This is a genomic window from Paenibacillus sp. yr247 (genome assembly GCF_900103825.1).
GTDB lineage: Bacteria > Bacillota > Bacilli > Paenibacillales > NBRC-103111 > Paenibacillus_E.
This window is the reverse complement of the sequence record NZ_FNIF01000001.1, coordinates 57,205-518,577: the sequence shown is the minus strand read 5'-3', so window position 1 is coordinate 518,577 and position 461,373 is coordinate 57,205. Positions and strand designations below refer to the sequence as shown.

The 461,373-nt window shown below is 44.8% G+C and carries 421 protein-coding genes, 1 other RNA gene, 3 pseudogenes and 2 other annotated features (2 of these 427 cut by a window edge); of the genes and pseudogenes, 79 read left to right on the top strand and 346 right to left on the bottom strand.

Annotation, left to right across the window (positions count from 1 at the left end):
- The 7 genes from pyrE to pyrR all read right to left on the bottom strand — a co-directional run.
- On the bottom strand, positions 1–258 hold the 5' end (the start) of the coding sequence (gene pyrE, locus BLT91_RS02320) for an orotate phosphoribosyltransferase (protein ID WP_090816155.1). 384 nt of this gene lie to the left of the window's left edge; 258 of the gene's 642 nt are visible here — the first part of the coding sequence; it begins with the start codon at positions 256–258; its stop codon lies beyond the left edge, outside the window.
- Between the two features lie 53 nt (positions 259–311).
- Positions 312–1,001 (bottom strand): orotidine-5'-phosphate decarboxylase, encoded by a 690-nt coding sequence (pyrF, locus tag BLT91_RS02315; RefSeq protein ID WP_090817218.1) that lies wholly within the window; start codon positions 999–1,001, stop codon positions 312–314.
- A gap of 54 nt (positions 1,002–1,055) precedes the next feature.
- Positions 1,056–4,265 carry a carbamoyl-phosphate synthase large subunit gene (gene carB / locus BLT91_RS02310; RefSeq protein WP_090816153.1) on the bottom strand — a complete coding sequence of 1,070 codons (3,210 nt, stop codon included), beginning with the start codon at positions 4,263–4,265 and terminating at the stop codon, positions 1,056–1,058.
- Between the two features lie 14 nt (positions 4,266–4,279).
- Positions 4,280–5,464: a carbamoyl phosphate synthase small subunit gene (locus BLT91_RS02305; RefSeq protein WP_090816151.1), complete on the bottom strand. Its 1,185-nt coding sequence runs from the start codon at positions 5,462–5,464 to the stop codon at positions 4,280–4,282.
- 162 nt (positions 5,465–5,626) lie between these two features.
- Positions 5,627–6,910: a dihydroorotase gene (locus BLT91_RS02300; RefSeq protein ID WP_090816148.1), complete on the bottom strand. Its 1,284-nt coding sequence runs from the start codon at positions 6,908–6,910 to the stop codon at positions 5,627–5,629.
- Positions 6,911–6,930: 20 nt separating this feature from the next.
- Positions 6,931–7,839: an aspartate carbamoyltransferase catalytic subunit gene (locus tag BLT91_RS02295; RefSeq protein ID WP_090816145.1), complete on the bottom strand. Its 909-nt coding sequence runs from the start codon at positions 7,837–7,839 to the stop codon at positions 6,931–6,933.
- Positions 7,836–8,390 (bottom strand): bifunctional pyr operon transcriptional regulator/uracil phosphoribosyltransferase PyrR, encoded by a 555-nt coding sequence (gene pyrR, locus BLT91_RS02290; RefSeq protein WP_090816144.1) that lies wholly within the window; start codon positions 8,388–8,390, stop codon positions 7,836–7,838. Before pyrR ends, BLT91_RS02295 begins: the two co-directional genes overlap by 4 nt.
- A gap of 418 nt (positions 8,391–8,808) precedes the next feature.
- Between pyrR and BLT91_RS02285 the strand changes: the two genes are divergently transcribed.
- From BLT91_RS02285 to BLT91_RS02270, 4 genes are all read left to right on the top strand, one after another.
- Positions 8,809–10,533 (top strand): ABC transporter ATP-binding protein, encoded by a 1,725-nt coding sequence (locus tag BLT91_RS02285; protein WP_090816143.1) that lies wholly within the window; start codon positions 8,809–8,811, stop codon positions 10,531–10,533.
- A complete protein-coding gene (locus tag BLT91_RS02280; RefSeq protein ID WP_090816141.1) occupies positions 10,530–12,413 on the top strand; it encodes an ABC transporter ATP-binding protein in 1,884 nt (627 codons plus the stop codon). The genes BLT91_RS02285 and BLT91_RS02280 overlap by 4 nt, the downstream gene beginning before the upstream one ends.
- A gap of 166 nt (positions 12,414–12,579) precedes the next feature.
- Positions 12,580–13,290, top strand: a complete 711-nt coding sequence (gene dapD / locus BLT91_RS02275; RefSeq protein WP_090816139.1) for a 2,3,4,5-tetrahydropyridine-2,6-dicarboxylate N-acetyltransferase — start codon at positions 12,580–12,582, stop codon at positions 13,288–13,290.
- Between the two features lie 21 nt (positions 13,291–13,311).
- Complete coding sequence (locus BLT91_RS02270; protein ID WP_090816137.1) at positions 13,312–14,433, top strand: N-acetyldiaminopimelate deacetylase; 1,122 nt, start codon at positions 13,312–13,314, stop codon at positions 14,431–14,433.
- A gap of 77 nt (positions 14,434–14,510) precedes the next feature.
- Here the strand turns inward: BLT91_RS02270 and BLT91_RS02265 are convergent, their stop codons facing one another.
- From BLT91_RS02265 to lspA, 3 genes are read right to left on the bottom strand one after another with little or no spacing between them, the layout of a single operon-like run.
- Entirely contained in the window at positions 14,511–15,668 is a 1,158-nt protein-coding gene (locus tag BLT91_RS02265) for an aminotransferase A (RefSeq protein ID WP_090816134.1), read from the bottom strand.
- 31 nt (positions 15,669–15,699) lie between these two features.
- Entirely contained in the window at positions 15,700–16,650 is a 951-nt protein-coding gene (locus BLT91_RS02260) for an RluA family pseudouridine synthase (RefSeq protein WP_090816132.1), read from the bottom strand.
- Positions 16,625–17,143, bottom strand: a complete 519-nt coding sequence (lspA, locus tag BLT91_RS02255; RefSeq protein WP_090816129.1) for a signal peptidase II — start codon at positions 17,141–17,143, stop codon at positions 16,625–16,627. The genes BLT91_RS02260 and lspA overlap by 26 nt, the downstream gene beginning before the upstream one ends.
- A gap of 128 nt (positions 17,144–17,271) precedes the next feature.
- Here lspA and BLT91_RS02250 point away from each other — a divergent pair, with 128 nt between their 5' ends.
- Positions 17,272–18,015, top strand: a complete 744-nt coding sequence (locus BLT91_RS02250) for a TraR/DksA C4-type zinc finger protein (protein WP_090816127.1) — start codon at positions 17,272–17,274, stop codon at positions 18,013–18,015.
- 54 nt (positions 18,016–18,069) lie between these two features.
- Here the strand turns inward: BLT91_RS02250 and ileS (BLT91_RS02245) are convergent, their stop codons facing one another.
- The 38 genes from ileS (BLT91_RS02245) to BLT91_RS32535 all read right to left on the bottom strand — a co-directional run bounded on the left by ileS (BLT91_RS02245) (position 18,070) and on the right by BLT91_RS32535 (position 61,384).
- Positions 18,070–20,838, bottom strand: coding sequence for an isoleucine--tRNA ligase (gene ileS, locus BLT91_RS02245; RefSeq protein ID WP_090817215.1), 2,769 nt, complete (start codon positions 20,836–20,838; stop codon positions 18,070–18,072).
- Positions 20,839–20,901: 63 nt separating this feature from the next.
- Positions 20,902–21,148 (bottom strand) — a binding site (T-box leader).
- A gap of 73 nt (positions 21,149–21,221) precedes the next feature.
- Positions 21,222–21,698 (bottom strand): DivIVA domain-containing protein, encoded by a 477-nt coding sequence (locus BLT91_RS02240; RefSeq protein ID WP_090816125.1) that lies wholly within the window; start codon positions 21,696–21,698, stop codon positions 21,222–21,224.
- A gap of 157 nt (positions 21,699–21,855) precedes the next feature.
- Positions 21,856–22,638, bottom strand: a complete 783-nt coding sequence (locus tag BLT91_RS02235; protein WP_090816123.1) for a YlmH family RNA-binding protein — start codon at positions 22,636–22,638, stop codon at positions 21,856–21,858.
- Between the two features lie 2 nt (positions 22,639–22,640).
- Positions 22,641–22,880 carry a YggT family protein gene (locus tag BLT91_RS02230; protein ID WP_090817213.1) on the bottom strand — a complete coding sequence of 80 codons (240 nt, stop codon included), beginning with the start codon at positions 22,878–22,880 and terminating at the stop codon, positions 22,641–22,643.
- A gap of 65 nt (positions 22,881–22,945) precedes the next feature.
- Positions 22,946–23,368, bottom strand: a complete 423-nt coding sequence (locus BLT91_RS02225) for a cell division protein SepF (protein ID WP_090816121.1) — start codon at positions 23,366–23,368, stop codon at positions 22,946–22,948.
- Between the two features lie 40 nt (positions 23,369–23,408).
- Positions 23,409–24,095, bottom strand: a complete 687-nt coding sequence (locus BLT91_RS02220) for a YggS family pyridoxal phosphate-dependent enzyme (RefSeq protein WP_090816119.1) — start codon at positions 24,093–24,095, stop codon at positions 23,409–23,411.
- 44 nt (positions 24,096–24,139) lie between these two features.
- Positions 24,140–24,985 carry a peptidoglycan editing factor PgeF gene (gene pgeF / locus BLT91_RS02215; RefSeq protein ID WP_090816117.1) on the bottom strand — a complete coding sequence of 282 codons (846 nt, stop codon included), beginning with the start codon at positions 24,983–24,985 and terminating at the stop codon, positions 24,140–24,142.
- A 115-nt stretch (positions 24,986–25,100) separates the two neighbouring features.
- On the bottom strand, positions 25,101–25,400 hold the full coding sequence (locus BLT91_RS02210; protein ID WP_090816115.1) for a YlmC/YmxH family sporulation protein: 300 nt from the start codon (positions 25,398–25,400) through the stop codon (positions 25,101–25,103).
- A gap of 139 nt (positions 25,401–25,539) precedes the next feature.
- Positions 25,540–26,322: an RNA polymerase sporulation sigma factor SigG gene (gene sigG / locus BLT91_RS02205; protein ID WP_090816113.1), complete on the bottom strand. Its 783-nt coding sequence runs from the start codon at positions 26,320–26,322 to the stop codon at positions 25,540–25,542.
- A 215-nt stretch (positions 26,323–26,537) separates the two neighbouring features.
- Entirely contained in the window at positions 26,538–27,260 is a 723-nt protein-coding gene (gene sigE, locus BLT91_RS02200; protein WP_090816111.1) for an RNA polymerase sporulation sigma factor SigE, read from the bottom strand.
- Between the two features lie 223 nt (positions 27,261–27,483).
- On the bottom strand, positions 27,484–28,407 hold the full coding sequence (spoIIGA, locus tag BLT91_RS02195; protein WP_090816109.1) for a sigma-E processing peptidase SpoIIGA: 924 nt from the start codon (positions 28,405–28,407) through the stop codon (positions 27,484–27,486).
- A gap of 232 nt (positions 28,408–28,639) precedes the next feature.
- Positions 28,640–29,761: a cell division protein FtsZ gene (ftsZ, locus tag BLT91_RS02190; RefSeq protein WP_090816108.1), complete on the bottom strand. Its 1,122-nt coding sequence runs from the start codon at positions 29,759–29,761 to the stop codon at positions 28,640–28,642.
- A 30-nt stretch (positions 29,762–29,791) separates the two neighbouring features.
- On the bottom strand, positions 29,792–31,039 hold the full coding sequence (gene ftsA, locus BLT91_RS02185) for a cell division protein FtsA (RefSeq protein ID WP_090816106.1): 1,248 nt from the start codon (positions 31,037–31,039) through the stop codon (positions 29,792–29,794).
- Positions 31,040–31,315: 276 nt separating this feature from the next.
- The gene (locus BLT91_RS02180) at positions 31,316–32,224 is read right to left on the bottom strand and encodes a cell division protein FtsQ/DivIB (RefSeq protein WP_254776752.1); all 909 of its coding nucleotides are present in this window, start codon (positions 32,222–32,224) and stop codon (positions 31,316–31,318) included.
- A 126-nt stretch (positions 32,225–32,350) separates the two neighbouring features.
- Positions 32,351–33,619 (bottom strand): UDP-N-acetylglucosamine 1-carboxyvinyltransferase, encoded by a 1,269-nt coding sequence (gene murA / locus BLT91_RS02175; protein WP_090816104.1) that lies wholly within the window; start codon positions 33,617–33,619, stop codon positions 32,351–32,353.
- A gap of 15 nt (positions 33,620–33,634) precedes the next feature.
- On the bottom strand, positions 33,635–34,540 hold the full coding sequence (murB, locus tag BLT91_RS02170) for a UDP-N-acetylmuramate dehydrogenase (protein WP_090816103.1): 906 nt from the start codon (positions 34,538–34,540) through the stop codon (positions 33,635–33,637).
- Between the two features lie 203 nt (positions 34,541–34,743).
- Positions 34,744–35,814 carry an undecaprenyldiphospho-muramoylpentapeptide beta-N-acetylglucosaminyltransferase gene (locus BLT91_RS02165; RefSeq protein ID WP_090816101.1) on the bottom strand — a complete coding sequence of 357 codons (1,071 nt, stop codon included), beginning with the start codon at positions 35,812–35,814 and terminating at the stop codon, positions 34,744–34,746.
- A gap of 7 nt (positions 35,815–35,821) precedes the next feature.
- A complete protein-coding gene (gene spoVE / locus BLT91_RS02160) occupies positions 35,822–36,919 on the bottom strand; it encodes a stage V sporulation protein E (protein ID WP_090816099.1) in 1,098 nt (365 codons plus the stop codon).
- 98 nt (positions 36,920–37,017) lie between these two features.
- A complete protein-coding gene (murD, locus tag BLT91_RS02155) occupies positions 37,018–38,412 on the bottom strand; it encodes a UDP-N-acetylmuramoyl-L-alanine--D-glutamate ligase (RefSeq protein WP_090816097.1) in 1,395 nt (464 codons plus the stop codon).
- 3 nt (positions 38,413–38,415) lie between these two features.
- The gene (gene mraY, locus BLT91_RS02150) at positions 38,416–39,351 is read right to left on the bottom strand and encodes a phospho-N-acetylmuramoyl-pentapeptide-transferase (protein WP_090817207.1); all 936 of its coding nucleotides are present in this window, start codon (positions 39,349–39,351) and stop codon (positions 38,416–38,418) included.
- Between the two features lie 98 nt (positions 39,352–39,449).
- Complete coding sequence (murF, locus tag BLT91_RS02145; protein WP_090816095.1) at positions 39,450–40,832, bottom strand: UDP-N-acetylmuramoyl-tripeptide--D-alanyl-D-alanine ligase; 1,383 nt, start codon at positions 40,830–40,832, stop codon at positions 39,450–39,452.
- Positions 40,829–42,316, bottom strand: coding sequence for a UDP-N-acetylmuramoyl-L-alanyl-D-glutamate--2,6-diaminopimelate ligase (locus BLT91_RS02140; protein ID WP_090816093.1), 1,488 nt, complete (start codon positions 42,314–42,316; stop codon positions 40,829–40,831). The genes murF and BLT91_RS02140 overlap by 4 nt, the downstream gene beginning before the upstream one ends.
- Before the next feature lie 111 nt (positions 42,317–42,427).
- Positions 42,428–44,356, bottom strand: coding sequence for a stage V sporulation protein D (locus BLT91_RS02135; protein ID WP_090816091.1), 1,929 nt, complete (start codon positions 44,354–44,356; stop codon positions 42,428–42,430).
- An 85-nt stretch (positions 44,357–44,441) separates the two neighbouring features.
- The gene (locus tag BLT91_RS02130; RefSeq protein ID WP_090816089.1) at positions 44,442–46,727 is read right to left on the bottom strand and encodes a penicillin-binding transpeptidase domain-containing protein; all 2,286 of its coding nucleotides are present in this window, start codon (positions 46,725–46,727) and stop codon (positions 44,442–44,444) included.
- 16 nt (positions 46,728–46,743) lie between these two features.
- The gene (gene ftsL / locus BLT91_RS02125; protein WP_090816087.1) at positions 46,744–47,178 is read right to left on the bottom strand and encodes a cell division protein FtsL; all 435 of its coding nucleotides are present in this window, start codon (positions 47,176–47,178) and stop codon (positions 46,744–46,746) included.
- Between the two features lie 20 nt (positions 47,179–47,198).
- A complete protein-coding gene (gene rsmH, locus BLT91_RS02120) occupies positions 47,199–48,149 on the bottom strand; it encodes a 16S rRNA (cytosine(1402)-N(4))-methyltransferase RsmH (protein WP_090816085.1) in 951 nt (316 codons plus the stop codon).
- Positions 48,150–48,205: 56 nt separating this feature from the next.
- Positions 48,206–48,643, bottom strand: a complete 438-nt coding sequence (gene mraZ, locus BLT91_RS02115; RefSeq protein WP_090816083.1) for a division/cell wall cluster transcriptional repressor MraZ — start codon at positions 48,641–48,643, stop codon at positions 48,206–48,208.
- 124 nt (positions 48,644–48,767) lie between these two features.
- On the bottom strand, positions 48,768–49,928 hold the full coding sequence (locus tag BLT91_RS02110) for a DUF4349 domain-containing protein (protein ID WP_090816081.1): 1,161 nt from the start codon (positions 49,926–49,928) through the stop codon (positions 48,768–48,770).
- A 203-nt stretch (positions 49,929–50,131) separates the two neighbouring features.
- Entirely contained in the window at positions 50,132–51,394 is a 1,263-nt protein-coding gene (locus BLT91_RS02105; RefSeq protein WP_090816079.1) for an adenosylhomocysteinase, read from the bottom strand.
- A gap of 12 nt (positions 51,395–51,406) precedes the next feature.
- Positions 51,407–53,035, bottom strand: a complete 1,629-nt coding sequence (gene bshC, locus BLT91_RS02100) for a bacillithiol biosynthesis cysteine-adding enzyme BshC (protein WP_254776751.1) — start codon at positions 53,033–53,035, stop codon at positions 51,407–51,409.
- Between the two features lie 160 nt (positions 53,036–53,195).
- On the bottom strand, positions 53,196–54,158 hold the full coding sequence (locus tag BLT91_RS02095; protein ID WP_090816075.1) for an ABC transporter ATP-binding protein: 963 nt from the start codon (positions 54,156–54,158) through the stop codon (positions 53,196–53,198).
- Positions 54,151–55,188 carry an ABC transporter ATP-binding protein gene (locus BLT91_RS02090; protein ID WP_090816073.1) on the bottom strand — a complete coding sequence of 346 codons (1,038 nt, stop codon included), beginning with the start codon at positions 55,186–55,188 and terminating at the stop codon, positions 54,151–54,153. Before BLT91_RS02090 ends, BLT91_RS02095 begins: the two co-directional genes overlap by 8 nt.
- A gap of 13 nt (positions 55,189–55,201) precedes the next feature.
- Entirely contained in the window at positions 55,202–56,134 is a 933-nt protein-coding gene (locus BLT91_RS02085) for an ABC transporter permease (protein WP_090816071.1), read from the bottom strand.
- Positions 56,135–56,137: 3 nt separating this feature from the next.
- Positions 56,138–57,070 (bottom strand): ABC transporter permease, encoded by a 933-nt coding sequence (locus BLT91_RS02080; RefSeq protein ID WP_090816069.1) that lies wholly within the window; start codon positions 57,068–57,070, stop codon positions 56,138–56,140.
- 105 nt (positions 57,071–57,175) lie between these two features.
- Entirely contained in the window at positions 57,176–58,864 is a 1,689-nt protein-coding gene (locus BLT91_RS02075) for a peptide ABC transporter substrate-binding protein (RefSeq protein ID WP_090816067.1), read from the bottom strand.
- Between the two features lie 400 nt (positions 58,865–59,264).
- Positions 59,265–59,666 (bottom strand): DUF3397 domain-containing protein, encoded by a 402-nt coding sequence (locus BLT91_RS02070; RefSeq protein ID WP_090816065.1) that lies wholly within the window; start codon positions 59,664–59,666, stop codon positions 59,265–59,267.
- Positions 59,667–59,680: 14 nt separating this feature from the next.
- Positions 59,681–60,628, bottom strand: a complete 948-nt coding sequence (locus BLT91_RS02065) for a ketopantoate reductase family protein (protein ID WP_090816063.1) — start codon at positions 60,626–60,628, stop codon at positions 59,681–59,683.
- Between the two features lie 105 nt (positions 60,629–60,733).
- Complete coding sequence (locus tag BLT91_RS32535) at positions 60,734–61,384, bottom strand: RsfA family transcriptional regulator (RefSeq protein ID WP_090816061.1); 651 nt, start codon at positions 61,382–61,384, stop codon at positions 60,734–60,736.
- Between the two features lie 367 nt (positions 61,385–61,751).
- On the opposite strand from BLT91_RS32535, the gene BLT91_RS02055 reads away from it, so the two are divergent.
- Positions 61,752–61,982 carry a DUF2626 domain-containing protein gene (locus BLT91_RS02055; RefSeq protein WP_029196536.1) on the top strand — a complete coding sequence of 77 codons (231 nt, stop codon included), beginning with the start codon at positions 61,752–61,754 and terminating at the stop codon, positions 61,980–61,982.
- A 154-nt stretch (positions 61,983–62,136) separates the two neighbouring features.
- Here BLT91_RS02055 and BLT91_RS02050 read toward each other — a convergent pair whose 3' ends face one another.
- Complete coding sequence (locus BLT91_RS02050) at positions 62,137–63,258, bottom strand: class I SAM-dependent methyltransferase (protein ID WP_254776750.1); 1,122 nt, start codon at positions 63,256–63,258, stop codon at positions 62,137–62,139.
- 88 nt (positions 63,259–63,346) lie between these two features.
- Here BLT91_RS02050 and BLT91_RS02045 point away from each other — a divergent pair, with 88 nt between their 5' ends.
- The 3 genes from BLT91_RS02045 to BLT91_RS02035 all read left to right on the top strand — a co-directional run bounded on the left by BLT91_RS02045 (position 63,347) and on the right by BLT91_RS02035 (position 66,034).
- A complete protein-coding gene (locus BLT91_RS02045; RefSeq protein WP_141224918.1) occupies positions 63,347–64,312 on the top strand; it encodes a hypothetical protein in 966 nt (321 codons plus the stop codon).
- A gap of 101 nt (positions 64,313–64,413) precedes the next feature.
- The gene (locus BLT91_RS02040; protein WP_090816057.1) at positions 64,414–65,508 is read left to right on the top strand and encodes a coiled-coil domain-containing protein; all 1,095 of its coding nucleotides are present in this window, start codon (positions 64,414–64,416) and stop codon (positions 65,506–65,508) included.
- Positions 65,509–65,545: 37 nt separating this feature from the next.
- The gene (locus BLT91_RS02035) at positions 65,546–66,034 is read left to right on the top strand and encodes a hypothetical protein (protein WP_090816055.1); all 489 of its coding nucleotides are present in this window, start codon (positions 65,546–65,548) and stop codon (positions 66,032–66,034) included.
- Between the two features lie 48 nt (positions 66,035–66,082).
- Here BLT91_RS02035 and BLT91_RS02030 read toward each other — a convergent pair whose 3' ends face one another.
- On the bottom strand, positions 66,083–67,414 hold the full coding sequence (locus BLT91_RS02030) for a PhoH family protein (protein WP_090816053.1): 1,332 nt from the start codon (positions 67,412–67,414) through the stop codon (positions 66,083–66,085).
- A gap of 110 nt (positions 67,415–67,524) precedes the next feature.
- On the opposite strand from BLT91_RS02030, the gene BLT91_RS02025 reads away from it, so the two are divergent.
- A complete protein-coding gene (locus tag BLT91_RS02025) occupies positions 67,525–68,070 on the top strand; it encodes a YhcN/YlaJ family sporulation lipoprotein (protein WP_090816051.1) in 546 nt (181 codons plus the stop codon).
- 44 nt (positions 68,071–68,114) lie between these two features.
- Here BLT91_RS02025 and BLT91_RS31185 read toward each other — a convergent pair whose 3' ends face one another.
- The 7 genes from BLT91_RS31185 to BLT91_RS01995 form a co-directional block, all read right to left on the bottom strand.
- On the bottom strand, positions 68,115–68,258 hold the full coding sequence (locus tag BLT91_RS31185; RefSeq protein WP_175532052.1) for a hypothetical protein: 144 nt from the start codon (positions 68,256–68,258) through the stop codon (positions 68,115–68,117).
- Positions 68,259–68,437: 179 nt separating this feature from the next.
- Positions 68,438–68,719, bottom strand: coding sequence for a hypothetical protein (locus BLT91_RS02020; protein WP_090816049.1), 282 nt, complete (start codon positions 68,717–68,719; stop codon positions 68,438–68,440).
- A 1-nt stretch (position 68,720) separates the two neighbouring features.
- Positions 68,721–69,158, bottom strand: a complete 438-nt coding sequence (locus BLT91_RS02015) for a hypothetical protein (RefSeq protein WP_090816047.1) — start codon at positions 69,156–69,158, stop codon at positions 68,721–68,723.
- Between the two features lie 140 nt (positions 69,159–69,298).
- A complete protein-coding gene (locus BLT91_RS02010) occupies positions 69,299–69,574 on the bottom strand; it encodes a YlaH-like family protein (RefSeq protein WP_090817202.1) in 276 nt (91 codons plus the stop codon).
- Between the two features lie 133 nt (positions 69,575–69,707).
- The gene (gene typA, locus BLT91_RS02005; RefSeq protein WP_090816045.1) at positions 69,708–71,549 is read right to left on the bottom strand and encodes a translational GTPase TypA; all 1,842 of its coding nucleotides are present in this window, start codon (positions 71,547–71,549) and stop codon (positions 69,708–69,710) included.
- A gap of 164 nt (positions 71,550–71,713) precedes the next feature.
- Complete coding sequence (locus tag BLT91_RS02000) at positions 71,714–72,196, bottom strand: hypothetical protein (protein WP_090816043.1); 483 nt, start codon at positions 72,194–72,196, stop codon at positions 71,714–71,716.
- Between the two features lie 238 nt (positions 72,197–72,434).
- Positions 72,435–72,824: a hypothetical protein gene (locus BLT91_RS01995; RefSeq protein WP_141224917.1), complete on the bottom strand. Its 390-nt coding sequence runs from the start codon at positions 72,822–72,824 to the stop codon at positions 72,435–72,437.
- Between the two features lie 577 nt (positions 72,825–73,401).
- Between BLT91_RS01995 and BLT91_RS01990 the strand changes: the two genes are divergently transcribed.
- Positions 73,402–74,610 carry an MFS transporter gene (locus BLT91_RS01990; RefSeq protein ID WP_090816039.1) on the top strand — a complete coding sequence of 403 codons (1,209 nt, stop codon included), beginning with the start codon at positions 73,402–73,404 and terminating at the stop codon, positions 74,608–74,610.
- 84 nt (positions 74,611–74,694) lie between these two features.
- Here the strand turns inward: BLT91_RS01990 and BLT91_RS31180 are convergent, their stop codons facing one another.
- The 12 genes from BLT91_RS31180 to BLT91_RS01935 form a co-directional block, all read right to left on the bottom strand.
- The gene (locus BLT91_RS31180) at positions 74,695–74,898 is read right to left on the bottom strand and encodes a hypothetical protein (RefSeq protein WP_090816038.1); all 204 of its coding nucleotides are present in this window, start codon (positions 74,896–74,898) and stop codon (positions 74,695–74,697) included.
- An 18-nt stretch (positions 74,899–74,916) separates the two neighbouring features.
- Complete coding sequence (locus BLT91_RS01980; protein WP_175532050.1) at positions 74,917–75,234, bottom strand: hypothetical protein; 318 nt, start codon at positions 75,232–75,234, stop codon at positions 74,917–74,919.
- On the bottom strand, positions 75,182–75,436 hold the full coding sequence (locus BLT91_RS31175) for a hypothetical protein (RefSeq protein WP_175532049.1): 255 nt from the start codon (positions 75,434–75,436) through the stop codon (positions 75,182–75,184). The genes BLT91_RS01980 and BLT91_RS31175 overlap by 53 nt, the downstream gene beginning before the upstream one ends.
- Before the next feature lie 62 nt (positions 75,437–75,498).
- Entirely contained in the window at positions 75,499–76,179 is a 681-nt protein-coding gene (locus BLT91_RS01975) for a TerC family protein (RefSeq protein WP_090816035.1), read from the bottom strand.
- 69 nt (positions 76,180–76,248) lie between these two features.
- Entirely contained in the window at positions 76,249–77,457 is a 1,209-nt protein-coding gene (gene thiI / locus BLT91_RS01970) for a tRNA uracil 4-sulfurtransferase ThiI (protein ID WP_090816033.1), read from the bottom strand.
- Positions 77,454–78,632, bottom strand: a complete 1,179-nt coding sequence (locus tag BLT91_RS01965) for a cysteine desulfurase family protein (protein WP_090816031.1) — start codon at positions 78,630–78,632, stop codon at positions 77,454–77,456. The genes thiI and BLT91_RS01965 overlap by 4 nt, the downstream gene beginning before the upstream one ends.
- 162 nt (positions 78,633–78,794) lie before the next feature.
- Entirely contained in the window at positions 78,795–79,505 is a 711-nt protein-coding gene (locus tag BLT91_RS01960; protein WP_090816029.1) for a lytic transglycosylase domain-containing protein, read from the bottom strand.
- Between the two features lie 134 nt (positions 79,506–79,639).
- On the bottom strand, positions 79,640–80,932 hold the full coding sequence (locus tag BLT91_RS01955) for a hemolysin family protein (protein ID WP_090817199.1): 1,293 nt from the start codon (positions 80,930–80,932) through the stop codon (positions 79,640–79,642).
- A gap of 337 nt (positions 80,933–81,269) precedes the next feature.
- Positions 81,270–81,701, bottom strand: coding sequence for a hypothetical protein (locus BLT91_RS01950; RefSeq protein WP_090816027.1), 432 nt, complete (start codon positions 81,699–81,701; stop codon positions 81,270–81,272).
- A 26-nt stretch (positions 81,702–81,727) separates the two neighbouring features.
- Entirely contained in the window at positions 81,728–81,940 is a 213-nt protein-coding gene (locus BLT91_RS01945; protein WP_090816025.1) for a DUF1540 domain-containing protein, read from the bottom strand.
- A 41-nt stretch (positions 81,941–81,981) separates the two neighbouring features.
- A complete protein-coding gene (locus tag BLT91_RS01940; protein ID WP_090816023.1) occupies positions 81,982–83,082 on the bottom strand; it encodes a glycoside hydrolase family 15 protein in 1,101 nt (366 codons plus the stop codon).
- Positions 83,083–83,158: 76 nt separating this feature from the next.
- Entirely contained in the window at positions 83,159–83,659 is a 501-nt protein-coding gene (locus BLT91_RS01935; RefSeq protein WP_090816021.1) for a YpuI family protein, read from the bottom strand.
- Between the two features lie 173 nt (positions 83,660–83,832).
- On the opposite strand from BLT91_RS01935, the gene BLT91_RS01930 reads away from it, so the two are divergent.
- Entirely contained in the window at positions 83,833–85,755 is a 1,923-nt protein-coding gene (locus BLT91_RS01930; RefSeq protein ID WP_090816019.1) for a S8 family peptidase, read from the top strand.
- A gap of 177 nt (positions 85,756–85,932) precedes the next feature.
- Here the strand turns inward: BLT91_RS01930 and rnpB are convergent.
- From rnpB to rsgA, 25 genes are all read right to left on the bottom strand, one after another.
- Positions 85,933–86,352: RNase P RNA component class A (gene rnpB / locus BLT91_RS01925), an RNA gene on the bottom strand.
- 103 nt (positions 86,353–86,455) lie between these two features.
- A complete protein-coding gene (locus BLT91_RS01920; RefSeq protein WP_090816017.1) occupies positions 86,456–87,565 on the bottom strand; it encodes a Nif3-like dinuclear metal center hexameric protein in 1,110 nt (369 codons plus the stop codon).
- On the bottom strand, positions 87,541–88,305 hold the full coding sequence (locus BLT91_RS01915; RefSeq protein ID WP_090816016.1) for a tRNA (adenine(22)-N(1))-methyltransferase: 765 nt from the start codon (positions 88,303–88,305) through the stop codon (positions 87,541–87,543). The genes BLT91_RS01920 and BLT91_RS01915 overlap by 25 nt, the downstream gene beginning before the upstream one ends.
- Before the next feature lie 3 nt (positions 88,306–88,308).
- Positions 88,309–89,139 (bottom strand): hypothetical protein, encoded by an 831-nt coding sequence (locus BLT91_RS01910; protein WP_090816014.1) that lies wholly within the window; start codon positions 89,137–89,139, stop codon positions 88,309–88,311.
- A gap of 118 nt (positions 89,140–89,257) precedes the next feature.
- Positions 89,258–90,373, bottom strand: a complete 1,116-nt coding sequence (gene rpoD, locus BLT91_RS01905; protein ID WP_090816012.1) for an RNA polymerase sigma factor RpoD — start codon at positions 90,371–90,373, stop codon at positions 89,258–89,260.
- 37 nt (positions 90,374–90,410) lie between these two features.
- Entirely contained in the window at positions 90,411–92,258 is a 1,848-nt protein-coding gene (gene dnaG / locus BLT91_RS01900; RefSeq protein ID WP_090816010.1) for a DNA primase, read from the bottom strand.
- 48 nt (positions 92,259–92,306) lie between these two features.
- Positions 92,307–92,771 carry a YaiI/YqxD family protein gene (locus BLT91_RS01895; RefSeq protein WP_090816008.1) on the bottom strand — a complete coding sequence of 155 codons (465 nt, stop codon included), beginning with the start codon at positions 92,769–92,771 and terminating at the stop codon, positions 92,307–92,309.
- Between the two features lie 92 nt (positions 92,772–92,863).
- Positions 92,864–93,679: a pyruvate, water dikinase regulatory protein gene (locus tag BLT91_RS01890; protein ID WP_090816006.1), complete on the bottom strand. Its 816-nt coding sequence runs from the start codon at positions 93,677–93,679 to the stop codon at positions 92,864–92,866.
- Positions 93,680–93,856: 177 nt separating this feature from the next.
- On the bottom strand, positions 93,857–94,606 hold the full coding sequence (gene recO, locus BLT91_RS01885) for a DNA repair protein RecO (protein ID WP_090816004.1): 750 nt from the start codon (positions 94,604–94,606) through the stop codon (positions 93,857–93,859).
- Positions 94,607–94,651: 45 nt separating this feature from the next.
- Entirely contained in the window at positions 94,652–94,804 is a 153-nt protein-coding gene (locus BLT91_RS01880) for a YqzL family protein (protein WP_090816002.1), read from the bottom strand.
- 96 nt (positions 94,805–94,900) lie between these two features.
- A complete protein-coding gene (era, locus tag BLT91_RS01875; RefSeq protein WP_090816000.1) occupies positions 94,901–95,800 on the bottom strand; it encodes a GTPase Era in 900 nt (299 codons plus the stop codon).
- 6 nt (positions 95,801–95,806) lie between these two features.
- Complete coding sequence (cdd, locus tag BLT91_RS01870; protein ID WP_090815999.1) at positions 95,807–96,220, bottom strand: cytidine deaminase; 414 nt, start codon at positions 96,218–96,220, stop codon at positions 95,807–95,809.
- 36 nt (positions 96,221–96,256) lie between these two features.
- Positions 96,257–96,964, bottom strand: a complete 708-nt coding sequence (locus BLT91_RS01865; RefSeq protein WP_090815997.1) for a diacylglycerol kinase family protein — start codon at positions 96,962–96,964, stop codon at positions 96,257–96,259.
- Entirely contained in the window at positions 96,964–97,491 is a 528-nt protein-coding gene (ybeY, locus tag BLT91_RS01860; RefSeq protein WP_090817195.1) for an rRNA maturation RNase YbeY, read from the bottom strand. Before ybeY ends, BLT91_RS01865 begins: the two co-directional genes overlap by 1 nt.
- Before the next feature lie 82 nt (positions 97,492–97,573).
- The gene (locus BLT91_RS01855; protein ID WP_090815995.1) at positions 97,574–99,802 is read right to left on the bottom strand and encodes an HD family phosphohydrolase; all 2,229 of its coding nucleotides are present in this window, start codon (positions 99,800–99,802) and stop codon (positions 97,574–97,576) included.
- Positions 99,803–99,842: 40 nt separating this feature from the next.
- Positions 99,843–100,808 (bottom strand): PhoH family protein, encoded by a 966-nt coding sequence (locus BLT91_RS01850; RefSeq protein ID WP_090815994.1) that lies wholly within the window; start codon positions 100,806–100,808, stop codon positions 99,843–99,845.
- 6 nt (positions 100,809–100,814) lie between these two features.
- Positions 100,815–102,008 carry a sporulation protein YqfD gene (yqfD, locus tag BLT91_RS01845; protein WP_090815992.1) on the bottom strand — a complete coding sequence of 398 codons (1,194 nt, stop codon included), beginning with the start codon at positions 102,006–102,008 and terminating at the stop codon, positions 100,815–100,817.
- A 36-nt stretch (positions 102,009–102,044) separates the two neighbouring features.
- Positions 102,045–102,323, bottom strand: a complete 279-nt coding sequence (gene yqfC, locus BLT91_RS01840; protein WP_090815990.1) for a sporulation protein YqfC — start codon at positions 102,321–102,323, stop codon at positions 102,045–102,047.
- A 159-nt stretch (positions 102,324–102,482) separates the two neighbouring features.
- Positions 102,483–102,944 carry a hypothetical protein gene (locus BLT91_RS01835; protein ID WP_090815988.1) on the bottom strand — a complete coding sequence of 154 codons (462 nt, stop codon included), beginning with the start codon at positions 102,942–102,944 and terminating at the stop codon, positions 102,483–102,485.
- Positions 102,945–102,964: 20 nt separating this feature from the next.
- Positions 102,965–103,954 (bottom strand): flotillin-like protein FloA, encoded by a 990-nt coding sequence (floA, locus tag BLT91_RS01830; protein ID WP_090815985.1) that lies wholly within the window; start codon positions 103,952–103,954, stop codon positions 102,965–102,967.
- Positions 103,955–103,966: 12 nt separating this feature from the next.
- Positions 103,967–104,632: an NfeD family protein gene (locus BLT91_RS01825; protein WP_090815983.1), complete on the bottom strand. Its 666-nt coding sequence runs from the start codon at positions 104,630–104,632 to the stop codon at positions 103,967–103,969.
- A gap of 130 nt (positions 104,633–104,762) precedes the next feature.
- Positions 104,763–105,206 carry a GatB/YqeY domain-containing protein gene (locus BLT91_RS01820; protein ID WP_090815981.1) on the bottom strand — a complete coding sequence of 148 codons (444 nt, stop codon included), beginning with the start codon at positions 105,204–105,206 and terminating at the stop codon, positions 104,763–104,765.
- An 8-nt stretch (positions 105,207–105,214) separates the two neighbouring features.
- Entirely contained in the window at positions 105,215–105,388 is a 174-nt protein-coding gene (gene rpsU / locus BLT91_RS01815) for a 30S ribosomal protein S21 (protein WP_029195880.1), read from the bottom strand.
- Between the two features lie 114 nt (positions 105,389–105,502).
- Positions 105,503–105,853: a histidine triad nucleotide-binding protein gene (locus BLT91_RS01810; protein WP_090815980.1), complete on the bottom strand. Its 351-nt coding sequence runs from the start codon at positions 105,851–105,853 to the stop codon at positions 105,503–105,505.
- Between the two features lie 308 nt (positions 105,854–106,161).
- The gene (gene rsgA, locus BLT91_RS01805) at positions 106,162–107,223 is read right to left on the bottom strand and encodes a ribosome small subunit-dependent GTPase A (protein WP_254776749.1); all 1,062 of its coding nucleotides are present in this window, start codon (positions 107,221–107,223) and stop codon (positions 106,162–106,164) included.
- Between the two features lie 191 nt (positions 107,224–107,414).
- On the opposite strand from rsgA, the gene BLT91_RS01800 reads away from it, so the two are divergent.
- The gene (locus BLT91_RS01800) at positions 107,415–109,337 is read left to right on the top strand and encodes an FAD-dependent oxidoreductase (protein ID WP_090815978.1); all 1,923 of its coding nucleotides are present in this window, start codon (positions 107,415–107,417) and stop codon (positions 109,335–109,337) included.
- Between the two features lie 78 nt (positions 109,338–109,415).
- On the opposite strand, the gene BLT91_RS01795 is transcribed toward BLT91_RS01800, so the two are convergent.
- The 15 genes and pseudogenes from BLT91_RS01795 to BLT91_RS01725 all read right to left on the bottom strand — a co-directional run bounded on the left by BLT91_RS01795 (position 109,416) and on the right by BLT91_RS01725 (position 136,937).
- Positions 109,416–109,673 (bottom strand): hypothetical protein, encoded by a 258-nt coding sequence (locus tag BLT91_RS01795; RefSeq protein WP_090815977.1) that lies wholly within the window; start codon positions 109,671–109,673, stop codon positions 109,416–109,418.
- Positions 109,674–109,791: 118 nt separating this feature from the next.
- Positions 109,792–110,418: a thioesterase II family protein gene (locus tag BLT91_RS01790; RefSeq protein WP_090815975.1), complete on the bottom strand. Its 627-nt coding sequence runs from the start codon at positions 110,416–110,418 to the stop codon at positions 109,792–109,794.
- Positions 110,415–114,128 carry a glycoside hydrolase family 31 protein gene (locus BLT91_RS01785; RefSeq protein ID WP_090815973.1) on the bottom strand — a complete coding sequence of 1,238 codons (3,714 nt, stop codon included), beginning with the start codon at positions 114,126–114,128 and terminating at the stop codon, positions 110,415–110,417. Before BLT91_RS01785 ends, BLT91_RS01790 begins: the two co-directional genes overlap by 4 nt.
- Before the next feature lie 89 nt (positions 114,129–114,217).
- Positions 114,218–115,567, bottom strand: coding sequence for an ABC transporter substrate-binding protein (locus BLT91_RS01780; protein ID WP_090815971.1), 1,350 nt, complete (start codon positions 115,565–115,567; stop codon positions 114,218–114,220).
- A gap of 98 nt (positions 115,568–115,665) precedes the next feature.
- Complete coding sequence (locus tag BLT91_RS01775) at positions 115,666–116,496, bottom strand: carbohydrate ABC transporter permease (protein ID WP_090815970.1); 831 nt, start codon at positions 116,494–116,496, stop codon at positions 115,666–115,668.
- On the bottom strand, positions 116,486–117,370 hold the full coding sequence (locus BLT91_RS01770) for a carbohydrate ABC transporter permease (protein ID WP_090815968.1): 885 nt from the start codon (positions 117,368–117,370) through the stop codon (positions 116,486–116,488). The genes BLT91_RS01775 and BLT91_RS01770 overlap by 11 nt, the downstream gene beginning before the upstream one ends.
- 30 nt (positions 117,371–117,400) lie before the next feature.
- Positions 117,401–118,429 carry a LacI family DNA-binding transcriptional regulator gene (locus BLT91_RS01765; protein ID WP_090815966.1) on the bottom strand — a complete coding sequence of 343 codons (1,029 nt, stop codon included), beginning with the start codon at positions 118,427–118,429 and terminating at the stop codon, positions 117,401–117,403.
- A gap of 389 nt (positions 118,430–118,818) precedes the next feature.
- Entirely contained in the window at positions 118,819–120,765 is a 1,947-nt protein-coding gene (locus tag BLT91_RS01760) for a stalk domain-containing protein (protein ID WP_090815964.1), read from the bottom strand.
- A 145-nt stretch (positions 120,766–120,910) separates the two neighbouring features.
- A complete protein-coding gene (locus tag BLT91_RS01755) occupies positions 120,911–122,011 on the bottom strand; it encodes a chymotrypsin family serine protease (RefSeq protein ID WP_254776748.1) in 1,101 nt (366 codons plus the stop codon).
- 285 nt (positions 122,012–122,296) lie between these two features.
- Entirely contained in the window at positions 122,297–125,788 is a 3,492-nt protein-coding gene (locus BLT91_RS01750) for an SbcC/MukB-like Walker B domain-containing protein (RefSeq protein ID WP_090815962.1), read from the bottom strand.
- 139 nt (positions 125,789–125,927) lie between these two features.
- Positions 125,928–127,106, bottom strand: coding sequence for an exonuclease SbcCD subunit D (locus BLT91_RS01745; RefSeq protein ID WP_090815960.1), 1,179 nt, complete (start codon positions 127,104–127,106; stop codon positions 125,928–125,930).
- Between the two features lie 15 nt (positions 127,107–127,121).
- Positions 127,122–131,084 (bottom strand): helicase-exonuclease AddAB subunit AddA, encoded by a 3,963-nt coding sequence (gene addA / locus BLT91_RS01740; RefSeq protein WP_090815958.1) that lies wholly within the window; start codon positions 131,082–131,084, stop codon positions 127,122–127,124.
- A gap of 25 nt (positions 131,085–131,109) precedes the next feature.
- Positions 131,110–134,637 (bottom strand): helicase-exonuclease AddAB subunit AddB, encoded by a 3,528-nt coding sequence (addB, locus tag BLT91_RS01735; protein ID WP_090815956.1) that lies wholly within the window; start codon positions 134,635–134,637, stop codon positions 131,110–131,112.
- A 192-nt stretch (positions 134,638–134,829) separates the two neighbouring features.
- A pseudogene (locus BLT91_RS01730) lies at positions 134,830–135,174 on the bottom strand (citrate/2-methylcitrate synthase); the annotation flags it as partial.
- 392 nt (positions 135,175–135,566) lie between these two features.
- Entirely contained in the window at positions 135,567–136,937 is a 1,371-nt protein-coding gene (locus BLT91_RS01725; protein WP_090817189.1) for a class I SAM-dependent rRNA methyltransferase, read from the bottom strand.
- A 124-nt stretch (positions 136,938–137,061) separates the two neighbouring features.
- Between BLT91_RS01725 and BLT91_RS01720 the strand changes: the two genes are divergently transcribed.
- Positions 137,062–138,063 (top strand): Na/Pi cotransporter family protein, encoded by a 1,002-nt coding sequence (locus tag BLT91_RS01720; RefSeq protein ID WP_090815952.1) that lies wholly within the window; start codon positions 137,062–137,064, stop codon positions 138,061–138,063.
- On the opposite strand, the gene deoC is transcribed toward BLT91_RS01720, so the two are convergent.
- The 22 genes from deoC to gpr all read right to left on the bottom strand — a co-directional run bounded on the left by deoC (position 138,026) and on the right by gpr (position 161,301).
- The gene (deoC, locus tag BLT91_RS01715; RefSeq protein WP_090815950.1) at positions 138,026–138,709 is read right to left on the bottom strand and encodes a deoxyribose-phosphate aldolase; all 684 of its coding nucleotides are present in this window, start codon (positions 138,707–138,709) and stop codon (positions 138,026–138,028) included. The two genes, BLT91_RS01720 and deoC, sit on opposite strands and share 38 nt — an antisense overlap.
- A gap of 131 nt (positions 138,710–138,840) precedes the next feature.
- The gene (mtaB, locus tag BLT91_RS01710) at positions 138,841–140,181 is read right to left on the bottom strand and encodes a tRNA (N(6)-L-threonylcarbamoyladenosine(37)-C(2))-methylthiotransferase MtaB (RefSeq protein ID WP_090815948.1); all 1,341 of its coding nucleotides are present in this window, start codon (positions 140,179–140,181) and stop codon (positions 138,841–138,843) included.
- A 5-nt stretch (positions 140,182–140,186) separates the two neighbouring features.
- Positions 140,187–140,954: a 16S rRNA (uracil(1498)-N(3))-methyltransferase gene (locus BLT91_RS01705; protein WP_090815946.1), complete on the bottom strand. Its 768-nt coding sequence runs from the start codon at positions 140,952–140,954 to the stop codon at positions 140,187–140,189.
- A 105-nt stretch (positions 140,955–141,059) separates the two neighbouring features.
- Positions 141,060–141,731 carry a site-2 protease family protein gene (locus BLT91_RS01700; RefSeq protein ID WP_090815944.1) on the bottom strand — a complete coding sequence of 224 codons (672 nt, stop codon included), beginning with the start codon at positions 141,729–141,731 and terminating at the stop codon, positions 141,060–141,062.
- Between the two features lie 10 nt (positions 141,732–141,741).
- On the bottom strand, positions 141,742–142,716 hold the full coding sequence (gene prmA, locus BLT91_RS01695) for a 50S ribosomal protein L11 methyltransferase (protein WP_090815941.1): 975 nt from the start codon (positions 142,714–142,716) through the stop codon (positions 141,742–141,744).
- Between the two features lie 165 nt (positions 142,717–142,881).
- Positions 142,882–143,253, bottom strand: coding sequence for a hypothetical protein (locus BLT91_RS01690; RefSeq protein WP_090815939.1), 372 nt, complete (start codon positions 143,251–143,253; stop codon positions 142,882–142,884).
- Positions 143,253–143,405 carry a YfhD family protein gene (locus BLT91_RS01685; RefSeq protein ID WP_368086757.1) on the bottom strand — a complete coding sequence of 51 codons (153 nt, stop codon included), beginning with the start codon at positions 143,403–143,405 and terminating at the stop codon, positions 143,253–143,255. Before BLT91_RS01685 ends, BLT91_RS01690 begins: the two co-directional genes overlap by 1 nt.
- 84 nt (positions 143,406–143,489) lie before the next feature.
- On the bottom strand, positions 143,490–144,269 hold the full coding sequence (locus tag BLT91_RS01680; protein ID WP_090815935.1) for a hypothetical protein: 780 nt from the start codon (positions 144,267–144,269) through the stop codon (positions 143,490–143,492).
- Positions 144,270–144,281: 12 nt separating this feature from the next.
- Positions 144,282–145,490 (bottom strand): ABC transporter permease, encoded by a 1,209-nt coding sequence (locus tag BLT91_RS01675; protein ID WP_090815933.1) that lies wholly within the window; start codon positions 145,488–145,490, stop codon positions 144,282–144,284.
- The gene (locus BLT91_RS01670; protein WP_090815931.1) at positions 145,487–146,164 is read right to left on the bottom strand and encodes an ABC transporter ATP-binding protein; all 678 of its coding nucleotides are present in this window, start codon (positions 146,162–146,164) and stop codon (positions 145,487–145,489) included. The genes BLT91_RS01675 and BLT91_RS01670 overlap by 4 nt, the downstream gene beginning before the upstream one ends.
- Positions 146,165–146,248: 84 nt before the next feature.
- Positions 146,249–147,970, bottom strand: coding sequence for an alkaline phosphatase (locus BLT91_RS01665; RefSeq protein ID WP_368086756.1), 1,722 nt, complete (start codon positions 147,968–147,970; stop codon positions 146,249–146,251).
- Positions 147,971–148,187: 217 nt separating this feature from the next.
- On the bottom strand, positions 148,188–149,303 hold the full coding sequence (gene dnaJ / locus BLT91_RS01660) for a molecular chaperone DnaJ (protein WP_090815930.1): 1,116 nt from the start codon (positions 149,301–149,303) through the stop codon (positions 148,188–148,190).
- 138 nt (positions 149,304–149,441) lie between these two features.
- Entirely contained in the window at positions 149,442–151,280 is a 1,839-nt protein-coding gene (gene dnaK, locus BLT91_RS01655) for a molecular chaperone DnaK (protein WP_090815927.1), read from the bottom strand.
- A 68-nt stretch (positions 151,281–151,348) separates the two neighbouring features.
- Complete coding sequence (gene grpE, locus BLT91_RS01650; RefSeq protein ID WP_090815924.1) at positions 151,349–151,927, bottom strand: nucleotide exchange factor GrpE; 579 nt, start codon at positions 151,925–151,927, stop codon at positions 151,349–151,351.
- Positions 151,928–151,987: 60 nt separating this feature from the next.
- On the bottom strand, positions 151,988–153,529 hold the full coding sequence (locus BLT91_RS01645; RefSeq protein ID WP_090817183.1) for a TCP-1/cpn60 chaperonin family protein: 1,542 nt from the start codon (positions 153,527–153,529) through the stop codon (positions 151,988–151,990).
- Positions 153,526–154,554, bottom strand: a complete 1,029-nt coding sequence (hrcA, locus tag BLT91_RS01640) for a heat-inducible transcriptional repressor HrcA (RefSeq protein ID WP_090815922.1) — start codon at positions 154,552–154,554, stop codon at positions 153,526–153,528. Before hrcA ends, BLT91_RS01645 begins: the two co-directional genes overlap by 4 nt.
- Before the next feature lie 110 nt (positions 154,555–154,664).
- A complete protein-coding gene (locus BLT91_RS01635; protein WP_254776747.1) occupies positions 154,665–155,138 on the bottom strand; it encodes an N-acetyltransferase in 474 nt (157 codons plus the stop codon).
- Positions 155,139–155,296: 158 nt separating this feature from the next.
- A complete protein-coding gene (gene hemW, locus BLT91_RS01630; RefSeq protein ID WP_090815920.1) occupies positions 155,297–156,448 on the bottom strand; it encodes a radical SAM family heme chaperone HemW in 1,152 nt (383 codons plus the stop codon).
- 78 nt (positions 156,449–156,526) lie between these two features.
- A complete protein-coding gene (gene lepA / locus BLT91_RS01625) occupies positions 156,527–158,341 on the bottom strand; it encodes a translation elongation factor 4 (RefSeq protein WP_090815918.1) in 1,815 nt (604 codons plus the stop codon).
- 73 nt (positions 158,342–158,414) lie between these two features.
- Complete coding sequence (locus tag BLT91_RS01620; protein ID WP_090815916.1) at positions 158,415–158,807, bottom strand: DUF3679 domain-containing protein; 393 nt, start codon at positions 158,805–158,807, stop codon at positions 158,415–158,417.
- A 92-nt stretch (positions 158,808–158,899) separates the two neighbouring features.
- Positions 158,900–160,132 (bottom strand): stage II sporulation protein P, encoded by a 1,233-nt coding sequence (gene spoIIP, locus BLT91_RS01615; protein ID WP_090815913.1) that lies wholly within the window; start codon positions 160,130–160,132, stop codon positions 158,900–158,902.
- 170 nt (positions 160,133–160,302) lie between these two features.
- Positions 160,303–161,301 (bottom strand): GPR endopeptidase, encoded by a 999-nt coding sequence (gpr, locus tag BLT91_RS01610; RefSeq protein WP_090815911.1) that lies wholly within the window; start codon positions 161,299–161,301, stop codon positions 160,303–160,305.
- Positions 161,302–161,497: 196 nt separating this feature from the next.
- Here gpr and rpsT point away from each other — a divergent pair, with 196 nt between their 5' ends.
- Positions 161,498–161,767, top strand: coding sequence for a 30S ribosomal protein S20 (rpsT, locus tag BLT91_RS01605; protein ID WP_079411747.1), 270 nt, complete (start codon positions 161,498–161,500; stop codon positions 161,765–161,767).
- A 68-nt stretch (positions 161,768–161,835) separates the two neighbouring features.
- Here the strand turns inward: rpsT and holA are convergent, their stop codons facing one another.
- From holA to BLT91_RS01575, 6 genes are all read right to left on the bottom strand, one after another.
- Positions 161,836–162,855 carry a DNA polymerase III subunit delta gene (holA, locus tag BLT91_RS01600; RefSeq protein ID WP_090815909.1) on the bottom strand — a complete coding sequence of 340 codons (1,020 nt, stop codon included), beginning with the start codon at positions 162,853–162,855 and terminating at the stop codon, positions 161,836–161,838.
- Between the two features lie 214 nt (positions 162,856–163,069).
- Positions 163,070–164,254 (bottom strand): zf-HC2 domain-containing protein, encoded by a 1,185-nt coding sequence (locus tag BLT91_RS01595; protein ID WP_090815907.1) that lies wholly within the window; start codon positions 164,252–164,254, stop codon positions 163,070–163,072.
- Positions 164,251–164,799 carry an RNA polymerase sigma factor gene (locus BLT91_RS01590; protein WP_090815905.1) on the bottom strand — a complete coding sequence of 183 codons (549 nt, stop codon included), beginning with the start codon at positions 164,797–164,799 and terminating at the stop codon, positions 164,251–164,253. The genes BLT91_RS01595 and BLT91_RS01590 overlap by 4 nt, the downstream gene beginning before the upstream one ends.
- Before the next feature lie 619 nt (positions 164,800–165,418).
- Positions 165,419–167,962, bottom strand: coding sequence for a DNA internalization-related competence protein ComEC/Rec2 (locus BLT91_RS01585; protein WP_175532047.1), 2,544 nt, complete (start codon positions 167,960–167,962; stop codon positions 165,419–165,421).
- Between the two features lie 93 nt (positions 167,963–168,055).
- Positions 168,056–168,568 (bottom strand): deoxycytidylate deaminase, encoded by a 513-nt coding sequence (locus tag BLT91_RS01580; RefSeq protein WP_090817178.1) that lies wholly within the window; start codon positions 168,566–168,568, stop codon positions 168,056–168,058.
- A gap of 103 nt (positions 168,569–168,671) precedes the next feature.
- Positions 168,672–169,190: a ComEA family DNA-binding protein gene (locus BLT91_RS01575; RefSeq protein WP_254776746.1), complete on the bottom strand. Its 519-nt coding sequence runs from the start codon at positions 169,188–169,190 to the stop codon at positions 168,672–168,674.
- A 131-nt stretch (positions 169,191–169,321) separates the two neighbouring features.
- On the opposite strand from BLT91_RS01575, the gene comER reads away from it, so the two are divergent.
- The gene (gene comER / locus BLT91_RS01570) at positions 169,322–170,161 is read left to right on the top strand and encodes a late competence protein ComER (protein ID WP_090815901.1); all 840 of its coding nucleotides are present in this window, start codon (positions 169,322–169,324) and stop codon (positions 170,159–170,161) included.
- 15 nt (positions 170,162–170,176) lie between these two features.
- Here comER and leuS read toward each other — a convergent pair whose 3' ends face one another.
- From leuS to BLT91_RS33395, 20 genes are all read right to left on the bottom strand, one after another.
- A complete protein-coding gene (gene leuS / locus BLT91_RS01565; RefSeq protein ID WP_090815900.1) occupies positions 170,177–172,636 on the bottom strand; it encodes a leucine--tRNA ligase in 2,460 nt (819 codons plus the stop codon).
- A 633-nt stretch (positions 172,637–173,269) separates the two neighbouring features.
- Positions 173,270–174,031 (bottom strand): class I SAM-dependent DNA methyltransferase, encoded by a 762-nt coding sequence (locus BLT91_RS01560; protein ID WP_090815898.1) that lies wholly within the window; start codon positions 174,029–174,031, stop codon positions 173,270–173,272.
- A 1-nt stretch (position 174,032) separates the two neighbouring features.
- Positions 174,033–174,926, bottom strand: coding sequence for a CvfB family protein (locus tag BLT91_RS01555; RefSeq protein ID WP_090815896.1), 894 nt, complete (start codon positions 174,924–174,926; stop codon positions 174,033–174,035).
- Positions 174,923–175,270 carry a ribosome silencing factor gene (rsfS, locus tag BLT91_RS01550; RefSeq protein WP_090815894.1) on the bottom strand — a complete coding sequence of 116 codons (348 nt, stop codon included), beginning with the start codon at positions 175,268–175,270 and terminating at the stop codon, positions 174,923–174,925. The genes BLT91_RS01555 and rsfS overlap by 4 nt, the downstream gene beginning before the upstream one ends.
- A gap of 18 nt (positions 175,271–175,288) precedes the next feature.
- Complete coding sequence (yqeK, locus tag BLT91_RS01545; RefSeq protein WP_090815892.1) at positions 175,289–175,855, bottom strand: bis(5'-nucleosyl)-tetraphosphatase (symmetrical) YqeK; 567 nt, start codon at positions 175,853–175,855, stop codon at positions 175,289–175,291.
- Complete coding sequence (locus BLT91_RS01540; protein ID WP_090815890.1) at positions 175,845–176,432, bottom strand: nicotinate-nucleotide adenylyltransferase; 588 nt, start codon at positions 176,430–176,432, stop codon at positions 175,845–175,847. Before BLT91_RS01540 ends, yqeK begins: the two co-directional genes overlap by 11 nt.
- Before the next feature lie 12 nt (positions 176,433–176,444).
- Entirely contained in the window at positions 176,445–176,738 is a 294-nt protein-coding gene (gene yhbY / locus BLT91_RS01535) for a ribosome assembly RNA-binding protein YhbY (RefSeq protein ID WP_090815888.1), read from the bottom strand.
- Positions 176,739–176,758: 20 nt separating this feature from the next.
- Positions 176,759–177,619 carry a shikimate dehydrogenase gene (aroE, locus tag BLT91_RS01530; RefSeq protein WP_090815886.1) on the bottom strand — a complete coding sequence of 287 codons (861 nt, stop codon included), beginning with the start codon at positions 177,617–177,619 and terminating at the stop codon, positions 176,759–176,761.
- 17 nt (positions 177,620–177,636) lie between these two features.
- Positions 177,637–178,752 carry a ribosome biogenesis GTPase YqeH gene (gene yqeH, locus BLT91_RS01525; RefSeq protein WP_090815884.1) on the bottom strand — a complete coding sequence of 372 codons (1,116 nt, stop codon included), beginning with the start codon at positions 178,750–178,752 and terminating at the stop codon, positions 177,637–177,639.
- Between the two features lie 8 nt (positions 178,753–178,760).
- Positions 178,761–179,255 carry a YqeG family HAD IIIA-type phosphatase gene (locus BLT91_RS01520; RefSeq protein WP_175532046.1) on the bottom strand — a complete coding sequence of 165 codons (495 nt, stop codon included), beginning with the start codon at positions 179,253–179,255 and terminating at the stop codon, positions 178,761–178,763.
- Positions 179,256–179,346: 91 nt separating this feature from the next.
- Complete coding sequence (locus tag BLT91_RS01515; protein ID WP_090815882.1) at positions 179,347–180,123, bottom strand: alpha/beta hydrolase; 777 nt, start codon at positions 180,121–180,123, stop codon at positions 179,347–179,349.
- A gap of 60 nt (positions 180,124–180,183) precedes the next feature.
- Positions 180,184–182,415: a transglutaminase TgpA family protein gene (locus BLT91_RS01510; RefSeq protein WP_175532045.1), complete on the bottom strand. Its 2,232-nt coding sequence runs from the start codon at positions 182,413–182,415 to the stop codon at positions 180,184–180,186.
- Entirely contained in the window at positions 182,408–183,694 is a 1,287-nt protein-coding gene (locus BLT91_RS01505) for a DUF58 domain-containing protein (protein ID WP_090815878.1), read from the bottom strand. The genes BLT91_RS01510 and BLT91_RS01505 overlap by 8 nt, the downstream gene beginning before the upstream one ends.
- A 4-nt stretch (positions 183,695–183,698) precedes the next feature.
- Positions 183,699–184,658, bottom strand: a complete 960-nt coding sequence (locus tag BLT91_RS01500; RefSeq protein WP_090815876.1) for an AAA family ATPase — start codon at positions 184,656–184,658, stop codon at positions 183,699–183,701.
- A gap of 383 nt (positions 184,659–185,041) precedes the next feature.
- On the bottom strand, positions 185,042–185,392 hold the full coding sequence (gene spoVAE / locus BLT91_RS01495; RefSeq protein ID WP_090815874.1) for a stage V sporulation protein AE: 351 nt from the start codon (positions 185,390–185,392) through the stop codon (positions 185,042–185,044).
- On the bottom strand, positions 185,389–186,408 hold the full coding sequence (spoVAD, locus tag BLT91_RS01490; protein WP_090815871.1) for a stage V sporulation protein AD: 1,020 nt from the start codon (positions 186,406–186,408) through the stop codon (positions 185,389–185,391). Before spoVAD ends, spoVAE begins: the two co-directional genes overlap by 4 nt.
- A gap of 4 nt (positions 186,409–186,412) precedes the next feature.
- Positions 186,413–186,886, bottom strand: a complete 474-nt coding sequence (spoVAC, locus tag BLT91_RS01485) for a stage V sporulation protein AC (RefSeq protein WP_090815869.1) — start codon at positions 186,884–186,886, stop codon at positions 186,413–186,415.
- 180 nt (positions 186,887–187,066) lie between these two features.
- Entirely contained in the window at positions 187,067–187,231 is a 165-nt protein-coding gene (locus tag BLT91_RS33405) for a DUF421 domain-containing protein (RefSeq protein WP_302847445.1), read from the bottom strand.
- A 37-nt stretch (positions 187,232–187,268) separates the two neighbouring features.
- Complete coding sequence (locus tag BLT91_RS33400; RefSeq protein WP_368086770.1) at positions 187,269–187,379, bottom strand: YetF domain-containing protein; 111 nt, start codon at positions 187,377–187,379, stop codon at positions 187,269–187,271.
- A gap of 81 nt (positions 187,380–187,460) precedes the next feature.
- A complete protein-coding gene (locus tag BLT91_RS33395) occupies positions 187,461–187,670 on the bottom strand; it encodes a DUF421 domain-containing protein (protein ID WP_302847444.1) in 210 nt (69 codons plus the stop codon).
- Between the two features lie 194 nt (positions 187,671–187,864).
- Here BLT91_RS33395 and BLT91_RS01475 point away from each other — a divergent pair, with 194 nt between their 5' ends.
- A complete protein-coding gene (locus tag BLT91_RS01475; protein ID WP_090815867.1) occupies positions 187,865–188,071 on the top strand; it encodes a DUF1657 domain-containing protein in 207 nt (68 codons plus the stop codon).
- Positions 188,072–188,238: 167 nt separating this feature from the next.
- On the opposite strand, the gene BLT91_RS01470 is transcribed toward BLT91_RS01475, so the two are convergent.
- From BLT91_RS01470 to BLT91_RS01435, 9 genes and pseudogenes are all read right to left on the bottom strand, one after another.
- Positions 188,239–188,379 carry an N-acetylmuramoyl-L-alanine amidase gene (locus BLT91_RS01470; protein ID WP_090815865.1) on the bottom strand — a complete coding sequence of 47 codons (141 nt, stop codon included), beginning with the start codon at positions 188,377–188,379 and terminating at the stop codon, positions 188,239–188,241.
- 314 nt (positions 188,380–188,693) lie between these two features.
- A pseudogene (locus BLT91_RS32530) lies at positions 188,694–188,789 on the bottom strand (hypothetical protein); the annotation flags it as partial.
- 148 nt (positions 188,790–188,937) lie between these two features.
- Positions 188,938–189,786 (bottom strand): copper amine oxidase N-terminal domain-containing protein, encoded by an 849-nt coding sequence (locus tag BLT91_RS01465; protein WP_090815863.1) that lies wholly within the window; start codon positions 189,784–189,786, stop codon positions 188,938–188,940.
- 168 nt (positions 189,787–189,954) lie between these two features.
- A complete protein-coding gene (locus BLT91_RS01460) occupies positions 189,955–190,281 on the bottom strand; it encodes an L-rhamnose mutarotase (RefSeq protein WP_090817169.1) in 327 nt (108 codons plus the stop codon).
- Between the two features lie 19 nt (positions 190,282–190,300).
- Positions 190,301–190,528, bottom strand: a complete 228-nt coding sequence (locus BLT91_RS01455; RefSeq protein ID WP_090815861.1) for a DinB family protein — start codon at positions 190,526–190,528, stop codon at positions 190,301–190,303.
- Between the two features lie 114 nt (positions 190,529–190,642).
- On the bottom strand, positions 190,643–191,281 hold the full coding sequence (locus BLT91_RS01450; protein ID WP_090815859.1) for a ThuA domain-containing protein: 639 nt from the start codon (positions 191,279–191,281) through the stop codon (positions 190,643–190,645).
- 23 nt (positions 191,282–191,304) lie between these two features.
- Positions 191,305–192,030 carry an SDR family NAD(P)-dependent oxidoreductase gene (locus BLT91_RS01445; protein WP_090815857.1) on the bottom strand — a complete coding sequence of 242 codons (726 nt, stop codon included), beginning with the start codon at positions 192,028–192,030 and terminating at the stop codon, positions 191,305–191,307.
- A gap of 30 nt (positions 192,031–192,060) precedes the next feature.
- Positions 192,061–192,276 (bottom strand): helix-hairpin-helix domain-containing protein, encoded by a 216-nt coding sequence (locus BLT91_RS01440; protein ID WP_090815855.1) that lies wholly within the window; start codon positions 192,274–192,276, stop codon positions 192,061–192,063.
- A 24-nt stretch (positions 192,277–192,300) separates the two neighbouring features.
- Positions 192,301–192,783: an aminotransferase class I/II-fold pyridoxal phosphate-dependent enzyme gene (locus tag BLT91_RS01435; RefSeq protein WP_254776745.1), complete on the bottom strand. Its 483-nt coding sequence runs from the start codon at positions 192,781–192,783 to the stop codon at positions 192,301–192,303.
- Between the two features lie 660 nt (positions 192,784–193,443).
- Here BLT91_RS01435 and BLT91_RS33765 point away from each other — a divergent pair.
- Positions 193,444–193,683: a TRAP transporter small permease subunit gene (locus BLT91_RS33765; protein ID WP_090815853.1), complete on the top strand. Its 240-nt coding sequence runs from the start codon at positions 193,444–193,446 to the stop codon at positions 193,681–193,683.
- Positions 193,684–193,796: 113 nt separating this feature from the next.
- Here BLT91_RS33765 and BLT91_RS01425 read toward each other — a convergent pair whose 3' ends face one another.
- The 5 genes from BLT91_RS01425 to BLT91_RS01405 form a co-directional block, all read right to left on the bottom strand.
- Entirely contained in the window at positions 193,797–194,114 is a 318-nt protein-coding gene (locus BLT91_RS01425) for a cupin domain-containing protein (protein WP_090815851.1), read from the bottom strand.
- Positions 194,115–194,239: 125 nt separating this feature from the next.
- Entirely contained in the window at positions 194,240–195,745 is a 1,506-nt protein-coding gene (locus BLT91_RS01420; protein WP_090815836.1) for an alpha-glucosidase/alpha-galactosidase, read from the bottom strand.
- Between the two features lie 107 nt (positions 195,746–195,852).
- Positions 195,853–196,764, bottom strand: a complete 912-nt coding sequence (locus BLT91_RS01415) for an AraC family transcriptional regulator (RefSeq protein WP_090815834.1) — start codon at positions 196,762–196,764, stop codon at positions 195,853–195,855.
- Entirely contained in the window at positions 196,764–197,576 is an 813-nt protein-coding gene (locus tag BLT91_RS01410; RefSeq protein WP_254776744.1) for an AraC family transcriptional regulator, read from the bottom strand. Before BLT91_RS01410 ends, BLT91_RS01415 begins: the two co-directional genes overlap by 1 nt.
- A 108-nt stretch (positions 197,577–197,684) precedes the next feature.
- Entirely contained in the window at positions 197,685–198,521 is an 837-nt protein-coding gene (locus BLT91_RS01405) for a phytanoyl-CoA dioxygenase family protein (RefSeq protein WP_090815830.1), read from the bottom strand.
- A 138-nt stretch (positions 198,522–198,659) separates the two neighbouring features.
- Here BLT91_RS01405 and BLT91_RS01400 point away from each other — a divergent pair, with 138 nt between their 5' ends.
- Positions 198,660–199,541, top strand: a complete 882-nt coding sequence (locus BLT91_RS01400) for a helix-turn-helix domain-containing protein (RefSeq protein ID WP_090815828.1) — start codon at positions 198,660–198,662, stop codon at positions 199,539–199,541.
- Positions 199,542–199,688: 147 nt separating this feature from the next.
- Here the strand turns inward: BLT91_RS01400 and BLT91_RS31170 are convergent, their stop codons facing one another.
- Positions 199,689–199,853, bottom strand: coding sequence for a hypothetical protein (locus BLT91_RS31170; RefSeq protein ID WP_175532044.1), 165 nt, complete (start codon positions 199,851–199,853; stop codon positions 199,689–199,691).
- Positions 199,854–200,027: 174 nt separating this feature from the next.
- Here BLT91_RS31170 and kduI point away from each other — a divergent pair, with 174 nt between their 5' ends.
- From kduI to BLT91_RS01380, 4 genes are read left to right on the top strand one after another with little or no spacing between them, the layout of a single operon-like run.
- A complete protein-coding gene (gene kduI, locus BLT91_RS01395; RefSeq protein ID WP_090815826.1) occupies positions 200,028–200,861 on the top strand; it encodes a 5-dehydro-4-deoxy-D-glucuronate isomerase in 834 nt (277 codons plus the stop codon).
- A 33-nt stretch (positions 200,862–200,894) separates the two neighbouring features.
- Complete coding sequence (locus BLT91_RS01390) at positions 200,895–201,650, top strand: DeoR/GlpR family DNA-binding transcription regulator (RefSeq protein ID WP_090815825.1); 756 nt, start codon at positions 200,895–200,897, stop codon at positions 201,648–201,650.
- 18 nt (positions 201,651–201,668) lie between these two features.
- Positions 201,669–202,421, top strand: a complete 753-nt coding sequence (gene kduD / locus BLT91_RS01385) for a 2-dehydro-3-deoxy-D-gluconate 5-dehydrogenase KduD (protein ID WP_090815824.1) — start codon at positions 201,669–201,671, stop codon at positions 202,419–202,421.
- Positions 202,422–203,252 carry a sugar phosphate isomerase/epimerase family protein gene (locus BLT91_RS01380; protein WP_090815822.1) on the top strand — a complete coding sequence of 277 codons (831 nt, stop codon included), beginning with the start codon at positions 202,422–202,424 and terminating at the stop codon, positions 203,250–203,252.
- Positions 203,253–203,363: 111 nt separating this feature from the next.
- On the opposite strand, the gene BLT91_RS01375 is transcribed toward BLT91_RS01380, so the two are convergent.
- Both BLT91_RS01375 and BLT91_RS01370 read right to left on the bottom strand, forming a co-directional pair.
- Entirely contained in the window at positions 203,364–203,585 is a 222-nt protein-coding gene (locus BLT91_RS01375; protein ID WP_090815820.1) for a hypothetical protein, read from the bottom strand.
- 244 nt (positions 203,586–203,829) lie between these two features.
- The gene (locus BLT91_RS01370) at positions 203,830–204,837 is read right to left on the bottom strand and encodes an LLM class flavin-dependent oxidoreductase (RefSeq protein ID WP_090815818.1); all 1,008 of its coding nucleotides are present in this window, start codon (positions 204,835–204,837) and stop codon (positions 203,830–203,832) included.
- A 407-nt stretch (positions 204,838–205,244) separates the two neighbouring features.
- Here BLT91_RS01370 and BLT91_RS01365 point away from each other — a divergent pair, with 407 nt between their 5' ends.
- Positions 205,245–205,439 (top strand): hypothetical protein, encoded by a 195-nt coding sequence (locus BLT91_RS01365; protein WP_090815816.1) that lies wholly within the window; start codon positions 205,245–205,247, stop codon positions 205,437–205,439.
- Positions 205,440–205,806: 367 nt separating this feature from the next.
- Here BLT91_RS01365 and BLT91_RS31165 read toward each other — a convergent pair whose 3' ends face one another.
- The 6 genes from BLT91_RS31165 to fucU form a co-directional block, all read right to left on the bottom strand.
- Positions 205,807–205,947, bottom strand: coding sequence for a hypothetical protein (locus BLT91_RS31165; RefSeq protein ID WP_175532043.1), 141 nt, complete (start codon positions 205,945–205,947; stop codon positions 205,807–205,809).
- On the bottom strand, positions 205,934–206,221 hold the full coding sequence (locus tag BLT91_RS01360; protein WP_090815814.1) for a sensor histidine kinase: 288 nt from the start codon (positions 206,219–206,221) through the stop codon (positions 205,934–205,936). Before BLT91_RS01360 ends, BLT91_RS31165 begins: the two co-directional genes overlap by 14 nt.
- 237 nt (positions 206,222–206,458) lie before the next feature.
- The gene (locus BLT91_RS01355; protein WP_090815812.1) at positions 206,459–207,118 is read right to left on the bottom strand and encodes a class II aldolase/adducin family protein; all 660 of its coding nucleotides are present in this window, start codon (positions 207,116–207,118) and stop codon (positions 206,459–206,461) included.
- Between the two features lie 7 nt (positions 207,119–207,125).
- A complete protein-coding gene (locus BLT91_RS01350; protein ID WP_254776743.1) occupies positions 207,126–208,625 on the bottom strand; it encodes a rhamnulokinase in 1,500 nt (499 codons plus the stop codon).
- A 30-nt stretch (positions 208,626–208,655) separates the two neighbouring features.
- Positions 208,656–210,446, bottom strand: a complete 1,791-nt coding sequence (locus BLT91_RS01345) for an L-fucose isomerase (protein WP_090815811.1) — start codon at positions 210,444–210,446, stop codon at positions 208,656–208,658.
- A gap of 83 nt (positions 210,447–210,529) precedes the next feature.
- Positions 210,530–210,955, bottom strand: a complete 426-nt coding sequence (fucU, locus tag BLT91_RS01340) for an L-fucose mutarotase (protein WP_090815805.1) — start codon at positions 210,953–210,955, stop codon at positions 210,530–210,532.
- Positions 210,956–211,078: 123 nt separating this feature from the next.
- On the opposite strand from fucU, the gene BLT91_RS01335 reads away from it, so the two are divergent.
- Both BLT91_RS01335 and BLT91_RS01330 read left to right on the top strand, forming a co-directional pair.
- Positions 211,079–212,092, top strand: a complete 1,014-nt coding sequence (locus tag BLT91_RS01335; protein WP_090815803.1) for a LacI family DNA-binding transcriptional regulator — start codon at positions 211,079–211,081, stop codon at positions 212,090–212,092.
- A 175-nt stretch (positions 212,093–212,267) separates the two neighbouring features.
- The gene (locus tag BLT91_RS01330) at positions 212,268–212,579 is read left to right on the top strand and encodes a hypothetical protein (protein WP_090815801.1); all 312 of its coding nucleotides are present in this window, start codon (positions 212,268–212,270) and stop codon (positions 212,577–212,579) included.
- 250 nt (positions 212,580–212,829) lie between these two features.
- On the opposite strand, the gene BLT91_RS01325 is transcribed toward BLT91_RS01330, so the two are convergent.
- Positions 212,830–213,339, bottom strand: a complete 510-nt coding sequence (locus BLT91_RS01325) for a hypothetical protein (protein WP_090815799.1) — start codon at positions 213,337–213,339, stop codon at positions 212,830–212,832.
- Positions 213,340–213,380: 41 nt separating this feature from the next.
- The gene (locus BLT91_RS01320) at positions 213,381–214,223 is read right to left on the bottom strand and encodes an SDR family oxidoreductase (RefSeq protein ID WP_090815797.1); all 843 of its coding nucleotides are present in this window, start codon (positions 214,221–214,223) and stop codon (positions 213,381–213,383) included.
- 630 nt (positions 214,224–214,853) lie between these two features.
- Between BLT91_RS01320 and BLT91_RS01315 the strand changes: the two genes are divergently transcribed.
- On the top strand, positions 214,854–215,228 hold the full coding sequence (locus BLT91_RS01315) for a hypothetical protein (protein ID WP_090815795.1): 375 nt from the start codon (positions 214,854–214,856) through the stop codon (positions 215,226–215,228).
- A 101-nt stretch (positions 215,229–215,329) separates the two neighbouring features.
- Here BLT91_RS01315 and BLT91_RS31160 read toward each other — a convergent pair whose 3' ends face one another.
- The 4 genes from BLT91_RS31160 to BLT91_RS01300 all read right to left on the bottom strand — a co-directional run bounded on the left by BLT91_RS31160 (position 215,330) and on the right by BLT91_RS01300 (position 218,636).
- The gene (locus tag BLT91_RS31160; protein ID WP_175532042.1) at positions 215,330–215,470 is read right to left on the bottom strand and encodes a hypothetical protein; all 141 of its coding nucleotides are present in this window, start codon (positions 215,468–215,470) and stop codon (positions 215,330–215,332) included.
- Positions 215,471–215,485: 15 nt separating this feature from the next.
- Positions 215,486–216,244 carry an AAA family ATPase gene (locus BLT91_RS01310; protein ID WP_090815792.1) on the bottom strand — a complete coding sequence of 253 codons (759 nt, stop codon included), beginning with the start codon at positions 216,242–216,244 and terminating at the stop codon, positions 215,486–215,488.
- Positions 216,245–216,558: 314 nt separating this feature from the next.
- Positions 216,559–217,470, bottom strand: coding sequence for an EamA family transporter (locus BLT91_RS01305; RefSeq protein WP_090815790.1), 912 nt, complete (start codon positions 217,468–217,470; stop codon positions 216,559–216,561).
- A complete protein-coding gene (locus tag BLT91_RS01300) occupies positions 217,467–218,636 on the bottom strand; it encodes an iron-containing alcohol dehydrogenase (protein WP_090815788.1) in 1,170 nt (389 codons plus the stop codon). Before BLT91_RS01300 ends, BLT91_RS01305 begins: the two co-directional genes overlap by 4 nt.
- 176 nt (positions 218,637–218,812) lie before the next feature.
- Here BLT91_RS01300 and BLT91_RS01295 point away from each other — a divergent pair, with 176 nt between their 5' ends.
- A complete protein-coding gene (locus BLT91_RS01295; protein ID WP_090815787.1) occupies positions 218,813–219,151 on the top strand; it encodes a L,D-transpeptidase in 339 nt (112 codons plus the stop codon).
- Between the two features lie 77 nt (positions 219,152–219,228).
- Here BLT91_RS01295 and BLT91_RS01290 read toward each other — a convergent pair whose 3' ends face one another.
- Together BLT91_RS01290 and BLT91_RS01285 are read right to left on the bottom strand one after the other, a co-directional pair.
- Entirely contained in the window at positions 219,229–224,424 is a 5,196-nt protein-coding gene (locus tag BLT91_RS01290; RefSeq protein WP_090815785.1) for an AAA family ATPase, read from the bottom strand.
- 129 nt (positions 224,425–224,553) lie between these two features.
- Complete coding sequence (locus BLT91_RS01285) at positions 224,554–226,197, bottom strand: hydroxysqualene dehydroxylase (RefSeq protein ID WP_368086753.1); 1,644 nt, start codon at positions 226,195–226,197, stop codon at positions 224,554–224,556.
- Between the two features lie 513 nt (positions 226,198–226,710).
- On the opposite strand from BLT91_RS01285, the gene BLT91_RS01280 reads away from it, so the two are divergent.
- Entirely contained in the window at positions 226,711–227,922 is a 1,212-nt protein-coding gene (locus BLT91_RS01280; RefSeq protein ID WP_175532041.1) for a PASTA domain-containing protein, read from the top strand.
- A gap of 74 nt (positions 227,923–227,996) precedes the next feature.
- On the opposite strand, the gene BLT91_RS01275 is transcribed toward BLT91_RS01280, so the two are convergent.
- The 5 genes from BLT91_RS01275 to BLT91_RS01260 all read right to left on the bottom strand — a co-directional run bounded on the left by BLT91_RS01275 (position 227,997) and on the right by BLT91_RS01260 (position 230,576).
- Complete coding sequence (locus tag BLT91_RS01275) at positions 227,997–229,133, bottom strand: glycosyltransferase WbsX family protein (RefSeq protein WP_090815779.1); 1,137 nt, start codon at positions 229,131–229,133, stop codon at positions 227,997–227,999.
- Positions 229,112–229,435, bottom strand: a complete 324-nt coding sequence (locus BLT91_RS01270; protein ID WP_302847453.1) for a substrate-binding domain-containing protein — start codon at positions 229,433–229,435, stop codon at positions 229,112–229,114. Before BLT91_RS01270 ends, BLT91_RS01275 begins: the two co-directional genes overlap by 22 nt.
- Positions 229,436–229,466: 31 nt before the next feature.
- Entirely contained in the window at positions 229,467–229,679 is a 213-nt protein-coding gene (locus tag BLT91_RS01265; protein ID WP_090815777.1) for a hypothetical protein, read from the bottom strand.
- Between the two features lie 302 nt (positions 229,680–229,981).
- The gene (locus BLT91_RS31155; protein ID WP_175532040.1) at positions 229,982–230,152 is read right to left on the bottom strand and encodes a hypothetical protein; all 171 of its coding nucleotides are present in this window, start codon (positions 230,150–230,152) and stop codon (positions 229,982–229,984) included.
- Between the two features lie 226 nt (positions 230,153–230,378).
- A complete protein-coding gene (locus tag BLT91_RS01260; protein ID WP_090815775.1) occupies positions 230,379–230,576 on the bottom strand; it encodes a hypothetical protein in 198 nt (65 codons plus the stop codon).
- Between the two features lie 85 nt (positions 230,577–230,661).
- On the opposite strand from BLT91_RS01260, the gene BLT91_RS01255 reads away from it, so the two are divergent.
- Genes BLT91_RS01255 through BLT91_RS01245 form a run of 3 tightly spaced genes read left to right on the top strand, consistent with a single transcriptional unit; the run spans position 230,662 to position 234,535 of the window.
- Complete coding sequence (locus BLT91_RS01255) at positions 230,662–232,974, top strand: ATP-binding protein (RefSeq protein ID WP_141224916.1); 2,313 nt, start codon at positions 230,662–230,664, stop codon at positions 232,972–232,974.
- Entirely contained in the window at positions 232,971–233,621 is a 651-nt protein-coding gene (locus tag BLT91_RS01250) for a response regulator transcription factor (protein WP_090815771.1), read from the top strand. The genes BLT91_RS01255 and BLT91_RS01250 overlap by 4 nt, the downstream gene beginning before the upstream one ends.
- A complete protein-coding gene (locus BLT91_RS01245) occupies positions 233,621–234,535 on the top strand; it encodes a polyprenyl synthetase family protein (protein ID WP_090815769.1) in 915 nt (304 codons plus the stop codon). Before BLT91_RS01250 ends, BLT91_RS01245 begins: the two co-directional genes overlap by 1 nt.
- Before the next feature lie 85 nt (positions 234,536–234,620).
- On the opposite strand, the gene BLT91_RS01240 is transcribed toward BLT91_RS01245, so the two are convergent.
- Positions 234,621–234,896, bottom strand: a complete 276-nt coding sequence (locus BLT91_RS01240; RefSeq protein ID WP_090815767.1) for a late competence development ComFB family protein — start codon at positions 234,894–234,896, stop codon at positions 234,621–234,623.
- A gap of 192 nt (positions 234,897–235,088) precedes the next feature.
- Between BLT91_RS01240 and BLT91_RS01235 the strand changes: the two genes are divergently transcribed.
- Positions 235,089–235,604, top strand: coding sequence for a metal-dependent hydrolase (locus BLT91_RS01235; protein WP_090815765.1), 516 nt, complete (start codon positions 235,089–235,091; stop codon positions 235,602–235,604).
- 18 nt (positions 235,605–235,622) lie between these two features.
- Here BLT91_RS01235 and BLT91_RS01230 read toward each other — a convergent pair whose 3' ends face one another.
- The 6 genes from BLT91_RS01230 to BLT91_RS01205 all read right to left on the bottom strand — a co-directional run bounded on the left by BLT91_RS01230 (position 235,623) and on the right by BLT91_RS01205 (position 241,028).
- Positions 235,623–236,096 carry a hypothetical protein gene (locus BLT91_RS01230; protein WP_090815763.1) on the bottom strand — a complete coding sequence of 158 codons (474 nt, stop codon included), beginning with the start codon at positions 236,094–236,096 and terminating at the stop codon, positions 235,623–235,625.
- A gap of 87 nt (positions 236,097–236,183) precedes the next feature.
- Positions 236,184–236,333 carry a 50S ribosomal protein L33 gene (gene rpmG, locus BLT91_RS01225; RefSeq protein ID WP_090815761.1) on the bottom strand — a complete coding sequence of 50 codons (150 nt, stop codon included), beginning with the start codon at positions 236,331–236,333 and terminating at the stop codon, positions 236,184–236,186.
- 169 nt (positions 236,334–236,502) lie between these two features.
- A complete protein-coding gene (locus BLT91_RS01220; RefSeq protein WP_090815758.1) occupies positions 236,503–237,444 on the bottom strand; it encodes a metal ABC transporter substrate-binding protein in 942 nt (313 codons plus the stop codon).
- Between the two features lie 6 nt (positions 237,445–237,450).
- Positions 237,451–238,365, bottom strand: coding sequence for a metal ABC transporter permease (locus BLT91_RS01215; protein WP_090815756.1), 915 nt, complete (start codon positions 238,363–238,365; stop codon positions 237,451–237,453).
- Positions 238,311–239,018, bottom strand: coding sequence for a metal ABC transporter ATP-binding protein (locus BLT91_RS01210; RefSeq protein ID WP_090815755.1), 708 nt, complete (start codon positions 239,016–239,018; stop codon positions 238,311–238,313). Before BLT91_RS01210 ends, BLT91_RS01215 begins: the two co-directional genes overlap by 55 nt.
- A 264-nt stretch (positions 239,019–239,282) precedes the next feature.
- A complete protein-coding gene (locus tag BLT91_RS01205) occupies positions 239,283–241,028 on the bottom strand; it encodes a sensor histidine kinase (RefSeq protein WP_090815753.1) in 1,746 nt (581 codons plus the stop codon).
- A 560-nt stretch (positions 241,029–241,588) separates the two neighbouring features.
- Between BLT91_RS01205 and greA the strand changes: the two genes are divergently transcribed.
- A complete protein-coding gene (gene greA / locus BLT91_RS01200) occupies positions 241,589–242,062 on the top strand; it encodes a transcription elongation factor GreA (RefSeq protein ID WP_090815750.1) in 474 nt (157 codons plus the stop codon).
- A gap of 86 nt (positions 242,063–242,148) precedes the next feature.
- On the opposite strand, the gene murI is transcribed toward greA, so the two are convergent.
- The 7 genes from murI to BLT91_RS01165 all read right to left on the bottom strand — a co-directional run bounded on the left by murI (position 242,149) and on the right by BLT91_RS01165 (position 248,859).
- A complete protein-coding gene (gene murI, locus BLT91_RS01195) occupies positions 242,149–242,925 on the bottom strand; it encodes a glutamate racemase (protein WP_090815748.1) in 777 nt (258 codons plus the stop codon).
- A gap of 31 nt (positions 242,926–242,956) precedes the next feature.
- The gene (locus BLT91_RS01190; protein ID WP_090817163.1) at positions 242,957–243,736 is read right to left on the bottom strand and encodes a Cof-type HAD-IIB family hydrolase; all 780 of its coding nucleotides are present in this window, start codon (positions 243,734–243,736) and stop codon (positions 242,957–242,959) included.
- Between the two features lie 117 nt (positions 243,737–243,853).
- Positions 243,854–244,384 carry an ATP-dependent Clp protease proteolytic subunit gene (locus BLT91_RS01185; protein ID WP_090815746.1) on the bottom strand — a complete coding sequence of 177 codons (531 nt, stop codon included), beginning with the start codon at positions 244,382–244,384 and terminating at the stop codon, positions 243,854–243,856.
- Positions 244,385–244,607: 223 nt separating this feature from the next.
- Positions 244,608–244,925 carry an MGMT family protein gene (locus BLT91_RS01180; protein ID WP_090815744.1) on the bottom strand — a complete coding sequence of 106 codons (318 nt, stop codon included), beginning with the start codon at positions 244,923–244,925 and terminating at the stop codon, positions 244,608–244,610.
- Positions 244,925–246,010: a lactonase family protein gene (locus tag BLT91_RS01175; RefSeq protein WP_090815742.1), complete on the bottom strand. Its 1,086-nt coding sequence runs from the start codon at positions 246,008–246,010 to the stop codon at positions 244,925–244,927. The genes BLT91_RS01180 and BLT91_RS01175 overlap by 1 nt, the downstream gene beginning before the upstream one ends.
- A 332-nt stretch (positions 246,011–246,342) precedes the next feature.
- Complete coding sequence (gene pruA / locus BLT91_RS01170) at positions 246,343–247,911, bottom strand: L-glutamate gamma-semialdehyde dehydrogenase (RefSeq protein WP_090815740.1); 1,569 nt, start codon at positions 247,909–247,911, stop codon at positions 246,343–246,345.
- Between the two features lie 33 nt (positions 247,912–247,944).
- On the bottom strand, positions 247,945–248,859 hold the full coding sequence (locus tag BLT91_RS01165; RefSeq protein WP_090815738.1) for a proline dehydrogenase family protein: 915 nt from the start codon (positions 248,857–248,859) through the stop codon (positions 247,945–247,947).
- A gap of 256 nt (positions 248,860–249,115) precedes the next feature.
- Here BLT91_RS01165 and BLT91_RS01160 point away from each other — a divergent pair, with 256 nt between their 5' ends.
- The 3 genes from BLT91_RS01160 to BLT91_RS01150 all read left to right on the top strand — a co-directional run bounded on the left by BLT91_RS01160 (position 249,116) and on the right by BLT91_RS01150 (position 253,556).
- Positions 249,116–250,813, top strand: a complete 1,698-nt coding sequence (locus BLT91_RS01160) for a sigma-54 interaction domain-containing protein (protein ID WP_254776742.1) — start codon at positions 249,116–249,118, stop codon at positions 250,811–250,813.
- 205 nt (positions 250,814–251,018) lie between these two features.
- Positions 251,019–252,287: an MDR family MFS transporter gene (locus BLT91_RS01155; protein WP_090815732.1), complete on the top strand. Its 1,269-nt coding sequence runs from the start codon at positions 251,019–251,021 to the stop codon at positions 252,285–252,287.
- 69 nt (positions 252,288–252,356) lie between these two features.
- Positions 252,357–253,556, top strand: coding sequence for a chromate transporter (locus tag BLT91_RS01150; RefSeq protein ID WP_175532039.1), 1,200 nt, complete (start codon positions 252,357–252,359; stop codon positions 253,554–253,556).
- A 54-nt stretch (positions 253,557–253,610) separates the two neighbouring features.
- On the opposite strand, the gene BLT91_RS01145 is transcribed toward BLT91_RS01150, so the two are convergent.
- On the bottom strand, positions 253,611–254,423 hold the full coding sequence (locus BLT91_RS01145) for a phytanoyl-CoA dioxygenase family protein (RefSeq protein ID WP_090815731.1): 813 nt from the start codon (positions 254,421–254,423) through the stop codon (positions 253,611–253,613).
- Between the two features lie 187 nt (positions 254,424–254,610).
- Between BLT91_RS01145 and BLT91_RS01140 the strand changes: the two genes are divergently transcribed.
- On the top strand, positions 254,611–255,543 hold the full coding sequence (locus tag BLT91_RS01140) for an NHL repeat-containing protein (RefSeq protein WP_090815729.1): 933 nt from the start codon (positions 254,611–254,613) through the stop codon (positions 255,541–255,543).
- Positions 255,544–255,622: 79 nt separating this feature from the next.
- On the opposite strand, the gene BLT91_RS01135 is transcribed toward BLT91_RS01140, so the two are convergent.
- From BLT91_RS01135 to BLT91_RS01040, 20 genes are all read right to left on the bottom strand, one after another.
- Positions 255,623–257,032 (bottom strand): sulfatase family protein, encoded by a 1,410-nt coding sequence (locus BLT91_RS01135; protein WP_090815727.1) that lies wholly within the window; start codon positions 257,030–257,032, stop codon positions 255,623–255,625.
- On the bottom strand, positions 257,029–258,429 hold the full coding sequence (locus BLT91_RS01130) for a sulfatase family protein (protein ID WP_090815725.1): 1,401 nt from the start codon (positions 258,427–258,429) through the stop codon (positions 257,029–257,031). The genes BLT91_RS01135 and BLT91_RS01130 overlap by 4 nt, the downstream gene beginning before the upstream one ends.
- Positions 258,426–258,965 carry an adenylyl-sulfate kinase gene (gene cysC / locus BLT91_RS01125; protein WP_090815724.1) on the bottom strand — a complete coding sequence of 180 codons (540 nt, stop codon included), beginning with the start codon at positions 258,963–258,965 and terminating at the stop codon, positions 258,426–258,428. The genes BLT91_RS01130 and cysC overlap by 4 nt, the downstream gene beginning before the upstream one ends.
- Positions 258,966–259,007: 42 nt before the next feature.
- Complete coding sequence (locus BLT91_RS01120; RefSeq protein ID WP_090815723.1) at positions 259,008–260,000, bottom strand: Gfo/Idh/MocA family protein; 993 nt, start codon at positions 259,998–260,000, stop codon at positions 259,008–259,010.
- Positions 259,994–261,478, bottom strand: coding sequence for a sulfatase family protein (locus BLT91_RS01115; RefSeq protein WP_090815720.1), 1,485 nt, complete (start codon positions 261,476–261,478; stop codon positions 259,994–259,996). Before BLT91_RS01115 ends, BLT91_RS01120 begins: the two co-directional genes overlap by 7 nt.
- A 30-nt stretch (positions 261,479–261,508) precedes the next feature.
- Positions 261,509–262,309, bottom strand: coding sequence for a sugar phosphate isomerase/epimerase family protein (locus BLT91_RS01110; protein WP_090815718.1), 801 nt, complete (start codon positions 262,307–262,309; stop codon positions 261,509–261,511).
- Between the two features lie 18 nt (positions 262,310–262,327).
- Positions 262,328–263,317 carry a Gfo/Idh/MocA family protein gene (locus BLT91_RS01105; protein WP_090815715.1) on the bottom strand — a complete coding sequence of 330 codons (990 nt, stop codon included), beginning with the start codon at positions 263,315–263,317 and terminating at the stop codon, positions 262,328–262,330.
- Positions 263,318–263,371: 54 nt separating this feature from the next.
- Entirely contained in the window at positions 263,372–264,340 is a 969-nt protein-coding gene (locus BLT91_RS01100) for an AraC family transcriptional regulator (protein WP_090815712.1), read from the bottom strand.
- A gap of 40 nt (positions 264,341–264,380) precedes the next feature.
- Positions 264,381–265,148 (bottom strand): DeoR/GlpR family DNA-binding transcription regulator, encoded by a 768-nt coding sequence (locus tag BLT91_RS01095; RefSeq protein WP_090817158.1) that lies wholly within the window; start codon positions 265,146–265,148, stop codon positions 264,381–264,383.
- A 50-nt stretch (positions 265,149–265,198) separates the two neighbouring features.
- Complete coding sequence (locus BLT91_RS01090; RefSeq protein ID WP_090815710.1) at positions 265,199–266,020, bottom strand: sugar phosphate isomerase/epimerase family protein; 822 nt, start codon at positions 266,018–266,020, stop codon at positions 265,199–265,201.
- A 27-nt stretch (positions 266,021–266,047) separates the two neighbouring features.
- Positions 266,048–266,503: a hypothetical protein gene (locus tag BLT91_RS01085; protein ID WP_090815708.1), complete on the bottom strand. Its 456-nt coding sequence runs from the start codon at positions 266,501–266,503 to the stop codon at positions 266,048–266,050.
- On the bottom strand, positions 266,487–266,885 hold the full coding sequence (locus tag BLT91_RS01080) for a hypothetical protein (RefSeq protein ID WP_090815707.1): 399 nt from the start codon (positions 266,883–266,885) through the stop codon (positions 266,487–266,489). Before BLT91_RS01080 ends, BLT91_RS01085 begins: the two co-directional genes overlap by 17 nt.
- A complete protein-coding gene (locus BLT91_RS01075) occupies positions 266,882–267,907 on the bottom strand; it encodes an ABC transporter ATP-binding protein (protein ID WP_090815705.1) in 1,026 nt (341 codons plus the stop codon). Before BLT91_RS01075 ends, BLT91_RS01080 begins: the two co-directional genes overlap by 4 nt.
- The gene (locus tag BLT91_RS01070; protein WP_090815703.1) at positions 267,904–268,944 is read right to left on the bottom strand and encodes an ABC transporter ATP-binding protein; all 1,041 of its coding nucleotides are present in this window, start codon (positions 268,942–268,944) and stop codon (positions 267,904–267,906) included. The genes BLT91_RS01075 and BLT91_RS01070 overlap by 4 nt, the downstream gene beginning before the upstream one ends.
- A 12-nt stretch (positions 268,945–268,956) precedes the next feature.
- On the bottom strand, positions 268,957–270,117 hold the full coding sequence (locus BLT91_RS01065) for an ABC transporter permease (RefSeq protein ID WP_090815700.1): 1,161 nt from the start codon (positions 270,115–270,117) through the stop codon (positions 268,957–268,959).
- Positions 270,114–271,112: an ABC transporter permease gene (locus tag BLT91_RS01060; RefSeq protein ID WP_090815699.1), complete on the bottom strand. Its 999-nt coding sequence runs from the start codon at positions 271,110–271,112 to the stop codon at positions 270,114–270,116. Before BLT91_RS01060 ends, BLT91_RS01065 begins: the two co-directional genes overlap by 4 nt.
- A 101-nt stretch (positions 271,113–271,213) precedes the next feature.
- Complete coding sequence (locus BLT91_RS01055; protein ID WP_090815697.1) at positions 271,214–273,175, bottom strand: ABC transporter substrate-binding protein; 1,962 nt, start codon at positions 273,173–273,175, stop codon at positions 271,214–271,216.
- A gap of 557 nt (positions 273,176–273,732) precedes the next feature.
- Positions 273,733–274,614, bottom strand: a complete 882-nt coding sequence (locus BLT91_RS01050; RefSeq protein ID WP_217635169.1) for a helix-turn-helix transcriptional regulator — start codon at positions 274,612–274,614, stop codon at positions 273,733–273,735.
- A gap of 160 nt (positions 274,615–274,774) precedes the next feature.
- Complete coding sequence (locus BLT91_RS01045) at positions 274,775–275,683, bottom strand: SMP-30/gluconolactonase/LRE family protein (protein WP_090815694.1); 909 nt, start codon at positions 275,681–275,683, stop codon at positions 274,775–274,777.
- 73 nt (positions 275,684–275,756) lie between these two features.
- The gene (locus tag BLT91_RS01040; protein WP_090815693.1) at positions 275,757–276,584 is read right to left on the bottom strand and encodes a phytanoyl-CoA dioxygenase family protein; all 828 of its coding nucleotides are present in this window, start codon (positions 276,582–276,584) and stop codon (positions 275,757–275,759) included.
- A 130-nt stretch (positions 276,585–276,714) separates the two neighbouring features.
- Between BLT91_RS01040 and BLT91_RS01035 the strand changes: the two genes are divergently transcribed.
- From BLT91_RS01035 to BLT91_RS01025, 3 genes are all read left to right on the top strand, one after another.
- Positions 276,715–277,509, top strand: a complete 795-nt coding sequence (locus tag BLT91_RS01035) for an AraC family transcriptional regulator (protein WP_090815691.1) — start codon at positions 276,715–276,717, stop codon at positions 277,507–277,509.
- A gap of 88 nt (positions 277,510–277,597) precedes the next feature.
- The gene (locus tag BLT91_RS01030; protein ID WP_090815689.1) at positions 277,598–278,749 is read left to right on the top strand and encodes an MFS transporter; all 1,152 of its coding nucleotides are present in this window, start codon (positions 277,598–277,600) and stop codon (positions 278,747–278,749) included.
- Between the two features lie 50 nt (positions 278,750–278,799).
- Complete coding sequence (locus BLT91_RS01025; RefSeq protein WP_090815687.1) at positions 278,800–279,579, top strand: 3'-5' exonuclease; 780 nt, start codon at positions 278,800–278,802, stop codon at positions 279,577–279,579.
- A 223-nt stretch (positions 279,580–279,802) separates the two neighbouring features.
- On the opposite strand, the gene BLT91_RS01020 is transcribed toward BLT91_RS01025, so the two are convergent.
- A complete protein-coding gene (locus BLT91_RS01020; protein ID WP_090815685.1) occupies positions 279,803–280,180 on the bottom strand; it encodes an IDEAL domain-containing protein in 378 nt (125 codons plus the stop codon).
- Between the two features lie 307 nt (positions 280,181–280,487).
- Between BLT91_RS01020 and BLT91_RS01015 the strand changes: the two genes are divergently transcribed.
- The 3 genes from BLT91_RS01015 to uraA all read left to right on the top strand — a co-directional run bounded on the left by BLT91_RS01015 (position 280,488) and on the right by uraA (position 286,316).
- Positions 280,488–282,047 (top strand): SWIM zinc finger family protein, encoded by a 1,560-nt coding sequence (locus BLT91_RS01015; RefSeq protein WP_090815683.1) that lies wholly within the window; start codon positions 280,488–280,490, stop codon positions 282,045–282,047.
- Complete coding sequence (locus BLT91_RS01010; protein ID WP_090815681.1) at positions 282,044–284,968, top strand: DEAD/DEAH box helicase; 2,925 nt, start codon at positions 282,044–282,046, stop codon at positions 284,966–284,968. The genes BLT91_RS01015 and BLT91_RS01010 overlap by 4 nt, the downstream gene beginning before the upstream one ends.
- Before the next feature lie 79 nt (positions 284,969–285,047).
- Entirely contained in the window at positions 285,048–286,316 is a 1,269-nt protein-coding gene (gene uraA / locus BLT91_RS01005; protein WP_090815679.1) for a uracil permease, read from the top strand.
- A 282-nt stretch (positions 286,317–286,598) separates the two neighbouring features.
- Here uraA and BLT91_RS01000 read toward each other — a convergent pair whose 3' ends face one another.
- A complete protein-coding gene (locus BLT91_RS01000; protein ID WP_217635168.1) occupies positions 286,599–287,474 on the bottom strand; it encodes a phytanoyl-CoA dioxygenase family protein in 876 nt (291 codons plus the stop codon).
- Between the two features lie 19 nt (positions 287,475–287,493).
- Here BLT91_RS01000 and BLT91_RS00995 point away from each other — a divergent pair, with 19 nt between their 5' ends.
- On the top strand, positions 287,494–288,312 hold the full coding sequence (locus tag BLT91_RS00995) for a helix-turn-helix domain-containing protein (protein WP_175532036.1): 819 nt from the start codon (positions 287,494–287,496) through the stop codon (positions 288,310–288,312).
- A 184-nt stretch (positions 288,313–288,496) separates the two neighbouring features.
- On the opposite strand, the gene BLT91_RS00990 is transcribed toward BLT91_RS00995, so the two are convergent.
- Positions 288,497–289,996, bottom strand: a complete 1,500-nt coding sequence (locus BLT91_RS00990) for an MDR family MFS transporter (RefSeq protein WP_090815673.1) — start codon at positions 289,994–289,996, stop codon at positions 288,497–288,499.
- A gap of 142 nt (positions 289,997–290,138) precedes the next feature.
- Between BLT91_RS00990 and BLT91_RS00985 the strand changes: the two genes are divergently transcribed.
- The gene (locus tag BLT91_RS00985) at positions 290,139–290,792 is read left to right on the top strand and encodes a TetR/AcrR family transcriptional regulator (RefSeq protein WP_090815671.1); all 654 of its coding nucleotides are present in this window, start codon (positions 290,139–290,141) and stop codon (positions 290,790–290,792) included.
- A 16-nt stretch (positions 290,793–290,808) separates the two neighbouring features.
- The gene (locus tag BLT91_RS00980) at positions 290,809–291,657 is read left to right on the top strand and encodes an AraC family transcriptional regulator (RefSeq protein WP_175532035.1); all 849 of its coding nucleotides are present in this window, start codon (positions 290,809–290,811) and stop codon (positions 291,655–291,657) included.
- 65 nt (positions 291,658–291,722) lie between these two features.
- On the opposite strand, the gene BLT91_RS00975 is transcribed toward BLT91_RS00980, so the two are convergent.
- Positions 291,723–293,132: a HEAT repeat domain-containing protein gene (locus BLT91_RS00975; protein WP_090815667.1), complete on the bottom strand. Its 1,410-nt coding sequence runs from the start codon at positions 293,130–293,132 to the stop codon at positions 291,723–291,725.
- Positions 293,133–293,325: 193 nt separating this feature from the next.
- On the opposite strand from BLT91_RS00975, the gene BLT91_RS31150 reads away from it, so the two are divergent.
- The 3 genes from BLT91_RS31150 to BLT91_RS00965 all read left to right on the top strand — a co-directional run bounded on the left by BLT91_RS31150 (position 293,326) and on the right by BLT91_RS00965 (position 295,109).
- Positions 293,326–293,490, top strand: a complete 165-nt coding sequence (locus tag BLT91_RS31150) for a hypothetical protein (RefSeq protein ID WP_217635167.1) — start codon at positions 293,326–293,328, stop codon at positions 293,488–293,490.
- 113 nt (positions 293,491–293,603) lie between these two features.
- Positions 293,604–293,927, top strand: a complete 324-nt coding sequence (locus BLT91_RS00970; RefSeq protein ID WP_090815665.1) for a UxaA family hydrolase — start codon at positions 293,604–293,606, stop codon at positions 293,925–293,927.
- A 21-nt stretch (positions 293,928–293,948) separates the two neighbouring features.
- The gene (locus BLT91_RS00965; protein ID WP_090815663.1) at positions 293,949–295,109 is read left to right on the top strand and encodes a UxaA family hydrolase; all 1,161 of its coding nucleotides are present in this window, start codon (positions 293,949–293,951) and stop codon (positions 295,107–295,109) included.
- Here the strand turns inward: BLT91_RS00965 and BLT91_RS00960 are convergent.
- The 4 genes from BLT91_RS00960 to BLT91_RS00945 form a co-directional block, all read right to left on the bottom strand.
- Entirely contained in the window at positions 295,104–295,748 is a 645-nt protein-coding gene (locus BLT91_RS00960) for a PAQR family membrane homeostasis protein TrhA (protein ID WP_090815661.1), read from the bottom strand. The genes BLT91_RS00965 and BLT91_RS00960 overlap by 6 nt on opposite strands.
- A gap of 130 nt (positions 295,749–295,878) precedes the next feature.
- A complete protein-coding gene (locus tag BLT91_RS00955) occupies positions 295,879–296,478 on the bottom strand; it encodes a glycerol-3-phosphate acyltransferase (protein ID WP_090815659.1) in 600 nt (199 codons plus the stop codon).
- A complete protein-coding gene (locus BLT91_RS00950) occupies positions 296,475–297,569 on the bottom strand; it encodes a glycosyltransferase family 2 protein (protein ID WP_090815657.1) in 1,095 nt (364 codons plus the stop codon). Before BLT91_RS00950 ends, BLT91_RS00955 begins: the two co-directional genes overlap by 4 nt.
- Before the next feature lie 323 nt (positions 297,570–297,892).
- Positions 297,893–303,355 (bottom strand): alpha-amylase family glycosyl hydrolase, encoded by a 5,463-nt coding sequence (locus BLT91_RS00945; RefSeq protein WP_090815656.1) that lies wholly within the window; start codon positions 303,353–303,355, stop codon positions 297,893–297,895.
- 621 nt (positions 303,356–303,976) lie between these two features.
- Between BLT91_RS00945 and BLT91_RS31145 the strand changes: the two genes are divergently transcribed.
- Together BLT91_RS31145 and BLT91_RS00940 are read left to right on the top strand one after the other, a co-directional pair.
- A complete protein-coding gene (locus BLT91_RS31145; protein WP_175532033.1) occupies positions 303,977–304,150 on the top strand; it encodes a hypothetical protein in 174 nt (57 codons plus the stop codon).
- A 46-nt stretch (positions 304,151–304,196) separates the two neighbouring features.
- Entirely contained in the window at positions 304,197–304,958 is a 762-nt protein-coding gene (locus BLT91_RS00940) for a hypothetical protein (protein WP_090815654.1), read from the top strand.
- Positions 304,959–305,198: 240 nt separating this feature from the next.
- On the opposite strand, the gene BLT91_RS33760 is transcribed toward BLT91_RS00940, so the two are convergent.
- From BLT91_RS33760 to BLT91_RS00915, 6 genes are all read right to left on the bottom strand, one after another.
- On the bottom strand, positions 305,199–305,321 hold the full coding sequence (locus BLT91_RS33760; RefSeq protein ID WP_368086752.1) for a hypothetical protein: 123 nt from the start codon (positions 305,319–305,321) through the stop codon (positions 305,199–305,201).
- Positions 305,322–305,553: 232 nt separating this feature from the next.
- On the bottom strand, positions 305,554–306,462 hold the full coding sequence (locus BLT91_RS00935; protein ID WP_090815652.1) for a phytanoyl-CoA dioxygenase family protein: 909 nt from the start codon (positions 306,460–306,462) through the stop codon (positions 305,554–305,556).
- Positions 306,463–306,486: 24 nt separating this feature from the next.
- Positions 306,487–307,407 (bottom strand): polysaccharide deacetylase family protein, encoded by a 921-nt coding sequence (locus tag BLT91_RS00930; RefSeq protein WP_090815650.1) that lies wholly within the window; start codon positions 307,405–307,407, stop codon positions 306,487–306,489.
- A 119-nt stretch (positions 307,408–307,526) separates the two neighbouring features.
- Positions 307,527–308,795 carry an extracellular solute-binding protein gene (locus BLT91_RS00925; protein WP_175532032.1) on the bottom strand — a complete coding sequence of 423 codons (1,269 nt, stop codon included), beginning with the start codon at positions 308,793–308,795 and terminating at the stop codon, positions 307,527–307,529.
- A gap of 23 nt (positions 308,796–308,818) precedes the next feature.
- Entirely contained in the window at positions 308,819–310,381 is a 1,563-nt protein-coding gene (locus BLT91_RS00920) for a response regulator transcription factor (RefSeq protein WP_090815645.1), read from the bottom strand.
- 1 nt (position 310,382) lies between these two features.
- Positions 310,383–312,197 (bottom strand): cache domain-containing sensor histidine kinase, encoded by a 1,815-nt coding sequence (locus tag BLT91_RS00915; protein WP_175532031.1) that lies wholly within the window; start codon positions 312,195–312,197, stop codon positions 310,383–310,385.
- 257 nt (positions 312,198–312,454) lie between these two features.
- Between BLT91_RS00915 and BLT91_RS00910 the strand changes: the two genes are divergently transcribed.
- Positions 312,455–312,817, top strand: a complete 363-nt coding sequence (locus tag BLT91_RS00910) for a hypothetical protein (RefSeq protein WP_254776741.1) — start codon at positions 312,455–312,457, stop codon at positions 312,815–312,817.
- A 250-nt stretch (positions 312,818–313,067) separates the two neighbouring features.
- Here BLT91_RS00910 and BLT91_RS00905 read toward each other — a convergent pair whose 3' ends face one another.
- The 4 genes from BLT91_RS00905 to BLT91_RS00890 all read right to left on the bottom strand — a co-directional run bounded on the left by BLT91_RS00905 (position 313,068) and on the right by BLT91_RS00890 (position 318,087).
- Positions 313,068–314,846, bottom strand: coding sequence for a glycoside hydrolase family 66 protein (locus BLT91_RS00905; protein ID WP_090815641.1), 1,779 nt, complete (start codon positions 314,844–314,846; stop codon positions 313,068–313,070).
- Entirely contained in the window at positions 314,843–315,676 is an 834-nt protein-coding gene (locus BLT91_RS00900; RefSeq protein WP_090815639.1) for a carbohydrate ABC transporter permease, read from the bottom strand. The genes BLT91_RS00905 and BLT91_RS00900 overlap by 4 nt, the downstream gene beginning before the upstream one ends.
- A 17-nt stretch (positions 315,677–315,693) precedes the next feature.
- Positions 315,694–316,668, bottom strand: a complete 975-nt coding sequence (locus tag BLT91_RS00895) for a carbohydrate ABC transporter permease (protein WP_254776740.1) — start codon at positions 316,666–316,668, stop codon at positions 315,694–315,696.
- 87 nt (positions 316,669–316,755) lie between these two features.
- Positions 316,756–318,087 carry an extracellular solute-binding protein gene (locus BLT91_RS00890; RefSeq protein ID WP_090815637.1) on the bottom strand — a complete coding sequence of 444 codons (1,332 nt, stop codon included), beginning with the start codon at positions 318,085–318,087 and terminating at the stop codon, positions 316,756–316,758.
- A 244-nt stretch (positions 318,088–318,331) separates the two neighbouring features.
- On the opposite strand from BLT91_RS00890, the gene BLT91_RS00885 reads away from it, so the two are divergent.
- The gene (locus BLT91_RS00885) at positions 318,332–319,417 is read left to right on the top strand and encodes a Gfo/Idh/MocA family protein (protein WP_090817152.1); all 1,086 of its coding nucleotides are present in this window, start codon (positions 318,332–318,334) and stop codon (positions 319,415–319,417) included.
- Between the two features lie 255 nt (positions 319,418–319,672).
- Here the strand turns inward: BLT91_RS00885 and BLT91_RS00880 are convergent, their stop codons facing one another.
- From BLT91_RS00880 to fdhA, 13 genes are all read right to left on the bottom strand, one after another.
- Positions 319,673–320,188 (bottom strand): hypothetical protein, encoded by a 516-nt coding sequence (locus BLT91_RS00880; RefSeq protein ID WP_090815635.1) that lies wholly within the window; start codon positions 320,186–320,188, stop codon positions 319,673–319,675.
- 45 nt (positions 320,189–320,233) lie between these two features.
- Positions 320,234–320,374, bottom strand: a complete 141-nt coding sequence (locus BLT91_RS31140; RefSeq protein ID WP_175532030.1) for a hypothetical protein — start codon at positions 320,372–320,374, stop codon at positions 320,234–320,236.
- Positions 320,375–320,603: 229 nt separating this feature from the next.
- Complete coding sequence (locus BLT91_RS00875) at positions 320,604–321,626, bottom strand: Gfo/Idh/MocA family protein (protein WP_090815633.1); 1,023 nt, start codon at positions 321,624–321,626, stop codon at positions 320,604–320,606.
- 108 nt (positions 321,627–321,734) lie between these two features.
- Entirely contained in the window at positions 321,735–322,748 is a 1,014-nt protein-coding gene (locus BLT91_RS00870; protein WP_090815632.1) for a LacI family DNA-binding transcriptional regulator, read from the bottom strand.
- Between the two features lie 94 nt (positions 322,749–322,842).
- Positions 322,843–323,655 (bottom strand): 5-deoxy-glucuronate isomerase, encoded by an 813-nt coding sequence (iolB, locus tag BLT91_RS00865; RefSeq protein WP_090815629.1) that lies wholly within the window; start codon positions 323,653–323,655, stop codon positions 322,843–322,845.
- An 18-nt stretch (positions 323,656–323,673) separates the two neighbouring features.
- Positions 323,674–324,717 carry an inositol 2-dehydrogenase gene (iolG, locus tag BLT91_RS00860; protein WP_090815627.1) on the bottom strand — a complete coding sequence of 348 codons (1,044 nt, stop codon included), beginning with the start codon at positions 324,715–324,717 and terminating at the stop codon, positions 323,674–323,676.
- Positions 324,714–325,592, bottom strand: coding sequence for a class II fructose-1,6-bisphosphate aldolase (gene fba, locus BLT91_RS00855; protein WP_090815625.1), 879 nt, complete (start codon positions 325,590–325,592; stop codon positions 324,714–324,716). Before fba ends, iolG begins: the two co-directional genes overlap by 4 nt.
- Positions 325,593–325,632: 40 nt before the next feature.
- Entirely contained in the window at positions 325,633–327,078 is a 1,446-nt protein-coding gene (locus BLT91_RS00850; protein WP_090815623.1) for a CoA-acylating methylmalonate-semialdehyde dehydrogenase, read from the bottom strand.
- A gap of 35 nt (positions 327,079–327,113) precedes the next feature.
- The gene (gene iolC, locus BLT91_RS00845) at positions 327,114–328,124 is read right to left on the bottom strand and encodes a 5-dehydro-2-deoxygluconokinase (protein WP_090815621.1); all 1,011 of its coding nucleotides are present in this window, start codon (positions 328,122–328,124) and stop codon (positions 327,114–327,116) included.
- A 7-nt stretch (positions 328,125–328,131) separates the two neighbouring features.
- Positions 328,132–329,040, bottom strand: a complete 909-nt coding sequence (gene iolE, locus BLT91_RS00840) for a myo-inosose-2 dehydratase (RefSeq protein ID WP_090815619.1) — start codon at positions 329,038–329,040, stop codon at positions 328,132–328,134.
- Between the two features lie 18 nt (positions 329,041–329,058).
- Positions 329,059–330,924, bottom strand: a complete 1,866-nt coding sequence (gene iolD / locus BLT91_RS00835; RefSeq protein ID WP_090815617.1) for a 3D-(3,5/4)-trihydroxycyclohexane-1,2-dione acylhydrolase (decyclizing) — start codon at positions 330,922–330,924, stop codon at positions 329,059–329,061.
- Between the two features lie 423 nt (positions 330,925–331,347).
- Positions 331,348–332,229, bottom strand: a complete 882-nt coding sequence (locus BLT91_RS00830) for a TolB family protein (RefSeq protein WP_090815615.1) — start codon at positions 332,227–332,229, stop codon at positions 331,348–331,350.
- Between the two features lie 369 nt (positions 332,230–332,598).
- Entirely contained in the window at positions 332,599–333,813 is a 1,215-nt protein-coding gene (gene fdhA / locus BLT91_RS00825; protein ID WP_090815613.1) for a formaldehyde dehydrogenase, glutathione-independent, read from the bottom strand.
- A 365-nt stretch (positions 333,814–334,178) separates the two neighbouring features.
- On the opposite strand from fdhA, the gene BLT91_RS00820 reads away from it, so the two are divergent.
- Together BLT91_RS00820 and BLT91_RS00815 are read left to right on the top strand one after the other, a co-directional pair.
- Entirely contained in the window at positions 334,179–334,412 is a 234-nt protein-coding gene (locus tag BLT91_RS00820) for a DoxX family protein (protein ID WP_090815611.1), read from the top strand.
- 32 nt (positions 334,413–334,444) lie between these two features.
- A complete protein-coding gene (locus BLT91_RS00815; protein ID WP_090815609.1) occupies positions 334,445–335,638 on the top strand; it encodes an MFS transporter in 1,194 nt (397 codons plus the stop codon).
- 134 nt (positions 335,639–335,772) lie between these two features.
- On the opposite strand, the gene BLT91_RS00810 is transcribed toward BLT91_RS00815, so the two are convergent.
- From BLT91_RS00810 to BLT91_RS00775, 8 genes are all read right to left on the bottom strand, one after another.
- Positions 335,773–336,756, bottom strand: a complete 984-nt coding sequence (locus BLT91_RS00810; RefSeq protein WP_090815607.1) for a 2-hydroxyacid dehydrogenase — start codon at positions 336,754–336,756, stop codon at positions 335,773–335,775.
- Positions 336,757–336,774: 18 nt separating this feature from the next.
- Positions 336,775–337,740 (bottom strand): bile acid:sodium symporter family protein, encoded by a 966-nt coding sequence (locus BLT91_RS00805; RefSeq protein WP_090815605.1) that lies wholly within the window; start codon positions 337,738–337,740, stop codon positions 336,775–336,777.
- Between the two features lie 27 nt (positions 337,741–337,767).
- Positions 337,768–337,980 carry a hypothetical protein gene (locus tag BLT91_RS00800; protein WP_090815603.1) on the bottom strand — a complete coding sequence of 71 codons (213 nt, stop codon included), beginning with the start codon at positions 337,978–337,980 and terminating at the stop codon, positions 337,768–337,770.
- Positions 337,977–338,744, bottom strand: coding sequence for a COG4280 domain-containing protein (locus BLT91_RS00795; RefSeq protein ID WP_090815601.1), 768 nt, complete (start codon positions 338,742–338,744; stop codon positions 337,977–337,979). Before BLT91_RS00795 ends, BLT91_RS00800 begins: the two co-directional genes overlap by 4 nt.
- A gap of 47 nt (positions 338,745–338,791) precedes the next feature.
- The gene (locus BLT91_RS00790; protein WP_254776739.1) at positions 338,792–339,559 is read right to left on the bottom strand and encodes a sugar phosphate isomerase/epimerase family protein; all 768 of its coding nucleotides are present in this window, start codon (positions 339,557–339,559) and stop codon (positions 338,792–338,794) included.
- Positions 339,556–340,581, bottom strand: a complete 1,026-nt coding sequence (locus BLT91_RS00785) for a LacI family DNA-binding transcriptional regulator (RefSeq protein WP_175532029.1) — start codon at positions 340,579–340,581, stop codon at positions 339,556–339,558. The genes BLT91_RS00790 and BLT91_RS00785 overlap by 4 nt, the downstream gene beginning before the upstream one ends.
- A 165-nt stretch (positions 340,582–340,746) precedes the next feature.
- The gene (locus tag BLT91_RS00780; protein ID WP_090815595.1) at positions 340,747–341,430 is read right to left on the bottom strand and encodes a response regulator; all 684 of its coding nucleotides are present in this window, start codon (positions 341,428–341,430) and stop codon (positions 340,747–340,749) included.
- Positions 341,423–343,015 carry an ATP-binding protein gene (locus BLT91_RS00775; protein WP_090815593.1) on the bottom strand — a complete coding sequence of 531 codons (1,593 nt, stop codon included), beginning with the start codon at positions 343,013–343,015 and terminating at the stop codon, positions 341,423–341,425. Before BLT91_RS00775 ends, BLT91_RS00780 begins: the two co-directional genes overlap by 8 nt.
- Positions 343,016–343,193: 178 nt before the next feature.
- On the opposite strand from BLT91_RS00775, the gene BLT91_RS00770 reads away from it, so the two are divergent.
- The 5 genes from BLT91_RS00770 to BLT91_RS32510 are packed head-to-tail and all read left to right on the top strand — an operon-like array spanning position 343,194 to position 346,968.
- Entirely contained in the window at positions 343,194–344,045 is an 852-nt protein-coding gene (locus tag BLT91_RS00770) for an ABC transporter ATP-binding protein (protein ID WP_175532028.1), read from the top strand.
- Positions 344,017–344,871, top strand: coding sequence for an ABC transporter permease (locus BLT91_RS00765; protein ID WP_090815591.1), 855 nt, complete (start codon positions 344,017–344,019; stop codon positions 344,869–344,871). The genes BLT91_RS00770 and BLT91_RS00765 overlap by 29 nt, the downstream gene beginning before the upstream one ends.
- A gap of 31 nt (positions 344,872–344,902) precedes the next feature.
- Positions 344,903–345,937, top strand: a complete 1,035-nt coding sequence (locus tag BLT91_RS00760) for an ABC transporter substrate-binding protein (protein ID WP_090815589.1) — start codon at positions 344,903–344,905, stop codon at positions 345,935–345,937.
- A 12-nt stretch (positions 345,938–345,949) separates the two neighbouring features.
- On the top strand, positions 345,950–346,474 hold the full coding sequence (locus BLT91_RS32515; RefSeq protein ID WP_254776738.1) for an esterase/lipase family protein: 525 nt from the start codon (positions 345,950–345,952) through the stop codon (positions 346,472–346,474).
- The gene (locus tag BLT91_RS32510; protein ID WP_368086769.1) at positions 346,402–346,968 is read left to right on the top strand and encodes an alpha/beta hydrolase; all 567 of its coding nucleotides are present in this window, start codon (positions 346,402–346,404) and stop codon (positions 346,966–346,968) included. Before BLT91_RS32515 ends, BLT91_RS32510 begins: the two co-directional genes overlap by 73 nt.
- Before the next feature lie 137 nt (positions 346,969–347,105).
- Here the strand turns inward: BLT91_RS32510 and BLT91_RS33390 are convergent, their stop codons facing one another.
- From BLT91_RS33390 to BLT91_RS31135, 21 genes are all read right to left on the bottom strand, one after another.
- On the bottom strand, positions 347,106–347,231 hold the full coding sequence (locus BLT91_RS33390; RefSeq protein ID WP_302847443.1) for a hypothetical protein: 126 nt from the start codon (positions 347,229–347,231) through the stop codon (positions 347,106–347,108).
- Between the two features lie 60 nt (positions 347,232–347,291).
- Entirely contained in the window at positions 347,292–347,738 is a 447-nt protein-coding gene (locus tag BLT91_RS00750) for an enolase C-terminal domain-like protein (RefSeq protein WP_254776736.1), read from the bottom strand.
- A gap of 210 nt (positions 347,739–347,948) precedes the next feature.
- Positions 347,949–348,863 (bottom strand): SGNH/GDSL hydrolase family protein, encoded by a 915-nt coding sequence (locus tag BLT91_RS00745; RefSeq protein ID WP_090815587.1) that lies wholly within the window; start codon positions 348,861–348,863, stop codon positions 347,949–347,951.
- 68 nt (positions 348,864–348,931) lie between these two features.
- A complete protein-coding gene (locus BLT91_RS00740) occupies positions 348,932–349,702 on the bottom strand; it encodes an SDR family NAD(P)-dependent oxidoreductase (protein ID WP_090815585.1) in 771 nt (256 codons plus the stop codon).
- A gap of 4 nt (positions 349,703–349,706) precedes the next feature.
- The gene (locus BLT91_RS00735; protein ID WP_090815582.1) at positions 349,707–350,408 is read right to left on the bottom strand and encodes a GntR family transcriptional regulator; all 702 of its coding nucleotides are present in this window, start codon (positions 350,406–350,408) and stop codon (positions 349,707–349,709) included.
- Positions 350,409–350,576: 168 nt separating this feature from the next.
- A complete protein-coding gene (locus BLT91_RS00730; RefSeq protein ID WP_254776784.1) occupies positions 350,577–355,064 on the bottom strand; it encodes a X2-like carbohydrate binding domain-containing protein in 4,488 nt (1,495 codons plus the stop codon).
- A 98-nt stretch (positions 355,065–355,162) separates the two neighbouring features.
- The gene (locus BLT91_RS00725) at positions 355,163–356,800 is read right to left on the bottom strand and encodes an extracellular solute-binding protein (protein ID WP_090817146.1); all 1,638 of its coding nucleotides are present in this window, start codon (positions 356,798–356,800) and stop codon (positions 355,163–355,165) included.
- Between the two features lie 155 nt (positions 356,801–356,955).
- Positions 356,956–357,852, bottom strand: coding sequence for a carbohydrate ABC transporter permease (locus BLT91_RS00720; RefSeq protein ID WP_090815578.1), 897 nt, complete (start codon positions 357,850–357,852; stop codon positions 356,956–356,958).
- Between the two features lie 19 nt (positions 357,853–357,871).
- The gene (locus tag BLT91_RS00715; RefSeq protein ID WP_090817144.1) at positions 357,872–358,819 is read right to left on the bottom strand and encodes an ABC transporter permease; all 948 of its coding nucleotides are present in this window, start codon (positions 358,817–358,819) and stop codon (positions 357,872–357,874) included.
- A gap of 232 nt (positions 358,820–359,051) precedes the next feature.
- Complete coding sequence (locus BLT91_RS00710; protein ID WP_090815576.1) at positions 359,052–361,358, bottom strand: helix-turn-helix domain-containing protein; 2,307 nt, start codon at positions 361,356–361,358, stop codon at positions 359,052–359,054.
- Between the two features lie 126 nt (positions 361,359–361,484).
- The gene (locus BLT91_RS00705) at positions 361,485–361,853 is read right to left on the bottom strand and encodes a hypothetical protein (RefSeq protein WP_090815574.1); all 369 of its coding nucleotides are present in this window, start codon (positions 361,851–361,853) and stop codon (positions 361,485–361,487) included.
- Positions 361,854–361,960: 107 nt separating this feature from the next.
- Positions 361,961–364,267 carry a glycoside hydrolase family 95 protein gene (locus BLT91_RS00700; protein WP_090815572.1) on the bottom strand — a complete coding sequence of 769 codons (2,307 nt, stop codon included), beginning with the start codon at positions 364,265–364,267 and terminating at the stop codon, positions 361,961–361,963.
- A 160-nt stretch (positions 364,268–364,427) separates the two neighbouring features.
- Entirely contained in the window at positions 364,428–365,453 is a 1,026-nt protein-coding gene (locus tag BLT91_RS00695) for a LacI family DNA-binding transcriptional regulator (RefSeq protein ID WP_090815569.1), read from the bottom strand.
- 34 nt (positions 365,454–365,487) lie between these two features.
- Positions 365,488–366,057, bottom strand: coding sequence for an HAD family hydrolase (locus BLT91_RS00690; protein ID WP_254776735.1), 570 nt, complete (start codon positions 366,055–366,057; stop codon positions 365,488–365,490).
- Entirely contained in the window at positions 366,047–367,066 is a 1,020-nt protein-coding gene (locus BLT91_RS00685) for an ABC transporter ATP-binding protein (RefSeq protein WP_090815567.1), read from the bottom strand. Before BLT91_RS00685 ends, BLT91_RS00690 begins: the two co-directional genes overlap by 11 nt.
- 2 nt (positions 367,067–367,068) lie before the next feature.
- On the bottom strand, positions 367,069–368,037 hold the full coding sequence (locus BLT91_RS00680; protein WP_302847442.1) for an ABC transporter ATP-binding protein: 969 nt from the start codon (positions 368,035–368,037) through the stop codon (positions 367,069–367,071).
- Between the two features lie 104 nt (positions 368,038–368,141).
- A complete protein-coding gene (locus BLT91_RS00675) occupies positions 368,142–369,287 on the bottom strand; it encodes an ABC transporter permease (protein WP_090815563.1) in 1,146 nt (381 codons plus the stop codon).
- Between the two features lie 2 nt (positions 369,288–369,289).
- On the bottom strand, positions 369,290–370,288 hold the full coding sequence (locus BLT91_RS00670; protein WP_090815561.1) for an ABC transporter permease: 999 nt from the start codon (positions 370,286–370,288) through the stop codon (positions 369,290–369,292).
- A gap of 93 nt (positions 370,289–370,381) precedes the next feature.
- Positions 370,382–372,346, bottom strand: a complete 1,965-nt coding sequence (locus BLT91_RS00665; RefSeq protein ID WP_254776734.1) for an ABC transporter substrate-binding protein — start codon at positions 372,344–372,346, stop codon at positions 370,382–370,384.
- A gap of 245 nt (positions 372,347–372,591) precedes the next feature.
- A complete protein-coding gene (locus tag BLT91_RS00660; protein WP_090815556.1) occupies positions 372,592–373,029 on the bottom strand; it encodes a hypothetical protein in 438 nt (145 codons plus the stop codon).
- Positions 373,019–373,171, bottom strand: coding sequence for a hypothetical protein (locus BLT91_RS31135; RefSeq protein ID WP_175532027.1), 153 nt, complete (start codon positions 373,169–373,171; stop codon positions 373,019–373,021). The genes BLT91_RS00660 and BLT91_RS31135 overlap by 11 nt, the downstream gene beginning before the upstream one ends.
- A gap of 104 nt (positions 373,172–373,275) precedes the next feature.
- On the opposite strand from BLT91_RS31135, the gene BLT91_RS00655 reads away from it, so the two are divergent.
- On the top strand, positions 373,276–374,433 hold the full coding sequence (locus BLT91_RS00655) for a glycosyltransferase family 4 protein (protein WP_090815553.1): 1,158 nt from the start codon (positions 373,276–373,278) through the stop codon (positions 374,431–374,433).
- A gap of 14 nt (positions 374,434–374,447) precedes the next feature.
- A complete protein-coding gene (locus tag BLT91_RS00650) occupies positions 374,448–375,752 on the top strand; it encodes a UDP-glucose dehydrogenase family protein (RefSeq protein WP_090815551.1) in 1,305 nt (434 codons plus the stop codon).
- 688 nt (positions 375,753–376,440) lie between these two features.
- Here BLT91_RS00650 and BLT91_RS00645 read toward each other — a convergent pair.
- The 3 genes from BLT91_RS00645 to BLT91_RS00635 all read right to left on the bottom strand — a co-directional run bounded on the left by BLT91_RS00645 (position 376,441) and on the right by BLT91_RS00635 (position 379,859).
- Positions 376,441–377,403: an NAD(P)H-dependent glycerol-3-phosphate dehydrogenase gene (locus BLT91_RS00645; protein WP_090815549.1), complete on the bottom strand. Its 963-nt coding sequence runs from the start codon at positions 377,401–377,403 to the stop codon at positions 376,441–376,443.
- Between the two features lie 275 nt (positions 377,404–377,678).
- Positions 377,679–378,605: a GNAT family N-acetyltransferase gene (locus BLT91_RS00640; RefSeq protein WP_175532026.1), complete on the bottom strand. Its 927-nt coding sequence runs from the start codon at positions 378,603–378,605 to the stop codon at positions 377,679–377,681.
- 231 nt (positions 378,606–378,836) lie between these two features.
- Positions 378,837–379,859 carry an asparaginase gene (locus tag BLT91_RS00635; RefSeq protein WP_090815545.1) on the bottom strand — a complete coding sequence of 341 codons (1,023 nt, stop codon included), beginning with the start codon at positions 379,857–379,859 and terminating at the stop codon, positions 378,837–378,839.
- Between the two features lie 45 nt (positions 379,860–379,904).
- Between BLT91_RS00635 and BLT91_RS30525 the strand changes: the two genes are divergently transcribed.
- Both BLT91_RS30525 and BLT91_RS00620 read left to right on the top strand, forming a co-directional pair.
- The gene (locus BLT91_RS30525) at positions 379,905–380,054 is read left to right on the top strand and encodes a response regulator (RefSeq protein ID WP_141224913.1); all 150 of its coding nucleotides are present in this window, start codon (positions 379,905–379,907) and stop codon (positions 380,052–380,054) included.
- Positions 380,055–380,289: 235 nt separating this feature from the next.
- Positions 380,290–381,546 (top strand): glycoside hydrolase family 18 protein, encoded by a 1,257-nt coding sequence (locus tag BLT91_RS00620; protein WP_090815540.1) that lies wholly within the window; start codon positions 380,290–380,292, stop codon positions 381,544–381,546.
- Positions 381,547–381,548: 2 nt separating this feature from the next.
- On the opposite strand, the gene cdaS is transcribed toward BLT91_RS00620, so the two are convergent.
- From cdaS to BLT91_RS00575, 9 genes are all read right to left on the bottom strand, one after another.
- Complete coding sequence (gene cdaS, locus BLT91_RS00615) at positions 381,549–382,184, bottom strand: sporulation-specific diadenylate cyclase CdaS (RefSeq protein WP_090815539.1); 636 nt, start codon at positions 382,182–382,184, stop codon at positions 381,549–381,551.
- A 146-nt stretch (positions 382,185–382,330) separates the two neighbouring features.
- A complete protein-coding gene (locus BLT91_RS00610; RefSeq protein WP_090815537.1) occupies positions 382,331–382,750 on the bottom strand; it encodes an organic hydroperoxide resistance protein in 420 nt (139 codons plus the stop codon).
- A gap of 237 nt (positions 382,751–382,987) precedes the next feature.
- On the bottom strand, positions 382,988–383,626 hold the full coding sequence (locus tag BLT91_RS00605; RefSeq protein WP_090815535.1) for an FMN-dependent NADH-azoreductase: 639 nt from the start codon (positions 383,624–383,626) through the stop codon (positions 382,988–382,990).
- 311 nt (positions 383,627–383,937) lie between these two features.
- Positions 383,938–385,173, bottom strand: a complete 1,236-nt coding sequence (locus tag BLT91_RS00600) for an MFS transporter (protein WP_090815533.1) — start codon at positions 385,171–385,173, stop codon at positions 383,938–383,940.
- Between the two features lie 134 nt (positions 385,174–385,307).
- On the bottom strand, positions 385,308–386,327 hold the full coding sequence (locus BLT91_RS00595) for a Gfo/Idh/MocA family protein (protein ID WP_090815531.1): 1,020 nt from the start codon (positions 386,325–386,327) through the stop codon (positions 385,308–385,310).
- 98 nt (positions 386,328–386,425) lie between these two features.
- A complete protein-coding gene (locus BLT91_RS00590; protein WP_090815529.1) occupies positions 386,426–387,304 on the bottom strand; it encodes a carbohydrate ABC transporter permease in 879 nt (292 codons plus the stop codon).
- Positions 387,305–387,334: 30 nt separating this feature from the next.
- Positions 387,335–388,276, bottom strand: a complete 942-nt coding sequence (locus BLT91_RS00585; RefSeq protein ID WP_254776733.1) for an ABC transporter permease — start codon at positions 388,274–388,276, stop codon at positions 387,335–387,337.
- Positions 388,277–388,367: 91 nt separating this feature from the next.
- Positions 388,368–389,897, bottom strand: coding sequence for an extracellular solute-binding protein (locus tag BLT91_RS00580; RefSeq protein ID WP_090815527.1), 1,530 nt, complete (start codon positions 389,895–389,897; stop codon positions 388,368–388,370).
- A 243-nt stretch (positions 389,898–390,140) separates the two neighbouring features.
- Positions 390,141–392,165 carry a glycoside hydrolase family 13 protein gene (locus BLT91_RS00575; protein WP_090815525.1) on the bottom strand — a complete coding sequence of 675 codons (2,025 nt, stop codon included), beginning with the start codon at positions 392,163–392,165 and terminating at the stop codon, positions 390,141–390,143.
- 457 nt (positions 392,166–392,622) lie between these two features.
- On the opposite strand from BLT91_RS00575, the gene BLT91_RS00570 reads away from it, so the two are divergent.
- Together BLT91_RS00570 and BLT91_RS00565 are read left to right on the top strand one after the other, a co-directional pair.
- Positions 392,623–393,471: an AraC family transcriptional regulator gene (locus tag BLT91_RS00570; protein ID WP_175532025.1), complete on the top strand. Its 849-nt coding sequence runs from the start codon at positions 392,623–392,625 to the stop codon at positions 393,469–393,471.
- A gap of 92 nt (positions 393,472–393,563) precedes the next feature.
- Positions 393,564–393,770, top strand: a complete 207-nt coding sequence (locus BLT91_RS00565; RefSeq protein ID WP_368086768.1) for a globin domain-containing protein — start codon at positions 393,564–393,566, stop codon at positions 393,768–393,770.
- Between the two features lie 83 nt (positions 393,771–393,853).
- Here BLT91_RS00565 and BLT91_RS00560 read toward each other — a convergent pair whose 3' ends face one another.
- The 3 genes from BLT91_RS00560 to BLT91_RS00550 all read right to left on the bottom strand — a co-directional run bounded on the left by BLT91_RS00560 (position 393,854) and on the right by BLT91_RS00550 (position 397,686).
- Positions 393,854–394,003, bottom strand: coding sequence for an aspartyl-phosphate phosphatase Spo0E family protein (locus BLT91_RS00560; protein ID WP_090815521.1), 150 nt, complete (start codon positions 394,001–394,003; stop codon positions 393,854–393,856).
- A 153-nt stretch (positions 394,004–394,156) separates the two neighbouring features.
- Positions 394,157–396,007: a PAS domain-containing sensor histidine kinase gene (locus BLT91_RS00555; protein WP_090815519.1), complete on the bottom strand. Its 1,851-nt coding sequence runs from the start codon at positions 396,005–396,007 to the stop codon at positions 394,157–394,159.
- A 269-nt stretch (positions 396,008–396,276) separates the two neighbouring features.
- Positions 396,277–397,686, bottom strand: a complete 1,410-nt coding sequence (locus tag BLT91_RS00550) for a PAS domain-containing sensor histidine kinase (RefSeq protein WP_090815517.1) — start codon at positions 397,684–397,686, stop codon at positions 396,277–396,279.
- A gap of 290 nt (positions 397,687–397,976) precedes the next feature.
- Between BLT91_RS00550 and BLT91_RS00545 the strand changes: the two genes are divergently transcribed.
- Positions 397,977–398,318 (top strand): hypothetical protein, encoded by a 342-nt coding sequence (locus BLT91_RS00545; protein ID WP_217635165.1) that lies wholly within the window; start codon positions 397,977–397,979, stop codon positions 398,316–398,318.
- Between the two features lie 99 nt (positions 398,319–398,417).
- Here BLT91_RS00545 and BLT91_RS00540 read toward each other — a convergent pair whose 3' ends face one another.
- From BLT91_RS00540 to BLT91_RS00525, 4 genes are read right to left on the bottom strand one after another with little or no spacing between them, the layout of a single operon-like run.
- Complete coding sequence (locus tag BLT91_RS00540) at positions 398,418–399,632, bottom strand: M24 family metallopeptidase (RefSeq protein ID WP_254776732.1); 1,215 nt, start codon at positions 399,630–399,632, stop codon at positions 398,418–398,420.
- A gap of 19 nt (positions 399,633–399,651) precedes the next feature.
- Positions 399,652–400,395 carry an amino acid ABC transporter ATP-binding protein gene (locus tag BLT91_RS00535; RefSeq protein WP_090815513.1) on the bottom strand — a complete coding sequence of 248 codons (744 nt, stop codon included), beginning with the start codon at positions 400,393–400,395 and terminating at the stop codon, positions 399,652–399,654.
- A 14-nt stretch (positions 400,396–400,409) separates the two neighbouring features.
- Positions 400,410–401,054: an amino acid ABC transporter permease gene (locus BLT91_RS00530; RefSeq protein WP_090815511.1), complete on the bottom strand. Its 645-nt coding sequence runs from the start codon at positions 401,052–401,054 to the stop codon at positions 400,410–400,412.
- A 28-nt stretch (positions 401,055–401,082) separates the two neighbouring features.
- Positions 401,083–401,943: a transporter substrate-binding domain-containing protein gene (locus tag BLT91_RS00525; RefSeq protein ID WP_090815509.1), complete on the bottom strand. Its 861-nt coding sequence runs from the start codon at positions 401,941–401,943 to the stop codon at positions 401,083–401,085.
- Here BLT91_RS00525 and BLT91_RS31130 point away from each other — a divergent pair.
- Entirely contained in the window at positions 401,942–402,235 is a 294-nt protein-coding gene (locus tag BLT91_RS31130; protein ID WP_090815507.1) for a hypothetical protein, read from the top strand. The two genes, BLT91_RS00525 and BLT91_RS31130, sit on opposite strands and share 2 nt — an antisense overlap.
- Positions 402,236–402,338: 103 nt before the next feature.
- On the opposite strand, the gene BLT91_RS33385 is transcribed toward BLT91_RS31130, so the two are convergent.
- The 6 genes from BLT91_RS33385 to BLT91_RS00495 all read right to left on the bottom strand — a co-directional run bounded on the left by BLT91_RS33385 (position 402,339) and on the right by BLT91_RS00495 (position 409,688).
- Positions 402,339–402,461, bottom strand: coding sequence for a hypothetical protein (locus tag BLT91_RS33385; protein ID WP_302847441.1), 123 nt, complete (start codon positions 402,459–402,461; stop codon positions 402,339–402,341).
- Entirely contained in the window at positions 402,458–403,804 is a 1,347-nt protein-coding gene (locus BLT91_RS00515) for a glycoside hydrolase family 30 protein (protein ID WP_090815505.1), read from the bottom strand. Before BLT91_RS00515 ends, BLT91_RS33385 begins: the two co-directional genes overlap by 4 nt.
- Before the next feature lie 115 nt (positions 403,805–403,919).
- A complete protein-coding gene (locus tag BLT91_RS00510; RefSeq protein WP_090815503.1) occupies positions 403,920–405,500 on the bottom strand; it encodes an extracellular solute-binding protein in 1,581 nt (526 codons plus the stop codon).
- A 57-nt stretch (positions 405,501–405,557) separates the two neighbouring features.
- Positions 405,558–406,448: a carbohydrate ABC transporter permease gene (locus BLT91_RS00505; protein WP_090815501.1), complete on the bottom strand. Its 891-nt coding sequence runs from the start codon at positions 406,446–406,448 to the stop codon at positions 405,558–405,560.
- Positions 406,449–406,502: 54 nt separating this feature from the next.
- Positions 406,503–407,426, bottom strand: a complete 924-nt coding sequence (locus BLT91_RS00500; RefSeq protein ID WP_090815499.1) for an ABC transporter permease — start codon at positions 407,424–407,426, stop codon at positions 406,503–406,505.
- Between the two features lie 171 nt (positions 407,427–407,597).
- Positions 407,598–409,688 (bottom strand): helix-turn-helix domain-containing protein, encoded by a 2,091-nt coding sequence (locus tag BLT91_RS00495; RefSeq protein WP_217635164.1) that lies wholly within the window; start codon positions 409,686–409,688, stop codon positions 407,598–407,600.
- Positions 409,689–409,809: 121 nt separating this feature from the next.
- Here BLT91_RS00495 and BLT91_RS31125 point away from each other — a divergent pair, with 121 nt between their 5' ends.
- The gene (locus tag BLT91_RS31125) at positions 409,810–409,953 is read left to right on the top strand and encodes a hypothetical protein (protein WP_175532022.1); all 144 of its coding nucleotides are present in this window, start codon (positions 409,810–409,812) and stop codon (positions 409,951–409,953) included.
- A 274-nt stretch (positions 409,954–410,227) separates the two neighbouring features.
- Here BLT91_RS31125 and BLT91_RS00490 read toward each other — a convergent pair.
- Positions 410,228–410,362: pseudogene (locus BLT91_RS00490) on the bottom strand (LLM class flavin-dependent oxidoreductase); the annotation flags it as partial.
- Positions 410,363–410,490: 128 nt separating this feature from the next.
- Here BLT91_RS00490 and BLT91_RS00485 point away from each other — a divergent pair.
- From BLT91_RS00485 to BLT91_RS00470, 5 genes are all read left to right on the top strand, one after another.
- Entirely contained in the window at positions 410,491–411,591 is a 1,101-nt protein-coding gene (locus BLT91_RS00485) for an alpha/beta hydrolase (protein ID WP_254776731.1), read from the top strand.
- Positions 411,592–412,158: 567 nt separating this feature from the next.
- A complete protein-coding gene (locus BLT91_RS32505; protein WP_254776730.1) occupies positions 412,159–412,518 on the top strand; it encodes a hypothetical protein in 360 nt (119 codons plus the stop codon).
- A gap of 14 nt (positions 412,519–412,532) precedes the next feature.
- Complete coding sequence (locus BLT91_RS33755) at positions 412,533–412,775, top strand: DUF4183 domain-containing protein (protein ID WP_368086767.1); 243 nt, start codon at positions 412,533–412,535, stop codon at positions 412,773–412,775.
- Positions 412,776–412,860: 85 nt separating this feature from the next.
- On the top strand, positions 412,861–413,145 hold the full coding sequence (locus tag BLT91_RS00475; protein ID WP_090815491.1) for a DUF4183 domain-containing protein: 285 nt from the start codon (positions 412,861–412,863) through the stop codon (positions 413,143–413,145).
- A 32-nt stretch (positions 413,146–413,177) separates the two neighbouring features.
- Positions 413,178–413,546 (top strand): multicopper oxidase domain-containing protein, encoded by a 369-nt coding sequence (locus BLT91_RS00470; protein ID WP_254776729.1) that lies wholly within the window; start codon positions 413,178–413,180, stop codon positions 413,544–413,546.
- Positions 413,547–413,558: 12 nt separating this feature from the next.
- Here the strand turns inward: BLT91_RS00470 and ileS (BLT91_RS00465) are convergent, their stop codons facing one another.
- The 20 genes from ileS (BLT91_RS00465) to BLT91_RS00370 all read right to left on the bottom strand — a co-directional run bounded on the left by ileS (BLT91_RS00465) (position 413,559) and on the right by BLT91_RS00370 (position 442,678).
- The gene (ileS, locus tag BLT91_RS00465) at positions 413,559–416,639 is read right to left on the bottom strand and encodes an isoleucine--tRNA ligase (protein ID WP_090817125.1); all 3,081 of its coding nucleotides are present in this window, start codon (positions 416,637–416,639) and stop codon (positions 413,559–413,561) included.
- A gap of 61 nt (positions 416,640–416,700) precedes the next feature.
- Positions 416,701–416,959 (bottom strand) — a binding site (T-box leader).
- A gap of 90 nt (positions 416,960–417,049) precedes the next feature.
- The gene (locus tag BLT91_RS31120) at positions 417,050–417,460 is read right to left on the bottom strand and encodes a hypothetical protein (RefSeq protein ID WP_175532021.1); all 411 of its coding nucleotides are present in this window, start codon (positions 417,458–417,460) and stop codon (positions 417,050–417,052) included.
- A 431-nt stretch (positions 417,461–417,891) separates the two neighbouring features.
- The gene (locus BLT91_RS00455) at positions 417,892–420,360 is read right to left on the bottom strand and encodes a carbohydrate-binding protein (protein WP_175532020.1); all 2,469 of its coding nucleotides are present in this window, start codon (positions 420,358–420,360) and stop codon (positions 417,892–417,894) included.
- Between the two features lie 223 nt (positions 420,361–420,583).
- On the bottom strand, positions 420,584–422,134 hold the full coding sequence (locus tag BLT91_RS00450; protein ID WP_090815485.1) for an extracellular solute-binding protein: 1,551 nt from the start codon (positions 422,132–422,134) through the stop codon (positions 420,584–420,586).
- A gap of 54 nt (positions 422,135–422,188) precedes the next feature.
- Positions 422,189–423,070: a carbohydrate ABC transporter permease gene (locus tag BLT91_RS00445; RefSeq protein WP_090815483.1), complete on the bottom strand. Its 882-nt coding sequence runs from the start codon at positions 423,068–423,070 to the stop codon at positions 422,189–422,191.
- 14 nt (positions 423,071–423,084) lie between these two features.
- Positions 423,085–424,041, bottom strand: a complete 957-nt coding sequence (locus BLT91_RS00440; protein ID WP_254776728.1) for an ABC transporter permease — start codon at positions 424,039–424,041, stop codon at positions 423,085–423,087.
- Between the two features lie 152 nt (positions 424,042–424,193).
- Complete coding sequence (locus BLT91_RS00435; RefSeq protein WP_090815481.1) at positions 424,194–426,467, bottom strand: helix-turn-helix domain-containing protein; 2,274 nt, start codon at positions 426,465–426,467, stop codon at positions 424,194–424,196.
- Between the two features lie 112 nt (positions 426,468–426,579).
- Positions 426,580–428,196, bottom strand: coding sequence for an extracellular solute-binding protein (locus BLT91_RS00430; RefSeq protein WP_090815479.1), 1,617 nt, complete (start codon positions 428,194–428,196; stop codon positions 426,580–426,582).
- A gap of 36 nt (positions 428,197–428,232) precedes the next feature.
- A complete protein-coding gene (locus BLT91_RS00425; protein WP_254776727.1) occupies positions 428,233–430,710 on the bottom strand; it encodes a helix-turn-helix domain-containing protein in 2,478 nt (825 codons plus the stop codon).
- A 28-nt stretch (positions 430,711–430,738) separates the two neighbouring features.
- Entirely contained in the window at positions 430,739–431,620 is an 882-nt protein-coding gene (locus tag BLT91_RS00420; protein WP_254776726.1) for a carbohydrate ABC transporter permease, read from the bottom strand.
- 10 nt (positions 431,621–431,630) lie between these two features.
- The gene (locus BLT91_RS00415; protein ID WP_254776782.1) at positions 431,631–432,485 is read right to left on the bottom strand and encodes an ABC transporter permease; all 855 of its coding nucleotides are present in this window, start codon (positions 432,483–432,485) and stop codon (positions 431,631–431,633) included.
- Between the two features lie 163 nt (positions 432,486–432,648).
- Positions 432,649–434,271, bottom strand: a complete 1,623-nt coding sequence (locus tag BLT91_RS00410) for an extracellular solute-binding protein (protein WP_090815475.1) — start codon at positions 434,269–434,271, stop codon at positions 432,649–432,651.
- Between the two features lie 301 nt (positions 434,272–434,572).
- Positions 434,573–435,073 carry a hypothetical protein gene (locus tag BLT91_RS00405; protein WP_090815473.1) on the bottom strand — a complete coding sequence of 167 codons (501 nt, stop codon included), beginning with the start codon at positions 435,071–435,073 and terminating at the stop codon, positions 434,573–434,575.
- A 199-nt stretch (positions 435,074–435,272) separates the two neighbouring features.
- Positions 435,273–436,400 (bottom strand): ROK family transcriptional regulator, encoded by a 1,128-nt coding sequence (locus tag BLT91_RS00400; protein WP_175532018.1) that lies wholly within the window; start codon positions 436,398–436,400, stop codon positions 435,273–435,275.
- A 74-nt stretch (positions 436,401–436,474) separates the two neighbouring features.
- Positions 436,475–437,356: a protein phosphatase 2C domain-containing protein gene (locus BLT91_RS00395; RefSeq protein WP_090815469.1), complete on the bottom strand. Its 882-nt coding sequence runs from the start codon at positions 437,354–437,356 to the stop codon at positions 436,475–436,477.
- A 31-nt stretch (positions 437,357–437,387) separates the two neighbouring features.
- Positions 437,388–438,224 (bottom strand): carbohydrate ABC transporter permease, encoded by an 837-nt coding sequence (locus BLT91_RS00390; RefSeq protein ID WP_090815467.1) that lies wholly within the window; start codon positions 438,222–438,224, stop codon positions 437,388–437,390.
- Positions 438,225–438,236: 12 nt separating this feature from the next.
- Entirely contained in the window at positions 438,237–439,103 is an 867-nt protein-coding gene (locus BLT91_RS00385) for a carbohydrate ABC transporter permease (RefSeq protein WP_090815464.1), read from the bottom strand.
- 17 nt (positions 439,104–439,120) lie between these two features.
- Positions 439,121–439,630 (bottom strand): YdcF family protein, encoded by a 510-nt coding sequence (locus BLT91_RS00380; RefSeq protein WP_175532017.1) that lies wholly within the window; start codon positions 439,628–439,630, stop codon positions 439,121–439,123.
- A 144-nt stretch (positions 439,631–439,774) separates the two neighbouring features.
- Positions 439,775–441,061, bottom strand: a complete 1,287-nt coding sequence (locus tag BLT91_RS00375; RefSeq protein ID WP_090815460.1) for an ABC transporter substrate-binding protein — start codon at positions 441,059–441,061, stop codon at positions 439,775–439,777.
- A gap of 348 nt (positions 441,062–441,409) precedes the next feature.
- Positions 441,410–442,678 carry a hypothetical protein gene (locus BLT91_RS00370; protein ID WP_090815458.1) on the bottom strand — a complete coding sequence of 423 codons (1,269 nt, stop codon included), beginning with the start codon at positions 442,676–442,678 and terminating at the stop codon, positions 441,410–441,412.
- A 130-nt stretch (positions 442,679–442,808) separates the two neighbouring features.
- On the opposite strand from BLT91_RS00370, the gene BLT91_RS00365 reads away from it, so the two are divergent.
- Complete coding sequence (locus BLT91_RS00365; RefSeq protein ID WP_175532016.1) at positions 442,809–443,708, top strand: helix-turn-helix domain-containing protein; 900 nt, start codon at positions 442,809–442,811, stop codon at positions 443,706–443,708.
- Here BLT91_RS00365 and BLT91_RS00360 read toward each other — a convergent pair.
- From BLT91_RS00360 to kynU, 8 genes are all read right to left on the bottom strand, one after another.
- Entirely contained in the window at positions 443,698–444,567 is an 870-nt protein-coding gene (locus BLT91_RS00360; RefSeq protein WP_090817113.1) for a carbohydrate ABC transporter permease, read from the bottom strand. The genes BLT91_RS00365 and BLT91_RS00360 overlap by 11 nt on opposite strands.
- Positions 444,568–444,600: 33 nt before the next feature.
- Positions 444,601–445,479 carry a carbohydrate ABC transporter permease gene (locus tag BLT91_RS00355; RefSeq protein WP_090815454.1) on the bottom strand — a complete coding sequence of 293 codons (879 nt, stop codon included), beginning with the start codon at positions 445,477–445,479 and terminating at the stop codon, positions 444,601–444,603.
- A 103-nt stretch (positions 445,480–445,582) separates the two neighbouring features.
- Positions 445,583–446,950 (bottom strand): ABC transporter substrate-binding protein, encoded by a 1,368-nt coding sequence (locus BLT91_RS00350; protein ID WP_090815452.1) that lies wholly within the window; start codon positions 446,948–446,950, stop codon positions 445,583–445,585.
- A gap of 463 nt (positions 446,951–447,413) precedes the next feature.
- Positions 447,414–450,143, bottom strand: a complete 2,730-nt coding sequence (locus BLT91_RS00345) for an alpha-mannosidase (RefSeq protein WP_090815450.1) — start codon at positions 450,141–450,143, stop codon at positions 447,414–447,416.
- A gap of 3 nt (positions 450,144–450,146) precedes the next feature.
- Entirely contained in the window at positions 450,147–450,476 is a 330-nt protein-coding gene (locus tag BLT91_RS00340) for a hypothetical protein (RefSeq protein WP_141224910.1), read from the bottom strand.
- Positions 450,427–451,206 (bottom strand): tryptophan 2,3-dioxygenase, encoded by a 780-nt coding sequence (kynA, locus tag BLT91_RS00335; RefSeq protein ID WP_254776781.1) that lies wholly within the window; start codon positions 451,204–451,206, stop codon positions 450,427–450,429. Before kynA ends, BLT91_RS00340 begins: the two co-directional genes overlap by 50 nt.
- Positions 451,207–451,366: 160 nt before the next feature.
- Positions 451,367–451,990: an arylformamidase gene (kynB, locus tag BLT91_RS00330; RefSeq protein WP_090815446.1), complete on the bottom strand. Its 624-nt coding sequence runs from the start codon at positions 451,988–451,990 to the stop codon at positions 451,367–451,369.
- A 44-nt stretch (positions 451,991–452,034) separates the two neighbouring features.
- On the bottom strand, positions 452,035–453,321 hold the full coding sequence (gene kynU / locus BLT91_RS00325) for a kynureninase (RefSeq protein WP_090815445.1): 1,287 nt from the start codon (positions 453,319–453,321) through the stop codon (positions 452,035–452,037).
- 752 nt (positions 453,322–454,073) lie between these two features.
- Between kynU and BLT91_RS00320 the strand changes: the two genes are divergently transcribed.
- A complete protein-coding gene (locus tag BLT91_RS00320) occupies positions 454,074–454,274 on the top strand; it encodes a cold-shock protein (RefSeq protein WP_028553508.1) in 201 nt (66 codons plus the stop codon).
- A 113-nt stretch (positions 454,275–454,387) separates the two neighbouring features.
- Here BLT91_RS00320 and BLT91_RS00315 read toward each other — a convergent pair whose 3' ends face one another.
- Entirely contained in the window at positions 454,388–455,098 is a 711-nt protein-coding gene (locus BLT91_RS00315) for a YebC/PmpR family DNA-binding transcriptional regulator (protein ID WP_090815443.1), read from the bottom strand.
- Between the two features lie 217 nt (positions 455,099–455,315).
- On the opposite strand from BLT91_RS00315, the gene BLT91_RS00310 reads away from it, so the two are divergent.
- Positions 455,316–455,717 (top strand): Rrf2 family transcriptional regulator, encoded by a 402-nt coding sequence (locus BLT91_RS00310; RefSeq protein ID WP_090815441.1) that lies wholly within the window; start codon positions 455,316–455,318, stop codon positions 455,715–455,717.
- A 45-nt stretch (positions 455,718–455,762) separates the two neighbouring features.
- The gene (locus BLT91_RS00305; RefSeq protein WP_090815439.1) at positions 455,763–456,878 is read left to right on the top strand and encodes an AbrB family transcriptional regulator; all 1,116 of its coding nucleotides are present in this window, start codon (positions 455,763–455,765) and stop codon (positions 456,876–456,878) included.
- 217 nt (positions 456,879–457,095) lie between these two features.
- Here the strand turns inward: BLT91_RS00305 and BLT91_RS00300 are convergent, their stop codons facing one another.
- The 3 genes from BLT91_RS00300 to BLT91_RS00295 all read right to left on the bottom strand — a co-directional run.
- Positions 457,096–460,257: an Ig-like domain-containing protein gene (locus BLT91_RS00300; protein ID WP_090815437.1), complete on the bottom strand. Its 3,162-nt coding sequence runs from the start codon at positions 460,255–460,257 to the stop codon at positions 457,096–457,098.
- A 479-nt stretch (positions 460,258–460,736) separates the two neighbouring features.
- Positions 460,737–460,910 carry a hypothetical protein gene (locus BLT91_RS31115; RefSeq protein ID WP_175532014.1) on the bottom strand — a complete coding sequence of 58 codons (174 nt, stop codon included), beginning with the start codon at positions 460,908–460,910 and terminating at the stop codon, positions 460,737–460,739.
- 64 nt (positions 460,911–460,974) lie between these two features.
- Positions 460,975–461,373, bottom strand: the end of a protein-coding gene (locus BLT91_RS00295; RefSeq protein WP_141224909.1) for a cytochrome P450. It continues 741 nt past the right edge of the window; the window shows 399 of its 1,140 coding nt (coding positions 742–1,140); its start codon lies off the right edge, out of view; it ends in the stop codon at positions 460,975–460,977.

Sequence of the window (461,373 nt, the reverse complement as noted above, 5' to 3'; positions counted from 1 at the left end):
AGCGGCATGAGGGATACCAGCTGTTGCCGTGCCAGCAACGACCTCAGCATCCGGAAATTTTTCTTGAATCAAAGCTACAAAGCCGTCAGCGATCGATTCGCGAATAGCTGGATGCGACATCGTCAGGCGATTATCACAGTAAATCGGCGATTTGAGGCCCGATGTCCATGTAAAAGGCTGCTGCGGTCGAAGTGCTACCGCTTCTATATCTAATAATGACGCCGCGATATGCTGCGCAATTGTTTCGAGTTGACTCATGCTTCCACCGTTCCTTCCGTTGTTAGACCAAGGCCTGGCTGCTGCCTCTCGTGTTACACAATTGAATCGATAATCGCTTCAATCGCTGCTCGTGGATCCGCTGCGCCCGTGATCGGCCTGCCGATCACAACGTAGTCCGTCCCCTGCGCAAACGCCTCGGACGGCGTCATGATGCGCGACTGGTCGCCTACGTCGGCTCCCGCAGGGCGGATGCCCGGCGTTACGGTGACAAATCCGTCACCGCACGCCGCCTTAACCGCCGTCACCTCGAGCGGTGACGCAACGACACCCTGCAGCCCCGCGGCATGCGCCAAGCGGGCATAACGAATGACGGCCTGCTCAACCGTGCCGGTCAGGCCGATCTCGTCATTCAGCACCAGTTGGCTGGTGCTGGTCAATTGCGTCACGCCGATGACAATCGGGCGTTCAGCTCCACTTGCCAGCCCCTTGTCGACACCCTCCAAGGCGGCTTCCATCATCTGCTTGCCTCCGGCAGCATGGACATTGAACACATCAACCCCAAGGCGCGTCACGCTTTCCGCGCCGCCTTTGACTGTGTTCGGGATGTCATGCATCTTCACATCGAGAAACACCTTGTAGCCACGATCTTTCAGGCTTTCTACGAAGCCGGGACCTGCAGCATAGAACAGCTGCATGCCCACCTTCACGTAGCAAGGGATGCCTTCGAGCTGCTTCAGCAGCCCTTCAGCACCTTCTGCGTTCGCATAATCCAGAGCAACCATAATGCGTCCGGCAACATCCGTACGAGTTAATATACCCAAGTTCGGCAGCCTCCCTTAGACATGAATTGGCATTGCACGTGAGGAGAAGTTGATCGCTTCAAGCATATTTACAAGAGCTCTTACGGTATCCAGCGATGTCATGCAAACCACACCATTCTCAACCGCTTCACGACGAATGCGGAAACCATCGCGTTCAGGCGTTTTACCTTTGGTCAGGGTGTTCACTACGAACTGCGCCTCACCACTGCGGATCAGATCCAAGATGTTTGGTGAACCTTCGCTCAGCTTGTGAACAGTCGTTACTGGAAGTCCAGCTTCTTGAATGGCTGTAGCCGTTCCGCCTGTAGCAATGATTTTATATCCAAGACGGTAGAAGCCCTTCAGGATTTCAATCGCTTCTTCTTTATCTTTATCAGCCACAGTTACTACGACTGAACCAGCAGCAGGGATTTTCATGCCCGCACCAATTAAGCCTTTGTATAGTGCTTTAGCAAAATTGATATCGCGTCCCATAACCTCGCCCGTTGATTTCATCTCTGGTCCGAGTGTTGTGTCTACACGGCGAAGCTTCGCAAAGGAGAACACAGGCACTTTAACAGATACGTACTTATCTTCTGGCCATAGTCCGCTTTGGTAACCCATATCCGTGAGCTTTTGTCCCATAATGACGCGTGTAGCCACATTAGCCATTGGAATGTTCGTTACTTTACTCAAGAAAGGCACGGTTCTGGAAGAACGCGGGTTTACCTCGATCACATACACTTGATCGTTGTGGATAACGAACTGGATGTTAACCAAGCCCACTACGTTCAGCTCAAGACCGATTTTCGTAGTAATATCGATAATTTGTTGTTTGATCTCATCAGAAAGGGATTGTGGCGGATAAACCGCGATAGAGTCACCGGAGTGAACCCCTGCGCGTTCAACGTGTTCCATAATTCCAGGAATTAAGACCGTTTCTCTATCACAAATCGCATCAACCTCTACCTCTTTGCCTAACATATAGCGGTCAATAAGGACCGGATGCTCAGGGTTGATTTTAACCGCATATTCCATGTAGCTTAGCAATTCTTCATCGGAGTAGACGATTTCCATCGCGCGTCCACCTAGGACATAAGAAGGGCGAACGATTACCGGATAACCGAATTTCGCTGCAGTACCTACGGCTTGATCGACGGATGTTACCGTACCGCCTGGTGGTTGTGCAATAGAAAGCTTGCTAAGAAGAGCTTCGAATTTTTTACGATCCTCTGCTGTATCGATACTTTCAAGATCAGAACCGAGAATGCGCACACCTGCTTTGGAAAGAGGCGCTGCTAAGTTAATCGCTGTTTGACCACCGAACTGAACGATAACCCCGATTGGATTCTCGCGCTCGATGACGTTCATTACATCTTCAAAGAAAAGAGGCTCGAAGTATAAGCGATCGGATGTATTGAAGTCAGTCGATACGGTCTCTGGGTTGTTGTTGATGATAACTGCTTCATAACCTGCTGCTTGAATTGCCCATACAGCATGAACCGTTGAGTAGTCGAACTCGATCCCTTGACCGATACGGATCGGACCAGAGCCAAGTACAACAACTTTCTCTTTAGTTGTTTCTGTTACTTCATCTTCTTGCTCATAAGTGGAATAGTAGTATGGCGTTGATGCTTCGAATTCTGCTGCACAAGTATCTACCATTTTGTAGACTGGCTTGATATTTTGCTTCAAACGATGCATTCTCAACTCTGCTTCTTTCGTGAATGTCGAGCAACCAGCCAGAGTACGAATCTCGGCAATTGCACGGTCTGTAAAGCCTTTACGTTTTGTTTCGAAAAGCAGCTCGTTTGTGAGTTCGCTCGCCGCAATTTCTTTCTCGTATTTAATCAGGCCATCCAGTTTATTCAAGAACCACCAGTCAATATTCGTCAATTTTTGCAATTTTTCCACGGTATAGCCTCTGCGGTAAGCTTCTGCTAATAAGAACAACCGCTCATCGTCCGGCTTTTGCAGGCGGGATTCCAATGTTTCTTGATCTAAAAGATCCGTTTCTTTAAGGAACAAACGGTGTACGCCGATCTCCAAGGAACGAACAGCTTTATGAATAGACTCTTCGAATGTACGGCCAATCGCCATAACTTCGCCAGTCGCTTTCATTTGTGTGCCCAGCTTGCGGTTTGCAGCTGTAAATTTATCGAATGGCCAGCGTGGAATCTTGGAAACGATATAGTCAAGCGCTGGTTCGAAGCATGCATAGGTTTGACCTGTTACCGGGTTGACAAGCTCATCAAGCGTATAGCCAATCGCAATTTTAGCAGCCATTTTCGCAATCGGATAGCCCGTTGCTTTGGAAGCAAGCGCTGAAGAACGGCTTACACGCGGGTTCACTTCGATTACGTAGTATTGGAAACTATGTGGATCAAGTGCGTACTGTACGTTACATCCACCCTCAATGTTCAAGGCACGAATGATTTTAAGTGAAGCAGAACGCAGCATTTGATACTCTCGATCTGACAACGTTTGGCTTGGCGCCACAACGATACTATCTCCGGTATGTACACCAACTGGATCAAAATTCTCCATGTTACATACAACGATGCAGTTATCGTTCGCATCACGCATAACCTCGTACTCGACTTCTTTCATCCCCGCAATACTGCGCTCAACGAGACATTGGCCAATCGGGCTGTAGCGAATTCCGGAAGCAACGATATCCGTCAACTCTTCCATCGTGTTACATATACCGCCGCCTGTTCCACCTAATGTGTAGGCAGGGCGAATGATGATTGGAAAGCCGATTTCGTTAGCAAAATCAACCGCTTGAGCGACTGTCGTTACGATTACGCTATCCGGTACCGGCTGCTCTAATTCTCTCATTAAGTCTCTGAAAAGGTCACGGTCCTCTGCTTTCTCAATCGCCGTAAGCTGAGTTCCTAGAAGCTTCACGTTCTCACTTTCCAGAACCCCTGCACGAGCTAGCTCAACAGCCATGTTTAGACCCGTTTGACCACCGAGTGTTGGAAGCAAACCATCAGGACGTTCTTGACGAATGATTTGCGTAACAAACTCAAGGGTAATCGGTTCGATATATACTTTATCCGCCATGTTCGTATCCGTCATGATTGTAGCTGGGTTGCTGTTGATCAGGATTACTTCCATGCCTTCTTCTTTAAGCGCTTGGCAAGCTTGCGTGCCTGCATAGTCAAATTCCGCTGCCTGACCAATAACGATCGGACCGGAACCGATAACGAGGATCTTTTTGAGTGTATTATTTTTTGGCATATTGCAGTTCCTCCTTAGAGTTTTGCGTTAGCAAAACTTGCTTCATAAGCTTTACTTACAGATGTCGATGCCGTGGAAGCTTTCCATTGAGCAAGCATTTGCGCTTGGCGCGGCTGCTGTGGGTTATCGAGCTTATGCTGACGAATCAGCGAGATGAAATCATCGAACAAGTAGCTGGAGTCAAATGGCCCCGGTGCTGCCTCTGGATGGTATTGAACCGAGAAGGCAGGGTAGTTCTTATGTTTCAAGCCTTCGATGGTACGGTCATTATTGTTTATGTGCGTCACTTCAAGGGAAGTTCCAGTGATAGAATTTTCCTTAACGGTGTAGCCATGGTTTTGCGATGTGATGTAGCATCGTCCGGAAGCCAAATCCTTAACTGGATGGTTCCCGCCGCGGTGTCCGAATTTCAGTTTGTCTGTGTCTGCGCCGCAAGCAAGTGCGAATAGTTGGTGACCCAAGCAAATACCGAAGAGCGGAATATCTCCAAGCAAACCTTTAATCATTTCGACTGCGTGAGGTACATCTTTCGGATCCCCAGGGCCGTTAGACAGCAGTACACCGTCTGGCGCAAGGCGGCGAATTTGTTCAGCCGTAGCATCTTGAGGCACAACGACAACGTCACAGTTACGTTTGCTAAGATCACGGATGATTCCGCTTTTTGCTCCAAAGTCAACGAGTACGATACGCTCCTTGTGTCCAGGTGCGCCGTATACACTTTTCGTGGATACTCGAGCTACTTGATCTGTCATGAGGGAAGTTCCTCGAAGGATTTCAGTTAGCTCAGCAATGGATTTATTAGACGTTGTCAGCAAGCTTTTCATGACACCGTGATGACGGATTTTACGAGTCAGCATGCGCGTATCGATGCCGCTGATGCCAACGATGCCGTATTCTTTCAGCAGGCTGCCAAGCGTGTATTGCGCTCTCCAATTGCTTGGAATTTCTTCATGCTCACGAACGACAAAGCCATGAATGAAAGGGCGTACGGATTCAAAATCGTCCCGAATGACACCGTAGTTCCCAACCAAAGGATACGTCATGGTCACGATTTGACCGCAGTAGGAAGGATCCGAAAGCACCTCCTGATAACCTGTAATTCCGGTATTGAATACAACCTCGCCGACGGATTCACCTTCACTGCCGAACGATTTTCCTGTAAAAAGAGTGCCGTCTTCCAGCAACAATCTTGCCTGCATGTTCTTCCAACTCCTTCGCTATTGTCAAACGATTCTCACGAATCGCAGATGTCATGCCTACAACTTCAATTAGAATTTAAAAATGCATAGACTTGCATAAAAAATTATCATTTTGTATAAATATACACGATTTTTCGTTCGCCGTATAGAGTGCTACGCGGATTACGACCAAACTACTTTACCTGATGCGATCGTTACAATCGGCCAACCTTGCAGCTTCCATCCGATGAACGGTGTGTTTTTACTCCGAGATACAATCTCTTCCTTCAAAACTTCAAGTTTCGTTTCTAAATCCACGATTGTAATATCAGCTGCACTGCCCACATTCAATGTTCCGTAAGGAAGACCGAATACGTCAGCAGGTTTTTTTGTCATACGATCGACGAGAAAGCCTAACGTCCATTTACCAGTCAAAACAAATTTCGTATACAGCAGTGAGAACGCTGTTTCGAAACCGAGTATGCCGAATGGTGCCAGCATCATGCCTTTCGCCTTCTCTTCTTCACTATGCGGTGCGTGATCCGTAACGATGATGTCGATTGTCCCATCTTCCAGACCTTCTATGACAGCCTGCACATCGCGCGGTGTGCGCAGCGGCGGGTTCATCTTCCAGTTCGCATCGAGTCCAGGAATGTCTTCATCAGAGAGCACTAGGTGATGCGGACATACCTCGGCAGTCACTTTAATTCCGAACTGCTTCGCGTGTCGGATCAAACGAACCGACTGCTCCGTGCTTACGTGGCACACGTGATAGTGAACACCGGTCGCTTCCGCCAGCAGCACATCGCGTCCTACATGAATCGCCTCAGACTCGTTCGGTATCCCCTTCAGGCCGTGCTTTTTAGAGAAAGACCCTTCACTTACAGGCGCACCGACAACAAGTGTGTCATCCTCGCAGTGCGCGATGATGGGCATGCCGATTGATACAGCCAACGCCATGGCATCCTTCATCATTTGTGCGTTTTGCACGCCAACGCCGTCATCCGTGTAGCCGATGACGCCCGCTTCCTTCAGCGCAGCGAAATCGGTCAACTCACGGCCAAGCTCGTTCTTCGTGATCGTGCCATATGGAAGAACGCGGATGACCCCTTCGGTCGCAGCTTTATCCAATATGTAGTTCACCGTATCAACAGTATCGATAACGGGTCTTGTATTCGGCATACAAGCAATTGTTGTAAAGCCGCCTCTAGCCGCGGAGCGCGTTCCGGTCGCAATATTTTCCTTATGTTCAAATCCAGGCTCTCTCAAGTGGACATGCATGTCGATGAATCCAGGCGTAACCAGCTTGCCTGCTGCATCAATGACTTCATGACCTTCTGTTCGCGGAGCTGAACCTTCTGCTGCGTCTAACACTTGTGCGATTTTGTCATTCTCAACAAAAATGTGTTTCTTCGCTTGTACATTATTTACATCGACGGTAAGTCCGTTTAATATCCAAATGCCCATTGTGGTGAAATCCCCCTGTTTTATAATAAAGCTCGTTCAATGACTGCCATACGAATTGGCACACCGTGAGCGATTTGTGTGAAAATTTTCGATTTTTCATGTTCTACCAGTTCATCATCAAGCTCTACGTTGCGATTGACTGGGGCCGGATGCATAATGATCGCGTGAGGCGCCATGCGGCTTGCACGCTCTACGGTTAAACCGTACTGCTCGCGGTATTCCTCCGCTGAGCGGATAATTCCTTTGTCGTGTCGTTCGAGCTGTACTCGCAGCATCATGACCACGTCGGCCTTCAGCGCCTCCTCGAAGGACACATATGGCGCGAATTCAGCCAATTCCGGTGCCTGCATGCGTTCTGGTGCGCAGAACTGCACTTTCGCACCTAGAGTGATGAGTCCCCAAAGGTTGGAGCGAGCCACACGGCTATGCAGGATGTCTCCGATGATGGAGACCGTCAACCCTTTGATTGCGCCGAACTGCTTGCGCATAGTGTAGAAATCGAGCAGCGCTTGCGTTGGATGCTCGTTATTTCCGTCTCCCGCGTTAATCAGCGGGATTTTGATTTTCTCAGCCAGCTCCGCAAGGACACCGTTCGGCTTCAAGCGGATGACACCGGCATCGATGCCCATGGACTCGAGGGTACGGACCGTATCGTAAATGGACTCGCCTTTTTGTACACTGGATTCCGCAGCGGAGAAGTTAAGCACGTCGGCTCCTAAGCGCTTTTGCGCCAGTTCAAAGGAGAAACGGGTTCTTGTACTATTTTCAAAAAATAAGTTTGAAACGAATTTGCCTTGAAATTGATTCGTCACCTTCGTTGGATATTGTTCCCAATAGGCTGCACGATCAAGAATGCTCGTTATTTCCCCTGCGCTGACGCCTTTCAATCCTAGAAAATGCTTGGTTGTTTGTAGACTCACTATGCTCACTCCTGTTTCCCCCTCTGTTGAAGTATGATGACCCGATCTTTATCATCGATTTCCGTTAGCAGCACTTCAATACTTTCACTTTTGGAGGTAGGTACGTTCTTACCAACATAATCGGGGCGAATTGGCAATTCGCGATGCCCTCTGTCGACAAGTACGGCAAGCTGAATCATTTGCGGCCTGCCCAAATCAATCAATGCATCCATGGCTGCCCTCACCGTTCGTCCAGTGTAGAGCACATCATCAAAGAGGATGATTTTACGGTCTTGAATTTGTATCTTGCCGTCTTCCTGGACGTTTTCTACGGATTTCACCTTGACACGATCATCACGATAAGAAGTGATATCAATCTCGCCTACAGGAATCGGGACACCTTCAATCTCAAGAATTCGCTCTGCTACTCGCTTGGCTAAATAAATACCACGGGTCCGAATCCCAATCAGGGTACAATTTTCTACCCCCTTATTCTTTTCCAGTATCTCGTGCGCAATCCGCGTTAGTGCTCTACGGATTCCCATTTCATCTATAATCGTGTGTTCGGCTGTTTCGTTCATCTTTTTCGCCTCCTAAAAGTTTTCAGTAGGAAAACTTGCATCGTAAGCATTTGCTCGATTTATCGTTAGAAAACCAAAAACTCCTTGCCCAATTAATGGCAAGGAGTTACGAGTGCATGAAGATACAGACCGGGGCATAAGGATGCGCACATCCCCAAGCTTATTCATACACTGAATACGCGACTCAGTATATCCCGTCTTTTCTCATCGACTACCTTGCCAGTCTCTCTGGACTGTTTTTAAAGGTACATATGTAATTAAAATAATTATCCCATTTTCGACACGATAAGTCAATATAAATTAAAGAACTATCTTTGAGCAGGTGCATAGCCATGTGTTATAATTTACATATAAAATGCACGAGCCGGTTTTCTTATGAAAACTCAGTTTTCTAACACAAAACTCTAAGGAGGAAACCATGTTCAAACTGTTTCGACTGTTGAAACCGTACAAATTTGCAGTGGCTGCAATCATTACCTTGATGCTTCTGCAATCACTGGCGCAGTTGTACCTGCCCACACTTCTCGCTGACATTGTCGATGTCGGAGTCGTGAAAGGAGATATTCCTTATATTCTCCGGTTTGGCGCTTACATGCTTTTAGTGGCGATGGGCGCAATGGTTTGTGTTATCATCGCAAGTTACTTGCTGGCACGGACGGCGACCGGATTCGGCAGGGATTTACGCCGAACGCTTTTTACCCATGTAGAGAGCTACTCTTTGAATGAATTTGATAGACTCGGAACCTCTTCCCTCATTACTAGGACCACGAATGACATCGCACAAGTTCAGCAAGTCATCGTCATGATGCGGATGTTCATCGGCGCGCCGACTATGCTAATTGGCGGAGTGATCATGGCCACTTATAAGGACGCGCATTTGGCTATTGTATTAATCTCCATCATCCCTATTCTTGCCCTCGCTATTATTGGTATCATGCGCAAAGGACTGCCATTATTCAAACAGTTACAAATCAAAATTGATGGAATCAATCTCGTGCTGCGTGAAAATTTAACCGGCATTCGAGTGATTCGCGCTTTTAAGCGTTCCGAACATGAAAAGCTTAAATTTGAAAAAGCGAATCTGGATTACACCCAAATAGCTGTAAAAGTAAATATTATCATGTCTACCATGATGCCCGTCATGATGCTGGTATTTAATCTTGGGGTTGTCGTCATTCTTTGGTACGGCGGTGTTCGTATTGATGCCAATCAAATGCAGATTGGTGATTTGATGGCCTTCATCCAATATGCCATGCAAATTATGTTCTCTATGTTCATGATGACGATGATTTTTATGATGATTCCCCGTGCATCAGCGTCTGCAGTTCGTATTAATGAAGTTCTGGCCCTACAGTCTAACATACATAATGCTGAAAAGGCGAAGACTCTGGATTCTAATCAATCTGCAATTGAGTTTCAGAACGTTACCTTTAGTTATCCCGGTGCGGAGCAGCCAGCAATCCGTGATCTATCCTTCCGTGCTGAACCCGGTGAGATCACAGCAATAATTGGAGGCACAGGCTCCGGCAAAACGACTCTGATCAATTTGCTTTTACGCTTTTATGATGTAGATTCCGGCAATATCTCGATTGACGGCCATCCCTTGCAAACTCTGAAGTTAGAAAGCTTAAGACAACAAATTGGTTATATTCCGCAAAAAGCTGCGCTTTTCTCAGGTACAGTTGCCGATAACATCCGATTTGGGAGCGAGATGGCAACCGATGAGGAAATCCAGCATGCTGCAGCCACAGCTCAAGCTGCAGAATTCATCGAAGAGATGAAAGAAGGCTATCAAGCGATTCTCGCCCAAGGCGGAACGAATTTATCTGGCGGTCAGAAGCAGCGATTGGCGATTGCCAGAGCGCTCGCTCGCAAACCGAACATTTATGTGTTCGATGACAGCTTCTCCGCACTTGATTTCAAAACGGATGCCAATCTTCGAGCCGCGCTTAAAGCTGAAACGGACCATGCAACGAAGATTATAGTCGCCCAGCGGGTTAGTACAATAATGGATGCTAACCGAATTATCGTATTGGAAGAGGGATGTATTGTCGGGACAGGTACCCATGCAGACCTCATGAAAACCTGTGCTGTATATCAAGAGATTGTTGCCTCTCAGCTGTCAGAGGAGGAAATTGCATGAGTGAAAAACCAAGAGATCAGCGCCCTTCATCACCGGGGATAAACCCGGGTCACTTTGGCCGAGGCGGCATGGGTGCGATGGGGATGCCAGTCCAAAAGGCCAAGGATTTCAAAGGAACTTTGAGACGACTGTCCAGTTATATGAGCCCATTCCGTATCTCTTTCATCCTAGTTTTTACCTCAGCTGTGCTTAGCACACTGTTCAGTATTCTTAGTCCCAAACTTATGGGTAACGCAACAACGAAGTTATATGAAGGCTCCATGGCGAAGATGAAAGGTATTGCCGGCGCCAAAATCGACTTCGATGCGATTCTCCAAATTGCTTTTATTCTTGCTGTACTCTACATACTTAGCGCGGTACTGACCTATATTCAACAAAGGATTATGGTCGGTGTCACACAGAAAATTGTTTTTAATCTGCGTAAAGAAATTAGCGAAAAACTCTCCCGAGTACCTCTCTCCTTCTTCGACTCCCGCAGTCATGGAGACACGATGAGCCGTGCAACGAATGATGTGGATACGATCAGTTCGACCATGCAGCAAAGCTTAACGCAGTTGATCACTTCAATGGTTACTTTAGTAGGGATCGTTATTATGATGCTGACTATAAGCCCTTTGCTAACCTTGGCCACGATCATTACCTTACCATTAAGCATTTGGGGAACGAAAATGATTGCTTCTCGCTCTCAAAAGTACTTCAAAGGACAACAAAAAACGCTCGGCGAGCTCAATGGTCATGTCGAGGAGATGTACACAGGTCATACGATTGTAAAAGCTTTCGGTCGTGAACAGAAATCTGTCGAGAAATTCAATGAAATTAATGACCGGTTGTACCATTCCGGCTGGCGAGCACAGTTCATCTCAGGGATGATATTTCCTCTTATGTCCTTCATCGGAAATATCGGCTACGTGCTGGTCAGTGTAATTGGTGGCATTATGGTTACAAATGGTGCTATCAAAATCGGAGATATTTTAGCCTTTATTCAATATTCCGGGCAATTTGGGATGCCCATCACTCAGGTAGCCAATATAGCTAACGTGATTCAATCCACAATCGCCGCCGCAGAGCGCATCTTTGAACTGTTAGATGAGCCTGAAGAAGTACTCGAACAGACCGATGCAAAGTCGGTAACGAATGTTCGAGGTCATGTTCAATTTAAACAGGTCGCCTTTTCTTACAAAGACGATACCACGCTTATTGAAGATATGAACATTAATGTGGAGCCCGGACAAACGGTTGCCATTGTTGGACCAACAGGTGCGGGCAAAACAACGATCGTCAATCTGCTCATGCGCTTCTACGAACTAAAGGGAGGATCTATTTCCATCGATGCTGTAGATTCACGTGAAATGTCGCGAAATCATCTGCGCGGACTTTTCGGCATGGTACTTCAAGATACTTGGCTGTTCAACGGAACGATTCGTGAGAATATCGCTTATGGCCGCGATGGTGCCACAGAAGATGAGATCGTTAGTGCGGCTCGTGCAGCCTATGCCGATCATTTCATTCGAACCTTACCGGATGGTTACAACACCATACTGAATGAAGAAGCCTCCAACCTTTCACATGGGCAAAAGCAGCTCCTCACCATTGCCCGCGCGATACTGGCGGATCCACCCATTTTGATCCTCGATGAGGCGACCAGCAGTGTAGATACACGAACCGAATTATCCATCCAAAGAGCGATGAATAATTTGATGGAGGGCCGCACAAGCTTTGTCATTGCACATCGTCTATCAACGATTCGTGATGCAGATCTCATTCTTGTGATGAATCAGGGTTCCGTCATTGAACAAGGGACGCATGAACAGCTATTGGAACAACACGGATTCTATGCGGATCTTTACAATAGTCAGTTCGCTCAAAAAGCCATCTCTTAAAAAAGGGCTGTGTTTAGAGTCATTTCGACTCTTTACGCAGTCCTTTTCATATCTAATTCATAAATTGAATAAACACCAGAAGCCTTTTCTATGAATACACATTGGCTGAAACGCTCCCTATCTGATAATATAGGAGAGTCAATCTAAATCTTAAGGAGATGTCACCATGACCGAAATGAATACCCTAGAAATTATTCAGTTTATCAAAGAAAGCAAGAAAAAAACACCTGTTAAAGTATATGTAAAAGGAAACCTTGAAGGCATTAATTTTGGCGAAGGCAGCCAAACCTTCTTATCCGGCGGTAGCGGAGTTGTCTTTGGCGAATGGAGCGAAATTCAGCCTGTTCTGGAAGCAAACAAAGCGCTAATTGCAGATTTCGTTGTTGAAGCTGATCGTCGCAATTCTGCGATTCCAATGCTTGATCTGAAGCCAATCAACGCTCGTATTGAGCCGGGCGCGATCATTCGTGATAAAGTACATATCGGAGATAACGCGGTAATCATGATGGGCGCACTTATTAATATTGGCGCTTCAGTTGGTGACGGCACAATGATCGATATGAACGCCGTTCTTGGCGGTAGAGCACAAGTAGGCAAAATGTGTCACATCGGTGCAGGCGCTGTTGTTGCAGGCGTTATTGAGCCTCCATCCGCACAACCTTGTGTCATCGAGGATGATGTGCTTGTTGGAGCGAATGCGGTTATCTTGGAAGGTGTTCGCATCGGTAAAGGATCCGTCGTTGCAGCTGGAGCTATTGTCACACAAGACGTAGAAGAATATACCGTTGTGGCGGGAGCACCTGCTCGAGTGATTAAGAAAGTGGACGACAAAACAAAGTCCAAAACAGAAATTTTACAAGATCTGCGCACCCTGTAAGGTGTTCTGGAGGGATTCGCCATGCTTAGCCCATTTATAGAGCTGCGCCGTCAGCTTCACCAAATTCCGGAGCCGGGCTTCCAAGAGTTCAAGACGCAACAGCTTCTTCTTGACAATCTAGCTAAGCTTCCTCAGGATAGAATAGCTATCCGCACGTGGCGCACAGGCATTTTGGTATATATCAAAGGTACGAATCCTACCAAACGCTTCGGATACCGTGCGGACATGGATGGACTACCAATCACGGAAGAGACCTCTCTTCCATTTCCCTCCCAGCATCCGGGTTACATGCATGCTTGCGGGCATGATTTTCACATGTCGATTGGGATGGGCGTTGTTGCCCATTTCGCTCAAGAACCGATGCAGGATGACTTGGTTGTTCTTTTTCAACCAGCAGAGGAAGGTCCAGGTGGCGCATTACCCATGCTTGCTGCTGAAGAATTGCAGGATTGGAAGCCCGACCAGATGGTCGCTCTCCATATAGCTCCCGAGTATCCGGTAGGTACGATTGCCACACGGCCGGAGATCTTGTTTGCAAATACATCTGAGCTGTTCATCGACCTCTTAGGCAAAGGCGGACATGCTGCTTATCCGCATCAAGCGAATGATATGATCGTTGCGGCGACACAAATGGTTGGTCAATTACACACCATCGTTTCTCGTAATGTGAATCCGCTTGATTCGGCCGTCATTACGATTGGCAAAATGGAAGCTGGAACCAAGCAAAACATCATAGCAGAAAAAGCCCGCTTAGAAGGCACGATTCGCACCCTCTCCGCTGATTCGATGAGCAAGATCAAAAAACGTATCGAAGCCGTAGCAGCAGGTATCGAAAGTTCCTTCGAGTGCAAAGCCACTATTGATTATGGCTCGAATTACCGCCAAGTATTTAATGATCCTGCTTTGACACTGGAATTCATGTACTGGCTTCGCGGAAGCGATAAACTACAGCTTGTGGAATGTACAGAAGCGATGACTGGCGAAGATTTTGGCTACTTTTTGGAGCAAATACCTGGCTTCATGTTCTGGTTAGGGGTAGACACTCCTCATGGTCTGCACAATGCCAAGCTTGAGCCAGATGAGCGTGCCATTCATATTGCCATAGATACCATAACCGCTTATCTTCGTTTTAAATCTAACTAAAATAAGCAAAGAAAAACCTCCAGCCCACTTTTGTGGATTTGGAGGTTTTTTTATGAATAACTGAAGAATCACCTGGATCAAGTTAGCTTACTTACAAATCGTGCTACACGATCAAGTGACTGCTCCAATACTTCCTGTGAATAGGCATATGAAATACGGATAAAGCCTTCTCCATATGAGGTAAACGCATCACCAGGAACAACGGCAACATGCTCCTCATGAAGCAGCCTCATTGTAAAGTCCTGAGATGATAATCCGAATTTTGCAATCGAAGGGAACAAATAAAAAGCGCCGTCCGGCTTTTCCAAGTCGAAACCCATAGCCTTCAGCCGATCATAGACATAATTCCTACGACCTTCATAAGCGTTCCGCATGGGCAGCGCATCATTCACCCCAACTGTCAAAGCCTCCAGTGCCGCATATTGGCTTATTGAGCTCGCGCAGGTCACATTATATTGGTGAACCTTTACCATATGCTCTGTGATATAAGCCGGCGCCAATGTGAAACCAACACGCCAGCCTGTCATAGCGTGCGATTTGGATAAACCATTAATGACAATCGTTTTCTCACGGAGCTTGCCAATTGTCGCAATGGAGTGATGGCGATCACCATATACAAGCTCACTGTAGATTTCATCCGATAATATAAACAATTCTCGATCTTCTAATAATTGGGCTAAATCGGCCAATTCCTGCTCTGTAAGTACTTGACCTGTAGGATTAGACGGATAGCATAAGATAATGCAGCGCGTGTTAGCCGTTAGATAAGGCTCAAGTAACTCAGCGGTTAATTTCAAGCCATTCGTTCTTGTATCGACATAGACAGGAACTCCGCCTGCTAATCGGATTAGCGGTTCGTATCCAGGGTAAATAGGCGCAGGAATGATAACTTCCGCACCAGGTGTAAGAATGGTACGTAACGTAATGTCAACCGCTTGACTCGCTCCAGCCGTAACGATAATTTCGTCAGCCGCCCGATATTCCTGGCCATACTTGTTACGAACGAAGTCCGATGCCGCTTCGCGCAACTCTAATAGACCGTGATTTTGGGTATACACCGTTTTATTTTGATCCAAAGCCCTCTGCCCAGCCTCAATTATATGCCGCGGCGTCGGGAAATCAGGCTGTCCAATCGTTAACGTCAGTGCGCCTGGAATGGTGCTTACGAGATTTGAGATTTTGCGTATGCCAGAAATTTGAATGTCTTTAACTTTTGGATTAATCAGATGCTCCATGTGATTCACTCCTCTCCCAGTGGGAAGAACCCTAGGATGTTCTTATTGTTTGCAGAAGGTACTCCATATCAGCTGGAATCGGTGCTTCAAATTGCAACCATTCCCCCGTGCGTGGATGCTTGAAGCCCAAAATGGCTGCATGCAGCGCTTGCCCGTCCATCAGCATCCCTTTGCTCTTGCCATACATGGGATCGCCAACTAGGGGATGGCCAATGAATTTCATATGCACACGAATTTGGTGGGTTCTTCCTGTTTCCAGTTTCAGCTCAACCAACGTGAAATCGCCAAAGCGCTCGATAACTACGAAATGAGTCACCGCTTGTTTACTGTTTTTTTCCGTAACGGTATACATTTTGCGATCATGTGAATCCCGTCCAATTGGAGCGTCAATAGTCCCCTGATCATGCTGAAGGTTCCCATGAACCAAAGCAACATACTTGCGATTAACCGTATGAGCCTTCAACTGCTCGGCCAAGCTTGCATGTGCTTTATCGTTCTTTGCTGACATAATAAGACCTGAAGTGTCCTTATCAATCCGATGCACAATACCAGGGCGCAGTTCTCCGTTTATACCGGATAAATCCTTGCAATGGTACATTAACGCGTTAACCAACGTACCTGAATAATGTCCTGGTGCCGGATGAACGACAAGTCCCCGCTGCTTATTGATCACGATGACGTCAGCATCTTCATATACCACATTTAGCGGAATGTTTTCCGCGGCAAGCTCAACACCTTGAGGTTCTGGAATTTGTAGCCCAATAACATCATGCTCTGACAACTTATAGTTTGGTTTAATGGCTTTCCCGTTCACTTTAACATGCCCATCTTTGACCCATTGCTGAATTAGCGTTCTTGACACATCTTCTTCCAATGCATCCGTTATGAATTTATCGATACGTTCCTTGGCATACTGTTTTTCAACCATCCATTCGACCACATCATTTGTCGCGGCTTCAGACGAGGTCTGATTTGTGTTCATGAGCGGCTCCTTTTTTTTCTTTTCTCCAAGCAAGTAATGAGTCTAAGAAAATCAGGATAACCCCGATCACGATGGCGGAATCAGCTAAATTGAAAATCGGATAAACGTAGTATATCGCTTTGCCGAACAAGCTAAAATCGAAAGTAAACTGCAGGAAATCCACAACTTCACCGAATAAAGCACGATCAATGAAATTACCGATAGCTCCTCCGAGCAGCAGACTTAGAGCAAAAGATAACAACGTTTTTCCTTCGCGAATCGTTCGACGAATGTACCAGAGAATCCCAATCACAACAACAAGCGTAATCACAATGAAAAACCATCTTTGGTTTTGCAAAATACCGAATGCAGCGCCCCTATTACGATGCGAGGTAATGATGAAGAAATCACCGAGTACCGGACGCTCTTCGCCTAGTGGAATACGTTTCATAATGAACCATTTGGACACTTGATCCAAAATAAATACAATAAGCGCATAAAAATAATATCTCATAATCTTTTCCTCCTAAATTTCGTAAGCATGAACGGTTCCTTATTTTCAAGGAATTACCTCACTAAAAAAAGCTGCCACTCGGCATTATAACGGTATGGATCAGGTGTTAGAAGGGAGCTGTACGACCTATGAGCCATTTAACCGAGGAGCAATTAAAAGAATTGTATCTGCAATTATTGGAGGAAAAGCTTGATCTCGAAAAACACTTTGCCACGAATGATAATTTTGGCCTGTCCAATTCATTCACAGATAGTACGGGCGAGCTCTCCATGTATGATAACCATCCGGGAGATATCGCTACAGAAATTTATGAACGCGAGAAAGATATTTCTCTCAATGAACATGCAGAATTTCATTTACAGCAAGTGGATGAAGCCTTAGCTCACATGGAAAGTGGGGATTATGGCATTTGTGTATTTTGCAAAAAACCGATTCCATTCGAACGCCTTCAAGCTATTCCTACCACACTATACTGCTTAGAACATGTACCTGATCCTAACCAATCCTTCAGAAGGCCCGTCGAAGAACAAGTGCTCTTTCCGCCTTTTGGCCGAACGAGCTTTGATGAACGCAACGATGAGACCGAATTTGATGGCGAAGATGCCTGGCAAATCGTTGAAAGTTGGGGCACATCCAATACACCTGCATTTGCTGAAGACTCGAACGTTGAAAACTACAACGAGATGTATATTGAAGCCGATGAACACGAAGGCTATGTTGAGTCTTTTGAGAGCTTTGTAGCGACTGACTTGTATGGTGAACATGTCACAATCGTACGAAGCAAAGCCTACCGCGATTATATGCATAATGGCGAAGGAGATCCACTTCTCGAACCAGAAAATCTTTCACCCTCGTACGACGAGCAGCTCTAGAATAAACAGGACAAACGAGCTTCGCTTGAAGCGACAGCTCGTTTGTTTCCTTTATCACTCGTGGTAATGAGCCGTTACAACGTCATTACATCTGGCACAAAGCGTCGGATGCTCTTTACTTTGCCCAACCTCTGGGGTCACTATCCAGCAGCGCTCACACTTTTCGCCTTCTGCTACAGCAATAGCAATGGCAACATCCTTCGATTGAAAAGCCCCTTCAGGCACCCCTGTTCCCGGCTGATGCACACTGACAGCAGATACGATAAACAACTGATCCAATTGCTCCAACTGGGTTAGTAAGTTGAACGTTGTTTCATTGGGATACAGGTTTACAGCTGCCCCTAACGAGTTACCGATGACCTTTTCTTTACGTGCTTCCTCGAGAGCCTTCAGAACTTCATCTCTCACATCGAGGAAACTATTCCATTTATTTTCCAATTGCTCATTATACAAGCTTGAATCCACTTCTGGCAGCTCCGCGAGCTGTACACTGCTCAGCTCTTCTCCAGGAATGTACTTCCATACTTCGTCTGCTGTATGGGGAAGAATCGGAGAAATCAGCTTAGTTACAGCGATTAGTGACGCGTATAGCACCGTTTGCGAAGCTTTACGAGCAGGATCATGAGGTGCATTCGCGTACAAACGATCCTTGATGATATCTAGGTAGAACGAGCTCATTTCAACTGCGCAAAAATGATGAATCGTTTGGTAAACAACATGAAATTCATAAGCCTCGTAAGCTTTCACTACCTTCTCAATCATGCGGTTCAGGCGAATTAGCGCATAACGGTCAAGTTCGGATAAACTGCCGGTTGCTACACGATCTGTTGCTGGGTTGAAATGATTCAAGTTACCAAGCAAGAACCGCATGGTGTTTCGGATTTTGCGGTATACTTCCGTCGTTTGATTCAGGATATTATCCGAAATCCGGTGATCCGATTGATAATCGACTGAGGATACCCACAGACGCAAGATATCAGCACCAAGCTTCCCGCAGACTACATTAGGATCAATGGTATTTCCGATCGACTTGGACATCTTACGTCCTTCTCCATCAAGCGTAAAACCATGGCTGAGAATGCCTTTATATGGCGATTTCTCTCTTGTAGCAACACCTGTAATGAGGGAGGAGTTGAACCAACCACGGTACTGATCGGAACCTTCCAAGTATAGGTCCGCAGGCCACTGCAGCTCAGGGCGAGATTCTAGAACAGCTATATGGCTGGAACCGGAGTCAAACCATACATCCATGATGTCCGTTTCCTTACGGAACTCGCCATGACCACATTTGGTACAGTTAGTCTCTCCCGGAAGAAGGTCTTTCTCTTCCTTGATAAACCAAGCATTTGAGCCTTCTTGCTCAAATAGCTGAGCCACATGCTCGATCGTTTGCTCATTGACGAGCGGTTCATTACAGCTGCGACAATAGAAGATTGGAATTGGCACACCCCATGCACGCTGCCTCGAAATACACCAGTCTCCGCGGTCAGCTATCATGTTATGCAGGCGGATTTCTCCCCACTCCGGCGTCCACTTTACTTGCTTGATTTCATCCAGCATCTCTTGTCTGAATTTATCGATAGAGGCAAACCACTGCTCAGTTGCACGGTAAATAACAGGCTTCTTCGTCCGCCAATCATGAGCGTATTGATGCTGTATTTCTCCAGCTTTAAGCAATAGACCAGATTCTTGCAGCTTTTCTATGATTAGCTTGCCGCCTTTTTCATAGAACATACCTTCGAAGCCCGGCGCTTCGGCTGTAAAATGCCCTTGATCATCTACCGGACAAAGCACTCCGATGTTATAACGTTGTCCGATTGCGAAGTCATCCTCCCCGTGTCCAGGAGCCGTATGCACGCAGCCAGTACCTGCTTCTAATGTCACATGTTCGCCAACCATTACAAGGGATTCCCGGTCATAGAATGGATGCTGACATGTAACAAATTCCAGCTCACTCCCTTTTACCGTAGACAACACTTCATAATCGCTCCAGCCAATTTCTTTCGATGCAGCTGCAAGCAAGCCTTGAGCGAGTACATATTTCTTACCGTTCGCTTGAACCACGGCATAGTCGAATTCTGGATGTAAGGAGATCCCTAGATTCGCTGGCAGCGTCCAGGCTGTCGTCGTCCAGATCACAATCGCAGCATCTTGCGGCAGCTTTCCTTTTCCATCTTTAATTGGAAACGCTACGTAAATAGAAGTGGATGTTTTTTCTTTGTACTCAATCTCAGCCTCCGCGAGTGCGCTCTCCGAGGATGGGGACCAATAGACCGGCTTCAAACCCTTGTAGACGTAGCCTTTTTGTACCATTTTGCCAAATACCCGAATTTGTTGCGCTTCATAATCCGGTTGTAGAGTGATATAAGGGTTCTTCCAGTCGCCGCGGATACCCAGACGTTGAAATTGACTCTTCTGTTTCTCTACGGATAGCAATGCGTACTCTTTGCAATATTCACGGAACTCAGGGACGGTCATTTTTTTACGATCGACTTTCCCGCTGTTCGTAATCACCTGCTCAATCGGCAAGCCGTGTGTGTCCCAGCCTGGTACATAGGGTGCATCGAAGCCTTGCAGCGTTTTGAATCGCACAATGATATCTTTCAATACCTTGTTCAGCGCATGCCCAATATGAATATCTCCGTTCGCGTATGGAGGTCCGTCATGTAAAATAAATTTGGTTCTGCCTTTGCGACTCTCCTGCACTTTGGCATAGATGTCTTCAGCTTCCCAATGCTCTTGAATTTTCGGTTCCGCCTGAGGTAAGTTACCTCTCATCGGAAACTCCGTTTGCAATAAATTTAATGTTTTACCATAATCCAATTCAACCACTCCATTCTTACCCTCAATCTTTTTAGCTAGAAAACAAAAAAAGCCTCTCATCCCAAAAGGGACGAGAAACTCAACTCGCGGTACCACCCTCGTTAAAAAGCAAAATGAACAAACGCTCAAAGGCGTGTAAATCATCGCTTTATCACTCGATCATGTGTAACGGCATGACCCGTTTCTCTCTACTCGATTCAAGAGACGCTCCTGGGGGATATTCGGTACGCTGCAGAGATTAGGCTCACACCAAAACCCTAATTCGCTGGCACTGCTTTAACGTCCTACTCGTTCCAGTCATAGCTTTACTGAGATACATTTAACAGGAGTATAACGAATTCGTCAAGCATAGTCAATATGACAACCGTCAAAGAACCACATTTCTATTCTTCTTTAATCTCAAACTGCATGCTTTGCCAGCCTTCTGTGTTCAACAGCTCTAGCTGAGCTTCGAGCAGCGTCCGGAAACGCGTGCGGTAAATCGATGCCTGCTTCTTCAGTTCTTCAATCTCTAAAGCAACCTTACGAGAACGCGTCAGGGATTCGTTAATAATCCGGTCTGCATTTTTCTCGGCTTCCTTCAAGATAAGCTGTGCTTCTTTCTTGGCATTGCTTCTGACTTCATCCGCTGCTTCTTGGGCAACGATGATCGTTTTGCTTAACGAATCTTCGATATTCGTGAAGTGATCCAAACGCTCTTGCAGCGTCACCGTTTGATTCTGTAAGTCTTTATTCTCGCGAATCAACGCCTCGTAATCCTTAATGACTTGATCGAGGAATTCATTCACTTGATCTTCATCATAGCCGCGAAACGAGCGTGAAAACTCCTTATTGTGTATATCTAACGGTGTTAATGGCATCAGTGCCCCTCCTTAGCGTTTTGCGTAGCAAAACTGAATTCGCAAGCATAAGCTGAACTTTCTTCATAAGAAAGCTAGTTTGAACCCACATCTATACTGAATGAGTTCGACAGAAAATAAGCAATTCCTGCAAAGTTCGTGGATAAATTATCCACGTTCATGCAAACTTGCCGATCTTCACACGAATTCTTCCTTTTTTCGTTACACCTTCCACTTCAAGCACCTTGAATCTACCAAATCCTTGCATGGAAACCATATCGCCTTCTTTAAGTGGTTTGCTTGGATCTTCCTCAAGCTTCCAATTGACGCGGCAGCGTCCAGCTTGAATAGGCATCAAGACCTTCGCTCTGCTTAGCCTAAATACATCGCTTACAATTCCGTCCATTCGCATGGATGCAACAGACAAGGTCAGCTCGTCCAATTTTACCGATGCTAGTTCCAGCTTATCCAGCGGCAGCAGTTCCGTTTGCACATGAACCTTGTGCACCTGAGACAAGTTTAAATGCAAATAATCAGCCGCGTCCCGGGTAACCAGAAAATGGCAGCCACCTTCTATAACTTGAATATCGCCAACCTTGTCTCGCTTCATGCCGAGTCCAAGAATGGCGCCCATGTAATCTCCATATTCTAGTGTTAGAAATTTGCCGTCACCGGAAGAAACGGACAGGACCGCCATCTCCATATCTTCCCCTTCCAAAGAACGGTAATCAGGTGCAATCAATGCCCTTCTTCGTTCGGCTGCTGCGTATCCGCCATCTAGCCGGCAGTGAACATCGGGGTGTCGGTTTACAAGTGATGTTAGAATAGAAGCCTGTCTGGGATCCAGAAAGTCAGTTAGCTTCACAGCATGCTGCTCGGCTGCCCGCTCGACCCAATCCCAAGCTTTATCGACAAAATGATGTTCGTCTGGATGAAAATGACCATAGAGTTCTTTTGGCAATGTTAAAACATCCCTGCAATGAAATCGAGAACAGCCATAATCCCCATAACCACAAATCGCAATGCGATTAAGGCCACAATTGGCGAGAGATCAATGAATCCGACGCTTGGAATAATTTTCCGAAATGGACTCAGGTACGGTTCAACCAATTTTCCTAGGAGCCCTCCGATAAAACTTTCACGTGCATTAGGAAACCAAGAGAGCACCAAATAGCCAATAATCATGAAATAATAAATTTCCATCAAAATACTAAGATAATAGTGAACGTAAACCACGTACGCATCCACCTCTGTGTTAGGATATGCGCCTATTCCTCACCCATCATCTCGGAGATGTGACCATGAATATCAACTGAATCTGGTGTACAGAGGAAGATATTCGGTCCAAGTTTGGAAATAGACCCATTCAAAGCATATACCGTTCCGCTTAAGAAATCTACGATGCGAACGGCTTGGTCACCACGAACCCGCTGCAGATTGACAACCACCGCTCTTCGGGACCGAAGATGATCTGCGATGTCTTGTGTTTCTTCATAAGTTCTAGGCTCACTTAATACTACACGTGCATTTTTCTGTGAATGAATGCTGACGACATTCGCCTTATTTTTATTACGCAATTCATACGGATTGGTTTCAGGTTCTTCTGTTGTTTCCACAATGCGCTCCCGTTCCACAATCTCTTCCTCTTCTTGCAATCCAAGAAAATTCATAAATCGGTTATAAACACCCACTATAATTCCCTCCTGTCTTGTTCTTAAATCAACATTGTGACTATCCTTCTTTCCCAACCAAAACGGTTCCCAAACGAATCCAAGTAGCCCCTTCTTCAATCGCTACTTCAAAGTCTCCGGACATGCCCATAGATAACTCCGTAATATCGTGAGGAAAAATCTTCCGCTCATTCAAGCGGTCTCGCAATTCGCGCAACCCACGGAATACAGGTCTTGTTGCATCGGCCGCCATCTCATAAGGAGCCATGGTCATCAAACCGGTGATATGTATATGTTTTAGTTTGCTAACTTCTACAGCAAAATCGAAGAAATGCTCGGGTGCTACGCCATACTTAGACTCTTCACCGGAGACGTTCACTTGTAAAAAACAATTAACTTCAATTCCAAGAGCTGCAGCTTGCTTGTCCAGTTCTCGTGCTAGAGACATGCGATCAAGCGAGTGAATGTAGGCAAATTTGCCGATGATGTCCTTCACTTTGTTTGTTTGCAGATGACCAATGAAATGCCATGTTCCCCGTTCATGCAGCGCTTCCCACTTAGGCTTTACATCTTGCCAGCGATTCTCACCGATATGGAGAAGTCCCTTATCCAATACACTTTTGGTCGTCTCCAAGGAAACATATTTCGTTACAGCAATAATCTTGATTTCATTTTCGTCCCGTCCAGACCGCTTACATGCGGCGGCGACACGTGCTTCAACCTCTTCTTTACGGGCCAGTAAGCTCACGAATGCAAACACCTCGATTCAACGCATCACTTGCAAAAATCTTCTTAAAGAAGACCTATCCAAGCAATCATTCTACCTGTAGGACCGCCTTCTTTTCGATGTGAAAAAAAGAGAGCAGAACTACAACTCGTACATAACTGTGTTACTTCGATATGGGACGACAAAATTCCTGCTTCCCGCAACAATTTTCGGTTCAATTCTTGCAAATTCAGCATATACTTGCCATTTCCTTTGTCGGTAATCACAGCTAGCTGCTCTTTTGGTGATGCTTTTACATCCGTAAGCACCTTATAAGCACGACTAGCTACAGTCTCGTCGACCTCATAGCAGCAGACGCCAATGGATGGCCCAATTGCTGCTCGTATGTCAGCGGGCTGACTTCCAAAAGTATGTGTCATTAAGGAAATTGTAGCCATGGAAATGTTTAACACTGAACCCTTCCAACCCGCGTGAGCAAGCCCTGCAACACGCTTTACGGGATCATAGAAAAACAATGGCACACAATCCGCAAATTGCGCACAAAGAACAATCCCCTTCTCATTTGTTATGAAACCGTCCTTCGCTTGAATGGCCGATTCTCTGGATGCTCTGCCCTTCCCCTTCTCTTGTAAGCCTACTACGGTAACTTCATTACCATGTACCTGCTCAGCATAAGTAAATGCTTCAAACGGCTGGCCTATGGCTTCAGCTATTAACTCACGGTTCTTCACTACATGCTCAGGTAAATCATTCACATGAAGTCCGCAATTGAGTGTCGAATAGGGTGCCCTGCTAACTCCGCCATGGCGGGATGTAAAACCAACCGTTAGTTCACTGAATTGCTCCATCCAGCTTGCTATCGTAAATAAGACAGGCCTGCCTTCTTTGACTTGTTTCACAAATGGTTCCACGATTTTCTCTCTCCCCACACATACATCTTTTCTTTACTTTAGCACAAAACAAAAAGACACACGATATCTGCTTGGCCTGCCCTCAATGCAGCAGCCTTCGATCGTGTGCCTTTCGTCAATTACGGAATTGCCGATTGAACTCATAAACACCCTCGTTTTCTTCCGTTTGACGATAAGGACGGGCATCTTCGAGTTTCACGAGAACAACATCGGCACCGATTTTCACAATATGCTTCCAAGGTATGATGACATCTGTCCCTGAACCAAATAATCCGAAAAATCGGGTCTGATTAGGTACAACGATCGATTCGATACGACCCTGCCGCAGATCAAGCTCCAAATCGCTGATTTGCCCGAGCTTTTTGCCATCTACAATATTGATTACGTCCTTCGTCTGAAAATCAGATATTTTCATGAGGCTATTCACCACGTATCTCATTAGGATTTTTAACTGATTTTGTACTAGTATATGTACCGTGTGGGCAAAATGTCCTGAAAACCAAAAAAAGACCTTCACAGCTTGTCACAGCCGATCCAGTCTTTATGTAAAGAAATTACGATTTCACGTGTTTTTGCATTTGACAGATGGCCGATTTCTCAAGCCGAGAAACCTGTGCCTGGGAAATGCCAATCTCATCGGCAACCTCCATCTGTGTTTTCCCTTCAAAAAAGCGCATGGAGAGGATCATCTTCTCCCTAGCATTCAGTTTGCGCATGGCTTCGCGAAGAGCAATTCCTTCAATCCATGACATGTCCTTATTCCGCTCATCACTAATCTGATCCATCACATAAATGGGATCTCCGCCATCATGATAAATCGGTTCAAATAACGAAACCGGATCTTGAATTGCGTCGAGTGCGAATACCACATCTTCTTTTGGCACATTAAGCGCCTCGGATATTTCATAGATCGTAGGCTCGCGTGAATTTTGATTCGTCAAGCTATCTCTGACTTGTAAAGCTTTGTAAGCAATATCTCTTAAGGAACGAGAAACGCGAATCGGGTTATTATCACGTAAGTAGCGGCGAATCTCACCTATTATCATCGGTACAGCATAGGTTGAGAATTTAACGTTTTGGCTCAAATCAAAGTTATCAATGGCTTTCATCAAACCAATACAGCCAACTTGGAAGAGATCGTCCACATACTCTCCTCGATTGTTGAACCGCTGGATCACACTTAGAACCAATCTGAGGTTCCCATTAACCAATTTCTCTCTTGCAGCTCGCTCCTGTTTGGTCTGCAAATCAGCAAACAGCTCACGCATTTCAACATTGGTCAGAACTGGCAGTTTGGCGGTATCAACACCACAAATCTCAACTTTATTTCGGGTCACCGTGATTACCTCCCAAGGAGAAACATTACTGTTAATTATCCCCGTGAGTGTATGATTTATTCCTATCCTACCCCCTCTGCAACCACTTGACAAAAGGGCTTCGACTCGCTCCCTCCCGTGACTGCTGAACAATTTCGACATGACCCGCCAAAAAATATTTTTCACAAAAAAAAGAGAAGCTGGACGGTGACTCCATCACATGCTCTCTTTTCTCCTTACACCATCTTATTAAACTCCTTGCGAAGCCTTTTAATAATTCGCTTTTCCAATCTGGAGATGTACGATTGCGAAATGCCCAGTAAGTCAGCGACGTCCTTTTGTGTTTTTTCCTCGCCGTCTTGCAAGCCGAAGCGAAGCTCCATAATGATTCGCTCTCGTTCGCTTAGCTTATCCAGCGCCTTATGCAGCAGCTTGCGATCCACCTGTTCCTCGATGTTGCGGTAAATTGTATCATTTTCTGTTCCAAGTACATCGGATAATAGAAGTTCATTGCCATCCCAATCAATGTTCAGCGGTTCATCAAAGGATACTTCCGTACGAATTTTACTATTCCGTCGCAAGTACATCAGGATTTCATTTTCAATGCAACGTGAAGCGTATGTAGCCAGCTTAATCTTTTTCTCCGGGTCAAAGGTGTTCACTGCTTTAATTAAGCCGATAGCACCAATTGAAACCAAATCCTCAATATTGATGCCTGTATTTTCGAACTTTCTAGCTATATAGACAACCAATCTAAGGTTGCGCTCAATCAGCATAGCTCGAATTGCAGCATCCCCAGACGGTAACTTTTCCAATAGGTATTCTTCTTCTTCTCTCGTAAGTGGAGGCGGTAATGCTTCACTACCACCTATGTAATAGATTTCCTCTCCTTTAAGACCTAATAGCATTAAAATACGATAATACGCTAGTTGAAAAAGCATTTTCCACTTCAAGAGCATGTTAGTTACCTCCTAAGAGTTTTGCGTTTGCAAAACTAACTTCGTTAGCATTCGCTTAGTTTTGCTGTGCAAAACTTTCATCGTAAGCATAGGCTGAGCTCCACGTAAATAAAACTTTCATTGTAAAAATAGGTTGAGTTTTTCACTAGAAAACCTAATTTCCTAAACAGGAGTGCTATTTCATGGTAGCTTGTTGTCGTCCTAAACATCAATTCTGAAAGCGCTATCCCGCTGAAATTAAGGCTGGATGGATAATCGCTTGATAGGTGCCGTCACTGCAAAGCTTCCCTCCATCGAGTCCGATAAGTACCTTAAAAGCTTCAATTTGTGTATGATTATGGGTGATCACCACCTTATCCGGTTTAATGGCCAGCATGAATTGGGTATTCCGATTGACACCACGGTATGGTACGAGGCGCAAGCGATCTTGCCAAATAAATTCTTCTACACCCAAACCACTTATGATCTGGTCAACATCTGCAGACCGAATCCTTTGAAGCCACTCTACAGGCAATACATCACCCCACTCAGACACTTCCATCACCATCACAGGGGTGCGTGTTAACGGGTCATACAATTGATTTCCCGTATCAATTAAACCTTTGCAAGTGGCTGTATAATCACCCACATGAATCGTTACCTCTGCCAGAAAAGTCGTCAGCACCTCACGCTGCTTCGTACTTTGAAACACCGTTTTGAACCACCATAGCAAAGGAAGGAGTAAAACGAGCACAAATAAGATACCGCCAATCTGTAATTGAAATATGGGCATACCGGATTGTGTGAATACAATCCCTTTCATAATATCAGAAGAGGATGCCAGTACATAATGAATGCCGAACATACCGCCGGCCACAGCAAAATTTACTAAGAGGAACGTTCCGAGGTTTCTCAATAAATTTTGTAAGGATCCAAACCCAAAAGCAGTCATAATCATACCAATACAAAACATACATTTCACAGAAAATGTAAATAGAAACAAAGGCACTGGCAAGAACATGATCACGACATAAGAAGCTCCTAAAAACGACGAACCTACGATTCTCCACCACTTGAACGATATTTTCCGCGTTTTAGCTGTTACGATAAGCATGGCCGCATCCATCAGAAAGTTCAATAGGAAAATGAGATCCGCATAGACGACCACAATGTCCTCACCTCCATGACAGATGCTATTAACCATTTTCCTGACGAAACTTTAAGGTTCTAAATCAGTATAGGGGAATCCTATTTCAAAGTCTGTCTAAACTTGCTAGTAGGCTACTACTTTTTTTGTCAGTTGACGCGGTCTATTCCAAGCTAGAAAAGCCCTAAGAATAACAAAAAACCGAAGCCTCTACGTCTAGTAGGGCTTCGGCCTCTTTACATATATTTTGTAATTATTTGTCGGTATTCCGCCCGCGGTTGCGCAGGAACGTCGGAATATCTAATTGGTCGTTAGATGGTTGTGTACCAAAAGGCTTCAGGTTGTTCAACCGATTGTCAGAAGTCGTTGTTTCCGGTTGTCCGGTAACAGGACGCTTGACCGATTGATGCACAGGTGCTGCCTTATGCTCGAAGCCAGTTGCGATAACCGTAACAAGAATTTCATCCTTGAGTTTATCATCAATAACAGCTCCAAAAATCATGTTCACTTCGATATCTGATGCGGATGCAACGATATCAGCCGCTTCATTTACTTCATACAAGCTAAGATTCACGCCACCCGTAATGTTCATGAGAACACCACGAGCTCCTTCGATAGATGTTTCCAACAAAGGACTGGAAATCGCTTTTTTAGCTGCTTCAGCCGCACGATTTTCGCCAGTTGCTACACCGATCCCCATGAGGGCGGAGCCGCGCTCTGTCATAATCGTTTTGACATCAGCAAAGTCCAAGTTAATTAGTCCAGGTACAGCAATTAAGTCTGAGATCCCTTGTACACCTTGACGAAGCACGTTATCTGCTTCGCGGAAAGCTTCAAGCATTGGCGTCTTCTTATCTACAATCTCCAAGAGACGGTCATTCGGGATAATAATTAGTGTGTCAACCTTCTCTTTTAGAGCTGCAATGCCTTGCTCAGCTTGCAAGGAGCGCTTACGTCCTTCGAAAGTAAACGGACGAGTGACGACACCAACTGTTAGAGCTCCTACTTCTTTTGCGATTTCAGCAATAACTGGAGCTGCACCAGTACCTGTACCGCCACCCATACCTGCAGTAACGAATACCATGTCTGCGCCGCGAAGCGTATTCAGAATTGTCTCCCTTGACTCTTCTGCCGCTTTCTTACCTACTTCAGGGTTCGCACCTGCGCCAAGACCGCGCGTCAGTTTATCACCTATTTGCAACTTATGAACAGACTTCGCTAGGTGTAAAGCTTGAGCATCTGTATTTACAGTAATAAACTCAACGCCCTTAACACCATTCTCGATCATACGATTTACTGCGTTACTTCCGCCGCCACCAACACCGATGACCTTTATTTGAGCCAATTGGTCTAAATCCATATCAAATTCAAACATGTGAGTCATATCCCCCTAACTTTGCGTTCACTATATAAATTCACTGAAAAAATTTTTTACCCGTTCAAGGAAACCTGGTTTAATACTTTCGGAGGATTTTTTAGTTGTGGACTTCGTAACAATTTTCTTCGAGAAACCCGAATTCCGATTTTTCATGTACTTGGCGACAAACTGAATGATGCCAACCCCACTTGTGTAGGAAGGATCACGCACCCCAATGAAATCAGGAACGGCGATTCGTACAGACGTTGCGAGTTCAGATTGTGCGATGTTAAGTATACCTGGCATAGCAACGGTTCCACCTGTGAGTACATACCCACCGGCTAGATCACTGTATCCCAAACGATGCACTTCCGCACGGATCATTTGGAAAATTTCCTCAACTCGGGGTTCAATTATATTCGCGAGGTCAACTTGCGAAAACTCTTTTTCCACGTTGCTTCCCATTCTCGTAACCTTAAAAACTTGATCAGGAGCTGAATCTTCGACCGATGCACAGCCGTATTTCAGCTTAATTTTCTCAGCGATTTCGAGCTGAGTCCGGAGTCCTATCGAGATATCATTGCTGATATACTCGCCTCCAATTTGAATAGTCGATGTTGCCATAAGATTGCCTTGTTCAAATACAGCAATGGTAGCTGCTCCTGCTCCTACATCAACCAGTATCGTCCCAACAGCTTTCTCATCCTTGGATAAGGCCAACTGCCCAGACGCAAGCGACATTAAGATAAGACCTGCGACCTTTAGTTCGGATTTTTCCACAACACGGATTAAATTATGTATCCCCGTCTTCGCACCAGTGATTATTGTCGCTTCCACTTCTAGGCGAACACCAATCATGCCACGAGGATCGTTTATGCCTTCTTGTCCATCTACTAAATACTGCTTAGGTACAACTCCAATAATTTCACGCTCGGGAGGTAATGCGATGACTCTGGCCGCCTGAATAACACGATCGATATCCTCTTCCCCGATCTCTCGGTCTTCATTAGAAACAGCGACAACACCGTGACTTGATTGAAGAGCAATATGATTCCCTGAAATTCCTACGTAAACCTCGGAAATTTGTACGCCGACCATACGTTCAGCATGATCAACAGCGCTGCGAATTGAATTCACAGTTTGATCAATGTCAACGATTGCGCCTTTACGAATACCCTCTGACTCGGCAGATCCCACACCTATTATATTAATGGTTCCGTTAACAACTTCCCCAATAATAGCACGAACCTTGGATGTACCGATGTCTAAACTAACAATGATGTCATTGTTGCTCAAGCCCCTGGCACCTCCTGTAACTTGGATAATAAAGTGTTTTCATTACAAATACTTAAATACGTATTCCACACAACCGTCATATTCCCTCTTTTTTCTACATTTTTTTTGCCAGAAAAAAAGTCGTCTACTTTACTAGTCATAATTAATGAGAAATGATATAGATCCTGTCTAGTTACTACTTGTAAAGATTGTAAGTTCTACTAGATACTTATTTAACCATAAATCTAATTTTAGCACTATTTTCAGCGATTGAGTAGTCCATATAACGTTTTTTTGTCAGGAAGGACGCACTGTTTCTTTTGGTAATGATTTTGGGGGCGCTTTTGGGGTCGGTTTCGGACTTGTCTTGGCCCCATCTTTGTTCGAATCGGGAGTAGGACTCGAAGAACTGCCTGCTGCTTTCTGACCGGTTTGATTGTTCGTTTCAGTCTTGGACTCTTCGTTCGGTTCGAATGGAGCGTGATACTCCACTTCTAACATTTTGATAACACCATTGGTAATATGATCTTCTTGTAAGCTTGCTATATAAGCAGGCAAATTGTCAATTTTCTCAGGTAAATAGGCAATAGTTGTATACACTTCGAACTGTGATCTTGTGTATAGCTTGATTTTGTCGGGATACGGTTCCGAGGGATCCGGTTTGATTTCGGAAATGTCGGAGAGTGCGCTCTCCGGGATCTCACCAAGCACTTTGCAAAGTGCGGCCTTATTCGGATCGCCATCTGTCCATCCTGTCAAAATGGGCATGTCCAAAGGAATGCTTCCTGAAGATAGCTGTACGACAGCGCCATCCGCAAGCACTGCCTGTTTCTTGCCGTCTCCTCCAATTTGGAAAGCGACTTTGGGAAATTCTTGCACGGTAATATGAATAATGCCTGGGAAACGCTTCTTCACCGCTGCTGTCTTAATCATAGGCAGCTTGGCGATACGCTGCTCAATCGTTTGTGAGCTTACTGCAAAGAAACGGTCTCCAACCGCAATTTGACTAGCTTGTCCAATTGCATCTGAAGCCATGAGCTCGTTCCCCTCAACTTCAATGGCACTAATGCGACTAAGGGAAGATTGAAAAAATAGAATAATTAGAATCGTCATAAAAAAAATGAATAAGAAAACGAGCAGCTTCCGATTGGTACGCGCGCGTGGCTTAGTGACGGGCAGAGCGGGTACTTTGCGGTCTTCGGACAAGATGGGCACCACCTAATAGTTTCGTATGAAGTATTATATTTGCAACCTTGTATATGACAAAATCAATGAAAACCGTGTATCCCCACCTGTAAGCAGGAAGGGATTCGCGGAATTCATTCAAATGTTCTACTCACTTGGGACAGGTGATTGACGATGCACGGAAGCACCTAACCTGGAAAGCATATGTTCAATTCTATCATAACCTCTATCGATATGATGAATCTGCTCAACAATCGTCGTGCCATGCGCAGCCAGACCCGCTATAACAAGCGCTGCGCCAGCTCGCAGATCAGTTGCTTCAACCGTGGCTCCATATAACCTTGGAACACCTCGGATAAAGGCTGAGCTCAAATCTACACGGATATCTGCACCCATACGGGATAGTTCATCAACGTGCTTGAATCTACCTTCAAAGATCGTTTCTTTCATCACGCTAAGTCCATCTGCTAGAGATAACAGCACCATAACTTGCGATTGAAGATCTGTTGGAAAGGAAGGATGCGGTGAAGTCACAATACGTTCGACTGCCTTTGGTCTTGTCGGACAGCTTACATGTATTATATCACCGTCCGTGATGATTTGAACACCTGCACGCCTCAGGACATGAATCACCGAGGTTAAATGAGCTGGGTTCACCTGCTCCAAGGTGATGTTTCCTTTTGTTGCTGCAGCAGCAACAAGGAAGGTACCAGCTACAATTCGATCAGGAATGATGCGATATGTGCAAGGAGATAACGAATCCACTCCGCGAATCGTTATGGTGTCCGTACCTGCTCCAATGATATCGGCGCCCATAGCGTTCAGGAAGTTTTGCAAATCCTGAATCTCAGGTTCACGAGCAGCATTGTAAATTGTTGTGATGCCTTCAGCTTTCACAGCTGCCATCATAATATTTTCCGTAGCTCCGACACTTGGGAAGTCTAGAAAGATCTCACAACCACGCAGTGAATCTGCCGTGCAAACAATTTTGTTGGCGAATTCTTCAATGTTGGCTCCGAGAGCCTGCAAACCTTTAAGGTGCAAATCGATTTTACGTTCGCCGATTGCGCAGCCACCTGGTTGATAGACAGTGACACTGCCGAATCTGGCGAGCAGCGGACCCATAAGAAAGATGGAAGAACGCATTTGCCCCATCAATTCTTCAGGGATATGAGAGGAATGAGCTGTGGATGTTGTGATAGATACCGTATCCCCTTGCTGCTCGGCACGACAACCCAGCGCGCTAAGAATTCGCAGCATGGTGTCGATATCGAGCAAATTAGGAACATTATGCAGAGTATGAGTGCCGCTGGCCAGGATGCAGGCTGCTAAAATTGGTAATGCGGCGTTTTTCGCGCCGTGTATCTGGATGGCTCCCGAGAGAGGTCTTCCACCTTCGATAACGAGCTTCTCCAAAGTTCCACCTCCGATTTACCTCTCACCCATCACCAAAACTTCCGTTACAAGCGATATGCCGTACAGTTTCTGTACGATCTCCTGTACTTCGCCAATGAGAGTGAGAACGTCCTCGGCTGTAGCATCTCCGGTATTAACAATGAAATTGGCGTGCAGCGTAGAGATTTCCGCTCCACCGACACGTTTGCCTTTCAGGCCAGCATCTTCGATGAGCTTAGCTGCGAATCCCCCTTCGGGGTTGCGGAATACACTTCCAGCGCAAGCTAATTGAAGCGGTTGCGTGCGGAGGCGCCGATCCCGGTATGCCGCCATGGCTCCCGCGATTTCTTTGCGATCTCCGACCTGTAATTCAAAGACAGCTTCTGTTACAATGCCGGGTAGTAGGTGCAGAATGGAATGTCGATAAGCATACTGCAAATCTTCCGCCTGCATAGTGACCAATTCCCCTGTGTCCAGGATGACTTCAGCCTGCTTGAGTATGCGTGACACATCGGACCCGTGAGCCCCTGCATTCATGTAGACGGCGCCTCCCACAGAACCGGGTATGCCAGAAGCAAACTCCAGTCCGGTTAAACCTTCTTTAGCCGCTAGTACGGACAATTTAATGAACGAATAGGAACCCCCAGCGTAGACCATCGCACCTTCGAAGCGAAGAGATTCCAACGCATGACCAAGTTTAATAACTACCCCTCTAATTCCTTTATCACTTACCAGCAAGTTAGATCCACGACCAATTATCGTCCATGGAATTCCTCGTTGATGCAGGAAACGGATGACATCTACGACCTGCTCTTTCGTTTGGGGGATGATCAGACAATCGGCCGGACCTCCGATTTTCCAAGTCGTGTATGGGGCCAGTCGTTCATTCGTTCGAATCTCGCCAATATTTGCTGCCTGTAAGTCGGATATTAACTGTTGCATGGGAAAACCTCCTTCACAGAACGTAGGGCGAAATTATCGGGAAACTGCTTCATGCTCCATAATTTCAAAAATACAGACCAAGTGGAAGATGGCCGGTCTTCTTTACTTGGCGCCATATAAAGCCTTAGGTGTCTGTCACGGTTATAGTGTAGTTTATGTAATATCGGATAGAGTGTGACAATCGCCTATTCGCTTTCGAAAATCTAAGACGATAAACAATAGGTCTCAATCAGTTTTACGATCGATGCAACGGCATCGTTATCGTTTCGTGATTGCATCGTAGCTTTGTAAGTCTCTCTGTTCGCATGAAGTGCTTCCACGCGAGCTGCGAGGGTCTCGGCTGTTAAATCTTCTTCTTGAAGTACATCCGCATAGCCAGCTTTTTGGAACGACTTCGCATTCAGAATCTGGTCACCTCGGCTTGCTTGCAGCGATAACGGAATAAGCAGCATAGGCTTCTCCAGTACGAGAAATTCATAAATGGATGTAGCACCCGCCCGTGAAACAACCAATTCTGTCATCGCCAAAACATCCGGGAGCTCCTCGTTCAAATATTCGAATTGTTTATAACCTCGCGTATGGGCAAGTTCTGACGCGATATTGCCTTTTCCGCAAAGGTGTACAATCTGAAACTGAGTAAGTAATCGCCCTAGGTTATCTCTAACCGCTTGGTTAATCACTTGCGAGCCTAGACTGCCACCCATCACTAAAATAACCGGCTTCTGTGAATGGAAGTCACAAATCTGGTACCCGCGAGACGCTTTCCCGCTCAGAATGTGTTCACGAATCGGCAACCCTGTCAGCACAGCCTTGTCTTTCTGAACATGCTGTAAGGACTCCGGAAAGGTAACACAAACCTTGGTTGCAAAAGGAATTGAAATTTTATTCGCTAGTCCTGGCGTTATATCGGACTCATGAATAATCACGGGAACCCTGTTCATCCGACTGCCAAGAACAACCGGGACGGAAACGAACCCACCCTTCGAAAAGACGATGGCAGGCTTCAAACGACGGAGCAATCTATAAGACTCATAGACGCCTTTCACCACTTTAAAAGGGTCTTTGAAATTTTTGATATCAAAATATCGACGTAATTTCCCTGACGATATTGGGTAAAAAGGTACCCCCTCGCGTTCAATGATGTCTTTCTCGATGCCCGTTGCTGAACCTATATATTTAATTTCCCAACCTTGCTGCTCAAGCTTATGAATAAGAGCAATGTTAGGAGTAACATGTCCTGCGGAGCCTCCTCCGGTAAAGACAATCGTTTTCATTCCCCTGTCACCTCGAATAACGGGATATATTGAGCAGGATGCCGACCGATGTCAGCATAAGCGTCAATGAAGACCCTCCTGCACTTATGAATGGCAATGTAATGCCGGTTACCGGGAACATCCCGATAACAACACCAATATTAATAATAACCTGCACAGCAATCATGCCGATAATCCCTACAGCGATCAAACTGGCAAACGTATCCGGTGCCGTAATGGCAGCCCGCATCCCGCGCCATACAAGAATCGTAAAGAGCAGCAGTACCAGCGTCCCGCCAATAAAACCAAGCTCCTCAGCAATAATGGAGAAAATAAAGTCCGTTTGCGGCTCTGGTAAATAGCTGTATTTCTGACGGCTCATTCCAAGTCCTAGCCCCACCAAGCCTCCAGGTCCAATGGCATACAGCGATTGAATGGACTGATAGCCTGCTCCTAACGGATCCTGCCAGGGATCCAAGAAAGCGGTAATTCGCTGTAATCGGTAGGGGGCAGCAATGACGAGTCCAACAAAACCAGCAACCCCTATCATACCTAGATAAGAGAGATGAAGCAATCTTGCACCCGAAGTATAGATGATGAGGAGTGAAGCTCCAACGAGCACTACGCCAGTCCCAAGATCGGGCTGAAGCATAATGAGACCGAAGGCTAAGCCCATAATACCAAGCGGCGGTAACAGACCCTTAGTAAAAAGCGTAATTTTTGCCTGCTGCTCGGACAACATTTTGGATAAATAAAGAATCATCCCAATCTTCATGAATTCGGATGGCTGAATACCGAAGGCACCAATCCCTAACCAGCTTCTAGCTCCACCACGAACAACCCCGAGGCCGGGAATCAAGACAATAATCAACATGGCAAAGCAAATAAAAAGCGTGATTCGAGCAATCTTTTTCCACACTAAATAATCAACATTCATGGTAAAAAACATGGTAATAACTCCTAAAACAGCAAAAATAAATTGCCGTTTCAAATAATACAAGGAGTCGCCGAATTCGCGAAAAGCAAGAACACTACTCGCGCTGTAAACCATAATAACGCCAATTGTCAAAAGCAACAAGGTTGGAATAATAATCCAAATGTCAGGAGCGGACCGTGCTTTACCCATAACAGACACCTCTTTGTGTGTTGTGGGCATCATCCGAAGATGCATAGCAAGCAGGTGACGATGTCACCTATTAGCAAACAAATGTGGATAAGCCCTACTTAAAGGTTATGCACGGACTCCTTAAACATGCGTCCCCTCTCCTCATAAGAGGGGAACATATCCCAGCTTGCGCAAGCAGGTGATAGCAGAACGATATCTCCAGGTTCACTCATTTGCCAAGCAAGCTGAACGGCTTGTGAAACCGCGTCCGCTGCATCTTTAGCAGTATCGACGGTTTGAATGCTGCTAATCCCTGCCAGCTCGGCAATATGTGAAATTTTCCCTTTTGTTTGACCTAAGGTTACGATGCCTTTAATGCGCTCACGGAAAGTAGGCAGCAGCTCCATATAATCGGATCCGCGATCCAATCCCCCAGCGATCAAGACAACTTTCTGATTGAACGCCTCAATAGACTTAACAGATGCCGCGGCATTCGTCGCTTTGGAGTTATTATAGAAGGTCACACCATTCAGCTCTCTCACGAGCTCCAGACGGTGTTCTACGCCTTGGAAGCTTCTAAGTACGTCCGCGATGATCTGAGGCTGCACACCTGCTGTTATGGCGGCCGCAGCTGCAGCTAATGCGTTTTCGACGTTAAAGCTGCCTGGAATCCCCATTTCACGTGCCGGCATTATCGGTAATACTTGACCTTGACCGTTTGCATAAACAATAACCTCTGACTCCACATCGAAGTAAACTCCGAAGTGCAATGCTGCTTTCATCGAAAATGGGAACAGTTTCGCACGTAGGGTAGGAATCAGGGATTGGCACACCGCATCATCCCAATTCAGAATTGCCGTATCTTCCTCCGTTTGATTAGCAAACAGTTTGGCCTTTGAAGCGATATAATCATCCATCGAACCATGATAATCCAGATGAGTTTCATACAAATTTAACAATAATGCAATTGTTGGTCGGAACGAGGTCGTCCCTTTCAGTTGAAAGCTGCTGAGCTCAACAACCATCCAGTTATCCGCTGTGACTTCTGGAGCTGCCTCGGTTAATGCGCGTCCAATATTACCCGCCACTACAGGTGCTAATCCAGCTGCGTCCAGCATTAAACCAATCAAAGTTGTCGTGGTTGTTTTCCCATTTGACCCCGTTATACCGATAATTGGCGCTTTGCAGAATTGATAAGCAACCTCAACCTCAGTCACGACTTCGATTCCCAGCTCTTCCGCCTTGCGAATCGGCTCTACCGTGTACGGTATGCCCGGGTTTTTCACGACGAGAGCAACACCCGAATGCACCAAGGACTCCGGATGAAAGCCGCAGACAACAGAAATACCCAGAGCCTCCAATTCGTCGGCTTCAGGGCATGCGCTCCGCTCTTTTTTGTCGTTGACGGTTACTAGGGCTCCTTTTTGATGAAAAAGCTTAGCCGCAGCGACACCGCTCCGAGCCAAGCCTAAAACAATCACTTCAAGTCCACGATATTCCCGCGGATGTTTCATGCTTTACAACACCTCATTCATATATAATCCGAGTACGGCAAGCACGAGACCTACGACCCAGAATGTGATAACGACGCGCCATTCCGACCATCCGACCAATTCGAAGTGGTGATGAATCGGGCTCATTTTGAAAACTCGTTTGCCTCTTGTCTTGAATGAAACAACTTGGATCACAACAGAAAGAATTTCGATCAAGAACACACCGCCTACAATAGCAAGCAATAGTTCCGCTTTAGTCAAAATAGCTACGGCAACAAGACCGCCGCCGATACCAAGCGAGCCGGTGTCACCCATAAACACTTTGGCTGGATGCGCATTAAAAACGAGAAAACCAAGCACGGCTCCAACCATGGCCGCAGAGAAAATTGCTGCTTCCGGCTGTGTGTTATTCATTGCAATAACGGTGTAAGCACCGAATGCAATCGCACTTGTCCCTGCAAGCAAGCCATCCAGGCCATCGGTGAAATTCACCGCATTTGATGCGCCTAACATGAGAATCGCCATTAACGGAAAATACAGCCAACCTGGGTTAAAATGGAACTCCACAAATGGAATATATAAGTCCGTGCTATGACCTTGGATGACTAACAAATAACAGACAATAGCTGAAATCAGAAGTTGACCGAACAGCTTTTGTTTAGCCGTGAGTCCGAGCGAGCGCTTAAAAATAATTTTAATGTAATCGTCAAGAAAGCCAACGAGTCCATACCCTAAAGAGGCAATTAACAAGATCAGAAGATCCATATTTTTATCCGCAAAACGAAGAGTAGCAAGGGCCAGCGCGAGTAAAATAATGACCCCGCCCATTGTTGGTGTCCCTTGTTTTTTCAGATGCCCTTGCGGGCCATCCTCACGAATTTGTTGGCCAAATTTCATGCGCCGCAAAATAGGTATAAAAAGCGGTCCCATAATTAGCGCAAGCACAAAAGCAACGCCCATCGTTAATAAAATTGCGTTTTCCACGTTGGTTCCCCCTGCTCGTTTCCGCCTTACGAAAACGATCTACTGTTTCATAATATGGTTAACTCAAGCGCCAATTAGGCGAGTAAGGCATTCACAACTTGCTCTAGCCGCATACCGCGCGAGCCCTTTACGAGCACAATGTCCTCAGCTCGTGCTAAAGCGGCCAGCTCTGCCGCGAGCTGCTCTTTGTCTTCGAAGGCGCGCACGCGTCCCTTCGGGAACTGAGCAGCCGCTTCATCCGCGATGAAGCGGCCCAGACGACCGAACGTGAAGACGTAGTCTACACGTTCGGGAGACAGCATCGCGCCGATGCCGCGATGGAACTGCTCTTCGTGCTCGCCAAGCTCCAGCATATCGCCGAGCACAAGGAACTTGCTGCCGAAGCCGCTCAACTGCTCGGTAAGCGCGATGGAAGCCCGCATGGATGCCGGGCTGGCATTATACGCATCGTTTAGCACGGTCAGCCCAGAGGCTGCCGTCAGCTTCTCGATGCGCATGCTCGTCATCTGCAGCGAGCGAAGCCCTGCTGCAATGGAAGCCGGCTGTACGCCGAAGGCTTCGCCGATGGCAATGGCTGCTAACGCATTAATCACATTATGCGTGCCGAGCAAGGGAATGTACAATTCCGGGTACCCCGGGGAATTGATCTGGAAGAACGCCCCGTCCGCATCCATCCGGATGTCGGTCGGGTACAAATCATTGCCCGCGCCGCCGCCGAAGCGGATGCGGCGCAGCCCCTCTGGCAAGCTTCGCTCGGCGAGAGCCTGTTCAATCAATGGCTCGTCGCCGTTGTAGACGAGCAGCCCGCCGCTGGGCATTCCGCTTGCGATCTCGGCCTTCGCCCGAGCGATCTCTTCCCGCGAGCCCAGCTGGAGCATGTGCGACTCGCCGATCATCGTAATGATCGACGCTTCCGGCTCGGCCAGATCGGACAAGAGCTCAATCTCGCCTCGTCCGCTCATCCCCATCTCGACCACGGCGAATTCCGTGGTCTCCTCAAGCTGGAGCAGCGTGAGCGGTAAACCGATATGATTATTCAAGTTTCCTTTTGTTTTATGCACTTGATAAGTACTACCCAGAACGGACGCAACCAAGTCTTTTGTCGTCGTTTTACCATTGCTGCCTGTAATCCCAATGATGCGCACAGGCAGCTGCTTGCGATAAGCCTTAGCTAATTGCTGCAGAGCTATTAACGTATCCGGGACGCGGATGAATGGAACGCCTTTCGGTGCCTCACCGCGATCATACTGCCACAAAATAGCTGAAGCACCTTTATGATAAGCATCTTCTGCATAGGAATGCCCGTCAAAGTTCTCACCGATAAGAGGGACGAATAGGCTTCCCGCCTGGATAGAGCGTGTATCCGTTGAAACGCCTTTTATCATAATAGCTTCTTCTGACCCTGATATCTCACTACCTAACATCCCTGCGATTTGTTGTAATGTACGTTCTATCATCGTCCTCTCCCCCTTATCGCAGCCTTAGCCACCAAACGATCGTCGAAATCATGCTTGACCCCCATGATATCCTGATACGTTTCGTGGCCTTTTCCCGCTATCAATATTACATCTTTGGGGCCTGCCCCTTCAATAGCCTTTTGTATCGCTTTTTTGCGATCCACGATTAATTCATACTTTTTTTCTGGGTAATTAACCTCAACCAAACCGGGAACGATATCATTCAGAATGGAATCCGGATTCTCAGTACGAGGATTATCTGATGTTACAAATAAATAGTCGCTATATTTTGCTGTAACCTTGCCCATTAAAGGACGCTTCGTCCTATCACGGTCGCCACCGCAGCCAAACACGGTAATTACCTTACCTTCTGCAAACTCTCGGACGGTAGACAGGGCATTTTCTAAACCATCAGGGGTATGGGCATAGTCAACCAAGACTAAGTAATCCTGGCCCTCATTTACAACCTCCATTCGCCCATCAACGAATGTTACACTTTCTAAACTATTCCGAATTGCTTCAAGTGGAACTCCCTCAGCCAAAGCCGCAGCAATTGCACCAAGCGCATTGTAGACGTTGAATTTACCGACTAATTTCATTTGAAAGAATGCTTCACCCGCAAAAGAAATAAGCTGAAACTCAGTGCCTTGGGCCGTAATTCGGATATTCGTCGCCCGTACATCACATTCATTCTCTATGCCATAAGTAATAACCTGTGCAGCTGTTAGCTTCTTGAATGTTTGCGCAGCAGCGTCATCGACATTAAGAATAGCGTACTGGTGATCCTTTGGATTGGCTGAGAAACCGTTTCCCAGTCTGGAGAACAGCAGCCCTTTCGCCGTTTCGTAAGCCTCCAACGTTTTGTGGTAATCCAAATGATCCTGCGTTAGATTGGTAAAAATACCCGAGCGGAAATGAATACCCTTTACCCTACCTAATTCTAGGGCATGGCTGGATACTTCCATGATGCAGTAATCCGTCTTCTGATCACACATCTTGCGAAAACTGCGCTGAAGATCGACTGATTCCTGTGTGGTGCGCTCCATTTCCGTATAGGTATCCCCGATTTTCATTTGAATCGTTCCCATAAGACCAGTTATAAAGCCTTGATCACGCAATATTTTCTCGATCAAATAGGTGGATGTCGTTTTCCCATTCGTACCCGTAATTCCAATCAATTTCAGTTCCTTGCTGGGATAGCCAAAGAAATGGGCTGATAAGGCTGCCATTGCATATCTGGCATCTTTCACAACAAGCTGCGTAATAGGCAGGTCTAGCACTCTTTCTGTTACAAGGGCAGAAGCCCCAAGCGCTATCGCTTTTGGGGCATAATCGTGTCCATCTGCTGTTAATCCGGGGATACATAAAAACAAATCCCCTGATTTTATTTTACGAGAGTCTGCTTCAATCCCCGTAATCTCTGTATCAGCATCTCCATGTATATGGGTAATGAGCAGTGCGGAAGCAAGCTCCTGCAGTTTCATGAGCAACCCTCTCCTTAACATATTTCCTATCTATTATGGACAATTTTATGCATATGGAAAAGCAAAACATGTCTTACTTGTAAATCTTTTTGCCAGTCTTCTTAAAAATCATTACTGCGGCGGCTCATTATTCGAGAGAAAGATGCGTATCGTGGAGCCTTGATCTACCCGTGAACCTGGTTTCGGCGCTTGGCTGATCACAAATTTACCACTACCGGACTTTGCAAGCCTAAAATTCATGTTCAGATCTTCTAATATATCATCAACTGACGCTCCAACCAAGTTTGGCACCTCAACAACCGGTATTTCGCCATACCGATACTCTTTATCAAGCTGCTCTTTATTGGGTTCAACTTTCATATATCGCAAAGCGTCAGCCATCATATTCTTGACTAATGGAGCTGCAATCAGCCCTCCGAATTGGATTCCTTTGGGATCATCTACAGCCGCGTAAATAACAATCTTCGGATTGTCGGCAGGTGCGAAGCCTATGAAAGAGACGATATGCTCATCAGGCGAATAACGTCCGTTAATGACCTTTTGCGCTGTACCCGTCTTCCCTCCGACGCGATAGCCGTCGATAAACGCATTACGTCCTGTGCCTTTGGCCACAACGCTTTCAAGAGTTTCGCGTACTTGCTTCGAAGTTTCTTCTGAAATCACATTGCGTACCAGTTCAGGCTGGGTAACATTAACAACCTCACCCGTGTCAGGATTCGTAAAGGATTTAGCCACATATGGCTTGAAAAGTCTTCCTCCGTTAATGGCCGCAGAGACAGCTGTAATTTGCTGAATCGGAGTCACAGATACCCCTTGACCGAATGCTGTTGTCGCAAGCTCGACCGGTCCAACCTGAGAAGGCTTAAACATAATCCCGTTTTCTTCTCCAGCGAGGTCAATACCTGTCTTCTTTCCAAAGCCGAATTTTGAAATGTAATCAAATAGCTTTTCCTTACCTAGACGTTGTCCCATGACGACGAATCCGGGGTTACAAGAGTTTTGTACGACTTGCAGCATTGTTTCACTGCCATGTCCACCGCGTTTCCAACAGCGCAGCCTAGCTCCTCCAACCTCAATATACCCGGGATCATAAAATTGTTCATTCTTTAGGTCCACCTTTTTTTCCTCTAAGGCAGCCGCTAACGTAATAATCTTGAATGTAGAGCCCGGCTCATATGTTTTCCAAATCGGTAAATTCCGGTTATAAGTTTCTGTTGGATAATCCTTATAATTGCCTGGCTCATAGGTAGGCCTGCTGCCCATCGCTAGTATTTCTCCATTATTGGGATCCATCATAATCGCGATGACATTTTGCGCCTGATACTGCTCCATGGCCTGATCCAATTCTCTCTCCATGAAAGTCTGCAAATGACTGTCTATCGTCAGTTTCAGATTGAGTCCGTCTTTAGGCTTTTCATAGGTGTCTGTCGTCCCCTTCAGCGTCCTGCCTGCCGCGTCAGCCATATAGGATATACTTCCTGGAATCCCTGTTAGCTGACTGTCATACTTCGCCTCGATCCCGGTCAACCCTTTATCGATCCCAGCGAATCCGAGGATATGTGCGGCTAATGTGCCAAAAGGATAGTACCTTTTGTTGTCCTCTGCTACAACGATGCCAGGAAGGTGAAGATTGCGAACTTCTTGTGCTTTTTCAACCGTTATTTTACGCCCTGAAGGTTTAATATAGTTCTTCGAGGCTTTCTTTGTTATTTGTTGATAAATTTCCTCTTCATTGCCTTGCAGCACTTCTGCTAGCTTTGCTGCTACGCTGCGGGCGTCTTCAAGCTGTACAGGTATCGCCAAAATCGTAGGCGTACTCATGCTGTAAGTCAAAGAAATGCCGTTGCGATCCTGGATTTCGCCTCTCTTGGACGCAAACGGAACTTCCCTCCGCCAGCTATCTTCCGCTTTATTCGCCAAGTCTTGTCCGATCCATAGCTGGACATAAGCCAGACGGAGAATAAGTGCAGTAAAAATGACAGTGCCGATGATGAGCGCAGTAAACAATCTGCGACGAACGGTAACGTTAGAAACACGCATGAACGTTCAGTCTCCCTTCCCAATAAGTCAAGATCATTCCTAACATGACTATTCGGGACAAACAGGGGTTAGAACAAGCTCTCGGTTACGGTGTCTTTTTGGCCGTTGAACGCTGCGTTTCTTGTTTCGCATTCGGTGTTGGTGTAGGTGATACTGATGACGGTGCAGGAGATACAGAAGACACTGCTTTATCACTAAGCGGTTTGAGCTGTAAAGTCACGCTTCGCACCTCTCCGTCTCCCGCAATTGCCTGATCCGAGACGTATCCTTCACCGGAGGTTTGACAGTCCACTTTAAAGAAGGAGCATGCTTCTACTGCATCTCGCAGGGAACGTCCTACTAAGTTAGGCAATGGCATCTCATCAACGGTTTGCATCGCAACATATATTCGTTGTGTGGATAAGATTTCTGTACCTGCTTTCGGAAATTGGTCAACTACTTTAGCCCCTTTTCCGAATACCTCAAGCGATAAACCGCTCTCTTTAGCCTTTGCTTTGGCATTTTCAGCAGTTACATCTGCAAAATTGGGCACAGTTAGCTTATTCGCTTCCTTAGCAACCATTCTGGTTTGCTTATTCGATGCGACACCCATATACTGCAACGACTCGCCAACGATATCTTTAAAAGCAGGAGCAAGCACCTGGCCTCCTAAATGATAGTTTCCGCCAAGATCGGGCTGATCGGCGATCAATGTGACTAAGATACGAGGATTTTCAACAGGTGCATACCCGATAAACGAAATAACCCACGAATCTGTCGAATACGTTTTTTCACCGGGAAGTACAATGTTCGCTGTTCCCGTCTTTCCTGCCACGCGGTAGCCATCCATATATGCAAGCTTTCCTGTACCAATTTCTTGATCAGATACAACCTGCTCTAAATAACCGCTCACCTGATTAGCTGTCTTTTCACTTACGACTTGCCTAATCACTTGGGGCGCAAAAGACTGAATTGTTTTCCCTGATTTAGGATCAACAATGTCCTTAACAATGTGAGGCCACATCAATTTGCCGCCGTTCGCCATCGCCGCATAAGCGGCGGTTTGTTGAATGGCTGTGACTACGACCTTCCCTTGTCCATACGTTGCTGTTGCAAATTCAGACGGATATTTCATATCGATTAAACCGGAAACTTCATTCGGCATATCAATATTCGTTTTTTGATCAAACCCAAATTTAGTAATATAATCTAAAAGTTTAGGTGGAGTTAATTTTTCTATACCCAATTTGACGAAAGCAACGTTACTAGATCGCTTAAGCCCATCCAAAAAGGTAATTTTCCCCCAACCAACTCGATTGTGGTCATGGAGTTCTCTATCCTGTACCCGAATCATACCTGATTGGTAGGTTTCTGTTGGATTGAATAAGCCTTCTTCTACGGTAGCTGCTAACGTGACAAGCTTGAAAGTTGAGCCTGGCTCATAGCGGGAGGCTACCGCATTATTTTTGAAATTACTTTGATCCTTAATGGTCCAATACGTATTGGGGTTAAAAGTAGGTGTATTCGCCATGCCCAAGATTTCCATCGTTTGCGGATCAACTGCGATAGCCGTCAAGCTCTTCGGGTGCCACTTGTCATTCACCTTAGCAAGCGCGCTCTCCAAATAAAATTGAATGTTTTTATCGATCGTTAGTCGTACATTATTCCCGTCTTCCGCTGGTTTGAAATTGACCTTGGAATCTGGTAGCTCCACACCTTTGCCGTCCTTCTCATAGCTTAAAATGCCAGGAACACCTTTAAGGGTTTGGTCTAGTTTAAGCTCTAAGCCTAGCGCAGCATCCCCTTCTTTGTTCGTATAACCAAGAATGTGCGAAGCCAATGTCTCACCAGGATAATATCGTTTCTTATCTTCTAAAATACTAATACCCACGTTAGCTTTCGCAGATAATTTAAGTTTTGCTTGAAGATTAGTAATCAGAGTACGGACTTGATCAGCCTTCTCCTTCTCGATCTTCCAGCCTTCATTTCTAATCTCCACATTGGCCGCAAAATCAGTGCCATCCGGCTTCATTTTCGTTGCACGATCACGGATTTTATTGACCAATGCAGGTTTCGTTTCATTCGATTCTTTCAAAATTTCCGCTAATCCCTGCACAATATCTTCCGCAATATGGTAGCCATCGATCATTTTGGGATTAAGAGCAATCGTATAGGATGCTGCTTCTACCGCAAGCACTTTATTGTTTCTGTCTAGGATCGTTCCCCTCACCGGGGTTATCACCTTATCTGTTTCCCATCTCTTTTCGGCCTTCTCTAGCAACCATGAAGCTTCTACCACTTGAATCCAATAGACTTTAGCAATGAGGACAACAAAAAGAAGGGTAAAAAACCCTCCAATTAGCAAAGATCGTAACTTAATTTTTTTTGTCATATGGAATACCTGCCCATTAAGGTTTAGAAGCTACTTTAGTATTTTTGCTGCCGCTAGTGTTTGGCTTCACCTTCGCTGGAGTAACTAAGCTTACTTGCTTCTCATCTTGTAAGTTAAACCCGAGACGCGTAGCCTCCTCCTTTAAACGATCAGGACTTTGCAGTTTCTCTACTTCTTGCTTCAAAGCGCTGTTCTGAGCTTGCATATCGCGAATTTCATTTTGCATTTTCAACATATTCGCGTTCATTTGATAAATAGCCGAATAACGCCAGATGATCACGCCTGCAACGATGACACAAAGGACAACGGTGAACAAATAGAGCATTTTCTCTTGCGTCGGCAACGATTTATTCCGATAAACAACCTTCGTTGTTTCTTTTATCTTCATTTTAGGTGTTGGAACCGTACGTTTCTGATCGAGCGCCAAATTGCCTTGGATGTAAGATGACATATCCTTTTTCCTCCCTTGTGTTATAGCTTTTCTGCGATTCTCAGCTTTGCTGATCTTGCCCTTTGATTCACTTCAAGCTCATGCTCACTTGGAATAATCGGTTTTCGTGTAACTAATTTAACTGTTCCGGATTTCTTACAAACGCACAGTGGAAAATCTGGTGGACAGGTACATTTTTCAACATTTTTCACGAAAAATTGCTTGCAGATGCGATCTTCCAAAGAATGGAAGGTAATTACGGCAACTCTGCCTTGTGGGGCTAGGCATCTGAGCGATTGCTCCAACGCTTCTTCAAAAGCACCCAGCTCATCGTTCACCGCGATACGCAGTGCTTGGAAACTCCGCTTCGCCGGGTGACCACCTGTTCTTCTGGCCGCTGCTGGGATACCTTCTTTGATCAGCTCCACCAGCTCACCCGTGGTTTCAATCGGATGTTTGGTCCGGGCTTCTACAATGACACCTGCGATACGACGAGAAAACTTCTCTTCGCCATATTCAAACAAAATTCGCGCAATTTGGTCAGGAGGCCACTCATTGACGATCGTTTTGGCGGTTAATTCCGTCGTACGATCCATCCGCATGTCGAGCTCTGCATCATGGTTATAGCTGAAACCTCGTTCGCCATCATCAAGTTGTGGTGAAGATACTCCGAGATCAAAAAGAATACCATCCACCTGCGGCTTGCCGTCACGAAGTGCTCTTGGTTCATTCTGGAGCACCTGTTCCAGCTCTCTAAAATTACTTTTTACTATTCTCACTCGATCCAGATAAGGGGCTAGCACGGTTTGAGCGTTGGCTAAAGCAACATCATCCTGGTCTAAAGCAATCAGTAACCCATTGGGACCTAACTTAGAAGCAATCAGGGAACTATGACCTGCTCCTCCCATCGTACAATCCACGTAAACGCCATCCGACTTTATATGTAAACCTTCAACAGATTCTTCCTTAAGTACCGTCACATGATGAAACACTTGGTGTCCTCCTAAGAGCTTTGCTTTAGCAAAGCTTTCTGCGTAAGCATCTAGCTTTATAAATCAAAATTAAAATCGACGAGTTTCTCTGCTATCTCATTGAATGACTGTTCCGATTCATTGGCATAGCTTTCCCAAATTTGCTTGCTCCAAATCTCAACTCGGTTGGAAACACCGATAACCACACAATCTTTCTCAAGCTTGGCATGATCCATGAGATTACCTGGTATGTTCGCTCTCCCTTGCTTATCGAGATCACACTCCGTTGCGCCGGAGAAGAAGAACCGGGTGAAGGCACGCGCATCTGATTTCATAAGAGGCAGTGCTTTGAGCTTCTGTTCGAGTATCGTCCATTCCGATTGCGGATAAACGAATAAGCACTGATCCAGACCGCGGGTGATAACAAATGAGTCGCCGAGGGCTTCGCGAAATTTGGCCGGGATGATCATTCGGCCCTTCTCGTCAATGCTATGTTGATATTCACCCATGAACATAGCATGGCGCCCCCTTTCCCTCCACTTCTTACCACTTTCCACCACTTTTTAATGTTTATTCGCCAAAAACGAAACAAATCCTGCTACGAAAGCAGGATTTTCAAAATAATTTTCAATTTTAGCTCTATTCTGTGTCTTTTTTTCCTTGTTTCTCGTCTTCAAGTGAGTTTAAAGAAGCATTTTGCGCTTTAAGTTGATTTCGCGTTTCTATCAGCAGTTTTTTTCTTTTGCGCCTGAATACCCAGATTGGGACACCGATCAACAGGACAATGACAAGGACAGGAAACGCAGCTGCCAAAAAAACGAGAATACCTTGCATCACAGCAACTAGTACATTTAGGCTAGAGCTCCACGCTTTTTGAATTCGTTCCTCTAAGGTTAATTGACTCGGATCCGATAGCAGTGGCCTTTTACTTGTTTGCTGGTACATGCGAAGTTCAATCGTCGAGAAAGAGACATTTTGATCCAAATACCTCATCCGCCCCTTAATTTGTTCAATCGCTTCTTGCACCTTGGAAAGCTCATTCGAGAAAGCAAGCAGATCATCCGTCTTGGAGGCTTTCTCCATAAAGCTGAGCAATCGGGTTTCAACCAGTTGTTTCGCTTTCAGGCGAGAGCTAAGATCCACATACTCCTCAGTTACATCCTGGCCTTGTACGTTCCTTTGGAGTGAGGGACTTATTTTCTCTAAGCCATCCAGCAAGGAAACAAATCCATTCGCCGCGACTTTAATTGTATACGTTCCGCCACGTTCCCCCGTATTCGCATTTTCCGAAAATTGCAAAATGTAAGCCCCACTCAGCGCTACCAGATCACGGAGCGCTGTCTGAGCCTTGCTGTAATCCTCAACTGGCATTACCAAGTTCGCTCGATAGATCAACTTACGATTAAATCCTCCAGCTTCATCGCTTCCCGTTGCCGGCATGACTGTAATTGGCGCATTTTTCACCTCAGCCGGCGATTGATTTGCCATTGATGCGGTCTCTTTCGCGTTACCTGTTTGCCCGCTTGCCGCCTTTGCAGCAGGAGCAACAACTTTCTTGTCATCTGCTCGTAGGGCTTCTGGTTGCGCTTCATTGCTAGATGTCCCCATTTTCATCTCAGTCGCCGATGATTTCGATGAATCACTTTTCGATGCACTGCATCCCGAAAGCAGGCTTATTACTAGCATACACGTGGCAAGCAGGAAAGAAATTTTCCGACCAAACCTAATCCTCTTTGCTTTCTTAGCAGTAATACTGCGGTACATGAAGATACTGATCTCTTTACTTTTTAAGACCCCCATTTTGCCATCTCCCCGCTACCAAATATAGGTTATACACCCTATAAACGGGTGTTGCGAGGAAAAGTTGCAAGTCGCCGAGTCCCTTCATCAAATAATTGCCGATACAGAGGTAAATCCATACTATTTAAGACATAACGTCCATATGAAGAGAAAAAAACCTTCCAGCCCACTTAAAAAAGTGGTCTGAAAGGTTTCCTTTTTTCTTAATGTTCTGCCCAGCTGTCTAGGTACATCTTTTGCTCTTCTGTTAATGAATCAATACTAGTACCAAGTGATTCCAGCTTGAATCTAGCCACTTGCTCATCCAACACATAAGGTACATTCACAACCGTTTTACCTAGTTTTTTGTACTCATCGTTGACATATTTAAGGGACATGGCTTGAAGCGCAAACGTCATATCCATAATTTCAGCCGGATGACCGTCGCCTGCAGCTAAGTTAACAAGGCGTCCTTCAGCAAGTATGTATACTTTACGGCCATCAGTCAGTTGGTATTCTTCAATGTTGCGTCTAACTGTACGCTTGGAAACAGACAACGCTTCCAGCTCTGGTTTGTTAACTTCTACATCAAAATGGCCTGCATTCGAGAGAATAGCGCCATCTTTCATTACTTTGTAGTGCTCACCACGAATCACATCTCGGTTACCTGTAACTGTTACGAAGAAATCACCCAATTTCGCTGCTTCCAGCATTGGCATAACAGCAAAACCATCCATGTACGCCTCGACACCTTTGATCGCGTCGATTTCCGTCACAATTACATTCGCGCCTAATCCTTTAGCACGCATCGCCACACCTTTACCGCACCAGCCGTAACCTACAACAACAACGGTTTTACCTGCTACAACCAAGTTCGTTGTACGGTTGATGCCATCCCATACGGATTGACCCGTGCCATAACGGTTATCGAACAAGTATTTACAGAATGCATCATTCACCGCGACCATCGGGAATTCGAGCTTGCCTTCTTTCTCCATCGCCTTCAGACGAAGAATACCCGTTGTTGTTTCTTCAGCTCCGCCACGAACTTGCACAGCCAGATCTTTACGTTCCGAATGAAGAATTGAAACCAAATCGCCACCATCATCAATGATCAGGTCAGGCTTAGTTTCGAGTGCTTTAATCAGCAATTCTTTGTATTCTTCCGGGCTCGGATTGTATTTTGCAAATACCGTAATCCCATCTTCTACAAGTGCTGCACAGACGTCATCTTGTGTAGAAAGCGGGTTGCTTCCTGTAATTGTTACTTCAGCTCCGCCGGCTTTCACTACTTTGGCCAAATAGGCTGTTTTCGCTTCTAAATGCAAGGAAATGGCCACTTTCAGCCCTTTAAAAGGCTGCTCTTTCTCAAACTGCTCACGAATACGATTCAAAACAGGCATGTGCGCCTGGACCCAATCAATTTTCAAATGACCTTCAGGTGCTAATGTTATGTCAGCTACTATACTTTTTTCAACATTTGTCATGTTAGTTTCCTCCTATAAATAATAAACACGGTGTAAACCGTCAACAGGTACCGGCGTCTCAAGCAAATCTCGGAGCCAATCATTCCCATATCGATTCATATAAGCACACCCATTATACACTCTTTCTTGCGGCTTTGCTAACGGTAATATCGTTAAACGAATGCGTTCTAACTGTCTTAGCGTCGCCTCGAATTGTATCTTGTAAGCTTCTCCGGCTTTATTGTGCAAAAAATCGATCTGCTCTAGGATTTTCATCATATTCGTTTCTCCCAGCTTTTTGACACCGGGGTTGATTACAGCTAGCGATTCAACAAGAGGTTCGTAAATGTCACGGAACTCCGTTTTCACGGCATCGAAACGCTCATTCAAATGTAGTGTATCTTGAGCATCCAGCCACTCTTGTTTCTTCCGTTCAAAACGCTCAAGCACATCCTCAAACGAAAAGCCATATTTGTTCATTTGCTTCTGAACCGTACCCTCGATCAAAGTGAACTCTAAGCGTGGCGCCAATATCGGCATTTTCATGCCAAATTGTTCAAACGCATGCTTCGTGAGGGCCCAGTAAGCAATTTCGCCAGGTCCTAGCACAGTAGCGAGCACAGGGAACAGAAATTCCTGCATCAGAGGCCGGGACATAACATTGTTACTCAACTGCTCAGGCGTCGTAACCGCTAAATCGTGAAGCTGTTCTTTAGTAAAGCTATATTCCTTTTTCTTATCTGTAAAATGCTCATTTTCACGGTGCAACAGTAACCTCTGTCCACCTGCAAATACAAACAGATTAGCACCATCATTCGTTATCTCTGCTTGAACCCCATATCCTGCATGCTTAACCTCGTCCTGACTCTTCAGGAGTGATGCAGTGAGTACCTCATTTTGAACGACAAGCTGCTCAAACATGGACGATTCCAATGCACGAAGGGAAGGTTCATCGGAGTCTATGAGGACAAGTCCGTATTCACCAAACAGGATAGCCATCCAGCGAGCAAAAGCATCGGATAACGTCGCCCCGCCTTCCGTAGTGGCTTGCAGCTTCGCTATTAAAGTAGCTTTGAACTCTGTATCCATTAAGGATTGATCCAACGCTGTCAAGGCATCTTGCCAAGCTTCAGGATCAATAGGGAGCCTACTGACGGACGTGCGTCTCCCTGTCGGATGATCAACTTTGATTTTCTCAATTTGCTGCATATTAGACAGCGCATACATATGGTTAACCTCATCAAAATCATGATCCTCACCAGCGATCCAGAAAATCGGTACAACCGATCGTTGTAATTTCCCACTCCATTCACGCGCTAATTGAAGAATAGTAATGGCTTTATACAATACTAACAGCTGACCACCGAACAACCCAGCTTGTTGGCCCCCCACAATTGCAAGTGTATCCTTATCCGCCAGAGCTGCGATATGATCGATAGCTGCCTGGGCATTTCCTATTCTCTTATTATATGTTTGCAAAACTTGCACCAAGCGTCCGCGATCGGCTAGAAGTGAAGTCTTTCCTTCGTCTAACCAGTTCACTCGAGACTGCCAATCTTCCGTATTTCCAAAATGAAAGGGAAATAAAGCTTTTGCTTTGTCAGATTGAGCTATGTAATCTTCCGCTAAAATCTGATTTTTTTTCCAATGAAAAGTTTCCATTTGCATATCCGACTAGTGTCCCCTCTTCATAACAAATAAAACAGCTATCCTTTGATTGTACACGTAAGGCAAGCAATCGTCAAAACTGTATTTTTAATAATTACAATTGAAAATAAGTACACGATAAAAAAGCCGCCCCCTAAGGGACGGCTGGATAAACTTAATACAAATGACAAGCAACGAAGTGATTCGGTTCCACTTCTTTTGTTGGTGGCATTGACTCTGCACATTGTGGCATAGCTTGCGGGCAACGTGTACGGAACGGACATCCGCTAGGCGGATTTAACGGACTCGGTACGTCTCCCTCAAGAATAATGCGCTCACGTGTACGCTCAATTTCTGGATCCGGGATCGGAATCGCAGATAGCAGCGACTGTGTGTAAGGATGCAGCGGCTTTGCGTAAAGGTCGTCAGACGTTGTCACCTCTACGAGGTTACCTAGGTACATAACGCCGATACGGTCGGAAATATGCTTCACCATCGCCAAGTCATGTGCGATGAACAAGTAAGTCAAACCCATTTCCTTTTGCAATCTCTTGAACAGGTTAACAACCTGAGCTTGAACGGAAACGTCCAAAGCAGAGATTGGCTCATCCGCGATAATGAATTTCGGCTCAATCGCAAGCGCACGGGCAATACCGATACGTTGACGCTGACCGCCTGAGAACTCATGCGGGAAACGGTTGGCATGCTCATCGTTCAAACCAACAGCGCGAAGCAATTCCATCACGCGTTCTTTACGTTTAGCACCTTTGTAGAGACCATGAATATCAATACCTTCAGCAATGATATTTCCAACCGTCATACGAGGGTTCAAAGAAGCGTAAGGATCTTGGAATACCATTTGCATATTCCGGTTAAATTCTTTTAGCTTCTTGCCCTTCAACTTATGAACATCTTCACCGTCGAAAATAACTTCGCCTTCTGTTGCGTCATACAGCTTGATAATCGTTCTGCCCGCTGTGGATTTTCCACAACCGGATTCTCCTACCAGACCAAATGTTTCACCGCGGTTAATTTCTATTGAGAAATTGTCAACGGCTTTCAACACTCTACCGCTGCCAAGATTAAAATGTTTCTTCATATTGCGAATTTGCAATATTGGTTGATTTGTTTTAGACATGTTGATGCCCTCCCACTCCTACAGGACGTTCAACTTTCGGTGCATCTGGATGTAACAGCCAACACGCAGAACTGTGTGTCTCAGAAAGCGTTGTATGTTCTGGATCTTCTTCCAAGCAATGGTTCATTGCATATGGACATCTGGCTGCAAAAGCACACCCTTTTGGAGGCGCGAATAGATCTGGAGGTGTTCCCGGAATTGGTACTAGCTCTTCATTACTCTTCGTATCCAAACGAGGCACCGATCGAAGCAAGCCCCATGTATACGGATGCTGCGGATCGTAGAAAATTTCATCTACAGTACCTTGCTCGATAATTTTACCTGCATACATAACGACAACACGTTGAGCCATATCAGCTACGACACCAAGGTCGTGAGTAATTAAGATAATGGATGAGTCCGTTTTAACAGAGATCGTCTTCATCAAATCAATGATTTGAGCTTGAATTGTTACATCAAGAGCCGTTGTGGGCTCATCCGCGATAAGTAGCTTAGGCGAACAAGCAAGCGCAATAGCGATCATGATACGCTGACGCATACCACCTGATAGCTCATGCGGATATTGATGAATACGACCCTCAGGTGAATTAATACCTACAAGTTTGAGAATCTCAATTGCTTTCTCAGTTGCAGCTTTTTTGCTCAACCCTTCGTGCTTGATCAAACCTTCTGTAATTTGATCGCCGACCTTCATAGTCGGATTCAAAGAAGTCATTGGATCCTGGAAAATCATACCGATTTCGGATCCGCGAATTTTCTCCATTTGTTTGTTGGAAAGCTTGGTAATATCTACTTTCCCGTCAAACATGATAGAACCGCTTTTTATATAGCTAGGCGGAGTAGGAATTAAACGCATGAGCGTTTGTGCCGTAACGGATTTACCGCAGCCGGATTCACCTACAATCGCCAACACTTCACCTTTTTTCAAAGAAAAAGATACGCCGCGAACAGCTTGTACTTCCCCCGCATACGTACGGAAAGAAACTTTCAAATCTTTTACTTCAAGTAAATTGTTATTGGTGCTCATCATAATTCACCCCTTCTTACTTACGCATTTTCGGATCTAGCGCATCTCGAAGCCCGTCTCCGAGTAAATTAAAGCTTAACAGAATCAAACTGAAAATAATAGTCGGGAAAATAAGGCGATGCGGATATAACCGGATATAATTGGCGCCGTCAGATAGCAAGTTACCGAGCGATGCAAGCGGCGGTTTAACTCCAAGACCAATGAAGCTTAGGAATGCTTCAGTAAAGATAGCAGCTGGAACAACAAATGTAATTTGCACGATGATGATACCTAACGCATTTGGAATCAGGCTGCGCATAATAATTCTCATTGGATTTGCACCAAGTGTACGAGATGCAAGCACAAACTCTTGTTCTTTTAGCGTAAGCATTTGACCGCGCACCAAACGCGCCATTGGAACCCAACCCGTTATTGCCATAGCCAAAATAATAGATGGAATACCGGAACCGATAACCATAATAAGTAGAATAGCGATCAACAAGAAAGGAATCGCATATACGATTTCAATCGTACGTTGCATCACTTCATCGACTTTCCCGCCATAGTAAGCAGAAATACCACCATAAAGAACACCAATAACCAAATCAATTATAGCTGCTATAATCCCAATAAATAAGGAGATACGTGTTCCCCACCATACACGAGTCCATACATCGCGGCCGAAATCGTCCGTACCAAACCAATGTTCACCATTAGGAGCTATATTTTTTATTTTTAAATTTTGCGTCTGATAATCGTAGCTTGAAACAAAAGGTACTATAATCGCTAATACGATCAAGGTTACCAATATAATTAAGCCAGCCATAGCCAGTCTATTTTTCTTAAGTCGTCTCCATGCGTCCTGCCAATAATTGAGCGAAGGTCTTACAATTCTTTCGCCAGTTAAAGATTTATTTGAAACGGGAGCAAACTTGTAGTTGTTCTCTGTTGTATTATTTGGAGTTTGCATGAATTATTTCCCGCCTTTCCCAAGACGAATTCTAGGGTCTACAAAGCCATACACTACGTCTGTGATAAAGATTACTAGAATAAGAATACTTGAATAGAAAATCGTTAATCCAGAAATCATGGTGTAATCGTTGGAATAAACAGATGATACAAAGTGTTTACCCAAACCTGGCACTGAGAAGATTTGTTCAACTACTAGCGTACCTGTAATAACGTTTACAAATATTGGACCGATAATTGTAATAACTGGTAATATCGCATTTCGTATTGTGTGCTTAACAACAACCGTAAAATTGGATAAACCTTTTGATTTTGCAGTCTTAATGTAATCTTGATTGAGTACGTCTAGCATCGAAGTACGCATTAAACGTGCCAAAATGGCAATCGTTCCGAATGAAAGCGCAAGCGCTGGTAAAATTCGATAGCTTGGACCTTTCCATAAACCTGCAGGAAGAATTCCCCATTTTACACCGATATAATAAGAAAGCATTGGACCGAGAACAAATGATGGGATGGATACACCTAGAATCGCAATGAACATTGCGGTGTAATCGCCTGCTTTATTATGCTTCAAGGATGCAATAATCCCTAAAGTAAGACCTGCAATGATAGCAATAGCAATTGAAATCAACCCAAGTTCTAGTGAAGAAGGAAATGCTTGTTTGATAATATCAGTAACTTTGTGAGCAGGGAATTGAAAGGAAGCTCCTAGATCGCCATGAATGATATTGTTCATGAATGTCAAGTATTGTTCCCATAATGGCTTATCTAACCCATATTGCTTCATCAGCATCTCTTTCGTAGCTTTAGGAATCCGTTCAGAGCCTTCTCCTAGTGGATTACCTGGTAAGTTTTTCATCAATACGAATGTAAATGATGCAATAAGCCATAACGTAATAAGCGCATATAAGAAACGGCGAAGAATGAACTTAACCATTTTGCTCCTCCTTTATTAAAATTAACAGCTGAGAAATTTAGAAGGGGCCGCTCCCACGAGGTGCGAACGGCCCCTTCTTTTTACATCTTACTATTCAACTCTAGATTACTTAATAGTAACCCATTTCAATTCCCATTCTTGTCCAAAGGATGGTAGAATTATCCCGTTAAGTGAAGGCTTTTTCAAGTAAGCTCGAGTACGGAAGTAAAGTGGAGATACACCTTGCTCATCCATTAAGATTTTCTCAGCATCAACCAATGCTTTCGCACGCTTGGAAGGATCTACTTCTGCTTGAGCTTGTTTAACTAACGTATCATATTGCGCGTTGCTGTAGTCGCCTTCATCAAACTCTCCGCCAGTTACCCACATATCCAAGAACGTCATTGGATCGTTGTAATCCGCACCCCATAAGGAAAGAGCGATCTCGAAATCATGTTTGGAGGACAATTCGATACGCAGTGCGTGTGGAACTGGGTTCGCTTCAGCTTCGTATCCAAGGTTTTGTTTCCATTGTGCAAGGATGAACTCAAGTGATTTTTTCGCAGTTTCAGTATCATCTGCGTTCACTTTCATTTTTGGAAGAGCTGTTAATCCAGCTTCTTTCAGACCATCAGCAAGCAATTGTTTTGCTTTAGCTGCATCGAATTTCGGTTGAGTTTCGCCTGCAGTTTTACGGAAATCGCCACCAGCGCCATCCGAAGTGCCTCCTGGTACTAAACCTGTGGAAGCTACTGAACCGTTAGCAAGAACTGTGTCAACGTAAGCTTGACGATCAATCGCCATACCTAGCGCTTGACGGATTTTTTTGTTAGCCAAGGCAGGAACTTTTTTCGTTTGGTACATCAGGTAAGAGTTAGTCAACTCAGGTTTAGGCAAGTTGTCCGGTTTACCAGCATAAAGTTTCAATTGATCACGATTGATTTCAGTCAAATCAGCCGCGTCAGTTTCATACAGGTTAAGACCCGTGTTAGAATCTTTAACGATGTTGATCGTTGCTTTCGTAAGTTTAACGTTAGCAGCATCCCAGTACTTATCATTTTTAACAAGTTCAAGCGTTTGACCATGATCCCATTTGCTCAAAATAAATGGACCTGCACCGATTACTTTATCAGCTTCTGCTCCATATTTATCGCCAGCTTTCGTCACGAAATCTTCTCTTTGTGGCAAGAAAGTTCCGAACGCAAGCATTTGTGTAAAGAAGGTAACTGGTTTCTCAAGTGTAATTTGAAGTTGCTTATCGCTAATTGCTTTTACACCAAGTGCATCTTGAGCTTTTTTAACATCTTCAGGAGTCTTTGCTTTAGTAACAGCTTCTCCACCTTTAATCCAAGCTACTACGAAACTATATTGCCCTTTAGTAGCAGGATCCAATGTACGTTTGAAGGAATAAACGAAATCTTGCGCTTTTACTGGTTGTCCGTCAGACCAGTTCGCATTGTCACGAATATCGATCGTGTACGTTAGACCATCAGCAGAAATTTTAGGAAAGTCTTTTGCAAGTCCAGGCGTTGCTTTGCCGTCTTTATCAGTACGAAAAAGACCTTCGTTAAATGCGCTAATGAACGTAAAAGCTGCATTTGCTGTAGCTTTGGAGCTATCCATTACAGGCGGCTCTGCCGTGAAGTTAATTTTTACTTCTTGTGGTTTGTTAGAGGCAGCTGGAGCAGCTGTACCTTTAGTATCCCCAGTTGTTGGAGATGCGGAAGGTGTAACCTCACTTTTAGCACAACCAATTGCTACACTACCCATTAGCGTTAATGCTACTGCTGTTGAAACCCACTTCGTCGCTTTCATAAAACTCCTCCTTTAAAATTATGTATGTCTAGACATCTATGGCTAGGTGCGTGTTGATAGTTTTATTTACATAAACCTTACACCTTGAACCCAAAAATAAATGAAACCGCTTCAGACATGTCATAATATCTAACTTGAACCTCTGGTAAAAAAAATTACTAGACTCTACGCAAGGAATTATAACATATAACCACGCTTTGTCCAGAATTAATTTACTTTTTTAATTCACCTTTGTTAAATTCATATAAAGAAAAGGTGCTTCACGGTTCCAATTATACAACCATCGGTCAATAAAATCTAGACGGATTTCATTGTTATTTTCTACAAATCTTTAATAAATATTACAAACATCTTCTAAAAAACTGTTTTTTCTACATTTTCTTCGCAAAAAAGATTAAAATTACGTAGAAAAAATATAATTTTTCCCGATATGCAGAAAAAATAGCAGGATATAGAGTGCCGATAGACCCAGAAAGCTAAGTCTCCAAACTACTCTGCTTACCTTTAACAAATCCGTTTCCCCTTTCAGATGTGTTTGGTAGCCACCTATGATCCCAAAAGCAATGAGCACCACGAGCGTTATTAACCAAAATCCAAAATTCGTATGAAATAATTGATTCCACATTAATGAAACAGAGCCAAGCAGGAAGATTGTCGTCACATCCATAGTCAGCCTTGTCGTCATCTTCTTATCTCTAAGAAAAACAAAAACAAGAAACCATAAAAAGATAAAAGTAATAAATGGTGCCACAGCTAAGATCGCATATAAGGTTGAAATCCAATTTGTTAGCACATTCATCATTATGAACCACCTACTTATTCTAGGGCTTTCACTAATTGGTATATGGTTTCGTGAGTAGGTAGCTCGAGGTTCAGTTCTTTTGCCATCTGCAATAAGCTTCCGTTTATACGATCTATTTCTGTATGACGGGACTGTTCAATATCCTGCAGCATTGAGGAATGGTTCATACTTGTAGCTTCACAGACACCAAGCAGCGAGTCCCAAAGTTCATCTGGAAGTAAAACTCCCTTGGCCTCCGCCACGATGCAAGCTTCTTGATAAAGGGCTCTCATGAGCGAGCGCGTCCAAGGTGAAACCAGCAGTTCCCCATTTTTCACACGCAAAATTGCTGTAAGCGGATTGATCACTGCATTTATCATCAGCTTACTCCAAATCCTTACTTCCATGTTGTTCGACATCATTATTTGAAATCCTGCCTTCTCTAGCAGCTCAACCAACAAAATTTGCGCGGAATTGGCAAACTGATCTATATGTTCGGCAGTTCCCATATAAGTAACTCCATGTCCTGTGTGAGAAACAGCCGTGAGGCCTTCTCGTTTTGCCCCTTCCGTTGTAACAGCAAGCAGCAATCGATCCCTCCCGAACTCACCACCTAACATCTCCTCGTGCCCAATCCCGTTCTGGAAGCTTACCAGGTAGGTATCCGTAGACATGTGAGTTTTCAAATAGTCTACTAATTCTTGTGTAATTGCAGGTTGTTTGACCATTAGAAATATGTAATCAAAATGATGTAAAGAGTTATTAGTCATTTTCACTTCTTCAATAAAGTAGCCAAACTCTATGACTCCACTTCTTGTAGTCAAATATCTCTCTTCCGTCCCATCCAACGCAATCCCTTGCTGAGCTAGTTCTGTTGCTTGTTCTCTCGTTCTTGCAATAACAGTCATATGTTCACAAAAGGCAGACAACTTAGCTGCAAATAAAAGCCCCAAAGAGCCTGCGCCTATAATCATGATGCGCATAATTCAATCCCCCTCTTAGTTACAGTCCTCATTATACAGCAAAAAAGCCTCAGTCCAAGGGCTCTCCTTGTTCTGAAGCTTCTATTGGAAGGACTGAAAATTAACTCATTCTACTCTTTCTAAATTACCGTTCGCATCCATTTTGAACCGCGGCTTTTCTTCTTCCTCTTCTTCAACTAAGAAGGCCATTTTCCTAGCACGGTCCATAATCTGAATCAGCGCTTTATAATCATCATTCACAACACGATAATCCGTTTCAACTTCATTAACTTGCTTATTCAATTTATTGTTTTCTCTGCCAAGTCTATCTAGTTCGTCTTCTTTGTCCTGCAGTTCTTTTTCCAAATTTTTAATATGACGATTCATATCTTGATATGTGTTTCGCCATTGTCTCAAAAACCGGATGACAGCATCAATGGATAACGAATCCTCGGTAAATGCCTCCGTTTTGCCTGTAGATATCTCCGGACCATCAAGCAGCCCAATAGAAGAACTTGAAATTGAGACGGCTGCATGTTTCTTGAGCTGCGTCCTTTTTTGACGCTGAGCTTTGGCAATCTGAATAGCTGCTTCATATTTTTTCCTTACAAAGCTATTCCAACGAAAACCACATGCAGCTGCTGTACGTCCAATGCGCTCTCCGACTTCCTCAAACGCAGATAATTGTGTACTTCCCTCTCGTATGTGACGTAGTGTCACTTCCGCTAAGATCAAGTCGTCTTCGTCGCTCCAAGCATCTTGTCTAATTGCCGACATAAGGTCAAACCTCCTAACATAATGTACAGATGCATCTAACTGAAAGCTGATAGCATGCGATAAGTGCGGGCTTGCTTCCAGTATGATTAAAGAAGAATCAATTCGTAGAGAGCAGGTATAAATTGATTCGTGCCATTATTACTATTTCTATGCCCGTACTAGAGTTCATAGAATCTATTTGATACTAAATGGTATTGCCAAATTTTTTGACACTCATACATGGGATTCCGATAAAAAGACATACTACTACTATACGATGAAATGTTTTCAATTTCGTCACCGTTTGACGGTTTACACTACTCAGTTCAAAAGGTATAATGTGTTGTAGTTAAAGTGCAACGTGGTACGAGAGGGGGATGTAACGAGAATGGATCGCATGTTTCGGGTTCTTGGTTTTTGGACACTTGTTATCGCACTGATGAGCTTAGCTGGCGATATGATACCTATGTCTCTAATTTTCTTTTTTCAAACAGCCGTATTCGTTATTCTAGGCTATATGCGCTTGTCAGAACGAACTTACATATTGTTGTTCTGGGGATATATGATTATTTCCTTCAGTGGATTTACGTACTGGTCATTTTTCAAAATGTCTGTCTAATACCCACAACCATAACAACAACAAACAAAAGGTGAACCGGCTGTTAATCAGCTGGTCACCTTTTTTCCATTGATATGGGATTATTAGTTTGCCCCTCATTCGCTACGCATAGCCCTTGACAAACGCGCTCGTCCTTCTGAACGGCGCTAAGCCGCTAATCCTTGGTTGCAATGAACACCTTAAACAGCTCACTCATTTGATCGCTAATCAAAAGTTGCCTGATTGCACGGTTCCGCTTAGACACATCACTGAAAGGGTTCGGATCAAAGTGATTTTGGAGCCTTTGCAATATTCCTTGTTCCACCAGAAACTCCCGCTGTGTCTGAAGCTTGCAGAAAGAAAACCCACTTTCGTGCGCAGCGGTTTGACAAGAACTAAAATTTACATGAGAAGTCATATCCTGCTCGCCTTGGTGGATCCATGGATTATCATGAGCCTGATGTTTGCGATAACACATTAAAGTTCCATTATAACGATGAGAAGCATACAGTTCTTTTTCTATATCCCCATAATCAATGACAATGCAGCTCCCGCTATAAATGCGTTTGGATACATGCGAGAACCATTCCTCTGCGTCTAGGTTAATCTCACCAATTTGACCATCCGACCATTGAACCTTGGAACGCCTTATGCAGTCTAATATACGCTTGGAGCTGATGGGAAGCCAAATTTCTTGGAAAATTTGTTCCTCCTCTTGCCAAGTGACATAGGACTCATTGAAAAGCAAGTCTTTATAGCGAATTCGGTGGACCGGGAAAGCATCTAGAAGTTCGTTAGCGAGAACAAAAACGTGTGCTTGCGGCATTTCAGCAAACCATTCTGCTTCGCTAGTGAATTGAGTAATCTGGGCATGCTCCTCGAGTGCAGCTCGCTGCAGCCCACGATGATAAGCGCTAGATTCAATGATTGTATAAGTTAAACGAGCGTAAATGGCAGGAGCGATTCGCTTCATTTCATCTATGAGGTGAAGGGCCAATCGGCCGTTACCTCCACCCCACTCAACAATATGAATTGGTTCCATATTAGGAATTTCATTATGCAGCTGCGCACAAATATATGCCGCCACCATTTCCCCCATCACGGAACCAACCGAAGAGCTGGTATAGAAATCCCCTTGCTTACCAATCTTAGGGCTCTCATTTCGATAATAACCCTGTGGCTCACTGTATAGACATATATCCATATAGTCACGGAATGTGATGGCCTTATTTTCTTCTAACTGGATTGCCTTTATCAAGGCTTTCACAACATCTGGATGTCCGAGCTGATTGTTCAAAGAGAAACCTCCAATTGTTTACTTACAGACAAACCAATAGGAAACCATTATAATGGAGAAGGATTTATGGAAGGAGAGAAAGAATAGCATGTCAAAGAAGTGGATTACCATCACAGCGGTAACGGCTATTAGCCTTGTATCGTTGACAGCTTGTACAGACAACACGAAAGTCAAAGAAGCATTCGAACAATCACTGAGTAAACAAAAAGAAATGAAATCTTACACCTTCGATGGGGGATCAACATTAGCTATCAGTGATGGCTTGATGAAGTCGTCAAACCCTTTAACGAATGGGCTTTTGTCTTTAATCAGAGAAAGCACGATTGATTGGAAAGGGATTAGTAATGTGGAGCCGCTCCAATTCCAAACGGACTTGAAAATAACGCCCAAGGGCTCAACATCCCCTTTCGAGATTCCAATTCTCATTAAAGATAGCAAATTGTATTTTAATATGCCAGCATTAAATAAGACGGCTGACGAGTACTACGCTATCGATTTGGAGCAAATGAGTAAGAACAGTAAAAGCCAGTTAACACTCGACACCTTGAAAAACACCTCTCAGCTATCAACCACACTCGGAAATCTTATGTTTGGCGGCATCGACGCGAAGTGGTACAAAGAAGCAAAAGAGCCGGTTAAGCTGAAAGACGGATCTTCCGCTAAATCCATCAGCGTTGAGATTACGAGTAAAAATGAAAAAGAATTGAATACCCTGCTGCAAACAAAGCTTCCGGAGTTTCTTGGAAGCTTACAAAACAACGGCTTTCTTTCAGCCGATAAAGTCGAGCAGCTCAAAAAAACACAACTTAATGCTATACAGCTTAAAGCACCAGGTAAAATGGTTGTAGCCATTGATGACAAGGGCTTTATTCGGGACCAAACAATTGATGTAGGTTTCACCATAACCGTTGACAGCAAAACTCAGGATAACCATATCCTTCTTCACCAAACCTACGATGCTATCAATCAAGCGACTCCATTGACAAAGGAAGTACCGAAAAACGTCAAGAGCTTCGATGATATCCTTAAACTAATTGCGCCAGTAAAAAAATAGATGTTAGGCAAAATACTTACCTCTTCCCCAGAGGTAAGTATTTTTTTGTGCTTCATTTAATAGAAATATGATAATCTGTTCATAGGGGGAGAATTCGTTCAATGAAATATAAATTCATAGCTATGATGTTGTCAATTCTACTGCTAACTCAAATAACGTTGCCGTTTAACATGGTATTAGCCGAAGAAAAAAGCCCTTCAATAGACGAAGCAAAAGAACTCATCCAAAAAGGACTCACTATTTTCGAAATTGATAAAGAGGTTAGTCGGTTAAATGAACAAGATGCTAAAATCGTCGTTCAAATCAAGCAAAATGAACAAAATATTGTCAAGCAGAGTAGCAATGTGGACAGTACACGAAAACATGCAGGCAAAGTGATGAGAGCTTATTATACAGGGGATCGAGATTCGATCTGGATGCTCCTTTTTACCGTTAGTTCCTTTGCAGATGCCTTACGAATGTTCGAGTATTTGCAAATGATAATTACGAACGATCATCGCGCTCTTTCTGCTTTCACCGAATCATTTAACAAATTGAAAAATCTTCAAACAGAACTCGAATCTTCTCGTGTCGAGCTGCAAAAGACGAAAGAAAAATTTCTCTTACAGCGAGAGAGACTCGTTAAACTTCAGGAAGAATTGGACAAACAACTGGCCGTAAGCGCTCAGGCCCAAGTCATAGAAGCTCAAATCAAAAGCTTAAATGACCAATGGAAACAAGAAGGCATCCCTTTATTCCGCGAGTATTTGGATAGTTTATCCGCGGCTTTCCGCGAGCTGCCGCAGTACGTAACAAAAGAAAATAAATTTATGGACTTATCTTCCATTAAAAATCCAGTTATTACGATTAGCGATAAAGATTTCAATACATACCTTCACTCGAAAAATGAACTTTTGCAAAATTTGAACTTTGAATTTGCAGACGGCTACATTGTCGCTAAAGGTAAAAAGGATAATGTACAGATTGCCATAGAAGGAAAGTTTTTGTTGAAGGAAAATCCCGATATGAATGAAGTCCGCTTTGCTGTGGATAAACTTGAATTCAATGGTTTTCAGCTGCCTGATACTACGATTGAAGATTTCACGAAAGAATTTCAGCTTGGCTTCGTACCCAAAAAAATAGTTAATTATCTCGATGTCGTTAGTGTTGAAACGAAGAATGGCACCGCAGTTGTGAAACTCAAATTATCCTTGTAAACTAACAGAGGATAACAAAGTAAAGTGAGGACGTACAATGGAATCGAAAATTGGCCTTTTGATGGATCTGCCCGAAGGAAAACTACCTGGATTTTATGCACAGATTGTTAAAGCACTTGCGGGCAAAGTCGAACTGTTCGACCGCGACAAAGAAATGCTTATTGTCAGCAGCGAAGAACAAAAGCTTGCTGCGCTTGAAGTTATGGCTCATTACAACATTGAGACGAACCTGATGGATCTGCGTTTGCTGCCGGATGACGCTGAATTGACCGATCTGTTCAGCGATTATGGGTTTACAAGCCGCGCGGAGATCAACTATCTATACGATAAACTGGTCGTTTCATTTCGATTTACCGTGGATAGTCCACAAGCGGATGTCGATCAAGCTGCGCTTCAGGTTGAAGAGCACCTGCTCGCTCAGTACAAAGATCAGGATCGCGATGTGTATATCGTGGATCGCCAGCTCGAAGAGCTTATGCAGGGTATTGCTAAGGCCTATCGATGCCGCATCGAAATACTTCCATAGAACACGTAAATCCCTCATCCCATTATTGGGAATGAGGGATTTTTGATTTCAAAGTAAATCGGCCGCTAATTGTGCGAGATGAGAACGTTCACCACGTTCCAGTGTGATATGTCCGCTTATACCTTCCTGCTTGAATCGTTCAACAACATAGGTTAAACCATTACTCGATGCATCTAGGTAAGGATGATCGATTTGGTCAGGGTCACCAAGAAGAACGATTTTACTGCCCTCTCCCACGCGGGAAACGATCGTTTTGACCTCGTGCTTGGATAAGTTCTGCGCTTCATCAATGATGATAAATTGACCAGGAATCGAACGGCCGCGAATGTATGTCAGGGCTTCAACTTGAATGCTCCCGAGACCCGCAAGTACTTTTTCAATGTCCCCCGGTTTTTTGGTATCAAATAAATACTCCAAATTATCATAGATCGGTTGCATCCAAGGACGCAGCTTTTCATCTTTTTCACCAGGCAGGTAACCAATATCCTTGCCCATTGGAACCACAGGCCGAGCAATCAGCAGTTTCTTGTATTTACGGTCATCCTCGATTTTCATAAGACCCGCAGCTAATGTAAGCAGCGTTTTACCTGTACCCGCTTTCCCAGTCAGGGTGACGAGCGGGATTTCGTCATTGAGCAGCAGTTCAAGAGCCATGCGCTGCTGCGCATTTCGCGCGGCAATCCCCCAAATGGGATCGTTACTCATGAAGAGCGGCTCCAGCTTTTTGGCATCGGTCGTCACTTTCAACAACGCTGATTTTGAAGAACCCAGCTCATCCCGCAAAATGACAAACTCATGAGGATGAAGCATATACCCTAAATTTAGTGATGTCACAGTCAAGAAGCGATACGAATAAAATTCATCAATGATGGAAGGATGCACATAAAGCGTTATATAACCTGTATACATATCCGTCTGTGCGACAATGCGATCGGTCAAATAATCCTGTGCGGGTATACCGAGTACATCTGCTTTAATACGAACCAATGTATCTTTACTTACAATAACAACAGGCCTCGGAAAGTCATTATCTTGCTCTTCTAAATGATAGTTGAGCGCGACGGCAAGAATCCGGTTATCATTCGTTAATTCTGCAAAGGTATCCTGCAGTTTAGCAAAACTGCGATGGTTGAGCTCCACTTTAATGCTGCCGCCACGCTCGAGAGTGATACCATCGGATAAGTTTCCTTTGGTTCTTAGTCCATCCAGCAATCTCGAAACATGTCTCGCATTTCGGCCTATTTCATCCGCATTTCGTTTCTTAGAATCGATCTCCTCCAACACCACGGCGGGTATGACTACTTCATTATCTTCGAACGCGAATAAAGCATTAGGGTCCTGAAGCAGTACATTGGTATCCAACACGTAAATTTTTTTCATTGGTGTGTCCCCTCCCAGATTTGGCGTTAGATCATTGGTTATATTTGATACATACAACCTAGCTGTACAGGACAAACTAAACTCGAGATTCAAGGAAAGGAAAGATTCTAGTGAGACTATTGTGCGTGCTTTTATTAGTACTGACTCTCGCGGTTGGCTGTAGTCAAGCGCCGAAAAATGGTGCCCCCTCTCAAGATACGAATCATCAGCAAGTAAAAGTTCAACAAATCGCCCCACAAAAGCTCGAAATAAAAGATTCTAAAGCTGTTGCAGAACGTTTAGAAAACCTAGCCACCAGTATCCCAGAGGTTGAAAGCTCGCATTGCGTCGTCTTTGGCAATACCACTGTTGTCGGCATCAACATTCGAAAGGATTTGGACCGAGCAAAAATTGGTACCGTCAAATATTCGGTAGCAGAAGCGCTCAAGAAAGATCCATACGGTGTGAATGCCATTGTTACAGCAGATCTGGATTTAGACCAACGTCTGCGCAACATCCGGGATAACATCCAAGCAGGAAGACCGATTACTGGATTCGCTGAGCAAATGGCTGATATCATAGGCCGTGTGATGCCGCAGCTTCCACGTGATATTCGCAATCCCTCCGCTAGTCCAGGACCTAATGACGCGAATCAGGCTGGAAGTCCGAACCGATAATTCGCGGAAAGATAACAAAAAGCCTCGACTGCACATAAGCAGATCTAGGCTTTTTTTATCGCATCAAAAACTTGGCCGGGTGGCTGGGCAGTTACTCGGCTCGCACAAGTTTTCTCATATTTAGGTTTGGTCAACATTAGGGCGCGATCAATCAATTGCTCCGGTAAAGCTGTGATGTGTTCAGCCATATCGTTTGCGCCTCCTACTAGGTGGTTGAAAACGCTCCTTACACTTACAGTATAGCATAGCTGGTGGCAAGCGTTCCACCTTTACGAATCTATTTTCGGTTCATGTGAACACTCCTTTTCCACCCAGATATACCTTATTGTACGTCTGTTTATAAAAGTTATGTCGTCAAAGTGAACCTCTATTGATTATTGTAAATCGGATTCGAATTAATATCATCCCGCAGCTTTTCCGCAGCTTCACGATCAAAGCTTTGTTTACTTTTGACCCCTTTATGCTCATAGGCGATATGAATTTTCATCCGATCCGCATCATCCACAATTTCTAATTGACTAACCCCATGATCCTCGCGCAAAATAAGTTCAAAAAAATCGAGCGTTTCCTTGGCAGCCTCATCATCCGGTCTTGCTTGATGAACGATATGCATTTGCAGCCAGTTAAAAAAAGTGTCTTGGAGTTTCATCTTAGCGCCCATCCTCTCTAAGTAAAATAACGTCATAGCCAGATTCCAGCCAACGAAGCCATTGATTTTTCCAAATGATGTGTTGAGCATGGTTTTCCAAACAACCATCATCAATCGAGGATACCATATCCAAAGCTTCCTGGCGCTTAAGTAGACGGTCCAGAAAGGCTTCTGCACAATGCGATAGATGAAAATGATTACCATCAAACACTACGCCCTCACGCTGCGACAAATCCAGTTCTACGAGCTCCGAACCGCATATCTCTTCATCGTCGCTTAACAGAAGACTAGATTTAAACATAGATAGCAATCTGGGATGCTTCACATTCGCTATCTCACGGAAAGCTTCCAACTCCGGTATAGGTGTGCATTCCATACGATCAGCCCCTAATACCAAAGGAGAATAGCCAACTATCGGAGTTAACCAGTATCGCGTCATTTGCCCCTCCTTAGAGTTTTCGTGAGAAAACTTACATCGTAAGCATTATCTTGAGTTTTCGTGAGAAAACTTACATCGTAAGCATTATCTTGAGTTTTCGTGAGAAAACTTACATCGTAAGCATATCCTATGGGTATGTATTAGGTCGGTCTATTCCCGCTTCTTTTCTCGATAAAATACCGAATACGAACCAGAAACATTAACGAAATCGCTACTGCCAAACAGAGAACAATAGGTAGTCCTACAATTTGAAAGACAAGCAGCATAACCGACCCGATGGCCAGCAGCACATAAATGATGGCTGTCTTGAGAATCGGCAATTTGCGTTGACGAAAAACTTTGTTATACACATAAGACATGAATATAAAGATTAACAAATAAGTGATGTATAGGTGATTTCCAAACCACTCGTTCAATGCTGTCAACAAACATACACTCCATTTCATAAAAAAAGTAAAGTCAAATATCATTATCTCTCAAACGCACAAATAAATAAAGGGAAATGCAGCGCAATGGCTGACACTTCCCTTTTTATGGACACTTTGTGAACTAAACGTTTGCTTCAGCTGTTTTGCGGTGTTTCTCAGCACGCTCGCGCTCGCTTTTGTTCAAAATCTTTTTACGAATACGAACGGATTTCGGTGTAATTTCGCAATACTCATCATCATTCAAATACTCAAGCGCTTGCTCTAAAGAGTACATACGTGGAGTTTTCATTTTTACTGTTTCTTCTTTATTCGCTGAACGGATGTTGTTTACCGCTTTTTCCTTACAGATGTTAACGATGATATCATTATCGCGCGTGTGCTCGCCAACGACCATTCCTTCGTAAACTTCAGTTTGTGGATGAACAAACAAGATACCGCGATCTTCTACAGAAAGGATTCCGTACAAAGTGGATACGCCAGATTCGCTGGCAACAAGCACGCCTTCATGACGTCCGCCTACGCCTGCTCCTTGGTATGGACCATAGCTGTCAAAAGCATGGTTCATAATGCCGTAGCCGCGAGTCAATGTCAAGAAGTTCGTTCTGTAACCGATCAAACCACGCGCTGGGATTAAGAACTCTAAACGAACGTTGCCGCTGCCGTTGTTGATCATGTTGACCATTTCCGCTTTACGGGAGCCTAAGCTTTCCATAACTGAACCCATGCTGTCTTCTGGAACGTCGATAATCAAACGCTCGATCGGCTCCATTTTTTGACCGTCAATTTGACGGATAATAACTTCTGGTTTGGAAACTTGCAATTCAAAGCCTTCACGGCGCATGTTTTCAATCAAAATACCTAAATGAAGCTCGCCGCGGCCAGATACGATGAAAGCATCCGGGCTATCCGTGTCTTCAACGCGTAAGCTGACATCTGTTTCAAGCTCTTTATACAGACGCTCACGGATTTTACGGGAAGTAACCCATTTGCCTTCGCGTCCCGCAAATGGTGAGTTATTCACAATAAATGTCATTTGAAGAGTTGGCTCATCAATTTTCAAGACTGGCAATGCTTCTGGATTCGCAGGATCTGCTACTGTTTCGCCAATATTGATATCTTTGATACCAGCAATCGCAATAATGTCCCCTGCTGCTGCTTCTTCAATCTCAATTCGTTTCAAGCCTGTGAAACCGAATAACTTCTCGATTCTAGCTTGCTTCTGACCGCCTTCACGCGTCATAACAGCAACGGTCTGGCCTTGACGAATTTTACCACGGTTCACACGGCCTACGCCGATACGGCCCAAGTACTCATTGTAATCCATCAATGTAACAAGGAACTGAAGCGGTTGATCAACATCTTCAGTTGGAGCTGGAATGTGACTAACAATCGTTTCATAAATAGCTTCCATGTTGTGATCTTGCTTCTCAGCATCAAGACTTGATGTACCTTGCAATGCGGATGCATATACAACGTGGAAATCAAGCTGCTCATCCGTAGCACCTAGTTCAATGAAAAGATCAAGAACTTCGTCCACAACTTCTTGAGGACGAGCGTTCGGACGGTCGATTTTGTTAACGACTACAACAGGAGAGAGGTTGCTCTCAAGTGCTTTACGAAGAACGAACTTCGTTTGTGGCATCGTGCCTTCGAAGGCATCAACAACAAGCAAAACGCCGTCTACCATTTTCATGATACGCTCTACTTCACCACCGAAATCGGCGTGTCCAGGAGTATCTACAATGTTAATAAGGTAGTCTTTATAATTAATAGCTGTATTTTTTGCTAGAATGGTAATACCGCGTTCTCTTTCGAGATCGTTGGAGTCCATCGCTCTTTCTTGAATAGCCTCGTTTTCGCGGAATGTTCCGGATTGCTGAAGTAATTTATCTACGAGTGTCGTTTTACCATGGTCAACGTGTGCGATAATAGCAATATTGCGAATCTTGTCTCTTGCGTGCATGATTGTCAAACCCTCTCTACCCTATAATTTTCGTCTCTATTCATAAAACAAGCGTCGGACAAAAGCGCCGACGCTTGACATTTACCCTTATTATACGCAGTTTCTCGACATTATGCAAGGTAAAAGGCAATCTACTTAAAACTTTTACAAGCTTCTCCCTGAGATTACCACACATTTCGTTTTCGGAAAATCATAAGGAGTCCAGCTAGCACAAGGATCAAAGCGATTACATAGATCCCTAATTTAATGAGTAACGTTAACCCGAAAAATACAGTTGAAATGATTCCCAGTACCATTGCCCCTATAAGAACTCCGCGATCACTTCCACGATCGAACAGGTGAAGCTCATATAATCCGATGGCGACACCGAGAATAAACCCCGGCCATAGATAGCTCATAGAACCCCAGCCAAATATATTGCAGAAAAAGAACATGACAGCATAAGTCGTCAATATACCTCCAGGTACGAGTACACCTGCGGGCAGGGATCGATTGAAAAACATGAAGTGAAACAGCAGCCCTGGAATGAGTAAAACAAGCGGCCAAAAAAAGGAAAGAAGAACTTGAAAAACGCCTATTTTACCAAGAAGCAGCAGAACGGCCAGGCCAATTAATAGGATACCAATGGAGTAGCTATTTCTAGCCATACGAATTCCCTCCTAATTCACATGTAGATGAGGCATCAAATTCGACACCCTTCAGCAAATAGTTTATCGTACCTGGCCAGAAATTGCTAGATGTTTGGGGCTATTTACGGCCTCGTCGTTTGGCTTCGAGCAAACGGCTCATGCTGTCCGGCCGCGTTTGACCTGCCTCCGGTGGATCCGGAGCAGCTGCATCACAGCTGCGGCCTGTGGAGCGCCGCCTACTTCAGGGCGCTCGGCCTTACGCTGCAGCTCGTGCTCTGCAAGCTGCTTGCGTTCCCAGAGACGCGCCAGCGGCGTCTCCGCCTGAAGTGGCCGGCCTGCCGGAGCGGCCCGCCTCCAAGCGAACGCCCGAGCCCACAGGCCGGGCGACAGAGTAATGCGCCGCGTTGCGATATCCATCAGCAGCAGCGCGAGCGCCGCCATCAGCAGGTACTCGCTGATGGGAGTCAATCGCTTCTGCGCTGCAGAAGCAAGGCGAAGGCTTCTTCCGGATGCTCCAGCGAGAGCATCCGGCTGCCCGCCCCACACTCTCCATGCTTTTAACATCGAAATGAGAAATCGTTACATTTATAACTGTATTATGTTCTTGCAACTGGTCGGTGTCTTCGTCACCTCCTCGCTTCTGCATTCCAGGCTCCTGAATGTTAACCGGGATGGAAAAGGTGATCCCCTCGGCTTTTTCCACCACTGTCTGTCGGTGTAGATGCGTACTTCCCCATCCGATTCTTCCCCGGTTAACGCGGAGGCTAAGGACAGGGACTCCTGTACATTCGTTTTGCCATAAAAGGGAGTAACCTTATCCATAGCAGCTTGGAGAGTAGAAACATTTGATTCCCGTTGTAGAAGTAATTCAGGTTGATCCTTCACGACTAAAAGCGACTAGGTACGATTCTGGGCTTCTTCAAGTACGTAAGTGAGGATACCTCGCTTCGCTTCTTCAAGCCTTGTTCCAAGCCCCGTTGATGTCTGCATACTTGCTGAGGCATCAATGTCAAAAAAGATATTTGATTTCGCCCGAAGCAGGAGCAATAATTGTCGACGGAAATGCCGTCATGGCCGATTGGTCTCCTGCTCACCTTTCCAAGAGCGGTGGACGTTCGTTTTATCTTGCGTTCTATTTTCCTTAGCTTGGGTATACTACTACACGTGCAGCCCGATTTTCCCCCTGTCTAATAGATTTGCTTATGTACAACATGGGAGGTAACATGGAACAATTATCTGTAAATGAAAAAAAGAAAAGGAAATCGCTTTGGACCAAAGCCTTTCTAATAACCTCAATGTCAAACTTACTGCTCTTCTTTAGTTTTCAAATGCTCATACCAACGATACCTACGCATGTGTCGCAGTTAGGCGGAACCGATGTACAAGTTGGACTCGTCATGGGTATATTTACTATTTCCTCACTCTTTACCCGCCCTTTTGCTGGGCGAGCGCTTGACTTACTTGGAAGAAAACAAGTACTTCTAGTAGGACTTGCGATCTGTGCGCTAACGATTGCAGGATATTCCTATATGGCTGCTATTACGCTTATTCTTGCCGCTCGCTTTGTTCATGGGATCGGTTGGGGCATGTCAACGACTTCCTTAGGTACCGTCATCGCCGATATTATCCCTACTAAACGCCGCGGAGAAGGTATGGGCTATTACGGGTTGTCCAATACGTTTGCTATGGCACTGGCTCCGCTTACCGGCTTATGGCTGATGCAAACCTATGGATTCCCTCGCGTGCTTCTGATCTCAACCTTATTAGCACTGCTATCCTTGTTTAGTTCTCTTTTTATTCCCTATACCAAACCCTTGCCTCTCGAAAAGTCGGCTCAACGGCCGAAGCTCATGGATCGCTTATGGGAACGAACGGCGATACTTCCCTCGGTTTTATTGCTATGTACGGCTATTTGTTATGGAGGCATAGTTACCTTTATTACGCTGTTCGGCCACGAAGCCGGCATTTCGAATGTTGGTTGGTTTTTCCTATGTAATGCCTCTATGGTGCTTATTATAAGACCTATAACGGGTGTGCTTTTTGATCGAAAAGGACCCGAATGGGTGCTCTTGCCCGGCGCTCTTTTCACCCTTTCCGGACTGCTCCTTCTTTCTTATGCACACTCGGAAATGAGTCTGGCTGTAGCAGCTTTATGCTATGGTGTCGGGTTCGGATCCTTACAGCCTGCTCTACAGGCTTGGACGATTACTCGCGCGGCGCCGAGTCGCCGTGGTGCGGCCAACGGAACCTTCTTCTCAGCCAATGACCTTGGCATTGGGTTAGGAGCAATGGTTCTGGGAGCTCTAGCCAACTTTAGTGGGAGCTATGCACTGATGTACCGCTACTCGACTGCACTCATCGTTGTGTTCATCCTTATTTATGGATGGTGCTTCTGGCAAGCTCGGCGCAGCATTCAGTTGGCTCAGCATTAAGGATGCGTTTCATCTATGATTATCGGACCAATCCGTTACGCCGCAGCTCGCTAAGCAGGAAATCCCCTGGAGATACATCGGTTACTACAAGCAAATATGTGATGCCGCGTTCATAACAAAACCCCTAAGCGATTGCGTATACGGAAAGGCAGCTTCCCTATAGGCCTGAAGCATTTTTCTGCTCATCGCCACTTCCCTCGCTTCTCCGGTCTCATTGTCTATTAATCTCAGCTCTCCTGCAAGAATCGGGTCAAGCTCCTCCTGAGCAAGGACTTGGACAGCAACCACTTCCTGCTTGGCAGCAAGTTAGTACTTTAGCGCATCTTCGATGCCCTGTTCATACAAAAAATCCGAAAATAACCAAGTCATACCCGCCTGACGCGGCAGAATGGATGGGTCTCGAAAATTGCCCGACTGACTGAGTAAGGAAAGGAAGTTCAGGGTATCTACATCTCGGGCTAGAACCCCAATCTGCAAAGTCTCTTTAGGTAAATGGAATGCTTCTAGGTAGGCTTTTCCATTAAACGTTATTTTCTTCCCTTTTAACGATATCTCATAAAAGGCTATCGTATTATTGCTTTTCGTATAAGCGTATCCAGGCAAGAGCATCGTTACGACTTTCATGCTGCCTTTTGGAAGTTCGACATGCTGTACATAACTGAAATCCTTGCTCCGATTGGGACACGACATCTCCGGATAAGTCTGCCCCCTGATTACGTAATGTCATCGTAACGGGTGTCCAGCGCCCCTGTTTGACATTTGAAGCACCAAAACCAACTTCGGATTGAATCTCAATCATCGCATCATCCGCCGAAAAAAAATTCAATTTTATACACGAAAATAACCGCTTCGCTGAATACTTATCAGCTTGGCGGTTTTCCATATCCTCTATTCGTTTCTTGCTTTGAATTGAAATAATCTCATCCATTTAACAGTTAAACCAATCGTAATCACGAGTACTGTGGCCACAATAGGTATCCAGACATGTAGATATTCGTAATCGTGCAGCAACCAATCAATCATTTTCTCATCTTTAACAAACATTTCGCCCGCTGTATAACCGAGAATGCCTGCTCCCATAAACACAAGAATCGGATATTTCTGCAGCAGATTCATCACGAGTGTACTTCCCCAAATAATGATGGGGATACTGAGTCCAATACCTAGAATGATCACGGTATTATTCCCATTCCCTTTTGCCGCAATAGCTAATACATTATCCAAACTCATAACGAAATCCGCAACAATGATAGTCCATATGGCTTTACCGAGCGTGGATGCTTCCTTCACATTCGCATGGTTGTCATCATCCGTAAGAAGTTTTATCGCAATCCAGAACAAGAGGATGGATCCCCCTGCTTGAATATAAGGGATATCTAGCAGGCTTACTGCAACTAACGTCAGCACTAGCCGTAATGCGATAGCCCCGAAGGCCCCCCACCATACCGCAAGCTTGCGCTGTTCAAGTGGAAGATTTTTGCTCGCCAGCGCAATTACAACCGCATTATCTCCGCTAAGCACAATGTTGATTAACATAATTTGCAAAAACAAAATGAGCGCTTCAATCATGCTTTACAACCTCCCGGGATGCATGGCGAGCTGGTGACGAAGTCACCGTCTGAAGATGGCGAAATCCATTCAAAATAAATGCTGATCTGACACCTTCTTCAGTTGTCCATGAACAATTTCAATCGTTTCCGTTTGCAATACTGCTCTCTCTATTAATTCCGGTAAGAAGTCCATACTGCTCTCAATCTTCTCAACCATTCGAAGATTAGGATTGGTACTTGGGGATGGGGGAAGAAATAAGGAACAGCAATCATCGTAAGGTAAAATAGAGATCGGGAAGGTGCCTATGGTTTCTGCAATTCGAATGATTTCTTGCTTGTCCATCATCATTAAAGGCTGTAAAAGCGGTACCGTTACAACACGCCCTATGACATTCAGGCTTGGCAGCGTTTGACTGGCCACCTGTCCTAAGCTTTCACCTGTCACTAACGCGCTTAGACCTTCTCGGTCTGCAATTTGCTCCGCAATGCGATACATCGCTCTTCGTATAAGTGTTACTAATAAATTATCTTGATACGCACGGTGGATGGATGTCTGTACATCTGTAAATGGCACCAAATGAAGCCTGATAGAATCTGTATAAGCAGACAACTGATGTGCCAGTTCAATCACTTTATCCTTCGCGCGTTCACTTGTGTAAGGATAACTATGAAAGTGAATGGCCTCCATTGTAAGTCCCTTCCGCATGGCTAACCAACCTGCTACCGGACTATCAATACCCCCAGAAAGCATCAGCAGCGCTTTCCCACTTGTTCCTGAAGGAAATCCTCCTGCCCCCTCAATCACTTCCGCATACAAAAGAACTTGCTCCTCGCGAATCTCCACCCGAAGCTCCACTTCAGGTTGATGAACATCCACTTGCAAACCAGGACACGCTTGCAGCACATAGCCTCCCACCAAATAATTCATTCGCTGTGAATCAAGAGGAAATGATTTATTCACCCTGCGAACGCTCACTTTAAAGGTTTTTGGTTGTTTAGGCAGTGATTGCATTATACGCAGCGCCGTCTCTTGAATGGCGTGGGTCTCCATAGGAGCATGGTAAGCAGGACTAAACGATGCAAGTCCGAAAACTCGCTGCAAAGCCGCTGAAGCCTCTTCATAAGCTGCTCCCCCTAGCTCCACATATACGCGTCCGTACTCGGGAATATACCTTAATTCAAGAAAAGAACCTAAAACTTTACGAATTTGAGTCATCACGCTTCGCTCAAATCGCTTGCGGTTTTTTCCTTTGAGCGTCAACTCGCCAAAACGCAAAATCAAACAATCCGGTTTCATCTTCGCTTCTCCTTTCTGATGGATGGTTTGCTTAGCATAGGAGCGAGATCTCTCACGACCTCCCGTAGTGCAGTAACGAATTGCTTCGCCTCTTTTTCTTGATGTTCATCCGAAAAGCTAACTCTGAGTCCGCTAACGGCCAGCTCCCTACTGCAGCCTAACGCCAGCATTACTGTACTTGGATCAGATTCATCCGAAGCACAGGCTGATTTTGTTGAAATGTATATTTGTCTTTGTTCTAAAGCATGAACGACAACCTCAGCTTTCATACCAGCAAATGCAAAATGGACAATATGAGGCGCCATATCCTCTTGTTGCTCGGAACCCGTAAGGGTGAGCTCTGGGAGGGATTTGATTCCTTCCACAATAATGCGCCTTAACTGATACTTATGCTCTATTTTTGCTGGAAGATTGTCTACCGAGAGTCGAAGTGCTTTCGCCATCCCTACAATAAGTGGAACATTTTCCGTACCGGAGCGAACGCCATATTCTTGCCCCCCCCCTACAATCAACGGCTTGAGCTGCACGCCATCTCTGCGATACAGAAAACCAACTCCCTTGGGACCTCGGAATTTGTGTGCAGATGCGCTGCAAAGATCCACCCCCCACTCCTTTGGTTGAAATGGAAGCTTCGCGATACCTTGAACCGCATCCACATGGAATAATACTTTGGGATAATTGGAAAGATATTGGCCAATTTCTTGTATTGGCTGAATTGTACCTACTTCATTATTAACGTACATCACGCTTACAAGGATAGTATCCTCGCAAATTGCTGCTTTAAGGGATTCTAGCTCTACACACCCCTTTTTATTCACAGGCAAATAAGTGACTCGAAACCCCTCGCGCTCCAGCTGGAGAAACATTTCTTTCACCGAGGAATGTTCAATTTGTGTAGTAATGAGATGCTTTCCACGATTTTGATAGCTGTAGGCTGCGCCTCTAATCGCCAAATTATTACTTTCCGTTCCGCCGGAAGTACATATGATTTCGGAAGGCTGCACACCTAAGACTCCTGCAATCACCTCTTTAGAGCTTTGCAGCAGCTTCTCTGCTTGAACGCCTAACCGATGGATCGAAGATGGGTTTCCATAATGTAATTTCATCACTTCAGCAATCGTATCAATCACTTCTTCATATAGCGGTGTTGTTGCCGCGTAATCCAAATAAAGCATATCTAGCTGATTCCCCTTTTTTCACGCCCTTGCTGCCGCGCAATCAAATTAATTTCCTTTCATCATTAAAGCCTAAAATAGGCCATAACTCAAGCAAACCTGATAACACAAAAAGCTGACTCCCGCATAACACATGCGAAAATCAGCTTATTAGTTTGTTAATTATAAAGCAAAGTTCATCTTGTGACCGATCACTTTGGACACATAAGCTTGTGTCTCTGTTGGCAGTAGATGGAGCTTATTAGCCAAGTCCTGATCAGTCTTAATGCCTAATCGGTCAACACGTCCGGGACCTGCATTATAGGCTGCTAGGGCAACCCCTTCGTACCCATTGTACTTCTGAATTAAGTTGCTCAGGAAATGTGTACCCGCATCAACATTTTGCTTAGGATCAAACGGATTCGTCACTCCAAAACCGCTGCCTGTCCCATCCATAAGCTGCATTAAGCCCTTAGCACCTGCAGGCGATACAGCCTGATGATTAAACTCAGATTCTTGTTGAATAACCGCTTTAACCAACGAGGAATCTACACCGTATTTGTGACTTGCTGCTTGGATTAAACCGTCATACTGTGAGGCTGATAAAGCTTTACTTACCGTTTGTAGCGGTGTATAAGCTTTATTCAAAGCAGCCAAAGAACTTGGAACGTTATTCGTCGTTGTTTTACCCAGCATGGCGTTAAAAGTGTCCTGACCTACAAGACCAGTTGCCGAAGTTTGTCCCATGACGGTATCCAGCAGCGCGCTGAAGTCGCTTGAATCGTCCGTATTTGATGTCGCAGTGTCACCGGACAGCAAACTCAATTTACCCATCAGTTGAAGCTGGAGCAATTCTTTCATTACTCTAGGGTCAATGCTGTTCGTGCTGTTCATCCGTCAGACCTCGTTTCTGTCATTCATTGTTGTTTTCATTGTACACGGTTTGTGCCCTGACGACCATCCCCAATTTAAACATCAATCATTATAGACACAAAAAAGGACAGTCATTAGACTGTCCCTCTTCCATTTCATGAAATGTTTTGTTGTAATAACTCATTCTGTTCTGACAACTTTCTTACAATGACACGAGAAATTCGCAAATGATCCGTTTCATCAACGATGAACATAAACTCGTCTTGGTAATTTACTTGCTGGTTCTTGCTAGGCGGAATCTCGGTTTGCGAATAGATCCAACCACCGATTGTATCATAGTCATCCGACTCAATTTCAAGGCCAAAGTAGTCATTTACTTCATCAATCAGAAGCAAACCATCAATGGAGAAGGTATTTTCATCTTTGATTTCGATCGTTGGACGTTCTTCATCGAACTCATCCTGGATTTCACCAACGATTTCTTCCATAATGTCTTCAAGTGTAACAAGACCTGATGTCCCACCGTACTCATCAATGAGCAGTGCCATTTGACTTTTTCTTTTCTGCATCATTTTTAACAAATCACTGATATGAATGGAGTCCGGGACCGTGGTAATCGGTCGGATAATTTTCTTAATTCCTTTTAGGTTCGCATCCGGCTTGAGCAAATCCTTGATATGGACGAAGCCAATAATATTATCTTTGTCCGGATCACATACCGGGTAGCGCGTACGCATTTCTTTAATGGCAATTGCAAGATTCTCAGCATAGGAAAGTCCGGCATATAAACATTCCATTTCAGTTCTTGGAATCATAATTTCCCTGGCAGTCGTCTCTGAAAATCCAAATATATTATCAACAAGCGTGAGCTCTGTTTTATCTATAAGTCCGTTTTTGTGACTTTCTTTCATGAGGACTCGAATTTCATCCTCGGTATGCGCCGATTCATGCTCGGTTGTAGGCTCGATACCTGCACGACGTAACATCCAGTTGGATATCCCGTTCAACATCCAAATAAATGGGTACATTAATTTGTAGAATAAGATCATTGGTCCTGAAGAAAGCAGAGTAATTTGTTCAGCTTTACGAATCGCATACGTTTTAGGGAACTGTTCGCCTAAAGTAATATGCAAAGTTGTCATTAAGGAGAAAGCAATAATAAAAGTAATCGTGTGGAATACCGAATCTGGCAAATTCAGCGGAGCGAATAACGGTTCCAAAATTTTAGCGAACGTCGGCTCTCCGACATAACCAAGTCCCAACGAAGTAAGTGTAATCCCGAGCTGACAAGCACCTAAGTACGCATCGAGATTGCTCATGATTCCTTGTGCAAATTTCGCATTGGTGCGGCCTTCTCCAGCAAGTAAATCAATTCGACTACCTCTTACTTTAACCATCGCAAATTCCGCAGCGACAAAAAAACCATTTAATAACACCAGTCCAAACATTAACAGAAAACTAATTAACGTTTCGGGCAAAGGATCTTCCAATACCTTACCTATCCCCTATCAAGTGCGGTTGAGGCACCAAGGAGTATAGGTACACCTCCCTTAATTTCGATTTAAAATTGAAATATCACCTTTCATTATATAATAATACTGTAATCATTCAAAGGTGCGAATATGACTCCTGAAGTCAAATAGTACGAGCAAACGGGAGTATAGGCGTTAATATGATGCCATTATGAGTCTTTACCCGCTAATTATCACTCTGAAACCCGAATTTACACGTTTTTTTCCTGAAAAAAAGAAAAACAAGCCGATTACTCGGCTTGCTTAAGAGCGGTCAAGCATAATAGGGCACTAACAAAAAATAGGCGGCGACGGCAATAAAACCAAGCGCGATTGACCAGGACCCAAGTCCCTTGTTTCCCATAAGAAACGCTATAACCCCGAGCACAATACCTGAAATACCAAGCAGAACAGGCCATACAAAAAGCGAAGCTAATGCAACGAACAAGGCAACATAACCGACTGCTTTGTTGCGCGTGACAGCTTCTACTAAATTCTCAACTTCTTCATCAGAAACATCAGAGCGGGATTCAATTCTCTCTGGTTTTCTAATTTTATACTGTTCGGCGTTGCTGATTTTCCGTGAAGGTGCTGCGATTTCGGCTGCGTATTCTTCCTTATGATTCAATCCGCTTTCAGCTAGGAGCTGCTCCTTCTGGAACCGCTCCTTGGTGGCTTTGTCCAAAGGAACGTCTTTTTTTTTCATGCTGCCTCCATGCTGTGCAATACTTACTATTTCTTCTTTGCTTTGAATGTGTGGCAGCAAGTATTCGCTACTTTGCTTGCTGCGTCTTGATGCTCAGTATCAAATGATTCGTCGGCAAACTCTTCATTGTAATTGGCGGAAGCATGCTGATCAACTTCAATCATAATGGTGCCTGCATTGCAGTTGTTGCCTTGCTTCCAATATTCACAATTAGCAACTGAACATTTAACATCCGGCATGGTCATCACCCCTTTAACAATTTGCCCGCTATCAGGGTTGACTATGCTCCTTTTAAGCTGTCAGAAAGCACCAAGAACATCGCATGAGACCAAAGCAACGGCAGCGCCGATTCACCCCATTTGGCGATCCATTCGGGGTAAGCAGAAGGCTCTCTTAAGCTGTCAGCCGCTTGCTCAGGCAAACGTCCAAGGGAATCGGCTTTACTTATGATCCAATCTAAGCAGCGCTGAGCTTCTTCACGGTTACCTAGCTCTTTCTGGTACCATCCATACCAAGCGGTTAACAGCAGCCATTCACCGCCACCGTAATAGCGGTCATCCACATACCTCTGAATACCACCATGTTTCAGGTCAGCTTCAATAGCTTGAACCGTCTTCAACATAATAGGATCACTAACCTCACAAACACCGAATGGCACAGAAAGCCAAAGAAGACTTGAATCAACAGCGCTTAAGGCAGGCTGCCATACTTCTTCCAAGAAATGAATTGATTTAACGAAGCGACCCTCATGGACACAGTGATTAAGAATAAACTGCTTAATCATAGATGCTTTCTCAAGCAGCTGTGAACGATGTTCAAGGTCACCGAGGGCTTTTAAACCACCATACACACAGGCCAATGTAGCCGGATGAACATAATCAGGAAACTCTTCCCAGCAATCAAAATTCGGGTAATGCCAGAACGTCAACAAGTAATCAACCGTAATCTCAATACTCTCGCGCAATTCTTCTAGCAGTGTTGGATTCCCCGTAATCCGGACATGCTCCGTAAGCCCCCACAGCCAAGCTCCATAACCATCTAATTGAAAATGTCCCCATTCCGAAAGATCATCACGACCATCCAAATGATAACGTGTTCCCATAAATTCAGAGCGATCTATCCATTCTTTGCGTTCATGTTTCTGAATTAATGAATCTACACGAGAACGCTTGTCCTTCAGAACTTGACCTACCCACTTGTAAAAAAGTGCAGCACTCTCCGGTTCATGTGCGCGATCCATCGCATTGGCAATAAAAGTGCCATCTCGCAGCCAACTATATGAGTAAGGTGTGAAAAGTGGGGATGCTATATAACCTCCGCGAGGATGCTGATTCAGTTTAATAATCGAGATACTGCTGTTGATTAATTGTTCAAGCTCCATGCACCAAGTCCCCTTTTAAAAGAAAAAAGATGCGCTGTAGTCGCATCCCTTCTTATCATTTGTAAATTTATTTAATTTATACTTTTTCGCCTTGCATGCGGCGCTGAGTGATGTAATCTGTTTCATAATAGGCAAGATCTTCACGAAGCTCCTCGAACACTTTGGACAGTTCAATCGTCAAGTCACGCACTTCACGTGAAGGTTTTTTACGAAAACGAATAGCGTCTTGGCCTGTGTAAGCATAACGACCATCTTCGGAATAGCATTCATTTTTAGGGTAGAAAAATGTATTGACGCATGTATGGTAAACCTCATACAGTACTTTTTCCGAAAAATCTACATTAAAAGTAGGACGTCGCAAGCTAACGCCCAATTTCTCATAAGCCACTTCACAAAAAACTAAAAGATGACGAGTATCCTGTAGATAACCTCGATAAAACTCATCCATAGCCGGATCATTCTCCACATTTAACAGTGAGAGCGAATGTTGATTCAAAAACAGCTCCATTTTGGCAGTTGTTTCTTTTAACTTCGTACGCGTTGAATCACAAATATTTTTCACATTAAAAACAGCCATTTATGAAGACCTCCTATAATTGCGCTATTCCCATCCTACCATAAATTGACCCGAAAAGGTATATGTAAAACTCCACTTTCCATGCATAAAACGGACCTCTGCGCCTCACTCTAATCAAAGGTAATTCGTTTTCTTCAGCGGAATACAAAGTACGTTAGAAGGAGGGGCTGTTTATGTGGCGTTATCTATCTTCTATGACTCTAATTCTTGGTTTGGGCATCATCCTTTTTCCACAACACTCAAATAAAGAGAAGGAACCAGGACCGGAAGTGTATAGTACAAAGTACGAAACAACGGCGAAGTTAGCTCTTTTGGAGCAGGACGTTAAGCTAACCGATGATCTATGCAGAACCCAGTGTTCGATTGATTATTCGAAAATGCTTAGCAAAATTGAAGCCGGAGAGCCCGCGGCACAAGTTATTAGTAAAATGAAATCTGAGCATGAAAAGATGAATGTCCTTATTTGGTCGAAACGAAACCAACCGTTAGATCAAGGGGTAAAAGCAGGCGAATTGCCCGCTTCTTATAGGGAGCAAGCAAATAGCTTTTTGAAAGAAGCGAAGACAGCTACCGATAAAGGCCAACATTATCAATCACCTAAATTCGGTGCCGCTCAGCAGATTTATTTTGTTCAAGGTACACCCTCGACAGCCGGTGACAGCTCGCTGATTGGTGTTATCCATCAAGATATTCTTCACCAAATAACAGACCACCAATTAAAAAACTTACGACTTGAGCCATTTCCGAACGAAAACCGCTGGAAAGTCGAGTCTGTGGATTCCGACACCTTAAAAGATAAAGTGGTTGATCACCCGGAAGATAATCAAGGGACTAGCCACTATCACCAAAATGAAGTTGTGGTTCGTTTCAAGCTGGATCCCACTGAGGCTCAACTCGCTCAAATTAAAACTGAAATTAAAGCCATTTCTGTACAAAGACTGGGTTATACGTATGTATTTCGCACAGAAAGTATGGAAGCAAAATCTTTGATGACTTATTTCAAAAAATGGGATGTTTCCTATGTAGAACCTCATTTCCTGTATTTAACTAACGATTATTATGATGATCAGGAAAGAGATACAAGCGATTCAAGTGGTTCAAGTAATTCCGGATATGATAACGCAACAAGCTCAAATTTAAAGAATATTACACCAAATTTCATACCAAATGATAATTTATTTAGTAGATATCAGTGGAACCTCCCTCTAATTGAAACCTTACAAGGATGGCAATTAAACCGTGGGGCAAAAGATGTTATCGTGGCTGTTGTTGACACAGGCGTCGACTTGCAGCATCCTGATCTGCAAAATCAACTTTTACCTGGATACAATGTCATCAGCGGTGATGACAAACCACAGGATGATGTTGGACATGGTACCCATGTTACTGGTGTCATTGCTGCTTTAGTAAATAACAATTTAGGTGTGGCCGGTATGACGTGGTACAACAAAGTACTTCCAGTTAAAGTACTAGACCAAACAGGTGCAGGCAGCACCTACTCTGTCGCTCAAGGTATTATCTGGGCTGCTGACCATGGTGCTAAAGTGATGAATCTTAGCCTAGGGAATTACGCAGACTCAGGGTTTCTGCATGATGCCGTTAAATACGCTTTTGACAAAGACGTGGCACTCATCGCGGCAAGCGGCAATGATAATACAGAAAGACCAGGCTATCCAGCTGCTTACGATGAAGTATTCGCTGTCGCTGCGAGTGATTCAGAGAATAAGAAAGCTCCCTTTTCTAATTTTGGAGATTACATCGATGTCACAGCTCCTGGTGTTAGCATAGCGAGTACTTATCCGAACAATCAATATGCCGCTTTATCAGGAACTTCCATGGCTAGCCCGCATGTAACCGCCTTGGCCGCCCTGATTCGATCAACGAATCCGCGTTTAAAAAATACCGAAGTGTATCAAATCATGAGAGATACAGCACAAGATCTCGGTACAACAGGAAAAGACAAGTACTTCGGCTTCGGATTAATTGATGTTGTCAAAGCCGTACAATTAGCTGAGCAGAAAACAAGCTCTAGTTTTAACTGGCAACAAAATTGGTTTCGGCAGATTCACCTCATTTCGAAAAACTATGCGTGGTAAGTCTGACATTTACGTTTAGAACTACTTTTTTGCTCTATGCAAGCCACAATCGTAAGTAAAAATAGGTTGATCAGCTCAACAGGCTGATCAACCTTTTTCTCTATCATTGCACTACCAGGATTTTTATTACTCAAATTAAATACCCGCAAGGCCTAAGCCTTGCGGGTAACCGACAGTATGGAAAGTTTGCCGTAAGCCGGGTTCTGTACTTCCAGTGGTCATAACGGGCGTCTGTCCCCTGCCACCATTGAAGTGACAATCATCTATCTAGGCCATACATTGCTGCACAGCTCAAGCGACCAACCCGAACGCGTCTCAGGCTAAGACTGCCGCCTCGAAAGCGGCTAGCGTTCCTCTAGGTCTTGCTCCAAGTGGGGTTTACCAGGATCTATGTCACCATAGAACCTCGTGGTCTCTTACACCACGGTTCCACCCTTGCCTGTGCGCTTCCTTACAGAAGCGCCATCGGCGGTCCATTTCTGTGGCCCTATCCTTCAACTCGCGTTGACTGGACGTTATCCAGCACCCTGCCTTATGGAGCCCGGACTTTCCTCTCGCTGTGGCTTACCCACAGCCAGCGATTGTCTGTCAAACTTTCCGATGCATTTGCTAGTATACTAGGATTGTCTTTAAAACACAACTGTTGTTCGTTCCCTCAAATACCATCTGCAAGGTAATAAGTAAAGACATATTGCCATCTTTAGATGAACTGGAATGGCTCTGTATGAATTTCGGATGCCAATACCTGCGTAGCCGTATTGCTCAGCTGCGCGGCGAGATAATCCGCCACGCCGCGCTTCATGATCTTCTCGACGTTATGGCCAACGTCGATCAAAGTCAACCCCGCCGCGAGCGCATCGTGCGCGGTGTGGTAGTCGATGTCGCCGGTGACCAGCACATCGGCGCCGGCAAACAAGGCGTGCCGCATGTAGCGGCCGCCAGAGCCCCCCAGAACGGCCACCTTACGGATGGGCCGTGTTAAATCGCCGACGACGCGCACAGCCGGCACGTCGAACACCTGCTTCGCGAGCTCCGCCAACTCGCGAAGCGTTGAAGCCGCGGGCAGCTTGCCCACACGGCCTAGACCGAACACTCTACCCTTGAGGTCCATCGGGTAGAGGTCATAGGCCACCTCCTCATAGGGGTGGGCCTTCAACATAGCCTGAACCGCCTTTCGCTGCACGCTGGCGGTTACAATTGTCTCTACGCGTACTTCTTGTACGCGTTCAGGCTTGCCTGCTTCCCCGATATAAGGATGCGTTCCTTCCTGCGGAAGAAACGTCCCCGTCCCGGGGATGTTGAAGCTGCAGTGGCTGTACTGACCTATCCATCCCGCTCCCGCAGTAAAGAGGGCATCCAGTACAACCTGATGATGCGTCTCAGGAACGAAAACAACAAGCTTCTGCAGCTTTTCGGTATGCACATCCTCCAAATGGGTAAGCTCCGTCAAGCCGAGTTTGTCGGCCATCATATCATTGACTCCGCCCTCGGCTACATCCAAATTCGTATGTGCAATATATACAGCGATGTCGTGCTTAATTAATTTTTCATATAAGCGACCTGCAGGCGTGTCTGTTTGCAGATGAGCGAGCGGTCGGAAAATGATCGCGTGATGAGCAATGATGAGATTTGCCCCCAACTGAAGTGCTTCTTGGACCACTTCATCGGTGACATCCAAAGCAACAAGAACCTTTTGGATCTCCTTCTGCAAAGAGCCCAGCTGTAGGCCAATTTTGTCATCAGGCATCGCATAATGCTTCGGTGCCAGCTGTTCGAACAGCTGGATTACGGTTTGACCTTTTGCAAACATGCGATTACCTCCTTGATTTCCCTAATCTCCTGGCCAACTTGCTCAGCCTTCATTTTGGATGCTTCTGCTGTTGAGAGTTGGAGCTGCCCTTCAATCATGGTTAACTTTTCCAGCTCGCTTTCCCATTTGGTAAACCATACATCAGGAGCCTCGTTAATAAAGTATGGGCCCATTTGAAGCAATCTCTCCTTCGTAACACTTACCCCCCCCGGCAATTGACGTACCGAATATAGAGCTTCTAATGTTCCTCTCTCATCAACCGGAACTGCAGCGGCTGTCAATATCTCATAAATCTTGCCGTCTTCCTCTAGAATCGTTTCAGATTCTAGCTTCCAGCCCTGCTCGAGCAACCAACGTCGAACATGATCTTCACCAACATTAGGTTGCAAAATTAGATGAGTCACACCTTGCAGCTTGTGCTTCCCAGCTTCTAATATACTCGCCATTAAACTCCCGCCCATCCCGGCGATCGTGATGACATTCACTTCCCCAGCCTCAATAACCGCGAGTCCATCACCAGATCTTACACTAATTTTCTTGGATAAGCCGCTTTCAAGCACTTGGCGCGTTGCCGCTTCAAAAGGTCCAGGATTGACTTCACCTGCTACAGCAAACAGAATAATACCCTGCTGCGCCAAATAGGTTGGCAATAGGGCATGGTCGGAACCAATATCCGCTAACTTTGATCCTACGGGAACACGCTCTGCAATCATTTGCAGTCTTTTCGATAATTTCACCATACGTTACATTACCCACTCTACCCATTTTTTACGCAGCAAAAATAATGCCACGCCCGCTGAAACTAACTTGCACGTAAACGATAATTGAATGACGCGAGAAGTCATATCGACATCTACAAGAAATGTCAATGCCTCAGGAGCAAACCAAACAATACCACCTACTAAAAGAAGCACGCCAGCAGCTTGCTTATTCGTATGATGCGCAAGCCAAGCGATCCATATAAGTACAATACTAACCGGAATCCAACTTATTTCAAGTGAGAACCAACCTGGGCTATCCAGCTTGTGCAGCAATAACCAGCCATACGTGCCGATTAAACCTATCCATCCAGTTAACTGGAAAATGCCCATTCGACCTACTAGCCCATTAAACAGCCATACTACACTGCAAAAAGCCAAATAACCAACATAGTTATAGGAAGAACTCACATCATACATATTCATTAAGTACAAACCAAGCAGCAGCAAGGCAATCGAAGATACACCGCAAAGTAAATAAGAGATAACGGGTGCTTTACTGAATTGCCGATATGCAAACGCATAACAAATGATGACAAAAAGCGCGGAAATTCCAATTTGCATTGGCAAACCAAAAGAGTTAAAATTAAGAGCAGATAAGGCCAGAGCGCCAATCACCACCATAATACCCAACCATATTTTCCAATTACTGTTTGCCACCGAAGATGCTGATACACCCATTAATGAAGCAGGTTTCGGGGTAGTCTCATCCACATACAAGTTCATCAGAAAATCGCAATAATGTTCAGGAAGCAATTTGCTTCTGCGCCAATGATCGATTTCCCTTACAATCACTTTTCGTTTCTCTGCATCCATTTAATCGCTCACCTTCCTAGCTACTTTATCGGTGATTTTATGCTTAGTCTTTAGTATAGTTTTCAAATGACAAAAAAAAGACCCCGCCGAAACTGGCAGGGCCCTCTCACAGCGTTTTTTATTCTAAGAAATCCTTTAATCGCTTACTGCGGCTAGGGTGTCTCAGCTTCCGCAATGCCTTAGCTTCAATCTGACGAATCCGTTCGCGTGTTACACCGAATACTTTACCAACTTCTTCTAGTGTACGTGTACGTCCGTCATCTAGACCAAAACGTAAACGAAGCACATTCTCTTCTCTTTCTGTCAACGTATCTAGAACGTCCTCAAGCTGTTCCTTTAGAAGCTCATACGCGGCAGCATCTGCTGGAGCAAGTGCTTCTTGATCCTCAATGAAATCTCCTAAGTGAGAATCGTCTTCTTCACCAATTGGCGTCTCTAAAGACACTGGCTCTTGTGCAATCTTCATGATTTCACGTACTTTATCGGTGCTCAAATCCATCTCTTTAGCAATTTCTTCCGGCGTTGGTTCACGCCCTAATTCTTGAAGCAATTGACGGGAAACTCGGATAAGCTTATTAATCGTTTCGACCATATGTACCGGAATACGAATCGTTCTCGCTTGGTCTGCAATGGCACGAGTAATGGCTTGACGAATCCACCAAGTAGCATATGTGCTGAACTTGTAACCTTTGGTGTGATCGAACTTTTCAACGGCTTTAATTAATCCCATATTGCCTTCTTGAATCAAGTCCAGAAACAGCATCCCACGACCTACATACCTTTTGGCAATACTAACGACCAGTCTAAGGTTAGCTTCTGCCAAGCGTCTCTTAGCTTCTTCGTCCCCATTTTCAATCCGTTTGGCTAACCCTACTTCATCTTCCGCGGAAAGAAGCGGTACACGACCAATTTCCTTCAAATACATCCGAACTGGATCATTAATCTTAATCCCCGGCGGTAAGGCCAGATCATCATCAAAGTTAAATTCATCGCGCTCATTTTCTTCAGGATTCAAGGAATCCTCATCAGATTCATTCCCTACATCGATACCTTGCTCTGAAAGTTGTTCAAAAAACTCATCGATTTGTTCAGGATCCTGATCGAAGGGAGCTAATTTCTCCATAATATCCTTGTAAGTTAGTGAGGACCGCTTCTTCCCTTGCTCAATAAGCTGGTCTTTCACCTGGTCCAGGGTCAACTCTGTCTCTAGTTCTGTACGCTGATCATTCGCCATAGTACGGACTCCCTCCTCCCTAGTCATTTCAGTAATTCTACGTTGACTTCAATCGTTTTTCTAGGGCAATAATTTCAATTGCAATTTGTGCAGCTCTAAGATGGTCGCCCGCGCGTTCGGCACGAACTTGTTCTTCTTTCTTGCGTTCAACTTCTTCTTGCATAGGAACTTTGCGAATTTGGCGAATATAGTCGTCAATCACTTGTTCGTTTATTCCATGACCGGCTCCCATCATAACAATGGAACTGGCCAAGCTCTCCAGCTGTTCGTCTTGCAGCATGGCAATGTATCGGCTTGCATCCGGCTCAGCATTCTGAGCGTAGTAAGCATATAAATAAGCAGCTAAGACTGCGTGAGCTTCAACATTGAATTGATCACCTAATTGTGCTTCCACATGTGCGCAGACGTCGCGATCATGCATCATAACCGCTAGAATTAATCTTTCTGCGTTGTGATATGCGGGCAAAAGAGAAGGTGTTTTCTTGCGTGTTCGTTCCGCTGTTCTCCCATTATTCATAACATTATTCCACAGAATTGGTTTATTATCCCCATCTGGTCGGTTTTTTTCCGATTGCAGCAAGATTTCATGGAGGTCTAACTTCATCGCCTCATACGAGGAATCTGGGAATTCAGAAGCCAACTGTTTTAAATAATGTTCACGTTCCATCGGAGAATGAAGATCACTGATTAATTTAACAGCCGATTGCAGATAACGAAGTCGGTCACCGTCCTCATGCAACTTAAAGTTTTTGCGGATGTACAGAAGCTTATATTTCATCGATGGTACAGCAGGTTCAATAATCTCCCGTACGAATCGGTCAAAACCATAGTTTCTTACATAATCATCAGGATCCTTGCCATCTGGCAGCATTGCGACAGTGACTCGGCTGCCCGTCTCTTCTAGGATAGGAATACTTTTGAAAGCAGCAGATTGTCCCGCGTTATCTCCATCGTAACATACGACGATTTGGTCAGCGTTACGGTTCAATAAAGCCGCATGTTCCTTAGTCAATGCTGTTCCCATTGTGGCAACACCATTGCTGATTCCCGCTTCCCAGGCTTTTATGACATCCACATAGCCTTCAAAGAGAACCGCTTGTTGAAGCTTGCGCATATTGGGTCTTGCCAAATGAAGGTTGTACATCGTCCTGCTCTTATTAAAGAGAACCGATTCCGGACTATTTAAATATTTGGGCTGTGCATCGCCCATCGATCTGCCGCCGAATGCAATAACTTTACCAGTAGAGTCGCAAATAGGGAACATGATGCGTTCCCGGAATTTGTCCACATAACCATTACCTTCATGTTTGGCAGAGATTAAGCCGCCCTTTTCCATCAGCGCTAAATCATACTCTCGTTTATCTAACTGTTGAACAAGTGTATCCCACATAGCTGGCGCATAGCCAATTTGAAAGGTATCGATCAGCTTATCGGATATTCCTCTTGAGGCCAAATAACCTTTTGCTATTTTGCCTTGCTCGGTGTTACCAAGAATATAATGATACAGTTTTGCAGCAAAATCATAAGCTTTTAGCAAGGTTGCTTTTTCTTGTTGCTGCTCGTTTTGTTCCTCAGATGCTTCTTCCCAAGTGATTGGGATATCCGCATCTTCAGCCAGCTTGGTAACGGCTTCAGAGAAGCTAAGTCCTTCTATTTCCATAATGAAACGAATTAAATTTCCGCCTACATTACAACCAAAACAACGATAAATTTGTTTTTCGGGTGTGACGGTAAATGATGGACTTTTCTCAGAATGGAACGGACATAGTCCCTTCATATAATGCCCTTGCTTGCTCAAATGCACGTGCCTGCCAATCACATCAACGATGTCATGGCGCTTGAGTACAGCCTCAATGACCTCTTCAGGTATGCGTCCGTACTTCATTTTATTCCACCTACAATTCAGGTCGCTTTTCCGACTAATTACTATTCGCTATTTGTTTTCGATTTCCTGCAAATATTTTAAAAGTTTTGTCAAACCATGTAGAAAATTTTGACGATCTGCATCCGTAAAAGGTTTTGGTCCCTTTGTATGCTTACCGCTTCTGCGCATTTTGGCCGATACGTGGCGACGATCCAATAGGAAATCAATCGAACTATCCGTATATTCCTGCCCTCGATTCGTCAAGCAAATAGATCCCTTAGCCAATCCTAGAGCGGCAAGTCCGAAATCTTGTGTCACCAAAATATCTCCTGCGTGAATTTGATTGGCAATATATAAATCAACAGATTGATCCGAACGATCCACTTGAACGACTTTAACGCCCGGATTCTCTTTCATCCGGTGATCGAAAGAAGCAACTAGTACAACTTGTACACCAAACTGCCTACCTGCCTGCTCAATTTCAGATTTAACAGGACAAGCATCGGCATCGACGATAATACTTCTCGTTCGCATTCGGTTCAGCCCCTGCCCTTTAGAAGAAATCTCACCGTACTATTATATACGATGAACTTATAAAAAATCCTGCAAGATTAAACATAAAAACCTTACTGCACTCGTTCAATATGATCCATGACTAGACTCGCTGTTTCCTCGACTGCACGGTTTGACACATCGAAAATCACACAACCGATTTTGCTCATAATTTTGTCAGCAAAAGCCAGTTCTATTTTAATACGTTCTACATTTGCATAGGTTGCATTTTCTGCAAGCCCCAGTGTCCGCAGCCGTTCTTGACGTATAACATTCAATTTTTCCGGGTCGATTCGCAGACCAATGATCTTATCCTTTGAAACAGTATAAATGGGAGCAGGCGGCTGCATTTCAGGAACTAATGGGACATTCGCCACTTTAAATCTTTTGTGCGCCAAATACATGGATAACGGCGTTTTGGATGTCCGGGAAACGCCCAAGAGAATAATATCCGCTTTCTGTATCCCGCTAAAATCACGACCATCATCATATTTGACTGCAAATTCAACAGCTTCGACTTTTTTGAAGTAATCCTCATCCAGTGGATGAATCATTCCCGGTTGTCTGCGAGGCTCTTGGCATAAGGCTTGACCTAAGGTTGCAACGACCGGCCCCAGTAGGTCAATATACGGAATTCCGTACTCCTTCGCCTTGGTAATGAGATCGTCTCGTAATTCAGGAATAACCAATGTGAACACGACAATTCCGCCATGCATCCGAATAGCATTGATAACCTTATCGATTCCTTCAAAGTCATGGATAAACGGGGCTCTTACTATCTCCACAGGTACAGGATGAAACTGCATCGCAGCAGCACGTACGACAGATTCCCCTGTTTCCCCAACAGAATCGGAAACCACATATACACGAGTTGGTAGTGCATGGTCCATTTTCCCTATGCCCCTTTCAGCAGGGACGAGGCCCTACATTAGTCATTTGTATGTAAAGTAAACTAGAACAGAACGAAAGCATAAAAAAACTCACCGATATGCGGACAGCACAAGGGCGAGGTGTTTTCCACCACATCATATCAAAGCCTACATCACATGTCAAATTAGACCTATTCGCTATATGTTGTACTTTTCCATTTGTTCAATAAAGCCTCTAGATTTCCATTGTACACCGATATGTACGTCCATATAAGCCCGCATACACGCTTTCAACTGCGCCTTGGTTTCATCCTTAACCTGAACTGCGCCAAGTCTACGCATGTCTAGACGAGGAAATATCTTTAAAAGCTTAAGGGTTCCATCACCGATAGGAATCGTTGCAGCATCCTTGTATCGACAACGCTTGCATAAGGTCCCCCCCATTGCTGGGCTAAAGCTAGTAATCTCCGATGTTTCTCCGCAGGAAACACAAGCATCTGTTACGGGTAGATAACCGGCCAGATCAAACATTTTCATTTCATAGAGGTGAACAACAATTTGCATGTCCTTGCCTTCCTCAATAGCCATTAATCCAGCTTTCAGTTGTTCAAATATATAAGTGCTGCCTTCTTCGTCACCCAGCATGCGATCCGTCATTTCTACCAAATAAGAAGCGTGCGCGGACATATGTAAGTCTTCTCGCAGAACATGATGGGCTTCGATAATTTCGGCACTATTCAAAGACCCCATTTGACCCCTTTGTTTGAAAAAAACAAAATCGCCGTACGTAAAAAGCTGCGTAACGGCGGAATGCCTACTTTTCACTTTTTTCGCCCCTCGAGCCATGACACCTACTTTCCCCAGCTCGGGAGTAAATAGACTAATGATCTTGTTTCCCTCTCCATAGTCCATACTACGGAGTACAATTCCCTGTACGCTGCGCAGCAAATGATTTCCCCCATGAATGCCGCTCTGAACTTACGATCTATTAATTTACATATTCAGTCCTTCGAGCGGCTCTTCGTTACTTTGATCTTCTTCCTGTACATTTGTGTCCATTCCGGGTTCCCCGGAGACTTGTTTATACAGTAGGTAGGCATCTACATCACCGGTCTTTGAAAAATACGTCCACGAAAAGTCTTTCATGTTCAGCATCCTCCCCATCGAACGTGATAACCATAGGATGTGCAGAGGAAGTTTCTCTATGCGGTAAAAAAACTGGAACTGTTAGGGAATTACTTGTTAGTCGTTGCGGAAACCAAGATCTCGCAGCACTCTGTCTTGATTTCTCCAGTCTTTTTTCACTTTGACCCATAACTCCAAGAAGGTTTTGGAACCAAGAAGTGTTTCAATATCCCGGCGCGCCTGTCTTCCGATCTCTTTGAGTAAACTTCCTTGTTTGCCAATGACGATGCCTTTTTGTGAATCACGCTCAACAAATATAACAGCTGAGATATGGACAATACCATTTGGCTCGACACGCATGTCCTCAATCTGGACCGCAATGGAATGCGGGATCTCTTCCCGGGTCAAATGTAAGATTTTTTCACGTACGAGTTCAGCGCATACGAATTGTTCCGGGTGATCGGTAATTTGATCAGCTGGATAATACTGCGGACCTTCTGGCAAATAACGGACAATTTGTTCCAACAGCGTTGTTACATTGTTCCCCTTGAGAGCAGAAACTGGCACGATTTCAGAAAAATTATACAAATCTTTATAATTTGTAATTATCGCTAGCAATGCTTCAGGCTGAACAAGGTCGATTTTGTTAAGTACCAAAATTACTGGAGTTTCAATGTGCTTTAACTGCTCAATAATATAACGATCACCGCCGCCAATTCCGTCAGCAACGTCAACCAAGAAGAGGACCGCATCTACTTCACCAAGCGTCCCATGTGCCACCTTACTCATGTAATCGCCCAATTTGGAAGTCGGTTTATGTATACCTGGCGTGTCTAGGAATACAATCTGACCGTTATTTGATGTATAAACCCCATGAATTTTGTTTCTTGTTGTTTGAGGCTTATCTGACATGATAGCAATTTTTTGTCCGATGATTTGGTTCATCAGTGTTGATTTCCCTACATTTGGACGTCCGATGATTGCGACAAAGCCTGATTTAAATTCTTTTTTAGCCACTTCTAGTTATCCTCCATTTACATGCAAATCTTTCGTTGTAAAAGCACCCGGCAATAAGGCGGACACAGTAGTTTGCGCGAAATCACCTTTGAGATTTCCAAGGTAAACCGGCATATCCGGCTCACAGAGTTCAACTAGCACCTGCCGGCAAACACCGCATGGCGAGATAGGACCATCCGTATCCCCCATAACTGCGATTGCTTGAAAGGAACCTGCCTTGTGACCATCTGCGATCGCACGGAATAATGCAGTACGCTCAGCGCAATTGGTCGGTCCGTATGCGGCATTCTCCACGTTACAGCCATAGTGTACTTGACCGTCTGCGTCAAGAAGCGCGGCACCCACTTGAAAATTCGAATAAGGCGTATAGGCTCTTTTCATCGCTTCTTTCGCGTGTTGAATGAGCTCCTGTTGATTCATAGCCATCAACCTTCTTTTCATTTTATATTATTTACGTTATAGCATGTTTAGGCAGGAAAAAGCGAGGATTGCAACCGTTGCGCCTATTAATGCTCCTAGGAATAGAGCAGGAAAGGGTCTCGTTTTTTTGTCGTATAACATGATGAAAATAAGTGCAGCCAATGTGTATGCAAGCAGTGCGACAATCGTCTGTGAAACGAAAATCGCAATTACAGTAGCAATCGCAAAGGCGATTGCTGTGAATAAGCTGGGGCGTACTAACTTCCCCTTATCTGAGAAACGCGTTTCAATCACAATAACTGTCAAAACAACGAGGGCAATAAGTACCCATATCGTTCCCTCGGATATCGTTGTTGTATCCTGCATTCTTGACGTACGCAGCAGGAGGTCGATTGGCTCATAGAAAACAATCATACCTACAATCACAGCAAATCCTGCAGACACCAATACGGACGCCGCGGCGACGTCCTTTGCTATTTTAGCTAATGGATGGCGTTCTGGCATGGCCAAATCCACCGTTTTTTCCACTGCTGTATTAATAAGTTCAGTGACAATCATTAAGGTTACGGCTAACAAAATAAACAGAATGTCCGTTTTGGGCAAGTGAATAAAAAGCGCTGCCAACAAAACAAGAAAAGCAACGCAAAAATGGAATTTCATATTGCGCTGCGTATCTAGAGCATATTTGATTCCTTCGTATGCATATCGGAAGCTCCTTCGCCATTTACGGAAGCCGTCTGTCATTAGCGCGTTAAACCTGCCTTCAGCAAAATGTCCTCCTGCTTAGCAAACATGACCTTCTCTTCCTCTTCACTTTGGTGATCATAGCCAATTAAGTGTAAGAATCCATGAACGAACAGAAATCCGAGCTCGCGCTCAACCGAATGTCCATAATCTTCTGCTTGAGCGATGGCTCGGGGAACCGAAATAATAATATCACCTAAAGGTTCGATGAATCCTTCGGAAACCGTCTCACCGTCTTCAGTCCCCTCCGTAGCACCCTCAACATCGTCCTCGTAGTTAATCTGAATTTCATCTTCTCCAAATTCGCTCATCGCGAAAGAGAGCACATCCGTCGGTTTATCTAAGTCACGGTACTGTTTATTTAGTTCTTGAATCGTTTCATCATCTACAAATGTAAGAGCAACTTCACCCTCCGTAACACCTTCAAGCTCACCAGCTAAACGCAGCAGCTCTTCCATCTTTGCAATGAAAGCTGGCGTGATTTCTTTCACATCCTGCTCGCTGCTCCATTCTAACGTTAAATCCATACTTGCCATATGATTTGCCCTCCTAAGAGTTTGGATTTAGCAAAACTTGCATCGTAAGCATAAGCTTTTTCACTAAATATCATTAAGTCCCTGACTTCTTAGAGGCCAGTTCGCTTGGGTACTCAATCCTTGCGTGAAAGATACCTAATAAGGTTTCGTTTAATGTTTTGGCGATCTTATCAAGCTCTTTAAGTGTGAGATCACACTCATTGAATTGACCGTCGTCCAACCGGGACTTAATAATTTTGTGCACCATCGAGTCGATTTGTTCAAGCGTTGGATTACGAAGTGAACGAACCGCAGCCTCCACGCTATCTGCAATACCTACAATAGCCGCTTCCTTAGATTGCGCTTTCGGCCCTGGGTAACGGAAATCCTCCTCGCGGATTTCCTTCTCGCTACCCTCATCTTCGGCTTGCTTCACTGCTTTATGATAAAAAAAGTGAAGCAGCGTGGTACCATGATGCTGCTCAGCAATATCTCGAATCGGCTTCGGCATTTTGAAATCCTTCAGCATTTCAACGCCGTCTCGAGGATGAGCAATAATGATCGACTTACTTAAATTTGGATCAATACGATCATGCGGATTTTCAATATTCGTTTGATTTTCAATAAAGTAGCTTGGTCGTTTCGTCTTTCCAATATCGTGATAATAGGAACCTACGCGGCATAGCAGCCCATCGGCTCCGATGGATTCAGCGGCGGCCTCCGACAAATTACCGACCATGACACTGTGATGATAAGTGCCTGGAGTCTCCGTAAGCAGTTTTCGCAGTAAAGGATGATTCGGGTTAGAGAGCTCCACCAATTTGAGCGGAGACAAAATACCAAAAGCAACCTCGAAAAAGGGCAGTAACCCTATGACGAAAACAACCGTTAATAAGCCGCCTGCAGACGCGAAGGAAAGCGACATGAGGGCTTCTCTTTGATGAAAGTGGTCTTCCATCAGCAGCATCGAGGCAATCGTTAGCATGGAGAAAAATGCAATCATGAGACCGGCTTTCAAAATCGTAGCGCGTTGGCTTGCCCGTTGAATCGTGAATACCGCACTATAACAAACAACCAAACTAACTAAACCGTACCGGAAATCAAAAAGCAGAACATGCTCCGTATTAAAAATAATACTTGCCATTAAAGAAAATAAGACCGATGAAATAAACGCCAGCGGAGCATCCAATAAAATAGCAATTAAGATACTGCCTAATGCTGCTGGTGCAAGATAACCAATATAAGGATAGTCCAAATTCTGGACCAAGGATATTATTTTCATGCAAGATACATTGATAATAAAGATAAGAATGAGCATTACAAGCTGAGAATTATTGTATTTGATCGGCAGAGAGCTTTGCCGGACAAACATATAAATAACGAAAGACAATAAAGCTGAGAGTATGCCCAAACCTAACTGCGGCAAATGATTTGCTTTGTCCTTAAGAAGCTCTAGTTTATCCAGTCTAGCATATATCTCTTCCGTGATTACTTCCCCGACTTTGACAAGCACATCGTTCTTATTAATGTATACGGGCTTTACGCTTTCTCTTGCTTGTCCTTTGGCATCATCTGTACCCTTTTGATCAAAAAATTTATTCGGCGTTATGACGCCTCTTGCAATCTCAGTAACCATTTCACGAGAAGTATTCTTCGTCAGATTCGAAGTATTCACGAGCTCAGCTACTTTGGCCCGCGCCGTCTGTGCATCCAGGATCTGATCGTTCATCAGCTTCGTGACAATGTCTTTGGTTACAGGGCGCATGGCTGTCAAATCATCTTTAGTCAGTCTCGGAAGTTTAAAATAAGATTCCTCTGGCAGCGGATACTGCTGCTCTGCAAGTCCCTGCTGGATCAGTTCGAGAAGCGAATCATTGTATTGACCGCTAGCTCGAAGCGATTTAATGGACTGATTTTCCAAATCGCTAATCAGCTGTGGGATGACGCGGCGATAAATGCTAACTTTATCATCAAATTTCACTTCTTCATCGGCATTGATTTGAAATAATTTATCATAAATGGCATCAATAATCGTATCATTTTTGAGATTCACAATCCGATAAACAGGCTGAACGCGTTTGGCTGCGTCTTCTTTTGCTTGTTCTGTTGCAATCGCGTTCTCGATTTGTCTTGGGGCATAGATTGTTTTTTCACTGGTCGTTCCTAATACAATATCATAAACTTGGGGTACAAGCTTGGTATACAGAGACATATAAAAAACTGACGCCAGCAAGAGAAACAACAGTACCCGTACACCCGTACTGTATTTCCATCCGTTCAGCTGGTAATGAAATTTACCTTTCATTTGCACTTCATTTTTCATTGCGGAAGGTCATTCCTCTCTACCTAACAACCTAGCTCAGTTACTTATCCTTTTCAGCATTATAGGCAACAATGATTTTCTGAACTAAGGAATGTCGAACAACATCCTGCTCATCAAAATAAATAAAGCCAAGTTCCTCGATACCACTAAGAATTCGGTTAGCTTCTACCAGTCCGGAGGATTTACCTCGCGGCAAATCGATTTGCGTGACGTCCCCAGTAATAACCATTTTGGAGCCGAAACCAAGTCTTGTCAGAAACATTTTCATTTGTTCTGGTGTTGTATTTTGCGCTTCATCCAAGATGATAAAAGAATCATCTAAAGTTCTCCCGCGCATATATGCCAGAGGCGCAATTTCAATGAGGCCTCGCTCTAATGACTTGGCGACCTGCTCAGGTCCTAAGACATCATTAAGAGCATCATACAATGGTCGTAAATAGGGGTCAACTTTTTCCTGCAGGTCGCCTGGTAGAAAGCCTAAGCTTTCCCCCGCTTCAACAGCAGGGCGAGTTAATACAATCCTTTTGACTGCGCCTTCTTTAAGCCTAGTTACGGCAAGCACAACGGCCAGATAAGTTTTACCTGTTCCTGCCGGCCCAATACCGAAGACGATATCTTTCTTCTTAATCGTCTCGACATACTTTCGTTGTCCGATCGTTTTGACACGAATAGGTTTACCTCGGTGTGTGCTTGTAATCTCACCTTTAAATAAATCAAGCAATTGTTCCGCTTTCATCTGTTTGGCAAGTTCAACTGCATAATGGACATCCCGCTCTGTCAACGTGTAATTATTACGGATGAGCTGCAAGAGAACCTCAAAAAGCTGCTGAAGTGAGTTCACTTCCGCAGCAGCTCCTTGTATCGTTATTTCGGCTTCGCGCGTATAGATTTGTGCTGCAATCTCCCGTTCGATCACATGCAAGAATTTATCCTGTGGACCGAACAAAGCAAGCCCTTCAGCCGGATTTTTCAAAGTTATTTTTACAGATTGTGCGTATTCTACCAACAGGTCTCATTCTCCTCGTATGACAATTGGTTGCTCTTCGGCGATGTTTTCTTCGACTTCAAAATGCACTTCTATATAAATTTTACCATTCTCTGTTTTTTCATGCAAAATTTTTTCACCTACAAGTCTAGCATCAGCTCCTGCGGCTCCAAGCAAATTGGCTCTAGCCTGCTCTAAGCCGGCCTTTTTTGCATTTGCGGGCTCAACAGGCTCCTGGGCGATATGAACCTCCATTACCTTTTCATGAAGCCAACCAAGAGGAAGTGCAAATGATCGCCAGGCAAGCGTCTTACGCTCCGGAATCGTCTCAAAATGCTCGAACTTCAGCTTGCCATAGCCGCTTACTTGCAGTGCTCGGGTACCCAATACAAGATAATTCCGATTTGTAGCTTCACCTGTATACACCTTATACGTTTTCGTAAGAGGAGCTTCAATTCGGGAGGTATACCAAACGATGCCCCTTACTTTACCACTCGCGACCACAACTAGATTATTCTGTTCATCACCAATAGTGCCAGAAATAAGCACGTCCCCTTTTCTTACATACGTATTCGGCTTCACCATTGGTTTTCCTTTATCCGACAAGATCTCTGTAACTAGCGCATTTTTTGAAGCTACTAAATTCCTTGGATTCATCAAGGGTTTGCTGTCTGGAATGGTTGCCTCGACCACCTTGATCGTAATATGTGTACCGCGAATTTCGACACCAACCCAAGCCGTATTAGGCAGCATGCTTTGAATTTCGCGCGATAGATCTTCTGCTTTTTTCAGCCTGAATTTCCATTGAAACGTATGAATCCCTTGCTTAGATGCAGCTTGCAAAATTTCCGCTTCAGAGATGCGATCATTTCCTTCCACGCTAACTTGCCATACGATCGAGGTCAATACGTACAAACCAATGATAAAAGCTGCCATCCCTCCAAAAAAAACCTTCCTCCGCCCCAGTCTGTCCATTATAAAAGGAAGCCCGTACCTTTCTAGTACATGCACCCTGCAGCCTGTCCGTTTCAGCAGCGGCCTAAGTCTGAAAAAGTCTTTGATCAGGATAAAGAGCTCCAGCTTCCCCTCATCTGCAGTTTTAATATCCCAAATGGAGAAGCCCTTCTCCATCATGGGATTAATCAACTTTTCAGTCCCCTTGCCCCGTATTTGAATACGCACATACCCTCGCAAACGGGCAATGAACAGTGATTGTTTCATGACTCAGCCTCCTGATCCTTTGGTCAACACTTCCATCTATGGCATGTATTTCACATTATCGATCAAGCCTTCAATAAAAACTTCCTCCGAAAGAATTGCTCGAATAACCAAGTGTCTGCCGAACACTTCTAGCGTCCCTTTTGTTAATTCGAGCTTCAAGTTTTCACTGGAAAAATGAAGCACACCCCGGTGATTCTCTACATAAAGCTGTACGTTGCCGATCATCGTAATTCGTGGCAAGTCCTGCACCACATCCTGGGGAAGATCAAGGATCTTGGCCGTGAACTGGTTCCATTTGCGGGTCAAGCGACGCATAGCTGGGCAGTACCCCCTCTAACTAGATGATCATGGCGACAGAAAAGGCGCATAGACTTTCTACCAAATTTATGCGGATAGAGCTGGTTTTATGTGAAAAAACTGCAAAGTAAAAACGCCCGCCTCGATAACTCGGGGAGGGCGTTCTTTATCATGCCATTACCTGCGAAAAGGCTTCTTAGATCTTGGTGGACCAAGGATTTCAGCCCATACGACTCCTTGAAGAAGCTGATCTTGCTTCGGCTCATCAGGGAAAGAACTCGGGGTTGAAATAGCATCTGCATAAATAGATGAGCTGTCCGTGCTCACCTGAGCAGGAGAGCCGAATGGGGATACCTTCTGTTTCGGCATAGTTGAAACCGGTTTGACAGCGCTAGAACGCCCATATTCATCTTGTACGCGTTCCTTTTGCAAGGTCGATCCATTTCCCTTCTGTGATGGCTTCTTGGCTTCAAATGGCCGCGTAGCGCCATCAGAAGAATCTCCAAACGTTGGCATCCCGCTTGTCCTCGGACTCCCTTGATTTACTTGCCGCAACTTACTTCGGATTTGATAGAAAAAGGTTAATGCGATAATAACGAGATACCAGTGCTTAAACAAAAATTCAATGAATTGTTCCAACAGATCACCTCATAAACCTATTATTCTTTCTCACTCTTACCGTCATTTATTTTGCCTAGTGAAGAGCGCATTTGTGTATCTGCGTCGATATTTTTAAGATTCATATAATCCATAACACCCAATTTGCCGCTGCGAAGCGCCTCTGCCATCGCAAGGGGTACCTGCGATTCGGATTCGACAACTTTCGCACGCATTTCGACAACTCTGGCTTTCATCTCTTGCTCGGCAGCAACCGCCATTGCACGTCTCTCTTCAGCCTTCGCCTGAGCGATCCGCTTATCTGCTTCCGCCTGTTCCGTTTGTAAATGGGCGCCAATGTTTTTACCCACATCCACATCAGCGATATCGATCGATAATATTTCAAATGCCGTTCCGGCATCTAGACCTTTACCCAGAACAGTTCGAGAGATCAAATCTGGATTCTCCAGGACATCTTTGTGGGAGTCGCTAGAGCCAACCGTAGTTACAATCCCCTCGCCGACACGGGCGATAATCGTTTCCTCGCCAGCCCCCCCAACCAAGCGGTCAATGTTTGCTCGAACCGTGACCCTAGCAATTACCTTAACTTCAATTCCGTTCTTGGCCACTGCTGAAACGTTAGGTGTTTCAATGACACGTGGATTTACACTCATTTGAACCGCTAACAAGACATCCCGTCCTGCGAGATCGATAGCCGCAGCTCGTTCAAACTCCAAATGGATTTTAGCACGATGTGCGGCAATCAAGGCATTGACAACCCGGTCAACATTACCGCCTGCAAGAAAATGGCTCTCCAGCTGATTAACACTTAAATCAATGCCCGCTTTCGTGGCTTTAATCATTGGATTAACGATTCTACTAGGGGTCACGCGGCGAAGTCTCATGGCAATTAAAGTAATAATGCTAATCCGTACACCTGAAGCGAGTGCTGAAATCCACAGCATCACGGGTACAATGCTTAGTAATACCGAAAGTGCTATGATGATGATGGCTGCAAGCAGTACCAAGTACAAGCCTGGTTCTAAAGTCATTCATGATTCCTCCTAAGCGTTTTTGGGTTCAGTCTCACGTACGACAACACGAGCTCCTTCTACTTCCACAACGACAACCTTACTAGCATTAGGAATAAAACCGCCATTCGTCACGACATCCACTCGTGCACCGTTAATGATTGCAGTGCCAGCCGGCCGGAGCGGTGTAATGGCCTCCCCTTCCAAACCGATCAAATACGATCGATCCGGGCTGGATGTAAAACCTTTGTCTGTCGTAAGCTGTTCTTTCAAAATAAAACGATTCCAAACACCGCGGTGCTTAAAGGTTTTAATTACGAAGGAGATTACCACGATCGCGACCAGCAAGGCTATACCCAGCATCATCGCAGCTTCCTTTGGATCTGAAGACGCCATCAGTACACCGCCAAAGAGACATATAGCACCTAAAACACTTAGAATGCCAAAGCTGGGAACGACCAACTCCAAGATAAGAAGGACCAACCCAATGCCGAAAACAGTCAAATCGCCAAAACCAGCGAAGCCTGCCAAATAAAAGCCGAGAAAATATAGCGCAAAACCAACTACCCCCGCTAACGCGAGTAAGCCACCGCTAAAAAAAAGCAGCTCCAGTGCGATACCAATTATGCCTACCATTAATAATAAGGTCGCTGTAATTGGATGAGTCAGAAAGGCGGATAAGTTTTCTGCAAACATCATCTTTCACTCCTTCCCTGAATCTTCCTTATCACTACTATGTACGTTTCAACACACAAACTGTTTCGTTTTGAAAAAAAATAAAAGACCGAGAGGATTATCATCCGCTCGGTCCTGTCAAACATATTTAGTATTAACCTAATAATTGTTGGACTAACTGATTAATAAGCTTACCATCAGCGCGTCCTTTGACCTGAGGCATCAATGCCGTCATCACTTTGCCCATATCCGCTTTGGAAGAAGCACCAATTTGCTGGATGGTCTGCTGTACAATGGCTTTCACTTCTTCCTCAGAAAGCTGTTGCGGCATGTACTCAGCTAAAATAACAAGTTCCGCCCTCAGGTTGTCGGCCAGATCTTCTCTGCCCGCCTTTGTAAATTCTTGGAGGGAATCCTTACGCTGTTTGATTTCACGAGTTAGAACGTCAAGCACTTCATTGTCATCTAAGGCTCTTTTCAGATCAATCTCTGAATTCTTAATCGTTGATCTGACCATTCGAATTACAGAGAGTTTGAACTTGTCCTGACTCTTCATCGCTTGCTTCATATCTTCGTTCAATCGATCGCTTAAGCTCATGTTGCCTCCTAGAACTTTCTCTTCCGAGCAGCCTCAGATTTAAGCTTACGCTTAACGCTAGGCTTGTCATAATGTTTACGTTTTTTAACTTCTGCTAGAATGCCATCCTTAGCGATGGAACGCTTAAAGCGACGAAGTGCAGCATCTATAGTTTCGTTCTTACGAACTCGAGTTTCTGACAACAGTTTTCCCTCCCTCCGAACAGACCATCTAAGATAAAACGGTTCATCAAATCTCATTATAGGTGATAGTAATTAGGGTGTCAATCGAATCCTTACGTTTCCTAAAAGTGAAGATTAATTGTGTACCCCTAAAGGCGATAATCGCGCCCCAGCCATAAGGTGATAGTGGAGATGATGCACAATTTGTCCAGCGTTAGCACCGATATTTGTTATAACGCGATAACCTGATTCTACAACCTCTAGTTCTCTAGCAATTTGCGAAGCTGCACGCTGCATCTGCCCAATGATATTCCAATCTTCCGCTCCCGCAACAGCTAGAGAAGCAATGTGTTTCTTTGGGATAATGAGGACATGAATAGGCGCGGCTGGCTGAATATCGTGAAAAGCTAAAATCTCGCTATCTTCATACACTTTCTTCGAGGGAAGTTCCCCCTCGATAATTTTACAAAAAATACAATCACTCATGTTTGAACTTGTCCCCCGCTTTCGATAAAACTTCTACTTTTAATTTTATCGGAAACAAATAAAAAAATCCAATCTAATTGCTCCATTTAAATGGAACATTTGCAAAAAAAAGAAACATCTCAGTTTCTGTAAGATGTTTCAAGAAGAAATAAGATTATTCTATTAATAATATGGCAGTAGCGATAAGGCTAGAAGTCCCGCAAAAGGAAAGTAAAAATGCCCTCATCTGTTCTGCATCCATACCGCCTGTAGGAACAGCTAAGTATAAATTCTCATCATCGACATCTGCTCATCTCATTGCGATTGGATTAACGATTATGCTGGCTTTTCAGAGCTTGGTGAATCTTCTTCCATTTCGCTTTCTCAGCAGCTTGAAGTCCTTTATCTTCCTTGCGCGCCAAATAGGCAAGCTCCTTCTGTAATTTCACATAACTTTGAAAGCGATCAAGGGCCAAAACCCTCTCGTCAAGAGCGCCTTTCACAGCGCATTTAGGTTCATCTCCATGCTTACAATCTTGAAAAAAGCACATCTTTGCGAGCTCTTCGATATCTTGAAAAGACGTGCTTAACCCCTCTGACGCATCCCACAGCTGAAGTTCACGCATACCAGGCGTGTCAATCAAAATGCCTCCTCCGGGTAACGTGATGAGCTCACGATGCGTAGTTGTGTGCTTCCCTCTGTCATCACCTTCTCGAATATCCCCTGTGTCTAGAATATCCATCCCATAAATGTGATTCACCAAGGTTGATTTACCAACACCCGACGATCCCAGCAAGGCAACCGTTTGGCCTTGAGAAATATAAGCTGCAAGTTCTTCTAGTCCACGATTAGCGGCTGAGCTAATAATATGAATGGGCACTCCAACTGCAACAGCCGCGACTTCTGCTGCCAGAGCTTCCGGATCGTCACATAGATCCGCTTTGCTTAGAACAATAACTGGATTTGCCCCGCTCTCCCAGGCCAGCACAAGATAACGTTCGATTCGCCGAACATTAAAGTCCAGATTAAGCGCGTTAACCAGAAACACCGTGTCGACATTCGTGGCAACAATTTGCTCTTCGGTGACTTGACCAGCTACTTTACGGGAAAACTTACTTTTACGCGGAAGTACAGCATGGATCGTTGCTCGCTGCTCCTCTTCCCGTATGGATAGAACGACCCAATCTCCTACGGCGGGATAGTCCTCTCGACGCAGAGCTAGGTGACGCATTTTACCCGAAACCTCAGCCAATGCTTCTCCTGCTTCCGTCTGCACGCGATACATATGTTTATGTTCCAAGGACACTCGTCCAGTTCTGTATCCTTCATTAAGGTAAGGTTCAAATGCTTTTTCAAAAAAAGAATTCCATCCTAGATCTGCTTTAATCAAGTCTTAATTTCATCCTCTCGTGTGGTTCTAATCTAAAGTATAGACCTTGAGTAACGACATCACACGGGAAACAATCATTTAGATTATTTTTTCCTCCGCACTTGTTAATACATCGACAAATTCATTTGTAGACTGCGAGTCTATTATTGCATATAATAGGAATAAATCGATGGTTGAAACGGAGTGTGCGGATGAGTCAATTCATGAGAGCCACCACCCGCAAAAAGCGTGATGTGATGATGGAAATCGCATTAACGATGTTTATGGAAAAAGGCTATGAGAATGTGTCCGTAGACGATATCATCGCAGCGACAAGAACATCTAAGGGAACTTTTTATCATTATTTTAAGAGCAAAGATGCCATCATCTCAGCCCTTTATAGCAAACAAAGCCAATTGATTCAAGAATGGGTGAAGCAGCCTCCTTCCAAGGTCCAATCCCTTGAAGGACATATTAATCGCTTATTCTTAGACTTAGCGTCTAACATTCATTTATCACCACGGCTAATCCGCAGCTTACAAGCTTTATCTTTGCAAAATGAAACCGTAAAAACGGAAGAAATGCAGCAACTAAACATACTATCTGAAAGCTTATTACATTGGCTTCCAGAACCTAGAAAAATTGAACTGCTCGTTTGCATGTATACGGGAACAATCCGTACTTGGTGCAACCAAGATGATGCCGATTTACTCTCCATGATGAAAAATAACTTAGCCTGGATTTGGGTGGGTATTCGCTCCCAAGAGCCTTATGCCCGTCTGCAGGTAGAAACAGTCCCCAAGGAGGAAAACAAAATGAAAGTAGCAATTATTGGCGGAGGTCTTGCAGGATTAACAGCGGCCGCCTATTTATCTGAGAACCCGCATGTTGAAGGCATTCTTTTCGAGCGGAGTCCGCAGCTTGGCGGGCGTGCTTTTACTTATGAAAAAGCAGGATTCACACTCAACTATGGTGCACATGCCATCTATGGGATTGATCGTCATACAATAACAAACATGGAGCGAGAGCTTGGACTATCTTTTTCTTCTAAGCAAGTAGATAAACGCAAAGTTTTTTATGCGAAGCATAATCAACTAACAGCAGCACCGCTTGATGCTATTAACCTCTTAAAAACCGATCTGCTCAGCACGATGCAAAAGGTAAGGTTCGTCGGTGAAATCACAGCCATTATCGCGAATATTCACAACTTAAAAAACTACGCAACGCTTGCAGATTATTTGGCAGAATCCAATGCGGATGAAGATGTTAAAGAATTATGGGAGCATCTGGTTTGCTCCAACTTCTTCATTACGCCTGAGGATGCTCGCAACGTCTCCGGAGCGGTAATCAGCGAGTACTATCACAACTTGTTCCTTTCCTCGAAGCCAGTCAATTATATATTGGGAAGCTGGGCCGTCATTACGAATCAACTGAAGCAAAAGCTGACAACGTCCGGCAAATGGGAAATTGCCATTCAAGAAGGCGTTGAAAGCCTCCGATATGCGGATCGTAAGTTCATTCTCCAAACCAAGAACCGTGAAACCTCATTTGATAAAGTCATCTTCGCGATGCCCGTTCAGCAAGTAGTTAAACTGTTGAAGGGTACAGCTTGGGAACCTTTCCTTGCTCAATATGAATCCAATACTGCAACTGAAGTCATGGTGTATGATGTTGGGTTAAGCCGTGTTGTTGCGAGACCTTTCAGCTACATCAGCGACATGGATAACAAGCTATTCATTAGCGATGTTTCAGCGACGGATCACACACTAGTACCAGAAGGCGGTCAGCTGCTGCAAGGTATCGCATACTTAAGCGACCGCTTCGATAACGAGGAGCAGCGCAAAGCGTACCTGGAAGAGAAGAACCTCCAAATGGAAGCTTTATTTGATAAACATTATCCAGGCTGGCGCGATGTCACAGCCGTGAAACGTGTTTCCAAGAAAGCGATGGTTTCCAGCGTGAAAAACATTGCTTCCAATAATCTGCTACCGATACGCGTGGAAAACGTTCCTTTCTACTTCTGCGGAGACGGCTGTACAGGTAAGGGAGAGCTTGCAGAGCGTGCTTTCTCAAGTGCCCGCACCGCGGCTTTATCCATTGTGCAAGAAGTTCAGCAAGCACTTCAACATGTATAATTCGTCCAACATGATAGATGATCATTACGAATAAACAAACAACCAGCCCCCCATTCTCGGGGGAGCTGGTTGTTTTGTTTATTGTTTGGTTACGCGCGCATCATCAATGTGAAGCGTAGTTCCACCAGGTGAATCCACGTAAAATCCAACATCGATCTGGCCATTGGTCACCATAATATCACTTACGCTGATATATTTCCAAACACCGTTGTTACTGATGTTCGCATAAATGGCTGATCCGCCATAGTTTTGAATTTCGGCTCTTGCCGTCGTCGGCGTCGTATTCTTCATACGGACCCAGGCTTCAAATTTTACCGAAATTTGTTTGCTAAACATGAATGACTTAGAAGCTCCAACAACAGTTATTCCTCGCCGTGCATGCGCTGCTCCAAGCATCCCCATTCAATTTTGGGCGGCCACGAATCCTATTCAATCAATCGTGACCGCCGTATGGTTAAATCAGATATTCCCTTTCCACAATCGTCTGTGCGAGCTGCAGCCATTTGTTTGAATCCGATTGCCAGTAGCGATGATCGCCTTCACAAACGTGCACATCGCATATTTTCGCCGTATAACGACTCCACTCCGCCAAATAATCAACGAGCGCATGTTCATCCTTCTTACCTGTAAAAACACTGAATCTAGCACGAAGCTGCTCTCGATTAAATGGACCACGATATTCCTCCACAGGCTGGCAGCCTATCGCGGACACATCCCCCTGCATGCCATTCGATACACCGCGAGGCCGAATAAGATGAGGGGCACTGCAGCCAGATAGAAATAAGTGCCGTGGCTCAGCGATTCCTTCTGCTTTCAAGCGATGACTGGCCTCAAAAGCAAGCAAGCTGCCCCAGCAGTGGCCGATAAACACATATTCTTCTCCAGGCATCAGCTTCTGCTTGACGTATTGACAGGTCTCTTGAAGAGCTTGCTCCCACAATTCAGAGGAAACCTCGCGCATAGATAATCGGGCTTGACTCAGTTCAACACATTGAAACCTAACACGAGCGGGTAAGCCGCTGCTCCAAGTAAGGTACGACTTTGTGTAATCTCCACAGTGAGGGAACCCGAACAAAATCACAGCGCTATCACCAGACTTCCTGCCGGTTCCTGGACAGTTATAAGTAGATTCTTATGTCTATTCAAATAATGACCAGGAAGCAGATGTTCTACATCATCTACTGGTGATAGTTCCGTTTCTGAACACGTAACTACGGATACACCACTCGGTTGATGTAAAACGAAAGTAATTGGTTGATTAACACTAAGACTGCCTGACCAGTCCAGACGGATCTGACCGCCTACTCTTTTTGCTGAAATGGTCACATGATTGCCTAGGTCATCTTCAAACTCTGCCTCCAGCTCACCCACAACATAAACTCGGAAACATAAATGCTCATAACCATTTACGCTATTGCCCACATGATCGCCAAGCGAATAATTCTCAGCGAGATTGAGCGCAATAACACTATCCTGTCTCTGATAAACAGGGATAGTTTCCAACGGTGCGGCCACTTTCATCAAGCAAGGACCTTGAACTTCTTCCTGGTCGAACAAAGATATCCATGACCCTTCCGGGAAATAAATCTCCTTAGCACCATGACCTTCCTCCGTAACGGGAGCGACCAGCAAGCTTTCTCCAAACATGTACTCACTAATCATTTCGGTACAATGCGGATCAGCAGGGAATTGAAGGGACATGGCACGCATCATAGGGAGCCCCGTTCGGCTGGTACGAATCGCTTGATCATAAATGTAAGGCAAGAGGTTCATCCGAATGTCTGCGTACCTTTTGTATAAATCGATGACAAGCGGCTGTTCTGTTCGTTCAGCAATGTTCCACGGCGTTCGATCTTGATTGAACTCGCCTTTCGTCTCGGCATGATACTGCATGACAGGGCAAAAAGCGGCCATTTGGGTGGATCTTATAAACAGCTCCGCTGTCGGAATGTCCCCATGAAAGCCGCCCAGATCCCAACCCCAGAACGCAATGCCCGACATGCTGCTGGATAACCCGGCAATCATCGAAGAGCGGAAGGCCTGAAAGGTTGAGCGCTCATCGCCAGCCCAGTGCATCGGGTACCGCTGTGCTCCCGTGTAACCCGCCCGGCTAAAAGTAATGCCTCCGTCTTTGGCATACTGCTGGATAAAATTGTAATAGCTGCCCACATATAAATTGGGATACAAATTGCGCATTTCGCGGCCTGTAGAGCCATCATAGAACTGTAAATCGTGACCGAAGACGAACTCGCCGCCATCGGTTTTAAAACCATCCACACCGATTTCATCTGCGAGGTATCGGCGCTTATTAAACCACCATTTCACCGCTTCCGGGTTCGTAAAGTCAAGAATATGACAATCCTTGAACCAGTTATAAGGCAATGTGTACGGCTCCCCATTCGCCGTTTTCACACAGTAACCTTGCTCTAGCAGTGTAATTTCATCCTGATCGCGCTGACCGTGAGCAACGCCATACATATGTTTATGAATGGGAATTTGCCATAACAGCACCTTCAAGCCCTGCTCATGCAATTCTTCAACCATCCCCTTTGGATTCGGCCAACGGCCCCATTCCGGGAACTGGAATTCATCATAGCTAAACGGTAGATTACCGTCTTTGACAGTGTACTGCGCATCGTTAAAAATATAGAACGTCGCCTCGTCACTCCATTGCTCAATCACTAGCACCGTGGACGGGATCTGATACTTCGCCGTTAGCTCGGCCTGCTTCAAAACCTCAGCCTGGAAATCCCAGTTATTGCTGGACATCCACGGTCCAAACGACCACTTCGGCGGTAATACAGGTTTGCCTGATAGCTGGGTAAACTGTCCAACCATCGCGAGCGGCTCCTCCGCAAATAAATAGGCAACCAGCTGTTGATTCGCCTGCGACACGTCCGCTTCCACTTCCACAAGATCAGATAACCGTGTATGAAAGCGGAAAGTCGAATAAAGCGCCGTATCCACGAAGATCGCATACCCGCCGGAAGATATCGCAAAAGGAACCGGCATGTAAGTCTTCAATCCTTGATCTCGGTACTGATTGTACACATATTGATCGACTTCATGACCCGAATATTCATAATGGGAAAAGCGTTCCCCCATGCCGAACCAGCGATGCTCCGGGCTCGTTTTCAAGTTCAAGCGAAGCTTATGCAGGCTTCCCGAGCCGTCGGTTAATGCCTCGATAAACGGCTTCCCTTCAGCGGCGAAGCCCTCCATCAGCACGCCCTCCGTGCTGCGCAGCGCGAGCGCAAGCTTGCCTCCGCGCACCTCGGCTTCCAGCCGTGCGCGTCCAACCTCCAGCGCCGCCCGCTGCGCCGGCGCACCTAGAGAGCGTTCGCCGTCTGCGGCGAACGTCAGCTTGATCGCGCCGCTCTCGTCGGCACGGAAAGACAGCTGTGCGGTGCGAGTACCCGCCGCACCGTAAGCCAATTCGACGACGAAGCCATCCGTCGTCGAATTTAGTTCATGGACGCGCTCCAGCGCCGTCCATGCCAGCACTTGAAAGCGGTAAGTCGCTGAACTCAGCGACTTGCTTCCGCTCTGAAGCGCAAAAGCATAGCTGACCTCGTCACCTGCGAGGTAAGGGCCCAGCTGCGCTTCCCAGACCTTTTCTCCGCCGTCTGTCACTTTCATGACGGCGGTCACGGCTTCGGCCGCCGGAATGCCATTAACGGCGGACTGCACAGTCACAACCTGACTCGCCTGAAAAGGCTGAGTCAGGAGGCGCACAAGCACCGAATCCCCCGCTTCGGGATGACGAGGAAACCGCTCGTAAGGCAAGATGACGTAAGGGTCATCGTAACCCGTCGGTTGATGCACCAGAGTGACGCTGTGCAAGCTTTCACTACGGACATCACCTGAAATAAGCGCAGCCTGTGCTAGCTCCAACAGTACGCCACCCCATGTACTGACGGGTGGTTCTCCTGCATGTTCACGCCAATAAGCCAGCAACAAAGGCTCCTTGGCTGTAGAAGCGTCTACTTCATACAGCTTCGCATTTTCCTTCCGAAACGACTCTACATGAGCTAACAGTTCTTTCGCTCGAACTGTGTCCCCCTTTTTAGCGTAGTATAACGCCAACAGGCAGGTAAGATCGGATCGCTCACAGCCTCCATAAAAGGTGTCTCCAGCTTTGAATCTTACCCCTTTACTTACGAGTGTTTCTTCCAATTTATACAACGCTTCGATTAGAATGCGGTCTTCAATACCCAGCATACCGAATGGAATTGCTGCTGTGAGGATATCCCCATGAATCGCTGTATCACCCAATTCGCTAATGACTCGGCCCTCTTTAATGAAGCTGGCAAAGACGAGTTCACGAATCGCCTTCAGTAAACGCACACCCCGCTCGCCAACGCCGTTCTGAATATTCGCTTGAACCGCAGCGAAGTACATCGCTAAATGGCTCAAATAAATGCCTTCGTTCCCGTGCTGCAGCCAATGAGGCTGCGGTTTCTGCCAATTGCTGTCTAGAAGTAAGGCGGTTTCCTCGATAATCCCTTCGATCTCCAATTTGAAATCCTGATCTTCCGTTACCTTGAGATATTCACCGAAAGCCCATATCCGGAGCGCCGCATCCGTTAGCGCCAACTTTCCCTTAAATTGATCGCTGTTCATCAAACGCAGTACAGGCAATACACGCTCCGCCTCACCTCGCTGAATAAGCGCATAACTCAAAAATGCAATATCTCGAAAAGTGGCAAGCTGCCCCGAAATCGTAACCTGACCCGTATGTTCATCTAAAAAGTATTTAACATTCTGATTTGAATCTATTGTTTGCACCATAAATCCTCCTACTCCATCCGTGTATGAATGAGAAAGGGGCCGTTGCCGCAACAATGCCCCTTCCCTGCCGACTCTATGTCCGCACTATGCTATTTAGTTACTAATTTTTCAATCTTAGCTTGCGCTTCATTGAGTGCTTTTTCCGCTGTGTAATCGGATTTCAATTTCGCTTTGTCCAGCTCGTCGCCGATCGCTTTCGTCAAGTCGTTCCATTTGTCCGGAATAGGACCTACTGGTGTCAGTACAAGCGAATTTAATGCATCAAGTACGATTTTCTTCGAAGCTGGCGGCGTTTGTTTGAAATAAGCCTCCATGACTTTTTCATCCGAAACAGCCGGCACACTCCAGCCCTTCTCAATCCGTTTGCTAACAACAGAAGGATCGGAAGACATGAATTTGATAAATTTCCAAGCCGCTTCCGCATTTTTCGTTTTATCAGAAACAACAAGGCCATCCGCAAAGAAATGATGCGCTTTCTTCGTATTACCAGGCTCTAGTGCAATATCCCATTTGAACGGAGCATCCGCAAAGCGGCCAAAGTTCCAAATTCCGCCACGCAGCATAGCAATCTTACCCGCTTTAAATGCATTTAAGTCAGCATCTGGCTGGTTAAAAGTATCGTCGTTAAGCGCTGGAGAAACTTTATACTTTTTCGCTTTATCCAGCATCCAATTCAAGGCTTCAATATTTTCTTTACTGTTTACAGTAGGTTTGCCATCTGCACTCCAGATGCCTCCGCCGTTCTGAGCGATTGTTTTGTAAAACTCATAAAATTGAATTGGCGAATAGGTTCCCCATACGCCGCTTTTGGCGTCGGTGAGCTTTTGAGCCGCTTCTAATTCTTGTTTCCACGTCCAATCCGCCTTCGGATACTCAACTTGCTTTTTGTCAAACAAGTCCTTATTATAGAAAAGAACTACGTCTGAAAATGACTCTACGACTCCATATTGCTTACCGCTATACTTGAATGAGTCATAGGCAAGACCTTTGTAGATTTCCGGCTTGAACGTCGTGTCCTTCGCAATGATCGGCGTCAAGTCTTTTAGTGTATTTTTGGCGGCATAAGAGACGAAGTTTTCGTAACCAACCTCAAATACGTCAGGCGCATCCCCCGATGCGAGCTGTGTATTGAGCTTCGTGTAGTAGTTGTTGTAATCGACGATATCCACTTTGACCTTCACGTCAGGATTGGCCGACTCGAACGCTTTCACCATATCGCCTAGCGTCTGCTCTTGAGAACCGCTTGCGGTATACTGCATGAACTTAAGGGTAACCGGTTCCTTCTTTGTCTCTGGTGTTGCTGCTCCCATAGCAGCTGCTGTAGGCTCTTGTTTTGGCGTCGGCGTAGCTTCTTTTTTCGTATCCGCTCCACACCCCGTAGCTGCAAGAGAAACAACCATACCTAACGCAACGACCCAACCTGTTTTTTTAGTAACCATCTTTAAACCCTCTCTTCGTATGAATTTTCTTAGTTAACTCACGATTGTCATTTTCATTTTCATCACTTACGCCTCAACGAATTCCATCACCCCTCTCATTATCCTTTAACCCCACTCATGGTCATTCCCTTAATGAAGTATTTCGACGCGAATAAAAACACAATGAAAATCGGTATAAAGCTAATCACATTCCCCGCCATCAAAATGTTCCACTCCGTCGCCCATCTGCCTTGCAGCTTGCTTAGTCCAATCGGAAGTGTCATCAACTCCTTATCGCTCGTAATAATAAGCGGCCATAAAAAATTGTTCCAAGAAGCCATGAAAGCAAAAATGGCTAGCGTCGCAAGAGCAGGTTTGCTAAACGGAAGAATGATGCTCATAAATACTCTCACATAAGAAGCTCCATCCATTCTGGCTGCCTCAATCAGCGGATCAGGAATGGTCATGATGTGTTGTCGAAGCAGGAAAGTCCCGTAAGCACTGAAGATTCCTGGCAAAATGAGACCGAGATACGTATTCGTCAGGTGCAGTTTTTGAAACACGATAAAGAGTGGCGTCATCGTCACCTGCATAGGAATCATCATCGTGATCAAATAGAGAACGAATAAAGTCTCCCTGCCTCGGAACGGTATTTTAGCAAAAACAAATGCAGCCATCGCACATACAACGATCTGCGCAGCGGTCGTCACTAAGGAAATACCTACGCTGTTGCCCAAAAAGCGATAGATCGGAAAGTATTTCGTAATCTCGACGTAGTTGCTGAATTTAAATGTATCGGGTATTAAATTAGGCGGCATTCGGACGACTTCCAAGTTATCCTTAAAGGAACCCGACAGCATCCAGACAAAAGGAAACATGAGAACGACAGCCGCCACAATCAAAATGAGGTGTGAAAGCAAGTTCCGATACGGCATATATTTATCTGTCATAGGTAACCCACCTTTTCTGAAGCTGCTGCTGAACGATGGTGACGGCGAAAATAATGACGAATAAGATCCATGACTGCGCAGAGGCAAAGCCCATTTTATAGCTTTGAAAAGCATTCCCATAAATTTGCTGCACAAGCGTGCTCGTTTGCCCAGCTGGACCGCCGCCTGTCATAACTAGCACCTGATCAAAAAGCTGGAAGCCATTGATGAGCGATATGACAAGTACGAAAAAGATGCTAGGCGTGAGCAGCGGTAACGTTACACGGAAAAACTGCCCAAACCCGCCTGCGCCATCAATTGTCGCCGCTTCGTAATAATCGTCCGAAATATCCTGCAGTCCCGCAAGAAGAATGACGGTCACATAACCGATATCTTTCCATACACTAACTGCGATAATGGAGGGCATCGCCCATACGAAGTCCTGCAGCCATACAGGTCCTTGAATTCCGATTAGCGACAGCAGGTAGTTAATGAGTCCGCTCTGTCCATTCAGCAGCCAGCGCCATACGATGGAAACAGCTACCCACGAGGTGATGACGGGTACAAAGATGAAGATCCGATAAAGCTTAATTCCTCTTAGCTTCCTATTCAGTAAAACCGCGAACAGTAAACCAAAAGCAAGAACAGAGGGTAAATAACCAAGGATGTACTGAAGAATATTCTTAAGTGATGTAAGCGTTTTCTCATCCTGCAAAGCTTCGGTGTAATTATCCACCCCAACGAACTTCGCCGGGGTTAACAAATCCCAATTCGTAAAGGAGATGACCGCCGATGACAGCATCGGGATGAGTTGGAACAGAAGTAATCCCGCTAAACTTGGCAATAAAAATCCGATAATGACAACTGCTTTGGAAAATCTCTTTTGTCCGACCATGACGCTCTCCTTTCCCGGTGTTCCTACATGTTAATTATTCCTGGCTCTAACTGTTGCTCTCTCTACGATCGTTAGCGGAAGCATGATCTCATTCGCTTCTTGCTGGGCGCCGCCTTGAATCATGTTGATGAGATGCTCAGCCGCAATAGCCCCTTTTTCGGTGATATTTTGCCGGATTGTTGTTAGTGGCGGGATAAACATCTTCGACATCGTGATATCATCAAAGCCAATGACGGAGATGTCTTCCGGGACTTTTTTCCCCATGTCCATCAAGCTCCGAATCGCTCCGAATGCGACCATGTCCCCCGTAGCAAATACAGCAGTGATCTCGGGAAACTTGTTTGCAATGAGCTGTCCCGCAGCCACACCATGCTCATAACTCATGGATTCTTCAAACACATAGTCTGCATTATAAAAGAAATTCGCTTCACGAATCGCACGTTTGTAACCGAGGAAACGCTTCTCGACAACACCATCTTTACGAATCGCTCCGGTCACGAGTCCAATATTGGAGTGACCTTTATCAATCAGATACTTCGTCGCTAAATATCCGCCATATTCGTCATCAATGCCGATTCGCTTGAAATAACTGTCGTTAATGTAACTGTCTATCAGGACAATCGGAATATTAATTTTCTTGAAGCCGTCATAAAACTGTTCCGGATAAATTCCCATCATAATGGCACCATCCAGATTACGTTGAACGGATAAATCCAGATAACTTTCCCCTTGGTTAACGCCAGATAACAAGAGGTGGTACCCATACTCGCGAAGCTTGCCCTCAATGCCGCTTATCATTTCGCTATAGAAAGGGTTTTCAAGTATTAGCTGCTTATGAGATTCTGTCTGTGGAATCATGATACCAATCAACTTGGATTGGTTCTTTACTAAACTTCTCGCTGAGAAATCCGGTATGTAGTTTAAGGTTTCAATAATTTTCTTAATTCGCTCGATCGTCTCATTGGAGACTTTATCCGTTCGGCCGTTTAATGCATAGGACACTGCGGCTGCTGAAACACCTGCGACTTTGGCTACATCTTTAATTGTTGGTTTCTTCATTCCTCAACCCTCTTTAGTTACACGTTTAACTAGATTATAAGACACAATATCCAATATTACAATATGATAGCGCTATCTTTTTTGCTATTAAATTGATTTATCAGTTACGCGTTTAACTAAACAATTGCTACCTAGAACCCTACTTTCACCCTTCGTTGTTGCATTATGTACAACAATTGGGCGCGATATTGCCGATTTTGCATCAAATTGGCTCCAAATGTTGTACGAACTGCAACTTCGAGTTGCAAATAGCTTTTATGCGTGGGAATTGTTGTAGAGAATACAACATGGGTATCTACATCTTCCTAATAAATAGGAAAAAAGCTGCTCCAACGCTCTGACTTTCTTCTCAGGCGATGAAACAGCTACTATTTTTTGAAGACATTTTTCTATTTGGTTGTAATCGTAACCGTTCTGCTTGTGCCATCCCACGCGACTTTGCCGCCAAAGGTTTCCCCGACGAATCGAGCAGGCGCGAGTGTATAACCGTTAACCAGCTGTGCTGGCTCATCTAACTGAACAGCCTGGCCGTTCACATACACCGTTTTCTCATCAAGAGTTAGGCGTAATGAGGTACTTCCTTTTTTGGCTGTAACCGTTCTAGTTGCTGCCTCATAATCCACCGTTGCACCCATCGCTTCGAAAATCGCACGAAGTGGAGTGAATGTTGATCCTTTTACAATGACAGGTGCTTGCTCAAATTTCTGCTCTTTCCCATCAATTTCAACAGATACTTGTGAGGATAAACCGAAGGTACGCAAAGCTGTCTGTTTACCGGATTTGTTATATACCCGAATTTGAATGACGGAACCCTCCGGAACATCTCCGGCTTGCAGCTCCAGTCCATACGGCAGGTCCGATTGTATCGCAATGACTCGTCCGTTTAAGACGTACTCTACTTTACCAATGTAAACCTCAGGTATCTTGACAAACGGAATTAACTTGGTTTGTTTGGAAAATGCTTGATGTTTCGCATCAACGGGTACGTAACCAATACGATCTGCAGGTTTAGCTGAATCAGTTACTTTGGAAAGCAAATACGGATTAGCAATTAACTTGCTATAGTAATCTTGGATCACAGAAGAGCTGGACAGTGAATAGTCGTTCTTCGCATTTTCCATTTTTTGATCCACATTAAAGTAAGTAATGGCCTTTAGTCTTGGATATTTATAAGGCATGATCTCATATAAACGCTGCAGATTGAGTTTACCCCATTCTGTGAAATCTTCAACTGCCGAATGGGCGTAATGCGGGACGCCTGTTTCACTTAACATTAACGGTTTACGGTCCGAATAGGTGTTGTAAAGCCTCGTCAGCCTTTCTACGTTACTCGTAGAAATCATAGAAGGCAGAGCTGGATTCCCATTTTCGTAAGGTTCAATATATAAGCTAACCCCTACCCAGTCGACATACGCATCTCCGGGATAGTAAGGGTCAATATCATTCGCAGGTACATCACCGGGACTCCAAACCATCGCGACATTCGGAGCCTCAGCAGCAAATACATCGTGCAGCATTCGGAATTTCGCAATATATTGGGCAGGGTTTCCGTGCCATTTAACCCAAGCGCCATTCATTTCCCCAGCAAAACGCAAGAAGATCGGGATGCCTGCCGCCTTAGCATCTTGTGCCCATTTTCGCAAATAGGCGCTGTCAGTAACAGGATCTAAACCATCGTCAGGTTCCCAAGCGATTTGTAAGGCTCCGCCTGCATCTTTAGCTCTCTTCGCGTACATCGCTGGGAAACCTTGACCCCAATGTGCATAGGCCAAATAGATAGCATGCTTTTTACCATAAACGGATTCCGTCTTTGTAAATATGTTTCCCACTTTGGGATCCTGTTCTGAATAAACCCCTAGATAAGTGCCGTATGTAGGTTCAAACTTGGCTAGTGTACTGTTCTTTGGCAAAGCTAATTCTTGAATTGCTGTCTGATTACGATCCTGACGATACAATTCAACTGTCGTTCGAATTTGATCTGCACGCTGCAGCTTAACAGCTCCCCAGTCTTTCCCAGCTTTCACCCAGTACTCATTTTCTAATTCATAATAGCGAATCGCTTGGTCGTAATCACCGGTTGCATCATAATAAGCAGCCAAATTTCCATAGAATAGAGCTGCATTTTCCCATTCACCCGATCTCGCATAATGATTAGCCAGAAACTGCCAATGAGGAACGGCTTCCCCCTTATTCCCGCTAGCAGTAAGTGATTCTGCTTTTTGCCAGTGATCCCAGACGATATCTGCATGAGCAGGTGTAGGTACGCTTGCCAGACTAGCTGCGATAATTCCTCCAGCCAACATCATGATTCCGATTCTTTTTCCAATTGTTTTCAAGAAAAGATGACTCCCTTCAACCCTGTTGTAAGTTATGTGCCCATACCTAGATACGTTTTGGATGAACTAAAGTAGCGCTTTTGAAGAAAAATAAATGAAACCAATAAGGCTAACCTCACTGGTTTCAGGATGGAATTTTCAGAATTTACTTGGAGGATTTGACCTGGACAACACGTATACTTTTACGCTGTTCCTCTGTTAAAGGCTGAACGTAAGAATGATTGCCTCGCGGAGCAATCCCTTTAATGACTCCGCCTTTGAAGGTACCCCCCGGAGCCGGAACGGCAATACGCAAACCATACGTGGACATAACAGTACCAATAGGATTACTAATCGAACGGACTCCATTTGACGTTCCCGCAAAATTGAGTGCTGCAGCAAATCGGTCACTTGCCCGAAGCCAAACGGAACCTGAATCACCTGGAAGCGAAACAGGTCCCGTATTTCCACGAATAATAGATTGATTTCGGAACAGTAGTGTCCCTAGCGTCCCCCCATAGAAAACGCGGACATCCACATTATTGGATTCTACAGTTCCTCTGACAAATCCCGTTGTACGTCCCGATTTAATCATTCGGAGACCGACAGGGTAGCTTAACAAATGACCAGGAACTGTAGTTAGCCGCCCCGATGAACTGACCAAATAACGCGGATTCAACAAGCTGTTCGAATTAGGAATCGCAATCGCTGAATCTTGGAAATTTACTGCACCTGGGCGTAATCTGACGAATTGGAAGGCTCTTCCTATTGTGTCTCTACCAGAAATGCCGCCATCCACTGAACCTGGCTGCAGTGTTGCTGAGAAAGATGAGGTGTTGTTTTTAATGAGTACATGGTTGTTGCTCAGGATATAGAGTTGGTTGTTTCTGATTACAATGACCCCTCCCGTACCTGTGGCGGACGGATCCGGTTTACCAATGCTTGCACCGCCTGGCACGGGACGAATTCTATTGCGAAAAAGTGTCGGCTTGATGGCTTTTGGTTTTGAAACGGAAGCATTCGTTTTGAACATCCCTGTGGGCACAAAACGAACGGGAACCGCCGTGCCTGCTTTGGCCACTGCTCCTTTGAGGCTGTTAAGGCTGGAGGGGACGATTTTGTGATGCGTGTAGACAATGACGCCTGCACCTAGTGCCGGTTTGCTTGGATCTGCATAGCCAACACCAACAGCCATGACCTCCGATCTCTTCAGTAAAACGGGGGAAATTCTGTTCTTATGTTTAAGAGCCTCATGAAATGTAGCCATTCACATTCTCCTTTTCCGTAAAGATGTTGCATTGTATGCCAACTTGTACGAATCGGCTTGATGACATCACCTACAGATGATGGTTTTTCGTATGGAAAAAAGGCTAACGACGGTTAGGGTTAGCCGTCGTTAGCCTTGGGTTGGATTTGAGAGAATAAATTAAAGAATACAACGATTAAGAGTGATTAAAGAATTCCGTATGATTAAGAAGACCACTTACCATTCATCTGGTACATTTGATCTCTCACGATAAAATTAAACGCAAACAATTACGAGAACATCAATTTAATGTTCTTCCAGAACAATACGGCTCCCGCGACCCGATGGCTCCGCTGGCTGGACGATTAATTTACGGGATAGGCGAGCTCGCAGCTCGGGTACGTGGGAAATGACGCCTACCGCTAGGCTATCCATGTGAAGCTTCTCAAGCGCACCAATGACCATATCCAGCAGATCTTGGTCAAGCGTGCCAAAGCCTTCATCGAGGAAGAAGAATTCCAGAGGGTATTCCCCCTTCAGCTGAATCTGTGCCGATAGGGCTAGCGCTAATGCCAGCGAGGTAAGGAATGTTTCACCACCCGACAGCGTGCTAACCGGGCGCTTCACGCCTCCGTTGGCATCATCACGGATGACAAAGCCACCACCCGAGTCGACCTCAATTGCATAACGTCGACGCGTCAATTCACCCAATCGCTCCGAAGCTGCGCGACTGACCTGCATGAGCTGCTCTTCGGCAAGGTACTCGACGAAGGCATTGGCTTTGAGCACGGCTTGCAGCTTGCCAAGCCTTTCCAGCTGCGTCGCCTGCTCAGCACGGCGCGCTTCGAGCTCGCACCACCGCGCATGCCGCGTGGCGAGCTCGCTCGCGCCTTGCGCCGCCTTGGCCCGCGTCTCGAGCGCAGCCTCGGCGCCTGCCTTCGCGGCGCTCAGCTGCGCTTGCGTCTGCGCCCACTCGTCCGCGCTCAGCACGCGGCCCTGCAGCTTCGCTGCCAGCTGCGCCAGCTGGGCGCGCAGCGCCTGCTCGCGCTCGCGGTGCTCGGCCGCGAGCTGCGCCCACTGGCGGCGCTGCTCGGGCGCCAGCGCCGCGGCTTCTGCGGCTTCGCGTGACGCGAAGCCGTTATCCGCGAGCGCGCCATGCAGCGCGCGCTCGGTCTGCGCCAGCTGCCGCGCGGCGGCAGCAGCGGCTTCGGCGGCGGCGCTGTAGCGCTGCGCCGCCAGGGATTGCTCGCGCTGCGCGGCAGCGTGCGCGAGCTTGGTTTGCTGCGCGAGCTGCCGCAGCTGCTCAAGTGCGGAGGTCGCCTCCGCGATGAGCTGCGGCACAGCCGCGCCGGGCGCCCGCAAATCGAGCTGCCGCGACTTGTCAGCCGCGAGCTGAGCCAGGCCCTGCAGCCGCTCGTGAAGCTGCAGGGCGGTGCGATCCTGCTCCAATGCGGCATGCTGGAGCTCGTCGATCTTCACTAGCAGCACATCAAGAAACGGGATGCTCTTCTCAATACGGCCTCGTAAATCCTCAGCGAGTCGTTCGTTGGCGAGCAGCTGCTCAAGCTGTTGTTCAACAGCCTCCCATGATAACTCCGCGAAACGCTCCTGCCAGCGAATTAACTGCTCACCTAGCGCCGCCTTTATTGCAGTCAGCCTGCTATCCGCTTCCGTTAACAAGCTCGCTGCCGCTTGCTGCTGGGCACTGGCTTGTACAACCTGCTGTTCAAAGGCTGCCTGCTCTTTCAGCAAAGATTGAAACGAATGTTCAAGCTCATCGGTTTGGGAAATACAGGAAGCCGCTCTTGCCTCCATGTCTTTCCATTCCATGCACAAAGCTTCAAAACTGCTGTCTTCTTGAAGCTCTCCAATCATCACGGCTGAGCCTTCTTCTTTCCCAGCAGCCGCCTCCCCCCATGTCATCGGCGGTTGTCCACCTGAGCCTTCACCTTGTTTTAGTCCAGATGCATACTGTGCAGCCAAATCAACGGCCTGCTGATTGACCGTCGTCAATCTACGCAGCAATTGCTGGTGGGTGAATTGACGCTCTTTCGCCAGCTGAAGCAGCTCATCTCCTTGCCGAAGCAGCTTCTCTGTTGCATCCGTTTCAAACAGATTTACACCCTCAGTACTTTCTTCACCACGATGCCTGAATGGATGCTCGATCGCCCCGCACACAGGGCAATGTTCCCCATCAACCAGTTCACCAGCCAGTATCGCAGCCAATGCATGACGCTCTTGCATTTTCCAGTGCTGCTTCTGTCTCTCCATGCAAACTTGTAAAGCGGGAATGAACTCAGTGAATGCTGCGCTTTGCATTTGAACATCAACACCGATTTCATGTGATTGCTTCAGCCATCCCGTCAGCTTCATCTGAAAAGATTGCTGTGTGGCTGCCAATAGCAATTGACTTTGTTCCACAGCAGAGTGCGCGCCAGCTTTACCTTCCTTGGCCTTCTGAGCTTCAAACGCTTGAACTTGAAGCTGTTCAATCGCCTTTTTCTCTTGAACCGCAGTTTGCAACAGCTGTCTGAATGCCGCATTAGTCTCCACCTGCTTCAGTTGGTCTTTCAGCTCGGTTTGCTTGAGGATTGCTTTTTGTTTCGTTTCTATATTTTTCGTCACTTCAGTCTGCAAGAGCGTTAAAGTCGCCTTCACTTCAGTTTCATGCTGCTGAGCGATTTGTATTTGCTGCTGAATTTGCTCGAGCTCCTGCTGGATAACGAGAGCCTGCTGTAGTTGGTCCAAACGAAGTAAAAGCGGCCCTTCCTGTAACGCCAGTTCTTGCTGCGCATGTTCGAATTTTTGAGTGGCTTGTTGGTACGTTGTTTCCGCTGACTGCTGACTCGCTACTGCGTTTGTAAGCTGCGTTTGACCAGTAAGTACGTCTTTTGAAGCCAAAATATGCTGCTCCAGGTACGGTCTGACCCTTTCGGCTTGCTCCGCCTTTTGAAGAAGCAGCTCTTTCTCCCGGATTAGTTCCTCTTGTCCCTGCAGCTTTTGCTTCTCAAATTCAAGCGCCGCATTCTCTTGCTGCCATTGAAATATTTGCTTTTGTTCGTCAAAACGTTTTTCCTGCTGTTCTAGATGAATACGACTTCTAACCGCTTCTTGCTCCGCTTCCCGGAGTCTGTCATTCGCCTCTTGCAGCGCTTTCTCCGAAGCATCGCCAAGTCCCTGCTGCTCAGCTGCAAACTGCTTCACGGAGCTGTCCGTTTCTTTCACTTTGGAGCTAACCTTCGCGCTCAGATGATCTCCATACTGTTCAAGGTGGAAAAGCCTTTGCAGCATTTGCCTGCGATCCTTGCCCGTCAATGTCAAAAATTCTGCGAATTTCCCTTGCGGAAGTACGACGGCTCTCGTAAAATCCTGCATAGACAGCCCCAAAATGTGCTGTATCTGCTGATTCACCTCACCCGCTTTGTCCGCTAGTACGACGGTTTCATTCTCTTTGATATGTAAAAGCCGAGTAATCGTTCCGTTGATGGACATCTCCGTTCCACGCTTGAATTGCCGTTCAACATGGTAACGCTCTGTACCTGCCGCATTCGTAAGCTCAAACGTAAAAGAAACAAACAACGTCTGCTCCGCATGGTTCATAATCGCTTGCGTGCCTCCGCTAGCCCTTTCTACTTTTCCATATAACGATAGCGTGATCGCATCCAGAATAGATGATTTTCCACTGCCCGTCGGCCCAAATATGCCAAACACGCCTGCATCCACCAATTGGCTAAAATCGATCGTCTGTAATTCCCGATAACTCTGAAGCCCGGACATCTGCAACTGAATTGGACGCATAATGAAGTCCTCCTTTCAACAAAAACCTTTATTAAGTTCCTTAAAGTTATCCACAACTACTTTCTGGGCATAAAATTAACTTCTGCAAGCAACTACATCTAATGCCCCGGTCCTTCATCGTCCACCGCAGTCCTCCGAATTACTCCCCAGCCGCATCCGCCAATTCCTTCTCCTGCAGCAGCTCTAGAAATAAACGAACCAACTCTGGTTCAGGCTGTGCACCGCCAGTTTGACGCGAGTAGAAGCGTGTAAAGTGCTCCTCCATCGACAGATCAGCTTTGGGAACGGCTGCTCTGACAGCCTCCATCTCCGGATAAATCGGGCGAATATGGATGAAGCCATCGTATGCTCTGCGCAGTGATTGAATCTGTTCAATCGACATAGCTTCTGTCATCGTGATTTCCAGATCAATCCATGCGGAAGCATCACGGCGTTCATCCAACCATTGGTGTACCTGCCCTATGCCTTCTTTGGCTTTCCAACTCACAAGTGGACGGCCCGAAGTTAGAAAAATCTCCTTAGGCTCCGCCACCTGCCCTGGTGCTAGATCAAGCACCGTGACCGATTTAGCTTGTCCTGCTTCCGAGAAGCTGTAAACGATAGGTGAACCACAGTAACGGATGGGAGAGGCTGCTTTCACATTTTGCGGTCTATGTAAGTGGCCAAGCGCAACATATTGCGCCCCAGCCGTCAGGGCAGTTGTATCAACCGTATAGGCGCCACCTACTTGGATAGGACGCTCGGATTCCGTTTCATGACCGCCGAGAACGTATAAATGACTCATGATCAAATTCACAGTATCTGCTTCAAAAAAAGCAGCCTGCTTGCGAATGAATGCCCCGACACGTTCGGAATATTTACTGCGCAGTATTTCCTCCTCCGCTACATCCGAAAGCAGTTCCTTTAAACGCGATTCCGATGGATACGGCAGTGCGATTAAACGAGCTAACTCCCCTGTTCTGGCGACACCGATCGACTGAATATCGGATATAGGCAACCCGATAAGCGTGATGCCTTGTTTAGCTGCAAGCGGGCCCGAAGCGGCAAGCCGATCCGGATGATCGTGGTTGCCCGATATGATAGCTACATGACGCTTACCGCCTTCAGCCAATCGCGCAATGCTTTCATAGAAAAGCTGCTCCGCTGCAGCGGGAGGATTGACGCTGTCATAAATGTCTCCTGCAATCAAAACCAAATCGATGGCTTGATCTTGAACTATTCGTATGAGCTCATCTACGAAAGCAGTCTGTTCCTCCAAACGGCTGCGCCCTTCCAGTGTTCGGCCAAAGTGCCAATCGCCCGTGTGTAAAATTCGCATAACTCATCCCCCAACTTACATCTCCAATAATTTCGCCCCATCAAAGAAATATAGAAACTTCCCGCTTACAGGACGCTTCCAAATATGTTCCACGGCTCGCGTATACAGCGATATTTGCTTCTCGTAACGCAGCCTCAGCTCCGCATCACTGCTTCCCTTCACCGCATCCGTTTTATAATCAACCAGTACGAGCCCCAGCTCGTCTTCGAATAAACAATCGATAACCCCTTGGATAAGCACCGTCTCACCTGTCGTGGAACGATCTGTTCCCGTGTATACCTCATCCGCAGGTAAACCATAGCTGAACGGAACCTCTCGCTGAACATTCGCTGCTTGTACCATCCGTATCCCAATCTCTGTCTGGAAAAAGCGCAGTACAACTGGAATATCTACAACATCACATTGCTCTAGCGTAAGTGTTTGTTTGTTCAGCATTTCCGCGAGAGTTGCCTGTATACTTTCTTCTGTCGGAACTTCCTGAAGAGAAAGGTTTTGCATGACGGCATGTACAACGGTACCTTTCTCAGCCGCAGTTAGCTGTTTCTCTTCCATGAATCTGGGCCTTCGCCAAATAGAAGCCGTTGGTTTAATACTTCCAACTGATGCGACCAATTCACTTAAAGAAGCAGTATCTGTTGCAGATGGGAATTCCATTTCTCCCGCAATACGATTAAGTTCAGATAAACGCTTCATTTCCGACACAGTCGTTTTAGCAAAAAGCTTAGGCGCATCCGGGTATACATACTCCCAAGAAAGCCGCGCATCCAGCCATTCCTTCCATACGCCGCCTGTAGGTACAGACTGAATACTACGAATGCCCTCCAAACGATCAGCATTTGGTACTAGGCTCTCATCTTCCAGCGTTTCTTCCATGTTCAAGCTCTCAGGTGTAATCACCGTCAACTTCCACTGCGAAGGATCTTGAAGCAAACGCACCCCAGAGGATGCCTCACTAATGCCAATTCGCTCTCTCCAAAGTGTCGCATCCGGATGACGAAGCAGGGCAGGTCCGACCCAATCGAGATAGCTTTTTGCTTTAGCCAGTTCAAAATCTGGCAAATACCAATCCGTCCTAGACAGGTGACGCCCCCAACCACGCAGTAGCTTATCGAGCGATTTCACAGTGCCAAGTAAATACAGCTTCTCTCTCGCTCTTGTTAGAGCTACATATAAGACGCGCATTTCCTCCGCAAGCAGCTCCAGCTTCATTCGTCTTTTAATCGCTAAGGAAGGTAATGTCGGATAGCTTACACGTAAAGCCGTGTCTACAAACCGCGGACCAAAACCAAGCTCTTTATGCAGTAAAAAAGCATCGTTCAAATCCCGTTGATTGAACATTTTGGCCATGCCTGCCACGAATACAACAGGGAATTCCAGTCCCTTGCTTTTATGAATCGACATGATGCGGACGACATCTTCTTGTTCACCGAGCGCACGCGCTGTCCCTAGATCGCCGCCACTCTCTTTCATCCTTTCGATAAAACGTAGAAAACGGAATAATCCGCGCAAGGAGGTGCTTTCATATTGTCTCGCACGATCGTACAGTGCTCTTAGATTGGCTTGTCTTTGTAATCCCCCCGGCAAACCGCCAGCGAAATCGTAATAGCCCGTTTGTCTGTAGATGTTCCAAATTAAATCTGCTAAAGAGCCTTGTCTAGCTTCATTCCGCCATTTTTCCAGAAGTTCTAGGAAAAAATTCAGCTTTTGTAGAAGTACTTCGTTATTAACTGACTTCTCACTCCTTACTAGCTTTAAGACAGACTCGTAGAAAGGCACTGATTTATCCGAGACCCGAATTTGCGCTAAATCTTCAGCCGTTAGCTGCACAACCGGAGATCGAAGTACAGCAGCCAACGGCACATCCTGATAGGGATTGTCGATGACTTTTAACAACGAAAGCATCACTTCTACTTCTGTAGCCGAAAAATAACCTGTGCTTAGCTCCGCATAGGCAGGTATACCTTGTTTTTTGAGTTCTTCTATGATGATAGGTGACCAAGCCTGCGTAGCCCGCAGCAAAATAACAATATCCCGATAGGTCGCAGGCCGATCGCCGCCTGTTCTTTTATCGAAAACCAGAAACACCTCCTGTCCCCCAGCACCCAGCAGCCCTCGAATATGGCGGGCAATCGTACGTGCCTCCAGCTGAGCTGTTTCCAGTTCTTGTGCTTCCAGTAAGGGATCAGAGGCTGCTTCGGTCGAGTTTCCAGATATATCCGGATTGAATTCCTGATCCTCAGCGTCATCAGTGAACGATTCACTTTTGTCCGAAGCATCCGTCCCACGGTCTACGAGCAGCATCTCCACCGAACAGTCTGAACCAGACGGCGGATAGCCCGCTCCATAAACGAGCTCAGCGCGCTCATCATAAGCGATTTCGCCCACGGTTTCATTCATCATTTGTTTAAAAAGATAATTCACCGCATCGACAACTTGAATCCGGCTGCGGAAATTACGCGCCAAATCAATTCTTCCACCCTCGGAAGTCGTTTTTGGCATTTCATCCTTATTAGAACGGTACGACTTATACTTCTCCAGGAAGAGACCGGGCTCAGCAAGGCGGAACCGATATATACTTTGTTTCACGTCGCCTACCATAAAACGGTTGCCAGGTTTCGTATTAGAAATCAATTCAACAATAGCTTCTTGCACGCGATTCGTATCTTGATATTCATCCAGAAGCACTTCGGCGAATTGTTTGCGATAGGCCTGAGCAGCCTCGGATGGGTACAATTCCCCAGGAATAGAGCCAGGTGCGCTAAGAATTTGTAAACAGTAATGCTCCAAATCGGCAAAATCGATCAAACCCTTAGCTTGCTTGGCCTCTTGATAACGATGTCCGAAATCAACAACCAGATCCACTAACGTGTGCAGCAGCGGAGCCATCTCGGCAATTTCCTGATGAAATTGTTCAGGTGTTCGACCGAACAGCTCTTCTTGCAGTTTGTTAATTTGCTCTTTGGCTTTATTGCGCAGCTCTTTAACTTCCTCTTGCAGCTCTTTGTCGTAGTCATCGCCTTTGCACGCTTTGAGCTTTCCAAACTCTACAGTCTGAAAACCAAGATACATGACAGACCACGGATAGGTGGTCGTTTCAAGCAAATTGTTTACGAGCAGCAAATCTTCTCGTAAATTATCCAAATACGGAGCCGGTCCGCCAGGCGAATCTGCGATTTGCAGCGCTTGTCGCAGCAAGTCGGCAGCTCCTTCCAACTCCAGAGACAAGTCGCGGATCAGACTCTGCTCCCAGATCGAATAGTCCGCGGGTGCAGACGTAGCGGCAACATAAGGCAGCGCCTCTTGCATAACGGAGGCCGCCTCTTCCGGCACCTCTTGCGGTGCGGGCGCTCCAAACATCGAAGCCGTCGCCCTGAGCCAGTACTCCGGCCATGGATGACTGCGCGACACATCATACAGCTTTTGAATAAGCTGCATGATCGCGTCATCGTTACGCTCGCCGCTGAACGAGTCGACCAGCCGCCAGAAGGCGCTATTCTCTCCGCTCGCGGCGTAATACTCCTCAAGCATGTCGCCGAGCAGGTCCTGGCGAAGAAGCTCGGCTTCCGTTTCGTTGGCGATGCGGAAGCCAGGATCTAGACGAATGAGGCTAAAGTAACGCTGCACAACTTCCAAACAAAAAGAATGCAGTGTCGTAATCGAAGCGCGCCCCATTAATGCGAGCTGCTTGCGCAAATGCTGCGAATGCGGCTGCTTCATCAGCTCTTTTTCCAGTGCTTCACGAATCCGATGTTTCATTTCCGATGCCGCAGCTTTGGTAAACGTAGCTACAAGCAAACGGTCTACGTCAATGGGTTCCCACTCATCCGAGATACGTCGTATAATCCGCTCGACAAGTACAGCTGTTTTGCCTGAGCCGGCGGCAGCGGCAACCAGCATATTTTGACCCTTAAGTGTAATCGCATCCCATTGATCATCCGTCCAAGTACTGCCGGGAGGCTTAGGTTGTTGTTTGTTCACTAATGTACACTCCTTTCTGCCTTAATCATCGGCTCACCTTTTGCTCCAATTCGGACCAGAGCTGATCTTTTCCCCGTTGTTTTAAGACTTGAACTTCATTGCCTTCAAACAAGGGATCAAATTGACAAATAGATTTATATGAGCAGTGCAAACAAGCTGTTTTTTTACCTAGACGGTACGGGGCAATATCGACATGGCCATCGGTAATGCTGGTTCCTATCTGTTTAACCTGTTTCCGCACATATTTACGGAGGGTATCCCATTGTTCATCCGTTGCTACGGAAGAGCTTGAGTAGAAACTTCCGTCCTTCTTCAAAGCAACAGGAATAAGCTGAGAGTGACCCGCACTTTTAACCAGCTCATCGTCCATCAAACCAGCCACACCTGCATCAGCAGTGATTAAACCTTTCATTTTAAAACGTTTACGCAGCTCTTTTTCTACTGCGGCGGGATCAAGCGCATTTTTTTGCTGCAGCATTGGGTTATGTACATGGAAATAGAGGACGCCTGCCGGTTTCGCCGCAATACCCAGCCATTGCTCGGCATGCGTAATAATGACGTCCAAATACGTCAGCATCTGCAGAGAAAGACCGTAATACACCTCAGACAACTGTAAGGAGGTTTGACTAGATTTGTAATCAATAACGCGCAAAAGCACACCTTGCTCGCCATCCGCTCGATCCACCCGGTCGATTCGACCGATAATTTCCATGGTGCAGCCATTCTCTAACTCAAAGGTCAAAGACGGCAATTCTTTTCCCGGTCCAAAATCAATTTCCAGCCCAAGCGGCTCAAATTGCCCATGCTTCGCATGTTCACCGAGCACAACAGCAGCTCTTCCCACGACCTGCTTCAATTTTCTTGCAATGTACGCATACCTGCTTGAACTGAGTAATATTTCTCCTTGGAGCCTTGGTGCGAGCTCGTCCACTACTTGAGCGGAACGCTCCATGCATTGCTCCGCCGTAAGAGAGCCCCAGTCAAGCTGATCCTGCTGGAGTTTTTGGACAAACTGGTTCAAAGCGGCGTGGAACAATTGCCCGATATCCGGTGCATCCAATCGGTAAACACGTCTTTCTTGCAGTCTTAAGCCATGAGAAACAAAGTGGGAGAATGGACATGCCACATACTTCTCCATCCTTGAAACACTCGCTCGCAGATTTTGACCATAGAGAAGCTTACTTGTTGTTAAGCTGAGTCCCTTTTCTTTGTTCGTATATTGCAGCGCCTGAGCGAGGGATTGAAGCTTCATTCGCCATTCCGGCTTATCGACATACCAATTGTACGTTTCCCACCATAGGTCCGCCATTCTTCCGCCCAGCATCCAGTGCTTCATGCGTACAGCTAAATAGGAGATGGCCTGGTTGGGATGCGCAATATACTCCGCCTGCTCGCCTTCCGGCGTTTCGTTAGATGGTTCTGCAAGCAAAAGCGGGGCTTCAGTCCCCGGAAAAAGCTGGCGCATCTGCTTGATAAGTTCCGATGGCAGGAGGGATTTCCCTTCTTCATCTGCGAGTGGATAGCTCATCCACAGCCTTTTACCTGGCACCGTTAACGACGTATACACAATAAACTGCTCGTCCAGCAGCTTACGGAGGCTCCCATCAGCCATCGGCAAGCCAGATTCTGTCAGAACAGTCCGTTCCGCTTCCGTCAGGACCCCTTTTTCAGCCATTTGAGCAGGGATTACCCCATCGTTGACACCCAAAATGTAAGCATATCGAATTCCACTGGAACGTGTCCGATCTATGCTCCCAATCAATAATTGATCCATTGAAGGTGGCACTAAGCCTAACTTCATGCTTTCCATACCGGTCTCAATAAGTCCGTTAAAAAGCTCCAGCGTCAGGTCATCTTCCCCCATCGTCTCTACCAATTGATCCAGCATATCCATGACACTGTTCCACATTTGACCATGTTCGCGGGCTTTTTCTGGCTTTCCTTCACAGATCGCTTGCTGACTCCATGCCTCTAATTTCTCAGGAGCCTGTACCGTAACTAGAAGCTCATATAGAGCTTCAACTTGATCTTTAACGAAGTGAGCTTGCTGAAGGCGTTTGGAAAAGGCGAGGAGCGGCCTCACGACCCACTCTTTGCTTGTATTTAAGGATTCCAGTTCAGCCGTTTGCTCCTGCACACTCTCGTCGGCTTGCTCCAAATTGGCTCGGAATTTAAAGGTCCATGGCTTGCCGTCCGTCCATCTATACCCTTGAATGCCGAACGCTAATACGTAGTTTTCTAATTTATCAAGCTCTGTCCGCTGGGACGCTTCTTCGGATGGAATCAGCAAATCTGTTTTGACACAACGAAAAACGGCATCATAATGCCAATTGTGCTGCACAACTTCCAAAGCTGAACGAATAAATTCAACAAGCGGGTGATGAAGAACCGTCCGTTTTTGGTCAAAAAAATGAGGAATTTCGTAATCAGTCAACACCGCTTTTAATAAATCCTGATAGCCTTCCATGTTTCGCACCATGACCGCAATTTCACGCCACCGTACTCCTTGCTCGCGAACAAGATGCAGCATATCCCGTACGGCACCCTCTACCTCGGCACGTCGATGGACAGCCTCCGCAATGACTAGCTGATCATGTAATCGTTCGTTGGGCGCAGGCTTGTATCGCTGAGCACCTCCGCCAATACGCCGGTCAAAATTCCGTTCCAAATAGCCAAGAGCCGGGCTATCTTCAAAGCGCGGTGAGTTTTCCGGCGCCAAAAGATGAACTTCCGCTGCACCGAGGCCAAGCTGCCAAACGAGTTCTTGCATCCGTACCATCGTCGTCGCAGTAGGGTGAAACAAATCCAGTTCATCCGGCGTATCCCCAGCCTGCAGCTCCCGGTCGAGACAAAGCGTAACCGTCACCTGTTTACAAACGGAGAATAGTGCTCCTAGTACCGCAAACTCTTGCGGCGTAAAGCCATGAAAACCGTCGATCCAAACCGATGCTGAACGCAAATAAGCGGAATATGGAATTTGCTCCGCTAGCAGCGTCAAATAATCCTCTCCGTCCAAGTACTGACGGGATAGCTCCGATTCAAATTGGCGATAGATCAACTGAATGTCGTGCATTTTATCACGCAGCAAACCACTCTCTCCAAGCGCAGCAACACGTTTATTCTCATGCTCTTCCAACTGCTTTGCCGATACACAATACCGCTTCATTTCCGTAAAAAGCTGATTCAACCGGTCTACAAACCCCATTTGCTCAGCCGAATGCCCGAATAAGCGAAGCTTTTCTTTATGTTTATGTAAAATGCTCGTAAGAAGCAATTTTTTTCCTGTATCATCTATGGGCAGCCTCGCAGTGCCGCCTTCCTCTTGCATGACACGCCATGCCAAACGATGAAAGCTTAGCACCTGCGCTCGGATCATACCACGAATGCAAGGATCAGAGACAAGCGCATGCTCCGCCTGAAACGTAGCTTGTTCCGGTACTAATAAAATAAGCGGATGACCTTCTGGCTCTGCCGCCAAATGATGCTTTATCTCTCTTAAACAACGTTCACTTTTACCGCTTCCGGCTCTGCCGATCACGAATCGAATGGACATACAGGGCCTCCTTAGAGCTTTCCTTGGAAAGCTTGCTTCGTAAGCATATTCTTTGATTATATCTCTCCTATTCTATCATACTTTTGGTAGAAAAGAGGTGTGGCAGATGATGGGCTTCAACTTGCAAAAAAATAGCTGTATCCTGCTCATTTTCATGACCGAGAATACAGCTATTATTTGATATCTTTAATTTTATGGAAGGTGGAGCGCTGTTGGCATTTCACCCATATACACAGATTGTGGCCGGAAAATCCGGTTACAGCTTGCTTGTTCCAGTAAATGAGCTGTCCAGCCAACCATTCGACTAGGTGTAAAGTTTGGCGAAAATAAGGATGACGGTACAGATATCGCTCGCATAACTGCAGCGGCATAAAACTCCACATTCACATACAATTTCCTGCCAGGTTTATAGGAAGATAACAAGTCGACTGCCACCTTTTCAACGTGAATAGCCAGTTCAAACCACGAATCTTCCGATGCTAATTCCTTCATAATTTGTCTAAGCGCTTCAGCTCTTGGGTCGCTTGTTTTGTAAATGTGGCTGAAAAATACACTTATCTAAAGGAGAATTCCCCTATTGCGCTAAAAAGTTACATCTGTAAATGACAGTTCGGTTTCGCTAGGACACTTTCGCTTCTTCACCACTGAATATCGATATTGGCGGCAGACATTGGAAGGAACGTGGATCCACTATTTGGGCGAAAAACACTCAAATTCGAGATTTAAGAGGAACGTGGATCCTCTATTTTGTAGTTACTGCCTCTGGATAGTCTTCATTTCGCCAATTGACGTACTCCTGTTCCGCTAATCTAGAGCATATTTCACATATTAGAGATGTCGTTCTTTTACTTACTCTACTCAATTCATAACTCAGAAAAAAAAGCAAGGCTCAATAGCCTCGCTTCTCAAACTCATATCTGTCCAACCTTCTACTTACTCCGTACTTCAAAAATCGCGAATTTCAAATAATGGCCCTCGTCTACACCGAGGATGCGAGGGTGGTCCATGCCAGCTCCTCGGAACTCGACCAAACGCAGAAGCTTACCTGCATCAGTTGCCGCTGCGTGAATGGTCTCTAGAAACAACTCAGGGTGCATATGATACGAACAACTCGCTGTTACGAGATACCCGCCTTCATTCACAAGTTTCATGCCGTGCAAGTTGATATCCTTATAGCCGCGGCAGGCGCCTTCAACGGCGCTTTTGGTTTTAGCGAAAGCAGGAGGATCAAGAATAACGACATCCCAAGTCCGTCCGCCTGCGGAAACCGGCTTCGAAGTATCCACTTTTGCTTGACCACTGCCAGCGTGTGCTCGAATTTTTCGCTCGTCCAAGCCTTTAACCTGTGTACGTAAATATTCGAAAGCATCCGCGACCACAAACTCAACGCGTTCTTCAAAACCATTCAAAGCAACATTCGTTCTAGCGCTTTCAATGGCATGCTCCGAGATATCCAGACAGGTTACTTTTTTCGCGCCGAATTTACAAGCATTGAGTGTGAAGCTCCCTGTATGTGAGAAACACTCCAGAACGGAAGCGCCGTCCCAGTGTGGAAACGTAACGACTTTACCGTTCGCATTGACAGGAAGTTTCTGACTCCCGCCATCTTCTTCAACCACTTTAAGTTCAATACCGCTTCGATGGCCCCATCCTGTCATCAGGGGAGCGATGGCAGCGCGATTCTCTCTTTGGTCGAAGAAGTAGCCGGTTTTCTGACCTTCCTCAATATCAACTCGAATGCGCAGGCCATTTTCAAGAATATCGACATGCTTTGGACACTTTCCGTAAAGTAAGCCTTTGGTCTGTTTCAAACCTTCCAGCTCACGAACCGACACGTCACTGCGTTCAAATATGCCAGTCGGTTTTACGACCTGAACCAATGCAGCTACAATTTGCTCTCTGCAGCGATCCATCCCCATTGTGAGTATCTGAACAACGAGCGTATCCTCGAACTTATCTACAATGAGCCCAGGTAAAAAGTCAGCTTCACCGTAAACCAAACGATATGATTGCGCCCCTTTTACAAAGCGGCTGCGATGCTGTAAACAGCGTGTAAACCGCTCAACGAAAAATTCAGTTGTCATCGTTTCAAGAGGTTTATACGATACGATTCGAACCGTTATCTGGGAAGCTTCGTTATAATAACCCGTTGCCAAGTATTGGCCTAGATGCGTTTGAACAGGTACAAGCTGTCCTGGTTCTATTGCTCCATCAACACGCTCAATTTCACTTTTGTATACCCATGGGTGTCCTTGCTCCAAACGAGCTTTACGTTTTTTATGTAAAAATACTGCTGCCATTATGATCCTAGCCGTCCTTTGTGTGAAACCGTTCACCCTCATCAGCTTGCTTGTCATGCTTGTCTGTACGGTCACATATATTGGTTGAAAATGAGTAGCAAGCTCGCGAAGGAGATCCGCAGCAATGATAAATGCCATCGTCCTGCCTGTGTTGACAGGCTTAGCTTTATTTCTATTTGGTATGAAGCTTATGGAAACAGCGCTTCAAACGTGGGCTGGCCCCCGCCTCCAGCTGTGGCTGGAACGGTTTACCCGTACGCCGGTTCGCGGTCTCGCCACCGGCACTGTACTAACGGCGGCGCTCCAGAGCAGCACCGCTATTACCGTGATTGCCATCGGCCTTGTAGGCGCCGGCGTACTGACCTTTCCGAGAACACTCGGCGTCATTCTCGGCACAAACATCGGCACGTGCCTGACCACCGAGCTGATCGGGCTCAGCCTTGGAGGCATCGGCGTGCCGATCCTGCTCGCTAGCGCCAGCGTTTGGCTGGCGAGCTGGCTTGCCGGGCCTTTGCCGTCATCAGTGGCGCAAGGCCTCGTTCTAGACCCTCAGCCAGGCGGCCGCAGCTGGCTGCGCAGCGTCCGCTACGGCTCGCTCGCGGCCAGCGGCTTCTCTCTCGTGCTGCTCGGCATCGAGATCATGCAAACCATCGGGCCGGCGCTGCAGTCCCGCGGTCTCTTCGCCTGGTTTGTCCAGGAGGCGCAGCAGAGCCTGCTGTGGGGTATCATCGCAGGCGCTGCGGTGACCGCTCTTGTACACAGCAGCGCAGCCGTCATCGCGATGGCCATGGGCCTCGCAGCCATACAGGGCATTCCCGTCGAGCTAGGCGTAGCGATTACAATTGGTGCCAATGTTGGCACCTGTGTAACTGCCCTTATCGCCGGCATGAGCAGTTCCCGCGCCGGTCGATACGTCGCCTGGTCGCATATCCTCCTCAATATCGGAGGTGCGATTCTATTTTACCCCTTCATCCATCAGCTCGTCAGCCTTTCAGCCTTTTTCGCCAACAATGCATCTGAGCAGATTGCCCGTTCCCAGACGATATTCAATGTCGTCTGCTCGGTACTGGCCTTGCCGCTTTGTTATCTTAATACGTGGAAGCGTCTTGAGTTCCGTTCACAATAGCAACGCCTGAGCTGGTGCCTAATCTTGTCGCCCCTGCTTCAATCATCGCCAAAGCGGTTTGCAAGTCTCTAACACCGCCTGATGCTTTTACACCAATCGTATCGGATACGTTTTGACGCATTAAGCGAACATCTTCCACTGTAGCCCCACCAGGCCCAAAGCCAGTTGATGTTTTCACAAAGTGAGCTCCAGCTTCTTCCGAAAGTCGGCAAGCTGCGGCTTTTTGCTCATCATTCAAAAAGCCTGTTTCCATTATCACTTTAACGATGGCTTTCCCTTTTACAGCATCAACAACTTGTTTGATGTCAGAGCGAACAGCGTCATATTGCCCTTCTAGCAATAAACCGATCGGCAGCACCGTGTCAATTTCAGCCGCACCCTGTTCGACAGCTTTAGCCGCTTCAAATGCTTTCACCTCGCTCAAGCTTGCGCCGAGCGGGAAACCTACAACCGCGGCAACTTTTACGTCTGTACCTTCCAATGCTTTGCTGGCTGTTCCAACAAATTGCGAATTCACGCAAACACTAAAAAAGTGATGCTGAGCCGCTTCTTTACACAATTTGTGGATCGCAGCCGTGCTCGCATCAGCTTTTAATAACGTATGATCAATATATTTGGCAATTTCTTTCGCGCTCAATGTACTCATTTGATGCACCTCATCATTATTTTATTTTATAAGCCTTAATTTTTGTAACCCTGCAATGAAAAACCTCTATCGTAGTCATTCACGGATGAGCGACCACGCTTAGAGGTAAGTTTATCGCCGAAAGAAAGTTTCTACAAATTTACGACATTAGCTGTTTCTAAAGCACGTACCAACTGTCCCTTGCTTTCATTTACGCCAGCTTCTGTTACGTTAACGCGGCACACTTGGCCGATCATGTCTTCGGAGCCTTGGAAAACAAGCTGCACATAGTTATCTGAGTAACCCATGTACAATCCGCTGTCAGGAGCGCCTTTGTAGGCACGTTCCGGAATGACTTCAAGGACTTCACCTACAAATTTTTGCGCATAAGCTAGCTGCATTTTCTCGGAAAGATCAATCAGCTCATGAACGCGGGCATTTTTGATTTCCTCATCAACTTGATCTTCCATCCGCGCAGCAGGTGTGCCTGTCCGTTTGGAATAAGGAAATACGTGCATCTCAGAGAACTTCATTTGTTCCATAAACTTGTAGCCGTCACGGAACATTTCCTCTGTTTCACCTGGGAAACCAACAATGACGTCAGTCGTAATCGCGACATCCGGCATAATTTCATGAAGACGCTCGATTTTGCGAGCAAATTCAGCCGTTGTATATTTTCTACGCATACGAGCTAGCACTTGATCGTTACCCGCTTGCAATGGGATATGCAAATGACGGCACATTTTATCCGAGGATCTAAGAACTTCAATGACTTCATCTGTAATTTGGCTGGCTTCGATCGAGGAGATACGAATCCGTTTCAAACCTTCGACTTTATCCAGATCCCATAGCAGCTTCGCCAAGCTGTAATCCTCAATATCTTCACCATAACCGCCTGTATGAATACCCGTTAGGACGATTTCCTGATAACCGGCAGCCACAAGCTGCTCCGCTTGCGCAATCACGCTTTGCGGCTCACGGCTGCGCATCAGACCGCGTGACCAAGGAATAATACAAAATGTGCAGAAGTTATTGCAGCCTTCTTGAATTTTGAGAAACGCCCTAGTCCGATCGGCGAAATCAGGCACGTCCAGTTCCTCGAACTGACGTGTTTTCATGATGTTGCGCACGGCATTAATCGGCTGACGATCCTGTTCAAATTGTTTCACAAGAGGAATAATTTTTTCCCGATCCTGTGTCCCGATCACCATATCCACACCTGGAATAGCCATAATTTCCGCTGGTGATGTCTGTGCGTAACAGCCCGTTACAGCAACAATGGCTTCCGGATTACGACGAATCGCCCTGCGAATCATTTGACGGCTCTTCTTATCTCCTGTGTTCGTAACCGTACATGTATTCACGACATAAACATCTGCTGTCTGCTCGAAATCGACCTGCTCGTAACCCTCATTTTTGAATAGCTGCCAAATGGCCTCTGTGTCATAGAAATTTACTTTACAACCTAATGTATGAAACGCTACCGTTGCCATAACGCTTATCCTCCCATCTCTCCGGTTTCATAGAAAATACACGTAAGTCCTACCATTGCAGCAGTTTCCGTGCGTAAAATTCGTGCACCCAGCGATACAGAACGAAATCCCGCCTCTTCAGCCTGCGTAATTTCCTGCTCCGTAAAACCACCTTCAGGGCCAACAGCAATCAACACTTGTTTCCCTTGTCCCAGCTTACCTGCGGCTTGCGCTTCCTGAATCGCCGGCTTCAATTGCTGACCATCTTCCTTCTCATAACAAATCCAAGCAACATCCGCTTCCTTCGCACGCTGCAGCAGCTGCTTCCAGGAATAAACGGATTCAACTTGCGGCACACGATTCCGGTGAGCTTGTTCCGCCGCTTCCTTGGCGATCTTTTGCCAACGTTCAGTCCGTTTGGCTTCTTTCTTTGAATCGTACTGCACAATCGTTCGTTCGGATAAAAAAGGAAGAAACCGGGCTGCCCCGATCTCGGTCCCTTTCTGAATAACGGTTTCCATCTTGTCGCCTTTGGGCAAGCTCTGCGCAATCCACACCTGAACAGCCGATTCAGCATTCATAGGCAGTTCTTTCACAATTTCCGCGGTCACATGCCCTTTATCCAGTTCAGAAATGCGAACGAGCACTTCACGGTCTACACCGTTGCTGCAAATAATCTTGTCTCCAATGTCTGCTCGCATGACTCGTATAAGATGGTGCGCGTCGTCTCCCTCTATGGTAACTGTATGTGTAGCTTCGTGAAACTGCTCAGGCGGGAGAAAATAACGCTGCATGGTCAAAGCCTCTCTATCTTCGTTCATTTCGATGTTTGGTGAAACTTCCACTCCCCATCATACCTTTTTTGAAATAGAAAATCTACAAGGGGATGATCTTGGTATTTACATTCCTAATATCCAAGCTATCGGCGTTGAAAATAGGCGTATGATGTCGTTGCCCAAGCTTAAATAAGGATCTAACGTTACTTGACGCAGTGGTTTAACGAACACAACAAGCAGGAAAACAACCGATGCCCATTGTTCAAACTTTTGCAACGATTCCGTGTATCTTAAATCCACTAAATCTTGAATAATTCGATAACCATCAAGCGGCGGGATCGGAATTAAGTTGAACAGGAACAAGGTTAGATTCGTAGTTATCATTAACTTCAAAAAGATGAGGACTGCGCTAGCGCTCCCTTTCGACATCCCTTCTAACCAACCGTATTTCTGGAATAAGGCAAATACAAATAAACTTATAAAGGCAAGAATCAAGTTACTTAACGGTCCCGCCGCAGTTACGATAATCCCCATCAAACGAGGACTTTTGAAATTTCCGCGATTCACAGGTACTGGCTTCGCCCAACCAAAACCAGCAATCAACAGCATGATCGTACCGAAAAGATCCAGATGGACCATTGGGTTTAAGGAAACTCTTCCGAACTGATAAGCCGTAGAATCTCCTAATTTATAAGCACTATACGCATGCGCAAATTCATGAATCGTAAAAGAAAGAACGAGGACTAGAATAACAAACGGCAATGTACTCCAGTCATAAAACAATAATCCTCCCATGTTTGGACACCTACAACTTTCTAGCTACAATCACAACCCAATTCGAGTCATAGTTTTTCTCTACGATCGTGAATTTAGCTGCAATTAGTGCTTTTTCAACATCTGCTTCTTTACTTGTAATAATCCCCGAAGTTACGTAATATCCGCCATGCTGTAAGACTTCATAAACGTCATTTACGAAAAGAACAATGACTTCGGCCAAAATATTCGCAACAACCAACTGTACAGGAATTGTCACACCAAGCTGCGCAGCGCCTTCCGTTTCACTTTCTTTCAATACACCGAGTAAATCACTAAGTTTAACGGTAATCTTATCTTCGAGTTGGTTCTGTTTTGTATTATCTAGGGCACTCGTTACGGCTACAGGATCCAAATCGACTGCTAGCACATGCTTCGCACCAAGCTTTGCAGCAGCAATGGACAGAATGCCGGAACCGGTTCCTACATCAATAACATCATCCCCAGGCTGCAGCACCTTCTCCAGCGTTTTCAAACAAAGAGATGTTGTAGCATGCGTACCTGTACCAAACGCCATTCCCGGATCAAGCTCCAAGATCAATTCATCCGGCGAAGCCGTGTATTCTTCCCATGTCGGCTTAATCGTTAAGCGATCGGACACTCGAATTGGTTTAAAATACTGCTTCCAGGCATGCGCCCAATCCTCATCGTCTACTTCTTTCAATTCGAATATAGGGTTTCCTGTATCTATATCGAACTCGCTTAGCTGCTCAACCGACGCCTTCAGATCGGCCATAATTGGCTCCATATCTGTACCATGATAGAAGTAACCTTTAATTACAGCTCTTCCTTCCGGGATATCGTTAAACGGCGTTTCGTACAATTGACCAAACGAGGTGTCCCGTTCTTTGTTTAATGTTCCTGATTCTTCAATGGAAACGCCCCCGGCGCCCAGTTCATGAACAAAATTCGTAATCATTTCTATTGCTTCTTCTGTCGTATGTACAGTTAATTCTTGCCAAAGCATCGGTATTGCTCCTCCTGTCGGTTTTCACCTTCGCTAAACGGGCCCTAATGGGCTATTTTCACATTGATCATTGTACTACACTTCGCTTCTTGGGTAAAATGGCACAAACAAAAAGCATCTGTTTATACAGGCCTTAGCCTGTATAAACAGATGCTTTGTTTTAACTTACATGGAGCCGCCGGCACTTTGTATAACACGGACCGCCTGCTCATATACAGCTTCGTCGATGACAGCAGCCAGTACAATGTCGACTCCTGTTACACCGCCACCGCCACCATCACTTAAACCGCTTGCCGCTGGGTCAGCTGCAATCAGGATCCCTTCATCCGGCGTCGACACATCCGCGGCCTGGGTTAACTTACCCAAGCTGCCGAAATCCCCCGCATAGGGATTCATCACTGATTGCAATCCACTGCCCGCATATCGGCCGAACCGATCAACCTGCACATCAATAGCACGCAGCGCCTTTAGCTTGGAAGCTGCTCCCTCGGCTTGCTCCGGAGAATGAAAATAAGCCAGAATACCTTTCTCCGCCATTACTGTTCTTCCTGTCTGTAATCCGCCGCTTGCGCTCTCTCAGCTGCTTCGAAATCATTCTCGTCTGCGATTTCTGCCGCAAATTCTACATCCTCGTTTTTTACCACAGGTAATTGACGCTGCTCTTGTTGATTCTTTTTCTGACTCATCATTTGTACCTCCTAAAAACTGTCGTATAACTTCCCAGTTTTTATTGTGCCAAAATGAGTTTATTTTATGCTTCAGTAAACCTATGACTATTCCTTGATTTTCTCAAACGAAGCATCGTATAAACGAAACATTGTTTTATAACCCGATTCATCAAGCTTTACCCCTACATCGAGTTTACCTGTAAGGAGAAGTGGGCCCGATGTGTAACGCAGTTTCACATTATCTGGAACAAAGACGATCATGATCTTATTCCAGTAGGTCTCATCCCCATTATCAAATGGACATTCCGCTCCAGGTTTAGGTATTAACAGAAACCAATGTTTATCAAAGGAAAGTACTTCGCCCATAAAACCTTTAATTTGTACGGTTTTCCCACTCATATCCCAAAATTTACTTGAAGGTTTATCCTGCTTGTCATCGTCAAAAAACTGTGTCCAATTAATCTCATTCGACAAAGTCGGTTGCTTTGGTTCAATCGTAGTGCTTGCTGCAGATTTGCCAGTCTTCGCTTCGTTTGTTTCGGTAGAAGAAGGACTTGTCACGATTTTAGGTTGTACAGAAGCCTTAGGCGTCTCACCCGCTGTCATTTGCTTATCAGGAACAACTTCTGGCTTAACTGTCTCTGCCAGGGCCGATGGTGTCGGAGATGAGGGTGGAGATTGAGCATCAAGGCTAGCAGATGGACTCAGATGTTGCTCTGAAGGAGATACAGCAGCACTCGGAGAAGGGAGCACAGATGAATCAACCGATATCACTGCACTACCGAATGATTGGCCGGCCTTTTCTGTATTCTTCTGACCGCATCCTGCAGCAATAACTAGTATTGCTAACATGCTCATCCACACAATAGATTGTTTTTTTTTCATGATATATTCACCTCAAGACCTAAATAATTGCAGTGGGTCAACGCGATACGCTTGCAAAGCTGGTCCTACAGATGCCATTACACCAATTAGCAAGGTTCCGACAACGAGAAGCCATTCACCCGGCATTAGATTCCAAGATTGAATTTGCAGTCCTGAATATTCAAACACGGCTTCACGGCTTATAAAGCCACCGACATGACCAATCAATAATCCGGCTAATAGCCCAATAAAAGTCAGGAGAACCCCTTCTCCAATCAGAGATACCCAGATGAAACGTTTGGATTTCCCAATTAGACGTAGAAGACCGACATCTTTTTTGCGCTCATTCACAGCCGCAATCAGGGATAGCAGAATTGAACCAGCAGCTAGCAATATGCAAATAACCGTAACAACACTTAGTGCCTGCGTTCCTTTATCTACAACATTCACGACATCTGCTACCGCTTTACTTGTATAGATCGCCTGAACATTGCTTATTTGTCCGTACTTCGTTTTAATCGACTGAGCACCCAACAGTGACTTTGGTTTGACCAAAATCGTTGTAACTTCCTTATGATCCCCTTGCTGACTCTCGTGAACAGCCCATGCATAATCAAGTGTTGTAAATACAGCTCGATCATCTGAAGTCATCAGAGGCGGTAAAATACCTACAACCGTGTAGGTGAAACTATGATGGTGATCATGTTCCTCCGCTCCATCTCCATCGTCATCAGTACCTTTGACCAATCCATGAGCCCCTTGAAATTTGTCTCCAACATGAAGCCCCAACGTGCTTGCCACATGTGAACCGACGACTGTATCACCCAGCTTATCGTATAATTTTCCATTGGCCATCTGTTTATCTGCACCATAGCGAGTAACGAAATACCCGGGTTCCATCCCTACAATCGGAAAGCCATTATAATTATCTCCCGTTGTCATGGCATAAGCCGTGTCTACAAGTTCATCCTTTCGCACATCATCCAATAATGTGTAAGGGATATTGCCTGTAGGTGCCCCAATATGATAGTACGTATTCAGCGCAAGTTGAGTAGCACTCCCCTTCGCACCGATCGTCACTTCAAAGGGGCCATATCCTTTCTCGGCACCCTGCTCCACACCCTGACTGCAAAGCAATAGAAATACAACAAGAGCTACAGTTATAGCAACAGAGAAAATGGTAAGGAGAGAAAGCGTTTTACGATGCAAAATATTGCTCCAAAGCAATGAGACTAGTTTCATACTGCTTCTCTCCTATATAAGTCATTCAAATCCTGAATATGCACTCGTTTGGGGAACTTATCTGCTAGATGCAGATCATGTGTAACTGTTAGCAAAGTTAATTGCTCATCTCCACAGATCTCAAGCAGCAGCGACATAATATCCCCCGCTGTCTCCCAATCCAAGCTTCCTGTCGGCTCATCGGCTAATATGAGCTGTGGCTTTGCGATTAATGCTCGGACAATCGCCGCCCGCTGCTGCTGCCCGCGAGATAATTGTGAGGGCAGATGGTGCTGACGATCCTTCAATCCGACTCGATCAAACCAATAGTCTAACTGCTCAGCGGCTTCCTTTTTCGTCCATTCTCGTGGAACAATCAATTCCACATTTTGTTTAGCCGTCAGAGATGAAATTAAATGAAAATCCTGAAAAATATAACCTACATTATCCGCTCTATAACGGTCTCGTTTACTTTCTGATAATTGATGTAAAGCCTGACCATCCACCCATATTTCCCCATGATCCGGTGTCATCACACCGCTAAGCAGGTGCAGTAAAGTACTCTTTCCGCTTCCGCTTGGACCAATAAGCGCTAATCTCTCACCTTTCTGAACCTGCCATTCGGCAACTTCTAAAATAGGCAAGCTTTTGCCTTGTATCGTAAAAGACTTAGAAATTCCCCGCAAATCAATCATGGTAACACTCCTTATTCAGATGACCTTAAATAGGAAAAGAGGACAAGAGGAATGTGCCCCCTGTCCAATCTTTTTTCCTCAAAACTAGTTTTTCACAATACGCTCATTGAGGGAATCCCACGTCAAGCTTTTTCCTGTCAATTTTTTGAATGCTTCCAGCGGCAGATACAGTTTGCCGTTATCAACATTTCCAACCAGAGTGCTTGCTGCGCCATTCTCAGTAATTGCGCCTGTTTCAACGAGAACAGTTAATTTTTGGCTGTCTTTAATCAGTGTAACCGTTCTGGAAACTTCATCCCAAGTTACTTTGATATCCAAGGATTCAGCCAAAGATCTCGCTGTAAATAATGTTTTACTATCACGAGTAACTTTGAAAAGTGGGTATAAATATTTATCCTGCAGATCTTTCGTAGCTGCTGTTAGATCAGCACCAATAACTTTTGCACCGCTTTTAGCAATATCCGTGTTATCAATATCGCCTTTTACAAGTTCAGCAATTGGTCCGTAAGCCCATACACCTACATCAACGCCTGTGTGACCATGTCCCGTCCAACCTACAGCAAGACGTTTGGAAACGACTGCGTTGTAACCGCCAGCACGACCATAAGATGACCCGTCACCTTTGAGGATCAATTGAACTTCTTCATCAGATAAATCGGTGAAACCAATGTTGTCAGTTACGATTTTGCGAATATCGTCAGCCGTTTGCGCATTTTTCAAAATACCGTCTAAAACTTCGTAGGAACGTTTTTCTTTGTTAAACAGATCCACATTCAATTCATACACGTTGTCTCTAGCGAGTGACAAACCGCCTGTTTCATGGTCTGCCGTTACAACAACGGATGTATTGCCGTCTTTTTTCGCGAAATCCACTAATGTTTTGAACGTGGCATCCAATTCCAGCGTCTCCTGAATGTTTGCTGGAAGGTCATTCGCATGTCCAGCGTGGTCGATACGACCGCCTTCTACCATCAGGACGAAACCATTTTTATTTTGGGATAAAATATCGAGTGCTTTTTGCGTCATTTGTGGTAAGTTAGGTGTTTTATAATCACGATCAAGCACATAAGGAATTTCGTTATGAGCAAAAAGTCCGAGAGCATTACCGGCAGTTGCCGGAATTGCATCTAACCCAGCCTTATCATAAGCTGTTTTATAGCCTTTCGCTTCAAAATCAGGAATGATGTTTTTGTCCGTTCGCTTACCTTTCTCATCCTTCGTAATGAAGTTTGTTTTACCACCACCAAAGAATACGTTCACGCCGCTACTTAGATATTGGGAAGCAATGGCATTTTGATTGCCGCGTTGACGAACGTGGGAAGCCCACACAGCCGGTGTTGCCCCAACAATACTATCTGTTGTTACTAGACCAGTTGCTTTACCTTGTTTAATAGCTGCTTCTACAACTGAACCGAATGGCTTCGCAACGTCACCGTTCGATACGCTGATTGCGTTGTTATACGTTTTATTTCCTGTAGAGAATGCTGTCCCCGCTGCCGCTGAGTCTGTCACTGCTCCGGATTCAGATGTGTAAGGACCTGCTTGGGAGTATGTTGTTGCTTTACCAACATAGTAGCCGCCATCAAGTTCAAGACGGTCTTTATTTAGAAACTTTTTGGAGAAATAACGCGCTGCTGTTACTTCAGCAGGGCCCATGCCATCGCCAATAAGGACAATCAAGTTTTTGGATGGCGCCGCTGGAGTAGAAGCTGTTGTTTCAGCAGCCGATGCCACTCCGGCTAAACTAAAAGCCAATAATGAAACTGCCAAACCGGAACCCATGATTTGTTTTAAGCTTTTTTTCAATTGTATTCCCTCCAAAATTAGTATTTCACCTTTACTAGCATACGGCTCAAAGATTAAGAGGGGGTACATAAAAAATTTACTCCGTGTAAAATATTCCTGTTTATGTTAAGGCGATGTCAACATTTCTCTTATAAGTAAAAACACCCATAGGAAGCAATTCGCAGACTATCATCTGTGAATCGCTTCCTATGGGGTGTCGTTTTCAATTAACTATACCTTAATCGCCTAAGAAGGCTCTTTTCATACGTTCGAAAATGGATTGGTTCTGCTCGTGCGTATGCTCCCCGCTTTGTTTACCAAATTGGCGGAGCAAATCCTTTTGCTCTTCGCTTAGATTCGTTGGCGTCATCACGATAACTTTCACGTGTTGGTCCCCTTGGCCGAAGCCGCGGAGGTGAGGAACCCCTTTACCTTTTAAACGGAAATAGGTATCAGTCTGAGTACCAGCCGGAATTTTGAGTTTAACCTTCTCTGTCAGCGTAGGGATCTCGATCTCATCACCTAGAGCTGCCTGCATGAATGTTAAAGGCACTTCGCAGTAGACATCATTGCCTTCACGTTCGAAGAATTCATGTGTCTTCACACGAATTACCACATAGAGATCGCCTGCTGGGCCTCCGCGAGTTCCGCCTTCTCCTTCGCCAGATACACGAAGTTGTGCTCCATCATCAACTCCAGCTGGAATCTTGATGTGAATGGTACGCTGCTTTTTGACTTTGCCAGCGCCATGACACGTTCCGCATTTTTCTTTGATGATTTTTCCTTGACCATTACATGTGGAACAGACACGACGGTTGACAATACGTCCAAACGCTGTGTTCTGCACAACTTCCTGCTGTCCGCTGCCATGACACGTTCCGCAAGTTTCCGGTTTCGTACCTGGCTTAGCGCCGCTGCCGCTGCACGTATCACAATTCTCAGTTCGAGGAATATGAATATCGGTTTCTTTCCCGAAAATCGCTTCCTTGAACTCAATGGTCATCGTATACTGCAAATCGTTCCCGCGCTGCGGAGCATTCGGGTTTCGCCTGTTTCCACCGCCGCCACCGCCGAAGAACATATCAAAAATATCGCCAAAGCCGCCGCTGAAGTCTTGGCCGCCCATACCCTGATTAGGATCAACGTGACCAAAACGGTCATATTGGGCTTTTTTCTGATCATCGCTCAAAACATCATAAGCGTCTTTCGCTTCTTTGAATTTATCTTCTGCATCAGCGGCTTTGTTCACGTCAGGGTGATACTGACGCGCCAATTTACGATAAGCCTTCTTGATATCTTCTTGCGAAGCATCTTTGCCTAGCCCAAGCACCTCATAATAATCACGTTTACTCATTGTTCCACTCCCATGTTCAAGACTACAAACGGAAAGTCAAAGACACGGAGAAACTCCAATTGGCTTTGACTCATACGTTTTTATTTAAATATGTGTTTAAAAAGTCGGCTTTTTAAACTTCATCTCTATAGGATATGTTTATTTTTTTTGTTCGTCAACAACTTCATAGTCCGCGTCTACAACATTTTCTCTGCCTTTAGGGGCTTCGCCAGCACCAGCAGCGCCTTCAGCACCTTGTGCTTGAGCAGCTTGCTCATACAGCTTCACAGACAGTTGTTGGATGACTTCTGTTAACTCTTCTGTTGCTTTTTTAATCGCTTCGAGTTCGTTGCCTGCTAGAGCAGCAGTTACTTTCTCTTTCGCAGCATTCGCTTTATCGATCTCGCCTTGGTCTACTTTGTCACCAAGATCTTTGATTGTTTTGTCAACGGAATATACAAGCTGGTCCGCTTCGTTGCGAGCTTCTACAAGCTCTTTACGAATACGGTCTTCCTCGGCATGAGCTTCCGCATCCTTCACCATTTGTTCAACTTCTGCATCGCTTAAACCGCTGGAAGAAGTGATAGTGATTTTTTGGCTTTTTCCAGTCCCTTTGTCAAGTGCAGACACGTTAACGATACCATTCGCATCGATGTCAAAGCTAACTTCGATTTGCGGAACGCCACGAGGAGCCGGAGGAATATCACCAAGCATGAAACGACCTAGTGTTTTGTTACCGCTAGCCATGGAGCGCTCCCCTTGAAGCACGTGAATCTCTACGCTAGTTTGGTTATCTGCATAAGTGGAGTACACTTGTGATTTCGTTGTAGGAATTGTTGTATTGCGGTCGATCATTTTTGTGAACACGCCGCCTGCTGTTTCGATACCAAGGGAAAGAGGTGTTACGTCAAGAAGAACAACGTCTTTCACTTCACCTGTCAGTACGCCTGCTTGAACAGCCGCGCCGAGTGCAACAACTTCATCCGGGTTAACGCCTTTATGAGGCTCTTTACCAGTCAATTTTTTGATCGCATCAACAACGGCAGGAATACGTGTGGATCCACCGACAAGAACAACTTTATCGATTTGGCTAGTGGATAAACCGGAATCCTGAAGTGCTTGACGAGTTGGTCCAAGCGTTCTTTCAACAAGATGAGCAGTAAGCTCTTCGAACTTCGCACGCGTCAAGTTTAACTCTAAATGCTGAGGAACGCCATCAGCTACCGTGATAAATGGCAGGGAAACAGTTGTTGTCAGAACGCCGGAAAGCTCTTTTTTCGCTTTTTCAGCTGCATCTTTCAAACGTTGTACCGCTGCTTTATCTTTGCTCAGGTCAATGCCTTGTTCTTTTTTGAATTCAGCTACGAGGTAATCGATAATCACTTGGTCAAAGTCATCGCCGCCAAGCTTGTTGTCCCCGCTTGTCGCTTTAACTTCAAAGAAACCATCGCCTAATTCAAGGATGGATACGTCAAATGTACCGCCACCAAGGTCATATACAAGAATCGTTTGATCTTCTGTTTTTTCCAAACCATAAGCAAGGGCTGCAGCTGTTGGCTCATTGACAATTCGCAAAACTTCAAGACCAGCGATTTTACCAGCATCTTTCGTAGCTTGACGTTGGCTGTCATTGAAATAAGCAGGAACTGTAATAACTGCTTGTGTGACTGTTTGCCCTAGGTAAGCTTCTGCGTCAGCTTTCAGCTTTTGTAGGATAATAGCAGAAATTTCTTGTGGCGTATAATCTTTGCCATCGATGTGCTCTTTGTGGTTTGTACCAATATGACGCTTGATGGAGCTAATCGTTTTATCTGGGTTCGTAATCGCTTGACGCTTTGCTGTTTCACCAACAACGCGCTCGCCATCTTTCTTGAAACCAACGACAGAAGGGGTTGTACGATTACCTTCCGGGTTAGGAATAACGACGGCTTCTCCGCCTTCCATTACGGCAACGCAAGAATTTGTTGTACCTAAGTCAATACCAATTACTTTACTCATGTAAAGCTGCCTCCTTTTGCTCCTATGGAACATATTAGTTTATTTGAATTTTAGAATGATAAGATTCCTTACACGCTAACTTTAACCATTGCTGGTCGGATGACTTTATCCTTGAGAATATACCCTTTTTGCAGTTCTTCTACCACGATACCTTCTTCGTGTTCTTCGGATTCAACCTGCATAACCGCTTGATGGAATTCTGGATTAAATGGCTGACCAACGGATTCGATCGGTTTAAGCCCTTCTGCTGTTAGCAGTTGATCCATTCCGCGGTACGTCATATCCAAGCCTTTCACCAATGCTTCGAAATCCTTCGTCTCTTTGCTTGATGACAGCGCGCGATCGAAGTTATCTACTATCGGTAAAAGCTGCTCAATCAATTTAAGCGAAGCGTATTTCGCGAAATCTTCCTTCTCCGCTCTAGCGCGGCGGCGGAAGTTGTCGAAGTCCGCTTGAACGCGTAATAAACGCTGATAGTTTTCTTCTGCTTGCATACGCGCCGTTTCCAATTCGCTAAGCTCTTTCGCTTCCTCGGAAACTTCCGCTTGCTGAGCCACTTCTTCTTGCTGTTCAGCGGCCTGCTCGCTTTCGGCTGCGTATGTAGTGTTCACGTCTTGCTCGGCTGTTTTGTTATCTCCAGTACTCAATTGTCCTTCACCTCCTAAACATAATACAACATGATCTCTCTAACGTTAGTTTACCCAGCTTTAGACCTCTTCAAAAGGCTGCTTCATCTTGATAACCGTATGAATACGCAGTACAGCAGCAGCAACTTCTCCAGCCGCCTGCAGCGCGTGAATTTTCACATCAGCTGGATCGACAATGCCTGCTTGGACGAAGTCAGTCACTTGCCCTGTATCGCAATCAATGCCGAGGCTATCGGTTTCCAGCGCAATCTGCGCGGCTTTCAGCTCTTCGACCTTCTCGAGCGGATTGTAACCCGCGTTGACGACAATCTGGGCCAGCGGCTTACGCAGTGCACCCGCAACTGCGGCTACACCGAAGCCTTCCATGCCCTTCATCGTCTCGCGCACACGCTCGAGATCATGGGCAACCGCCATCTCAACGGCGCCGCCTCCGGGCAAGTATCCGCCGCGCACGGCGGCTTGAACGGCTGAAGCGGCGTCCTTCGCAATGCGCGAGCGCTCGTGCGCCGCTTCACGCGTTGCCGCGCCAACGATCACGGTCACATGCTGTTCGCCGTGACCGCCCGCCACGCGAACACGCTCAAGCCGCTCGTCGTACGCGGCATAACCCGCGTGCCCGAGCGCGGCGCCGAGCTCCGGCGCGCTCTTGCGCAGCGCCGTGCGCCGCACCGGCCTAGCGCCGGTGTGCTCGCTTAGCAGCTGCAGGTCCCTGCGGGAGAGCCGCTGCAGCACGAGAATGCCATGGTCGGAGCAGAATTGCTCCGCCTCAGGGTCAACCCCTCGGTCTGATGCGATCAGACCGACACCAAGCTCCAGCAGCAAGCCGAGGCTGCTGCGGAACTGCTCCCGCAGCTGCATGTATCGCTGGAAGCCTGCCTCGGTAACCAGCGATTCCTCGCTGACCGCCTCAGGTTCCAGTGCATCATGCAGCACGAGGATTCGGGCATCTCGCAGTTCCTGCTCAAGATGCAGGTTCATCGGCTTCTGGTTCAGCAGAATGCCGGTCCACACTTCACTGCTCGCCTCTTCATGGGCGATCACACTGTCCGCGAAGCGATAGCCGTCTTCGCGCAGCTTCGCCTCGCCGACCGCTTCGGCAGCTTGAACAATGAGCTTAGCGATGTCCGCCTGCTCCCTACCTGCAGTGATAGCAATGCGCTTCAGCGCGCTATCTCCTAATCCCACAATCGCGCGGCTTCGGCGTCCCAAGCTTGTTACCGCCAGCTCGATGCCTTGCAGCATGCCGCTGACGACTTTCGCGACTGGTACGCCGCGCGTCACCTGCGCAACGCCTTCTTGCACTAGCGCTCCAGCGAGTACTGTCGCTGTCGTTGTCCCGTCGCCGATTTGCCGCTGTTGGCTGCGTGCGACCTGAATCATCAACCTCGCCGCGGGATGGGTGACGTCCATTTTTTCCAAAATCGTCACACCATCATTCGTGATAATAACGTCACCCTGCCCGCCTACAAGCATGGTGTCGAGTCCCTTAGGACCAAGCGTCCCCTCAACCGCAGAACAAATCGCTCTTACGGCTGCAGCATTATTGACAAGCGTAGAGTAGCGCTCCTCGCCCTCGCTATGCACTGGCTTGATCCCGCTCATTTGCCATACCATCGTCCAAGTACGACTTCTAGGTGTTTAGACAAATGTTCCATTAAATTAATGACCCTGCCGTACTCCATACGCGTAGGCCCCAAAATCCCAATCGTACCAAGGGGCTTGCCGCCGATCGAATACGAGGCCGTTATTAAGCTGCAATTATTGATAGCTTCAATACTATTTTCAGCACCAATTTTGATCTCAATGCCTTCATTTGACGGTGTAAACAATTTAATGAGGGTTGGTGCTTCTTCCAATAGGTCAAAAATGCTCTTAACCTTCTCAACGTCTTTGAACTCTGGTTGGGTCAACATATTCGTCATACCGCTTAGAAATACGCGATCCTTCTCATTGCTTTGAAGCACGCTTTCCACAACCGAAAGAAGCTCTTGATAGCCATTCACATATTTGCTTAACTCGTTCGAGATTTCGTTATAAAGCCTAGATTTAAACTGAATCAGCGGCACATTCTTCAGCCTTGCATTCAGAATGTTGACGACCTTTTCAATTTCAGACATCGGTATGCCTTCAGGAATGGAAACGGTTTTGTTCTCCACATGCCCTGTATTCATAACGATGATCGCGACGGCTGTTGTTTCTGTGAGCGGTATGATCTGCAAGTGTTTCAACGTTGTGCTGAAAACCTCAGGTCCAAGCACGATCGATGTATAATTCGTGAGACTGGAGAGCATCCCCGCAACATGCTGGATCACACCTTCCATCTCTTGAATACGTTCGGCAAAAGCACCCTTCATCGAATCCAAATCGTTATTATGCAAGGTACCATGCTGGAGCAAGTGATCAACATAATAGCGATAACCTTTGTGCGAGGGTATACGGCCTGCGGACGTATGGGGCTGCTCCAGATAACCCATCTCTTCGAGATCGGACATTTCGTTACGGATCGTTGCCGGACTAAACCCAACATTGCCCCGTTTCGAAATACTTCGCGAACCAATCGGCTCTGCTGAACGAACATAATCATCAATGATCGCACTTAAAATCATGCGCTGCCGTTCTGTCAACATAGCGTACCCCTCCTCTTCACAAATCACTATTTTCACTTTCGTTAGCACTCGTATTTAGTGAGTGCTAAATCCTAATACAAAAATAACAGACCCTAAGGTCTGTTGTCAAGTCAATCCAAGCGTTTAAGTACGGCGATTTCATCGCAGCAATACTGTTTTTTACAATGCATACAATCTCTCCAAACCTTCTCCGGGAAAATCTCTTTCGGCACTAGTGTAAAGCCGTTCTTTTGAAAAAAAGCAACTTCATATGTGAGCGCCATTACTTTAATAATTCCTTGGCTCCTTGCCTCTTCAACCAAGAAATCAACAAGCTTACCGCCGATTCCTTGACCTTTATAGCCTTGGGTCATTCCTAGTGAGCGAATCTCAACCAGATCAGGCCCAAGTCGTGTTAGGGAGCCGCAGCCAATGAGCAAACCATCGAATTCAGCAACAATGAAGGTATCGATCTGTTCCTCAAGCATCTCTCTGCTGCGCGGCAGCATAATTCCCTGCTCGGCATAGCCTTGAATAATATCATAAAGCTTCGCAATATCACTTATAGAAGCTTTTCTAACGGACACTGTAGTTGATGAATTCACTGTCATCCCACCAATCGCAACAAAAATGCATAAAACCCACACTAGCGCCTCGTGCTTTAGCGCCGTTTCGCTTGTGAATTCATGAATAAATATACAACAAACCGTATATTTGCACAAGGTTTTTTTGCACTAAAATGAGTCTCCATGGGGACACTAACCTAGGATAAGAAGGATGCAAAGACTTCGTTGCCAAGCAGTATGCCTTGTTTGGATAATCGATACCCATCCGTCGTTTGTTCAAGCAGCTGTTTCTGCAGCCACCGCTTCAAGGTTTCCCCGAATTGTGATTCAATGGTGATTCCGAATTGATCTATAAAATCCGCATTCCGGACGCCTTCCAATAGCCGTAAGCCAACCATCATAAAGTCTTCCATTGCTTCCTGCCGAGTTACCTCAAATTGCTCCATGATCGGTAAACCTACCTTTGCAGCATCGATATAAGGCTGAATTCCCTTTATATTGACATGACGCTGCTTATTCATGTAGCCATGAGCTCCTGCACCGAGTCCATAGTAGGAACGGTTGCGCCAGTACATGGAGTTGTGTCTGCTCTCTCGACCCGGTTTAGCGAAGTTGCTGATTTCATATTGTTTATAACCCGCAGCTTCCAACCTCTTCATGATGAGCTCATACATATCGACTTCTTCATCTTCACTTGGAAGCGGCAGCTGATTTTTGTTAAATAACGTGTGAAACAATGTATTCTCTTCTACTTTTAAACTATAGATAGAATAATGCTGAAGATCCAGAGATAATGCCTCATCCAAAGTCGCCTGCATAATATCAACGGTTTGTTTGGGAAGCCCGAACATTAAATCAATCGATAGGTTATCAAATCCTAGCTTTTTGGCATTCTCAATACTTCTATGCACATCATCTGTATTATGAATACGTCCAATCGCCGCAAGTAAATCATTATTGAACGATTGAACTCCGAAACTAATCCGGTTAACGCCGCCTTCTTTCATGACAGCCAGCTTGTGTTCATCCGTCGTCCCTGGGTTTGCTTCCATTGAGAACTCGACTTCGGCACTATCCGCAGGGAAATACGTTCGAACCATTCGCAGAAACCGCTCCATCTGATCTGGAAGCAGTACGGTCGGGGTTCCCCCGCCTACGAAAATCGTTTCCACCTTGGCAGGTGGATTATTTCTTACAGTAAGCTCCATTTCGCGCTCTAGCGCATCCAAATACTCCATTACTGGCTGGCCTTTGAGCACATAAGAATTAAAATCGCAATAATGGCATTTGTTTGTGCAAAACGGGATATGAATATAGACAGCTGTTGGAGCCGTATAGGTAACTAACATAGGGGTATTTCCTTTCTACCTGAGAAAAAGCCAAGGGGCAGAGTACTCTGCCACCCCAGCTTCTCATTCATTACATCTCTATTCGTCAATCTTGAGTACGGCCATGAACGCTTCTTGCGGCACCTCTACGCTGCCGACTTGCTTCATACGTTTCTTACCTTCTTTTTGCTTATCCAGCAATTTACGCTTCCTGGAAATGTCACCGCCGTAACATTTGGCAAGAACGTTCTTACGCATCGCTTTAACCGTCTCACGAGCAACGATCTTTTGTCCAATCGCTGCTTGAATCGGCACTTCAAACATTTGCCGCGGGATTAGCTCTTTCAGCTTATCACAAATGATTTTGCCGCGATGATAAGCAGTATCACGATGAACGATGAAGGAGAGCGCATCCACTTGCTCTGCATTCAGAAGAATGTCCATTTTCACGAGATTCGATTTCTTATATCCAGAAACTTCATAATCGAATGACGCGTAGCCCTTTGTTCTCGATTTCAACATGTCGAAGAAATCATATACGATCTCGGATAACGGAATCTCATATGTTAATGTCACACGATTGGTATCCAAGTATTCCATGTTCATGTATTCGCCGCGTTTGCCTTGGCACAGTTCCATAATCGTTCCTACATAATCATTCGGAACAATAACCGATGCTTTGACATAAGGTTCTTCAACGAAATCAATTCGCTGTGGATCTGGGTAGTTCGATGGATTATCGATGTCTATGACATCGCCATTCGTTAATGTGATGCGATAAATCACGCTTGGCGCCGTCGTAATCAGTGGAATATTGAACTCACGTTCAATCCGTTCCTGAATAATTTCCATGTGAAGCAGTCCCAAGAATCCACAACGGAAGCCAAAGCCTAATGCTGTCGATGTTTCCGGTTCGAAACGGAGCGAAGCATCATTGAGTTCTAGCTTTTGCAAAGCTTCACGCAGATCATTGTAATCTGTTGTTTCAATCGGGTATAGTCCGCAGAATACCATCGGGTTGATACGGCGATAGCCTGGCAGCGCTTCAGGTGCTGGTCGATCCGCTTCAGTAACAGTGTCTCCGACTCGTGTATCTCCTACATTCTTGATACCGGCTACAACGAATCCTACATCTCCAACTTCGAGTGAAGGAACTGCCGACATTCTAGGCTTGAAAGCTCCTACTTCAATAACTTCAAACGTCTTATTCGTTGCCATCATTTTAATTTTGGAGCCTGCCTTGATCGAGCCATCCATGACCCGTACATAAACGATAACACCTTTGTAGCTATCGTAATGAGAGTCGAAAATCAACGCTTTAAGCGGGTTATCCGGGTTACCTTGCGGAGCCGGCACTTTCTGACATATCTGCTCTATGATCTCTTTAATTCCAATGCCGGCCTTTGCAGAAGCATGAACAGCCTCACTGGCATCTAGTCCGATCACGTCCTCGATTTCCTGTTTCACTTTGTCCGGGTCGGCACTTGGTAAATCGATTTTATTGATAACAGGTAAAATTTCTAAATTATTTTCCAATGCCAGATACACGTTAGCAAGCGTTTGCGCTTCGATACCTTGTGCCGCGTCTACAACCAGCAGAGCGCCTTCACAAGCGGCAAGGCTTCGGGATACCTCATATGTAAAGTCTACATGTCCCGGTGTATCAATTAAATTGAGGATATAATCTACGCCGTCATCAGCTCGGTAATCCAATCTAACTGCCTGAAGCTTAATCGTAATCCCGCGTTCCCGCTCCAAATCCATCTGGTCCAGCACTTGCTCCTGCATCTCGCGCGATGACAATGCACCTGTATATTCCAGTATGCGGTCGGCAAGCGTTGACTTGCCATGATCGATATGAGCGATAATTGAAAAGTTGCGAATTCTTTGTTGTCTTTCTCGAATGTCCGTCATGCTAAAGACTAACCCCCACTACATGCAAATAATTTTCATTATAGCAGTTGTGAGAAGTTGCAGCAATGCACCCTTAACCTTTCCCTAAAACGGCATCGAACAGGGAGACGAACAACTTAATTCCATGATGCGAAGCAATCTGCAGAAGATCCCCTAATTTATTTCCTACATGATTCAATGAATTATCATGATCGGCAACGGGCTCTGCCTTTTTTTCTACCTCTGGTTTCGCGGCAGTCTTAGATTTCGTTGCCACGTCTCCTATGGGTGTTGGCGAAGGTGAAGCCTTAACCGCAGTCACCTTCCCAGGCGGTGTTTTTCCAGCTTCTTGTGCAGCTTTAGAGGAAGGCTGAGGACCTTGTATGCGTTCCATACCGCTTGACGCCAAGCTGACTCCGAATAAAATACAGAACAACAGCAGCAACCCAAACAAGGTCACTTTAATATAAAACTGCCTCAGCCTCATTTAAATTCCCTCCTAAAAGTTTTGCTTTAGTAAAACCGGCTTCGTAAGTATAAACTGAGTGTTTTCACAAAAATTCAGTTTAATCATAGCTTCTATGATTGTTTAGGGGTAGCAACCGGTGCATCGACTTTCTTCGCATTCAAAATAACTTCTGAAATGGCTTCCGCCAGCCAATCCGTAGTTCGGTAACATTCCTCGAGTGTATTGTAAGGACCGCCCACTTCAATCAATATATTATTAGGTGAAAAGTTCTGATTATATAAACCATTGCCTTCATTAGCTTCCTTCGCATGAATTCCTTTGGATATTCCCGGATGCTTCGCATCTAATACTTGATGAATCTTGTTTGCGAATTCCTCATTCTTTTTCCAATTCGGATTTTTACCACCAATAATGAAATACACTTGTGCGTAATCCTTGCCATCAATCGTTGCCGTCGTTTTATTGCGTGCAGCAGAATCCCTATGGATATCGAAGAAATACTGCAAATCCGGATGTGTGACAGCTGCTTCCTGCAGTGTTTTTAAAGAATACTTATAGGAGTATGGATATTCGAAATTTTTAACTGTGCTAGGGTAAACGGTCTGTGAATGTACGGCGCCAATGCCGTCCTTCTCTAGATTTTGCGCTAACCTATCACCGACAGAAATGACATTGACTTTATCGCTGTAAGCCTTGTCGGGATTCGTAACCCCATTAAGCTCTGGTAAGAATGATTCATTGCTATGGGTTTGGTAGATAAATGCCACATTATCCCCTGCGGTTTTGGGCGGCTGTCCTGTTGGGCTAGTTATTTGTGTTGGAGTGCCCACCGGAGTAGATACAGGCGTTGGTGATTGATGAGGATTCCTTGCCTCAGCTTCCAGATCATGGGGATTTGTTGGGCTGTAGTCAATAGGGTCGCTTGGATTCGTGGCACTCCCATTTACCAATACCGTCGTTTTATTCGCATCCATACCAGGCACTTCACTGGCAACAAGACTTCTGGGATCACTCGGATTAATGTCCGTCATGAACTGGAAGGCGAAATGAAACACATTGTGCTGAGAAAATGTAAATTTCGTCTGATCTTTATGTAGATGAGGCACTTCCATGCCAAGCATATCGATAAAAAATTGATTTGTAACGGTTGCGGCTAAGCTTTTCATGGATGATACAGGCGAGGTTGTCATGACTCTATTCTGCAGGAAACCACCTACACCAAGCAGAACAAAGAGAGCTAGGGTAGCTGTGCTGAGAATAAAAAATGTTTTTCCGACGGAACTTGCGCTCTGAAACGTTTTCCGAACATGGCTGAGATTCAGTGTAGCTGATGTCCATTTCATAGTTTGATTCCTCCTAATCTATCTTAATTCAATCTATGAAACGAGCCTCGTCGATAGAACCGAAACACTAGATTTTTTATGATAGAGAAACAGAGAAAACGCAAATAGAACCCCTTTAGGGGCCCTAAGTATGCAATATTGTAAGTATAGACAAAGGCTTTGCAAAGGATTTAATGCGTATAAGCCGCCACGTTCTCGACACTCACTGCATCATGTAAGGCCGCATTTAGGCCACTGGCAATAATATTGGCAATGTCTTCAATAAACTGGTCAATCTCTTTCGGAGTGACAAGCAGATCGTGTCCAACGGGGTTAAGCACCTCTTTGACAAGCAGTAACCTTTCTTCCTCCTGCATGTTATCAATAAGACCGAGGATCTGACCTGTGTTGTTTGTCTGTTCCCTGAAATGCTTATGCATTAAATCGAAAGCATAATTGACGATTGTTGAGGCATAAACAACAGTCGGAACACCTATAGCTATAACTGGAATGCCGAGGTTATCTTTCGTCAGCCCTTTTCGTTTATTACCGATGCCTGAACCGGGATGAATGCCCGTATCCGCGATTTGAATCGTCGTGTTAACCCGATCCAGCGATCTGGAAGCCAGTGCATCAATAGCAATAATGAAATCAGGTTTGGACTTGTCAACGATTCCCTGAACGATATCACTGCTTTCAATCCCTGTTGTTCCAAGCACCCCTGGGGATACAGCACTGACGGCTCGATAGCCTGGACTAACGTCCTCGGGAACTAATTCAAAGTAATGACGAGTTACCATTACGTTTTGTACAACTAAGGGGCCGAGCGCATCGGGTGTAACGTTAGAGTTGCCCAGACCGATAATGAGCGCTTTAGCATCTTTGGGTATGCCGATTTCACGCAAAAACTGCTCAAACTCTTGAGCTAATTTCGTGGCCACGCGGTCTTGCAATTGGCTATCTTTTTCCCGAAGAGCAGGTACTTCAATTGTTATATAATGACCGAGCATCTTACCAAGCGCCTTAGAGCCCTCTTCATTCATTACGTTGATCTTGGTGACCCGAATCCCGTTTTCGCGTTTCGACTCTTGTTCAATGCCAGGTATCGGTTGCCCCTGATTGGCTGCATGAGCCAAATCCCTTGCGTCTAGCGCAAGATCTGTATGTGTTGTAAAAGAGCCTAAGTCCATAGAAGTTCCCCTTTCTCAGGTGCATTGCATCCCTTATTGTGTGACGATTTTTTAACCCTTATACAAAAAAAGAAGACCACTGAAAACCTATTGACAGCTCTTGCATTTTCAATTGTTGCATGGTAGAATACTTAAAGTTGTCAGCAAACATACAAATGTAACGTTGAACGTGTTTTGTAAGTAGGAGGTGAATTTCATGCCAAACATTAAATCCGCTATTAAACGAGTAAAAGTTAGCGAAAAGCGCCGTCTTCGTAACGCTTCCCAAAAGTCCGCTTTGCGTACTGCTGTGAAAGCTTTCGAAACTGCTGCAAGCAATAATGTTGAATCTGCCAAAGATGCTCTGATTAACGCTTCTAAGAAATTAGACAAAGCAGCTTCTAAAGGTTTAATCCATAAAAATGCCGCTAACCGCAAGAAGTCCCGTCTAGCTAAAAAGCTGAACGCTCTTACGGCCCAAGCGTAATACAAGGACATAAAGCAAAAGTCCAGTTCTCTATACCAGAGAGCTGGACTTTTTTCCGTTCATTCACCCTAGGCAGCGAGCCTAAGAAGGAATAATTCTAAACCTAAAACTTTATCGATCTTCCCCGTTTTCATTTGGAAATCAAGATCAGCCAGCTGCGACATGATCGAACTCAGTTTCATGATATCGTATTTGCGCGATTGACCTTCTGCCACCTTCACCGCAAAAGGATGTAAACCGATCTGTGAAGCCATTTGCTGCTGGGAATAGCCTTGTTTACTGAGCTCTTTGACCTGCAGCATGATACGGAACTGTCTCGCGATGAGCGATGCGATTTTGATCGGCTCCTCGCGCTGTTTCAGCAGTTCCTCGAGAATAACAAAAGCCCGTTCCAGTCTTACATTCACAATGTCCTCTATAAGAATAAAGACATTCTGTTCCGTACTGCGCGCCACGAGTTGATCAATGACATCCACCGTTGCCTCAGCGCCGGTTCCTACATATAAAGAGATCTTCTCAATTTCCGCCGATAAGGATTGTAAATTGCCGCCAGTGTATAGAATCAATTGGTCTGCGGCTTCCCCTGTGAATGTAAAACCCAGCTGCTGCGCTTGTCTAGCCACCCATTGCTGCAGCTCTTCCGGGCTGAGTGAAAGGAAAGGAACGGCTGCTTCCAGGTCTTTTAACGCTTTAACAATCTTCTTGCGCTCGTCCAATTTATCTGCATCCACCGTAAACACTACGACGGTATGCTCTGCGGGAGACTTCAAATATTCGGTTAAACGATCCAAGTGATGCTCGATCTTCGTGCTTTCCTTTGCCCCAGTGAAAAATAGCGCATTCTTAGCAATGACAAGCTTTTTAGGAACCATAAAAGGAAGCGTCTCGGCATCTTCAAGCACACTGGAGAGACTGATTTCACTTAAATCAAACTTACTCACCGCAAACTCTTTGTGCTCGGGCTCAATTAGCAAATCGGTTAATACCTGAATGAATTCTCTCATTTTATATTTCTCAGGACCGTAGCATAAATAAACCGGAGCCGGGCGCCCTGCTTGTATATCTTTCAATGCTCTCTTTGCATCCATAGCTAGCGTTCACTCCTTGATTTCATTTTACCAACAACAAAGGGATTACGTCAAAGTCCTAAGACCCTGAAGTAATCCCTGTGTTAGTCTATTTAAACACCGGTTAAAGGCTCTAGAAACCTTAGACCGTGTGGACGAACCGCTAAGACGTCCTTGCTTCCCTCTCATACAACATACTCAGGTACCATCCCTTTGGTGCGTTCATTTCATAAATTTACTTAACTATTTCTGTTTTCATAATTAAATCGATGAGAATAGTTTGGAGTGAGCCTCCGCTTTCAACTTGATAAAATAATTTGTCATCCTTGGACCATTCCACTAGCGTGATACGGTCACTAGATTGCCAAACTTGCTTGGACGCAAATACAATTTCATTGGAAGAACTGTTCCTGATCACTACATGCTGGTCTTCAACGATAGCCTCGAAAGCGCCCGTAGTTGATTTCAATGGATTCTCGCCGGCAGGAACAGTCAAAGATTGCATCCCCCCGACATCACCTGTACTCGCCCACTTCTTCACAATAGGAGCAGGTGTCGGCTCCGTAGTTTTCAGTTGATTCGCATCCTTAGGCTCGTCTGGCTGCTTACTTGAAGCTCCGGGACTAGCCGCTGAATTCGTCAATGTAGACTTCGAAACCTTCATCCGTTCCGGCTCTGAGGTCGAAGGTGTCATGTGTGTTGCACTTGAATCTTTCGCGGCCCCTGATTGATTGAGGGCTTTTGGCTCCTCCAGATTCGCGTCTGATGAAGCTTGCGGTTTTGAACCACTTGCAGCTGATGCTTTCGGAACCGATGTCTCTTTCAGAGAATTGGCGGTTGCGTCATTCGACGCTTTCACCTTTGTATCTGCACTGCCCGCAATCTTCTTCTTGTCTGCATCTTGAACTAGGTTCGGATCGACGGCAGCCGTGCTGCGTTGTTGTCCAGCACTTTTCTCTTCGGATTTGGCTCTCGGCTGCAGCAAACCATCTGCTTGATCTAATACAGGATGCTTCAGATTAAATGCAAAGAAACCAAGGATGAGGCCTGCGGCTACGACTCCGCCTGCGAATTTCCAAGAGAACTGTGATCCGAATCGGCGTGTCCAAGGGAGTTTGGGGGACTGTCCATGATCTATCTGGCTAACATTCGTGCTGAAGACAGCCTTCTTTTCGGTAATGGACGCCGCGGCTTGTCTATCGATATCAGCTAGCTGCGGCAGGATAGCATCGACCAAACTATATGGAGGAATAACCTTAGGTAATTGGGCAAGTTCACCGGACAATCTCTGTAAACGTTCAAACTTCTGTACGCAGTCCAAACAGTGCGCCAAATGAGCATGAAGCTCATTTTCCTCTTGCGCATCTAAATCCCCATCCAGTTGTCTTTGCATAAGTTCCATCACCTCTTGACAATTCATCCCCGAACACCTCCTTTCTGATATTCTTGGAGCAGCGACTGCAATTGCTGTCTAGCTCGAAATAAGTAAGACTTCACTGTATTAAGCGGTAAGTTAAGCGACTCTGCAATTTCATGATACGAAAAGTCCTGCATGTAACGGAGAACAACAACAGATCGATGGTGCTCGGGAAGCTTGTCGATTGCCTCTCGAATATCTTTGGCTAAATAGTCGGTCATAATTTCATATTCAACATTATGCTCTGCAGTAAAGGTCATATCATGCTCATCAATAGAAACCGTAGGTTTCACCTTGCGAAATTTATCGATGCAGATGTTAGTTACAATCCGCTGCACCCACGTCTTGAATAACGCTTTTTCTTCATATAAGTCAATTTTTGAATAAATCCGAAGGAGCGCCTCCTGTGAAGCATCAAGGGCATCCTGTTCATTATTCAAAATGTAATAAGCAGTTCGATAGACGTGAGATTCAATTTCTCGCAATAGGGTAATGAGAGCATCACGATCACCGGCTTGAGCTGATCTTACCAGTTCGGGTGCTACCACTGGGATCCCTCCCTCTTGCAATCTTACAGACGCAGCAGCGCCTCATAAGGTTGCAAATCTTTTAGAATAAAAAAATAAAAATAATGGCAGTCTTGCAACTACCAGAATAACAAACTTTCCTGAATAAATACACTTCTTAGACGTAATAGAACCGGATTAGTTTAATCCTCACCAGACGGATCCGCTCATCCCCTTTCTTATTTCGGTCAAATTACTCTTCATTGTAAGCAATTGTAAAAAGTTGAGATAGTACTATGTTTGTGTAGTACCGGATGAAGAATCGTGTAAATCTACTATAAGTGGTAAATATTACAGATGAGCTATTTGAAAGAAACCTATTGCCATCGTCGCCGTACTCTCACTCACTATCTCCCTACGTGCTGCTGGGATCGCGTGGAAATAGGGTGGAGCAATCGATAAACAAATGCGAAAAACACCTAAAAGGCACCTATCAAATGATGGTGCCCAGTGGTTTGAAACAAAGCAATGCTCATTTCAAGCGATGTGGCCAAAAGTAAATCTAGTTTGCATACAATGCTGGATTTTTTTCTACGAAATAGTGAAATGCGAAAAGGCGTCCACGTATTAATCGCCGATGGATAAGCCCCGAATTAACGCTTCATAGCTTCATTCTACTGTAAAGCTTGCCATTCCTCACTTCAATCTGCACCTCACCCATCTGGTCCGTTCGAAACACCTGTATCTTATTTTCTTCCAAACGATTTAACACATCAGGAGCTGGATGACCATAACTATTCATTGCGCCTACAGAGATGACAGCCAAAGAAGGCTTCCAATAATCGAGCCACCCAGTCGTCGTGGACGTTTTGCTGCCATGATGAGCGATTTTCAGTACGTCGACTTTGTGATTATTATTATTATTCCTTGGATTAATGTTAACTAATGAGGGGTTTTCTTTTAAATAGTCAACGATGATGGCTTCTGATTCCTTTTCCATATCCCCTGTAAAAAGCCAACGAGTCCCCTGCATCTCCATTAGGAAAACGACGGACTGAGAATTCTGTTTTTTGACAATTTCGATCTGTTGATTCTTTTTTTCCAAAGGAAATAAAACCTGCAGTCTTGTAAGCGGATCAATCTGAATCCAATTGCTTGAATTCGCAGGCAAAAGCGGTACTTTCCGGGTTAGCAGGGTCTCAAATAATTTCTCAATGCTTGCTCCCGGTTTGAGCGTTCCATTAAAGAGAAACTCTTTGACCGGCATTTGCGACATGACAGCCTGCAAACCGCCACTGTGGTCGGCATCTTCATGTGTGAGAACGACAAGATCAAGCTGATGAACTCCTCGCTTCTTGAGCAGAGGAACTAGCAGCTTTTGCCCAACTTCAAATGGATCCTTGCGAGTTTTCCACCCTTCTCCCGGCTTCCTGAATGTAAGAGTCCCCCCTCCATCGACCAGAATATGCCGCCCATAAGGCGTCCGAATCAGAATAGCATCACCTTGACCAACATCGATAAATTGAACAAGACCGGAACGATTAAAGCGTTCCGGCGAATAACCCATCCATAGCAATAGAAGGAAGCCCCCTATCGCATAGCCTAACCACAACGGTATGTTTACTTTTTTAATTCCTTTGACGCTGACCAAAACAATGGGAAGCCCTGCCCCGGTTGTTTGAGACAACCGCAGCCATAAGCAATAATTCAAAATAAGAAGACCATAATAAAAAGCGATCCAAGGTAAACTTGGCGCCGGCCAAAACAACTTGAATTGGTCTAAATGCTGAAGTTTATCTGTCGACCAGAATATCGCTTCATTTAACCACGAAATGAGCAGACCGATGCTGCTGCCAGCCGGAACATAGAGGATCCCCACAAATACAGCAACCAAGCCTGCGGGGAACACAACCATGCTAATGACAGGAACCAAGACAGCATTAGCTAGCCAAGACAATAAGGAAAACTGATTAAAATAATAGATGGATACCGGAAAGGATATTAATTGGGAAACGAGGGTAATGGAGGCGGTGTTTCTAAGGATTGGCGAGGACATCCGCGGGACGAGTAATTCATTTACTCTTTGTACCCCAATTACGAGACCAAGTGTTACTAAAAAAGAAAGCTGAAAGCTGACGTCCACCAAGAAGTAAGGATTCCACACAAGCATGACCCATGCGACGATCGCCATAATATGCATTACATCCTTAATCAGCCCCCTCCGAGCTGCGTAGAGGGCAATCATAGACATCAGTCCGCCCCGTACAATCGACGGTGAAGCCCCAGTCAGTAGGATATAGAATGGCAATAACCATATACAGATGAGTAGATAAGTCTCTTTGGTTAGCTTTAATCGGCGCATGATCCAGATGCAAACACCCAGAAATACAGCAATATTCAAGCCCGATATGGCTAAAATATGGGTCAGTCCGAGCTCCGAAAATTGCTGGAATCGCTCGGGATCGAGATCATCTGTCTGACCGATCAGCATGCTCTTCATGAACCCCGCCTGCGATGCGGGGAAGATCAGGTCCATACGCCTGCTGAGAGCATTGCGCAGCTCGTCGTTCCAGCGCAGCAGCTGGACAACGCTTATGCGCATAGCCTCTGGCTCAACTTGCGCCTGATCCACCCCTTTGGCCGAGAGCAGCCAATGGGTGTGGTGAAGGCGCAAGTATCGGCGGTAGTCGAAGCCGCCGAAATTGCGGGACGGGGACGGGCTTCTCAGCGTCCCGTGCAGCGTAAGGGCGTCGCCTCGCCGCCAGCCCGCTGCCACCGCCTGCTGCTCTTGCTGGAGCAGGCGCAGCGAAACCTGCACGCTTTCCCCGCCGAGCGGGAAAGCATCGTCTTGGAAGCCGATGGACGCGGCTTCCATCGTGAAGCTGGCCCTGTCGCCGTCGACGGTGACAGGGCTGCTGAATCGGCCGAGCAGCGTGACCTCGCTGCCGTCCAGGTTCTGCTGCTGCAGCGGCAGCAGCGTAGTGACGTTGCGCTGGTCGGTCCATTGGTAGTAGCCGTAGGCTACACCGACCAGCAGCAGGGCGCACAGCGGCTGTCTGCCAGGCAGCCGCAGCAGATAGATGACGACAAGCGCGGCTAGCAGCAGCGCGCTCGTTGTCAAAGACAACCACCGCAGCTCGGTATAAAGCGCGAGCACATAGCCAGTTATCCACAGACAGCATCCTATAACAACTGGTCGTTTCATTTGAAATCCCCTCTTCCTCCTTGAAAAATAAAAACCTCTTTCCATTAGAGCCGGCAAAGGCTGCTTCTAGAAAGAGGTTCTTCCTCAATATGATTAGTTCACAACGTCAGATACAGTGCCGTGTGGAGGTTCGTATCCCTCCATTCTGCGAAAGACAATGCCTCGGGCCTCCATTAAGTGACTTACTTTCTCATGATCCTTCGGGTAGCCACGATGGAAAACGATCTCCGTCACACCGCTGTTAGCCAGCATGTTCGCACAAGTCCAGCAGGGTTGATCGGTGACATAGACGATTGAGCCTTCGCGATCTTCGCGATCCGTAAACAGCAGCAGGTTTTGCTCTGCATGGATGGTGCGGATACAGCGCTGCTTGCGAATGACTTCCTCGATATCAGCCACCACTTTTAGCTCGATTTCTTCTACAAGCATACAACCTGCTTCCGTGCAATCAGGTACACCCATTGGGGCACCATTGTAAGCTGTACCAAGCAGTTTCTTACCTTGAACCAGCACAGCACCAACATGCCGTCGATTACATCTTGAACGTGTGGACGCCATATAAGCAATATCCAAGAAATACGTATCCCAATCTTTACGGTGGTACATAACGGAGCTGCCCTCTCCTTCCGATGGCCAATGATAGATGTCATTGTATCCTTTTTTCATTTCTAGTATTTTCTCATATTTTCTCTCAAAATAAAAGAAAGGACTACATCGAAGTGACATAAAGGAATGACTTCAGCTTCACCAGCATTTTCTCTCCAATGCCTTTCACTTCCGTCAGCTCATCAATCCGGCTAAATCTACCTTTTTGCATTCGATAGTCCAAAATCGCCCTCGCTTTACTTTCTCCAATCCCAGGCAGCTCGATTAATTGCTCAAGCGTAGCGGTGTTAAGATCCAATTGGCTGGTTGGCGGTGCGGGAGGAGAACTTGCTTTTGGTTGTGTGGCAGAAGGTTTTGCAGGTTTGTTAGCATTGGCTATGGGTGTGGGTATGGGTGTGGGTGTTGTCGACTTGAAGTCTGGCGTATTTGATGGCTTTGTTTCAGGGGTTGGCTCCTCCGCAGCATGAGATATCATAGCTTGCATCTGAGCATTCATCGGTGAAAATTCAGTTTCTATCGTAGATCTGCCTCCTAGTAAGAAGGGCCAAACTACGAAAGCAATTAAACAGATCGCAGCTAAAATGAGCAGGATCCTCCCTTTTTTATAACTAAATAAATCCACGAATTCCCTCCTAACATAATCGCCAATAAGTGAGCATATACATGAAAAAGCATCCGAATGGTATCCAAAACTAACCCAGTTCTATATACTATAGATGAAAATGACTGATTTTTTTCGGGAGGGATTACTAGATGAAAGCAGGATTCATCGGTACTGGGAGTATGGGAAGTATTCTGATTGAAGCGTTCATTCATTCTGGCGCTTTCAATCCGGAGCAAATTATTGCTGCAAATCGAACAATTCGAAAAGTCGAGCTTCTTGCGGAGACATATCCTGGGCTTCAGGTTGCCGGGTCGAATAGAGATGTCGTACTGGGGAGCGATCTTATCTTTCTATGTGTGAAGCCGTCTGAATTCAAGAAGGTTATTGATGAAATTAAAGAGGACGTGCTCCCCTCTCAATTAATCGTATCCATCACTAGCCCTGTCCTGATCAAACATCTGGAAGGTCATCTCCCAGCAAAAATAAGCAAAATTATTCCAAGTATCACAAACTATGTGCTTAGTGGTGCTACATTATGTATTCATGGGAATCGCATGCAGCCTGAGGATAAAGAATGGCTTGAAAACCTATTTGCCCATATCTCCTCACCAATACGTGTCTCCGAAAATTATACGCGAATCTCTTCGGATCTATCTAGCTGCGGTCCTGCATTTCTAGCCAATTTCATTCAATCGTTTATTAATGCAGCTGTTGAGGTAACCGGCATCTCGATTGAGGAAGCCACATTGCTAGCCAGCGAAATGACGCTAGGCACGGGAAAACTGCTTACAACCGGGGGCTTCAACCCTGCCTCCTTGCAAAAACGCGTCTCTGTACCGGGCGGAATCACAGAAGAAGGATTGCGCATCTTGGACGACGAGCTTGCCGGAGTTTTTTCCCGAGTCATTTGTGCTACACACGCTAAATATGAAGAAGACCTTGAGAAGGCTGAGCTTCTATTTTCATTGAAGCAGCTGCCTTCCCAATAGTCAACTTTTCTCCTACTATCCTACAACGATATTCACTAACTTTCCTTTTACAACAATTAATTTGCGAACGGCCTTTCCGGCGGTCGCTTCTTTGACTTTGTCGAGATCAAAAGCGATTTTTTCCATCGCTGCTTCATCTGTATCTTTGGATATCATCACACGATCAACAATTTTGCCATTCACTTGCACCACTATCTCAATTTCATTATCGACAGTCCATGTTTCATCGTAAGTTGGCCACGGCTCATAAGTAATCGATTCTGTGCCGCCCAACTTCTCCCAAAGCTCTTCAGCCAAATGCGGCGCAATCGGAGATAGCATCTGAACGAAATTTTTCATTGCTTCAAGCGGTAAACGTTCCGTTTTATACGCTTCATTGACAAAGATCATCATTTGGCTAATCGCTGTATTGAACCGAAGGGCATCGAAATCCTCGGTTATTTTTTTGATCGTACGGTGCCATGTCCGCTTGAATGTTTCGCTGCCAAGTGTTTCGTCGGCGCTGATCTTGGCTTGTATTTGTCCGTTCTCGTCAACAAACAGCCTCCACACACGATTCAAGTAGCGATAAATACCTTCTACACCGGTTGTGTTCCAAGGTTTTGTTGCTTCAAGTGGTCCCATGAACATTTCGTAAATACGCAGCGTATCCGCACCTTGATCGTTAACGATATCATCCGGATTTACAACGTTGCCGCGAGATTTACTCATTTTCTCCATGTTCTCGCCAAGAATCATCCCTTGGTTTACAAGTTTATGGAAAGGCTCCTTGGTATGAACAAAGCCAAGATCATAAAGCACTTTATGCCAGAAACGTGCATACAGCAAGTGAAGAACAGCATGCTCCGCACCGCCGATGTAAAGATCTACAGGCAGCCATTGCTGCTGAAGCTCCTGCGAGCAGAACTCTTTATCATTACGAGGATCGATGAAACGCAGATAATACCAGCAGCTGCCTGCCCATTGCGGCATCGTATTCGTTTCGCGGCGAGCTTTCATACCTGTTTCCGGATCGATCGTGTTCACCCATTCCGACACGTTCGCCAGCGGTGATTCACCAGTGCCTGATGGTTTAATTTCATCAACTTGAGGAAGCAGGAGCGGCAGCTGATCCACCGGGACAGGCTTCATTGTGCCATCTTCAAGATGAAGAATCGGAATCGGCTCCCCCCAATATCTTTGACGGCTGAAGAGCCAGTCTCTCAGACGGTAGGTTACTTTGCCTCGGCCTTTGCCATTCTGCTCCAACCAAGCGATCATATGGCTGATCCCTTGTTCAATGTTTATCCCATTGATCGGACCGGAATTGACGTGTGCGCCATCCCCAGTATAAGCTTCCTTCTCTAAATCTCCGCCTTGCACAACTTCAATAATCGGCAAATCGAACTGCTTAGCAAACTCCCAGTCACGTTGATCGTGGCCCGGAACAGCCATGATAGCTCCTGTACCGTAACCGCCAAGTACATAGTCAGCAATCCAAATTGGCACTTTCGCGCCATTCACCGGATTGACAGCATAAGCCCCTGTGAAAACACCTGATTTGTCCTTCGCGAGATCCGTACGCTCAAGATCGCTTTTGCGTGAAGCCTTCTCTTGGTACTCCTTGATGGCAGCTGCTTGATCAACCGTTGTAATTTGCTGCACCAGTTCATGTTCAGGTGCCAATACACAGTAAGTAGCGCCAAACAAAGTATCTGGACGTGTTGTAAATACCGTCAGACTTTTCTCCGCGTGTCCCTCAATGGCAAATTGAACTTCTGCGCCCGTTGATTTACCAATCCAGTTACGCTGCATATCTTTAATGCTCTCAGACCAATCAAGTTCCTCAAGATCTTCCAGCAGACGCTCAGCATACTCGGTAATTTTCAGAATCCATTGACGCATCGGCTTACGAATAACAGGATGGTTCCCCCGCTCGCTCAGACCGTCAATTACTTCTTCATTGGCAAGAACAGTACCCAGAGCCGGACACCAGTTCACAGGCACTTCATCCACATAAGCGAGTCCTTTATTGTACAGCTGGATGAAAATCCATTGCGTCCATTTGTAGTACTCAGGATCTGTTGTACTAATTTCCCGATCCCAGTCATATGAAAAGCCGAGTGATTTGATTTGACGACGGAACGTATCAATGTTCTTCTTCGTGAACTCACGCGGATCATTCCCCGTATCCAACGCATACTGCTCTGCCGGAAGTCCGAAAGCGTCCCATCCCATTGGATGAAGAACGTTAAAGCCTCTCATTCGTTTGAAACGCGATAAAATATCCGTTGCTGTATAGCCTTCAGGATGCCCTACGTGCAAGCCTGCTCCGGATGGGTAGGGGAACATATCGAGCGCATAAAATTTCGGCTTATCCGAATTTTCCAGCACTTTGAACGTTTTCTTCGCATCCCAATAAGCTTGCCATTTCGGCTCAATCGCTTGCGGGTTATAACCTTGCAGTTCTTTTGTTTCTTTGGTTTCCTGTGTCATGTGTAATTCCTCCCTGTATACGGCCATTGAATGCTTAGACGAGCAGGTGACGGAATCACCGACTAACCTTGCAGTCCATTCATCTTCGTGATTCAAAAGCGCTGTAAGCGCCAAAAAACCCCTCATCGCTAGCGGATATCGCTAGGGACGAGAGGTTAGATTCCCGTGGTACCACCCTAGTTAACACAAGACATTCTTTGTCTGTGTTCACTCTGCCCCTTAACGCGGGTGAGACGATCCAGCTAGCACCATTTATAGGGATCTTTGAGCGTAGCTCAAAGTCTCTCCGCTATAGGGATCTTTGAGCGTAGCTCAAAGTCTCTCCGCTATAGGGATCTTTGAGCGTAGCTCAAAGTCTCTCCGCTATAGGGATCTTTGAGCTACGCTCAAAGTCTCTCCGCTTTAGGGATCTTTGAGCGTAGCTCAAAGTCTCTCCGCTTTACATGGTGATTCACCTTCTAGCTCCAAGGCGAGTTCACAAGACTGACATCTACCGGCTTCCACCCTACATCCGGCTCTCTGAAAGATGTTGTACAAGTTACTAGTCCTCTTCTAAGCTTTAAGCACATCTGATTAGCTTTGATTATATGTAAAATAATGCCGAACTGTCAAGCAGCGATGGCCTTTATGGGTTTATTTCTTAGCAACAAAGAAAGCTCGTTCGGTCAACAGTGTTGGTTGCTCCCATGTAAAGTCAGCTGCCATATGTACCTGAGTGAAGCCAGCAGCCAACAGCATTTGCCCCAGCCATTGCAAAGAGTAAGCCCGTTGTTGATGAGTTTCGTCGATGCGTCGGAATGTATCCCTGCCACTACTATCTTTGACAAATATGGTTAAATCGTGCTCAATTTGTACTCTTTCCTCGTCTAACTCGCTTGTCCATATGTATGCAACATCGTCTTCATTCAGGAAAAAAGGCTGAGATTCCGCATAAGCGAACAATTGCTCCGGCGTGTGAACATCGAAAAGGAATAGACCTCCCGGCTTAAGCCCTTCAAAGGTTTGACGGAAAGCATCTACGATGTCTTCTTCCTCTAGTAAATAGTTGAGACTATCACAGAAGGATAGTGCCGCATCTACTTGTTCACCGAGGTCCCATTCACGCAGATCCTGTTGTACCCAACGAATGGTGCCTCCGCGAAGCTGACCGTTGTGCTCATTTGATTTTTGCTCGGCGACTGCCAGCATGTCCTCAGATAAATCAATACCCGTCATCTGGTACCCTTCCAAGGCTAGCGGTATCGTCAAATTTCCGGTTCCACAGCCTAGATCCACTACCGTAGAAGGCTGCATACCAAATCGTTCAAAGCTTTCCTTAACAAAACGAAGCCATTCATCATATGGCATGCTGTTCATTAAGCGGTCATAGGTATAGGCAAATTTTTCGTAACTCATGTTAGCCTTGGGTCTCCTCTTGTTTCAGATAGGTCCAATCATCCTCCTGATAGATGAGCCCGTCCTTCATAAGCTTGCCTAATGCACGTTTGAAAGCCGCTTTACTTAGGCCAAACCGATCTTTGATAATGTCTGCCGATGTTTTGTCGGAAAAGGGCATCGCTTTCCCAGGTCGCTCTTGGAGGACACTCATTATTCGCTCAGCATCTTCATGGAGTCCCTTTTCCTTCGGCAGCCGCATCGATAGATTGACTCGTCCATCCTCTTCACGCACAAAAGCAACCCGAACGTCAACCAACTCACCTACGCGCAGCAAACGTGTTCGTTCCGGAGCGGCGATTAGACCGATAACGCCATACCCGAGGACACCGGCTTCACAAATGACGAAGGTACCTATTTGCAGGGGTCTATACACACGTGCTTTGACCCACTGATTACCCCAACTCGAAGGAGCGCGAACACAAAGAGGAGCCAAATCCTCCTCCAGCGCTAGCTTCGCGATTAAACGACCTTGTCGATCATGAGCTAACGTAGCATATACCTTATCTCCCACCTGAGGACGCAGCGTCTCTAATTCCGGGACATGTCGGTAAGGAAGAAGTAGATTGCGACCAAGACCCATTTCAAGGAAATAACCAAATCTAGGGTGAATATCTACAACTTCCAGCAACCCAACTTCGCCCATGAGGAGAAGCGGACGTTTCATTGTCGCCATAAGTCTATCCTGTGTATCGTGAAATAAGAAAGCTTCCACCTGGTCTCCAGGTTTAATTTTACCCACGATCTCCGCATAAGGCAGAAGGACATCCTGATAGCCGTCGCTCAGGAAATAACCATTAGGCGGAACTTCCCTCGCCACCTCTAGGGTAACAAGGGATCCTGCTTCCAGTCTCATACGCGCTCCACAACTTTGGCATCGGACCAAAGTCTTTCAATGTTATAATATTCACGATCATCGCGGTGGAAGACATGAAGAACAACATCCCCTAGATCAAGCAGCACCCATCTTGCTGTATCAATACCTTCGAAGCCTCTGATATTTACACCGTGCTCATGCGCTTTCTTTCTAGCTTCGCCGGCAATCGCTTGCACTTGTGTTTCTGAATTCCCGTGACAAATAACGAAATAATCGGCAATAAGGGAAACGCCTTGCAAGTTAAGGGTTACGACATCTGCCGCTTTTTTATCCTCAGCAGCCTCAACAACAAAAGCCAAAATTTCCTCAGGGTTTTTACTCATTCAATCATCCTCCAAATATTATCTGTTTATTTGTTCAATCAAATCATTTCGGGTCAAAATGGTAAGCGGATAAATCCGTTTGCCTTTGGCAATTAAAAAGCTAATTGTGGAGTCAAAACCGGCGACTAGAGCCTTCTCTAAACTTTGATTCGCGATTTCACGAATGTGATCCACACCTGGAAAATCGCGCCCAGGCTCCATATAATCCGCTAAGCAAACGATTTTATCCAATAATGTCATCTGTTCACGTCCTGAGGTATGATATCGAATTGCATCAAGTATCTCCTCATCATGGATTCCAAATTGTGCCTCAGCTATATAAGCACCAGCATGGGAGTGCCATAGCTCCTTATCGTAGTCCAATAAGTCCTGTGGCAAACCATTCTCGCGAATAATCTTAGCTTGTTCCTGCACGGGCCAATACTTGCAATAATCGTGCAAAATCGCCGCGAGGTCGGCTTTAACAGGGTCACCACCAAAACGATTGGCCAAAATAACGCTTGTTTCCATCACACCGAGTGTATGCAGCCAGCGTCGCTCAGGCATTTGTTCCTTCACCGCTACCATTAGTTCCTCACGATTCATACAATCGGTTCACCTCCATGAAACCATTCACCGCCTCTGGAACAAGGTAACGGACTGATCTACTGCGCTGCCTTTCCTCTCGAATGGCTGTTGATGAAATCTCTACAAGCGGCATAGGTACAATTGTCACGCGAGAACGAATATTCATAGACATATGCGTTGTATCGAGTTCATAGCCTGGCCTGGCTAAACCGATAAAACGAATATGCCGCACGATGTCATCGATGCGATGCCACTGCGGCAAATATTGAACCATATCTGCACCTATAATATAAGCAAATTCCGTATCTGGATATTCCTTGCATAGCAATTCAATCGTATCGATACTATATGATACGCCGCCTTTACTAATTTCGATATCAATTGGACGAAAAAAAGGATTGCCTTCCGCAGCAAGGCACACCATCTCCCAACGCTGCTGAGTCGTTGCTTTTGGCGCAATCGATTTATGCGGCGCTACATTAGCCGGCATCAGCCATACCTCGTCCAGTCCTGCTCCCACCCTCGCTCGCTCCGCCGCGATCAAATGACCGGTATGAATCGGGTCGAAGGTGCCTCCCATAATTCCGACAAGCATGCTTCCACCTCTTTAGCGCGGCAGTTCAATCTTCTTCTTGTCACGCGATTCTTTGTAGAGCACAACAATTTTTCCGATAACCTGCACAAGCTCTGCACCCGACTTCTCGGACAATTCGGCGCCGACTTCGTCACGATCTTCTCCGCTGTTGTTTAGCACGGTAATTTTAATCAATTCACGAACTTCCAAAGCTTCTTGAATGTGACGAATCAAGTGATCGTTCACGCCGCCTTTTCCTACTTGAAAGATCGGATCTAAATGGTGCGCCATTGAGCGCAAATAACGTTTCTGTTTGCCTGTTAACATAGATGTCCCTCTATTCATACTTATTCAGCTAACGACTGTTCTACCACCTGTCTCATTACTGCAACGGGTGCAGGAGTACCAGTCCAATATTCAAAGGCAAAAGCACCTTGATAAATAAACATACCGAGTCCGCCGTGGATGCTGGCCCCAATAGCTTCCGCTTCACGAAGAAACCTCGTAATTCGCGGATTATAAATTAAATCGCTAACTAGATGATGCGTTCGCAGCAGTTCTACCGGTAATGGAAGCTCATCTATATAAGGATGCATGCCGGCAGAAGTTGTATTCAGAACAAATTGCGCCTCATCTACAACATGTCCTAGCTCGTCCATCCCAAGTCCGATCGCTTTGGTATAAGCGCTGATTGTGTCGGCAAGCTCCAAAGCGCGTTCTTTGGTTCGATTCGCGATGTAGATGCGGCCCGCTCCTTCTTTCGCAAGCGCATAGGCAACGCCTCTGGCTGCTCCGCCGGCTCCAAGGAGAAGAACACTTTTTCCTGTCAATTCGATGCCAGTTTCTTCCTTCAACGATCGCACGTAGCCAATACCGTCTGTATTGTAACCGATTAGCTTGCCAGCTTCATTAACGATGGTGTTTACCGCACCAACGATCCTAGCTCCTTCATCGATCTCATCCAGGTACTGCATAACCTCCACTTTATGTGGAATCGTTACGTTGACACCGCGATATCCTAACGCCCGTATCCCGCGAACCGCATCGCCAAGTTCATCAGGACGAACGTGGAAAGCAGCGTAAACAGCGTTAATCCCTGTTTCCTGAAAAGCACGATTCAACATAATCGGTGAACGGGAATGACGAATCGGATCTCCGAATACCCCATATAAAATCGTATGACTGTCAATCGTCCGGTTCTTCTCCATGGTCTCCTCTTTTCCCCCTAAATCAAAGACTCACGCGTAATAACCTTAATCCCTTTCGGTGCATGAACAGCAAGCTGCGCTCCAGCTAAGCTGTTCACTTTAATCCAGCCTAAACCGGAGATCATCACATCCATCAGCTTCCCTTTCGGAATGTGCAGCGGGTGCTTCACAAGCCTAGGAAGCTCATCCAAATCCGCAAGGTTAGGTGGCGCAAGCATCACACCTTTGTGTTCTTCGTATAATTCATCAGCCCGTTCCAGCTTAGTACGATGTATTTGAAGCGCATTAGAGGTGTAACACGTGAATGACTGATGGTCGCCTTTGATAAAATCAAACCTAGCTAATGCACCAAAAAATAACGTTTGCGCTTCATTTAATTGAAACACCATCGGTTTTAGCGGCTTATCCGGCATAATCCGGGCTAAATCACGCTTTTTCACGACTTCGGTTAGACGATGTGTGTGCACGATACCGGGTGTATCAACGATAAACCGGCCATCATCCAACGGGATTTTTACCAGATCCAGCGTCGTACCCGGGTACTGTGACGTAGTGAGCTCAGATTCCAAATCACTGTAGTCGCTGATTAAGCGGTTAATAAGTGTCGATTTACCGACATTCGTTGCGCCGACAACATAGACATCCATGTTACCGCGATATTCCTGCACAGCTGTAATCACACGGTCAAAGCCTATATTTTTCTTCGCACTGCACAGAACGATATCAACAACCTTAAGGTTCTCCTCTTTAGCTCTGCGCTGTACCCAGTTAATGATCTTGTTTGCGTTCGTCACTTTCGGCAGTAAATCGATCTTGTTTACGACCAGCAGAACGGGATTCGTACCAACAAAGCGTGCAAGACCGCTAATCATACTGCCTTCAAAGTCAAAAATATCCACGATTTTCACAACAAGAGCTTTTGTTTGACCAACATGTCCCAGTAATTTAAGGAAGTCGTCCTGCTGCAATGTGATACTCGAAGATTCATTATAATGCTTTATACGATAGCAGCGCTGACAAATTAGCGGTTCCTTCTGCATCGCATCAGCCGGAATAAAGCCGAGCTTACTCTTTTCTTCTGTCTGCAGCAATACGCCGCAACCCGCACAATGATTAATCGTTTCTATACTCATGAAACCTCCTATTTCTTCATCCTAGATAAAGCCCATTTCTCAATACGACGATTAATTTTTGTAAAAAAACCCTCATCCTTAATTGAAATTGGCTGAACTAGGATCGTGTAAAGCCCCATCCGATTGCCTCCAAGAACGTCTGTTAACATTTGATCACCTATGACGGCTGTTTGTCTGGCATTCGTACCAAGCAGCTTCATAGCTCTGTGGAATGAAATGTTTGTTGGTTTCTTAGCACGGTGAATGAAGGGAATGCCTAGTGGCTCCGCAAACTTCGATACCCGACCATGATTATTATTGGACACGATGACTACCTTGAATCCGATCTTCTGCAAGCGTTTCAACCACTCTATTAACTCAGGAGTCGCATGCGGATCACGTGCGCCTACGAGTGTATTATCGAGATCAGTAATAATACCGCGAACACCAAATCCCCATAGATGAGTGGCATCAATATCATAGATTGTATGTACGGACTGTCTGGGTAAAAGTTTTTTCAGCAAACAAATTCCCTCCAACTGCTTCCTCGACATATACGAGAAACTATACCATAGTGCCCCTCACGTTGCAAAAAGAAAAGAACATACTTTCCCACTAGGAGCGGTCAGGAAGCGGTAACCAGTTCAATACGTTTTGAATTTTACGATCCCAGTAGCCCCACTCATGTTCGCCTGGCTCTTCTTCATAGGTCAAGTCGATATGTAATTCATGGCAATAATCGCGGAATCGAATATTATCCTTATAAAGGAAGTCTTCCGTTCCGCAGCATTGATAGAGTTGAGGAGCTTTTCCCTCCTTGCCTAACAGCTTCTCTGCCAAATAAAATAAATCATTCCCGCTGCCTTTAATTTTGGACGTATCTCCATAAATCAGTTTGAATTCGTCCGGGAGGTTCGAAGCTATGCTTACTACATCTAATGCACCCGACAAACTTGCTGCGGCTGCAAAACGCTCTGGATATGTTAGCGCCAGTTTCATTGCGCCATAACCGCCCATTGACAATCCTGCCACATAATTCAGTTCTCTTTCTTCAGCCAACGGGAAAAAAGATCGTGCTAAAGCAGGTAATTCTTCACTAATAAAAGTCCAATATTTCGGCCCCGCCGCCATATCTGTGTAAAAGCTGCGATTAACAGCCGGCATAACTACCGCTATTCCCAATTGCGATGCATAACGTTCAATCGAGGTTCTTCTCATCCAAATGGTGTGATCATCTGACAATCCGTGCAGCAAATATAGCGTGGGATGTTTTTTGCCATACACGGCAGATGCTAACCCGATTTGATTTTGAGCCGCTTGCGGCAAAATGACATTCATTGAGGCAGAAACACCAAGGGAATCTGAATAAAAATGACAATCGATAAAGGCCATATTAGTAAACTCCTCTCATAGTGAAAACCACCCCCTTCTAAGGAGAGTGGCTTATTTGGCTTATTTCATTTGTTCTTTTAATCTAGTAATAGACTGACTAACGGTCAGGAAGTCTACTTCAGTGGAATTTGCCTGACTGTATTTCGCGCGTTCAAACAGCTCGAGCACGGTTTCCAGCTCTTTTTTCATCCACTTGCTCTGATTCGACCACCTTTTGGTCGCTTCTCGCATCGTTTCGTGCTCATGTCTTGTGTAGCCCTTGCGACGGCTTAATCGCAGCAGCTTCTCGAATTCTACAATAATTTTTTGATTAAAATTAACGACCTGCATTTGTTTCCTGCGGGTTCGCCATGCTCTCCAAGAGTCGCTTTTAATGATAAAGAATAGAACTAAAGCAACAACTCCGGCAGCTGCTACACCGCCTAACGTCAGCCATAGCCATGTTAGGCTTGGAGCATGGTTGGTTGAATCAGGCAAAGTAACAGGATCGCTTTCCGTAGATAGGTCAACAGGCGGCGGGGTTTCCTCTGGGAACAGATTCGGTAACTTGAAGCCGGAGGTCGGCTCGAAGGCGATCCAACCAAAGCCTTCGAAATACACTTCTACCCAAGAATGAGCGTCTGAATTTCTAACCGTATAAGTACCTGCCCCATCCATATCTATATCTTTGCCCAGTTGACTCAAGATGCCAAAATCTCTATATTGCTCAGGTATCGGTGAAGTGCCTGATGAGTAACCTTTCACCCAACGAGTTGGAAGCCCAATCGAACGGGTGAGTACAGCCATGGACGTTGAGTAATAATCACAATACCCTTGCTTCACTTCAAATAAGAAACGATCCACAAAATCCTTACTTTTACCCTTACTTTCATCTGGCGTGTTCGTATACGGATAATGCTCAGACAAATACTTCTCGATCAACTTCGCTTTATCATAAGGATTCGTCGCGGTCTTGGTAATGTCGATTGCCAACTGCTTTACTCGTTCGGGAAGGTCAGCAGGCAATTGCAGGTACTCCGCCCAATCGGGTTGATTGGCATAGTCTGATTTGACTTCTCGTAATAACGCTACGTCCAGGATGGGTTCCTGCGTAATGATCGTATAATCGTGAGGATAATTACTTTTCCCTACAAAACGAAGCTCAGATTGGCGAGGCGACCATAAAATGCGTTGAAACGGGTTCTCACCTTTATTCACTTCCACAATTTTCTGGATAGCAAATCCCCCAAATAAAACGGGAAATACGTCATCTCTATCCATGACAACTTTTTGTGTCACTTCTTTCGTTTTCAAAAGCGATTGATCAAATCTCGTGTCCAGCGGCAGCGGAGTAACGTTTACACGATTGATAGGTAATTTCCGCTCTGTAGGGCTAAGATCCCATCCTTTTCCATTATACAATGCTCTTGTTTCGCCACGGAAATAAGTTCGCTTACTCGTCTCGACAGTCATTACGGGCGTATAATCAAACCGAAACCCGCCGCCAAGCCGGCTGTCATCTCTACTGTAGCCGGAGGAAGTATCGCCTGTAGATGCCGTGATGCTGACTCCTTTTCCTAACAGAGGGACGGCTTCGCCGCGGCTCACTTTCCAAGCCGTATAAGGATCCGTTAATATCGGATTCACGGCTGGTGCAAATAGACCTACTAAAAAGGTGATGCTGACAATCAATAATATAGGAACAACGAGGGAAGATGGGTAATCGGTAATCGTTTCCCAAATAACGGGTGCCCGCTTCTTTAGTAGAGAAAAATGCCGCACCATCAGCAGTGAAAAACCGCAGAATATAACCATAGCCACTTGCGGCCACAAAAAGATCATGCTGAAGGAATCTCGAATGGCGAAAAACAAAATACTAACAACGATAAGGACAAACACACGTAATCTCGATTGTACTGACCACATGGCAAACAAATAAGCAATCCACGCGGTCAAACTAAACCAGATGAATGGCTCCAGCTGCCCCGCATTCAGAGCAATCCACTTCAGAACATCTTTCCAAGTCGTCACATGCACAGCGACAAAATGGTAGCTCATACCCAATCCATGTAGCCATAGAATCAATATAAATTGGATTACGGTTCGCCATCCGCGGTGCAGATGCGGTATGAGGTAAGTAGCTGCTACAATTCCCAGGGTACCGGTCACAAAGGCGACGGTTTCCGGCAACCATAAACCATCTTCTTTCATGATCCAAATCACAAATTGATAAAGAAAAATACCTGTAAGAATAGCGCTTACTCGTTGTTCCCAATCGGTAAGTAAGATCCTTTTCCACACTGAGTTAGGCATAACGTTTCGCCCCTCCCAACAGGTTAGGCAAGTCCGCCAAATGACTGACCTCATAACCCATATAACCTTGTGAGCGAATTGCCTTTATCCAATCCTCCTGCGTGCTTTCATTTTCCGTTCCTTGCAGTTTGACAGCATGAGAGGGTAGTGCATGAACCCAGATATGGCATGGATTCATCTGGAGATGCTCCAGTTGAGTTAGTACCTGCAGCATCACCGAGCCCTTTTGCGGAGAAATGAGTACAAAGAAGCAACCAGCTGGCAAATCTCTCGAGTGTTCCTTCATAATTTGATTTAAAGAATGATAACCATCTGCTTCTACACCGACTAAATGTTTTAATATATGCTTGTGATGATTCTGACTTTGTTTCGGTTCAAAATACGTGGATTCCTTCCCAATCGAAAGCAATCCCAGTGCCAAGTCACGGCCAGCTCCATAGCGAAACAAGGAAGCTGCAACAGAAACCGCCAGTTCAAACTCGTCTGCGTCCGCATAAGCACGGGCAGTTCGGTCCAACAAAATAATCGTTTTAGGCAGGGATTCTCGCTCGAACTCTTTGGATTTCCACGTACCTGTCTTAGCGGTGGCATTCCAGTGAATACGTGATAAGCGGTCTCCATAAATGTATTCGCGGACACCATTAATTTGCGTCGTTTCACGATGCGCTCTCGTCGTTGTAGAATGATGCTGCATACCTTTGAGCATTTGATGAAATTGCGCCCACTCCCGAATCGTAACGGTTTGTGGATACACAGTGATCGGCTGCTGGAGCTGAATAAGGCCTTTATGTTGAAAAAAACCAAAAATATCCTCTGTTAAGCACTCCGTCGCACCAAATCGGTAATATCCTCTTCTTAAAGGAGGTGTACTGTAAAATAGTTCGCCTCTACGTTTCCAATCTGGGACTAGCGACCCTTCGAATATGGCTTCTTCCCCATTCTGACGAATAAGCTGGTCTTTGATCATCATGTACGGAATAGGCCAGTATCCTGGAATCTGTACTTGAATACTGATCTGCAGAGATTGCCCCGCTTCAAGCTGTGCTTCCTGCCCTGTATTTGTAAGTTTGCGTGTTCCAAGTGCACGTTTAACTCCGCTCCAATTGCCAGAGAGCAAATACACTGACAATAGTGTGATGATAATAAAAAGCATGGAGGCCAGCTTACCTCCTTGAAAAAGTAGGAAGAATAAGCTAGCCGTGAAGCACGAAATAAGTAGCCATAGAGCTGCCGGAAACCGGGGACGTTCCCCGAATCGTTTGAATACCGGTCGATTCATAGGCTCACTTCTCCAATCGAACCGGCACGCGTACCTGCTCGAAAATCGCGCCGAGAACTGAAGAAACCGTGGCCCCGTCCATACGGGCTTCGGAATGAAGAATCATCCGGTGACCTAGAACGTAAGGAGCTAGGTATTTGATATCATCAGGTATCACATAGTCTCTTCCACCCAAGAAAGCAAAAGCTTTGGAGGCTAATACTAATGAGAGTGTTGCCCTTGGACTCGCTCCAAGGAAAACAGCGTGATGTTCACGTGTTTTTCTAGCAATAGTGACTAAATAATCTGCTACCGTTTCATCCAAGTGGACTTGACGGACCTGCTCTTGTATCGCTAGCACCTGAGATGTATCCATGATAGCCTGTAGGGCATCCATCGGATGCACCTTGCTCTGGGTAGCAATCATTTGCTTCTCAGCGGCTTCACTCGGATATCCTAGACTAAGCTTAATCATAAATCGGTCCAGCTGCGCTTCAGGTAATATATAGGTGCCTTCGAAATCAATCGGGTTCTGGGTGGCCAGCATGAGAAAGGGAGAAGGAAGCTCGTGTAAATCACCGTCAACCGTAATATGCTGTTCTTCCATGGCTTCCAGCAAAGCAGACTGCGTCTTGGTTGTTGCCCGATTAATTTCATCTACGAGCAAAATATTCGTCATAATCGGTCCTGAACGGAACAGGAACTTCTCTTCTTTAGGATGATATATAGAAACACCTGTAATATCGGAAGGTAATAAATCCGGATTACATTGAATGCGGCGAAATTGGCCATCAATGGATCGAGCTAGAGCCTTGATCAACACAGTCTTGCCTGTACCTGGAACGTCTTCAAGCAAAACATGTCCGCCGGCCAGCATAGCGGTAAGCAATAAATCAATCTCAGAGCTCTTGCCAAGAATGCATGATTCTAAATTTGCTTTCAGCCTAGCTAGAACTTCTACATGATGATGGGTGGCAGTTTCCATTTGTTGATCCTCCTTAGAGTTTTCGTAAGAAAACTTACTTCGTAAGCACGAGCTGAGTTTTCGTAAGAAAACTTACGTCGTAAGCATAAGCTGAATTTTGTTTGCAAACTTTCTTCGAAAGCGGTGCTGAGTGTTTTGCACTGCCTATTACTTAAACGCTACCAATAGGCGAAAATACGCCCATATGTCCGTATTTCTCAGAATAGTTAAGAAAAAGTGCGTAAATCCAGTTTACAGTAAAGTTTTTCGTCCGTATACTTGTATTTCCTCTAAACTTATTTGTTAAAATTAACCATGCGAAGTATTGCGTTCTTCTGATCGATTAGACACAAAACAAGCCCCTTCGGTTCTATCCGAAGGGGCTTGCTTGCCTAATCATTTATTTATCCTTTAGGTTTAAAAAATACAGCAGCCAAAAACGAGAATATGATAGCCGCCGAAATACCCGCGCTGGTTACTTTAAAAATGCCGGTTATGATACCAATATATCCATCCTTATGCAGTTCCTCAAGCGCTCCGTGCACAAGCGCATTGCCAAAACTGGTAATCGGAACGGTTGCCCCCGCACCAGCAAATTCAATGAATGGATCATACAAGTTACAGCCGTCTGCTATAGCGCCAAGAACGACTAGTGTGCTCATCGTATGTGCTGGTGTTAACTTCCCTATATCCATCAATAGTTGGCCGAATACACAGATGGCTCCACCAATAACAAAAGCCCAAAAAAAGCTCATGCGTACAACCCTCCAGACTCAATAGAAACAGCATGTGCAATACAAGGGATGCTTTCCCCTTGCTGAAAGGAAAGTGGAGAAAGCAAAGCTCCAGTCGCTACGACTAGAATTCGCTTCAATTCCCCTTTCTTGATGCGCTTAAGTAAATGGCCGTAAGTGACGGTTGCCGAACAACCGCATCCGCTTCCTCCCGACTGCACGTTTTGCTTGTCTCGATGATAGATCATCAAACCACAATCATCATACGTTGTTTGGTCGATCGGAATCTTGTGCTTTTGAAATAACTCACGGGCAATATCGGAACCTACCGTAGCTAAATCGCCGGTAACGATAAGATCGTAGTAACCAGGCTCACGATTCAGATCACGAAAGTGAGCTTGAATCGTATCTACTGCCGCCGGAGCCATTGCAGCGCCCATATTAAACGGATCCGTGATTCCCATATCAATGATCCGTCCGATCGTGGCTGAGGTGACGACAGGACCGTCACCCGTCTTCCCCAGCACTGCGACCCCAGCGCCGGTTACTGTGTATTGCGCTGTCGGAGGCTTCTGCGATCCGTATTCCGTCGGATAACGGAACTGCTTCTCTGCCGTACAGTTGTGGCTGCAGGTCCCCGCCATCACATAGTTGGCGGCACTTGAATCCAGCAGCTGCGCGGCAAGCGCTAGCCCTTCCATCGATGTGGAGCAAGCGCCAAATATGCCGAGATAGGGCATGCCCAGCGTACGAACAGCGAAGGTATTGGAGATGATCTGATTCATCAGATCACCTCCAATATAGAACTGAATCTGACCGCCGGTAAGCCCGGCGCAATCAAGCGCATGCTGCGCAGCTTCTTCGAGCAGCGCTTTCTCAGCTTTTTCCCATGTCTTCTGACCAAGGGTCAAATCACCATGAACGAAATCAAAATCATCACTTATGGGTCCTTTGCCCTCATCAGGTCCTACTACCGTCCCCGTCGAAAGAATGACGGGGCGATTCTCAAAGACCCAGCTCTGATGCCCCTTCAGCATACGGTCAACTCCCGCCCATAATTATAAGATGCACGATTCCTACCAGAAAAGCTGCTACAGTTCCGAAGACGATAACCGAGCCAGCTAGCTTGAACATATTGCCGCCTACACCAAGTACAAGTCCTTCCGCTCGATGCTCAATCGCTGCAGAGCATAACGAATTCGCAAAACCAGTCACAGGTACAGAGCTGCCTGCACCAGCCCATTGAGCTATTTTATCGTACACTCCGAAGCTGGTCAGTATAACAGAGATGATAATTAATACAGCAACCGTTGGGTTGCCTGCTGTTTTTTCCGTGAAACCAAACCACTTAATGAACATTTGCATAAAACATTCACCGATTAAACAAATGGTTCCTCCAACCAAAAAGGCTCGCATACAGTTTTTCAGAACGGGTCTTTTGGGCTCTTTAAGCTTCGCTAAGTTCTGATATTCCTGCTGAGTCATTGTCAGGTTTTTCTTCTTGTTGTTGGCCATACATTCCCTCCTGCTCCTTCGAGCATCTAGGTTCTCAGAATCGTAGAAAGGTCTCGAATCACCTTCATTAACTGCTCTGAACATACTTCATACATCTGCTTCGCTTGCCATCATAGAGATCAACGGTTAATTCACCATTCGTGTCTACATGTGCGAGGAATACATTTTCCTTCGTTACTCCTAGCTTAACCAGTTCCTTATGTAGCCATCCTCGACTTCTTCCTGTCGCAGCCAAGGACTCATCTTGATATTACCGTCCATGATAACCGTCTGTTTTGGCTTCTTGCTAATCAACTTCATACCAAGATGCTTAGGTGTCAGCGGTTGTAGATCACTTTTTAGCAAAACAACTTAAGTCCTCGCTAGCCTTGAGCATTGCGAATTATACTTCGGCAACTCGAAAAATACTTTTTGTGCGCAGCTGCTCGAGCAGTTCATCCCCCGCATAACGTTCTTTTTTTAAAGAATCCTCAAATATTTTGCCATCTTTAATGACAACTGTTCCTTTACCTTCAAACCAAAGGCGTAAAGTCTTACTTTTGAGCGTTAAAAATCCAAGAGCAAAAGGGATGAGTCACCAGACAAGTAAAGCGATGAGCCCATGCGCGAAATTAGCTTCGACATCGGTTGACATAGATCCAGCCAAGTCACCAATTGTTAAGCCTAGGACATATTCAAAAAAAGTCAGTTGAGATATTTGTTTTTTCCCAAAATTTCGCGTTAGTACAAATAGAATGACCAGTGCACTAAACGCTCTGACAATGATATATACCCAATCTGCCACAATCTTTCCCTCTCTCCTTCCTATAACGCTAAACAAAATCATTATGCACAATTTAAGTGTCATCTATCATCGAATCCGATTGGATTTAATTGTTAATTATGACAGCGAGAAGTCAGGGCATATTAATGAGCGCAAACAAATGAAAAAGCCAAAGCCATTTGGTTGCAATTAAAAAAAAAAAAGAGGTGCACAACATGACGGTAGCTTCTGACGTAAAAACAACTTTGGCCTCACTTAAAAGTGCGCAGGCCAGCTTAGAAACGTTTGCTCTAAGCACACAGAATCAAGAAGCTAAACAATTGTATGAGACTGCGGCTCTATCCGCGCAAGACATCGTAAATCAAGTTGCCTCCCGGGTGCAGCAACTGGAAAACGAAGAACCTCAATACAAAGGGTTCTAGTCCGAAAAACTAAAAAACAGCCGGCTGCGAGTTCTCGCAAACGGCTGTTTTTAGGTTAAAACAAACTGTTGAGGATCAGAGTGAGTAAAACGAACAGAACTAATATAAGCAGTATCAGCTTTTCTTTTGGCATTCATGCCGCCCCTCATTTCGAATGAGATTCCTACTTATTCCAATGGCTGACCGGATGCCTTCCTCAGCTCATTAGCCAATCGATGAAACTCTTCTCTTGCTACTGTATCTTCGGTTGCCAAATACGCCGCAGATAAAAAAGCAATGATTTTATTCGCATCTGCCACACTCAACATAGAATCATTACCTCCCTAAATTCCCTTATTTACCCCTCCAATAATCGAAAGTCATATCGCACAATGACTACGCGGTAAGGCTTCTCGGTTTCAGGATACACCGTAATTGTGTAGCACGAATTGTACTCTAGTGTATTCATCCATAGGCAAGAGCGTGCAAAAAAACGTTGCATCCCTAATGGCGTGCGCGCTAGATTAAACTATTATTTTCATAACTTTTTGATAGATTTCTAAATAGCGTTTTGTATAGATCCACCATCGCTTTTTAACAAGATAGCGCATAAGAGATTGGTTACACTCATCTCGATTAACTCCTAACAGTCTTTGCAATTGAGCAAGGATGCCAAGAAAGTAAGTCCTAACCCTTGTCCCCAGCCTTGAATCCGTTTGTATGGGACTCCTTTGTAGCCCGTCAATATACAGTTGTCCTGAGCAGATTAACTGTGCCGCGATTACCTGCCGAACCGAAAGTTTCCAAATAAGCGACGGGGACTCCGTTTTTTGGCTTAAATGAAAAGAGCCTACCCGAAGGTAAGCTCCACATGAATAATAAACTTATTATTCCTCGTAAATCACAACTGACTTCGTTTCCTCTTCCCATTTAACAGTAGCTTTTAGAGCTTCGCTAATGAAACGAACCGGTACAACAGTATTGCCTTCAACGATGACTGCAGGAACTTCCAGTGTTACTTCTTTACCATCTACAAAAGCTTTTGTGCTATCGATAAAAAGCTTCACTGTAATTCCGCCACGAGTAACCGTTACCGAACGTTCTTCCGCGTTCCATGTCACTTCGGCTTTTAGCGACTCCGAAATCGCACGGAATGGAACCAACGTGCTGCCATCTTTAATGAAAGGATTAACTTCCAAAGCAGGCTCCTCACCATTCACATACAATAGCACGCCTTTTTTCCCTAGTTTTTCAAAAAGCTTGCCCAGTTTCTTGTAGGAGTTCAGGTTCTTAATGTTTGCTTTTACTGCTTCCTTCTGAACATAAACCGCATCAGTTACACTACCCTGCTCGTCCAATACATCGGCAACAGCAGAAAGAGCAGCATCCCGCTCCTTAATCGCATCAAGCTCAGCCTTTAATTGATCGCTAATGTGAGCACCGTAGTTTGTCAAAAGAAGATCGGCAATAACAGCTCCGGCTGGCTTATCCTTTACATTTTCGAGCGCATGAAGAAGACCTAAATAACCGTTTTTGCCATGGCTACCATAAGTATCGGAGGTTACAGTTGCATCCTTACCCCCATTAACTTTCACATTTAGTTCTACGACTGGTTTGGACGTATCTGCTTTATCAGCATTATTGCCATTCTCGGATTTTGCAAAAGCAGATCCAGTCATAAGGCTAGATACAACAATGCATGTAGCTGTAATCATCCAGGGCTTGTTCATTTTCATAATAATGGCTCCTCAATTGGGATTTATTTACTCTCCTACATATTCGACATGATTCTTATTTTTGGAGGGGTCGGTTGATAATTGAAAAAAATCCACCTCCGCTGTTGCTGCAAGATTGCATAAAAAAGAGCCTTAGGAAGCACATGCTTCCCAAGGCTCTACGCCTATTTATTTCAAATAAAACACTTCACGCATTGGTTGAATCGGCACGGCTTCTCGGAAATCAAAGGAACCAACGACCATCTTCGAGGTAATCGCATTCCATTGATTACACACTTCACTATCAGCTAAGTAAGCAAATGCAGCATCTATATCATCGCACAAGAAGCAGTAGAAAAACTGTGCACCATTTTGAAAGATAGAATAATCCCGAATGCCGGCTTTTCTATGCTCTTCCATAATCTCCGGCCATGGAGCCAGATGCATACGGACATATTCCTCCAAATCTTCTTCGCGTATGGTCCATGTCCATGCGAATTTCCCGCTATTCGTCATGCGATCACCCTTCCCTAATTTAAAAATATTCAAACTGCTCCTTGAACCCTTCTGGCAAATGAAGTGGAAGTCCTGCATATTGAAACGCGAACCGTTCCAATACGACAAATATGTGCCCCAACTGCCAACGGATTGTATTCCGAAACCCTTCGGGGATTCGGTCGGCAGTTTCCTCCGTTAACCCCTCCACCGTTTTTAAGATTTGGCCCCTCACGAAGGACAGTTGTTTGAACAAATAGTGTTCCATCGCCCTCACTCCTTTAAACACTCGTTATGGAATATTTTAACACATATCTTTTTGAATAGTAGCACAATGTTAATGCCCGTTGATCAATCATGCTTTTTGCAAGGTTTAATTCATCTAGCTCCGACCGCTCAACCAACACGCGCTGTTGAGCACTAACCGCCTGTATGCTTCCGATTTAAACGACGGTGCGTGATGACCGGGTTGTAAATAGATGACTTTCCCGAGACAATAAGCTTGTTCCCAGGCCGCAGGGTAACGATTTCCGGCAAATTCGAACTCTAAGAAAACAGTTTTGGGGGTGAAGGGGTCAAAATCGAACAAATACGGCTCTTCATCCATGTTAAAGTTCTCGACACCCTCCAGTAATGGATGATTCTCTGCTGTCCTGTAATATTTAAGCGCCTGGTAAGGAGGATGCCCGATAAACTTTGCGCCGATCATCTGCAGCAGCTCGTAGCTGCGCTGCAGCGAAATGCCGTTATGGATGACAAGCAGCCTTCCGCCACCTGCCACAAACCGTAGAAGACCTGCAGATTGTTCCATTGTAAGGTCGCGGTTCCAACAGTCCGTATAGGAAATACATAACGGAAATTGACTTTGATCCAACTCCGCGAAACAGTTATAATCCTCTGTACTTGTAAGTTGAAACTCGCCGCTAAGAATCGCTTCCAGCTCCTGTCTTGCCGGCTCCAAAGGATGCCATGGAGCATCGGTGTCATCACCAATCAATAGTACATTCGTTTTATCGCTCATATGCCTTTCCCTCCTCTTTTCATTTACCAAGGCAACTCTTTACCCGTGTCCGCTTCGATGTAAATCGGCTTTTCGTGGACCTTGTACTTGAATTCCTCAATCCGTTTCAAAATGTTCTCTGCGGCCTCTTCTGACGTATACGTCCCGGCTGAGTTCCACGTGCCGCTCATATATGATTTGACCCAACCGGGGTGAAGAAGGATGACACGTCCGCCTTCCTTACGGATCTTGTTATGGATAATCGTGGAACCCATATTAAGAGCCGCTTTGGCCATACAATACCCGAACCAAGCTTCTCTATGGCTATTCCCGATGCTGCCGGCCTCCGAAGAAATACTGACAATCAGCTTTCCGCCATTCATAATTGGCTCAATCAGTGCGTTCGACATCCGGATTGCGCCGAGGGCAGACACGTTGTACACTCGCTGAATCTCGTCAAAATCGATCTCGTCTTCCACCGTTTTCTCCGTATCGCCGAGGATCGCCGCGTTGTTGATCAGGAGATCCAGCTTATTGGTCATACTCTTGATGAAAATAGCTGCTTCCTTCACACTCTCGTCCATCCCCACATTCAATTTGAATGCGTGTAGCTGTCTAGGGAACTGTTCCGCAAGCAGGATCATCTCTTCGTTGTTTTCCATAATGCCCCCCGCATAAACGGTATACCCCTCACGTAGTAGAGCCTTGGTAATCGCTAGACCAATTCCCCTATCCGTTCCGGTTACACAAGCCGTCTTATTCTTCGTCATTTGTACTGTCTCCACCATTCATCGATAATTTTACTTTAGGAATGATTGGCCCTTGGCGGCCAAGGCTCTACGGATCTGCTCCATCGCCTTTGGTCCCATACCATGCAACTTTAAGACTTCAGCTTCAGTCAGCTTACTGAACTGCTCAAGCCGCAAGTATCCAGCACTGGCGAGTGCACGACGTGCCGGACTGGCTAGCCCGGTCGGAAGGTTAGATTCGGGTTCAATTTTGTTGTTCTTTGACATATCGAATTCCCCTTCATTGCAAATTTAATTACCAAACAACTCTTTAATCGTGTCAGCCAAATGCACAATACCCCATTCTAGTTCATGCAGCTTGGCATAAGCGTAGGAGATACGCAAATAGCTTCCTGCATTTCGATTATAAATCGAACCAGGATTTAACAAAATACCTTCTTTTAAAGCTCGCTCAAACAGCAAATGCATCGGTACATCCACGGTGAGGCGAAGCCAAATATAGAAACCGCCTGTTGGCACTGACCATATGGCAATCTCCTTAAAATAGGTCATCAACAACTGAACAGTTAGGTTCCGTCTAATTTTCAGTTGTTCTCTAACATAGACTAGATGCTCTTTGTACAAACCTCTGCCGAGCCATTCGGCTGCCGCCCACTGTGATACTGAGCTCGAGCCATAATCGTTCTGCATTTTGATATCTGCTAATCGTTCAATAACGGGTTCTGGGGCGACCACCCAACCAATCCTTAGCCCTGGACTTAAGGTCTTCGACAAGCTCCTCAAATAGAGAACCAATGTATTGGGATCCCTAGCCTTTAACGTTCCCTATAGACATTATCCTCAATGATCGGGAGACCTTCATCGGCACAAATCTTCATCAGTTCTTGACGTCTCTCCTCAGTCATCAGCGTGCTAGTAGGGTTATGAAAAGAAGAAATGGTATAGAGCAGCGAAGCGTTATAGCCTTCTTTATATCGGCTAATAGCAAGTACTCAGCTATCTGTTTCCGCAAATATAGATTTCCCTTAGGTTCTTCATAGTCCATTTCTATACTTAAAAAGAGAATTAAAGCGTTACACTAGTTTCCTAGCTCTGGTTTTTTGGTTTGGCGTTTGCGGGACTCCTAGTGGGTAAGCGAGATTCCAATGGGCATTTCATCGCCAAATTAAACAAGGTTTCTGCCTGCATGATATGGGGGGTAGCTATTTATATGGGGATGCAATTCATATGAAAAGATTGGCGACGAAAAGATGGTCACGTTAGAGCGGCTTATCCAGGACTATCTTGAACACCTAGTTCTTCATCTTGAGCAAATATTTCGCACATATTAAAGTAAAGTGCCCTTCAATAAAATGAGCAGGCTGTCTCAAGACACCTGCTCAATCCTGTATTTTAAACTGACAATCTAAAAAACTACAAAAAAAACTAAAAGCTATGGCGTACCTGCGAGTAGAAAGGAGCGCTATACTAAAGTCGCAACTAATGAAAGCACTTAGCATGATCATCATCGTCACCGTACAGGTTATGACACGCAAACTGTTTGACTTCGTTTTCTTCTGGTCGGAGGAAGTGACAATGCTGCTCCTCATCAGGTTCTCTTTCATGGGAATTGCGATTGGCTTCCGTGAGAAGCTGTACCTTGGCATTGACCCCTTCACCCACAAGCTTCGGTAAAACCATATCCACGCTCTCCGACTTCTTCTCCCCATCTCTAGCCTCCACTCCGTCGATTTGAAAACGCATACAATATAGCTTTGGAAAGAAAAACCAGTTGCTAGAGCAACTGGTTAACGTTTTACAAGATCTTCACGAATCGGTGTAAAGACATCTAACAAAGCGGATTCTTCTAATGCCGTAACACCATGCTTTGCTCCGCTAGGTATGTAAACCGTCTGGCCTTGCTCGATTACTGTCACTACACCATCTATGGTAAACTCAATTTTCCCTTTTAAACAATAGGACATTTGTTCATGAATATGAAAATGCTGATAACCGATGGCACCAGGCTCGAAATGAACCTCCATCATCATTAAACCAACTTCAGCTTTTAGAATGCAGCGTTTAACGCCTGGCTCTGCTGCTTCCCATACGCCAATATTAGACATCTGACTTCCCCTTTCGTAATAGAACGATCCCAGAAAAAAATAAAAGGACCGCAAGCGGCCCTTCACTTACTTTTTAATTATATCTGACAAGCACCTAATTGAACATACTTGCTTCTAAACGAACATTACGAGTTTACCGATGCACGATCTTTCCCTTTGTCGGCTTCACCCGCATTTTTGTTCGCTGCCTCACGATCGTGCTGCATTTCTTCCACTGTTTTCATCTTCAAGCGAGCTGCGCCCTCGTAGTTGCGCGTCGGAACGAGGTTTCCAGCTGCAAGGCGCTGTTTCGCTTCGGCAATAGCCGTACCATACTGAGGCAGCCATGCCTCCTGTGCGACCAGCATTTCATCGACCATTTGCCATATTTCTTTGGGATTGCACACTGCTCCCACAAGCGGATCCATCATAAACGCTTGACGAAGCAGCTTATCATCGCCATGAACAGCTGCTTCTACGGCTAGCCGCTGCACGGAAATACTGACATTACACACAGCTGCCGGTCCAAGCGGCAGGTCTCCAACATGCGGCATCGAGATGCCGTTGCCATCTACATAACCCGGCGCTTCAATGATCGCATCATTCGGCAGGTTCGAGATAACACCGTTATTGACCAAATTGAAATGTCCGCGATACACGCGTCCTGTTTCAAGTCCCTCGATAATATAGGAACCGTGCTCTTCACTGCGTTTCTCTGATGCGTAAACGAATGCCTTATCCTTCATCCAATTCGGAAAATCCGTCTCGAACCAGTTTCGCCCCTCCGTGCATACACGCAAATAGCCGCCTGTTTCGCCATTAATCCAGCTGCCCATGTCAATCCAATCATGGATTTCGCTAGCGCGCTTCCGGTACCAAGGCACATACTCGCTCAAATGTCCATTGGATTCTGTGCTATAGTAGCCAAAACGGCGCAGCATGTCGATTCGCACTTTTTCCGTACGCGTGAACTCCGGATTATTCTCGAAGGCTTCAAGCAAGCCGCCTGTTAAATCCTTGCCGTTGTGACGAATTTGTACGTACCATGTTTGGTGATTGATGCCCGCACAAATAATATCCACTTCTTTTTTCTTTAAGCCGAAAACTTCTGCAATTTGTTTATGTCCATGCTGCACACCGTGACATAAACCAATCGTCCGCACACCGCCGTACTTGTTGCAAGCCCAAGTCATCATGGCCATCGGATTCGCATAATTTAACAGCAGCACATCAGGCGAAGCCACTTCTCGGATATCTTGGCAAATGCGCAGCATTTCCGAAATGCCTCGCTGACCATACATTATACCTCCGGCACACAGCGTGTCGCCCACACATTGGTCCACGCCATATTTCAGCGGAATATCCACATCGGTCGCAAAAGCCTCCAGACCTCCCACACGGATCGTGCACAAGATATACTTCGCATCTTTCAATGCTTCACGACGGTCTGTAGTCGCTTGAATCTCTATCGCTAAGCCATTTTCACGAATATCCCGTTGGCATAGCTCGGTTACCATATCTAAGTTATGTTGATTAATGTCTGTAAAAGCCACTTGAACATTATGAAATTCAGGAACAGCTAACAAATCCCGTAATAGTCCGCGTGTAAATCCAATACTCCCCGCTCCAATAAAAGCTACCTTAAATGACATTTCTATCGTCCTCTCTGTCGTTTAATCTACAATTCACATTGTATCAAGCGCGAATGAGAAAACGTTATCAAATTCCTAACTTCATCGGAAGTGATTTGTCAAAAATCCTAACTTTTTTCTGGATAATCCCACTTTTGAGTATTCATCGATTTGCGAAATTCGGTTGGAGTTATGTCCGTATAGTCTTTGAAAAGCATATGGAAATACTGACGGCTTCCGACCCCGATATAATCGCATATCTCTGAAATCGGCACATTCGTTTCAAGCAGCAGCATTTTGGCTTTTTCCATCCGAATGACAGTCAAATAAGACATCAGTGTTTGGCCCGTTAATGTTTTAAAAATCCGTTGTAAATAGCCCGGATGTAAATTGACGGCTCCCGCAATGTCCTTCACTTGGATATCGCGGTCATAGTTTTGATGCAAATAATCCATACTTTGCTTCACATACCACTCACTTTGCGCCAATCGGCTGCTTACTGATTCCCGCCAAAGCCTCGCAATCCGAATAAGCAGCTGAGCGAAGAGCAATAGAACCATCGTTTCACTTTTGGCCGCTGCTTTATCCAGCTCAAGCACCAAGCTTTTCATGATATGGTATACCTCATCGGGATCCCGAAGTACCAAATAGGTAGATTCGACCTCCAACAGGGATGACAACAGCTTGTCTTCGGTTGCCAGTTGTTGAATAGACGGGTACACGCCTTTTTGCTCCATGAATCGAAACTCGACATTTAGCATTCTACATGGGTTAGCCTCGTCTACGATCAAACGATGGGATACGTTAGCGTTAATGATGATGAATTCACCCTTTTTGAGACTAACCGTTTCGGTATGTGCTGGCTGGGTCTGAATTTCAACCTCACAGAATCCTTTTATGGTATACATTATTTCTATTGCATCATGGCGATGAAAGGACATATAGAAGCCTTGCCATTGTTTAAAATAGTAGGCTACCACTTGAGGATGGCTATGTTGCTCGGTCAATAATGCCGGGAAAAGGGTACCTCTATTCTGCATTACGAATCTCCTTTCCCCCAAGAGGAAGCCCTTATTTCTGATGGGGTTTTTCCCGTTTGCTGTTTCACCATTCGCGCGAAATGGTAGCTCGTTTTGAATCCACTGCGCTGTGCTATTTCCGATATCGATAACCCTGTATGGGTGAGTAATTCAATAGCCCGCAAAACACGGTAATGCCACACGTATTTGATCGGCGTCGTGTGCTCGTACTTACGGAATAGCCGAACCAAATGCTCATCAGAAACTCCCGTTTTCGCGGCAATCATCGTCAAACCGATTTCTTCCTTAAACGCTTGATGAATGTAAGATTTAGCTCGTAAAACAGAAGGATGAATATCTTTCTGAAGCTGCGCTTTGGATAACTCGGATATAAACAATTGAATCGCTGTATGGCCCAGACTACGCATCACGGTACCTGTATCGGCATGCTCGGAACGGATGGTTAGCATGAGGTCTGTTATCCGGTTCAAATGTTCAGAAATTGGAATGCTAAACGGAAGTTGTTCCAAAGCTTTCACATCATCCACTGATAGTGGTTGAACGCGTACAGCCACCCACCGATGCCAACTGTCCTGATTATCCGCGAATGCAAAATGCTCGATATGCCCAGGCTTCAGAAGAGCCACATTGCCGGGCTCCAGTCTGAAGACAACTCCATCAATGGCCACTTCCATTGAACCAGTATGTAATAAAACAAGTTGAATATCTTGTTGTATGCGAGGACCATACCTGCCACCCGGTGGATATACAATCGTACCGACCGTAGCGGTATCGATATGGTTGAAGCTAATTGGTTCCAACTGATTCGTCATGTGCTTCATCTCCAGAAAAGCTGCGTCATCATTAAGGCAATTGTAACCGCCGATCGGTAAAAAGAAAATCCCCTCATAAAGAAGGGATTTTGCATTTTTGCGCCTTAATTATCGTTTAAACAAAACCGGAAAATATTCATTTGCAAAAGGTTGACCTTGAAAAGGGCGTGGTCCTAACAGACGGATATTGTCATGACGCTGCACGCCTGCGCGGTAGCTCGTGCCGCCCGGCATCAAATGTGCAACAACAGCCATACGCGGCTCATTCGTCTTATTCGCACCGGACCCGTGGAACGTAAGGCCGTGATGAAAGCTTGCCTGTCCTGCCTTCAGAATGCAGGGCTCCTCGACCCATTCGTGACCTGCCGCATATTTGTTCCGAAGCTCCTCCATGTTCGGATTGAAGAAAGTGTTGCTATCAGGTATCAGTCCCCACTTGTGAGAGCCTAGAATGGTCATCATCCCGCCATTAGTCAGATCTGTGTCCTGCAGCGCAATCCATACAGTTACCATTTTTGAATTGCTGGAGCATTGCCAGTACCCATAATCCTGATGCCAGCCAACGTTGCCTGATGGAGTTTCCTTGTCGCCGACACCTGGCTTATAAATAACCTGATCGTGCCACAGCCGGATTTCATCGGTTGCCAGCAGATCAGCCGCAAGCTCTCCGATAAACGGATCCGTGACGATATTTCGGATCTCGTCATTGATCCACCATCCGTTATCCAGCTTACGCAGCGAATCGGGGTTGGGGTTCGGACGGTAATGGTTCATCGGAAGCCCATCGCCGTCGTAATCGCCAGTCCACACCCGTTCATGCGCTCGTCGCAACCGTTCGATTTGATCGTCGTCCAGCAGCTTCGGGGATATCCAGTAGCCGTCCTGATTGAATGTATCCTTATCCTGAGCAGTAATTTTGTAAGCTCTCTCTGCTTGCAAAGTCATCGTAAATCCCTCCTTCATCGTCTTGCATTCATCATACTTAATCCCAAGTATATTGACGTTCATAGAGCTACTTAGTAGTATGAAAAACATATAAGACAAACAAGAACAGTCGACTGAACTTAGCAGGAGGTCCTCCCCGTGCCTGAAAAACAAAGTCCACGCTGGACTTACGACATCAATACGGAAGGTCGCATACCAGGAGTTCCGGAGCTGCTCCTTTTCGGCTTCGATGAGATTAGATCTGCACTGCCCCTTTCCTATCATAAGCATGCCGGCTACGAATTCGTATTGGTTGAACGAGGCAAAGCTAGCTGGGAGTTGGACGGACACGTCTATGAGACAAAAGCAGGCGATGTGTTTCACACCATCCCCGGCGAGGTTCATCGCGGGGGCTTCAACGTGATTGAACCTAGCCGGTTCTGGTGGTTCATCGTCGCACCGCCGCATTCGGAAGACTGGCTGCGCTTGCCGCCAGACGAGAGTGAGTGCTTCAAACGCGCATTAGAGGCATTGCCCAGAGTTACCCACATTGGCCTGCAGGCTATTGACGTCTTCCGACAGCTGAGGAATGCTTTAAATTCCAACAGTCCCTTACGATCCGCCTCTATCCGCCATGCTTTGCTCGGATTGCTGCTCCGTATTCTTCAACCTAGTCAACAAATTGTTTTGCTAGCCAATGATCTATTGCATCAATTTGATACACTGAGAAGGCGAATTGACGATGAGCCTCAATGGCGCCCCACTATTGAAGAGTTGGCTGGCTTTGTTCGGATCAGCCCATCCCACTTCTTTCGCACCTTCCAGGAATACACTGGACTTCCCCCAATGGTATATATTGAACGAGTGCGAATAAAGAAAGCTTGCGGACTCCTAGTTGAAGGCACGGATACTGTCACAGAGATTGCCAATGAATTGGGCTACGCGTCAAGTCAACATTTCGCCACCGTGTTTAAACGCATTACAGGCATGACCCCTATCCAATGGAGGATGTATCAAACTGGCCGGAATGATGCGCTCTAACGGGTATTCCAGATGCAACAGCAGAGCATAAGTCTGCATCAAAAACATCCCAAATAAAAATAAGGGCACTGAAAAAGGACCATGGAGTCTACAAATGTAGACTCCATGGTCCTCTTTCGTCATTCATAAGAGAAGCTTTTCCATTTCCTAATCCCGTTCATCTGGATCGCTAGTCGAGAACGCCTTTTTTACATTATCCATGATTTCCTCGACGGCCTCACTCAGCATATCGGTCGGCGTTGTGTCTTCTTCATTAGGTTGAGTTGGAATTGTATCGTTACTCACGTGATCGAAATAATGACTTTTATCCATAAGCTAACCTCCTGTAGGGTTGTTGTTTCCTTATTCCGCATCCTTTATTCACCTTTTCAGAAACTTTTGAAACATCATTCCAAAAAACCTTGCCTAAACCCCATTATTGGAGTAAATTAAACCTATATGAACTCATATCAACACAAATAAACAATTACAAGGAGAGATTATACAATGGATATCCGCTACGCATCACACCCGAATGAAGTTAAGCAATTTGACACTGAACGCCTACAAGCCGAGTTTCAAATTAACTCTTTGTTTTCACCAAACGAAATAAAATTGGTTTACTCCCACGTTGACCGTTTTATCATTGGCGGTGTTCTTCCAGTCACAGGCACGCTTCAACTGCAAGCTGACAAAAAAGAAATGGCCGCTGATTTTTTCTTAGAGCGCCGCGAAATCGGAATTATTAACGTTGGTGCAAGAGGTACGATCACGGTGGATGGTACCGTATTTACCATGGATCCTAAGGACGGCCTTTATATCGGTTTAGGAGCTAAAGAAATTATGTTTGCAAGCGACAACGGTTCTGAGCCTGCTAAGTTCTATTTCAACTCAACACCTGCTCACCAAACCTATCCAACTGTGAAAGTCGCCATCAGCGAAGCTACGCCTACTCACTTAGGCAGCATCAATACATCCAATGAGCGCACAATCTACAAATACATTCACACAGGCGGCGTGAAAAGCTGTCAACTTGTTATGGGTATGACACTTCTGAAGCCGGGTAACATGTGGAACACAATGCCTTCCCATACACACAATCGTCGTTCCGAGGTTTACTTCTACTTTGACATGCCTGAAGACAGCGTTGTTTTCCACATGATGGGTGAACCTCAACAAACTCGTCACGTCGTAATGCGTAATGAGCAAGCTATTATTTCTCCAAGCTGGTCCATTCATAGTGGTGTTGGCACGAACAATTATACCTTTATCTGGGGCATGGCTGGCGAAAATCAAATTTTCGAAGATATGGACGCCGTTGCCATGAAAGATTTAAAATAATCGGTAACCCTATGTAGAAACGGATGACAACCGATGAACCCTTTACGCAGATATGAAACCATTATGGAAATACTCCTGGCGCAGAAAGAAGTAACCGTTAACGAACTTAGCGAACGACTGGACGTTACGGGCAAAACGATTCGCGAAGATTTAGCCAAGCTCGAGGAGAAAGGGCTGCTCGTCCGCATTCATGGCGGTGCGATGCTCGCTCAGAGTGATCAGCTTGGTATTCTTTCAGCGAAGGAGCCGATCATTAAGCATGCCGATCAGAAATCGGAGATTGCGACGATTGCTCTGCGACACATTCAGCCACGGGATATTATTGCCCTTGATGGCGGCAGCACGACACTTGAAATTGCTAGGCGGCTGGATAATCAGCCGCTTACTGTTGTAACGAACGATTTATACATTATCTCCGAGCTCGTGCATAAGGAAGAAATCCGGCTGGTTGTTCCTGGTGGCTACCGTCTGCGCAATATGCTCTCAGGTCCTGAAGCAGTGGAGTATGTTAACAAGCTTAACATTCAGAAATCGTTTATCTCTGCTACTGGCGTTCATTTGCAGCACGGCTTTACCATCTACACGAGTGATCATGCCGATTATAAACGTGCATTGATCGGATCCAGCGCTACGGTCTATGCCGTTGCCGATCATTACAAATTTGGCCAGTGCGCCCTGCGAACGTTTGCTGCATTGTCCGAGGTTGCCATGATCCTAACGGACAGTGCCCTACCCACTGATACCGCCCAGCAGTTCCGTGATGCTGGCATCCAGATCGTAACTCAATAGTGAAAAGGAGTATCCATCATGACACTATTTAATTTAGCAGGAAAAACGGCCTTCGTAACCGGCGCTTCCGGTGGTCTTGGTCAAGCAATGGCTATCGGCCTTGCTGAAGCAGGCGCTAACATTATTGCTGTTTCCTCTTCTGAAAGCGTACAAACGGTCGAAGCAATCCGAGCGTTGGACGGCAAAGCCGAGCTAATCGCAGCTGATCTTAGCAACGAAGACATTCTTGAGGATGTTGTGAACAAAGCCATCGGCATCTACGGCAGCATCGATATTCTCGTGAATAATGCCGGAATCATCCGTCGTACACCCGCTGTTGACCATGCACGTCAAGATTGGCACGATGTGATCGACCTGAACTTGAACTCTGCTTTCTTCTTGTGCCAGCTAATTGGCCGTCACATGATTGAGCGCGGAAGCGGCAAAATCGTGAACATCGCTTCCATGCTAACCTACCAAGGAGGCATTAATGTTCCTGGCTACACAGCAAGTAAGCATGCTATCGCTGGTGTTACAAAAGCATTAGCAAACGAATGGGCTGGTAAAGGTATCCAGATCAACGCAATCGCTCCTGGTTACATGACTACCAATAACACAGCTCCAATTCTGAAAGATGAGAAACGCACACAATCCATTACAGATCGTATTCCGGCAGGCCGTTGGGGCTCACCAGATGATTTGAAAGGTCCTGTTGTGTTCTTGTCATCGAATGCGTCGGATTATATGAACGGACACGTATTGTGCGTGGACGGCGGATGGATGGCTAGATAGATGGGGATTGGTACGTTAGCCCATGCCGTTGGACATCTTCCATTGAAGCAATTAACAGAGAAGCTCAGCGCGCGAGGCATTGAGTTCGTTCAACTGGCTCTCAGCAAAGCGATTAGTGATATTGACACGAGTCTCGGTAGGCTGAGTCCAGCTCTGGCCAACCACATTGGCGAGCAATTTCATCGTACTGGCATCCGAATTGGCGTGCTTGGCTGCTATATCAACCCGATCCATCCTAATCCGCAGCAACGGCGTCATGAAATCAATCGGTTTAAAGAGCATCTGCGCTTCGCCCGAGACTTCGGCACTTCCATCGTGGCAACGGAGACAGCTGACTTAACGACTTACCTGGCGCAGGATTCTGAGCGATATGAAACTATTGGTTGGGCGATACTCAAACAAACGGTTGAGGAATTAGCAGAAGAAGCGGAACGCTGGGGTGTTTTCATTGGACTCGAACCCGTTTTCACTCATACATTATCTACTAGTGAGAAAATGGTTCGGATTTTGGAAGAGATTCCATCCAGCAATCTGGGTGTTGTATTTGATCCAGTGAATCTGCTGCCTCCCACAGCTGTTGTGTCACAAGAAGCCTTCCTGGATCAAGCATTTGCTGCTTTCGGTGATCGCATCGTTCTTGCCCATCTTAAGGATGTTGTCGTTCAGAACGACAAGCTGGAAGCGGTGCGATCAGGCAAAGGCATTTTCCAAACGAAATTGTTTTTGGAGAAGCTGCATCGGGTTAAACCGGGGATCGACATTTCTTTAGAACAGCTTGCGGATGATACGATTGACGAAACCGTTCAATACGTAAGAAGCCTTTTGGGTTAAAAATCAGAAGCCCGTTCTCTCCGTTATCTGAGAATCGCGTCCATAAACTAACCCGCTTAATTAATAAAAAGCCTATCCAGCACTCATAAAGAGACTGAATAGGCTTTTGGATTATTTTTTAGGTTGTTCGCGGTTAACTCGAACGGGCCTCTCAACCCAATTCTCACGATTCATTCGTTGAACCTGATTAATCGGATTTTTTTGATCAATAATTTCGACGGTTTTACCCTTTGCTTGCATAGAGGCCTCTAGCTTTTCCTTATAACCTGTTCCGGCCGCTGGTCCGCCACCACCGTTGCGCTTACCCTTGTTCCAAACTCTGCCTTTACTCATTTCACCACTCCATTTTTGTTTTAAGTGTAAAGGCACGAGGAAAAAAACGCAAATTCATGCTTTAAATAAACAATAATCACTAGCTAGCTGTCGAACTGAAAAGTAGAGTTTATGTAACTATTTTTCATCGTTCCAACAAGACACTCCATACCTATAGTAAAAAAAGCAGCCACCGTTAATCGTACGCTGCTTCATATTTATATGATTGAAAGTAATTCCTGTCGTCTTACGTTAGACAGAAAATTTATCCCTGCAGCCCGAACTCCTTGGCTAATAGCCTATAGGACTGGATCCGTGCGCGCACATCATGAATTGGAGACACAACCATAATCTCATCCGCTTTATAAGCCTCGTTCAGCTTCAGAATCTCTGCTTTTACCTGCTGTGGTGTGCCAACAATACGCTTGTGTTGGCGACCCCGGATAAGGGCTAAATCAGCTTCCGTATACGGATAGCTAATTGCCGTTTCCACGGATGGGAATGAGGGCAGCAGCGCGCCGCGGCCAAGCGAGAGGAAGAATAAATCCGTACTTGTCGCCAATCGATTCGCCTCTTCTTCCGTATCCGCACAAACGACTAAGACCGCAGCGAGGGAGTGTGGCTCTTCATTCAAAATAGACGGTTTGAATTCCTCTCGATAAATCTGCAGCGCTTGTTCACAATCGGCATTGCCAAAAAATTGTGCAAAACCAAAGGCAGCGCCTTGTTTAGCAGCAATACTGGCACTGTCGTAGGAAGAACCGAGCAACCAAATTTCCGGTGCTGTCGGAATGATTGGAGACGCGTGCAGCTCAGCGAAGCGATGGTTGGCCGGCAGCGAATCGTATAAATATCCTGTCAGGTCTGCTACCTGCTGCGGATATTGATCTACACTCGTATATTTCCCTTCTTGCAGGGCGCGCGTTGAGATCGGCATGCCACCGGGCGCGCGACCAAGGCCTACGTCAATCCGTCCCGGATGCAGCGCCTCCAATAAACGGAAGTTTTCTGCTACTTTATATGCGCTGTAATGCGGCATCATGATGCCGCCTGACCCTAAGCGAATCCGATTCGTTTTTGCAGCTAAATGAGCGATAAGTACCTCTGGGCTTGAGTGAGCAAGCGCCTGTGAAGCATGATGTTCCGACACCCAATAACGCGTATACCCAAGTTTATCCGCTTCTTGCGCCAGTTCGGTCGTTTCAACCAGCGTTTGAGCAGCTGTACGCCCTTCTCCTATTTGTGATTGGTCCAAAATCCCCAATTTTAACATCTTTCATCACCTCTTTATAACTGTAACATAAATAAGCACAGAATAACAAAAATCCGCTCGATTTTCATATCTGTTCCTCCTTAGAGTTTCGCAAGAAAACTTGCTGGTTATTAGAAAGAATCCATTCAAAACAGTTTGGTATAACTTAAGGCGTTAAGCCGATGCAACTATATTCAGAATCTGAAAATGAATGGAGCAAAGCTGCTCTTGGAGCAAAACGCCAATACGCTCTCTGAAATCGCTAATTTTTTGAACAATTGCGGTGATAGAATCCTATTTTCATAGCAATTAATCATATTTAAATTCAAAAAGTCAGGATTAGACAATTTCTATCAATTTACACCTCTACCAAAAATGCTCGAATGATGATAATTTAAGATATACATCAAAGCGAGGGAGAGATCATAATGAGAACCATTTATGAGAATTACCGAGGGTTTAAAATTAGTAAACAAGAAAGTACATATAATGCTATTTATTCAGATCGTATTATTTTTAGCCGATGGCAGCTTAGCCAAGTCCTAGATACGGTTGATAATTATGTGGAAATCACAGATAACAAACCGAGAGCTGACGCGGAGTCCGGTATGCCGCAAAATTAATAGTTCACTACGTCACACAGCAAAGAACCTAGCGGATCAGATCACCGCTAGGTTCTTTGCTGTGTGACATGGGAGACTATAGAAGGAACATGAATCCGCTATTTGGGCGGAAAACACCCAAATCGAGTAAAGGAGGAATGTTGATCCTCTATTTCGCAATAACCGCCTCGGCTCGTCCTCATTCGTCGATTAACTTATTCATGTTCCGCTAATGTAATTATTAGCCTATAATTTACATATTAGCGGATTGTCGCTCCTCTAATACAGTCTAGAATAGGCTAATCTTCAGTTGACCGCTCAAGATATGCAGTATCCGGCATACGCCGTTAGCTCACCTCAAGAAATGGCAGCGGCCTTGATAATTGGGCTATTTCAATTCGGTCTCGTCAAGTATAGCTGGGAGCTCGATCCAAGCTTGAACACCTTGATCTTCTCTGAGACTGTAATGTAAACCATAACTTTCGCCAAAACGCAGCTGGATCCGCTTCTGAACATTAAATAATGCCAAAGCCTCGATTATTCTCCTTACCGTGCAGGATCGCGTTAAGCATCTCTTTATCAGCCTGCTGATATCCATTTTTTTCCACATTGCTGATGATTTTATCATCAGCACGCTTTACTGAAATCCATAATTCCCCATCATGGCTCATGTTCTTAATGCCATACAGAATCGCATTCTCAATAATCGGCAGTAGAACGACCTTAGGCATTAGGAAACGTTTCGTTCCCTCTTCGTCATTCCAATGCACCTTAAACGCACATTCATAGCGTAAAAGCTGCAATCGAACGTAAGCCTCCGCGTGATCGGAATAGAGGGATCTTCCATGAATATATTTTCAATCAACTCAATAGATCATCGGCTCTTCATCTACAACTAAAATATTAGCCATGCGGCCACCTCGTGTACAACAATTGGCATTAACATGTGTGTTATTACGATAATCGTGTCCTTTGTTCGGTAAAATAATAAAAAACCGCCCCCATCATTTCGATGAGAACGGGAGTATCTAAGAAGTCCATTATTTCATTTGCTGTAATAAATTCACGCGGTAAGCTTCGCTTTCCAAGCCTTGAATCTCTTTGTACTCTTCCTCAGTCAGCCTTTTTGGTTGACCAACAGACTTCGCAATGAGGTAGATCTTCGCGCTTTCTTCCATAACTTCCGTTCGGTAGTAGGCTTCCCGTAAATTTTTACCCGTCGTGACAAGACCATGATTTTTTAGCAGAATTGAGCTATAACGGTCGGCCTTCTCCGCTACGAGGTTGGCTAGTTTATCCGTTGTCGGAACGACATACGGAACAAAAGCAACGTCACCGACTAGAGCCGCTTGGTCCGGAAACAACATCGGAAGCTCGTCATCAACGAGTGTTAATGCAATACAGTAGGCCGGATGCGTATGTACGATGGCTTTCATAATTGGATTAACGCGATAGCAGAATAAATGCATAAGCACTTCAGATGAAGGACGGAAGGTTGTATCCAGAATGTTGCCCGTTGGAATATCTACCGGCACCCATTGCTCCGGCTCTATATCTTCTAATGCAAAACCGCTCGGGGAAAGGTACATCGTATCTTCCCATCTTGCGCTAATATTTCCTCCAGGCCCAACGACGAGGCCTTTGGCCACACTTTTACGGGCATATTTGGTCAATTCTTCTCTTGCTTGTTGCTCAGACATAACGCCTTCAGCTCCTTACTGATTTCTTTGCTATGACTTGCAAATAGGCTTGGTAGGCTTGCTGCCAATGAGCCTCATCCTGAGACTCATACCGCTCAGGCGGAAAGGAGTCTCTGACGACTTGGCGGATTTCCTCCAGCGATTGGACTTCGCCATGCGCTTTGATCTGCATCATAATATTGCCGATCGCCGTTGCCTCCACAGGTCCCGCGATAACCGGGCGTCCCGTGGCGTTCGCCGTCAACTGGCAAATCAGCTGATTCTGAATCCCTCCGCCTACCATATGAATAGTTGAAAGTTTTCTGGAGAGCAGCTGCTCGATTTCATCCAGCGTTTGTTTGAATTTCATAGCAAGACTATCCACTACGCAGCGGATAAGCTCCGCTTTCGTTTGTGGCACGGATTGAGATGTTTGTGCACAATAAAGGCGAATTCTTTCCGGCATATTTCCCGGTGCAAGAAAGACAGGGTCCTGCGCATCCACATAGCTTTGCAGCCCTGGCTCCAGCTTCGCCATCTCTTGCATGTGAGCAAAGCTTATTGAATCCCCTTCAAGCTCCCATTGCCGTTTGCACTCTTGAAGAAGCCAAAGCCCCATGATGTTCTTCAGCATACGAATCTTCTGTTCAACGCCGCCCTCATTCGTGAATCCAAAGCGTCGACTGTCTTCCGTTATGATTGGTTGATCGATTTCAACGCCCATTAATGACCAAGTGCCACAGGAGATGAACGTATAATCTCCTTCAAGAGAAGGAATAGAAACGACAGCTGAAGCCGTGTCATGTGAAGCCGCAGTCACGATTGGCATGGCTCCGACCTGCAATTCCTCCGCGATTTCTTTGCGCAGAGTCCCTTGTATAGTTCCTGGCATCACAAGATCTGTAAACAGACTGGAGGGCATACCAAGCTGCTGTAAAAGGTTCCTGTCCCAGTCTCTCGCCCTTGGATCAAGCAGCCCTGTTGTACTGGCAATCGTGTACTCGGTGGAACGAATCCCTGATAAATAGAACCGAAATAAGTCTGGCATGAGTAAAAGGCGAACATCATCAGCAAGTGTTAAACCTTGTTCTTTGCTCTCAGCATAAAGCTGAAAAATCGTATTAAAAGATAAGGGCTGTATACCCGAACGGCTGTATAATTCTCGCTCCGAAGTGTGCTGTAACAATTCGTCCATCGCTCTTGCATTGCGTGCTTCCCTATAATGGTACGGGTTGCCAAGTAGCTTACCTTTGCCGTCAACGAAGCCGTAATCCACCCCCCACGTATCTACAGCAATGGATGCCTGGCTGCCCGAAGCATGCTGCTTAAAGGCATGGATCCCTTTTTTCAACTCATGGAAAAGTCGCAGGAAATCCCAGTACAGTCTGCCGCCCAGCTCAACAGGGTCATTCGAGAAGCGATGAATTTCCTCTATTGTAAGTTTGGAACCATTCCAACATCCCAGAATTGTTCTGCCACTGCTAGCCCCAAAATCGACAGCTAGCGTATTCAACTGGTTAGTGCCCACAGATGTCACCTCAATTCGTGCAATTCCTAATTATTTATATAAGGGGCCGAAGCTGTTGCAAGCTCTGAAATCAGCGCCTTCTGGATCCGAAGTTCCGAAATTACTCCAAACGCGAGGACGGAAAATGTGCTCTTTCGCAACGTTATGCATGGAAACAGGAATTCTTAGAATGGCTGCCAAAGTGATTAAATCAGCACCGATGTGACCATAGCTGATCGATCCATGATTAGATCCCCAATTATCCATAACCGAATAAACATCCGTAAATGAGCCTTCACCTGTCAAAATAGGAGCAAACCAAGTCGTCGGCCAAGTCGAATCTGTGCGATCATCTAGTTGTTGATGAACATTGTCAGGCAGATCAACGGAGTAGCCTTCTGCCAATTGAAGCACGGGGCCTAAGCCCTTCACCAAGTTGATGCGTGACATCGTGACCGGCATTCCGCCCTTCGTAAGGAAATCGGTGGAATAGCCGCCACCGCGGAAATATTCAACGGAAGCAGGACGCCAGGAGGTAGCCTTCAAACATTTGCTCACTTCTTCATCCGTGATTTCCCAATAAGGTTTCATTGCCGGTTTTCCGTTAAGGGTTTGTTCGCCCGTGCCGTCCAGTGCTGCCGGACCGGAGTTGATTAAGTGAAGAATGCCGTCTTTAGCTGCGCCGCTCAAGATGTGCCCGGTTACGCGTTTCACGGCATCAGGACTCCAGTACGTTCTTACATCGGCAAAAATTTGCGCCGTATTCGTAAGCAGATTACCAAATAACATCGCTACGCCGTTCAGGCTATCGTTCTCTGTTGCGACCAAATAAGGTGCGCGCTTGCCGTTCCAGTCGAAGGAAGTATTCAGGATGGCTTCCATGAAGTCTCCGTTCGGGAAGTGATCCGTCCAATGACGCTGTCCTTGGAACCCGGAAAGAATTGAATGATGTCCTAGCGCTTCTTCGCCAAACCCAAGATCGGCCAGACGCGGATTTCCTATCATTAAGTCCCTTACAATCAAGGACATTTTCACAACAGTTTCCCAATCTTTATCTTTCTTTTCACGCGTCGTTTGAATTTCAGAAGGATTTTTATCCGGTCCTTCTGTACAATTTTCTTTTACCCAGTCCAGCGCCAATTGGTACTCTTCCGGATCGAAAATCTCTTCATCAATTCGACGAACTAATTCGGACATATCGACATATTCGTTGCGCATGCCTAGGTAATTCTGGAACAGCTCCTCATTCACGATTGAACCGGCAATCCCCATGGAGACTGAGCCAATGGCCAGGTACGATTTACCTTTCATATATGCAGCAGCAAGTCCCGCCTTAGCGAAACGAATCAGCTTCTCCTGAACGTCCTGCGGAATATCGGTTGTACCTGCATCCTGTACGTCTTTGCCATAAATACCGAAGGCGGGAATACCCTTCTGTGCATGACCGGATAAGACAGCGGCCAAGTATACCGCGCCTGGACGCTCCGTACCGTTAAAGCCCCAAATCGCCTTCGGTGTGGATGGGTCCATATCCATCGTTTCCGTCCCGTAGCACCAGCAAGGGGTAACAGTGATAGATAAGCCTACGCCGGTTTTTGTGAATTTATCTGCTGCCGCCGCAGCCTCAGCAACCCCTCCGATGCAAGTGTCAGCAATGACGCAATCTACAGGCTTGCCGTTCGGATATCTCAATGTTTCGCTAAGCATAGCTGCAACAGCTTTGGCCATATTCATCGTTTGATCTTCAAGCGATTCACGAACACCTTTCCTTCTACCGTCAATCGTTGGTCTGATACCGATCTTCGGGAACTCTTGCTTCCATCTGTAATCACTGTTTGTCATTTTTCTTCATCCTCCTCAGTTTATGGATTCATGCAAATTGTGCTGAAAAACTTCGTTTTTTGTAGAGTTATCGGTAATCTAAATCACGGACTTATTACACCTTTTTTCAAGATAATATTGGCGTATAAAGCTTTTTCACTCGTTGCCACGATGGCATAGGCTTTCTTCGCTCGTTCATAAAACGCAAATCGTTCTACATACTCAATTTCAGGTGGCGTGTGTTTACAAACGATATCTTTGTATGTATCCCATATCGGTGTCTTCACCGTATCGCCTGGGACAACAGCCATTAAAGCTATAGGCTGTTTGCTGTAAGAATCAAGCGGGAATAACGATAAAACCGCTTTCAACAATTCCGGTACACCATGTCCATCGCTTCGCAGAAGACGATTCGTATGACTTGCAGCAGGAAAATTTCCATCAGCTAGAACAATTTCATCGCCATGTCCCATCTCCATTAGCACCTTCAAAAGCTCCGGTGACAAAATGGAAGGTATTCCTTTTAGCATATTCAATTCCTCCTCAAAAAATGAGTGTTATCGATAACTCAAAATTATCAACTTTAAGCCTTGCTGTCAATCCTTAATTTCTATACAATAGACGAATAGGATGAGATGAAAAGGTGACTTAACGTGATTACAATTTATGATATCGCTGAAAAAGCCGGTGTCTCGGCTATGACTGTTTCAAGGGTTATCAATAACACAGGCCGTATCAGTGAAGCAACGCGTAAACGAGTGCGAAAAGTAATGGAAGATCTCCATTATATTCCGAACTCAATGGCTCGAAGTCTGGTACTTCAAAAGACGAATATTCTTTCCCTGCTTATTACGGATATTACGAATCCGTTCTATACAACGCTTGCCCGCGGCGCAGAGGATGCAGCAATGCGTTCTGGATATCGGCTGCTTTTTGCAAATAGCGACGAGGATTATGCGAAAGAGAAAGGTTACGTCGATATGATTCTATCGGCTCGTGTGGATGGTGTGTTATTTGCGCCAACCGGGGATCATTCTCTCGAGAATCTTGAGCAGCTGCAGAAGCATCAGATTCCCTTTGTCGTATTAGACCGTGAAATTCCTGGCATTGAGGCAGATATGGTACTCGGGGACAGTAAGGAAGGTGCGAGAAAGCTTGTTGACCACTTAATTGGTCTCGGGCATCGCCGCATCGCCATGATTAACGGTTCACAGGATGTATCTACGGCTCGCTTGCGTTATACAGGGTATCGCGAGGCACATTTGCTTAATGGATTATCGGTGGAGGACTCGTTAGTCGTACATTTAAATTATCGTGACTTTCAAGATGAGTCAGCTCTAGACGCACTGCTTCATCATGAAGATCCGCCTACAGCCATCTTCGCGGCCAACAACATGTTGGCTGTCGGTGTCATTCAATCCTTGAGACAGCGCGGCTTGCAGGTTCCAGGTGATCTATCGATTGTTTGCTTCGACGATTTCGGCATGGCAGGTGCGATTAACCCGTTCTTGACCGTGGCTTCGCAGCCGGCATATCAATTCGGCTCGCTTGGTATGCAGCTGCTGATTGAGCGCATTGAAGGTGAAGTTATACATGAGAATCGGAAGATGATCCTACCTTCAGAATTGCTGATTCGAACGTCCACACAGGCCTTGAAGCGACGATAGAAATTATCGATGCCCAACGGTATTCCATTGCAATGACATGGGAATAGCGGACGTTACATGCTTAGTCGAATGAAATGGCCTTCCACACCTCCGCCACCAGAATCTTAACGCCCACAGTGTAAGACTAATATACTAGGAAACAAGTAAACACCTTTGACCCTCTTAGGAGAATAAAATGAACCCAAATGTAGAGCAAGCTTTAATGACCACACTAAGAAACTGGAACGCCATGGCAGCATCGCAAAATGATGAGCAGGAAGCTATCGCTGATCAATTCCAATCCTCCTTTTATTTATTCATCGACGCGGTCCGTGAATGGGTTTATGGATTAGACCCACGACCTCAAACCATCGATGAGTTGCTTGACTTGGATATGACGCAGGAGATCCTGGACCTCTTACCTGCACCGCTACATTTAAATTTCGAGACTGAAGCTGAGCTGATTATCGACAATGTACTTAGAATTGATGATGATAAATATGATTAGCGGTTATAAAGGCTGGTGAGGACTCTTATTCACCCTTTTTGCTGCTTTTAGCGAAAATAGAAGCTGATAATGACTCTTATTTGGCTTGCTGGGCCGCTTCCAAACTCAATTTATAGCAAATAAGAGTCCCTACGGACTCTTATCTCACTGTATTCGCTACTTGTCGAGGGAAAAGAAGTTGATAGGGACTCTTATTCGTATAGTTGAGCCGCATCACCTCTAGGAAGCAAGCAAAAGGTGCTACCCACACTTATACCGTTTTATCTACAAAAGTAACTTTGTTCTGCTCCGCAAACTTTTTCAATCTACCAGCCATGGCAGCTACATCGAAACGATTCATCGTTTTGGTATAAACCCAGCGTGGTGACTTGCCATTCAAGTCAATGACCACTTGGCCGGGAGTATAGACGATTTCCTTAATATTATCCGCGTTTAATACCAGCTCTCTGGCTAATCCTCTCTTCGAAAGGCTCGTCTTACTAACCTTCAAATAAGGACGACGAATAAAATAAATGAAAAAACCTACCACCAAGTAGCTGCAAGTCGTATACCAATACATCGTGTCCCCGCTTGTTTTGGTTAAAGTAACCAATAGTAAAATGGAAATCAGAACAAAAAATGAAGCTAGTATGATGCTCCGCCCCTTAAATACTTCCGCTCGATCTGGATCCGATGAAATGGGAGGAATCCCCTGCTTAGACCGATCCTTATTTATTTTTTTAGCATTTTTGCTTACCATTCTTTCCCACTTGCGAGACATTCATTTCACTCCTTGGTTTATACTTACTTTTTACTTTCACTTCATTTCAATAATCGATTCAACAAGCCTTCATACCATTTCCATGGTAAAAGACTCCTCGCCCGAAGCCCCATCTTCACACCGCGCCCAAGCGGGTAACGAAGTTTTGGTCGCGGGCTGTCCACAATCTGTGCAATTTTGTGTGCCACTTCCTGTGGGTCAGGTGCTGTCGCGGAGGCTCTCTTCGAGTAGTCGAGCATTTTGCTGAGCCCACTCCAATAGGGAGAAGATTCTGTAGTATGGATCGCCTCAAAACCTTTACGCCAGATCTCCGTCTGATAGGCACCCGGCTCCACAAGTACGATACGTACACCGAAGGGCATCATCTCCAAGCGAAGCGATTCGCTGAAGCCCTCAATAGCAAACTTTGAAGTGCTATAGGGCGCATAGCCTGGAAATGCGGATAACCCGCTCACACTGCTCACATTGATAATACAGCCGGATTTACGGGCGCGCATGTGAGGGAGGACAGCCCTCGTTGTCGCTATAACACCGAATACATTCGTCTCCAGCTGCGATCTCCACGCTTCCATCGGCACATCCTCCACATACCCACCAACAGCAAAGCCGGCATTGTTAATGAGAACGTCGATTCTGCCATACATGTTCATGATATCAGAAACAGCTTGCTCAATCGATTCCTGGATCGTTACATCTAGGGCCATCGTTTCGATGGCAGTTATGACGCCTGCTTGTTCGGCTTGCTTGAGTAAACGCTCGCTTTTGCTTAGGTCACGCATTGACGCTATAACTTGATACCCTTTTTGAGCTAGAGCTATCGACGTTAATAAGCCAAATCCGCTCGATGCGCCGGTTACTAAAGCTGTCGGCCGTGTAAAACTCATTATGGCTCCCCCTATTGTCCAACTCACTTTCTCTCATAATCCCACACAAATCGCAGTATGTCGATACATAAAAGAGGATCGCTGAGTTGTACTCGGGCTATTCCTTCCTAGTAAATGCCCAATTCAGGTGTGTTTTAACCTAAATCTGGTAAGTCCAGATTCGACAGCGGTTTCATTCAACCGAATGTTCAAAAAAGCCGGTACGAATGTCGCCCCAGCAGGTCGCAATATAAAAGAAGCCCATTTTTGTGAGCTTCTCCGTCATTAAAAGATCACTTCACATTCGTGCTGTACATATTCCCGCCACCTATACAGGAATCATTCGCAGCAGTTGTTCCTTATCAACCATCTTCTGCATAAATCAAGCATCCCCTTCTTCCTTATTAAAATTGTTTTTTTAACGGGTATAGTCATAAACGATCCGCGGTTCTCATAGGATATATAGTTGCTTATTACTGAAAGCAGATTGAAAGTTTACAGAAATCCAATTTTTTACATTTGAAAGGATGCTGATTTCGTATTATTACACTAGAAAAAATTCATTTAATTGAGAACGGATGTATCAATCCACAAGATGCCATCATTATTCGCTTACTGTCAGAGGGTATTGACGCTCACGAAATTGTTTATTTGAAAAAGAATTCACTAGATGCCAAAAATCAATTGCTTACTGTAACCGATTCTTTGGGGGTAAAGAAGCAAGTACAAATAACGAGAACTTGCGTTGAGTTGTTTCAAAATGCACTCCAACAAACGAAATACGTAGTCAATTACAATGACCATCCAACTAAACAAACCGTAACCGATCTAAAAGATAGCGATTATCTCATCAAGGTGAGCCTACAAGATTTTGTTGCAAACCGAAGTATGATAACTGAAATGGATTCTGTTATTTTACGTACGATCTATATGAGACTACGGCGATTGGCTGACTTTTTCGCAGCACCGGAACTCACGTATTTAACGACGGTAAAGCTTGAGCTTAAACAATTAGCTCATGTGTAATGGATGGATGTAGGGGCCTTCAAGGCCTCTTTTTATTTTTAGTTCATTTATATCTTTTTTGTACGAAAATGGTTTTATAATGACTCATTTTGCAACGAAGTCTAAGGCGTATCTTTTCCGTTTCTTCGGTTAGCGATAGCGGTAACGATGGAAATGTAGGCATGACGCTGCTTGCTAGCAAGGTCAGCACCCAAACACTTTCGCAAGTACGTATGACTTAACGGATATTGATATTGCATCATCAGTCTAAAGTAAGCTTAGATATCACGCTCATCTTCCTCAAACAGAGTCTGAAAATACCGCTCTCTATGATTCAAAAAATCCCTCGTCAAATTAAAATGATCCGTCTCTTCATAAGCGATTGGATCGATCGTTGATTCCGAAAATTGCAGAATCCGCGCGTTTGGGTAAGCCATTAGGATTGGAGAATGCGTTGCAATAATAAATTGCGCTTGATTGGACTGTTCTAATTCCCAAATAATTCTCAGGAACGCCAATTGGTTTTGCGGAGATAAAGCCGACTCCGGCTCGTCTAATAGATACAAGCCCTTCCTATCTAATCTGTTTTGGAAAAAAGTCAAAAAGGCTTGTCCATGCGACTGCTGATTCAATGATTTACCCCCATAGGGTGCATAAGCGGAATGCCCGACATAGGGTTCTTTCGCTAATTCATCGATATATCCCGCAAACGTATCAAATGTCTCCGCCCGAAAAAAGAATCCGTTATTAATCTTAGGTAACCAAGACAACTGCATGATATTCGATAAAGACAGGTCATCTTTTTCTTTCGTAATCGTTAAATCCTTACCACCCACAAGACTAAATCCGCAGGATACACCAATTGCCTCGAGAAACGTTGACTTACCTGAGCCATTATTACCTATAAAAAATGTAACGTTTGATTCAAATTTATATTCATCGAAAGATTGAATTGTTGGTATGTTATATGGAAATTGTTCTTTATCCGCTTGTGACAACTGGGACCAATCTAAAGCAACTCGTTTTAAGAATGGCACTTGTGACCTCCTGTCCCCTACTCATTATTTATGTGAACTCTTCAAGTTTATCAGTCTTACACAAAGATTTCCATATTTCAAAGAGTCTAAGCAATTTCGCCGTTACTGGTTTTAGCCACCGGTTTCCGTCCACTGGATGGCCGCGCCACCGTTTGCTTTGGAGCCGCCGGAGACATCAATAAGCTTTCTCGGTCTCCACTCCGATCAAAACTGAATAATCTAGAAGAACTATGAACTTTTCAAACTTTTTCAAGTAAACATTTGCATAAAAAAAGGTGAACACCAAATCTTAACGATTCAGAGTTCACCTTATCTCAATTTAAGAGCAGCCGCTTACTTCGCTTCATCAACTCAGGCAGCGCAATACCGAACATCGTGACGATAATACCCAACCATTGTAACCCATTCACGGATTCGTTTAGCACAACAAAGGACATAATTACCGCTGTGGGCAATTCAGCAGCACTCATGATTGTTGCCATCCCTCCGCCAATCCGGGGTACGCCAATGGCGAAAAATAACGGTGGAATGACGACGCCGAAAAAGGCAAGAAGCAGCGCCCAAGGCAGCAATTCCTCATGGAGGGATCCATTAAAAAGAAAATGGGGCGGAAACACCAACATAACCAGAATTAAGGATCCGGATTGCATGATAGCACTGCGTGTTATTGGCGCGACGTCGCTTGAAACTTTGCCGCTGAACGCAATGAATAATGCGTAAGTAAGGGCAGATAACAGCCCAAGGATAATCCCTAGCCAAGAAGGAGTCTCGTGCCCCCCCTTTAAATAACCACTTGCCATTATTATCCCAACAAACAAAATGAAAAGTGAGATTAATTTATCTTTAGCGGGAAGTTTACGCTCCATAATGGCCTCCAGTAAGATGCCCATCCATGTAAATTGAAATAATAGGATAATAGCAAAAGAAGCAGAAATATACTGTAAGGCCGCGTAATAAAGTATGCCGGTTAATCCCGACGTTGTACCAACAGCCATTAACGTCAATGCTTGTCGCGGGGACACTCTATATTTCGTTGTCGTAGAGCTATTGCCTCTTGCCGATTTTGACGTAACGAGGACTAATATCCACATCATCAAAACGCCAAATAGATTTTGGCTGCCAACAACATCACCAACATGGAAACCAGACTCGTACGCTTTTTTTACAAACGTGGACAACAGTCCAAAGCTGCAGGCGCCTGCCAAAACATATAAGTAATACTTCATGAGAAGGATCGCATCAAAATGTCTCTGACGGATTCCCGCGTCGTAATTTTGTATTGCCCCACTTTTTCTTTCATAAAGGATTTATGCACTAATTCCTCTAGCCTAGAATCATCGATTCCATAATCCCCTAGTCGATTCGGGGCACCAAGGGAATTCCAGAAGTCACGCAGCGCGTCACTCCCTTCGAGCGCAATTTCTTGATCGGTCTTGCTGGTTGGATCGATACCGAAAACAGCCATCGCCACATTCTTCATTCGGGATGGATCATCCTCTGCACAATGCTTCATCCAGTTCGGAAATACAATGGCGAGCCCTCCGCCATGCGGAATGTCATAGATCGCGGACAGTCCGTGCTCGATCTGATGCGATGCCCAATCTCCACCATCCGTGCCGCTGGACAACAGCCCGTTGAATGCTGTCGTCCCGGCATACATTACCGTTGCTCTATACTCATAGCTACTCAGATTCGCAAGCAGCTTCGGAGCAGCTTCCATGACTGTCAAAAGAACAGACTCCATAAAGCGATCCATCATGGGCGTATTCTCCGTACGATGGAAATACTGCTCTAATACATGCGACATCATGTCCACGATGCCATAAACCGTTTGATCCAAAGGAACAGAATAAGTGAACTCAGGATCCAAAATAGAGAAAGCCGGATAAGCTAGAGGGCTGCTCCAACCACGCTTCTCATTTTTCTCCCAATTTGTAATAACAGAAATATTATTCATCTCAGAACCCGTAGCTGCAAGCGTCAATACGGTACCAAAAGGCAGCGCTTTGGTAGGGACGGCTTTGCGTGTAATGAGGTCCCATACATCTCCGTCATAGTAAACACCCACAGAAATCGCTTTGACACAGTCAATAACACTGCCCCCGCCAACGGCTAATATGAGCTCAATTCCCTTCTCACGGCAAATGTCTATACCCTTCTGAACAGACGTAAGCCTTGGATTAGGTTCCACACCTGACATTTCAAATACTTCTGCTTGCATATGCTCAAGCTGCTGCTTAACAGCCTCGTAAACGCCATTTTTCTTAATACTCCCGCCGCCAAATACGAGCAATACCCTTTTGCCGGTCGTGCCAAGCTCCTGTTTTAACTGCTCAACTTGCCCTTTTCCAAACCATAATCTAGTAGGATTAAACTGTAAAAATGATTGCATGTCTGTATCTCCTTTGATGACTGATGACTATTATCTAAAGAAGAAGTATACCACAAGTAAAATTTATTATCGAAAACGTGCCTCTACATAAAAAAACCCACTTCGTGGTCCTCCCCCAGCAGATGCCCTGTTCTTTTATCACAAACGTACATATGATAGACCGAGGTGATGTTCCCGTGCCCAATTACCGTATTATTATCGATCTATCTGATTTTCAATTATATCTGTTGGATGTAAATCGCGTTGTACGAGGCTTCCCTGTTGGTATAGGTAAAATGGTAACCAAAACACCCACGGGTGAGTATTTCATTATCAATAAACAACCACATCCCGGTGGCCCTTTCGGTGTCCTCTGGATGGGTTTAAGTAAGCCGCATTATGGTATCCATGGTACGAATGATCCCTCTTCTATTGGCAAGAGAACATCCCATGGATGTATCCGAATGTACAACCAGGACGTACTTGAGCTAGCCGCACTTGTCCCCATTCATACAAGAGTTACGATTCGTCCTTAGCACAAAAAACCGCAAACCGCACATAAGATCATATGAGGTATACGGCTCTTCTGGGTAGAGATTAACATAACTTGAAGTTAAATCTTATGTACGGGTAGCGAGAACGAGATGCTGCAGCCTTTCCCAAGTCGGCTTTCCGCCCAAATCTGCCCGCCGTGATACTGGACAATCTCTTTCGCTATCGCAAGACCCAGGCCACTCCCGCCGGACGTGCTGCGTGATTTGGAAACTTTGTAAAACCTTTCAAAAATGTGCGGAAGATCCTCTTCGCCAATCCCCACGCCGGTATCGGTAACCCGAATAACTAACTCGCGCGGTTCATCCTTGATTTCTACCCGAACATCGATGAATCCACCTTTAGCTGAAAATTTAATCGCATTGTACAAAATATTTGCATACACCTGCTCAATACGATCCGTGTCCACCGTTAAAAGCAGTTCTTCGCCTTCCGATAACGCCATGTCCAGTGTGTAGGTAATTCCCGCATTCGCTGCATCCAGCTCATATTTCGCAAAGAGCTGGCGAACCATCGTCTCGCAAGATACGGGTGCTAGCTGAAAATGGAATTGCTTGGTCTCTAGTCGACTCAGCTGATAGAGATCAGTAATGAGTCGCTGGATTCCGACAATCCGCATATGAACGACCGAAAGGTACTTTCTTTGTTCCTCAGGTTCTTGAATAACTCCGTCAAGTATAGCCTCTACATACCCCTGAATGGATGTGAGCGGTGTGCCCAAATCATGTGAAATATTGGACAACAAGTCGCGACGCGACGTCTCCATCAGGATTAACTCATTTGTCCGTTCTTTGACTTTGGACTCCAAATCATTATAGAGTCTTGCATTCTCGATAGAAATAGCCGCCTGCGCAGACAACAGCTTGATGATATCAAGGCGGTCCGATGTAAAGGCATTGCGAATCAAATTATTTTCAAGATAAAAGACGCCGACTAGATTGCCCTGATGCAGGATGGGCTCGCAGAAAATGGATTTACCTTCTGCAGCCCGAATATAAGGATCATGTGTAAAAAAACCTTTATTCGCAGCATCATCAAGTACGACACCCTCTTTAGTCCGTGCAACGAATTGAATCACAGCGGCCGGGAGATCTTCTCTGATTTCAAGTGCAACAGAGCTTACGGTGCACGAATCCTTACCATCTAGGGCAAGCATTTCAGCCTCCACGAATAAGCTGTCTCTTTCTTTCAAGACAAGTATGCTTCTCTCTGCGCCAGACGAGTACGTGACAATCTCCATCAATCGCTTGATCAGTTGTTCTAAGTTGACTTCACTTGACAACGATCTAGATGTGTTCATAATCGTCATAAAATCAAGCGCCTGCAGCGAATAGTCACTGATATTCGTAGTACTCCAATCCTGCTGCTCCTTGAGCGATGTTAAATAGTTCGGATAACGCAGCTTTAACTCATCGGCCTTGGCCTTCGCGCCCCAGCTTAAATAACCGTAATACGCATCGATGAAATACGTTTTGGCAATCTTTTCACGGCCTGCATCCTTATACAGCTTTCCTGCCAGCTCACATGCAATCGCCTCATGCTGGATAAAGCCCTGCTCCCGGGCTTGCCGGATGGACGTTTCGTAATCTTGCTCCGCTTTCTGGAATTGGCCTGTTACACGGTTCCACTCGGCCCTCATTAATAAGCTGAGATGTAAAAAATTTTCTGGACAATGGGTAGCCCATATATCCATCTTGCGCAGCATCTTTTTCATTTGTTTAGCGAACATCTTCTGATCGAAGATCAATGCGTCTTTATACATCGCGGTAATCGATAAAGCATAATAGAAATAATTTTCAGGAATATGGAATAACCCGAAAGAAACAGACTGCATAGGTTCTGTATCCTTGCCGGTCTTTAAGGCATCAGCATATTGACCAAACAAATAATACAGCATCATTTTTTTAACCTTATACTCATGTAAAATGACTTGATTCGGATGGATTTCCAGTTTGCGGACAAACCGTTCTTCCTCTTCCTCATCTTTGCCGATGATCAGGGGATTCGCAGCTTTCCCTTCCAAATTGTGAATGACCATACGAAGCATTTCTAGCATAAGAAGCGTGTCGTGATGATTGGTTTGTTCCAATATCCGATAGTTTTTAGCTAAATCTTCCTGCACTTCCGAGAGTGCAACACCTTGAAAATCCTTCACCAAAACCTGATAGGTAAGGGCATATCCTGCAAACACCAAATCACCATCTTCGATTCCGCTTTTGAACGACTCCTTCAAATGCTCCAAACACACCTGCAGCGGTTTTACCCAAGGAGTGACGAACAAACCAAATGAGAAATGGCTTTTGCTGCGGAACTGATGGGATTGGAATCTGGCATTCATTCTGTCGCCAAGCTGACCGTATTGATAACCTAGCTGATAATTCCCAAAGCCGGATCCTAGAATTAAGCCGTATGACCCATACACATAGGCCATAACCTTAGTATTTCCATATTTCAACGCATGCTTCGTCATGATGAACATGAACAATACGAATAGATTCGTATTTACGAAGTAAGCAGAAACAGCGATACTCATCATTAAATTCATTAATTTGAATCGGTATTCATCTTCCATAATCGGCAAATCATACAATTGTAAGGTATTTTTCCGTCCAATCATGGCTTTCAATTTCATATATTCAAGAAATATGTTAACGCCCGTAGGCTCTTTGGAAATGCGAAGGCCTTGTTCAGCTAAGGCTTTCAATCCAACGTCCACGCTTTTATGCTGCTTACCTACATTCGTATACAGAATAACTTGTAAGTTATACACTTCCAGCTTTAGTTCATCCGTTCGGGCATCTAAGAGCAACTGCTCATACGATGTCTCAGCCTCATCCGCCTGACCATTCAGATAGAGCACCTCAGACTTCTCAAGCCGAATGGAGAAGCTGAGATCAGCTAACTCCACTCCCTCTACCAGCTTCAGTATCACCAATGCTTTATTATAATACTGCAGCGCTGATCGATAAGCATTCGAGGACTTCGCTTTGCGTCCTGCCCTGAGATTAAACTCTAGAAGCTCGATAAGCTCCTGCCGCTCTGTTAACAAGCCAGAACCCATATTCAAATGGTTAACAATATCGAACAATCGCTGTTCCACCTGATCATCCGGTAAGAGCTCTAGCAGCTTATTCGCGATATTCAAATGCATCTCTGGCAGTATTGATTCTTCGATGGAACCATAGACCGCTTCTTGAATGGAATCATGTACAAACATAAAACGAATGTCTTGTGCACCTGAATTCCCTTGCATCTCATTAAAAAACTTATAATCCGTACCAACGGGAATGATCAAGCCGGTTTGGATCGAAGTTTCTAATTCCTGCAAAACATCAGTACATGATGTTATGGCGATAATACCAAGCGCCTCCAGGTCAAATGAAGCACCCAAACAAGCAGCTAGCCGCAATAAATATTGCGTTCTAGGCGGCATGCGCTGCAGCTTCTCAGCTAGGAGGAACATTAGATTATCGGTTATTCTGAGCTTCTGAATTTCACTCATATCCCATATCCAACGATTTGCTTCATAGCTATAGGTGAGCAAATTTTGCTCATACAAGGCAGCTAGAAATTGTTTGACGAAAAAAGGGTTGCCTCCGGTTTTTTGCAGGACGAGTTGAGCCAGCTCAGCAACCTGCTGCTGCTCGGTCTTCAAAGACTCTGCAACCAACTGCTGTACATCGCCGATCTCAAGTGCCTGCAGCATAATCCGTTCCGCAACGAGGCGCTCTGGCAGCTTGTCCAGCAATTGAACATGTGTGGATGATAACCAATTGGTATCATACTCGCTGCGATAAGAGCCTATGAAGAGGAAATGCCTCATCTGAGAATCGTTTAAGAGCAGATCAAGGAACTGCAAAGAAGCAGCATCTGCCCACTGCAAATCATCAAGGAACAACACGATAGGCCGATCTTTCGCACAGAAGATATACAGAAATTGCTGCAGTAAGAAATGCAAGCGATTCTGTGTTTCTTGCGGAGGAAGCTGTTTCGCATTAGGCTGCTCACCGATTAGGAGCTCAAGCTCTGGAACAAGTTCGATCAATACTTTACCGCTCGTTCCCAGTACTTTGAGCAAACGTCCGCGATACTCTTCGATTTGTTGATCCTTCTCCGTCAGAAGCTGACGGACCAACTGCCTTAGTGCCCTGGACAACGCATGATACGAGACATGCTGTTTGTTCGGCTCAAATCGGCCGGATAAGAACCAGCCGTTGTCCTTCATAATCGTCTTCATCGTTTCAGCGATCAGAAACGATTTGCCATATCCAGACTCGCCTGTCACCCAAACGGCTTCCAGCGATCCATGCACTGCACGCCCATAAACATACAACAGCTTCTCGATTTCCTGAGCTCGTCCGTACAATCCTTGAGGGATCTGGAACATGTCAGTCATATCGTAAAGTCCTATGGTAAAGCTTTTCATTTCTTCAGGCGAATTGCTCATCATTAGGCAATGTTCGAGATCTTGAATGATGCCGTAAGCACTCTGATATCGATCTTCCGCATTTTTAGCGAGAAGCTTCATAACAATATCGGAAAGCGGCTTAGGAATGTCCATCCGTAAGCTGTCCGGAGAAGCCGGTGTCACCGCGAAATGGCAGTGAATCAATTCCACTGGATCTTCTGTTTGAAACGGAAGCCGTCCTGTGATCATTTCGTAGAAAGTAACTCCTAAGGAGTAGTAATCCGTACGGTAATCGATAATCCGATTCATCCGGCCTGTCTGCTCAGGCGACATATAACTTAGCGTTCCTTCCAACAGCAAAGGGTCTAACATTTCTTGACGTTCTCTCGTGAAGGAGGAAATGCTGAAATCAGCCAGCTTCATGATCTGTTTATCAGGATTAATTATAATATTGCTGGGTTTAATATCCTTATGTATGACATACCTCTGATGAATATCGCCAACGATTTTGGCCAATTGAATAGCCGCTGTTAAAAAATCTTTTAGTGACTTACGAAAGACAGGGAAATAAGCTGACAAGGTTTCACCGTCAAAGTCCTCCAAGATGAGAGCTACGCTGTTTTGATGCTTGGAAAACGCCCGTGGTTTAACAATGCCGGGAATGTCCAGCATTTTACCAATTTCATACTCTCGTTTCAATCTAGCGATATCGGCAGAAACCGGAAAATCAGATCGCAGGGTTTTGATAATCACTTTTTCCATAGACGGCTTATGAACAGCACGATACAGTACTGTCCGTTCACCTTGATAGATTTGTCTGATCAACTCGTATTCCGGCAAAATTAGCATAAAATCCTCCTAGTATAACTTGCTGCTAGGTACTTCTCAAGGATAAACAACTCCGTCGTCCTTTAGGGACGAGTGCGTTTGTCAAGGTTGATGCGAAGCAAAAGTATAAAACTCATACTTTCTTTTCAACTAAAAAACTTTGCCATCCCAAGGAAGCCCCTTCTCGAAGCGTCGCTTGTCATGATGATGAAAAGGTTTCAATAAATCGATATGGCCAAGCTCAAATGTGTACATCTCCCATATTTCGCAAGGCTCTTCCGTTGAACCGTCTTGTTTTAAAATTGCATTAACCGCACGACGCGCCGCTTCATTGGCGCCTTCCATCGTCGCAAGATTCGTATTTGTTCGAACATAGTCCGCTGCAAGGAACAGATTCGGAATAGCGGTATCTGCTTCTGGACGGTCCTCCCATGTATCTATACGATTAATGAGCAGGGGCTCCATATTCGTGCATGCATGGTCGGGATTCTCAAATTGGATATCCGTATCCAGGAAAAACGAATGCAGTACGTCGTCTTCTAGAATAACGGCGCCATCCACGTTCAAGCTTAACTTCATCTGTGCCCATACTTCGGCTTTAATCTCTTCAGCGGTACAGAGCGTAGCTGATTTACCGAATAATATCCCTGGTGCGTCCCAATCCGAAATATCCACGGATAGAACGCCTTTCACAGTGCCATCGCCGTAAGCACTAAGGTCGACATCCGGCCAGAATTGCTTCTGGGAAACGGAAGTAAGCGACCATGGGGCATCCAAATAAATGACATGACCATGTGTGATAGGCAAGTCTTTCTTCAAATAATACTGTATACCATTCATCCACGCGACAGAATCAACGAGCTTTTGCACACCAGCCAACGAAGGGTCTGCTTGAAGCATAGACTCCGTAACGAATTTACCCATCACTTCAACAGGGAATGCAGCTATGTAATAATCAGCTTTTACCTCGAAAGTCTTACCATGCTCCGTCACCTTCGCGCTGCGAATGACGCCATCCACGCAATCGATGCTTACAACCTTTGCAGCTAAATGATAGTCAACCCCACGGTCTCGTAAATATGTCAGCCAAGGGTTCACCCATTTATCATTCGTTGGACCGTTCAAAAGACGAACGAAGCTAGTGCCTGGTGTTGTGATGTCAAGTGTCATTTGAACAGCCACAGGGCCAACTGTTTGTGTGTTCGCGATTTTGGATTGGCAAGCAACGAGGGTTTTGGTAAAGCCAGCGAATATTTTTTGGAATGCAGGAGATTGTTTGTCAGCTTCAATGAAATTCCACCAATCGATGAGGTTATATTCCTCTCGAATACGTTCATCACAGCTCGTCATGATTTGCCACAGCTTTCGTCCGTATTGCTCCATATCCTCCATGCTTAGACCTAATCCATTATCGAACAGATCCTTGATGACAACTAGAAAATTATCTAAATTAAATTCTATTTTGGCTAGCAGCGGCAATAGAGGTGCCGTATAGGTGGCAATATCTAACCGTGTCACTTCCATTAAGTTATCATAGACAGTTCCTTTCTCATAGGGAATTCGCTTCAAAGTATCTATGACATGTCTGTAAAAGCGAGGGAATAAGCGGAAGCCATGTTCCCCCGGAAGATCCTTCCTGCCATCGGTTCCACTTCCTACGAACGGCATACTTCTCGCTTTCCCTCCGGGGATACTTTTAAACTCGTATACGGACACCTCATATCCTCTTTCGATTAATTCATGCGCGGCACTCATCCCAGCGACCCCGCCGCCCAAAATAGCGACTTTTTTCACCAATTTTCCCCCTCAATTTGGATCATATTGTAAAAATATCTGTAAAACTATCATATCATCTAGGTCATTTGAATCATAGACTTTTAGTTCAATAGAAACAGAAAAAAAGCCTTGATCAGCTGTATCTCACCAGCTTGGTACGGCTTCGTAGAAGTCTTCCTTATTCATTTGCTCCAGGGCGGGATATTGTTACTTAAACACGCGCAGCAACTTCTCTGCTTTTCCATTCAATTTCCTCAAACTTGTTTCAATACGGTGGAAAAAGGTGTACAGTAAAGTCAATGAAATAACTGCTATCTTCCTCTCTTTGTTCCAACTCTTCGTGCTGAAGTTCGCTAATAGCCGCTAAAATCACATCTTAATCTAAAGCAAATAAACGATTATAAAGTCCAATAATGATTTTGGATTAATATGTTATTTTTCATAACAAAATACCTAAATTCCTATATCACACCGAATCATATATAATAGAGGCAATTCCTAATGATGCCATCAAGAGAGGATGGATATTCCATGCATAACAAGATTGGTACACGATATGTGCCGGGTACGCAGATCGTCAGTTTACCTCATGGGACTCTGAATTATGGTGATGATTTATTTCTGACTCGAAAGGTTCTCCTTTATAAAATACAGCTTCAACCTGGGCAGTTTGGCGCAGATTACATGCGAACCCTTCATCATAAAGCGGCGTTCATACATGAAGGGTTTCAGCATATCCTAGACACCTCTGTAGAGGAAGATTCGGTTACAATTATTTTGCAAGCAAAACCAGGCTCGCTATTCTCCCGCCATGTCAACAATAAAGAATGGTCTTTCAATCACATCGTCGCGATGATCGCTGATCTAGGGGTTTCCCTGCTTGATGCTTTGGAAGAGCGGATTACAGGATTTTCAGTAGGGGCTGAAAACCTATGGTTAGACGATCACGGTAAACTATCCGTCATTAACTACTGGGACTTAGGCGATCCCCAGGCACAAGGGGCCATCGGGCTTTGTCGATTAATGATTCAGCTCTTTACTGGTGCGGAGACAATTACGGGTGCTTTTGAAGTCATGCATACGCATCTGGAACGTGCTCCTATCCCATCTGCAACTCCCGAGCAAAAATTAGCTATAGTTAAGCTGGTTAAACTCATCTGCCAAGGTCAGGCTTCAATTTCTTCGTTAATTTTTGGTTTGCGCAGTTTGCCGACTTCCGGTCAGAAGTACGATGCTATTCCTACACATTTGCAAAGTAACTACAAAAACCAAGAGGCGAATGAGGCTGATGAAGAGGAGGATGCCCCATCAGCAACAGTTAAGCGAGCCCTTTCACTAAGCGCTTTAAGTAAGGCAGGACTAGGAGCAGCCGCTGTTATAGTTGTTATCGTTGCCGTTTGGGCGCTTTGGCCCTCTTCCAATAAAAAACTTCCGGTGGTTGTGACACCGATTCAAACCGCAACACCTATTCCGCCTTCAAATAGCCCAGAAGCGACCCCAACCACAACGAAGCCTGTTGGGGATGCGAACAAAAAAACGGAGGAAGTCGTGATTCCGAACTTGATCGGTCAAACTCAAGCTGATGCCGAGAAGCAAGCTTTAGCTGCCGGTCTTCATTACAATTATGTGATTGAAGCGAATGATCAGCCCAAGGGAACTGTCATTAGACAAGATCCTAAGCCAGGTATTCAAGGGCTGCAGGGCGACAATGTTACGTTTTGGGTAAGTAAAGGAAGTCCGTAACTCATTATAAAGAGCCCTGATCCTCCGATTGATTGGAGATTTAAGGCTCTTTTCCTTAAATCAATCGGATTAGATTATTCCTTTATAAACACATCACGAATGGCCTCCAAATACCCTATACCATGAACCGTATCAGGCTCCAAATAACTTCCCTCGGTCCACTCATTCCATGAATTTATCGTGAGAATAGGTGGATTCGTGCGTCCTTGCTCCAAAAATTGTTTAGCTTGTTGAAGAGCAAGTTTAAATTGCTTCGGCGTGTTCTCGACAAGGATTGGGGTATACGGATATCCAATATTTTCATGACTTTCATTTTGCACTGTGCGAGGACTAGAATCCCAGCCCATTGATACATTTGGAAAATAAGGCCGTGTATATGTTTCCGTAAATTTGACGAAATCAGCTATATTTAGCTCCCTGTAAGCACTGTAATCCGTGTCTGGGTAATGCGGTAGTTCTTGATGATGAATCCAGACATATGACGTGATGCTGTCGAAGTCCAGCAAATCCATAAGCGCGTTCACATCGGTAATTGTTTCTTCACCAGGGAGGTTCTGGATCCCCCATACGATCGCGTTCAAATGCAGCTCTCCCAGTCCTGCAGTTCTTACTCTTGTACGGAAATCGCTGAGAATACGTCGAACTTCTAACACATTGCCACCCAGTCCTTTAACCAAATTCATCAGCTCATAAATGGAGAAGTAAAGCCCTCCCTCCACTCGCCAATAAGAGGTATGATGAAAATAATGCTCGATCATGTAGTCGGTCGCTTGCACAAACTGCTGCTCCATGACTGTACCTTCGGTCAACACCTCATAGTTACGTTCTTTACTTGCTGGGAAGATGTTGAGCCAGTCATGATTGGCCCACATGAGAGCGAAGCGAAGCTTGTCAGCATTGTCCGCTTTTAGGAAACCACGCTCCAACGCCCCGTGTAAATAAGGAGCATCTTCGTACCAATACCAATCGAAGATAAACGCATCGATGCCGTGCTCATCTGCGGCTTTGATTTTGCGCGCCATTACTTGCGGATCAGCTTCATCCTCCATACCCCACAACGGCACTTTCGGCTGCTGGTGTCCTGCAAATCTCGGTGTCGCTTGCTTAACCAGCTCCCATTCCGTCCAACCCTTGCCATGCCTAGCTTCATTGCGCGGATCAATATGATAATTCGGAAAATAATAGACAGCTACTTTGGTTTTGTCGGCCATTGAATACTCCCCACCTTTTCCTTTTGAATCAATTTTGATAAAATGGCCATCGCCTGCCTGCCAAGCTGTTCACTATGCTGCGAAACGGTTGTGAGCTCCGGATTCATCGCCGAAGATAGTTGCGTATCATCGAACCCCGCAATGGCGATATCCTCGGGGATACGCATCCCCCGTGAAATAGCTGTTTTCATCGCGCTAATGGCCACGTAATCATTTATACACAGAATGGCCGTTGGACGATTTGGCATAGAAAGGAACTGATCCATCAGCTTTCGGCCGCAATGCATAGAGAAATCCCCCAGCGTACGATTTCTTTGCGAAAAGAAAGCTCATTTACGCCCAATGTACGTCTGTAGGCCTGCAGCTTTTCAATTGTTGTTGTCGTTTCTGCGTTTCCAAGCCGTAAATCATCAGTCGGTACACTTCCGGATCTTGACGAATCAGCTCGTAGACCATCAGAGCTCGCTCCGGATGCTTACTTTTTGCAACAATGGAAGTTCCGCCGGATGCTGTTTGGTAAATAACTGCGTTCCGACCTCCAGCCATTTTCGTGCGCCTTCCTCATCAAAATGATGTATCCATGTAAGCGTCTGCTCCTTGGCTGCTTTTTAGGAACGAACGTTATTGATTGCGGTTGACACGCATTAAGCAACAGAGAGACAATCATTCCTAGAGCAAACAAACGAGTCTTCATCCATTTCCCTCGTTTCATGATAGCGTTTACAAATATTATAGCGGACATGATATAATAAAAAAACAGCCTATTCTCCTCAAAGAGAAAATAGACTGCTGAATTTATCTATATATGTATTCATAAGCGAGCCATCGCTTATCGATTTCAAGTTTTCTTATCTATCAATACCTGGACTCCATCCGTGATTGGCTTCAATGTGATCCATCATTTTCTTCATCGAAATTTGAATTTGTTCAATGGAGGGCAAGGAAAGATTACTGTAGGTTTGCTTCACAACGTCCGTTAACACAGAATCAAACATGCACTCAAATTGTTCATTTTTCAATATGAATTCCCCACCTTATTTTCATTATATTGGAAATTTAGCTACTTCCATCTTATCTTGAAGCGCACTTAATAACAGCGCAAAAATTTTTTACGTAAATGCACCCCACGATCTCATAAACGCGCACTTTTTTTTGCGCAAAATAAAAAGATTGCAATTAGATAATAAAAATCTAATTGCAATCTTTTTGATAGATTTGGTAAAATTAAGAAATGAGAAAGTCAGACTAAAACCAAGGACTTGCAGCAGGCTCTTTTTCGGATTTTGAAAAGGCTTTTAACACAGCTTGTTTTTCTTCTTGAGAAACGTTCCAAGACTCTGTTACAGCTAGATTTTTCAATACAGACATTCTTTCACGTAGATCTAACTGTTTAAGTGATGCGATGATACTCGATAGTTCTGGTGACCAAGTAGCACTAATCATTTTCATACCCTCCCATAAAAAATAAGTAGTAAATAATACCATTATAGCAGTGTATGAAAGGAAGAGATAGTGGTTGCGATATACCGTGTTTAAACTACTTTTATTGTTTAGTTTGATCGGCATGCAGGTCTGGTTTTTATTTTTAACCTTTCATTATTCTTATTATGGCATCCAATTACAACGAAACGAACAATTTGAATGGAGAATTAGTTCTTTTCAATTTGAGAATACAAGAATCAATTTGGGTCTGCAGCTTGGGGACAAAATTATTAGGGTGAACGATAAAGATCCCAATGAAGATATGACAGTTAGAAAGTGGGCAACCATAGAGCAGGCCAACAGTATTACAATCTCTAGAAACAATCAAGAAATTAGGATTACCTTAAGTGATAAAGTACAGCCTGCTTTTGACTATATCTCTCTATTTGGCGAAATATTAAGTATCTGTATTTCTTTTTTAATCTATTTAAAAATTCCTAATTCCAAATCAGCTCGATTCTTATCACTCGTTTTTCTAATTACTGGTGTTATTTTCATGTGTATTCCTCCTTCGGCCCGAGGGGATAGCTTGTCTAAAGTGCTCATCAGTGACCTAGTCACGATCGTACCGCTAGTTTTTCTTCATTTTTTAATCCTTTTTTTCAAAGAAAAAAGCGCTATTCAATTACCAACTAAATTTCTTACTTATTTATACGGCATCATGCTTCTTACTTTTATAGGAAGATTTATATATTTTAGTTCATTAGATACGTATGATTTGTATAATTTAGACTATTTCTGCGTTTTATTATTTTTCTTATTTGGTCTTCTGCTCAATGTCATCATGTTTATCCATGTATTTTTCAAATATCGTCGTGAAAATTCCTCTATTCAAGCCATCATTAAGCTTGTATGGTTCGCCCTATTTATATCGGCCGCACCGCTGGCTTTTCTATCGTTCATTCCGATTTTGGTCAGGGACAAACCACTCGTTGAACCTCTTTATACGGGATTTTTCATGTTGTTTTTTCCAATTTCGTTCTCTTACATGATTGTCACAAAGCAGCTGTATGATATTAATATTTTACTCCGCCGCATTCTCTACACAACACTGATATCGATGGTTCCAAGTGCTATTATTATTGTATTAATTGCCTTCATTTTCAACACGGAAGCCAATTTTCAGACATTATTGTTTAGCTTTTTATTCATTTTAACGATTATTTCATTCTTATTGTATTTACTAGAGTATTTTGTCACTAAATTAGATGTCATCATGTTCCCAAGAAAATATTACTTGCAGCTGGCGCTAAAAAAGATTGCGAGAAATCTGCGAACGATCAAGAGCTTCCGTGAATTAAAAGATATTATTCTGGTAGATATCGTGAGTACACTGAATGTTTATGGAGGAGCCATTGTGTTTCAATACCAGAATTCGATTGAATCCATTGGCGAGGGTGACCTGGATTTAGAGGAAATTGAACAATGTCTACGTGATGGTCAACTAGATGATTCAACGTATTCCGTCTTTGAAATTAATCAAAATGAAGAATATGCCTGCTATTTAGTTACAACCAGAAAGAAAACGAATACCTTGTTAAGCCTAGAGGAAAGGCAATGGTTAAATCTCATCATCTCCTATTTGGCCGTAAGTTTGGAAAATATTTATTTGATTCGCAAGCTAACGATGAAGCTGCACGAGCTAGCCTCTCAAATTCCAAATGAGCAAGCAGGGCAAGATTTTGTTTGGCTCCGGAAGTCATTGTTTGAATTACAGGAACAAGAACGCTATCGCATTGCCGCCGATCTACACGATACGACCATGCAGGATATTTTGCTCATTCGAAGAAAGCTGATTTCGTATATCGAACATAATGAGGATCGGCAGCAGGTGCTTCAAGCCATCAAGCATTTGGATTTGGTGAATGAGAGCTTACGCCAAAGCTGCTTCGAATTAAATCCGCATTTGCTTCAAAACATTGGATTAATTCAAACCATTCAAGCCACGGTTGATCTGGATATTGGTTTGAATGAGTATGAAACTCATTTCCATGTTGAAGGATCAACGGTCATTGAAAGTATGGATATGGAAATAAAAAAGCACATCTTCCGCATTTTTCAAGAGCTTATGCACAATGCCAAGAAGCATTCTAAAGCATCCAAAGTCACCATTAAATTGGCTGTGATAGAAAGTTACCTTTGTTTATTTTATAAAGATAATGGCGTTGGCTTGGATCCACAAGCGCTTGCCAAAGATAAGAGACTCCGCACAATCGCGAATTCAGGCTTTGGGCTAGAACAGATGAAGAGCCGTGTTTTACATCTAAACGGGCATTTGGAGCTGCAATCCAATAAGGGAAGCGGAGTAGAACTCACCATTCGGATCCCCATACCTAATCAGGAAGGAAGCGCTGTATGAATAAGCAATCGAAGATTCTGATCGTGGATGATCACCCGTTAATGGCCGAAGCGACATCGAGTACCTTGAAGCAGATTGAAGGTGTGCAGATTGTTGGGATTGCGGCTACTGCAAAACAATGCTTAGAACTAGTGGACTTGCACGTACCGGATATTATTTTTCTTGATTTTAATCTTCCTGACCAGTACGGAGATGAAGTTGCCAAAATCATTAAAGGTAAATATCCCACTACCCACCTTGTCATTTTTTCCGGTATTGAATTATCACATCTTTACAACCATCTGATCGGGCTTGAAGTTAGTGCCGTTATTTCTAAGGAGTCCAGCGGAACGCTCATCAAGAGCTTAGTTACCCTTTTGTTAGAGAACTTTACGGTCGTGCCAGTTCCTGTTTTTCACAAAATGAGAGTTTCCAGTGGGAATTTGCATCAGACGGATTTATTGGACGATGATGAAGTGAGTATGATGACGATGATTGTCCAAGGCTTAACGAATGAGCAGATGGCCGAGGAAGTGCATATGAGTAAGCGAACCGTCGATAACTATATTCGAAAAATATATGAGAAATTAGGCGTGAAATCTAGAGCACAAGCGGTAGATAAGTTTAATCAATTCAAGCATATTTTCGATGTCAACCGGAGGCCGTAATGCATCAACGTGTCATTTCAGAGATGTACCGAATTATTGATGTGTATTTTCACGTCACCGATTTGAATGCCTTATTAAAAACCTTTGTCAAAGATAAAATCAGTGAAGGCGGGAGCATTTGGTCCGACTTCACAATCAACTGTCATCATATGTTGGGTGGGGGGTCACCGGATATTTACGCCGCTGCTGCGCAAACGGAGCTCATCATTTTATCTCTCGATATCATGGATGATTTGCAGGACCAGGATAACAGCGATAAACCGTGGATGACCTGTGATCGGACTTACGCCTTAAATGCCATTATCGCATTTCTTATGGCTTCTATCGGTGAGATCAGTCAGAACAAAGCTACCCATATGACCGAAGTGTTGCAGCTTATCGCAAGATCCATTAATGGACAACATCGGGATTTGAACCATTCCGTAGCAACGGAAAATGATTACATAACGATGGTTCAAGAAAAGTCATCGTCCCTTATCCATCTGTCTTTCTGCATGGGTTATCTCGGATTAGAGGAATGTGATCCAGCTATCCTAGCACATATCAACGAAATCGCTCAGTACGTTGGACTCGCAGCCCAACTAAACAATGATACGCGTGATATCACGCGTATCGATCAAAAAAATGATATTTTACAGAAAAAAAAGACATTGCCTATCCTGTATTTACTAAAGCAAAGTGAAGATAAGTTTCCCCCTCTTCATCAGTATTATAACGGATTAATAACCAGGGAAGAACTGATCGAATTGAAGTTTGAGTACCAGCAATATATCAATGAATCAGGTTGTATTGAGTATGCCAAAACGATTCAATTCCTATTTGCTAATAAAGCCGAAGAGCTTCTAGAGTCACTGCCTATTGATTCCCCATGGAAAGACAAGCTTAAAGAAACGGTAATGGCAGCCGTTGGTTGATAGAACATTTAATTCAGATAGTGATATTGTAATTTGAAGTAAACAAGGCTGGCCTCTTGTGAGAGACCAGCCTTGTTGATTTTTTCTAGGATTCCACTTGATGTTGTTGATGATGTTCCACAATATTCGCCGCTTCCATTAATTCACGCATCACATCGGACTGCAGCTGTGGATTAATATAAAGACCTTTTATAAATAACTGCCCCTTTTCACTCGAGGTATATCTAGGGGGGATATTATTTAAGACCAAAGCTAGCATATCTTCTTTACATTTATTGCAAATGCATTTCATTTCATAGTTCTTTTGAAACTCATCAAATAAGTTGATGACTATCGTTTCCATGGCATTGAAGACTGGCATCGGAGTGTGCTCCTTCTCTATTCAACTATATGACTATTATAACGTATAAACGCATAATCAAAAAGGTATGAAAAAGAAAAGAAAACGTAATGACGCGGCTCCAAGTACTTTGATGATATCCCCCCCAAAAAAACGAATCGGTTCCGAATCATATAAAGTTAAATTAAATTATGTATAGGTAGGGGTTTAATCATGCTGCAAAAAACACACAGTATTGCCGGATTCATTTCCGCGGAAATCTTTCTCACATATCAAGATATTAGCTTTTTCTCTTGGGATGCGGCTGGTGCTCTCTTGCTTGGTTGTTTAGCCGGCACGTTAGCCGATGTCGATAAGCCGGGATCTACAATGGCCAAGGTTCTTTTTCCTTTATCCGCTCTGCTTCGCCTTCTGAAGGTTAAGCATAGGACGGTCACCCATTCCTTGCTCTTTCTACTTCTATTAATCATGATGGCAATGCCCTTGCCTGCATTGTATTTCTGGGTATTCATCCTTGCTTATGGGTCTCATCCGCTTATCGATTTACTCAATGAAAGAGGGGTCGAACTGTTCTGGCCAATTCCGTTCAAAATCCGTCTACTCCCTAAATTTATAGCCATTGATACCGGATCTACGAGTGAAACGGTGTTTCGTTGGTTACTCTTGGCAGTCAGCTTAGTCATCCCTTTGGCTCATTTATTTCCCCAAATTCTGCAGATGCCTTTATAGAAATATAAGGGTATTTTCCTATTCGTTTTCGACAAACTCAAATAACTCAGCACATTGCTGGATTAATTGGCAGAATGAGCGGTTGTGACCTATGTAAAAGGATGAGAGATCGTATCGGTTCCGCCCAGGCTCGAAAGTAACCAACAGCCGGTGATTCATTCGTTTCATGGCCAGTTGAACAAATCGTTCTGTGCGGGCAGAAGCAATTAACGTGATATACGCATATAACGAATGGTCTTCAGGCTCATCGAGTGGGCTCACTCCGGCGCAGGAGTATTCGGTCAGTACTTGTTTGGCAAGTAATAGAGATAGCGCGTCAAACAATTCAGCGTCAACATGGAAATGTCCCAACAGCTTCGTTTGCTTCGGGTGCTTGCGTTGTTTCACTCTCGCTGTCCACGCGATAAGTTCTTCCTCTCGTCGCTTCCATTGTGCTTCTGTATGCTGACTAAGCGTAATTTCGCCACCCTCATTAACTATCGTGCTCGCCATACCTGCTGACCTCCATAATCCTACTTATCAAAGAAAGCCGGAACCAAACAGCCCGGACTCCCTCACTTGCCAAATTCCTAATTATCTTTATCGTGTTTCACGATGAAGCGTATGACGCTTCAGACGTGGACAGTATTTACGTAATTCCAGACGTGCAGTTTGCGTTCTTTTGTTCTTCGTCGTCGTATAATTCCTGTCTCCAGTTTCAGTGCACGCTAGTGTAATTATAACTCTCATGCTGCTCACCTCCTAATTATGAATAATTTCTATGATTGAGGCAGTATTCCGTGTAGCCAGCCACATGACCACTTTGGATGGTATTTTGTTATTTTGCATGAGAACCACGCCTTGTAATATACGTAATTTTTACCATTAAAGATCGAGTTGATGTAGAATGCTTTATTTTCTACTCGTTTAACGCTTTTTTCAAAGCTTCCAGGTTTTCCTTCATTATGCTAATGTAGTCCAGATTATTTTTCTTATCGTCGGCTGTCAGACCCTCAAGAGGATTCAACACAGCTGTTTTAGCGCCGATTTCTTTAGCGATGGTTTGGGCAATCTTCGGATCGACTAACGTTTCGAAGAATATGGTTTGAACTTTATTTTCTTTGGCAAATTTGATGATATCCCCCATTTTATCTGGAGACGGCTCTTGTTCCGGCGATAGTCCGGCAATGGGTATTTGCTTCAAACCATATTCTTTGGCCAAGTAAGCGAAAGCAGCATGCTGAGTAACGAATTCTTTGCGTTTCACATCTCTCAAACCCACTTTAAAGGACTCCTCTAGCCATTTAAGTTTTGCGATATAAGCATCCGCATTTTTGCGGTAATCCTCTTTATTTGCAGGGTCTGCTTGCGCCAAGCCAGCTTGAATGGCTTCGACTTCTTTTTGCGCGAGAACAGGGTCAAGCCATACGTGAGGATCTAGGATTTTAGCTCCCTCAGCTTCCTTATGATCTTTATCTGCTTCCTCTTCAGGCAAGCCCTCCATCAGATCAATTCCTTTACTTGCTTCGACAACCACACGTTTATCATTCGCTGCACTCTGAAGTGCTTGATCAACCCAGCTCTCCACGATACCGTTGAAAACAAATAAGCTAGCTTTCTTTACCTTCTCCATATCCTTAGCACTCGGTTCCCAATCGTGAGGTTCAGCTCCTGCTGGAATTAACCCTATTACGTTAGCGTGATCGCCAGCTACTTGTTTCGTGAATTCGTACATCGGATAAAAGGTAGTAACAACATTCAATTTGCCGCTGCTTGATGCTGGGCTAGATGCGCAACCTGATAAAAGGACTGCGGATACTGCTGTTAAAACGAGTGATTGCCCAACCCATGTTTTTTTCATTGTTTGCTATTCCTCCTGGTTATTAAAAGATAATAAATTGGACTCTTTGGACAAACGGGGGATGATACTAATCGAAGAAATGTCTTCCTCTAGCTTCTTTTTATTTCTAGCTTTACCCCACTTCACTGACATTTTCTTCAGACTCATACCCATAATCAGAAATAATAAAAGAAGCAGTGCAATCGTACCGCCCGGCGGTGTACTGAGTTCATAAGAAGCTGTTAGACCAGCAAATACACCCAGTAAACCGATACTCATGGCTAGAAAAAGAGCTGCATGAAAGCTCGACGCAATACGAATTGCAAGAGCAGCAGGCAAAACAATAAGTGCAGATACAAGCAAAACGCCGACGATTGGCATGGCCGCGGACACAATCATACCCGTTAGTACACTAAAACTTAACGAGATCCATTTGACAGGAAGCCCATTGGTTTTGGCTGTTTCTTCATCAAAGGTGATTTGATATAGCGGACGTCGAAAAACATAAAAGAACAAACCGCCGATAAGGGCAACAACCAACATCAGGATTAGCTCCGTTTCATTAACGGCAACAACGGAACCAAATAAATAAGTGGAGAATCCTTTATTCATACTCTGATTAAGGCTCATTAGGACAACAGCCGTGGATAGACCGCCAACCATTATGATGGCAACCGAAATCTCGCTATAGGACTTATAAGATCTCCTCACATATTCGACGGCAATTGCTCCTAAAGTAGCCACTACAAAGCCCGTTAACGTTGGATTTATATGTAAATACGCACCTCCCGCTACCCCTGCCAGAGAAACATGGGACAGCATATCAGCCATCAGCGCTTGTCTACGAAGCATCAGATAGACACCAAGAATCGAGGCAATTACAGCGATTAGCCCACCGGCACAAAATGCCCGCTGCATGAAGTCGTAGTGCAGCATTTCCATCCGCCATCCTCCTTCCTCTCTAGCTCAATAATGCGATCTAAGTAGGGGGCAACCTCCGAGAGCCCATGTGTCACCATGATAACCGTACGGCCATGAGCTTTAACTTGATGATGCATCAATTCGTAGAAGCCAAAGCGACTTTCTTGATCCATACCCGTCGTCGGCTCATCAAGCACCAACATATCCGGCTCTTGAGCAAGTGCTCGCGCAATACAAATTCGCTGTTTCTGACCACCGGATAATTCGCCAATTTTACGGTTGCGCAATTCCCACATACCAACTTGGCGGAGTGCTTTCTCCGTTTGTTGATCATCTTCTTTGCAAAGCTTGCGGAGCCAAGAACCATTGGCAAATCTGCCCGATCTTACAAACTCCAGTATCGTACTGGGAAATCCAACGTTAAAGGCTGCGATTTGCTGTGACACATAACCTACACGCAGTTTCACGCCATTCTTGTTCGTAGAAGATAAGAAAACCTTTCCCTTCCATGGCTGCAATAAGCCCAATAGCAATTTCAGCAAGGTTGACTTGGCCGCTCCATTCGGACCTGTAACAGCCACAAACTCACCAGATTGGATCTCTACGCTTGCATCCTGCAGGCAGGGTACATCTGTGTATCCAAATTCCACTTCATTCATCGAGGCCACTAGCATGAAAATCACTCCTTTCTTGTTTAAACGTAAATATTACTACTATAGCTGAAGTGAAGACATTACCTTTGCATGAAACCGGTATTTATCCCCAAGCATTAAATCGTAAAAATTACTACAATGAGAAATTTATCTCATTTCTGAAGCTGTGTCAATCAAAAATTCGGATGGATGTTCATGGATACAGGAAATAAAATATCCCCTCACCCTCTGCAAAGGCAGAAAGGAAGGGGATAGAGGAATTATATGTAGACATTGAAGCAATGATTACTGCATTGGAATCGATATTTGGAAACAAATGCAGCCGTCTTCCACGGACACTTCAATGGTCCCTTTGTAATACTCGATGCGTTCCTTTACAACAGACAATCCTAGTCCCTGGTGCTCACCGTCAACTTTGGTGCTGTATCCAATCGAAAACATTTGGTTATAATCCTCGACTTGGAAATCGGGCTGTACCGGGTTGGAAACGGAGATCTTCAAATGGTTCAATTCTGACCATCCATTCACCGTCACTTCGCGTTCACCCTGCGGAAATTGATTTACCTCGTCAAAGGCATTATCAATCAAATTTCCGATAATTTTCACGATATCAACGGATTTAACCCCTAATGATAAGCATTCCAGGCCGGTAAATTGGTAATTGAAGTCGATTTTAGTTCTCATGGCAAGTGCAATCTTGGCTTGAATCAAAGCCGCGATAGCTGGATGACCTATTCGAATAATATCGTTCACTTCATTGATTTCTTCAATTAATTCCTTCATATATCTCATTTGGTCTTCTTTTTTCCCTTTAGAAAGCAGAGCATACATGGTTTGCACATGATTTAGGAAATCATGCCGTTGACTGCGTATCGTAGCAAACATCAGATCCACGTTTTGAATATACATCTCTTGTGTGGATTTGACGGCTGTTTCACGGCTTTTCGTAATAAATCGGAAAATCAAGTAAATAAACATACAGCTAAAAACCGTAAACAAGACGATGAGAAGTGTAAGTTGAACTAGCTGCTTGTTTAAGGTACGTTGAATCGATTGATAATCCGAAACGATTGCAATCACGTAAGGAACTTCCCTTTGTACTTCGGTTAATTTTTTCTTTACTGGAACAAACAGGAACGTTTTCAGGATAGGTTTCCCATTCCAGTTCTCCACAACACTAACCGGCTTGTTGCTTAGAATAGACTCCTTGTAGTAATCCAAGTCTTTCAGATCCATTACGTTATAGGTGCCGAATAAAACTGGGCGGTCATAAACCGATATGAATGGAACGCCATTACTGTCTTTATACTCGATGGGCTTTGTACCAAAAGTCACCCCGTTTAATCCGGATATTTCCATAATATCAGGATTGGCTGCAAGCGTTTTCTTCACGATCGTATCTGCACCAACAATTTTCTTGAACCTTTCAATCTTATCTGCATTTACAAACACGCACACAATATAATTGGTGGTACCATCATAATAATAGCCAAACTTACTAACATCACTTGAACCGGAAGCTGGAACCTCATAAATGCCAGACCAGAAATTAGGCAGTTTTTGTCCCTCAGGAATCGTTACCTGATGGTTGTCTAACAGTTGGCTAAAGGCTGTAAACCAGTACCCGAATGGTTTGGTACTCTTAATCTTAAGCTCTTTGGGTTCGGAAGACTTGCCCACCATGATATCATCACCATTTCGCTTCATCAGTGAAAAACCATCGACTCCCGTTTGCTGCGCAAGTTGAACGAGTTGTTCATTGGTAACCTTGTCGATGTCCGGATTAAGCTGACCCTTGGCGTAAAGTGCGACCGATCGAAGATTCTCACCAATCAAATCTTCTACAAAGAAAGAGCCTTCCTCTGACTGCTCAATGGATGTTCGGATCTGACTCGCGGTCGATTCCATACGTTCAGATAAAGCTTGCGTTAAGAGAGATTTCGTGTACCAATAATACGAGGTGTTATTCGTAACCAGCAACAAAATAACAATAATAAATGTCACATAAATGACTTTGGTGTTGATTCTCATGAAGTTTCACACTTTCTTTTTAATGTAAACTGGATACTACAAAGTAGACGTCAAATAAAGTTAGTTTTTTTCGACACAAATCGAGGTTTATTCCTCTTTCAGTAGTATAGTAGGATAAGAAAGCGTTGTCTATCAATTAATATACTGGTATCAAATCGTTTGTAAATATAGGGAAGAATTCCATAGCAACAGAGACATTGGGGTAACGCTAAATATGACGAAAAATACAGTCCATTCTCCAATTGGAGTTGAGCTGCATTTTAGTTACTCTGCTATAATTTCAACGATGTGCCAAACCGCCCAATCCTAATCCGGCGGCAAACATCGCAATTGGGACAAACTTCATTTTAATCATCTTGACCTAATCACATCCTAACCTGATTAATTAAGGAAAAATCTACCATTCATTAGACACCTTTCCTTCCTAAAAAGTTGCTTTCATCCCAGCATCCAATTATGAAACAGGCACAAACCAGACATTTATTGTTATCTAACTTGCTTTACTTGACCCAGTTACTTTAGTAGTATAACTAGTATCGAGTAAATGAGGAGCTGTAAAAATGGCCAATGACGAGATTATTCTAACCCCAGAGGGTTTACGCAGTTTAGAATTAGAGCTTGAAGATTTAAAAACCGTCAAACGCAAAGAATTAGCAAGCCGTATTAAAACAGCAATTAGCTATGGCGATTTAAAAGAAAACAGTGAGTATCATTCCGCCAAAAATGACCAGTCTTTCATGGAAACGAGAATTTTAACGATTGAACGTATGCTTAAGAAGGCTCGTGTTGTTAAGAATGTAGGCACTTCGAAAGTTCAAGTAGGCTCTATCGTTGTGTTGAATGATGTGGAATTTGCTGAGAAAATCGAGTATAAAATCGTGGGTACCTCTGAAGCCGATGTGAATGAAAATAAAATTTCTTACGAAAGTCCGCTGGGAATTTCCCTCATGGGCAAGTCTGTTGGTGATACAATTAGTGTAGATGCACCCATGGGTGTCATTAGCTATGAGCTGCTTGAAATAAGAGTGATGTAGCGCACCGCAAATCATTCTAAGTACAAAAAAAGGCATTGTTAGGCAGCATAGCTGCCTAACAATGCCTTTTTGCTGTCTTCAAGCCTTCACTCGCCAACATTTCGAAGCATTTTCAACGCCTTTTCCATCTTCTCAATGTAGGCAGTATCGTTGTTCGAACACATAAATTTGAGGTCGCCATCTCCCCGCCCGAACAACTGGTCACGATGGGTTAATATCTGTATCAACCGATTGACGGTACCCGCACTCCCATCAACAATTTGAATATGACTTGGCAAAATCTTTTTTAAAACACCCCGATAGAAGGGATAATGCGTACATCCAAGAACAACTGTCCCATACAAACTCAGGTCAAAAGGTATCAGCTGGGTATGAAAATAATCGATGATTTGCTGACTCTCTACAATTAATTGCTCACAGAAATCAACTAATTCCGGCAGCGGCAGCGAATCCACCATGCCCATGTCATCTATACGAGAGACTAAGTCCCTATACTTAGACTGCTTGAGCGTTAAAGGAGTAGCGAATACTAGCACTCTTTTACCAGATGAACGGTTCATTTCAAGAGCTGGCTTTACCGCGGGTTCCATGCCAATGATTGGCATCTCATAGGTTTTTCTTAATTCAGCAATAGCTATACTAGTTGCTGTGTTGCAAGCAATAACGAGGGCTTTAACATCTTCTTTACTAATTGTGTCGACGCATTTTTTGACAAAAGTAAAAACCTCTTCCTTCGATTTAGTCCCATATGGAACATGAAGAGTATCAGCGAAATATAGAAAATCCTCATGAGGCAATTGCTTCATGGCTTCGTGTAAGACCGTAATACCGCCTATCCCTGAATCAAAAAAAGCTATTCTCATCGTATTCACCCTGTGTTTATTCTTATCTCTTCTACAGCAGCCCTGCTGCAATGAGACCGTTTCGAACTCCGTCTTCATCCACATGTGTTGTTACATAATCTGCATAGGGAAGCAAATCTTTATGTGAGTTCCCCATCGCGATACCGAAGCCAACATACGAGAGCATTTCCATATCATTTAATCCGTCCCCGAAAGCTACCGCTTCTTCCGGCTTCAAACCAACAAGCTCTAACAGTGCTGCAATCCCTTGGGCTTTTGACCCACCGGCGGGTAAAACATCTATCGCATGTTGATGCCAACGGATGAGCTTAAATTCGGATTGTAAGTGGTCATACAAGTGTTCATCTGTATCTTCACAATGCAGGAAGATTTGATAAATATCGTTCGTTTTCCAGAAATCCGGGTCATAGCCTGGCAAATCCACCTTCAATGAGGAAACCGAACCAATCACAAAAGGATGGTCCTCCGTGTCCGTGAAGTAGGAATGCTCCCCTTCAAACACCAGAGAATGCTTATGCTTCGACGCCAGTTCGATTAAAGCTTCAATACTGCTCTTGGCGATTATCCGTCTGTAGAGCGGTTCTCCCCGGTAAACAGCATATCCCCCGTTCAAACACACATAGGAATCGATCCCGAGCTGCTCAGCCAAAGGCTTAATGAAGTAGGGAGCTCGTCCGGTAGCAATGACCGGTTCAATCCCTTGCTGCTTTAATTGTCGAATGGCTATTACGGTACTGGCAGGAACCTGTTTTTCTTCATTAACTAAGGTCCCATCGATATCAAAAAATACAATTTTATACACAGTATGAATCTCCTTTTCCCTAGGAGGCAACAACCGTTGCCAGCCTTCTCTCTTTCTCTCATTAAACACCAAAAGCAGAGAAAAAACAAAGAAAAAGAGAATCCCCTAGGCTTCTCTTCGCATTCCCTATACGATTTCATCAATAATTCCTAACGATAACGCCTCATCAGGACTCATGTACCAATTACGTTGATGCTCCTGTACACTGAGCAGCTCATCTGCACTCAGCTTCGATTTTGCTAGGATGTACTCGTCATAAATGTTCTGCAGCCTTTGCGTTTCATCCACTCGATTCTTCAAATGTTCCAAATGCCCGTCGATATGACTGGAAACAGAATGATACATGAATGTACTGAGTCTGCCTGAATACCTCTTGTGACCACTAACAGCGATCAGTAAGCTCATACTTGCAGCAAGTCCATACACGTATGTATGCACTGGCGTCTTACTGTTATCAATCACATTGATCAAACCTAGACCATCATAGACACTCCCCCCATTACTGTTAATAATTAAGTCAATAGGCAGGCGTTTGAAGTCTTTTTCTTTCTTATCTTTGTCATCGTCATATTGATTTATTTTCATGATTTGCTCGACAATGATTTTCACAGAGCCTTTATTAATGCCATCGAATAGATATAAGGTTCTTTCATTCATAGAATGCCTCCTGTCCGTATGGCCTACTGATACAGATAGTCTATTCTCATCTTTTAGACTTTGTAACTCCCTTGCCTTTTTTTTTGGATTAATGGGCAAAAGCACAACAAAAACCCTACCGAATAGGGTAGGGTTTTCACATGATTCGACAAAGATCAACTTACTTCATCTTCATCAGAAAAGCTCAATGCGGTTGCAAAATGTGAGGTTGCTTATGTAAAACTTAAGCATGTTCTTCCATTTGATACTGATAGTCCGCAAGAGAAATATACCGCTGATCCGTTATTAAAACGCCTTCAGCTTGTAGCAAAAAGCTCTGCATATGAGATCCTTCATCATCCATGATCGCAATTTCTCCTTTTGCATTAATGACTCTGTGCCAAGGTAGATGATACTTCTTGCTCATCGCGTGCAAGATCCGCACAACTTGCCGGGCTCCCCTAGGACTTCCAGCAAGCTTTGCGATCTGGCCATAGGTCATGACTTTTCCCTCGGGGATACACTTAATAATCTGAATGACGCGCTCAGTGAATGGTGTCATTATATAACGGCAAACTTGATGCAAACCGGTTTAGACATCTTAAGTACACTTCCGGTAGGAAGCAGCTTTCCTGTTTCGGCATCTCTTGAGAATGAAACGATAGTATCAGTGTCCTTGTTAGCAACCAGCAGATAGCCTCCGTCCGGAGAAATCGCAAAATTTCGCGGGTGCTTCCCTAGCGTAGGAGCATACTCCACAACGGTCAGCTTACCTGTGAAAGTATCAATGGCATACACGACGATGCTTTCGTGTCCACGGTTAGATCCATAAAGGAACTTTCCATCCGGAGATATATGAATATCTGCGCAAGCATTTTCCCCTTCATACGAATCCGGAAGTGTAGATACCGTCTGAATTTCGGTCAACTCTCCTCTTTCCTCATCGTAGCTGAATGCCGTAATTGTGGAGTTAAGTTCATTAATTACATAACCGTAAGCATAGGAAGGGTGGAAGGCAAAATGCCGCGGACCCGAGCCGGGTGCTACTTGTACTTCATTATGAGGAAGAAGCCGTTTCGCAGGGATATCAAGCTTGTATAGAATGATTTTATCCAAACCTAGATCACAGACCCCGGCAAAACGATTCGTTCGATCCAAAAAAACAGAATGAGCTCGCGGTCTATCCTGCACCGATAGGACGCTGGTGCCCTTATGCTGCTGAATATCGGCTGTTGTACCTAAGCTTCCATCCGCTAACACCGGAGACAAGCCTACCATTCCCCCGTGATAGCTTGCTACCATCACCACTTGGTTCGTATGATCCAGCGTAATGTGACACGTAGTCGCCGGCAGCGTAATCTCATTGTTCAGAAACGATAATTTCCCGGTTGCTGAATCAATATCATAAGAAGTTGCCGCACCGCAGCGCTGCTGATTTACGTCGACTCCCTCCGTTAAGGTATAGAGCCTCCAATTTCTCGCATCCACCGTCAAGAAAGTTGGGTTTTGCAAACCATCCACTTGGTCAATGATGTCCAAACTTCCAGTTCCTTCATCATATTGGCAGGTGTATACCCCAGGATTGCTCGATTCCGCGTATGAACCAATAAATGCAAACGTATTTTTCTTCTTTTCCAAAAATGCCATCCCCTATCCTCTAGCTTCATTAAGAGCATTATCTCAAATCCACTTCTAAGGAGCAACTCTTCGGGGCTTTTGCAATGGAAAGAGGCGGAACGTGGGTATGCTATTTTGTTATAATCTGCATTTTCCCGCTTCAAAGAGGAATGACCGTTCCGTTTCACGCAGATAGATGGTAACCCGGTACATAGGATAAAGGAGTTGAAGGAGACGGTGAGGCAACTTTATCTGCTAACGCAAAAAAAGAACCTTAAGCCCACTTTCAAAGTGGTTTTTAAGGTTCTTTAGGATCAATCTAATGTTTTTCATGGGAGTTCCCTGAGGGACGACTCTATCTTTTATATTTTACGGGATGTTAGCTTCGCTTGTGTGAAGAGTAAGAGGTAGTCGTAACCGCCTGCTTTGGAATCTGTCCCGGACATATTGAATCCGCCGAATGGATGAACACCAACCAATGCGCCCGTACATTTACGGTTAATGTACAAGTTGCCGCAGTGTACAGTATCCAAAGCCTCAGAGATACGCTCCTCATTCGTGGAGAAGTACGAACCCGTCAAACCGAATTCCGTATCGTTGTACATCGCGATTGCTTCTTTCCAGTCCTTCGCTTTCGCAATGGCCAAAACAGGCCCGAAGATCTCTTCCTGCATCAGACGGGCTTTGCCGCTCACATCACCGAATACTGTTGGCTGAATGTAATAGCCATTTCCTTCAGCCTTACCGCCACCTACTAACAGCGTTCCTTCTTGTTTACCTATTTCAATGTAATCTAAAATTCTATCGTAGGAAGTTTTATCAATGACTGGACCTGCTGCGAAATTAAGCTCAGGTAAACCGCTTTGCAGCTGGTTTGTCAGTGCAACGACTTTTTCTACTACTTCGTCATAGACGGATTCAACAATAATCGCTCGTGAACCAGCTGAACATTTTTGTCCTTGGAAACCAAAGGCAGAAGCTACAATCGCAGCTGCAGCAGCGCCCAGATCCGCTGTTTCGTCCACGACAATACCGTCTTTGCCGCCCATTTCAGCGATAACGCGCTTGATCCAAATTTGACCCGGAACCGTGTCCGCGGCCAGCTTGTTAATACGCAAACCGATCTCCTTAGAGCCGGTAAAGCTAACAAAACGAGTTTTCGGATGAGTCGTTAAGTAGTCTCCTACTTCCGCTCCGCTGCCCGGGATGAAATTGATAACTCCGGCAGGAAGTCCCACTTCCTCCATAAGAGCGACAAATTTGTGAGCGATGACAGGTGTGGTCGATGCTGGCTTCAGCAGAACCGTATTACCGGAAACAACAGCCGCAATCGTCATACCTACACAAATCGCAAGCGGAAAATTCCATGGTGGAATTACGACGCCCACGCCTAATGGGATATACGAAATTTGGTTGTTCTCACCAGGAATTTTAGCTAATGGCTGAGTCTGATTGATTTCGCTCAATCGAATCATTTCACGTGCATAGAACTCGATGAAATCAATAGCTTCTGCAGTATCTACATCAGCTTCAACGTAGTTTTTACCTGATTCTAGGATCATTAGCGCTGAGAATTCGTGCTTACGAGCGCGCATCAATGCAGCAGCTTTAAACAAATACTCTGCACGTTCTCTAGCGGGAACCTTTTTCCATGATTCAAACGTTTCGAGGGCAACACCCATTGCTTTTTCAGCTAGCGCTTGATCCGCTTTGCTGACGTAACCAATCACTTCATCCACGTTACCAGGGTTAATCGAAGTTATTTTAGCTTCTGTAACGACTTTCTCTTCACCGATATATAGTGGGTATTCACGACCCAATTCACTTTTCACTTTAGCAATAGCTGCCTGCAGGGCCTTTTTATTTTCCTCTAGACCAAAATCAGTAAATGGCTCATTGGCATATGGACTAACCTTCGTAAATGTATTCATCGTATATCTCCTCTCCGAATGGGAACCTTGGGTTTACTTAAACATATTTTTCAGAACAAACCAGACATTTGCTGGGCGCTCGGCTAGCCTTCTCATGAAATAGCCGAACCAATCCACACCGTAAGGTACGTAAACACGAACCCGGTACCCTTCTTTCACTAATTGCTTTTGCAAATCTTCACAAATACCAAACAGCATCTGGAATTCAAACTGTTCTCTAGAAATACCATTTGAACTTACAAATTCCTTAGTAAAGTTAATGATGGCTTCGTCATGACTTGCGATAGCTGTATAATGACCGTTCATGAGATGTTTTTGAATGATTTTTTTATAATTTTCATCGACCGCGCTTTTTTCTGGAAATGCCACTTGCGGAGATTCCTTATAGGCACCTTTCACAAGACGCAAATTGGCTCCAAGTGTGTGCAAATCATCGATATCTTGCATGGTGCGGAATAAATAAGCTTGAATAACGATACCTACATTGTCATATTCTTGCCGAAGCTCTCTGTAGATGTCTAGGGAGATTTGGCAATGCGCATAATCCTCCATATCAATCCGGACGAAATTATTGTGCAAGCGCGCGCGATCAAGAATGCGTTTCATGTTATTTACACATAGCTCTCTGCTAATATCCAACCCGAGTGAGGTCATTTTAAGCGACAGATTGGATTTAACACCTGAACTGGCAATAGCATCTAACGTTTGTATACACATATTTGCTGATTCTAACGCTTCCTCTTCACTAAAGACGAACTCTCCCAAATGATCCAGGGTCGCTACGCGACCATCCTGATTAAGTCCTCGCACGGCTTCAATGGATTGATGGATGGTTTCTCCAGCTACAAATCGTGCTGCCCCGAAGCGTAAACCATACTTTTTCGCTAAACGATTCGCTGTGCGGCTTTTACCTAAAGATTGAAACATGTTTTTCATTATGAGTTCCATCTGTGTTATTCCTCCAAAGGAATTTGTACAATAGTGTTTAATTCATGATTATATTATACAACTATATTTTATTTTTGAACACTATTTGTTTATGTGTATATTTTTCTTGTTTTTAAACAATATTTTGCGTCCATACCTTCATCATACTCACCTTCAAGACTTCTTGTGTTGAATCACCCATTCTTTCATGGTAAATTTAAAGCAAATGAATGCTACAAAAATGAGGTCAACTATGTTCAAAAATGAACACTTTCCGTTGAACAACAAGATACAAACACTCCCTGTAGAAACAACGCTCGAAGTGCTTTCTTCCTATTTACACAAAGGAACAGCGGTTATCACCCATTGGAACAACGAAACCTGCTTATTTACACCAGAAGATGCCGGCCTTATGGCGTCCTTTTCCGGGGTGAATATTCAAACTATAGTAGAAAACAACCGATATTTTGTATCCGCGATTGTTTCTTTGGACGAAAATAACCTTTTGCCACATTTGCAACAATCGACGAACCGACCGCTTCTTTTTAAGGATAAGGAAGGAACAATTCGGGGATACTCCCCTTTATCTACCTGTTTAAGCGCGGCCGTCACGGAGCAGCAAAAGTGGTCTGCTTATTTCACTGCACTCGCGGAAACCGTCACCGATGCTGTCACGGTCGTTGATCGGGGCGGCGCTGTGATCTGCTGGAATTCTGTCGCTGAAGAGCTCTATCACCTACCAAGTGCAGAAATTTTAGGCAAGCGCATTGGCGAACACTTTGATGTGGAAACACTGATGGTCCTGAAAATTTTGGACGAAGGACGCATGATTCGAAATACATACCACCGTCCTCGGCCGGATACCCATGTCCTCATTAATGCTTCACCGATTAGAGATGCCCAGGGTCAAATCATCGGAGGCATTGCAACAGAACAAGATATCACTCAATTGGTGCGATTGAACGAACAATTAACGACAGCTGATTCCTTCGGACTTCCACATAAAGAGCAGACAGAAGATTTATTTACATTAATAAAAGGAAAAGGTCCCGCTATCGGCAAGGTCATCCAATGGGCCAAGAAGGTGGCCGCAACAGAAACACCCGTCCTCTTGATTGGGGAATCGGGTGTCGGCAAAGAGCAGCTAGCTCATATTATCCATCAGTCCAGTTCACGATCCGAGCAGCCTTTCTTGACTGTTAATTGCGGGATCGTACCCGCGGGATTACTGGAAGCCGAATTATTTGGCTACCAAGGAGGCGCCTTCACAGGAAGTGATAGCGGACAAGCCGGTAAATTGGAGCAAGCCAAAGACGGCACCTTATTTATTAACGAAATCGAGAAGCTTCCCTTGGAGATTCAAGCTAAGCTCTACCATTACCTTACGCAGCAAACCATTACTCGCTCAGGCGGGAGTCAACCTATCAACGTTCGCACGCGGATCATTATCGCAACCACACAGGATTTAGCCAGCAAGCTGGTTAATCAGGAATTTTGCTCTGATCTTTACTATGCGCTTAATGTGATTTCCATTCGAATCCCGCCCTTACGCGATCGAACGGAAGACATTCCTGCCATGGTACATATGTATCTCAAGCAGTTTTCCTTGCAATATCAGAAGCCTGTTCCCGCGCTTTCTCCAGAGGTCGTCTTGGCTTTGACCAATTATTCATGGCCAGGGAACATCCAAGAATTAAAAAATGTTATCGAGCGATGCATCATTCTTAGCGATGATGATATGATCTCATTGGATCACCTGCCATCAGCCCTACAGGATCAACAGCCTAGCCTAGCACCATTTGAAGCCGATTCCGCCGCTATTTTACTAAAAGCAAAAGTCTCGGATGAGGAAGAAGTCACCCTGATTGAAGAAGCGCTTGCCAAGACTGCAGGAAACAAAAGCGCAGCCGCCAAGCTGCTCGGCATTTCCCGCGGTACCCTATATAATAAGATGAAAGAGTATGAACTTGAGTAAATTGATCCGATAACGAAAAAGCAAACTTTTCAGCTCTTACGCCCCTTTAAGAGGCGTTAAGGGCTTATTTGTGTTTCGGGACATTTCCCATGCTCCACGACGCGAATTCATTATTACAAAAATTACAATTAACATTCCTCCTTGTTTCAACACGAAGATCGGTAGTATGATAAGTAAACACTTTACAGCCAGAGGTAGTCAGAAAATGAAAATAAGAGATTGGGACATCAATTTAAAAATCCGCTTAGGCGGAGAAGCAGCTTTTAACGTTATTTTTTGGGCATTCTTTCCTTTCCTATCTATCTACTTTGCAAATTCGTTCGGTAAAGGCTGGACGGGACTGCTGCTGATCCTTTCACAAACTCTATCTGTTTTTGCCAATTTGCTAGGGGGCTATTGTGCTGATCGGTTTGGACGAAAACGGATGATGGTTATTGCCGCTTATGGTCAAGCAATCGGGTACGGGGTCTTCGCACTCGCCGCTTCTCCTTTGCTATCCATGCCCATCATTGGATTCATCGGGTTCAGTTTTGCAAGCCTGTCCGGTTCCCTGTATTGGCCTGCCAGTCAGGCAATGGTGGCTGATGTCGTTGAGGAAGAGCACCGGTCCAGCGTATTTGCCATCTTCTATACGGCTGCTAACATGGCAGTCGTTGTCGGCCCCTTGCTTGGATCCATCTTATACGAAGACAATCCGTATGTTGTTCTGGCAGCGGCTTCGTTATTCTGCATTCTTCTCGCTGTGTTAATGAGCCGCAGTTTACATGAAACGCTTCCGAATCATTTGGCTAATCGCCATCGTGTAAATGTCGGAGAACCATGGTATCGGTTCCTGGCAGTACAATTGCGCGACTACCGGATTATCGCTGCCGACCGTGTGTTTCTGCTGTTCATCATTGCAGGTGTCCTACTTTCCCAGACATTCATGCAATTGGACCTGTTGTTTCCTGTTTTCTTACAAGAAACGGTTCATGCGACAACTATATTCTCTTACGGGAATTGGATCCTGCAGGTGTCTGGCAAACAATTGTTCGGTATGATCGTGTCCGAGAACGGCCTTTTTGTCGCACTCTTCACCGTTCTTGTGACCAAGTGGATGCTAGTCTACCGGGATCGATATGTATTTATCGGCGGAGCACTTTTCTATGCGTTAGGCATCGCAATGTTCAGTCAAATGTCTACGTTCTGGGGGTTTACCCTCGCCATTGCCGTCTTCACGCTTGCCGAGCTCATGTCTGCAGGTCCACAGCAAGCTTTCGTATCAAGACTGGCTTCAGAGCAGATGCGAGGTCAATATTTCGCAGCATCAAGCTTACGGTTTACGCTCGGACGCACCATAGCCCCTTTATCGATCCCTATTAGCAATTGGATTGGCTTCTCTTGGACTTTCACCCTGTTGGCCGGACTTGCAGTCTTATCTGCAGTCATGTACAATATCATGTTCAACCGCTTTGATCGTCAGACAAGCCAATAGTCAATAGATATTCATTAGAAATTCCGATAAACTTATCCTATATGTAACGTGCTAAAGGGAGGGTTAAGGTTGGAAGACGCTTCAAAACCAATACAAAGTAAACGAAGAGCATATCTCGAAGTTCTTCTTGTATCAACGAAATTGGGACTCACGTCCTTCGGCGGACCGATTGCCCATCTTGGCTATTTTCACCATGAGTATATTCAGAAACGAAAGTGGATGGATGAAAAAAGCTACGCCGACCTAGTCGCTCTGTGCCAGTTTCTACCCGGTCCTGCCAGCAGTCAGGTGGGTGTTGGTATCGGGACGATTCGAGCTGGTTTGCTTGGGGGAGCGGCTGCTTGGCTAGGATTTACGTTACCATCTATTATCGTCTTGCTGCTTTTTTCTCTGCTGATGAAAGCTATGGATGTCAGTAGCAGCGGGTGGATTCACGGACTCAAAATCGTAGCCGTTGCCATTGTCGCTCAAGCCATTCTCAGTATGGGAAAAAAACTGGCGTCCAATAAAAGTACGGCCTCCATCGCGATCGCGGCCGCTTCGGTAACTTTGTGGTGGCAAGCCGTTTATAGTCAAGTTATTATTATTGTGCTTGCCGGACTTATCGGGGTATTTGCCTTCAAAACCGCAGCAAAACAAGAAAACAGTACCCTTCATGTGCGCGTTAATCGCTCAGTTGCGATTATTTGCCTAGTCCTATATGCGCTATTGCTCGTTATTCTTCCACTCATCAGCGGTCTATGGCACTCGCAGCTGCTCTCCCTTTTCGATTCCTTCTTTCGGGTGGGTTCCTTGGTTTTCGGCGGCGGACATGTCATCCTTCCACTGTTGGAACGCGAAGTGGTACCGCAGGGCTTGGTAAGCAAAGAGGTCTTTCTGGCTGGATATGGCGCTACACAGGCCGTTCCGGGTCCGCTATTTACTTTTGCCTCCTATCTTGGTGCGATGATTAACGGTCCCAAAGGGGCACTAGTAGGTACTTTGGCTATTTTCCTGCCTGCTTATCTCCTCATTATTGGGGCCCTGCCTTTCTGGAATTCCTTACGGACTAACATCAAAATCCAAGGCGCTTTAGTTGGCATTAATGCGGCCGTTGTTGGCATACTGCTTGCGGCTCTTTATAACCCGCTTTGGACAACAGCAATACTTCGTCCCTACGATTTCATACTGGTCATCGTCTTGTTTGGCCTGTTGGTATTCTGGAAATTACCGCCTTGGATCATCGTGTTACTTGGAGCTGTCGCAGGAGAAGCTCTTTCCTATCTGTAAAAAGCAAATAGTCCCCTTTCCACATCAAAGTGGAAAGGGGACTATTTATTATTTTTATCTTTGATAAACGGCCGGGAAACTCTCACCAGACACAATTTCACCCGGCTGCACATGAATATGGGGCTCCATCGGATGGTTACCTGTCGGAGCAAAATACGTATGGCCCGGCATATAGTGAACTGCTATCGCCCTGCGTTTTAATTCTGAGCGGTTTTTCGGGCTGCCGTGCCAAGTGAGACTGTGGTGATAACCAACCTGACCTTTCTTAATTTCAAAAGGAACCGCTTCCACTTTCGCCCCTTCAGGAAGAAGCTCAGGTTGTTTGTGAACCGGCATGAATTGGTCGTTACTGCTTAAATACCTTTGGTGATTACCCCATTTATGGCTGCCAGGCACCATCCACATACAACCATTTTCAATAACAGCATCATCCAGGGCCACCCACGCGCTAACGAGATCGGCCGGTTGAAGAACAGGCCATAACGGGTGATCCTGATGCCAATTCGTCGGGCCTCCCATCACAGGCGGTTTATATTGAATCTGATCATGCCAGATCCGAAGGGTGTCCGTACGCGTTAATTGCGCAACCTCTTCACAAATCCTTTGATTCGCAGCATGCTGCAGGTAAACCTCGCTAGCCATCCAAATATTCACGATTTGAACAACCGTTTCCTTCTTCGTTATCGTCATCCCATAATGGGAGTTATCAAGCATATTTCGGTTAAGGATTGGCTTTTTGACGGATTTTCCTTCCATAACCATATCCAGTTCATCACGTAAGGCTTCCACCTCTTCTTCAGATAAAACGACTTCGCCTTTCAGAAACCCCAATTCATCGAATTGCTTGATCTGTTCCTGTGTTAGCATGACTGATCCCTCCTCTAAAAGTATATCCTTATTGTAGCAACTCCCGGTCTTCACCGTCGTTAGAGATTTCCAATCATTAGTTGCACTTTTCACAGATATCTAACATCAAGATTAATTATGGAACTATTTTCTTTTCGCTTGGTGTATGATGGTAAAGTAGCTTGTCAATCCACTAAGGAGGTTTCATATGTCTGAACAACTTATTATTGGAAACGCTTCACATCTTTATGCCGTACAAGAAGGCTGGGGCCAACTGCCAGCGGGCATCCAATACGGTTACACACATGGCATTTGTGTAGACGATGAAGATCGCGTATATGTCCATCACACGGGTAAAGAGTCTGTCGTCGTTTTTGACAAGAATGGCACATTTCTGAATGCATGGGGAAGCGAATTCGAAGGCGGTGCGCACGGTTTTTATTTGCATCGCGATGCGGATGGTCAGCAGTACCTGTATTTCGCTGACACGAAGCGCGCTTTAGTTGTCAAAACGACGTTAACCGGGGAAGTGCTCTTGCGGATATCTCCCCCAGATCGGCCTGATCTATATGATGCTGAGCGTAAATACGTGCCTACAGATGTTTGTGTAGCTCCTAACGGAGATATTTATGTTTCGGATGGATACGGTCAATTTTACATTCATCACTACGATGCGAAAGGTACTTACATTCGCTCCTGGGGCGGACGGGGCTCCGAGCCTGGACAAGTGATTGAACCTCACGGCATATCGGTCAACCTTCGTGGAGCAGAACCGGAACTGTACGTCGCTGACCGCAGAAACCACCGTATTCAAGTATTTTCTCTCGATGGCCAGCATATCCGATTCGTTGAGCACAATCTCGATCTTCCTTGTTCTTTTTACTTTTTCGAAGATGAAGTATATCTGCCAGATCTAGACAGCCGGATTACGATTTTGGACAAAAATGACCGTTTGATTACTCATCTGGGCGAGGACCAACAAGCCTATAAACAGCAAGGCTGGCCTAATCTTCCTAAAAGCTATTATCGTCCTGATAAATTTAGCTCTCCCCACGGCGTTTGCGTTGATTCCCAAGGCAATGTCTATGTGGCTGAGTGGATTTCGGATGGCCGAATTACTAAGCTTGTGAGAAAACGTTAACACATAGATCCAACGATGAAGAAAGCCGCTTATCCCGGAAGGCATCCGGTGTTAAGGGGCTTTCTGGCGTATAGTCGTCTTACTTTTTCCGTCCCTCGAGCAATTGATCACGCATCCAAGAATTATGAACTAAGCCGTCGCCCTCTCGAAACAAGGTATCATACAGTCGCTTGCGAAGCTCCTGAACAATGCTCTTGTTTGCTGGATGCCGAATGACGTTGCGAAGTTCATGTGGATCGTTAATCATATCATAGAGCTCATCGACATCCGTACAATTCCAAACATATTTCCATTCTTTGTTGCGAATCATTCGCTGCGTGTAGAGCCCAAATTGCTGGCCATTATAAGTCGCGATGACCTCATTCCGCCATTGGGCGGGCTGGGTACCGCGAATCAATGGCATTAAGGATTCACCGTGGAACTGGTAATCAGCCGTCAGAGTCGATCCGCCAATCTCTAACAGTGTCGGAGGTAGATCCAATAAGGAATGCACGAAATCGTCACAGCGACTATCGGCGGGAATGACACTAGGCCAACGTATAATGAGCGGAACTTTCACGACATCCTCGTACATCACGTAGTGTTTATCCATCATACGGTGTCCACCGCACATATCCCCATGATCGGATGTGAATATCACAACCGTATCCTCGCTTTTCCCTAAGGAATCCAGCTCTTTTAAAAGCCTGCCTATTGCATCGTCCAATTGACTAATGATGGCATAATAACGGGCTACAATAGGCGCCCAGTCCTCCCAAGCAAAGTTCTCGATCTGCCAATTCCGAAGCTGCTGCTCTTGGATATATGGCTTATCCGCGAACGTTTCGCTAAAGCTCCCCCACTTTGGAATGCTCTCGGGTGCATACCGTTCAGCGAACTCGGCTGTCGGACGGCAAGGCAGGTGCGGCTCTTGAAAATTTACCCGAAGCTGCCAAGGGGAGCCACACTCCGACAACTGTTTCATCAAAGCTGCTGCCATTTCTGCCGTCTGATGCGAGCGGGTATCCGCAAGCGGTAAAGGATCTATTTCTCCGAAGTAGCCGTTGCTGTATACTAGCTCCGGATAACGAACCTTCAGCCATGCTCGGTATCTCTCGTCACTAGGTACAAACTCGTCATAACCGTAAAAGGTAGGGTCATAGGTTGGATGAACATCCCATTTCCCGATATAACCATTGCGATAACCCGCTTTCTGTAAGGAGCGAGCCCACGAATAAGCAGTGGGCTCCAAAGCACTTATCTTCAAGCCAAGAGAGAAGTTCCACAGCCCGCCGAAGGCTTCAGCTCGCCTGCCGCACGCGAAAGATTGTCTCGCTGGGCCGCACACAGGAATATGGCTATAAGCGCAGTTGAACCACATGCCGCCGGAAGCCAGCCCATCAATGTGAGGCGTCGCGACAGGAGCTAACCCGCTATACCCAAGGCAATCATACCTAAGCTGATCGACCATAATGATAAGAATATTTGGCTGCTTTGCCTGCTTAGTCAAGACGAGTGCCTCCCTGCATGTCGGACCGCGGATGCTTCATCGAACCGATCACGTCTTGGATCTTGCATCCATTCCGACCAAGTAAGGCCATACTGCTGGAGAATCTCATGAATTCGATTTCGGAAGGGGAGACCGGCTTCAATCTGTGTAAGCATAGGATCTACACGTCCATCCAGCATTTGGGTAACCCATTCATCTAAGCGATAAGCGAGATCATTCGCAATCGAAGCGGAACTTTCGGCCAAATTCCTCGCTTCTTCTGGGTCAGAACGCAGATCATATAGTTCTCTATATGGACGTACAAAAGGTCCGGCGTCTAACGTGCGAATAAATTTAAAGTCCCTCGTTACCACACCTCTGCTCGCCTGCCAGGCACATTCGCTCAAATAAACGAAGTCATGCGTGCCATCGGCTTCCCCCCTCAAGCTCGGCCACAAGCTGCGGCCGTCCAACGAAGGTGGTACGATTATACCAGCGGCTTCTAATATCGTCGGCATCATGTCCGCCTGCTGCACTAACCCTTTGACTCTGCGTCCGGCTGGAATACGTCTCGGCCATCTCATGATCATCGGGACTTGAACAGTTGTCTCATATAGACCGCAATGATCCCAATAAATATCATGCTCCGTTAAGCTTTCACCATGATCCCCGAACAAAATTAACAGGGTGTCATCATATAACCCCTCTGCAATTAACCGTTCATCCAGTTCACGCAAACGATCATCGAGATAACGAACCTCTGCATCATACAAGGCGTTTAAATAAGAAGCATCCGTTACAGGACCTAGTAAATCATAGTGATGGTGTTTGAAAAACGGGTAAGCCGCATGATTATATGCGGCTTGCATACTGCGATTCGCAGGATCATAAGGGTCACGACTCTGATCATAAAACGGTGCAACATAGTTTTCAGGCGGTTGATATGGCGTATGTGGATCCCAGTAATGAAGAAAGAGAAAGAAATTTTCCTGCTTATGCTCACGAATCCATTGAAAAGCCAGCTGATTCACGGTTTCTCCATCAATGCTGCGCTTCTTTTGGACGGAATTAATGTAATAGCGATATCCCCTCGCAAACCATTCCTTAAGTTGATATAAATTATCGACAGCTGCAGTCGTGAAGCCATGGTTTTGCAAAAGAGACGGGAGCCATGTTTCTTTCTTAGGCAGGTGAGTCAACGGTGAACCGTGCGCGACAATCCCTGTTCGCAGGCCAACTTTTCCCGTGAAAATACCTGTATGGGCCACTTCCGTTGGAATATCGGCGGCATACGCTCTTTCAAACAATGCGCCCTGAGCCGCAATTTGATCCATGTAAGGAGTCGTCGGCTTCGCATAGCCATAGCAGCCCAACCGTGAAGCGCGCAGGGTGTCCAAAGAAATAAAGACAATGTTCATACAGCTTCACTCCGTCCCGTTTTCGTCGTCATGTAGTCCATGATTAAGGCTACATTACTCTCGACCTCGTCAACATGCGTACGGATCACGATGTCAGGCTGTTCGGGTGTTTCATAAGGATCTCCAATCCCTGTAAATTGCGGAATTTCAGCTTTTCTAGCTTTAGCATATAACCCTTTCACATCACGGCGCTCACACTCTTCTAAGGGACAATCAACGAATATTTCGACATAACCGGGCAGCTCCGCTCGGGCATGTTCCCTCATTTCCGCATAGGGGGTAATCGCAGATACAATGACGGTAACGCCGTTGCGAGATAGCAGCTTGCAAATGAACACGATTCGTTGAATATTAGCAATACGATCCTCACGACTAAAGCCTAGACCTCGCGATATCGTCTTTCGAAGTTCATCTCCATCCAGCAGCTCGACCTTCCTGCCGAAAGCACGAAGTGGCTCAACCAAGGCGTGAGCCGTCGTCGATTTCCCTGAACCTGAAAGACCTGTAAACCAGAGCACCTCACCTTGTTCACTCATAACCTTCCTCCTTCGGATCGGTCCACTCGAGATGGATGTTCATCAGATTTCAATAACAGCACCATTGGCAAGATGAGAACGAACAGCCGCTTCAATGATTTCCTGGACGGCAAGGGCATCCTCACCGGAAGCAGCGACATGATCTGGGGAGACACACTCCTTCACTTCCTGAATAAAAGCATCGAGTCGGAGCCGGAACGTATCCTCGAAGCCTCGCATCCCAGTCATGATCGAATTTCGGAAAACCCGAAGCTCTTCCTGCCTGTGAGGATAATAAGTAAGCGATTCATACACATTATCGAGAACGAATCTCCCTCGGTCTCCAGCCACTTCACAGGCCTCAATCGGGTGGGTGCCAAACATATCGTAGCTTCCCATCAAATGCCCTACAGCACCAGAGGCAAACTCTAAATTAATAGATGCCGTTGACCAAACCGTGCGGTTGGGGGCTTTAGTCAGAAAAGCTTGAACACGGCGAACATTTCCGGCAAAATAGCGCATAACATCCAACGAATGCGGATGCAGTGCGCGTAAATGAATCCAGGGACTGGATTCATTCGGATTGCCAATCGTCAGTTTCATGTTCACAAAGAGCGGGTGGCCTACGTCACCATCAGCCATCCATTGCTTTGCCTTCTTTGCTGCCGGAGTGAAGCGATGATTGAGATTACAGCCGAAACGAACTCCTTTTTCCTTCGCAAACTGAACCATTTCTCTCGCTTCTTCCAAGCGATTCGAAATCGGTTTCTCTACCAGGACATCTTTACCTGCAGCAATAGCTTTCATAACAGGCTCTCTATGATGAGAGCCATTTTCGATCCCGCCGGTAGCCACGCTTACTATATCGATCTGTTCGACTTCCAACATCGTATCTACATCATAATAGGCCTTAACGCCAAACTGAGCGGCAACCGAATCAGCAAGCTCCTGGTTAAGATCACAGATTGCTACAAGCTTCACATCTGAGTGCTCTTTATAGCAGCGGCAGTGAATCCGTCCGATGTGATTGACGCCAATGACAGCCACCTTCAGCATGTTGAATCAGCTTCCACTTCTTCTGTTTCTACTTCAGCATCCGCTTCGGCTTCCGACACCGCTTCGGCTTCGATATCCGCTTCGACGTCCGTTTCCTCGTCCTTGGTTTGCAGCGATTTCGCCGTCTTTGGGGATCCGATATGCATGGAGTCGAAAGCTTGCTGCGACGTTTTGAACGGACCGCAGCCTAGTCCATGCCAGTTGAGATTCGTGTAGATCGGATTCTCGCGGCCCGTCTCATTTTCCCGCTTAGCAATATGGGCTTCTAATCTTTTCATAAGTAAGGCTGCAATTTCAGGCTCTTCGTCTACCACATTGTGCAGCTCCTCTGGATCGCGAACCAAGTTATACAGCTCAATCGGAGGCTTGAAATGAAGATCGGGCTCCAACGCCACGATCAGCTTCCATTCCGGCGTCCGCCAGCCGTGCTTGCGCATCCATGTGCACTCCGTGATATACATTTCACTTTCGGGTACCCGCTCCTCACCTCGCACTAACGGTAATAAGCTGCGGCCATCAAAAGAAATTCCACAATCCAAACCCAGCAGCTCAACTATTGTAGGCATTACATCCTTAATTTGCGTGGAACTGGACACACGCTTCCCTGCTGGCAGCTTGCCCGGAAATCTAAGAATCAGGGGAATACGCAAGTTTGTTTCGTATAAGCCATGGTGATCATAGTAGCAATCATGTTCATTCAGCGTTTCACCATGGTCGGACGTGATGACAACCAACGTCTCGTCTTCAATCCCAAGCGCGGTAAGCGCAGTAAAAATCGACTGAATCCCCGCATCCATGTAAGCAATTGCGCCATCATATTGCGCATCGATATACGTACTATCCGTGCAGCCTTCAGGGAACCAGGAGCTGAAGTAATCCGCAAATGGCTTAAAGGCGTAGAGCTCATCCAAAGAATAATTGTCGGGATCACACTCATTGCCTTCGTAGAACATCCGTTCAAACGGCTTGGGCGGCAAATACGGGGAATGCGGATCCATATGACGCAGAAAAAGAAAAAATGGCTTCCCCTCCTCCTTCAAACGCCTCATCTCCGGGATCGCGACTCGATTCAAATTATCTGCCTTGGGACTTCGGCCTGTTTCGTCAGCCCCCCAGCCTTCGAAATCCAAATACGTCTGAAAACCGCGTGCTGACGGGTTTCCTGTGAATCCGATACAAGTCGTATTGTAGCCGTTCTCCTCCAGCAGCTCGGAGAGCATTTTCACATGATCCCCAACAGCTCCGCCATGCCGCAGGGCAACAACGTCTGTGCCGAAGCAATCCATCCCTGTAAGCATAGAAGCATACCCAGGGGTTGTCGGGATGCTCGGGGAAAAATGCTGTTCAAACAACACGCCGCCTTGACTATATCGATCGATATGCGGAGTCGTCAGCTTGTGATAACCATAGCTGCTCATATGATCTCGACGCAAGCTATCAATACCCAACAACAGTAAATTCGGCATTTTAGGTGTCATATAACCTACTCCTTCTTCGTTAAATTAGCCTTATCTCGCGCCTGAAGAACGCAGCACTGCATGCAAGTATCCATAGCTTTCCGCAGCTACAATGGATACCTGTGCGAGGGAATGCCCGCCCGCTCCAATGACTTCAAGGCATACCGGACCCTCATAGCCGTTATCCGTAAGTACTTTACAATACCCGATTAAATCAATATCTCCGCGCCCGCAAGCCTGCTTGTCAATCGTTCCCGGACCTGCTTGCCTGCCGCTGCAATCCCGGATATGAATATGCCGAACACGTGAGATCACGGCTGGCAGCGCGGCCTCAGGGTTCTCACCAGCTCGATAAATATGACTGGGGTCCATATCGATGCCGAAAGACGGATCAGCAATCGACTCTATAGCTCTTAATGATGTTGGGGTATTATAAATTGAGCCGCCCACATGAGCTTTGACACAAAGTGTAACACCATATTCCCCCGCCATCTTTGCCATCCGTCTTAGCTTTTCGATCGTGAATAAAAGATCCGCTTCGACATCCGATTTACCGCCAGGGCCCACATTAACGATGGGTATACCTAATTCAGCTGCCGCTTCGAAAGCGAGCGGAAGTCGGGTCTCACTGAGCTCCGCTACTTCCATCGAAAGCAGCTTAAGCCCATTTTCCTCTGCGATCTGCTTTATCTCTCCAGCTTGTTCACGCCACCGATCAAGCTCTAAATGCTCGCACATCCCCTTAATGGCTGACAATTCAACACCATCGTATCCACAAAGCTTGATATGCTGCGCTGCTGTCGCAAAATCAAAATCCTTGAATAACACGGAATTAATACCTATCTGAATCATGCACTCCAACCTCCCTAATTAAAGTTCAACGATACTTGATGTTTCAAATGAACGTATGGCCGCCTCGATAATCGTTTGCGCCTTCAACGCTTCTTCGCCCGAGCCATTGATTTGATCATAAGGCACCTTTGCATCAAGCTGTTCAATCCAATCGCTAATGCGGCTTTTGAACGTTTCGTTGAAGTTACGCATGCCCCCCAAATAGGTATAGCTCTCCGTGGCAATGCTGTAACGTGGATAGAATGTTAACTGCTCACAAGCATCATCCAGCACGAACCGGCCCTTGGATCCGACGACTTCACATCGTTCCAAGCCGTAGCTTGCCCCGGCATCATAGCTTCCGACCAGGTTGCCGATGGCCCCATTTTCGAACTCAAGCATCACTTGCGCATTGGACCAGATTTTCCGGCCTTCCCCCTTCATCATGAATGCGGCTACCCGCGACACATCGCCGCAGAAATAACGAATTACATCAAAGGAATGCGGATGAAGCGCACGCAAGTGAAACCACGGGGACGTTTCTACCGGATTATTAATCCACATTTTCATATTGATCATATGCAATTGACCGAGGCGGCCTTCTTCCACCCATTCTTTCGCACGCAAGGCTGCCGGTGTAAATCGATGGTTCAAGTTCACAGCAAAAGGCAGCTGCTTCTCCTTCGCCAGCGCCACCATACGCTCCCCTTCATCGATCCGATTAGAGATCGGCTTCTCACCAAGAACAGGAATGTTCGCTGCCAGCAGCTGCATCGTTGGTTGATAGTGCTCGCTGCCGTTCTCTTCCCCTTTGGTTGCCATCGAGCAAGCATCCAGATGGATGCCGCTATCCAGCATTTCCTTCACACTATAAAAAGCGCTGCAGCCATATTTGGCCGCAGCCGCATCTGCTTTCTCCTTGACGATGTCACAAACAGCGACAAGTTCTGTTTTCGCATGTTCTTTGTACACGTTCGCATGTATCGTACCGATATTACCGATCCCGACAACCCCGACTTTTAACGTCATAATTGATCCCTCCAGCAACTGGTTTCTAATGAAACTCTTTTAATTCCCAAGAACTCACCCGTGTAAATCGCGATACTGGCCAGGCGAACAACCGACCTTCCGCCGAAACAATTGCGTAAAAAAGGCTGGGTCCTCGTAGCCAACACGGTGTGCAACATGAATGACTTTCTCATCGCCTTCTGCCAAATACTGCTTCGCGCGATCAATTCGGATATCATGAATCCGCTCCGTCACGGTCTGGTTTGTTTCCTGCTTGAAAACCCGATTCAACTGACGGCTGCTCACATTAAACAGCTCGCACAAGTCGGGGATGGTCATTTTTTTATCAAAATGGCGCTCTAGAAAACCGGTAATACGGCGAACAAGAATCGTATGATTCGCTGTCCGTGAACTCTTTTTTTCCTTACTCGTTGAATCCGTATAGCAGCGCGACAACAGGATGAGCAGCTGCAGCATTTGCAGCTTTATGATCGTTAAGTATCCCGGACGGTGATGCTCCCACTCTGTAATCATGGTCTCCAGCAGAGAAAGGACGTGACTGGAGGCCGAGCCAACTAAATTTAAACGATGATGAAAGCGTTCTCGAGGGTTTAAGAAAGGATGCACATAATAGAAATCCATGGACTGTGACACGCCTAATTCTTTCAGCAGTGATTCATGAATAAGCTCCGGCGTGAATAGACAATTAATAATCTCGATGCATTCACCGGGTTCCGTTCGGTACGTATGTACTTCCCCAGGATTGATAATAAACACATCCCCAGCTTGAATCCGATAAGATTCGCCTTCAAACAAATGCTCTGTTTGGCCGCTGACTAAATAAACGAGTTCGATAAAGTCATGCGAATGAACAGAAGGGGTATTCTGCTGATCATGAAAGCAGCGATTGATGGTAAACGGAATTTGCTTATCGTTCATAAATTGACTCTGTCGCAATTGATTGACCATATCTACGATTCCTTTCTCTGCCTCTACCTTCATCATAAGGCTTGCTGCTCGTGCTTTCATTGCGGTTTCAGCCATCTTACATGGGGATTAGGCCATTTTCGTAATTCTCATCAGCCTAGCAGTTCGGCACTTGAATGACGTTTATGAATTTACGCTGCAGTAGCTGTACATGATCGGATGGTGTTTGCTCGTCAGTGATTAGATGATGAATTTGATTCCAAGCGCCAATCATCGTGAATGCTTGCATATCAAATTTGCTGTAATCAGCGAGGACGAATACTTGCTCGGCCATGCCGATCATTTTTCGTTTAACCCTGGCTTGCATCTCATTCGATTCACTAATGCCACGCTCCATATGAACGCCCTTGCAGGAAACGAACGCTTTATTGACGTGGTATTCATCCAAAGCTTGCTCCGTTAGCGGTCCAACGAAAGAAAGCGAATTAGGCACAAGGATGCCTCCTGTGCTGATGACACTCACATTCTTTTTCTCACTAAGGACCAAAGCCACTTTCAAGGAGTTGGTGACAACGGTGAGAGGAATATCAGGCAGCTGCGCCGCCATGTGCCAAGTCGTGGAGCTCGCATCAAGGACGATTCGATCATTCGGCTCCACATATTTGACGGCTTCAGCCGAAATACGCTGCTTCTCCGTAACATGAATCGTTTCTCGCAGCTGATAGGACGTTTCTGACGTTTGCGATTGCAAGCGGATCGCTCCGCCATAGCTGCGCATCAGTCGTCCTTCGCTTTCCAAGCGGTCCAAATCACGTCGGATTGTTTCTTCGGTTACCCGGCACAATTGGCTGAGTTCAGTGACGCGCATACTCCCTCGCTCGTTGACCAGCCGTAGAATGTGCTGAACCCTTTCCGCGACTAGCATCATCAAACACCTCCCAGAGCCTCAGAATTCCGATTTTCGTATTTGGATGATTAGCGGGCTTGATCAAACGCAATCACCCGATCTCGAATTTCGCAGAAATTGTTTATATTCACATACTCCAAAATAAACGGTACGCCTTCGGTGTATTCGTGATACAAATTCAATAGCTTACCCCAGTCGATATCGCCGTCTCCAACACATCGTCCATAAGTATCATTGACTTTCCGGTCTTTTCCATGGAAATACGCCAAATGTGGAGCCAAATAACGGAACATTTCCTCTTCCGAGTTATTCGCAATCAAATTAGCTGGATCCAGCAGCACTTGAACATGCGGCGATCCTACCTGTGCGAGAAAATCAGCGGTCCGTTTCGCACTCGGTACCACATCCAAGACGCAGGGTTCTATCGCGAGCTTGATGCCGTAATGTCCGGCGCGCTCTCCGAGCCACTTCACCTGCTGCACAAGCCGTTCGAAATCCTTTTCATAGGTATCCGCTTGAATGCCTCGTTTTCCCGGGGTGAATCCACACTCCGTTGCCACGATCGGTACACCGGTTAAAGCGGCAATTTGCATATGTCGTTCAAAATAGTACAAGTTCAGCTCTAATTCCCTGTCATCCGTTTCCAGCAAATTCGTAAATACGCCAATCGATGCAACCTCAATTCCATGCTTCCGATACGTCTCTACAATTTCTCGGCTTCTGGTATCCGTTAAGTCGCTAAGATCACTCCGCCCATTATATCGCCAGTAATTGGAATCCGTCTGTGAGAAACAAAGCTCTGTCCACCTGAATCCACGTTCAGCTAGTAGAACCGCCACTTCTTCGTTCGATAGTTGCGGAAAGCTGCGCGATACGACACCTATATCCATATAGTTTGACCCACCTTCATTGAGGAATTATTGTAGGGCTCGCCCGCGAGCCGCCTTAACCGCGAACAAACTAAATAAGAGAGCCGCAGTGCCTTCGATGACTAAAAAAAGCATCATGTAGGACTCAAAGGCAACTTTCAGCAGGACATGTGAAAGGAGATTACACACAAATAAGAGCCCTAACTGGAAGGCAAAAAGCATTGCCGCAGCTTGTAAAACCTGTTTGGCTGCAGCCTTCTTTTTCAAAAAATGTTGACCGTAAAACACATACGCGAGCCATCCAACGCCCATAAGCAGAAAGGTAAAATTATCAATGCCTTGCCAGGAAGATGCTTTGACGTTGAAAAAGGCCAAGCATGCCAACAGCAGACTTCGTAATTCAAACCAATTGAGTATGCCCAACACGGAGGTGATGATCGTTAACCCCACCGAAATAAAACCTGCTGCTGTATCCTTCTGTTTCATCTCACGAAAAGGATCCATACGTCACCGCGTCCCTCCATTCCCTCTCCACCCTTTGCAGTATACGCAGGGTATGGCTGCGAACCTCTTCACTTTCAACCAGCGTTGTTCTCCTCACATGAGCTGCCAGCTTACCGATTTTGTTCAAATAAACCTTTCTTGCTGTTTGTTGAATACGCTTGACTTGCTTTATCTTCCCCCGCTCTTGATAGCGGATCATTTGCCGATCGTATTTGGCAGTCCACGCCTCAGGAATTGAACCTGTAACCGTAAGTGTCTCCAAGTCTCGCAGCTTGCTGCCAAGCATTTTCTCCAACAATACTTTCATATACCAAAGCGATCCCAGCATGATAAGGCTTAGGCAGACGAAGAAGACTAGCAAAAGAATGATAATATACGTCATATGGAGGCTGCCCCCCTAAGTGTAAGCTCCCCTGCAAAATGACAGGCAGCGTAGTGCCCATCCCCTGCTTTTTTTAATTCGGGGGCTTGCTTCTTGCAAATGTCCTTGGCATAAGCGCATCTGGGGTGGAAATAGCAACCTGAGGGCGGATTAGCTGGGTTTGCCACTTCCCCTGACAGGATAATTCGATTGGACTTCTTACGCGGATCTGGTACAGGCTTGGCAGAAAGCAGCGCTTCTGTATAAGGATGCTTCGGTGAGGCGAACAAGTCCTTGGTTGCTGCAGTCTCCACCATTTTCCCTACATACATAACACCGACTCGGTTTGAAATATGTTGAATAACGCCAAGATCATGCGAAATGAATAGATACGATAGGTTCAGCTTCTCCTGCAGATCCTGCAGCAAGTTAATAATTTGCGCCTGCACAGATACGTCCAAAGCAGACACAGCCTCATCGCAGACGATGAATTTGGGCTCAGTGGCCAAAGCTCTCGCAATGCCGATACGCTGCCTTTGTCCTCCGCTGAAGGCGTGAGGGTATCGTTCGAGATGTCGGCTATTTAAGCCAACCATCTCCATGAGATCAGCTACGCGTTCTTTCAGTTCTTCTCCATGTGTCAAGCCATTGCATACAAGAGGCTCAGCAATAATGTTGAGCACCGTCATCCGAGGATTAAGCGAGGAATAAGGATCTTGGAAGATCAGCTGCATATCCCGTCGAATAGCTCGCAATTCCTTGGAATCCAGCTGTAAAACGTCCTGCATATGACCCTGACGATCTCGAAATAAGACAGAGCCTGACGTCGGTTCAATAGCCCGAAGAATGCAGCGTCCGAGAGTCGTCTTCCCACAACCTGATTCACCAACCAGACCAAACGTTTCCCCAGGTCGGATATGAAACTGAACATCATCGACCGCTTTGACGTAGCCGACGTTTTTTTGCAGAAACCCCTTCTTAATAGGGAAATATTTTCGCATGTAACGGACATCCAGTATGAGTTCATCCGTTTGAACACTCATGAGACCACCTCGGCTTCTTTAGTCTCCGTTTCAACCATTAAGCAGCGAACCTTATGATCCTTATTGACCTGAATAAACGGGATATCGGCTACATTGCATACACCGTCAACAGCTTGCTTGCAGCGGGAATAGAAGCCGCAGCCTTTGGGTAAATTCATCGGGAAAGGCACGGTCCCTTCAATGGATTCCAGCCTTTTGTTCGTCCTTCCGATGGCAGGGATAGAGTTCAGCAGCGCTTTGGTATAAGGATGCTTCGGATTATGAAACAAGGAGTCCACGTCGGTATACTCCACGATTTTCCCTAAATACATTACAGCAACCTCATCCGACATTTCGGCAATCACACCGAGATCATGGGTGATGAAAATAACGGAGGTGTCGTGATTGGCTTTCAAATCATTAATCAGCTGAAGGACCTGTGCTTGGACCGTCACATCCAATGCGGTCGTGGGCTCATCAGCAATGAGAATCGAGGGATTGCAGGATAATGCCATGGCTATCATGGCCCGCTGCCGCATCCCACCTGATAGCTGATGAGGATACTCGCTGAGCCGCTGCTCGGGATTCGACATGCCAACCTTCTTCAGAATGTCCACCGCCATGCGGTAAGCTTCCTGCTTATTCTCTGTGACATGAAGCAGAATCGCTTCCATGATTTGATTGCCAATCGTATGGATCGGGGAGAAAGCCTTCATCGGTTCTTGGAAAATCATGGCGATCTCGTCGCCCCGGATATTCCTTATCTCCTTGCCCCGTGGATCAAGCTTCGCCAGATCAACGGCTTCACCCTTTAGACCGGCGGTGCCACCACGGTACAACTTGATCTCACCCTCAACTTCTCCTGGCTTCGGCACAATGCGAAGCATCGCTTGCGAAGTCACACTTTTGCCGCAGCCGCTTTCTCCAACGATGCCAAGTGTCTTACCGCGCTTTATTTGCAAATCGATCCCATCCACGGCTTTCAGCACGCCTTCATCCAAATGGAAGTGAACTTTCACGTCCTTCATTTCCATAATGACGGTATCTCGTTCTGACATTCACTCCACCTCCTATTTGTATGGATCTGCCGCATCCCGCAGTCCGTCCCCAAGGAAATTAAACATTAAAACCGTCATGATAATGAAAGCAGCGGGCCACAACAGCCAGGGATGATGGGCTAGTGTTTCCAGGTTTTGTGCATCCTGCAGCAGCACGCCCCAGCTTACAACGGGAGCTTGAAGTCCAATTCCAAGGAAGCTTAATGCCGTTTCTCCTAAAATAGTGCCAGGTATCGAAAGCGTAACGTTCACGATGATATAGCTGGCGAATGAGGGCAGCAGATGCTTGCGGATGATACGGAAATCGCTTGCGCCGGCAAGTCTCGCAGCCATCGTGAAATCTTCCTCGCGGAGGGACAATATTTTCCCCCGAACAACTCGGGCCAGTCCTGTCCAACCGATAATGGAGAATATGAGGATCAAGCCGAAATAAGTTTGCAGCGCTGACCAATCCCTCGGTAATGCGGCTGTCAGTGCCATCCAAAGCGGAATCGTCGGGATACAAATGAGTAAATCGATAGTTCGCTGAATAACGGTGTCGGTAACGCCTCCCAAGTAGCCGGATATACCCCCTAGCAATAAGCCCAAAAAGAGTGTAACGACAATCCCCAGCAAACCGAACGACAAGGATATGCGAGCTCCGTATATGATCCGTGAAAATAGATCGTGTCCCAGCTTATCTGTCCCCATCAGAATGAGCGCATCCTTCGGATTTTTCAGTCCAAACAGATGCGTATCCATAGGAATGAGTCCCCACAGCTTATATGATTCACCTTTTGTAAAAAAATAGATCTCGAATTTCTTTCCCGTATCTTCCGAGAATGTGCGTTTAAATGTTTTGGGATCGACCTTCTCCGTCATCCCATAAACGAAAGGCCTTAGCTGAAAGCCCGTGTTCGGATCAACGAAATGGATGCTTTGCGGGGCCGCATTCTTATAATCTGAGTACCTGGCTTCTTGCAGCGTAGGTGCCAGAAATTCACAGAAAATCGCCACCAAATAAAACAGGATCAGCACAACCGCAGAGAAAACCGCCATCTTATGCTTGATGAATTTCCACCACATCAGCTGCCACTGTGAAGCTACTTCATATTGATTGTCTGCTCCAAGCCTATTTTTCTTCTTAGCCTTTGACCTGCGTAACCGATTCGCAATCGCAGTGATGCCGTTCATTCTCCAACACCCCCGAAACGTATTCTAGGGTCGACGAAAGCAAGCAAAATATCGGATAGCAGTGTCCCAATAACCGTCATCACACTAAGAATTAACAGGAAGCTGCCCGTTAAATAAATGTCTTGGAACATTAGGGCTTTTAGAAGCATTGGGCCTGTTGTTTGCAAATTCAGTACAATAGATACGATCGCTTCACCGGAAATAAGTGCCGGTAATGTCCACCCGATGGTCGAAATCAGTGGATTAATCGCTAAGCGAACAGGATATTTAAACAGCAGCTTGCCCTCTGGTACGCCTTTGGCTCTTGCCGTAATAACATACTGCTTCGACAATTCATCCAGCAGCATTCCACGCGTAATCCGAATCAGGGAGGCCGTTCCTGACATCCCAATGACAACAACAGGAATAATGAGCCTTGGCAACATATTCATGATTTTGGCCATATTCCACGGGGCGTCCACAAACTCAGGCGAGAACAGCCCTGTGATGGAAACACCTGTCTGGGCGAAAATGAAATAAACAATGATCAAGGCAATAAGGAAACCAGGCATGGCAAGACCGATAAAGCCTATAAACGTAAACACATAGTCTAGTACCGAATATTGATGTGTGGCCGAATAAATACCGATCGGAATCGCAATCACCCAAACGAATATAAGGGAAATGAGCGATATGATGACAGTCAGCGCAAGTCTTGGAGCGATGACATCAGCAACAGGTAGATTCCACTGGAAGGAACGACCTAAGTCACCGTGCATCAAAATATTTTTCACCCAAATGATGTATTGTACAATTAATGTCTTATCTAACCCATATTGCTGCTGAAGGTTAATGACCGTACTCTCTGATACCGCCGTTCCATTTAGCTTTATTTGTGCAATATATTGCGTTAAAAAATCCCCAGGGGGAAGCTGAATAATCACAAAAACAATAATGCTGATGGCGATAAGCAGCGGAATGAGCTGTAGAACCCGGTAGGAGATATAATTTAGCATGCGATTCCTCCTTCCAAAAATGTACCTTGTCTATGAAACGAACCGTGGAGCCCAGATCGACTAGCTTGCCGCCGTCCGGACTCACATAGGTTCATTCCTATTTATTTTCCAAAGAAGAACTGCTCGCCACTGAAGTCTGCGGCGATGGCAAAGCTCGTGTCATTCGGAATGTTATGCAGCTTCGCATTGACGATCAACGGCTGTTTCACTTCTGAAATCGGAATGAAGTAGTAAACGTTGTCTTTCATCACTTGTTTAATTTCCGCTACTTTCTTCTTCGCATCGTCTGGATTTGCAGCAGCGGCATCATTGATCATTTTGTAAAGGTTCTTCACGTCTGCCGGCGGTTCCTTACCTTGCTTACCGCCTGAAGTACGCCAGAGATCCCACTGCGGTCCCCATAGCCCCGTACCCCAATCTCCCATATACCAGAGCGGTGTATGCGTCCAGATCATCGTAGCTTGCATTTCATTATTCGCATTCCGAGTCGTCCATAGCGTCTGGTCGATGGTTTTCATCGTCACATTCAGACCAAGCTGCTTCCACATCTCCACAATCAATTGGGTCAGCGGTACGATATCCGGCGCTTGAGCTCCGACCTCGAAGGGAATGGTAAACACTTTACCATCAGGTCCTAGACGTTTGCCGTCAGCCCCTTTTGTAAGGCCCATGTCATCGAGCAGTTTGTTTGCTTGCTGGAGATCGAAGGTTGGATCTTCAATACTGCCCGGCTTCGCAAAGCCATAATAAACGGTATCGATGATCTCTTTACGGTTTAGAGCTAGACTCAACGCTTTACGGAAGCGTACATCCTGAACAACTTTTTGCCAGTTTGGATCATTGAACGTTTGATTCAAGAATACATCGGTCGGCGTCACGTGCATGTTGGCAAGTAAAGCTTTGTAGCCGTTCTTTTCATTCTCTCGGTAGAGTGGCATTTTGATCAAAGCTGCCGACTCCCTTGAGAAATCGACTTCGCCCGAAATCGTTTTCAAGCCTACGATCTCAATGTCTTGTACGAGTGAACTTTGGATGCGGTCAATATACGGCAATTGATTGCCAGCTGCGTCCACTTTGAAGTAATACGGGTTGCGTTCATAGGTCGATACGCTTTCCGTCGCTTTTGTCATGACCCATGGGTATAGAACTGGGAAACCGATGGCTTTCCTGTTCGTAAGTTTCCAGTTTGTAATATCTTTATCGTTGAAAAGATTAAACCATTCGCCAGGCTGGAAGCCGGCTTCTTTGATCAATGACTCGAGTTTATCCAACGCTGTGTATTTCTTGTGGAACTGTTTGAGAAAATGCGCAGGTTGGATGAGCTCTGTGTATCCGCGCCAGCCTTGAATCGCGAAACGGATCAAAATACCACCGTATGGTCTGTCGAAAATCAGCTTAAAGTTCATATCATCGATTACCTCAAGCTTCATCGGAGCCGCGTCCGCTACACCGCCACCACGCAGCCAAACAGGGAAAATCGGTGTTAGTTCAGGATTATTCAGTATATCCTCAACCGTGAACCTCACGTCTTCTGTGGTTACTGGCTGCCCATCGGACCATTTCATTCCTTTGCGCATGGTGAAGGTGAACGTTTTTTGATCATCACTGACCTTAAAATCTTTGAGTACGTTACCTGTGATCGTGTCACCTAAAATACCTGGCGTGTTTAATAGCGGCTCGTTGTTCATAACGAAAACATCAGCATCCCAGTCAGGTGCGGATGTAACCGTTCTCAATACACCGCCGTATGAACCGATTTCGTACTTCATCTGACTTTCCGGTATTTCATTTGTGATTTTATAATCGTTAGGTAAGCGATCTTTCACAGCTGGTAGACCTTTCCCCGCTAAGAAGGGTGAATCTTTAAAATCCGTCAATTGCGCTGGTTGTCCGCCCCCGCCGGCAGGTGCTTTTGTTGCTTCTGGTGCTTTCGTCTCTTGTACCGCTGCAACTGTTGGCGCTGGTGTTGTGGATGCAGGACTGTCTTGACACGCCGAGAGTACAATAGCCAACATGAGTGCAGAAACCAGGAGTAAAATAATCGACTTCCTCCTTGACTTCATACGCAACCCTCCGATTTCCTAAAATTGTTTTTTTGAGTTTGTGGACTCCTCACCATTGTTATGGTGAAAACCCAAATTAATCAACATATTTTCTGATAATTCAGTATGTTCACTAAACTCACTACTCACCGTTAAGATCCGACAAGATTAGACCGATTCTGCCGGCTATTGTTAAAGTAAAATCGTTATCAAAGGGTTTGGAAAAGCGAAAAAACCTCTAGGAATCATCTTCTCCCTAGAACAAAGCTTGGACTTGCATTTATGATTTGGTGCCATTTACTAGACTCACAGCGTGAAGTCAAACAAACTTACAGAAAGTCACACAAAGTCAAAGGGCTGAAGACTATATATAGGATCTAAAACAAATGTCAGATGACGATATGCCGACTATTTTCGCATGATATCGAACTATCGTTCCGCAAAAAAAAGACCTGGCCTAATGGCCAAGTCCTTCTCTACATCCAGTGGTCAGTGGGCTTGTTCCCTTACTCACGGACACGAATCTAAGTCATCATGTTTATAGCCCACCGTTAGTAAGCGTTTACATATTTTCTGCTTTACATTTGCTTTCTCAGCTGTTGAGGCGTCATCCCTAACGATTGCTTAAACAAGCGGAAAAACTGCGTTTTATCTTCATATCCGACACTGCGACCGATAGATTCGACAGAATCCTCCGTCTCCAGCAGCATCCGCTTCGCTTCCCGAAGCCTGACATCGTGCACATATTCTGTGAATGTGAACCCCAGGCATTCTTTGAACATTTTGCTCAAATAATACGGGGAGTAAAAGCTTTCTCTTGCGAGGTCATTCAGTGTAATATGGCCTGCATAATGCTGCTCTATGTACGATAGCAACTGCGGCAGCATGTGATAGGCAGTTCGCAGATCTGAGTCTAGTAAATTATGCTGCATCATTCGGAACATGCGTGCCAGCAGGAGCGTCGCATACCCATGCAGCATAGCTAAGTAGCCGCTCTTTTTAGCGCAGTATTCGGTATACATCGTTTCCAACAACAGCTCTAACTCTATCATGCATTTCCCTCTAAATGTTACGTGGGGCGACGGATTGTCCAGTGAATCCTTGAATTCCTGGAACAGCTTCAGCGGGAGAAAGTGGGAGGTAGTATCTGTCGAACTTAACTGCTCGCTTAGGAATTCAGGATCAAATAAAATATTCATATACTGCATGTCTTTCTGGACTGCAAATGAATGTCTATCCCCAATGTTCATGAACAAAAAGTCCCCACGTTGCACGGCGAATGACTTTCCATTCACTTCATGGTAACCTTCACCCTGCCAAATGTAGACCAACTCGATAAAATTGTGTGTGTGCTCAGGTTCATTGACCTGCTGGTGGAGCTTGTATAGCGCAATTTTCTCATCTTGCTTGATATAGTCAACGGATTGGTACATCTTCATCTGAACAACACTCCATTTCATAATGGTCATGGTTGTGACTGTTTCTGAGCGTACCGGCCACTTAACAATATCACAAAGCATGTGAAATCGTTAGATGAAGAAGTCCTTAGTTACATTGACCTAACCAGCCTATTTATGCGCGATAAGGTGTCGAAATTGGTCTCTCCCATCGACCAGCCTTTCAGGACCTACGCTTTCTGATCTCATCAAATGCTCCGAATGAATACGTCTTCGTGCCTTTCACACCTGGCTTTACCGCGAAAATGCCTCCAGCATGAGGTTGCTCCTCCAGTTGATCTACCTGTAGACCCTTACGGGCAGTTGTTATGTACAAAGTGTCTAGTTCATCTCCACCGAAAACACATGAGGTTGCTTTAGCTGCGGGAACTGCAATACTGTCCATCTTTTGGCCTGTTTGGGGATTCCAGCGAGATACCTGCCAACCATCCCAATGGGCGATCCATAGCATCCCCTCTTCATCCATCGTCATCCCATCAGGGAACCCTTTTTCAGTTCGAAAATCGATCAGTATTCTCGGGTTGCTGATTTCCCCTTTCTCCACATCAAACTCGAAAGCAAGTACTAGCTTTTTCATTGAATCAATATAGTACATTTCTTTTTCATCTAAGCTCCAAGCGATCCCGTTGGATACACCGACGCCCTCGTAAACCTTGCGATAACTGAGATCCGTCTCCAGAACATAGAGTGAACCTGTTGCCTCTTTTTCAATAATTTCCATCGTTCCCGCCCAGAATCGACCTCTAGAATCACATTTACCGTCATTAAACCGATTTCTCGGCAAATGTGATTCAGGATCAATGAGAGGCGTAAGCTCATGCTGCTTCATCTGATATGTTTGGAATCCAGATTGTGTAGCTAACACAACCTCATTTTCTCCGGCACAAACAACCGCACCGACGTATTCCCCAATAGAGAAATCCTCGTTTTTCCCTGTTTCGGGGTCAAATCTGCCAAACTTCTCACCTACAATATCAACCCAATACAGCAAACGCTGTTCCGCATTCCAGCATGGACCTTCAGCCAATATGGCTTTGGCATCTAGAACCAGTTGCACAGTTTGTGCTCCCATTATGCATCAACTCCTTTCTCCAATTGTAAACCGTCCTTACGTAGATTGGAATATGAAGGAATATGGACAAACATTAACATTCCGCACCGGTCATTTCGTTGGTGAAGAAACGCTTATACTCTTTAGGAGTTAGTTTAGGAACTGACTTCCCCACATAATGAAACTGTAAGGCGCGCCGTTTCTTCGGAGAAAGATTATACGGTGTTCCATGTTTAAGTAAACCGTGGAAGAAAAGGACTCCTCCAGGCAATAATGGCACAGCTATATCCTTCTCAACGGCAACATGCGAATCGCAAATTTGCCAGTCTCGAACCGCATAATGTGGTGTCGCGCCATCTGCTTGTGAGCCCGGGATGACGTGCATGCAGCCATTATCGAGCGCTGCTTCGTCGAGCGCAATCCACACACCAACAACTGCTTTCTCATAGGCAAGGTTTCCATAAGCCATATCTTGATGCCAAGGCTTTTCACCCCCGCCATGCGGAGGCTTGAGTAAGGCCATATCCTGAACAAGCCGAGGTTCATCTCCAAGAATATCTTGAACGACAGCCAGAACAGCTGGATGATAGGCAATTCTTTTCAACCGCTCCTCGATTTCAACGAACTCGCTGACCTTACGGACAGCTAATTCACGTTCCTCATCCGTTTTCAGCTCACTGCTTGGCTTGGTGAACTGTATCTGAGCCCCTTTGGCATCTACAAAAATCAGCTCATGCAGGGCAGCTTTCGCGGCCTCGATTTCACTTTCATTCAGCACATGCTCAACGGCCAAATACCCATCATTCCGATAATGCAGAAGCTGATCTTGGCTCCAATTTTCAATACCTTTCAATTTTTCCGCAACATGATCATACCGATACAGGTGTGCCGAGATTTCTTCAGGAGAGCCGATTCTTGTCATTTAGGTCATCCCTTTCTGTTTAAATAATTTGTTTGTTCATATCTTTATTATAGGAACAGAAGGTAGTAAAATAAATGCATTAATTCACATTTCAATTTGCACTATTTTACACAAATCGGGGGAACACTTCATGTCTTTTTTCACTTCGCAAGAGCTCATTCTTAACGATTATTTCGGTAAAGTCATCTGTGAACCCAATTGGAAATGGAGTCGTGAAAATGAGCCATTCGATGATTACGACTTCTGGTATGTGTGGAACGGCGAAGGCGAGGTTATCTTGAATGGTACATCCCATCAAGTCCGTCAAAGGGACTGCTTTCTCTTTCGGCCCGGAGACTTTACGAGCGCCAGGCATAACCCGCAACGGCCCTTAACAGTTACCTATATTCACTTCAGCACAAAGGGGGATTCAACATCCCTTTATTCGCTCCCCTCACTAGTCAACTTCGATCCTTCTGAATTTCATGAGCCCTACTTGAACCGTTTCATTGATGTTAAAATGAACCAAGCATACGGACATGAAGAGGAAGCAAAAATGCTGCTTAAGCTGTTATTGCTGCTATTTGAACGTCAAACCCTAGCTAACCAAACACCCGGGGATTCTGCTCGTCGTTCCATTAATCGAGTTATGCTGGACATCGCTGCCCATATTCAGCAAGATCCAGGACGCCAACATAGCATCAATGACTTAGCTAAACTTGCCCATCTTTCTCCACGTTACTTCTCATTAAAATTCAAGGATATCATGGGTCAAACAATTGAATCTTTCATAATCGAGAAAAGAATTGAACGTGCTACCTATCTTCTTAAACTTGGAATGAACGTTGGGGAGGTTTCAGAAGCTCTTGGCTATCGGAGTATTTATTTCTTTAGTCGGCAGTATAAAAAAGTAACGGGGATGAATCCATCTATGATGAGATCTTAACCGCTGTTTTGGAAACTTCAGAGCGGCATGATAGAATGTATCTTTACAGAAGCATTGTGCTAATTCATCTGGGAAGGTTAAGGTCATCATGAATTCTTCAAATCTACTACGCTCATTTAACTTTTTGTATTTTGCACTACTGGCTATGTTTATTTCATTTCTTCCCGTCTATCTTGATGCTCAAGGGCTTCCAGCAACGAAGATTGGTCTCATTATAGGAACGGGAGGTATTATTACGATCTTCTCACAGCCGTTATGGGGCATGATCAGTGACCGAACAAAAACAATAAAAAAGGTTATGTTACTCCTATTAGGATGTTCTACCATCGTAGGGTACTTGTTATACGCCTCAAATAGCTTTATTGTCCTTCTTTTCTTTACGATGCTTATGTATTTTTTCTTAATGCCACTCGATCCTTTGACGGAAAGTCTTAATTTCCAAACAGCGGAAGCTAATGGAGTAAGTTACGGTTCCATTCGGACTTTTGGAGCGATTGGTTATGCCGTTATGTCTTTGGCCGTAGGTTATGCAATTCACTATTTTGGAATTAATAGCTTGGCTTTCCTGTTCGCAGGTATCGGCGTCATCAGCATGTTGATCTGCCTGCCACTGCCTGATGCTCCTGTAACTGGAAAACCAATTACATTAAAAAGTTTACGTAATTTCCTAGGAAATAAAGAAACCATTTGGTTCATGGCACTCATATTTATAGTTGCCGTGCCTCAACGGATCAACGATACTTTTCTCGGCGTCTATATTCGAAAATTAGGCGGCAGCCCTGACTTAGTCGGACAAGCCTGGTTTCTGGCAGCAGGAAGTGAAATTCTTGTGTTCGCTTTAAGCTTTTGGTGGCTTCGCAAAGGGAAAGAATTAGCCATCATTGCATTCTCTGCTGTGTTTTATTTTATTCGCTTCTTTCTATCCGCGTGGATTACCGAACCTCATGTTTTAGTTTACTTGCAGCTATTCCAAACTTTCACGTTCCCGATATTTTATTCTGCTGCCATCCAATATTTGTACCGCATTGTACCTGAAGAATGGAGAGCAACAGGACAGACGGTGCTTGCTTTACTTTTCTTCGGGGTTTCCGGTATTGTCGCTTCCTATTTAGGTGGATGGTTCTTTGAAAGCTTCGGTGGAAAGCTATTATATCTATGGATTTCAGGTATGTCCTTTATCGGCCTGCTTTTTAGTTTGGTTTTGAGTGCAATCTATGGAAAAGGAAAGATGGCATCCTAAGCATTTTCTGATAAAATGGAAAGAACAGAGATAGAACGGGGGCCAGCATCATGGACTACATTATATTGGATATCGAATTTAACGGCCGCAAGTTTGCGAGCGATTTACCCATGGAGGTCATTGAGATCGGAGCAGTTAGGCTCGATGCCACACTCCAGCCTATTGATTTGTTTTCATCTTTGGTCAAACCGGTTTATTTCTCCAAATTGAACGGATTTATTAAGAAAAAAACCGGAATTCCCCAAGAAGACATCGATCAAGCCGACGGCTTTCGTAAAGTCATTATGGATTTCATCAACTGGCTCAATCGTAGTAAAGATTTTTTGCTCATTACTTGGGGTGGCGAGGATTTGAAACGTATCGTGTATGATACGCGGATGCATAAATTGGATGATACTTTCTGGATGGATGCCAGTTATTTTGATTTATTAAAGGGGTTTACCCGTTATAAAAATGTGACGAATGATGTGAGTGTCGAAGCCGCTCTACTCGATCTTAACATTGCTGCTGAGGGCTCTGCCCACAGGGCATTGGATGACGCCCGTATGACAGCTGAGGTATTTCGAGCGATATTTACCGAGCTAGATTTCGAGCGCAAGCAGCAGTACATCGACGTATACGCCAACGCCAAGGAAAGAAGGTTGGTTAAGACAGCCGTTCGAGCCATGACGGCTCAAAAGGTCGTCCCCACATGGGATCTACTCGTTGAGCACTATTTTTTAAACAAAGTGGATCTTACCGATCCAAGAAAGATTTCTGAACTGCAAACTCTGTTTGCCGCGGAAGTGGGAAAAGGGCAACCGTCTTCAAACAAAGCACCTGTACAATAAGCAGATGTTATTAAATGCTGTCTTCGATCCCATCGGCAGCGGAAATTTGTAATAACGTTCGCACCTTGGAACGCATTCGTTCATCTCTTGTATGTTCTGCAAAAGATGAACAAAAAATTCTGAGTTTTCCATGAATTGATTAAGCTGTCTAACAAATAAAAGCCAATCCATTAGACAACATGCCCGGCATGTCTATGGATTGGCTTCCTATTTATTGGATACATTAAAGCTGGTCAACACCTAATCGGTTATGAAAATAATACGACGGAACCACATCACGTTCGTCGCGTTTCGCCCCATTTCGTTGAATAGCGAATAATTCCCCTGTTAACTCGAAAAACCATTGCTCGTCTCTTGCTGTTAGAGCAACATCAATTAAACTCTTTACTTGTTCTTCTATATCAAATGTACTTACCGGCAATTTCTTTACATCCTGATGGCTTACTTCCATCGGTTTTCCAATCGTAGATTCACGGTCGGACGCAATTACGTATACACGAACTAACCCCTGAAGTACATCAATGGATTCAACATAGCCATGTATCATTTCATCTTGATTTGTAGTTGCCATAACCCAATCACTGATTTTAAAATTCATCATCCAACACCGCCTTAGAGTTATTTGTAAGGTCACTATACTGTAATTATAATTATTACAGTATATAATGTCAAGGGCGGACTTACGTTTATGAGAGTAAATATGATTCCGGCTTGGGCTATTTTTTGTTTCATTCATATGTACGAAATAATAGAAGGAAAATAGCTTAGTATCCTTTGGATCATATGATAACATTTTATCTTAGAGAACTGGGCTTGAATATGTTGGCAACGAAATTTACATTCTCCCATTCAATAATTATACTAATAGGGTTGTTAGATTACTTTATTTCTTAGCAAGGAGCTTTCCTATGAGTTCTTCTCCCGTTTTAAACGATGACCAATGGTTGAAACTGCTCGAGTACATAGCCGAAACTTATAATGAAGTTACTCTTAGTCGAGGGTTTACTTATTTTAAACAGCAGCGGGTAGCTACCTTGAGCATTTCCGAGGCTAGAGTGGTTCAGGCGAGAGTGGAAGAGTCAGAGGATTATAGTGTTACTCTGCACTTAGACAAGCTCAGGGCGAGTCAATGCACGTGCCCGGTTCAAACCTCCTGCAAGCATCTAGCAGCGGTTTGGATGGAGCTTGCTGACCGTCTGGGTTACCCCGCTTCCCAAATTATGAATGCCAAACTACATCTCAAGCGGGCTTCTTCCATCTCTTCATCAGAGTCCGCTCTCATGCAATTGCCTAAGATGGATGTAACCGGCTGGCAGCAGTTTCTGGACAATTACACGTCCTCTGTTAAACCGACATATGATCAGGGAAATTACGTTGACTTGCTGCGGCATCAGTTGCAAAACTTCAAGAAGATCTTTATTCCTTTTTCCGATACTGATCGGATCTTCTTTGACATGTATCAGGAATTATTTATCCTGCGAAAAATAAAAGCACAGTATGCACAAGGCAGCGTAAACTACTATACTTCTTCCACCTTATACCGGAATTACGATGAGTTTCATAACTGGCTTAAGCAAAAACCAGCCATTATCAACCTCTCCAACTCCGGAGAACGAATGGAACAGACGTTAAATTATTTAAATCAGCAGATGGCTGGAGAATCCGGCCATAGTTATCAGGATTATGGCGTATATACAGTGCTTTGGAAATATTGGATTGCCCCCGATTCCGAGGCTGACCACTTTGTATCGAAGGAATTAGACATCATTGAGAAAATGATAAATGATAAACCCTCACCTTCCCTCTCAGCCGCAAAGGCCTTCTTGTACCTACAGCAATCCAAGAGTAGGGAGGCCTGGGAGGCATTAGAAGCGAATGGTTCTTTTAAAGAGGCACCGGCCAAACTATTTATTCCATTCCTGAACCATCTCTATGACACCCAGAACTGGGAAGAGTTAGTGTTCTGGCTTAGAAGGTCGTCCACATTCTTCAATACCAAACGAACCAAAGAGCTCGATGCTTACACAGAATATTGGAAAAAAGCCATTCAGCACTTTCCTCAAGCGGAAGAACACATGTGGCAAGTTCTGGAAGAGCTGTTACCCCATTCATTCCGGGTTATCGAGGAATTGCTGTACGAACAAGGAAAATGGAAGCCTTGGCTGGAAATGCAGATCCTTCAAGGTCATGACCCGCTCTATCATCGAATCCGTGTGCTGCAGCCGATTGAGAAGGAAACACCAAAGCTCCTTCTGCCCTATTACCATCAAGCGGTGGACCATTATGTCAGCTTAAAAAACCGTCATGATTATAAATCGGCGGTCAGGCTCCTTAAAAGGCTGGAAAAAGTGTACAAGAAGATGAAACAAACCGAACAATGGGAGAATTTCTTTTCTGGTTTCATGGAACGACACAGCAGACTGCGGGCGCTGCAAGAGGAACTTAGGAAAGGAAAGCTACTGGGATGAGCACGAAATTGCATGAAATGACTTTGTATATGGCCTTAACGGAAAGCGGAGATGCATTGCTTTGGGGTCTACAGGACGGACGTGATGTGTCAGGCGAAAAATTCCGAAAATTATTGTTCGCGTGGCATGAACCATCTTACTATGGGACAACTCTGGACCTGCAGCATGCCGGGGATTTGACGGTGACAGTCCTCCCTGTAGAGATGGTGCTGCCCTTCTTTGCAGATCCTTACTTCATGGACATCCTTTGCTGGGAAGGAGGAAATGAATCCACAAAGATACTGCTAGAAGTGGCGCCAATTCTATTCCGAGAAGCAAAAACAGGTCGTTATTTACCAAGTTACAACGCCTTCCGGAATGGGAATCTGCTTTGGACTTGGGATACGAAGACGGATGCGCTGAAAGAACTTGATTGGGATACTCTAAAAAGCTTAGATGGCTTAGGTGAGGAAATGTCAGGTTTACGTGCTGCCTTCTCCGCCGTTGTTACGGCGGAACACTATGCAAACGAAGCCGCCATATCGGATCTTCGACGGGATTATCCCGCGCTGTTCCAAAGGTCGAAGTCTGCACCTTCCTCGGCTGATGCGTTCACCGAGGAAGAATGGCTTGCAGCTCTGGGCTGGAGGCCGGATACGGCTCCCTTTCGACCAGCTCTGCAACTGTTAGAACCGGACGAAGATGAGGACAATTGGCGACTCCGTTTGGTGCTGCAGGACAAGAGTGATGGATCGGTGCTGACGCCGATTCGCCTATCCGTAGACGGACAGGCTTCCGGTACTTGGGCCAGTGCATGGAGCCCGTATATCTTAGAGCGTTCTCCTAGCTGGGCGAAAAGACTGACAGAAGCTCTGCCTAGCGGGAATAGCGGCGGCGAGCTCTTGGCTAAGCCGTTAAGCGATGAAGCGGCTTGGTCGTTCCTAACAACGGACAGCAGATATTTATTAGATGGCGGTTGGAACGTCATGTTGCCAGGTTGGTGGGAAGCTGCCTCGAAGCGGAAGCCTCGGCTGCGAGCACGGGTTTCCTCCGAAGCAGGCGGCAAAAGTCAGTCACTTTTCGGACTGAATGCCTTAGTAGACTTCGATTGGCGGATTGCCGTTGGCGATGCTGACCTGAGCGAAGCTGAATTCGCAGAGTTGCTTAGCCGCAATGAACGCCTTATCCGATTCCGTGGACAATGGGTGTATTTGGACCCGGCTCTGTTGGAGCAAATCCGCAGGCTCATGGCAAGTGTTGACCCGAAAGAAGGATTGTCCCTGCAGGATATCTTTCAGCTCCACCTTTTAAGTGAATCGGACAAAGAGAACCTGCAAAAGGGAAGTCTTACAGAAGCAGAAGAAACGGAGAAGGAAGAACGGCTTAAGCTGGAAGTCGAGCTGAATGAGCACCTCTTGGCGCTGCTGCGTCAGCTAGGACAGCCTTCGGAATTGAAGGAAATCGCAGTACCTGTGGAGTTACGCGCTGAGCTTCGCAGATACCAGCATGAGGGATTCACATGGCTGAGCTTCCTGAGAAAGTTCGGACTTGGCGCCTGCTTAGCCGATGATATGGGACTCGGCAAAACTGTTCAATTTATTACTTATTTACTGCATCATAGATCGGAGTCCGATCACCCTGCACTGCTCATCTGCCCCACCTCCGTTCTCGGCAACTGGCAGAAAGAGCTGGCCCGCTTTGCTCCGGATTTAAAGGTTTTGCTCTATTACGGAAAGGGACGATTAAGCGGCGAGGCACTTTCTAAGGTTTTGAAAGACAAGGACGTTGTGCTTACCTCATACACAACGGCGCTGATGGATCAAGAGACTCTGCAGGAAACCGTGTGGAGTTCCCTTTGTCTGGATGAAGCCCAGAACATCAAGAATCCCCAAAACAAACAATCGGCAGCGGTCCGCTCGCTCAAAGCGAGGCACCGCATTGCGCTGACAGGGACACCTATTGAGAATCGATTGTCGGAGCTTTGGTCGATTTACGACTTCTTAAATCCCGGCTACCTCGGGAACCAGCGCGGGTTTCAACATCGTTTTGCTACTCCGATTGAGAAGCACCACGATGAGGAGCGGACGGTACAGCTCCAGAGACTCGTCAAACCTTTTATGCTGCGCCGAAAAAAGAAAGATCCCGCTATCCAACTCGATTTGCCTGACAAGCTGGAGATGAAAGTCTATATCAACCTCACCGCCGAGCAAGGTGCTCTCTATGAGCAAGCGGTCAAGAACCTCATGGAGCGAATGCAAAAGCTGGAAGGCATGGAGCGCAAAGGAGCGATCTTGTCGGCGTTAACTCAGCTTAAACAACTATGCGACCACCCCATGCTGCTAACGAAAGAAGCTAATCTCTCGGAGGAAATTTTGCTTGCCGAGGGAATCCGTGAAGCATTCATCCTGCGATCCGCGAAGCTTGAGCGGCTCGTTGCCATGGTTAGTGAACTCCGGGACGAGGGCGACTCCTGCCTGATTTTTACTCAGTATGTTGGCATGGGTCGTATCATGGCGGACGTACTGCGGGCACAGCTAGACGAGCCTGTATTATACCTGAACGGCAGCACGCCCAAGCAGGAACGCGATAAGATGATCGACACGTTCCAAACCGCAGAGGGTCCTGGTATCTTTGTTCTGTCGCTGAAAGCGGGCGGAGTCGGACTCAACTTGACAGCAGCCAACCACGTATTCCACTTCGACCGTTGGTGGAACCCTGCCGTAGAGAACCAGGCCACGGACCGCGCTTATCGGATGGGACAGACGCGAAACGTTCAGGTGCATAAGTTCATTTCCCTCGGCACCTTGGAGGAACGAATCGACGAAATGCTCGAGAGCAAGATGAGTCTGAGCGAGAACGTTATCTCTACCTCCGAAGGCTGGATTACTGAACTCTCGAACGAAGAGCTTCACGATTTGTTTACGCTTCGTAAGGAGTGGTGAGTGATTATCTGACTATGGACCATGGCTTTCAAATTATGGTAAGATATCGTACGAGAAGTTAAAGAAGGGAGTTCCTACCGTGTCTCGTATTATTCAAGTTGATGAACGCCCTTCCATAGGCGAAAGTATTCCCCTTAGTCTACAGCATTTATTTGCTATGTTTGGCTCCACCGTGCTGGTCCCTATTTTGTTTAAAGTCGATCCAGCCACTATTCTGCTGATGAACGGAATAGGTACTTTGCTTTATATTTTAATCACAAAAGGAAAAATACCGGCTTTTTTGGGGTCAAGCTTCGCGTTCCTCTCCCCTGTTTTTGCCGTCCTCGCTTCTAGAGGATATAGTTCGGCGTTAGGCGGATTTCTAGTCGTCGGATTGATTTTTACGATCGTAGCATTGTTGATTCGTGTCGTGGGGACACGCTGGATTGACGTCGTATTCCCGCCTGCCGCAATGGGAGCGATCGTGTCTGTAATCGGCTTAGAGTTGGTACCTACAGCCGCCACCATGGCAGGTATTATTCCTCCGGCTAATTTGAAGGAAGCCTGGGTTCCCGATCCTACCGTTATATCGGTTTCTATTTTCACATTTTTGGTTGGTGTAGTCGGTTCCATTGTCTTTCGCGGACTATTGAAGGTCATTCCTATTTTGGTGGCTATTGTTGCCGGTTACCTACTTGCAGCATTGCTTGGTTTAGTACATATCGGAGAAACATTAGGAGCTGCGCAGTGGTTCAGACTCCCCACCTTCTACAGCCCAACCTTCGATCTGGCGAGTATTTTAATCATCGCTCCTGCAGCTCTTGTTGTCATTGCGGAGCATATTGGCCACTTGATTGTAACTGGGAATATGGTAGGAAAAGATTTATCCAAAGACCCTGGTCTAAGTAAATCCTTACTCGGTAATGGCATTTCTACGATCCTGTCATCCTTAGTCGGCTCAACACCAAATACAACCTACGGTGAAAACATCGGTGTCATGGCGATTAGCCGCGTATATTCTGTATGGGTTATCGGAGGAGCGGCGATCTTGGCAATTATCCTCTCCTTTGTCGGGAAAATATCGGCGCTGATTCAAACCATTCCGACTCCTGTTATGGGCGGCGTTTCTTTGCTGCTGTTCGGCATTATTGCCGCTTCGGGGATCCGCATGCTGGTGGAAACTAAAGTCGATTATTCTAAACCGGTCAATCTGATTCTGACAACTGTTGTTCTTGTCATTGGACTTAGCGGAGCAACGCTGAAATTGGGACATTTTGAACTGAAAGGAATGGCACTAGCCACCATAGTTGCGATTCTGCTCAGCTTGTTCTTCAAGCTGCTGGAGATTTTTAAGCTTTCTAACGAGTAAAGCACAAGAGGTAATACGAAGGGCTATCCCTAAAGTCTTAACTGACCAGGGATAGCCCTTTTTTATTCGTTATATCCATAATCTATTTGCTTTTGTGTACATGCTCTTGATCTGAACAATCGAAACAGACTAAGGATTTATCTTCCAAAACAGTGCCATTAAGAAACCCATTATGACAGAAAATTTGCTTAAGACATTTTTGACAATGACCAACAAGCTCATGCATGCATAATGCCTCCCTCAGTATTCATGAATTGCTAAAGCGTCAGCTGGCCAGTTACTCTATACGTCCAAAATGTACCGAGCCGCAGGACTTAGGCGATCATAGGTCCTCTTGCGAATATACGCAGCTTGATCGAGCTGCTGTTGATGCTCTCGTGCTGTGAAATATGCGTGCATGGCACGGCGAGTCTTCGTCGTTCGATTGAGAGTTCCACCGTGCCAAAGGTGTGAGTTAATGACACATACCGAACCGGCTGGCGCTACAATCAGTTCCTCCTGCGGGTGACGCTCACGGGGGTCAATCCCGTAATCGCGAGGGTAGCCGGCGAGCTTGTGCGTGCCTGGAACGATGCGGGTTGCCCCGTTATCCGGAGTGAAATCATCGATGAGCCAGATCGAGTTACAGACGTGGAACGGCTCAAACTCCTCGCGCGAGCCCCAATCTGCGTGCAGCGCCTGCAGCCCGGCGCCGGGAATAGCATCACGAGCGTTCAGGGAGGAGAGTTTGAACTCCCGCTTCAGCACGTGATAGACGGCAGCGAGCAGTTTCTGATTTGTGTAAACACTATCGAAGCATTCGCCTTTATTGACGAGGTCGGATAGTCGGCGAGTCCCCTCCTCCTGATGCACCTCCTTGCCGGCGTTCATGCCCTCCTTCTCCATAAGTTCCTCATATTTGGCGCGTAATGTTTCAAGCTCTGCTGCGTCAAGCATGCCTGTAAACACAACGAAGCCCTTCTCATTGAGGCTGTTCTTCTCCTCCTCAGTCAGCGTTTGCTCGGTAACGCCAATTGCTTGCACGGCCTCTTCAATCCTGTTAATTTTTGTTATATGGTGCATGAATAAACCTCCCTCATAATTGTTCTGAGTGTTGCTTACATGGTACGCTATTACTATGAAAGAATCGATTCTGAAGACTGCTGCAATCTTATTCACTCTTGCAAAGGGGACTGTTATGAGCCGATTTTTCGTAAATCGCCCGATCTTTGAAGGAGCGCTCGCTTTTCATAGAAAAGTGGGGGAAGCTTTCCATTTTCCGCTTCATCGCCACGAAACAATCATGGAGATTCTCTTTCTTGCGGAGGGGGAAGCGGACTATTGGATTGACGGTAAGTATTACTTGGCACGTGCCGGGGATATCGTCTTATTTCACCCAAATATTTGGCATGAGGAGCGTTCGCGGTTAGAGGAAACTTTTTTCTTTTATTATGTTGGGTTCCATTCTTTACAGATTGATGGGGTGGCTCCCAATTGCCTGTACGCTGATGGAGAGGAACCCGTTTTCTCGGTTCATTCGAATTATGATCGGATTAAGCGACTGTTTCAAGAAATATGCGAGGAGGCTGGGAACGGGTGGTCCGAGGATTTAACAACCGCGGGGCTTCTGTTGGAGCTGCTCATTTTGGAGTTGCACAGAACCAGGTGCTATTCACCAGTTAAAACGGCTCGTTTCTCCACTCATACAGCCATCACCAAGGCAAAGCACTATATCGAGGAGCGTTATCATGAGCCGCTCACGATCCAGCAAATCGCCGACCACGTCTATCTCAGTCCGTCTCACCTCAGCCATTTGTTTCGCGCTTTGTATGGGGAAAGCCCAATACAATTTGCTATTCGGCAGCGGATAAACGCAGCCCGTCGCTATCTTGCCACAACCGATTTCTCGGTCGAGCGAATCGCGGAGCTGGTTGGATATGAAAGTGTAACAGCCTTCCAGAATCTATTCAAGAAGGCGACAGGCCAATCCCCGGGAAAGTACCGGAAATTCAACTAGGAATACAAAAAAAGCCTCTTTCCATGGTTGGAAGAGACTTTTGCTTACATTACTTACAGCTGAACTTTCCTGTACTTAATGACCTGTTACTTAAGTAAAAAGCTGCAAGAAAGTAATAGTCGCTGTGACAACCCTCACTTTCTTGCAGCTTTTATTTCCTTAAATGCAAATGTACCTTAGCTGTTTAATGTAGTCCTTCTAATACAACCTCATTTTTCACAGCCTCAGCCGGTTGATGCTGGCCCCGGCGGAGGAACAATCCTAGGAAAATACCACCGATTGCTATAAATAGCATAACGCGGAAAGTGTGTCCGAATGCTTCCGGCGCTACGGCAAGCATTGCCTTTTGCATATCTGCAGGACCGGATATTGGAATCTTCTTCTCAGCTATCGATGACGTCACGCGCGAGGAGAGAATCGTAACTAAGGTAGCCACTGCAAAAGAGTTGATAACCTGCTGCATCGCGCTAGTCAAGGAAGTGACTCGACTAACCAAATCATGCGGAGCTTTCTTAATTAGATGCGAATTAAGCGGCATCATCATCAGGCCCATACCCGAACCAGCCATAATAAGAGGCAAGATTAAGTCATGTCCTTCTGTTGTTAAATCCACATGTGAATATTGAAAGATCGCACCAGAAACAAGACTAAGTCCAACAACTACCAACCAGCGAACACCGATTTTATCAAATAAGTAACCGCCAATCGGCATCATGATGCCTGAAGCTATCGCTTGCGGGAATAACGTCATCCCTGTGTCGAAAGCACCATACCCGCGGGCTTGCTGAAGGAATTGCGGAAGTAGGAAAATAGCCCCAAACAAACAAAATTGCAGTACCCACTGCACAAATATACTGAAGGAAAAATCAACAGATCGAAACACACGAAGCTCTAACAGAGGGATTTTGGCTTTAAGTTCGACAATGATAAATGCGATCAATGCGACTGTGCCGATGATAATCCCACCCAGCGTTTTATCGGAAGTCCAGCTTGCTGCACCTTGTGTGATACCATAAGATAACGCAGCGAAAGCAATAGGTCCAAGAATCATGCCTGGTAAGTCAAAACCAGCTACCTTCTTACGAGCTACGGATGGCAGCTTCCATAATCCGAATGCAAAGCTGAAGATACCGACAGGAAGATTAATTAGAAAAATCCAATGCCAGGAATGGTACTCTACCAGCCAACCGGACAAGATAGGTCCAATCGCAGGCGCTAACAAAATAGGTACACCGAGCATCCCCATCACTTGACCGATTTTATTCGGAGGACTAAGCCGGAATACATACGCCATGGCAACGGGCATGACGAATCCGCCGCCTAAACCTTGAAGTATACGGAAGGTAATCAACAACTCTGCACTGTTCGGCGTTGCACATAAGACTGAAGCAATTGTGAAGAGAAGTACAGATGTAAGGAACACATTCTTCGCCCCAAACCGATCGGATAACCATCCCGCTAGCGGGATAACCGCCGCTGTGGCCAGCATATAGCCCGTTACGGTCCACTGAATCGTTGGCAAATCCGTTTTAAAATCTATCACCAACTTCGACAATGCGACATTCATCGCAGTCGAGTCGAGGATGACCATAAATATACCTGAAATTATGGCGATGAGCGGCACTAGAATACTCGAAAACTTAAACTCCGGCTCTGCTCCACCGGAAGCTACTGTTTGACTCATTGTTTTATTCCTCCTTCGACATATCCAAACCATCGTGCTACAATAGTAACGGACAATTGTCCGCAACATCATATTACGGACAATTGTCCGCAATGTCAAATGTTTCTTTTTTAGGAAAGATCGTTTGTTAGGAGGTATTCGTATGAAGCATACAAATGACCATGAGAAATCATTATATGAAGTAGATATAGAAGCACATCCAGCTTGCGGTCGACGTGAAGAACGTGATTCGGAATATCGACGACGTATTCTCACTACAGCCCGAAGCCTGTTCAAGACCAATGAAATTGAAAACGTCACCATGCATCAAATTGCCAAAGAGGCGGGTGTGGGCCAGGGTACACTGTATCGCCGTTACGCCCATATAGGCGAGGTTTGCAGCGATCTGCTTCATTCAACAACAAACCAATTCCTTGCTTCTCTGGAAGCAGTTCTAGCCGATCCCTCTCCCGAGATAACTGCTATGAGCCAATTCTCGGATGCCATTATTCGGATCATTGATTTTATAGATGATAAAGCCCCTTTGCTTTCTGCAATCAACACAATGTATACCGACAAACGAAGCTTTTTTTTACACAAAAAGCCGATCTACGTGCGGCTGCAGAACATCCTTTCCCCCCTGTTAACTCGTGCCGTTCATCAAGGCGAGATTGAGCAGATCGATGTGACTTTGACAGTTAGCACATTACTTGCCTCCCTACTCCCGGGACAGTACTTGTATCACAGAGAAGTTCTCGGATACAGCAAGGAGCAATTCACTGAAGGCATTTGCCGACTTTTCGTGAAAGGAATATGAGCCAATGAGGACGGGCATGAATGCTAGCCAACGCACCTTCTGGAAGAAATATATCGCCAAAGCGAAGCTTGATTTATCCTATGTGGCTTATACCAAAGTACAAAAATCCTGGAAGGATGAGAATCCATCCTGTCAATTTAATAGGCTATATTTTATTCGCGAGGGAGAAGGCTATGTAAAAGTGGGTGATCGGATGTACTATCCGAAACCGGGAGAGCTTTATCTGCTTCCAGCTGGAAGTGATCAAGCCTATGGAACGATGAGTGACCATACCTTTGGAAAATACTGGTGCCATTTCACGGCGAAAATTGGGGATTTGGATCTGTTTCAGATTTTACAAACATCTACATTCATTACGGTTAAAGATCCTGAAGCACTACAAAAAAAATTCGAATGCCTCATCGCCTATAAAGAGAGTGACGAGTTAACCTCTGAATTTAGATTAAACGCGATACTGATGGAATGTATTGCCGAGTTTATAGAACAGTGTGAATCTGTCAAGCTTAGTCTCTCTTCTACCCCAACCTTCGAAAAAATGAACAATGTGCTGCAGTATATGGAACAGCATATTGCTGATAATGTGTCTGTGGATACGTTATCCCGGATTGCGCATTACCACCCAAATTACTTTATTAATGCCTTCAAACAATTTACAGGTTATTCTCCGATTCAATATATGAATCATTTGCGGTCGGAAAAGGCTAAGGACTTACTTATGACAACAGAATTAAATGTTTCACAAATCGCCGATACACTTGGGATTGAATTATCGTATTTTTCCCGCATGTTCCGAGAGCAAACAGGTTTCAAGCCAACGGCTTTCCGTGACTTGAAACCAAAGATGACAGATAACAATAAACGGTGAGCCATAAAACAACTGAAAGAGGGCAAAAGTTAATTTTGCCCTCTTTCCTATGCCTATTTACCCATTTACGGGTAGAACGTATTTACTTTCGTCGTTGTAGGGCACCAGCGCGAGTTAAGCAGATACTTGATCAGCGTATTCTTTGCCCGCTCCGTACCGATATAATGCAGGGATTCCACTGCATGGGCACGAACGTACCGGTTCTCATCATCTAGTGCAATTTCCAATTGAGGCACTGCCGCTTCCGCTGAAGCCCCAAATCGGGACAAGGACAAGCTCGCCATGAAGCGGACTTGCGCATTCTCATCCTGCAGGCATCGAACTAAGCCAGACACGATGTCATCAAGCGGTGTGTCCATGAATCCAAGTGCATCAACTACGGCGCAGCGGATAAGATCAGCTGGATGATTGAGCAGGTTAATTAAAGCAGGCACAGCTTTCGCCGCTAATCCTCTTAATTCACCAAGAGCAAACACAGCATGAGTAACGATCTCAACATTCTCATGATTTAAAGCAGCTATTAACCCATCAACGGCTTCGGTTCCTGAAACCGACAAACCATAAGTGGAAATTCGCGATACATTGGCATCTCCGCTATAAAGTCCCTCTAACAAGGCATCGACGCCCTGCTGCCCTCTGCGTGCAAGATCGTAGGATGCATTGATGGCTATTGGTTCGAAACCACTCAGCTTACCAGCTAACGCCTTGATCTGTTCCGGATCAGAGGCGGCTTTTCCTGCGAGACTACCGATTTCCCCAGATAACCAGTTCCAGGTTTCTTCCCACATGATCTCATGCTCTGCTATCGGCAACTGCAGGTTAGCTGGTTTCCTCCATGCTCGTTCTTGGTTATTCCAGCTAGGATGTTGCGGCATCTCGGTGCGCATGAACTCAAATTTCAGCATATAGCGCGGCTGCCCTAATACATTGGGTGTGGACCGATGCCAAATATCATAATGAATTAACGCAAAGGTGCCCGCTTCACCGCTTGCCAATACTTCCCCCTCTTGATCATTCGATTTAAAGGTACGTGTTTCGTAATTTTGCGTTCCTGGCATAATGCCAGTTGGCCCTAATTCCACAGGTGTATCTTGCGGGAAATACATAATCATCGCCCAGTTTGGGTGGTGATTGCGCATACGGTTATAGCCCCAATAGCTATCTTTATGCCAGCCTCCTGCGGTAGCTGAAGCGTTATAATGCCCATGCCTATGTGCATGCATCATATAGTTCGGTCCTAACACGCTAGTTAGCGCACCTGTCACAACAGGGTGATCAAATACTTTTTGCAGCTCCCGAATACGAGGCAGCAAATTATTGCCGGGATTCCCCTCTTCCGCATAGACCGTGTTTAATTGTTCCAAAAGATTTTGGTGAAACGCACGGGAAAAATCCGTTTTGAGTAAGAGACACCCGTTTGTTATAAACTCTCTCATTTGCTCATCTGTTAATAATAATGGTTGATTATCCTGCATAGCTGCTCCTGCCTCCTTGGCATTGTATGATTGCGGTAACTATAACCTTATTATAAGAATTATGTCTCTGACTATTAATAGACGATCTTAATCAGAGCTAGCACAAAACTAAGATGTACCCGAAGTGAGTATAAACCGGATTTGGAATGAAGGCGCAGAATCGTTCTAAAATGAAATGAAAGAGAGGAAGCTCATGACATATCCCCAAGATTTAATGAAAAAAACGCCGCTCTGGGACAGCAATTATCCGATCCGTTTCTACCGTAACCATCCTAAGAAGGCTAAAAAGGGGGGTTCGCCGAAGACAGCAGTCAACTTAACAAGAGCCTATCCATACATCATCTTAATCTTGTGCTAACATGAGTGAGAAAAGTCTCTATTCAATTCCATTTAACTTCCTTAAACTAGAAGTGAAACTAGTTATGCTTACGATGCAAGTTTTGCTAAAGCAAAAATCAAGGAGGGAATGTCATGGCACATGACTTTATTCACGGGACAGATAGTCTTGTTATGAACGAAAAGGATGATGTTGCGACCGTACTGCGCGACATGCGGAGCGGTGAATCAATTCATTTCTTTAAGGGTACAAGTGTGCAAGCGCTATCATTGCTGGACGCCATTCCATTCGGGCATAAAGTAGCCATTGCATTCATCAAGCAAGGTGCCGAGGTATATAAATATGGGGACATCATTGGTAAGGCGACCCAAGATATTCGAGTTGGAGAGCATGTTCATGTTCACAATATAGAGGGTACGCGCGGTCGCGGCGATATGGCGAAATCTAATGAATCCTAACTATGCCGAGGAGTGTGCGAAATGAATACAATTATGGGTTATCAGAGAGAAAACGGGGACATCGGTGTCCGTAATCATTTGATCATCATTCCGACTGTGATTTGTGCGAACCATGTCTGCAATCGAATCGCACAAATGACACCCGGAGCGGTCGTTATTCCTCATCAGCACGGCTGCAGTCAAATTGGGGATGACAAGAATAGAACCTTTGATGTCTTAGCAGGAACGGGGAAAAACCCGAATGTTGGTGCTGCGATTATTATTAGTTTGGGCTGTGAGGTCATCGACCCCACTGCGCTAGCCGATGCGATTAAAGCAACAGGCAAACCAGTGGAGGTTTTTGACATCCAATCCATCGGGGGATCTGTGAAAGCCATTCAACATGGGGCCGAAATGGCCAAAAGAATGTTAACCCGCCTGGAACAGCAGCCGAAGGTTCCGGTACCTATGAATAAACTAAAGGTGGCCGTGAAATGCGGTGGTTCGGATGCCACGTCCGGACTAGCCTCCAATCCTGCATTAGGTGTGGCCGCGGACAAATTGATTCATGCTGGGGGCAGTATCGTCATCGGGGAAACCACTGAAATTATTGGTGCTGAGCACATACTGGCCAGCCGCTGCGTTTCAACTGAAACAAGCGACAAGCTTTACGACGCTATCCATCGTTTCGAAAAGGAAATCGAACGCATGGGCGCCGATATGCGCGGCGGGAATCCGAGTCCAGGCAACATTGCTGGAGGACTTTCTACGATTGAAGAGAAATCGTTGGGTTGTATCAGCAAATGCGGTACGCAACCCATTGAAGATGTGATCGCCTACGCCGAGCATATTCCCGAGCATGGTTTATATTTTATGGACTCACCAGGAAACGATATTGAATGTGTATCCGGTATGGCTGCAGGCGGGGCACATATCGTCTGCTTCACAACGGGCCGTGGAACACCAACAGGTTCAGCTGTTGTCCCAGTGGTCAAAATTACCGCTAATAAATTCACCTATTCCAGCATGGAAGATAATATGGATGTGGACGTAAGCGACATGCTTGCCGGATTATTAAATTTGGAACAAGCCGGTGAACAAATATGGCAGGAAATCTGTGAAGTGGCTGAAGGTAAACTGACAAAGGCAGAGATACTGGGACATCAAGAATTCAGTATTAACCGTATCGGTCCGAGCTTATAAAACAGCAGGCATCACATAAGCGTAAACCGCAATAAAGTGGCAGCCGCTTCCGGCGAGCACGAACACATGCCAAATGGCATGATGATATCTCAATCTTTTCCAAAGAAAGAATAGTAATCCGATGGTGTAAAGAACGACTCCGAACAAGATCCAAGCTAGCGCCACCGAGGGAAGACGTTCACGTAACGGGCTGATTAACGAAACCATTATGCCAGCCATCAGCAAGTACAATAACAGTCCCCAGGGTATTAATCGTCTTATTATGAAATGAACATAGCGGACACCTACGAATGCTAGCGCCCATATCAGGAGCAATAAAGTGTAACCCAAATTTCCTTGCAATGTTATCATTAGGAATGGGGTATACGAGCCTGCAATGGCGATAAAGATTGAAGCATGATCCAACACTTCGAAGCGTTCGCCCCATTTCCGTGAGCGAGAACAGTGCAAAAGCGTTGAGGACAAATAAACTAGGCAATAGGATGCGCCATAAATTGCATTGCTTAGGGTATAGGCGTAATCTTCAAATAGAGCGGATCGCTGTAGAAGTAGAACAAGGCCATAGGCACTTAGCGCAGCGCCGATTCCGTGGCTTAATGCGTTTAAGCGTTCTTCTTTCAAAGTTATGATATCATCCATGGGAATGGGTCACTCCTTTCTGATTATCCTAGTTTTTCCCACTGTCGGAACTAGTATGTAATCAAGTAGTTGTGATTATAAACACAAAAAAGGATCTCGGCATCATCGCCGAGATCCTTCTTATATTCCTTCACTTTCTCTTTAAACTGGCAATAAGCTCATATCTGTGCGTATAAGCGAGCAGCAGCAAATTCCCAGCCCAAAACCACAGGATTGCGTTCAAAAAACCCATCATGTATACATAAACACCGACAAGCAGCATACCGATAATGACCTGCAAACCGTCAGCCACACTGGATAAGGGCTTTCCTTTGAATATTATCTTGGTTGCAACCAGTAAAACAGCCAAAATCACAGCTAGTACAAGAGAAACTTCAAACCTTGTCAAGGCACTCCAAACACCGAAGGTGACTGCTATCGCTTTGCCTCCTTTACCTTTTAGAAATGGAGAAAAGGCATGCCCGATAATGGGAGCCAGGGCGATCGGGACGATCTCGTAACCCTGGAAACTTTCATTTCCCATCACAAATACAACGATCAGGTATCCTTTTAAAAAGTCGAGTAAAATACCAACAATCCCCCACCTATACCCCGCTGCCTTCCACAGATTTAAAGCCCCTGGGTTTCCGTCGCCGACAGTTTTCAAATTTTTCCGAGCGATCAGACCGAGCCAGTAGGAAAACATGAAAGAGCCGCATAGAAATGCGGAAATCGTCCAAATGATTGTCATTGCCCCCGCCTGCTTCCTACTTTGACTTGCCGTCCTTTCCATGATACATGCCCGAGGAATACGACCTGATAGACGGAATACAGCATGACAAAGATGAAAAATAACGTCGAAAGAATATGCAACACAGGCATGATGAATCCAAAAACACCTACGTATTTAACGAGATAAAATAGCTGAAGCATATATAATAAGTAACCGATGAATAGGGGTAACGCCCATGAAGTGTTTATAAATAGAAAGAAGGTTTCCGAAACAATCAGTCCGGCAACCCAGATGGCAATAAGGACAATGGTGCCCACACTCAAAGTGGACGTGCTTAGAACAGCTCCTTTACCGAAGCCTTGAATCTGGCTTTTGATTCCTTGAGAATACATACGAAAAGAAACCAAGCCGGACCCAATAAAATTGGTTACCTGGATCCCAGCTTTCCTAAATGCAGCCCCAAGGTTCAGATCATCTAACATCTCCGACTTGATGCTTTCGTGTCCTTTAATTGTTTCATAATCTTCCCTTGTTGTTAAGATACAGGAGCCATAGAGACCCTTTTGCGGATTTTTCTTTTCAAAAGGAGACGTAAAAGCGAATGTACCCAGAAAATTAAAGATCAACGCAAGTCTTTCAACTAATTTCTCCGTATAATGGAACGGAACGACGGAAATGACGCCTCCCGCTTTATTTCTAGCTTTAACCAATGACTCCAGCGCGCGCGGAGCTAACCTGATATCCGCATCAAGAAAAGCAATGAGATTACCTGAGGCATGCAAATACCCATTCCATACGGCCCAGTTTTTGCCCGTCCATCCCTGAGGAAGGCAGGAGTTGGTAATCACAGTAGCCCCGTAACTTTCGGCTATTTCCTTCGTTTCGTCCTCGGAAAAATCATCAACAACGATAACTTCAAAGGGTTCAAGAGTTTGTATCTTGAGCGCGTGGAGGAGATGAGGTAAATTATACGCTTCATTTCTGGCAGGAATAATGATAGACAGCATCACTTTATCCAGACCTGCTCCATGGCCGACCATGAGCACATTTTTTCTAAATAAAAGGAAACCACACAGACATCCGATTACACATAATGCCAAAATCGTCATCCTCGAAATCCCTCCTTCGCTTTCCACAAAACAGTTGGATGAAAGTGCTTCCCTTTCCATTTGAGATCCAGCATGTATTGATATATATGAACATTGAGGTGATTTTAAGCCAACCCATTTGGCGGGATGGGCACGAATGTCGACGAGCTCTCTCACAGGAAATCATGTAAAATAAACATCAATTATAAAAAAACAAGCCGCCTTAAAGGCAGCTTGTTACAATCAATATCTTAGGGTTGAAGCAAATTGTAGATATAACTATCCCATTGGGTTAAGGTCTAAGGCCCATACCTTTACAGTGAGTGCTTCTGCTTTATTTTTACTTAATGCGGAACCACTACTTGGACTGATGTGTTTGTTGCATTACCGGCCATATCGGTGATTGTGTACGTAATCGTATATATACGGCCATTTCCTTTACCAGAACGTTCTGCACGCAAACTGAATGAAGTATCATTGGTTCCGAGCACCGCATCTTGGATATCGTTCACCGTATCACCATCTCCAAGCCCGTTATCTGGCTCATTTGAAGTAATTGAGGCTAGGACGATAGACGCGATATCAGCATCTGCACCATTAGCTTTCTGGGTGACTTGGATCTGCACCATTTTATGGTTCGGCGGATAAAGTGTCGCCTTGTTGACAGTAAGTTGAAGCGTTGGTGCTGTTGTATCCAGAATGATGCTGTCGCTCACAGCTTCCGCTTCATTCCCTGCGTCATCTTTGAATTTGCCATAGACAGTTTTTATTCCATCCCCATCAGTTAATACAAACGAACGTGTTGCCGAGAAAGGCTCCCACACTGCTCCCGTAAAAGCTGCATTTTCCGAAACCATCATGTTAAGCGGGAGAGAGGCATCCGTTGCCTTCAGCAATAATGTAACTTCTCTCCGATTTGTATAAGCTGTCTCTGCAATGGAATCCGCCGAAATTTTAACACTTGTGTTCACAGGTGCTAATGTGTCTGTCGGTATCTCCCCACTCGTTCTAGTAACTTTTATCTCCACCGTCTTAGTAGCTTGCCCCTTACGGCCTTTATCGGTATACCATGGCTGATTCAAGGTTTCCTCACTCGGTTCAATATGAAGCTTGAACGTATTCAGACCCATATTCAGCGGAATGGCGTTTATATCTACATTCCCGTAAGCATCCATACTTCCGGCTGGAATCGGTTGATCATTAATCGTGAAATTCACACCGTAAGGAACGACCGCCTTAAGCTTCATCGTGCTGTCAGCCGTTGCATACTCGATATTATCACCAAACGAAATACGCGGCATGGAGATCGTCATCGGCATATCTACCCAACGAAGCACGGTATCATCGATGACCATCTTGCTATCGCCTTGGTTCGCGATCGTTAGTCTCATATTCGTGTCCGTCGAGCTGTACGCCCAATTCCCATAATCTTCGGTATCATTGGCTAACCGTTTGTGGCTTGTGAAGGCTTCCGTTTCCCAGCGGCCTCTTGTGTACTTGTATTGAATCGCTTTACCCGCCATCATCTTGAAGCTGTATTCAACGATTTTGCGGTCCGTCGCTCCGCTCGGCACATGAAGCTGGTTACCGCTCGCATTCCATCCGTTAAAATCACCGGCGATGAAAATATCGTCCGTAGATGGTGTATAATCAGGTAGATGCAATCTGAGCAGTACGTCCACCATGACTAATTTGGGTGTTATTACCTTTTCGGCTGAGAATGAACGATTATAGGCTGCATCGAAGGCCGCCACTTGGTACGTATAGGTCGTATCGTTACTGACCGCGTAGTCGATAAAATCAATTTGTGTCTTAGGGAGCGTGGCAATTTTATGATAAGTGGCCTCTGTTACCGTTTTGCGATAAACTTCAAAGCCAGAAACCGCCATATCTGCCAAATTCCAATTAAGATGTACACGATTTGACTCTTCCGTGATATTCGAAAGTGTCGGAGCTGCAGGCGGTATTTGATCATTCTGATTCGCATATACCTGCAAAGTCACGGTAGACGAAGCCGCGTAATGATCTCCGTTATCCATAGATACCTTAGCAAAGTAATCATATACACCTGCTTCGGTTGGCTCAAAAGTCGCCCAATATACTTTATTGCCGGACGAATCCGATTCATAACGAAGCTTAGATTCTTGTGCAAATGCAGGATCAGAGCCTTGCTTATAATAAGCCAAGCTTGCTAAAAGATTCGCTGCTTCTTTGCCTGAATAGATTGGATCATTCGTTAACCCATCGATGCCAAGCGCCACTGTGATTTTCCCAACGGTATGACCTACTTGCAAATACACATCTTCCGTAACAGAAGAAGGTGTACCTATATAGCTAATAGGGAAAGCTGGTGTTGCAGAAACCATGTCGCTTAAGAAGCTCTCTCCATTGCCCTTTATCGCTGTTACGGCGTAGTAATATTTCGTTCCGTTAACAACGGTCCCATCCTCAAAGGAGGTTGCTGTTGATGTTCCTACTACTGTTACCTGCCCGCCTTCAATAGCAGCACGGTAAATTCGATAGCCTTCTGCTCCTGAAACGGCATCCCATGTCAGATTTACGCTATGATTGCCACCCACAGCCATACTGTTCACCACTTGTGGAACAACCTGCAGATCCGCCGTAGATACCATCATTAACCCTGTCTGACCCGGAATCGTTAATTGGGTGTGTCCATTTACGACTGTGCCTTGTACTTGACCATACAATTGATCCTTCAGCGTTAACCCTTCGGGTAGGAATCCAGTAACATCCGCACTTACGGTTGCTTCCGCCGAATTACGATTAATAACTAGCAAGGCACCTTTTTTATCATTTTTACGGGCATAGACAATCACATCATCTTTGGCATAAGCGACTTTCATGTCCCCTGTGCGGAAAACGGCGTTTTGGTTGCGAATTTCTGCTGCTTTTTGATACACATTTAAAATTTCTGAATATTTCCCGTTTCCGGTATATGTCCCGTCAGTGTTTTTCGTCACTCGTTCCCAAGGGAACGTCCTGCGGGAGTCCGGGTCCTTCGTTCCGGTTAGCCCTACTTCATCCCCATAGTAAATCGTTGGTGCGCCCGGATATCCCATTTGGAAAATCGCCGTAAGCTCTTGCAGCTTTAACGCACTTGTGCTGGCTTCCGGAGCAATCTGAAGATGCTCTTCTTCCCACTCCGGATGATCATAGATCGTCGCCGAACGAGTCGTATCATGAGAATCAACAAGGTTCAGCATCGCTTGCCAAGCCTCTTTCGGATAATCCTCACGTACCGATTCCAACAGCTCATTCAGCGCGCTGCCATTTCCGGATTTCATAAAGTTTTGAACAGCTCCACGGAAGCGATAATTCATGACAGAATCAAACTGATCACCAAGCAGAAACCTCGTTGCAACTCCCCACTCTTCACCTAAAATAACCGGATCTTCGATTAGATTTCCATTGGCATCTTGCAGACCTTTCGTTGATTTCACGGCCACACGAAACTTTTGCCAAGTACCGCTTGATACATCAGGTGCAACATCCAGGCGCCAGCCATTTGCCCCCATCCAGAGCCATCTCTGCGAATTTGCAGCTTGCATCTCTTTTTGCGCTTGAGCTGGACTTAGCCCTGAAACATTATGACCAATCACCATATCGCGATAGTCGATATTGTTCCACTCATGCTGCCCAGGCAGGGACATTGTGTCCGCTGGGAGCAATTCAGTAGCCACAGTTTGCGGATCCTTTGCATCCATAACAGGGAGAGAATCATAACCCCACCATGCATCATATTTGTAATGAAGATTTGTCGTATCTCTGTCTTTGACTTTCTCATTCCATACAGTGAACCAAGTCGTATATTTGAAATCATCCGGATAATGGTAATTTTGTCCCGTCAATGGATTGATTTGTGCAGTAAAAAGTGCCTTAACGGCGGTCTCCGCCTGCTGCTTTGTTTCACTCTTCGTATTCATCCGGTCGTAAACCTTAGACCAGTACTCGTAAGCCCCAATTTCAGGGTATTTTTCATAACGGTCAAAATAAATCGAATCATCCCCAACATGATTGAAAACCCCATCGTTAATGACCTTGATGCCAACAGCTTTCGCTGCCTGAGTAAATGCTAGAAACGCTGTATCCGATGCTTCGCGCGTCTTCGTATAGTCTAATCCCGAGGCAGGATTCCCGGCTGCATTATATACAGGAACGCCAAACATAGGATCCAAGTGCTTGTAATCGGTCGCATCATATTTATGATTGGAAGCCGCCCATGATACAGGATTTAAATAGACAGCTGTAATACCTAACGCTTTCAAATAGCCTAATTTTTGCTGGATGCCTTGAATATCCCCGCCATAGAATTCATTCGTCCATGCGCCATCTGTCTTGGCATCTGGATAATAAGGTGCGTTCTCCGGTGTCTTCCGATCTGGATTTTCCGGGATATCCCCCCATGATCCCCATACCTGACTAGCCGCAGGATCACCTGTTACGCCCCCATCAAAATATTGCAGCTTTTGCCCGCCTTTGGAGGTTGCATACTGGTTTTCCAAAGCACCTCTCGCACCATCTATGAGCTTTGCCCGATTGTTATCGGGGCTGCCGTCGAAGAATCGATCCGGGAAAATTTGATAAACAACCGCATTTTTCATCCAATCCGGCGTTTGGTAATTCGGATCATAGACGGTCAGATCATAGGGCAAAGCCCCCTCATCACTCGTGCTGCCGGTTCCGCCTCTGGAGCCATCATCCCCGTACTCTATTTTAGTTGCTCCGTCTACTAAAATAAATTTGTATCCCCAAATACCGATTTTCCCAACAAAGGTGCTTTTGGGAATTACAATCTCGAAATAGTCCTTATCTCCAACTGTTGTTGCCTTTTTCATCATAAAATCGTTCGAAAGACCGTCCGGCGCTGTCAGCTCTGCCTTCGCATATTGAACATCGCCCTTATTTGCTGAAATTCGCAACGTGAGATCTTCATTTCCAGCTTTTATAGCACCAAAAGGCTTTTTATAGGTAATGGAACGGCTGTCAAACGCCAGGCCATCTTTCTTAATTTGACCATCATACACGCTATCCTTAGGCGTATAATCATGGGTTAATATCTTATTTACAGCTGAATAGTCAATGGAAAAGGTAACGTTTGCCTCATCAATGGTTACTAGCTTGAGGTTCCCATCCCCGCCCCCATAATCATTATTGTTCCATGAATTTGAAAATGTGACCTTCGCCTCGTAATTGCCTGGAGGAATAGTCCGTTGAAGCTTATAGACTGTACCGTCCAGCTTATAGTCCACAAAAAATTGTGCCGCATTCTCAGGAGACCACTCTGGCTCACCAAACAACTTTTGAATGTTGCCAACTAGTCTTGGCCATTGATTCACTGTTAGTTGGGGCACGTATTGCTCCAAGCCATGAACGCCTGGAATCGAAATTTTTGCCTTCTGCAAAGCTTCGTTGATATAAAATTTCACCTTGGTAGCGGCCGCCAAATCGAAGGCAAAGTTGTTGCCGTTGTCGCTAAAACCATCCCAAGTACCATTTTTAACAAATTTGAATTCATAATGACCGGGTTCAAAATTGTACGAATATTCGTAGTAATCACCGACGACATGCTTCATCTTGGTGTCAGAATTTTGGTTATTCCAACCTTGAAAGCTTCCCGCTAAATACCATTGTGTACTTCCACCTGGCTGTTCTACACCTGTTTCCACAGGAATATCCGCAGCAAAAGCCCTTGTCGGAAATAATCCAGCCATTAGCTGCAGCATCAATAGCAGGGAAGTAACGAGCGCTGTGTAAGAAAAGCTACATTTGAATGACAATACCCTCATAAATGCAATGCCTCCTAGGTTAAAATTTTATATCTAACAGGCTGGTAATGCCTGCGGATAACTCTCTTGGTTTGATTTCTCAAAATTCAAACGCTATCAAATTGCCATCTATGCAGATATTGCGCAAACGATTGCGCAAATCCTAATAAAAATCCACCCATTTGAACAAAAAAACCTCGTTATCTCAAAAAAGAGATACCGGGGTTGTCCCAAGCTAAAAACCACTTAGGAAGCATTGCCCTTAGATTTTACAAGCATTTCCAGAAGCATTGTTTTAATTAACTATATTGTGAAAACGCTTTATTGTCAATCATCTCCATTATAAAAAATAGCCTGGTTTGGTTCTAAATCATGGTTCTACAAAAAGTTGCGCAAACGTTTGTACAAAATTCAGCAACATTCGAGCCTAAAAAATTGCCATCGCCCTATCCAAAGAGGTCGATCAAAGACAATTTTTGTTACTATTTAGCAAATAACATCGCAATGGCTATTAACCCCATTAGAAAAGCCCAATAACTGCATAGGGATGAAAAATAAGGATTGCGTCGTGCCGCTTCATGCGAACATTTCCGTGATTGTGTTATAATGGTCAATATCAAATTACTGGAGGCACTTTGGCACATGAAAATTTACGTAATCCTCTCTTTCGACGGCGAAGGAATGGAAAATGTTTATGTAGGCACTGACGAGGAGAAAGCGCTATCTCTAAAGCCAACTGACTTTGAAAACTGCGGGGCCCTTTTCGTGGAGATATGGGAAGACGGAGAGAAAACCGATGATTACCGCTTAGAATAAACAATGATTATTTTCCAATAGATAAGAAAAGAAAGGCGGAGCAATTATGGTCCATGCATTCACTATTCAGCCCCTAACGTTTAACACCTTCGCAGACGAAACCGATCAGCTTGAACAATGTAAAGAATGGGGCTTGCTTTCAGAGAAAGCGTCCAAAACAAAAGTTTTTTTCTACAAAGGTAATGGCATGAATTTGCCGTGCAGCATTGTTGGGTTTGTAGATAAAATGACCGCTGTCATTGAATTCGATGATAAGCAGCTCCACTGTATCCATCCCTCATACCTCAAGGAAATGCAAGCAGCTAATTACAACCAGAGGTCAGCTGCTGCTGAAGACTCTACAGGGGTTGAAGTTTTGGAGCTTGAGACACTGCAAGTAGAAGCTCCAGCTATCGTAGAACCTGCCTTTGAAGAATCGACCTTTGAACAGCAAGAAGCTCAAAAACCCAAAGCCGCAGAGCCAACGCCAGCGAAGGGGAAGGCCAAAAAAGAGAAAGCGCCAAAGCTTCAGCTCCCTGAAGAAAAAGTGAAAATGGTCGCTACTGTAAAGGAATTTACAACGGTACCGAACAATTTCTCCGATAATGAGGATGAAGTAATTATCTACGAAGCGGCTGCGATTACAGAGCCTGAAACGGAGATCGGCTTAGCCTGGTCCAGCCACAGTAACACGCTTAAAAAAATGGAACTGGAAATCGGGGACACGATCTCGTTCGAATGTAAAATTGTAGCGAAGAAGCTAACTAAACATCCAGTACCTTACAAGATCAACAATCCTGCTAAATTGCAAAAGGTCACAGCTGAATAATAAAAAGAGGAGCATGCGAACGCATACTCTCCTTTTAAGTAAAGACTGCCCGCGGCAGTCTTTTTTTTGCAGGGAATCGGGGTTCCAGCCCGGCTTCTTCAAGCCGCTTCGCTTGGAGCATATGGCCAGCGAGCTCTGCAATCAAAGGTTTACGAAGTTTTCTACAGACTTGTTTCACGCGTATAGAAAGCATCTTCCGGCCCAATCGGGAATTTAACAAGTTGGCCGGTGCTGGCCGATTTATAAAATCCCAGTAATCAATTCGAGCGTCTGTCGCCCGCTAGTTCCATCGATCAATAGAGGTGCACACGTTTCAATCGCTGTCAAAACATTGTTGATTTGGCCCACATGTCCTTCGTACACGACTTCCGGCAGCGCATCAGTGGACGGCTTCGCTTATTACCCCGTCGGCGACAATCAATACGAAACGCGGCGCGGAGACCTTTTGTTTCACCGACCAAATGAGCGCCACTCCATCGTTGTGTATTTCGCTCGATTTCTATTCGGATGTACATACATTCGGACGTATGTTCAAGAAAAAAACTGGGCAAAGCTTAACCCTGTTTTGTGCGAATTTGATATATTCGTAAAGGCATCAGCTTCTCCAATAATGATTGTGAGGATAGCGGTATGTCTTCGGTGTTTGTTTCTCACCAATGGCGAACGCACCATCCGGATTGTATACAAAAGGCTTCTCGCCTCTCGTATAAGCAGCCTGCTTACGAAGCTGGATACAATCAACCAGCATATGCTGCTTCAGCGCAAGATACTCGAGTGTATGCGGACCAAATTCAGCTTCAATTTCACCGGGGCGGAACTCGTAATAAACGGTTCGGCGAAGCGCATTGCCTTCCCCTTCCGGTGAGCCGTGAAGCAGTTGAATGTTATGGAAAATAACGTCGCCAGGGTTCATTGGCACAGGCACCGCGTCGGTAAAGTCAAAGCCAGGAAGCAAGCAGCGCTCGACCGATGCAGCGGCATCCCAATGATTGCTGCCGGGTATCACCCACAGACACGACTTCAGGTCTGCTGCGTCCAAATAAAAGTCGACGTTAAAGATCGGCCGTGGATCTGTACAGCCCTCAGGTACTGCTGCATCTCGGTGCCAAGGCACACTAGCCGCTTGGTCAGGTATTTTTACAACCAAGGAATCCCATGTAGGAATGAAGTTTTTCCCTTGGAGCTTCTCAACCGACCGAAGAATGAATGGATGTGCAAGCAGTGCCTTATTGACGCTTTGTTTGTTAATGATATATTCCGTTCGCCAGTAAACTCGATCCCCATTTTTTCTGTCTCGGTATAGGAAATCCTCATCTCCGCCGCCCGCTATTCCTACCTCTACAACCTTCATCGTTTGCTCCTGCAGCAGACGAAGCTCTTCACCAACCACCACATTGCGTAGGATCAGAAAGCCATTATCCAGGAAAAATTGTGCCTGCTCGTTCGTAATCACATCTTGCAGCAATGCATCTGCTTCAGGTATTTGCATTTGTGGTACGCTCATTTGAACATCCTCCCCTTATTTCCTTTACTCCTTTACTTTACTGGATTCTCTACGATCATAACTCTGCAGCTTCCTCATAAAGACATCTGCATTAACATAGGGCATGCCGACATTTAACCGATATATTTCTCTGCTGTCCCCCGAATTAATACCTTCCTTCGTTGTGAAAAAATACCGGATTCCTAGCTCCTGTGCATCATCTATTGTCGTTTGATTATAATAACCGAAAGGGAAACAGAGCATGGAAAGCTGATTGCTGAGCTGTGTTTTTAACATCCATTCCGCTGTCAGAAGATCCTCTCCGACCCTTTGTTTACGCTCCTCCTCGGTCTCTAACCGATTTTGTTGCGCCAAGTAGATCCGATTGGTTAGCATTGGCACCGGATTCATAGAGTCACCGGACTTTTTTTGATGAAGGTTATAAGTATGGGAATAAAAACTAAATCCGTCCTTTTTCATCTCCTTCATTTGCTTCCAAGTTAGAAAAGGTAATGAGGGATAATCTGAATCGATGTAACTCACGATCACAAAATTGGTTGCCGGAAATCCCTGCTTTTTAAGCAGTGGATAGGCCTTCTCATAAAATGATCGATAGCCATCATCAAAAGTAATCACGACTGCATTCGGCGGAATCGACTTCCGTTTCTCGAGGAAGCACGCATACTCTTCGATTGAGATGACATTGTAATGCTTTTCCTTTAACATTTGCAGATGTTGATTAAATTTGGTAGGGGTAATCGTAACGAAGGACTCCTCATCGTCCAGATGGTGATACACGAGAAATAGGGCTTGCCCTGTGTAATGAATGACCTTAGCATCAATCGGAGGCCGATTGATTGCGCTTTCATTTACCGTCGAGCAAACCTGAGTTAAATAATCTTCCCGTTTATCTGCATTCGTCCATGACCCAAGAACTAGCAGCATACAGATGATTAATGCATTCATAGGTCATCGTCCTCCCAGCAAACATACAAAGATAACCAGTCTGCGCTTGCAGTCTGGTTATTTCTATTTATATGCAGGGTGGATTGTAGGGTAGAACTTTGGGGTAACATCCTTAGTCTTCAATGATCCGGACCGATCAATAATCCATCGATCTCCGCAGCCGCACGGGTTAAACCTTCCACTACGGATAGATCGCCTTGAAAAATATTGCGCATGTACCTCGTATATACTTCATCGATTTTGGTCCAATTCTTTAAAGGCGGCCGTACGAAAGCATAATCGAGCGCCTCCACATAGGGTTGGATATACGATCCCTCTTGATAAGTCAGTGCTTTATAGGCATCCATGTTGCTTGGGATTAGCCCTGTTTGAGCCATAACAAGCTGAGCTTCCACGCCGGTTAACCATTTTACAAAAATCCACGCATCCTCAGGCTGCTTGCTCCCCTTCATAATGACTAGATTTTCCCCGCCGATAATAGAGGCCGGACCATTGTCATGCGGCATCGGAGTTCGAATTGTCGTTTGAATGGCTTTGTCCAATGCCTGACCATTAAATACACTGTAGAACCATGGACCATCATCCATCATCAGAACATTGCCCCCCTTGACACCATCCCAATTATCTCCGTCACCTGTGAGGATGGAATTTTCGATCGTTCCTTCCTTATACAGGGAAAGCAAGCGTTCCACCGCACGTATCGTCCCAGGACCATTCAAGTACCCGGAGGACTTCGTATACGTTTCGTTGGTTAACTCCCCGCCTAAACTATGAATGTAAGGGAGTGTACTCCAAGTATCAAGTCCGCTTACACCAATGGTAAAATAATGTTCGCGGGCTAGTTTAAATGCTGCCTCTAATGAACTGGGAGGTTCGGATAGGTTAGCTTTATTCAGTAGCTTGCGGTTATAAATGGCTATTTTCGTATTGATATTCATCGGCAACGAGAAGTATTGCCCCTGATTTAATCCAATATCCATGACTTCGCCCCGCAGCTTATTTCGAATCGATTCAAATTCAGGGAACGGGTTCAATGGCACCAACAGTCCCTTACTCAGAAACTCCGGAACCCAAACGATATCCATCCGAACTGCGTCCGGCCCTCTCATGGATGAGGCACGTGCGATTAACGTGTTTTTCAATTCTTCATTGCTCGTCTGCCGAACGGTTTTCACCTGAATGGCGGGGTATTGCCGTTCGAATTCGGGAACCAGCTTATCCTCGAGAAGCCGAGTTTCTTCATCACTATACGTATGCCAGAATTCGATGATGTGATTTTGCTTTCCATGAAGGACCTCTACCTTATCTGGATCGGATATAACCTCGAATTGACCGCAGCCCGTAGCTAAAAGCAGGAGCAGTACTAATGAAACCCACTGTCGAGCCATCGCATGTCCCCCCATTCACCTAATTACTTAGAAGTCTGATGCTTCTCTCTAAATTCCACCGGCGTAAAACCAGTCATTTTTTTGAATAGTTTGCTAAAATACTTCACGTCATTGAATCCTGCCGCTTCCGCCACTTCATAAATCCGAAAATCATTCAAGACCAAAAGCCTTTTCGCTTCTCGCACTCTCAAATCAATGAGATAATCGATAAAGTTTTGTCCGGTTTGCTTCTTAAATAACAGGCTGAAATAGCTTTTGCTAACATGAACCGCATCGGCTGTGCTTTGCAAAGTCAAATCCTCGGTATAATGGGTATTCATATAGCTCAGTGCTTTCGTGATTAACTTACCGCTATACCCTTTATCCGGCAGATTCATCGCAGTTCCCCTCTCGAATTCCTCGAAAAGACGGCTCAGAATACCCTCTAACTGTTCGAGAGTTTCAGCCGATCTTACATGATCAAGCTGCTCTGGGAGCGTACCGAGATCTACGGAGTTCTGACATGTTTCCGTTAGCAAGCTGCATGCTTCATGTTTGATTCGAGCAGGGTCCAGTCGCCCTCCGCTCCAACGATTGTGAACTTGTTTGATGAGGTTAGAGGCCGCTGTGCGCCCTCGAATTTGCTCAGCGAGCGCCGCCCAATCCGGCGTTTCGTCGATCTCGGCATCCTGCTGCCTGCGAGGTAACCCCTGCGCTGCGTTTGCAGAAAATATTTTGCCTAAACCTTGAAAAAACCTTTCTTGACTGGCATGTCTGCTTTCGGCAAAGCCATGGCGTATTTCATGGATTCCTTGCAGGGAACAGATACCTAGCGTTATGGAAACTCCGAAATTACGCGCTAACAATTGCTTCCATTGGAGCAGTAGCGGTTCAACCTCTTGCAATCCTTTCGGGAGCAAAAGAAACAGACTGTTATCCGAGGTAACTAGCGCTGCTACTCCTTCCTGGGTCTCTGTGTAGAACGATTCCTGCAAATCTTCCAAAAGCAGCTGCGTATGCAGATTACCGTGTATTTCCCTAAGCTCCTGAGCATCATCCAGCATCATATAGACGCAGGTTATCCGGTCTTTCATCCATCCGGGAACCCAGCTATAATCGCATTCCTGCTCTAACACGATCAGCCTTTTCAACTCATGCTCAAACTTCCTCTGATCCCGGTAAACGGCATCTAATTGCGAACGAGATATCTTAGACTGCCTTTTCTTCTCCTCTTCCAGAGATGCGATGCATCGCCTTAGAACGGCAAGCAGATCTTCCGCTTCCAGCGTGGGTTTCAATAAATAGTCAACGGCCCCTAACTTCAGTCCTTCTCTTACGAATTCAAAGTCGGTGTAACTGCTAACCATTATGACCTTTAGGTGGGGATATAGCTGTAGTGAATGCTGCATCAACTGAATACCATTCATCAACGGCATTTTAATATCGGTGATAAGAATATCCACCGGGAGGCTTTCCATCAAAGACAGAGCTTCCATTCCATTGGCGCAATCGGCTGTTGCAGTTAAGCCTTCCCGCTCCCAATTGATAAAAGCTTTGATGCCATTGCGGATTACCGGCTCGTCATCAACGATGAGAACTCGGTACATCTCAATCCCCTCCCTGTTTTTCAAATTGTCCTTTCAATCCTTCAGGTTTTCGGAGCAGTATGCGAATCGTTGTCCCTTTTTGTAGGGTACTTTCGATTGTGAATTCCGCTCTACCGGTGTATTGAAGCGACAACGTATCATACACATGGCGCAGCCCGATACCGATTGTGTCTTTTTCAATGGCCGTTTTGAGATCATTCAACTCTTCAATCCTCTCTTCAGGAATCCCCAAGCCATCATCCGAAATTATCAATTCAGCTGTTTCATCTCTTACTCGGACCGAAATGGTGATAAGACCATCCGTTTGCTTCGGGACGATTCCGTGGAAGATCGCATTTTCTACCAATGGCTGCAGCAGCATACGGGGAATCACAATGGACTCTGCGCCCGGATCCAGCTGAACCTCCAATACGAATCTTTTCTCGTACCGCAATTCAAGAATTACCAGGTATTTCCGGATAATATCTAGCTCCTCGACGATGGTAATCATGTTGCCGCGTTTGCCCATATTCGCTTCCATGAGCCGCGTGAGGGCGGATAACCCTTTATCTGCTCGTTCATTTTGATTGGATTTGATCAGCCACCGAAGCGTGCTAAGCGTATTGTATAAGAAATGAGGATGAATCCGGTGCATCACGGCCCGTACCTCCGCTTGCAGCTTCTGCTGCTGTTCTTCCTCGACACGGTCCATCAAGCGTTCGATTTCCTGCAGCATCTTGTTGAATTGCTTGCTTAGCAGACCGATTTCGTCTGAGGACTCAATATCTGTCCGCACTTTTAAGTCGCCTTGTTGGACCTTTCTCATATCCCTCGTCAAACGCTTAATCGGATTGATGACCCAGTTTGCAATGAAAAGCCCAATACTAATGGCCAGTAAGGCGAACAGTCCGGAGGACAGGAAAATGCTGGCTTGCAGGCGATCTAACTGCCCTGTAATTTCACGAACTGGAACCGTACCGACGATCATCCAACCGTTGTTCAAATATTGCTTAACCCCATAATATGCTAAGCCGTTTAACGTAAATTCGAATTCAGCTGCGTCATTCCCCACAATATGTTCAAGCAGCTCCGGTTCCTGCACCTTTTTATCGATAAGACGGAGATTGGAATCAATCATGATCTTCCCTTCCCCATCTACAACGAAAAATGTTCCCGTTTCGCCGAGTTTTAACTGTTTAATTGTATTCAAAATCGAGCGCCCATTGAGGTTAACCATGACAAGTCCAATGTTTTTTAACGACTGAAAATCTTTCAAAACTCTTCCAACTGGAAGAATCAAATCCGTATTATCACCCGCTCCGCTGAAACGGTCGTATTGCAGGCCCTGCCAAACAAGCTCTCCATCCTTGGCTTTGGCTTCCTTCACCCATGCCTCTTCAGCTAAGTTTACACGTCTTAATTTATTCACCGAAAACGCTCCGCTGCCCCAGCCACTCCCGTCTTCCTTCATGACATACACGATTTTGACGAAGGAATTGGAGTATACAATATTATTCAGCATCGTGCTCATGTATTGATTCATTCGGTTTTGTTCGTCAGGCGGACTGCTGCTCATCCGCAAGGCTGTGTTCTGAATTTTAGGATCACTATAAATATAGTCGGAGGTATCGCTCCCAACATTAAAAATAAAAGATAAAGAATCCGCTGTTTGCTTGGCCAGCTGAATCGTGGATTCTCGGACGTTTTTCTTCACAATAGAGGTCGATTCCATGTAAAAAGAGACACTGGCAAAAATGATCGGAATCAAACTAACGATTAGAAACGCCATGATCATTTTGACGGCAAAACGGTTTGTAAATCGATGGGTTCGAATCATGGTTCCTCCCATTTCGTTATTCTACAGTCTTTTCATTGTACATGAAGAGATAGCAGGACCCCAACCATAAATTTTAGGAATGGCGACGTATCCGCCTTAATTGTAATCCCTTTCAAGAGTAGATTCAGTAAACTTTTTTTCTCAAAGGGTGTCTTTTATTTCGTATAATTAAGGTGAAGTGACGAAGAACGTCCTGTTCCATTCCAATGAGTGGAGACAGGACGTTTTTATTTTTATATAGGGAGATGAATGAGTAGATGAATTTTGATGCTGCGTACACAGCTTTTATCCAGCAACATATAGAACACAGAACAGGCGAGCGCCGTGGACGGCTTGAGAGAGGGCATTTTGCGGATTTAGCCTGGCTGTCTGGCTTAGCTAAGATTTTATTTGAGATCAAAGGCTTCGCCTCACACGTACGTGACATGGACCGTCAAAAATACTGCAGCGAGCTCAATCGCGAAACCTTCCTCCATTCATTTGGCTACCATGTCATTTCCTTCGCATTTGATGATGTCGAACAGCGGCCTGATCAGTGCATCGCCTTACTGCGTACGGTGCTTAGCCGCTATCAGCCTGCTCAGAGTCCCGTCACTCGTGCACGGCTAGCAGAGAAATAACTCATCCGACTTGCACTCCAACAAACTCAGTCCTTACGACCCAAGGACGTCGAGCGGGCTGGCTGATTCCTGCACTTCGAGGTAAAGGCGAAAGGGCCGTACGCTATGAGCTAGTCCGTGGCATACTGGATTACCTGGATTAACAGGAAAAAGTCCAGTTAAACTCATCGTTTGAATGCCTTTCAGTGATATAAAGGGAAAATCCCGATAATTTTCCGGAAAAAATATTGAGAGCAAGATACGTCTGTGGTCATTCATACTCGATGACGACCATGTCCCAATACTTCAAATGAGGAATGGTCAGGTCAAGATGACCGTTCTGTTGTTTAAACCTCACCGTTACCGGTGAACCGTTAACGTAATCTGGTGAGGCGAGCCAAACGTTTTTCGCCTTTTTCTCGGTCTGCACTGTGATGACAACGTTGTCCTTCGGCTGGGGAACCGCTTGCTTGCCGTCGGTATCGTTCCAGTTCATCGTTGTAGCATCTGTGAAATTAATCAGATGCAAGATATCTTTTCCGTCCTTTTCCACGGAATACGCCCAAATCTTGCCCTTCTCCGCGGTTTTCGATAGCTGAAGACCTGCAGCGGAACTAAGCTCGAGGGACGTTTCTTTAGCACCATCTCTCAGCAAGTTTTGATATGCGACCAGAAAGTCATAATAGGTCACCAGTTGTTCCTCTAAGGCTGGCGTTATTTTCAAATTCTTATGAGGGAAATATTCTTTGGACAGCATGTTTTCGCCAAGTTCCAAATGGGATCCCCCTAAGGCGAACATGACGGCATCCGCAAGCAAAACGCCGGGCGCATTAAATTCTCCGGCAGCATTGGACGCTTTATAGTTCATATAGGCAGCAAACACCGTTTTGTACTGATTCTTTCCATATTTTGCATTCTGGTCTATGATGTCTTTCAAATTTCGGAACTGGGGATGTCCCTCCCACACTTCCGTATAAAGGAATTTGACCGGACCCTGGGCAATCGAGCCTTGGCCATACTGTCCGACAGCGTTCATAACAAGGTCGACGTTCAAGCTTTCTTTGGCTTTATTGAGAAAATCCCCATACGTGGTGCTGAGGTTGATGCTCTTCCCATCGTAACGCCACAACGCACCGCGATCCCCTAGCTGATCGACGTGATACCCGTCAAACGGCAAAGCCGCAAAGGTTCGCTTCTCTTCTTGGAACAAATAGGATTGCCACTCGGGATTCGAAGGGTCAAACAAATAAATATCACTTGCCCAGGATTTCGGCAAAGGATGCTTATCCTGTTGTTTATGAAGTGGATCCTTGAACAGTCCCCACTCCTTCTTTACGCCATCCTTGTCCGCATCCTCATAAGCTCCGAACAATAAGTTATAATTCATGGCTTTCATATTTTTCTGATGTGCCAAATCGATATAACCTTTTACCGTATCAAAAGACACTTGGCGGTTTGCTATATCCTTCCATGCTTTGGCGGGCTTTCCGTTATCCCACTGGATCGGCATCTGATGTTTATACTGCCAGTCATAAAATTGGATACCATTGATATGGAACCGATTAAGACGGTCGATGACCTTATCCATAGCTGATTCATCCATTGAGGGGTAGTCTGCCAAGTACCCGTAACGGGGAAATTTGCCCCATTCACTCGAAACATCCATAGCGATGTTCGTATGATCTGTCATCACCCCGTTTTGTTTCACAATCAACTCAGCCATGTAGCCTTTTCCATCCGCCTGAGGAGGCGTCCACTCCCATGACAATTGGTCGCCTTTTATAGGTAACTCTTCCGCCTTAATCATTTCATTTAAGTGTTTATATCGAACTATCAAGGTAGCTTTAGGAACCGCCTGCTGCAAAGTGAGCGTAAATTTAACCACATCGCCAGTCTTGTAAATGGCTTTATCCGTCGTAATTTGTTTGAATACATGTCCTTCAGACACCGTTTCTATCGCTATGGCTGCTTGATTCCTGCAACCTGATGCCAGGAAGACTGCACACACGGCCAATGCACAGACCGATTGTCGAAAACATAACCACTTCACCCTTTAACACCGCCTTCATTAAACCCGCTTTGCACAAAGCGCTTCTGAAAAATTAAATAGATCAGAATAACGGGCAACAACGCAATGATCGAAGCAGCAAATACTTGAGCGTAATTCGTCGCATACTTATCGTTGAAAGCCTGCAACGCGATAGGCAGCGTCCGCAGCGACTCCTTTTTCAAAATAACAAGAGCGGTGAAATATTCTTCCCAAGTGCCCTGGAAGGAGAAAATAGCCAAGGTTCCAATCGCAGGCAGCGATTGTGGAAGGTAGATGTTCCAGAAAATGCGCCAGTTCCCGCCTCCGTCCATTAACACCGACTCCTCTAGTTCCTTGGGAATGCTTTCGAAGAAGCCGCGAAGGAAAAATGTGCTCCCAACAACGCCGCCGCCGATATAAAGCAGCCATAAGCCGCTAAATGTGCTGACTAGCCCCAGGTTTTTGATGATCAGGAATTGGGGGATGATGTTAATCACACCCGGTATCATTGTGGTTAGGAGAAACATCCGAAATAACGCTTCTTTACCCGGAAATTTAAATCTAGCGAAGCCGTAAGCGGTAAGCGCCCCCAAAAACAGGCTTCCTACCATTGAGACAGACGTTACAATGACGCTATTCATAAAATAGGTGGCAAAATTATTTTTCCCAAGTACGATTTGGAAGTTATATAAATTAGGTACAACGGAAAAAATCTCTTTGGGCCGAGGCAACGAATAAGCTCCCTTAATAAAACTGGTTAGAACCATATATACGAAGGGAAATAGAAATGACAATGCACCCACGATGATGACTGCATAAATGACAATTTTTGAAATCAGCTTAGTTTGCATATATTTTCCCCTTCCTGCTACAAAAAGCGCTGATTGCCAAATTTCTTCATTTGCGTATACGTTAGAGTAAAGATCGCGAGCCCCATCATTACGCTGATAGCAGCCGCATAACCAAACTTAAAGTTCGAGAAAGCCTGAATAAACATCAAGCTAGGCAAAGTCTGGGTTTGATCCATGGGTCCGCCTTTTGAAATAAAGTATACTTGCGGAAAGAAATTAAAGGCGCCATTAATCAAATTTATTAAAATAAAAGCTGTGACCGGAGTCAGTAAAGGCACAGTAATTTTCCAGAACTGCTGCACACCGGTAGCACCATCAATCTCGGCAGCTTCGTAATAATCCTTGGAAACGCCTTGAAGTGCCGCAAGATAAATGATCACACCCCAGCCGACTGTTTTCCAAATATGAAATAACCAAATGACGATCATAGCCGTCCAGTAATTCGCAAGGAAATTAATCGGTTTATCAATGACACCTAGCCAATTCAGAAGGATGTAGTTGATGAACCCATATTCTCCGCTTGCGAACAGAAATCGAAACAAAAACGCAACCACAATCCACGATGTAATGATGGGTAAATAATAAATGGCACGAAATGCAAGCTTAAACTTCACAAATTTCATGTTGATGAGTACAGCGAAGAAGATGGCCAGAAACCAGTTGATCGGCACCGTGACAATGACGTTGAGAATCGTATTTTTGACCGCCATATAAAATTTTTGACTGGGATCGTTGAAAGCCAGCTTATAGTTATCGAATCCGACAAACGAATTTGCGGCGTTCGGCATAATCGAATAATCTTGAAAACTGATGATCATATTCTTAATCATTGGGTAAATGACGAACACAGCGGTGCCGACCACACCCAGAAGAATAAACGGCAATACAGCCGCCCATTGTTTCCATCCCTTATGGAGACGTTGAGCAAAGCTTACTGGCTTCATCTTTCCCGTAGCTATATCCTTGCCCTTGGTTCCAATCTCCAATTTCAATCACTCCCTTCTTGGTAAAAAGCACTTCATCAGACGAGTGCCCGATGAAGTGCAGGCTGCAAAGCTCAGATAACGGAGCTGTCAATCTTACTTCTTCAGAACTGCTTCAATCTGTTTGGCGGCTTCATTCAGCGCGTCCTGCGGTTTCATTTCGCCACGAATGGATTTCTCGAATGCCAAGGAGATGATGCTATCCATTTCGCCAAATTGCGGAATCGGTGTACGGGCTACTGTTGTTTTCATTTGTTCCACAAACTCTTTAATGAAAGGAGTTTCCATAACCTTCGGATCGGCGGCTGCCTTTTTATTGGTAGGGATAAGACCTACCTTTGCCATGATTTTTTGCGGTGCTTCACCCAGCATCCACTTGGCGAACGTCCACGCTTCTTTCGGATGCTTCGAACTCGCGAATATAACAAGATCTTCGCCGCCTACAACGGATTTCCCGCCTCCGTCACCTGCCGGTATTAATCCTCTCACTGTATCTTCTAACGGCTTGAATTTTGAGTCTTTCTCGGCCATCAGCAAGCTATAGAACCATGGACCATCATCGATCATCATATAATCATTGTTTTTCATGCCATCCCAAGTACCAGGTTCTCCTCCCAAAATCGGCGGGGAAATAAGGCCTTCTTTATTCCACCGAACAATCGTTTCAAGGGCTTTTACGCTTTCCGGACCGTTCAAAACGCCTTCTACTTTCGTATAATCGTCGCTTGTGAATTTGCCGCCTAGGCTGTAGAAGTACGGGATCATAGCCCAAGGGTAATTGCCGCCTATCGTAATGCTTCCTTTCTTCCCCTTCGCCTTTGCAGCCTTTGCATATTCTTCCAACTCTTGCATCGTCTTCGGAACTTCTTTCTTACCAATCTCGTTAAGGATGGCCTTATTATAAATGGCTACCTTCGTATTCGTATTGACCGGAAGACCGTAATAGCCTTCACCTTTTTTGGTTTTCAAATAGGTCGTCGCCACTGGTGTTTCGAACAAATTCGGCTTCATCTCTTTATAACCATCCATCTTGCTTACCTCAAGCAGCGCACCCATGTTGGCGAATTCAGGCACCCATACGATATCCATCCGCATCAAATCAGGAGCTGCATCCCCTGAAACACTGGTAATCACCTGCTGTTTCAGATTTTCGTATGGCATTCGAGTCAGCTTCAGCTCAATACCCGGGTTCTCTTTTTCAAAGAGCGGCTTGATCTCTTCAACTAAAAGCTTTTCTTCCGCATCGCTATACGTATGCCAGTATTCAATTGTTACTTTTTTGTCTGTAGTCGGGGCCTTGGTTTCTGCTGCAGGCTTCTCCGAAGATTTGCTTGTGCTGCTCGTTTCTGTACTGGATCCACAGGCTGTCATTGTAAAGGCTAGTGCAGTGGATAAGACCCCAATCGATACTTTTTTCATTGAACTCATCTTGTTCGTCCTCCTTTGTTTTTGCTGCATCTTTATTATGTATTTTGCATATTCCGATAGAAACCGTTTTCATTTCGATGATGGTGTCATATATTTTTATAATACGAGATGGCATCAGGACTACCGCTTGGGCAGGTGTATTATTTTGCTCGAATATGAGGAAAAGAAGACACCCTCCGGCTCTAGCCGTGATCCTAACAGCATGCCTATAATGAATATTAATAACGTTGAGAGGAAGCTGTTTATGAACCAGAGAAATGAAACACTTAGAACACATTTTCGAGTCGGATTAATCGGCTTAGGCGGCATGGCACAATCCCATATCCGCCACATTCAAGGTATCGAGAACTTCAGTATTACAGCCATTTGTGACGTATCCGAAGCCTCACTCGCCAAGGTAGGCGCGCAATTACAGCTTCCGGCTCATAGATGTTTTAGCCATTATAAGGAGCTAATAACCGATCCTGAAGTCGACGTCATCGCCTCAGTGACACCAAATGACGTTCATGCTGAGATCATTCAAGCCTGTCTGGAAGCAAACAAGCCTTTCATGGCCGAGAAGCCGTTTACCCGAACTTTCGAAGAAGCTGAGCACTTGCTCCAGCTGTACCAGGAAAATCCTGTGCCTGCAATGGTAAGCTTCGTCTACCGCTATACGCCAGCCTTTCGTTATGCGAAGGAACTGATTGTTCAAGGAAAGATTGGTACTGTACGCAGCGCTTCTCTCCAATATTTACAGGGCTGGGGTGCCGCAAGCAAAAACGTTCCTTATCTTTGGCGGTTTAATAAAGACATTACCGGAACAGGAACTTTGGGAGATTTGGGTTCACATATGATTGATATGGCTCATTACTTATTCGGATCTTTCCAAGAGCTTTCGGCCCAGCTGCAAACGATCATTCCTGAAAGGAAAGACTCATCTACCGGACAATTGGTTAAGGTGGAAGTCGACGACTTTGCCAGCTTCCAAGCGCGACTTGAAGGGGATATTCGCTGCGTGTTTCAAACGACACGGAACGCTATCGGTTCTGGCAATCAGCACGAAGCATCGATCTATGGCGATATCGGTACGCTTCATGCCAGCACGGAGAAACCGGATGAACTCCTATGGATTTATGAAGAGCCATCCACCGGACAACTCATACGCCAAATTATGACGGTGCCGGAAAATGTTAAGGCCACGCAGTGGGATGACTTTTTGAACCTGCTGCTTGGCACGCCAAGAGACGATATGCCGGGCTTCATAGATGGATATGAGAATCAGAAGGTGCTTGAAGCCTGCGTCCGTGCGGATGCTTTGAAAATGACTGTTCATTTGGATCATATGTAAATAAATTAATTATAGGGACAATTTGGGTTGCCGTTGCGACCTCTATAACAAAGGGCTGCTCCGAAGCCATTTACATGACTTTGGAGCAGCCCTTTGTTCATTTGAAATCCATTTACAGTTTAATGCTTCAACTTTCTTCTTGCTTCCAGTGAAATACCTGCCGCCGTTGGAGAACATCTAATGAAGGGGGACTTGCGATATGGATGAATTTGGATGAAATAACCATACGAAGTAAATACTAACCGTATTAAGGATTCATTGCCAATCGATACCGATATGGGACGAATATTCGTAACCTTTTACCTTTGCTTTTTGATCCCGTTTGGCTCGAAGCATTGCCTTTAAGACAGCTGGACTTAAATGGTGTCCGTCTGCAATAAAGGTCCCCCATAACCGATCTTCGGCTAATTGATTCCAAATATAATTGGGATGCCGTGGTAAAACGGGGTGGGATGCATTCCCAAGATGTGTGGACAATGTCGCCCCTGCAGCTACGGCTTGTTCCAACACATCAAGACTAGCGCATGTATGACCAATACTAACGGCAACACCGGCTTCTTTCAGCATTTTAATAAAGTGGATAGCTCCTTTTCGTTCCGGTGCAAGGGTAACCAAGCGGATTCTATGACCCGAAGCTTCCTGCCACTGGGCAAACTCCTCCCAATCCGGATCCCTTACATAGGCTTTATCATGTGCACCGCGGGGGCCGTCTTCCTCGGAAACATACGGTCCCTCTAAATGGATGCCTATGACTGATTTGTAGACAGACACTAGGATTTACCTCGCAAGCCTTTGCAATCGTTGACATTGCTTGCTTTATCCTATCAAAACTGCCCGTGGAGAAATCCATGGAAGCCCTGCGTCATTGTCAATCGGTTTGACGGATACGATGAATCCATCCGCTAACTCCACTTCTACGGCTTCATTTGTATCAAATCTTTTACCCTGGATATTCATGGTAACCACCACTTTTTTATGATCTATTTGAGCTGTTTAGAACGACTTCACTTTGTCGTTTGGATGACTCGTAGGTGCCAAGTATAATTTCTTCCAATTTTAACAATTCAATATCATCCTCTTTAATAAATGACAGAAACCCTTTCACCGTGAATCTCCAATCTCTGGCCCAAATCAGGTGCAATGACTCCTCATCCAACAATGGCAAATTTCGTTGTAGTTACTTCCTTCATAGCTGCAGCTTCCTCTCATAGATATTTACATAGTTTGCCTGTCCATCAGCCGTAATAGTAGCTTCTGTTGTTTTCATAATGTCTTCTTGTGTCAAAATGGCATCCTGCCCCTGAATACGACGGATGAAATCTTCCGTAATCGAACAAGGAGGATCAATGAGAGGAACAAGCTCAGCCGGCTCCTGATTCGTTAATTGAATCATGATACCATCTTCTTTGACAAAAGGATCGCCTTGCAATCTCAGCTCTGCGAAACCTTCCGTTCCTGTCGCAAAAATCCGGCCATCTCCCCATGTCCAACTTCGGACTGGCGTATGCCAATCCGCATATAACTGGGCTACAATACAATCTTCCATAACAACTTGAAGGTTCGTTGTATTATAAAAGGTTGGATATTCGGGTAACATCGTTTTCCCAATAAATCCTTCTATCTTTTCAATTTCTTTCCCGGTAAACCATCGAAGAAGATCGAAATCGTGAACAAGCAGATCGATCAGGATACCGCCTGATTGCTGTTTTGAAAAAAACCATGCCGGTCGTTTGGATACATCCAAACGGTGAGGCTTTCGCATCCCCATCGATACAATATCTCCTAAAACTCCCTGCTCAATCTGCTTCTTCAATGTATAAATAGCTGGATGAAAGCGTTCTGTAAGCAGCATGCCGATTTGAATTTGCCCTCTTTCAATAACTGCTCTCAAACGTGCAAGTCCTTCCGGACTTGTTACAGCCGGTTTATCCAGCATGACATGTTTACCACGACTCTCGCACAATTCAATGATATCTATTTTTTCATCGTTTATCGATGCACAACCAACGATTTCAATAGAGTCACCTAACAAAATTTCTTTATCTTCTATGATGGGAATCCCAAATTTTTCAGAAAAGCTTCGAGCTAACCCGTGATTTTCATTTTCATAGATTCCTGCGCAAGTGTAACCTAATTCCAGCATTTCGTTAATAAAAATCCCAATGTGTGCATGCTGACAACCAATTATGGAAAACTGACGTGCATTCATTAGATCATTCTTCCCTTCATTAAAAAGTCTTTCGAATATAGAAAGCCGCTATCACGACTCGTCAAATAATAAAAAAGGTCGGCCGATTCAGGCTGACCTTAATGTTTTCTATTTTCTCGCCATCGTCCCAGTCGACTTCCGAACCACAAGTTCCGGCTCAAGGATATGCGTCAGTTTAGCGTCCGATGGATGCGTTAACTGAGCGATCAAGAGATCAACGGCCAACTTGCCCATAGCCTCGATCGGTTGAGCAATCGTCGTCAATGGCGGATCGGTGACCGATGCCAAAATCGTATTGTCGAAGCCGACAATCGACAAATCTTCCGGGACGCGCAGACCTAGCTCCTTGGCGGCTTGCAGCGAACCAATGGCAAGCAAATCATTACAGCAGAAGAGCGCCGTAGGACGGTTCACCTGCTGTAGCAGCTCCATCGTTTGGCGCTTGCCATCGCGGAGAAGATCGAAGCCGCCTGTCTTCACTAAGGCTTCCGGCAGTTCGAGATCAGCACACGTCAATGCTTCGCGAAACCCGCGAATTCGCTCCCGGCTGCTGCTGACCTTCAAATGCTCGGCAAGCACAGCTACCCGGGTATGACCTAGATCAAGCAAATGCTGCGCAGCTAATTTGCCCCCGGCAAAGTCCCCGACATGCACGGTCTGAACATAAGGACTGGACATCTCCCGCGCGATGGAAACAATCGGAATGGACTTATCCGCTAAGGGATTCAGCAGCTCCACATTATCCATCCCTGTTCCGATGATCATACCGTCTACGCTTTTTTGCTGAAGGAGGGTTAAATACCGCTCTACCCGCTCGTCCTCGTTATGCGTACTGCAGATAACGATGCTATAGCCAAGCTTGTGACCTTGATCTTCAACCGCATGCGCAATTTCAGCAAAAAAAGGATTAGAAATATCGGGAACGAGCAGCCCGAGGGTGAATGTTTTTTTGCCGGTTAACGCAGCCGCAATAACACTAGGTCGATAATTAAGACGTTCCATGACGAGGAAAATTTCGTTTCGCCGCTCTTCACTGATTTTCCCTTTACCGTTTATCACCTGCGATACTGCTGCTATGGATACACCCGCCTCACGGGCCACATCATAAATGGTTGCCTTCATTTGTTTCTCCCATCGTTGGTTCTTGCTGGTACGTAAAGTTTTATGTTCTATTATGCTTAGAAGGCATCCAAGTTGCAACCTGCGGGTGCAGCCGCTATTCGCGAGGCTTCGTCATTAACCAGGCATGATCGGGATCGTTATGGAACTTCCAAGTACGAGTAGGACCCGCCATCACATTCAAGTAGTAAACTTCGTAACCTGGAGGCGCGCAAACGGGATGGTAGCCTTTAGGAACTAACACCGTTTGGCCGTCGCGAACAACGAGAGTCTCATCCAAGGATCGGTCGTCCGTATACACCCGCTGAATAGCAAACCCTTGCTCAGGTTGAACGTGGAAATAATACGTCTCTTCTAACAATGATTCATCCGGAAGTGAGTCCCGGTCATGCTTATGCGGCGGATAGCTGGACCAATGCCCTTCTGGTGTAAAAACCTCCACTACAAGCAAGCTGTCAGCTAATTCCTGTTCAGGGAGTATGTTATGAATGCGGCGTTCGATATTTCCGTACCCGCGAGTTTCTACACCAACCTGACTCGGTTCTATCAGCCTTGCCGGGTAATGGCCGAAGCCGGGAGCGGCACATACTGCCAGCTCCACTTCCGTCAACGCACAAATCTCGTAGGAATCGTCGTTAGGCACATAAACTGAATAGGGAGGTATTTTCTCAAACACACTCATCCGCTCACCGATTCCTTGCCAAGCTTTGAGCTTGGTCGATACATCGGCTTTGCCGCTTAGCAGGACCAAGCAGATTTCATTGCTCCCGGTTTCACGGCGAAGAACTTGACCTTTCGCAAGCTTGACGACTTGGAATCCCACATAATCCCAATCGGCAGACTCGGGAGTGACTGTCAAGACAACACCTTCGTGGTCGGGTTGTTTGGCTTTCACGATCAGATCTGACATAATTATGTCCCCTCCTTCTTATAAGGATACCGACTGCTGCGCTAACAGCTCGGTAATTTCGCTGATTTTCACCGGACGCTTCAAACGGCTGGACAGCTTGGCTGCCAAGGCGATTCGTTCAGCTTGAAGTCCATCGAATCCTTCCACAGGCAGCGGATTGCCGTTTACTAAGCAATCAATGAACATTTGAGTCTCTTCCACGTAAGCCGCATTGTAACGTTCTAAGAAGAAGTGAAGAGGTTTGTCGCGTACGATCCCTTCGGCCGTGCTGATCTCCGCTGTATTCGGATGGTCATTTGTCACAGCGACGCTGCCTTTGGATCCGAAAACTTCCACTCGTTGATCGTAACCGTATACCGCTTGACGGCTGTTATCGATGACGCCGAGTGCGCCATTCACGAATCGCAGCGTTACGATCGCCGTATCCACATCGCCATGCTCCGCGAATACCGGATTAATCAGCACGTTCCCCTGAGCATAGACTTCTTCGACTTCACTGTCGGTTACAAAACGTGCCATATCGAAGTCATGAATCATCATATCCATGAAGATGCCACCGGAAACCTTAATGTAGTCGGGATGTGGAGGGTTGGGGTCACGCGATGTGATTTTCACGATATGAGGCTGACCAATCGTACCTCCCTGCACATGCTCACGTACGCGCTTAAAGTTATGATCAAACCGCCGGTTGAAGCCGATTTGCAGTTTAACTCCAGCCTCACGTACAATTTCGAGCGCTTCCTCGGTTTGTGTTATGTCCATGCTAACTGGCTTTTCACAAAAAATATGCTTACCTGCCTTCGCTGCCTGCTTAATTAGCGGCACATGTGTATCGGTTGATGAACAAATAAACACAGCGTCAATATCAGGATTTGCGATTAGTACATTGCTGTCTGTAACGACCTGCTCAATGCCTCTATCAGCTGCCCAAGCTTCAAGCTCCGGTCCAGCGAATAAATCGCTCACGGCTATGATTTCAACCTGCGGCAATCTTAACAAATTGTCGGTATGGATTTTCCCGATGCGCCCCGCGCCAATAATACCAACTCTAATCTTTTTCATTGTGCGTTTCCTCCCGCTTTACCTGAACTGCCAAACAAACGAATTTTCGCCTTCACGGCATCCTTTATCGCATCCCGCGCCGGAATTAAATAATTGCGCGGATCGTAAGCCTCCGGATGTTCGTTAAGATAGCTGCGAATCGCTGCTGTACAAGCCGATTGATTATCTGTATTCACATTGATTTTACAAGTCCCAAGCTGAATCGCTTGCCTGATCTCGCTATCCGGCAGACCGCTGCCCCCATGAAGAACAAGAGGAAGTCCGGTCAACCGCTGAATTTCACCCATCCGCTCGAAACCAAGTTTGGGCTGCCCCCGATAAGGACCATGCACCGAGCCCAGAGCAGGCGCCAAGCAGTCAATACCGGTTTGATACACAAGCTTGACACACTCCTCGGGTACGGCGTACATTCCCTCGGCTTCGTCAACTACCAGATCATCCTCTCGTCCGGTAATCCGTCCGAGCTCTGCTTCTACCGTTGCCCCCAGCACATGCGCAATCTGAGTAACCCGCTTGGTCACCTCGATATTAGCTTCTAACGAGTAGTGTGAAGCGTCGATCATAACCGAGGTAAACCCGGCTTGAAGAGCCCTCACGCACACTTCAAAGGTTGAGCCGTGATCCAAATGGAGCGCAACCGGTACGGTAATGCTGTAATGCTCAATCAATGCTTTGACCATCCCCGTAATGCAAGGAAGGCCTCCCATATAGGGAATATAAGCCTCGCTTACACCGAGAATGACAGGCGCCTCTTCTTCCTGGGCGGCCTGCAGAATCGCTTGGGTAAATTCCAGATTGTTCAAATTAAACTGCCCAACAGCATACTGTCCTTCCAGCGCCTTGTGCAGCATATCTTTCATCGAAACGAGCGTCATGTTTTCCACTCCTTCTCTATATGAAGCAGCCCATTAAGCCTTACCAGCGGGCTGTAACCATTTTCTTACGGGTATAGAACTCAACGCCATCCGTTCCGTTAGCATGGAGATCGCCATAAAACGATTTTTTCCAGCCTGAGAATGGGAAGAACGCCATAGGAGCTGGGACACCTAGGTTAACGCCGAGCATCCCGGCATCGATCGTTTCGCGGAATTGTCGAACGCTGCTGCCGCTATCCGTGAAGATACAAGCACCATTAGCGAAATCGGAACGATTCGCCAGAGCAATAGCTTCCTCTAGGTTTGCTACCCGTACGATGGAGAGCACAGGAGCAAATATTTCATCCTTCCAAATTTTCATGTCACATTTCACGTTGTCGAAAATCGTTGGGCCTACGAAATAGCCTTCACCAGCGGATGCTGTATCTTTACGTCCATCGCGAAGGAGCAGCGCGCCTTCATCTTCACCGGTTTGAATGTACTGAAGTGTCCGATCCTTGTGCGGTCCGCGAATGACGGGTCCAAGGAATATGCCCTCTTCATTACCGTTGCCGATCGTAATTTTGTTTGCTGCTTCAACCAGCTTCTGCACCAGAACATCACCAACTTCACCAACCGCAACCACAACAGAGCACGCCATACAGCGCTCGCCTGCGGACCCGAAGGAAGCATTAATGATTTCTTTGACCGTTAAATCCAAATTTGCATCCGGCATCACGATGGAATGATTTTTAGCACCGGCAAGCGCCTGTACCCGTTTCCCGTGCGCCGATGCCGTTTTGTACACATACTCAGCGACAGGCTGAGAGCCCACGAAGGAGACAGCTTTAATGTCTTTATGTTCCAAAATGCCGTTCACAACGTCATGAGCACCATGAACGATGTTCAGCACACCATCAGGTAAGCCTGCTTCCATAAACAGCTCAGCCAGACGATTAGCAAGCAGCGGCGTACGCTCGGAAGGCTTCAATATGAATGTATTGCCGCAAGCAATCGCAAGCGGGAACATCCAGCAAGGCACCATCATTGGAAAGTTGAATGGCGTAATGCCGCCGACCACGCCAACCGGATAGCGATACATACCTGATTCCAGGCCTGTTGCGATATCCGGAAGCTGTTTACCCATCATCAACGTGGGAGCGCCTGCAGCGAATTCCACACACTCGATGCCGCGAAGCACTTCGCCATAAGCTTCTGTGTAGCTTTTGCCGTTTTCTTTAGTAACTAACCGGGCCAGCTCTTCCCAATGGTCAACTAGGAGCTGCTGATACTTGAAAAGTACGCGCGCACGGCGCGGAACCGGGGTACTGCTCCATGTTTGGAAAGCCGCGTTCGCCGCCTGCACAGCACGGTCCACATCTTCTTTGGTTGAAAACGGAACATAAGCTAAAATCTCTTCCGTTGCCGGATTAAATACAGCCTCAGTTTGGGTGGAAGCAGAGTCGATCCAAGCCCCCCCGATCAAGTTTTTCAAAACTTGTGTCATAGTCGTAATCCCCTTTCGATTGGTTCGTTTATAGGTTAAGATGCCGTAATTTCATTTCGATTGCAGCGTTCAATATAGTCATGCACCTGCTCAGCAGATGGCATTGCATCAGAGCAGCTATGGCTGGAAATAACGATACAAGCGGCTGCGCTGCCGAACTCCATGCTTTTTTCCAGCGTCCAGCCCTGCATCACGCCATAAAGGAAGCCGGCGGCATAAGAATCACCCGCGCCAAACGTTTTGACGACCTTCGCCGGGAAACTCTTTGCCCGATGCCCTTCGTCGTCTTGTGTATAAGCAATGGAGCCTTCCTTCCCATGCTTGATGATGACGATTTTAGCCGAGTAATCAAACCATTTGGCAGCAGTAATCTTATCGTTATGAGAAGCATTGCTTTCGAAGCATTCCATCATATCGAACTCCTCGCGAGTGCCGAGAATGATGTCGCATTTTTCAGCAGCGAGATTGTAATAAACAGCCGTTTCTTCCGGCGAAGACCATGTATAAGGCCGATAATCAAGATCAAAAACGATGATTGCACCATGCTTTTTGGCATAATTCAATGCTTGGAATACCGCTTCCCGAGAAGGACTTTTCGCAAGTGCTGTTCCGGAAATCAAAAGTACCTTGGCCCCTGCGATGAGCTCTTCTTGCACCTCGCCAGGCGTCAGTTTGAGGTCTGCCACGTTGTCTCGGTACATCAGAATGCTGCAGTCGGTAGGGCTTTTAATTTCTGTAAAGGCAAGTCCCGTCACCGCGCCAGTCGTATCCGTCACGACGTTGGTTGTATCGATGTGGTTGCGATGTAAATAATCCGTGATAAAACGGCCCATTTGATCGTTCGCGACTTTTCCGATAAAGGCTGTTTTTAGCCCCAAGCGTGACATTCCGATTGTAATGTTCGCAGGCGATCCGCCGACATATTTGGTAAAGGTCATCGTTTCTTCCATCGGCCGGTTAATTTCGTTCGCATTCAAATCAATGCATAACCGTCCAATTGCTACAAAATCGAGCGGCTTATTCGTAGGAAAGGAAACATATGTCATGGCTTCTCTACCTGCTTTCTTTGGAAATAAGAGTTTGGATAAAATCAAGCGACTTCTTGGCATATTCGTATGCCGGATGTACGGCGGGATCTTGTTCCCCCTCTAGCATTGCCCAGCCGTTATAACCGCGAGCCAGCAATTCCCGGAAAATCGGACCGAAATCCAGACAGCCGTCACCTGGAACGGTGAAGACGCCTTGACGGATGCAGGTAACGAAATCCGCGTTAGCTGCACGGGCTTGATCCAGCACATCCTGACGAATGTCCTTCAAATGAATGTAGGCGATCCGGTCGTAATGATTACGCAGCACGGTAAGCGGGTCTGCTCCGCCATAATAGGCGTGGCCGGTATCAAACAGCAGGTACACCAATTTGGGATCAGTTAGCTCCATCAGACGGTTGATTTCTTCCGGCTGCTCCACAGCCGTTCCGCCGTGATGATGGTAGGTCAGCTTGAGGCCATATTCCTGAGCGATGGCTCCTGCCGCATTCAGTCCCTCAGCCAAGGAGCTCCAAGCTGCCTCATCGAAGCGCAGCACTTCCTTTTCATTCGGTGTGCGCCGCGGGTCAAAATGCAGCGATCCTCCAACCTCGCATGTGCTAATGACAGTACTCCCCATCTCTTTGAGGAACTCTACATGCTTGCGATAAGCCAGCAACTCTTCTTCCCGGTAGGCAGGGTCGGAGAACAACACCGATTTCCATTGCGACACAAGCCCGATGCCGCGCTTTGCAAGTTCTGCCTTCAGAATCACCGGATCGCTTGGATATTTGCGTCCCATTTCCGTACCGGTTAATCCTAAAGCTTGAATTTCGTCAACAATTTGCTCGAACGTGGTATCGGCGCCATGTTCTTTGACGTCCTCGCCCACCCAATTAATCGGATGAATGCCCAATTTGAAAGGCAGCTTTACCATACTTGGATTCCCCTCTCGCTAAATGATTTTTACCGCCTGAATGCGGGCCTTCATATTTTCGTGCGCTGCAACGACCTTGTCGCTAACGGATACTTCAGGCACTCCGACATTCCACCATGACTCATAGCCGTCCGTGTTGGTACCTGGTACAACTGTAATTTCGATTAGTGTCGTCACCGTTTCTTGTTTGGCATGCTGCAAAGCTGCTTTCAGCTCCTCTGCCGTACTAGCTTTGTAGGCCTTAGCCCCAAGGCTGCGGGCATGCGCTGCGAAGTCAATCGAGAGGTACTCACCAGTTAAACGGCCCGAATCCTGCGAGCGGTAGCGGAATTCATTGCCGAAACCATCGCTGCCCTGACTTCTTTGGAGATTATGTATGCATTGAAAACCGTGATTATCAAAAAGCAGTACCGTCATTTTGCGGCCTTCTTGAAGACTGGTGACAAGCTCTGAATGCATCATCAGGTAACTGCCGTCACCTACCATGGCATATACATCGCGCTGCGGCTCAGCAAGCGCCGCTCCGAAAGCCCCGGCTATTTCGTAACCCATACAGGAAAAGCCATACTCCATGTGGTAAGTCTTAGGTTCGACCGGTCGCCAAAGCCGGTGTAAATCCCCAGGCAGGCTTCCAGCAGCACATACGATTACCGAGGAAGGTTCAATCGTTTCATTGATAACGCCTAGCGCCCGGGTTTGCGAAAGTCCAGCATCATGCTGCGCGGCATATAAGCTATCAACCTCTTTATTCCATTGCTGCTTGAGATTAACAATCTCCTCGCTGTCATAGCTGGTTCTATATTCAGCTTGGGCAAGTACTTCCTGTAAAGCGATTAGTCCTTCCCTCGCATCAGCTGTAATCCCTGTCCCGTTTAGCTTCGCTGAATCAAACCCGCTTACGTTGATGTTTACAAATTGCACGTCAGGATGGGTAAATCCCGACTTGGAAGACGTCGTAAAATCAGAATACCGCGTGCCTACGCCGATGATAACATCTGCCTCTTGAGCGAGTCGGTTTGCCGCCAGCGATCCGGTGACGCCAATAGCACCGACCTGCAGCGGATGGTTCCAAGGCAAAGAGCTTTTGCCTGCTTGCGTCTCTGCTACGGGAATGCCGAATGCTTCTGCGAATGCGGCAAGCTCTTTCGTGGCGGATGAATAAAGCACACCTCCGCCAGCGATCAAAAGCGGCCGCTGTTTGCCTTTCAGCAGTTCCACAGCACGTTTCACAGCATCTACAGAGGCTGGACGACGGTCGATATAATGGACTTTCTTCTCAAAGAAAGCTATAGGATAATCATAAGCTTCCGCTTGTACGTCCTGCGGCAGGGCTAATGTAACAGCGCCCGTTGTCGCTGGATCTGTTAATACTCGAATGGCCTGCACAGCAGCCGTCATCAATTGCTCCGGTCTAACAATCCGGTCCCAATACTTGCTCACCGTCTTAAATGCATCGGTAGCCGAGATCGTATAATCTTCAGCGGACTCCAATTGTTGAAGCACCGGGTCTGGTTGTCTGGACGCGAAATTGTCTCCTGGTAGAAGCAGCACCGGAATCCGATTGACTGTCGCAGTAGCTGCGGCTGTTACCATGTTCAATGCTCCTGGACCAATTGAACTGGTGCAAGCATAAATTTGATGCCTATTTCTTTGCTTGGCGAAAGCGATTGCGGAATGAACCATTCCTTGTTCATTCTTTCCTTGGATATAAGTTAGATCACCAGCGCTTCGTTCCAATGCTTCGCCAATCCCTGTTACGTTGCCATGCCCAAAAATGCCGAAAACACCTTCAACAAACTTCTTCTGGGTCCCATCAACTGAAATATATTGACTGTCCAAGAATCGAAGTAATGCCTGTGCCATCGTTAATCGGATTGTGCTCATAGGTATCTCAATCTCCTTTTCTATCCCGAGGGATTAAGCGCTTAATCTTCCATCTTTTAAGCACTTAATCCCCAGATAGGTTAAGCGCTTAATTCGATATTACTACAGGTTTTAATTTGCTACAACTATTTTTTTCTAACGTACTGATCCTAACAATTTTATACAAAAAAAATTTTGATAATCTCTCCGCTAGTGCTTCTTAATCATGTATATTCAAATGAACAAAACGCTGAGGAATGTACTTATTTTTTTCTCTGATTGCCTTGAGCTGCGGATGGGTTGGCCGGCTTGTGGATTTGAAAGTCGGCACGGATGCGAATGGCAGTCTAGGACAACTTATTAATCAGTTTAGGGTTATACAAATAAGAATAAGCAAAGTACAGTAACTACCAGCAGTTGCACCGTTCCGTTACAATCCTTCCTCTAATCCTTCAATTGATAGCTAACAAAGGCTAGCTGCTTGTTATCAGGCGACCAAGAGTTGACGTTAATCGTACCTTGGCCTCCGAACAGTCTAACCAACGTACGAAATTGGCCGCCAACGCTAGACATCAGCCGAATTTCGACGTTCTTGTTCGCGGGATGGTCTCCAGGAGCAACATCATCTTTATTATAAGCAATAAACGCTACGGACTCTCCATCGGGGGACACATGCGGGAACCAGTTGTTGCTTTCATCGAAAGTCATCTGAGTCTGCTCACTCCCATCGGCGTTCATGCGCCACACCTGCATAAGGCCAGTGCGTACCGAATTGAACCAAAGGTACTTTCCGTCTGGCGAGTATTCGGGTCCATCATCTAAACCGGGGAAATCAGTTAACTGCGTTTCAACACCGCCGGTTACGGGGATGGTGTAAATATCATATTGACCGTTCCGCTCTGCGCAATAAGCTAATTTGCTGCCGTCAGGCGACCAGCCGTGCAGATAGCTAGGTGCCATGGAGGTTATGAGGACAGGATTACCTCCCTTAAGGGGAAAAATGTAAATGCGGGACTGGCCATCCTCTTGCGTGTGGTGACTTACCGCTATTTGTGAATTATCAGGCGATAGCACATGGTCGTTGTTACAATGCGTGGCGTATCCGGAGTCAATCATTGTACTTTCAAGCTTAGAGATATCGAAGGAATAAATGCGTCCCAAGCTGTTATAAATGAGTCGATTGCCGTCACGCGTCCAATTCGGCGCCTCAATTAGGTAGTCGAATTTCGCCAAAACTGTGCGTTCGCCAGTTTGTATATCCACAGTTTCAAGGATGCTTATCACGTTGCGACCTTCATTCTTTTGTGGCTCCTTTAAAGTTTTCATTCCTTGTCTCCTCTATCATTTTGACTTCGATCTATCCTTTCCTGATTATTTCGATACTACATTAAAGAAACCTCTTCTTGAGATTTACAGTCATCCAAAAGAGAAGCCTGAGGCGCTGCCTCCGATGCTATTTTTTGCACAAGTGCACGTAGAAAGGAACGTGGATTTGCTATTTGGTCGGAAAATATTCGAATTCAAGATGAGGAGGAATATAGCGGATCGTGGTTCCACTAACTAGAGTCTAAAAAAACAGCCCACAATCACGCAAATGATTGTGGGATGCAAAAGCAGCGTTCCGTATGCTACATTGATTCGGATATCGCTTAGATCCCGCATATCCCTTTGACAGAGGGTGCAGTCGAAAATACACTATTTCACAAGACCATGAGGATCAATAACATACTTTCGAGAAGCGCCACGATCAAACTCTTGATACGCATTAGGTGCTTCAGCAAGTGAGATTTTCGTTGCGTTAACGGCCTTTGCAATTTGCGCCCTGCCGTTGAGAATCGCCATCATTAAGTCGCGGTGATATTTCATAACCGGCGTTTGTCCAGTTACGAACGTATGGGATTTCGCCCAGCCAAGTCCGAAACGGATTTTCAGTGTACCGATTTTGGAATCCTCATCCACAGCACCGGGATCGCTGGTGACATATAGTCCCGGAATACCCAAGCTTCCACCAGCGCGAGTTACTTCCATTATGGAGTTAAGTACGGTAGCCGGCGCTTCGCCGTGTTCCTTCCCATGACCGTGGGCTTCGAAGCCTACACAGTCAATGGCGCAATCTACTTCCGGTGAGCCCAAAATTTGATCGATTTGCTCGACCAAATTACTATTCTCACGCAGATTCACTGTTTCGCAACCAAAGCTCCTCGCTTGAGCTAAACGCTCCGCATTCAAGTCGCCTACAATTACAACGGCTGCGCCTAACAATTGAGCGGAGTGCGCTGCTGCCAGACCCACAGGACCTGCACCGGCAACATATACAGTCGAACCCGGACGAACGCCTGCGCTAACTGCGCCATGATAACCCGTAGGGAAAATATCGGAGAGCATCGTTAAATCGAGAATTTTCTCCATCGCTTGCGCTTTATCTGGGAATTTCAGCAGCTGAAAGTCAGCGTAAGGAACCATCACGTATTCGGATTGTCCGCCTACCCAGCCCCCCATATCTACATAGCCGTAAGCCGAACCGGGACGATCCGGATTCACATTCAGACATACGTTTGTATGGCGCTCCTTACAGTTGCGGCAGCGTCCACATGCGATATTGAACGGAACGGAAACCAGGTCTCCTTTTTTGATAAACTCCACATCTCGACCGACTTCAATGACCTCACCCGTAATTTCATGTCCTAATATCAGACCTGATGGCGCCGTTGTTCTTCCTCTAACCATGTGCTGATCACTGCCGCAAATATTAGTCGTTACGACTTTCAGAATAACACCATGTTCACATTTGCGCCCTACGTTTAACGGGTTAACGCCTGGACCATCGCGCAAAATAAGATCTGGATAATCCGTATCTCGAATTTCTACGCTTCCTGGTTTGTTATATACGACCGCTCTGTTTCCTGCCATTTTCTTATTCCTCCCAAATTGATTTATGAAAGAACTGGTAGTGCTTACCGAATCAGGAAGCGCTTCCAAATATCCTCCGCCTAATATAATAATATTCATTGCTTGTCTGCATTATAATGGCTGGCATCAAATTTTGAATGTCCTAAGCATAACGGCCGATTTGATTATATGACGGGACAAGTCTTCACAAGTCGAATCCAGAAGAATGAACCCATTAGTTATTTCTTTTAAAAAAAAGGGATATCAATAAAAATCCGTATTCCCTTTTAAATGTCATTGTTAGTTATCCCAGTATATGTTATATGCTATAATTCTATCATGTGCGATTAAATAGAATCGTTAATGAAAGAATAGGAGATCAAGCAATGAAAAAAGAAAAAATAAAGACGATCGCATACTGGGTAACCACGATTTTCGGCCCGGCGAGTTTCGTCATCGGAGGTTTCCTCTTCGCTACCCATGGGGAGCAACAAGTGGCGGAAATGAACCACCTCGGTTACCCACTCTACTTCATCACGATTCTGGGTATCTGGAAGTTTCTGGGCGCCATCGTTACCGTGATATCACGCCCTAGCCGCTCCTTTTTTCAGAACATTTAAGCTCAGTCATCGAGCAACAGGGGGTAAAGCGCATGGAATTTTCCTGGAAGCGTAATCTGATTACGTTATGGATCGGTGTATTTTTCTGTGGAATGGCATATACCATATCGATTCCTTTTTTACCGATATTTCTTCATACGGAGCTAGGTATTGATAAAGGGTTGGAAGCATGGTCTGGCATTACTTTTGGCATCACCTTTTTAGCCAGCGCTTTAATTGCACCCTTCTGGGGATCGCTCGCGGATAAGTATGGCCGCAAACCGATGCTCATTCGTTCGGGGTTCAGTTTGAGCGTACTTTATTTCGCGACCTTTTTCGTTCACGATCCTTATCTTTTCTTAGGCGTGCGGATTCTTCAGGGACTGCTTGCCGGCTTTGTTCCTGCCTCTATTGCCTTGGTTGCCACGAATACGCCGGAAAAAGAAGTTGGGTATGCTCTGGGTGTAATGTCAACGGCAGGTGCTGCCGGAAGTGTAATAGGGCCGCTGGTAGGCGGATTCGTCAGCCACTGGGTGGGCAACCGAGAATCCTTTCTGGTTTCGGGCTGTGTCGTATTGATCGCAGCCTTTATCGGACTGTTCGGGGCCAAAGAAACAAATTTCAATCGCTCGGCCGCCCGGTCGAGTGTGATGGATGATTTGAAGTCGGCTGCGCATAACAGGCCTTTTATGATCATTCTAGGTGTCACCATGCTGGTGGCGACATCGGTCATGATCATTGAACCGCTGCTCACCATCTATGTACTGCAAATGGGAGGCAGTAAAAGCTCTGCCTCACTGAGTTCGGGCATCATTTTCTCAGCAGTAGGCGTCGCAACCGTGATTGCAGCACCGAAATGGGGCAAAATCGGACAAAAAATCAGCTACTCCCAAACTCTTTTTATCGGTCTTCTGGGCGGAGGCATAGGTAATCTGCTGCAATTAGGAACCCATCATTTGCTCGGTTTTGGTATTTTGAGGTTTAGCTACGGGTTATTTTTTGCAGCTGTCTATCCTGCGCTGAATGCTTTAATCGTGAAGTTTACCGATTCCAGTTTTAGAGGCAGAGCATTCAGCTTAAATCAGTCCGCTACTCAATTAGGTACCATGAGCGGGCCGATTATCGGCGGCTTTTTGGGTGGCTGGATCGGAATTCCTTTGGTTTTTGCCATCAATGGCTTGGCTCTCATCGGTGTGGCCTTTTTCTACAAATTCCGCGGACCCAAAGTGGCTGTTTCATCGGAGTAAAGTGCATCTAATAAGAAAGACCGTTTATCGCCATTTCCAAGGCAATAAACGGTCTTTTCTTGCATTGTAATTACGTAATTGCGTAATAACGCTTTATAAAAAGTAGTTGAATTACCTTATATTTCATGTATTTATTAAAGAGAAATTGGTTTCAACTCCGGTACAATATTTCGTGGAGAATCGCCCGTAACACCTGCAACTACGTTATGAGCAGCCATCATGGCCATGTCAAAACGGGTTTTTGCGGTAGCCGAGCCGATGTGCGGTAAGGTCACCACATTCGACATAGCAAGCAAAGGATTATTGGGGTCAACCGGCTCTTGCTCAAATACATCTAAAGCAGCCGCTTGAATAAGCCCCTCCTTGAGCGCTTTTATTAATGCTTTCTCATCCACCAATTGACCACGTGAAGCATTAATAAAAATAGCCGTTGGTTTCATCATTTGGAATTGCTCTTTGCCAATCAGTTGATGTGTATATGCAGTCAACGGCGCCATCACTACGACAAAGTCTGACTCACGAAGCAACTGCTCCTGGGTCCGATATTGTGCTCCATATTTCTCCTCCGCTTCCGGTTTGCGGTTTCGATTTGCATACAAGATATTCATATCGAACCCGAATTTCGCTCGTTTGGCAACGGCCTCACCAATCCGCCCCATTCCGATAATTCCAAGCGTGGCGTGATGTACATCGGTACCGAACAGCTCCTCATCTCCCTTGAGCTGATCCCATTTTCCTTGTTTGACCATGCTGTCCAGCTCCGCTGTGCGGCGCGCAGCTGCAAGCATCAAGGCGAGTACGAGGTCGGCTACAGTATCGTCGAGCACATCAGGCGTATGAGTACCGATCACACCGTATTTCTTCATGGCATCCGTATCGAAATTGTTATAACCAACCGAAACGTTACTGACTATCTTAAGCCTAGAAGCGTGCTTCAGCAGCTCTTCATCAATAGTCAAACCGGATTGGAGCAGTCCATCTACATCTGACAGCAACTGCTTCAACTGCTCAAGACTATGTGTCTCACTGGAGGCCTGAATGATCTCACAGTGATCTGATATGTACTGTTCCACTTCTTGCGGTAATTTTTTGAGAACAAGTACTCTTGGTTTATTCATAAACTCATATCCACCTTTCTAATTGTCTAAAACGGGCTTTAATTTGATTGGAGCAGATTCTTTGCACAGCAGCTGTCCAAAGATTGAAGCCAGCAATTGCTGAAACAGCATACCAATAATAACAGGTATCGCGACTGGCGGTGGAAAATAGGATATCGCCAGCACAGCACCCGCACTATTATTTCTCATGCCGCAATTGAACACCATGGTTACCATGATGTTTCTGTCCCATTTGAACCATTTGCTCATCAGCCATCCCAACACATAACCGAATGAAACGATCAAAACAATAACGAACGCAGTCAAAACCAATCTGCCATCTATTCTAGTAAAGTAGGGTGCAACTACCGCGCTGTTAATGGCAATAACCACGGCAAGTCCTATTTTGGAAAAGGGAGCTATGCGGGGACCGACAGTTTCTTTAACCTTTCCGGCTGTCAATTGGTTTAACAGCATACCCAGCAAGGAAGGAAGAACAACCATGAGGAGAAGCCCCTGCATCATCCCGAAAATATCCATTTTCACTTGTGCGCCTACCAAGATATGCATGGTAAAAGGCACGAGAAAAGGTGATAGAAGCGTATCTATCAAAATGACCGACAAGGTGAGCGCGATATTGCCGTTATAGATGGATACCCACATAAAACTAACAATGCCTGTAGGGACCACCAACAAAAGAATCATCCCTGTAATGAGATAAGCATCTCCAGGAAACAATAAATGGCCTATGGCCCAAGCCATTGCTGGCATGAGAACATGCAGTGCAACCATAGAAATGAAAATCGGAAACGGCTGGGTCAATGCTCTTTTTAAATCTCTGAAATTCAAACTTAAGCTTCCTGAAAACGTCATAAATCCGAAGATCCACGGAACTAAATAACTAAATGGCTTTAACCATACCGTTAGTATAATTCCTAAAATAACACTTGTCGGTGTAATCAGGGGCATCCATTTTTCCAAGTTTCTGTTCATTTTCTGCAGCATCGGAGTCTCTCTTCTCTGAAGGTAGGATTATTTGTTCTTTGATTGAAGTTTTAAAAAAAGTTGATGTTCAATGGAAATAAAAAGTGCCAACAGTAAACCCGCCCACAAACATATCGTTCCGATGAATGGGTATCCCATTTTTGAAACTAAGGCAGAGGCTGCTAAACTAATAACAAGGGTTATGGCTAACCGGGCATCATCTACAAATAGACCCCAAATGATGTTCAGCACTTTTTTCATACTTCAAACCCCCTACTATTGCTTTTCTTAAGCTCTCTACCCTGTAATTGATTCTTAATACGCTTTACCATGACATATGAAAATACGAATAACGTTAAAGCGATATATAAAATGGAAGCATCTTCCTGAGGCCAAATGACACCGAATCCCTCACCCGTCCAAAATGCTCCGAAACTGGTTAACATCACACCTACGATATATTTCATCGTATTCTCAGGCACCTTGGATAACGGTTTACGCACAATAAAGCCAGCTGCAATAACGACTACTGTAGCTAAAATAGCGCCTAATACGGTAAATGTCATCGCATGAAGGCTAAGGCCGAATGTAATAACGATAAAAATAGCTTCAAGTCCCTCAAGCATTGTAATTCCAAAGGTCGTCATAAATGCAAATCGGTCAAACCCTTGTTTGACAACTCCAGCATTTTGCATACGATTTAATTCTTCCTTAAAGGCTTTTTCCTCATCGTGAATGGCCTTTAATCCGCTATAACGCAGGATGGCTTTACGCAGCCAACGAATCCCAAACAAAAGTGAGCATAAACCGACGATAATTTGAACCCAGCTGATTTGGATAATTTGAGCTAGCGGTGCACCAATCAGACATACAAGCAACCCCAGAACGATGGATGCGGTGACTGCTCCCCCTATGGCATGTTTCCAGCCCCGAACCATCCCGACTGCTAAAATGACGGTCATTGCCTCAACAAACTCCACCGCAGTACCTATAAAACCGATGAAGATCGCATATAACCCTTCCATGCTCCATCACTCCTTTTTAGTGATCTATCACCGAAATATGGAACAACCTATGCCTCAGCGCCAAGTTTGATCAAATTATTGAAGCTTATCGTCAAGCTCTCGAAGGGATCTCGACCATAACAATCGTCTTGCTCAACGGCGGCCCATTCTACATCAATATGATGGCAAGCCTCCAATATGCGAGAATAATTCATGTTCCCTTCACCAATTTCGGCGAATCGCCGTTCTCGGTTACTCGTTATCGCAAAATCCTTCAAATGAACAACTTTCATTCTGCCTTTAACCTTGTTGATCCATTCGATCGGATCCGCCCCACCGGCTTGCACCCAAAATAGATCCATTAAAAGATGGAAGTCGTCGGAGTCTGTCTCCTCCATGAGGATATCCATACCCATTTTCCCATCAAATTTGGCAAACTCAAATTCGTGATTATGGTATACAAATTGGAGTCCTGCTTGTTTTAATTTCCTTCCAATTTCCGAGGCTTCTTTGGCAAAAGTCAAATAACCTTCTTTGCTGCTGCGGTATTCCGGTGGCATAGCCCCTAAACCAACATATTTGCAATCCCAGATTTCATGTTTTTTTATGACATCATCCAGCTTGTGAATCAAGTCTGTATATGGGACGTGTGTGGCACAAATGGTCAGCTGCTCGCGTTCCGTAATTTCTTTTAATTCCGCATCACCGATAGGTCCTATTCCGGAAACTTGAATGGCCTTATAACCAATTTGCTTGATTTTTCTCATGCTGATGGAAATATCCTCAGGAGTTTTCAAAAAATCTCTAATCGTATAAAGCTGCGCTGCAATTCTCATTTCATCCCTCCGCATGATTCTCTGATTACCAGTGAAGGCTCGATTTCGATCCTCACCGGTTTACTTAATGAAATCTTTTTTTTAGAAGAAATTAAACGAACCAAAAGATCGACAGCATGTGTAGTCAGCTTATCCACTTGGTAGGCAACTGTCGTTAATGCAACCTCGGCATAGCGAGCAGCTTCCAAATCATCGAAGCCAACAATGGCAACATCTTCTGGGACTCGCAATCCTTGCTCACGGCACCAACGAAGCGCGCCGAGCGCTAAATAATCGCTTGATGCGATAATAGCTGACACAGGCCCTCTCTTAAATAATACGGATGCCCCGTGGTAGCCTTGTTCATAACCGAGATTTTGAACAGGAATGACGAATTCTTGCTTGAACTCCACGTTATTCTCCTCTAACGCTTTCGTATATCCTTTGAATTTCTCAGTATTGAGCGCACCGCCATACATAAAAGCAATATGACGATGCCCTAGTTTCGCTAGGTGCTTTGTTAGCTTATATGCACCAACTTGTTGATTCATATAAACAGAATCGCAGCTTAGTTCAAATTCTCCTCCGGATAAAAGAACAATTGGACAATTAGCGTCTCTAATCGACTTCATTTTCTCCTGGTTTTCTTTATTGGTTGGAAACAGGAATATGCCATCGACCTGACGGGACAACAAAATATCCAAGGCTTGAGCTTCATAATTTTTATCACTGTCTGTCGTCATTAGCATCATATTATAACCATTAGCTAATAATTTTCTTTCTATGTGTTGAGCAGCTTCCATATGTATGGTATTTGTAATCTTCGGTAATACAAAGCCAATGATGTTCGTTTTCTTTTGAACAAGAGAACGAGCAATCGAATTCGGAATATAGTTAAGTTTCTTTGCCACCTGTTGAACTTTGAACCTGGTTTCTTCATGAATACGGTTACTATCTTTTAATGCCAATGATACCGTATTAATGGACAATCCTAGTTCCTTTGCGATATCTTCTTGCGTAACACGACTTCTCACTTTACTCACCTCTGTGTACTCTGGCAGGCACTGCATCAGCTGCTGTATTAACGTTAATATGATGATTTCATGTACATATTAACGTTAATATGTAGGGCTGTCAAACAAAATAATTCCACTTTGTTCCAGTAAAAAAAGCGGCCGATTGATTCAATGGCCACTTTTCTATTCGTCTTATGCTTTCATCCGATATAGCCTTTGAGGACGACCGATTGTACCATATTGGAGAAGTTCTTCGACGATATGTTCTTCAACTAGGTAGGTCATATAATTGCGTACGGTGGAACGGCTAACGCCAGCTCGTTGGGCAATCTGGTCCACGTTTTGAAATTCACTGCTCTCCAGCAAATATTGTTTAATTCGTTCCAAGGTTCGAATGTCGATACCTTTTTGAAAGGGATTGGTCGTTGCGTCTGGTGCGCGCAGTTTCTTCAAGTTGTCCAACGACTCTTGATTCCATTGATCGGAGGACGATAACCGCGTTTTAAATTGCGCATATTTAATAAGTGTGCTCTGGAGATGATCCAGATCAAAGGGTTTAAACAAATAGTCGAAAATGCCTAGTCGAAATCCTTCTTCGACAATTTCACGCTCTTTGGCAGCCGTAATAAGAATGATGTCACAAGGCAGATTGCGGCTGCGAATCGTCCGCACAAGATCAATTCCCGAGTGATCCGGCAAATACACATCAAGAAGAAGCAGATCAGGACTGAGTTCCGTAACCTGAGAAAGAGCTTGTTCATAATTGCAAGCCGTACCCACAAGTTCATATCCGGTTTGCGAAGCTATAAATTTACCATGCATTTTGGCGATCATAAAATCGTCATCGACGACGATTACACGATATGAGCTACCCACTCGATACTCCTCCTTTCTTAGGTAAAGTGGCTTTCAAAATCGAGCCCGATGACGAGCTGACGATAGATAAGTCGCCTCCCGCTTTCGAAATTAAACGGGTAAGCAAAGCAAGACCGAATCCTCGCCCGCTTCCTTTTGTTGAAACCCCGTCTTTAAAAACATCTTCACCCAGCTTTGGATCAATTCCGGGACCGGTATCTTGGATAGAAACGGTTAGATGCTCTATTTCGTCTTGGATACTTACAATAATTTCATTCGAATTTGCCCTTAAATGGCTTTCTGCTATGGCCTCAAGTGAATTTTCAATGGCATTTCCTAGAAGTGTAATCACAATATCTCGATGTGGACAAGGATCCGGAAGTACGGATTTGGAGTCAACAATCAGCTGGATGCCCAGTTCCTTGGCGCGATGCATCTTACCAATCAGAACGCCTATAACAGCAGGATCATGTATTTGGGATAAGAAAGAGCTCAATAGATTTTGCTGTTCCTCATTAATCTGTTCGATTAATTCATTGACCATTTCATATTCTTTCATTTTGATCAATCCGGAAATCAGATGAAGCTGATTCATAAATTCATGCCTCTGGCTTCGCAGCGAATCCACATACTTTCCGATATCAGCAAGCCGTTCATCAATCTGGTCTAGGTGTAATTTATCACGAAATGTGGCCACTGCGCCAATGATTTTTCCTTTTGAAAGTACGGGCAGACGATTAGTAATCACTAGCGTATTTCCAAGGATCATGGGTTCATCCCTGTGAACGACTCCTCCTTCAAGCACTTCCAATAAGCGGGATGTTGGAAGTATGGAACTAATATCCCTTCCATTCATTTGCAAGTTCTCCATGTCTAATATCTTCTTGGCTTCTAGGTTGCAGGTCGTAATTTTGCCGTCACTGTTAATGGCGATTATTCCTTCTCGAATAGAATTCAAAATAGCCGCTTGCTCCTGTGTAATAAACGCTATTTCATTGGGTTCCATATTAAAAATCTGCTTTTTGATATGTCCGGAAAGCAAATAAGCGCCGAAGAGGCCAACAAGCAGGGCGACAACTCCGGTAATAGCAATTTTCAATAGTATGTTGTAAATGTCTTTCCAAATATTTTCAACAAGAAAACCAACGGATACAAGTCCAATCTGACGGTGACTTTCATCGAATATAGGTGTTTTTGCACGGATCGTAAGTCCGAGACTTCCTCCAGATGTGGATTGAATCTCTTCACCATGCAGTACTTTTTGATCAATGGCTGCATCCTCTCCGTCTAAAGGCTCTCCTATTTTATTGGGATTAGGATGGCTGAATCGGATTAAATTCATATTGGCGACGACGATAAATTCGGCTTTTGTTTTGCTTCGTAACTCTTCCGCAAGGGGCTGAATGAGCGATGATGGATTTGGCTGATGAAGAGCTTGAACGACTTCGGGCAGTCCAGCAATTGTTTGTGCCAGGAACAGGGCTTGATCACCTGTTTCTTTAAACTTCCTGTCAATTGTAATGTAGGAAATCGCGGACAAAACTAATAACAAAACAAACAAAATATTCAATAAAACTAAAATGTTGATTTTCGATCTTAAGGTCATGGGCTTCCTCGTTTGCACCTGGCGCACCTCGATTTCTATCCGTTGGTTTTATTGTGAAAACTAATTTTATTGCGCATAATGAACTTTTTGCCACAATGTATACGCTTACTTGTAGATCAACTATACTCAACATTGTAAACGTTATCAAATAATAAGCAAGCGTCAGGAGGCAGCAAGAATGAACCTAGAGACGGTACCCGTTCGTTATGAAGCAAAAGTAATTGCAAAGCCAATGATACAATTGCAAGGGGTTACAAAAGAATTTCTGAAACCGTCCGGCGAAGTTCACACCGTCCTTCGAGATATCAATTTGACGGTAGGAAAGGGCGAATTTGTTGCGATTGTTGGACCAACTGGTTGCGGGAAATCAACGACCTTAAGTCTCATTGCCGGATTCGAATCGCCAACCAAGGGCAGTATCCGAATTCAAGATCAAGTGCTCCAAGGCATTAATAAAATTGCCGCTTGCGTGTTTCAAACTGAAAACGCATTCCCATGGAAAACGGTCATTGACAATGTGTCCCTGGGTTTACGTTTAAGAGGAACAGATAAAGGTGAAGCCTACGAAGAAGCAAGGAGATGGATTGAGATCGTAGGGCTCAAAGGATTTGAAGGGTATTATCCCCATCAACTTTCCGGCGGGATGAGAAAGCGCGTGGCTTTGGCTCAAACCCTGATTGTACAGCCGCAGATTCTGCTAATGGACGAATCTTTCTCAGCACTTGATGTCCACACGCGTCATCTCATGGAGAACGAGCTTCTGAAGATTTGGGAGGAAACGTCCGCCTCTGTCTTTTTCATCACACATGACTTAGAAGAGGCTATTGCCCTTAGTGACCGGGTTGTTGTGCTTAGTGCAGGGCCTGCTGCGACGATCAAAGGTGACTACAAAATCGATTTACCGCGACCGCGAAACGTTGCTGAGATTCGTTTTGATTCGGCTTTCATGAAACTGCACGAACAAATTTGGAATGATTTACGTGATGAGGTGATGATTAGCTATGCACACAATATCAGCAATAAGCAGTAACTCTCAGGAAGAAGTTAATGCAAGAAAAAGGGATCTTCGCAAACATGCTTTTAAAATCAGAATCCGTAATCTGACGCTGCAAATTCTTCTGGCTATCGTCATTTTTGGCTCTTGGGAATTTCTAGCCGATCAACAAATCATTGATAAGTTTTTTTTCTCAAGTCCGTCTGCAATTTTCTTGCACATTGTTAACTGGTTTACCGAGGGAACAAGCCAAGGCCCCTTGTACATCCATTTTATCGTAACATTTGAGGAAACCATTCTCTCCTTTATTATTGGTGTGACCTTGGGTGTTTTTGGCGGATACATTCTAGGAAGAAATGAACTGCTTTCTGTCGTCCTTGGCCCTTATATCCAAATGTTGAATGCGCTTCCGCGTGTTGTCCTCGCTCCGATCTTTATTTTGTGGCTTGGACTGGGAATGCCTTCTAAAATCGCACTAGGGGTGACATTGACCTTCTTCATCGTCTTCTTCAACGCTTTCCAAGGAGTTCGAGAGGTGGATAAAAATCTGGTTAACAATGCTAGACTGCTTGGCGCCAATAACAGGCAGCTTGCCCGACATGTGATTGTTCCTTCGGCATTAACCTGGATTCTCTCCAGCTTGCATTCGAGTTTCGGTTTTGCGCTTGTAGGCGCTGTTGTCGGAGAATTCATCGGATCTACCAAAGGACTTGGGTTCTTAATTTCCCAGGCACAGGGGGCTTTTGACACAGCTGGTGTTTTTGCGGGAATGGTGCTGCTTTCGATAACGGCACTAGCTGCGAACTGGGCAGTTCATAAGCTAGAAAAAAGGTTTATTGCGTGGCGCTATGTTCGCCAGTAATAATATAACTCATTTGAAAAGGGGTATAAACATGAAAAGAAACAAAAAGATTCTAATCGGTATTTCCAGTATGGCCCTACTCGCGATGCTTGCAACAGGCTGCGGATCCTCTCAGCAAGCTTCGAGTAAGGCAACGATGCCTAAAGTTACGATTATGGTTGGCGGCCTGGAAAAAGTCATCTATTTGCCTTATAAATTGGCGGAAAATCTCGGTTATTTTAAGGATGAGGGTCTTACAGTAGAACTGGTTAATGAAGCAGCTGGGCAATCTGCGGAGGAATCATTAATTGCAGGAGAAATCCAAGGCGTTGGCGGATTCTACGACCATACCATTGATATGCAGTCCAAAGGCAAAGCGCTTGAATCCGTCGTGCAAATGGCAGGAATCCCAGGTGAAAGGCTCATGGTTTCCAATAAATTAAAGGATCAGATCAAAGGCTTGCCTGACCTGAAAGGCCACACGATCGGAGTTACGGGCCTCGGTTCTTCCACCAATTTCTTGGCGAATTACTTAGTTACGAAGGGCGGCAATACTAGCAAGGATTATACGCCAATCCCTGTCGGAGCAGGGCAAACGTTGATAGCTGCCATGCAGCAAGGGAACATTGATCTTGCGGTCACAACGGAACCAACCGTGTCTCTCTTAGTTTCTAAGAATATAGCTTCGGTGCTTGTGGATATGAACACCGTTGAAGGAACGAAGCAAGCTCTAGGCGGAAATTACCCGTCAACTTCTCTTTATATGATGAACTCTTATGTCAAGCAGCACCCCGATGTTACGCAGCATTTGGCAAATGCTTTTGTGAAGACGTTGAAGTGGATCAATACGCATAAGCCTGAGGAGATTGCTGATAAGCTTCCGAAGGAATACTATGCCGGCGATAAAGATATGTATCTGACTGCGCTTAAAGGTACATTGCCAATGTTCTCAGTCGATGGAAAAATGCCTGCCGATGCACCGCAAAAAGTACTGGAGGTATTGACCGCAATTAATCCAAAATTAAAGGATGCGGGCATTAAATTAGATCAAACGTATACGACTGAATTTGTTGATAAAGCTAAATAAATCATATTCATAATGAACAAAAAGCCTTCCTTTATCCCCCTTGGGATGATGGCAGGCTTTTTGTTCGTATCTAGACTCGAACCTATCGGGAAAATTGGGCATACATTGAAACATCTAGATACGAAAGGACAAATGAACATGACTTTTCAACATTCTAACTGGCCCTATTACTGGGGGCAAGCCTATCCATCCGACTTGCGTTGGTCCCCTAGTTATCCCCCCTATGCTCAACCCTGGCCGTTATCTTATCCAACTCAAGATGCGCTTTGGGACGAAGAACAACTTCGAGTAAAGCAACAGCCTCTTACGTTTGTTCTCATTCACGGTTCATGGGCCGACGCCAGCTACTGGAATGGCATCGCTGCGGAATTACGCAAACATGGGCATACCGTTTATGCACCTGAATATCCTGGACATGGCGCTGACCCGAACAAAGCGGTGACTCACGCTACAATACCCAAGGCATCTCCGATTTCATTACTTCGAAGAATTTACGTAAGGTCATACTCGTCGGACATAGTTTCGGCGGTTCGTTGATTCAGAAAGTCGCGGAACTTGTCTCTGATCGTATTAAGCGGCTCGTATTCCTTAATGCGTTTGTTTTGAAAGATGGGCAATCGGTCACCGATGAACTTCCTCCTCCGACACAACAAGCATTTCAACAGCTTAGAGAAAGTTCTAAAGATGATACGATCATGCTGCCATTTCCGCTCTTTCGCGAAACCTTCGTCAATCTGGCCAGTTTAAGTTTGGCTCAACAAATCTATAATCAAGTTACTCCAGAACCAGCAAAACCGCTATTCGAAAAGTTGGATCTTAAAAAATTTTATGGTCTCAATGTGCCGAAAAGCTATCTCTATTTGACAGAAGACAACGCGCTTCCGCAAGGCGAAGGATTTGGCTGGCATCCCCATATGTCTAGCCGACTGGGTTTGTTCCGACTCATCAAAGCGCATGGGGATCATATCTCCACAGCCAAAACGGATCCTAAGCGGCTGGCCCAAAAAATCTACGAAGCCAGCAGAGACTGACTCAAACCCAAAAAGCTAAGTTAGACCGTAATAAGGTCCAACTTAGCTTTTTCATTTCTCGAACCCGATCCAACCGTAGATAATAAAGTCCTTGGAGGATGTCCTATTATTCAACATTACCATTTTATGACCGGTTATTAACCGGTCTGATGAGGGGTGTTAGCGATCCCATAGAAAAACAAATGTACCATCTCCTCGATCAATGCGTCCATATTCCCTTGCCGCTCGGCATAATCCAGCATTGTGTCCGCTTGGTTCGTCAACGCGTGGAAAAAGCCGCTCTTAAGCAGTGAGGTTCTGCTTAAGAGCGGCTTATGTCCCCTCTACTTTACCCGGTACTTGTCAAAATATTGCGGAATGACCTCCGTGGATGCTCCCGGCATTTGTGGAAGGACATAGTACCCATTATTAACGGTAGCTGGCTCAACGAAAATATCACGAATCCACGGAATGTACTCCAGCATAAGCGCATTCTGCGTTGATGCAACGAGATGTTGATGGATTTGTCCCATATCACCAACGTGCGGGACGATAGGCAAATCATATGCTGCAGCAAGACCTGAAACCTGAAGCCATTCCGTGATGCCTCCTACTCGAGTGCAGTCTACTTGAACATATTCAACGGCTCCGGCGTGTATATAATCACGGAATGCATACTTATTGTAGACATGCTCGCCAAGCGCGATGGGCACGTTTAAAGCATCCGCGAGTTTTTTATGTCCAAGGATATCATCTGGGTTCAAAGATTCTTCCGTCGTATCCGTGATCAACTTATCTCCGTTAGCGCAAGTCCCCGTATATTCATAGCCTGTAATACCTTCATCTGTGAAAATTCATACACCGGGCAGTCCCCAATGAGTTGGTGAATTAATGGCATCAGTAATAGGTGGATTCAACGGAACATGCAGAATAAAACTCTCAACTTTTGTTATTTTCATCTCATTTTCTCCTTTAATATCATATATCATGTATGAATTTAATTATAACTTCGCAGCGATCATCCGAATTTGCTTTGTGATCTCTTCGCCTTTTCTCAAGGCTAATTCCAGTGGCAAAGCTTCCGCTTTATTAGGATTGGTATGACCTACATGTTCTTTCCATGCCGAGCTTAACAACATTTGCCGCTGCAAAATCAACTGAAATAACTGCGATTTATCTGGTTGTTCTACGAAATCTGGTATCTGCTCCGAGGTAACATGAAATAAACGACTTAATAACGTTTTAGCTATGATCCAATGGCCCCCTGAATTGGGATGGATACCGTCACCAGAACGATAGCCAGGGTTCATCTTACGTTCTTGTTCGCTATTTTGAAGAAGCGGTTCGTATATATTCACGACTTCATCCGCAGTTTGATCCAAAGTTAGTATCCAATTAGCAAAGCTTCTAAGCACATTATTATAGAGAGCATATGGAGCCATGTAACTGTAAGCTTCCTGACCATAAGGCATAAGAACCTCTGCGTTCATTGATTCGGGATCAAATGGCGAGGGCGTCATAACGATGGCTTTTGCCCCGCTTTGACGTATGATACTAATGGCTTCAAGAATACCTTCTTGATAAGCTTGAAACCTTTCTATGGAAAATGGAGAATAGATGCCATCATTCATTCCATACCCCAAAACAACCCAATTCGGTTTGCTTTCTTGCAGTGCCCTTTCTAATCGTTGATGGATACATGGACGCGGAAATGGATGATCGGGCTCAGTTAATCCAGAGGCAGTTTCACTGCTTACGCCAAGGTTAATGAATGTAAGATTACTCTCGGGCGTATGCTGTTGCAAACAAGTATCCAAAAAAGCGATAAACGTCCCTTCATCTGTGATACTGTCCCCAAGAAAAACGATTCTTTTTTCGTCAGTCACCTGTGATTCCATTCCTACGTTTTGGGTCATCACAACTCTCCTTTACATCCTATATCGTGTATGATAATTGTCGCGGAAATGACTACAATACCTCTTTTTCAGTATCCTAAAGACGCACCACCATCCACCGTCAAAGCAATCCCCGTGATAAAATTCGACTGGCTGCTAGCCAAATACAGAACCGCATTCGCAATTTCTTCCGTTGTTGCACATCTTCCTAACGGATGCATGCTATTCAATGCGTTGACAGTTTCTTTTTGATCCGGTTGTTGACCAATCCATTTTTCTAATAAAGGAGTCATAACACCTGCTGGACAGATGCAATTCACACGAACGCCGTCCCTTGCGTAATCAAGTGCCAACGCTTTGGTCAGCGCTACAATTGCTCCTTTTGTTGCTGAATAAACCGGATTTTGCCGCTGTCCCAGCAAACCGTTTAATGAAGCCATATTTACGATACTGCCACGACTCTTTTTGATTTCAGGAATACAATGTTTGATCATTAAGTAGACACTTTTCAAGTTTATATCGAGTGTACGCGTCCATTCTGCTTCTGTGATATCTTCCAATTCTTTCGCTAAAATAACAGCTGCATTGTTGAATAAAATATCAATAGATCCATACGTAGATAGGGCCTGCTGCACTAAAAACTTTACTTGCTGTTCCGATGAAACGTCTGCATGCACAGCAAGTGCGCTCTTGTCCCCCGGAAGCATCAAATTAATTTCGTTAGCGACACGATTTGCCTCCGCTTCATTCCAGTCTGCTATGATCACTTTCGCACCCTGGCTAACCAATAATTTGGCTGCAGCTTCGCCAATTCCTGAACCTGCGCCAGTAATAATAGCTACTTTCCCCTCTAATTGCATCGCGTTATTCCTCCAAAACGAATGTTTCGTTACTACCTGCTTTCATAAACTGAGCATTCGTCCTTTTGCGGGAATTTTTAATATGCTTGAACATGGCATCGGATGCGCCTTTGGGGTCTCGCTGCTTTAATTTCTGTAAGATAGCATTATGTTCCGCCCATTCCTCATTCGTGGTATTAATATCTAAATTTAATTGGATGTAAGTCAAATATCTTTGAATCTGTTCAATATACCCCCTAACTAAATTCTGTAAATTGGTATTATCGCAATAGGTCAGAATAGTGCCATGTAAAGACATGTTCATTTCCTTAATTGTCCCCAAACCGTTAGTCGAGTTCGGTGATTGCTGAGTTTGAAGGGAATTCATAGTTTCTTGCAGCCGTTCCAGTGTTTCATCAGGTATAAGAAGCGCGGCCTTCTCAACAGCAAGCGGTTCAAGCTGCATTCTAATTTCAAATAATTCGTCCAGCTCTTTGACACTCATCATATTCACAAACATGCCTTTAAAAGGAATGACATTCAAATACCCTTCCGATTGCAATCTGGAGAGGGCCTCACGAATCGGAATGTTGCTTACTTCTAAATCGCGCGCTAATTGATCAATGTTAATTTTTTCACCGGATTTCAATTTATGAGTTAAAATGTCTTCCTTGACAATCCGATAAATTTCTTCGGTTAAATTAACACGACTAATTTTACTGCCCATGTGATACCCTCACTCTTTTTACACTTAATATATCATGTATGATTGTGGGTTATCAAATAATAAATATCGAGCCCTCCCTTGACAACAAGAAGAGCTCGATATCTCAGATACCTATGGCTTAACTCTTAGAGAATCTGTTCACCGCAAGGGTTAGATATTTACTTGGACTTAGTGATGTAGGTTTTCATGCTCTTTCTGCTGATTATCCTGCTCACCATCCTCGTGATCATCCTGATCATCATCCCCATGATCATCCTGATTCTCCGATTTCTTACTTGTTTTAAATGTAACTTCAGCTCCATAGCTCGTTCCCACTGAGTTGGTCGCGTACGTTCTGGCGTAATACGTCGTATTAGGTTTCAATTTATTTACTTTTCCACTAAACACGCCTAATCCAGAGCCAATGGTAACTTTGGTTGATCCGGAACCAGTTATTGTAGGAGTTGGTGCTGTTGCATACACAATTCCTCTCGAAGTGACCTGAGCTCCTCCATCCGCGGTTACATTCCCGGCAATTATTGCACTTGAATTCTTGACTTTAGAAACCCCAGTCGTTGTTACGGCAGCAGTTGTCGGTACCTGCGCAACCGTAAAGCTTAATTTATCCAGCAGCATATAGCTGCCTGATTTTTTTACGACTTTGATCGTATGCAAGCTATTGGAAAGACCGGAAATACTGTACACCGTTTGTTGGACTAACCGCGAAGCATTATACGTGTTAACGGTTTGTTTGAAAACATTATCCACGTAAACGTCGATTTCACCCTGTGAAACATCTTTTTCCGTAATAACCGCAATTCCGGTTCCTTTAAAGGTGTATTTGAAATAATCGTTGTTCGTTTCTGTAAAATGCACGTCATTCTGATAATCCCCACTGAAGACGAACGTCAGATTCGTAGTTCCCACCGGCTGCGCTGCAAGGTATGCCTTCTTGATCGTTAACGTATTGCCTACTAATGTGTAATCGGTGCCTGGCACTAGGGTAGTTCGGCCATTGTCGATTCGATCAAGTACATACTCGCCTAGTGACAACGTAGTACTCACATCCGCCTGTGCAGCTATCTTTTTGTCAAAACTGCCTGTATCAGGACTCATCAGATCGCCTACAAGTATCGTTAATTTATCCAGCAGCATATAGGATCCCGATTTCTTCACCACTTTGAGCGTATGAGAACCACTCGGCAACCCTGAAATGCTGTACACCGTTTGCTGTGCTAATCGACTGGAATGATAAGTGCTCACGGTTTCCTTGAATACATCATCAACATAAATATCGATATCGCCCTGCGAAGTATCCTTCTCAGTGATCAACTCTATGCCCGTTCCCTTGAAGACATATTCAAAATAATCATTGTTCGTCTCGGTGTAATGAACATCGTTCAGATAATCCCCAAATACTCGATTATTGCTATATCCCCATGAACCGGAATAATGAATGGCAGCATTAGTATCATTGATACTAGCCGTTGCTCCATGGGATGCTGAAGCCGTTTGTACGGTCATTTCCGGTGCTACCGACGGAGTCAACTGTATCGACATAATTGATGGTACCACTTGAGCCGATTGTGCCGACACCTGTCTGTACACACTTCCCGTAACTGTGCCGCCCGCAGCTGATGGAGTCACGCTCAATTTATCCAACAGCATATAAGACCCTGATTTCTTCACTGCCTTGATGGTATGAGGACCGTTTAGCAGTCCCGAAATACTATAAACGCTTTGTTGGACTAACCGGCCATTGTTAAATGTACCCACCGTTTGCTGAAACACGTTATCTACATAAATATCGATATCGCCCTGCGAATTATCTTTCTCCGTAATCAATTCGATGCCCGTTCCCGTGAAAGCATACTCAAAGTAATCGTTGTTGGCCTCGGAGTAATGAACATCATCGTTATAATCTCCGAGTCCCCGATTGTTGCTATATCCCCAAGAGCCTGTGTAAACAATACCAGGATCGTTATCGTTAACAGAAATCGGCGTAATCGTAACCGAGCTGTCGCTTACTTTAATTGGAAGTGTCTGGGTGGCTCCCCCACTGAAGGAGAAAGTCAGATCCGTCCAACCAATGGGTTGAGCCGCAAGGTATTCCTTTCTGATCGTTACGACGTTACCCGATACCGTGTAGTCGGTCCCCGCAACCAATGTGGTTCCTCCGTTAGCCATGCCGCTGAAGGTATAGCTGCCAGGAGTCAGTGTAATCGTTACATCTGCCTGTGCCGTTAACTTTTTGTCAAAGCTTCCCGTAACAGGATTAATCAGATCACCGATGAGTACTCGCAATTTATCAAGGAGCATATAAGAACCTGATTTTTTCACAACCTTAAGCGTATGAGGACCGTTGGGTAATCCTGCAATCCCATAGACGGGTTGTTGGGCTAAACGACTCGAATGATAAGTGCTAATTGTTTGTTTAAATACCCCATCCACGTAAATATCTACATCGCCCTGTGATGAATCCATTTCTGTCACGTATTCAATACCCGTTCCGGTAAAGGCATATTCAAAATATTCGTTATTTCTCTCGGTGAATTGTACATCATTCAAGTAATCGCCAAGCCCTCGATTCGTACTTCGCTGCCAAGCGGCCGAGTACGTAATCCCAGAGTCGTCGTTATTAATGGCAATTGAACCGCCCTGAGAGGTGTTGCTTACAACAATGGCGAGCGTCTGTGGATTTCCGGCGCTGAAGGAAATAAGCAAGTTCGTTGTCCCCAGCGGTTGTAGAGCTAGGTACTCCTTCTTGATCGTTAATGTATTGCCTGATACGGTATAGTCGGTGCCTAACACAAGCGGTGTTCCGCCATTCGTTATTACGCTAAACTGATTACCGTCTAGTAGCATCGTAGTCGTAACATCCGCTTGCAGCGATATCTTCTTGTCAAAATTTCGAGTCGCTGGAAGGATCGTGCTGTTCTTAGGCGAAGTGTCGCTTACTGCAATGTCCAGAATCGGTCTAGCTCCGGCGCTGAAAGTGAAAGTAAGCTGCGTAGTTCCGACCGATTGAGCAGCAAGGTAACCTTTCTTAATCGTGACCGAGTTGCCTGAAACCGTATAGTCGGTGCCTAGCACCAAGTCTACACCGTCATTCGAAATACCACTTAGTGTGTTTCCATTCAAAGTCATCGAAGTCGTTACATCGGTCTGGGCGATTAAATTTTTATCAAAATTGCCGGTTGACGGGCTGATCATACTATTTTGTGCCAATGAGTCGATCACGGTTATGGCAAGATTCTGAGTAGCACCCAGTCCCCTGTTGCTGTTTCGCTGCCAATCGCCCGTGTAGGAAATTCCCGTATCATCATCATTGATGGAGGAAACGCCTCCTTGCGATGTAACCTTTAACAAACGAGAAGCATGAGGAGCCAAATCCCCTGAGCTGAAGCTCGAGTTATACACGCCAAGTTCGCTATGACTCCACAAATCACGTACAGAGGCAGCGCCGCTTAAACCGATATCGCTCCAATTGACGGTGACCGCTGCATTCGTGCTTCCCAGGTTAAACAGTCCAACTATATAGGTTCCATCACCGTTGTTCGCATACCAGACCTGCTGCTCGGATGCGAGAGATACGGGATGTGCCGGCTTACCAGCCTGATTGACGGCGATTGCCTCATCGTTCGTCAACAGCTTAATGCCGAACTCGTCCAGGTTGGTTAAGTCATTGCCTGTATATAGCTGAGCCGATGAGATAGCCCATAAAGTCATCGCTGTCTGCCGCTCATCCGGTGTAATGCCATCCATGGAACCATTACCGATATTCAAGGAATCGAAATTGTTCCATCCGCCCGGACCTGCGTGGCGCCACCACTCTCCAGCTCGCGGAAATAGCCTCGCGATATTAGCCCAATTGGTTAATCCCGCTTTTCCGCAATAACATTCGATATCCCAGTCGACACGCCATCCATTCGCATACTTTTTCCAAGTGTCAACGTAGTTAATATCCAGTGCCCATGATAGCTCGAACCAAATATGGTGCGGGGCGAGTGCCTGGGACCAGGCTTTGACATCACCGCGAGCATCAATGGACGTGTCATTATGTCCGGAGCCCGGGGTTACGCTATCGAACTTCACGAAATCTACACCCCAGGAGGCAATCTGATCGGCAATGGAGTTGATATAGCTTTGAGCACATGGCTTAGAGAAGTCAATTTTATAACCTATATTCCAATAATCCGCCGTAGTTAATGGAAGTACCACGATATCCTGTGCATGACAGGAGGTACCATAAATCGGCAAGTTGGCGTCATACGCTGTCGGCGACATCCCCGGTATGAAATAGAGACCAAACTTTTGCCCATTGTTATGTACATGATTGATGACTTCACTAAGACCATTCGGATACAAGGTAGTGCTTGGTTGTGGACGTCCATATTCATCCATACTCCCATTCCAGGCTGCATCTACGTTAATATAGTTGTAGCCATGGGGCTGCAGAATCGCATGCATAGCGTCAGATTGCGCCATAATCTGTGCAGCTGAAATCCAATTGCCGCTGTTATACACTTGCATGCTGTAGCTGCTCCAGCCCATGTATGGTTTTTGCGCTAAACCATTATCGGCTGCTTGTACAAGTTGCCCTTTCGGAATAAAGACAGCAAACAAAGTGATAAAGAAAATAAAAACCAGCAGCCACAATCTAGTTTTCTTAATCATATATCCCACATCATAGATCCCCTTTAGCGTTAAAATTCGTAAAAAAAGCCAGGTGTTTTATTTCTAGAACAAACACCTGGCCACTTCTTTATCGATCGTTATTTTTTTATTGCTGCCGTATCGTAAGCCTTTTGCAGAATTTCAAGGTATCTGCCCACTTTCAAGTTTTCAAGACCCTTCACATAAGCATCCCAATCCTTCGTCAAGTCCTTATTTCCTGTAATAAATTGAAGCGAACTTTGATCAATATAGTTCTTAATGTTTGTTTGTAGAATGCTTGCTTCGTCTGTGAGTGCTGGATCAATCCAAATTGCCCACATCGGGAATAGTTCCTTCGGCTCATGACCTTGATACAAGAGCGTCGCATCGTATAGTCTGCGTTCGTAGTTGGCGGAGTCGTAAACATCCGTCCCTTGTACGAAACTATCTCTGTACTCCTTCGGCTGGTAGAAGTGCCCCATACCGCTCCATCCGGCATTACGAGGAGGCTGCCCATCTACAGTTGGAATCGTTGCAATTTGAGGGGTAACTCCCTTGCCTAGAGCCACTTCGCCATCTTTCGGTTTTCTCCAATCAATGCCTTCCATACCCGATGCTGCATTCGTTTGACCTTCCGTCGTATACATATAATCAACCATTTTAATTAACGCGATTTGTGCTTCTTTGCTGGCCTTATTCGTAAGAACGAATTTCGCACCCGGAGTTAAGCCGCCTCCATCATGCGTTGCGAATGAACCATGCGGTCCTGTGAGCGGAGGTACGGGATTATAATCAGCTGAATTTTTGTTTCCTTTATCAATGTTAACGAAGATGGCTGGATGCATGCCCGCGCCTGCACCTAGAATTTGTCCGCCAGCGTTCTCGCCAATTTTCTTAAAAGCTTCGGCATTTTGCGTAAAAGCACCTGGATCGATCAAGCCCTCGTCGTACAAGGATTTAATATAAGCAAGTCCTTCTTTCCATTCCGGCTTATTGGCCGCAGTATCCACTTTACCGTTAACTAAGTTCAAGTAATTACGGTCGTCATTATAGATGAAGCCGTTCATCAGGAACGGAATGACACGCACTCCGAAATCCTCAATCGATCCGCTAAGCGGAACTTCGTCTGCTTTACCATTGCCGTTCGGATCGCTCTTCTTGAAAGCTTGAAGCACCTTCTTGAAATCTTCGGTCGTTTTCGGCATTTCGAGGTTTAATTTCTTCAACCAGCTTGTATTGATCCACATTTTGTTCGGGTAAGAACAGTGGAAACATTGCGTATAGGAGCCAAGTCCGTATATTTTTCCATCTGGCGCAGTGATGAAGCTTTTGAGTGTTGGATCCTTCTCCATCGCCTTTTTAATATTGGGTGCATACTGGTCGATCAAATCGTTCAATGGAAGCAGAACGCCTTGCTTACCGAACTTGAGAAGATCAGCTTGTGAGAATTGGTCGATATAGGCCGTTAATATATACGCCTCAGGATAATCGCCGCTCGCCAAGGAGATTTGACGCTTTTCTTTGGCCCCATCATAAGGAATGATTTCGAACTTAAACTTAGCGTTAAATTTGCTTTCCAAATGTTTAGTGAACAGGTTCGTCTTCAAATCCATGTCGTTCGCTTGTTGAGCAAAGACGCTTATTTCAACGGGTTTAGCCGCTTGTGCTGCAGTTGGCGATGCTGTCTCTGTAGAAGGTTTCGTTGATGCGGAAGTCTCGTCTTTACTCGAACATGCGGCAAGAACTATACTGAACATCAAGATGAAAACCAATGTACTGACCGATCTTCTTTTCAATTGTATCCGCTCCCTTTTTTGAATTGACTAGCTTGCTTATCGTTTAATCCTTAGCGCTTTGTTTTAGTCAATCACCCCTTTCAATTCTTCAATCGGACATGTTATCCCTCTTTCCACTACCCTTTTACAGAACCTACCAACATCCCCTGAACAAAGTAACGCTGCACAAACGGGTAGATGACGAGTACTGGAAGCGTTGCCACGACTATCAGTGAATATTTCAAAAGCTCTGCCAATTGCTGTCTTTCTACCTGTTTCAAGGCATCTGTGGCATTTGAGCTATTGTTAAGAATGATAATGCTGCGCAAAATGAGCTGAAGCGGAAAAAGATTGGCGGTTTTGAGATAAATAAGGGCATCGAAGTAAGCGTTCCATTGACCCACAGCGTACATTAAGAACAGAACAGCTATGATCGGTTTCGATAACGGAACCACGACACTCCACATGAATCTGAGATCGCTGCATCCATCTATTTCACTCGAATCAATTAATTCATCCGGAATCGAGGATTGGAAGAACGTTCTCGCAATGATCACTTGCCATACCCATATCGCGTTAGGAATCAATAAGGCCCATCTGGTATCGATTAGCCCCATCTGCTTCACAACCAAGTAAGTAGGAATCAATCCACCGCTAAATAACAACGTGAATGTAATTAACATCATAAGCATATTTCTTCCGAACAAAGTTTTACGTGATAATGGATAAGCAATCATGATCGTAAGCGCTACACTGATGATCGTTCCGGCAGCCGTATAAAAAAGTGAATTGGCGTAGCCTGTAACAATTTTCGGATTTTCGATGAGAGTTGCATATCCCTTGACGGAAAAGTCTACCGGCCAAAGCCATACTCGGCCTGAAGTTACCGCCGATGGACTGCTGAACGAGCTGCTAAAAATATAAATCAGCGGATATAAAACGATAACCAATAGGAGGCTCAGTATCACATAGATACAAATCAAAAATAGTTTATCGCCAACCGATTCTCTGATCGTTGTTTTCATCGTATTCATCGTTCGGTTCCTCCATTATTTACCAGATGCTCGTATTCGATAATCGCTTAGCTACCATATTTACACCAACAAGCAGAATTAAATTGATTACAGAATTAAACAATCCAACCGCAGTAGCAAAACTATAGTTAGCATTCAATAGCCCAATCTGATACACATAGGTGGCAATCACTTCAGAATTAATCTTGTTCAGCGGATTTTGCAGCAGGTAGATCTTTTCGAAGCCAAGCGACATGACACTGCCTACATTCAAAATGAAAACGATCGTGATGGTTGGCAAGATGCCTGGCAGGTCAATATGACGTATTTTCTGAAAGCGAGAAGCGCCGTCTACTTTGGCTGCCTCATAAAGTGAAGGGTCGACTCCTGCTAACGCAGCCAAAAAGATAACTGCCGAATAGCCCGCCGTCTGCCAAATATCCGACCAAACATAGATCGAGCGAAACATGCCGGGTTCACCGAGAAAATTGATAGATCCCAGTCCGAAATAATTCATCGCGACATTAACGAAGCCAAGCCGTGGAGCTAGAAAAAGCATGATGATAGATACCATAACAACGGTGGATATAAAATAAGGAGCAAAAGATACCAATTGAACAAACCGCTTAAACTTCCCATTGCGTATTTCATTGAGTGCTAGCGCTAACAAAATTGGAATTGGGAAACCGACGATTAACAAATAACCGCTGATGAGCAGGGTATTTTTAATTAACGTCCAGAAAATCGGATTATCAAAAAACAACCTGAAATGTTTGAATCCCACCCATGGGCTTCCCCATATCCCTTTGGTGACGTTGTAATCCTTAAAAGCAAGGACAGCATTCAACATCGGATAGTATTTAAAAATAAGGAAAAATAAGGCCGGCGGAATCACGATAAGATAAAGTTGCCAATGTTTTCTAAAGCTCTTTGCCGCTGCTAAGAGGAGGCCTCTACGCTCTCTAGGCGCCGCTCGGCTGTGTTCCATTACAATTCCTTTTTCCAAAATGCTCACCCCTAAGTTCCTAGTGAAGTATGACAGCGCTTTCTATATGGCTGATTATAGGGGGCTATTATGGTTGCCGTATAGGTACAATTGCGTCGTTTTACAAACAAATAACCCGAATTCAGCGGGCATTTTTCCTATTCGAACGTCCATTTATCCTTGCTGCAGCTATATTAGGCAAAAAAAATCCTAACCGCCTAAGCGATTAGGATTTTCATACCTCTGCGGACTGTCTGAACGAGCTTGGCGATACGCCCATGACTCGCTTAAACGCTCTTCGGAAGGAATGTGAACTATTATAACCGACATGCGAAGCAATTTCGTCGACGTTATACTGGTTTTTCTTCAACAAGATTGCTGCGTGGTCCATTCTAACTTTTTCCAAGTGGTCGGATAAATTCGTCCCCGTTACCTCTTTAAATAGCTGCGAGATGTATTTTTCTGGACGCTCTACAATCTCAGCAATCCGATATAAGTTTAGATCGGGATCTGAATACTTTTCAGCAATATATTCATTAATTTGCTTCACTGTTTTAATGTGTGCATCGTTCTTTTTGCTTGTAATGAGACCGCACATAGCTAAGATAATCTCATTGATTTCACGCGAAATTAGCTCAATGGCTTCAGTGGCCCCTATGCTAATTATCCGATTTTTGATTTTCTCGAACATAGTGGACTCCATGAGAGCCTTCTGGTCGAGTAATTTAAGCAGCGTTCCTTTCACTTCTCCAATGAACTGATGCTTCATTTCCACAGATAGCTCGCGATTTTCCGTATTTTGCTCGATCATCGACTTTACGATCCGCTCGGCTTCAGCCACATCACCTGCTCTAATCGTACTAATTAATCGCAGCTCCACATCGATTGGATAATAATACGTATTGCTCTCTATCCTTGTATCACTGTACCAAACGATTCCTTTTCTATTCATATATACGGCGTATTCCAAGGCCTGCCTAGCTTGCTCATAAGAACGGCTGATCTCCATGACTGAGGAAAACGGATCACTTAGTGCTGCTGTAATGGTTATTCGATATTCGGTAAAGGCCAGGTTGGCGAGATTAGCCACGAGTTGTTCGATATCTTCCTTGCCAACCTCTTCACCTTCATCCCTTTCTCCTGAAGTAAATATGGTTACCATGCGATCTGAACCCAAATCAGTCATATGAATATGCAAGTGGCTGCCTGCATCAATTAAAATCTGTTTCAAAATGAGTCTGGCCGCATTCAGCTCGTTGAGAATTTCAACGCTTTCCATTCTGGAGTATCCATTAATTTGCAAAATACCCGTATATCCGGCATTCAAATTTAACCCTGTGTCAGCCTGCGCGGCAACAGAGATCAATTCATCCTTTGATTGAAACTCTCCCGAAATTAACCTTTTATAAAAAGCATCGCGAATTAAAGGAAGCTGCCGATTGAGTTCAGACTCAAGGCGCTTGTTGTTGGTAATGATATTGGATATATTTCCCTGCAAAAAATCATATTCGTTTCGCTCTGTCGTTGCTTCCTTACCAAACTGCTCTTTCATCACATTAAGCAGCCTATTAATCGGGACTGTATTTCGATAAGACAGCATATACCCGACGAAAAGTCCAATAAGCAGAGCAACTCCGGTTACAGACCAAGTAATGTACTTGATTTTATTCGCATTCTCCATTAAAACGTGCTTTGGAATACCCGTGCTGTATACCCACCCCGTTAATTTGGAACGAATTGTGATCACCAGATCATCTTTATAAAATTGACTGACCTTGTCTTTACCAAAGCGTGTATCAGCGGATAGTTGCTCTATCTCCTGTTGACTGATACCTTGCAAACTAATGGTATGTCCTTGCGCATCGCTAATATGTGTCCAACCGCCGCTTTGATCTCTTAAACCAGACAGTACACTGTTGATAGTTTGTTCATCAATAATTGTGACAACCGTAGCCGGTGAAGAATCACTGAAGCTGTCTAATGGGAGTGATTGCATAAAGGTGATGACTGAGGTTTGCGTTCCGTTATTCACAAACGGGCTTAGCGGCATGATTTCGCTTCTATGCGTTTTCTCTAATATCGTTCTTTTCCATTCGTCCAAGGAAAGATTGCTGTAATGTGAAATCTGATAATAATGCTCAGGGCGAAAATAAGCATTGCCTGGCGTCACAACGACGTTAAAATTAGTCAAATAAATATAGAATTGCTTCAAAAAATCATTCGTTTGGCTGTAGGCCTTTATATCTCTCGCTATTTTCCAGATCCCATACACATTTGCTTTATCATCTACCAATTTTTCGTTCAAAAGTACACTCAGGTCTTGGTTTAAAGCCAATTGTCTCGTAAAGCTTTCAACTTCGGCCATTCTGCGTTCCAGAATCTCTTGGCTCTTTTGAAGCTGCGTCACATTATTCTCAATGGAAATCGATTGCGTGACATTGATCGAAGTACGGTATGACATATAGCCCGCTATGCTGGGGATGATCAAAATAACGATATAAGAGATCAGAAACCTTCGAAATAATCTGGAATACTTGGGCACTGGCAATTCTCCCTTCCATTTTGGAGGTTTCGGAATGCGTTCTTTAACAAGTTAGCACGATTCTTTAACAAAAAAAACCCCTTACTGGGTCTTTTCTGATTTTCATAAATGACATTATGCTTAAGCTCATAGAAAGCGAATATGTTCACCTTTCATTGTATTCACCGTGATGATGTCCCCTGACAGCATTTCTTCCCCTCTATTGTGTATACATTTGGCACCCTTTTCCCAAGGATTGTGGATCTGAAGCCGGGAGCCTGCCATTGATAACGGCGGGCAAGGCAAAATTTTCAAAACAAATGCCCATCGCTCCCATGAAGTCGAATGCGGTTGTGTCCGAATATCGTCCTCCGGATTGCAGAACTTTTTCCGTGCACGTTCCATTCGGAAGAATGCCCCTTCAAAAAAGGTAGCCGCCGGACGATCGTAAATAATCGCATGTTTGCGCGCTTGCTCTAGTGAATTCAACAGTTCTACCCCCGGATTGCTGTCCATGCAAACTGCACCTCATCTAATATGACAGCGCTTACTACACGACTGATTATATAGATACCGGACATTATCGCATAGGTACAATTGGGTCGTTTACCATACAGATTTCCTTATTCCTTATGAGTTACGTTCAGCTGCTTGTCGATTCTATAGATATAACCCGAAGCCAGAACAAGAGGAACGGTTTGATCACGGTAGCGCAAAAATGTTTGCCCCGCAGAGAATGCCTGGACAATGGCCTCCTTCAACTCACCGTTCTCCCAAACAATATTCACTTCTATATTCCCTCTGGCCCGTATACCTGAAACCTTACCTGTAGGCCATTTCTTTGGAAGAGCAGGAAGCAAATTGATTTCTCCGGCATGACTTTGCAGCAGCATCTCCGCTATAGCTGCCGTCCCCCCGAAATTCCCGTCCACGACAAATATTTTCTTCTCCGCTCCGGCTATCCCTGGCTTGGAATAGGTTAATAAGTTATCAAAGGACAATTGACCGATCAAATGGGTTAAATGCTTGTAGGCTTGTTCACCGTCCTCTAACCTGGCGAAGCTCGCAGCAAATGAGGCAACCGTGAACTCAACATCCTCCAATTCTTCGCGAGACATACGATTCTCTAGTGTGATTCTTGCAGCGGCGCTCAGCTCCGGTGTTCCTCTTACGGTGATTTGGTTACCTGGATATAAGCTAACCAAATGGGATAAATGGCGGTGATCAGGTTGGGCTTCCTCATAATCTTCCAGCCATTCCTGCAATTGCCCCCGCTTACCTACAAGAAGAGGCGGCAGCTTACCAATGGCCTGCTTCAGCCTTTGTTGCCACTCCATATCGACTTGCAGGAGCTCGGCAGCGTCTAAGCAAAAGACGAATAAGTCCCGCACCAATACTTGATCGATTGTTGAGCCCATCGACAATTGGTAAACGTCGTCTTCGATATAGAAGCTATTTTCGGGTGAGTCGGAGGGTCCTGTTACAAGCCAGCCTAATTTCGGATGAACAGTCATGTAGTCCAGAAAAAAAGCTGCGGCTTCTTTCATCACTGGATAAGCTCGCTGCGCTAAGAACTCTCGATTTAAGCTGAATTCATAGTGCTCTCGCAGTTGGCTAGCAATCCATAAGCCGCCTGTAACATTTAGTCCCCACGAAGTTTCCCATCCCGGAGACGTAAACCCCCAAGCATTAGAAAATACGTGTGCGACCCAGCCTTCGCATCCATAGAATTCGTGCGCAGCCGTTTTACCGGCGACTGAGAGACTCTCAATGTAGGCCATCAAAGGAAGATGGCATTCCGCTAAATTGCTCACTTCCGTTGGAAAGTAATTCATTTGTGTATTAATATCCAGATGATAATCGCAGCTCCATTGCATACGGTTGGCTTCGCCATCATTCCATATGCCCTGTAAATTCAAAGGCAGCGGGGAGTCTGCCCGCGATCCGGATATCATCAAATATCGCCCATATTGATAAAATAAAGCAAATAATTGCGGATCATCATCTTGGCCGTTCTGGAGATTCCTTATTCTTTCGTCGATTGGAAGGCGGGCAGCGTCTGAATGCCCTAACTCAAGATTCACTCTAGCAAACAAGCGGCGATAATCAGCAATGTGATTTTCTTTGAGCCGTACGTACCCATGCGCGATTGCTCGTGCTAATTGGCGCTCTGATTCATGAAGCCAGTCCTCATCCCTTTTCCCATAATCGGTATTAGCAGCAAAGTAGATGTATGCTTCATCTGCATTTTTTACGATGATTTGGTCTTCTTCTACGATGACTGATCCACCCTGAGCAACCACTTTGATCATGCCTTGGCAGAACACTCCGCAATTGCCGTCACTATGAATTGTTTCCGTCGCTTGTCCATGAAAGACAATCGTATCGGCATCCATTTTCGAAACCGAAAAATCGTTCGTCTGCCCTTCGACTGCGAGAGTAAATGAAATCCTTCCGGCTTGTTCACTGCATAAGCGCGACACCACAATGCCATCTGGATGCGAAGCAAAAACGTCACGCGTAAAGATGCTGCCGTTGGATTGGTATGAAATATGTAAGATGCCGTTATCGAGATTTAGTTCACGTTGAAAGGCTTCACCTTGATGATCAACATTCAAATATATATGGCACATTGGCAAATTAGTGCCGAAGTTTTGCTTCGGAGGCTGCAGGAATCTTTGAGCTAACTCTTCGCCTTTCTTATAGTCACCAGCAAAGAACTGCTGCCTCATTAACGCAAGATCGGCTTTACCCTTTGAATCACTCTTGATCACTTCGGGTTGTCCTGACCAATAAGTGACTTCTGTTATACTCCAGGTTTCCTTTTCGATTCCCCCAAAGATGACAGCTCCCAATCTCCCATTTCCGATGGGTAACCCTTGCGACCAGTCCGATGCAGTGCTTGAATACCATAGCTTCAAATCATTCATGCATGAATGCCCCCTTTATTTCAAGCTCACACAATGTATCGTGTATGATTTTATCTTATCATTCACGATATATTGTGTAAAGAAAACAAGTTTACAATGAAAACATGCCTAACCTGTTCAACCGCAGCTGAACGGATTAGGCTTAAACATTCCAGATATATTAAATCGTCGAACATGAATTTCTTTCTATAATTTTGCTTTCAATAATTACATTTCCCGGGAAATCACCTTGCAACACGCCTAATTGGTTCATCAATAGTTTGACGGATTGAGCTCCTAATTCCGAAGGCTGCAAATCCATGCTGGTCAACGAGGGGTTCGATTGAACCATCATGGAGAGATCTCCACATATGACGAATATAGATACATCTTCAGGCACCCTGAGATTAAGATCCTTGATCGCATTTAGAACACAGAATGCCGTACGGTCGTCATCCGCAATAATCGCTGTTACGTTTTTCATTTGTTTCCCGAGGATATTTATCGTTTCCTCATAGCCATAGTCCATGTATTCGCTTGAACTTAGGTCAGGTTTATGGTGAATCATGTGTTCTTCTACTACAAGATGATGATCTTCCATCGCCTTTATGAAGCCCGCTTTTCTATCAATTGACACCGTCATCAACTCGTTCGCATTTAAAAACATCAGGTTTTGATGACCCTTGTCTATCAAATATTTGCAAATTCTGTAAATAATCGTGTGATTATCATTATCCACGTTATAAGCATTAGTAACATTTGAATTCATGACTCTACCGACCGTAACAAAGGGGATTTGCTCAGAATGCATAAGGTTGATACGCTCATCATCTTTCGTTGGGCTCATAACTACAGCACCATCAATCGGATAACTCGACAAGAACGGAGTTTGTACTTTTTGCAAAGGAATCATATCAAGTAAGACCCTGTATCCATAATAGGATGCTTCCAAAATAATCCCATTGATGAATTGCGTATGAAATGCGCTAAAAAAGAAGCTGCCATGCGGGATTGTCAACCCAATCGCCATGGTTCTCTTAGTGACCAAGCTTCGCGCAATATGATTAGGCACATAATTTAATTGCCTGGAGACACTCATTACTCTCTCTTTTACTTCGTTGCTTGTGGGTCTTTTTTGGCTAAAAACATTGGACACTGTCCCTTTGGAGACATTCGCTAATTTCGCAACATCATCTATTTTAGCCATATCTTGATAAACACCCCTTCAGGAAACCACCCATTTATGCTAATTTTTCATTGAGCTGCTCGACTAAATCGATTAGCTCCAACGGATGGCTGATTGTATATTTGGGTATTTCACTTTCGTCTGCGTGTAGTTTAGGATATCTTGGCGTCCAGCTTAAGAATATGCTCGTTATCCCCATTTGATTAGCCCCTTTAACATCCCTGCTCAAATTATTGCCAACCATGACAATCCGGGAGCAGTCCTGCTCACTGAGTTCCAACGCTCCAATCGCTGCTTTAAACATACGCGGACTTGGTTTAGAAGCTTTAATCGTCTCTGAATAAATCATCGTGGTAAAATAATCATACAATCCATTTTGCGTTAAAATATTTTTGAACGATTGCGCCCTACCGTCGGCTACAAGGGCCAGTATATATCCACGTTCGGCAAGCGTCTTCACCATAATATCGGCCCCTGGGATCACTTTGGCTTGAATGACAACATCGTGGTCATCTCTAATTTCAGTTCCTTCATCAATGATGGTATCCCCGCAGTCCAGAAAAACAATAAGCTTCTTAGCATTCATATCAATCGTTGTCGTATCATTCGTTGTATTATGACTCATGGGTTACACCTCTTAAGTTTAATTTGTTTGCATAGTGGCATGCAGCAAAATGATATTCGTCTATAGCCTGCAGCTCCGGTTCTTGCTGAATACACTTGTCGGTTTTATACATACACCTGGGATGAAAGTGACATCCACTTGGAGGGTTAGCCGGATTCGGAACCTCTCCTTCGAGGATAATTCGATCCTTCTTATTATTGGGATCCGGCTCAGGTACAGCCGACAAAAGTGCCTCGGTATAAGGATGCTTGGGATGGTCAAATAGTGAATCCACCAGTGCCAACTCTACAATTTTCCCCAAGTGCATGACAGCGACCCTGTCGGAAATGTTTTGAACGATGGACAAATCATGAGAGATGAAAATGTAGGTAATCTGTAGCTGCTCTTGCAAATCCTTTAACAGGTTAATAATTTGGGCTTTAATGGAGACGTCTAACGCCGATACAGCTTCATCGCATACGATGAGTCTAGGCTCTGAAATAAGGGACCTTGCAATGGCAATACGTTGTCTTTGTCCTCCGGAAAAGGCGTGGGGATATCGTTTGAGGTAACTGACATTTAATCCAGTCTTCTCCGCGATTAAGGTAACTTTGTCATCTAATTCCGATTTCGTCAGCTTAAAGTTAGCGAGCAGCGGCTCGGAAATAATGTCGTATACGCTCATTCTTGGACTCAGTGATGAAAAGGGATCCTGAAAGATCATTTGAATATCTTTTCTATATTTCTTGAATTCTTTTCCCCGCAGCCCCAAAAAATCAACTTGCTCCTCGCCTTCAGGATGATAAATGACTTGCCCTGATGTGGCGTCCATCCCTCTCACAATACAACGGCCTAACGTCGTTTTACCACAGCCCGATTCGCCGACAATGCTTAGGGTTTCCCCCTCGAAAAGCTCAAATGAAACATTGTTCAACACTCGGATGGATGAAGGCTTACTAAACAGCTTATTCTTGGATTTCACTTGAAAATCCTTATTTAGATGATTTACTTTCAATATAGGTTTAGACATACTTATTCTCCTTCACCCTCATCCTTGTAAAGAAAACATCTAACCATATGGTTATCGGATATGCGCGTTTTCGGTACGGCTTGTGTATTGCATACACCATCCATCCTATCTTTACAACGATCGTAGAAACCGCACATTGGAGGCATATTGGTAGCCATTGGTACTGTTCCTTCGATGGATTCTAAACGTGTATGTCTATTTTCGGATAGTTTTGGCATAGATTTGAGTAAACCTTTGGTATATGGGTGTTTGGGATTGTTGAAAATTTCTTTCACTGTCGATTGCTCGACGATTTTCCCTAGATACATGACGGCTACTTCATCGCACATTTCTGCTATTATCCCAAGATCGTGAGTCACCAGCAGAATGGCCATTCCAAATTCCTGTTGAAGTCCTTTCATAAGCTCCAACACTTGTGCTTGAATTGTTACATCAAGTGCTGTAGTGGGCTCATCGGCAATTAACAATTCGGGGTTGCAGGATAAGGCCATCGAGATCATCGCTCGCTGACGCATTCCCCCCGAGAATTCATGCGGATATTGGTCAAAACGTTTCTCTTGATCGGAGATTCCCACTTTACTGAGCATTTCTAGCGCAATTTTTTTGGCTTCTTTTTTATTTTTGGTGCGGTGGATTAAAATGGATTCCATGATCTGGTTCCCGATGGTGTACATCGGTGAAAAAGCCGTCATCGGTTCTTGAAATATCATGGCAATTTTTCTGCCTCGAATGGAACGAATCTGTTTACTGCGTGAATTTAAAGATAATAAATCCAATTGGTTTAAGGCTTTCTCAGAGTCGGAGTGATACACGATCTTCCCCGTGGTTTCACACTCTTTTGGATTAATGCTGATAATTGCTCTGCTGGTCAGACTTTTCCCGCAGCCTGACTCGCCAACAAGTCCCAGTGTTTTTCCCTTTTTTATTTCAAAATCAACACCATCCACGGCCTTCATTTCTCCATTATCCATTTGAATTCGAATCTTAAGATCTTGGACGGACAGAAGGGGTTGCTCGGATTGTGAAACGGAAGCTTGAGATGTCATTATATCCCCTCGCTTTACTCTAATATGGATTATTTCTTGTATGGATCCGCTGCATCACGTAATCCGTCGCCAAGAAAGTTAAAGGTTAAAACGGTAACGATGACAAAGCCTAAAGGGATTAGCTTCCATGGATACAAAGCGACATTCTCGATTTGCTGAGCTTCTTGAAGCAGAACTCCCCAGCTGGTGGCAGGAGAACGAATCCCGAGCCCAAGAAAACTCATTGCTGTCTCACCAAGAATCATACCGGGTATGGCCAGTGTCGTTGCCACAACCAAATAGCTGATAAACCCGGGCAAAAGATGCTTAATAATGATTTTCGCATCGCTAACGCCGGCTATTTTGGCTGCCAGAACATATTCTTCATTTTTTAAAGATATAAACTTCCCTCTTGCAACCCTAGCTAATTCCGTCCAACCGATAAACGCGAAAATGATGACGATATACAGATACATGGTTACAACGGGAACTCGAGCTGGTATTGCAGCTGACAATGCCATCCATAAAGGGAGCGTCGGAAATGAACGAATGATTTCAATAAACCGCTGTATAACCGAATCAATCCATCCTCCGAAATACCCTGATACCCCCCCGATAAACAAACCTAAGACAAAGCTTATCGTTACGCCAATGAGAGGGATGCTTAATGAAATTTGACTTCCTAGGACAACACGAGATAATAAATCTCTGCCCATCCCGTCTGTACCGAACATAAATATGCGTCCAGGCTCATCCACGCCAAATAGATGGATATTCGTTGAAAACAAGCCTAGAAACGTATAGCTTTCACCCTTCACAAAAAAGCGGACCGGATGGCGAACTTTCTCGTCCTGCACAAACATTTTCCGCAGTGTTACTGGGTCTCTTCCTGACTTGAGCTCATTCACAAACGGTCTAAAGTGAAAATTGCCTTCTGCATCCTTGAAGCTCACTTTAACCGGAGGCGCATTCACATATTTACTGTCATAGCTTTGCAAGCCGTAAGGCGCGATAAATTGGGCAAAAATGGCGCCAATATAAAAAAAGGCGAGAATCACTAGGCTGATGCGGGCTAATTTATGCTTTTTTAACCTGCGATACATAAGTCGCCATTGTGAGCTATAATATACATCGCTATTCTTTGTTTGTTTAATTGTGTTTAGTCGTTGTCTTCCTAATATTGGAATAGTTTTCATGGTCACATACCTCTGAACTCTGTACGAATTTTTGGATCGAGCCATGCCAATAAAATATCCGAAATCAATGTTCCGATAACCGTCAAGACAGCCATAAACAATAACCAGGTTCCCGCCAAATACATATCCTGAGCTAATAATGCGTTATACATAACTGGGCCTTGAATGGGTAAATTCAGTACGATTGCCGTAATCGTCGAACCTGTGAAAATCGATGTTAGGGACCATCCAATAGTGCTCACGATCGGATTCATCGCAGCTCGCGTCGGATATTTGAGCAGTATTTTCGTTTCTGATAAGCCTTTTGATCTTGCTGTCACCACATTCGGCTTATTCAATTCGTCCAGCATTTGACCTCTCATCACTCGAATCAGCTCTGCTGTGTTCGCCAAACCAATAACAATAACAGGGATGATCATGTGCTTCAGCAAATCAAAAACCTTATCTATCGACCATCCGGCATTTGCGAATTCACTCGAAAATAGACCTAGCAAGGGATCGCCAAAATACACATAAGACAGATACATTAAGATAATAGCCATCAAAAAGTGAGGAGTAGCCATACCCAGAAACCCGATGGCTGAAAAAATATAATCACCTATCGAATATTGCTTTACAGCGCAGTAAATACCGATCGGGATCGCCACGCAATACGTAAAAGCCATTGTCACCAGAGAGACGATAATCGTTAACCCCATGTATTGCGAAATTACGGTCATAACAGGCTTGTTATAGCTAAAAGAATACCCGAAGTTAAAATGAAAAATAATATTTTTCATCCATTCCAAATATTGTATAAACCAAGGTTGATCCAACTTTAAGCTAGCTCTCATTACATCCATATCATTTTGTGTCATTACATCGCCTGCCGCAGACATCTTCGCCGCATAAGTCGATACATAGTCACCGGGCGGAAGCTGAATGATGTAGAAGACGATCATTGAAATAAAAAAAACGACAGGTATTACCAAAATGATTCTTCTTACAATATATTGGAGCATCTCAATCCTATCCTCTCCGGTTAATTCGATGATGCCACCTGAAAATAATAATGGGGGAAGTTGGACTCCCCCATTATTTAGTAAAGAACTAACTTATTGTTTGATAAAGAATTGTGAAGGATGAGCATGCCCCATACTGCGGAATTCATCTGCATAGACTAAGTCCTTAGGTACGTTACCCATTTTGTTTGATGCAACAATCAACTTTGGTGTTGGGCCTGCATAACCAATAATCCACTGATTCTTTTGATGGAGCTTAATGATTTCATTACTCCATTTCGTTATTTCCTCTTTGCTTGTAGATGATTTAACTTTATTCCAGTAATCCATTATTAACGCTACATCACCTTCTGGTTTTACTCCGTCTTTTCCATTAGATGAAGTATACAATCCATAATTTCCAAGCCATGGTGTCAATACTCTCAGAGGCACTAATGTATCAGGTCGAAAAGCTACATTAACGAGAGAAATATTTTCTGTGGTTGCTGGAATCTTATTCGCATATTTGAGATCATTGTGAGTTCCTTGATCCACAACTTTCAGATCTACCTTAATGCCAACTTGCTCATAATATTTTTTTATTAATTCCAAGAATTTTGCCGAATTTGTACTCGGTTCAATAATCGTGACAGTTAGATCAGAGCCGTCTGCGTTTAAACGAAAATTGTTCTTATCACGTTTAGTCAGACCTATTTCATCCAAAAGTTGATTCGCACGCGATTGATCAAATTTACTCCACTGATCCGCCCAGCCTTTTTGGTAACCAACCAAACCTTCAGGAACTGCGGCTTGTTGAGGTGCGCCTAAACCATTCGTAATGATCTCTGAAATTTCCTTTCGGTCGACCGCAACGGAAACGGCTTCTCTAAATCGGATATCTTGGAACAGCTTGCGCAGATTGGGATCCGCAATTGTTTGATTAAATTGAAGACCCGCACTTGACCAGGTTGGTGTTGTCCAAGGCATTACCCGGAACCCAGCTTTTTTCTCATTTTCTTTCAGTACAGTGAAATCTTTAAAATCAAAATCAAGCAGATTATAATCTCCCGCTAATGTGCCGAGAATTCTTTGAGCCGGATCCTGCACTTTGGTAGCGACGATACGGTCCATATAAGGGAGCTGATTTCCTGCGCTATCAACTTTCCAGAAATAGGGATTGCGTTCCATAATAAACTGATCACTATTAGGGTCATTTTTAGCTACCCAAGCTCTTAAGGTCGGGATTTGCGGGTTTACCCAATAGTAATAGCCCGTTGCTACCAAGAAAGACTTCACATCTGCAAAGCCCCATTGTTTCGCAATTTCAAGCGCCTTCGCATCACCTACAAACTCAGGCAATATGGTTTTTTGGAAATGTGCCGGTGCAAAGAACCATTTGTTATCAATGGCAACGCGTTCCAAGAACTGCACGCTGGGATACTTATGTACAACCTTAAAGGTATAATCATCAACTTTGGTCACTTGCGCTAATGCCTTTTCCCCTGTTACAGGGTCGACAGAATAATAAGCATCATATATTTTTTTGCCGAAAGTCTCTTTAGTGAGCATGTGCTCCCAATAGAAAATGACATCATCGGCTGTGAAAGGCACTCCATCTGACCACTTCATACCTTTTCTCAAATGGATGGTGAATTCAGTTGAGTCTTTATTGACTTCATAGCCTTTGGCCACGTTTGGTTCAACCGTACTTCCATCCTTATTAAAGCGGAAAAGCGCTTCCTCCGTAGGTTGACCAACAGCCCAACGATCATTAGGTCCACCCCAAGGCATTTTCCAATCCCCGCCGTATTTCCCTATTTCGTCCAATGTTTTTTCAACCATGATATCTTCCTTAACCGGCATCCGTTCAGTCACAGGCTTCAGTGAACCTGATCCGACTAGCTTAGTTAACATTGGGGCCTCATTGTAGCCGTCTGCCTTCACAGTAGCAGATGCAACAGGCGCCTTAGATGCCTGAACGGCTGAACTTGGCTTTGGATCACTTTCACTCTCACACGCCACAAAAACAACTGCCAAAATCAACATCATCATTACAAAAAACAACCTGTTTTTTTTCAAGCCTATCCCCTCCATGATTATACTGGTACTTCAATCTTCCTCATCAAACACTGAAAATTGTTTCCCTTCACCTCCTAGTAGATTAAACTTTAAACCGGTTTAATGAATGAGTCATTCTGCGGGTCATAAATCATGTTAAGTATATTTTGATTTAAACCGATTTAATTGAATTTACAAAAAAATAATTGTAAGCGCTTAATATTTTCGAGCTAAGGAGACATGGATCTCCCTCTCTTTAAACCGGTTTAATAAAGGAACGTCGGAATTGTAAGCGTTTTATTAATAGCTGTATCGTACATCGAAATTACGTATATTGCAACAACTTTTTGGAAGAAAATAGGGGTCGTCATGGGGCTTTGTTTGTTATTTTTATTCGATGGATTGTTAAGATTTAATTCTGGATTATAAAGATTATTTGTTTTCAAAAAAACCTTTAAATCATGATTGATACTTACTGCGATTACGCTATCCTCCTTTGTGAATATTAAAAGCGTAGGATAGTACGTCTCCGTTTGACTTATAAACAATACTACCTCAGCGACTGTTCCCGTAATCCATTTATTTTTGATTTTCAGAGGAGGAGCGAGTTCAATCTTTATTCCTAACCCATTGTCAGGCTCAATATTCAATGAGCCGACAGCTCCAGAAATCGAAGATAACCATTTCTCAACTTCACTTTGCAAACTTTGCAGAGTGCTTTAATGTTTTTACAACCTCACCTTTCTGGATATCAAACACCTCTGCTCCATCAAAAGCAAGGACAGCATGTACGTTAAAGCAAGTTAATGTAACGAGAATGGCACTTATGTACACTAGTTTTTTCAAGATATCCCTCCACTTTCTTAAAAATGATTTAACATTAGTTTGACGTTCTTCTAATAATCACATGCTATTCTAATGATATAAAAGGAACTGTAGGAGGGATACTCATGCGCCTCGCGTTATTTACCGACACATTTGTTCCTCAAATGAATGGCGTAGCTCTCACACTTGGGCGGCTAACTGATTACTTACATCGCCGTGGCATTGATCATCTCGTTTTTATACCAAAATGCACTGATGATGTTGCTTACCCCGATCCAGTTCGCCCCATTAACAGTATCCCCTTCTTTCTTTACCCCGAGTGCCGAATCGCACTGCCGAACGTCATTGCTTTACACACTGAACTCGACCGATTCCGCCCCGATCTGCTCCATTTGGCAACTCCATTTAATATCGGCCTATGTGGCCTTCACTACTCTCGCAAGCACCAAATTCCGCATGTAGCTTCCTATCATACTCATTTCGATCGCTATCTTGAATACTACCGGATGAAACAGGCTGTCCCCTTATACTGGGCGTATATGAAATGGTTTCACCAATCATGCGACGCCACATTCGCTCCATCTCTCGATACCATTGATTCACTCCATTTGCATGGCTTAAGCCGCTTGCTGCTTTGGTCGAGAGGTGTAGATTGCGACTTGTACACACCCGATAAGAAAAGCAACGATGTTCGTGAACGATACGGCATTACAGCACCAATCCTACTACTTTATGTGGGCCGGATTGCTCCGGAAAAAGATATAGATACATTAATTGCAATCATGCGAACATTACCTGATTCGTTGAAAGCACGTGTCCATTGGCTCATTGTTGGAGACGGACCACTTCTCCCCGATTTGAGAGAGCAAGCACCGGACAATGTGACATTTGCTGGTTACAAGCGCGGCGAAGAACTTGCCCAGCTCTATGCTTCAGCTGACTTATTCATCTTTCCTTCCAGTACCGAAACGTTCGGTAACGTCGCACTGGAGGCAATGGCATCGGGCTTACCCGTTATTGCCGCAAATAGCGGAGGGGTTCGTGAAATGGTTGTGTCTGGGCGGACAGGTGTTTTGTGCACGCCTCGCCATCCTGACTCGTTTATTCGGGAGATTTGCGCGTTGGCGGATGACCCAGAACGATTAGCTAGTTTCATCATAGAAGCTAGGAGTTTCGCACTTGGACGTTCTTGGGACGCTATCTTTGAAAAGCTGCTATGGAACTACGAACAAATTATTGATTCTCGCCAGCTCGGCAAGAAACCGGGATTTTACTCTGCTTGAAGGGGGGATAATCAATGCGATTAACTTTAATAGGAACGGGTTATGTCGGATTGGTGGCAGCCGTCTGCTTTGCAAAGCTAGGTCATGAAGTTACGGCAGTCGACCGAGAGCAGGTCATCCATGGCTTGATGGAAAGTAAGCTGAGTGTATGGGAACCTGAACTGGATACGCTGCTGGCAGACACGCGTGACAGCGGCAAATTGTTCTTTGACACAGACGTTGCTAGAGCGGCCGCCGGTGCTGATGCCCTAATGATTGCAGTTGGCACGCCCACCCGAGTGGATGGCTATACAGATCTTAGGCAAATTCGTGAAGTGCTTGGTCATTTGATGCAATCCGGCATCTGTCCACCGCTTGTTATTATAAAAAGTACCGTACCTGTTGGAACCTGTGACGAGCTCGAAGTGAGCCTGCATGCGGCGGGTCTTCTTACTGAAGTTGCCTATAATCCAGAATTTTTACGGCAAGGCAGTGCCGTTTACGATTTTCTGGAGCCCGACCGTATTGTTTTCGGCTGCAAATCACACCATGCAGAGACGCTGCTTCGCCAGTTATATGAGGGTATTAATGCCCCTGTTCAAGTATGTGATAGGCGCAGTGCCGAGCTTGTTAAATATGCATCCAATGCATTTCTGGCCATGAAAATTTCGTTTGCAAATATGATGTCCGATTTATGTGAAGGTTATGGCGCGGATATTCGCCAAGTCGTGGAAGGCGTAGGATCTGACCAACGTATCGGACCGGACTTTTTGAAAGCAGGAGTCGGTTACGGCGGATCCTGTTTCACAAAGGATTTGAAGTCACTGCTCACTTCCGGAAGGCTTATTGGCTGCTCGCTTCCATTACTCGAGGCAACCGCCAAAATTAATGATCAGCGTATTTCAAGGATGTTCGCAAAGCTTCTCTCGATATGGATGAACCCTATTGGCAAACGGCTCTGCGTGTTAGGCATCTCATTCAAACCGAATACGAATGATGTTCGGGATGCTCCTTTTCTCGCCTTATTATCCCATTGTCAGCGTCATGGAATCGAAGTTCATGCCTACGATCCAGTCGTCCACTATGTTCCGGCAGATGGTGTTAACGTGATGGACTCTCCCTACGATGCGGTGAGGAATGCCGATGCCGTAATTATTATGACGGAATGGCCGCAGTTTGCAAGTCTGGATTGGCCTCGCATGATTCAACATATGCGCCTTCCCCTTGTACTCGATGGACGCAATCTACTATCGGACGAAGTCATTGCACAAATTATAGATGTTAATGGTGCAATCTATATGCCTGTTGGCCGCTCTATTGATCAGCACTTGCCAAAGTAAGCCATAAATCCGCCATCCACAGGGATGGTGGCACCGTTGTCGAAGCTGAACGCAATGGCGTTGACGCAGATGCCGAAAGTTCCGACGAAATTCAGTTCAAAATGCGATTTGAGGCTTTCCTGCGAACTTGTTCATTATGGTTGCTGCGCTGCCAAGCGTACAAAAAACTCCAATCAGTTCAGACCAGCTGAACTGATTGGAGTTAATTCATGAAACGATCCCCGATATACTTGAGATTCAACTATAAATTAGAGAATCTCTCCACTGTTATTTTCCGTATTACAATTCAAGAATACTTTTCACAAGTAAAAATGGCAATACACCAATTGAGACAAAAGCATAAAAAAAACCTTGAAGAAAATTTTTGAGTAGTTTCACAAAAATCACTCCCATCATTTTTTGTCTAAATTGTGAACTACTTCTATTGTACTCTCTTTGCAAAAAAGATACATGAAAATAACATTAATTATTTGAAGGCTTGTCTTTGCAAAAAGCCTATCGCTCTCGGGTTGCGCTCGATCCGACCCAGCCGAATTTACGCCAAGCACATCTGATTCAATCGGAATTGCATGATGAGGTGCAACCCAGAGACCCGATTCGCGTCAAATTACCTCCTTTGCCACACCGACCTCTCGAACGGGTCTAAGAAAAAGCAAAATCTGTTGAGTTAATTAAATATGCATGTTAATTAAATACCTTCAAATTTCACGGGCCTCATAAATAATCTTATTAGCTGCTCTTTTGGGTCGTTACCTTCAGAGATTACTGAATAAACAGCCTGACAAATTGGCAGCTCCACATCATATTTAGTGGACAATCGCAATAATGCTTTTACGGTTGCTGCTCCTTCAGCTAATTTCCCGAACGGTTCCTTATTTACAAATGCCTCACCAAAACGTCGATTATGACTATGCTTAGAAAACACCGTTGCTTCGTAGTCACCGAGATGTCCTAAACCGTAAATAGTTAATTCGCTCCCTCCCATTGTTCTAACTAATCTCGCAATTTCTTTTGTTCCTCTAGCCATTAAGGCTCCCTTTAAACTTGTATAACCTAATCCATCCAACATGCCAGCCGCGATTCCAATTACATTTTTCGCCGCAGCACCTATCTCATTGCCTAACAAATCTTGCCCATAATAAAATCTTATAGTCTCGCTTCCGAAGCTGTTTACAATCAATTTAGTTATGTTCATGTTATCTGAATCAATAACCATACAGTTTGGAATGTCATTAATAAAATCTTGAACATGCCCAGGTCCAACCCAAATTGCTAAATTTATAGGTGATTTTATTTCTTCCATAAAAACTTGTGAGAGTCTTTCTCCAGACTCCATTTCAAGTCCTTTCATGCATAAAACAAAAATCTTATTTGTAATTCCCATAGTATCTAACTGCTTTGCAAAACCTCTAAGTTCTTGAGCACTAATGGCGATAAATATGATTTCGGCAAATTGAATTGCCTCAACAATTTTATTCGTTAAACGTATATTTTGGGATAATACTAAATAATCATTTGTTCGACTATCTAATAATCTTTGATAATTTTTTGATGCTTCTCTTCCCCATAAAATTACTTCATGTCCTAGTTTATTAGCATACCATGATAAAAAAGATCCCCATCTTCCGCAACCTAATACAGTAACTCTCATTAAGCAGCACTTCCTTTATTTTTTTATATTTTTCGTTGTAATTCAACTAACGTCCTATGTATGAACTTCGCAGAAAAATTCCTTCAAGGCCGTTACTCCAACAAACGAAAAAGGAGCTACCGCCAAGCAAGCTCCTCCACAATCGTTTCGCGTAAGTTTAATTTTGATTACCATTTCATCCCTATCATCTTACGATCATTCAACGGAAGAGACAGGTGGAGGGTACTGAAATAGCGTGACATTAATGGAACACAAAATTCGACTTTTCAATACTTTCATTTAAAAAGGATAACGATTGAATCCATGATCGCTTCATATCCAATTTGAACATAAATTTTATTGGAAGTAGGATTGCTGAGATCAGTGTATAAGCTTGTTGTTTTATAACCACGATCTAATAAGAATTGAGTAAATGCTGAAACACAATCAGAGGCATATCCCTGTTTTCTCTCGCTAATCGGGGTGTAAACATAGCTGATTGTAATATTATTTTGGGTTGGACGTGTAGCATTAGCCATGGAAACCAATTCTCCGTTCACTTCCCACGCAACTAGATTTCCTTTATTAATCATTATTTTAGCTCTTTTATCTGCTTCCTCTAAACTTATAGGTTGGTTAGTTTCATTACAAAATTGATACACCCACTCTTTAATTGTGTGATGATCCTTTTCAATTATTTTCCTGAGCTTTCCATTTGTATTTGTTTTTTTCTCAACTTTTTTTAGTTTATAAATCTTTTGGTCCATTAGGACACTTGCTTGAGTCCCTTTAACGTTAGAAATATACATAGCTAGTTCAGTTGTTAATTTCTTTTCACCTATAAAACCAGGTATTTCTTGAATTGTGTTATTCAATTCTTCTCCTATAACGTGTATTTCCTTTGATGTAAAAGAAACAGATTTTGATAAGATAATTTGCCTAGGATGTGTTTGTAGTAAGACCAACCCTATGTCATTGTCTTTTAGTATCGCAGCCATAAAACGAGGCCTTTCATCTTTTTCACTTAAAGATTGCAAGACACCTAATACTAAATTGTTTTCAGCTTCATATTGTTCTAAGAAAGAGATTACATCTTTCTTAAATAATGCAAGATCATCATACTTTAAAAGTTTTATCAAACAAACCATCCCCTTTTGGTTAGTTCTTGAATGATCAATAATGTTTCTTATTAAATACTCTAGAAAAACTAATTTATCCTTCAAATGAAAAAGTTTATTTATGTGACCCCTTTTCAACTATGCTGCCTGTTTGCTTTAATATAAAATGAACATCGAAGTTTTATAGAGCTTCATCAGACTGGATGTAGCGTAAGCTACGGCGGAAAAAGCGAAAAGGAACTACCGTGGCAGCTCCTTCCCAGGACGTACTTGCTGTGAATAACTCTTGTATCACCATTCCCTGCCCAATGCAGATGATAAGGGCTGTCTTCGGTATCATCGGGCTGCCCCTTCATGATACGCTGTAAGATTGAATACCGCCTTGCTGTAACCGACGGGTCGGCTTGCGTCATTGCGGATTTGCACCTGCGAAATCCGGTATAAGTCGTCGATCGTTGCGCGGTTCGAGTAGCCGATCTGCTCCAGAATGGTCGCAATAATAAGCGGCCACTCCTCCTCGGAGCCGTCCATCACCTTCAAAGCGAACGCCAAACGTTCCTTCTTCAGGCTGAAGCCGTAAACGCCTTTCGCGCCTCCTTTGGCCACGATGTTGGCGTCCCGCAGCAGCACGGAGCATATAAAATCGGTGCCAGCGATCATTTCCCCGTGCTCGTTCATAAGCCCGCTCAGTTTCTCGACCGCGGTTCTGACCTGTGCGTCCGGGATCAGATCCGGACATGCCAGCTTCAGGTAAGCTCTGGCTGTCGCATCAAGAGGAAGGGCAAAGACGGGAAATCCGCAACCGTCCGTGCCAATCGGGATTTGCTCCTCCGGCATCTCGGATATCGACGCAAGCGTGCGCAAGATGTGCAGTTGGGCGGGATGACAGGGATCGCAATACGATTCGAGATCATAGTCCAACCCTTTGCACAGCGCCAAAATCCCAGTATGTTTACCGGAGCAGTTGTGATACACCCGCCGCTTCGGGCTGTTTTGCCGAACGACGTCATCCCTTGCGCCTACATTCAACGGATACGTCGAAGCGCAGGCGAGCATTTCTTCGCTGAGCCCGATTTTGCGGAGCATCGATTCGACGGCTTCGATATGAAACGGTTCGCCTCGGTGCGATCCGGCCATCACGGCCGTCTCCTTGCCCGTAAAGCCAAAACGGTTCTCGATGCTGTGCTGGAGAACCGATATCGCCTGAAACGGTTTGGCCGCTGAACGCAAGTAAGTCATATGCAGCGGATTGCCGATCGCATACCGTATCGTTCCCGTGTCGTCTACTCCACATAAATGGCCAGCATGCGTGCATTCAAGTACGCCACCGCGGTATTCTTCCACCAAAATGTGCTGCATCCTCACGAATCTCCTCTCCATATCACTTTAAACGGTATCATCCGTATGATCCATAAAGCGAATACACCGTTTATCGAGATCGTCGGCGCTGCAGACGGCATTGATGCGCTGCAAAAGCTAGTGTACTTTCAGCCCGATTTGATCCTTACTGATATTCATATGCCGGAAATGGACGGACTCGCACTTATTTTGTGACTTACTAATGCACGTTTTTTAAGAAGGCCTACACAATCAAATCCCGATTTTTAAGCTGCAGCATGCATGCGGCGATCTGTTTCATACGAAGAGGATTAAAGGCAGCGGATATTGCATTGAGGTTAGCGGAAGAAAGAACGATAAGGATAGCTTGCGTGGTACTGAAACATGCCTTCCTATGAATATCTTTTGAAGATAGTATCTTTTCTCTTATAGGGAGGGGGACAAATTTCATATGTTCATTTATATAGTGAAAAATGGAGATTCTCTTTTTTCAATTGCTTCAAAATATCAATTTCCCCTCGACACCCTTCGTAACGTAAACGGCTTGATAGATGAGATGATGGTCCCCGGTCAAGCTTTGATTGTTCCATCGACCGTCTATATTGTTCAGCCCGGAGATTCGTTATACGAGATATCCAAAATGAGTTTGGTTCCCGTGGAAACCCTGCGTACTGCAAACGGGCTTGAAAGCGATATTTTGTCCGTTGGAATAAAGCTGTATTTACCGCCGCGAACCAAATATCCAGAAGAAGGCTTGAGTTATATCATTCCTGTCACACCCGAACAAATTGAAGCGACAGCCAGCAGCTTCTCTGCTTATAATGCCTACTTTGGCATTTTTGAATATCACATTAACGAGGAAGGGAATTTGAGCACTCTAAACAATGATGAACTCGCCGTCAGAGCTTCAAGGAATCATAAAGTGGCCCCTCTGGCGACAATTACAAATTTAACCGCGGGAGGATTCAGTCCTAAATTAACAAAAAAAGTACTTAACTTTCCTGAATTAAGGAACCGTCTAATTAACAATATCTATAACTTGATAAAAACAAAAAATTACGCTGGAGTTAATATTGATTTTGAGCAAGTGAATGCAGGGGAAAGAGATTTGTATACCGGCTTTTTGCGCTCATTAAATGATCGTTTAAGCCCGGAGGGATACTTCACATCGGTTGCCCTTCATGTAAAAAAAAGCGATAGTGATTATCCAGGTTATGATTACGGCGGAATCGGTGCTGTGGTGGATTTCGTTTTCATTATGGCCTATGATTGGCATGAAAAACATTCCGGTCCCGGACCTGTAGCTCCGATCGATGAGATACGAAAAACCCTCGACTATGCTGTGCTACGCATGCCCCGGAATAAAATTATTCTTGGTGTACCTAGATATGGATATGACTGGACTATGAGCAACGGAAACGCAATCAGTGCTAAAGCTGTTTCAGTCACAACCGCTACTGAAGCAGCTATGAGGTATGAAGTGCAGATACAATATTCCACTCAGCACCAACAACCTTATTTTTCATATTGGGACGAGAATGGTAAGAGACACATAGTGTGGTTTGAAGATGCGCGAGCCCGTGCCGCAAAATTTCAATTAGTCGTCGATTACCGTCTTAGGGGCGTAGGGGCGTGGCAGCTTGGATTGAATTTCCCGCAATCTGCTTTCTTGGTGGAACATTTTTTTGCTCAGAAAAGAGTGATTTGAATCTATCGTGCCGCCGACTCGATCATTGGTTCAATAGAATTAATGGGATGCAGGACTCCCTTATAGGCAAAGGATGCATTTCCAGTTTCCTCCGAAACAACGAGTACAAGAGCATCGGTTCGTTCTGTCAAACCTATCGCAGCACGGTGTCGTGTCCCTAGTTTTTTTTCAACCGTCACATTAGATACTGGCAAGACATTCGCTGCCGAAACAATTCGATCGGATTGAATCAATAAGGCTCCATCATGCAGCGGGCTGCCAGGATAAAAAATGGATTCCAATAACGAGTAAGTCAACGTAGCTTCCAGCGTAATGCCAGAGTGCATAAAAGCATCCAGCGGATCGTTCCTCTGAATCACGATCAATGCACCATGCCGGCGTTCCGACAGATGTTGAATGCTAATGGACAAGTCTAAATAATTGGTTGTAAAAGATGATAAATAACATTGCAAATAGAATGAAGCGGCTATGGATTCGACTTTTTTAAAGGCTTCTCGGATTTCGCTAAATTGACTTAAAAGGCATTCGTTTTCATTTTCTAAGTTATCCAAACTGCGTTGAATCTCAGTTGTAATGTGGCTCAAGAGTTGTTTCAACTGTTCTTTCATAGGGGATATATCACAATTTCCTTGCTGCACTCGTCACACCTCCGAACTTCATTTTTTTATATTCGAGGAAAAGTTGATTAACTTTCGTATTATTACTACTAATATGTACATATTCGAAATAAAGATTCCTATATAGCGCGAAGGCCCATCCCAAGGATGAGCCCTTAATAATTGGATTATCCGACGACGTTTAACTCTACTTCAATATTGCCCATGGTTGCTTTGGAATATGGGCAAAATTGATGGGCAGCATCAACCAATTCCTTGGCAACATCGGCATCTACTCCATTGACTGAAACGTCCAATTTGGCTGCCAATTCATAGCCGCCGCTCGAATCCTTGCCGATTGAAATACTCGCGGTTACTTTCGTACCTTCCACTTGGATCTTCTTCGTTCTAATAATAAGCTTCAACGCGCTATCGAAGCATGCGGCATAACCAGCAGCGAATAGCTGCTCTGGATTAGTTGCAAGTCCGCCAGGGCCCCCTAATTCCTTAGGAACTCTCAAATCAAGGTTAATGACCCCGTCGCTGGATGTGACTTTCCCCTCTCTTCCGCCTTCAGCCGTTGCAGTCGCCGTGTACAATTTATCCATATTTTTTCTCTCCTTTTTTGAAGTAGCCACACCTCGAAACATATTTATCTCCCACAATCAATCAATTTATGCAAAGGGTAATTTCGCCACACGATACTGGACGCAATATATTCCTCTTTGGTATGTATGAGGAGTTTTCCCATGAAAAATCCCCTTCAAGTTATAACAGTAAATGTCTCTTTTTTACTGTCTACTTAAAGGGGATACTATCAAAAAGGCTTGTCTATACTGGAGGTTCTAAAACCTTTTAGCTAATTCGCGTGCTTGTTGAATTGCTTTTTCTTTAATGGCTGGCGCTTGATCCGGTGTTACAGCCATACCTTCTATAAAGATCCCTTCAAGCACAGGAACACCCAAAAATTTCATGATGACATTTAAAAAACGATGACCCATCTCAAAGTCTGCCGAAGGTCCTTGCGAATACACACCTCCACTTGCTTGAATATGCAAAGCTTTTTTATTTCCAAGTAAGCCTACAGGTCCTTTTCCCTCCACATATTTGAAAGTTTTCCCTGCAACACATATAGAATCAATGTAAGCTTTCATAATTGGCGGGAAAGAAAAATTCCACATTGGATTAACAAATACATATTTATCAGCCGCCACGAACTGGTCTACCAATTCACCAAGACGGCTAACTTTTGCTTTTTCTTCAGGATTTAACTGCTCGAATGCAGTACCTGAACTTAATTTTCCCCATCCGCTAAATACATCTGCGTCAATATGAGGTATCTTCATTTGATATAGATCAAGATGCATTACTTCATCGTTGCGGTTAGCTTCCCGGTAGGCTTCAATAAACTCTTTTCCAACTGCTAAGCTATAAGAGTTTTGATGATCATGAGGGTGAGCTGTGATATACAATACATTTGCCATATTAGTTATCCTCCTTTTTTCTTTCCCTTTTAATATTCCTAGAAGAATCTCATTTATTCAATTTATCTTATAAATTGTTGGACACAAGCCTCTTCTCTTCTTATTATAGTATTTCATTATATTTATAGTAAGCAGACACTTATTTGGGCATTATTAAGCAATAAGAATCATGTTTAATACCCAAAGTAATTCCCTGCTGCAAATCTTCGCTTTTCCCATCAAAAAAATGGATATTTGCTTCGCTCTATTACCATTATCAATGATTAACTCCGCAGCTTTCAAAGACATTTAATCCCGAGCAATGTAGGTTTTCAATGCGCCGAGATCTTTCTGTCTTTTCTACGGATCAATATTACGAGTCCGAATACAATAACACAGGACATCGACACCCATGAACTATATAAAAATACTTGTCTCATCCCGTAAGCCGAGCTCATGATTCCACCCAAGAAGCTGCCAATAATGCGAGCAGCTCCTAGGCTGAGCAAACCGTTGAGCGTTTGACCGCTGGCCTTCCATTCCGAGGGCACTTCACGGTTGATAAACGTGGCAAGTGTGACGGACAGCACAATGAAAATAATTCCATGCAGCACCTGCACCGGCAATATCCAAAGAGGATCTCCAATTACGGAAAACAAGAACCACCGGACGGAGGACGCAAGCGCGGCAACGATTAGAAGTACCGATATCGAGACGCGTTTGAAAATCTTGCCGGAATACAGAAGAAACGGCAGTTCGCTAAGCGAAGAAATAACCATCGACCAGCCCAGCAGCATGCTGTCTCCTCCCATCTCCTTGAAGTAGATCGGGAAGAACGCGTAATAGTAACCCAAGGTGATTTGAACAACAAAGTTGATACCCAAATAAAACATCAGCTTACCGTTTCGGAAAAGCTCCCGAAATCGTTTGCCGGTGACGTTAGCGTGACGACTGACAGCTGGCGGAAAGCGCCAGAGGAGCAGCAATGCGGCGGCCATAGTTCCGGCGTAGACGGGAAACATCGAGCCAATGTACGACTTGGCTGCGATGCCGAAAACAAGAGACATTGCTGCGAAGCCCACTGTGCCGCCTAAACGAATCCAACCAAAGCTCCACGAGGGATGCCTGTCCAATTCTTCCAACGTAATCGCATCGCTAATTGCAAATATAGATGTCTGAAAAAACATAAACACACATATTAACACAAGTAAGTAAATGAAATGTTGCGAGAGCGGGAAGAACAAAATCGAAACGCCGCTGCCAATCAATAGGAAGCAAAGTACGCTATTCTTCGTCTTGGCTCGATCCCCGAGCGCCCCCCATACCGGTTGGCCGAACATCGCAACCAAAGGCCCAAGGCTAAGGAGCATCCCAATTTGCTCTTGAGAAAACTTTGCGTTATGCAGGTAAACCGGCAAAAATGTACCATAAACAGCGTTCCCCATATAGATGACTGCATAAAACAACAAAAAAGAGTAAAGCTTCGTTGTCAGCCCCTTCTTTCCTTTTTGAAATAAAACATCGTTTAAGATGCGATCTCTTCCATTCACGACATCGTTCGCATCCATATTCCACAGCCTCCTTTAAAAATGAAAGCCAGCCCAACAGGATGAAGGGCCAGCTTCGACATCGACATGTATATTAAAACTGTACGACAAGTATGAATTACAGTTCAAGAACTTTTTTTCTTTCGATGTTAGCCTCATGATCTAATGTTTGCCCGCCGCCGCCGCACAAGTTCCTCTGTTGCCGTTCGAGCGATCCGGGTTGCAATCAGTCCATCTAAACCAGTGGGCATATCCCCCGTTTTACCGGTTTCAAGTGCTTCAGCAAATGCCTCATACATCCCTGGAAAGTTTTTTTCTCGAGCAAAAGGAAACCGAGTTGTACTCGTTGAATTCCGCATCTCAAATATTTGAGATTCTCGATCATAGCGTATAATTCCCTCGGTGCCTATAAGTTCATATACAAAGTGTGAAACAGGTTCTTTGGCTGTATAACAATAAGAGTAGCTAATCTCTAACATCGTATGGGCATCATTTGAATGTTGCAAATGGAGATACATATGGTCTGGAACTTCATATTCATCCACCCAAGCTCCTTCTGAGTGATGAAGTATGACTTCAGAATTAAGCCACCATCTAGCTAGGTCAATCTGGTGAACACCGCAATCAACCATGGGACCGCCTTCAAGCATTCTACCAACCCGGCGCTTATTCAATGGAAGAGGTGATTGGTCGCCTTTCAAATATTTACCATGATTATTCCAAATATAACTTAGCCTCAAGGAACCAATGTCACCAATGGATCCATCCTCCACGATTTTTTTAATCTTTTGAGCAACCGGGCTAAATCGATAATCGAAAGCTGTAAACAGCATCAACCCGGCTTTGTCCATCAAATCAATCATTTCTGCCGCTTCTCGATCATCCATAGCGAGCGGTTTCTCACATAGCACGTGTTTTCCAAAGCGAGCTGCATCGATTACGTTCTGATAATGAAATGGAGCCGGAGAGGTAATGACTACCGCGTCAAAACCTGCTTGAAAAAACTGTTCCACATCTGTATATACTTGTATATTGTGTTTCGTTTTCAGTTCTTCTGTTCTTGTAGTATCAGGTTCATAAATAGCAGTTAGCTCGAATTGGTTTGAATCCTTTATTGTAGGGATATGTCCATAATTAGCTACCACTCCGCATCCCATTAAACCTAACCTAAACATAGACTTTCCCTCCCCAGGTGATCACGGTCAACTTCCTTCAGAATACACCGTGAAGCCATACGCTCCCGTTTTTTCTCTACTTCATGTTTACGTCATCCCTATTCTTTTACCGAGCCCAACAATACTCCTTTAGTAAAATACTTCTGTAAAAATGGATATACCATTAAAATGGGAACTGTGGCGATAATGATGGCTGCGTACTTTAATGTTTCAGGGAAAACAGCCTTATTCAAATCATCAACTGTTTGTCCGTACCCTGTGGTATCGCCAACAATCACCAGCTGTCTTAAAACCACCTGCAAGGTCCAGAACTTTGAACTATTCTCGTAAATAATGGCCGCAAAAAATTGATTCCAGTTACCAACTGCATAAAACATCGTAAATGTCGCGAGCGCAGGAAGTGATAATGGCAATACGATTCGAAAAAGAACGCCCAAATTGCTGCACCCATCAATTCTTGCTGACTCTTCAAGAGCTTCAGGAATATTCATAAAGAAGTTTTTCAAAATAATAAGATTGAAAGCGCTAATGGCACCCGGAATTAACAATGCCCAAATTGAATCGATCATTCCCATTCCTTTAACTACTAAAAAGGTTGGAATCATTCCCCCGTTAAAAAGCATGGAAAATAAGATCATCATCAGAATCACTCTGCGTCCACGAAAACGTTTTTTGGATAAGGTGTATGCTAAAGATGTAGAAAACAACATATTGATAACGGTTCCGGCTGCTGTAATATAGATGGTAAAAAACAAGGCTCTTATAAAGGCCGGAGTGGACAAAATCAACTTATAAGCGTCAAAGGTAAACTCCTCCGGCCACAGAATAATACTAGAGGTTAATACTTGTTTGATAGGTGATAATGAAGCCACTAATATGTAGTAAAAAGGAATAAAGGTTAATAATGTTATCATGAGTAAAAAGAGATAGTTCGCCCCATCAAAAATACGGCTTCCTATTCCTTTGGTATGAATCATGTTGGTTGCCCCTCCTCACCCATTCTAAATCTAATAGATCCCTTCTTCACCTGATTTCTTCGTCAACCAATTGGCTCCGGCTACTATAATTAAAGAGATAACCGATTTAAACAAGCCGACTGCGGATGCGAAGCTAAATTGGCCTCCAACTAATCCTTTGGTATACACAAAGGTTTCAAATACATCTCCTACATTTTGAACAAGCGTGTTGAGCATTAAGAAAATTTGTTCAAAACCAACGTCAAGAACATGGCCTAGACGAAGAAGAAGCAAAATAATAATCGTGCTTCGGATGCTGGGCAGCGTAATATGCCACATTTGCTGCCAACGATTGGCCCCATCTACAACTGCCGCCTCATATAACATTGGGTCAACACTTGAAAGAGCCGCTAAATAAATAATCGTTCCCCATCCAGCTTCTTTCCAAATATCTTGCGAAACAATCAGGATCCTAAACATTTCAGGCGCTGACAAGAAATTTATGGTGTGGCCTCCTGACGCTTGAATCAAATGATTCACAACGCCTCCGCCTGACAACAACACGTAAGTCATTGAGGCAATGACAACCCACGAAATAAAATGAGGAAGGTAAATGACGCTTTGGACGAGCTTCTTAAAAACAAGATAGCGTACTTCATTCAGTAACAGCGCGAGAATAATGGGTACTGGAAAGAAAAAAAGCAGCTGGTAGAAACTAATCAACAGCGTATTACGCAGTAATTCCCAAAAGTGTTCGTAAGTAAATAGTGTTATAAAATGTTTGAACCCTACCCAAGGACTTTCCCAAAAACCTAAAAATGGACTATAATCTTCAAAGGATAATAGAACTCCCCACATTGGAAGGTACTTAAATATAACGAAATATAAAACCCCGGGAATCGCCAGCAGATAAAGGTCCCAATCTTGTAATATCGCTATCGACTTTGATGCCAATCTTCTCTTTACCAGAGTTTGTGTTGTCTGTTGATTCACAGGTCTCCTCCTATTCTTCTATGGTCTCTTACGATATGAATTACTCTTGCTGCAAAAACGACAGCAAGAGTAACCCGAAGAAGTCTCCTAATTATTTGTTGCCTTGGGTTTTAAACCAGTCATTGGTTTCTTTGGTGATTTGATCTCCACCGCCAGCTTTCCATTTTGCAACAAACTCGTCGTAGGCGCTCATCGGTAATTGACCTGTTATAATTTTAATGAAGTAATCCAGCCTTAAGTTATCTAAATCTGGTTTCTTCTCAATGGATGTTGGTGCTAAGAAGGTTGGGGCAGGGTTAAAAAGTCCTTTGTCCTTAATCATATCAAGCGCATCACGTTGAACCTTTTGCACATCTGCAGGAGCACCTCCGTCAACATAGCTGTAGATATCGTAAGGAGAGATCATAATGAGCTCCTTAATGTCGTCTGATATATACTTTTCGTTTGTTGTAAATGTTCCATCTGCATTTTTGGTATTATGGATACCATCAATGCCAGCTTTGTTAAAGTGATACCCCTCAGGACTGGCTTCCCAATTTAAGATTTCCATTATTTTTTGAACTTTTTCAGGCTTCTCTTTGGCAGGAATTAACCAGCCTCCTGCAAATCCAGTGCCCGCGTTGAATCCGCTGCTGCCTGTTGTTCCTACAGGGGGATCAATATAGATGAGCTGCGCCTTAGGATCTACCTTTTTCAAGGCAGCGATATCCTGTGCATAGTCAATGATATAACTTTCAATCATCATTCCTGCTTTGCCGCTCTGCAATTCCTTTCTCACAATCCCTTGCTGAACAGGGAAATCCTTACTCAAACCGCCTTTGGCAAACAAATCGCGCATCCATTGAAGAGCTTCTTTGTTACCGTCTGCTATAGCAAAATTCTTTAAGGTTCCGTCCGGCTGTTTGAGCCATTCGTTACCTGTACCGAAAGCATAAAAGAGGGGAAGTACATTTTGTAATTTGATGTCAGTTGCAATGCCGTATGTATTTTCCTTGCCATCGCCATCAGGGTCATTCTTGGCAAAAGCAACCGCAACCTTCGCAAAGTCGTCTATTGTCTTCGGAATTGGCAAGCCAAGTTTGTCCAACCAATCCTTACGGATCACTACCCCTGTCCGAACAATCGGTCTGGGTCTCGGAATCACATAAATATGACCATCAGGAGCCTTCAGATTGTTCCAAATCTGCTGAGGGAATTGCTTGAGATTGGGCGTAGCATCAATGTATTTCTCTAATGGCATGAAAGCGCCTTGTTTAATGTAACTGCCTAAGTTTGCATTCGGATAGCTGCTCCAAACCATCACATCAGGTAAGCTCCCCGATGCAATAACTGTGTTCTGCTTCGTTTCGTAGTCTTTGATTGGTACATCCATAATATTGAGATGAACATTAAATTTCTGTTCCAGAAATTTAATCGCTTCATTATTATCATGCGTAATCTGAATGTTGGCAGACGTGTAAAACATGACACTTAAGTCTATTGGCGTATTGGATGTAGCGGCTGCTTTTGAAGATGAATCTTTGGATATAGCATCTTTCGAAGAAGCACAACCGACAACACTTCCTGCTAGTATTACGGCTGCAAACAGTGCTCCTGCAAAACGAACTTTTTTATTAATCATCCCGTAACCCCCTTAATTATTTCAATCTAAAGCAAGTAAGCGTTTACATGTATTAAGGTTAATTGTAAGTCTACACCAGATAATTCTCAAGAGACAGAACTGGCGATAAATGATACAAAACTGTCATTTGAATTCATTTTCCATGCCGCATTGTGGAATTATATCATTGGTAAATGACAGCAATCTGTCATCAAAGATCAGCCTCCTCCACGAGGGAGGAGGTTGTCATATTAAAACTAAGTTCTATTGAGCAAGAATGGCCCCATAATGGCCATCGACAGAAACCGTAACCGAACCGCTTTGAACCGTATATACGGTTCCTGTAATTTTATCGGTCAATGTACTACCGTCTGTAACACTGAGCTGCCATACCGGAACCGTTACAGATTTTCGAAAAGAGTCATTGTTTAAGACAACGGCTATTCGATTCGTATTGTCAAACCGGCCATAGGAATAGATTTTAGTCGAATCATCCGCTATCAACGTCATAAACGAACCAGTCCGCAAAGCGGGATACTGATTCCGAATACTGATTAATTTCTGCGTCAGCGAGACGGCGCTGTTCGAAGTCGTACCTTGTGTCCAGTCAAACGTACGGCGATTGTCTGGATCCGCACCACCCTGAATGCCATATTCATCCCCGTAATAAATGGTCGGTGTTCCGACATAAGTCATTTGGAAAAATAGGGCTAAATATGTTTTCCAGATGTCACCGCCAGCCCTTGTACCGAAACGGGTAATGTCATGATTGCCCAGATGATTGCTCATAACCTGTTGCACGTTTGTCGGGTAATTGGCACGCGTTCCTAATAACCAGCTATCGAACTGGGTGGTTGGTATCGATGCTGTATTGTTGCTATAATCTTTGCCAGTTATCCATTCGGATACCGGTTGTGTAAACCCGTCAAAATTCGTTGCGCCGTCCCACTGATCACCAGTAGAAGCCCAAGCTGACGCATTTCCCCAATATTCACCAAGTATCTCCGCATTGGGATTGACGGATTTCACGGCGTTTCGGAATTCCTTCCATATGGTGTGATTGGTGCTATTGCTGCCGTTCCCACCATTTGCATCGGCATATTGTGGAGCATCTAAACGCCAGCCGTCAATGCTGTATGGGGCACCTAGATAGGTTTTGGCTACCGAACCGCTATTATTATACATATCATTACGAAGTGCCGAACCGGTCGATCCGTAATTCAATTTTGGCAGACGGGTTGATGTGCCGAATGTTGAAAACGTAGTAGGCCAGGTTTGAAATGTATAGTAATTGGACCATGAACTTGTTTGTGACTCATAGGCACCTAGCGTCGGCCATTTATTGTACTTATCAAACCACTGGTGCGTATCGCCCGTGTGATTGAAAACACCATCCAGTACCACATATCCTTTTGGGCCGTTCGTTGTACTGTGAATATTCGATATAAGTGTTTGCAGAAGTGTATTGGATCCGAATGCAGGATCTACAGTTAAATAGTCTTCCGTATCATACTTATGATTGGTTGGCGCTTTGAAGATGGGGTTCATATAAATGATGTTTGCACCAAGTGTCTGCTTGATGTAACCCAACTTTTGATTGATGCCTTCCAAATCACCGCCGAAAAACACGAGACTATTGCTATAACCCGTATCTGCAACAACACTGCTGCCCCAGGCTTTCTTTTCCGCGAGATTACCATTATACCTGTCGTCACCTGTCTGTACATCATTGGATGTATCTCCGTTATTAAACCGATCCGGGAAAATTTGATACATTACGCCATTCTTCATCCAATCGGGCGTCTTAAAATTCGGGATAATATAGAAATCGCGCGTAGTTCCCTCTGTGTCGGAAGGACCTTTGGCATCATACCAGACTGTTTTCGATCCGTCATTGATCTGGAAATGGTAGTGTTTGGTCGAACTGCTAGCAGGTATTGTTCCCTGCCAAAATTCAAATTTACCAGTGGCATCGTTACCCACTTTTGACATGGCAGCCCAATGATAGGTGCTATCTGCTGAATCGTAATAACGGATATTAGCGGTTGTTATGTCATTTGTGTATGTACGGAACTTCAATGTCACACTCTGTGTATCCGTTGGCTCCAAGTTACTATCATATAGTTGCCCTTGATCATGAAATAGTCCACTCCACATGACGTTGTTATCCGGAGCAGCAGCCTGGACGACGCTCGTCTGAGGCAGACAAACACTGAGTACTCCTAGCAAACCTATAGAGACGTATAACACTTTTACAAAAAATGAGGGATACTTTTTGTTATTCATCATTAAAAACACTCCCTTATAATTGGAATTCAATTAATTAACTCCAGGGTCCTGAACTGAATTTGGCGGTGGGCTTTTGTTGTTGGGCATAACAACGTACAAACTCATCCTACAGCTCCCTTGTACACACATTTTTACTTTTCTGTGTCTCAATCCAAGTTGGACAAGTTATAACTCTTCGTTGGAAATTGTTCCTTCTATGTGATACATTGAAAAGATTACAGGCTGCACCAAACCGTGCATTGCAGCGTATGCAATTTTTACATTGAATCGAAAATGGCAGCGCTTTCAAAAGATAAGCCCTTATCTTCTTTATTTTCTTCTATCCCTACTGTAATTCTAAATAAGGGTACACACTAGTCACAGAACTGTCGTTTAATCATACTAAACTGTCTTCGATGAAGGAGGAATTTGTATAGATAAAAATGCCAGGAATGAGCACGTCAATTATCATCACCCTTTGCTCCGCTACAAAATATGGGATATTACTCTAGCCCCTCTAACCTCCTATTCTTGGAACACTTGGCATCATCATAAAGAAATAGAAATAATTTTGCTGCTAGAAGGTTCGATGCAGGTTGAAACCGTCGATAACGTTTATGAATTGCAAGAACAAGATTTGCTAATTATCGGATCGTCACGATTGCATCGCACTAAACGGCATCAACCGGTTAAACAGATCGTCCTTCAATTTGACATGTTAGCTCAACTAGATCAGTACACCAAAGATTACACACCAATCTTATTGGAATTATCAGAACCGCTAGATCGATTAAACGGAGTTCTATCTAAACACGAAGTCGTTAAGGAAACTATGTTAAATCTATTAATCCAGATTTATCATGAAGCTTGCTTTATGGAGTCAGGATTCGAAGTGGCAATAAATGGTGCCCTCAAACAGCTGCTTGCTCTTTTCATTCGTCACACACCCGCAATCACTCCCATATCACCTGCTGATTGGCAGCGCCTAAAACCTGTTTTGGACTACATAGAATTACAGTTTGTCCATCCGATTCGAATTCATGATGTACTTCCACTCGTACATTTAGAGTATCATTATTTCATTAAATATTTTCAACAATGCATCGGCATGTCCTTTGTCGATTATCTTCACTTAAGACGAATCAAAAAAGCGGAACATCTACTGCTAACCGAACCCCTCAACATAGCAGACATCGGCGTTCAATCCGGCTTTCCGAATGTTACCCAGTTCATTCGCATTTTCAAGCGATACAATGGCTGTTCCCCATCTGAATTTCGAAAAAAACGAATAGAAAGACCATCGTCATCGAATCCATTGATCGTATAGTGCAAAAACTCCACATCTGAATTGATATGCTAATTTATGGATAAAATCATATAAGAACATTTTCGAGGAGATGAAAACATTAATCAAAATTTATTAGTTTTGCGTTAGGAGGACCTAATCTGTACACTGGCGGGGCTATGTCAAAGGTACACGAAGGAATGGATTTACAACCTGCTCACTTCGATGCTATTATTAAACATCTTCGTTCGGCCCTAGTACATTTTGGCGTGAGTACAGATGATACTGAAAAAGCATTAGATAAGGTAGATTCCTTGCGTGGAGATATATTGTATAAATAAAATCTTATATTAACGAGTAAAAAGCGCCTTAATTCTATGGCGCTTTTTACCGTATATAATCCCGCGAAGATACGCAAATAATTTCATTTTAGCACATGATAAATAACAATATATTCATCTAATTGTTGACTAAGCGCAACTACTTTTTCATGTGTAAAACATCCGTGTATATGTGCTTCTTCTATCATTTTAATACGCAATGCTTCGATTTTTTGTAACAATAGTAGTTCCATAGCCCCAATTCACACCAATTCTGTTCAATATGGTTAGTATACCTATTATAGAATAGGATGCTGTAAAAGCTTGTAAAAATTTGTCGACAAATATTTCGACAAATTTGTGAAGTTTTATTTCAAAATAGATTAGTAATTCTGGGTTTTTGTGCCCTATACGACATAAGGGAGTTCAATTTCAATTGTAGTTCCTAATCCTAACTTACTGTAAACCTTCATTGTTCCTTGATGAGCTTCGATAATACGATAGCAAACCATCAATCCCAGTCCGGTTCCTTCTTCTTTTGTAGTGAAAAAAGGATCACCCAGTCTAGGTACGAGTTCCTCTGCAATACCGACACCGTTGTCTTTAAGCTTAATTAGCATTCTGCTTCTTCCTAGACGTTGAAGGGCGATCTCAATTCTACCGCCATAAGGCATTGCTTCAACTGAATTTTTAATAAGATTGATAAACACTTGCTTAAGTTGACCCTCATCACATTTCACAATATAAACGACATCATTCTTATTCTCGAAATTAATCTCCACGTTATGTAGAAGGGCTTGGGGCTGAAGTAAAGCAACAACATTCCCGGTTATTTCGTAAAGGTTTTTATCTTCGAATTTGCTACTCTGGGGCTTAGCAATTAACATAAATTCATTCACAATAGTGTTTATTCGATTTAATTCAACAAGCATAATATCAGCATACTCTAATACTTTTTTATGCGATGCGCTCTTTATCAGCTGTAAAAACCCAACAAGCGAAGTAAGAGGATTTCTAATCTCATGAGCGATTCCCGCCGCTAGCTGCCCCACTACGGATAATTTTTCAGATTGTCGTAACATTTCCTCTGCATTCTTCCGTTCAGTTATATTTCTAAGAACCGTTTGTATTACAGGTCTTTCTAGATATGAATGCAGAACAACAGATGAGGCTTCGATTGCTATCTTCTCTCCATTTATCCCCAAAAGACTTAGCTCTATAAAAGGGTTATAGGTATCAACTAATACTACTGAAATAACTCTCTCTTTAACCGTATCGTGATAATCGGGATGAATGAATTCATAGATGGTTTTACCTATAATATCGCTTAGTGATTGACCTCCCAGTAACTTCAAACCTACATCATTAATATAACAAATAATTCCTTCTTGATGTACGATGATTGGCTCGGGAAGAAGTTTTAACATTCGCCTGTATTCTTCATCTCGTTCGCGAACTATGCTTTCCATTACTTTTTTATGTGTAATATCTCTACACAGCAATTGAATTGATGGTTTACCAAGGTAATCAATAGGCACAGCCCTAATTTCAACATTAATAATTTGTTTATCAAGCCGTACTATATTCTTTTCGATGATGTCGGATGGTTTCTTTTCTTTCAAAAGATATTCTACTTGCGTTTGAAGCTCATTTACATAATCAGGATGAATAAAATCTAACGCCGATATTCCTAGTAATTGTCTTTCATCCTCCGCACCTACTAACTTTAACGCTGCTGGGTTTGCGTAAACAATAATGGAATCGCTGTAAACGACGATCGGTTCAGGTGATAATTCGACTAAATTACGATATCGCTCTTCGCTTTCCTTAAGTTTCTCGTCTTCCATTTTTCTAATTGAAATATCTCTTGCAACTTCAACGAGTGCAAAAATATGGCCGATGTTGTCCTTAAGTGGAGAAACCGTAACGCTTGCATGAAACGAATCTCCATCTTTTCTAAGTTTAAGGGTTTCATAACTTTGCGCCTGACCAGTTCGAATAACGCTATGGTGAACGTTCTTTACTTGCTCTATTACATGGCTAGGAACCGTGGATAAAGCCTCTCCAATTACTTCATCGTTCGACCATCCGTACAATTTTTCGTAAGCTTTGTTAACCATCAAAACTTGAAAATTCAAATCTATCACAGCAACGCTGACATTTGTATTATTAAAATATAAGTCAAATATATTATTCATTTGTTTCATCAAATTTGTTGATAATACTTTACTTTCTAGTTTTCGTGATCTTTTTTCCATGTTGTTTTACCCTCACAATATTAAATAAACACCTATTGTTTGCATTTAACAATAATTCGATACTCCACTTAATTTTTCCTTTCCCATAGTACAAAACCAATATATTCCAATATCTCAGCAAAATAAAAGTTGTTGAACAAAGCCGATTACCATTATCGAAAGCGTTGAAGATGTAGATATTGATGAACTCTTTAGAAAAGCGAAATGGAGCAGCCGCAGAGGGGCAACTCCATTTATTTTGCAATGTTGAAAGCTCTCAACACTTGTTCTTATTTTTTAAAAGGCAGTTCGATTTCCACAGTAGTACCATGATTAATTTTGCTCTGAATGGACAATTTGCCCCCATGTCCTTCGATAATACGTTTGCAAACCATTAGCCCTAAACCGGTGCCATTAGCCTTTGTCGTGAAAAACGGCTCCCCTAACTGGGATAACCTTTCTTCAGAAATGCCTATACCTTGATCTTCGACGCAGATTACCAAGCCTTGAGTTACTCGATTTTTGAATGATACTTGTATTAACCCACCACTAGGCATAGACTCTATCGCATTCTTTAATACATTAATTAAAACTTGTTTGATTTGGTCCGGTATACAATAAATTGCGGGGAAGTCTTGATCCATGTCCATCTGTATTTGAACGTTATATAGATGAGCATGGGGTTTTAGAAAACCAATTACACTTTGAACAAGTTCTTGAGTCTTACTCTCCATGTAATAACTCAGATGTGGTTTCGCCAGAGTCATAAATTCATTGACTACATAATTGATATGCTCTAGTTCTTCCATCATGATATCAACATAGTCTGCATTTTTAGCCTTAAGTAAATGTACAAAACCTTTCAAGGAAGTTAATGGATTACGTATATCATGTGCTATCCCAGCTGCTAATTGACCAATGAGTGACAGTTTTTCAGACCTAATGATCGCTTCTTCCGACTTTTTGCGCTCAGTGAGATCACGAATCACGGTCTGTACGACAGGAATCCCCATATTTTTGTAGACATGAATGGAGGATATTTCTGCATCAAAAAAAGTTCCGTCTAACTTTAGCATTCTTCTTTCTATAAATTCACTGTAGCTATCCGACTGCATGACCTGCTGAAGTCGCGCTACAACCTTGTCCTTTTCAGATGAAGAGAAAAAATCATAGATAGATCTTCCTTTGAATTCATCTGATGAAGCACCACCAAAAAGTTTACAACAAGCATCATTCGCAAACTGGACGAACCCATCTTTATGCAGAACAATGGGTTCAGGATTAAGTTTAATCAACTTTCTGAACTGTTTTTCTCTTTCTAAAAGCTCTTCTTCCACTCTTTTCTTTTCACTAATATCCCTTTCCACACCGACAAATCCAATAACAAATCCTTCATTATTTTTCACAGGTGAAACCGTAACATTCGCGTAAAATGTAGAGCCGTCTTTTCTGAGTTTTATCGCTTCGAAATCTTTGATTTGCTCGCCGTTTAATAAAGACTGATATAATCGAAGAGCATCTTCTTTATAATTATCAGGTGTCATCGGCAATACTTTCCCGATAACCTCTTCCCTAGTCCAGCCATGTAACTCTTCAAACTTCTTATTAACCTCTAACACAGTTCCATTTATATCAACGACTACAATCCCATCGTTGGTTAAATTCATTAAGGAATCAATTAGATGTTCTTTCAGTCTCATGAGTAAGCATCCCCTAATTCAAACAAGTGATTGTAGGTCTATTCGATCTCTAATGGTCAAAACCCTTTATTAAACGTGTTTTGATTTTTTAAAAATCCCAAACGATTGTCTCGTTAAGCTCTTCACGAAACGACTTGAACTTCCGTACCAACAGAATTAGGCAGCACGGGGAGAACAAGAGTAGCAATAACTGAACCAACGGGAACCATCGGGTTAGGTGATTGATGAAAATCATATCACTTAAGTAATCGTTCTTTGATCATGATTATCCTCCTTTGATACTATTGGAAATGGACAAAAACGAACTAAGTCTCGTTCTCGTCTATAACGGAGCCGCTAAAATGAACCTCGGTAATAGTTGGGGCATTGAAAGAGTTAATCGGTGCTGGTGGACCACCGCCTTCTCCAGCTTGGGACCATTGGGCATGTATTCAAATACATTTAAATACATATTGGGGACGAAAGGCGATAAAGATGATATGCTCATTAACTGCACTGAGCAACTTCATGTTATTGATCCGCGCAGCCATGCTCACGTTCGTTCTAGCGTTAACATCTTCGTGATGCCCTTACCCTTTTCATTGTTTGATTACCATCGGGAAAGAGATAAAACAAAAAAGCCGCAATATTAGCGACTTTTAATGGGATATTTGTCTATCGGCGGTTCAAATCGGATAGAGCCGATTCATTATGGGTAAAGAACGAACCACGGCAAACGGTATTTTCGTGTTTTAAAGCGAAATAAGATCCTTGGACAAGAGATTCAACCGCTCACAACCTTTTTCCGTCACCAGAACCATATCTTCAATCATGATCGAGCCAACACCATAACCATAATACGGCGTCTCCAGACAAATCACCATCCCTGAACGGAAGACAGTGTTCTCATTCGGGCTAATGAATGGAGCCTCTTCGGCGGCTAGGCTCAAACCCGCACTATGTCCTAAGTGTCCTCGGTTATAATTCGGCAATCCTGAGCGGCGAATCAGGCTCATTACTTCGTCAAAGGCTGACTGCATGGACCTTTCCGGTTCAATCAGTTGAACAAGATGATCGTGCCCGATTCTTAGAGCATTGTACACACGTTCCACAGTACTTGAAGGAGAGCCAAGAACAAAAGTTCGAGCGATATCCGATCCATAGCCTTCCACATCCACGCCAACATCAAATTTAATCAAGTCGCCTGGCTTGCTTGAGCGCGAATCGAACACATGCGCCGGCGCAAAATTGGCCCCGACGGAAATCATATGAAATCGGGAGGTAGATCCCTCTCTATTCTTCATAAGGGCCTGCTTAAAATCGTGAGCGATCTCGGCAGCGGAGCTCCCAACATGAATCCCTCGAACGGCTTCTGTAATGCCGGCTTCGGCGTAGGCACAGCTTTTATGGAGCTGTTCAATCTCCCAAGGCGTCTTGATGGCACGCAACTCGCTAAAGATGGCGCTTGCTTCCAGCAACTCCAAACTATCGGCAGCCTGCTGTAAAGCCGTTACTGAAGGGTACCGCATGGAATTCAGCTCAACAGCAACTCTGCCCCTCGCTATTCCATTTTCCCCCAACACCTGAATAAGCATCCCGAACATCTCTTGTACCTGGTGAGCTGTGGGCCGCTTTCCTTGGAATTGGCCTCCTTTAAGCTCAAAAGGGTCATCCACATCAACCCACGTCGGATAAGTTCTAACCTCGCAGTTCGGCAAATCCTCCGGAATGCCAGCAGCTTCAAACTCGTTCATAATGATGACGGTCTTTCTGTTGGGATTACGAAACATCACGGCCAAAGCTACTTCGTTCATTCGTAATGTATACATAAAGGTACTCGGGTGACCGGATAGGTAATAGAAGTTCTCGCAGCTAGATGCCACAAGCGCATCAAGATTATCTCTTTCCATAATCTCCTTTGATTTCGCAGCAATCTCCATCAGATGTTCTTCCTTGTTATTGCCCACGATATAACCCTCCTACAGTCTATTCTCCAATTTGCCGTAAAAATTTACGAGCACGTTCCGTCTTAGGCTCTGCAAAAAATTGGTCGGGTACGCCTTCCTCTTGGATCTTACCATCGCTCATAAAGATCACCCTATCGGCCACTTCTCTGGCAAACCTCATTTCATGGGTGACAACAATCATGGTCATTCCTTCTGTCGCCAGCTGTTTCATTACCGACAATACTTCTCCGGTTAGCTCCGGGTCTAGAGCCGATGTCGGCTCATCGAAGAGCATGACTTGCGGCTTCATAGCAAGAGACCTAGCAATGGCAACCCGCTGCTGCTGGCCCCCGGAAAGGCGGGAAGGATATTCAATCTTCTTTTCCAACAATCCTACTTTTGATAATAAGTCTTCGCCAAGCTGTACAGCCTGCTCCTTAGGTATTTTTCTCGCAATCATAGGTGCCATAATAACATTTTCCAATACGTTCATATGCGGAAATAAATTAAAAGATTGAAACACCATGCCCGTTAGCCAACGAATGTCCCTAAACGCTTGTTTTTTGGCTTGGACACCCATACTGGCTTCCCACCGTGTATTGCCCACGCGAATCGTCCCCTCGCTCGGCTCCTCAAGTCCATTGAGGCAGCGCAGCAGTGTGCTTTTCCCAGATCCGCTAGGTCCCACCAGAACAACAATCTCTTGAGAACGAATTTGTATGTGTATATCTTGCAAAACGACTAACTCACTAAAGCTCTTACTCAGTTTGTTTACCTCGATCATATCAACGCACACCCTTAGTAAGCCTTGGATAACTTGAGCTCGATGCGATTTAGGATATTAGAAAAGACCATACTCATAACCCAGTACATAAGGGCTATCGCAATATAAAAAGGCATGGCTACATAATATTGAGCCATAAGCAATTGTGCTGAGCGAAGCAGCTCCGTGACCGTAACTACCGAAACAAGTGAGGTCTCCTTCAACATCCCGATAAACGTATTGCCCATGGGAGGAATTGCTACTCTGGCTGCTTGCGGCAAAATGATTTTACGCATCGTTTGCCAAGGCGACAAGTTTAGAGACAGCGCTGCTTCCGTTTGTCCTTTGCTCACAGAAAGAATGGCGCCTCGGAAGGTTTCCGATAAATAAGCGCCAATATTGATGCTGAGCGAAATATAAGCTGCTGTGAGCGGTCCAAAATTAATTCCGTAATCTGGTAATCCGTAATATATAATAAAGATCTGAACAAGGATCGGTGTTCCGCGAATGATGGAAACGTACCCTTGGGCTAAACCGCGGATGAGCCTATTCCCTTTTAAACGTGCAATAGCCACGATCAATGCGATGAAAAAACCGAACAACATCGAGACAAGCGTAATCAGCAAGGTGTAGTAGGCACCCGTTAAAAGAAAATGGATGTTTTTAAAAACCAGATCCATTCCATTCATCCTCTCCGTTCAATGCCCTTTAAATATTCGGGTCCACCCCAAACCACTTTTGGAAAATGGTTTTAAACGTTCCATCGGACTTCATATCAGTCAATGCTTTATTTATGGCATCGAGAAGCTCAGGATTGTTTTTGCGTACGGGGATGCCAGCTGCATCTACTTTTATAGGCTCACCAACCGTTTTAATTTTAAATTTATTTTTATCTACTAGAGGCTTAATAGCGAATACGTTGTTAATCGTCGCATCGATTCTTCCGACGTTCAAATCCGTCAAAGAAGTGATAACGTCGTTGTAGGTGGCAATTTCAAAAGTCCCGACTTTGGGAAGAACGACTTCCCTCAAATATTTTTCATCGTTCGTTCCGAGCCCCACGCCAACCTTCTTACCTTTGAAATCGTCAATCGACTTTATGGTTGTATTATCGCTCTTCACAATTACATTCACAGCATTTTTAATATACGGCATGGAAAAATCCATTGTTTTCTTGCGATCGTCCGTAATTGTCACTTGACTAACCAAAGCGTCATACTTCTCTTTTTGCAAACCTTCGATCAAACCGGAGAATTCCCCAGTAATGAATTCCGCTTGGACACCTAGACGCTTAGCGACTTCTTTGGCCACGTCCGCGTCAAATCCGTCCACCTCATGCTTATCGTTCAAAAAGTTGTAAGGAGCATAGGTTCCCATTAAGCCGACTTTGAGCTTTCCGGATTTCTTTATTTGTTCCAGCAGATTGACCGAAGCTGTTGTTCCAGGGGTTTTATTGCCAGAAGCATTGTCTATAGGCTGAGTAGCCTTTCCCCCGCATCCCGCCGATACAATAACAATTGCACCTAGAAAGGAGACCGTTTGAAAAAGTTTTTTTGATTTCATCAACATGTTTTGTTTCCTCCTGAATATTTCGAATTTCCGCTTCTTCTATTATCCCAATAATCCACAAATTTCAAACCTTGCCGTTTCTTCGGAAATCAATGATCCGAACAGCTCTGATCGAACAGCAGCACAATTGGCGGAAAATATATTCAGTAATAACCTAGGGCGATGTCGATACAAAGTTGCCGCCGTCGCTCACTCGCCCTATGTATTGGACTACCTTTGGAGCATAAAGCGAGCGGGTGACTATGACCCGCTGCCCTTTATTCAAACAAACGAAAAAGGAGCTGTCGCTTAGCAAGCTCCTCCATAATCGTTTCGCGATAGTTGAACAACAATTTGGCACAACCCTAATCTAACACCTCTTGGTGAAGCATATGGTTTCTCAATTTTCGCTTGTTTTACTCCGGGTTATAGGAGATCGCCTTAGTACTGTCAGAAATGTATTTACTTGCTTCAGGGTCGGTCAGAATCTGAATAATAATGCTCTCCACAATCGGTGTTCGCATTGATTTACTCATCATTGTTCCCACTTAAAGGTAACAGCCGCTTTCCCATCAATGATATACGCGAAGGTCCATTCACCGCTTGTAACAGCAAACGTTTTCGGCTTCGTCGTCCGGTTCGAAACGATCAGAACCTTGGAGCCATCCTCGTTGCGGAACGCTACCGTTTCCAAGTCATCTTCAAACGTATTCGAGTCGATCCGATAAGCACCCGGACTCACGAACTTGCTGATATGGCCGAGGGTGTAGTAATCAAGATTATACGTAAGCTCGCCTGACTGCTGATTGATCTTGACGATCCCGCGGCACGTGCTGCGGGACAGGACGGTTGGTCCGTTGTTTTCATCCAAAGCTATGTTCCACCAGATTACAGACTTCGACCAGTTTCTTGTCGTGCGGATAACATGCTTCATTTGGTCCATGAAAGCATCGTGAAACGGCGGAATCCACTGCCCTCCGGACGCTTCGGTAAACCAAACATCCTTGCCCGGGAACTGTTCCTTGATCTGAGACATGGCCTCGTGGTTTCCTCCATACACATGCCATGCTGTTCCGGCGACATACTTGCTTGCTTCGGGGTCTTCGTAGATCTCACGAGGATGGCCGGGAACGTCCCAGTTATGGTCGTAGCACATGATCTTGGTCGGCTGCTCCCGCTTCGCTAGGCGAGGTCCCAGATGCGACTTGATAAACGCGGCTTCCTCCGCCGGCTTCACAATCATCCCCGGGTATTCCTTCGGCTCGTAGCCCGGCTCGTTCTGCATCGTAACAGCATAGATCGGAATCCCCTCCGCTTGATAGGCATCAAGGAACTTGACGAAATAGTCTGCATACACCCCATAGCAATCCGGCTTCAGCGTACCGCCAATCATTGTCTCAGACGTTTTCATCCAGCCCGGTGGGCTCCATGGCGAAGCCATTACCTTGAGCTTAGGGTTAAGCTTCAAAGCCTGATGGATAACAGGTAAAATGTATGACCGATCGTGATCGATAGAAAAACGTGCAAGCTCATGGTCGCTATCTCCAGGCTCAACATCGTCATAGCTATATATCTTCCATGCGAAATCACTAGCACCCATCGGCTGACGTATGAACGAAATCCCGATGCCGTCCTCCCGATCAAATAGCTTCCGCATGAGATCATCCCTAAGCTCCTTTGATAACGCATGATAAACCAGCCAGGCCGAAGCATCAGTAAATGATGCTCCGAAACCGTCCATCTGTTGATAAGTGACCGCCTCGTCTATTGTGATGACGTAGTCAGTACTCTCCTCCTTGCTTTCAGAAAATGAAATCGATTCCATCTGTGTTAGTTTTTTTGTTTCATCAATCGTCGATTGCCATACTTGAACGTTACTCATAACTTCAGCTCCTCATCGGATTCTAAAAAATAAGAGGCCGACGGCCTGCCGCAGGCGATCACGCCGGCTGCTGCCCTTTCGGCCCCATGCTCTTTACTTATTTGTTATTCTTCTCTTACTTAATGCCTTTTTCGTCATAGTAAGCCGTAGCTTGCTTCTTAACATAATCGAGAACTTTATCGATGCCAGCTGCTTTCAGCTTATCCTGGTAAGTCTTGATGGCTTGGTCGACGTTCGGAACTAATCCCATCATGAGCGGCTTGCCGTATTGGTCAATGACTTGATTTACAGCAGCGTACTCTGTCTTCACAGCATCATAGTCCATGGATATCGGCGAGAAAATGTCCGGCTTGCTCATCTTGGAGAATTCTTCGTTCAGCTTATCCAGTCCATCCCAACCGCCAACGCTGGTTTTCATAAGAGGCTTATTTCTCCAGCCCCAATCAGCGATGCCATAGCCTTGAACTTTAGCAGCATCCTGGCTCTTGGATGGAGTGACGATATTTTTACCGTCATTGATCAAATCATAGTGATAGCCCTCAATGCCATAGGTGATCAGGTTATAATACTTCGCATCGGTCCTGATCTTCTCCAGTACCATGAGCGAACGCTCCGGGTTGGCTGCGCTCTTCGGTATCGCCATTGCGTTGGCAATAGCCATCGTCGGCATTGCAAAGCCTTGCATTCTTGTGTAAGGGAAGTAGCCAAGTTCCATCTTCGGATCTTTCTTCTGTATGTCAGTAATGAATCCCGCTGCGCCAGGGGGATTGCGCCAGTAGACGGCACCCGTGCCCGTCTTGATCAGGTCACCCGCTTCTTGCTTGGAGGACAGCGTGTTCTTTGACCAGTAGCCTTTGTCTGCCCATTCCTTCATTTTCTTAACCCATGCCTCATATTCCGGAGTGAATGGGTAAGCAACGATATCTCTAGGGCTGTTGTAGTTTTTAGCTACGACAACACCACTCTCTCCGCCGATCGTCTGGTAACCGTTAACTGCAGAGAACAAGGTACTAACTTCGTTCCATGCACTTCCGTTGATCGGGATAACGTTTTGCTTATTTTTCTTGATGCCATCCAAGTACGCCTCGATGGAAGAAAGGTCTTTAATTTCCGGAAGGTTCAGTTCTTTTCTCCAGTCCTCGCGGTAAACGATACCGTTCGGCGTGTATTCCGGGTTCGTGTTCGGAATCGCGTAAATTTTGCCTCCAATGGTGACGTCACTCCAATCCTGCGCCGATACTTGCTTTTGAACCTGAGGCATGTACTTTGGAAGCATTGCTGTCAGATCCGTGAATGCACCTTGCTTCGCATACTTGAAGTAGCCTGCCCAAGAGGAGGCAAAGATCATATCGATCTTCTCACCTGCCGTTAGCAGCAGGTTGTACTTCGTCTGCCAATCATTCCAAGTGGTGAAGTTCAATTTAACGGTTGCGTTCAGATCCTTCTTCAGCATTTTGTTGAATTCGTCCATAACCTTAGGCGTATCCTTATTGGCATCACCTACCAGATACCATACGAGCTCAACCGATTTCGAAATGTCCGGTCCGTTCGGTGCAGGTGCAGCTGTCTGGTTTGCGTCTGTCTTCGCAGGTGCTGTTGCTTCCGGCTTTGTTCCGCTACTGCTGCTGCCGCAACCCGACAAGGCCGTCGCTGCCAGCATGACGCCAGCTAGAATAATTCCGATCTTTCTTTTCATTTATGACTCCTCCTTAGTAATGGATAAACGATATCTATGTTAGCCGTGTAACCGGTTCTAACCTTTGACTGCGCCGATAGTCAGTCCTTTTACGAAGTATTTCTGCACGAATGGATACAGAAGGACGATTGGCCCTGTAACAACGACGGCGACAGCCATTTTCAGCGTCTCGGCAGGGGCTTTGAAATTGACGGCAGCCAAATTTGCGGCGATGTCCGTACGCAGTACGGCGGCATTCGCGAGAATCTTGTACAAGAAGAACTGCAGCGGAAACTTGCTTTCCGTCGTGATGAAGATGTTGGCGGTAAACCAGTCGTTCCAATAACCAAGAGCGAGGAACAGTCCGATCGTGGCGAGCCCTGGCGTAGATAAGGGAAGGATCAGGCGGCTGTAGATCGTAAAATCGTTTGCGCCATCGATCCGAGCCGATTCAACGATAGAGTCCGGAATTGATTTCATAAAGTTCTTCATAAGAATGATATTCCAGGCACTAATGAGTGCGGGAACCAGCATAGCCAAATAGCTGTCTTTCCAATCCAGATACTTAACGACGAGAATGTACCACGGGATCAAGCCCCCGCTGAACAGCGTCGTAAAGTACATGAAGAATGCGACTGAGTTACGGTATTTGAAATCATTGCGAGCGAGTACGTATCCCGCCATGGACGTAAGGAACAAGCCAAAGATAGTTCCAATGACAGTAAGGCAAATTGTCACCCAATAGGCGCGAAAAATTTGCTCGGGGTTGGTGAAGACGGCCTTGTAAGCATCGATAGACAGCTCGTTCGGCCAAAGCTTAAACCCTTCCCCGATGATTTCATTCTCCGACGTAAACGAACCTGAAATAATTAACCAGAACGGCAGTAGGCAGAGCACGGTCAGGAGCGCTACCGTTCCATAAGCAATGACCATAAAAGCAATCGTCGCCGAGTCTTTTTTACGTCTCACGGTAGTCCCTCCTAAGAGTTTTGCTTTAGCAAAACTGGCTTCGTAAGCATTTCCTTAGAACAATGCGTAATCTTCGCGGACTTTTTTCACAATAAAGTTGACAGTCATAACTAGCAGGAAGCCGAAGAACGATTGGTACAAGCCTGCAGCAGATCCCATCCCAATATCAAAATTTACCGCCAACGCCCGATACACATACGTATCGATAATATCCGTCGCGTCATAGAGCATGCCGTTGTTGCCAATGATCTGATAGAACAGGTCAAACTGCCCTTTAAGAATGCCCCCGAGGCTGAAAATGACAAGCAAAATAAAGGTTGGAGTCAAAAGCGGAATCGTGATGTGACGAATTTGTTGAAAAATATTAGCTCCGTCGATTTCAGCCGCTTCGTAATACTCATCGCTGATGCTCATAATGGCGGCCAAGTAAATGACCGTTCCGTAGCCGAGACCTTTCCAGACATTGAAGAAGACAATGATGTACTTCCACGGTGCCGTATTCAGATAGAAGTCATACGGCTGCGCCCCTAGCTGCTTCAACAGTGTGTTGATCACGCCAGTATCAGAGTTGAACAGGTTGAATACGAAAGCTCCTACAAGAACCCACGAGATAAAAAACGGTAAAAACATGATGGATTGCGTTGCTTTTTTAAAGTATTTGTGGGCAATCTGGCTTAGGAAGATAGCACAAACCAACTGCAGGAAGTTACCGATAAAAATAAAGGCCAAATTGTACACGACCGTATTTTTAGTCAAGTTCCAAAGCGTACCCGATTGATACAAAAACTTAAAGTTCATAATACCGATGAATTCGCTGCCAAAAATCCCACCGTCGAAGCTGAACTTCGTAAAGGCCAGATATACACCCACCATGGGAATATAGCTGAAAACGATGAAAAATAGGATCGCGGGAGCTACCATCAGAAACATGATTTTATTCCTGGACAATTCAGTCCAGAAGCCTTTTAAAGCCGTCATCGCTTACTCACCTCCAAACTTCTTGGATTGTGTATGTTGTTGTTTGCAAGGCCAATCTTAGGCCTTTTTCCAAGGAAGGAGCAACTATAAATATGCGATCATTATCATTTTTTGCTTCATTGCGGGGTTATTTTCCCCGCACTGAGTCACTTTTTCCGCTATACAGGGCACTCAACTGATATCTCTGACCACTTCGTCCTGCAGCCGTCCGTTTTTGCGGAAGTCAGCCGGAGTGACGCCGTTGATTTTCTTAAAAGCTTTGTAGAAATACGGACTGTTCGAGAAGCCTGTTTTTTCCGCAATATCCCCTATGGGAAGTTCGGTAGTAAGCAGAAGCTCTCTTGCTTTATCCATTCTCACTTCAATGATGTAGTTCAGGATTGTGTTTAAGGTAATCTTCTTGAACAAACGGCCGATATACGTTGCAGACAAGCCCATCTCCTCGGCAATCCCGTCCAGGGAAAGCTCCTGAAGCATATATTTCTGCTGCACAATGATGATAATTTTGCCTACCACCTCGTCGTGCCGCGTGTTTTTCTTATCCTCTAGACTAGCGGAGACGTGCTCGAATACCTCAAAGAAAGGACGGTACATGTCGGTGACCAGTTCTGCATCATTTAGACCGGAAAGAAGTGCATTGATATTTAAATCCCAGGATATATCGTTGTTTTTCTGAATGGTAGAAACAGCGTTATTTACAGCAAAAGCCAAGTGCGAAACAGCCAGATGATACGACATATAGGAATAGCCGGCCGTTTCCTCAACGATCTCACGGAATATGCGCTGCGCTTCGGCAATCCGACACAGCATCAGTTCTTCGATCAGCAGCTTCTCCTTCGAGATCGGGTAAACATAGGGTTTACTCTTGAGCGACTCGATTTGCTCCGCGTAAATAAGACACCCATGTCCGAAAAATAACCGATGGAATAGTGCTTCCGTCGCCTGAACGTATAAGCGGCTGACGCTTCGTGCATCTTCACCGATCGTACTCACCGCGACCGATACGGATACTTTAATATACACCGCCACGGAGGATTGAATTTGACGCCATAGACTTTCAGGCAGGACTGAATAACTATCAGGTGCAGGTTCACGTACGTTGAGCAGAATCGCAATGCGGTCGTCTCCCATATCTACGGCAAAGGAAGGGCAGAAGGGATTCAACAGCTCCTGGGCGATGTTCATAATCCCAATTTTGAGCAAGCTTCTATCGCCAGCATTGTATCTCTCCACCAGCTCCCGGTAACCGTCGATCTTCAGCACGATAACAGCAAAACGCTTTTTGGCGTCCAAGCGAATTTCATGCAGCTTGAACTTCTCTTCTAAGCCAGGCGGATTACCGCTTCCCGATCCTAAAAGCAGATTGCGAACCAGGTCTTGCCTTAAAGCCATGAAATGGTTTCTTCGTTCAGTCTCCAGTGTCACCAGCTTCACCAGCTTGCGGTTTACATTCAAAGACAATTTACGCGAGATCAGGTAGGAGGTCAGAAGTCCGAGTAATAGAATAGCAACCGCTATCGCTATGGTATAGATCCTCATATGATTGATGCCGCTTGTAATGACGCTGTAAGGTGCTATCCTGATATAACGCCAGCCTAGAACGTCAGGTGCTGTATAAGTCACCAAGGATTTAACCCCATCCGCATCAGACACAAAATATCCTTCGGATTCGCCGCTTCTGAGCACCTCTTGTATGTAAGGTTTATTGGTCAGTTCCGTAAGCATGGCATTCTTCCAGCTGTTCGTAATAAGGGTTCCGCGGTCGTCGATGATAAAGGTGTTTTTGTCTGAATTGGCGATCATGCCGTCGATGTTTTTGTGCATTTGCGTTTCGGATATATTGACGATAATGACGTTCTTTTCATTTTTATGGGAAAGAGTGTCGTACAACAGGAAGGTATAACAGTCCCGTTCCTTCTCTTGATTGTTCAACATGAGGCTCTCAAACGGAATTTTACGCGGGATCGGCATCAACGTCTTGTAATCCGAAACATGCTTCACCATTTGAACGGCTGTCGTATCGTAAAACTCACTCGCCTTCCAGACTGAATTGGCACTGATGTCGGCGCTCGTATAGAACGTATCCGTTTGGTAGTTATAAATGTAGATGGAATCGATGAAAAGGGAAGTAGCCCGATAGGAGTTCAGCTGAGCCATCGCCGTGCTTGTATCGAGAGGGTCTCCCGACGAGAAGTAAAGCAACTTGGACACATTCATGTCATTATATATTTGTTTGGCAAAGGTGCGGGCATTAACCGCCATGATGGAAGCCTCTTGGCTTGTTTGTGCTAGAGTATTCATTGTGGAGCTGTACGTCTGCTTTAGGGAAATATCTTCGAAATAAAAATGAAGAATTCCCGACAACACCACAATAGTTAAAGCGATGGTCAAACTAAAAGATCTAAAAATTGAAGCGGAGAATTTAACGCTGGAATCGGACGCTTTTATTTTCAACATCGTCACCCCATTTTCTGAAATCGATTTCATTCAAAACTGCAAAACACGGCGATATGCAGACATTGATTAATGCTGTTCGTGATCGATATGTCCTTAATATCCTTCATGCTCAAAAATAAAATGGTATCGTTTTCAACTCATTATAGTATAGCGTGAAATCGGTTTCAATTAGTTTTCAGATATAAGTTACACTATTGATCATTACCCATTTTATTCCACATGTAATTATCAATCAACAAAAATTTATATTGAGCTATCTTGCCCGTTAAATGAGAAGGCTGCCGATCCAATGCTTTTCGGCAGCCTTCCTTCGATTAATTTTAATATTTGACAAGGCGCTGTGTTTACATCTTCGCTTCGTTCACTGCTTCCCATCTTGATATTTCTTCTCGAACCCGAGGAGCCACCTCTGTTCCAAGCAGATCGATGGCCTTCATGACATCCTCATGAGGCATCGTGCCAACCGGTACGTGCATCATAATTGTCGAATAAGACGAAGTCAAAACTTCTGTTTTGAGGTGATACATAAGAATATTTGTCTCAGGAAATGTTATTTAAATATAACATTAAATGTTATTTAAATATAACATTAATTGAGGAGTTAATTATGAAGAATAAAGGAATAACATTAGTAGCAACGAGCTTAACGTTCATGCTTGTAGCGTCTGGCTGCGGTTCAATGAATTCAAATGGAGTAAAAACATCTCTAGCCAATCCAACACAAGCAAAAATTTCCAATTATTCAGAACCTTCACAACAACCCGTGAAGCAGAATGAAGTCTTCCTTGAACCAGCAGCTCAGAAGGTTGTAGAGAAGACCGCTAACCCACCGTATCCGTTTGACCTTGGCCCAGTAAAAGCCCGTGAGGCTCTTGATAAAGTTCAATCCGGTCCCGTTAAAAAGCCTCCTGTGGATATACAAGATCTAACGATTCCAGGCGGACCTACTCGAAAGGTTTCCATACGAATTATTAAACCGAAAAACGCACCAAAAAATCTACCCGTAATTCTGTATAGTCACGGGGGTGGTTGGGTATTGGGTAATTCACATACGCATGATCGCCTAATACGTGAGCTTGCAGTAGGTTCACAGTCAGCCGTCGTTTTCACAAATTTTAGTCTCTCACCTGAAGCCAAATATCCAGTTGCCCTAGAAGAGGTTTACACGGTCTTAGATTGGGTCGCTAAAAACGGCAAGAAGTACGGGATGAATGAGAAAAAAATTACGGTAGCCGGTGATAGTGTCGGAGGAAATATCTCAGCAGCAATTACGCTACTGGCCAAAGAACGCAAGGGTCCGAAAATCGAGAAGCAGCTGCTTTTTTATCCTGTAACAAATGCAGCATTCGATACAGCTTCCTATGATCAGTTCGCTAAAGGCTACTACCTCCGTCGCGATTCGATGCAATGGTTCTGGGACCAGTACACGACCAATCCGAAGCAAAGAGAAGAAATATACGCCTCTCCGCTTCGTGCATCTAATGAGCAATTAAAAGGGCTTCCTAAAGCACTAATCATTACAGATGAAGCAGATGTATTACGAGATGAGGGAGAGGCTTACGCTATCAAGCTTCGACAAGCTGGGGTTCCAGTAACTTCAGTGCGTTTTCAAGGCATTATCCATGACTTTGTCATGCTTAATGACTTGGCTGAAACCGAATCAACTCGCGGCGCTATGCTGCTCAGCAACGCTTGGCTAAAGCAATAGCAAAGTAAGAGGAACTGGCATGATTATGTATGATTGATGAACGAACCCGTCCCAGTCCTCGCGGACTAAAAATGCGTTTTAAGTATATTGTGATGCTTTAAAAGCATACGTTGTGACAAGAAGAAGGCGTGCGATTTTGTACGCCTTCTTCTTGAATGATAACCATATTAGAATTATTTTATTAATTAACAATGATTATGTTGCGCCGAAGGAACGAATACTCCCAAATGTTCCTGATCGATATGCTCAATTGCCTATTTTCAGAAAGATAGATTTCAGTCTATTAACTATTGGTTAAATGACCATTCTTCAAAGTGTTTGATGGCATAAAATAGGCATAGAAATAAAATGGAAATAAATCAAGGTAAAAAGCCGGAGATTTCTGACGTGGGAGGTGATCTTATTTGAAGGACTGCAAAGACCGTAAGAAAAAACGGAGTAAATTCATCCTCTTAAAGAGAAAAAAAGGCGTGCCCGTCAGGAAAATTTGTGCTCTGAAAAGGAAAAATAAACGTAAAAAGCTTAAGGTCATCAGAAGGAAATCTGGGCGAAAGAAGGCCATCCGTCGTGTTTATGTGCCTGGCCTGCAAGGAATACAGGGACCACCAGGATTACAAGGCCCTCCAGGTACTCAAGGGGAACAAGGTCTTCCAGGATTACAAGGTCCGCCGGGGCCTCCAGGGAAACAAGGTCTTCCAGGATTACAAGGCCCGCCGGGATCTCCAGGGGAACAAGGTCTTCCAGGATTACAAGGCCCGCCGGGATCTCCAGGGGAACAAGGTCTTCCGGGACTACAAGGCCCGCCGGGGCCTCCAGGGGAACAGGGTCTTCCAGGATTACAAGGTCCGCCGGGGCCACAAGGACCACCAGGCCCCCTCCCCGAAGTCACCATTATACCTGCGGTTAATAGATATATTTATAATCTGAGTTCAGATTTAGTCTTGACGTCCCATGAAGCTTTTCCGGCCAATCTATTTAAAGACGATGCTGGAAATATAATTTCCGTTTTTTCAGGCCTCGGTCCAAATAGTTTTAATAATCTTTTTATCAACGGGATATTGCAAGAGGGAAACGTATATAGCGTAAGCCCAAATACATTAACCTTGAACCCCCAAAGTAGCACTATTTATTCGGGCACGCCGATTACTCTTGAAACCATACAATTCATTGCCCAAGTCTCATAAAAATAGGTTTACTCATTCAATGATTCGCCCTTCCCCTGCTGCGTCTTCTAGCATCTAATAGAGATAGAAAGAGAGGTGATAGAAGATGCCGATAACAAAACCCTTTATTGCTGGCAGAAGGTTTACTTCCACAATAGGAGCTGGGACAGGTACAGGTGCGACGTTTGCGATTGCAGCTACAGCTTTCACAGCTGACACCGGAGCAGCTGCTACAGCATTCCCAGCTTCCCCAGCGTATTACAATCTTTACATTAACGCTATGCTTCAGACTGCTGATACTTCAACAGCTACCACTACGTCGATTACTATTCCAGGTGGAGACGTACTTGATCCATCAACCCCAGTTACAGTTGAGTTTGTTGTAACTTAATCAGTCTTAATTTTTCGCTGCTGACAATTCTTATGGATTGTTGGCAGTTACACATTGTGCCGACAACCGGCTTTGCTCGTCAGAATCAAGGATCAATATGGTCGATCCTTGAATTTACTGATGGAAAAATGTGGACGGATCAAATATCCGAAAGAATTGAATTACATACCGTTGAAGTTTGGCGAATCATTAATCTGATCGATGACGATCCTCACCCCATCTATCTCCATTTGGTTGACTTTCAAATTCTTGATCGCCAGCCTTTTAATGTTGCACATTATGGATATAAAGATACAGTTCAGACCCATCTTATGCAGATTGTGGCTTTCTATGTAATAATACAGCAAAAAAGGCTGCCGAGTCACAAACTCAACAGCAGCCTAATTTATTTAAGACTTTGAATCTCCAATTTCTCACTCAATTAGCATGTGTATGATCTTATCCCCGATCGAGACTGGCTCCATGTCGGTTTCCTTAGCATATCTAACTCCGGATAACAGTACATTCTCACTCAACACATGATCAAAACGCTCAAGCGCTTCTTTCATCTGTGCATCAACATTGAGAACAAGGTTGACGCGTTTTTCAATCGGCAAATCCAGCTTCTTACGGTAATCCTGAATAGCGCGAATGACTTCGCGAACAAGGCCTTCTTGTTCAAGCTCAACTGTTATCATTGTATTTAGAGCCACTGTGATCTGGTAACCAGTTGCGGAAGCGAAACCTTCTTTTGCCTGCTTATCTACTAGGATCTCATCAAGAGTTATATGCAGCAGTTCTCCGTCGATCATAAACTCTAGATAACCATTATCAACAGCATTTTTAGCTTCTGAAGTGGACAACTGCTTTAAATGGTTTTGCACCGGTCCGACGAATTTCCCGTACTTTTTCCCAGCCACTTTAAGGTTTAGCTTCAAATTGAAGTCAACGTAGCCGATGTCATTTTGTTCTACGTGAATTTCTTTGACGTTGATTTCATCTTTAATGATATCCTCAAATCGACTTAGGTTGAAATCATGATCAAGTGAGATAATCAATTCAGACAAAGGCTGTCGAGTCTTGATTCCCGTTTCGTTTCGAACGCTGCGAGCCAGCTCAACAATTTGCCTTGCTGTTTCCATGTCGCTTTCCAGTGTCAAATCGATTAAGGATTCGTTAATCTTTGGGTAGTCCGCCAGATGCACGCTCCCTTCACCACCAAGGTTACCGTAAATGTCTTCGGCAATTAGCGGAGCATATGGGGCGATCATCCGCGCCAAAGTCAGTAGTACTTCTCGCAGTGTTTGATACCCGGACACTTTATCCGCGGTCATCCCGCTGCCCCAGAAACGGTCACGAGAACGACGAATATACCAGTTGCTGAGCTCGTCGACGAACTTTTCAATACGCTTTGCTGGATTTAAAAAGTCATTGCCTTCCAACCCTTTTATTACACTTTGCAGGGTGCTGTTCAACGTCGATAAAACCCAGCGATCCAATTGGTTTATGGAAGGCCGGGCAGGGTACTCTTCCGGCTTATATTGATCAATCGTAGCGTAGAGCGCATAGAAAGCGTGCGTGTTGTTCATCGTATCGACCACTTTGGATTTTGCTTCGGCTACAATTTGTTTAGAGAATCGTTTGCTATTCCATGGTGCACTGTCGGAAAGCAAAGCCCAACGGAAAGCATCAGCACCAAACTCATCGATGATTTCCCAAGGATCAACGACGTTTCCCTTGCTCTTGGACATTTTTTGTCCGTTTTCATCCAGAACATGTCCTGTAGAAATAACCCCTTTGTACGGTGATTTCCCGTTATAAAGCGTAGATACTGCAAGTAAGCTAAAGAACCAGCCTCTTGTTTGATCGATCCCCTCACAGATCATATCGGCAGGGTACTGGTCTTGGAACTGCCTCTCATCGCCAAATGGATGATGATGCTGCGCAAATGGCATCGACCCACTGTCGAACCATACGTCGATTACTTCCGGAGTACGTTCCATCGTGCCACCGCAAGAACAACGTAGCTTCACTTCATCAATGTAAGGCTTGTGAAGCTCCAAGTTCTCGTCAATCGATTGCACCGCTTTTTCTCTCAGGTCTTTATGACTTCCCGGCGCATATTCTGAACCGCAATCCTGGCACACCCAGACGTTAAGAGGCGTACCCCAATAGCGATTTCGGCTGATATTCCAATCAACAAGCTCTTCGAGGAACTTGCCGAAACGTCCTTCTCGAAGGTGAGAAGGGTGCCAGTCGATCTTGCTGTTGTTCTCGATTAGTTGATCTTTGACCGCTGTTGTTTTTATGAACCAACTTTCAGTAGCATAATACAGCAACGGAGATTTACACCGCCAGCAGAAAGGATAGCTGTGCTCGTAACGCTCTTTGGAGAATAACAAATTACGCTCGGACAAGTTTTTCACGATATCGACATCGCAATCTTTGACGAACCGACCAGCGAAATTGCTGATTTGATTTGTATAGCGTCCGGATAAATCGACTACATTCAAGAAATCCAGTCCGTGCTTGCGGGTCGTATGGTAATCGTCTTCACCATGAGCCGGAGCGATATGAACGATACCAGTACCGCTCGTATCACTGACATAATCTGCTTCTACGACGATATGCCCCTTGTTCAATTGAATATAACCGAAAGGAGGCTCATAAGGAGTACCTATAAACTCTAATCCTTTATGCGTAGATAAGATTTCGTAGTTATCTTTCATGACCTTTTCCACCAGATTTTCAGCAAGGATATACACTTCACCATTGTGTTTTACTTTGACATAGTCGATGTTTTTATTGACAGCTAACGCGACGTTTGCAGGAAGCGTCCAAGGCGTTGTCGTCCATGCTAGGAAGATTTCGTCGCTGCTTTTGCTTCTGAATTTAACGGTAGCACTCAAATCTTTTACATCCTCATAACCTTGAGCCACTTCGTGAGAACTCAGTGTCGTTTGACAATCAGGACAGTATGGACTAACGCGATGACCTTTGTATAGCAGTCCTTTGTTATGGATCACGGATAAAATGTGCCACACGCTCTCTATATAATCGTTTGTAAGTGTAACATACGGATTATCCATATCCGTCCAATAAGCAATGCCTTCGGTAAGCTCGCGCCATTGCTTCTCATACTCGAATACACTGCTTTTACACATCTCCACGAATTTGGCTACACCATAATTTTCGATCTCTTGTTTCCCAGAGATACCCAGTTGTTTTTCCACACCGAGCTCTACTGGAAGGCCGTGCGTATCCCATCCGGCTTTACGGACAACTCGGTATCCAGTCATGGTTTTGTAACGGCAGATGAAATCTTTAATTACTCGCCCAAGAACGTGGCCGATATGTGGCTTTCCATTTGCTGTCGGAGGCCCCTCATAAAAAACAAAGTTCATCTTTCCCTCGCGATTTTTTATTGACTGGTGAAACGTGTCGTTTAGTTCCCACTGTTTAAGAACACGTAGTTCACGGGTTCTTGCCTTTTCTTTTACATCAACTTTTCTCAAGCTTGTCATCCCTTTTCCACCTTTTATTGGTTTTTTGGCAAAACAAAAAAAATCCCGTCCCATAAGGGACGAGATTCTAACTCGCGATACCACCCTTGTTTCGTAATGATCTTGGAGTAAACGATCATACGACACCTCACCCAACGTACTATCATACGCGGCCCTTTTAACGGTGGGATTCCCGGGGCAGCTTACTCGATTGCTTCAGCTTTCCTTCTCGGAGAGGATTTTCAGCTAAGTCTTGAACGTTGGCTTCCAGCGCATGGCCAACTCTCTGGGGGACAAGGGCTTAACGTACTCGTTCTCGTCAATGAATTTATTCAGAACATTCAGTTACTTCATTTTTACACCAAGTTCAATAAAAAGTCAAATGAGTTGTGGTTCTCTCAGTTCTTTTGGATTCTTATGGGTTAAATCCCAAAGCCACTCATCAACGGCACAATGAATTTAAGCATACCCATACCTATTTTCATGAAACCGCCCAAAGATCCCAAAAAACCTCCGCCTCCCTTACCACCTAAACCACCAAAAAGTCCGCCCAAACCACCCAAATTACCTAGCAAGCCAGCCAAGCCACCTATTCCTGAAATGTTTACATCAGCCTTAGTCGAATTTTTAGGGAGAGTCTTTTTCCCCTTTACACCTTCAAAAAGTAATTCTTGACCTTGCAGATCACGAACAATGCCACAGTAGCAACTTCCATCCCTTAAAACAATAAGAACGGGCACCTTATTTATAACATCCTTAATTTGGGCAGTCACTTGTGCAATTTCCCTGTTCCTCGATCGTCTCTTAGTGGACTTATATTTTGTTTTCTTCATCTCACAAGCACTTCCTCTCATCGTACTCGTCCCTTGTCTTCTATTCTATGACGACTCATTTGAAGTTGACTGAGCATATATGGAGAAAGAAATGAATTCATCGCAAAAATTTATTACTAGTATTTGGAGTGGGGATCCCAATTATTACTATATTATAGACTTCATTGGCCTTTAAGGCATATAACTGCAGACCTGGTGATAGTGGTTATTACTATGCCACCTTGACAATTAAAAAAATAATCAAATCAACATCAACGCCAAGGCGATGAAATTCTGAAATCAGCGGCAGACAAGAACATGAAAACAACGTTCCTAGCTGCCGCTGCTTATTAATCTTTTGTTGAATGACTTTTGATCTTTTCTGCCGTTATCAAAGAGGAATTAGATTTAGTTTTTAGAGCGCCGTTTTGTTATGATTCACTTTTTACGTCTTACTTTTGTACTAATTCAAAATCATCGAATGCCGCCCAGTTGCCAGCGTTCGCATCATTCCAAATACCAATCTCAATGGTGCCGTTCGTCACTTGGATGTTATCTATCGTATATTTCGTATAAGTCGATACTGGGCCGGATCCAATAACAGCATCCAGTTCAGCGGCACCGTAGTTTTTCGCAAATAGCTGCAACGCATTTTGTCCCCCGCCGGAGCGTACCCATACGCTGACCGAATAGAGTCCGTTTGGAACTGTCTTCGTTTGAGACGATATTTGTTGGTAACTGGTAGATGCCCAATGGGTTAATTTATAGCTTCCAGTGCGTGGGGTATCCGTGTCTACTTTGTGTGCCGACACTTGACCGGTTGGGTGCCATTCCGACCATCCAGTCAGATCGCCTGTTTCAAAACCGGGATTTGTCAGCAAATTTGTCGGTTGTTGTTGTACGGCAAAATTGATCCAATTAACGTTAAACCCTGATCCGCCTGCATACACACGCAAGGTTTGCTGTCCTGCGTTCAGGTTTACAGTAGTCGTCACGGTTTGCCAATTCTGCCAGCCTCCCGTATTCGGTACAGCTGTTGTTGCTAATACCGTTGCACCCGACTGTAATTGAATCTGACCGGTAGTGTTCGGACTGGCCACGCGGTATTGCACTGTATAGGTTCCAGCTGTCGGTACGTTGACGTTATAATACATCCAGTCGCCCGCATCAATCCAACCTACGTCTAGTCCTCCGCCCGTATCCGTCGTAGTTTCCAATTGTATGCCGCTCATCGCGCTAAAGTCTTCGGCTTCGATTTTCGCAGGAATCGTCGTATAGTTGGGGAAGCCCCTCTTCGCCTTTTGATCCAAATATAAGGATTGCGGCATCAAATCCACTCCCGTACCGATACCCTCTACCAGATCCTGTGGCGCGGAGCCATCCGTAGGCGATACCGTATATGTCACACCGTTTGCGGCCCCTTGTGTTCCGATCACGTAGCCTTGACCCCACTGCTTCGATGTCACAATGGACGACTGTCCGGAGTAGTACGCAACACCGTTTGTATTCCAAATTACCGATTGCGTTGTCGTCCATCCATGCTCTACCGTTCCGAACGGTCTATACTCGGCATCGATAAAGTCACCGTTCATCGTCATGTTATCGAATAAGTTGGCCATACTTAAATGCATATGGAAATCCGATGCCAATCTAGGGAAGTTCGATGTGCTGCTCGTGATGACGTTTCCACTCGTCCACATGCTTCTGAAATTGAAGTTGTGTCTTCCGTTCGTGGCCGTAGCATTTTGCACCAAGTTATCCGAGCCCCTTATGGCATACAAGTATCCGTTGCCGCCTTCGCCTTTATACTGCGGCTTCTGAAAATTGGTATTCTGGATCGTAATTGTACGAGATTGATTGAGCGAAATCCCATAGGATAACACGTGAAAATCTCCGCTATTCGAACTAGGCTTGTAGCTGTTGACGTTATCCACCCAGCCGTTTTTGGCATTTTCGATTGTTATCGCCTTAGAGTCATGCACATCGTAAGCAGCCGTGCCCGGTACGTTGTAATCCAAATCTCCCCATCCCGTTCCCGGATTCTCCTTCATGCCGACGGACAAGTCTTCGATTCCTATTTCCGCAATTGCATCGCCAATCTTATATACACGGGCATTATCTCTTGTTTTCACGTCATAACGAATAGGTATATCGATTGTAAGCGTGTTGGTAGAAGCATCAATACCTGTAATCTTCCGGTAGAACGTCGGTCCCTTCACGGATGCGTCCCATTTACCGGTCATACCGTGCTCGGCAATGAAAGCATCCGTTGCATCGGAGTGCACGATAACAAATTCGTTTACAGAATATCCATTAACACTGTTAACAGGAATTGTCGTGTACAGCGGATGCAGATCACTTCGAACGGAAGTAGGGGTATTCGTTGGCGTAAACCAATCTGCTGACGTTACCGGCGCAACACGGATGACCGCTTTACTGCGCATACTCGCAGAATCATTGTAAATGAACGTTGATGATGTTCCTGCACCCCGGAGCACGACACTATCCTTATTTATCCAGAGTGCACTTATATTCGTTCCTTGCGGCTTAACACGGTACGTGCCAGCAGGTAAATACACAATGCCTCCTCCAGCGGCACCGGCAGCATCGATGGCATTCTGAATGGCATTCGTAGAGTCTAAGGCCCCGCTCGGATCCGCCCCATACTGGGTTACGACGTTATAGGTGGCGCCTGGCGGAGTGGTTGGGATGCTTTTCTCACCTCTCCAATAACCCGCATAAGAAAAGTCCTGAAAAAACCTGCCTTGCGCATCTGTAAACCCCGGGGTCCAATTAGATGGATATAACGAACTTCTCCAAGGTGTGCCTGCATGTGCCGATTCAATAGGCATAACAAATGATAGAACTAACATAAACATCCATACTGTTGCTAACAACTTCCAACCGACCTTCTTTTTCATCAAATGAACCTCCGTCACTTTAATTAGATTTTTTATGCCCGTTATGTTCGGTTTCTGGCTGTCCTTACACCGTTTGATCACCCCCTTAATAAGTTTTAATAAAATGTAAGCGTTTACCATGCATCGCAAGAACGAGTCCCCTTCTCTTGCGGGGACTGTTTTTGTGAAACCATGTATTGGATTGGATTCTTAAGAAGTGGGCAGAACTGCCCCTTAAACATCTTTACTTCGCATTCTTCGCATATTGTGCGCTGAATTCTTCGATAATTTTATCACCACCCGCTTTACGCCACTGCTCGATCGCCTGCTTCCATCCCGCTTCATCCAGCTTGCCCAAAATAAATTTAGTACGGGCATCTTCAATGATCTGTTTTAATTCGCTGCCTTTTGTCGTTTGCGTATTAGAATCAAGCGGGTTAGATGGGTTATTAACGGCAATCGCCTCGTTATCTTTAATCATTTTTCCGTATTTTTCCATCAACTGTGTTTCTTTCCCTGTCGTTTTAGCCGTATATTTCGCTACTTGCAATTGGAGATAACTGGATCCAATTTCTGTGTCCTGCAGCTTTTGGTCGATGAATACCGGTTTGTTTTCTTCTATCTTATAATGTCTTCCTTCAATGCCCCACCCTAACAAATCAAGCATTTTCTGGTCAGATAGCTTATCGTAAAATCCGAGGATCTGCTTCAGTTCAGCTTCTGTCTTCACACTTGATTTCGGAAACATAAATACACTGTTATAGCCTTGACCACCGAATGTCCTTTCACCTTTTGGTCCTTTAATGCGGCTCACCACATCGATATCTGCTCCAGGAAACGTTTTGGTAAGTGTTGCTTGGTAGCCCGCTGCATCAATCATGTTGGAAATTACAGCGCCGGCTTTGCCTTGATTTATATCATCTTTTTTCTGCTGGTTGTTCAGCACAGGGAAGTCCTGTTTAATGAGCTTCTCGTCATAGAGTTTTTTGTAAAATTTCATCGCTTCATAATATTCAGGTGATTGGAAATCCGGGCTCAGCTTGCCGTCCTTCACTTCCCAGCCATTCGGAGCACCCATGTAGGAAGCCAATGTATTAAAACCATCCATCACTTTTTCTTCCGTTAGGCCTACGGTATCCTGCTTTCCGTTCTTATCTGGGTCATTTAATGTAAATGCTTTTAGAACGTTGTAAAGATCGTCTATTGTTTTCGGTTCACTAAGACCAACCGTTTTCAACCAGTCGCTGCGAAAAATAATCCCAGAGGTCGTTAAATCACGGGCACGGTACAATCCATAAATCTTACCATCCACCTTAATATTATCGAATACCGACTTATTCATTTTGGATAAATTAGGGTACTCGCTTAAATACGTGCCAACTTCCCAGAACATACCTGAACGGATAGCACTCAGAATATTAGAATCCTTATTATTTTGTACGAGCATGGCCTTCGGCAGTTCACCAGAACCGATCGTCACATTAACCTTGTCCTTGTAGGAGGAGTTCGGTACCCAAGAGATATCGAGCTTGGTGTTGGTGTATTCTTCGACCTTCTTTTGCACATCGCTGTCTGCCTTCGGAGGCTCAGCATACATTAATGTCATTATGCTCAATTTTAAAGGTTCTTTTTTTACCGCTGTGGTACTCGCTGTGGTACTCGCTGCAGTACTCGAAGCAGTTCCTCCTGCTGTCGGACTCGAATTGCTCCCGCAACCCGTGAGCAATGCCGTTGCTCCTACGATAACACTAATTGCTGTGATTCCTGTTTTTCTCATTTTCAATTGACGTTTCATTGTGGTGTTGCCTCCCCTATTCTATTTTATGTGATAAAAATTTTGAAAACCATTTCAACCTTTGACAGAGCCTAGCATAACCCCTTTGGCAAAATGCTTCTGCAGAAAAGGGTATACGATCAATATGGGGACAGTAGAGATGACAATAACAGCCATCTTAATAATTTGCGACGGCGGAGCAATATAATTCTGATCAAACTGGGTGGAATCGCCGATCCCTCCCTGAGATAAGATCACGATTTGCCTCAACCAAACTTGGATCGGCCACATTTTAGCATCATTGATGTACAAGATCGCATTGAAAAATGTATTCCAATGTCCTACGGCGTAAAATAAAGCAAATGTTGCCAGCACCGGTGCCGATAACGGGAGTACGATGCGGAAAAGCAATCCCAAATCGCTGCAGCCGTCGATCTTTGCTGCCTCTTCAAGACCTTCCGGTAATTGCCGAAAAAAGCTCACCACGACGATCAGATTAAAAGCGCTAATGGCATTGGGTATGAGAAGTGACCAGTAGCTGTTAAGCATTCCGAGCGATTTCACGACGAGAAAGGTCGGTAAAATGCCGCCGTTAAACAACATCGTGAATACAATAAGCATCATAAATGTCTTTCTACCGTCAAAGTCCTGTCTCGATAATGGATACGCCAGCAGCGACGTGAACAACAAATTAATAAATGTCCCCACAAGTGTAATTCCGACAGTAACAAGCAAACTCCTGATCATAATGCTAGTGGAAAATATGTATTTGTACCCTTCGAGCGAGAATGAGGTTGGGAATAGAATAAACCCGCGCCGTAGCACCTCCGCCGGTTCCGCAAATGAGACGGACACGATATAGATAAAGGGAATAATAGTTACCAAAGCAACTAAAATTAAAAATGTGTAATTGACACCGTCAAAAATACGGCTGCCTAAGCTTTTGTTGATCATCAGTAACCGTTCCTTTCTTAATACAAACCGCTTTCGCCGAATTTTTTGGCCATCCGGTTCGCACCCATAACAAGCATCAGTCCGATCAACGATTTGAACAATCCAACTGCGGTACTATAACTGAATTGGCCCTGCTGAATACCCACATTATAGACATAAGTATCGAATACTTCGCCTACATCGCGGTTCATTGCGTTTAGCATGAGGAAGATTTGTTCAAACCCGGTATCCAGGAAAGAGCCGAGTCTTAGAATGAATAGGATGACAATGACACTTCGTATAGCTGGAAGCGTGATGTGCCACAACTGCCGGAATCGGCCAGCGCCATCAATGGTAGCAGCTTCATACAACTGCTGATCGACCCCAGCCAATGCAGCCAGAAAGATAATCGTTCCCCAACCTGTTTCTTTCCAAACGACCTGCGAAACGATCATGGTACGGAACCATTCGCTTGAAATCAGAAATTCTACTTTAGGAAATCCCAACGCTGCAATCGCATCGTTGACAATCCCTCCTTCAGTCGTAAAGAAAATATAAGAAATCCCCACTACGACGACCCACGATACAAAATGCGGGATATAAATAATGGTTTGAATGGTGCGCTTAAACACTTCCTTCCTCAGTTCATTTAACAAGAGTGCCATGACAATCGGCAGCGGGAAAAAGAAAACTAAATTATAAAAAGCCAAGATGAGCGTGTTCTTGAAAAGCATTAAAAAAGAAGCATCAAAGAAAAATCGTTCGAAATGCTGAAACCCTACCCACTTGCTATGCAGCATTCCCAGTGTAGGCTGGTAGTTCTGAAAGGCGATAAGCAGCCCCCACATTGGCAAGTATTTAAACACAATAAAGTAGAGCATGCCTGGAATTGCCATCAGGTACAGCCATCTGTTTTTAATCAGCCTCGCTAATAACCTGTGGCGGGCATTGCTCCTGGCTGCCGCTTTGATCGGCGAAGAAATCAGTTCCACCATCCATTGTCCTCCTTGATTCGGTTGATAGCCTCAGATTACCTAAGCCGAAAGTTGCGTTCAATAATCAACAGCGCTCCACTTGCGATTTACGGAAAATATAGCTGCAAACTGTGCTTGATAATCACTAGCGTTCCTTAAGATAATCATTGGAATCAGCCTTTCTGTTCACACAGCTCTTTCAACTTCTGATCCCTGTATTGACCTGGTGTCATCCCCTCCAGCTTGCGGAACTGACGAATAAAATTTTGCGCATTCGTATATTGCAAACGTTCAGCTACTTCTGTAATCTTCATTTCTGTCCCACTCAGCCAGCTTTTGGCCATATCATGACGAAACCCTGCCAGATAGTCGCTAAAATTCATGCCGGTCTCCTTACGAAACATCCGGCGAATGTAATGTGTGCTGTAATTCAACCTCATCGCGCATTGCTCTAATGTGAGATCGCTGTCAAAATTGTCATGGATCAGATCCATTACGGAACGAGAGATGCTTTTACCGGAAAATTCATGCACATCTCGAGTTAACTTCATCATGGGGGCGATCATCTGCGACTTGAACCAATCTTCGATTTCTTCCGGCGTCTTCAAGTTGAATAACTGCTCATATTTATTTCGGTGATCCTGGGAAACCATGGTTCCAGCAGCACCCATGTCGTAAGCAAAGCGCACCAGATCTGTCAGAAGCATGGCAAATGACATCCGATAAAGAGTGGGTTCACTAGCCACCCTAAGCACTTCATGAATAAACTGATGAAGCTGTTCTCCGGCCTCGTCCTTATCGAGAAAGGTGATGGCTTGTGTAAGCTTCGACACCAGGTGATGCGGATAGTAATGCTGAGACGCCTGCTGCGGCTTCAAATCACCAATATGCAAAATGGCTTTTTCCCCAAGTCGAATCCGATATTGCAGTGCTTCTTTGGCTTCAAGAAATGCTTGCGGTGTTGCGTACATCATCTCATACGGACGACTGATCCCTACACTGACTTTGAGTCCCAAAAATTCATCAACAGCCCGCTGGACGGACTCAGCAAGACCGCTCAACTCACTCAGTAGAGCCCCGTGGCTCTCGGCATCGCTCCCGACCAATGTGACCTGATAATTACCTATAGGCATCGCATGAATGCGCTGCGGTGCCGGGATCAATTCGGAGGCTATATTGTTCATCGCAAACAATAGCAAATCCTGCTCATTGGCATCGTAACGCGTTTGCGCTAAGGTATCGATTTGTATGGCCAGAACCGCATATCGACGCCAAGCAGGCAGTTGAAACTGACTTGCTTTTCCCTCCAGCTCACTACGGTTCAACTCTCCTTGGAAGAGCTTTAACATGAAGTAGTCGACGAGTTGACCTGACTGCATCTTCATTTTCCCTTCCAGCTGTTCTTTCGATTGATGCAGCGAAGCGAACTGTGTACCAATCCACTGTAATTCGTCTTTAACTACCGTTTCATCACCGGATGGTTTGCTTTGCCTCATCGTGAATTCCATCAAGCTGCGTACAGGGAAATATATACGTTTTGAGCCCCAATAGGACAGCAAAGCAGTAAAAAGCAAAAGAAGCAGACAGGCTGTCAAAGTTGCCCATCCGATATTGGCAGACTCCTTTTTCGCTTCCTCTATGGGAATAATAGATACATAAGTCCAGTTATTGTACATAGATTGGTTGTAGACTACACTGTACGGCTTGCCAAGCGATGTGCTGTTAAAATACCCCTGAGTCTTGCCCGTGTTCCGCAGTTCTTGCGACCATGGTTCGGAGTTAACGCTTTGACCGATTCTCTTCTCATCGGTATGAATGATGATATTCATCTTGTCGTCAACAATCATCGTTTCCCGGGTCGAAAAGCCGCCTGTCAGCAGCTTCGCCAGCTCGATATTGGACACACGAACAGACAAATATCCCTTGGGATCTGCCGTCGTGGTTGGGATTGTCTTCACCAGCTTAATGCCTGCAAAAGCCGGATCCAACTCCGGGGACCAGCGGGAGTTAAATGCGGAGTCCAAAGAAAAGGATTTTTGGGAAGTATCCTTTCCAAAATAAAAGCCCCCGTCTTTGATATACCAATCATTCCGTAGACTATGCAATTCCACATCCTTAACACCCAACTCATAGGTTTGCACACCAAGAAGCCCTTTAACAAGCCAATCAATGTCCTGAAAGTCTTCAATTTCCATCCGTTTGGAGATGGAACCAACGACAAAAGGAGTTTCTGCATAGCGCCTAGATACTTGATCGATTACTTTTAAAATCTGCTCGACCCTACTTTGCGACTGCTGCAAAATGAAAATGTTTGCTTCATTGACTTTGGTTTGGACCGCAGAAGTGGATTGAAAGAAAGCGTATACACCCAGAAACAAAAGTGGAATCGTACTGATCAATGTAATGAATGTGATTAATCTGATGAAAAATGAGTATCGAGAGACCATATTTTCCTCCTCCAGACGCAGACGCTTTATTTAGTTCTCAAATTCGGAATAACGGAGGAACAGGGCTAACACATTGTCAATAGACGTTGCATTAGCCCTTTTATACAAACTCTTAACGCTTATAATATCGATCTAAAGCTGATTTCTGGATCTGTATGGCACGATCAATTTTGGATGCTTTGATTTTACTAACATAGTTTTTGAAGGCGTCCAAAGGTTCCACGCCAAGTATGATTTTCAACGACATCTCGTCAACAAGCGTCATGACATCGATCATGATGGAAGAAAGCTCTGCATTTTCTAATTCAGTCTTCGGTATTTGCGGCAGCACATAACGATCTACATCGGTATTCGACCAGATTTGAATGGCATTCCTTTGCTGGGGCAGTGTGTAATATTGCTCCAAATAACGAACGTCTTGGACGAAAGGACCAAAGTAACTAGCTCGGTTATACATCGAAAGAGCTTGAGATGGTGCGAGTTTATCGGGATTTCGCAAAATTAAATCCGTATATGTCGGGTATCCGCCTTTCATATTATAACTAATTCCCTCAATCCCGAAGTTGAATAGCATATGACCTTCGTCGCTATACCCGTAATCAAGCATCTTCGCAGCTGCTTCTGCGTTTTTGCTTTTGGTTGATATCGCAACCCCGCCAGTCCCCATATAAGCATAACTCCGTTGCCCAAACTTAGGCTTATCTCCTTTATTTAGCACTGGATATGGTGCGGGCCCGAACAAAGCATTCTTTTCTTTCTCCTGAACAATTGGCTGCCATTTTCCAATTCCTGCGCCAGCATTCCATATGGTTGCCCCGCTTCTTCCTGAAGTCATATTGGAATCCAGCGTTTTAGTATCAACCGTAGCGATATTTCTGTCAATCAATCCTTCTGCATACCATTTGCGAAATGTAGCGAGAAACTGTTTGTAACCCTCTTCCATAGGTCCAAACTTCACTTGGCTGTTATCCAAATAGAACCCTTTTTTTATCCCATAGGCGCCGACAAAACCACCGCTCTCAATGCCGAATAAAGGATTGGGAACTCCTAAGAATGTCAATGGAGCGGCGACTCCCTTTTTCTCTTTAAAAGCCTTTAAAACCGTATACCATTCCTCGATTGTTGTCGGCGTCTGCAGACCAAGCTCCTGAAGCCAATCTTGCCGAATAATGGGCCCCTGATAGGTCCGAAGCAGATCATCACCCCGTATGAATGGGAACACATAATAGCTGCCAGCGTCTGTTTTTATCTGTTTGTCTATTTCCGGATGTTCACTTAAATATTTTTTTAGATTCGGTGCATGCTTGTCTATAACATCATTCAATCTCAAAATATAACCGTCATTGATCGCTTTCTCAGGGCCTCCGGGGATGTTATCCCACTCATATTCCATCATATCCGGCAAATCACCTGACGCTAATAAAACATTCATCTCTTCTTTCGCTTGATTAGCTGGCGGTTGAATGAAGGTGAGCCTTACCCCCGTTCTCTTCTGCCATTCTTGGAAAAACGGTATATCCTGAATATTCGGTTTGACACTCGCCGCATTGCCGTTAAGTTCAGACCAATAGGATAGCGCCTTCTTGCCTTGATCAGATTGTTCTACCTTCCTCGTGTTTGAACTTGGCTCTGCAGGCTTTGCTGAGTTATTTTCAAAAGTACAAGCCGATAACAAAAGGGCAATTACCCACATCAGAATGATTGAGGTACTTATATGTCTTTTACTCATATGGTCAACCTCCATGGCCTGAATGCCAAACGTGAGTCAGTTCATTTCCTTGAATTTTCCAGGTGTAATTCCCTCATATTTTTTGAACACTCGAATGAAAGTTGCCACCTCGTTGTAACCCACATAATTGGCGATATCGGATATGGAATCTTGCTTATAACTGATCATGCGTTTGGCTTGTTGAATGCGAACTCTTGTCATGTAATCCAACAGGCCCTCACCCGTCTGATCCTTAAACAATTTAGAGATATAACTACCTTTTAACTCGAAGCGTTCACCGATTGTATTCACATTTAAATTAGAATCCTGATAATGCTCCTCGATGTAATGGGTTACTTTCGCTATAAGTTCACGCAGCGTCTCTGCACGTTCCTTGGACAAGTTTGTCTCCATTTTTGCCGTCGCAAACGCACATACCTCTTTGAGCAAGGTTTGGAGTTCTTGCTGCATTTCAAGAATGGTATCACAGGCGATGATCTTATCCATCCACAACGGATTGTCCCCCAAAATACGGCTGTCACCGTCTCCAAGTTCATTGATCGCCTTCACCATCGTACCGACAAAGTTGAAAATGAGGCATCTAGCCAAGGTCAGTGATACGAGGGGCTTATTAAAATTCCGTTCCATAATTTCGTTCATACTCGCCCGAGCCTGTTCAAAATCGCCAATTTTTATCAGATTGATAATCTGCTGCTCTACCTGAAGGGGATAATAATAGCCCCCCAGTTGCTGCTGATCCGTGGAATCGATCCGAATTTCATCGTAAGTAATAATCTCTCTTTTTCCCCGAACCATCTTATACTCCATAGCATCCAATGCCTCACTATACGCTTCAGCGACTCCAAACAGGGAGCCGTGTATACCACCGAGCGATACCGTAAGATCCATGCGGAATCGCATTAAAAACCGCTGTGCTTCTTTGGCAATCCAGTGGAGGTCCTGCTTCATTTCTGCCGCTTCGATATCTGCAAAATTCACTAGACAAACCATCATATCATCTACTTCAGCCACATAACCTGCATGCCCGCGATGCCCAACCAGCTCTTCCACGACATTGGTTATTATGAACTGAATCAGTTTTCTTCGTTCGTTCATATCCATTCCCGGTAAATTGGAGGAAAGGCTTTCCTGATTCTCAACAGCAAATAAAATGACCGCAAAATCAGTAGAGATTAAATCAATATGGAACGATTTGAAGGCCTCTTCATATGGAATCAGTGTATCCATCTTCCCTTTCAGGAGCCGATTCAACATATTGGAACGCAGCACGTGGTGATGGGATTGCAATTGCAAAGCAATTTTATCTTTTTCACTTCTCGTATGCGAAATGGCTCTTTGAATGAAGTTAAGTTCATTTCCATCTGACCGTTCCTCCATGGAATTCTTATCAGAAAGCGACTGAACCAACCGCTGAATGGGCGAATAATTGCGGCGCATAAAAAACCATGTCAGTACGCCTGCCCCCATTAAACTAATAATAATGCTGATATACGTAAATTTACGGACATATTCTGCTTTTTCCCAATATGTACGACTTGGTATAACTAGCACATATTTTAAATCAGATACCTCAGACTGCATATAAAATAGCTCTGAATCCCCATTTTTCGCCGGTGTTAGCATGACATGATCCTTATCCATCAATTGCTTTAAAATAAGGTTCTCATTGACCGACACTGGTAAATTGGAGAGAAGAACTTGATTATCATGATTAAGAATCAAAACTTGTCCGCCACTAAACCCGGAAATGCTTTCAATTGCTTTCTGGAATCTATCCATATCGGCCATTACGACAACAGAACCGGTTTGTTTGCCATTCAAATCCTTCGGCAGGTGGGCAATGTAAGCGATGGATGTTTGAGGAACAGCCTCATCTGCGCGTGGCAGTAATAGGAATTGGTTATTTGTTGCATTATGAATTGTATCTAACCACTGCTCATATCTTAGCTGTCCTGTATTATGAATCGTTTCATAAGCTGTCTTCATATCTCTGATATTGCCCGGACGCAGGATCGAGGATTCCTGATCCCAAGAGACATAAAACTCATCGATTGTTGCATAGGAGGTTTGGTACATCTTAAATTCTTTCACCAATTGAAAAGCGAGGAATTGATCCTCGTTTGAAGATAAGTTCGAGTACATGATGGTTCGAAGCTTTTCATTCCAAGTGATCTCCATATTCAATCGTTTCATTAAATCAATTTGATTGTCTATCGTATAACGGACTTGTTTTAATAAGGAATCATTGGCACGATGAATCTCACTCTTTAATGCCTCACTGGATTGCGCATATATAATCAAGCTCATCATCATCGGGACGAACAACACCGCGCTATATGAAATTAACCAAGTAAAAATAATGCTTTTTCGCTTCTGCCAAAGAAATCGGATCTTCAGTTGGATCTCCTCCCAATGATTGATGGATATTGGTCTGAAGGGAATGTCTCCACTTTCCTCTATTATACCTCTTAATGCAAGGGGAGGAATATCCAAAATGACAAAACCGATTGACAAAAACTCTATTCACCACCGCTACACGTTGTTACCCCTTCAAAGAACCTACCATAACCCCCTTTACAAAGTATCGTTGTACAAAAGGATAAATACAAAGTACTGGCAAAGTTGCTACGACAATCGTCGCATATTTAATCGTTTCACCGATCTGATGACGATCACCCGCATCCGCCCCAACAGACATTCCATCCGTAGAATTCGCGATCAAGATCTCCCTGAGCACAAGCTGTAAGGGGAACAAGTCCCTGCTTTTAATAAACACGGATGCATAGAACCAGGCATTCCATTTATCAACCGCATAATACAGAATCATAACAGCAATGACCGGCATGGAAAGCGGAATAATGATCTTGAACAAGATGGTGAAATGATTCGCCCCATCGATCTTGGCCGACTCCTCTAAACTATCGGGTACAGCCATAAATGCCGTACGCATGATAATTAAATTGAAAGTACCAATCGCAAATGGGACAATTGTAGCCCATAACGAATCCAGAAGGCCTACATTTTTTACAACCAGATATAAAGGAATTAAACCGCCATGAAAGAACATGGTGAAAACGATGATGATCATAAATACTTTATTCCAAATCACATTCTTCCTTGACAGCACATAAGCCCCCAACGCTGTCATCATGAGATTCACCGTTATTCCGGCCACGACGATAAACAGTGTGTTTCTGTAGCCAATCAGAATACCTGGATTTTTCATTACACCTTTGTATGCTTCTATGCTGAATCCCAGTGACTTATATAGCATTCCCTTATGGGCCACAAGCTGACCTGCCTCACTAAAGGATGCCAAGATCACATAGATCAGCGGATATAAAGTGACAACCACTAGGACGATTAGAACAAGATGTATGCCGATATCGAAAAATCTTTCAAGAATACTCGGTCCTCTATTCATTGGGTTCACCTCACCATAAGCTGCTTTCATTTACTTTGCGGCTGATATAATTGGCTGAAATCAGTAAAATGAGATTGATTAAAGAGTTAAATAAGCCTACTGCTGCGCTGTAGCTCCATCCGAATTCAAGCAATCCTTTACGGTAAACGAAAGAAGATATGACATCCGCCGTTTCATACGTGACCGGATTATAGAGGAGAATAATTTTCTCGAATCCGACATTTAATAAATTCCCCATTCGCAAGATGAACATGATGGCGATCGTTGGCATGATGCCAGGCAGTGTAATATGAATGATCTGCTTCCATCGACTTGCTCCGTCCATGCGAGCTGCTTCATACTGCTCCTGATCGATACTCATTAATGCAGCAATATAAATGATGGACTCCCAACCAATACGCTGCCAAATCTCCGATAGGATATAAATGGGACGGAATAAATCAGGCTTCTGCAGCATCGCTTGGCCATCATACCCAAAAGCCATAATAATCTTATTGATCACACCATCGGCATTGGTAAAATCGGTGATAATTCCACAAATAACAACAAGCGAAATAAAGTAAGGCATATACGTAATCGTTTGAGCCACACGCTTGAACATCTTACTGCGTACTTCATTGATTAACAACGCCAGAATAATAGGCGCCGGGAATTCAAATATCAACGAGTACAGACTAATGACACTCGTATTCTTTAAAATACGCCAGAAGTAAAAACTGCTGAAAAAATCTTGAAAATGTTTAAATCCAACCCATTCGCTGCCCATGATTCCTTTCATGGGCGAATATTCTTTGAAGGCAATAAGCGCGCCATACATCGGGGCATAATGAAAAACAACATAATAGGCAAGTACCGGAACCATCATCAGATACAAGTACTTATTCAATATAAAATCACGGACATATCGATTTATGCCCGGTTTTTTCTTTACTATTTCAATACGCTTAAGTGGTTGCGTATTCTCCATCATTCCCTCACCTCATTCTGAATGGATGGAGAGGACGGGGCCCTCTCCACTCAACTCCTCATTATCTTTTGTTATAACGATCCAAAGCTGCCTTTTGAATTTCAATAGCGCGATCCAGTTTCAAGGACTTCATTTTCTCCACATATTTTGGATATTGATCTACAGATTCGGTTCCCAAAACGACTTTCAACGTCATTTCATCGACTAGGGTGTTGACGTCATTCATGATTTTAGCATACTCTGTACTCTCTTCCGGCGTTGGTGTAAGCGGCGGCAGACTGTATTTGTCCACATCCGTTTTCTTCCAAATATTGATAGCGTCACGCTGGGTTGGCAAAGCAAAGAATTGCTCTGCATATCGTTTATCTTGGATAAACGGACCGTTATAGCTGCCGCGAACATACAACGACATCGCTTGCGCCGGAGCCAATTTATCCGGATTTTTCATTAATAAATCTGTATATTTCGGATAACCGTTTTCTAAATTATAGCTGACGCCTTCCGTACCGAAGTTGAAAAACATCCTTCCTGCTTCACTATATCCATAATCCAGCAGCTTCGTCGCTAATTCAGGATCTTTCGCTTTAGTCGTAATGGCGACGATACCCCCTGAAGAATAAGGTTTATCCTTCTGACCAAATTTAGGAAAGTCTCCTTTTTTCAATACCGGGTATGGAGCTGCGACCAATTGAGCTTTCGGATCTTTTGCTTGGACTATCGGCTGCCATTTCCCAATACCGCCTCCGGCATTCCCAATACTTGCGCCTGTGCTGGCTGAAGCGAAGTTTCCATCCAGGGCTTTCGTATCTACGGTGGCTATATTTTTATCTATCAAGCCCTCTTTATACCATTTTTGGAACAAGGCCAGATAATCTTTGTATCCGCTCTCAGCCGGACCGAATTTGATTTGTCCATTTTCCAAATAGAAATTGCGGTTAACCCCAAAAGCCCCTAGAAACGCGCCATTACCAGAGTCATTGAAAAAGTTCGGTTTACTAATGAAAGAAAGAGGTGCAGCTGCTCCTTTCTTTTCTTTAAACGCTTTAAGAGCAGTTGTCCATTCATCAATCGTTTCCGGTACAGGAAGACCTACCTCATCTAGCCAATCTTTGCGAATAATTGGGCCTTGGAATACTTGAAGATACTCATCTCCCCGAATGAAAGGAAACGCATAGTAGCTGCCGTTATCGGTTTTTACCATTTTGTCGATTTCAGGATGCTCTTTCAAATATTTCTTAAGGTTCGGCGCATGCTTATCGATCAGATCATTCAGTTTAAGAATGTAACCGTCTTTAATGGCTTTCTCAGGTCCACCCGGGAACGAAAGAAAGTTGTATTCGATCATATCCGGCAAATCTCCGGACGCCAGCATCACGTTTAGCGCCTCTTTCCCTTGACCCGACGGCGGTGCAGAGAATTTGAGCGGCACACCTGTCTTTTTCTGCCACTCTTGGAAGAAGGGAACTTCATCATGTGTTGTTTTAACACCTGTTAAATTGCTAACGATCTCGCCCCAATACGTCAGTGTCTTATTCGTTTTGATTGGGTATGTCGTTACGGTGCTGTTTGCGGCTGGCGATTGCGTTTCTTTCGTTGAATTAGGTGCAGTTTGCGTCTGAGAGGAACAAGCAATCATTGTACCCATCATCAAGACAGTCATCGTAGAAGCTAATATTTTCTTCATTCATTGACCCTCCAGTTATTTTATGGTGAGATGCATCTCTTACCTAAGACTACTGGATAGTCTCTGAATTCCATATGCGTAAAAACAATAAACCAGTTGTGATTTTATAATTGAAAACTGATGATTTCTCAAAAGCAATGGCCTAAAACTACAATTTGCCGAAATAAATAAAAAAAACTAGCGTAAAATTACCGCTAGTCCTTGGTCATAACTATTATTTATTGATGGGATCCCTCCTGCTTCGCGGCTTTCCAAATGTAAGTCTAAAGGCCGGGTGGCTTTCCCAATTAGCTTAGTATAATCAGAGTACTATCTTTTTTAATAGATCTTCTACTTTTGCTTGCATGGATAGCATAGTTGTTTTCCTATATTGAATACCAAGCCGAAGCACCTTCAATTGCTGTCTACGGGAAAGCCTTCGAAAACGGGGTTCCCGTTTCAGAAAAGTACGAATGATAGACCAGCTGTTGACTGCAATCCGATCCGGTTTGAGGTAAGGAACATCATAAGGTAGTTGTCGTTTGCGGAAGCGATCTAATATTTTTCCAACGCTTGCTGAAATCTTGCTTTCATCGACAAGACAAACAGCACTACTTTTATTTGTGTGCTTTTTGAGGAAATCGAAATGTTGATGTCCGCCTTGGATGATGTAACCACCCTCTTTTCTGCTTTTACGCACGACCAATAGGTGCATAAGATCCTGTGCAACTTTTTTTAACTCCTTCTTACGTAGTGAGGTCTTACTGATGATACTTTCCGGCTTAATCTTACTTAGAGGTATATATTGCACTGTATATCTCAACTGTACCCCTCCTCGTCACACCATTGCTTAGTTATAACAGTGTATGTGTTTAGAGTAATAGAGATGCTTGCGGGTCAGATATTCGGGCACTAGCGGAATCACGGACAATTCCATTCGAATAAAATAACTCTAATCGTAGAGAAAAAAAATTTCATAAATTGCAAATGTGGCGCTTTTTGCGCTTCTGGTGTTAACTTCGTTAATTCATTGTAGGAATCATAAAAAATTGTTTTATAACCACACTGGAAGCAAGCTGCGCCCCTTCCAACTTATCCTTTAGAACCATTAACTTTACTTGATTGGAATGACTGAGGGAAGTTTCCCGTACTTTTCGTTCGATCTCTTGAAAAACAGATTCTCCAGCAAGTTCAAACCATATGCCTAGAAACAAAACGCAGTTTGGATTAAAAACCGTTACAAGATTGGACGCCATATTCGCAATGATGTCGGCAGATTCCAAAATGATTTGTTGCAAATATTCGTCGCCTCGCTGCAGTCGTTCCTTCATTTCAACGAAATTCAACCCGCTTTGCTGCTCCAACGCTCCGATGGAAGCAATTGTCGTCAGGCATCCTTGTCCCCCACAATGACAAGGCAATGCAGCATCGCCGTAAGCAACTTTATAATGACCAAACTCGCCGGCTACATGATTATGGCCTGTAAATAAATTCTTCCCTACGACAATCGCACCACCGACGCCTCTGTCAATTTTAATGATGATATTATCCGAAGATTCCGATAGCATCCCGGATAAATTCTCACTTACGGCCACCATATTTACGTCATTTTCCAAGTAAACTTGAAAAGGATACTTGTCCTCCAACAATTTTCTAAGAGGATAATGATTCCACTTCAATTCTTTCGCTTTGAGAACGATTCCTTCATTGACATCAACCAACCCTTGGATGCTGATTCCCATCCCTTGTATCGTAGAATGATTGGATAAACTCATCAATAATTGATCAATTACATGGGTCACACATTCCAACGTATGGTGCTCATCGCGGAACTCCTGTATGGTTACCTCTTCTTGGGAGAGTACATTCCGCTCAAAATCAACCAAAAAACCACTTATATGTTTAACAGCAATTTCAATGCCAATCGCATGTAAGCCCCGTGTATTGATCCTTAACGGTACTGGCTTGCGTCCACCTCCGGGAGATGAAACCGGTTCGTCTTCCACCACAATGTCATCCGCCAGCAACCGTCCCATGATATTTGTAATCGTTTGCTGAGTCAAGCCGAGCTTCTGGGAGATTTCTACCCTTGATAAAGGGCCTTCGGAATGGATCATCTGCAAAACTCGCTGCTGATTGATCTGTTTCATTATTTTCGAACTATGGGTCCGTTTAACTGTAATCATTCCACACCCGCTTTACTCTAATGTTTCAATTAACCGTATCATTTGCTCAGATCCAAGACAATGCCCGTCTTGTCGTCGGATATTTTATGCCTTACATTTTTCACACATTCCAAATCCTGCTCTTCCTCTGCAATTAGCTCCAATGCATAATTTTGTAAGCCAAGTTGATCAATCCTATCCAGCATGCCATGCACATTGTTCTCGGCTTCATCATTATCAGGGTACAGCAGCCCGTCCGTTAACGCATATATATTTATTAATCCTGCTCGATTAATTGTACCTGTTTCTATAAAGTTTTCCAATTCTATTTCTCCATTAAAGACGGAATAACCTTCCAACGTATTTGTTTTATTGCGATTCAAGTTAATATATGGCTTCACATATTCCATTATTTCTTCATGTGTACTTAAGCCGCTCCGACGTGCTTCAACCCGCTTTTGCAATGTGATTCGATCGAAGGGACGGACTTGGTCGCGGGTAATCGTACGTACTTCATTGTTGATGTACCTTGCGTAGAGCATGCAATCACCAGCCTGCGCAAACTCAATCGTTGTTTCATTCACTTTAAATAGAACAAAAGCAGCGGCCCAGAGCGCTTCCTTTTGTTTGATATCGATCCCTTCAGATACGATTCTTTGGCGAAGTTCTAAATTAGCTTCCAACACTAGTTCTTTTAGGCTCATATTGGATGCAGCATGTTCTGCAGCACTCGCCAATATGCGCGATGCAACATAACCTCCACTTTCTCCGCTGGAGCTTCGTGGATTGCTGATTGCGGTTGCGCCATCAATAACGCCAAAGATACCTGCTTTCTCGTTTATTACGAGAACATCCTCGTTAAACTCCCCAACTCCATGAATGGAGCAAGCCTGTAACCAATCGTTTTGAATCCAAACATTCACGTCTGATGCTGCTGCCAATATAGTGTCCACCTTTCCAGTTATTTAGCTCCTATTCTTTACTGCCAGAGAACGCAATGCTGTTAATAATTTGTTTTTGAAAAATAATAAAAATGGTGATCATCGGCATTATAGATAGTGTAGTACCAGCCATCAGCGCCGTCCAGTCCATCTGAATCGCATTCTCTTCTTTAAAATACGATAAACCTAACTGTACCGTGTAATACGACTCCTTATTTGTAATCAATAACGGCCATAGATATTGGTTCCATGCATAAGTGAATATGAGAATGACTGCTGTTGAAATAATTCCTCGAGACATCGGCAATACGATAAAAAATATGATGCCTATCGTACGCAGACCATCCATCTTTGCTGCTTCTTCTACTTCAACAGGCAAACCCGCAAAATATTGCCGGAATAAGAATACTATTAAAGCACTCCACGTAAAAGGGATGATCAGCCCAAGAAAGCTATTCATCCATCCGAGTTTACCTAATAGCTGAATGACCGGGATCATAATCGTCTGCTCAGGGATCATCATGCCGGCTAGCAACAATCCGAATAAGAAGTTTCTCCCTCTGAATTCCATACGCGCAAAAGCGTAAGCTGCCAATATGGACGTTGTAAGCTGTCCAACTATGATCCCGGCGCTTACAAGAAAACTATTACTGAAAAAGCCTGCAAACGGGTAAGCACTTATCGCTCTTGTATAATTGTCAAATCGCAATTCGTTCGGAATCCACTGGATAGGAAGGCTGAATACTTCATTCGGGCTCTTCAACGAAGTGGATATCATCCAAATAAACGGCATCAACGTAAATATGGCTCCTGCAATGATAAAAATATATAAGGAACTGCCAAAGCAAGCTTTCTTGAACGTCGCCATTATTTCCCTCCCCTATACCGTATTCCGATCCAGTAATTTTCGCTGCACTAAGGTGATACCGACAATGATTACGAACAAAACGTAAGCAACCGCTGACGCATATCCCATCTCAAATTGATCAAAACCTAGCTTATACAAATAAGAAACAATGACTTCCGTTGAGCCTACCGGGCCGCCTTTGGTCATCACATTAATTTGGTCGAAAACCTGAAAGGAGTGGACGGTTTGAACTATTAATAAAAAAGTTGTCGTTGGCATTAGCATGGGGACGGTTATGGTCCGAAATTGCTGCCATTTGTCAGCCCCATCCATGGAAGAGGCTTCATATAAAGAAGGGGAGATCGATTTGAGTCCTGCAAGCATAATAACCATGCAGTACCCCATATTTTTCCAAACACCCATGACAATAATAGACACAAGTGCGAGCTTAGGATCACTAAGCCAGGTTTGCATCGGAATACCGCATACATGAAGCACAGCATTGGCAAGACCATATTCATTCGGGCTGTATATCCAATTCCAAACGACGGCGATAGCTACCATCGAAATAATCATCGGCATGAAATAAATCGCGCGAAAAACGCTGGTGCCTTTTATACCGCCGCTTAACAACAATGCAAACAAGAGCCCCAATGCCAAGCTAAGCGGTACAGTCGAAAACGTGTACACCATCGTATTTTTCATCGCGTTCCAAAAAGTTAAATCCGATAAAATACGTTTATAATTATCAATTCCGATAAACACTTTGTTTGCGGAAAAACCATTCCACTCAAAAAAACTAAGCTGGAAAGACAGTATGACAGGCAGTATAAAAAATACAATAAAAAGAGAGTATGCAGGTGAAATAAGAAAATATGGGGTGAGTTTATTCCATTTCAAGGAGAATTCTCCTATCTTCACATTAATTTAGTAATCGTATTTTCCCTCAACAAACGTGTAGTAATACGGAATGCTTTTAATTCATTTAACGTCGGAAGGATCTGCCAAAGTAATACACTGAATGTTCGATATGCATAAAAGTTAGCATGCATGCCCAGCGTTTGAGCAATAAAACCTATTCTGCGTAAATGGAAAGAATTCGATATAATAACACACGTACGCAAGCTTTGTCGGCTCATTATTTCCTTGCAGTTGACAAGGTTCTGAATGGTATCTAAGGACTGATCTTCTACATATATTTTTCTAATATCCAATCCATTTTGGATCATGTAGTCCTTCATGATTTCGGCTTCCGAGCGTTCTGAAGCTTGTGCACCTCCGGATAAAATAATAACCGGAAATTGATATCTCCTATCGAGTTCAAGGGCAGCATCGAGTCTTTCTTTCAATAACCTATGGATCTTGTTATCCTTACACTGGTATCCTAAGACAATTAATGCATTCTCACGCTTCGTAAGCCTAGGCATAGAGTGTATCCACACTATATACGATATTAATACTAGAAATCCTACTGCCGGTATTGCCAACCAAAAAAACATATTTAACATTCCTCATCATTTTTTTGAAGATGCCCAAAGTCTCTAGACTTTGGGCATCAGCATGAAGTTCTTTTACTTCATTGCCGTTTGACTCTTTTGGACTGCTTCTTTCAAAGCATCTTCAACAGACGCTTTCCCATAGGCAACTTTTTCAATAGCTTCACTAATAGCTGAAGACATTTTCGGATACCATTCTTCGCTCGGACGCGTGTAGCCGTTGCTTAACGACTGGCCGGCAATTAAGTGTCCCGGGTTTGCTGCACCGAACTGCTTATATGCTGGTGTATTGACGGACGAGATGCGAACTGGAACATAACCTGTTTTCATCGTCCACTCCGCATTATTTTCCGAATTGGTCATCCAAGTCATGAATTCCCAAGCAGCTTTTTCCTTCTCAGGTGTTGATTTGAACAAGAACAAAGTATTTGTGCCAAGCCCGGTTGCCAATTGCTTCTTACCTGGAAGCGGTGCAACGCCTACGTTCGGATTTTTGTCCAAATAAGCTTTTGCCGCACCTTGTGTACCTATCACCATTGCAAGCTTTCCACTATTAAACATAGCATCGACATCAATCTTTTCCTTTGGAGCGACTTTATACTTTGCAATCATATCTGTATAAAACTGCATAGCTTCAACGCCTTCTTTGCCGCCAAACGTTATAGCATTGTCTTTTACCAAATCGCTGCCATTCTGCCATAATAATGTTTCCCAAGTCCATGCTGTGCGTTCATCAGGTTGAATTGGAAGGTATACGCCATAAAAGCCATCTTTCGTTAGCTTTTTGCTTGAGTCGAGCAGCTCGTCCCAATTTGTCGGTGCGGATGCAATACCTGCAGCTTTGAATAAATCTTTGTTATAAATGAGAACCAATGCTCCAGCTTCAATCGGAAGAGAGTACATTTTACCTTTATACTTATTCGCTTCCAAAGCTCCCGCTGAAAAGTCTTTTTTCATGTCATTATCCATCAGATTTCCTACTTCAACAATTTTATTGCTTGAAGCAAGAACTCCAGTCCATGTCGGAAAACCCCAGGCGAGCTCAGGGAGTTCATTAGAAGCAAGACCAACCTGAATTTTTTTCAACATATCTTCGCCCGTTGCTATGAACTGTTCTTTGATTTCGACATTCGGTTTAACGGTTTTGTATTTATTAATGAATTCCTTCAATACTTTCTGTTTATCCGGAGTATAAGCATGCCAATACGTCAATGTTACAGGCTTATCTTTGTCACCTGCTGCTTGTTTCGTTTCGTTACTCGATGCTGTACTTGCAGCATTTTCTACTTTCTTCGTCGCGCAGCCTGAAGCGATTACCGCCATCATGCTCGCAACCAATAATACATGTATTGCCTTTCTCATTGATCTTCCTCCTCGTTTTTTGTTTTTATGGCGCTATGCGCCGGGTATTAAAAGGAGCAGTAACTCCGTTACCCTTTGCCGGGTAAAGCATGAATTGAAACTGTTGAACCGTACATTGAATTCTTCTTCAAGCTCAACATAGCCGTATGGATAGCAGCTTAGAAGCTGCTATCCCATAGAGATTACATGGACAGCAACATTTACAAATAATTAATAAATCAATTTGATTAATTAATTAATTTAATGATAAGAAATCAACTCATTATTGTCAATATATAAAAAAATAACACCTGCAAATTTGTCAGGTGTCATTTGGGTTCTATTAGGCTGTTGTTTTGAATAACATCTCTATATTTTCTCTTCGGCTGCAGCTATCTCTTCTGCTTTTCGAACTTCACTGAAAAAATGATCAAGCTCATGCTTCGCAACTTCACGTATAAATCCTAGATCTTCACCGAACAGCTCCGGAGTCCATGTACGGCCGAAGGAAGCATGAACCACCTCATCTGCCCAATCGTAATCTTGGAACTGAGTCATTAATGGATGCTTCACTTGATCCCTGCAGAATTCAAATTCCCCGACTTTCCCCGGGCGCTTCATCGCCCCTTCTTCAATCCCAATAGTTAGCCACGCGTATTGTGCACTCGGAATTTTTTCTATATTGATATCATAATCAGACGTATATTGCGGACGGGAACGCCAATTCAACCCTTCAGCCTCTAGGGCTGCCTGACCAAACAATGCATGGCGAACCTCATCCCACAAGTGTCTTGCTAAGTCCCGATAGAATGCCCACGGCATTCCTTTTTGTGACCATAACACAGCCGCAATCAGCTCCGCCGCGGTCATCTCTTCCTGACGTACTCTCATCATACCGACAAGTCTGTCCTCATTCGGCTTCTCGAATTTCATTCCCATGCTTGTTCGGTAAAGGGTTGTTTCACCCATACACGCTTCTCGTTGCGATTTTTTGGGCAATTGATAGACCTGGAATGATCTTATACGTTCTGGTATTTCAGAAGACCTTTTCATTTCGTTGCTCATTCCACCTGCTGCAAGGATGCATCGCTGTAATAACGTACACATTGCTTGAGTACCAGCCTCGTCCCATTCACCCTCGTTTTTCAGGTGAGCAATTGCCGCTTCCCCCCAATTTACTTGTTCCTCCAGATCAAGAAGGATAGAGCGTAATATGCGGATAGTCGGCTGATCGACAATTTGTTGTGTACGCTTTATATGGCTCCTATAAGCTTCAATAAGCGCTGGTTTAATCACTGTGTACACGCCAGCTAACCATTCGCAATCTGTACGAGCATGAAGAATTTCGTCCATAAGCAGCGTTAAGGCTGGATCTGGTTCCTGCCCAACGTTAGCAAGAGGCGTACGCAGATGACTCACACGTGTACGAAGTTGATCAGCCGCTTCTGCATCCTCATAGATGTGGCGTCCCATCGCAGTTTTGAGATCCCAATTATGTCTTGCAGGCAGCTGAGCTGCACTTATAAACATAAGACGCTCATGAATGAACCTATACCGCTGCAGTACCTTAGCGTTTGCATCGACACTGAAAGCTCCAATTTCATGTGGATTCGCAATTCCTGTAAATGTAATTTCCAACTTTGTTCCCTCCTTTAATGAGTGTTGAATAATTTCATTTTCTCTTAATATGAATTCGTTTACAATAGACAGAGATAGGATTTCAATGGATTTTATTGATCAGAAAGGGTGCCTTCAATTGAATGAAAATTTGCCTGTTTTACACTATTGCGGTGACTTTGTTGTTCGGCGTAACTGGAAGCTGGGACCGCGTATTTTAGACGATAACGAGTTGTTGTTTTTTCCTCAGGGAACAGGAACGATCTACCGAAAGGGAGATCAAGTTTATACATTAAATCAGCCCAGTTGGATTCTTACTAAAGCCGGGGATACTCACAGCTATCATTTCGGAGAGACTGCAGCTACTCGTCATCTTTTTCTGCATTTTAGTGGTGGTGAATGGTTCGCGCCTACGTTACTTAGTTCAATTGGTTCTGATGTAATACCGGTTAGGGAAGGTGGACTACCATCGGCAATGATCAGCCAAATCCTGCACATCGCTCATGGAGAAAAAGATACCAATCGGTGCAATATCTTATTGTCAGCTCTGCTTAGCGAGCTTGAACACTTGGGCAATATAAGCAAAAACACTTCTATCCCCTCTTGGAAATATTTAGAAAATAAAAAAGAGGCCGTTATCGACCCCGCCTATCCGCTCGTGGTGAGCAAAGCATTAACCTATATTCGTAACAGGCTTCTCGAACCTATCACCGTAGCTGAAATTGCAGTCCATTGCCAGTTATCTCATGAACACCTTACGAGAGTCTTCGTACGTGTCACTGGAATTCCTTTGCGTCAAATGATCATACAACTCCGGCTAGAACGCGCTTCTCATATGCTCCGTCATAGTACACTTAGTATTAAAGAAATCGCATCGCAGTGTGGATATGCTGAGAATCACTATTTCTCGCGATCTTTTACTGCCTATTACGGTATGACAGCGACCGAATACCGTAAAGAATACGCTGACCCACGTGTCCAACACATCGTTCCTGACGAACGATTGGAGGAAAAATATCCGATTAATGTTTATTTTCACATTAACCCTTAATGCCCGTCATAGAAATGCCCTCGATAATATTACGTTGGAGCACAAGATAAACGAGCAGTACAGGTATGACGGCAATAGCAGAACCGGACATCATCAAAGTCCAGTCAGTCACATAGAGTCCCTTAAACGTACTAAGCATCAAAGGTACTGTGTACTTGTCAGTTGAGCTCAGGAAAATAACTGGCTTAAAAAAACTGTTCCAATTTCCCAGGAACGAAACTATCGCTAACGAAGCTAGTGCTGGACGAATGAGAGGAATCATGATACGCCAGTATATCTTCCACATGTTCGCACCATCAACGTAAGCTGCTTCTGATAAGTCACGCGGGATTCCCATAAAAAATTGCCTCAACAGAAATACACCAAAAGCACTGAACAATGCATCCGGAACGATGAGCGATAAATGAGTATCGAGCCAGCCGAGATTTTTCAGAATGATGTAAAGTGGTACGATCGTAACCTGTTCGGGAACCATCAACATAGAAAGAAACAGAATAAATAGCACATTACGATATGGAAAATCAATTTTGGCAAAAGAAAAAGCAGCCATCGAGCATGTTAACAATTGACCGAGTACGACGATTACAGAAATATAAGCACTGTTCATGTATGCCTTATCAAATGGCATTGCCGTTAGAGATCGGCTAATATTCTCCCATCTCCATGGATTCGGAAATAAGGTTGGCGGCACTTGAAAGATTTGGGCTAAGTCTTTTAAGCCGCTGAATGCCATCCATAAAAACGGTCCAAACATCGCTACTGAGGCTAGAATTAACAGAACATGCAGAAGAATGGTTGATACTTTACTTCCAACATGGCTGCTCTTCTGCTTACTGGGTACGGTTCCTGTTGGAACCATTTTTTGTTTCACCGTTCTCATGTGAAATCCTCCTTAATCCGCGTAATGGACCCATTTGCGAGAAATATATGTCTGTGTCATGGTGAAAATCAAAATGATGACGAAGAGCACAGTTGCCGCTGCCGCACTGCGGCCGAATTGAAAGTTTTTGAATGCAAGCTCGTACAAATGATACACAATCGTATAGCTGGCTTTTGCTGGTCCGCCGCTCGTCATAACGAAAGCAGTATCGAAGACTTTAAACGAGTCAATAATGCCAATAATAGTAACAAACAAGGTAGTTGGCGATAAAAGGGGCACAGTAATTTTCCAGAATTGCTGGGACTTGGATGCACCGTCGATCATGGAAGCCTCATAGTAATCTCTGGATATTCCTTGTAAACCAGCCAGGAAAATAATCATGTTAAAACCAAGCTTTTGCCAAATGCTTACAATCGCCAAAGACGGCAGGACGAGGTTCAAGTCGGTCAACCATTGTGGACCCTTAATGCCGAACAAGCTATGCAGCAGATAATTGATGATACCGAAGTCACCATTAAGCAGCCACATCCATACAATCGCTACGGCAACAGAGCTTGTAACTACCGGCATGAAGAAAAACAACCGGTACATAACTCGATATCTCACTTTGTTCAAAGCAACAGCAACCAATATCGCAAGTAAAATACCCATTGGAACCGTTAATAAGGAATAATAGAGGGTATTCACTAGTGCCTTTTGGAAATCAGGATTATGAAAAGCGTAACTGAAATTATCAAATCCAATAAAGGTTGCAGCCTGAAATCCATCCCAATCTAATGTACTTAGAACAAAGGTTGTGATCAGAGGGATAAGTGAAAAGGAAAGCAGTCCGATTAATTGTGGGGCAATAAAGAAATACCCCCAGAATACATTAGAACGTTTACGGTTCATGCAAATCCTCCCATATGAATTGTTTCTAGAAAAAATAAAAAAGGAGAGATGGAATACATACATCCTTCCCTCCTCAGTCACACTTTACCATAATGCATCTTATTTATTTTTTCGCTTTTACTTCTTCGATCTTCTTATTAACACCTTCACTCATTTTCTTTAATGTCGTTTGAGCATCCTGCTTCCCTAACAACAAGAGATCATAGTTATCTTTCACAATATCGGAAGCTCCCGGAACACCTGATTCGGAAGGCCATAACGCGTAACCAATCTCACGAGCGTCGAGGAAATATTGAGCATGTGCCGGTTGTGCGTTCTTATCCAATACGAGATCATCTACACCGCTTACCGAAGGAACTGCATTCCCCCCTTTAAGACGGAAGTTTTGACCATCCTTGGAAACAAAGTAAGAGAGAAATTCATAAGTTTCTTTAGCATGAGCTGTCTTTTTATTCATAACCATGTACGCTGTTGGAATGCCGGCCGGCTCCATTTTTTTGCCAGTGTTCGTTGGCAGAGGAACAATGTCGTATTTTAATGAAGTGTTCGCATTAAACTGCGGAACCCACCAACGACCTGCAATTCCAAATCCGACTTGGTTCGACATGAACATAGCATCAGGGCCTTGTCCTTTAGGAAGTGAACCGGAGAATACGAAGTTTTTGTTCTTTGTGTTATCCGCGAGATATTGGAATGCTTCCAGCGTCTTCGGATCCTGATCTCCAATGAATTTGCCATCCTGAGGCTTATCGTAAACTTTTCCTCCGTTAATCGTTGCCCATGAATAGATCGGAGATGACCAGTCTTCAAGTACAAGTCCATATTTATTTTTAGACTTCAGCTGTTCCGTTAACTCTTGTAGCTTCTTCCAATTCCACTGCCCTGCATCATACAATTTCTGAGGATCGTCAGTGATACCCGCTTCGGACAATACAGTCTTATTGTAGTACATCACTAACGGATTGCAGTCAACTGTGACTCCATATATTTTATCGCCTTTTTTCGATCCGCCCCATAATCCTTCAGCAAAATCCTCGGCTTTGATTGGGCCCGTTCCTGATTTCATCAAGGGTGTCAGTTCTTCGATTGAACCGTTACTAATGAGTTTAACGACGGTCTGATCTCCAGCATAAAATGCGTCTGGTGCAGTACCTCCCTGCAGTTGAGTAATGATCTTCTCTTCGTAGCCGTCGTTCGGTACTGCTACTAGCTCCCATTTCACATTCGGATGATCTTTGTTATACTGATCTGTCAGTTCGTAAAAGCGCTTTAACTCTCCTGGATTCCCCCAAGTACTCCACTTTAATTTGATAACCTCACCATTTCCAGCCTTAGGTGCTGGTCCCTTCGTTGCATCCGCTGTCTTGCCGCCAGCCGGTTCGGAAGAGCTGCCACCTCCACAAGCAGTTAGAATCATCGTTAGCGTGAGGACGGAGCTGGTTGTTAAACCCCATGTTTTTTTCTTTACCATTCTTCCAATCGACTCCTCTCAAATAATTAGATGCATCTACTCTGGGACAAATTGGATGTCTATGAGATAGACATAATTTTAATTCACCATGATAGCGTTTTCAATGGACTTTTCCGAATAATAGATGGACTTTTTTGATCTAGCATATATTACACCCCTTCTCTTCTAATAGTCGTGTTTTGCTGATTAATGTAGAAATCCCTACTCTCTATCAATCGACAAAATTCGCGAAAAGATATCAAAAAAATTAACCTTATTCATATGACTCGCTCCAGACTTTGAAGCTATCATCGCCTACCTCGGCATTACCTCTATGATCAGTTTCACTGTCGGGCTGTCTCTTTTTTGCCATCACGAAAAGCACCCCCTATAATATTCATCGGTTTATTCAACACTAGGGAGTGTTTATCCAATGACTACTATAAAGGGTGCACTTCAGTTTGCTGTCTAGATGTTTTTTCTACTATCTACTAATCCCGATCGTCACAATTTCGCAAGGACCAATCGGCAAAGACATTTGGCCTTCAGCGCCAACTTCAATACTCGGGCCATGTGCTTCCATAATCGTGCTCTTATAGAAATAGTAGTGTAGAATGTTGGAATTGAGCTTGAGCTCGGTATTTTGGGAGCTCATGTTGTACCAACGGAGCAGCAGATCGCCACTTCCTTCATTCATTTTCATAGAGGAGAACGCCATTTCTGCGCCTTCCCACTCAAATGGCGCAAATGTAGGTGCAATGCGTCCATGATGAACTTCTGTTTGACATAAAGTCCAAGGAATTTGAAACTGGTAAGCTTCTGCATACGCGCCCGACTGTACGCCATCTCCGTTATGCGGAATGATGGACATTCTGACGTTGTGCTCTCCCAGACATTGCGCCTCCGGCGTCGGGAACAAGCCCCAGTCGCCTAGCTCGCCAACCGCGCGAAGCAACGTCACTGCAATCGTATTGCGTCCATCACGCAGAACTTCATATTCGTTCAATCCGAGGTTGGCAACAACAAGACCTGCCCCCGTATCGCTTACCTCAATGAAGGCTTGTTGATGCTGCGTATTGCTTGGATTTTCCCACTCAGCTGCCGGCATGTTGACTCGCTGCGGGATTTCAAACATGGAGTCGACACGGTGAACTTGCGTGACCAGATCAGTTGGGAACAACATCCGCAAGCGATGATCTTTGGCCTGATTGTTGAAGGATGCCTCGATCTCTACCCCTTTGCCGCTGCGGCTCAGACTAACAACGGTTCGGATCTGCATAGGTTCCATGCGCGCCGATCGCTGCGCTTTTCGGTACGGGTAGTAGATCAAATCGCGCTGCTCTTCATCCAGCAATTCGTCCGCTGACGCAGGGATTTCCCAGTCGTGTACAATTTCTAGAGAAGCCTGATAAGGCGTATCTTTTAACACGCGGATTTGCGCAGCTAAGCCGTAAGTTGTTAAAGGCGTCTCGCCATCAGGCTGTTTGTACATATATTCGTTGCCAATATCCCCTGTATTCTCATAGACGCCTAAATCCCTGTAGGTACGACCATTCATTTTGTCTGTCAACGTGAAGGAACCGTTATCCGCGATTTCGATCTTAAGCGCATCATTCTCCAGTACCCGGTCATCCGTTAGCATTGAGGAAACAGAAATCTCATCTCCCCTTTTAACCCAAGCGTACGTCTTCAGCCCTAATGCTGGAATATTCTCAGCTTCAAAAGTCAGCTTCACTTTTCGGCACATATATGGCTGACGGAACTTGTCGTCCGGCAAATCGTAACCGAATTGCAGTCCGAGATCTTCGAACGTGCATGCGATGACATTCCCAAGCTCATCCACGAGCATTCTGCCTGAAATATCCGCTGCTTTTACAATATCGCTAGCTTCTTCAAGCGAATATCCATCACGGAAGTACAAACGCAAGGCATCTAGCTCGATACTCACGACGCCGGTACGCTCCCAACCGGATGTATTAAAAACAACAACCGGCAATGAGCATTCACCCGCTTGTGCAAAGCTTGACGTATCTACAGCATCAGCGATCGAACGTTTGCTGTCATCGACGATCGCTTCCGCTACATGCCGGCTTTTCTCAAAGCGCATCACCATTTCCCGGTGCACTTCGTCCACGGAGCAGCCGCAAATGCTATCGTGCGGATGATTCTGCATCAGTGTTTTCCAAGCGTACGTGAACAGATGATGCGGGTACTTCTCCCCGACTTCGAGGACATGTGCGAAAGCGGCCAACGGTTCAGCCACTTTTTCCAGCATTGCTTGCCCCAGCTGATTCATCTGCTTCAAGTAAATACGTGCTGAAGCAGTGTTTACGAGTGTAGACCAACCGTCCGTCCGTTGACTGCGAAGCTCGCCTTTTACCGTAGAAAGCTCATGCTTCAAGGAACGCTGTATAGCCTGCAAGTAATCGAAAAAATTCGAATGAACAAAGGTCGTTTCCGGATACAGCTCGCGCGCGGCCTGAATCGCTTCAGGCAAGTCCAACTGAACCGGCTGATGGTCGCAGCCGTTCATAAAGAGCAGTTCGCTAGTCGATGCGTATTTCTCCGCGTCCGCCAGCTTCCGCTCCCAGTACGCTTTCGCTTCTTCCCGGTCTACAGGAATTTCATTGCCGTTTGAATACCAGTTGGCGAAAAGAATACCGAGCACCTGGGAACCATCAGGTCCTTCCCAAAGCAGCTCCGAGAATGACGATTCGTAGTCACCTTCAGAGACGGTATTATTAAAGCCTGTCGGCTTCACACCGCGGCCAAACAAAGCATTCGTGATCCCGGACTGCTGCATCAGTTGCGGCGTTTGGCCTACCAGACCGAATGTATCGGGAAAATAACCAATCTTCGAAACATGGCCATATTTCTTCGCATCTTGGTGTCCGATCTGCATATTTCGTACATTGGCTTCGCTGCTCGTTAGAAATGCATCTTGCAAAATATACCATGGACCGATCAAAATGCGGCCGTCTTGAATATATTTGGCCAGTCTATCCTTTTGATCCGGTCTGACCTGAAGATAGTCCTCCAGAATGATCGTTTGTCCGTCAAAAAAGAAGCTGCGATAATTCGGATCTTGATCCAATTTATCTAATAGCATATCTACGAGCTTTACGAGACGAACATGATGCTTCTCATAAGGCAGATACCATTCCCGGTCCCAGTGCGTATGAGATATGATATGAGCGGTTCTCTTGGTACTCATCGTTTAACTCCTTTCAATATGGACTTCTTTCGGACGGTATACGGAGATAAGATTGCCGAGCGCATCTGCTGCAAAGAGAACGGAACGCTCTTTCTCCAAAGCAAACGCATAAGTTGCCTCGTTATCCAGCTCGGCCACCGTATCCATCAGCTTCGCTGGCTGGTCCTCTAGGGCATCCAAAGCCGGAAGCTGTTCAGGCGACATATTCCACCGCTCTTGAAGCAATTCGATACTTCCATGACGCAGCTCAAGCCACTCGACAAATGCTTCATGTAGATGAAGCTTACAGATCTGTGCGGAGACTCCATAATTCAGGGAAATAACGCTGCGCAACTACGTGTTTTAAATATTCAACGCCAGCTGAGCCTCCGGTCCCCGACTTAAATCCGATGATCCGTTCAACCGTCACCATGTGATTGAACCGCCATTGTTGTTGACGGCTGTCGATGTCAACAAGCTTTTCCGCAAGTTCATATAGATCCCAGTAGCGTTCAACGTCTTGGTACACTGTCAACCAAGCGGCTTTGACGCTCGGACTTTCCTTGTATTCCTCTGACCAATCCCGCTGCAAATACTGCTGATCGACCTCTAAACCTCGCATAGAAAGAGCCATGATCGCAGCGTCATAGAGGCTGGGTTCGTGGAGCGTTTGGCTCAACTGTTGATGGAGCTCCGGTTGATGCTCATAAACGGACAGAACCTTGGTTTGCTTGCCCCCCAGCATGAACTCAATGAGCCGATTTTGGAAAGACTGGAACCCCGATGAACGTCCCAGGCTGTTACGGAATTGCATGTACTCAGCTGGAGTCAGTGTTGACAAGACGTCCCAGGATTGGATCAATTGCTGCTGGATTCTAGAGACGCGAGCGAGCATTTTGAAGGCCGGCTCCAGATTGTTTTGCTGAATGAGAAGACGAGCTGCTTCCAGTTCGTGCAAGATCAACTTCATCCAAAGTTCGCTGGCTTGATGGATGATGATAAACAGCATTTCATCGTGATGGCCGGATAGCCTTTGCTGGCTGGACAACACTTTATCGAGTTGAAGATAGTCTCCATAGGACATTTCTTTTGAAAAGTCATTATGGATATTAGACTCAGTTGCTCTTGATTGGGATTGTTCGTGTTTCTCCGAATTGGACACGTATTTCACTCCTACTATGGATTATGTTATGTCTGAGAGGACAAATTACTCATCGATCAAATGCCAGTTGAGACCGTCTGCCCTATTTCAAGGGGCGAAGAACGGCCCTGACAGGACTTCCGTCTGCCTCGACAAGCGGAAGGGGAAGCGCTATCAATTCATAATCGCCAGGCATAATGTGTTCCAGAACGATCCCCTCTAAAATATGAATGTCATGTGCATGCAGGGCATGATGGGCAGACAACTCCTTGCTATCGAGTGGATCAACAGAGGGTACATCCACACCGATGAGTCGAATTCCCTTTTCCGCTAGATAAGGTCCTAGATCTGCTCGCAGATAGGTGATATCCGTTGGAAACTTCTTCGGGTTTGACCAAGAATTTGTACGAATCAGTAATCGAGCGACACCGTCTATATCATACTCCTTCAAATCCTCTGCACCGATGCTCGATTTACCAGATACGTCAATAACACGTGCAAGTCCAATGTATAGCTCCAAGTCCAGCTCCATGACCCTCCGGCCATCATTGTCAAAATGGAATGGAGCGTCAATATGTGTACCAGTATGAATGCTCATCGTCAGTTTTCCGACATTTACCGATCCGCTTTGTTCCTTCGTCCAACTAACCTCATAAGAGAAGGGCGTATCTCCTGGCCAAGTCGGCACTCCTGCTTTCAATGGTCGAGAAATATCCAAAATTGTCATACAATTTCCTTTCGACAAATGATTTGTCCACTGTTGATCGCTTGTTAAGCGACTACGTCGCGTGTATTTTCGAATTGCTCGTACTGCTTTTCAACCATGATAGTTTTCAATCGCTGCACAGTATCCCACACTTCACAGTATGTTGTATAGAGTGCAACGGGAGCAAGACGAATGATGTTTGGAGCTCGGAAATCGGGTATGATCCGATTTTCCTTTAGCGATTTGCAAATCCGGGCAGCTTCCTCATGCTCTAAACTGATATGCCCTGCTCTACGCAGATCATCTTTTGGATTCCCGATTGTAAAGCCCATTCCAACCAATTCTTGTTCGATCAAATCCATCAAATATGCGGTGATATGTAGAGACTTCTTTCGGAGCTTCTCTAGACTAGCCTCTGCGAACATTTCCAAAGATCCGATAAGAGGAGCCATACTTAAGATATGCGGTGTGCCAATTTGAAAAGCACCAGCCGTCTCCGCAGGAACAAAATTATGCTCCATGTCAAATTGCTTGTCTTTTCGTGAACCAAACCATCCTGCCAAGCCTGGTGAGCGACCGAAGTGCTTGCGATTTACGTATAAGCTTCCTACACCGCCTGGTCCGCTGTTCAGATACTTGTAGTTGCACCAATAGGCAAAATCAACATCCCATTTACTCAAGTGATGAGGAATCGATCCTACAGAATGACAGCCGTCAAAGCCAATGAGGATCCCTCGAGCATGAGCTTCCGACGTTAAACGCTCTATATCGAGCAATTGTCCACTTCGATAGAGTACTGTCGGCAAGATGATCAATGCAACTTCATCCGTCATGGCCGCAACTATATCGTCTTCGTCGATAAACCGTCCATCATGGCTTTTTACCTGAATCAAATGTTCAGACGGGTTGTACCCATGCAGTTGCAATTGACTTTGTAAGGCATAAATGTCAGATGGAAAATTCAATTCATCCGCCAAAATTTTAGTCCTGTCGCCCTCAGGCTTATAAAAAGTCGCCACAAGCTGATGCAGATTCGTGGTTGTGGAACCAGTCACAATTACTTCATCTTCTGATCCACCAACTAACGGGGCACTTAAGGCTGCCAATTTTTCTGATAGATAAAACCAAGGGTATTGACCTCGTGTCCAACCATCGATTCCTTGCGTTTTCCATGCATCAACTACTTCCAACAAAGTTCGCTCAGCACGTCTGGATAACAGGCCTAATGAGTTGCCATCGAGATAGATCGATTCCGAATTTATATAAAATTCATCTCGAAAACGTGCCAGCTCATCTTCTTTATCAAGCTGTTGTGCAAATTCTTTAGAATAATGATAAGGTTCTTTGATCATAAAGGCCTCCTCGTGGTTCATGGAATCATATAGGAATCGAGCTTATCTTACTTAAAATAAGTTATATCGTCAACAATTAAGAACCCTTTTATTCCTGCGATCTTAACGCTCGATTCGTTTCAACCAACAGCTTAATCAATCATTTACTGATAAGTAATGCATCTACATTTTTTGCTTCAGAAGAACCAGCATCTTTTGTTCCTATGGTATGACTTCCATTGGCAAGCCCGGTATCGGAATAAAGAACTTGTTGACAGTTGTTTCTATGGACTTCCCTTCTTGATTCAAATAATGGGGTTCGTCAAAGAGAATATTGCCTGATAAATCGCTATGAACAAGTTGCATTAACCAGCTTTAATTCCCCTTTTTATTTAAAAACTTACTGAAAAAAAATGCCCGTTAACACAACAGGCTGCCGATTGAACCATTGGCATTCTTGTTGTGTCAGTAAAAATTGTTCGCTAACCTAACGTGAATCTGTTGAACCAGATGTCATCCGGTTCAACTTGGCTGGGTGCAACCCACTCCAATAGAGATATCAAGGCCTGAGCACGGCCTGTGTAGTGTTCACACCCTCGTTGGATCCACGCTAATTTGCTTTGCAGACTTTTGTGTGATAAGATGATTTTATAACAGATTTAACATAAACTCACATATTGAAAAGGTGATCATTTGTGGAATGGTTCCTTTTTCAATGTGTGATTTTTTTGTTTAAAAAAACATGTTAAATAAATCTTTGGAGGTAATTAATTATGGAAACAGGTACAGTAAAATGGTTTAATGCAGAAAAAGGGTTTGGCTTTATCGAAGTGGAGGGCGGAAATGACGTATTCGTTCATTTCTCCGCGATTCAAGGCGATGGTTTCAAATCACTGGACGAAGGACAACGTGTTGAATTTAATGTAGCTCAAGGCAATCGCGGACCTCAAGCCGAGAATGTTGTAAAACTGTAATCCAAATTTTCATTCAAATTCTCGTTAACTACGGTAGAATACAAAAAAAGGCTGGTTCCTGTTGCGAACAGGAATCATGCCTTTTTTATTGTTTTATGAGGCAATTTTTTTGGTTATTCCACGTTATGATACACTTGCTGCACATCCTCTAAATCTTCCAAAGCATCAATTAATTTATCGAATTGGGCTTGTCCTTCTTCCGGTAAAGTGACGTTGTTTTGAGCTAACATCGTCAGTTCAGCAATGGAAAAATCCGTGATTCCAGCCTTTTTGAATGATTCTTGAACAGCATGGAACTGCTCCGGATCAGCGTAAACCATTACGATGTCATCTTCTTCAACAATGTCACGAATGTCTACATCCGCTTCCAGCAAAATTTCCATGATCTCATCGATGCTTTTGTCTTCAATACCAATGACAGCCGTGGCATCGAACATGTAAGCGACTGAGCCGTTTACACCCATATTACCGCCATTTTTACTAAATGCTGCACGTACGCTTGAAGCTGTACGGTTCACGTTATTCGTCAGTGTGTCCACAATTACCATCGCACCGTTTGGTCCGAAGCCCTCATAACGAAGCTCTTCATAAATTTCATCTGAGCTGCCTTTTGCTTTATCGATGGCGCGATCAATAATTGCTTTCGGCACATTGTAGGTTTTTGCCCTTTCGAGAACAACTTTCAAAGCACGATTCGCTTCAGGGTCAGGTTCACCCTTCCGTGCTGCTACATAAATTTCAAGTCCGAATTTAGCGTAAATTCGACTTGTATTTGCATCTTTAGAGGCTTTCTTCTCTTTAATGTTATTCCACTTTCGGCCCACGATTGATCCCACTTTCTATTTTTATTTCATTAAACATAATAACCGATTTTCATTCAAAATGAAAAAAAATATTGTTCCCCAATCATTTACATCCGTCCGACAGCCTGGCTTATATGCTTGTTTAAGCGAAAATTATCGCACATTCTCCCCATTTGAATTCCAGAATTAAATGTGCTAAAATCAGCACAGATATCAACAGAAGGTGTGAAGCTTACTCGTGGCACGATTAAAGAGATTTGGATTTGGGCTGCAAGCACTTATCGTACTTGCTATGAATTCTGAGCAATGCTCCAGCACGGAAATTGCAGATCAAATCCGGTGTGAACCGACAGCGCTACGCAAAATTTTATCACAGCTGCGAGAGGCGGATATCATCGAGGTGAGACAAGGCCGATCCGGCGGTTATCAATTGACAAGAAGGCCTGATCAAATAACGCTGTTTCAAATTTATACTGCGCTTCACGAAGAAGAGCCCGTGTGGAATCGCATGCTGGATACGACCGGAGATCATGTGTTTGGCAAGAAGGTAAAAAGTGCATTCCAGATCATTATGTGTGATATTAACACACAGGTTACACAGGTACTTGGTAATTATACACTGGCCAACTTAATTGATTAGTTTTTTGGGATTATGAATTAAATAACAAGGTGGTGACTCGGCCAGATGGATAGAAAAACGATTACCATCAAAAAGACGGTAAAGCTCGTCGTAGCGCTTATGACTGCCCTTCTAGGCGGCTGCTTGTTCAAGCTCCTACACATTCCAATTCCCTGGCTGCTCGGTCCAATGATCGCGGTATTGATTGGTTCGAATGTGTTCAAGGATCGTTACGCATGGCCTACCCCCATTCGAAGTGCGGGACTCGTCATTGTGGGCTATACGATTGGTCTTTCAATGACAGCGACAGCTTTGCATGAAATGGCGATCCAGCTGCCTTCTATGCTGCTCATGACCCTTCTCTTAATGCTGCTTTGCGTGGTACTCGCTTTCCTTGTTTCCAAGCTGTCCGGTATCAACTTCAAAACTGCACTGCTGGGAAGCATACCTGGCGGTCTTACACAAATGGTCATCATGGCTGCGGAAACCGAGGGCATCAATCTTACCATTGTCACCGTAACGCAAGTCATACGTCTGATAATGATTGTCGTGTGTGTACCCCTGCTAGTGTTTAGTCCGATATTGGGAAATCATAAAGCAGCAGAAACTTCTATTACTGCCATTACCACTTCATCCGCAAGCTGGAGCGAGCTGCTGTCGAACATCATCGTTTTTGCTGCAGTCAGTATTTGCTGTGCTCTGCTAGGGAACAAAATCAAATTTCCCACCGCATTCTTACTCGGACCTGCCTTAGGTACAGCTGTCGTGCAGTTTTTAGGACTTCAAGGTCCCGCACTGCCAACCGGCCTTATTCATGCAGCCCAAATCATGATTGGCATCAATGTTGGATTAATGCTGAAGCCAGGCCAATTAAGCCATAAGCTTCAAACGATTTCGCTTGCAATTGGCAGCAGCGTGCTTCTCCTCATCGGATCATTTGGACTAAGCTTATTCTTTATGAAGCTGCAACCCATATCCAAGTCAACTGCCTTGCTCAGCCTCGCTCCAGGCGGGATGGATCAAATGGGGATTATTGCGCACGAAATTGGTGCCAATTTATCCATTGTTGCAGGCTATCAGCTGTTTCGTACGTTTTTTATTTTCTTCGCGGTGCCCCCTATCTTGCGAATGCTATTTAAATATAGCTCTGCAAAAAGAGCGTGGCGAAACAGCCAGTCCTAATTAGCTCCCCTCATCGAACAAAAATAACATAAAAAAGAAGCTGGATCATTGATCTCAGCTTCTTCATTCTTGCGCCTCACTTGAAATGAGAAATTAACCATATTGCAGGCAATACTTCATTCAATTTTCAATTCCAATATGGATACACTTATTAATAACGAACATTATCCGGTAAACAGGTTTTCTTTCTTTTTTCATAATTCAAAATTGACATTATTTATTTAGGTTTAACTACAACAGGAATAATTATTTTAAATCCGTCATATTCCGCAAATATCACAGCTGCTCCTTCTGATTTCGCTACGATCTTATGATCAGCGGTCACTTCAGCTACTTCCGGACTAGACGTACTCCATGTGACATCAGCCGTAACGTCTTTTACCGTTCCATCGCTAGACATAGCATGAATGACTACCTCACTTGTTGAGCCTATTGAATTTACGATATAACCCGGCGAAGAGCTTATCCCCAATGTAAATGTAGGATACTTTGCTACGACTTCAACATTAATTGTCGTTGACATACCAAAAACAGTAGCAGTTATCGTCGTTTTTCCAACAGCGTGAGCGATGATATGTCCATCAGCAGAAATCGTTGCAACCGATTCGTCCGCCACCGTCCATTTTACTAGGCTAGTAACATCAAAACAATCACAATTACCATCTCTGCCTGGATGACCAAAGAAAGCAATTATAGACACGTCCGTCGACTTATTAGGTTCTAACATCACATTGCGGGGAAATGAAATTAAAGCTACAGGCTTTGTGTTTCTTACCCAAACAGAATCTCTCAAACCTCCATAATTGAAATAGATGTATGCTTCACCAGGGCCGACCCATGTAATGACCCCGTTCTGATCAACAGTTGCTACTTTCTCATCGGAAGATTCCCACTTCCCATCAGTATCAACCTGAACGATATTATGATCTGTATATTCCGCAAAGGCGTCCACATCTACAGGAGCTCCTGCCTCAGGCTGTATTAGCATTCCCAGTATGTTTTTAGTGATTCCGACTAAATTAACTGGTCCCTCTTTTTCTGTTACTTTTACTGGAATTTGAATAGGAGGGAAACCTGCAATTGTTGCACTAACTGTCGTTTTCCCAATTTTCATTCCAGTAAATTTCCCGTCTGTAACACCAGCAATAGTAGGATCCTCTGAAATCCACTGGATTGACTTCGTAATCTCTTTTTGAGTCCCATCATTGTATTGGGCGAAAACATGTACGGGATAAAGCTTATCTTTTTGAACAATAACATCCAATGAGGATACAAGCAATGATTCTATTTTTAAATCCCCCGTAGATGCATTATTTTCAGAAAGGATTGAAACCTTCAAGATTTCGGTGCTTGTCCCGTGATTGATAAGGACCTGAGTTGTACCTGGTGCAACCGCTGTAAGAACACCATTCTTAACTGTAACAATGCTCGGGTCTAGTGATGTGAATCTTGAGTCTGAAGTGACGTCAGCTGTTGAACCATCTTGATATTTTGCTTTTACAGAAAACGAATGCGCGCGCTCGGCTAACCGAAAGGAGATGTTAGTTTCACTAGGAATCAGATCAACAATTTTATTCACGAAATCTTTAGAAGGTTTTTCTGAAACGGCAATAGGAATCTGCTTTGAGTAACCAGAGCTATCTACGGTAACTATGGCTGTACCAGTACCTACAGCAGTAAGTAGGCCATCCTTATTAACTTTAACAACATCAGGATTAGATGATTTATAAACCGCAGATGGAGTCGAATTTACAACAGATTTGTCCGTATAGCTCGCTTTTACCTCCAATTGCTGCTGTTGATGTACCACCATATTTTTCATATTTGGTGTAACAGAAATCGATTCAGGGGTTGGAGCCTTCCTCTGACCGTCTTTATCCGCGACTGCCACCGGGATATCTACAGTGTGACGACCATTATAATAGATAGCATGCAAAACGGTTGCGCCACTCAATTGACCAATAACCTTTGATGTACCACCATAATTTTGCTGAACTGAAGCTACGTAGTGATTGTCGGAGAACAATTGAACGGAAGCTGTGACATCCTCCGTGCTCCCATCACTGTAAATCGCTGTTATTGCAACTGGCGCTTCCTCACCTACACCTATGGAGAGATTTGATGGAGAAGCTTTCACACCAATAACTCTTGGAGTAGTAAGCTTATTGGTGACAGTAACCTCAATTTTAACTGGAGGAAGAACATCTGATCTATAGGAAGCTGTCACAATTGTTTTACCTGTCTTACCTCCTATGATTAATCCTGAATCCGTTACCGTTGCAATGCTGCTATCTTCGACAGTCCACTTCACTTCACTTGGATTTACATTCTCTGACTCTCCGTTATTGAATACTTCGGTTAATTGAACCGGCCAATTTGCACCTGGCAAAATTTCAACAGCAGGTTCATCAGTTACAAGCTTCTCCGGCTTAACAACATTAACAAGTACAGCATCAACCAATTTATCGTATTTAAAATATATATAGGCTTGGCCTATTCCAACTGGGGTAATCTGACCATCTTTACTAACGGTAGCAACATTACGATCTGTCGTTGTCCAACTTCCTAAAGAAGTAACCTCTCTACTCTCGGGGTCCCTTGTAATGGCATATACTTGAACCGGCTTATCAGAGGTTTCTAACCTAAACTTGCTAGCCGAAAGTAGAAGCGCCGTTACATTTTCTGGAACATCTCTTATAGAAGCAAAGAAGTTTATCAGTGGAAAAGTTGAGTAAGTTACTCTCATTGAAACATCACCTGGTGAGATCCCTTTTAATACGCCATTTTCAACCAAAGCAATCGACGGATCTCTTGATTCCCATTTAGCTAATTTAGTTACGTCTTCCATCGAACCATCGCTATAAAGCGCTTTCAAAGCGATAGGACGCTCTTCCCCTTCATCTATGAATGTTATTCTAGGTGCAGCTAAAACGAGCGATACCATTTTTTTCACTTCTGAAGGATTTGGATTTTGACTTAAAACATGCGCATCTTGAGTAACATTTACTTCAACATTTAACACCGCATTACCAAGACTGAATTGTACATGTGTAGACCCTGCATTCACAGCTGTTAGCACTCCACTAGCAACTGTTACAATTTTCTCATCTAGTGAAGTCCATTTTCCTTTTGCTGTAACATCAGCTTTGGAACCATCCTTATACTCTGCTTCAGCCTTTAAATCGTGTTTGCCTTTAGAAAGAGAGAACGAGACTGTCGATTCACTTGGAATAAGTTTTACGATCTCCTTCGAGGGCGGTTCCTTTGTTACCTTTACTGACTTTTCAGGTGAGGCAAAAACCAAACTACTAAATAAAGACATAATTACGGTAAAAACGAGGGTTAATGATGTAATTCGTTTTGCCAACTTTGTTCTCATTAGTCAACCTCCATATTTTTTTTATATAATCAAACTGTAAATACAGCCTGATAATATCAATCTACTAATACTCTTTTTCTTCACCTTCTCCGCTAATATATGTATACGCTTTCATATTATATGAAAAATATTACATTCTTAAACTAAGATTAGACTATTAAAAAATTTTAATATATAGTGCAATAGATTGATTTTTTAGAAATATATGACACTTATTCTATAATACTTCCATATGACTTTTGACATAGAATTCGACATCAAAAACAAAGTTCTACTAGATTTGATCAACATCACCATCAAACTTCAACAAAATATACCTCTACCAATAAGATAGGCGACCGCCCTTTGATGGTAATGGTCGGCTTAGGAGTAGATTGGATAAGGATTAACATAAAGATAAAAAAGCTCTTCCGATTGTCGATTCGACGTTGGAAGAGCCTTTTTTTTGCTTTTGCGGAAGAAATGAGATTTATATCTCACTAATTGCGAATTATCCAAGCTGCATTCATTTCGGAAGGGATAGCTTCCTGTTCTTCCCCGTTAAACTCCCGATCCATCTGTTCATTTGCCATAACAGTCTCACTTGTTAAATCCATGTTATTCTGTTCTATTTTTGGCTTCATTGTTGGAGATTGCACATTTTTCTTAGTCACAGCTACACCCCCAATCACACATTTTCAGTTATTTTTCCACTAAAAGCCGTGACTATACATCGCCTCAAAATAATTGTATTGTATCACTACCATCGCTTTGACGGCTTTTTTTTAGCGACATCGACTCTAATCCCCTGAACAAAATGTTTGGACGCCAATTTGGCTTGTTGTCTGCGAGACGTAATTGTGGAAACCGTTCAAGAAGCACAGCCAGCGCGATTTCGCCTTCCATGCGAGCAAGCGGGGCGCCAAGACAGAAATGGGAACCAGAAGCGAATGCCAAATGGCGGTTCGGCAAGCGCCCAATATCAAACAGGTTCGGCTGTTCGAACTGAGCGGGATCCCGATTGGCCGCTCCAAGCATCACACTCACGGTCTGACCCTGACGGATCGTCTGACCTCCAATTTCGTAATCGACTGATGCTATACGCGTTGTCGACCGTACAGGACTTTCAAATCTTAA

Bases quoted from the DNA above. Each gene is read 5' to 3' on its own strand.
- pyrF (WP_090817218.1), bottom strand. From the start codon at position 1,001: ATGGTTGCTCTGGATTATGCGAACGCAGAAGGTGCTGAAGGGCTGCTG.
- carB (WP_090816153.1), bottom strand. From the start codon at position 4,265: ATGCCAAAAAATAATACACTCAAAAAGATCCTCGTTATCGGTTCCGGT.
- BLT91_RS02305 (WP_090816151.1), bottom strand. From the start codon at position 5,464: ATGCAGGCAAGATTGTTGCTGGAAGACGGCACTCTTTTTACAGGAAAA.
- BLT91_RS02300 (WP_090816148.1), bottom strand. From the start codon at position 6,910: ATGGGCATTTGGATATTAAACGGACTTACCGTCGATGTAAATAATGTA.
- pyrR (WP_090816144.1), bottom strand. From the start codon at position 8,390: ATGAACGAAACAGCCGAACACACGATTATAGATGAAATGGGAATCCGT.
- BLT91_RS02285 (WP_090816143.1), top strand. From the start codon at position 8,809: ATGTTCAAACTGTTTCGACTGTTGAAACCGTACAAATTTGCAGTGGCT.
- BLT91_RS02280 (WP_090816141.1), top strand. From the start codon at position 10,530: ATGAGTGAAAAACCAAGAGATCAGCGCCCTTCATCACCGGGGATAAAC.
- dapD (WP_090816139.1), top strand. From the start codon at position 12,580: ATGACCGAAATGAATACCCTAGAAATTATTCAGTTTATCAAAGAAAGC.
- BLT91_RS02270 (WP_090816137.1), top strand. From the start codon at position 13,312: ATGCTTAGCCCATTTATAGAGCTGCGCCGTCAGCTTCACCAAATTCCG.
- BLT91_RS02265 (WP_090816134.1), bottom strand. From the start codon at position 15,668: ATGGAGCATCTGATTAATCCAAAAGTTAAAGACATTCAAATTTCTGGC.
- BLT91_RS02260 (WP_090816132.1), bottom strand. From the start codon at position 16,650: ATGAACACAAATCAGACCTCGTCTGAAGCCGCGACAAATGATGTGGTC.
- lspA (WP_090816129.1), bottom strand. From the start codon at position 17,143: ATGAGATATTATTTTTATGCGCTTATTGTATTTATTTTGGATCAAGTG.
- BLT91_RS02250 (WP_090816127.1), top strand. From the start codon at position 17,272: ATGAGCCATTTAACCGAGGAGCAATTAAAAGAATTGTATCTGCAATTA.
- BLT91_RS02240 (WP_090816125.1), bottom strand. From the start codon at position 21,698: ATGCCATTAACACCGTTAGATATACACAATAAGGAGTTTTCACGCTCG.
- BLT91_RS02230 (WP_090817213.1), bottom strand. From the start codon at position 22,880: ATGGAAATTTATTATTTCATGATTATTGGCTATTTGGTGCTCTCTTGG.
- BLT91_RS02210 (WP_090816115.1), bottom strand. From the start codon at position 25,400: ATGAAAATATCTGATTTTCAGACGAAGGACGTAATCAATATTGTAGAT.
- sigE (WP_090816111.1), bottom strand. From the start codon at position 27,260: ATGCTCTTGAAGTGGAAAATGCTTTTTCAACTAGCGTATTATCGTATT.
- ftsZ (WP_090816108.1), bottom strand. From the start codon at position 29,761: ATGTTTGAATTTGATATGGATTTAGACCAATTGGCTCAAATAAAGGTC.
- murB (WP_090816103.1), bottom strand. From the start codon at position 34,540: ATGCAACAGTTAATATCCGACTTACAGGCAGCAAATATTGGCGAGATT.
- BLT91_RS02165 (WP_090816101.1), bottom strand. From the start codon at position 35,814: ATGAAAACGATTGTCTTTACCGGAGGAGGCTCCGCAGGACATGTTACT.
- spoVE (WP_090816099.1), bottom strand. From the start codon at position 36,919: ATGGGTAAAGCACGGTCCGCTCCTGACATTTGGATTATTATTCCAACC.
- murD (WP_090816097.1), bottom strand. From the start codon at position 38,412: ATGAAACATCCGCGGGAATATCGTGGACTTGAAGTGATTGTTTTAGGC.
- mraY (WP_090817207.1), bottom strand. From the start codon at position 39,351: ATGGGCGTTGCTTTTGTGCTTGCGCTAATTATGGGACCGCTTTTTATA.
- murF (WP_090816095.1), bottom strand. From the start codon at position 40,832: ATGATAGAACGTACATTACAACAAATCGCAGGGATGTTAGGTAGTGAG.
- BLT91_RS02140 (WP_090816093.1), bottom strand. From the start codon at position 42,316: ATGAAACTGCAGGAGCTTGCTTCCGCACTGCTCATTACCCATATACAT.
- BLT91_RS02135 (WP_090816091.1), bottom strand. From the start codon at position 44,356: ATGCGTGTTTCTAACGTTACCGTTCGTCGCAGATTGTTTACTGCGCTC.
- BLT91_RS02130 (WP_090816089.1), bottom strand. From the start codon at position 46,727: ATGACAAAAAAAATTAAGTTACGATCTTTGCTAATTGGAGGGTTTTTT.
- ftsL (WP_090816087.1), bottom strand. From the start codon at position 47,178: ATGTCATCTTACATCCAAGGCAATTTGGCGCTCGATCAGAAACGTACG.
- mraZ (WP_090816083.1), bottom strand. From the start codon at position 48,643: ATGTTCATGGGTGAATATCAACATAGCATTGACGAGAAGGGCCGAATG.
- BLT91_RS02110 (WP_090816081.1), bottom strand. From the start codon at position 49,928: ATGGGGGTCTTAAAAAGTAAAGAGATCAGTATCTTCATGTACCGCAGT.
- BLT91_RS02105 (WP_090816079.1), bottom strand. From the start codon at position 51,394: ATGACAAATGTTGAAAAAAGTATAGTAGCTGACATAACATTAGCACCT.
- bshC (WP_254776751.1), bottom strand. From the start codon at position 53,035: ATGGAAACTTTTCATTGGAAAAAAAATCAGATTTTAGCGGAAGATTAC.
- BLT91_RS02095 (WP_090816075.1), bottom strand. From the start codon at position 54,158: ATGTCTAAAACAAATCAACCAATATTGCAAATTCGCAATATGAAGAAA.
- BLT91_RS02090 (WP_090816073.1), bottom strand. From the start codon at position 55,188: ATGATGAGCACCAATAACAATTTACTTGAAGTAAAAGATTTGAAAGTT.
- BLT91_RS02085 (WP_090816071.1), bottom strand. From the start codon at position 56,134: ATGCAAACTCCAAATAATACAACAGAGAACAACTACAAGTTTGCTCCC.
- BLT91_RS02080 (WP_090816069.1), bottom strand. From the start codon at position 57,070: ATGGTTAAGTTCATTCTTCGCCGTTTCTTATATGCGCTTATTACGTTA.
- BLT91_RS02075 (WP_090816067.1), bottom strand. From the start codon at position 58,864: ATGAAAGCGACGAAGTGGGTTTCAACAGCAGTAGCATTAACGCTAATG.
- BLT91_RS02070 (WP_090816065.1), bottom strand. From the start codon at position 59,666: ATGATGAATGTGCTAACAAATTGGATTTCAACCTTATATGCGATCTTA.
- BLT91_RS02065 (WP_090816063.1), bottom strand. From the start codon at position 60,628: ATGCGCATCATGATTATAGGCGCAGGCTCTTTGGGGCTTTTATTTGCA.
- BLT91_RS32535 (WP_090816061.1), bottom strand. From the start codon at position 61,384: ATGTCGGCAATTAGACAAGATGCTTGGAGCGACGAAGACGACTTGATC.
- BLT91_RS02055 (WP_029196536.1), top strand. From the start codon at position 61,752: ATGGATCGCATGTTTCGGGTTCTTGGTTTTTGGACACTTGTTATCGCA.
- BLT91_RS02045 (WP_141224918.1), top strand. From the start codon at position 63,347: ATGTCAAAGAAGTGGATTACCATCACAGCGGTAACGGCTATTAGCCTT.
- BLT91_RS02040 (WP_090816057.1), top strand. From the start codon at position 64,414: ATGAAATATAAATTCATAGCTATGATGTTGTCAATTCTACTGCTAACT.
- BLT91_RS02035 (WP_090816055.1), top strand. From the start codon at position 65,546: ATGGAATCGAAAATTGGCCTTTTGATGGATCTGCCCGAAGGAAAACTA.
- BLT91_RS02030 (WP_090816053.1), bottom strand. From the start codon at position 67,414: ATGAAAAAAATTTACGTGTTGGATACCAATGTACTGCTTCAGGACCCT.
- BLT91_RS31185 (WP_175532052.1), bottom strand. From the start codon at position 68,258: ATGGCTGAACACATCACAGCTTTACCGGAGCAATTGATTGATCGCGCC.
- BLT91_RS02020 (WP_090816049.1), bottom strand. From the start codon at position 68,719: ATGAAACTCCAAGACACTTTTTTTAACTGGCTGCAAATGCATATCGTT.
- BLT91_RS02015 (WP_090816047.1), bottom strand. From the start codon at position 69,158: ATGACGCGATACTGGTTAACTCCGATAGTTGGCTATTCTCCTTTGGTA.
- typA (WP_090816045.1), bottom strand. From the start codon at position 71,549: ATGCACGCAAGAGACAAGATTCGCAATATTGCTATTATCGCACACGTT.
- BLT91_RS02000 (WP_090816043.1), bottom strand. From the start codon at position 72,196: ATGGCTAGAAATAGCTACTCCATTGGTATCCTATTAATTGGCCTGGCC.
- BLT91_RS01995 (WP_141224917.1), bottom strand. From the start codon at position 72,824: ATGCAGAAGCGAGGAGGTGACGAAGACACCGACCAGTTGCAAGAACAT.
- BLT91_RS01990 (WP_090816039.1), top strand. From the start codon at position 73,402: ATGGAACAATTATCTGTAAATGAAAAAAAGAAAAGGAAATCGCTTTGG.
- BLT91_RS01980 (WP_175532050.1), bottom strand. From the start codon at position 75,234: ATGAAAGTCGTAACGATGCTCTTGCCTGGATACGCTTATACGAAAAGC.
- BLT91_RS01975 (WP_090816035.1), bottom strand. From the start codon at position 76,179: ATGATTGAAGCGCTCATTTTGTTTTTGCAAATTATGTTAATCAACATT.
- thiI (WP_090816033.1), bottom strand. From the start codon at position 77,457: ATGAAACCGGATTGTTTGATTTTGCGTTTTGGCGAGTTGACGCTCAAA.
- BLT91_RS01965 (WP_090816031.1), bottom strand. From the start codon at position 78,632: ATGCTTTATTTGGATTACGCGGCAACAACACCGCTATATGAAGAAGTG.
- BLT91_RS01960 (WP_090816029.1), bottom strand. From the start codon at position 79,505: ATGAACAGCACGAACAGCATTGACCCTAGAGTAATGAAAGAATTGCTC.
- BLT91_RS01955 (WP_090817199.1), bottom strand. From the start codon at position 80,932: ATGTTTGGACTGGTGTTATTAAATGGTTTTTTTGTCGCTGCGGAATTT.
- BLT91_RS01950 (WP_090816027.1), bottom strand. From the start codon at position 81,701: ATGAAAAAAAAAGACGTTCCTTTGGACAAAGCCACCAAGGAGCGGTTC.
- BLT91_RS01945 (WP_090816025.1), bottom strand. From the start codon at position 81,940: ATGCCGGATGTTAAATGTTCAGTTGCTAATTGTGAATATTGGAAGCAA.
- BLT91_RS01940 (WP_090816023.1), bottom strand. From the start codon at position 83,082: ATGGAGCTTGAACAATTAATCAACAGCAGTATCTCGATTATTAAACTG.
- BLT91_RS01935 (WP_090816021.1), bottom strand. From the start codon at position 83,659: ATGGCTGTTTTTAATGTGAAAAATATTTGTGATTCAACGCGTACGAAG.
- BLT91_RS01930 (WP_090816019.1), top strand. From the start codon at position 83,833: ATGTGGCGTTATCTATCTTCTATGACTCTAATTCTTGGTTTGGGCATC.
- BLT91_RS01920 (WP_090816017.1), bottom strand. From the start codon at position 87,565: ATGTTTGCAAAAGGTCAAACCGTAATCCAGCTGTTCGAACAGCTGGCA.
- BLT91_RS01915 (WP_090816016.1), bottom strand. From the start codon at position 88,305: ATGGTGAAATTATCGAAAAGACTGCAAATGATTGCAGAGCGTGTTCCC.
- BLT91_RS01910 (WP_090816014.1), bottom strand. From the start codon at position 89,139: ATGGATGCAGAGAAACGAAAAGTGATTGTAAGGGAAATCGATCATTGG.
- rpoD (WP_090816012.1), bottom strand. From the start codon at position 90,373: ATGGCGAATGATCAGCGTACAGAACTAGAGACAGAGTTGACCCTGGAC.
- dnaG (WP_090816010.1), bottom strand. From the start codon at position 92,258: ATGAAGTACGGACGCATACCTGAAGAGGTCATTGAGGCTGTACTCAAG.
- BLT91_RS01895 (WP_090816008.1), bottom strand. From the start codon at position 92,771: ATGCGAACGAGAAGTATTATCGTCGATGCCGATGCTTGTCCTGTTAAA.
- BLT91_RS01890 (WP_090816006.1), bottom strand. From the start codon at position 93,679: ATGGACCATGCACTACCAACTCGTGTATATGTGGTTTCCGATTCTGTT.
- BLT91_RS01880 (WP_090816002.1), bottom strand. From the start codon at position 94,804: ATGAAAGACTTTTCGTGGACGTATTTTTCAAAGACCGGTGATGTAGAT.
- cdd (WP_090815999.1), bottom strand. From the start codon at position 96,220: ATGAATCAACAGGAGCTCATTCAACACGCGAAAGAAGCGATGAAAAGA.
- BLT91_RS01865 (WP_090815997.1), bottom strand. From the start codon at position 96,964: ATGACAGACGGCTTCCGTAAATGGCGAAGGAGCTTCCGATATGCATAC.
- ybeY (WP_090817195.1), bottom strand. From the start codon at position 97,491: ATGGATTTAACGTTAGAATGGAGCAGCGAGCAGGATGTGAAAGAAATC.
- BLT91_RS01855 (WP_090815995.1), bottom strand. From the start codon at position 99,802: ATGAAAAATGAAGTGCAAATGAAAGGTAAATTTCATTACCAGCTGAAC.
- yqfD (WP_090815992.1), bottom strand. From the start codon at position 102,008: ATGAAACAATCACTGTTCATTGCCCGTTTGCGAGGGTATGTGCGTATT.
- yqfC (WP_090815990.1), bottom strand. From the start codon at position 102,323: ATGCGTCGCTTGACCCGCAAATGGAACCAGTTCACGGCCAAGATCCTT.
- floA (WP_090815985.1), bottom strand. From the start codon at position 103,954: ATGACTTTAGAACCAGGCTTGTACTTGGTACTGCTTGCAGCCATCATC.
- BLT91_RS01825 (WP_090815983.1), bottom strand. From the start codon at position 104,632: ATGATGTTTGCAGAAAACTTATCCGCCTTTCTGACTCATCCAATTACA.
- BLT91_RS01820 (WP_090815981.1), bottom strand. From the start codon at position 105,206: ATGAGCTTAAGCGATCGATTGAACGAAGATATGAAGCAAGCGATGAAG.
- BLT91_RS01810 (WP_090815980.1), bottom strand. From the start codon at position 105,853: ATGAGTGATTGTATTTTTTGTAAAATTATCGAGGGGGAACTTCCCTCG.
- BLT91_RS01800 (WP_090815978.1), top strand. From the start codon at position 107,415: ATGAGTCAATTCATGAGAGCCACCACCCGCAAAAAGCGTGATGTGATG.
- BLT91_RS01795 (WP_090815977.1), bottom strand. From the start codon at position 109,673: ATGTTTAGCAAACAAATTTCGGTAAAATTTGAAGCCTGGGTCCGTATG.
- BLT91_RS01785 (WP_090815973.1), bottom strand. From the start codon at position 114,128: ATGGTGCAAACAATAGATTCAAATCAGAATGTTAAATACTTTTTAGAT.
- BLT91_RS01780 (WP_090815971.1), bottom strand. From the start codon at position 115,567: ATGGTTACTAAAAAAACAGGTTGGGTCGTTGCGTTAGGTATGGTTGTT.
- BLT91_RS01775 (WP_090815970.1), bottom strand. From the start codon at position 116,496: ATGACAGATAAATATATGCCGTATCGGAACTTGCTTTCACACCTCATT.
- BLT91_RS01770 (WP_090815968.1), bottom strand. From the start codon at position 117,370: ATGGTCGGACAAAAGAGATTTTCCAAAGCAGTTGTCATTATCGGATTT.
- BLT91_RS01765 (WP_090815966.1), bottom strand. From the start codon at position 118,429: ATGAAGAAACCAACAATTAAAGATGTAGCCAAAGTCGCAGGTGTTTCA.
- BLT91_RS01755 (WP_254776748.1), bottom strand. From the start codon at position 122,011: ATGGCTACATTTCATGAGGCTCTTAAACATAAGAACAGAATTTCCCCC.
- BLT91_RS01750 (WP_090815962.1), bottom strand. From the start codon at position 125,788: ATGCGTCCAATTCAGTTGCAGATGTCCGGGCTTCAGAGTTATCGGGAA.
- BLT91_RS01745 (WP_090815960.1), bottom strand. From the start codon at position 127,106: ATGCGAATTTTACACACGGGCGATTGGCACTTTGGCCGAACACTGGAA.
- addB (WP_090815956.1), bottom strand. From the start codon at position 134,637: ATGTCCATTCGATTCGTGATCGGCAGAGCCGGAAGCGGTAAAAGTGAA.
- BLT91_RS01725 (WP_090817189.1), bottom strand. From the start codon at position 136,937: ATGGCAGCAGTATTTTTACATAAAAAACGTAAAGCTCGTTTGGAGCAA.
- BLT91_RS01720 (WP_090815952.1), top strand. From the start codon at position 137,062: ATGATAAATGCCATCGTCCTGCCTGTGTTGACAGGCTTAGCTTTATTT.
- deoC (WP_090815950.1), bottom strand. From the start codon at position 138,709: ATGAGTACATTGAGCGCGAAAGAAATTGCCAAATATATTGATCATACG.
- mtaB (WP_090815948.1), bottom strand. From the start codon at position 140,181: ATGGCAACGGTAGCGTTTCATACATTAGGTTGTAAAGTAAATTTCTAT.
- BLT91_RS01705 (WP_090815946.1), bottom strand. From the start codon at position 140,954: ATGCAGCGTTATTTTCTCCCGCCTGAGCAGTTTCACGAAGCTACACAT.
- BLT91_RS01700 (WP_090815944.1), bottom strand. From the start codon at position 141,731: ATGGGAGGATTATTGTTTTATGACTGGAGTACATTGCCGTTTGTTATT.
- prmA (WP_090815941.1), bottom strand. From the start codon at position 142,716: ATGCTTTGGCAAGAATTAACTGTACATACGACAGAAGAAGCAATAGAA.
- BLT91_RS01690 (WP_090815939.1), bottom strand. From the start codon at position 143,253: ATGGCGGAGAAAGGTATTCTGGCTTATTTTCATTCTCCGGAGCAAGCC.
- BLT91_RS01685 (WP_368086757.1), bottom strand. From the start codon at position 143,405: ATGATGAGTCAGAAAAAGAATCAACAAGAGCAGCGTCAATTACCTGTG.
- BLT91_RS01680 (WP_090815935.1), bottom strand. From the start codon at position 144,269: ATGAAAAAAAAACAATCTATTGTGTGGATGAGCATGTTAGCAATACTA.
- BLT91_RS01675 (WP_090815933.1), bottom strand. From the start codon at position 145,490: ATGAAACTAGTCTCATTGCTTTGGAGCAATATTTTGCATCGTAAAACG.
- BLT91_RS01670 (WP_090815931.1), bottom strand. From the start codon at position 146,164: ATGATTGATTTGCGGGGAATTTCTAAGTCTTTTACGATACAAGGCAAA.
- dnaJ (WP_090815930.1), bottom strand. From the start codon at position 149,303: ATGAGTAAACGTGATTATTATGAGGTGCTTGGGCTAGGCAAAGATGCT.
- dnaK (WP_090815927.1), bottom strand. From the start codon at position 151,280: ATGAGTAAAGTAATTGGTATTGACTTAGGTACAACAAATTCTTGCGTT.
- BLT91_RS01645 (WP_090817183.1), bottom strand. From the start codon at position 153,529: ATGAGCGGGATCAAGCCAGTGCATAGCGAGGGCGAGGAGCGCTACTCT.
- hrcA (WP_090815922.1), bottom strand. From the start codon at position 154,554: ATGTTGACAGAACGGCAGCGCATGATTTTAAGTGCGATCATTGATGAT.
- hemW (WP_090815920.1), bottom strand. From the start codon at position 156,448: ATGTTAGTTACCTATACGGCTCCAACAGCTGTCTATATTCATATCCCG.
- lepA (WP_090815918.1), bottom strand. From the start codon at position 158,341: ATGACGGACATTCGAGAAAGACAACAAAGAATTCGCAACTTTTCAATT.
- BLT91_RS01620 (WP_090815916.1), bottom strand. From the start codon at position 158,807: ATGAGGCTGAGGCAGTTTTATATTAAAGTGACCTTGTTTGGGTTGCTG.
- spoIIP (WP_090815913.1), bottom strand. From the start codon at position 160,132: ATGAAATGGACATCAGCTACACTGAATCTCAGCCATGTTCGGAAAACG.
- gpr (WP_090815911.1), bottom strand. From the start codon at position 161,301: ATGGACTTAGGCTCTTTTACAACACATACAGATCTTGCGCTAGACGCA.
- rpsT (WP_079411747.1), top strand. From the start codon at position 161,498: ATGCCAAACATTAAATCCGCTATTAAACGAGTAAAAGTTAGCGAAAAG.
- holA (WP_090815909.1), bottom strand. From the start codon at position 162,855: ATGGATGCAAAGAGAGCATTGAAAGATATACAAGCAGGGCGCCCGGCT.
- BLT91_RS01595 (WP_090815907.1), bottom strand. From the start codon at position 164,254: ATGAATTGTCAAGAGGTGATGGAACTTATGCAAAGACAACTGGATGGG.
- BLT91_RS01585 (WP_175532047.1), bottom strand. From the start codon at position 167,962: ATGAAACGACCAGTTGTTATAGGATGCTGTCTGTGGATAACTGGCTAT.
- BLT91_RS01580 (WP_090817178.1), bottom strand. From the start codon at position 168,568: ATGTACCACCGTAAAGATTGGGATACGTATTTCTTGGATATTGCTTAT.
- comER (WP_090815901.1), top strand. From the start codon at position 169,322: ATGAAAGCAGGATTCATCGGTACTGGGAGTATGGGAAGTATTCTGATT.
- leuS (WP_090815900.1), bottom strand. From the start codon at position 172,636: ATGACACAGGAAACCAAAGAAACAAAAGAACTGCAAGGTTATAACCCG.
- BLT91_RS01560 (WP_090815898.1), bottom strand. From the start codon at position 174,031: ATGAGTTACGAAAAATTTGCCTATACCTATGACCGCTTAATGAACAGC.
- BLT91_RS01555 (WP_090815896.1), bottom strand. From the start codon at position 174,926: ATGAGACTGGAAGCAGGATCCCTTGTTACCCTAGAGGTGGCGAGGGAA.
- rsfS (WP_090815894.1), bottom strand. From the start codon at position 175,270: ATGAGTAAAAACCCTGAGGAAATTTTGGCTTTTGTTGTTGAGGCTGCT.
- yqeK (WP_090815892.1), bottom strand. From the start codon at position 175,855: ATGAATCGTGAGGAACTAATGGTAGCGGTGAAGGAACAAATGCCTGAG.
- BLT91_RS01540 (WP_090815890.1), bottom strand. From the start codon at position 176,432: ATGCTTGTCGGAATTATGGGAGGCACCTTCGACCCGATTCATACCGGT.
- yhbY (WP_090815888.1), bottom strand. From the start codon at position 176,738: ATGTTAACAGGCAAACAGAAACGTTATTTGCGCTCAATGGCGCACCAT.
- aroE (WP_090815886.1), bottom strand. From the start codon at position 177,619: ATGGAGAAGAACCGGACGATTGACAGTCATACGATTTTATATGGGGTA.
- yqeH (WP_090815884.1), bottom strand. From the start codon at position 178,752: ATGAGTATAGAAACGATTAATCATTGTGCGGGTTGCGGCGTATTGCTG.
- BLT91_RS01515 (WP_090815882.1), bottom strand. From the start codon at position 180,123: ATGGCCTTTATCGATTGTCATTTTTATTCAGATTCCCTTGGTGTTTCT.
- BLT91_RS01510 (WP_175532045.1), bottom strand. From the start codon at position 182,415: ATGCCTAACTCAGTGTGGAAAAGGATCTTACTTACCGATTGGGAACAA.
- BLT91_RS01505 (WP_090815878.1), bottom strand. From the start codon at position 183,694: ATGAATCGACCGGTATTCAAACGATTCGGGGAACGTCCCCGGTTTCCG.
- BLT91_RS01500 (WP_090815876.1), bottom strand. From the start codon at position 184,658: ATGGAAACTGCCACCCATCATCATGTAGAAGTTCTAGCTAGGCTGAAA.
- spoVAE (WP_090815874.1), bottom strand. From the start codon at position 185,392: ATGAGCTTTTTTTGGGCTTTTGTTATTGGTGGAGCCATCTGTGTATTC.
- spoVAD (WP_090815871.1), bottom strand. From the start codon at position 186,408: ATGCTGAAGGGGCATCAGAGCTGGGTCTTTGAGAATCGCCCCGTCATT.
- spoVAC (WP_090815869.1), bottom strand. From the start codon at position 186,886: ATGGCCAACAACAAGAAGAAAAACCTGACAATGACTCAGCAGGAATAT.
- BLT91_RS01475 (WP_090815867.1), top strand. From the start codon at position 187,865: ATGACGGTAGCTTCTGACGTAAAAACAACTTTGGCCTCACTTAAAAGT.
- BLT91_RS01470 (WP_090815865.1), bottom strand. From the start codon at position 188,379: ATGTTGAGTGTGGCAGATGCGAATAAAATCATTGCTTTTTTATCTGCG.
- BLT91_RS01465 (WP_090815863.1), bottom strand. From the start codon at position 189,786: ATGAAAATGAACAAGCCCTGGATGATTACAGCTACATGCATTGTTGTA.
- BLT91_RS01460 (WP_090817169.1), bottom strand. From the start codon at position 190,281: ATGACGAATAGCGGGAAATTCGCATGGACATGGACCATACGCGAAGAA.
- BLT91_RS01455 (WP_090815861.1), bottom strand. From the start codon at position 190,528: ATGGAACACTATTTGTTCAAACAACTGTCCTTCGTGAGGGGCCAAATC.
- BLT91_RS01450 (WP_090815859.1), bottom strand. From the start codon at position 191,281: ATGAGCGATAAAACGAATGTACTATTGATTGGTGATGACACCGATGCT.
- BLT91_RS01445 (WP_090815857.1), bottom strand. From the start codon at position 192,030: ATGACGAAGAATAAGACGGCTTGTGTAACCGGAACGGATAGGGGAATT.
- BLT91_RS01440 (WP_090815855.1), bottom strand. From the start codon at position 192,276: ATGTCAAAGAACAACAAAATTGAACCCGAATCTAACCTTCCGACCGGG.
- BLT91_RS33765 (WP_090815853.1), top strand. From the start codon at position 193,444: ATGGCGTACCTGCGAGTAGAAAGGAGCGCTATACTAAAGTCGCAACTA.
- BLT91_RS01425 (WP_090815851.1), bottom strand. From the start codon at position 194,114: ATGTCTAATATTGGCGTATGGGAAGCAGCAGAGCCAGGCGTTAAACGC.
- BLT91_RS01420 (WP_090815836.1), bottom strand. From the start codon at position 195,745: ATGTCATTTAAGGTAGCTTTTATTGGAGCGGGGAGTATTGGATTTACA.
- BLT91_RS01415 (WP_090815834.1), bottom strand. From the start codon at position 196,764: ATGCAGAATAGAGGTACCCTTTTCCCGGCATTATTGACCGAGCAACAT.
- BLT91_RS01410 (WP_254776744.1), bottom strand. From the start codon at position 197,576: ATGACGAATCAGTTGGAACCAATTAGCTTCAACCATATCGATACCGCT.
- BLT91_RS01405 (WP_090815830.1), bottom strand. From the start codon at position 198,521: ATGACTTTGCAAGCAGAGAGAGCTTACAAAATTACTGCTCAGGATAAG.
- BLT91_RS31170 (WP_175532044.1), bottom strand. From the start codon at position 199,853: ATGGATAAAAGTCATTATTTCGATCACGTGAGTAACGATACAATTCCA.
- kduI (WP_090815826.1), top strand. From the start codon at position 200,028: ATGGATATCCGCTACGCATCACACCCGAATGAAGTTAAGCAATTTGAC.
- BLT91_RS01390 (WP_090815825.1), top strand. From the start codon at position 200,895: ATGAACCCTTTACGCAGATATGAAACCATTATGGAAATACTCCTGGCG.
- kduD (WP_090815824.1), top strand. From the start codon at position 201,669: ATGACACTATTTAATTTAGCAGGAAAAACGGCCTTCGTAACCGGCGCT.
- BLT91_RS01380 (WP_090815822.1), top strand. From the start codon at position 202,422: ATGGGGATTGGTACGTTAGCCCATGCCGTTGGACATCTTCCATTGAAG.
- BLT91_RS01375 (WP_090815820.1), bottom strand. From the start codon at position 203,585: ATGAGTAAAGGCAGAGTTTGGAACAAGGGTAAGCGCAACGGTGGTGGC.
- BLT91_RS01370 (WP_090815818.1), bottom strand. From the start codon at position 204,837: ATGTTAAAATTGGGGATTTTGGACCAATCACAAATAGGAGAAGGGCGT.
- BLT91_RS01365 (WP_090815816.1), top strand. From the start codon at position 205,245: ATGAGAACCATTTATGAGAATTACCGAGGGTTTAAAATTAGTAAACAA.
- BLT91_RS01355 (WP_090815812.1), bottom strand. From the start codon at position 207,118: ATGTCTGAGCAACAAGCAAGAGAAGAATTGACCAAATATGCCCGTAAA.
- BLT91_RS01345 (WP_090815811.1), bottom strand. From the start codon at position 210,446: ATGACAAACAGTGATTACAGATGGAAGCAAGAGTTCCCGAAGATCGGT.
- fucU (WP_090815805.1), bottom strand. From the start codon at position 210,955: ATGCTAAAAGGAATACCTTCCATTTTGTCACCGGAGCTTTTGAAGGTG.
- BLT91_RS01330 (WP_090815801.1), top strand. From the start codon at position 212,268: ATGAACCCAAATGTAGAGCAAGCTTTAATGACCACACTAAGAAACTGG.
- BLT91_RS01325 (WP_090815799.1), bottom strand. From the start codon at position 213,339: ATGTCTCGCAAGTGGGAAAGAATGGTAAGCAAAAATGCTAAAAAAATA.
- BLT91_RS01320 (WP_090815797.1), bottom strand. From the start codon at position 214,223: ATGAGTTTTACACGGCCGACAGCTTTAGTAACCGGCGCATCGAGCGGA.
- BLT91_RS31160 (WP_175532042.1), bottom strand. From the start codon at position 215,470: ATGATGCAATATCAATATCCGTTAAGTCATACGTACTTGCGAAAGTGT.
- BLT91_RS01305 (WP_090815790.1), bottom strand. From the start codon at position 217,470: ATGAAGTATTACTTATATGTTTTGGCAGGCGCCTGCAGCTTTGGACTG.
- BLT91_RS01300 (WP_090815788.1), bottom strand. From the start codon at position 218,636: ATGCAATCATTTTTACAGTTTAATCCTACTAGATTATGGTTTGGAAAA.
- BLT91_RS01290 (WP_090815785.1), bottom strand. From the start codon at position 224,424: ATGCTAATTTTGCCGGAATACGAGTTGATCAGACAAATCTATCAAGGT.
- BLT91_RS01280 (WP_175532041.1), top strand. From the start codon at position 226,711: ATGCATAACAAGATTGGTACACGATATGTGCCGGGTACGCAGATCGTC.
- BLT91_RS01275 (WP_090815779.1), bottom strand. From the start codon at position 229,133: ATGGCCGACAAAACCAAAGTAGCTGTCTATTATTTTCCGAATTATCAT.
- BLT91_RS01265 (WP_090815777.1), bottom strand. From the start codon at position 229,679: ATGGCTGGAGGTCGGAACGCAGTTATTTACCAAACAGCATCCGGCGGA.
- BLT91_RS01260 (WP_090815775.1), bottom strand. From the start codon at position 230,576: ATGATTAGTGCTACTTGGTCACCAGAACTATCGAGTATCATCGCATCA.
- BLT91_RS01250 (WP_090815771.1), top strand. From the start codon at position 232,971: ATGAATAAGCAATCGAAGATTCTGATCGTGGATGATCACCCGTTAATG.
- BLT91_RS01245 (WP_090815769.1), top strand. From the start codon at position 233,621: ATGCATCAACGTGTCATTTCAGAGATGTACCGAATTATTGATGTGTAT.
- BLT91_RS01240 (WP_090815767.1), bottom strand. From the start codon at position 234,896: ATGCCAGTCTTCAATGCCATGGAAACGATAGTCATCAACTTATTTGAT.
- BLT91_RS01235 (WP_090815765.1), top strand. From the start codon at position 235,089: ATGCTGCAAAAAACACACAGTATTGCCGGATTCATTTCCGCGGAAATC.
- BLT91_RS01230 (WP_090815763.1), bottom strand. From the start codon at position 236,096: ATGGCGAGCACGATAGTTAATGAGGGTGGCGAAATTACGCTTAGTCAG.
- rpmG (WP_090815761.1), bottom strand. From the start codon at position 236,333: ATGAGAGTTATAATTACACTAGCGTGCACTGAAACTGGAGACAGGAAT.
- BLT91_RS01220 (WP_090815758.1), bottom strand. From the start codon at position 237,444: ATGAAAAAAACATGGGTTGGGCAATCACTCGTTTTAACAGCAGTATCC.
- BLT91_RS01215 (WP_090815756.1), bottom strand. From the start codon at position 238,365: ATGGAAATGCTGCACTACGACTTCATGCAGCGGGCATTTTGTGCCGGT.
- BLT91_RS01210 (WP_090815755.1), bottom strand. From the start codon at position 239,018: ATGCTAGTGGCCTCGATGAATGAAGTGGAATTTGGATACACAGATGTA.
- BLT91_RS01205 (WP_090815753.1), bottom strand. From the start codon at position 241,028: ATGAGAATCAACACCAAAGTCATTTATGTGACATTTATTATTGTTATT.
- greA (WP_090815750.1), top strand. From the start codon at position 241,589: ATGGCCAATGACGAGATTATTCTAACCCCAGAGGGTTTACGCAGTTTA.
- murI (WP_090815748.1), bottom strand. From the start codon at position 242,925: ATGAGAATAGCTTTTTTTGATTCAGGGATAGGCGGTATTACGGTCTTA.
- BLT91_RS01185 (WP_090815746.1), bottom strand. From the start codon at position 244,384: ATGAATGAAAGAACCTTATATCTATTCGATGGCATTAATAAAGGCTCT.
- BLT91_RS01180 (WP_090815744.1), bottom strand. From the start codon at position 244,925: ATGACACCATTCACTGAGCGCGTCATTCAGATTATTAAGTGTATCCCC.
- BLT91_RS01175 (WP_090815742.1), bottom strand. From the start codon at position 246,010: ATGGCATTTTTGGAAAAGAAGAAAAATACGTTTGCATTTATTGGTTCA.
- pruA (WP_090815740.1), bottom strand. From the start codon at position 247,911: ATGAATACATTTACGAAGGTTAGTCCATATGCCAATGAGCCATTTACT.
- BLT91_RS01165 (WP_090815738.1), bottom strand. From the start codon at position 248,859: ATGGAACTCATAATGAAAAACATGTTTCAATCTTTAGGTAAAAGCCGC.
- BLT91_RS01155 (WP_090815732.1), top strand. From the start codon at position 251,019: ATGAAAATAAGAGATTGGGACATCAATTTAAAAATCCGCTTAGGCGGA.
- BLT91_RS01145 (WP_090815731.1), bottom strand. From the start codon at position 254,423: ATGCTAACACAGGAACAGATCAAGCAATTCGATGAATTGGGGTTTCTG.
- BLT91_RS01140 (WP_090815729.1), top strand. From the start codon at position 254,611: ATGTCTGAACAACTTATTATTGGAAACGCTTCACATCTTTATGCCGTA.
- BLT91_RS01130 (WP_090815725.1), bottom strand. From the start codon at position 258,429: ATGAACATTGTCTTTATTTCTTTGGACACCCTGCGCGCTTCACGGTTG.
- cysC (WP_090815724.1), bottom strand. From the start codon at position 258,965: ATGAGTGAACAAGGTGAGGTGCTCTGGTTTACAGGTCTTTCAGGTTCA.
- BLT91_RS01120 (WP_090815723.1), bottom strand. From the start codon at position 260,000: ATGCTGAAGGTGGCTGTCATTGGCGTCAATCACATCGGACGGATTCAC.
- BLT91_RS01115 (WP_090815720.1), bottom strand. From the start codon at position 261,478: ATGACACCTAAAATGCCGAATTTACTGTTGTTGGGTATTGATAGCTTG.
- BLT91_RS01110 (WP_090815718.1), bottom strand. From the start codon at position 262,309: ATGATTCAGATAGGTATTAATTCCGTGTTATTCAAGGATTTTGATTTT.
- BLT91_RS01105 (WP_090815715.1), bottom strand. From the start codon at position 263,317: ATGACGTTAAAAGTCGGGGTTGTCGGGATCGGTAATATCGGTACGATA.
- BLT91_RS01100 (WP_090815712.1), bottom strand. From the start codon at position 264,340: ATGGCTGAAACCGCAATGAAAGCACGAGCAGCAAGCCTTATGATGAAG.
- BLT91_RS01095 (WP_090817158.1), bottom strand. From the start codon at position 265,148: ATGCTAGTCGCGGAAAGGGTTCAGCACATTCTACGGCTGGTCAACGAG.
- BLT91_RS01090 (WP_090815710.1), bottom strand. From the start codon at position 266,020: ATGGATATAGGTGTCGTATCGCGCAGCTTTCCGCAACTATCGAACGAA.
- BLT91_RS01085 (WP_090815708.1), bottom strand. From the start codon at position 266,503: ATGGATCCTTTTCGTGAGATGAAACAGAAGGATACAGCAGCAGGTTTT.
- BLT91_RS01080 (WP_090815707.1), bottom strand. From the start codon at position 266,885: ATGACGTATATTATCATTCTTTTGCTAGTCTTCTTCGTCTGCCTAAGC.
- BLT91_RS01075 (WP_090815705.1), bottom strand. From the start codon at position 267,907: ATGAGTGTTCAAACGGATGAACTCATACTGGATGTCCGTTACATGCGA.
- BLT91_RS01070 (WP_090815703.1), bottom strand. From the start codon at position 268,944: ATGTCAGAACGAGATACCGTCATTATGGAAATGAAGGACGTGAAAGTT.
- BLT91_RS01065 (WP_090815700.1), bottom strand. From the start codon at position 270,117: ATGAACGGCATCACTGCGATTGCGAATCGGTTACGCAGGTCAAAGGCT.
- BLT91_RS01060 (WP_090815699.1), bottom strand. From the start codon at position 271,112: ATGCTAAATTATATCTCCTACCGGGTTCTACAGCTCATTCCGCTGCTT.
- BLT91_RS01055 (WP_090815697.1), bottom strand. From the start codon at position 273,175: ATGAAGTCAAGGAGGAAGTCGATTATTTTACTCCTGGTTTCTGCACTC.
- BLT91_RS01050 (WP_217635169.1), bottom strand. From the start codon at position 274,614: ATGAAATGGAGTGTTGTTCAGATGAAGATGTACCAATCCGTTGACTAT.
- BLT91_RS01045 (WP_090815694.1), bottom strand. From the start codon at position 275,683: ATGGGAGCACAAACTGTGCAACTGGTTCTAGATGCCAAAGCCATATTG.
- BLT91_RS01040 (WP_090815693.1), bottom strand. From the start codon at position 276,584: ATGACAAGAATCGGCTCTCCTGAAGAAATCTCGGCACACCTGTATCGG.
- BLT91_RS01035 (WP_090815691.1), top strand. From the start codon at position 276,715: ATGTCTTTTTTCACTTCGCAAGAGCTCATTCTTAACGATTATTTCGGT.
- BLT91_RS01030 (WP_090815689.1), top strand. From the start codon at position 277,598: ATGAATTCTTCAAATCTACTACGCTCATTTAACTTTTTGTATTTTGCA.
- BLT91_RS01025 (WP_090815687.1), top strand. From the start codon at position 278,800: ATGGACTACATTATATTGGATATCGAATTTAACGGCCGCAAGTTTGCG.
- BLT91_RS01020 (WP_090815685.1), bottom strand. From the start codon at position 280,180: ATGATGAATTTTAAAATCAGTGATTGGGTTATGGCAACTACAAATCAA.
- BLT91_RS01015 (WP_090815683.1), top strand. From the start codon at position 280,488: ATGAGTTCTTCTCCCGTTTTAAACGATGACCAATGGTTGAAACTGCTC.
- BLT91_RS01010 (WP_090815681.1), top strand. From the start codon at position 282,044: ATGAGCACGAAATTGCATGAAATGACTTTGTATATGGCCTTAACGGAA.
- BLT91_RS00995 (WP_175532036.1), top strand. From the start codon at position 287,494: ATGAGCCGATTTTTCGTAAATCGCCCGATCTTTGAAGGAGCGCTCGCT.
- BLT91_RS00990 (WP_090815673.1), bottom strand. From the start codon at position 289,996: ATGAGTCAAACAGTAGCTTCCGGTGGAGCAGAGCCGGAGTTTAAGTTT.
- BLT91_RS00985 (WP_090815671.1), top strand. From the start codon at position 290,139: ATGAAGCATACAAATGACCATGAGAAATCATTATATGAAGTAGATATA.
- BLT91_RS00980 (WP_175532035.1), top strand. From the start codon at position 290,809: ATGAATGCTAGCCAACGCACCTTCTGGAAGAAATATATCGCCAAAGCG.
- BLT91_RS00975 (WP_090815667.1), bottom strand. From the start codon at position 293,132: ATGCAGGATAATCAACCATTATTATTAACAGATGAGCAAATGAGAGAG.
- BLT91_RS31150 (WP_217635167.1), top strand. From the start codon at position 293,326: ATGACATATCCCCAAGATTTAATGAAAAAAACGCCGCTCTGGGACAGC.
- BLT91_RS00970 (WP_090815665.1), top strand. From the start codon at position 293,604: ATGGCACATGACTTTATTCACGGGACAGATAGTCTTGTTATGAACGAA.
- BLT91_RS00965 (WP_090815663.1), top strand. From the start codon at position 293,949: ATGAATACAATTATGGGTTATCAGAGAGAAAACGGGGACATCGGTGTC.
- BLT91_RS00960 (WP_090815661.1), bottom strand. From the start codon at position 295,748: ATGGATGATATCATAACTTTGAAAGAAGAACGCTTAAACGCATTAAGC.
- BLT91_RS00955 (WP_090815659.1), bottom strand. From the start codon at position 296,478: ATGACAATCATTTGGACGATTTCCGCATTTCTATGCGGCTCTTTCATG.
- BLT91_RS00950 (WP_090815657.1), bottom strand. From the start codon at position 297,569: ATGACGATTTTGGCATTATGTGTAATCGGATGTCTGTGTGGTTTCCTT.
- BLT91_RS00945 (WP_090815656.1), bottom strand. From the start codon at position 303,355: ATGAGGGTATTGTCATTCAAATGTAGCTTTTCTTACACAGCGCTCGTT.
- BLT91_RS31145 (WP_175532033.1), top strand. From the start codon at position 303,977: ATGAAAATTTACGTAATCCTCTCTTTCGACGGCGAAGGAATGGAAAAT.
- BLT91_RS00940 (WP_090815654.1), top strand. From the start codon at position 304,197: ATGGTCCATGCATTCACTATTCAGCCCCTAACGTTTAACACCTTCGCA.
- BLT91_RS00935 (WP_090815652.1), bottom strand. From the start codon at position 306,462: ATGAGCGTACCACAAATGCAAATACCTGAAGCAGATGCATTGCTGCAA.
- BLT91_RS00930 (WP_090815650.1), bottom strand. From the start codon at position 307,407: ATGAATGCATTAATCATCTGTATGCTGCTAGTTCTTGGGTCATGGACG.
- BLT91_RS00925 (WP_175532032.1), bottom strand. From the start codon at position 308,795: ATGGCTCGACAGTGGGTTTCATTAGTACTGCTCCTGCTTTTAGCTACG.
- BLT91_RS00920 (WP_090815645.1), bottom strand. From the start codon at position 310,381: ATGTACCGAGTTCTCATCGTTGATGACGAGCCGGTAATCCGCAATGGC.
- BLT91_RS00915 (WP_175532031.1), bottom strand. From the start codon at position 312,197: ATGATTCGAACCCATCGATTTACAAACCGTTTTGCCGTCAAAATGATC.
- BLT91_RS00910 (WP_254776741.1), top strand. From the start codon at position 312,455: ATGAATTTTGATGCTGCGTACACAGCTTTTATCCAGCAACATATAGAA.
- BLT91_RS00900 (WP_090815639.1), bottom strand. From the start codon at position 315,676: ATGCAAACTAAGCTGATTTCAAAAATTGTCATTTATGCAGTCATCATC.
- BLT91_RS00890 (WP_090815637.1), bottom strand. From the start codon at position 318,087: ATGAGTTCAATGAAAAAAGTATCGATTGGGGTCTTATCCACTGCACTA.
- BLT91_RS00885 (WP_090817152.1), top strand. From the start codon at position 318,332: ATGAACCAGAGAAATGAAACACTTAGAACACATTTTCGAGTCGGATTA.
- BLT91_RS31140 (WP_175532030.1), bottom strand. From the start codon at position 320,374: ATGAATATCCAGGGTAAAAGATTTGATACAAATGAAGCCGTAGAAGTG.
- BLT91_RS00875 (WP_090815633.1), bottom strand. From the start codon at position 321,626: ATGAATGCACGTCAGTTTTCCATAATTGGTTGTCAGCATGCACACATT.
- BLT91_RS00870 (WP_090815632.1), bottom strand. From the start codon at position 322,748: ATGAAGGCAACCATTTATGATGTGGCCCGTGAGGCGGGTGTATCCATA.
- iolB (WP_090815629.1), bottom strand. From the start codon at position 323,655: ATGTCAGATCTGATCGTGAAAGCCAAACAACCCGACCACGAAGGTGTT.
- iolG (WP_090815627.1), bottom strand. From the start codon at position 324,717: ATGAAAAAGATTAGAGTTGGTATTATTGGCGCGGGGCGCATCGGGAAA.
- fba (WP_090815625.1), bottom strand. From the start codon at position 325,592: ATGACGCTCGTTTCGATGAAAGATATGCTGCACAAGGCGCTGGAAGGA.
- BLT91_RS00850 (WP_090815623.1), bottom strand. From the start codon at position 327,078: ATGACACAAGTTTTGAAAAACTTGATCGGGGGGGCTTGGATCGACTCT.
- iolC (WP_090815621.1), bottom strand. From the start codon at position 328,124: ATGACATATGTTTCCTTTCCTACGAATAAGCCGCTCGATTTTGTAGCA.
- iolE (WP_090815619.1), bottom strand. From the start codon at position 329,040: ATGGTAAAGCTGCCTTTCAAATTGGGCATTCATCCGATTAATTGGGTG.
- iolD (WP_090815617.1), bottom strand. From the start codon at position 330,924: ATGAGCACAATCCGATTAACGATGGCACAGGCATTACTTCGATTCTTG.
- BLT91_RS00830 (WP_090815615.1), bottom strand. From the start codon at position 332,229: ATGAAAACTTTAAAGGAGCCACAAAAGAATGAAGGTCGCAACGTGATA.
- fdhA (WP_090815613.1), bottom strand. From the start codon at position 333,813: ATGGCAGGAAACAGAGCGGTCGTATATAACAAACCAGGAAGCGTAGAA.
- BLT91_RS00820 (WP_090815611.1), top strand. From the start codon at position 334,179: ATGAAAAAAGAAAAAATAAAGACGATCGCATACTGGGTAACCACGATT.
- BLT91_RS00815 (WP_090815609.1), top strand. From the start codon at position 334,445: ATGGAATTTTCCTGGAAGCGTAATCTGATTACGTTATGGATCGGTGTA.
- BLT91_RS00810 (WP_090815607.1), bottom strand. From the start codon at position 336,756: ATGAATAAACCAAGAGTACTTGTTCTCAAAAAATTACCGCAAGAAGTG.
- BLT91_RS00805 (WP_090815605.1), bottom strand. From the start codon at position 337,740: ATGCTGCAGAAAATGAACAGAAACTTGGAAAAATGGATGCCCCTGATT.
- BLT91_RS00800 (WP_090815603.1), bottom strand. From the start codon at position 337,980: ATGAAAAAAGTGCTGAACATCATTTGGGGTCTATTTGTAGATGATGCC.
- BLT91_RS00795 (WP_090815601.1), bottom strand. From the start codon at position 338,744: ATGGAAGGGTTATATGCGATCTTCATCGGTTTTATAGGTACTGCGGTG.
- BLT91_RS00790 (WP_254776739.1), bottom strand. From the start codon at position 339,559: ATGAGAATTGCAGCGCAGCTTTATACGATTAGAGATTTTTTGAAAACT.
- BLT91_RS00775 (WP_090815593.1), bottom strand. From the start codon at position 343,015: ATGACCTTAAGATCGAAAATCAACATTTTAGTTTTATTGAATATTTTG.
- BLT91_RS00770 (WP_175532028.1), top strand. From the start codon at position 343,194: ATGAACCTAGAGACGGTACCCGTTCGTTATGAAGCAAAAGTAATTGCA.
- BLT91_RS00765 (WP_090815591.1), top strand. From the start codon at position 344,017: ATGCACACAATATCAGCAATAAGCAGTAACTCTCAGGAAGAAGTTAAT.
- BLT91_RS00760 (WP_090815589.1), top strand. From the start codon at position 344,903: ATGAAAAGAAACAAAAAGATTCTAATCGGTATTTCCAGTATGGCCCTA.
- BLT91_RS32515 (WP_254776738.1), top strand. From the start codon at position 345,950: ATGAACAAAAAGCCTTCCTTTATCCCCCTTGGGATGATGGCAGGCTTT.
- BLT91_RS00745 (WP_090815587.1), bottom strand. From the start codon at position 348,863: ATGACCCAAAACGTAGGAATGGAATCACAGGTGACTGACGAAAAAAGA.
- BLT91_RS00740 (WP_090815585.1), bottom strand. From the start codon at position 349,702: ATGCAATTAGAGGGGAAAGTAGCTATTATTACTGGCGCAGGTTCAGGA.
- BLT91_RS00735 (WP_090815582.1), bottom strand. From the start codon at position 350,408: ATGGGCAGTAAAATTAGTCGTGTTAATTTAACCGAAGAAATTTATCGG.
- BLT91_RS00730 (WP_254776784.1), bottom strand. From the start codon at position 355,064: ATGATTAAGAAAACTAGATTGTGGCTGCTGGTTTTTATTTTCTTTATC.
- BLT91_RS00725 (WP_090817146.1), bottom strand. From the start codon at position 356,800: ATGTTCAGTATAGTTCTTGCCGCATGTTCGAGTAAAGACGAGACTTCC.
- BLT91_RS00720 (WP_090815578.1), bottom strand. From the start codon at position 357,852: ATGAATACGATGAAAACAACGATCAGAGAATCGGTTGGCGATAAACTA.
- BLT91_RS00715 (WP_090817144.1), bottom strand. From the start codon at position 358,819: ATGGAACACAGCCGAGCGGCGCCTAGAGAGCGTAGAGGCCTCCTCTTA.
- BLT91_RS00705 (WP_090815574.1), bottom strand. From the start codon at position 361,853: ATGGACAGCAATCCGGGGGTAGAACTGTTGAATTCACTAGAGCAAGCG.
- BLT91_RS00700 (WP_090815572.1), bottom strand. From the start codon at position 364,267: ATGAATGATTTGAAGCTATGGTATTCAAGCACTGCATCGGACTGGTCG.
- BLT91_RS00695 (WP_090815569.1), bottom strand. From the start codon at position 365,453: ATGGCTAAAATAGATGATGTTGCGAAATTAGCGAATGTCTCCAAAGGG.
- BLT91_RS00690 (WP_254776735.1), bottom strand. From the start codon at position 366,057: ATGAGTCATAATACAACGAATGATACGACAACGATTGATATGAATGCT.
- BLT91_RS00685 (WP_090815567.1), bottom strand. From the start codon at position 367,066: ATGTCTAAACCTATATTGAAAGTAAATCATCTAAATAAGGATTTTCAA.
- BLT91_RS00680 (WP_302847442.1), bottom strand. From the start codon at position 368,037: ATGGATAATGGAGAAATGAAGGCCGTGGATGGTGTTGATTTTGAAATA.
- BLT91_RS00675 (WP_090815563.1), bottom strand. From the start codon at position 369,287: ATGAAAACTATTCCAATATTAGGAAGACAACGACTAAACACAATTAAA.
- BLT91_RS00670 (WP_090815561.1), bottom strand. From the start codon at position 370,288: ATGCTCCAATATATTGTAAGAAGAATCATTTTGGTAATACCTGTCGTT.
- BLT91_RS00655 (WP_090815553.1), top strand. From the start codon at position 373,276: ATGCGCCTCGCGTTATTTACCGACACATTTGTTCCTCAAATGAATGGC.
- BLT91_RS00650 (WP_090815551.1), top strand. From the start codon at position 374,448: ATGCGATTAACTTTAATAGGAACGGGTTATGTCGGATTGGTGGCAGCC.
- BLT91_RS00645 (WP_090815549.1), bottom strand. From the start codon at position 377,403: ATGAGAGTTACTGTATTAGGTTGCGGAAGATGGGGATCTTTTTTATCA.
- BLT91_RS00635 (WP_090815545.1), bottom strand. From the start codon at position 379,859: ATGCAGCACATTTTGGTGGAAGAATACCGCGGTGGCGTACTTGAATGC.
- BLT91_RS30525 (WP_141224913.1), top strand. From the start codon at position 379,905: ATGATCCATAAAGCGAATACACCGTTTATCGAGATCGTCGGCGCTGCA.
- BLT91_RS00620 (WP_090815540.1), top strand. From the start codon at position 380,290: ATGTTCATTTATATAGTGAAAAATGGAGATTCTCTTTTTTCAATTGCT.
- BLT91_RS00610 (WP_090815537.1), bottom strand. From the start codon at position 382,750: ATGGATAAATTGTACACGGCGACTGCAACGGCTGAAGGCGGAAGAGAG.
- BLT91_RS00605 (WP_090815535.1), bottom strand. From the start codon at position 383,626: ATGGCAAATGTATTGTATATCACAGCTCACCCTCATGATCATCAAAAC.
- BLT91_RS00600 (WP_090815533.1), bottom strand. From the start codon at position 385,173: ATGGATGCGAACGATGTCGTGAATGGAAGAGATCGCATCTTAAACGAT.
- BLT91_RS00595 (WP_090815531.1), bottom strand. From the start codon at position 386,327: ATGTTTAGGTTAGGTTTAATGGGATGCGGAGTGGTAGCTAATTATGGA.
- BLT91_RS00590 (WP_090815529.1), bottom strand. From the start codon at position 387,304: ATGATTCATACCAAAGGAATAGGAAGCCGTATTTTTGATGGGGCGAAC.
- BLT91_RS00580 (WP_090815527.1), bottom strand. From the start codon at position 389,897: ATGATTAATAAAAAAGTTCGTTTTGCAGGAGCACTGTTTGCAGCCGTA.
- BLT91_RS00575 (WP_090815525.1), bottom strand. From the start codon at position 392,165: ATGATGAATAACAAAAAGTATCCCTCATTTTTTGTAAAAGTGTTATAC.
- BLT91_RS00560 (WP_090815521.1), bottom strand. From the start codon at position 394,003: ATGGAACTACTATTGTTACAAAAAATCGAAGCATTGCGTATTAAAATG.
- BLT91_RS00555 (WP_090815519.1), bottom strand. From the start codon at position 396,007: ATGGAAAAAAGATCACGAAAACTAGAAAGTAAAGTATTATCAACAAAT.
- BLT91_RS00550 (WP_090815517.1), bottom strand. From the start codon at position 397,686: ATGAGACTGAAAGAACATCTAATTGATTCCTTAATGAATTTAACCAAC.
- BLT91_RS00545 (WP_217635165.1), top strand. From the start codon at position 397,977: ATGGACAAAAACGAACTAAGTCTCGTTCTCGTCTATAACGGAGCCGCT.
- BLT91_RS00535 (WP_090815513.1), bottom strand. From the start codon at position 400,395: ATGATCGAGGTAAACAAACTGAGTAAGAGCTTTAGTGAGTTAGTCGTT.
- BLT91_RS00530 (WP_090815511.1), bottom strand. From the start codon at position 401,054: ATGGATCTGGTTTTTAAAAACATCCATTTTCTTTTAACGGGTGCCTAC.
- BLT91_RS31130 (WP_090815507.1), top strand. From the start codon at position 401,942: ATGTTTTGTTTCCTCCTGAATATTTCGAATTTCCGCTTCTTCTATTAT.
- BLT91_RS00525 (WP_090815509.1), bottom strand. From the start codon at position 401,943: ATGTTGATGAAATCAAAAAAACTTTTTCAAACGGTCTCCTTTCTAGGT.
- BLT91_RS33385 (WP_302847441.1), bottom strand. From the start codon at position 402,461: ATGATGAGTAAATCAATGCGAACACCGATTGTGGAGAGCATTATTATT.
- BLT91_RS00515 (WP_090815505.1), bottom strand. From the start codon at position 403,804: ATGAGTAACGTTCAAGTATGGCAATCGACGATTGATGAAACAAAAAAA.
- BLT91_RS00510 (WP_090815503.1), bottom strand. From the start codon at position 405,500: ATGAAAAGAAAGATCGGAATTATTCTAGCTGGCGTCATGCTGGCAGCG.
- BLT91_RS00500 (WP_090815499.1), bottom strand. From the start codon at position 407,426: ATGACGGCTTTAAAAGGCTTCTGGACTGAATTGTCCAGGAATAAAATC.
- BLT91_RS00495 (WP_217635164.1), bottom strand. From the start codon at position 409,688: ATGGCGGTTAATGCCCGCACCTTTGCCAAACAAATATATAATGACATG.
- BLT91_RS31125 (WP_175532022.1), top strand. From the start codon at position 409,810: ATGGTCAAACTAAAAGATCTAAAAATTGAAGCGGAGAATTTAACGCTG.
- BLT91_RS00485 (WP_254776731.1), top strand. From the start codon at position 410,491: ATGAAGAATAAAGGAATAACATTAGTAGCAACGAGCTTAACGTTCATG.
- BLT91_RS00475 (WP_090815491.1), top strand. From the start codon at position 412,861: ATGCCGATAACAAAACCCTTTATTGCTGGCAGAAGGTTTACTTCCACA.
- BLT91_RS00470 (WP_254776729.1), top strand. From the start codon at position 413,178: ATGGATTGTTGGCAGTTACACATTGTGCCGACAACCGGCTTTGCTCGT.
- BLT91_RS31120 (WP_175532021.1), bottom strand. From the start codon at position 417,460: ATGAAGAAAACAAAATATAAGTCCACTAAGAGACGATCGAGGAACAGG.
- BLT91_RS00455 (WP_175532020.1), bottom strand. From the start codon at position 420,360: ATGAAAAAGAAGGTCGGTTGGAAGTTGTTAGCAACAGTATGGATGTTT.
- BLT91_RS00450 (WP_090815485.1), bottom strand. From the start codon at position 422,134: ATGAAACGTCAATTGAAAATGAGAAAAACAGGAATCACAGCAATTAGT.
- BLT91_RS00440 (WP_254776728.1), bottom strand. From the start codon at position 424,041: ATGGTGGAACTGATTTCTTCGCCGATCAAAGCGGCAGCCAGGAGCAAT.
- BLT91_RS00435 (WP_090815481.1), bottom strand. From the start codon at position 426,467: ATGGTCTCTCGATACTCATTTTTCATCAGATTAATCACATTCATTACA.
- BLT91_RS00430 (WP_090815479.1), bottom strand. From the start codon at position 428,196: ATGAGTAAAAGACATATAAGTACCTCAATCATTCTGATGTGGGTAATT.
- BLT91_RS00420 (WP_254776726.1), bottom strand. From the start codon at position 431,620: ATGAATAGAGGACCGAGTATTCTTGAAAGATTTTTCGATATCGGCATA.
- BLT91_RS00415 (WP_254776782.1), bottom strand. From the start codon at position 432,485: ATGATGGTTCCGGTACTTGCCTATTATGTTGTTTTTCATTATGCCCCG.
- BLT91_RS00410 (WP_090815475.1), bottom strand. From the start codon at position 434,271: ATGAAGAAAATATTAGCTTCTACGATGACTGTCTTGATGATGGGTACA.
- BLT91_RS00400 (WP_175532018.1), bottom strand. From the start codon at position 436,400: ATGAAACAGATCAATCAGCAGCGAGTTTTGCAGATGATCCATTCCGAA.
- BLT91_RS00390 (WP_090815467.1), bottom strand. From the start codon at position 438,224: ATGGCGACGTTCAAGAAAGCTTGCTTTGGCAGTTCCTTATATATTTTT.
- BLT91_RS00380 (WP_175532017.1), bottom strand. From the start codon at position 439,630: ATGCCTAGGCTTACGAAGCGTGAGAATGCATTAATTGTCTTAGGATAC.
- BLT91_RS00375 (WP_090815460.1), bottom strand. From the start codon at position 441,061: ATGAGAAAGGCAATACATGTATTATTGGTTGCGAGCATGATGGCGGTA.
- BLT91_RS00360 (WP_090817113.1), bottom strand. From the start codon at position 444,567: ATGGTTCCAACAGGAACCGTACCCAGTAAGCAGAAGAGCAGCCATGTT.
- BLT91_RS00355 (WP_090815454.1), bottom strand. From the start codon at position 445,479: ATGAACCGTAAACGTTCTAATGTATTCTGGGGGTATTTCTTTATTGCC.
- BLT91_RS00350 (WP_090815452.1), bottom strand. From the start codon at position 446,950: ATGGTAAAGAAAAAAACATGGGGTTTAACAACCAGCTCCGTCCTCACG.
- BLT91_RS00345 (WP_090815450.1), bottom strand. From the start codon at position 450,143: ATGAGTACCAAGAGAACCGCTCATATCATATCTCATACGCACTGGGAC.
- kynA (WP_254776781.1), bottom strand. From the start codon at position 451,206: ATGTCCTATGGAGACTATCTTCAACTCGATAAAGTGTTGTCCAGCCAG.
- kynB (WP_090815446.1), bottom strand. From the start codon at position 451,990: ATGACAATTTTGGATATTTCTCGACCATTGAAAGCAGGAGTGCCGACT.
- kynU (WP_090815445.1), bottom strand. From the start codon at position 453,321: ATGATCAAAGAACCTTATCATTATTCTAAAGAATTTGCACAACAGCTT.
- BLT91_RS00320 (WP_028553508.1), top strand. From the start codon at position 454,074: ATGGAAACAGGTACAGTAAAATGGTTTAATGCAGAAAAAGGGTTTGGC.
- BLT91_RS00305 (WP_090815439.1), top strand. From the start codon at position 455,763: ATGGATAGAAAAACGATTACCATCAAAAAGACGGTAAAGCTCGTCGTA.
- BLT91_RS00300 (WP_090815437.1), bottom strand. From the start codon at position 460,257: ATGAGAACAAAGTTGGCAAAACGAATTACATCATTAACCCTCGTTTTT.